321 protein-coding genes, 2 pseudogenes and 1 riboswitch (1 of these 324 running past the window's edge) are annotated in these 386,254 nt (G+C 70.1%); of the genes and pseudogenes, 143 read left to right on the forward strand and 180 right to left on the reverse strand.

Features of this window, described 5'->3' with window-relative positions:
• Positions 1-677: the 5' portion of an enoyl-CoA hydratase-related protein gene (locus tag OG385_RS34010; RefSeq protein ID WP_266861660.1), read on the reverse strand. 109 nt of this gene lie to the left of the window's left edge; only the first 677 of its 786 coding nucleotides appear in the window; the start codon lies at positions 675-677; its stop codon lies off the left edge, out of view.
• 463 nt (positions 678-1,140) lie between these two features.
• Here OG385_RS34010 and OG385_RS34015 point away from each other — a divergent pair, with 463 nt between their 5' ends.
• From OG385_RS34015 to OG385_RS34050, 8 genes are all read left to right on the forward strand, one after another.
• The gene (locus tag OG385_RS34015) at positions 1,141-2,472 is read left to right on the forward strand and encodes an MFS transporter (protein WP_266861662.1); all 1,332 of its coding nucleotides are present in this window, start codon (positions 1,141-1,143) and stop codon (positions 2,470-2,472) included.
• A 264-nt stretch (positions 2,473-2,736) separates the two neighbouring features.
• Entirely contained in the window at positions 2,737-3,924 is a 1,188-nt protein-coding gene (locus OG385_RS34020; protein WP_266861664.1) for a lipid-transfer protein, read from the forward strand.
• A 1-nt stretch (position 3,925) separates the two neighbouring features.
• Entirely contained in the window at positions 3,926-4,423 is a 498-nt protein-coding gene (locus tag OG385_RS34025; protein WP_266861666.1) for a MaoC family dehydratase N-terminal domain-containing protein, read from the forward strand.
• On the forward strand, positions 4,420-4,800 hold the full coding sequence (locus OG385_RS34030; RefSeq protein ID WP_266861668.1) for a MaoC/PaaZ C-terminal domain-containing protein: 381 nt from the start codon (positions 4,420-4,422) through the stop codon (positions 4,798-4,800). The genes OG385_RS34025 and OG385_RS34030 overlap by 4 nt, the downstream gene beginning before the upstream one ends.
• Before the next feature lie 17 nt (positions 4,801-4,817).
• A complete protein-coding gene (locus OG385_RS34035) occupies positions 4,818-5,621 on the forward strand; it encodes an SDR family NAD(P)-dependent oxidoreductase (RefSeq protein WP_266861670.1) in 804 nt (267 codons plus the stop codon).
• A gap of 26 nt (positions 5,622-5,647) precedes the next feature.
• A complete protein-coding gene (locus OG385_RS34040; RefSeq protein ID WP_266861672.1) occupies positions 5,648-6,805 on the forward strand; it encodes an acyl-CoA dehydrogenase family protein in 1,158 nt (385 codons plus the stop codon).
• Between the two features lie 107 nt (positions 6,806-6,912).
• The gene (locus tag OG385_RS34045) at positions 6,913-8,085 is read left to right on the forward strand and encodes a CaiB/BaiF CoA-transferase family protein (protein WP_266861675.1); all 1,173 of its coding nucleotides are present in this window, start codon (positions 6,913-6,915) and stop codon (positions 8,083-8,085) included.
• Between the two features lie 73 nt (positions 8,086-8,158).
• Positions 8,159-9,709 (forward strand): long-chain-fatty-acid--CoA ligase, encoded by a 1,551-nt coding sequence (locus OG385_RS34050; RefSeq protein WP_266861677.1) that lies wholly within the window; start codon positions 8,159-8,161, stop codon positions 9,707-9,709.
• Positions 9,710-9,813: 104 nt separating this feature from the next.
• On the opposite strand, the gene OG385_RS34055 is transcribed toward OG385_RS34050, so the two are convergent.
• From OG385_RS34055 to OG385_RS34065, 3 genes are all read right to left on the reverse strand, one after another.
• On the reverse strand, positions 9,814-11,514 hold the full coding sequence (locus OG385_RS34055; RefSeq protein ID WP_266861679.1) for a class I adenylate-forming enzyme family protein: 1,701 nt from the start codon (positions 11,512-11,514) through the stop codon (positions 9,814-9,816).
• 31 nt (positions 11,515-11,545) lie between these two features.
• Positions 11,546-12,499, reverse strand: a complete 954-nt coding sequence (locus OG385_RS34060) for an acyl-CoA thioesterase II (protein WP_266861681.1) — start codon at positions 12,497-12,499, stop codon at positions 11,546-11,548.
• A 64-nt stretch (positions 12,500-12,563) separates the two neighbouring features.
• Positions 12,564-13,721 carry an acyl-CoA dehydrogenase family protein gene (locus OG385_RS34065; RefSeq protein ID WP_266861683.1) on the reverse strand — a complete coding sequence of 386 codons (1,158 nt, stop codon included), beginning with the start codon at positions 13,719-13,721 and terminating at the stop codon, positions 12,564-12,566.
• 316 nt (positions 13,722-14,037) lie between these two features.
• Between OG385_RS34065 and OG385_RS34070 the strand changes: the two genes are divergently transcribed.
• The 3 genes and pseudogenes from OG385_RS34070 to OG385_RS34080 all read left to right on the forward strand — a co-directional run.
• Positions 14,038-15,240 (forward strand): TetR/AcrR family transcriptional regulator, encoded by a 1,203-nt coding sequence (locus OG385_RS34070; protein ID WP_266861685.1) that lies wholly within the window; start codon positions 14,038-14,040, stop codon positions 15,238-15,240.
• Positions 15,241-15,386: 146 nt separating this feature from the next.
• On the forward strand, positions 15,387-15,512 hold the full coding sequence (locus OG385_RS34075; RefSeq protein WP_266861687.1) for a hypothetical protein: 126 nt from the start codon (positions 15,387-15,389) through the stop codon (positions 15,510-15,512).
• A pseudogene (locus OG385_RS34080) lies at positions 15,469-15,606 on the forward strand (GNAT family N-acetyltransferase); the annotation flags it as partial. The gene OG385_RS34075 and the pseudogene OG385_RS34080, both read left to right, overlap by 44 nt.
• 181 nt (positions 15,607-15,787) lie before the next feature.
• On the opposite strand, the gene OG385_RS34085 reads toward OG385_RS34080, so the two are convergent.
• The 6 genes and pseudogenes from OG385_RS34085 to OG385_RS34110 all read right to left on the reverse strand — a co-directional run bounded on the left by OG385_RS34085 (position 15,788) and on the right by OG385_RS34110 (position 21,562).
• Positions 15,788-17,359 (reverse strand): NAD(P)/FAD-dependent oxidoreductase, encoded by a 1,572-nt coding sequence (locus OG385_RS34085; RefSeq protein ID WP_266861689.1) that lies wholly within the window; start codon positions 17,357-17,359, stop codon positions 15,788-15,790.
• Positions 17,360-17,528: 169 nt separating this feature from the next.
• Positions 17,529-17,759: pseudogene (locus tag OG385_RS34090) on the reverse strand ((2Fe-2S)-binding protein); the annotation flags it as partial.
• Entirely contained in the window at positions 17,756-18,985 is a 1,230-nt protein-coding gene (locus OG385_RS34095) for an FAD-binding oxidoreductase (protein ID WP_266861691.1), read from the reverse strand. The gene OG385_RS34095 and the pseudogene OG385_RS34090, both read right to left, overlap by 4 nt.
• A complete protein-coding gene (locus OG385_RS34100; RefSeq protein ID WP_266861693.1) occupies positions 18,982-19,656 on the reverse strand; it encodes a GntR family transcriptional regulator in 675 nt (224 codons plus the stop codon). The genes OG385_RS34095 and OG385_RS34100 overlap by 4 nt, the downstream gene beginning before the upstream one ends.
• 2 nt (positions 19,657-19,658) lie before the next feature.
• Positions 19,659-20,660 (reverse strand): proline racemase family protein, encoded by a 1,002-nt coding sequence (locus OG385_RS34105; protein ID WP_266861695.1) that lies wholly within the window; start codon positions 20,658-20,660, stop codon positions 19,659-19,661.
• Positions 20,657-21,562: a dihydrodipicolinate synthase family protein gene (locus OG385_RS34110; protein ID WP_266861698.1), complete on the reverse strand. Its 906-nt coding sequence runs from the start codon at positions 21,560-21,562 to the stop codon at positions 20,657-20,659. The genes OG385_RS34105 and OG385_RS34110 overlap by 4 nt, the downstream gene beginning before the upstream one ends.
• A gap of 370 nt (positions 21,563-21,932) precedes the next feature.
• Here OG385_RS34110 and OG385_RS34115 point away from each other — a divergent pair, with 370 nt between their 5' ends.
• On the forward strand, positions 21,933-22,892 hold the full coding sequence (locus tag OG385_RS34115; protein ID WP_266861700.1) for a LysR family transcriptional regulator: 960 nt from the start codon (positions 21,933-21,935) through the stop codon (positions 22,890-22,892).
• 108 nt (positions 22,893-23,000) lie between these two features.
• Here OG385_RS34115 and OG385_RS34120 read toward each other — a convergent pair whose 3' ends face one another.
• Complete coding sequence (locus OG385_RS34120) at positions 23,001-25,169, reverse strand: M9 family metallopeptidase (protein WP_266861702.1); 2,169 nt, start codon at positions 25,167-25,169, stop codon at positions 23,001-23,003.
• A gap of 314 nt (positions 25,170-25,483) precedes the next feature.
• On the opposite strand from OG385_RS34120, the gene OG385_RS34125 reads away from it, so the two are divergent.
• From OG385_RS34125 to OG385_RS34145, 5 genes are all read left to right on the forward strand, one after another.
• Positions 25,484-26,533: a proline racemase family protein gene (locus OG385_RS34125; RefSeq protein ID WP_266861704.1), complete on the forward strand. Its 1,050-nt coding sequence runs from the start codon at positions 25,484-25,486 to the stop codon at positions 26,531-26,533.
• Between the two features lie 231 nt (positions 26,534-26,764).
• A complete protein-coding gene (locus OG385_RS34130; protein WP_266862168.1) occupies positions 26,765-28,144 on the forward strand; it encodes an aminopeptidase P family protein in 1,380 nt (459 codons plus the stop codon).
• A gap of 9 nt (positions 28,145-28,153) precedes the next feature.
• The gene (locus tag OG385_RS34135; RefSeq protein ID WP_266861706.1) at positions 28,154-28,339 is read left to right on the forward strand and encodes a hypothetical protein; all 186 of its coding nucleotides are present in this window, start codon (positions 28,154-28,156) and stop codon (positions 28,337-28,339) included.
• Positions 28,340-28,605: 266 nt separating this feature from the next.
• Positions 28,606-29,133, forward strand: coding sequence for a DUF6529 family protein (locus OG385_RS34140; protein WP_266862170.1), 528 nt, complete (start codon positions 28,606-28,608; stop codon positions 29,131-29,133).
• Positions 29,134-29,631: 498 nt separating this feature from the next.
• Positions 29,632-30,249 (forward strand): transglycosylase SLT domain-containing protein, encoded by a 618-nt coding sequence (locus tag OG385_RS34145; RefSeq protein ID WP_266861708.1) that lies wholly within the window; start codon positions 29,632-29,634, stop codon positions 30,247-30,249.
• Positions 30,250-30,477: 228 nt separating this feature from the next.
• On the opposite strand, the gene OG385_RS34150 is transcribed toward OG385_RS34145, so the two are convergent.
• Both OG385_RS34150 and OG385_RS34155 read right to left on the reverse strand, forming a co-directional pair.
• A complete protein-coding gene (locus OG385_RS34150; RefSeq protein WP_266861710.1) occupies positions 30,478-33,867 on the reverse strand; it encodes a S8 family serine peptidase in 3,390 nt (1,129 codons plus the stop codon).
• 150 nt (positions 33,868-34,017) lie between these two features.
• Positions 34,018-35,022, reverse strand: a complete 1,005-nt coding sequence (locus OG385_RS34155; RefSeq protein WP_266861712.1) for a helix-turn-helix domain-containing protein — start codon at positions 35,020-35,022, stop codon at positions 34,018-34,020.
• A gap of 287 nt (positions 35,023-35,309) precedes the next feature.
• On the opposite strand from OG385_RS34155, the gene OG385_RS34160 reads away from it, so the two are divergent.
• Positions 35,310-36,431: a PP2C family protein-serine/threonine phosphatase gene (locus OG385_RS34160; protein ID WP_266861714.1), complete on the forward strand. Its 1,122-nt coding sequence runs from the start codon at positions 35,310-35,312 to the stop codon at positions 36,429-36,431.
• A 167-nt stretch (positions 36,432-36,598) separates the two neighbouring features.
• Here OG385_RS34160 and OG385_RS34165 read toward each other — a convergent pair whose 3' ends face one another.
• The 3 genes from OG385_RS34165 to OG385_RS34175 all read right to left on the reverse strand — a co-directional run bounded on the left by OG385_RS34165 (position 36,599) and on the right by OG385_RS34175 (position 39,877).
• A complete protein-coding gene (locus OG385_RS34165) occupies positions 36,599-37,099 on the reverse strand; it encodes a hypothetical protein (RefSeq protein WP_266861716.1) in 501 nt (166 codons plus the stop codon).
• Between the two features lie 271 nt (positions 37,100-37,370).
• Positions 37,371-38,993, reverse strand: coding sequence for an amidohydrolase (locus tag OG385_RS34170; protein WP_266861718.1), 1,623 nt, complete (start codon positions 38,991-38,993; stop codon positions 37,371-37,373).
• A 140-nt stretch (positions 38,994-39,133) separates the two neighbouring features.
• A complete protein-coding gene (locus tag OG385_RS34175) occupies positions 39,134-39,877 on the reverse strand; it encodes a TetR/AcrR family transcriptional regulator (RefSeq protein WP_266861720.1) in 744 nt (247 codons plus the stop codon).
• Positions 39,878-39,945: 68 nt separating this feature from the next.
• On the opposite strand from OG385_RS34175, the gene OG385_RS34180 reads away from it, so the two are divergent.
• Positions 39,946-41,385 carry a cytosine permease gene (locus tag OG385_RS34180; RefSeq protein ID WP_266861722.1) on the forward strand — a complete coding sequence of 480 codons (1,440 nt, stop codon included), beginning with the start codon at positions 39,946-39,948 and terminating at the stop codon, positions 41,383-41,385.
• A gap of 68 nt (positions 41,386-41,453) precedes the next feature.
• On the opposite strand, the gene asnB (OG385_RS34185) is transcribed toward OG385_RS34180, so the two are convergent.
• The 4 genes from asnB (OG385_RS34185) to OG385_RS34200 form a co-directional block, all read right to left on the reverse strand.
• On the reverse strand, positions 41,454-43,283 hold the full coding sequence (asnB, locus tag OG385_RS34185) for an asparagine synthase (glutamine-hydrolyzing) (protein ID WP_266861723.1): 1,830 nt from the start codon (positions 43,281-43,283) through the stop codon (positions 41,454-41,456).
• 541 nt (positions 43,284-43,824) lie between these two features.
• Positions 43,825-44,178: a hypothetical protein gene (locus tag OG385_RS34190; RefSeq protein WP_266861725.1), complete on the reverse strand. Its 354-nt coding sequence runs from the start codon at positions 44,176-44,178 to the stop codon at positions 43,825-43,827.
• A 151-nt stretch (positions 44,179-44,329) separates the two neighbouring features.
• Positions 44,330-45,280, reverse strand: a complete 951-nt coding sequence (locus OG385_RS34195; protein ID WP_266861727.1) for an NADP-dependent oxidoreductase — start codon at positions 45,278-45,280, stop codon at positions 44,330-44,332.
• A 49-nt stretch (positions 45,281-45,329) separates the two neighbouring features.
• The gene (locus tag OG385_RS34200) at positions 45,330-46,283 is read right to left on the reverse strand and encodes an erythromycin esterase family protein (RefSeq protein ID WP_266861729.1); all 954 of its coding nucleotides are present in this window, start codon (positions 46,281-46,283) and stop codon (positions 45,330-45,332) included.
• 483 nt (positions 46,284-46,766) lie between these two features.
• Between OG385_RS34200 and OG385_RS34205 the strand changes: the two genes are divergently transcribed.
• Positions 46,767-48,185, forward strand: a complete 1,419-nt coding sequence (locus tag OG385_RS34205; RefSeq protein ID WP_353963182.1) for an arabinofuranosidase catalytic domain-containing protein — start codon at positions 46,767-46,769, stop codon at positions 48,183-48,185.
• A gap of 119 nt (positions 48,186-48,304) precedes the next feature.
• Here the strand turns inward: OG385_RS34205 and OG385_RS34210 are convergent, their stop codons facing one another.
• Together OG385_RS34210 and OG385_RS34215 are read right to left on the reverse strand one after the other, a co-directional pair.
• Positions 48,305-49,807 (reverse strand): family 43 glycosylhydrolase, encoded by a 1,503-nt coding sequence (locus tag OG385_RS34210; RefSeq protein ID WP_266861732.1) that lies wholly within the window; start codon positions 49,805-49,807, stop codon positions 48,305-48,307.
• A 264-nt stretch (positions 49,808-50,071) separates the two neighbouring features.
• Positions 50,072-50,482 (reverse strand): VOC family protein, encoded by a 411-nt coding sequence (locus OG385_RS34215; protein ID WP_266861734.1) that lies wholly within the window; start codon positions 50,480-50,482, stop codon positions 50,072-50,074.
• 550 nt (positions 50,483-51,032) lie between these two features.
• Here OG385_RS34215 and OG385_RS34220 point away from each other — a divergent pair.
• The 4 genes from OG385_RS34220 to OG385_RS34235 all read left to right on the forward strand — a co-directional run bounded on the left by OG385_RS34220 (position 51,033) and on the right by OG385_RS34235 (position 54,283).
• Positions 51,033-51,461, forward strand: coding sequence for a subtilase-type protease inhibitor (locus OG385_RS34220; RefSeq protein WP_266861736.1), 429 nt, complete (start codon positions 51,033-51,035; stop codon positions 51,459-51,461).
• A 181-nt stretch (positions 51,462-51,642) separates the two neighbouring features.
• The gene (locus OG385_RS34225; protein ID WP_266861738.1) at positions 51,643-52,458 is read left to right on the forward strand and encodes a class I SAM-dependent methyltransferase; all 816 of its coding nucleotides are present in this window, start codon (positions 51,643-51,645) and stop codon (positions 52,456-52,458) included.
• A gap of 491 nt (positions 52,459-52,949) precedes the next feature.
• On the forward strand, positions 52,950-53,813 hold the full coding sequence (locus OG385_RS34230) for an oxaloacetate decarboxylase (protein WP_266861740.1): 864 nt from the start codon (positions 52,950-52,952) through the stop codon (positions 53,811-53,813).
• A gap of 203 nt (positions 53,814-54,016) precedes the next feature.
• Entirely contained in the window at positions 54,017-54,283 is a 267-nt protein-coding gene (locus tag OG385_RS34235) for a hypothetical protein (RefSeq protein WP_266861742.1), read from the forward strand.
• Here OG385_RS34235 and OG385_RS34240 read toward each other — a convergent pair.
• Positions 54,280-55,212 (reverse strand): LLM class F420-dependent oxidoreductase, encoded by a 933-nt coding sequence (locus OG385_RS34240; protein WP_266861744.1) that lies wholly within the window; start codon positions 55,210-55,212, stop codon positions 54,280-54,282. The two genes, OG385_RS34235 and OG385_RS34240, sit on opposite strands and share 4 nt — an antisense overlap.
• 243 nt (positions 55,213-55,455) lie before the next feature.
• On the opposite strand from OG385_RS34240, the gene OG385_RS34245 reads away from it, so the two are divergent.
• The 5 genes from OG385_RS34245 (at position 55,456) to OG385_RS34265 (ending at position 60,056) form a co-directional block, all read left to right on the forward strand.
• Positions 55,456-56,280, forward strand: a complete 825-nt coding sequence (locus OG385_RS34245; protein ID WP_266861746.1) for an LLM class F420-dependent oxidoreductase — start codon at positions 55,456-55,458, stop codon at positions 56,278-56,280.
• Positions 56,280-56,711 carry a TIGR03668 family PPOX class F420-dependent oxidoreductase gene (locus tag OG385_RS34250; RefSeq protein ID WP_266861748.1) on the forward strand — a complete coding sequence of 144 codons (432 nt, stop codon included), beginning with the start codon at positions 56,280-56,282 and terminating at the stop codon, positions 56,709-56,711. Before OG385_RS34245 ends, OG385_RS34250 begins: the two co-directional genes overlap by 1 nt.
• Positions 56,712-57,018: 307 nt before the next feature.
• Positions 57,019-57,675, forward strand: a complete 657-nt coding sequence (locus OG385_RS34255) for a 7-cyano-7-deazaguanine synthase (RefSeq protein ID WP_266862171.1) — start codon at positions 57,019-57,021, stop codon at positions 57,673-57,675.
• Positions 57,676-57,705: 30 nt separating this feature from the next.
• Positions 57,706-59,052, forward strand: coding sequence for a diaminobutyrate--2-oxoglutarate transaminase (ectB, locus tag OG385_RS34260; RefSeq protein WP_266861750.1), 1,347 nt, complete (start codon positions 57,706-57,708; stop codon positions 59,050-59,052).
• A complete protein-coding gene (locus OG385_RS34265; RefSeq protein WP_266861752.1) occupies positions 59,049-60,056 on the forward strand; it encodes an isopenicillin N synthase family oxygenase in 1,008 nt (335 codons plus the stop codon). Before ectB ends, OG385_RS34265 begins: the two co-directional genes overlap by 4 nt.
• Positions 60,057-60,118: 62 nt before the next feature.
• On the opposite strand, the gene OG385_RS34270 is transcribed toward OG385_RS34265, so the two are convergent.
• Positions 60,119-61,369: an ATP-grasp domain-containing protein gene (locus OG385_RS34270; RefSeq protein WP_266861754.1), complete on the reverse strand. Its 1,251-nt coding sequence runs from the start codon at positions 61,367-61,369 to the stop codon at positions 60,119-60,121.
• 300 nt (positions 61,370-61,669) lie between these two features.
• On the opposite strand from OG385_RS34270, the gene OG385_RS34275 reads away from it, so the two are divergent.
• Positions 61,670-62,422: a class I SAM-dependent methyltransferase gene (locus OG385_RS34275; RefSeq protein ID WP_266861755.1), complete on the forward strand. Its 753-nt coding sequence runs from the start codon at positions 61,670-61,672 to the stop codon at positions 62,420-62,422.
• Positions 62,423-62,459: 37 nt separating this feature from the next.
• Here OG385_RS34275 and mtnA read toward each other — a convergent pair whose 3' ends face one another.
• From mtnA to OG385_RS34295, 4 genes are all read right to left on the reverse strand, one after another.
• Positions 62,460-64,040, reverse strand: coding sequence for an S-methyl-5-thioribose-1-phosphate isomerase (gene mtnA / locus OG385_RS34280; protein ID WP_266861756.1), 1,581 nt, complete (start codon positions 64,038-64,040; stop codon positions 62,460-62,462).
• A 166-nt stretch (positions 64,041-64,206) separates the two neighbouring features.
• Positions 64,207-64,788 carry a GTP cyclohydrolase I gene (gene folE / locus OG385_RS34285; protein ID WP_266861757.1) on the reverse strand — a complete coding sequence of 194 codons (582 nt, stop codon included), beginning with the start codon at positions 64,786-64,788 and terminating at the stop codon, positions 64,207-64,209.
• Positions 64,789-64,802: 14 nt separating this feature from the next.
• The gene (locus tag OG385_RS34290; RefSeq protein ID WP_266862172.1) at positions 64,803-65,432 is read right to left on the reverse strand and encodes a 7-carboxy-7-deazaguanine synthase QueE; all 630 of its coding nucleotides are present in this window, start codon (positions 65,430-65,432) and stop codon (positions 64,803-64,805) included.
• A 144-nt stretch (positions 65,433-65,576) separates the two neighbouring features.
• Positions 65,577-65,951, reverse strand: coding sequence for a 6-pyruvoyl tetrahydropterin synthase family protein (locus tag OG385_RS34295; RefSeq protein ID WP_266861758.1), 375 nt, complete (start codon positions 65,949-65,951; stop codon positions 65,577-65,579).
• A 488-nt stretch (positions 65,952-66,439) separates the two neighbouring features.
• Between OG385_RS34295 and OG385_RS34300 the strand changes: the two genes are divergently transcribed.
• Entirely contained in the window at positions 66,440-69,343 is a 2,904-nt protein-coding gene (locus tag OG385_RS34300) for a BTAD domain-containing putative transcriptional regulator (protein WP_266861759.1), read from the forward strand.
• Between the two features lie 61 nt (positions 69,344-69,404).
• Here the strand turns inward: OG385_RS34300 and OG385_RS34305 are convergent, their stop codons facing one another.
• Positions 69,405-70,043, reverse strand: coding sequence for a response regulator transcription factor (locus OG385_RS34305; protein ID WP_266861760.1), 639 nt, complete (start codon positions 70,041-70,043; stop codon positions 69,405-69,407).
• 405 nt (positions 70,044-70,448) lie between these two features.
• Here OG385_RS34305 and OG385_RS34310 point away from each other — a divergent pair, with 405 nt between their 5' ends.
• Genes OG385_RS34310 through OG385_RS34320 form a run of 3 tightly spaced genes read left to right on the forward strand, consistent with a single transcriptional unit; the run spans position 70,449 to position 73,007 of the window.
• On the forward strand, positions 70,449-70,733 hold the full coding sequence (locus OG385_RS34310; RefSeq protein ID WP_266861761.1) for a polyprenyl synthetase: 285 nt from the start codon (positions 70,449-70,451) through the stop codon (positions 70,731-70,733).
• Positions 70,726-71,781, forward strand: a complete 1,056-nt coding sequence (locus OG385_RS34315; RefSeq protein ID WP_266861763.1) for a polyprenyl synthetase family protein — start codon at positions 70,726-70,728, stop codon at positions 71,779-71,781. Before OG385_RS34310 ends, OG385_RS34315 begins: the two co-directional genes overlap by 8 nt.
• A gap of 20 nt (positions 71,782-71,801) precedes the next feature.
• On the forward strand, positions 71,802-73,007 hold the full coding sequence (locus OG385_RS34320) for an oxygenase MpaB family protein (protein WP_266861765.1): 1,206 nt from the start codon (positions 71,802-71,804) through the stop codon (positions 73,005-73,007).
• A gap of 22 nt (positions 73,008-73,029) precedes the next feature.
• Here the strand turns inward: OG385_RS34320 and OG385_RS34325 are convergent, their stop codons facing one another.
• From OG385_RS34325 to OG385_RS34350, 6 genes are all read right to left on the reverse strand, one after another.
• The gene (locus OG385_RS34325) at positions 73,030-74,376 is read right to left on the reverse strand and encodes an MFS transporter (RefSeq protein WP_266861767.1); all 1,347 of its coding nucleotides are present in this window, start codon (positions 74,374-74,376) and stop codon (positions 73,030-73,032) included.
• Positions 74,377-74,537: 161 nt separating this feature from the next.
• Complete coding sequence (locus OG385_RS34330) at positions 74,538-74,918, reverse strand: RidA family protein (RefSeq protein ID WP_266861768.1); 381 nt, start codon at positions 74,916-74,918, stop codon at positions 74,538-74,540.
• A gap of 27 nt (positions 74,919-74,945) precedes the next feature.
• On the reverse strand, positions 74,946-75,737 hold the full coding sequence (locus OG385_RS34335; protein WP_266861770.1) for a hypothetical protein: 792 nt from the start codon (positions 75,735-75,737) through the stop codon (positions 74,946-74,948).
• 14 nt (positions 75,738-75,751) lie between these two features.
• Positions 75,752-76,744 carry a membrane dipeptidase gene (locus tag OG385_RS34340; RefSeq protein ID WP_266861772.1) on the reverse strand — a complete coding sequence of 331 codons (993 nt, stop codon included), beginning with the start codon at positions 76,742-76,744 and terminating at the stop codon, positions 75,752-75,754.
• A complete protein-coding gene (locus OG385_RS34345; protein WP_266861774.1) occupies positions 76,741-78,480 on the reverse strand; it encodes a hypothetical protein in 1,740 nt (579 codons plus the stop codon). Before OG385_RS34345 ends, OG385_RS34340 begins: the two co-directional genes overlap by 4 nt.
• Positions 78,477-79,970, reverse strand: coding sequence for an aldehyde dehydrogenase family protein (locus tag OG385_RS34350; protein ID WP_266861776.1), 1,494 nt, complete (start codon positions 79,968-79,970; stop codon positions 78,477-78,479). The genes OG385_RS34345 and OG385_RS34350 overlap by 4 nt, the downstream gene beginning before the upstream one ends.
• A gap of 111 nt (positions 79,971-80,081) precedes the next feature.
• Between OG385_RS34350 and OG385_RS34355 the strand changes: the two genes are divergently transcribed.
• The gene (locus OG385_RS34355) at positions 80,082-80,975 is read left to right on the forward strand and encodes a LysR family transcriptional regulator (RefSeq protein WP_266861777.1); all 894 of its coding nucleotides are present in this window, start codon (positions 80,082-80,084) and stop codon (positions 80,973-80,975) included.
• A gap of 96 nt (positions 80,976-81,071) precedes the next feature.
• Here OG385_RS34355 and OG385_RS34360 read toward each other — a convergent pair whose 3' ends face one another.
• Positions 81,072-82,577, reverse strand: a complete 1,506-nt coding sequence (locus OG385_RS34360) for a carotenoid oxygenase family protein (RefSeq protein WP_266861779.1) — start codon at positions 82,575-82,577, stop codon at positions 81,072-81,074.
• A 314-nt stretch (positions 82,578-82,891) separates the two neighbouring features.
• Here OG385_RS34360 and OG385_RS34365 point away from each other — a divergent pair, with 314 nt between their 5' ends.
• The 4 genes from OG385_RS34365 (at position 82,892) to OG385_RS34380 (ending at position 86,868) form a co-directional block, all read left to right on the forward strand.
• Positions 82,892-83,719, forward strand: a complete 828-nt coding sequence (locus tag OG385_RS34365; protein WP_266861782.1) for an SAM-dependent methyltransferase — start codon at positions 82,892-82,894, stop codon at positions 83,717-83,719.
• A gap of 29 nt (positions 83,720-83,748) precedes the next feature.
• Positions 83,749-83,934, forward strand: a complete 186-nt coding sequence (locus OG385_RS34370; protein WP_266861784.1) for a hypothetical protein — start codon at positions 83,749-83,751, stop codon at positions 83,932-83,934.
• 294 nt (positions 83,935-84,228) lie between these two features.
• On the forward strand, positions 84,229-85,581 hold the full coding sequence (locus tag OG385_RS34375) for an MFS transporter (protein ID WP_266861786.1): 1,353 nt from the start codon (positions 84,229-84,231) through the stop codon (positions 85,579-85,581).
• 12 nt (positions 85,582-85,593) lie between these two features.
• On the forward strand, positions 85,594-86,868 hold the full coding sequence (locus tag OG385_RS34380) for a cytochrome P450 (protein WP_266861788.1): 1,275 nt from the start codon (positions 85,594-85,596) through the stop codon (positions 86,866-86,868).
• A 28-nt stretch (positions 86,869-86,896) separates the two neighbouring features.
• On the opposite strand, the gene OG385_RS34385 is transcribed toward OG385_RS34380, so the two are convergent.
• The 8 genes from OG385_RS34385 to OG385_RS34420 are packed head-to-tail and all read right to left on the reverse strand — an operon-like array spanning position 86,897 to position 102,462.
• The gene (locus OG385_RS34385; protein ID WP_266861790.1) at positions 86,897-90,913 is read right to left on the reverse strand and encodes an amino acid adenylation domain-containing protein; all 4,017 of its coding nucleotides are present in this window, start codon (positions 90,911-90,913) and stop codon (positions 86,897-86,899) included.
• Entirely contained in the window at positions 90,910-95,562 is a 4,653-nt protein-coding gene (locus tag OG385_RS34390) for a non-ribosomal peptide synthetase (protein ID WP_266861792.1), read from the reverse strand. The genes OG385_RS34385 and OG385_RS34390 overlap by 4 nt, the downstream gene beginning before the upstream one ends.
• A complete protein-coding gene (locus OG385_RS34395) occupies positions 95,559-96,398 on the reverse strand; it encodes a thioesterase II family protein (RefSeq protein ID WP_266861794.1) in 840 nt (279 codons plus the stop codon). The genes OG385_RS34390 and OG385_RS34395 overlap by 4 nt, the downstream gene beginning before the upstream one ends.
• Complete coding sequence (locus tag OG385_RS34400) at positions 96,395-97,141, reverse strand: thioesterase II family protein (protein WP_266861796.1); 747 nt, start codon at positions 97,139-97,141, stop codon at positions 96,395-96,397. Before OG385_RS34400 ends, OG385_RS34395 begins: the two co-directional genes overlap by 4 nt.
• 24 nt (positions 97,142-97,165) lie before the next feature.
• Positions 97,166-98,437: a cytochrome P450 gene (locus OG385_RS34405; protein WP_266861798.1), complete on the reverse strand. Its 1,272-nt coding sequence runs from the start codon at positions 98,435-98,437 to the stop codon at positions 97,166-97,168.
• Positions 98,421-100,262: a non-ribosomal peptide synthetase gene (locus OG385_RS34410; protein WP_266861800.1), complete on the reverse strand. Its 1,842-nt coding sequence runs from the start codon at positions 100,260-100,262 to the stop codon at positions 98,421-98,423. The genes OG385_RS34405 and OG385_RS34410 overlap by 17 nt, the downstream gene beginning before the upstream one ends.
• Entirely contained in the window at positions 100,252-101,349 is a 1,098-nt protein-coding gene (locus tag OG385_RS34415) for a branched-chain amino acid aminotransferase (protein ID WP_266862174.1), read from the reverse strand. Before OG385_RS34415 ends, OG385_RS34410 begins: the two co-directional genes overlap by 11 nt.
• A gap of 18 nt (positions 101,350-101,367) precedes the next feature.
• Positions 101,368-102,462: an aminotransferase class I/II-fold pyridoxal phosphate-dependent enzyme gene (locus OG385_RS34420; RefSeq protein ID WP_266861802.1), complete on the reverse strand. Its 1,095-nt coding sequence runs from the start codon at positions 102,460-102,462 to the stop codon at positions 101,368-101,370.
• Between the two features lie 210 nt (positions 102,463-102,672).
• Between OG385_RS34420 and vioC the strand changes: the two genes are divergently transcribed.
• Positions 102,673-103,698 carry an arginine beta-hydroxylase, Fe(II)/alpha-ketoglutarate-dependent gene (vioC, locus tag OG385_RS34425; protein ID WP_266861804.1) on the forward strand — a complete coding sequence of 342 codons (1,026 nt, stop codon included), beginning with the start codon at positions 102,673-102,675 and terminating at the stop codon, positions 103,696-103,698.
• Between the two features lie 40 nt (positions 103,699-103,738).
• Here the strand turns inward: vioC and vioD are convergent, their stop codons facing one another.
• The 4 genes from vioD to OG385_RS34445 all read right to left on the reverse strand — a co-directional run bounded on the left by vioD (position 103,739) and on the right by OG385_RS34445 (position 107,402).
• Positions 103,739-104,854, reverse strand: a complete 1,116-nt coding sequence (vioD, locus tag OG385_RS34430; protein WP_266861806.1) for a capreomycidine synthase — start codon at positions 104,852-104,854, stop codon at positions 103,739-103,741.
• An 11-nt stretch (positions 104,855-104,865) separates the two neighbouring features.
• Complete coding sequence (locus tag OG385_RS34435; RefSeq protein WP_266861808.1) at positions 104,866-105,882, reverse strand: MupA/Atu3671 family FMN-dependent luciferase-like monooxygenase; 1,017 nt, start codon at positions 105,880-105,882, stop codon at positions 104,866-104,868.
• The gene (locus tag OG385_RS34440; protein WP_266861810.1) at positions 105,882-106,124 is read right to left on the reverse strand and encodes an MbtH family protein; all 243 of its coding nucleotides are present in this window, start codon (positions 106,122-106,124) and stop codon (positions 105,882-105,884) included. Before OG385_RS34440 ends, OG385_RS34435 begins: the two co-directional genes overlap by 1 nt.
• Before the next feature lie 102 nt (positions 106,125-106,226).
• Positions 106,227-107,402, reverse strand: a complete 1,176-nt coding sequence (locus OG385_RS34445; RefSeq protein ID WP_266861812.1) for an aminotransferase — start codon at positions 107,400-107,402, stop codon at positions 106,227-106,229.
• Between the two features lie 271 nt (positions 107,403-107,673).
• On the opposite strand from OG385_RS34445, the gene OG385_RS34450 reads away from it, so the two are divergent.
• A complete protein-coding gene (locus tag OG385_RS34450; RefSeq protein WP_266861814.1) occupies positions 107,674-110,019 on the forward strand; it encodes a M20/M25/M40 family metallo-hydrolase in 2,346 nt (781 codons plus the stop codon).
• A 79-nt stretch (positions 110,020-110,098) separates the two neighbouring features.
• Here the strand turns inward: OG385_RS34450 and OG385_RS34455 are convergent, their stop codons facing one another.
• Positions 110,099-113,407, reverse strand: coding sequence for a condensation domain-containing protein (locus OG385_RS34455; protein WP_266861816.1), 3,309 nt, complete (start codon positions 113,405-113,407; stop codon positions 110,099-110,101).
• A gap of 203 nt (positions 113,408-113,610) precedes the next feature.
• Here OG385_RS34455 and OG385_RS34460 point away from each other — a divergent pair, with 203 nt between their 5' ends.
• Positions 113,611-114,372 (forward strand): thioesterase II family protein, encoded by a 762-nt coding sequence (locus tag OG385_RS34460; RefSeq protein WP_266861817.1) that lies wholly within the window; start codon positions 113,611-113,613, stop codon positions 114,370-114,372.
• On the opposite strand, the gene OG385_RS34465 is transcribed toward OG385_RS34460, so the two are convergent.
• On the reverse strand, positions 114,373-117,891 hold the full coding sequence (locus tag OG385_RS34465; RefSeq protein WP_266861819.1) for an AMP-binding protein: 3,519 nt from the start codon (positions 117,889-117,891) through the stop codon (positions 114,373-114,375). It lies immediately after the preceding gene.
• Positions 117,892-118,079: 188 nt separating this feature from the next.
• Between OG385_RS34465 and OG385_RS34470 the strand changes: the two genes are divergently transcribed.
• Positions 118,080-119,075 carry an NADP-dependent oxidoreductase gene (locus tag OG385_RS34470; protein WP_266861821.1) on the forward strand — a complete coding sequence of 332 codons (996 nt, stop codon included), beginning with the start codon at positions 118,080-118,082 and terminating at the stop codon, positions 119,073-119,075.
• Positions 119,076-119,169: 94 nt separating this feature from the next.
• Here the strand turns inward: OG385_RS34470 and OG385_RS34475 are convergent, their stop codons facing one another.
• Positions 119,170-119,739, reverse strand: coding sequence for a dienelactone hydrolase family protein (locus OG385_RS34475; protein WP_266861823.1), 570 nt, complete (start codon positions 119,737-119,739; stop codon positions 119,170-119,172).
• A gap of 441 nt (positions 119,740-120,180) precedes the next feature.
• Between OG385_RS34475 and OG385_RS34480 the strand changes: the two genes are divergently transcribed.
• A complete protein-coding gene (locus OG385_RS34480) occupies positions 120,181-120,909 on the forward strand; it encodes a response regulator transcription factor (RefSeq protein WP_266861825.1) in 729 nt (242 codons plus the stop codon).
• 35 nt (positions 120,910-120,944) lie between these two features.
• Here OG385_RS34480 and OG385_RS34485 read toward each other — a convergent pair whose 3' ends face one another.
• Together OG385_RS34485 and OG385_RS34490 are read right to left on the reverse strand one after the other, a co-directional pair.
• Positions 120,945-121,817, reverse strand: a complete 873-nt coding sequence (locus OG385_RS34485) for a metallophosphoesterase (RefSeq protein ID WP_266861827.1) — start codon at positions 121,815-121,817, stop codon at positions 120,945-120,947.
• Between the two features lie 34 nt (positions 121,818-121,851).
• Positions 121,852-122,952, reverse strand: a complete 1,101-nt coding sequence (locus OG385_RS34490; RefSeq protein WP_266861829.1) for a crosslink repair DNA glycosylase YcaQ family protein — start codon at positions 122,950-122,952, stop codon at positions 121,852-121,854.
• Positions 122,953-123,229: 277 nt separating this feature from the next.
• Between OG385_RS34490 and OG385_RS34495 the strand changes: the two genes are divergently transcribed.
• The 5 genes from OG385_RS34495 to OG385_RS34515 all read left to right on the forward strand — a co-directional run bounded on the left by OG385_RS34495 (position 123,230) and on the right by OG385_RS34515 (position 138,477).
• A complete protein-coding gene (locus OG385_RS34495) occupies positions 123,230-124,264 on the forward strand; it encodes a GNAT family N-acetyltransferase (RefSeq protein ID WP_266861831.1) in 1,035 nt (344 codons plus the stop codon).
• Between the two features lie 86 nt (positions 124,265-124,350).
• Entirely contained in the window at positions 124,351-129,744 is a 5,394-nt protein-coding gene (locus OG385_RS34500) for a type I polyketide synthase (protein ID WP_266861833.1), read from the forward strand.
• On the forward strand, positions 129,741-132,074 hold the full coding sequence (locus OG385_RS34505; RefSeq protein ID WP_266861835.1) for a lantibiotic dehydratase: 2,334 nt from the start codon (positions 129,741-129,743) through the stop codon (positions 132,072-132,074). The genes OG385_RS34500 and OG385_RS34505 overlap by 4 nt, the downstream gene beginning before the upstream one ends.
• A complete protein-coding gene (locus OG385_RS34510) occupies positions 132,071-135,007 on the forward strand; it encodes an AMP-binding protein (protein ID WP_266861837.1) in 2,937 nt (978 codons plus the stop codon). The genes OG385_RS34505 and OG385_RS34510 overlap by 4 nt, the downstream gene beginning before the upstream one ends.
• Positions 135,004-138,477 carry a condensation domain-containing protein gene (locus OG385_RS34515; RefSeq protein ID WP_266861839.1) on the forward strand — a complete coding sequence of 1,158 codons (3,474 nt, stop codon included), beginning with the start codon at positions 135,004-135,006 and terminating at the stop codon, positions 138,475-138,477. The genes OG385_RS34510 and OG385_RS34515 overlap by 4 nt, the downstream gene beginning before the upstream one ends.
• A 165-nt stretch (positions 138,478-138,642) precedes the next feature.
• Here the strand turns inward: OG385_RS34515 and OG385_RS34520 are convergent, their stop codons facing one another.
• Both OG385_RS34520 and OG385_RS34525 read right to left on the reverse strand, forming a co-directional pair.
• Complete coding sequence (locus OG385_RS34520) at positions 138,643-139,023, reverse strand: Zn-ribbon domain-containing OB-fold protein (RefSeq protein ID WP_266862176.1); 381 nt, start codon at positions 139,021-139,023, stop codon at positions 138,643-138,645.
• Between the two features lie 121 nt (positions 139,024-139,144).
• Positions 139,145-139,846: a TetR family transcriptional regulator gene (locus OG385_RS34525; RefSeq protein WP_266861841.1), complete on the reverse strand. Its 702-nt coding sequence runs from the start codon at positions 139,844-139,846 to the stop codon at positions 139,145-139,147.
• A 107-nt stretch (positions 139,847-139,953) separates the two neighbouring features.
• Between OG385_RS34525 and OG385_RS34530 the strand changes: the two genes are divergently transcribed.
• The gene (locus tag OG385_RS34530) at positions 139,954-140,739 is read left to right on the forward strand and encodes an electron transfer flavoprotein subunit beta/FixA family protein (RefSeq protein WP_266859725.1); all 786 of its coding nucleotides are present in this window, start codon (positions 139,954-139,956) and stop codon (positions 140,737-140,739) included.
• 74 nt (positions 140,740-140,813) lie between these two features.
• A complete protein-coding gene (locus OG385_RS34535) occupies positions 140,814-141,776 on the forward strand; it encodes an electron transfer flavoprotein subunit alpha/FixB family protein (protein WP_266861842.1) in 963 nt (320 codons plus the stop codon).
• A 91-nt stretch (positions 141,777-141,867) separates the two neighbouring features.
• Here the strand turns inward: OG385_RS34535 and OG385_RS34540 are convergent, their stop codons facing one another.
• Entirely contained in the window at positions 141,868-142,434 is a 567-nt protein-coding gene (locus OG385_RS34540; protein WP_266861844.1) for a hypothetical protein, read from the reverse strand.
• A 242-nt stretch (positions 142,435-142,676) separates the two neighbouring features.
• Positions 142,677-142,900, forward strand: a riboswitch (cobalamin riboswitch).
• Positions 142,901-143,060: 160 nt separating this feature from the next.
• On the opposite strand from OG385_RS34540, the gene metE reads away from it, so the two are divergent.
• Positions 143,061-145,385, forward strand: coding sequence for a 5-methyltetrahydropteroyltriglutamate--homocysteine S-methyltransferase (gene metE / locus OG385_RS34545; RefSeq protein WP_266861846.1), 2,325 nt, complete (start codon positions 143,061-143,063; stop codon positions 145,383-145,385).
• 85 nt (positions 145,386-145,470) lie between these two features.
• Here metE and OG385_RS34550 read toward each other — a convergent pair whose 3' ends face one another.
• A complete protein-coding gene (locus tag OG385_RS34550; RefSeq protein ID WP_266861848.1) occupies positions 145,471-146,499 on the reverse strand; it encodes an aldo/keto reductase in 1,029 nt (342 codons plus the stop codon).
• Positions 146,500-146,624: 125 nt separating this feature from the next.
• Here OG385_RS34550 and OG385_RS34555 point away from each other — a divergent pair, with 125 nt between their 5' ends.
• From OG385_RS34555 to OG385_RS34570, 4 genes are all read left to right on the forward strand, one after another.
• Complete coding sequence (locus OG385_RS34555; protein ID WP_266861850.1) at positions 146,625-147,245, forward strand: TetR/AcrR family transcriptional regulator; 621 nt, start codon at positions 146,625-146,627, stop codon at positions 147,243-147,245.
• 217 nt (positions 147,246-147,462) lie between these two features.
• Positions 147,463-148,596, forward strand: a complete 1,134-nt coding sequence (locus tag OG385_RS34560) for an isopenicillin N synthase family oxygenase (RefSeq protein ID WP_266861852.1) — start codon at positions 147,463-147,465, stop codon at positions 148,594-148,596.
• A gap of 47 nt (positions 148,597-148,643) precedes the next feature.
• Positions 148,644-149,987, forward strand: coding sequence for a nucleobase:cation symporter-2 family protein (locus OG385_RS34565; RefSeq protein ID WP_266861853.1), 1,344 nt, complete (start codon positions 148,644-148,646; stop codon positions 149,985-149,987).
• Between the two features lie 66 nt (positions 149,988-150,053).
• Complete coding sequence (locus OG385_RS34570; RefSeq protein ID WP_266861854.1) at positions 150,054-151,448, forward strand: 8-oxoguanine deaminase; 1,395 nt, start codon at positions 150,054-150,056, stop codon at positions 151,446-151,448.
• 2 nt (positions 151,449-151,450) lie between these two features.
• On the opposite strand, the gene OG385_RS34575 is transcribed toward OG385_RS34570, so the two are convergent.
• Both OG385_RS34575 and OG385_RS34580 read right to left on the reverse strand, forming a co-directional pair.
• Positions 151,451-152,164 carry a class F sortase gene (locus OG385_RS34575; RefSeq protein WP_266861856.1) on the reverse strand — a complete coding sequence of 238 codons (714 nt, stop codon included), beginning with the start codon at positions 152,162-152,164 and terminating at the stop codon, positions 151,451-151,453.
• 135 nt (positions 152,165-152,299) lie between these two features.
• Entirely contained in the window at positions 152,300-152,740 is a 441-nt protein-coding gene (locus OG385_RS34580) for a hypothetical protein (RefSeq protein ID WP_266861858.1), read from the reverse strand.
• 812 nt (positions 152,741-153,552) lie between these two features.
• On the opposite strand from OG385_RS34580, the gene OG385_RS37420 reads away from it, so the two are divergent.
• Both OG385_RS37420 and OG385_RS34595 read left to right on the forward strand, forming a co-directional pair.
• On the forward strand, positions 153,553-155,046 hold the full coding sequence (locus OG385_RS37420; protein ID WP_323183958.1) for a fibronectin type III domain-containing protein: 1,494 nt from the start codon (positions 153,553-153,555) through the stop codon (positions 155,044-155,046).
• 140 nt (positions 155,047-155,186) lie between these two features.
• Positions 155,187-156,206, forward strand: a complete 1,020-nt coding sequence (locus OG385_RS34595) for a hypothetical protein (protein WP_266861859.1) — start codon at positions 155,187-155,189, stop codon at positions 156,204-156,206.
• Between the two features lie 77 nt (positions 156,207-156,283).
• Here OG385_RS34595 and OG385_RS34600 read toward each other — a convergent pair whose 3' ends face one another.
• Complete coding sequence (locus OG385_RS34600; RefSeq protein ID WP_266862178.1) at positions 156,284-157,153, reverse strand: aldo/keto reductase; 870 nt, start codon at positions 157,151-157,153, stop codon at positions 156,284-156,286.
• Between the two features lie 150 nt (positions 157,154-157,303).
• Here OG385_RS34600 and OG385_RS34605 point away from each other — a divergent pair, with 150 nt between their 5' ends.
• Positions 157,304-157,876, forward strand: coding sequence for a TetR/AcrR family transcriptional regulator (locus OG385_RS34605; RefSeq protein ID WP_266861861.1), 573 nt, complete (start codon positions 157,304-157,306; stop codon positions 157,874-157,876).
• On the opposite strand, the gene OG385_RS34610 is transcribed toward OG385_RS34605, so the two are convergent.
• On the reverse strand, positions 157,864-158,832 hold the full coding sequence (locus OG385_RS34610) for a permease prefix domain 1-containing protein (RefSeq protein ID WP_266861863.1): 969 nt from the start codon (positions 158,830-158,832) through the stop codon (positions 157,864-157,866). The genes OG385_RS34605 and OG385_RS34610 overlap by 13 nt on opposite strands.
• Entirely contained in the window at positions 158,829-159,182 is a 354-nt protein-coding gene (locus OG385_RS34615) for a PadR family transcriptional regulator (RefSeq protein WP_266861864.1), read from the reverse strand. The genes OG385_RS34610 and OG385_RS34615 overlap by 4 nt, the downstream gene beginning before the upstream one ends.
• Before the next feature lie 133 nt (positions 159,183-159,315).
• Here OG385_RS34615 and OG385_RS34620 point away from each other — a divergent pair, with 133 nt between their 5' ends.
• Entirely contained in the window at positions 159,316-159,936 is a 621-nt protein-coding gene (locus tag OG385_RS34620; RefSeq protein WP_266861865.1) for an L-threonylcarbamoyladenylate synthase, read from the forward strand.
• A gap of 46 nt (positions 159,937-159,982) precedes the next feature.
• Here the strand turns inward: OG385_RS34620 and bla are convergent, their stop codons facing one another.
• Positions 159,983-160,903 carry a class A beta-lactamase gene (gene bla, locus OG385_RS34625; protein WP_266861866.1) on the reverse strand — a complete coding sequence of 307 codons (921 nt, stop codon included), beginning with the start codon at positions 160,901-160,903 and terminating at the stop codon, positions 159,983-159,985.
• Between the two features lie 134 nt (positions 160,904-161,037).
• On the opposite strand from bla, the gene OG385_RS34630 reads away from it, so the two are divergent.
• The 4 genes from OG385_RS34630 (at position 161,038) to OG385_RS34645 (ending at position 165,948) form a co-directional block, all read left to right on the forward strand.
• Positions 161,038-161,949 carry a LysR family transcriptional regulator gene (locus tag OG385_RS34630; protein ID WP_266861867.1) on the forward strand — a complete coding sequence of 304 codons (912 nt, stop codon included), beginning with the start codon at positions 161,038-161,040 and terminating at the stop codon, positions 161,947-161,949.
• Positions 161,946-162,860, forward strand: a complete 915-nt coding sequence (locus OG385_RS34635; protein ID WP_266861869.1) for a serine hydrolase — start codon at positions 161,946-161,948, stop codon at positions 162,858-162,860. The genes OG385_RS34630 and OG385_RS34635 overlap by 4 nt, the downstream gene beginning before the upstream one ends.
• A 242-nt stretch (positions 162,861-163,102) precedes the next feature.
• A complete protein-coding gene (locus tag OG385_RS34640) occupies positions 163,103-164,602 on the forward strand; it encodes an alpha-L-fucosidase (RefSeq protein WP_266861870.1) in 1,500 nt (499 codons plus the stop codon).
• Complete coding sequence (locus tag OG385_RS34645; protein ID WP_266861872.1) at positions 164,599-165,948, forward strand: SGNH/GDSL hydrolase family protein; 1,350 nt, start codon at positions 164,599-164,601, stop codon at positions 165,946-165,948. The genes OG385_RS34640 and OG385_RS34645 overlap by 4 nt, the downstream gene beginning before the upstream one ends.
• A gap of 96 nt (positions 165,949-166,044) precedes the next feature.
• Here the strand turns inward: OG385_RS34645 and OG385_RS34650 are convergent, their stop codons facing one another.
• The 4 genes from OG385_RS34650 to OG385_RS34665 form a co-directional block, all read right to left on the reverse strand.
• The gene (locus OG385_RS34650) at positions 166,045-167,499 is read right to left on the reverse strand and encodes a sugar porter family MFS transporter (RefSeq protein WP_266861873.1); all 1,455 of its coding nucleotides are present in this window, start codon (positions 167,497-167,499) and stop codon (positions 166,045-166,047) included.
• Positions 167,500-167,750: 251 nt separating this feature from the next.
• On the reverse strand, positions 167,751-168,293 hold the full coding sequence (locus tag OG385_RS34655) for a DUF1707 domain-containing protein (RefSeq protein WP_266861875.1): 543 nt from the start codon (positions 168,291-168,293) through the stop codon (positions 167,751-167,753).
• Positions 168,294-168,340: 47 nt separating this feature from the next.
• A complete protein-coding gene (locus OG385_RS34660; RefSeq protein ID WP_266861876.1) occupies positions 168,341-169,309 on the reverse strand; it encodes a pyridoxal-phosphate dependent enzyme in 969 nt (322 codons plus the stop codon).
• A 134-nt stretch (positions 169,310-169,443) separates the two neighbouring features.
• Positions 169,444-170,238: an SAM-dependent methyltransferase gene (locus OG385_RS34665; RefSeq protein ID WP_266861878.1), complete on the reverse strand. Its 795-nt coding sequence runs from the start codon at positions 170,236-170,238 to the stop codon at positions 169,444-169,446.
• Positions 170,239-170,562: 324 nt separating this feature from the next.
• On the opposite strand from OG385_RS34665, the gene OG385_RS34670 reads away from it, so the two are divergent.
• Entirely contained in the window at positions 170,563-170,766 is a 204-nt protein-coding gene (locus OG385_RS34670; protein WP_266861880.1) for a hypothetical protein, read from the forward strand.
• A 116-nt stretch (positions 170,767-170,882) separates the two neighbouring features.
• Here OG385_RS34670 and OG385_RS34675 read toward each other — a convergent pair whose 3' ends face one another.
• On the reverse strand, positions 170,883-171,578 hold the full coding sequence (locus OG385_RS34675) for a FadR/GntR family transcriptional regulator (RefSeq protein WP_266861882.1): 696 nt from the start codon (positions 171,576-171,578) through the stop codon (positions 170,883-170,885).
• A 161-nt stretch (positions 171,579-171,739) separates the two neighbouring features.
• Between OG385_RS34675 and OG385_RS34680 the strand changes: the two genes are divergently transcribed.
• Genes OG385_RS34680 through OG385_RS34695 form a run of 4 tightly spaced genes read left to right on the forward strand, consistent with a single transcriptional unit; the run spans position 171,740 to position 175,897 of the window.
• Positions 171,740-172,699, forward strand: coding sequence for a dihydrodipicolinate synthase family protein (locus OG385_RS34680; RefSeq protein ID WP_266861883.1), 960 nt, complete (start codon positions 171,740-171,742; stop codon positions 172,697-172,699).
• Positions 172,696-173,655 (forward strand): ROK family protein, encoded by a 960-nt coding sequence (locus tag OG385_RS34685; RefSeq protein WP_266861884.1) that lies wholly within the window; start codon positions 172,696-172,698, stop codon positions 173,653-173,655. Before OG385_RS34680 ends, OG385_RS34685 begins: the two co-directional genes overlap by 4 nt.
• Entirely contained in the window at positions 173,652-174,362 is a 711-nt protein-coding gene (locus OG385_RS34690; protein WP_266861885.1) for an N-acetylmannosamine-6-phosphate 2-epimerase, read from the forward strand. The genes OG385_RS34685 and OG385_RS34690 overlap by 4 nt, the downstream gene beginning before the upstream one ends.
• A gap of 59 nt (positions 174,363-174,421) precedes the next feature.
• Entirely contained in the window at positions 174,422-175,897 is a 1,476-nt protein-coding gene (locus tag OG385_RS34695) for a sialate:H+ symport family MFS transporter (RefSeq protein ID WP_266861887.1), read from the forward strand.
• Positions 175,898-175,994: 97 nt separating this feature from the next.
• Here the strand turns inward: OG385_RS34695 and OG385_RS34700 are convergent, their stop codons facing one another.
• Positions 175,995-177,119, reverse strand: coding sequence for a YeiH family protein (locus OG385_RS34700; RefSeq protein WP_266861888.1), 1,125 nt, complete (start codon positions 177,117-177,119; stop codon positions 175,995-175,997).
• A gap of 93 nt (positions 177,120-177,212) precedes the next feature.
• Between OG385_RS34700 and OG385_RS34705 the strand changes: the two genes are divergently transcribed.
• Positions 177,213-178,163, forward strand: a complete 951-nt coding sequence (locus OG385_RS34705) for a LysR substrate-binding domain-containing protein (protein WP_266861889.1) — start codon at positions 177,213-177,215, stop codon at positions 178,161-178,163.
• A gap of 95 nt (positions 178,164-178,258) precedes the next feature.
• Here the strand turns inward: OG385_RS34705 and OG385_RS34710 are convergent, their stop codons facing one another.
• The 4 genes from OG385_RS34710 to xsc form a co-directional block, all read right to left on the reverse strand.
• Positions 178,259-178,837 carry a GNAT family N-acetyltransferase gene (locus tag OG385_RS34710; protein ID WP_266861890.1) on the reverse strand — a complete coding sequence of 193 codons (579 nt, stop codon included), beginning with the start codon at positions 178,835-178,837 and terminating at the stop codon, positions 178,259-178,261.
• A 75-nt stretch (positions 178,838-178,912) separates the two neighbouring features.
• On the reverse strand, positions 178,913-179,581 hold the full coding sequence (locus tag OG385_RS34715; RefSeq protein WP_266862180.1) for a phosphonatase-like hydrolase: 669 nt from the start codon (positions 179,579-179,581) through the stop codon (positions 178,913-178,915).
• Between the two features lie 77 nt (positions 179,582-179,658).
• Positions 179,659-180,759, reverse strand: a complete 1,101-nt coding sequence (locus tag OG385_RS34720; RefSeq protein WP_266861892.1) for a phosphotransacetylase — start codon at positions 180,757-180,759, stop codon at positions 179,659-179,661.
• Between the two features lie 300 nt (positions 180,760-181,059).
• Entirely contained in the window at positions 181,060-182,868 is a 1,809-nt protein-coding gene (gene xsc / locus OG385_RS34725; RefSeq protein WP_266861894.1) for a sulfoacetaldehyde acetyltransferase, read from the reverse strand.
• 167 nt (positions 182,869-183,035) lie between these two features.
• On the opposite strand from xsc, the gene OG385_RS34730 reads away from it, so the two are divergent.
• Genes OG385_RS34730 through OG385_RS34740 form a run of 3 tightly spaced genes read left to right on the forward strand, consistent with a single transcriptional unit; the run spans position 183,036 to position 186,648 of the window.
• Positions 183,036-183,854 (forward strand): IclR family transcriptional regulator, encoded by an 819-nt coding sequence (locus tag OG385_RS34730; RefSeq protein ID WP_266861896.1) that lies wholly within the window; start codon positions 183,036-183,038, stop codon positions 183,852-183,854.
• A gap of 15 nt (positions 183,855-183,869) precedes the next feature.
• Positions 183,870-184,928 (forward strand): AAA family ATPase, encoded by a 1,059-nt coding sequence (locus OG385_RS34735; protein WP_266861898.1) that lies wholly within the window; start codon positions 183,870-183,872, stop codon positions 184,926-184,928.
• Position 184,929: 1 nt separating this feature from the next.
• Positions 184,930-186,648 (forward strand): cobalt chelatase, encoded by a 1,719-nt coding sequence (locus OG385_RS34740; RefSeq protein ID WP_266861900.1) that lies wholly within the window; start codon positions 184,930-184,932, stop codon positions 186,646-186,648.
• A gap of 128 nt (positions 186,649-186,776) precedes the next feature.
• Here OG385_RS34740 and OG385_RS34745 read toward each other — a convergent pair whose 3' ends face one another.
• Positions 186,777-187,484 carry a two-component system response regulator gene (locus OG385_RS34745; RefSeq protein ID WP_266861902.1) on the reverse strand — a complete coding sequence of 236 codons (708 nt, stop codon included), beginning with the start codon at positions 187,482-187,484 and terminating at the stop codon, positions 186,777-186,779.
• On the reverse strand, positions 187,481-191,758 hold the full coding sequence (locus OG385_RS34750) for a HAMP domain-containing protein (protein WP_266861904.1): 4,278 nt from the start codon (positions 191,756-191,758) through the stop codon (positions 187,481-187,483). Before OG385_RS34750 ends, OG385_RS34745 begins: the two co-directional genes overlap by 4 nt.
• Positions 191,759-191,849: 91 nt before the next feature.
• Here OG385_RS34750 and OG385_RS34755 point away from each other — a divergent pair, with 91 nt between their 5' ends.
• Positions 191,850-193,712, forward strand: coding sequence for a SpoIIE family protein phosphatase (locus OG385_RS34755; protein ID WP_266862182.1), 1,863 nt, complete (start codon positions 191,850-191,852; stop codon positions 193,710-193,712).
• A gap of 25 nt (positions 193,713-193,737) precedes the next feature.
• Here the strand turns inward: OG385_RS34755 and OG385_RS34760 are convergent, their stop codons facing one another.
• Positions 193,738-195,201 (reverse strand): PLP-dependent aminotransferase family protein, encoded by a 1,464-nt coding sequence (locus tag OG385_RS34760; RefSeq protein WP_266861906.1) that lies wholly within the window; start codon positions 195,199-195,201, stop codon positions 193,738-193,740.
• A gap of 391 nt (positions 195,202-195,592) precedes the next feature.
• Between OG385_RS34760 and ald the strand changes: the two genes are divergently transcribed.
• The 6 genes from ald (at position 195,593) to OG385_RS34790 (ending at position 203,670) form a co-directional block, all read left to right on the forward strand.
• Entirely contained in the window at positions 195,593-196,708 is a 1,116-nt protein-coding gene (ald, locus tag OG385_RS34765) for an alanine dehydrogenase (RefSeq protein ID WP_266861907.1), read from the forward strand.
• Between the two features lie 129 nt (positions 196,709-196,837).
• The gene (locus OG385_RS34770) at positions 196,838-198,208 is read left to right on the forward strand and encodes an aspartate aminotransferase family protein (protein ID WP_266861909.1); all 1,371 of its coding nucleotides are present in this window, start codon (positions 196,838-196,840) and stop codon (positions 198,206-198,208) included.
• A gap of 341 nt (positions 198,209-198,549) precedes the next feature.
• A complete protein-coding gene (locus OG385_RS34775; protein WP_266861910.1) occupies positions 198,550-200,019 on the forward strand; it encodes an amino acid permease in 1,470 nt (489 codons plus the stop codon).
• A gap of 170 nt (positions 200,020-200,189) precedes the next feature.
• Positions 200,190-201,896, forward strand: coding sequence for an amidohydrolase (locus OG385_RS34780; RefSeq protein WP_266861912.1), 1,707 nt, complete (start codon positions 200,190-200,192; stop codon positions 201,894-201,896).
• Positions 201,893-202,135: a DUF3311 domain-containing protein gene (locus OG385_RS34785; protein ID WP_266861914.1), complete on the forward strand. Its 243-nt coding sequence runs from the start codon at positions 201,893-201,895 to the stop codon at positions 202,133-202,135. Before OG385_RS34780 ends, OG385_RS34785 begins: the two co-directional genes overlap by 4 nt.
• The gene (locus tag OG385_RS34790) at positions 202,132-203,670 is read left to right on the forward strand and encodes a sodium:solute symporter (protein WP_266861916.1); all 1,539 of its coding nucleotides are present in this window, start codon (positions 202,132-202,134) and stop codon (positions 203,668-203,670) included. Before OG385_RS34785 ends, OG385_RS34790 begins: the two co-directional genes overlap by 4 nt.
• Before the next feature lie 6 nt (positions 203,671-203,676).
• On the opposite strand, the gene OG385_RS34795 is transcribed toward OG385_RS34790, so the two are convergent.
• From OG385_RS34795 to OG385_RS34805, 3 genes are all read right to left on the reverse strand, one after another.
• Positions 203,677-206,571 carry an FAD-binding and (Fe-S)-binding domain-containing protein gene (locus OG385_RS34795; RefSeq protein WP_266861918.1) on the reverse strand — a complete coding sequence of 965 codons (2,895 nt, stop codon included), beginning with the start codon at positions 206,569-206,571 and terminating at the stop codon, positions 203,677-203,679.
• 187 nt (positions 206,572-206,758) lie between these two features.
• Entirely contained in the window at positions 206,759-208,078 is a 1,320-nt protein-coding gene (locus OG385_RS34800) for an MFS transporter (protein WP_266861920.1), read from the reverse strand.
• A 130-nt stretch (positions 208,079-208,208) separates the two neighbouring features.
• Entirely contained in the window at positions 208,209-209,492 is a 1,284-nt protein-coding gene (locus OG385_RS34805; protein ID WP_266861922.1) for a hydroxyacid-oxoacid transhydrogenase, read from the reverse strand.
• A gap of 296 nt (positions 209,493-209,788) precedes the next feature.
• On the opposite strand from OG385_RS34805, the gene OG385_RS34810 reads away from it, so the two are divergent.
• From OG385_RS34810 to OG385_RS34820, 3 genes are all read left to right on the forward strand, one after another.
• Positions 209,789-210,637 carry an IclR family transcriptional regulator gene (locus OG385_RS34810; RefSeq protein WP_266861923.1) on the forward strand — a complete coding sequence of 283 codons (849 nt, stop codon included), beginning with the start codon at positions 209,789-209,791 and terminating at the stop codon, positions 210,635-210,637.
• A 105-nt stretch (positions 210,638-210,742) separates the two neighbouring features.
• The gene (locus tag OG385_RS34815; protein WP_266861925.1) at positions 210,743-211,141 is read left to right on the forward strand and encodes a DUF779 domain-containing protein; all 399 of its coding nucleotides are present in this window, start codon (positions 210,743-210,745) and stop codon (positions 211,139-211,141) included.
• Between the two features lie 10 nt (positions 211,142-211,151).
• Entirely contained in the window at positions 211,152-211,661 is a 510-nt protein-coding gene (locus tag OG385_RS34820; RefSeq protein WP_266861927.1) for a GNAT family N-acetyltransferase, read from the forward strand.
• A 26-nt stretch (positions 211,662-211,687) separates the two neighbouring features.
• Here the strand turns inward: OG385_RS34820 and OG385_RS34825 are convergent, their stop codons facing one another.
• The 4 genes from OG385_RS34825 to OG385_RS34840 form a co-directional block, all read right to left on the reverse strand.
• Complete coding sequence (locus OG385_RS34825; RefSeq protein WP_266861929.1) at positions 211,688-211,882, reverse strand: hypothetical protein; 195 nt, start codon at positions 211,880-211,882, stop codon at positions 211,688-211,690.
• A gap of 127 nt (positions 211,883-212,009) precedes the next feature.
• Entirely contained in the window at positions 212,010-213,101 is a 1,092-nt protein-coding gene (locus OG385_RS34830; protein ID WP_266861930.1) for an acyl-CoA dehydrogenase family protein, read from the reverse strand.
• Entirely contained in the window at positions 213,098-214,315 is a 1,218-nt protein-coding gene (locus OG385_RS34835) for an acyl-CoA dehydrogenase family protein (protein ID WP_266861931.1), read from the reverse strand. Before OG385_RS34835 ends, OG385_RS34830 begins: the two co-directional genes overlap by 4 nt.
• Entirely contained in the window at positions 214,312-215,280 is a 969-nt protein-coding gene (locus OG385_RS34840) for an NADPH:quinone oxidoreductase family protein (protein WP_266861933.1), read from the reverse strand. The genes OG385_RS34835 and OG385_RS34840 overlap by 4 nt, the downstream gene beginning before the upstream one ends.
• 142 nt (positions 215,281-215,422) lie before the next feature.
• Here OG385_RS34840 and OG385_RS34845 point away from each other — a divergent pair, with 142 nt between their 5' ends.
• Positions 215,423-216,310, forward strand: coding sequence for an SDR family oxidoreductase (locus OG385_RS34845; protein WP_266861935.1), 888 nt, complete (start codon positions 215,423-215,425; stop codon positions 216,308-216,310).
• A 46-nt stretch (positions 216,311-216,356) separates the two neighbouring features.
• On the opposite strand, the gene OG385_RS34850 is transcribed toward OG385_RS34845, so the two are convergent.
• The 8 genes from OG385_RS34850 to OG385_RS34885 all read right to left on the reverse strand — a co-directional run bounded on the left by OG385_RS34850 (position 216,357) and on the right by OG385_RS34885 (position 225,684).
• Positions 216,357-217,190, reverse strand: coding sequence for an enoyl-CoA hydratase/isomerase family protein (locus tag OG385_RS34850; protein ID WP_266861937.1), 834 nt, complete (start codon positions 217,188-217,190; stop codon positions 216,357-216,359).
• 79 nt (positions 217,191-217,269) lie between these two features.
• A complete protein-coding gene (locus tag OG385_RS34855) occupies positions 217,270-218,001 on the reverse strand; it encodes a PIG-L deacetylase family protein (protein ID WP_266861938.1) in 732 nt (243 codons plus the stop codon).
• A 39-nt stretch (positions 218,002-218,040) separates the two neighbouring features.
• Complete coding sequence (locus OG385_RS34860; RefSeq protein WP_266861940.1) at positions 218,041-219,339, reverse strand: alpha/beta fold hydrolase; 1,299 nt, start codon at positions 219,337-219,339, stop codon at positions 218,041-218,043.
• Positions 219,340-219,472: 133 nt separating this feature from the next.
• Positions 219,473-220,915 (reverse strand): L-fucose/L-arabinose isomerase family protein, encoded by a 1,443-nt coding sequence (locus OG385_RS34865; RefSeq protein WP_266861941.1) that lies wholly within the window; start codon positions 220,913-220,915, stop codon positions 219,473-219,475.
• A 59-nt stretch (positions 220,916-220,974) separates the two neighbouring features.
• Positions 220,975-222,102 (reverse strand): rhamnose ABC transporter substrate-binding protein, encoded by a 1,128-nt coding sequence (gene rhaS, locus OG385_RS34870; protein WP_266861942.1) that lies wholly within the window; start codon positions 222,100-222,102, stop codon positions 220,975-220,977.
• Entirely contained in the window at positions 222,099-223,127 is a 1,029-nt protein-coding gene (locus tag OG385_RS34875; protein ID WP_266861944.1) for an ABC transporter permease, read from the reverse strand. Before OG385_RS34875 ends, rhaS begins: the two co-directional genes overlap by 4 nt.
• Positions 223,124-224,149 carry an ABC transporter permease gene (locus tag OG385_RS34880; protein ID WP_266861946.1) on the reverse strand — a complete coding sequence of 342 codons (1,026 nt, stop codon included), beginning with the start codon at positions 224,147-224,149 and terminating at the stop codon, positions 223,124-223,126. Before OG385_RS34880 ends, OG385_RS34875 begins: the two co-directional genes overlap by 4 nt.
• Positions 224,146-225,684, reverse strand: a complete 1,539-nt coding sequence (locus OG385_RS34885) for a sugar ABC transporter ATP-binding protein (protein WP_266861948.1) — start codon at positions 225,682-225,684, stop codon at positions 224,146-224,148. Before OG385_RS34885 ends, OG385_RS34880 begins: the two co-directional genes overlap by 4 nt.
• Positions 225,685-226,047: 363 nt before the next feature.
• Between OG385_RS34885 and OG385_RS34890 the strand changes: the two genes are divergently transcribed.
• A complete protein-coding gene (locus tag OG385_RS34890; RefSeq protein WP_266861949.1) occupies positions 226,048-227,205 on the forward strand; it encodes an ABC transporter ATP-binding protein in 1,158 nt (385 codons plus the stop codon).
• Positions 227,206-227,300: 95 nt separating this feature from the next.
• Here OG385_RS34890 and OG385_RS34895 read toward each other — a convergent pair whose 3' ends face one another.
• From OG385_RS34895 to OG385_RS34910, 4 genes are all read right to left on the reverse strand, one after another.
• Complete coding sequence (locus OG385_RS34895; RefSeq protein ID WP_266862184.1) at positions 227,301-228,251, reverse strand: ABC transporter substrate-binding protein; 951 nt, start codon at positions 228,249-228,251, stop codon at positions 227,301-227,303.
• Positions 228,248-228,922: an ABC transporter permease gene (locus tag OG385_RS34900; protein ID WP_266861951.1), complete on the reverse strand. Its 675-nt coding sequence runs from the start codon at positions 228,920-228,922 to the stop codon at positions 228,248-228,250. Before OG385_RS34900 ends, OG385_RS34895 begins: the two co-directional genes overlap by 4 nt.
• Complete coding sequence (locus tag OG385_RS34905; protein WP_266861953.1) at positions 228,919-229,590, reverse strand: ABC transporter permease; 672 nt, start codon at positions 229,588-229,590, stop codon at positions 228,919-228,921. The genes OG385_RS34900 and OG385_RS34905 overlap by 4 nt, the downstream gene beginning before the upstream one ends.
• Positions 229,591-229,740: 150 nt before the next feature.
• Positions 229,741-230,400: a pyridoxal 5'-phosphate synthase gene (locus OG385_RS34910; protein WP_266862186.1), complete on the reverse strand. Its 660-nt coding sequence runs from the start codon at positions 230,398-230,400 to the stop codon at positions 229,741-229,743.
• A 278-nt stretch (positions 230,401-230,678) separates the two neighbouring features.
• On the opposite strand from OG385_RS34910, the gene OG385_RS34915 reads away from it, so the two are divergent.
• On the forward strand, positions 230,679-231,644 hold the full coding sequence (locus OG385_RS34915) for a pirin family protein (RefSeq protein WP_266861955.1): 966 nt from the start codon (positions 230,679-230,681) through the stop codon (positions 231,642-231,644).
• 177 nt (positions 231,645-231,821) lie between these two features.
• Here the strand turns inward: OG385_RS34915 and OG385_RS34920 are convergent, their stop codons facing one another.
• The 6 genes from OG385_RS34920 to OG385_RS34945 form a co-directional block, all read right to left on the reverse strand.
• On the reverse strand, positions 231,822-232,934 hold the full coding sequence (locus OG385_RS34920; protein ID WP_323183960.1) for a type IV pilus twitching motility protein PilT: 1,113 nt from the start codon (positions 232,932-232,934) through the stop codon (positions 231,822-231,824).
• Positions 232,931-236,758, reverse strand: coding sequence for a hypothetical protein (locus OG385_RS34925; protein ID WP_266861957.1), 3,828 nt, complete (start codon positions 236,756-236,758; stop codon positions 232,931-232,933). The genes OG385_RS34920 and OG385_RS34925 overlap by 4 nt, the downstream gene beginning before the upstream one ends.
• Positions 236,755-237,279 carry a type II secretion system protein gene (locus tag OG385_RS34930; protein ID WP_266861959.1) on the reverse strand — a complete coding sequence of 175 codons (525 nt, stop codon included), beginning with the start codon at positions 237,277-237,279 and terminating at the stop codon, positions 236,755-236,757. The genes OG385_RS34925 and OG385_RS34930 overlap by 4 nt, the downstream gene beginning before the upstream one ends.
• Positions 237,276-237,716 carry a prepilin-type N-terminal cleavage/methylation domain-containing protein gene (locus OG385_RS34935; RefSeq protein WP_266861961.1) on the reverse strand — a complete coding sequence of 147 codons (441 nt, stop codon included), beginning with the start codon at positions 237,714-237,716 and terminating at the stop codon, positions 237,276-237,278. The genes OG385_RS34930 and OG385_RS34935 overlap by 4 nt, the downstream gene beginning before the upstream one ends.
• Complete coding sequence (locus tag OG385_RS34940; RefSeq protein ID WP_266861962.1) at positions 237,713-238,924, reverse strand: type II secretion system F family protein; 1,212 nt, start codon at positions 238,922-238,924, stop codon at positions 237,713-237,715. The genes OG385_RS34935 and OG385_RS34940 overlap by 4 nt, the downstream gene beginning before the upstream one ends.
• A 79-nt stretch (positions 238,925-239,003) precedes the next feature.
• Positions 239,004-240,845 (reverse strand): GspE/PulE family protein, encoded by a 1,842-nt coding sequence (locus OG385_RS34945; protein WP_266861964.1) that lies wholly within the window; start codon positions 240,843-240,845, stop codon positions 239,004-239,006.
• Positions 240,846-241,135: 290 nt separating this feature from the next.
• Here OG385_RS34945 and OG385_RS34950 point away from each other — a divergent pair, with 290 nt between their 5' ends.
• The 3 genes from OG385_RS34950 to OG385_RS34960 all read left to right on the forward strand — a co-directional run bounded on the left by OG385_RS34950 (position 241,136) and on the right by OG385_RS34960 (position 243,238).
• Positions 241,136-241,468, forward strand: a complete 333-nt coding sequence (locus OG385_RS34950) for a type IV pilin protein (protein WP_266861966.1) — start codon at positions 241,136-241,138, stop codon at positions 241,466-241,468.
• Positions 241,469-241,721: 253 nt separating this feature from the next.
• Positions 241,722-242,546, forward strand: a complete 825-nt coding sequence (locus tag OG385_RS34955) for an A24 family peptidase (RefSeq protein WP_266861969.1) — start codon at positions 241,722-241,724, stop codon at positions 242,544-242,546.
• Between the two features lie 143 nt (positions 242,547-242,689).
• On the forward strand, positions 242,690-243,238 hold the full coding sequence (locus tag OG385_RS34960) for a PadR family transcriptional regulator (RefSeq protein ID WP_266861971.1): 549 nt from the start codon (positions 242,690-242,692) through the stop codon (positions 243,236-243,238).
• Between the two features lie 312 nt (positions 243,239-243,550).
• Here OG385_RS34960 and OG385_RS34965 read toward each other — a convergent pair whose 3' ends face one another.
• Positions 243,551-244,699 (reverse strand): hypothetical protein, encoded by a 1,149-nt coding sequence (locus OG385_RS34965; protein WP_266861973.1) that lies wholly within the window; start codon positions 244,697-244,699, stop codon positions 243,551-243,553.
• Between the two features lie 379 nt (positions 244,700-245,078).
• Between OG385_RS34965 and OG385_RS34970 the strand changes: the two genes are divergently transcribed.
• From OG385_RS34970 to OG385_RS34980, 3 genes are all read left to right on the forward strand, one after another.
• Positions 245,079-245,714, forward strand: coding sequence for an excalibur calcium-binding domain-containing protein (locus OG385_RS34970; protein ID WP_266861975.1), 636 nt, complete (start codon positions 245,079-245,081; stop codon positions 245,712-245,714).
• A gap of 68 nt (positions 245,715-245,782) precedes the next feature.
• Positions 245,783-247,348, forward strand: a complete 1,566-nt coding sequence (locus OG385_RS34975) for a prepilin-type N-terminal cleavage/methylation domain-containing protein (protein WP_266861977.1) — start codon at positions 245,783-245,785, stop codon at positions 247,346-247,348.
• Positions 247,349-247,352: 4 nt separating this feature from the next.
• Positions 247,353-247,739: an excalibur calcium-binding domain-containing protein gene (locus OG385_RS34980; RefSeq protein WP_266861979.1), complete on the forward strand. Its 387-nt coding sequence runs from the start codon at positions 247,353-247,355 to the stop codon at positions 247,737-247,739.
• Between the two features lie 13 nt (positions 247,740-247,752).
• Here OG385_RS34980 and OG385_RS34985 read toward each other — a convergent pair whose 3' ends face one another.
• Complete coding sequence (locus OG385_RS34985) at positions 247,753-248,142, reverse strand: VOC family protein (protein WP_266861981.1); 390 nt, start codon at positions 248,140-248,142, stop codon at positions 247,753-247,755.
• 241 nt (positions 248,143-248,383) lie between these two features.
• Between OG385_RS34985 and OG385_RS34990 the strand changes: the two genes are divergently transcribed.
• Positions 248,384-249,073: a TetR/AcrR family transcriptional regulator gene (locus OG385_RS34990; protein ID WP_266861983.1), complete on the forward strand. Its 690-nt coding sequence runs from the start codon at positions 248,384-248,386 to the stop codon at positions 249,071-249,073.
• Positions 249,074-249,096: 23 nt separating this feature from the next.
• Positions 249,097-250,263, forward strand: coding sequence for an epoxide hydrolase family protein (locus OG385_RS34995; RefSeq protein WP_266861984.1), 1,167 nt, complete (start codon positions 249,097-249,099; stop codon positions 250,261-250,263).
• A gap of 71 nt (positions 250,264-250,334) precedes the next feature.
• Here the strand turns inward: OG385_RS34995 and OG385_RS35000 are convergent, their stop codons facing one another.
• Entirely contained in the window at positions 250,335-250,976 is a 642-nt protein-coding gene (locus OG385_RS35000) for an MBL fold metallo-hydrolase (RefSeq protein WP_266861985.1), read from the reverse strand.
• Positions 250,977-251,077: 101 nt separating this feature from the next.
• On the opposite strand from OG385_RS35000, the gene OG385_RS35005 reads away from it, so the two are divergent.
• The 3 genes from OG385_RS35005 to OG385_RS35015 all read left to right on the forward strand — a co-directional run bounded on the left by OG385_RS35005 (position 251,078) and on the right by OG385_RS35015 (position 253,781).
• Complete coding sequence (locus OG385_RS35005) at positions 251,078-251,506, forward strand: MarR family winged helix-turn-helix transcriptional regulator (RefSeq protein ID WP_266861987.1); 429 nt, start codon at positions 251,078-251,080, stop codon at positions 251,504-251,506.
• A gap of 109 nt (positions 251,507-251,615) precedes the next feature.
• The gene (locus tag OG385_RS35010) at positions 251,616-252,152 is read left to right on the forward strand and encodes a hypothetical protein (protein WP_266861989.1); all 537 of its coding nucleotides are present in this window, start codon (positions 251,616-251,618) and stop codon (positions 252,150-252,152) included.
• Between the two features lie 258 nt (positions 252,153-252,410).
• The gene (locus OG385_RS35015; RefSeq protein WP_266861991.1) at positions 252,411-253,781 is read left to right on the forward strand and encodes a DEAD/DEAH box helicase; all 1,371 of its coding nucleotides are present in this window, start codon (positions 252,411-252,413) and stop codon (positions 253,779-253,781) included.
• A gap of 111 nt (positions 253,782-253,892) precedes the next feature.
• Here the strand turns inward: OG385_RS35015 and OG385_RS35020 are convergent, their stop codons facing one another.
• The 3 genes from OG385_RS35020 to OG385_RS35030 form a co-directional block, all read right to left on the reverse strand.
• On the reverse strand, positions 253,893-254,306 hold the full coding sequence (locus tag OG385_RS35020; protein ID WP_266861993.1) for a VOC family protein: 414 nt from the start codon (positions 254,304-254,306) through the stop codon (positions 253,893-253,895).
• 114 nt (positions 254,307-254,420) lie between these two features.
• Positions 254,421-255,329, reverse strand: coding sequence for a PDR/VanB family oxidoreductase (locus tag OG385_RS35025; protein WP_266862190.1), 909 nt, complete (start codon positions 255,327-255,329; stop codon positions 254,421-254,423).
• 13 nt (positions 255,330-255,342) lie between these two features.
• On the reverse strand, positions 255,343-255,972 hold the full coding sequence (locus OG385_RS35030) for an MSMEG_1061 family FMN-dependent PPOX-type flavoprotein (protein ID WP_266861994.1): 630 nt from the start codon (positions 255,970-255,972) through the stop codon (positions 255,343-255,345).
• 167 nt (positions 255,973-256,139) lie between these two features.
• Between OG385_RS35030 and OG385_RS35035 the strand changes: the two genes are divergently transcribed.
• A complete protein-coding gene (locus OG385_RS35035; RefSeq protein ID WP_266861995.1) occupies positions 256,140-256,757 on the forward strand; it encodes a TetR/AcrR family transcriptional regulator in 618 nt (205 codons plus the stop codon).
• 42 nt (positions 256,758-256,799) lie between these two features.
• Here the strand turns inward: OG385_RS35035 and OG385_RS35040 are convergent, their stop codons facing one another.
• The gene (locus OG385_RS35040; protein WP_266861996.1) at positions 256,800-257,783 is read right to left on the reverse strand and encodes a LysR family transcriptional regulator; all 984 of its coding nucleotides are present in this window, start codon (positions 257,781-257,783) and stop codon (positions 256,800-256,802) included.
• Positions 257,784-257,898: 115 nt separating this feature from the next.
• Between OG385_RS35040 and OG385_RS35045 the strand changes: the two genes are divergently transcribed.
• The 5 genes from OG385_RS35045 to OG385_RS35065 all read left to right on the forward strand — a co-directional run bounded on the left by OG385_RS35045 (position 257,899) and on the right by OG385_RS35065 (position 262,569).
• The gene (locus OG385_RS35045; protein WP_266861997.1) at positions 257,899-259,074 is read left to right on the forward strand and encodes a serine hydrolase; all 1,176 of its coding nucleotides are present in this window, start codon (positions 257,899-257,901) and stop codon (positions 259,072-259,074) included.
• The gene (locus OG385_RS35050) at positions 259,071-260,459 is read left to right on the forward strand and encodes a cytosine permease (protein ID WP_266861998.1); all 1,389 of its coding nucleotides are present in this window, start codon (positions 259,071-259,073) and stop codon (positions 260,457-260,459) included. Before OG385_RS35045 ends, OG385_RS35050 begins: the two co-directional genes overlap by 4 nt.
• Before the next feature lie 121 nt (positions 260,460-260,580).
• Positions 260,581-260,709, forward strand: coding sequence for a hypothetical protein (locus OG385_RS35055; RefSeq protein WP_266861999.1), 129 nt, complete (start codon positions 260,581-260,583; stop codon positions 260,707-260,709).
• Positions 260,706-261,341 carry an amidase gene (locus OG385_RS35060; protein ID WP_266862000.1) on the forward strand — a complete coding sequence of 212 codons (636 nt, stop codon included), beginning with the start codon at positions 260,706-260,708 and terminating at the stop codon, positions 261,339-261,341. Before OG385_RS35055 ends, OG385_RS35060 begins: the two co-directional genes overlap by 4 nt.
• Before the next feature lie 202 nt (positions 261,342-261,543).
• A complete protein-coding gene (locus tag OG385_RS35065; RefSeq protein ID WP_266862001.1) occupies positions 261,544-262,569 on the forward strand; it encodes an aldo/keto reductase in 1,026 nt (341 codons plus the stop codon).
• Positions 262,570-262,859: 290 nt separating this feature from the next.
• Here the strand turns inward: OG385_RS35065 and OG385_RS35070 are convergent, their stop codons facing one another.
• From OG385_RS35070 to OG385_RS35090, 5 genes are all read right to left on the reverse strand, one after another.
• Positions 262,860-263,534 carry a hypothetical protein gene (locus OG385_RS35070; RefSeq protein WP_266862002.1) on the reverse strand — a complete coding sequence of 225 codons (675 nt, stop codon included), beginning with the start codon at positions 263,532-263,534 and terminating at the stop codon, positions 262,860-262,862.
• Between the two features lie 255 nt (positions 263,535-263,789).
• On the reverse strand, positions 263,790-265,184 hold the full coding sequence (locus tag OG385_RS35075) for an MFS transporter (RefSeq protein ID WP_266862003.1): 1,395 nt from the start codon (positions 265,182-265,184) through the stop codon (positions 263,790-263,792).
• Positions 265,177-266,448 carry a M20 family metallo-hydrolase gene (locus OG385_RS35080; protein WP_266862004.1) on the reverse strand — a complete coding sequence of 424 codons (1,272 nt, stop codon included), beginning with the start codon at positions 266,446-266,448 and terminating at the stop codon, positions 265,177-265,179. The genes OG385_RS35075 and OG385_RS35080 overlap by 8 nt, the downstream gene beginning before the upstream one ends.
• Before the next feature lie 134 nt (positions 266,449-266,582).
• The gene (locus OG385_RS35085; RefSeq protein WP_266862005.1) at positions 266,583-267,383 is read right to left on the reverse strand and encodes an IclR family transcriptional regulator; all 801 of its coding nucleotides are present in this window, start codon (positions 267,381-267,383) and stop codon (positions 266,583-266,585) included.
• Positions 267,380-268,762: a dihydroorotase family protein gene (locus tag OG385_RS35090; RefSeq protein WP_266862006.1), complete on the reverse strand. Its 1,383-nt coding sequence runs from the start codon at positions 268,760-268,762 to the stop codon at positions 267,380-267,382. The genes OG385_RS35085 and OG385_RS35090 overlap by 4 nt, the downstream gene beginning before the upstream one ends.
• 219 nt (positions 268,763-268,981) lie before the next feature.
• Between OG385_RS35090 and OG385_RS35095 the strand changes: the two genes are divergently transcribed.
• Positions 268,982-270,412 (forward strand): UbiD family decarboxylase, encoded by a 1,431-nt coding sequence (locus tag OG385_RS35095; protein ID WP_266862007.1) that lies wholly within the window; start codon positions 268,982-268,984, stop codon positions 270,410-270,412.
• Positions 270,413-270,470: 58 nt separating this feature from the next.
• On the opposite strand, the gene OG385_RS35100 is transcribed toward OG385_RS35095, so the two are convergent.
• From OG385_RS35100 to OG385_RS35110, 3 genes are all read right to left on the reverse strand, one after another.
• Positions 270,471-271,286 (reverse strand): SAM-dependent methyltransferase, encoded by an 816-nt coding sequence (locus tag OG385_RS35100; RefSeq protein ID WP_266862008.1) that lies wholly within the window; start codon positions 271,284-271,286, stop codon positions 270,471-270,473.
• Positions 271,287-271,374: 88 nt separating this feature from the next.
• A complete protein-coding gene (locus OG385_RS35105) occupies positions 271,375-271,626 on the reverse strand; it encodes a DUF397 domain-containing protein (protein ID WP_266862009.1) in 252 nt (83 codons plus the stop codon).
• Positions 271,623-272,489: a helix-turn-helix transcriptional regulator gene (locus tag OG385_RS35110; RefSeq protein ID WP_266862010.1), complete on the reverse strand. Its 867-nt coding sequence runs from the start codon at positions 272,487-272,489 to the stop codon at positions 271,623-271,625. Before OG385_RS35110 ends, OG385_RS35105 begins: the two co-directional genes overlap by 4 nt.
• A gap of 315 nt (positions 272,490-272,804) precedes the next feature.
• Here OG385_RS35110 and OG385_RS35115 point away from each other — a divergent pair, with 315 nt between their 5' ends.
• On the forward strand, positions 272,805-273,263 hold the full coding sequence (locus OG385_RS35115; RefSeq protein ID WP_266862011.1) for an ATP-binding protein: 459 nt from the start codon (positions 272,805-272,807) through the stop codon (positions 273,261-273,263).
• A gap of 205 nt (positions 273,264-273,468) precedes the next feature.
• Positions 273,469-273,864, forward strand: a complete 396-nt coding sequence (locus OG385_RS35120; protein WP_266862012.1) for a hypothetical protein — start codon at positions 273,469-273,471, stop codon at positions 273,862-273,864.
• 49 nt (positions 273,865-273,913) lie between these two features.
• Here the strand turns inward: OG385_RS35120 and OG385_RS35125 are convergent, their stop codons facing one another.
• From OG385_RS35125 to OG385_RS35135, 3 genes are all read right to left on the reverse strand, one after another.
• Positions 273,914-274,180, reverse strand: a complete 267-nt coding sequence (locus OG385_RS35125; protein ID WP_266862013.1) for a ferredoxin — start codon at positions 274,178-274,180, stop codon at positions 273,914-273,916.
• Positions 274,180-275,337, reverse strand: coding sequence for a Rieske 2Fe-2S domain-containing protein (locus OG385_RS35130; RefSeq protein WP_266862014.1), 1,158 nt, complete (start codon positions 275,335-275,337; stop codon positions 274,180-274,182). The genes OG385_RS35125 and OG385_RS35130 overlap by 1 nt, the downstream gene beginning before the upstream one ends.
• A gap of 206 nt (positions 275,338-275,543) precedes the next feature.
• Complete coding sequence (locus OG385_RS35135; RefSeq protein ID WP_266862015.1) at positions 275,544-277,058, reverse strand: FAD-binding protein; 1,515 nt, start codon at positions 277,056-277,058, stop codon at positions 275,544-275,546.
• A gap of 237 nt (positions 277,059-277,295) precedes the next feature.
• On the opposite strand from OG385_RS35135, the gene OG385_RS35140 reads away from it, so the two are divergent.
• Positions 277,296-277,913, forward strand: a complete 618-nt coding sequence (locus OG385_RS35140; RefSeq protein ID WP_266862016.1) for a TetR family transcriptional regulator — start codon at positions 277,296-277,298, stop codon at positions 277,911-277,913.
• 72 nt (positions 277,914-277,985) lie between these two features.
• Here OG385_RS35140 and hsaA read toward each other — a convergent pair whose 3' ends face one another.
• The 12 genes from hsaA to OG385_RS35200 form a co-directional block, all read right to left on the reverse strand.
• A complete protein-coding gene (gene hsaA / locus OG385_RS35145) occupies positions 277,986-279,152 on the reverse strand; it encodes a 3-hydroxy-9,10-secoandrosta-1,3,5(10)-triene-9,17-dione monooxygenase oxygenase subunit (RefSeq protein WP_266862017.1) in 1,167 nt (388 codons plus the stop codon).
• A 66-nt stretch (positions 279,153-279,218) separates the two neighbouring features.
• On the reverse strand, positions 279,219-280,013 hold the full coding sequence (locus OG385_RS35150) for an SDR family oxidoreductase (protein ID WP_266862018.1): 795 nt from the start codon (positions 280,011-280,013) through the stop codon (positions 279,219-279,221).
• A 33-nt stretch (positions 280,014-280,046) separates the two neighbouring features.
• Entirely contained in the window at positions 280,047-280,982 is a 936-nt protein-coding gene (locus OG385_RS35155) for a 3-oxoacyl-ACP reductase (RefSeq protein ID WP_266862019.1), read from the reverse strand.
• Positions 280,983-281,136: 154 nt separating this feature from the next.
• The gene (locus OG385_RS35160; protein ID WP_266862020.1) at positions 281,137-281,919 is read right to left on the reverse strand and encodes a 2-keto-4-pentenoate hydratase; all 783 of its coding nucleotides are present in this window, start codon (positions 281,917-281,919) and stop codon (positions 281,137-281,139) included.
• A gap of 64 nt (positions 281,920-281,983) precedes the next feature.
• Positions 281,984-283,168 (reverse strand): lipid-transfer protein, encoded by a 1,185-nt coding sequence (locus OG385_RS35165; protein ID WP_266862021.1) that lies wholly within the window; start codon positions 283,166-283,168, stop codon positions 281,984-281,986.
• Positions 283,165-283,599 (reverse strand): MaoC family dehydratase, encoded by a 435-nt coding sequence (locus tag OG385_RS35170; RefSeq protein ID WP_266862022.1) that lies wholly within the window; start codon positions 283,597-283,599, stop codon positions 283,165-283,167. The genes OG385_RS35165 and OG385_RS35170 overlap by 4 nt, the downstream gene beginning before the upstream one ends.
• On the reverse strand, positions 283,596-284,705 hold the full coding sequence (locus OG385_RS35175) for an acyl-CoA dehydrogenase family protein (RefSeq protein WP_266862023.1): 1,110 nt from the start codon (positions 284,703-284,705) through the stop codon (positions 283,596-283,598). The genes OG385_RS35170 and OG385_RS35175 overlap by 4 nt, the downstream gene beginning before the upstream one ends.
• Positions 284,705-285,664 (reverse strand): bifunctional MaoC family dehydratase N-terminal/OB-fold nucleic acid binding domain-containing protein, encoded by a 960-nt coding sequence (locus OG385_RS35180; RefSeq protein ID WP_266862024.1) that lies wholly within the window; start codon positions 285,662-285,664, stop codon positions 284,705-284,707. Before OG385_RS35180 ends, OG385_RS35175 begins: the two co-directional genes overlap by 1 nt.
• On the reverse strand, positions 285,661-286,827 hold the full coding sequence (locus OG385_RS35185; RefSeq protein WP_266862025.1) for an acyl-CoA dehydrogenase family protein: 1,167 nt from the start codon (positions 286,825-286,827) through the stop codon (positions 285,661-285,663). The genes OG385_RS35180 and OG385_RS35185 overlap by 4 nt, the downstream gene beginning before the upstream one ends.
• 40 nt (positions 286,828-286,867) lie before the next feature.
• Positions 286,868-288,523, reverse strand: coding sequence for an AMP-binding protein (locus OG385_RS35190; RefSeq protein ID WP_266862026.1), 1,656 nt, complete (start codon positions 288,521-288,523; stop codon positions 286,868-286,870).
• Positions 288,524-288,534: 11 nt separating this feature from the next.
• On the reverse strand, positions 288,535-289,770 hold the full coding sequence (locus OG385_RS35195) for an NADH:flavin oxidoreductase (RefSeq protein ID WP_266862027.1): 1,236 nt from the start codon (positions 289,768-289,770) through the stop codon (positions 288,535-288,537).
• Positions 289,771-289,887: 117 nt separating this feature from the next.
• On the reverse strand, positions 289,888-290,649 hold the full coding sequence (locus tag OG385_RS35200; protein WP_266862028.1) for an SDR family NAD(P)-dependent oxidoreductase: 762 nt from the start codon (positions 290,647-290,649) through the stop codon (positions 289,888-289,890).
• A gap of 250 nt (positions 290,650-290,899) precedes the next feature.
• Here OG385_RS35200 and OG385_RS35205 point away from each other — a divergent pair, with 250 nt between their 5' ends.
• Positions 290,900-292,558 carry a class I adenylate-forming enzyme family protein gene (locus tag OG385_RS35205; protein WP_266862029.1) on the forward strand — a complete coding sequence of 553 codons (1,659 nt, stop codon included), beginning with the start codon at positions 290,900-290,902 and terminating at the stop codon, positions 292,556-292,558.
• A 140-nt stretch (positions 292,559-292,698) separates the two neighbouring features.
• Here the strand turns inward: OG385_RS35205 and OG385_RS35210 are convergent, their stop codons facing one another.
• The 12 genes from OG385_RS35210 to OG385_RS35265 form a co-directional block, all read right to left on the reverse strand.
• Positions 292,699-293,358 carry a PaaI family thioesterase gene (locus tag OG385_RS35210; protein ID WP_266862030.1) on the reverse strand — a complete coding sequence of 220 codons (660 nt, stop codon included), beginning with the start codon at positions 293,356-293,358 and terminating at the stop codon, positions 292,699-292,701.
• Positions 293,355-294,227: a MaoC/PaaZ C-terminal domain-containing protein gene (locus OG385_RS35215; RefSeq protein WP_266862031.1), complete on the reverse strand. Its 873-nt coding sequence runs from the start codon at positions 294,225-294,227 to the stop codon at positions 293,355-293,357. The genes OG385_RS35210 and OG385_RS35215 overlap by 4 nt, the downstream gene beginning before the upstream one ends.
• Positions 294,224-296,446 carry an acyl-CoA dehydrogenase gene (locus OG385_RS35220; RefSeq protein ID WP_266862032.1) on the reverse strand — a complete coding sequence of 741 codons (2,223 nt, stop codon included), beginning with the start codon at positions 296,444-296,446 and terminating at the stop codon, positions 294,224-294,226. Before OG385_RS35220 ends, OG385_RS35215 begins: the two co-directional genes overlap by 4 nt.
• A 6-nt stretch (positions 296,447-296,452) precedes the next feature.
• Positions 296,453-297,613, reverse strand: coding sequence for a steroid 3-ketoacyl-CoA thiolase (locus OG385_RS35225; protein ID WP_266862033.1), 1,161 nt, complete (start codon positions 297,611-297,613; stop codon positions 296,453-296,455).
• A gap of 206 nt (positions 297,614-297,819) precedes the next feature.
• Positions 297,820-298,596 (reverse strand): SDR family oxidoreductase, encoded by a 777-nt coding sequence (locus OG385_RS35230; RefSeq protein ID WP_266862034.1) that lies wholly within the window; start codon positions 298,594-298,596, stop codon positions 297,820-297,822.
• Positions 298,593-299,576 (reverse strand): VOC family protein, encoded by a 984-nt coding sequence (locus OG385_RS35235; RefSeq protein ID WP_266862035.1) that lies wholly within the window; start codon positions 299,574-299,576, stop codon positions 298,593-298,595. Before OG385_RS35235 ends, OG385_RS35230 begins: the two co-directional genes overlap by 4 nt.
• A 3-nt stretch (positions 299,577-299,579) precedes the next feature.
• A complete protein-coding gene (locus OG385_RS35240; RefSeq protein WP_266862036.1) occupies positions 299,580-300,764 on the reverse strand; it encodes an acyl-CoA dehydrogenase family protein in 1,185 nt (394 codons plus the stop codon).
• 8 nt (positions 300,765-300,772) lie between these two features.
• Positions 300,773-301,837 (reverse strand): 4-hydroxy-2-oxovalerate aldolase, encoded by a 1,065-nt coding sequence (gene dmpG, locus OG385_RS35245; RefSeq protein WP_266862037.1) that lies wholly within the window; start codon positions 301,835-301,837, stop codon positions 300,773-300,775.
• A 21-nt stretch (positions 301,838-301,858) separates the two neighbouring features.
• Entirely contained in the window at positions 301,859-302,767 is a 909-nt protein-coding gene (locus OG385_RS35250; RefSeq protein ID WP_266862038.1) for an acetaldehyde dehydrogenase (acetylating), read from the reverse strand.
• 110 nt (positions 302,768-302,877) lie between these two features.
• Complete coding sequence (locus tag OG385_RS35255; protein ID WP_266862039.1) at positions 302,878-303,918, reverse strand: ferredoxin--NADP reductase; 1,041 nt, start codon at positions 303,916-303,918, stop codon at positions 302,878-302,880.
• Positions 303,919-303,947: 29 nt separating this feature from the next.
• Positions 303,948-305,609, reverse strand: coding sequence for an FAD-binding protein (locus OG385_RS35260; RefSeq protein ID WP_266862040.1), 1,662 nt, complete (start codon positions 305,607-305,609; stop codon positions 303,948-303,950).
• Positions 305,606-306,505 (reverse strand): alpha/beta fold hydrolase, encoded by a 900-nt coding sequence (locus OG385_RS35265; RefSeq protein ID WP_266862041.1) that lies wholly within the window; start codon positions 306,503-306,505, stop codon positions 305,606-305,608. The genes OG385_RS35260 and OG385_RS35265 overlap by 4 nt, the downstream gene beginning before the upstream one ends.
• Before the next feature lie 215 nt (positions 306,506-306,720).
• Here OG385_RS35265 and OG385_RS35270 point away from each other — a divergent pair, with 215 nt between their 5' ends.
• Positions 306,721-307,308 (forward strand): flavin reductase family protein, encoded by a 588-nt coding sequence (locus OG385_RS35270; RefSeq protein WP_266862042.1) that lies wholly within the window; start codon positions 306,721-306,723, stop codon positions 307,306-307,308.
• A gap of 27 nt (positions 307,309-307,335) precedes the next feature.
• Here OG385_RS35270 and OG385_RS35275 read toward each other — a convergent pair whose 3' ends face one another.
• Entirely contained in the window at positions 307,336-308,226 is an 891-nt protein-coding gene (locus tag OG385_RS35275) for an IclR family transcriptional regulator (RefSeq protein WP_266862043.1), read from the reverse strand.
• A gap of 247 nt (positions 308,227-308,473) precedes the next feature.
• Between OG385_RS35275 and OG385_RS35280 the strand changes: the two genes are divergently transcribed.
• The gene (locus OG385_RS35280) at positions 308,474-309,328 is read left to right on the forward strand and encodes an LLM class F420-dependent oxidoreductase (protein ID WP_266862044.1); all 855 of its coding nucleotides are present in this window, start codon (positions 308,474-308,476) and stop codon (positions 309,326-309,328) included.
• A 30-nt stretch (positions 309,329-309,358) separates the two neighbouring features.
• Complete coding sequence (locus OG385_RS35285) at positions 309,359-309,958, forward strand: nuclear transport factor 2 family protein (RefSeq protein WP_266862045.1); 600 nt, start codon at positions 309,359-309,361, stop codon at positions 309,956-309,958.
• A 126-nt stretch (positions 309,959-310,084) separates the two neighbouring features.
• Here OG385_RS35285 and OG385_RS35290 read toward each other — a convergent pair whose 3' ends face one another.
• Entirely contained in the window at positions 310,085-311,629 is a 1,545-nt protein-coding gene (locus OG385_RS35290) for an MFS transporter (RefSeq protein WP_266862046.1), read from the reverse strand.
• A gap of 128 nt (positions 311,630-311,757) precedes the next feature.
• A complete protein-coding gene (locus OG385_RS35295) occupies positions 311,758-313,161 on the reverse strand; it encodes an amidase (protein ID WP_266862048.1) in 1,404 nt (467 codons plus the stop codon).
• Between the two features lie 345 nt (positions 313,162-313,506).
• Between OG385_RS35295 and OG385_RS35300 the strand changes: the two genes are divergently transcribed.
• A complete protein-coding gene (locus OG385_RS35300; RefSeq protein WP_266862049.1) occupies positions 313,507-314,298 on the forward strand; it encodes an SDR family NAD(P)-dependent oxidoreductase in 792 nt (263 codons plus the stop codon).
• A gap of 75 nt (positions 314,299-314,373) precedes the next feature.
• Positions 314,374-314,808 (forward strand): VOC family protein, encoded by a 435-nt coding sequence (locus tag OG385_RS35305; RefSeq protein WP_266862050.1) that lies wholly within the window; start codon positions 314,374-314,376, stop codon positions 314,806-314,808.
• A 102-nt stretch (positions 314,809-314,910) separates the two neighbouring features.
• On the opposite strand, the gene OG385_RS35310 is transcribed toward OG385_RS35305, so the two are convergent.
• Positions 314,911-315,744 (reverse strand): helix-turn-helix domain-containing protein, encoded by an 834-nt coding sequence (locus tag OG385_RS35310; RefSeq protein WP_266862051.1) that lies wholly within the window; start codon positions 315,742-315,744, stop codon positions 314,911-314,913.
• Between the two features lie 232 nt (positions 315,745-315,976).
• Here OG385_RS35310 and OG385_RS35315 point away from each other — a divergent pair, with 232 nt between their 5' ends.
• The 9 genes from OG385_RS35315 (at position 315,977) to OG385_RS35355 (ending at position 327,296) form a co-directional block, all read left to right on the forward strand.
• A complete protein-coding gene (locus OG385_RS35315; RefSeq protein WP_266862052.1) occupies positions 315,977-317,218 on the forward strand; it encodes an MFS transporter in 1,242 nt (413 codons plus the stop codon).
• 128 nt (positions 317,219-317,346) lie between these two features.
• Entirely contained in the window at positions 317,347-318,537 is a 1,191-nt protein-coding gene (locus tag OG385_RS35320) for an ROK family transcriptional regulator (protein ID WP_266862054.1), read from the forward strand.
• 71 nt (positions 318,538-318,608) lie between these two features.
• Positions 318,609-319,934: an extracellular solute-binding protein gene (locus tag OG385_RS35325; protein ID WP_266862056.1), complete on the forward strand. Its 1,326-nt coding sequence runs from the start codon at positions 318,609-318,611 to the stop codon at positions 319,932-319,934.
• Positions 319,921-320,955, forward strand: a complete 1,035-nt coding sequence (locus tag OG385_RS35330) for a carbohydrate ABC transporter permease (RefSeq protein ID WP_266862057.1) — start codon at positions 319,921-319,923, stop codon at positions 320,953-320,955. Before OG385_RS35325 ends, OG385_RS35330 begins: the two co-directional genes overlap by 14 nt.
• A complete protein-coding gene (locus OG385_RS35335) occupies positions 320,952-321,803 on the forward strand; it encodes a carbohydrate ABC transporter permease (protein WP_266862059.1) in 852 nt (283 codons plus the stop codon). Before OG385_RS35330 ends, OG385_RS35335 begins: the two co-directional genes overlap by 4 nt.
• Before the next feature lie 8 nt (positions 321,804-321,811).
• Positions 321,812-323,425 carry a beta-N-acetylhexosaminidase gene (locus OG385_RS35340; RefSeq protein ID WP_266862060.1) on the forward strand — a complete coding sequence of 538 codons (1,614 nt, stop codon included), beginning with the start codon at positions 321,812-321,814 and terminating at the stop codon, positions 323,423-323,425.
• A gap of 79 nt (positions 323,426-323,504) precedes the next feature.
• Positions 323,505-325,628 carry an RICIN domain-containing protein gene (locus OG385_RS35345; protein WP_266862061.1) on the forward strand — a complete coding sequence of 708 codons (2,124 nt, stop codon included), beginning with the start codon at positions 323,505-323,507 and terminating at the stop codon, positions 325,626-325,628.
• A gap of 105 nt (positions 325,629-325,733) precedes the next feature.
• Positions 325,734-326,243: a DinB family protein gene (locus OG385_RS35350; RefSeq protein ID WP_266862062.1), complete on the forward strand. Its 510-nt coding sequence runs from the start codon at positions 325,734-325,736 to the stop codon at positions 326,241-326,243.
• Positions 326,244-326,690: 447 nt separating this feature from the next.
• The gene (locus OG385_RS35355; RefSeq protein ID WP_266862064.1) at positions 326,691-327,296 is read left to right on the forward strand and encodes a GPP34 family phosphoprotein; all 606 of its coding nucleotides are present in this window, start codon (positions 326,691-326,693) and stop codon (positions 327,294-327,296) included.
• A 42-nt stretch (positions 327,297-327,338) separates the two neighbouring features.
• On the opposite strand, the gene OG385_RS35360 is transcribed toward OG385_RS35355, so the two are convergent.
• Together OG385_RS35360 and OG385_RS35365 are read right to left on the reverse strand one after the other, a co-directional pair.
• Complete coding sequence (locus OG385_RS35360; RefSeq protein WP_266862066.1) at positions 327,339-328,850, reverse strand: UbiD family decarboxylase; 1,512 nt, start codon at positions 328,848-328,850, stop codon at positions 327,339-327,341.
• Positions 328,847-329,437 (reverse strand): non-oxidative hydroxyarylic acid decarboxylases subunit B, encoded by a 591-nt coding sequence (locus OG385_RS35365; protein ID WP_266862067.1) that lies wholly within the window; start codon positions 329,435-329,437, stop codon positions 328,847-328,849. Before OG385_RS35365 ends, OG385_RS35360 begins: the two co-directional genes overlap by 4 nt.
• Positions 329,438-329,575: 138 nt before the next feature.
• On the opposite strand from OG385_RS35365, the gene OG385_RS35370 reads away from it, so the two are divergent.
• Positions 329,576-330,070 (forward strand): MarR family winged helix-turn-helix transcriptional regulator, encoded by a 495-nt coding sequence (locus OG385_RS35370; RefSeq protein WP_266862069.1) that lies wholly within the window; start codon positions 329,576-329,578, stop codon positions 330,068-330,070.
• Between the two features lie 107 nt (positions 330,071-330,177).
• On the opposite strand, the gene OG385_RS35375 is transcribed toward OG385_RS35370, so the two are convergent.
• The 7 genes from OG385_RS35375 to OG385_RS35405 form a co-directional block, all read right to left on the reverse strand.
• Positions 330,178-331,011: an aldo/keto reductase gene (locus OG385_RS35375; protein ID WP_266862071.1), complete on the reverse strand. Its 834-nt coding sequence runs from the start codon at positions 331,009-331,011 to the stop codon at positions 330,178-330,180.
• 177 nt (positions 331,012-331,188) lie between these two features.
• Positions 331,189-332,544 (reverse strand): carboxyl transferase domain-containing protein, encoded by a 1,356-nt coding sequence (locus tag OG385_RS35380; protein ID WP_266862073.1) that lies wholly within the window; start codon positions 332,542-332,544, stop codon positions 331,189-331,191.
• Complete coding sequence (locus OG385_RS35385; RefSeq protein WP_266862074.1) at positions 332,537-333,979, reverse strand: acyl-CoA synthetase; 1,443 nt, start codon at positions 333,977-333,979, stop codon at positions 332,537-332,539. Before OG385_RS35385 ends, OG385_RS35380 begins: the two co-directional genes overlap by 8 nt.
• A 157-nt stretch (positions 333,980-334,136) precedes the next feature.
• Positions 334,137-335,585, reverse strand: coding sequence for a sodium:solute symporter (locus tag OG385_RS35390; RefSeq protein WP_266862076.1), 1,449 nt, complete (start codon positions 335,583-335,585; stop codon positions 334,137-334,139).
• Positions 335,582-335,809: a hypothetical protein gene (locus OG385_RS35395; RefSeq protein ID WP_266862078.1), complete on the reverse strand. Its 228-nt coding sequence runs from the start codon at positions 335,807-335,809 to the stop codon at positions 335,582-335,584. Before OG385_RS35395 ends, OG385_RS35390 begins: the two co-directional genes overlap by 4 nt.
• Before the next feature lie 24 nt (positions 335,810-335,833).
• A complete protein-coding gene (locus OG385_RS35400; RefSeq protein WP_266862080.1) occupies positions 335,834-337,270 on the reverse strand; it encodes an amidase in 1,437 nt (478 codons plus the stop codon).
• A 126-nt stretch (positions 337,271-337,396) separates the two neighbouring features.
• Entirely contained in the window at positions 337,397-338,392 is a 996-nt protein-coding gene (locus OG385_RS35405) for an Lrp/AsnC family transcriptional regulator (protein WP_266862082.1), read from the reverse strand.
• 242 nt (positions 338,393-338,634) lie between these two features.
• On the opposite strand from OG385_RS35405, the gene OG385_RS35410 reads away from it, so the two are divergent.
• Positions 338,635-340,893, forward strand: a complete 2,259-nt coding sequence (locus OG385_RS35410; protein WP_266862084.1) for a trehalase family glycosidase — start codon at positions 338,635-338,637, stop codon at positions 340,891-340,893.
• A 181-nt stretch (positions 340,894-341,074) separates the two neighbouring features.
• Complete coding sequence (locus OG385_RS35415) at positions 341,075-341,236, forward strand: hypothetical protein (RefSeq protein ID WP_266862085.1); 162 nt, start codon at positions 341,075-341,077, stop codon at positions 341,234-341,236.
• Positions 341,237-341,363: 127 nt separating this feature from the next.
• On the opposite strand, the gene OG385_RS35420 is transcribed toward OG385_RS35415, so the two are convergent.
• The 4 genes from OG385_RS35420 to OG385_RS35435 form a co-directional block, all read right to left on the reverse strand.
• On the reverse strand, positions 341,364-342,161 hold the full coding sequence (locus tag OG385_RS35420; protein ID WP_266862192.1) for a family 1 encapsulin nanocompartment shell protein: 798 nt from the start codon (positions 342,159-342,161) through the stop codon (positions 341,364-341,366).
• Between the two features lie 23 nt (positions 342,162-342,184).
• Positions 342,185-343,168: a Dyp-type peroxidase gene (locus OG385_RS35425; protein WP_266862086.1), complete on the reverse strand. Its 984-nt coding sequence runs from the start codon at positions 343,166-343,168 to the stop codon at positions 342,185-342,187.
• A gap of 514 nt (positions 343,169-343,682) precedes the next feature.
• Positions 343,683-344,126, reverse strand: a complete 444-nt coding sequence (locus tag OG385_RS35430; RefSeq protein ID WP_266862088.1) for a MarR family winged helix-turn-helix transcriptional regulator — start codon at positions 344,124-344,126, stop codon at positions 343,683-343,685.
• Positions 344,127-344,426: 300 nt separating this feature from the next.
• Positions 344,427-345,107: a PhzF family phenazine biosynthesis protein gene (locus OG385_RS35435; RefSeq protein ID WP_266862090.1), complete on the reverse strand. Its 681-nt coding sequence runs from the start codon at positions 345,105-345,107 to the stop codon at positions 344,427-344,429.
• Between the two features lie 153 nt (positions 345,108-345,260).
• Here OG385_RS35435 and OG385_RS35440 point away from each other — a divergent pair, with 153 nt between their 5' ends.
• Together OG385_RS35440 and OG385_RS35445 are read left to right on the forward strand one after the other, a co-directional pair.
• Positions 345,261-345,872, forward strand: coding sequence for a helix-turn-helix domain-containing protein (locus OG385_RS35440; protein WP_266862091.1), 612 nt, complete (start codon positions 345,261-345,263; stop codon positions 345,870-345,872).
• The gene (locus tag OG385_RS35445; protein ID WP_323183964.1) at positions 345,869-347,203 is read left to right on the forward strand and encodes an MFS transporter; all 1,335 of its coding nucleotides are present in this window, start codon (positions 345,869-345,871) and stop codon (positions 347,201-347,203) included. The genes OG385_RS35440 and OG385_RS35445 overlap by 4 nt, the downstream gene beginning before the upstream one ends.
• A 4-nt stretch (positions 347,204-347,207) precedes the next feature.
• On the opposite strand, the gene OG385_RS35450 is transcribed toward OG385_RS35445, so the two are convergent.
• From OG385_RS35450 to OG385_RS35465, 4 genes are all read right to left on the reverse strand, one after another.
• Complete coding sequence (locus tag OG385_RS35450) at positions 347,208-348,323, reverse strand: hypothetical protein (protein WP_266862093.1); 1,116 nt, start codon at positions 348,321-348,323, stop codon at positions 347,208-347,210.
• Between the two features lie 164 nt (positions 348,324-348,487).
• Complete coding sequence (locus tag OG385_RS35455) at positions 348,488-348,835, reverse strand: peptidoglycan-binding protein (protein ID WP_266862095.1); 348 nt, start codon at positions 348,833-348,835, stop codon at positions 348,488-348,490.
• Between the two features lie 61 nt (positions 348,836-348,896).
• A complete protein-coding gene (locus OG385_RS35460; protein WP_266862096.1) occupies positions 348,897-349,262 on the reverse strand; it encodes a peptidase M23 in 366 nt (121 codons plus the stop codon).
• A gap of 194 nt (positions 349,263-349,456) precedes the next feature.
• On the reverse strand, positions 349,457-350,353 hold the full coding sequence (locus OG385_RS35465; RefSeq protein WP_266862098.1) for a helix-turn-helix transcriptional regulator: 897 nt from the start codon (positions 350,351-350,353) through the stop codon (positions 349,457-349,459).
• A 168-nt stretch (positions 350,354-350,521) separates the two neighbouring features.
• Here OG385_RS35465 and OG385_RS35470 point away from each other — a divergent pair, with 168 nt between their 5' ends.
• A complete protein-coding gene (locus OG385_RS35470; protein WP_266862100.1) occupies positions 350,522-350,770 on the forward strand; it encodes a ribbon-helix-helix protein, CopG family in 249 nt (82 codons plus the stop codon).
• Between the two features lies 1 nt (position 350,771).
• Positions 350,772-351,143, forward strand: a complete 372-nt coding sequence (locus tag OG385_RS35475) for a toxin Doc (RefSeq protein ID WP_164263198.1) — start codon at positions 350,772-350,774, stop codon at positions 351,141-351,143.
• Here OG385_RS35475 and OG385_RS35480 read toward each other — a convergent pair.
• Together OG385_RS35480 and OG385_RS35485 are read right to left on the reverse strand one after the other, a co-directional pair.
• Entirely contained in the window at positions 351,124-351,885 is a 762-nt protein-coding gene (locus OG385_RS35480) for a formylglycine-generating enzyme family protein (protein WP_266862103.1), read from the reverse strand. The genes OG385_RS35475 and OG385_RS35480 overlap by 20 nt on opposite strands.
• Positions 351,886-352,028: 143 nt before the next feature.
• Positions 352,029-352,247, reverse strand: a complete 219-nt coding sequence (locus OG385_RS35485; RefSeq protein ID WP_266862105.1) for a hypothetical protein — start codon at positions 352,245-352,247, stop codon at positions 352,029-352,031.
• Between the two features lie 427 nt (positions 352,248-352,674).
• On the opposite strand from OG385_RS35485, the gene OG385_RS35490 reads away from it, so the two are divergent.
• Positions 352,675-354,627 (forward strand): helix-turn-helix domain-containing protein, encoded by a 1,953-nt coding sequence (locus OG385_RS35490; protein WP_266862107.1) that lies wholly within the window; start codon positions 352,675-352,677, stop codon positions 354,625-354,627.
• A 386-nt stretch (positions 354,628-355,013) separates the two neighbouring features.
• The gene (locus tag OG385_RS35495; protein ID WP_266862108.1) at positions 355,014-357,077 is read left to right on the forward strand and encodes an aconitate hydratase; all 2,064 of its coding nucleotides are present in this window, start codon (positions 355,014-355,016) and stop codon (positions 357,075-357,077) included.
• 59 nt (positions 357,078-357,136) lie between these two features.
• Here the strand turns inward: OG385_RS35495 and OG385_RS35500 are convergent, their stop codons facing one another.
• The 7 genes from OG385_RS35500 to OG385_RS35530 all read right to left on the reverse strand — a co-directional run bounded on the left by OG385_RS35500 (position 357,137) and on the right by OG385_RS35530 (position 365,715).
• Positions 357,137-358,192 carry a hydroxyacid dehydrogenase gene (locus OG385_RS35500; protein WP_266862110.1) on the reverse strand — a complete coding sequence of 352 codons (1,056 nt, stop codon included), beginning with the start codon at positions 358,190-358,192 and terminating at the stop codon, positions 357,137-357,139.
• A gap of 21 nt (positions 358,193-358,213) precedes the next feature.
• Positions 358,214-359,164: a carbohydrate ABC transporter permease gene (locus OG385_RS35505; RefSeq protein WP_266862112.1), complete on the reverse strand. Its 951-nt coding sequence runs from the start codon at positions 359,162-359,164 to the stop codon at positions 358,214-358,216.
• Positions 359,161-360,057 (reverse strand): carbohydrate ABC transporter permease, encoded by an 897-nt coding sequence (locus tag OG385_RS35510; RefSeq protein WP_266862114.1) that lies wholly within the window; start codon positions 360,055-360,057, stop codon positions 359,161-359,163. Before OG385_RS35510 ends, OG385_RS35505 begins: the two co-directional genes overlap by 4 nt.
• Positions 360,058-360,154: 97 nt before the next feature.
• A complete protein-coding gene (locus tag OG385_RS35515) occupies positions 360,155-361,420 on the reverse strand; it encodes an ABC transporter substrate-binding protein (RefSeq protein WP_266862116.1) in 1,266 nt (421 codons plus the stop codon).
• A 156-nt stretch (positions 361,421-361,576) separates the two neighbouring features.
• Entirely contained in the window at positions 361,577-362,719 is a 1,143-nt protein-coding gene (locus OG385_RS35520) for a substrate-binding domain-containing protein (RefSeq protein ID WP_323183965.1), read from the reverse strand.
• Between the two features lie 95 nt (positions 362,720-362,814).
• Complete coding sequence (locus tag OG385_RS35525; protein ID WP_266862120.1) at positions 362,815-364,836, reverse strand: PQQ-binding-like beta-propeller repeat protein; 2,022 nt, start codon at positions 364,834-364,836, stop codon at positions 362,815-362,817.
• Between the two features lie 36 nt (positions 364,837-364,872).
• Positions 364,873-365,715 (reverse strand): heparin lyase I family protein, encoded by an 843-nt coding sequence (locus OG385_RS35530; protein ID WP_266862122.1) that lies wholly within the window; start codon positions 365,713-365,715, stop codon positions 364,873-364,875.
• Positions 365,716-366,051: 336 nt separating this feature from the next.
• Between OG385_RS35530 and OG385_RS35535 the strand changes: the two genes are divergently transcribed.
• The 10 genes from OG385_RS35535 (at position 366,052) to OG385_RS35580 (ending at position 374,870) form a co-directional block, all read left to right on the forward strand.
• A complete protein-coding gene (locus OG385_RS35535; protein ID WP_266862124.1) occupies positions 366,052-366,906 on the forward strand; it encodes a serine protease in 855 nt (284 codons plus the stop codon).
• A 126-nt stretch (positions 366,907-367,032) separates the two neighbouring features.
• On the forward strand, positions 367,033-367,221 hold the full coding sequence (locus tag OG385_RS35540) for a hypothetical protein (protein ID WP_266862126.1): 189 nt from the start codon (positions 367,033-367,035) through the stop codon (positions 367,219-367,221).
• A gap of 265 nt (positions 367,222-367,486) precedes the next feature.
• Complete coding sequence (locus OG385_RS35545) at positions 367,487-369,742, forward strand: cation-translocating P-type ATPase (RefSeq protein ID WP_266862128.1); 2,256 nt, start codon at positions 367,487-367,489, stop codon at positions 369,740-369,742.
• Between the two features lie 17 nt (positions 369,743-369,759).
• Entirely contained in the window at positions 369,760-370,041 is a 282-nt protein-coding gene (locus OG385_RS35550) for a metal-sensitive transcriptional regulator (protein WP_266862130.1), read from the forward strand.
• A 156-nt stretch (positions 370,042-370,197) separates the two neighbouring features.
• Positions 370,198-370,578 (forward strand): BlaI/MecI/CopY family transcriptional regulator, encoded by a 381-nt coding sequence (locus OG385_RS35555; protein ID WP_266862132.1) that lies wholly within the window; start codon positions 370,198-370,200, stop codon positions 370,576-370,578.
• A complete protein-coding gene (locus OG385_RS35560; RefSeq protein ID WP_266862134.1) occupies positions 370,575-371,498 on the forward strand; it encodes a M56 family metallopeptidase in 924 nt (307 codons plus the stop codon). The genes OG385_RS35555 and OG385_RS35560 overlap by 4 nt, the downstream gene beginning before the upstream one ends.
• A gap of 118 nt (positions 371,499-371,616) precedes the next feature.
• On the forward strand, positions 371,617-372,090 hold the full coding sequence (locus OG385_RS35565; protein WP_266862136.1) for a GNAT family N-acetyltransferase: 474 nt from the start codon (positions 371,617-371,619) through the stop codon (positions 372,088-372,090).
• A 226-nt stretch (positions 372,091-372,316) separates the two neighbouring features.
• A complete protein-coding gene (locus OG385_RS35570; RefSeq protein ID WP_266862138.1) occupies positions 372,317-373,162 on the forward strand; it encodes a bifunctional 2-polyprenyl-6-hydroxyphenol methylase/3-demethylubiquinol 3-O-methyltransferase UbiG in 846 nt (281 codons plus the stop codon).
• 70 nt (positions 373,163-373,232) lie between these two features.
• Positions 373,233-374,324 (forward strand): helix-turn-helix transcriptional regulator, encoded by a 1,092-nt coding sequence (locus OG385_RS35575; RefSeq protein WP_266862140.1) that lies wholly within the window; start codon positions 373,233-373,235, stop codon positions 374,322-374,324.
• A gap of 108 nt (positions 374,325-374,432) precedes the next feature.
• Positions 374,433-374,870: a Fur family transcriptional regulator gene (locus OG385_RS35580; RefSeq protein ID WP_266862142.1), complete on the forward strand. Its 438-nt coding sequence runs from the start codon at positions 374,433-374,435 to the stop codon at positions 374,868-374,870.
• Positions 374,871-375,677: 807 nt separating this feature from the next.
• Here the strand turns inward: OG385_RS35580 and mshA are convergent.
• From mshA to asnB (OG385_RS35605), 5 genes are all read right to left on the reverse strand, one after another.
• The gene (gene mshA, locus OG385_RS35585; protein WP_266862195.1) at positions 375,678-376,994 is read right to left on the reverse strand and encodes a D-inositol-3-phosphate glycosyltransferase; all 1,317 of its coding nucleotides are present in this window, start codon (positions 376,992-376,994) and stop codon (positions 375,678-375,680) included.
• Between the two features lie 109 nt (positions 376,995-377,103).
• On the reverse strand, positions 377,104-378,666 hold the full coding sequence (locus OG385_RS35590) for a class I tRNA ligase family protein (protein ID WP_266862143.1): 1,563 nt from the start codon (positions 378,664-378,666) through the stop codon (positions 377,104-377,106).
• Positions 378,667-378,707: 41 nt separating this feature from the next.
• Positions 378,708-379,445 carry an SDR family oxidoreductase gene (locus tag OG385_RS35595; protein ID WP_266862144.1) on the reverse strand — a complete coding sequence of 246 codons (738 nt, stop codon included), beginning with the start codon at positions 379,443-379,445 and terminating at the stop codon, positions 378,708-378,710.
• A gap of 130 nt (positions 379,446-379,575) precedes the next feature.
• Positions 379,576-380,499 (reverse strand): PrpF domain-containing protein, encoded by a 924-nt coding sequence (locus OG385_RS35600; protein ID WP_266862145.1) that lies wholly within the window; start codon positions 380,497-380,499, stop codon positions 379,576-379,578.
• A complete protein-coding gene (gene asnB / locus OG385_RS35605) occupies positions 380,496-382,283 on the reverse strand; it encodes an asparagine synthase (glutamine-hydrolyzing) (RefSeq protein WP_266862147.1) in 1,788 nt (595 codons plus the stop codon). Before asnB (OG385_RS35605) ends, OG385_RS35600 begins: the two co-directional genes overlap by 4 nt.
• A gap of 156 nt (positions 382,284-382,439) precedes the next feature.
• On the opposite strand from asnB (OG385_RS35605), the gene OG385_RS35610 reads away from it, so the two are divergent.
• A complete protein-coding gene (locus tag OG385_RS35610; protein WP_266862148.1) occupies positions 382,440-383,180 on the forward strand; it encodes a PIG-L deacetylase family protein in 741 nt (246 codons plus the stop codon).
• Between the two features lie 24 nt (positions 383,181-383,204).
• Here the strand turns inward: OG385_RS35610 and OG385_RS35615 are convergent, their stop codons facing one another.
• Positions 383,205-383,822, reverse strand: coding sequence for a TetR/AcrR family transcriptional regulator C-terminal domain-containing protein (locus tag OG385_RS35615; RefSeq protein WP_266862149.1), 618 nt, complete (start codon positions 383,820-383,822; stop codon positions 383,205-383,207).
• 62 nt (positions 383,823-383,884) lie between these two features.
• Here OG385_RS35615 and OG385_RS35620 point away from each other — a divergent pair, with 62 nt between their 5' ends.
• Complete coding sequence (locus OG385_RS35620) at positions 383,885-385,351, forward strand: FAD-dependent monooxygenase (RefSeq protein WP_266862150.1); 1,467 nt, start codon at positions 383,885-383,887, stop codon at positions 385,349-385,351.
• Between the two features lie 217 nt (positions 385,352-385,568).
• Here the strand turns inward: OG385_RS35620 and OG385_RS35625 are convergent, their stop codons facing one another.
• Positions 385,569-386,231 carry a maleylpyruvate isomerase family mycothiol-dependent enzyme gene (locus tag OG385_RS35625; RefSeq protein WP_266862196.1) on the reverse strand — a complete coding sequence of 221 codons (663 nt, stop codon included), beginning with the start codon at positions 386,229-386,231 and terminating at the stop codon, positions 385,569-385,571.
• Between the last annotated feature and the right edge of the window lie 23 nt (positions 386,232-386,254).

Genomic DNA, 386,254 nt, shown 5'->3' on the forward strand with positions numbered 1-386,254 from the left:
AACTCGTAACCCGACTTGAGGTCCATGTACTCGATCGTGTTCAGACTGCGCTTGGCGAAGCCCAACGCGACCGGACTGTGGCGCGCCATCCGCGCAGCCAGCGCCGTGGCCTCGTCCAGCAACCGCTCGCGCGGGACGACCTTGAGGACGCCTCCGTGAGCGACGAAGTCCTCGGCAGGCAGCGGATCAGCGGTGTAGTGGAGCAGCCGGGCCAGGGCAGGCGGCACCAGACGGGACGCGTGCTTGGCGCCCCCCATCATGCCGACTGCGACCTCGGGCAGTCCGATCTTCGCTCCTTCGGCAGCGATCACCATGTCGCAGGAGGCGGCGATGGCCAGACCGGTGCCGAGCGCCGCGCCGTGCACGGCGGCGATCACCGGCAGGGGGCAGTCGTAGATCGCCCAGAACGCCTCGCGGACGGTCCGCATCCGCTCGGGCGCGTTCTCCGGGGTGAGTTCGGCGAATCCGTTGAGGTCGCTGCCACCGCAGAAGTGCTTGCTCTCACCGCCGGTGAGCACGATGGCGCGGGCGTCGGGAAGGTACTCGGCTGTGTTGCCGAAGAGATGCCGGATCTCCTGGTACATCGTTTCCGTCACCGCGTTGACCGGCGGATGGGCGAGGTTCACGACCGCGACGTGGCCGTCGGTGTTGTACGTGAGGAACTTCAAGCGCTGCATGGAGCTCTCCTTGAATCAACCGTCGTGACAGTCCGGGACGCCATCTGCCGTCGGCTGCGGCTGCCCGGCTCCAGGTGCTCATCGCACCGTCCGGTGAACGGCGGCCGTGCCCGGTCATGGCGTTTTCGATCCGGCCAGGGCGCGGTCGCGCGGCGTGAACGTCCGGGGGCGGCCCGCAGAGCGGCGCGTCTGTGGGTGTGTGTGAGGACACCTGCTCTTCACACGTGGCGGATCGAGTGGTCCGCGGGTCCTGATGACCGTCCGATCACCATCGCTCGCAGAGAACCACAGCCCCTCAGCGGGTGTCAACGTCGAGACGTTGCTCGACTGCGGGCACTAAGTGAAACATTGATAACCCAAGATCGTCGGCCATGAGATGCCGTCAGGACTGTCCAAACCCTTGCCACGCCATGTTAGCGATGGTTCACTTCCGGCCAATCAGGCGTTGAATCCGGGAGAATCCATGACGATTGATCAGCACGCTGCTGCCGGGGCCGCCCCACGCCGTGGGACCCCTGCGGTCGGGCCCGCAGTCAGCCGCAGGGCATGGGCCGTCCTGACGGTGCTCCTCCTCTTGATGCTCGCCAACTTCGCCGACAAGGTCGTCGTGGGGGTCGCCGGCGTGGACATCATGCGGGAGGTGAGACTGAGCCCCGACCGGTTCGGGGTCATCCAGAGCAGCTTCTTCTGTCTCTTCGCGGTCGGCAGCATCACCGGCGGATGGCTGGGCGGCAAGGTGAAGGCCCGCTGGCTGCTCGGCGGCATCGCCCTGTTGTGGGCGGTCAGCCTCGCCCCCATGGCGGGACAGGTCGGCTTCACCGCCATCGTCGCCTGCCGTGTCCTGCTCGGCTTCGCCGAGGGACCCACCACCGCCCTGGCCATGCAGGCGACGCACTCCTGGTTCCCCGCACACAAACGGACGGTGCCCAGCTCACTGGTCGTGGCCGGCGCGGGGATCGGGCCGGTGGTCGCCGCCCCGCTGGCCACCTGGATGATCACCAGCTACTCCTGGCACGCGGCGTTCGGCGCGCTGGCCGTGGTCGGCGTCGTGGCGGCGGCACTGTGGCTGGCGGTCGGCCGCGACGGCCCCCTCGCCCACGACGACGGCGGCGAGGTCATGGCGACCGACACGCTGCCCGAACACGTCCCGCTGAGGCGGCTGTTCGGCACCGGCACACTCGTCGGCCTGATGCTCCTGCTGCTCGTCACGTACGCCGGCACCGCGGTGATGATCAGCTGGCTGCCGCTCTACCTGCGCGACGGTTTGGGCTACGGAGCCAACGCGACCGGCCGGCTGACCGCTCTGCCGTTCCTGGGCACGGTGGTGTCCGTCATCCTCGTGGGCTTCGCCTCCCGCGCGATGAGCAAGCGCGGCGCCTCCAACCGGGCGGCCCGGGGCATACTGCCCGGTTGCCTCGTACTGGCCGGCGGGCTGGCGACGATCGCCTTCCCCCTGGTGGGGCCTCGGGGCATGGAGATGGCCCTGATCATTCTCAGCACCTCCCTGAGCGCGTCCAGCTATGGTGTCGCGTTCGCCGGCCTGGCCGACGTCGTACCGGCCAAACAGCGCAGCACCGTTTTCGGCATCGTCACGGCCTTCTACAGCCTGGGCGCGATCGTCGCCCCGATCGTCATCGGCAAACTGGTCGGCGCCAGCGAGAAGGCGGCCGACGGTTACGGGCACGGGTTCATGATGCTGGGCGCCGCCATGGTGCTCGGAGGGCTGGCAGTCGTCCTGCTGACCAATCCCGACCGGGACGCGGCGAAACTGGCAGGTCATGCCCAGATCGGTTAACACGCACCTCGGCCGGGCTCGATGGCGGCGAACAGACTCCCGCAAGAAGTGAAGGTTAGATAACCAGGCCCCTTACGGGCCGTGCACCGGGGTGCCCAAACGGCCCGACACGCGGCACACCCCGCGATCCGGGCGGACCCCATCATGCGGAATGAACAGCGAAGAGAAGGCTTGAACACCTGACTCCAGCCCACAACACCCCTTGACAGCAGCCGTTTCAATGTTAAAAGTGAAAACACGCTAACCAGTGATGCAGGAGGATGCATGAGTCGCAGAGTACTGGTGGCCGGTGTCGGCATGGTCCCCTTCGCCAAGCCCAGCGCCGCCAAGACGTACGACGAGATGGGTGCGGGGGCCGTCCGTGCCGTTCTGGACGACGCCGGTCTCCCCTACGAAAAGATCCAGCAGGTCTACGCCGGGTATGTCTACGGCGCCTCGACCTGTGGCCAGCGCGTCGTCTACCAGGTCGGGATGACCGGCATCCCGGTCCTCAACGTCAACAACAACTGCGCGTCCGGCTCCTCGGCTCTGTGGCTTGCGCGGCAGGCCGTCGAGAGCGGCGCCGTGGAGTGCGCGCTGGCTGTCGGCTTCGAGCAGATGCCGCCGGGAGCCCTGGGCGGGGGCTGGCAGGACAGGCCCTCCCCGCTGACCGACTTCAGCAAGACCCTGGAAAAGGTCTTCGCGGTCGATCCCAAGGCCCCGATGACCCCTCAGTACTTCGGCGCCGCCGGTGTCGAGTACATGGAGAAGTACGGGATGAAGCCGGAGACCTTCGCCAAGGTCTCCGTCAAGGCCCGCCGGCACGCGGCCGGAAACCCCTACGCGGTGTTCCGTTCGCCCATCACCGAGCAGGAGGTGCTGGACTCCCCCCAGATGTCCGGCCCACTGACCCGGCTCCAGTGCTGCCCGCCCACCTGCGGTGCGGCAGCGGCGGTCGTGTGCAGCGAGGACTTCGCCCGCAGGCACGGGCTGCGCACCGACGTCGCCATCAAGGCCCAGACCCTCGTCTCGGACGACGCCGGCCTGTTCGCGAAGGAGAGCGCCATCTCGCTGGTCGGCAGCGATGTCACACGAGCCGCCGCCACCGAGATCTACGAGCAGGCCGGCGTCGACCCGCGCGACATCAAGGTCGTCGAACTGCACGACTGCTTCACCGTCAACGAGGTCCTCTGCTACGAGGGCCTGGGCCTGTGCGACGAGGGCGGCGCGGAGGAGTTCATCCTCAGCGGCGACAACACCTACGGCGGACGCGTCGTCACGAACCCGTCCGGCGGACTGCTGTCCAAGGGCCACCCGCTGGGCGCCACCGGCCTGGCCCAGGCCGCGGAGATCACCTGGCAGATTCGTGGCCAGGCCGGCGCCCGCCAGGTCGACGACGTGACCCTGGGGCTGCAGCACAACCTCGGGCTCGGCACCGCCGGCGTCATCACCCTCTTCGAGAGGGTCTCCTGAGATGCCCGTCGACCCCAGCATCATCGGCAGCCGGTCCCCCGAACACTCGGTGGAGGTGGAGCGCGGAAGGCTGCGCTTCTTCGCCAAGGCGACCGGCCAGAACGGCCGCGTGTACACCGACCCGGAGGCAGCCGAGCAGGCCGGACACCGTGACCTTCCCGTGCCGCCCACCTTCCTCGTCTGTCTGGACGCGGAGAAGCCCGACAGTTCCTCCTTCCTCCGGGAGCTCGGCATCGACATCCGCACGATCCTGCACGGGGAGCAGTCCTTCGAGTACCACGCCCTGGCCTATGCGGGTGACCGGCTGACCTTCGCCACCGAGGTGTCGGACGTCTACGAGAAGAAGGGTGGCGCCCTCCAGTTCATCGTTCGCACCACCGAGGTGACCCGCGACCGGGGGCACCGTCCAGGCTCCGGAGGCCCCGAAGGGGAACTCGTCGCCCGGATACGCAACACCGTCGTGGTGCGCGAACTGCCGGCCAAGGAGGCGACCGCATGAAGACCGGCGACAGCCTCACCCTTGAACTCCCGAAGATCACCCGCACCACGCTGGCGCTGTATGCCGGCGCGTCGGGCGATCACAACCCGGTCCACATCGACATCGACGCCTGCAAAGCGGTCGGCATCCCGGACGTCTTCGCGCACGGCATGCTCTCCATGGCCTTTCTCGGCAGGCTGCTCACCAACTGGGTGCCGCAGGAGCGCATCCGTTCGTACGAGGTGCGGTTCTCCGCGATCACGCCGGTGAACTCGTCGCCGACCTGCCACGGCACCGTCTCCGAGGTGAAGGACGGCCTCGCCCACCTCGACCTGACCGTCTCCCTCCCCGACGGGACCGTGACCCTCCGGGGTTCCGCCATCGTCACCGCTGACTGACAAAGGACGTACACATCATGGGAACCCTGGACGGCAAGACCGCCATTGTCACCGGCTCCGGCCGTGGCATCGGCCGTGAGATCGCGCTGAAGTTCGCCGCCGAGGGCGCGAACGTCGTGGTCAACGACCTCGACAAGGAGCCCGCGGACGAGACCGTCACGGCCATCCGGGCCGCAGGCGGGAACGCCGTCGCCTGCGCCGGCTCGGTCGTCGAGGAAGGCTTCGCGGACCGTTTCGTGAATGCCGCGATCGAGCACTTCGGCGGGCTCGACATCATCGTCAACAACGCCGGCTACACCTGGGACACCGTCATCCAGAAGATGACCGACGAGCAGTGGGACGCCATCCTCGACGTCCATCTCAAGGCGCCCTTCCGGATCCTGCGCGCCGCCCAGCCGTTCATCAAGGCCAACCCGACCGACTACCACCGCAAGGTCGTCAACATCTCTTCTGTTTCCGGTCAGTTCGGCAATCCGGGCCAGGTCAACTACTCCTCCGCCAAGGCCGGAGTCGTCGGCCTGACCAAGACCATGGCCAAGGAGTGGGGCCGCTACAAGGTCAACGTCAACGCCGTCGCCTACGGCTTCATCCTCACCCGTATGACGGAGGCCACCGCCGCCGACGACGCCTTCATCGAGATCGAGGGCCGGAGGATCAAGGTCGGCATCAACGCCCAGCACGCCGCCAACGCCGCCAGGATGATTCCGCTCGGCCGCCCCGGCACCCCGGCCGAGGCAGCCGGCGCCGTGTACCTGCTGTGCACACAGGAAGCCAACTACGTCAGCGGGCAGTGCCTGACCGTCGACGCAGCCCGGCACTGACCACTTCGGAACCAGGGGACAAGGGCATGAAACGCACCATCTACAACAAAGAACACGATGCCTTCCGGACGATGATCCGGAGCTTCATCGCCAAGGAGGTGAGCCCGCACTTCGAGGAGTGGGAGGCGGACCGCCGCACCCCGCGGGAACTGTTCCGCAAGCTCGGCGCCCTGGGCGTGATGGGCTTCGGGATTCCCGAGGAGCACGGCGGCCCGGGCGAAACCAGCTACAAGTACCAGGCGATCATCTCCGAGGAGACCGCACGCGCGAGTGTCCACCTCGGGCACTACTCGGTATCCACCAGCATCGTCCTGCCGTACCTGCTGCGCATATCGAGCGACGAGCAGAAGAAGCGCTGGCTGCCCGGCGTCGCCGCTGGCGACATCACCCTGTCCATCGCCATGACCGAGCCGGGTACCGGCTCCGATCTCGCAGGCATCCGCACCACCGCCAGGCTCTCCGATGACGGCAGCCACTACGTCCTCAACGGCGCCAAGACCTTCATCTCCGGCGCGCTCAACTCCGAACTGTGCGTCGTCGTCGCCCGTACCTCGGCCCCGGATCCATCGGACCGCCGCACCGGGCTGAGTCTGCTGGTCGTCCCCACCGACAGCGAGGGTTTCGCATACGGGCGCCGGCTGGAGAAGATCGGCCAGCACTCGGCAGACGTCTCCGAGCTGTCCTTCACCGATGTGAGGGTTCCCGTGGAGAACCTGCTCGGCGAACAGGACAAGGGCTTCTCCTACCTCGGCCAGAACCTGCCGCGTGAGCGGCTCTCCATCGGGGTCGGCGGCGTCGCCTCCGCAACGGCCGCGGTCGACTACGCCAGGGAATACGTCCAGCAGCGACAGGTGTTCGGCAAGCCCGTGGCCTCCTTCCAGAACACCAAATTCGTGCTCGCCGAGTGCTCCACCGAGGTGGAGGCCGCCCAGGCCATGGCCGACAAGGGCATCGAGCTCGACGACACCGGTGAGCTGACCGCGGCCGACGCCGCCCGTATCAAGCTGTTCTGCACCGAGGTCGCGGGCCGTGTGATCGACAAGTGCCTCCAGCTGCACGGCGGTTACGGCTACATGGTGGAGTACCCGATCGCCCGCCTGTACGCGGACACCCGGGTCTCGCGGATCTACGGCGGCACCAACGAGGTCATGAAGACCATCATCGCCAAGGACCTCGGCCTGTAAGCGGCCCGACGTCGCCCGACGAAGCCGCTCCTCCGGTCGCCCCTCCCCCGGCCACTCAGCGGAGGGGCGGCTTCCGGGCATTCCTCACCCCCGAAGGACGTACGTTCATGAGCACTGACCTTGCCGCCGTCCCACCCGCCGTCCCGGCCGGACCACTCGCCGGGATCCGCGTCATCGAGCTGGGCGGCATCGGACCGGGCCCGTTCTGCGGCATGATCCTCGCGGACCTCGGCGCCGAGGTGATCCGCGTCGACCGGCCGGGAGCACAGCGATCAGCCTCGGACAGAGTGCTCCACCGGGGCCGTGTCTCGGTCGCCGTCGACCTCAAGGCCCCGGACGGAGCGGATGTCGCGCTGCGTCTGGCCGACACCGCCGACGCTCTCATCGAGGGCTTCCGGCCCGGCGTCGCCGAACGCCTGGGCCTGGGCCCCGAGACCTGCCTGGCGCGCAACCCCGGACTTGTCTACGGAAGGATGACCGGATGGGGCCAGGACGGACCGCTCGCGCAGGCCCCGGGCCATGACATCAACTACATCGCTGTCGCCGGCGCCCTCGGCGCGATCGGTCCCGCTGACGGCGACCCCGTCGTCCCGCTCAACCTCGTGGGTGACATGGGTGGCGGCGGCATGCTGCTCGCCCTGGGCATCACCACCGCGCTGCTCAGCGCCAGGACCACCGGCAAGGGACAGGTGGTGGACGCGGCCATGACCGACGGAACCGCGCTCCAACTCGCCCTGGTCCACGGGCTGATGGCCGCGGGCCGCTGGACCGACCACCGCGAGTCCAACCTCTTCGACGGCGGCGCGCCCTTCTACCGCGCCTACCGCACATCGGACGGAGGGCACATGGCGGTCGGCTGCGTGGAACCGCGGTTCTACGCGACGACCCTGCGCGTGCTCGGCCTGGCGGAAGATCCCCTCTTCGCCGGGCAGCTGGACAGAGCAGCCTGGCCACGCATGGCCGAACGGATGGCGGAGGTCTTCGCGACCCGCAGCCGGGACGAGTGGACGGCCGCCTTCACCGGACAGGACGCGTGCGTCACCCCGGTCCTCAGCCTCGCCGAAGCCGCCACCCACCCGCACAACGCCGGGCGCGGTACCTACACGACCAGCGCCGACGGCGCCGTCCAGCCGGGCACCGCACCCCGCTTCCTGGGCACCCCGGCCGCCGCCCCCCGGCCCGCACCGCCAATCGGCAGCGGTACCCGTGAGGTGCTGGGAGCTGCGGGCCTGGACGAGCAGGTGATGGACGCGCTGGCCGAACGCGGGGTCATCGCCTGAGCCCCGGGGCGACCTGCCCCGAACGACGCATTGAACTGAATCATCGACAGCACGCTCCGGATTGGTGGTCCACGTGTTTCTCACGCAGTCGCTGCACCGTGCGCTCCAACAGACCCCCGACCTGCCCATGACGATCTGCGGAGGTCGTGTCCGTACCGTCCGCGAGGTCGCCGACCGCGTGGCCAGGCTCGCAGGCGGGCTGCGGAGCCTCGGCGTGGCCAAGGGCGACCGGGTCGCGATCCTCGCTCTGAACTCCGACCGCCACCACGAGACGTTTCTCGCCACATGGTGGGCGGGAGCCGTGGTCAATCCGGTCAACATCCGCTGGAGCCCGCAGGAGATCGCGTACTCGCTGCGCGACTCCGGTTCGGAGGTCCTTCTCGTCGACGCCGCCTTCACCCGGCTCGTCCCCCAGCTGCGCGAGCTGTGCCCGCGACTGCGCACCGTGGTGCACTGCGGCGACGGACCCGCTCCGGACACGACGCACTGTTACGAGGACCTGATCGCCTCATCGGCCCCCGCAGCGGATCTGCGCGCCGACGGCGACAGCCTGGCCGCACTGCTGTACACCGGCGGCACCACAGGGTTCCCCAAAGGCGTCATGATCGGTGCGCGGGGGCTGCTGACGTCCGCCTACGGTGCCCAGATGGTCAACCGCGTCGCGCAAGCCGGCGGCGTCACCCTCGTCTCGGCGCCGATGTTCCATATCGCCGCCGTCGCCGGCTGGCTCGCGCAGAACCTCCTGGGCGGCACCCTCGTGTTCCTGCCCGCCTTCGAACCGGCCGCGGTGCTGGAGGCCGTGCAGCGGCACCGGGTGACCACCATGGGCCTGGTGCCCACCATGCTCCAGCAGGTGGTCGAGCACCCCGACGTCGGCCGGTACGACCTGGACAGCGTCCGGTCCGTCGGCTACGGAGCTTCACCCATCTCCACGGCCGTACTGGAGCAGGCGATGAAGGCCTTCCCGCACAGCGGTTTCGTGCAGGGCTACGGGATGACCGAGAGCGCCATGATCACGGTGCTGGGCAGGGAAGAACATGCCGCCGGCGGCCCCCGGCTTCGCTCGGCGGGCCGCGCGACACCGCACTGCGAGGTCCGGATCGCCGGCCCCGACGGCGAGGAACTGCCCCGGGGCGAGACCGGCGAGGTCCTGATGCGCGGTGACAGCGTGATGCTCGGGTACTGGAACAAGCCCGAAGAAACGGCGGAAGCGCTGCGCGGCGGTTGGCTGCACACCGGCGATGCCGCCCGCATGGACGAGGACGGTTACGTCTACGTCGTCGACCGGCTCAAGGACGTGATCGTGACGGGTGGAGAGAACGTCTACTCCGGCGAGGTGGAGAAGGCACTCGCCACTCACCCCGCCGTCGCCTCCTGCGCCGTCATAGGCGTCCCGGACCCTCGGTGGGGCGAGCGGGTGCACGCCGTGATCGTCCTCAAGCCCGGCGCGAGCGCGACGGCCGGGGAGATCCGCACGCACGCCAAGACGCTGATCGCCGGCTACAAAGCCCCCGGAACCGTCGAGTTCACGGACGCCCTGCCCCTGTCGGCCGCCGGTAAGGTCCTCAAGCGCCGGCTGCGCGACACGTCGTCAGAATCCGCCGAATCCGCCGACCGGAGCTGAGGCCTTTCCGCGCGCTCCCGCGTCCGACACACATGCGGTCAGCCCCGCCGCCCGGCGGGGCTGACCGCATTCTTCAATTTCTGTGAACTCGCCTTCGGAGACGCTCAGTCGTCGGCGTTCCCGCGCTCGCGCAGTTCGGTCTTGAGGATTTTACCGGTGGGGCTGAGGGGAAGGGCGCCGACGATGTGGAGGGCGCGGACCTTCTGGTACGGCGCGACGCGCTCGGCGACGTAGGCCATCACCTCTTCGGCGAACTCGTCGCCACGGCCGGCCTCTTCCGCCACGTCCGGACGCAGCACCACGAAACCGACGGGCACCTCGCCGGCGGATTCGCTGGGTGTGCCGACGACCGCCGCCTGGGCGATGGCCGGATGGGAGCACAGGATCTCCTCCAGCGGCTGCGGATACACGTTGTAGCCCTTGTAGATGATCAGGTCCTTGGAGCGGCCGACGAGGAAGAGGTGGCCGTGTTCGTCGAGGCGTCCCATGTCGCCGGTGACCAGCCATCCGTCGCGGAACTGGAGTGCGGTCAGCTCGGGGTGGCCGTGGTAGCCATCGGCAACCGCCGGGCCGCGGACCCACACTTCACCGGTCTCGCCCACCGGCAGGACTGCGGTGCCGTCAGCACCGCGGATCTGGATCTCGGTGTCGAACACCGGAACGCCCACACTGTCCGGCGGGGTCTCGACGTCACATGCCAGCGGGGCACCGGTGACGCCCATGGTGGCCTCGCTCAGCCCGTAGCCCTGTGCGACGAAGGCGCGGGGGAAGTGTTCGCTCAGCGTGTGCAGGGCGGTGGTGTCGATGGGAGCCGCACCGGAGTTGACCAGGCGGACCGAGGACAGATCGTGCTTGGTGAGGGCGGGGCTGCGCAGCATCGCGTAGTACATCGCCGGGGAGCCGCCCATATGGGTCACTCCGTACCTCTCGATGTCGGCGAAGAGGGCATCGGGGTCGAAGCGGCCCGCAATCACCACCGTGGCGCCGGCTGCGACGTTGAGGCTCTGACTGACCAGACCGAGCCCGTGGAAGAGCGGTGCCACCGCGACGCAGACACAGTCACCGGGTGTCAGCGAGTGCGCGGTGACGGCCTCGGGGATCCGGGTGAAGCGCAGGCCGCCCTCGTCGTCCAGGTGCGGCAGGCACGCGGAGCGCCAGCCGTGCATCTGCACCACGTTGGCGACGATGTTGCGGTGCAGCACCCGCACCGCCTTGGCGCGGCCGGTGGTGCCCCCCGTCAGCTGCAGGTGGGCGACCATCTCGGCGTCCACCCGGTAATCCCGCAGCGGCTCCGCGGACAGCAGCTCGGCCAGTTCGACCAGCCCCTGCCGCGGCTCCGACCGGGCGGGAGCTGCCGCGGTGGGCGGCACGCACACGACGAGCTCAACCGAGCTCGCCGCCCCGGCGGTGGCCTCCACGGCCGTGCCCGCACCCGTCGGGCTGGTGATCACGGCCTTCGCCGTGACCTCCGCGAGCTGTTCGCCCAGTACGAGAGCCGGCTGGGCCGGGTTGATCGGGGCGACCGCCGCACCGGCACACAGCGCTCCGTAGTAGGCGACCGTGAACCACATGGAGTTGGGCATGTGCAGCGCCACGACATCACCGGGCCGGATACCGCGCCCGCGCAGACCACCCGCCACCCGCAGGGCCTGCTCGTACAGCTCGGGATAGGTGAGCGTCTCATCGCCGTCACGCACGGCGACCCGCTCGGGGTAGGCGCGGGCGGCACCTGCGAGGACCGCGTCCACACCCACGGGTGGATAGTCGAGACCACGGGGCATGTTCATCGGCCAGGCACCGGACATGGAGAACTCCCTTGATGAGTGGTGAATGCGATTACGAGCGGTGGGGGCGGAGCACCGCTTCCTGGACGACGGAGGCCACGAGGGTTCCTTCACGTGTCCAGAACTCCCCCAGTGACAGGCCTCGCCCGTCACCGGCCGAGGGGCTGCGCTGGGCGAACAGCATCCACTCGTCGGCCCGGAAGGGGCGGTGGAACCACATGGCGTGGTCGAGCGAGGTGATGAAGAACCGCGGTGGCCCGTCCCGAAGCGGCCGGGGCCTCTCGCTGTCGAGGGCCGCGGTGGGGGCGAGGGTGAGATCGGAGCAGTAGGCGAGGGCGCAGACGTGCAGCAGCGGGTCGTCCGGCAGCTTCTCGGTGGACTTCAGCCACACAAGTTGCTGGTTGAGTCCCGGTGGCGGCTGCCGCTCGTCCGGTACGAACCGCATGGCCATCACCCGGCGCCACTGGGACATCTCGAAGCCTTCCGGGTCGCCCGCGGCCCACGGCTCGTACGGATCGGGCAGCTCCTCGGGCAACGGTGCGTCGGGAATGCGCGGGTGGCGGTCCCCGTACCGCTCGGGGAGCTTGAAGGACGCGGAGAGCGTGAAGATGGCCACGCCTCCCTGGACGGCGGTGACCCGCCGGGAGAGATAGCTGCGCCCGTCCCGCAGCTGGTCGACGTGGTAGAGGATGGGCTGCCGGGTGTCCCCCGCACGCAGGAAGTAGCCGTGCAGGGAGTGCACATGGTGGCCGTCCGCCGTGGTGCGGCCGGCCGCGGTGAGTGCCTGCGCGGCGACCTGTCCGCCGAACGCGCGCAGCGGCAGGCCCGCGTGGCACCATCCGCGGAACAGGTCGCGGTCCAGCTGATCGAGGCTCAGGAAACCGACGAGGTCGCTGCCGAGGCCGGCGGCCGGTCCGGAGCCACCCTGCTGGGGGATCGGTCCATCGGTGTCGAGGGCCGGCCGGGTACTGGTACCCGGCGTGACGGGAAGGGGATGCTGTGGCACGGCGTGCTCCGGAGGATGGGGGGTGCGGGCGCCCGGTGGCCCATCACGTCAGGGCGCCGGGGTGTCAGAGGCCGAGGTCCTTGGCGATGATGGTCTTCATGACCTCGCTGGAACCGGCGTAGATCCGTGAGACCCGGGTGTCGGCGTACAGGCGGGCGATCGGGTACTCCAGCATGTAGCCGTAACCGCCGTGCAGCTGGAGGCACTTGTCGATCACGCGGCCGGCGACCTCGGTGCTGAACAGTTTCAGCCTGGCCGCGTCGGCCACCGACAGCTCGTCCGTCTCGAACAGTTCAAGACCCCGGTCGACCATCGCCTGGAGGGCCTCGACCTCCGTGGCGCACTCAGCGAGTACGAACTTGGTGTTCTGGAACGACGCCACGGGCTTGCCGAAGACCTGGCGCTCCCGCACGTAGTCGCGGGCGAACCCAAGCGCGGCGGAGGCCTGCGCGTAACCTGCGGTCGCACAGCCCAGCCGCTCCGGCACCAGGTTGCGGGTGAGGTAGGAGAATGCCTCGCCCTCCGTGCCGAGACGGTTCTCGACGGGCACCACGACATCACTGAAGGAGAGTTCGGCGGTGTCGCTGGTGCGCAGCCCGATCTTCTCCAGCTTGCGACCGACGGTGTAGCCCTCGCTCGTGGTGTCCACACACAGGATCGTCAGGCCCGCCCTGCGGTCGTCCTCACGGGCCGGTGAGGTACGGCAGACGACCAGGACCAGGTCGGCCAGGACGCCGCCGCTGATGAAGGTCTTGGCGCCGTTCAGCGTGTAGTGGGTGCCGTCATCGGAGAGCTTGGCGCTGGTGCGGATGCCTGCGAGGTCGGAGCCCGCGCCGGGCTCGGTCATGGCGATGGCCGTCATGATCCGGCCGGAGACGAAGCCCGGGAGCCACCGCTGTTTCTGCTCCTGCGTTCCGTAGGCGAGGAGATACGGCAGGCACAGTCCGGAGTGCACGGACGAACCTCCGAAGCTGACCGCCTGCCGGGCGAGCTCCTCCTGGATCACGGCCTGGTATTTGAGTCCCCGCTGGCCGGCGCCCCCGTACTCCTCGGGGACTCCGATGCCGAAGACGCCGAGCTCGCCCAGCTTGAAGTAGAGGTCCCGTGGGACCAGGCCGGCGCGCTCCCACTCCTGGTAGCCGGGTGCCACCTCCTTGTCGATGAAAGTGCGAATGGTCTGGCGGAAGGCTTCGTGATCTTCGGTGAACACGGTTCGGCGCACGTCTGGCGCTCCCCTCGGTCTGCCTGGAGGAATCTCACAGGGGCGAGCACTAAGTTAATTCGCGCTAACCATCGTGTCTAGACGTCGCACGCAATCCATCGCCGCTGATCCCGCATCTTCAGTGGGGCCGGTTAGTCTTCGCTTCTTCAATCGCCGCGTTCGGGATAACCTCGTTCCGGCCGTGCCGACCGGGCGGGACCACGGTGCCCGCGGGTGGCGCGAACGCCCGCCCGCCCAGCGTCCCGGCCCGCAGTGCATGTACTAGCCTGACTTGCGGCCCGGTCATCCGGGCCGCCGACAAAAAGGGGGCCGACCGGTGCGGACAGGGGAGATCAAGCGGGTGGTGGCACGGAGGCCCCCGGACCGCAGGGAGCTCATCCTCGCCGCGGCCGGAGACCTGTTCCGCGAGCGCGGCTTCCACAACGTCTCCGTCGCCGACGTGGCGGCGGCCGTGGACATCACCGCCCCCGCGCTGTACCGCCACTTCCGCAACAAGCGGGAACTGCTCTCCGAGGTCGTGGGCAAGGGCCTCGGCCTCCTGGAAGCCACGGTGCGTGAGGCAGTGGACCCGGACGAGCTGCTGGCGACGCTCGCGACCGTGGGTGCGGAACGACGCGGCCTGGCCACGCTCTGGCAGCGCGAGGCCCGTCACCTCACGGACGCGCGACGCGAGGAACTGCGCCAGCAGCTCAACGGGATCGCCGCCCAGCTGGCCTCTCTGGTCCGGGAGGCGCGTACGGACCTCTCCCCGGAGGACGGCGAGTTGCTCGCCTGGGCCCTTCTCGCCATCACGTCGAGTGCCTCCCGGCAGCGGATCACCCTTTCCCGGCGCAGGCTTGAGGAGCTCATGCACGAGATCACCCGGAGTGTGGCGTACTGCCGTCTGGGCTCGCCCACCGACACCACTCGGCCGGCCCGGCGGGCGCAGGCACCGGCCGGCTCCGCGACGCAGGTCGCCTCCCGTCGCGAACAGCTGCTGACGGAAGCGATCAGGCTCTTCGACGAACGCGGCTTCCAGTCCGTCAGCACCGACGACATCGGCGAGGCGGTCGGCAGCACCGGCCCCAGCATCTACAAGCACTTCCCCAGCAAGACCGACCTGCTCGTGGCAGCCGTGGTCCGGGGCGGCGAACGGCGACAGGTCGGCACGGACCAGGCCCTGGACGGCGCCTCCAGTCCCATGGAAGCGCTGGAGTCCCTGCTCCGCTCGTACATCGACTTCGCCCTGGAGAACAGTCGCCTCATCGGCCTGCTGCTCACTGAACTCGACCAGCTGCCCGAGAAGTACCGCCGGAGCAGCCGTCAGGTCCAGCGTGACTACCTCGCGCTGTGGGGCCGGCTCCTCGGGGACGCCAGGCCCGGGCTCGACACCGCCGAGGGGAAGCTCCTCGTCGGCGCGGTGCTCACGGTGATCGACGACGCGGTGAGGACCGCACGGCTCACGCTCCGCCCCGACCTGGCCGACCGGCTCGCGGAAATCGGGACGACTGTCCTCCTGCTGGGCAGCGAAGAAGGGTAGGACCCGGGGCTCGGGGCCCGCTTCGGACGAGGCCACCTCGTCGAACGTCCCGGGCCCAGAGCCCCGAGTGGCATGAACTCCACCCTTCACCGGCCTGCTGCGAATATCCGGTGGCGGGCCCTGCTGCCGGTCGTGAAGATCGCGGCATGAACATCTTCCTGGAGACCGATCGGCTGGTGCTGCGCGCGTTCACCGAGGCCGACGTCGACCACCTGCTCGCTCTGGACATCCAGGCGTGTGATGGAGAAAGCGGGACTGTCCTTCCTCCGTAACTTCGCAGGGGACTGGCCCGACGCGATCGAAGGCTCCGAGCACGGCGAAGTCGAGTACGAACTCACCCGGACCAAGTGGGAACAACTCACGTAGGCATCACGGTGGTGCTGTGCACCGACGTGCTGCCCGGGGCTACCGGGACTGCGGCCGCGGTGGCCGGTCACATGGACGGCCCGCGCAGCGGTGCCCCCGTGGGCCGCCGTGGCCCCCGTCCCGACCGGTCCTCGGGATTCGACCGTACGCGGGGTCCATGCTCGGCACCCCGGTCACCGTGTCACTCACCGTCCCGGTTCGTCGTCTCTCCGTCCGGCCGGGGTTCCCCGTCGGCCCGGCCGGCCGTCACGGCCTCGGCGACGGCCGCGAGTTCGCCGAGTCGCACCGGGGCCGCGGGGGTGCGGCCGGAGAGCGGGCGCAGGTCGTCCGCGGTGACCGTGCGGCCGCCGAGGCAGGCCGCGATGCCCGCGGTCGCGTATCCGCAGATCCTGCCCTGGCACCAGCCCATGCCGGGCCGTGCCAGCATCTTCAGGGTGCGCGCGTCGGTCGCACCGAGGTCGTCGTGGGCGTGGCGCAGATCCCCGTAGGTGACCTCCTCGCAGCGGCACACCACGGTCGAGTCCGACAGCCACCCCGGCCAGGCGGCCGGCACGGGGTAGGTGCGGTGCATGGCGGCGGCGAACCGCCGCGCCCGCCGGATGCGGCCCTGGACGCGGCGGATCCCGGCCGCGGGAGATGCTGCGTTGCCGGAGCCCGGGGTCGTAACCGAACCTGCCGTCGTACCGGACCGCCCGCGGCCGAGCGAGGCGGCCAGGGCGAGGGCGCTCAGCCGGCCCTCACTGACGGACAGGGCCGAGCCGCCCACGCCGGTGGCCTCGCCGGCCACGTACACGCCGTCGACGCTGCTGCGCTGCAGTGCGTCGACCGCCACGACGAGCGCGCCGTCGCGATCCTGCCGGGTCGCGGCACCGAGCATGAGCGGGAGTTCCAGCGAGGGGGTGAACCCCCAGCCGAGGGCCACCAGGTCGGCGGCGAGCTCCCGTTCGGGTCCGGCCGGCCGGCCCTGGCGGTCCACCTTCGCGATCCGCACGGCCTCGACCTTGCCGTCGCCGAGGATCGCGCGGACGACGGTCCTGGTCCGGTACGGGATGCGGTGCCGGGCGAGCACCGCGGCATACTGCGCGGCCTCGGCCCCCTTGCCGGGCGCGGAGACCGTGCCGACCGGGTCGCGCAGCCAGCCGAGCGTGGCGTTGGCCTCGACGACCGCGGCGACCTGCGCGCCGGCGCGCGCGAGCCCGGCGGCCACCGGCAGCAGGAAGGGTCCGGTGCCGCCGACGACGGTGCGCCGGCCGGCGAGCGTGCGGTGGCCCTTGAGCAGCGCCTGGACGCCGCCGGCGGTCATGACGCCGGGCAACTCCCAACCGGGCACGGGCAGTTGGCGGTCGTAGCCACCGGGGCACAGGATCAGCGCACGGGCCTCGACGGGATCGGCGATGGGCCCGTCGGGGCCCGCGTCCGGGTCCGGCACGGTGGGCGTGACGCGCAGGCTGAACGTCCCGTCTCCGTCCCGGGTGGCGAGCCACACCTGGTGGCCGGGCAGGTAGCGGACGCGTCCGGCGGCGCTCAAGGCGTACAGCCGGTCGCGCAGACCGGTGAAAGTGGGCCAGCCGTGGTGGCCGCGGCGGTCCTCCGGGCGGGCATGGTCCTCGTCGAAGTGCCGCCAGAACTGGCCGCCGGGCTGCCCGGCAGCATCCACCAGGACCGCGTCGAGCCCGGCCTCCGCCGCCCCGACGGCGGCCGCGAGTCCGGCCGGCCCGGCCCCGACCACGGTCACGTCATGAATGTGCGCCATCGCCGTCCTCCTCTGCGTGCTGCGCGGCACGGCTGTCGTCGCAGGTGTCCTGCGCGTCGCCGGACTCCGGATCGCCTTCACCATCCAGCGCGTCGCCGGATTCCGCATCGCCGGCGCCCGCCAACACGCCCCCGGACTCCGCCACGTCGCCGCTCTCCAACGCGTCCCCCAGCCGCATGCCGTCGGCCGCGGGGACCAGGCAGGCGCGCTCGGCCCGTGCGCCGTCGACGGTGATCAGGCAGTCGAAGCAGACGCCGATGCCGCAGAACAGGCCGCGCGGCCGGCCCTCCTTGCGGGTGGTGCGCCAGTCGGTGATCCCGGCGGCGACCAGGGCCGCGGCGACGCTCTGGCCGGGCTCGGCGGGGATTCCGGTGCCGCGGAAGGTCATCCGGTAGGTCATGCGGAATCTCCCTCGGCAACGTCCTCGGGCCGGTCGGGAAAGCGGTCGGAGAAGCGGTCGGGGGCGAACGGCGCCAGGTCCAGGCCCGGCTGCTCGCCGGTCATGGCCTGGGCGATCAACTTGCCCGTGCCGGCGGCCAGTCCGATGCCGGCGCCCTCGTGGCCGCAGGCGTGCCACAGGCCGGGGGCACGCGGGTCGGCGCCGATGACGGGCAGATGGTCGGGGCAGTACGGGCGGAAGCCGTGGTAGGTGCGCATCAGCCGCACCTGCCGCAGCATCGGGAACAAGGCGACGGCCTTGGCCGCGAGCATGCTGATCGCCGGCACGGACACCGTACGGTCGAAGCCGACCCGCTCGCGGGAGGCGCCGATGAGGATGGTTCCGCTGTCGGTGCCCTCCACCACCGGCGAGGTCTGCAGAGCCGCGTCGGAACTGGCTACGTCGCCGACGTACTCGGCGGCGTACACCTTGTGCCGGATGGTGCGCGGCGGCATGGGTTCGGTGACGAGCACGAAGCCGCGCCGGGGGCGGACCGGGACGGCGACCCGGGCCAGGGCCGCGACCTCGCCGGCCCAGGTGCCCGCCGCGTTGAGCACGGCGGCCGCGGGGATGTCGCCCGCGCTGGTACGGACCCCGGTGACCCGGTCCCCGCTGCGCAGGAAGCCGGTCACCTCGGTGCCGGTGTGCACGTGCGCGCCCCTGTCCCGGGCGAGACGCAGCAGGTGGGCGACCACCAGCATCGGCTGCACCTGCGCGTCCTGCGGATAGAACGCCGCCCCGGCCAGGTCCTTCGCCAGGTGCGGCTCGTAGTCGTGCAGCCGGTCCTGCCCGACGTCCTGGACCTCGACGCCGCTCGCGCGCTGCTGGACGCTCAACTCCCGCAGGGTGCAAAGACTTTGCATGGTCGCGGCGACGACGAGGCCGCCCTTGGACTCGAACTCCCAGCGGTCGGCGTGCTCGGCGAGGTCCTCCCGCCAGACGGCCTGCGAGTACAGCGCGAGGTCGAGCTCGGGGCCGGCCTCCTTGTCGGAGACCAGCAGGTTGCCCTCCCCCGCGCTGGACGTGCCGCCGGCGATGGCGCCGCGCTCGACGACGACCACCCGCAGGCCGGCGAGCGCCGCGAAATACGCGGCGGCCGCACCGACGACGCCCGCGCCGACGATCACCAGGTCCGCGCTCCCGCCGCCGGAAGTCCCCGGGCCGGCACCGCGCCGTGCCGCGCTCACGACTCCCCCGGGCCGCTCGCCCACAGGCCGCGCACATGGCCGATATGACGACGCATCAGTTCTTCGGCGGCCTGCGCGTCACGGCGCTCGATGAGGTCCATCAGCTCGTGGTGCTCGACTGCCGAGTGGCCCAGCCGGCCGCTGTGCAGCAGCGGGGCCAGACCCAGCAGCCGGGTCTGGGTGCGCAGGTCGGACACGACGTCCACCAGCTGCCGGTTGCCGCTGTAGCCGAGCAGCGTCAGGTGGAAGACGTGGTCCGCCCTTACGTAGCCGACCAGGTCGCCGCGTTCGACCGCGTCCACGATGGCCTGCGCCAGTTCCCGCAGGGTCGGGAAGTCCTCCTCGGGGATGACGGGCACACAGGCACGCACCGTCGGCGGCTCGATGAGCAGGCGCACCGCGGCGAGGTTGTCCAGGTCCTGCTCCGAGACCTCGGTGATCCGGAAGCCCTTGTTGGGCTGGGCGACGACCAGGCCCTCCTTGGCCAGGTCGAGCATGGCCTCCCTGACGGGCGTGGGCGAGACGCCGAACCTCGCGCCGAGGGTGGGCGCGGAGTAGACCATGCCCGGTTCCAGCTCGCCGGAGATGACCGCTGCGCGCAGCGCGTCCCGGACGCGCTCGCGCAGCGTCTCCCGCTGGCCCAGGCTCTGTACGTGGGAGGTGGAGTGCACGTTCACAGCAGGAACCCCGCGGGGAAGGGGTCGCTCGGGTCGAGTTGGAACTGCGAAGTCCCGGTGACCCAGGCGCGGCCGGTGATGGAGGGCAGCACCGCGGCGTGCGGCCCCATGGTGGTCTCGCCGAGAAGGCGTCCGGTGAAGCGGGTGCCGATGAAGGACTCGTTCACGAACTCCTGCCCGACGGCGAGTTCACCGCGGGCGTGGAGCTGCGCCATCCTCGCGCTGGTGCCGGTGCCGCACGGCGAGCGGTCGAACCACCCCGGGTGGATGGCCATGGCGTGCCGCGACAACCGGGCGGTCGACCCGGGGGCCTTGAGGTAGACGTGGTGGCAGCCGGCGATGTCGTCGCGCTCGGGGTGGACGGGCGGATCCGCGGCGTTCACCGCGTCCATCACCGCCAGTCCAGCGGACAGCAGGTCGCCGGACCTGGACCGGTCGAACGGCAGCCCGAGATCGGCGAGTTCGACGATCGCGTAGAAGTTGCCGCCGAAGGCGAGGTCGTAGCGCACCTCGCCGTACCCGGGCACCTCGACGGTGGCGTCCAGCGCGTGGGCGTAGGACGGCACATTGGCGAGGGTGACGGAGGTGGCCGCGCCGTCCTCGACCGCCACCGAGGCGACGACGAGTCCGGCGGGGGTGTCCAGCCGGATGGTGGTGACCGGCTCGGTGACCGGCACCATCCCGGTCTCGACCAGGACGGTGGCCACGCCGATCGTGCCGTGGCCGCACATCGGCAGCAGTCCGGACACCTCGATGAACAGCACGCCGAAGTCCGCGTCGGGGCGGGTGGGCGGCTGCAGGATCGCGCCGCTCATCGCACCGTGTCCGCGCGGCTCGTACATCAGCAGCGTGCGTACGTCGTCGCTGTTCTCCATGAACCAGCGCCTGCGCTCGGCCATCGTGGCGCCGGGGATGGTGCCCACGCCGCCGACGACGACCCGGGTCGGCATGCCCTCGGTGTGCGAGTCGACGGCGTGGAAAGTGCGGCGGGACCTCACTTGTACCCCTTGGCGATGACCGCCTCGGTGTCGGCGGTGATCCGGGCGGTCTGCTCGGGCGACAGCGGCAGCCGCGGCGGCCGACAGGCGCCGCCCCTGCGCCCGGCGATGTCCATCGACAGCTTGATGGACTGCACGAACTCGGTCTTGGAGTCCCAGCGCAGCAGCGGGTGCAGGTCGCGGTAGACCGGCAGCGCGCGGGCCAGGTCGGCCGGGTCGCCGGAGGTGGCCAGCCGGTACAGCTCGACGGTGCTGCGCGGGATCATGTTCGGGTAGCCGGCGATCCAGCCGACGGCACCCGCCATGCCCAGTTCGAGCAGCACGTCGTCGGCGCCGACGAGGAGGTCCAGGCCCGGCGCCAGTTCGCTGATCTGGTAGGCCCGGCGGACGTCGCCGGTGAACTCCTTGACGCCCACGATCGTGCCCTCCTGGAAGAGCTCGGCGAGCAGGTCGGGGGTGAGGTCGACCTTGGTGTCGATCGGGTTGTTGTAGGCCACGACCGGCAGCCCGACCTTGGCGACCTCGCGGTAGTGCTCCACCACCGCCGCCCGCTCCGCCCGGTAGGCGTTGGGCGGCAGCAGCAGCAGCGAGGTGGCGCCGGCCTCGGCGGCCTGCTCGGCCCAGCGGCGGGCCTCGAAGGCACCGTACGCGGCCACGCCCGGCATCACGCCGAAGCCGTCGGGGGCGGCCTGCACAGCGGTCTCGACGACGCGGGCGCGCTCCTCGGCGGTCAGCGTCTGGTACTCGCCCAGCGAGCCGTTGGGCGTCACGCCGTCACAACCGCCGGCGGCCAGGAAGCGGACATGCTCGGCGAAGGCGTCGTAGTCGACCGACAGATCTCCGTGGAACGGCAGGGCCGTGGCGACGTGGACTCCGTGCCAGGGCCTCGCTGAGTTGGTCATGCAACAGCTCCTTGACTGGTGGTGGGAAGAAGGTACCAGTGCAATGTCACACGTCATAGACCTGGAACCAAGGTGATGGCCGATGCCGAGGATCGGGTAACGGCCTTGCTGCCGACCGGAGTCGGGCCCGAAGGCCGCGGGTCGCCGGGGCAGTCGGGCGGCGGCGACCGGGACTTCGTTGCGGCGGGCCGGACCAGGTCGTACAGCGGCGGCCGTCCCGTTCGGCCGGCGGCTCCACCACCCCGCGAAACAAAGGCAGTTCGGCGAACCCGAAAAAGTCTCCAGACTGCTCCGGCCCGTACCAGAACCCCAAAAAGCCAAGATCGGACGTAAAGTTGGCCCACTCCTGAGAGACCTGGGGCGGGTACTGATGGAACTCGAACTCCGACACCTGCGGATTCTGTGCACGATCGCCGACACGCAGAGCCTTGGCCGGACGGCCACCGTCCTGGGGTGCTCGCAGCCCGCGGTCAGCAGTCAGCTGAAGCGCATCGAGCGGCTCATGGGCGAGGACCTCTTCGTCCGGGGCAGTGCGGGGGTGACACCGACGCGCTTCGGGGTCGAGGTGGTGGTGCAGGCCCGGGAGGTGGTGGCGCTGGCGAGCACGATCGGGCGCCGGTCCACCGCGGGCCGCCGTGGGACCGATCGGGTACTGCGGGTAGCCGCGACCAACACGCCCATCCTGCCGGGGCTCCTACAGCGGGCGCGCACCGTCCTGCCGTCCCTGACCACGCAGGTGAGCAGCGTGTACTCCTCAGCCGAGATCATCGGGCTGCTGGAGGACGACAAGCTGGACATCGCCGTCGCGGTCGACTATCCCGGGCGGGAGCTACGGCATTCGGAAGCCGTGGTGCGCCGCGGCATCGTCACCGAGCCCAGCTTCGTGGCGCTGCCCGCCGCCCACCCGGCGAGCGGGCAACTGGACGTGCCGCTGCTCGATCTGGCCGGGGACGCGTGGTTCCTGACACCCGACGACGGTGCGGGCTGGCCCGGTGTCTGCTACGACGCCTTCCAGGCGGCCGGCTTCAGACCCGCCACCGTGCACGAGTACCTCGGTGACCGGGACCAGTTGCAACGGATGATCGCCGACGGGGTGGGGATCTCCGTCGTCCAGGCGACGTGCAAGCCGAACCCGGGTGTGGTCGTCAAGCCGCTGGCCGGCACACCGCTGTGGTGCCGCTATGTGCTGGTGTGGCACCGAGAGCGGGTGTCCGACGAGGTCACGGAGACGCTCTTCGGCGCGGCCCTGGCCGCCTACGAGGAACTCATCGCCCGGGCACCGCACTTCCGGGCGTGGGCCGCCCGCCATTACCGGCCCACGCGGAGGTAGGCGTACGGGGCCGTACGCCATCGGCACATGCCGAGGCCGTGGCCCGGTCGACCGGAGTCGACCGGGCCACGGCCCGGAGTCAGTCAGCCGGTGGCGTTCAGGAGGGGCTCAGAACGACGTCGTGACGGTGACCCCGCTGAAGTCGGTCACCGCGTACAGGCTGATGTACCGGTAGCCCGCCTCGGTGTTGTTGACGGTGATGCTCTCGGCATTGTCGGAGTTGGTGGACTTCTCGGTGAAGGTGGACGGGCCGGCCCATGTCGTCGGGTCGTAGTAGAGGTCGGCATTGCCGCTGCCGCCGCTGGTGGTGACCTTCAGAGTGGTGGTGCCGGCCGGCAGCCACACCCACAGGTAGTCGGTGTCGCCGGCGACCCGGGACTGGTCCGACCGGAAGCAGTTCTGGCCCATCACCTGCGTGTTGGTGTCGGTGCAGGCCGTGGGCGATGGGTTGCCGCTGCCACCGCCCAGAGTGTCGAGCCAGGCGTCGAAGTCGGCGTCGTAGCCGGTGCCGATGTTGTTGTAGACGGCGTAGGCACCCTGGTAGTCACCGGTCCGCATCTTGGCCAGCATGGCCTGGATCTGGTCCGGGTGCTTCTCGGTCATGTACCGGACGGCCAGGTAACCCCATGGGTAGGTGCGGGTCTCGTCGTCGATGGCGTAGGTGTTCTGGAAGAGCTGGCTGAGCTTGTAGGTGTGCTTGGCAGCCTCGGTCAGCGCGCCGTCGTCGGTGAGGTTGCGGTAGGAGTAGGAGACGTACTCCGCCTGTCCCTCGATCCACCAGACGTCCGGGACGGTGATCTGGGTGCCGAAGTCGCCCTTCATGTCGTAGATGGACTGCTGGACGTGCGCGAACTCATGGTTGAGGTTCCACGCATTGGCCGGGAAGCCGTTGTCGGTCGGCCACTGGTAGAGGATGGAGTACGCGATGTTGTTGGGGTCGGTCGGCGTTCCGGTCAGCGTCTCGCCGCCGTTGTCGGTGTCGTTGCCGAAGATCGCCCACGAGTAGGTCATGTAGTCGGCCCTGCTGCCGAAGATGACCATCTTCAGGTTGAAGTACTCACCGGGGATCGGTGTGGTGGTCTTGACTTGCTTCTGGTAGAAAGCGACCTCGTTCGACAGGCTCGTGCAGACGTCGGACTGCTCCTTCGCTGTCAGCGCCTGCGCCATGATGGTGAAGTTGCTGCAGGCGTTGTTGATCGGCAGCGCGGCCGCGGTGAGCTGCTTGGTCAGGTCGCAGACGCCGTAGTAGGAGCACTGGTCCGGGTCCCCGACGGTGGCCCGGTAGGCGACGTGCACCCACAGGTTGTCCGTGGCACCGGTGATGGACGAGCCGTCCAGCAGACCCTTGATGAGCGGGCGGATCTTGCTCTGCAGGGCCGGTATCTGGATCAAGTTGGCCAGGTCGTTGCCTGCGTTCGAGTCGAGGACGTCGTTGTCCCCGCCGAGCAGGTCGCGGTGGTTGAGGGTGAAGGTGGAGAGGGTGTCGGCGATACCGGGTTTCGCGGTGATCGCGGTGACGAAGTCCGGCATCGACGGGCCGCGCCACAGCGGGGTGTAGATCGCGTTCAGCGCCCGGTCCATCTCCGGGACGGCGTCCCACGAACTGCTGGTGTAGGCGTTGAGGTAACGGCCGTAGACGTCCAGGTAGTCGGCCTGCACCTGCGCGCTGTCGGTGAGGACGAACGCCTGCTCCAGCACAGCCCCGTTGCCCGCGCTGACGTCGTTCGCGTGACTGCCGGCGAACAGCGTGTTGAACCCCTTCTCGATGGCGCTGCGGAGCGAGGAGTCGTACGTGCCGACGTCCTGGGGGTCGCCGTACTGGACGTAGTAGCCGGCGCGCATGAAGTACATCAGCTCGTACAGGCCGCCGGAGTCGTCACCGGTGTAGGAGCCTGCCGCGTCGGCGATGCCGTTCGCCACCGCGACCATCTGGGACTGGTTGAACACGGCGTGCGCGTCCGAACCCGTCAGGCTGAACAGCGGGTTGATGCAGGAGCTCCAGTCCACCGTCTTGATGTACGACACCAGGTCGCTGCCGGACCGGCCCGAGAAGTCCGACGTGGTGCACGACGTGACGGCGGCAGGCCGGGCGGCACCGGCCGCGTTGCGTGCCGTGTGTGCTGACAGGTGCGGCTTGGACGGCTTGGCCGAACCCAGGGCGGTCGGCGCCCCACGCAGTTTCGCGGGTAACGGCTTGGCGCTGGTGGCGGCGGCTTGGGACTGACCGGTCTCGGCTCCGGTCGGCGTGAATTTCCCGTGCTGTTGGGCAGCCCGCACGGCCTTGGAGGGTACGGATACGGCCGGTGGTGAGGCATGCCTCGTGTGGGTGGTTGCCGCGGCCGCCTGAGTACTCATCAGGCCGGCGACGAGCCCTCCGGCCGCCAGACCGGCGGCCAGAACTCTGGGCAGGATTGATCGACAGTGCATCGCGTCTCCAGTGGGGGGAGCGAAGGGGAAGCCGCCCGAGGAGGCGGGCGGCGCTATGTAACATTGCACTGGGTGAAGTCGTGGGCAATACTCCGGGACCCAGCACTGTTTCCAGTTGCCCCATAACACCGGCGCATGGGTGTCGGCTCCTACCTGGAAGTGAGATGCGGATGACGAGGACTCAGCCCATCGAGACGATCGACTGGCACACCGGCGGCGAACCGTTCCGGATCGTGGTGGACGGCCCGGCCGAGGTGACGGGTGAGGGACTGACCGTTGCCGAGCGCAGGGTCGTCGCGACGCGAAGTGCGGACGTGCAGTGGGTGCGGGCGCTGCTGTGCGGCGAGCCGCGCGGCCACGCGGGCATGTACGGCGGGTTCCTGGTTCCGCCCGACGACACCGGCGCCCACCTCGGTGTCCTCTTCTGGCACAACGACGGTTTCTCCACGGCGTGCGGGCACGGAACGATCGCCCTGGGCGCCTGGGCCGTCGCCTCGGGCCGGGTCCCGGCACCTGCCGACGGCCTGACCCACGTCGTGATCGACGTCCCCTCCGGACGCGTCACGGCGAGCGTGCGGACCAGAAAAGGACAGGTCCAGGACGCCACGTTCACCAACGTGCCCGCCTACGTCCAGGCGCACGGTGTCGGCGTGCAGACCTCCCGAGGGAAGGTCACCGTCGACATCGCGTTCGGCGGCGCGATGTACGCGGTGGTGCCGGCCGCGTCCGTCGGGCTGCGCGTCCGGCCGCAGGACGTCACCGAACTCACCGCCGTCGGGCGGGAGATCCGCGACACACTGAACGCCGCCCACGCCGCCGAGCACCCTCTCGACCCGCGGCTGTCCGGGATCTACGGGACGATCCTCACCGAAGAGACCGGGCCCACCGAGCTGCGGGCAGACGGCAGCCGGCTGTTGCAGCAGCGCAACATCACGGTGTTCGCGGACGGCCAGGTCGACCGGTCCCCGTGCGGTTCCGGCACGTCGGCCAGGATCGCGGCCCTGTCCGGCGCCGGACAGATGTGCCCCGGCGACGAGTTGCGGCACGAATCCGTGGTGGGCTCGGTGTTCCAGGCCCGGATCACCGAGCAGACCACGGTCCACGGGATCCCAGCGGTCGTCACGGCGGTGACGGGCACCGCGCACGAGGTCGGCACCTGCCGGTTCACCATCGATCCGCGCGACGCGCTCCTGCCCGGGTTCGTGCTGCGCTGACCGAACTCCTCGCCGCGGAGCGGGACTTCGCCCCGGGGCCGGTCGCCGCCGCCCGGGCCGTCCACGGCACAGCGGTGACGAGCACGGGTGCGGAGCGACATCCCCCTGTTTCCGTGCCATGTGAAATAGTACTGTCGCCGCAAGGGTTCCCGACGGACGGAGCATACGGTGGCGCGAGACGACATCCAGCCGCGCGAGGGCGCGAGCCACGACCGCGCGGTGCCGCCCACTCTGGCGGAGTGCTTCACGCAAGGGTGGGCCGAGACGGCTCCGGCGGTACCGGTACTGCCCGGAGCTGCGTACGCGGCCACACGTCGCGCACTGCTGTCCGCGCGCTTCCCGGGGGAGCGAATCGTGGTCCCGGCCGGTGGCCTGAAAGTCCGGAGCAACGACTTCGACTACGTCTTCCGGCCGCACTCCGCGTTTCTCCACCTCACCGCGGACGGGGGCGCCGGCGCCGCCCCGGACAGCGTCCTCGTCCTGGAGCCGACGGGCACCGGCCACGACGCCACGGTGTTCGCCCGGCCTCGCTCCCCGCGCGACGGCGGGCCGAACGGCACCGAGTTCTACCGCGACCGCCGCTACGGCGAGTTCTGGACCGGCCGTCGCCGCACCCTGGCGGAGACCTCCGACGCCCTGGGCCTTACGGCTCTCCCCCGCGACGACCTCGCACGCGCCCTCGCCTCGAACGTCCCGACCCGGGTGGTGCGCGGCCAGGACCCGGTGGTCGACGCGGCGGCGCCGCCGGCCGCCGGGGCCGAGTCCGAACTCCTCGCGTATCTCTCGGAGTTGCGGCTGGTCAAGGACGAGTGGGAGGTCGAGCAGATGCGCGCGGCCGTGGGGCACACCGTGGCCGCCTTCCACGACGTGGCGGGTGAACTGCCCACCGCGATGCGGCTCCCACGCGGCGAGCGCTGGATCGAGGGCACGTTCAACCGGCGGGCCCGGCTGGAGGGTTACGGCCTCGGCTTCGAGACGATCGTGGCGGCCGGCGCGCACGCGTGCGTCCTGCACTGGATGCGCAACGACGGCCCTGTCCGCGACGGCGAACTTCTCCTGCTGGATGCCGGCGTGGAGACCGACACCTGCTACACCGGTGACGTGACCCGTACCCTGCCGGTCGGCGGGCGCTTCACCGACGCGCAACGGCAGGTGTACGACCTGGTGTACGCGGCCCAGTCGGCGGGCATCGCCGCGCTGCGCCCCGGCGCGCGGTTCGGCGACTTCCACGACGCCGCGACGCGCGTCATCGCCGATGGTCTGGACGCCTGGGGTCTGCGCCCGGGCGGCGCCGGCCCCCACGACCGGTCCCTGTACGGCCGTTACACCGTCTGCGGCACCGGGCACATGCTGGGCCTGGACTGCCACGACTGCGCCGACGCCCGGAGCAGCGCCTACCTGGACGGTGTACTGGAGCCGGGCCACGTCCTGACCGTCGAGCCCGGCCTGTACTTCCAGCCCGACGACCTGACGATCCCCGCACACCTGCGCGGCATCGGCGTGCGGATCGAGGACGACTTCCTCATCACCGCAGACGGCGCCGTCTGCCTGTCGTCGGACCTTCCGCGTGCCGCCGACGACGTCGAGGCGTGGGTGACCGCCACCCGCTGATGCCGCACGGTGAAGCTTCCCCCCTCGCGGCTGGACGCCTGGAGACCGGGACGCAAGCCCTCCCCGCCGGAGCGCACCGGCCGGAACCAGGAACTCTCCACGGTACGGGCCCATCGGCTCACCCCCGGCCGGCCGGGCATCGCGGGCGGCTTCTTCGTGGTCTTCGCGCCCGGGCTGATCCCGATCCTGTCCTGAGGGTCCTTCCTCGTGCGACTGACGCCTTCCTCCGGCGTCGCAAGCGTCCGAGGGAGTGAATCCATGCCCCGTTCCAGCGCCGTCATCGGGCAGGAGGCATCAGCGCCGTGAATCTGGGTGGGTGAAGGCCGTGCTGTACCCGTAAGCGGGCCGTTCGACCAGCAGCAGCACACCTCCCGGTCGCGACCGGGGGTATCGACGCCCAGGGGAGCATGTCCATGAACAGATCCGAAGCCCCCGCCCAGCGGCCGGCCGCGCGGCGAGCCATGATCGCTGCCTGCCTGCTGCTGCCCGTCGCCGTCGCGCTCGCGATCTACCTGACGGGTCGCACGCTCACGCCCGATCCCGAGAGCGGACTGTTCGGCGCCCACGACACGGAGGCCGTCGACCTCAAGGCCCGCCTCGGCAGCGCCCTGCTGTGCCTGGCCCTCATCCAGGTGCTCCTGGCCCTGTGGATGTACCGCCGCCTGCCCCTGGCCGGGGCCGCACCCCGCCCCGTGCGCACCGTCCACCGGATCATCGGCCTGCTCGCGTTCCTGCTCTCGGCCCCTATCGCCTACCACTGCCTTGTCACGTACGGCGTGGAGACCACAGACGCGCGCGTGACGACGCACTCCATCACCGGCTGTGTGCTCTACGGCGCGTTCGTCGCAAAGGTCCTCGTGATCCGGGGCCGGCGGCTGCCCGGCTGGACACTTCCCCTCGTCGGCGGCGTGCTGGCGTGCGCCATCGCCCTGCTCTGGTACACGGCGGCCTTGTGGGCTCTCAACGGCGACAGCAGCCCCGGCTTCTGATCGCGTCCAGCTGAGCCGACAAGATCGGCTGGTTCGGCTGGTTCGGCTGGTTCGGCTGGTTCGGCTGCATCGGTGAGCATCGCGCACCCCGGGATCGTCGACACAACCGCAGGGTTTTGCTGTGTACGGGCCGTCACGCGGAGTAGGAACCAGGGGTGCCGGGACCGGTGATGTGTGAGCCCGGGCATAGGGCCCGCGTCACACAGGACGACACCTAGTAGACGCACGGCGGACCTTTCCCGCTCATTGCGGGCCTCACCCCACCCCTGTCCGGTTTGTCGCTATCTGGGGTAGTAGGTCACACAATTGCCAACGCCCAAGGCGGTCTCGCAAGGTGTTGGACGTACCGGGGAGCCGAGCGCCGGACCGGGCGAACACACCGCCCGCCATCCAGACACCGGCCCCACGACACGCACCACGGCCCCCACCGGCCCACCCGTGTCGCCGACCCCCCAGTCGGCCTCCCCAAACGACGTCCCCGAATGGAGAGGTACACCCATGACTGCCACCACCCGCCACACCCTGAACCTCCGCAAGACCACCATCACCACCATCGCCACCGCAGCAGCAGCCGCCTGCGCCCTGACCCTGGCCCCGCACGCCCACGCCGCCGAGCACACCCCCACCACACCCGCCACGGCCACCGCCGTCACCGCCGCCCAGATCACCAAGCAGGCCGACCACGCAGCCAAGGCCGCCCACGCCAAGCAGGCCGCCCACCACGCCGCGGCGAAGAAGGCCCCCAGCACCAAGCACACCGACGCCGTCACCGCGATCGTCCACAGCACCAAGTACAGCAACAACCTCGACGGCTGGATCAAGGAATCACTGGCCATCATGAAGGCCAAGCACATACCCGGCAGCTACGAAGGCCTGCACCGCAACATCATGCGCGAGTCCAGCGGCAACCCCCACGCCCAGAACAACTGGGACGTCAACGCCCAGAACGGCATCCCCTCCAAGGGACTACTCCAGGTCATCCAGCCCACCTTCGACACCTACCACGTCAAGGGCACCAAGAACAGCCTCACCGACCCCGTCGCCAACATCGTCGCCGCAGCCAACTACGCCGCCGACAAATACGGCTCGATGGACAACGTCAACTCCGCCTACTGACCAAGCGGAACCCCCACACCCCACGACCACCTGAGTCCGTGGGACGGCCAACCCCCAAAAGGGGACGGCAGGACTCAGGTCCAGGCGAGGGCTGGAACAGGTTCATGAGTGAACCCGTCCCAGCCCTCGTCCTCATTCCCCGCCACACACACCAGATGACCACAGGTGGGAAAAGCAGATGGCCGGGCGGCCCCCCGTCGTGGGAGACCGCCCGGCCGGGTTGTGTGGTTACCGGACGTCGTACGCGCGGGTGATGGTCTGAGTGACCGCGTTGCCGTTGGCGTCGGTGAAGTCGGCCTTCGTCGTCACCTGCTTGCCGGAGGCGCCGGTGAGGTCGAGGACGGCTGTCCACTTGCCGTTCCGCAGCTGGGTCGGCGCCTTGGTCCAGGTGGTGCCGCCGTCGTAGGAGTAGGACAGTGCGGCCGCCGTGACCGCGCCCGGGGTGTACCCGGCGTGGCCCTCGACCGACAGGCCGACCTTGGTGCCGCTCTGCGCGGGCAGGGTGTTCAGGTTGTCCACCGGTGCGTTGTACACGGGGAACAGGAGCGGCAGGCCGCGCGAGAAGACATCCGGCTCCCGGTGGGAGCGGAAGCTCCAGGTGGTGGTGACTGCGGTGGAGCGCAGCCAGTTCCGGTCCGCGGTAGGAATCTTGTCCAGGTTCTGGGTCAGTTCGTACGCGGAGTCCTCGTCCGGCACGGTGAACACGTCGGCCGGATAGGCGCTGGTGGCGATCTCCTCACCGTTGCGCTTCAGTACCAGATTGCCGAGGTCTCCGAAGGACCCGCCGTAGGACCAGTGATCGCCGGATCCGTCGATCCAGAGCGCCGTCTGGATGCCGATCTGGCTGCCCTGCCGCTCGGCGGCCAGCATCAGCTTGCCGTCGGCGTCGCGCGGCGCAGCCGGCCTCACTGGACCGCCGTACCACTTCTCCGCGCGCCGCTGTCCGGCCCGGTAGGTGCGCTCCTGGTCGCCCATGAACGCGCCGAACGGGAGACTGGTGATCGCGCCGTGGTACCAGGCGTCGTCGCCGGTCGTGTAGTACGCGGTGCGGGTGCCGGGCACATGGACCGGATTGGCGGGGCTCACGGGGAGGTAGTCGCCGGTGGTCCCGGAGGGGCGGATGAACATCGCGTCGTAGTAGTCGCCTTCCTTGCCCATGGCGTTCCACGTTTCGGCGACCTGGGCCAGCTTGGAGTCCCTGGGCTTGTAGACCTGGTCGGAATGGAGCGGGCCCCGGGTCGGGAACGACAGGTTGTAGACGTACGGCGAGCCGCCTTCGGAGCCGGTCGCGCGCCAGGTGGGCCGGAACTCGAAGGTGCCGTCCGTGGCACGTCCTTCCACGTCCGCGTAGAACTTCTGGACGGTGGCGCCGGCCACGAGCGATCCGGATATCTGCCAGGTGTTGTCCCATGTGCGGGCGTAGCTGAACGACGTGTTGACCACCGTCGAGGGGCGGTCGGTGCGCAGGCTCAGCTGGTGGGCCTTGCGGGCGTCGAGGACGACGGTGGTGTCACGGGTGATCCGCAGCTGCGGATTCGCGAGGTAGCTGACCGACTCGGGCGCGTTTGCCGCGTCGTAGCTCCCCACGAAGCTGCTGAGGGAATAGTCGCCCGGGCGCACGCTGTACGTCTGGTCGGTCGCGCCGTCGTTGGTGCGGCGTTCGCCCTTGTTGGTGTCGAGGCTGACCAGGTCCAGGGAAGAACTGCCGTCGGCGGGCTTGCCGTTGCGGTCGATGACCTTGACCCGGAGGGTGACCGTCTCCGGCTGGACGTAGAGCGTGACGGGCACGGAGACGTGCACACCACCGCCGGTGGCCAGGATCCGGCCGGTGACCGCACCGTACTGGCCGTCCTTCAGCTGGGCGGTGGGGTCGATCCCCAGGGGCACCTGGGCGGTGGCTCCCGCGGGGACCTTCACCTTGCCCTCGGCCAGCTTGACGATGCCGGAGTGGACATCGCTGCCGTCGTTGCCGTGCACACCGCTGACCTTCAGGCTCAGGGTGAGGTCGCTGCCACTGGTGTTGGTGAAGGGCACCTTCACGGTGGTGCGATCCGAGGCGTCCTGCGGCCAGTTGTAGCTGCCGGCCTGGACGGCGGGTGCGGAGAGCACCTTCTCGTTCACCGCGCCGAGCACGTCGAGCACCCCACCGCCGGTCTGGTCGGCGCCGCCGACCTTGCCACCGGTACGGGCGGACGACACCAGGGCAGCCTTGATCTGCTGGGCGGTCCAGTCCGGGTGGGCCTGGCGGACGATGGCCGCGGCGCCCGCGACATGCGGGGTGGCCATGGAAGTGCCGGACATCGTCTGGTAGGCGTAGATGCCGCGGCCGCCGGCCTTGGCCGCCAGGATGTCGACGCCGGGGGCGGCGATCTCGGGCTTGAGGGTGTGGGTGACGGCCACGGGGCCGCGGCTGGAGAAGTCCGCGGTGGTGTCGTCGTGGTCGACGGCACCGACGGTCAGCACGCTGGGCACACAGCCGGGCGAGGAGACCGTCTCGGTGTTCGAGCCGGCGTTGCCGGCGGCAACGACGAACAGGGTGTGGGCGTTCTGCGAGAGCTGCTCCGTGGCCTGGGCCACCGGGTCGGTGCAGTCTCCGATCGTCGGGTTGCCCAGGCTCATGGACACGACGTCAGCCTGCTGGTCGACCGCCCACTGCATACCCGCGATGATCCAGGAGTCCTGGCCACTGCCCTGGTCGTCGAGCACCTTGCCGATGAGCAGGGAGGTACCGGGGGCGACGCCCTTCTCCCGGCCGTCGCTGGCCGCTCCGGACCCGCCGACCGTGGAGGCGGTGTGGGTGCCGTGGCCCACCCGGTCGTCGGTGGTCTCCGAGTCCGTGAAGTTCTTGGCGGCGGCGACCTTGCCCACCAGGTCGGGGTGCTCAGCGTCCACGCCCGTGTCCAGCACGGCGACCTTGGTGCCCTTGCCGTCGTAGCCGGCCGCCCAGGCCTCCGGCGCGTGCACCTGAGCGGTGGACTGGGCCAGCGTGGCCTTGGCCTTGCCGTCCAGCCACAGCTTCTTCAGCGTGGAGGCAGAACGTGAGCGGGTGTCGGTGATGTCCTGCCAGAAGGTGGCGGCGGTCTTCTTGCCTGCCTTGAGCGCGACGCCGTCCACAGCCGGGAGGCTCAGGCCCCGCTCGGAACCGCGAGGGGCCGCCGGTGCGCTCTTGGCGACGTTCACACTGTTCCGGTAGGTGGCGATGAGCGGCAGGGTGTCGGTGTGTGCGTCGTCGTATCCCTGGCGGATGAGCCCGGTGACGTTGAACAGCTGCTCGTCGACCTTGCCCTCGGCGATCGCCCGGGAGGCGTCATCGGGGTAGACGTAGAGGTCCTTGCCCATCTGATACGTCTGGACCATCGGCTGCGTGCCGTTTTCGCGGGGTAGCACAGTCGCAGAGCTGTGCCCCGACTTGTCCGTGGTCACCAGTACCTTGTCGCCGGTGACGAGCGTGACCGTCGCCTGCTTGCCGCCCGCTGCTGCCGTCCCGCTGCCGACGATGGGTCTCTTCCCCGAGGCGCCGTCAGGCGGCGTACTCGCCACCCCGGAAGGCGCGAAGGCGGTGACTGCCAGGGCGGCGGCGGTCACCGAGCCCAAGGCTGTACGCATGATGGAGCGCATGAATCTCCCCACTAGATACCGTGAACATGCCGTGCTGCCGCAGCAGCCTGGCAGACATGCGGATTTCATAGGGATGCCGCGTGTGACGGGTTTCCCGCATGTCGGTTTTCCGTCACGCGGGCAGCGGGGGTCCGGCAGAGACCGAGGAGATCAGAGCCAGCCCGCCCTTGCGGCGTACCAGCCGAGTTGCAGGCGCGAGTCTGCTCCGGCGAGGTCCATCAGACGGCGCATCCGGCGCTCCACGGTGCGTATGGAGAGGCCGAGTTGGGAGGCCGCCCGCCGGTCGGAGATCCCTGCCAGCAACAGGGCCAGGACCTCCAGTTCCCCCTGGGTCGGGTGCGGTTCGGCTGTCGGCTCCGCGCGTACGCCTGTGGCGGTGGAGTACAGGGGCCGGGCGTGGCTCCACTCCCTCTCGAATAGATGGACCAGGGCCGTCAGCAGGCCGCTGCGGTGCACCACGATGGCGCTCGGCTCGCCGCCGGAGTCCGCCTTGTCCAGCGGCACCATGGCACGTTCCCGGTCCGACACGATCATCTTCAGCGGCAGTGAGTCGGCCACGCGAAGCTCAAGACCCGCCGCGATACTCGCCCTCACGTCACTCGCCACGTCGGGACCGTCGAGATAGTTCTTGGCGGCCACGACCCGGAAGTCAACCCCGCGGTCCAGCGCGGAACTCTCCGACATGTCGGCCTCCTCGCGGGGCACCGCGATGGGCTCGCCGACGAGAAAGACAAGCAACTCCCGCTGAGCGCCGCGCTGCAACTGGTGGAACCGGTGTGCGACCTGCTCCACACCGACGACCACCTCCACGACACTGCCCGCAGGATGTGCGGCAGTACTGCGGTACTGCTCGGTCAGTATCGAGAACGCGGTTTCGGCCCGCTGCAGCGCGTTGCGCTGCTCGACGAGGAGCGGGGCCAGGGCCACTGAGGGTGGTGTGAGCCGGTAGCGGCCGGCCGGGTCGGGTGCCTCGCTCCCGGTCTCGGTGGCGACCGCCACCAGGCCACGTGTCACCAGATCGAGCAGGATACGGGTGGTCTCGGCCTCCTCAAGTCCGGTCTGCCGGGCGAGGCCCTGCGCAGAGGCTGTCGGGCGGGCCAGCAGCGCGGTGTAGATGGCCTCTTCGGCCGGGCCCAGTCCCAATGCCTGCAACATCCAGCTCCCCCCTCGGGCGGCCGCCGTGTCTGGCCTCGGCGCGGCTCGGGTGGACCGAGCAGATTCTTCTCGGCCGGACACTATCCCAACTGCCGGAAGGTCATCCCACTGCCAGGACCTCGCCATCGGCTGCTGCCTGCGAACCGGGGAGTGAGGAGGGGCACGGACCGCGCACCCCGCACGCAGCACTGGTCACCGCGCGGGGGACGTCGACCGGCGGGGCGCAACTCACCCACGGCCGGGCCTGCCTAACGTACGGGGCGTACACCACCTGTCCAGGAGGTCCCGTGCCCCATCAGCTCCCGAAGAGATTCGCGCGTCCTTTCGAGGCCATCGAACCACCCCGCAACGCCGAAGTAGTGATCGGCGCGGTGTCGGTGACCTTCCTGGTGGTGCTCCTCGGTGCCCTGTCCGAGTCCCCGGTGTGGCTTCTCGGGCTCCTCGTGTTCCTGCCGGGTACGGCGTCCGCGCTGTGCACCGTGCGCCAGACGACATTCGTGGCCGCATGGACCACGCTCGTGGTCATCGTCACCGTGCTGGTCCGGCACGGTGACGGGCGGTCGTGGCTCGACCAGATCTTCATGATGCTGCTCACCCTCGCCCTGGGCGCGGCCTCCGTGTACGCCTGCCACCGCCGTACCCTCCGCGAGCACGAGATGCTGCGGCTGCGCTCCACCGCTGCGGCAATGCAGCGCCACATCCTGCGCCCGCTGCCTCAGCTCACCGACGACGTGCTGGTCGACGGCGTGTACGAGCCCGTCCAGGAGGACCGGCTCGTTGGCGGCGACATCTATGACGTCGCCGTCTCCCCGTGGGGAACCCGGGTTCTGATCGGCGATGTCCAGGGCAAGGGCCTGCCCGCGGTCGGCGCCGCGTTCGCCGTCATCGGTACCTTCCGTGAGGCGGCACACCGGGAGCCCACGCTGACCGCGCTCGTCGATGCCCTCGACGCCTCTGTCGTACGGCACAACTCCTACGCCGCGCAGACCGGCGACGACGAGCGGTTCGTCACAGCGCTCATCGTGAACGTCGACGCACACGAGGAGGTGCAAGCCATCAACTGCGGGCACATTCCACCGCAGTTGCTGGACAACGCCACCGTCATCACACCGGCCCTCGGCTCCGGCGTCCCCCTCGGTCTCGCCGAACTCGCCGCCGAACCCGCGACCGTCGACTGGTTCGCCTTCCCACCCGGCGCCACGCTGCTGCTGACCACCGACGGGCTCACCGAGGCCCGCGCCGCCGACGGCACGTTCTACCCCGTCACCGAACGCCTCACCGAGCGCGTGTCCCTCTCCCCCACCGAGCTGCCGCAAGCCCTCTACGACGACGCGCGCGCCTTCGCCGGCGAGGGCAGCCAGCACGACGACGTCGCCATCCTGTCCGTCCGACGGTCACCGTTCCGCTGAGCTCACCTCGGCGCCTGTCAGGCAGGGGCGACCGCCGTGTTGTTCCGGCCGTTCGCCCACGTCGACACGGTGCGTACGCGAACGGCCGGCCCCTTGCGGCCGAGTGCCCCTCAGCCCTGAAGCAGGCGGCGCCTCATGTGCCGCCCCGCGGACTCAGCGCCAGGTCACTAGGGGTGGTAGATCTCCTGCATGGCGGTGACCTGGCTGTGGCCGTTCACGCGGTAGTAGAAGTACGGGCTGTTGGCGAGCTTGTGGTTCACCAGCCACTCCGGGGTGACCTTCACGGTTGTGGTGTCTTTGAGGACCTTGACGGAGGCGCCCGAGGCGAAGACGAGCGACCGGGCCGCTCCCTTCGGGGTGTAGACGACGTCCTCGTCGTTGTTCGCGTTCACCTTGCACGTCTCGGGGGTGACGCGTACGACGGTCTTGCCGTGGAGGTTCTTGGCGGAGTCCAGCTTGAAGAGGGTTTTGTATCCCGCGGGCAGGTGGCACGGCTGCCAGTGAGTGCCCGCACTTCCGGAGGCGGCAGTCGGCTGTCCGGCCGCGGTGGACACGGCCGGTGTGCTCGCCGCTGCCCTCGGGCTGGCGCTTGAGGACCCGCACGTGGTGGCGAGGAGCGCGGCGGCGGAGGCGAGAACGACGGCGGCGGAGACGTAACGGTGGTTCATGAACATCCTCTGCGACGAAGATCGGCTGACGCTCAGGGAGATACCGGTCCGAAGTGAAGGGTTTCAACCGGCTGCCGGCTGTGACCGGACGGTGACAACCGTCACGCCGCGGAGATGATCGGCCGGCCTGTCCGACCCGTCGGCGCAGCCCCTTGGACAGGGAACGGCACGGACCTCGGTCACGCTCATTCGCCGGCTCGGGACCAGTTGCGGCGCCCCCTCGCGGGACCGGAAGGCTGCCTGCTGCCTTCCGGCCGTGCGGCGGGGCGTGTCACAGGGTCGTGTCGCGGTGGGTGGGGCGGCCGTCGAGGACCGTCAGCAGGACGGGCAGGTCCGGCAGTTCGGTGGCGGCGGTGGTGAGAGGGTTGTCGGCGAGGACCGTGAGGTCGGCGCGGTAGCCGACGGCGATGCGCCCGGCCTCGTGCTCCTCGCCCGCCGCGTGCGCGGCATTGACAGTCATGGCCTGGAGGCACTCCAGCGCCTTGAGCGCCTGGTCGGGGCCGTGCGGGGGCTGGGTGAGATCACGGCTGGGGCGGCGGTGGCGGGCGCCCGCCATGGTGCCCAGCGGCGGGTAGGGAGCGATGGGCCAGTCGGAGCCGAGGACGACGGTGGCACGGGAGTCCCACAGGTCGCGGCAGCGCCAGGCGCGCAGGGCGCGCTCCTCGCCGAGACGGCGCGACCAGTTGTCGGTGTGGTCGGCCCGGGTGAAGTCGCAGCAGTGGGTGGGCTGCATCGACGCGATCACGTCGAGTTCGGCGAAGCGGCGCAGGGTGTCGTCGGGCACGGTCTCGATGTGCTCGACCCGGTGCCGCACCCCGCGGTCCAGACCGGCCTGGGCCTTCTCGACAGCGTCGAGGACATGCCGTACCGCCGCGTCACCGATGGCGTGGGTGGCGGTGGGCACGCCGGCCCGGTGGAGTTCACCGACGATGTGGGTGTACGCGTCCGGGTCGGGCCAGAAGGCATGCGTGGACTCGCCGTGGCAGTCGGGGCGCTCCAGCCAGGCGGTGCCGTTGTCGATGGTGCCGTCCATGAACAGTTTGACGCCCGCGGTCTGCCAGAGCCGGCCGCCGGTGCACTGCTGCTCGATGAGTCCGCGCAGCGCGTCCGCGTCGGTGCCGGGCTGGCACCAGGGGGCGACCCGCAGCCGCAACGGCAGCTCGCCGGCCGCGTCGAGCTCGGCGTACAGCGCGAGGCTATCGCCGTTGGCGTCCATGGCGTGGCCGCCGGTGAGCCCGGCAGCGGCCATGCCGCGCAGGGTGGCGGCGAGGCGGTCGCGGCGCTCGGCGTGAGTGGGCTGTGGTGCGGCGCGCTCGACGAGTTCACAGGCGGCGTCCTCCAGGAGCAGCCCGGTGGGCCGGCCGGCGTCGTCGCAGACGACCTCGGCGGCCTGGGCGAAGGTGCGCGGACCGTCGACGCCGGCGAGTTCTAGCGCGCGCGGGCTGGCCAGCATGGAGTGCGCGTCGAAGAGCTGCAGGAGGGCCGGTACGCCGTCGAGGACGGGAGCGAGAGCGGCGGTCTCGACGGGCCGGTCCCCGAAGACGTTCGGGTCCAGGCCCCAGCCGTGCAGATACGCGCCGGGCGCGAGGTTACGGACCTCGCGGGCCAGCGCCTCGCGCACCGCGTCCAGGTCTGCGCAGTGCGACAGGTCGAGCCCGTGGGTCACCTCGGCGCCCGAGACGGGGTGGAGGTGTCCGTCGACCAGGCCGGGCGTCACCACGGCCCCCTTGAGGTCGATCACCGTGGTGGCGGAGTCGGCGAGCGCGCGCATCTCGCGGTCGTCGCCCAGGGCGCAGATCCGCCCTGCGGACACGGCCAGGGCGGTTTCCGGCAGGAACCCGCCGGTGACCGGGTCGAGCAGACGGGCGGAGAGCAGGACGAGAGGGATGCGCACAGCGGCTCCTCAAAGGGTGATGGGAATGGGTCGGTCGGGGATGGCGGGCAGTGCCTGGGGCGGTCGCGCGACCGGACACGGCCCGGCGCCGTGGCACTGGTCGGTGGCGTGGCACTGGTCGGTGGCGCCGGCCGGCGGTACTAGTCGGCGGCCGGCTCCGTGCCGGGATCAGCGGCCGAACCGGCGGGTGAACCGGTGGACGTTCCGGTGGATGTTCCGGTGGATGCGTCGGCGGGTGCGTCGGCGGATGTGTCGACCGGCCGGCCGAGCGCGCCGCAGGCCAGCCCGAGTTCGCGCTCCGCCGTGATGACGGCCATGTACCTCACGGCCTCCGGGTGGCTGCTGATGTCCGTGTTGGCGTGGACGCCGAGGCCGTCGAGTACCACCAGGATCTGAATGGCACTCACATACGGGTCAGCAGTACGGAATTCAGCCTTGTCGACGCCCTGCCGCACAAGGTCCCCCAGCCGTCCGCGCCACAAGGCCTCCTGCTCCGCGACCCGGTCGCGCAGCACGGGCCGGTAGCGGCTGAGGTGCCGCGCGTTGATCCAGAGCCGGCTGAGGTCGTCGTACGCCTCACCTGTCGTGTCGGCGAAGAACCGCGCCAGGTGCTGCGTGGGGCTCCCGTCGGGCCGCTCGGCCGGCAGGAGGGTGTCGAGTTCGCCGCTCGCGGCGCTGCCGAACGCCTCAGCCACGAGGTCCTCCGCCGAGGGGAAGTAGTGGCTGATCAGTCCGGGCCGGACGTCGAGCTCTTCACCGATCCGCCGGAGCGTGACGCACTCCAGGCCCTCGGTCAGGGCGACGGCGGCGGCCGCGGCAACGATTTCCGCACGTCGGGCGGCTGGTGGCTTCCGAACTCGCTTGCGCTGAACGCTTGACGACATACCCCGGATGCTATTGAGTGTGCGACCAATAAGCAAACAGTGAGTGACGACCACCCTCGGAGGACCTCATGGCGTCCACGATTCCCGACCCGCGCCCCGGCACGTCCGACGCAGTCCCATCGGAGCGTGCGGTCCGTATTGAGGCCCACGGCATCGACCACATCCCGGAGGCGGACCGGCATGGCAGGGCGCGGGAGCTGTTCTCCGTCTGGGCGGCGGCCAACGTCAACTACCTCAACCTGGTGGTCGGCGGCGCGTTGATCCTCATGGGCCTGAGCCTGTGGCAGGCCCTGTCCGTGCTCGTCGTGGGCAACCTCTTCTGGGTGCTCACCGGGTTTCTCGCCGTCTCCGGACCGGCTGCCGGCGCCCCGAGCGAGGTGATCACGCGGACCATGTACGGCATCCTCGGCAACCGGGTCAACAACGCGGTCGTCGGCTGGATGATCTCCGTCTGTTACTTCGCCCTCAACCTGTCCGCCGCCGCGGTCGCCGCCTTCTCCCTCGTCGAGAAGTGCGGCATCCCGGCGACCACCGGCGTCAAGTGCGTTGTCGTGGTGGTTATCGCCGCCCTCACCCTGACCATCAGCGTCTATGGGCACGCCACGATCGTGAAGCTCTACCTTCCGATCACGGTGGTCCTCACCGTCGCCTTCGCCGTCGTGGCCGTCAGCGTGATCGGGCACACCGACTTCTCGTACGTACCCACGAAACCGCTGACCGGTGTGGACCTGTGGGCCACCCTTATCGCCGGGGTCACGCTCACCGCATCGGGCCCGCTCTCCTACACCACCAGCGCCGACTTCTCCCGCTACCTGCCCAGCACGACGCCCCGGAGGGCGATCGTGGGCTGGACCGCGCTCGGCAGCTTCCTGCCGAGTGTGGTCGTCTGTTCCCTCGGCGCGTTCGCCGCAACCACGGTCGACATGACCGACCCGCAGGCCGCGCTGGCGAAGATCCTGCCGGTCTGGTTCACCCCCGTCTTCCTGCTCGCCCTGGTGCTCGGCACGATCTCCATCAACGCTCTGACCGCCTACAGCGCCGGGCTGGCCCTCCAGGCCGTCGGCATCCGTATCCGCCGCTCCGTCAGCGTGCTCTTCGACGGGACCGCCGCCGTCGCCCTGACCCTGTACGCGCTGCTCGTGTCCAACTTCCTGGACACCGTCAGTAATGTCCTCCAGCTGACCGTCGTACTGCTCGGCCCCAGCATGGCCATCTACGCCACCGACATCCTGCTGCGCCGCAACCGCTACGACGGCCTCGCGCTCACGGACGAGGCCCCCGGCAGCACCTTCTGGTACACCGGGGGCGTCAACTGGGCCGGCGCCGGCGCGCTCGTGGCGGGCGTCGTCGCGTCCGCGCTCTGTGTGAACACGCTGTACACCGGCCCGATAGCCGCCGCCCTGGGCGGAGTTGACCTGGCGCTGCCCGTCGGCATGGTCGTCGCGTCGGCCGCCTATGTGATCCTCATGCGTTCACTCGGCGGCCTCGGCACGGCCGTGCGCGCATAGCCTCCGTACGGCCCTGCGGGCACTGTCCCGGCCTGTGTCGACGACAGTCACGCGGCGGTCCCGGCCATTCAGCTCAGGCTGATGACCGGCTTGTGGAGGTCGAACCAGGTGGCCAGGTCGAGCGCCCGTTCCAGGTGGGAGCGCTGGCGAGTGGTGATCGTCGCACCGTCGGCCCGGGCGGCCTCCTGGAGCCGGGTGCGCTGGCACAGGTCCAGGGCGGGGTGGCCCGATGCGAGCAGGTCGGAGGTCTGCGCCTGGATGGCCGCCACGTAGTTGGGGTCGAAGCTGCCGGGGTAGCCGCTCTTCTTGCGCTGCACCACCGAGTCCGGCAGCAGGTCGCGTGTGGCCTCGCGCAGGATGCTCTTCTCCCGCCCGTCGAACGTCTTCATCGACCACGGGGTGTTGAAGACGTACTGCACCAGCCTGTGGTCGCAGAACGGCACCCGGACCTCCAGCCCCACCGCCATGCTCATCCTGTCCTTCCGGTCCAGGAGGGACTGCACCATGCGGCTCAAGTGCAGGTAGCAGACCTGCCGCATCCGCTTCTCCAGCCCGCTTTCCCCTTCTTTGAGAGGGGCCTCCGCCAGGGCGGTGGAGTAGCTGTCGTGCAGATAGGAGTCGAGTTCCAGAGTGTGCGCGAGGTCGTCCGACAGAGCGCCCGTCAGGTCGATCGGGGAGTCTCCGGCCAGCCAGGGGAAGGTCTGCGCCTCACGCCGCTCGTCATGGAACCACGGATAGCCGCCGAATACCTCGTCGGCGGACTCTCCCGACAGGGCGACCGTGGAGTGTTCGCGGACCGCCGCGAACAGCAGGTAGAGGGAGTTGTCGCGGTCGCCGAGTCCCACCGGCAGGTCACGTGCGCCGACGGCAGCCCGCCGTACCGCCGGGTCGGACAGAGCGGCACCGTCCAGCATGATGTCGCTGTGGTCGCAGTTGATGTGTTCCCTGACCGCGTGCACGAAGGGGGTGTCCTGTGTCGGACTGATGTCCATGGCACGGAAGTTCTTCGCCTGGTCCGGGAAGTCGACGGCGAAACTGCGTACGGTCTCGCCGTGTTCGCCGAGCTGCTCGGCGGCCAGGGCGGTCATCGCGGAGGAGTCGAGCCCGCCGGAGAGCAGGGAGCAGCGGGGCACGTCCGCCACGAGCTGACGGGCGATGATGTCCTCCAGCAGTTCACGCACATGCGTGACGGTGGTCTGCCGGCTGTCGGTGTGCTCGGTGGCTTCCAGCTGCCAGTAGGCGTGCTCGCGCAGGCCGTTGCGGTCCAGAATCGCCACATGACCGGGCTTCAGTTCCCGCATTCCCTCCCACACCGCGAACCCGGGGGTCTTGGCGAACGAGAAGATCTCCCGCAGCCCGTCCCTGCCGACGACGGCCGGGGCCAGCGGGTTGGCCAGAATGGCCTTGGGTTCCGAGCCGAACAGCACGCCGTCGTCGGTCTCGTAGAAGTAGAAAGGCTTGATGCCCATCCGGTCCCGGATCATGACCAGCTTCTCCGTACGCGGGTCCCAGATCGCGAACGCGTACATACCGTTGAGCTTGCCGGCCACTTCCTCGCCCCACTGGAGGTAGCCCCGCAGCACGACTTCGGTGTCGGAATCGGTCTCGAAGCGGTGTCCGTGGCGGCGCAGTTCCTCGCGCAGCTCGACGTAGTTGTATGCCTCGCCGGAGTACACCATCGCGACGGTGCCGTTCTCGGTCCGCGCCTCCATCGGCTGAGCTCCGCCGGGGAGGTCGATGACGGCGAGCCGGCGATGCCCGAGCGCGGCCCTCGGCGTCAGCCAGGCCCCCTGAGCGTCAGGGCCACGGCAGGACATCGTTTCGGTCATGGCATCGACGGTCTCCCGATGGGCCGTCAAGTCGCGTCGATAGGACACCCATCCAGTTATGCCGCACACAGGGGACAACCTCTCCGTGGGGGGGATTAGTTGTATCCACCATCTCTCTTGTTGTGCCGGCTTCACCACCCGGAGCAACGACCGCCTGAGTGTCGTTTCTCACCGGTAAACTCTTGTTAAGTTTGTGTTTCGGACGCGGCGTCATTGCCTCACAGGGCACTTCTCAGCGGCTCGGGGCTGCCGTGGAAGCCGGCGGTACAGGCGGTGCCGGCCGGGTCACTCCGTCGGGTGAACCGGTGAGAGCACCGGCCAGGGCGGCCGCCATCGCCTCGCTCATCGCGGCGGTGGCGACAGAGAGAGTCGCCGGGTGGGGCAGGTACGTATCGGTGTGACACGCGGGGCGCACCGCGCCCAGGCCGCCGCCGGGCTCGCCGGAACCGCCGAACTTCGGCGGATTTTGACCGGGCAGACAGGAAGCCCGCCAGATCGGTCCGACGGGTCCGACTGACGGGCAGTGCCGCTGCCAGGTCCGGTCGGCGCCCAGCGCGGGCGCCGACCGGGACGGCGCTGGCGTTCTCGGTGTTGGTGTTCTCGGTGTTGGTTACTTCACGAGGACAACGGAGTTGATCGGCGTCATGTCGTACGGCGAGAAGGTGCCCTTGGCGCGGTCCACGGCGGAGCAGCGGGTGCCGTTGTACCCGAAGCAGAGCTTGAATCCCGCGCCGCCGGTCTGGTTGTTGATCAGGACACGTTTGCCGGTGACGTTCGACAGGTTGTGGTTGCCGTAGCTGTAGAAGATGTTCTTGCTCAGGATGGTGCCGTTCGTCTCACGAATACAGAACGCTCCGGACGGACAGGCCGTCGCCGCATCGGCGCTGGGCGCTACGGCGAGTCCAGCGCCGAGCACTCCGGCGGCCAGGGACAGCCCTGCGGCGGTCATCGCGATCTTGCGCATACTTTCTTCCCCCTGCTTCTTGATGCTCCGGCATGGAGCACCTCGCATCCGAAAGTAGCCCAACTGACGTGCGGTGTCGGGAAATTGGTGTAAATCACAGAGCCTGTCCCAGTTCTTCGGTGAGTCGTTCGAAATGCCCCAGGGAGCAGTGCTACACGGCGGTGAAGTCCAGCACGAGACGGCCCCGCAGCCCGCCTTCGGCCAGCCGCCGGTGCGCCTGGGCCGCGTGGGCGGCGGGCAGTACGTCGGCCACCCGCAGAGTCAGCTCGCCCGTATCGGCCTGGTCCCGGAGCCGGAGCAGGCGGGCGTGGTCGGTGGCCGCCTCGTTCACCCAGACCGGGTGCACCCTGACACCGCGGTCGACCGGACCGTCCCAGCCGCGGATGACGGCGATCCCACCACCGTCCCGGACGGCCGGGACGACCAGCTCGTGCAGCATCGCCCCGTCGAGTACGCCGTCCACCCCGTCGGGCGCGAGCGCGCGGAACCGGTCGGCGACGTCGTCACCGCGCGTCACCACCTCGTCGGCGCCCAGGCCGGCCACCAGTTTCATGTCGGCCGGTGAGGCGTCCGCCAGCACACGCAGTCCATCGCTCTTGGCCAGCTGCACCGCGTATCCACCGAAGGCCCCGGCCGCTCCGGTCACCGCGACGGTGCCACCAGCCGGCACGGCGAGCAGGTCCAGCCCGACTCGGGCGGTGAGGGCGTTCATCAGCAGCGTCGAGGCGGCCGGGAAGTCCACACCGGACGGAATCGGCACCACCGACTCGGCGGGCACCACGACCAACTCGGCGTAGGCACCGCCGCGCGGCTCATAAGGGCGGACGATCGCGATCACCGCATCCCCCTCCCGGAGTGGGGTATCGGTGTCCGGCCCGATCGCGTCCACCACGCCCGCCGCGTCCATACCCGGGACGTACGGCCCGGAACGACCGTTCAACCGCACGCTCAGGGCACCGGAACGCAACAGCGTGTCGGTGGGGTTGACCGAGGCGGCGCGCACCCGGATGCGCACCTCACCACTGCCGGGCACCGGATCGGGCAGCTCGATCACCCGCAGTACCTCGGGTCCGCCGAACTCGGTCAGGCCGATCACGCGCACGGCCCTCACCTCCTTGTACGATAGACATCAAACTAATCACCACGGTAACTCAACTCCTTGCGCGAGAGAGGAACTGGACCGGGGTGACCTTGTGAACGTGGAGGATGGTGTCGAACCAGCCTGCGAGCGATCCGCCGGAAAGGTGGTAATCGGCGTTGTGCTCGGGGTCGTAGTGAGGACCGATCAGACGCGTCCTGGTCGGCGTTTCGAGCCAGGTGCGGACAGCCGCAGGACCATCGGCGTGCAGGTTCAGAAGGTAGGCGTCCAGACCGGTTCCTCCCAGGACCGCGTCAGCGAACTCCGCCGGCGGGGCCGGGACGGGGCAGGGAGCCATGCCGTGATGGAAGGTCAGGCCGACGGATACATAGCCGGCGCCGAAATGCTCTCGGAGGTAACTGCCCGCGTTACGGTGCGTCAGCGGCGGTGAGGAGGGCGAGACGGTCCGCGGATCGCCATTGGCGGTGTGCGCGATGCCACCCCAGTGGACAATCCTGTCCCCGGTGTGTTCGTGCCATCGGATCGTGTCGTCGGCCAGACTCCGCTCGATACCCGCCAGGCCGTCGAGCCGGGCGGGCGGTACCCGGGGAGAGCGGACGTCCCCCGCGAACCGAACCGGGTCATCGGGGTGGTGATGGTTGTAGGAGCGCATCCAGCGGATGACGTCGAGGATTTCCTCGGTCTGCCAGAAGGACCGCGCCTCGGCCAGCAGCGCCCGCGGGTCACCCGTTCCGGTTCTGATGTACTCGTCGAGTCCTAGCCGTGACGCATCGTCCCCCTCCAGTGCGAGTGAACGGAATCCCAGTTCCTCGACCAGCAGCCGGAGGAGCCTGTGCGAGAGGGTGGACAGTTCATGGGCCTGACGGGTTGAGGCACCGATGGCTACGACCTTGGCATCGCGCACGATGTCGGCCATCGGCCGGAGATCGGTCCACGGGGCTTCGGGGTCGAGGGTGGTGAGGCGATGGGCATGTTGCCTGATCCACTGGGTCACCGTCTCGGTCATTGCCGGACCTCCTTGTTCGGAACGATCGGTCCCGGGGGCACATCCCTGGTCGCGGCCGATGCCGCATGAGCAGCCTCGGACATGAACCACGGTTGAGGTCAATTCGGCACAGACAACGGCGTCGGTCAGGCAGCCCGCCCCGGACCGAGCGGGGCCCGGCCGTGGCGGATGTCCGACTGCCCCCCGCTGCCGGGCTCAGCCGCACGAAAGTCGACAGATTCTGACCGTTTCCACGTACGGAAGGAAAACCGAAGCAAACAAATATTGACGCGGACACCCCGTGCGCGTACCTTCCCGGCGAAGGCGCCGAGCGGTGTGAACTCCGGTACCGCAACGGCAGGTTGAGCTCCGTTCCCCCCACCACATCACCGGGAGCACACCATGCGCGACGACAGAGACGACAGATCCGTAGCCGCACGAGCCGTTGCGCGTCTCCCCGCGGGGCCGCCGGCTCACCGTCTCCGGAGACAGCTGCTGACAGCCGTGGCCGCCCTCGGGCTCGTTCTCGGTGCCCTGATCGGCCTTCCCTCCCTGTCGCAGGCGGCCGGCTCGCTGCCCTGCGACATCTACAGCGCCGCCGGCACCCCGTGCGTCGCGGCGCACAGCACGACACGCGCCCTGCTGTCCTCCTACAACGGCCCCCTGTACCAGGTCACCCGCGCCTCGGACGGCGCCCGGTCCGACATCGGTCTGCTGGCTCAGGGCGGGTACGCCAACGCCGCCCAGCAGGACACCTTCTGCCAGGACACCACCTGCCGCGTCACCAAGGTCTACGACCAGACCTCGCGCCACAACGACCTCACCCCGGGACCGGCCGGCACCTCCGGCATGGGCGCTGACCGCGGGGCCGACGCCGGTGAGATCGCCGTCACGGCCGGTGGCCACAAGGTGTACGGCATCTGGATCTCACCCGGGGTCGGTTACCGCTCCACCGGCGCGGCCTCGGGTGTCGCCGTGAACGGTCAGGCCGAGGGCGCCTACATGGTGGCCAGCGGCACCCATGTCGGTTCTGCCTGCTGCTTCGACTACGGCAACGCCGAGAGCACACCGGCCGACACCGGAAACGGCCACATGGACGCGGTGTCCATCGCGACCACCTGCTACTTCGCGCCGTGCACCGGCTCGGGCCCCTGGGTCGAGGCGGACATGGAGAACGGCATGTTCCAGGGGGACAACGGCTCCAACACCGCGAACGCCGGCAACAAGAGTCCGTTCGTGACGGCCATGCTGAAGAACAACGGGCAGACGACATACGCACTCAAGGGCGCCAACGCGCAGTCGGGCTCCCTGTCGACCTGGTGGAACGGCTCACTGCCGACCCGTGGCGGCTATATGCCGATGCACCAGGAGGGCGGGATCATCCTCGGCACGGGCGGGGACAACAGCAACTGGAACATGGGCACCTTCTTCGAAGGCGTGATGGTCGCCGGCTACCCGACCGACGCCGCCGAGAACGCCGTACAGGGAAACGTCGCCTCCGTCGGCTACTCGGGTGAGACGGACGTACCCAACGGCCCGCAGGGCACCATCACGGGTCCGGGCGGTCAGTGCGTCGACGTCGCGGCTGACGACACCGGCACCAACGGCACGGCCGTCCAGCTGTGGAACTGCCAGTCCTACGCCGAGGACCAGTACTGGCAGCACCACACCAACGGCTCCCTGAGCACGATCGGCAGATGCCTGGACATCGACGGCAACGGCACGGCCAATGGCACCCAGGTCGAACTGTGGGACTGCAACGGTGTCGGCGGTCAGGTCTGGCAGCAGCGCTCCGACGGTTCGCTGTTCAACCCCCAGTCGGGCCGCTGCCTCGACTCCCCCGACGGCGCGACCGCCAACGGCACCCACCTGCGGATCTGGGACTGCAACGGAGCGGCGGCACAGAAATTCACCCTGCACTGAGCACCGCGGAGGCGGCGAGGCACTGATCCGCTCGCACAGAAACACACAGGAGGGGTACGGGAACGAGTTGTTCCCGTACCCCTCCTCCAGTTCGGCAGCGAAGACCGGTTCGGACGGCGTCAGTTCACATAGACCTCCGCCCGGTCCACACTCACGTAGGACGCCTGGGACTGCCCGTCGTGATCGCCCGTCACCCGTACCCGCAGCGTGTGCTTTCCGTAGGGAAGGCGCGGGCTGACGAACTGGAGCGTCTCCCCGGTGCGGATCGCGCCGTAGTAGTCCAACCGCTGTTCGGGGCCACCGTCGATGCTGAGGCCCGCATATCCGTTGCCGGTGTCACGGACGGACAGCAGAGCGATCCGGGTGCCGGTGAAGGTGAACGTGGCGGTGTTTCCGGCGCCGTCGCTCCAGTGGTCGTCGCCCCAGAAGCACTGGGTGGCGCAGCCGGTGCCCGAGTTCCAGTCACCGGTGTAGGCGACGGTCCCGTCGCCGCTGGAACGGCCGTCGTCATTGATCCAGTACGCGCCCGGCCCCGGGTCCCCGGACGGGAGATCCTGGGTGGCGCCCATCGCGAGCGGGCGGCCGAGGTCGGGGCTTCCGTCGGCGTTCCAGCCGATGCGCTGAGCGCGTGTGGTGCGGTTGCTGTAGGTGACGGCCGAGGTGCTCTTGGCGTGGTAGACCATCCAGTCCTCGGTACCGTCGGGGGAACGGAAGAAGGCGTGGTGGCCGGGGCCGAAGACCCCGTGGTCGTCGGCGCGGGAGAAGACCGGGCCCTGGTGCTGCGTCCAGTTGCCGGGTACCAGCGGGTCGGCGTCGGACGGGAGCGACATCATCCAGATCTGGTAGTCCGGTTTCCCGGTGTCGCAGGTGGAGTAGGTCATCCATGTGCGTCCGTTGCGGTACAGGAACTCAGGGCCCTCACGGACCTCGGGGCAGCCGCCGGCCGCGTCGATGGCGACCGCGTCGCCCGAGACGGTGTACGGATTCGACAGGGGAGCGATGTTCAGGCCGTTGTGCTGGTACTGGTTGATGCCGCTGTAGGCCAGGTAGAGACGGCCGTTGTGCTGGAGGATGCCGGGGTCGATGGCGAAGTCGGCGGCGTGGTTGGGCGGCGCCAGCTCCGCCTTGAAGTGGTAGGAGCCCGCCGGGTCGTCGCCGTCGGACTCCGCGACGTAGATCCGGTGGTGGTCGTCGACGCCGTCGTCGGCAGTGTAGTAGAGGTACCAGCGGTCGCCGAAGCGGTAGAACTCGGGGGCGAAGATGTCCCGGTTCCGGGAGCTGTCGCTGTCGGTCCAGACGGTGATGGGATCGGCGGTGAGCAGGGTACTCAGGGACGGCGAGCGCCACATTCGGATGCTGTTGCCCTGAGTGGTGGTCAGGTAGTAGTTCCCGTTCCAGTACGTCATGAACGGGTCGGGGCCGGTGTTGAGGGGGTTGCGGAACGTGCCAGCGGCGGTGGCCTGCTGGGCCGCCGAAGTGGTGACTGGCGTCGCTGCGGCGGTGGCGGGCCGCACGGTGCTCGTTCCGGTGAGGATCAGCCCGAGCGCGGTCAGCACGCCCAGCAGACGCAGGAGGCGTAGGAGGCGCAGTGGATTTACGGTTCTGTGGAGTTGCGTACCCATGGGGGGCTCCTTCTTCGCGTGCCTGTTCCGATGAGCCGTGGCACCTCTTTGCATCGATGTAAATGTTGATGGTGCGTCACCGTAGAACGGAGCTGATACAGCGTCAAGGTGGCATGTCAGCCGAATGCGTACTGCGGGGACCGATGACTCCGGGACGGCCGAGCACGCCGAGTGCGCCGAGGACGACTCGGCGCCACGCGGCGTGGGGCGACCAGGGCGTGCCGACTGCGGCCACTCCGGAGAGTGAGCAGCGGCGGGCCGGGCCTACGCGGGCAGGTCGAGCTGCCAGGAGACGCCGAAGCGGTCCTCCACCCAGCCGAACTTGGTGCTGAACCCGTAGTCCCCCAATGGCATCAGCACCGTGCCCCGCCCGGAGAGGGCCGTGAACAGGCGGTCGAGTTCGGCCTCGTCCTGGCACCGCACGTACAGCGAGATCGCCGGGGTGAACCCGAAGTTGTGCTCCACATTGCTGTCGATGCACATGAACTGCTGCCCGGCGAGTGAGAACGTGGCGCGATGAACGGTGCCCTCATCCCCCGATTCACCGGCGCCGTAACGGGTGATGTCGATGACCTCGGCATCATCGAACAGCGAGGTGTAGAACGTCATCGCTTCCTCTGCGTAGCCTTCGAACATCAGGAACGTGGTGATCTTCTGCGGTTCCGCGGCGGCCATCCTGTTTCACTCTCCTGGGAGTCGTAGCGTGAGCCGTTGTCCGTTGCGTCCGGCCCGGTGGACGGGGTCCTGAGACCGCCTGTCGCAACGGTGGTGCCGAGGTTAGACCGTGCCCCGGCCTGGGCGCGGTCCGGCTCACCGCCACCCTCCTGGTTCACGAACATGCTCCCGGCTCGGTGCTCACACGACCTCCTCGACGTCACGGCCAAGCGTCCCCTGACACCTGCACGGGCCGCCGAAGAACCCGCGGCACGGCACGCACCGACGGGGAATCGCACCTGTTTCCCGCCGAAAGCCCGCACTTGAAAAAGAAACCAGAATCCCATCAATGCAGGTCAGGAGGCAGTTTACGATGAGACCAATTCATTTTGTCCACATGTTGGACACACCCACACCACCCCTCCCGTCCCCCATGAGCTGCCCGTATCCCTCCTTCCGTCACCGTGAGCGGACATCTGCGTCCGAAAACCGATCAGCAAGGTGCGGCAACTCTCCGCACCGGCCAGACTCCTGTCCGCAATCAACCACCCCCTTCGACAGGAGATTCGAAATGCGGCACAGCCTCAAGACTCTCGGCGCGGCGGCACTCGCGGCGGCGGCCTGCGTGACGGGCATCGCCGGAACGGCACACGCCCAGCCGACGAGCGTCTACGCCCCCTCCGCGCTGGTGCTCACCATCGGCCACGGAGACGAGGTGGCATCGACGGTCCTGCGTGCCGTCACCCTGAGCTGTGCGCCCCAGCCGCAGGGAACGCACCCCGCGAGCAAGGCCGCGTGCGCCGAACTGAAGGCTGTGGACGGTGACTTGGGCCTCCTCGGCGCCACCCCGTCGGACCGGGAGTGTTCGTTCCTGTGGGCTCCCGTGACGGTGACCGCCGACGGCGTCTGGCAGGGCCGACGGGTTGCCTGGCGGGCCACCTACGGCAACGCCTGCCAGATGGACGCGGCTCTCTCCGGGAGCTCGGTCTTCAACTTCTGACCGGCCGCGCACCTGTGCAACCCCGCGACCGGGGTTGCACAGCCCCGGCCGCACAGCGCACGGCCGCTCTGCACTGAAGGCCCGGCGCCGCCCCGGGGGCGCAAGAAGCGGGAAGGACCGGCAACGCACCGCCCCCTGCGAGCTGTTGATCACAGTCGAAAGCGATCTTTAGCATGGAGCCATGCACGACGACACTCCTGACGCAACGCGCCGTGCCCGCCTGAGCCGGACCTTCGACGAGGACGCGGAACTCTACGACCGGGCCAGGCCCGGGTATCCGCCACAGCTGTTCGACGACCTCGGCACACTCGCCGGCGCTGGTCCCGGCTGTCGTGTTCTGGAGGTGGGGGCAGGCACAGGCAAGGCGACCGTGCCGCTCGCCGGGCGGGGTTGCCGGATCACCGCAGTGGAGTTGGGCACCCACATGGCAGCCGTCGCGCGGCGCAACCTGGCCGGGTTCGAGGCGGTGGAAGTCGTGACGGCGGACTTCGAGACCTGGCCCCTGCCGAAGGAACCGTTCGACGCGGTTGTCTCGGCCACGGCGTACCACTGGATCGACCCTGCGGTGCGGATGGTCAAGGCGGCCGACGCGCTGCGCCCCGGTGGCGCCCTCGCCGTGGTCGGCACGCAGCATGTGGCGGGCGGTAGCGAGGAGTTCTTCGCCGAGGTCCAGGACTGCTACGAGCGTTTCGATCCGGCCACGCCTCCAGGGCTGCGCCCTCCCGCCGCGGAGGACGTCGACACCTCGGGCCACGTCGACGAGGTGGCTCGCAGCGGCCGGTTCGGCCCTGTCGTCCGTCGGCGCTATCAGTGGGACCTGGGGTACACCACGGCGGAGTATCTGGAGGTGCTGCGGACCTACTCCGGCCACCGGGCGCTGCCACCGGAGGCCCGCGAGGGGTTGCTGAGGTGCATCGAAGGACTGATCGACGGACGGCACGGAGGCCGGGTCACCAAGCGGTATCTCACTGAGTTGCGGGTGGCACGGACGGTGTGACGACTGCCGCGATGTCCGTGGTTCAAACCCGGTGCTCAGAAGGCCAGTTCCGTCCGGCCGCCCCCGCTGAGCGGGGATCGTGACGGATGTACCACTCGGTCACCAACAGCCCCGCGCCCGGCCGGTGGGCGGAAGCGCTGCCGTCCGGCCGGCAAGGCTCCGGCGCGCGAGATGACCCGGCCACCGGCATCGAAAACGTGACTGCATGGGAACCGGCGAATCCCCCACTCCGAGCCTCAGGCTCTCCACGGCGCTTCACCCGTCTCCGGCACCCAACACGCCCAGACACCCCCGGGTCGGAATTCTTTCCGAGTCATCCGAACGGCTCTCATGTCGAAACGATTCTGCCCAGATACGCAAAGGGAAGCCCATACCTCTTTCCACCCGAGGAGAGCATCCTGAGACCTACCAGCAGAACTTCAAATGTCTGTAAATTCCGAGTCAAGCGAAGGGCGAACTCGCCCTTCCGACATCGGAACCTTGGAGGTTCGATGCGTTATGGACCAGCGCTGCGCGAGGAGATCTCCGCGCCCGGCACCACACCACTCATCGGTATCTACGACATGTATTCGGCATCTGTCGCCGCCGAACACTACGACGGGTTCTTCGTCTCGGGATTCGGTTTTGCGGCTTCGCACTACGGTCTTCCCGACATCGGATACATCGCCTGGCCGGACATGGTCGCGTTCGTGGAGCGGCTGCGGCTGGCCTTCCCGGGCCGGCACCTCCTCGTCGACATCGACGACGGGTATGTGGACCCGGAAGTCGCCTGCCACGTCGTGCAGCGCCTGCACCGGGCCGGCGCGTCCGGCGTGATCCTGGAGGATCAGAAGCGCCCCCGCCGCTGCGGGCACGCCGACGGCAAGCAGGTCCTGCCGTTCGAGGAGTACCTGGACAAGCTCAACATGGTGCTGGAATGCCGCGGTGACATGGTCGTGGTGGCCCGTACCGACGCGGTCGAGGAGGACGACATCCTCTACCGCGCCGCCGCGCTGGCCAAGACCGACGCCGACGTGGTGCTCGTCGACGGTGTACGCAGTGTGGAGTGGATCCGCCGCATCCGAGACGTCATCGGGGACAAGCCGCTGCTCTTCAATCAGATCGCCGGCGGCAAGTCACCGCGCCTGTCGCTCCCGGAGTTGGACGCGCTGGACGTCGACGTGGCGATCTACTCCACCCCGTGCCTCTTCGCTGCTCACGAGGCCATCGATGCCTCCATGCGAGGCCTCAAGGCGGCGCAAGGACGGCTCCCCGAGATGAGCGGCCCACGAAGCGTCGGCGTCCCGGAGTCGACACAACTGCTGGAGCGCAACATCAGCCGCCACCACGACTCGGCGTCACGCGTGGGTGTCTGATCGGGTACCCGCGGCCGTCGGCCGCGGGTACACATCCGACAACTCCGCCCGGCCGCCCGCCGGCCAGCCATGACTGCCGACGGCCACCGCGTCGTCGCGGTGGCCGAGAGGAGCGCCACACCATGAACCCCCGTCGCGACCCACGCGCCGTTCCCACCCGTACGAGGGCACCACGCCATGCGTATCGCCCGGACACGTCACATGTGTACCAGGCACCCCTGACGACGCGATTCCGGAGCGTCCTCACGGTGGCCGCCGGCCTGGCCATCAGCGCCGCGTGGGGCCAGGGGGTCTCCACTGCCGCAACAGAGCGCCCGTTGCTCGTGTCCTCCCTGATCCTGCCCACCCACATCGCCGCGGTCGAAGTGGACAACTCGCACGCGGACTCATGGCTGGAGGTCGACCGTACGGCCAACACCCAGACCGGCGCAGGCGATGCGGGCAGCGATCACGAAGGTGGGGACGACTAGGGGCTTGCGTGCGCCAGCTCTCCCAGGAGCGTCCAGGTGCGGCGCCTGGCGGCGTCTCCTGCGATCTCCGTTCCCGAGAACACCACCTCCGTCGCCCCGGCGTCCCGGTAGCGCCGTACCTCGTCGGCGACCGTCTTTTCGTTGCCGATCACGGCCACATCCACGGCCCGTTTGCCTCCGGAGAGCTCGATGGCGCGGGCGTACGACGGAATCTGTTCGTAGAACGCGAGTTGTCCGCCCGCCTTCTGTCGTACGGTTTCGACGTCGTCGGTCACCACACCCGGCACGAGCGCCACGATCCGTGGCGCCGGGCGGCCCGCGGCCTCCGCCGCGGCTGTGACGGCCGGGACGATGTGTTCGGCCAGGGCCCGGGGCCCGGCGAGATAGGGCAGGATCCCGTCCGCCAGCTCCCCGCTGGCACGCAGCGCCTGCGGTCCCATGGCGGCCACGAGCAGGGGGACGCCGCCCTCGGCTCCGGGCACGCGGGCGGAGACCGGGGTGGTCGCCGTGAACAGCTCACCGTGAAAGTCCGCGGAGCCGGTCTCGGTCAACTGGCGCAGGGCTACGAGGAATTCACGCAGCCGGGCGACGGGCCGGGTGAACGGAATACCGAAGCCGCCCTCGGTGAGGAGCTTGGTGCCCAGTGCGAGTCCGAGGTGGTAGCGGCCGTGCGTGGCCGCCTGCGCCGTCTGGGCCTGGCTGGAGACAACAAGCGGGTGGCGTCCGAAGACGGGGATGGCGGACGTGCCCACGTGCAGGCCCGGTACTTCACGCCCGACGATCGCTGCGAGCTGAGGTGAGTCCGCGCCAAAGGTCTGCCCCAACCAGGCGGACCTCAGCCCGGCGGCCGCGGCTTCCCCGCCGAGCTGCACGGTGGCATCGACCTGGTTGGCGGCGTCCGGTGCGTTGAGTACTACTCCCACAGTCATGTCGCTGCAAACGACCGGTGGACAGCTGTGGATTCCGGTTCTTGTGTCACAGCTTCTTGTCGGTTGTGTGTACTGGTTGCCGCCAAGCGCGTCGACGGCTCCCGGGACCGGCGCGCCGTATGCCTGCCGTCCTTCACCGGCCCGGAGAATGGACAGCCGGCCGGGCCCACCAGCAGTGCCCGACTGCGCCCGACCGGGCCGATGAGCCGGAGCCCGGCGGGAAACCAGCGACGAAGGAGCCGTATGAAGTTCGGGATCTCCACCTTTATCACCGACCTGAGCATCCGGCCGGCTCCCCTCGGGCGGGCCATTGAGGAGCGTGGTTTCGACTCGCTGTTCATCGCCGAGCACAGCCACATCCCCGTCGACCGCCGCTCGCCGTACCCCGGCGGCGGCGACCTCCCCGACATTTACTACCGCACGCTCGACCCGTTCGTGGCACTCACCGCGGCCGCCACCGTCACCGAGCGTCTGCTGCTGGGGACCGGCATCGCCCTGGTCTCGCAGCGCGACCCGATCCACACCGCCAAGGGCATCGCCTCGCTCGACCTGATCTCCGGGGGCCGGGCCGTCTTCGGTGTCGGCGTCGGCTGGAACCGTGAGGAGATGGCCAACCACGGCACCGACGCCGCCACCCGGGGCCGGCTCGTCGACGAGCGGCTGCGCGCGATCGTCGAGCTGTGGACGAAGGAGAAAGCCGAGTTCCACGGCACGTTCGTCGATTTCGATCCCGTCTACTCGTGGCCCAAGCCCGTGCAGCGACCGCACCCGCCCATCTACGTCGGCGGGGGAAAGGGCGCCTTCCCCCGGGTCGCCGAACTCGGCGACGCCTGGCTCGCCAACAGTGTCCCGCCCGAGACACTGCGGTCGCAGATCGAGGAGGTACGGGCCGCGGCGGGCCGTGCGGTCCCGGTGACGGTCTACGCGGTGCCCGACACCCCCGAAGCGATCGAGAAGTACGCGGAACTCGATGTGGAGCGGGTGCTGTTCTACCTGCCGTCCGAGCCGGAGCCCGCCGCCCTGGCACAGCTCGACCGGCTGGCCGAAGTCGCGGCGCGCTTCCGCTGATGCCACGCCTGAGCCGGTCCCAGGCGCGTGAGCGGTTCGCGGCGTGCCGGGTCGCCCGCCTGGCGACCGCTGACGCGGCCGGGCGCCCGCACCTGGTGCCGGTGGTCTTCGCGGTGACCGGCGAGACCCTGGTCATGGCCGTCGACCACAAGCCCAAACGGTCGCCCCGTCTCAAACGGCTGGCCAACATCCGTGCCAATCCGGACGTCTGCCTGCTCACCGACGAGTACCGGGAGGACTGGGACCAGCTGTGGTGGGCCCGCGCGGACGGGCAGGCCCGAGTCCTTCCGCCGGCCGAGCGGTCCGCCGAAGCGGCGCGCTACGCGGCGCTGCTCTCCGAGAAATACCCGCAGCAGTACGCGGGACGACCGCCGGCCGGTGAGGTGGTGGAGGTTCTCGTCACCGGCTGGACCGGGTGGCGGGCTACGTGACCGGGACACGGGAGTCCTCCGGATTCGGCCGACCAGGGGCCGGGCCGCTCCGGAACCGCCACCGCCTGCGCTACCCGGGCCTGGCCCACCGGGAGACGGCTGCGGCGGCCGTGCACGGACCGTACGAGCGGTCCGTGCACCGCCGCCGGGAGGGCGCCCGTCCGGTCCCTGGTTCGTCCGGCAGGACATGGCTCTCACCAGGGCCGTGTCCCCATGATTCCTCTGTACGTCAGCACGGACGAGCGGCGGACTGTACGGGTCCGTCCGCGACGAGGCGGACGAGGCAGGGGACGGGCAGTTGAGCAAGGTGATCGCGGTGGTGTCCGGCGGGATCGACTCCGTCACGATGGCGCACCACTTGAGTGCCGAGGGCCATCAGCCACATGTGCTGGCCGTGGACTACGGCCAACGCCACCGGAAAGAGCTGGAGTTCGCCCGGCTGGCAGCCGAGCGGCTCGGCGCGCCCTACGAGGAGGCGGACCTGAGCGGTGTCCGTGGGGTGTTCCGCGGCTCATCGCTGACCGACCCCGCGGTGGCCGTGCCCCCGGACACCGGACCGCACCGGAGCAATCCCAACATCGTGCCGAACCGCAACGCGGTACTGCTGTCGGTGGCGTTCGCACTGGCGGTCGTCGAGAACGCCCCGGTGGTCGCGTTCGGTGTGATGGCGGACGACATCGGTCCCTCCGACACGTCACTGGAGTTCCTTCGCGCCTTCGTCGCGATGGAGCGGATCGCGACCCGTGGGCACGGCCACCCCGACCTCGATCTGATCGCCCCTCTCGCCGAGTTGCACAAGAGCGAGGTGATCACGCTGGGCGCCGGGCTGAAGGTGCCGTGGGACGAAACCTGGACGTGCTTCCGTGGCGAGGAGGTGCACTGCGGCCGGTGCGCGGCCTGCGCCGAGCGGCGCGAGGCGTTCATCACCGCCGGCGTCGAGGACCCCACTCGGTACGCCCGATAGAACTCGTTGGTTCGTAGAACGGATCGTGAAGTGACCATTTTCGACGCTCTGGAATCCGGTGTACGCAGCTACAGCAGGTCCTGGCCCGTGGTGTTCGACCGGGCGGCCGGAAGCCGTCTGTACTCCGAGGGCGGACGTGGCTATCTCGACTTCTTCGCAGGCGCCGGGGCTCTCAACTACGGCCACAACAACCCGGTCCTCAAGGAAGCCCTGCTCGCCTACATCGCCGCCGACGGCGTCACGCACGCCCTCGACATGTTCACCGTCGCCCGGCGCGGCTTCCTGGAGGCGCTGCGGGAGACCGTCCTCGATCCGCGCGGACTGGACTACCGGGTGGTGTTCCCGGGGCCCGGCGGCGCCAATGCCGTGGAGGCGGCGCTGAAGCTGGCCCGCAAGGTCACCGGTCGGCCCACGGTCGTGAGTTTCACGAACTCCTTCCACGGCATGACGCTGGGCGCGCTCGCGGTGAGCGGCAACGCGGCCAAGCGGGCGGCCGCCGGAGTGCCGCTGACCCACACGGTGCCCCACCCGTACGACGGATATCTGGCGGAACCCGGAGGCGGGCTCGGGCAGTTGGAGAAGCTGATCGCAGACCCGGGGAGCGGGCTCGACAAGCCGGGTGCGGTGATCGTCGAGACCGTACAGGGGGAAGGCGGGCTCGCGGTGGCCGGATTGCCGTGGCTGCGCGAACTCGCCGCGGTCTGCGGGCGGCAGGGTGTCCTGCTGATCGTGGACGACGTCCAGATGGGCTGCGGGCGTACGGGCCCGTTCTTCAGCTTCGAGGACGCGGGCATCGTGCCGGACATGGTCTGCCTGTCGAAGTCGATCGGGGGGTACGGCCTCCCGCTGGCGCTCACCCTGGTCAGACCGGAGCTGGACGTGTGGCAGCCGGGCGACCACAACGGCACCTTCCGCGGTGTCAGCCCGGCGTTCGTGACCGGGGCCGCGGCGCTGCGGACCTACTGGAGCGGACGGGGCGCCCTGGGGAATCTGGAGAAGTCGGTGCGCGCCGCGGGGGAACGTGTGTCGACCGCGCTGGCGGAGATCGCCGGCGCACATCCTCGTGCCGGTCTCCGGGTGAAGGGCCGCGGGCTCGCGGCGGGCCTCGCCTTCCCCGTCACGGGCGGGGCCGATGACCGCACCGCGGCCAAGGTGTGCGCGGCGGCCTTCGACAGGGGGCTGCTGGTGGAGACATCCGGGGCGGCCGGGCAGGTCGTCAAGCTGCTTCCGCCGCTGACCGTGAGCGACGAGGAGCTGGACGAGGGGCTCCACATCCTCGGCGCGTCCGTCGCCGCGGTCCTCCCCCGCACACCACGGTCGGCCGTCCTGAGCCGTCCCACCGCACCGGCACTCCCCCCGAAGGAGCAGATCCTGTGAGTACGAGCATTCCGACCGTGGACATCACACAGTGGCGGCACGCCGGAGTGGCGGGGAAGGCGGAGATCACCTCCGTCCTGGATGCGGCCCTGCGGAGCACGGGTGCGTTCCTCATGAGGGGGCACGGTGTCCCCCGGCGCCTGATGACGGAACTGCGCGCCCAGGCAAGGGCGTTCTTCGACCTGCCGCGTTCGGTCAAGTCTCAGTACGGCATCCGGGCGGCCTATGACAGCGGCTGGCTCGAAATGCATCCCGCGGGCGGCGTCGGCGTCGAGCACTCCCCCGGCGATGGGCCGGACGTGGACGCTCCCGATCTGCACGAGTCGTTCTATCTGGGGCCGGGGCCGGGGCAGGGGCAGGGCGCCAGCGCGCTGGACCGGCTGTACTACCCGGCCAACCGCTGGCCCGGGGAACTGCCGTCGCTGAAGGCCGCGGCGGATGCCTACACCGCGCACATGGTCCGGCTCGCCGAGGAGATCAACGCGCTGCTGGCCGCCGTTCTCGGCCTGCCCGGGGACTTCTTCACATCGCGGGCCCGGCACTCGACGTGGACGCAGAACCTCAGCTGGTATCCCTCGCTGAACGCCGTCGGCGGGGTGGCCGACGGCCAGCTCCGCAACGGCCCCCACACCGACCTGGGCACGTTCACCCTGCTCAGCCGTCAGCAGGGCGTGGGCGGTCTGCAGGCGTGGAACGAGGCCGAGGGCTGGTTCGCGCCTCCTTACGACCCGGACGCCTTCCTCGTCAACCTCGGTGACCTGATGGAGCTGTGGACGGACGGGCGGTGGCGGGCGCTGCGTCACCGGGTGCTCGGGCCGAGCGCGCAGGCCCCGGACGAGGAGCTGACGTCGCTGGTCTTCTTCTACGAGTCGGACCCCGAGACGCTCGTGGAGCCGCTGGCGCCGCCGGCCGGTGGTGGGGCGGGGCGCGGCTCCGTGGTGTCCCGGCACGCGATTCTGGAGAAGCTGGGTGCGCGGGCCGACCTGCTCTCCGCGGCCGGCTGAGACCGCCCGTGGACGTACCGCTGCCGCCCGTGTGCTGCGTGCCGGGCGGCAGCGGTATCACGTCAGTTCGCCCCGGAGGCGCGGTCGATCTCCAGGGTGACCAGCGACCTGATGGTGGCCAGCGTGCCCAGGACCGTGGCCGGGTCCGGTCCGACGACGTAGGCACTGAGCGGGATGGCCGTGCTGTCCCTGGTGGTGGGGATCAGGTCACCGGGGGCGCAGTCGACCATGAGCTTGTCGATGCCCGGCACGTCCGCGAGCTTGTCCAGACCGTGCACCGCGACGAGCCGGCCCGGCGCGTCGTCATTGCGGAGGATGAGTGAGCCCAGGGCCGCCGAGAAGCGGGGCCGTGCGTCCATCAGGGAGGGACGCCGGCCGAGATAGCACTCCACGGAGTCCCGGAAGGGGCGGATGTCCTCGCTGTAGCGCGACCACAACTCCATGGCGGGGCCGCCGGGTTGGCGGGCGCCGATCTCCATGAGGTAGACGCCTTCGTGGTTGAACTTGACCTCGGTGTGGCTGGGCCCGATCGCCACACCGTAGGCGTCGAGCACCTGGTGGACGTAGCTCTGGAGCCGTTCCCACTGGGGGTGGCTCTCGTCGAGCTGCAAGGTCTCCCAGACGGGGAAGTCGTAGTCGCGGCCGTCCGGTTGGCGGTACTCCCACATGTCCACCACACGGTGCCCGCCGTCCGCGCTGTAGCAGTTGACGGCCACCTCGCGGCCGCGTACGTACTCCTCCACCAGCCACTCGGTGATCGGCTGCCCGAAGAAGTCGTGGGTGTCGAGCGCGGCGAGCCTGCTCAGGGACGGCTCGTCCGAGACGACGGTGGTGCCCTGCGAGCACGAACCCATGGTGGGTTTGACGATGGCGGGGAAACCGATGGCGCGGACCGCTTCGGGGAGCTCGGCGACGCTCCGTACGAGCTGGAAGCGGGGCACCGTCACACCGGCCTCGACGGCGCGGGCCCTCATCGCCGCCTTGTTCCTGCGTGCCCAGGCGAGGCCGTGGTCGTTGCCGGGCACCCCCAGGTCCTGGGAGAGCAGGTCGGCCACGTAGACGGACCCCTCGACGGCCGGGACGACCGCCACGACGGAGAGCCCCGTGGCCTCGACCTTGCTGACGATGCCGGCACGTTCGGAGGCGTAGAGGGTCACGTCGTCGCCCGCGTCATGGTCCGGTGTTCCGGTGCTGTAGTCGAGCGTGTAGACCGACAGCACGGTGAAGCCCAGTTCGCGGACGGCGTCCTTGTAGCCCGCTCCGTAGCGGACCGGGTCGACGAGCAGTACTGCCGGGGCTGCCTCATGCGTCATGCGGGATCTCCTCCGTGGGTCGCCGTCCCCCGAGCGGGGGCCACACCGGATGGTGCCGTCCGCACGAGCCCCTGGTGGAGGTGCTGGTGGGCCGACCTGCGGCCGGGCGCCCGCCCGGCCGCGCAGGCAGGCTGCGGTCCGCCCGTACGGAACACCGTGTCCGTACGGGCAAGGGGGCGTTCTCCCGGCTCAGCGGCCGGGGAGGGAGGAACGGCCCGTCGACCGTCGCCAGGGGCCGGGCCGGTCGCCAGGATGGATTCCTGCCCGCCCCCTGGGCACTTGAGGGAAGGAACCTGAACGATGGATCCTGAGTTCTACGCGAAGGTGGCCACCAAGTTCGGCGGCTACTCCAGCGGTGCCAGGCGGACGACTGTGTTCCCCGACGGTGACCCGGAGGAGTGGTTCGACAGGGCCGCCGTGGGCGCCGGCGGACCCGGCGCACGGCTGCTGGACGTCGGGTGCGCGGACGGCCGCAACCTCCTGTCGATCGCCCCCCGGTTCGGGGAGGTGACGGCGATCGACCTCTCGGCGGACATGCTGGAGGCGGCGGCCGGGCACCTGGAGGCGAGTGGCGCCGGGCAGGTCGCCCTCGCCCTGCGGGACGCGAGCCGCACGGGTTTCGCCGACGGCTCGTTCGACGTCGTCACCTCGCGGCGTGGCCCGCTGTTCCCCGAGGAGTTCGCGCGCGTCCTGACGAGCGGGGGCACCCTGGTCCATCTCGGCATCGGCGAGCAGGACGTGCGGCCGCTCAAGACGGTCTTCGGGCGCGGCCAGTTGTACGGGCGCTGGGAGGGCCGGCCCGTCGTGCAGGAGGAACGGGAACGCCTGGAACAGGCGGGGTTCACGGTCGTCCGGGAGCGGACGTTCTTCTACGACGAGTACTTCCACTCCCCCGGCGAGCTGAGCAGGTTCCTGGAGTCGGTGCCGATCTTCGAGGACTACGACCGGGACAGCGACAGGAAGCTGTTCGACGCCTACGTATCCGGCGCGTCGGAGAGCAGGGGCGTGCATCTGGCCCGTCACTGGTTCCTGCTGCACGCCCGCAGGGACTGACCCGGGTCCGACCGCCGTCCAGGTCAGGGGTCGTCCTTCACGCAGTCAGTTCGCACAGGGTCAGCAGCGGATGCCCGGCCAGCCGCTCGCGCCCGCCGAGGCCTCGCAACTCGACGAGCGCGACGCACTGCTGGACCCGTGCACCGCTCATGGCGACGAGCCGCGCGGCGGCCAGGAGGGTGCCTCCGGTGGCGAGCACGTCGTCGACGCAGAGCACCCGTTCGCCGGGGATCAGGGCTCCCTTCTGCACCTGGAGCCGACTCGTGCCGTACGTCAGCGCGTTCGGGGTCTCGTGGACGGGGCCGGGGAGTCTGCCCGCTCTGCGTGCCAGGGTGAGGGGGCTGCCGGTGCGGGCGGCGAGCGCGGCCCCGAGGAGGAACCCCCGGGCTTCGACGGCGAGGATGCGGTCGATGGGTCCGTGGCATTCGCGGGCTACGCGTGCGGCCAGTCGCCCCAGCATGCCGGGTTCCGCGTAGAGCCGGACCATGTCGCGCACCGCGAGGCCCGGCAGGGGGTGGTCCGGCACGATGGTCAGAAGTGCCTCGATGTCCCGCGCTGCCGCTCCCTTCCCCCGGGCGGTGTGGCGTGCCGGGGGTTTGTCGCGCCGTGGCCAGTGGGTGGCGCTCTCCGAGACCAACGCGGTGATCAGCGGGGCGGGCGTCACGTCGAACGCCGGATTGTGCACGGCGGCGCCGGGCGGTGCGACCAGGGTCCCTTCGAAGTGGGTGACCTCCTGGGCGTCGCGTTCCTCCACGACGATTCCCGCGCCGTCGGGCAGGCCGGGGTCCCAGGTGCACTCCAGCGCGACCACCAGGAACGGGATGTCGTGGTGGGCGGCGGCGACGGCGAGCCCGTAGGTGCCGGTCCTGTTGGCTGTGTCGCCGTTCACGGCGATACGGTCCGCGCCCACCAGGACGCAGTCCACCATCGCGCGGCTCATCAGGGCGGGCACGGCGGCGTCGACGACGACGCGGTACGGCACCCCGGCCTCGCCCAGTTCCCAGGCCGTCAGCCGGGACCCCTGCAGCAGAGGGCGGGTCTCGCCGACCAGGACCTCCTCCACCCTTCTGCGGGCGGCCAGTTCGAGGACGGTGCCCAGCGCGGTGCCGACGGCGCCGGTGGCGAACCGGCCCGTGTCGCTGTGCGTCAGGATCCTCAACGGCCTCTCGGGCAGCAGCGACTCGACGAGGTCCGCCGCGCGGCGGGTCAACATGCGGTTGGTGGCGGCGTACTCGTCCAGCATGGACTGCGCCTCGGCCAGGACGGCACCGGGCCCTTCGCCGAGCCGGCCGAGAGCCCGCCGCACGCCCCGCGCGAGGTGGACAGCGGTGGGTCCGGTGCTCACGAGGCGTTCGGCGTCCGCACGGACCCGCTCACCACCTGCCCATGCCTCCCCGGCCGGGGAGGCATGGGCAGCCGCGGACAGCGCGACGCCGAAGGCACCGGCGAGCGCGATCGCCGGAGCACCGCGGATCGCCAGAGTCCGGACGGCGTCCACCACCTGGTCGACCGTGGTCAGCCGGAGCGTCCGGCATACGTGGGGCAGTGTGCGCTGGTCGACAGCGATCAGGGCGCCGTCCTCCCAGCCGAGCGAGGCGGCGGTCGGCGGTGCGGTCATGTGCGGTCCTCCTTCGGTTCACGGTGCCTGAGTGCTCGGCCCGTCAGCCCGCTCCGGTCTCCGGTGGCCGGGGTGCAGGGTGGCGGCCCTGAAGACCGTGTCGGCGGAGCGGCACCCGGGCGGTGCCGGTGTGCGATACCGGCACCGCTGTGGGCCAAGGAGACGGTCAGAGCCGCACGAGGGACATGAGTTCGGCCCGCAGCGTCGTGTCGGTGCCGAAGACACCGAGGAACGCCGTGGAGGTCATCAGGGCGCTGGCCTTGATGCCCCGCATCGTCATGCACAGATGCTCGCCCTTGCCGAGCACGGCGACGTCCGGTGTGCCGGTGAGGTCGGCCACCTCCTCGGCGATGTCCGTCACGAGCCGCTCCTGCACCTGGAGCCGGTGTGCGTGCCGATGGGCGACGCGGGCGAACTTCGACAGGCCGAGCAGCCGGCCCGTCGGCCGGTAGGCGATGGTCACGGAGCAGTTGAAGGGAAGCAGGTGGTGTTCGCACAGCGACCACACCTGGATGTCGGAGACCACGACCAGCTGGCTCGCCGTCACTGCCTCGAACACGGTGCCGGTCGAGCCCGGTTCGTAGTCGACGAACTCGCGCCACCAGCGGGCGAAGCGCTGGGGGGTGTCCCGCAGTCCGTCCCGGTCGGGGTCCTCCCCGATCTCCTTCAACAGCTGTCTGCCCAGAGCGATCAGCGGGTCTTCTTCCGTCACGGTGTCGAGGCCGGTGAGTTCGCCAGAGGTCCGCATATGCACAGGCACGGTCAAACGCCTCTTTTCTGACCCCACAACAGGGTGTGTAGCCGCGTAGTGATGTTCCAGCCGCGCTCGATCACCGAAGCGGCCAGATCCTGCATGTGCCGGCTGACGTGCTGGGGGTCCTGGCCTTCCGGCATGATCCACACCGAGGTGATCCCCATGGCCGAGACCAGCTCCGCGACCTCGTCGAGGTCCGCCTCGGTGCGGCAGACGAACTTGAACGTCGCCTCCGGAAGCGTCGCGAACCGCCGCAGGGCCGTCGGGACGATCCGGGCCCGCTCCGGGTCACCGGAGTGGGACAGCTTCGGCGAGACGTTGAAGCGCACGCCGGCCCTGATGAGCCGCGGATCCGGCACCCGGGTCCCGTTCGTCTCGAATTCGATCTCGATGCCGTGCCCGGTCAGGATGTCGATCAGCGGCACCAGCCGGGCCTGCTGGCTGAGTGGTTCACCGCCCGAGACGACGATGAGGCCGACCCCGAAGGCCAGCAATGTCTCCGCGACGTCGGGAACGGCCGATCTGTGCAGTTCCTTCTTGGGGTCGTAGGCGATTCCCGTATCGCTCTTCCCCTGCCAGTCCCAGGTGTACGGGGTGTCGCACCACCGGCACGACAGATTGCAGCCACCGAGCCGCAGGAACGCACACCTCCGTCCGAGCGAACGCCCTTCGCCCTGGACAGTCTCAAGTGGGGCCGAACATCTCGTTCACCACGAGTCCGGATTCCACAGGGCACCACCTCCTTCACCGTCGGTCTCCGGCAGTTGCCCGCACGAGGCCCGTCAGGAGGCCGGAGCGGGGCGGTACTCGGCCCAGGTCTTGGGGGTCTCCGAGACGCTCACCGCGGTCAGCTCCGGAAGATCACCCGACCACTGGTCGTAGAGCCACATGGCGAGCTGCTCGGCCGTCGGGTTCCCCTTGACGATGTCGTTCAGGTGACGGTGGTCGACGGTCTTGTCGATCCACTGCTTGAACGCCGCGAGGTCGCCGTAGTCGCGCACGAAACCCGTCGGCGTCAGATCCGCTTTCTTCGCCGAGAGTTCCAGCTCGACCACGTAGTTGTGACCGTGCAGCCGGGAACACTGGTGTCCCTCCGCGAGGCCGGAGAGCTGATGGCTCGCGGAGAACTCGAACCTCTTGGTGATACGGAGCGTCATGGGCGCCACCTCTCGTTCGTACCGGGGGAACAAGTAACCCGCCACCATGAGTCTCGTGCGGTGGACGGCCCGGGCGGCATGTCCCACTGGTCGGTCTTTCGGGCAGCGCCCGGTACGTGTTGCCGGACGCCCTTGCCCGCAGGGCCGGGCACCCCGCACCTCGCCCCACACGGAGCACGCTTGGCCGGCCCGCACAGGCGATGCGCTATCGCAAACAGCTGTCGCAAACATCTTGGGGAGCTTCCGGATTCACGTCTCCGGGCGTGTCGCGCGTCGGCTCGAAAGCATTACCCAACGAGGACCATATCCGGCCGCCCCCACGGCCAATTCGGCTTCAAACAGCCGGATTCACGGCGTGAGCAAGTGGGCAGGGCGCCTGCCGGGGAGGTGGAATCGGCTTCCCGGACGGCGAGTTGAGTGTTCGCGGAACAGCCATCACCAACGATCACCGACCGGCTCGCGAGAGTGTATGCGTAGAATCACAGACTGTGAGATTCGAACTGTTAGGGCCGCTCAGGGCATGGCGCGACAGCAACGAGCTGGAGCTGGGTCCACCCAAACAGCGCGCGCTCCTCGCCCTGTTGCTGGTACGGGCGGGCCGCCCGGTCGACATGCCGGAGATCGTGGACGCCCTCTGGGGCGAGCAGCCGCCGAAGAGCGCGACCAATGTGGTGCACCGGCATGTGGGCGGGCTCAGAAAGACATTGGCAGGGGACCCCCCGAACGGGGGGACGGGGAGTGAGATCCTGCGCAGCTCCACCACCTACCGGCTGCCGGTCGATGCCTCATCACTCGACCTGCTGCGCTTTCGCGAACTCACTGCAAACGCCCGCCAGGCGTACGCCGGGGGCGCGCCGGAGGCAGCGGTGGAGTTGCTGGTCCAGGCGCTCGCGCTGCGAAGCGGCCAGGTGGCGACCGGAATCCCGGCCGGGGTACAGGCTCTGCCCGCGTTCGCCGCGGTCGACCGCGAGTATCTCGACGCCGTCACGACCGCCGCGGACATCGCGCTGGAGGCGGACGCCGCGGGGCGCCTGCGCATCCCCCTCCAGCAGGCGGCCGAACAGAACCCACTGGAGGAGGAGCTCCAGGCGAGGCTGATCTCCGTACTGGCCCGCACCGGCAGACAGGCCGAGGCCCTGGAGCTCTACCGCCAGGTCCGGAGGCGGCTCGCCGACCAGTTGGGCATCGACCCGGGGCCCGCGCTCCGCCAGGCCCACGCGCAGGTGCTCCGCGGCCGGACGAGCCCGGGTGCCCGCACGAGTGCTCGCGTGCCGGGTGCCCGCACGGGTCCCCTCGTGGACAGCGCGCGACGTGACCGGCTCCGGGTGAGCATGAGCGCACCGGCGGCGCGGCCGACGCCGGTACCGGTGGTCCGGCCCCATCAACTCCCCGCGCTGACCGGAGGGTTCACCGGCCGGCAGCCGGAGATCGACAGCGTCCTCGCGCTGGTGCCCGACGTCCCCGGGGCGGGCCGCCCCGCATCGGTGGTGATCAGCGCGATCAGCGGGATGGCAGGCGTCGGCAAGACCAGCCTTGCCCTGCATGTGGCCCACCGGATCGCCCACCGCTACCCGGACGGTCAGCTGTACGTCGATCTGCGGGGTTTCGCCCCGGCCGATCTCGTGAGCACGGCGGGTGAGGCCCTGCGGTCCTTCCTGCACGCACTCGGCGTCCCGGCGTGGCGCGTGCCGGTCGGCGTGGACGAGCAGACCGCCCTCTACCGCAGTCTGCTGGCCGAGCGGCGCATACTGATCGTCCTGGACAACGCCCGTTCCCCGCAGCATGTGCGCCCTCTGCTGCCGGGCGGGTCCGACAGCCTGGTCATCGTGACGAGCCGGAGCTTCCTCCAGAGTCTCGTCGCCACCGAGGGCGCCCATCCCCTCGTCCTCGGCCCGCTCTCCGCGGACGAGGCCAGGGAGGCGCTGGTACGGCGGCTCGGCGGGCGCCGCGTCATGGACGAGCCGCAGGCCACGGACACGATCATCCGGCTGTGCGGCAGTCTCCCCCTGGCCCTGGCCGTGGTGGCCGCACGCGCCGCCACCCGCCCCGGTCTCCCCCTGGCGTCCGTGGCTGCCGAGCTGGGCGGCCGCCGCATCAACCTCGACGCCCTCACCGACGCCGACCCCAGAACCGACATCCGCTCGGTCTTCTCCTGGTCCTGCGACAACCTCAGCGCCGAGGCGGCACAGCTCTTCCGGCTGCTCCCGGTCCACCCCGGTCCCTCGTTCTCCGTGCTGGCGGCGGCGAATCTGGCCGGTCTGCCGGTCGGGAAGACCGGGGAGCTGCTCGCTGAGCTGGTCCGGGCGCACCTGCTGAACGGGTCAGCAACGCACCGCTACGGATTCCATGACCTGGTCCACGCCTACGCCGACGAGCTCTCCCGCGGCGACGACGCGACGGCCCGGCACGCCGCACGCCGCCGGATGGCCGACTTCTACCTGCACTCCGCCCGCTCCACCGCGACGACCCTCGACCCGCACCGGATCGAACACATCGACCTGGCTCCGCCGCAGCCCGGCACCACGCTGGAACCGATCGGACAGCGGGAGCGGGCCGCCGCCTGGCTCGACACCGAGCTGCCCGTGCTGCTGCTCCTGGTGGAGCAGACGGCCTGCGGTGACCTGCCGCTCCACACCTGGCAGCTGGCCCAGACCCTCGACCTCTACCTCGACCGGCGGGGGCGCCGGCAGGACCAGCTCGGCATCCAGCGGATCGCGCTGGACGTGGCCGAACGGACCGGCGACCGGCTCGGTCAGGCCCACGCCCACTGCGCGCTCGGTCTCGGCCACGCACGACTCGCCGGTGAGGAGGAGGCACAACTCCATCTGAGACGGGCGCTCGCCCTCTTCACGGAGCTGGGCGAGGACGACGGACGGGCCCGCACGCACCGTCTTCTCGCCCTCCGCGCCAACGCCGGCGACGACCACGACCTCGCCCTGCACCACTATCAGCAGGCGCTCGCCCTCTACCGCTCGACCCGCCATCTCAGCGGCCAGGCCAGCGTCTTCAACGAGACCGGACGGACGTACAGCCTCCTTGGCCGGCACGACCTCTCCCTCCTGCTGTGCAGGCGGGCGATCACCATGCACCACCGCATCGGCGACATGAACGGGGAAGCCGCGGCCTGGGACAGCCTGGGGTTCGCCCAGCACGGTCTGGGCCGGTTCTCCGACGCCCTCGACAGCTTCCGGCGCGCCCTGCACACGTACGAGAGCGTCAACGACCTCTCGTTGCAGGCCGGCACACTGATCCACATCGGCGACGCCCTCGACGCCCAGGGCAACGGGTCCGGCGCGGCCGAGGCGTGGGAGAGGGCGCTGACGATCCTGACCCGGCTCGGCCACCCCGACGCGGAGCAGCTCCGCGACAAGCTGTGCGGGCGGCCGGGCTGACGCGTCCGTCCCCCGGGCCCCGCAGGCCGCCGCTGTCACCGCTGTCACCGCTGTCACCGCTCTAGAGATACCCCTCGCGCATGGCGAAGGCGACAGCGTGCGCCCGGTTCTTCAGGTGAAGTCGGACCATGACGTCGTGCAGGACGCCTTTGACGGTGCGCTCGGAGTAGCAGAGGTGCGCCGCGATCTCCCTGGTCTCCATCCCCTTCGCCACGAGCTTCAGGACGGCGATCTCCCGGGCGGTCGGGCTGACGGTGGGACCGGGTCCCGAACCCGAACCGCGGCGCGTGCGCCCCAGTTGGACGAGAAGCCTGCGCAGCAGGTCGCCGGGTACCTCGCCCTCGCCCCTGCCCACCGCCCGGATGGCCTTGACCAGCCGCTCGGCAGTCGCCTGGTGGCGCCACACGATGGCGGGCACCCCGGCTTCCAGCACCATCTCCAGCTGGGCCTCGTCCAGTTCGTCCACCACGAGGACGACCCGCTGCTTGCGGTCCACGACCAGCTTGCGCAGCTGTTTGGAGGCCGTCGCGTCCATCTGGTTCAGGAGGGCCACGGCTACGTCCTCGGGGCGCTGCTCCGGGGTGGAGCCGGTCTGCACGAGCACCGTTACACCGTCCTGGTGTGCCAAGTGGCTGATGAGGCCGGCCCGGGACAAGGGGTCGCCGCCGTGTACCGCCACCGTGATCTCGGTTGATGACATGCACTGGTCCTGACTTGAGGGCCCGCCTGCCACGGATCGACGCGTCAGACGCTGCTTCGCCGGTTCGGGTGTGTACGAGCGTGGCGCTGCTGCCGAAGCCGTACGTCCCGACGCTAGACGGCGGCTGTGCCGAAGCAGTGCCGAAAGAGTGCCGACTGCATCTATTCACGGGGCATGCTGGTCCGCTGAGCCCGCTGGGGCACCCCGGCTTCACCGTCGGCTCCGGCCGCCGTAGCAGCCGTGGGGACATGCGGGCCCGTTCCGCCCGATCGGTCACTCCATCAGGTGGTCGGGGAGCGGTGTGCCCCCCCGTGGCTCGGCCGGACCGGGAACCTGGAGGTCCACATGGTGTGGGCCGTCGGCCGGGTCCCGGGCCGGTGCTGGGGTGGGGAAGAGGACGCGTTGGTGTCTGGTGACGACAGTGCTTCGAAAGGTACCGACCGTGGGGCGGAGGCGGCGTATCTGGTCGCCGGAGCCGTCGATCTGGCAGTGAGTGGTGCGGCGTCGGCCCTGCGCGGTGTACGGGCAATCCTGGGGCGGTCCGACCTTGTCGAAATAGCGCAGGACGGCGAGGAGGACCTGAAGGTACGCGGCCGGCTGGCGGTCCAGCGGTACACCTCCGTGCCGGAACCCCATCTTGAGCTGCTGGCCCGCCGTGCCGCCCTCCGTCTCGATGCGAGCGATGACTGACGACGGGCGCGAACGCGATGCGTTCAAGGCCCGGGTCGACAGGGAACTCACGTCGTTCGTGGACCAGGAGATCCTGGAGCTGATCGCTGTCGACGAGCAACTGACCCCTGTCGCAGACCAGTTGCGTGCGGTCACGTCGGACGGAAAGCGGCTGCGGGCCGCCTTCTGCTACTGGGGCTGGCGGGCGGCGGGGCAGCCGGACTGCGACGAGATGGTCAGGGCCGCGGCCGCCATGGAGCTGGTCCATGCGGCCGCCGTCGTCCACGACGACATCATCGACAACAGTCCTGTCCGGCGGGGAGTCCCCGCCGCCCACATCGCGCTGCAGGGGGCGCTCACCGGCCGTGCGGGGCGTCAGGCCGGTGGCCGGGCGCTGGCCATGCTGACCGGGGATCTGCTGATGTCGTGGGCCGGGCAGCTGTTCACGTCGTGCGGCCTGCCCGCCGCGTATCTGGCCCGTGCGCGCCCGATGTGGGCGGCCCTGGCCCGTGAGCTCGTGGCGGGCGAGGTGCTGGAGATCCTGCGCACCGGATCCCGTCCGCACGCCCAGAGTTCGCTTCAGGTCATCCGGTACAAGACGGCCAAGTACACCGTGGAGCACCCGTTGCACATCGGGGGGCGTCTGGGCGGCGGCCGCGCGGCTCTGATCGAGGTGTTCAGCGCCTACGGGCTTCCGCTGGGGGAAGCGTTCCAGCTGCGCGACGACCTGCTCGGGATCTTCGGCGATCCCGGCGCGACGGGCAAGTCGAACGCCGACGACCTCGTGGGCCACAAACCCACCACTCTGCTGGCGGTGACCTGGACCTCCGCCACCGCCGCCGAGCGCAAGGTGCTGCGCGGGCTGCTCGGCCGCCGCACTCTCGGTCAGGAGGGCCTCGACCAGGTACGGGAGATCATGCGGCGCACCGGAGCTGTCGGGCGGATCGAGGAACTGATCGCCGACCGTGTGCGGGCCGCCACCACGGCGGTCGACCGTGCGGACCTGTCGGCCCCCGCCGCCGCGGCGCTCACCGGTCTGGTGGGTTCAGCCGTCACTCGTCAGTCATGACCACGCGAGGAGAGAAGCCCGTGCCATACACGAGCCAGTCCATGGACGCTCTGCGGGAGGTGGGTGACGAGCTCGCGGACGCAACGGTGGCCACCCTCTTCGAACGGGGTGAGGTCGGTCAGTTCAACACCCTCATGCGCTGGTTCTCCGAGGCGGGCCAGGACCTGCCCGACGGACTACCGGAGGTGGCCCGCGAGTATCTGCGGGCCACCAGCGCACCCCCGTCATGGGTGGACTGGGGCGAGATGGAGAAGGCCCGGCTGTTCTTCATCGACAACAACGTGCACATCTCCACCGCGCTGTCCTTCGCGGCGATGCCCGCCTGCTATGTCGTCCCGCACATCGCCGAACTCCTCAGTGCCACCCACGCCCTGGCGTATCCCTCCCGGCGGATGGCCGAGACCGGCCAGTTCACCGTCTACCTGATGCGCCCCGACGCCTTCGAAGCCGGCAGCCGCTTCATCCCGGCCGCGCAGAAGGTCCGCCTGCTCCATGCCTCCATCCGCCACCATCTGCGCCGCGAGAACCGCTGGGACGTGGCGAAGCGGGGTGTGCCGATCTGTCTTGAGGACATGATCGGCGGCCAGATGATGTTCTCCATCCAGGTCCTGGACGCCCTGCACCGGCTCGGCATCCATATGTCGGCCGACGGCGCACAGTCGTACTACTACGCCTGGCGCGTGGTCGGATCGATGCTCGGCATCGGCCTCGAACACATGCCGGCCGACCTGGAGAGCGCGCGGCAGTTCTCCGATCTGTACATGACCCGGCACATGGGCCCCTCCGAGGACGGTGCCCGGCTGACCCGCCAGTTGATCGACCTCTACGAAGAGGTCGTCCCGGGCACCGTGTTCGACCCCGTGGTCTCCGCGCTGATCCGGTACCTCATCGGTGACACGGCCGCCGACTGGCTCGACGTACCCCGCTCGCCGGCCTGGGACTCCGCCATCCAGACCGCCCCGGTCCTGCTGGGCGTCCTCGAACGCCTTGAGGACAACTCACCGCTGGCCGCTTGGGCACTGGACCGCCTCGGCGGTCTGACCACCAACCTGGAACTCAGCTCCCTGACCCGCGGCCGCGTCATGCAGTACGCCATCCCGGAGCAGCTCAAGGCCGAGTACGGCGTCACCTCGACTGCGTCCCGCACCAACCGCTGGACCCCTCCCCCGCTCTCCGATCCCCCGCGTTCCGGTCCTCCGGGTTCGGGGAAAGCATCCGCCAAGTAGCCTCACCGAGGGGCCGGTTGCGTCACGTCAGGGCAGACGTCACGTGCAGGTCCTTGTTCTTGGTCTCCGGCGCCATGAAGAAGCTGACGAGAGCGCCGACGAGCGCGATGCCCGCCGCGATGTACATCGTGGCGCTCAGTCCGAGCGAGGCCAGGGACCACGGAGTGGCGAAGGTGCCGATGGCCGAGCCGATCCGGCTGATCCCCGTACACAGACCGACCGCGGTGGCGCGGACCTCGGTGGGGAACAGTTCGTTGGGATAGATCCATTCGAGGATCGACGGCCCGCCGTTGAAAACCGCGTACACCGCGAACGCGAACGCGACCATCCACAGACCGGAGTCCGGTGCGACCGCCAGGTAGAGCAGGCCGAGCGCGGAGACCGCGAACCCTCCGATGAGGACGGGGCGGCGGCCCAGCCTGTCGACGAGCAGAAGGGCCACGACATTGCCGATCAGGAAGAACAGGTTGATCAGGCCGTAGCCGAGATTCGCCTCGTCGCCGCCGTTCAGGTTGAACAGCGCGAGTACCTGTGGCCCGAAGGCGTAGATGGCGAAGAGGGTGACGATGGTGCAGGTCCAGAAGACCGAGATGAAGACGACGCGTTTCAGATAGCCGCCGGTCAGCAGAGCGCGCATCGGGACGGCGCCCTCCTCCTCGGGGAGGTCTGCGAGCGTGGCGTGTTCGGCCACGGTCTGCCGGAGTACGTCGACGGCCTCCTGCGTACGGCCCTTGCTGTGCAGCCAGCGGGGGGACTCCGGGATGCGGGCCCGTGCGCAGACGATGACGGCCGCGGGAATCGCCGACGACGCCAGCATCCACTTCCAGCCGTCGGGCGAGCTCAGCAGGAGGTACCCGACGAACGCGGCGACTGTCGCGCCCACGAACCACATGGCGTTCAGCCCGCCGAGGAGTTTCGCGCGCCATGCCTTGGGGGCGAACTCGGTCACCAGGGAGGTGGCGATCGGGTAGTCCGCGCCGACGGCGATCCCGATGAGCAGCCGCAGCACGAAGAGTTCGATCTCGTTGGTGACGAAGAACTGCAGTACGGAGCAGACGATGATGGCGATCAGGTCGATCATGAACATCAACTTGCGCCCGATGCGGTCGGTGACCGCTCCGAACACCGCTCCGCCGACGAAGACCCCGATCAGTGCGGATGCTCCGATCAGTCCGGACCAGAGGATGCTCATTCTCCACTGGGTCTGTATCTGCACCATGGCGATGCCGATGATGCCGAGGATGTAGCCGTCGAGGAACGGCCCTCCGGAGGAGACCAGCGCGAGTTTGACGTGGAATGTGTTGAGCTGCGCGGTGTCGAGCGACGAGCCGGCCCGCCGGCCGGCTGAGGCGGGTGTATCGACGTCCATCGGATCCGTCCCATCGAGGGTTCGGGAGCACGGGAAGCGTCTCCGCACGAGGCGAGCGCTGGGGGTTGCCGTGGCGGCAGGGACCGCGTGGCACGGGGGGGGTGACCGGATGCGCCCCGGTCCGCCGGGGGGCCCGGCAGGGTGTACGTACGCCGGAGCCGCTACGGGCCGGGGACGAGGGCCGCCACCGCGTCGATCTCGACCCGTTTGGCGCCGCGGAAGGCCGCGACCTGCACCGTCGTACGGGGCGGCAGCTCGACGTCCGCCAGGCGGTCGAGGTAGGCGGAGTTGTAGTGGTCGAACTCGGCGAGGTCGGCCAGGTACACGGTGACTTTGAGCAGGGTGTCCAGGCCACCGCCGGCTGCGGTCAGCACGGTCTCCAGGTTGTCCAGGGCCAGCCGGACCTGGTCGCCGATGTCGTGCGGCGTGTCGCCTTCGGGGGTGACGGGGACCTGGCCGCAGGCCCAGAGGGTGCCGTTGTGGAGGGCTGCGGCGGAGTAGGGCCGGGGCCTGCCGTCGGGGTGGGGGAAGAGAGTCGGCATCGGTGGACTTCCTCTGCGGTGCGGGGTTCAGGGTTGCGGGGATTCAGGGCGTTCGGGAACCAGGTAGCGCCGTGCGGCGCCGTGGACCGTCGCCCACGGTCCGGGGTCGACCCGCAGACCGTGCGTCATGGCTGTGGCGAAGCGCTCGTGGTGGTGCGCCGGGGTGCGGGCCGGTGGCAGATCCGGCGTCCCGGTGTCCCCGTTCCAGCGGCTCAGCAGGATGCCATCGGCGGGCCGGATCGGGGCGTCAGCAGTGTGCCGGGTGCCGAAGGCGCCGGGGCTGGGAGCCCGGTACACCGTGCTGTCGGCGGTGGCCAGTACGCAGCTTCCGGGTGAGCCGTCCGCGCGTATCCGGGTGGCCAGGAGCGGGGTTCCGGTCCGGGCCGCGGCGCTGACGAGGATCCACTCCACCGACGGGGTCCACACTCCGGGCAGCAGGACCGGGCGCGGGCCCGCCGCTGCGAGGTCCGCCGCCGAAGGCCCCAGCAACAGGGGCCCGCGGCGCGCCGGATCGTGGAGTACGACCGGATCGTGGCGTACCAGGTGGCTGCCGCCGGAGCATGAGACCGGTTGCCGGCCTCGCGGGACGCGGTCGAGCTCACCGGCCAGCGCGAGGACGCCCGCTCCGTCCAGGACCTCGCCGAGTACGACGAGGTCCGCGGTCGTCGCGGCTTCTCCGCTGGAGGCTCCGGCGGCGACGACCGCGCGGAAGGCCGCCTCGCGGATCTCCCGTACCGCCACCCGGAAGCCGCTGCCGGTCCGGCCGGTGTCCGTGCCGGCACCGGTGCGTCCGCCTGCAATCGTGGGTCCGCCGCTCATGGTCCGTCCGCCGGTCATCGTGGGTCCGTGGTGTCGAAGACTTCTGTGAAGAGCCGGAGCCAGTTCTCGCCCATCACCTTCGTGACGGTGGCGTCGTCGAGGCCCGCCGAGAGCAGACCCTCGGTGACGGCGGGAAAGTCCTCGGGGCCGCCGAACCACTGCGGCCACACGGGCCATTCGGGTTCGACCGGGTTGGCCGCAGCGGGCCTCCAGCGTCCGTTGCGCAGCCAGGCCACGAAGTCCTGCGACCAGTTCCGCGTGCAGTCGCTGCCGATGGCCACATGATCCGGACCGATCTCGTCGACCAGCCGCGCCACCATCGAGCAGAACTGGTCACGGGTGGTCAGCTCACCGCCCAGCACATTGGGGTAGAGGCAGCATCCGATGACCCCGCCACGGTCGGCCAGGGCCCCGATGACTTCGGCCGGCTTGTTCCTGGGGTGGTCGAAGAACCACGTCGGGTTGGAGTGCGTGATGGCCACCGGCCCCGCGGATGCCTCAATGGCGTCCCGCGAGGTCCGGTTGCCCACATGCGAGAGGTCGATGAGCATCCCGACCCGGTTCATCTCGTCCACGATGTGGCGGCCGAAGGCGGTCAGCCCGGAGTCGTGGGCGTCGTAGCAGGCACCGCCGACCAGGTTCTGGATGTTGTAGGTGAGCTGTCCGACGCGTACCCCGAGCCGGTGGAACACCTCCACAAGACGGTAGTCGTCGCCGAAGGGCGAAGTGTTCTGGAAACCCAGCAGCACCGCCACCTTGCCTTCGGCCTTCGCGGCACGTATCTCTGCGGCTGTCCCGGCGAGCACGACCACGTCGTCGTTGTCCCTGGCCAGCTGGTACCAGTCGCCGATCGCACGGATGGTCTCGCCCGGCCCCTCCCATACGGCGCAGGTGGCGTTCACACCGCTGACGCCGCCGGTACGGAGCTCTTCGAGCACCTTCCGGTCCCAGTTGTTGATCTCCAGGCCGTCCACGACGACCAGGTCCTCATGAGCGAGCGAACTCACCGTGCGTCCTTTCGGGGTTTGCGAACGAAGAACCAGTCATGGTCGGTTCCGGCCGCGATGTCGGCCACCCGCGGGGCGCCGGAGAACAGCGTGACCCGGAGCCAGTCGGTGGACTGGGGGCTGTAGTTGTCCATGCCGTACAGGGCGAGCTGGAAGCGTTGCAGGTGCAGGGGCAGAAAGTTCGCGGCGAGCAGATTGGCCCGGACTTCGGCGTAGGGAAGCCCCGCCAGCGACTGAACACGGGCGGCCGCTCCGCGGTGCCATGGGTGCGAAAGCAGGAATTCGCCGACGAGTTGACCGTCGTCCGCGCTCTCCAGGTCGCCGAGCAGCGCGGTCACCGCGCGGGCGATGTCGACCGGGTGCTCCACCTCCTCGCCCGGATCGACGCCGCGCCGGCCGCGCCGGGGTTCTTCGTTGTCCTGGGACGAGAACCAGAAGTGCGCCTGCTGGGCGGGATCACCGAAGTCGAACCGGCGCACCCAGCCGTAGCGTTCGAGCACCTCGGTCCTGAGCTCCCCGCAGGTCTGGGCGGGCGCCACCTGGAGGGTCTGGTCGCAGCGGAGCAGTGCGTCGATGTCCGTGTCGAGGTCGTCGTAGACCTCGACGAGCACCGAGTCGACCACACCGCGCGCTTCGAGGCCGATCTCCCCGGCCGCCGTGTGCAGGGCGTGCCAGGCCCGGTCGGTCCGCTCGCCCAGGACCAGCCCGGTGGCGAGGTATCCGTCGAGCAGCTCCATCACCTTGTCGAGCCGGCCGGCCAGTTGTGGGCCGGGGAGATAGGGCGCGGTGGCCAGGGTGTCGCGTTCGCGGTAGTACTCCCGCGCCCGGTCGAGCAGCAGGCGTACCCGCTCCGTCCGCGCGTCCTGCGGTGATGTGGTCTGCTGGAGGGCGTACGCGAGCGGGAGTTCGCGCACCGCGCACCACGCGTCCAGCACCTGCGGGTGGTTGATCACGTAGGGGACCATGCCGAGCCCGGTGGCGTTGCCGAGCCCCAGGAAGCGCCGCCAGTCCCCGTCCAGTGCCACGGCGTGCGGGCTCTTCGCCGCCGCGCAGTGCTCGACCAGGTCGTAGCTGAGCTCGCGCAGCAGCCATGCGGTCAGCATCTGCGACCGGTACGGCAGCCGCAGCGGGTGGCCGGGGCGCAGCCGGCCGAAGTCGGCGAGTCCGAACTTGCCGTTGCTGTAGAAGGCCGTGCTCCGCAGCACATACGCGGCGTCGCCCAGTTCGGCCGGATCGGGCTGCCGCCCCTCGGCGAGCCGGTCCACCACGTAGTCGAAGAACCGTCTGCTGCGGTTGGCCCGCGTCCACACCAGAGTCGCGGCGTCGGCGCGGCCCGTCTCCTGCCCCGGCACCTGCGCGCGCAGTTCCGACCGCCGGGCCTCGTTCCAGGGGCCTTCGACCAGGGCCGCGGTGACGTCCCACGCCTCGGCGACGACCCTGTCCGTACGCTGCCCGTCGGGCAGCACCGTGGAGAAGGCGGCGAACCTCAGCTCATGGCCGTCGGCGTCGATCCGGTAGACGGCTTCGCCCCTGCCCTGCGCGTCGATGTCCCAGGTCTCGCGGGTCACGGTCCAGCGCTGCGCGGCGGCGGTGCGGAGGAAGGACCGCGCGAAGCTGTGCCGGGTGTGGCGGGAGGACCCCAGCTCCTCCGGATCGAGGACCTGGTCGGCCGGGCGCGCGAACTGCTGGGCCCGGCGGAGCCGTTCGGTGGGCCGCAGCCCCGGCCCGGCTGTCACGACCGGCTCCGGGCCGGGGTGCCGGTACGCAGGTACGCCGTCTTGGACCAGGTGAAGAACTCCGCGCCGCTGTCACCGTTCTGCTCGCGGGGCGCCGGGAAGGAGGAGTCCTTGAGTCCGCCGAACGGCGCGTGCAGCTCCGATCCGGTGGTGGGCGCGTTCGCCTTCACCAGCCCGGCGTCGAGCTCTTCGACGCAGCGCCGTACGGCCCGCTCGTCGCAGGTGAACACGGCTGCCGTGAGGCCGAACCGGGTCCCGTTCGCGATCCGGATCGCCTCGTCCAGATCAGCTGCGCGCACCAGGGTGGTGACCGGGCCGAATACCTCCTCGTGGCAGATCGTCAGGCCGGGGTGTCCGGCGAGCAGGGTGGGAGCGTAGAAGCAGTCTGCGTCGGTGCCGGGACCGGCACCGGCGCGCGCCAGCACCTGGGCGCCTTCGGACAGGGCCTGCTCGACCGCCGCTTCGACCTCCTGCCGTGCCCGGACGGAGACCAGCGGGCCGATGCCCACACCGTCGTCCAGGCCGTCGCCGACGACCAGGGCCTCGATCCGGTGCTTCAGTTCGGGCAGCAGGGCGTCGTACGCCTCTCCGACGGCGATGATCCGGCGGGTGCCGGTGCACTTCTGGCCGGTGGATCCCATCGCGCCCGCCACCAGGTCCGCGGCGGCCACGGCCGGGTCGGCGTCGGGCAGCACGATGGCCGCGTTGTGCCCGCCCAGTTCCATCTGGACCTTGGCCCCGCGTGGGACCGCTGCCGCCTGGATGGACCGGCCGACCGCCACCGAACCGGTGAAGGTCACCCCCGCGACCTCTTCGCGGGCCACCAGCGCCGCGCCGACGCTGCCGGGCGCGAGGAGGAGGCCGAGCACGCCCGCGGGCACTCCCGCGTCCGCCAGCACCTGGGCGAAGGCGGCTGCCACGGCGACGGTGTCGCTGGCCGGCTTCCAGATGACCGCGTTGCCCCACAGCAGGGCGGGAGCGATCTTCCACGCCGGGATCTGCAGAGGGAAGTTCCACGGCGTGATCGCCGCGACGGTGCCGAGGGGGCGCCTGAGGGTGCGGATGACCTCGTCGGGATGGCCCGACGGGTAGGTGGCGCCGTCCGCCGCGCGGGCCCGGGAGGCGTGGTAGTGGAGGGTCTCGACCGAGGCGCCGACCTCGGCGCGCGACTCCGGGAGCGTCTTGCCCTCCTCCCGCGTCATCAGCAGCGCGATCTCCTCGGCCCGGTCCGCGAGCAGCCCGGCCGCCCGGCGCAGGACCAGGCCGCGCTGGATCAGCCCCTGCGCCGACCAGTCCGGCTGGGCCTCCTGGGCGGCGGTGACCGCCCGGTCCAGGAGCTTCTCACCGGCTGTCCGGTAGACGGCGACGGCACGGTCCGGGTGGGCGGGGTCGAGGCTGCGGGCCTCGGCCCCCTCACCGTCCACCCACTCCCCCGCGATGAGGTGCCGCAGCTCCGTCGGTCGGTCAGGGGTGTTCGCAATGTCCGGCACAGCGGCGCTCCTCGGTGTTCGACTGCGGCTTCGCGTTAAACGTTAAGCAGTCGCCGGACACGAGAGAAGTATCTATTGTCATTGAATTAATAAGCTGCAAGTATCAATCGCATGGAGCTCCGCCAACTCCGGTACTTCATTGCCGTCGCCACGGAAATGAACTTCCGCCGTGCTGCCGAGCGGCTGCATCTAGCGCAGCCCGCTCTGAGCCAGCAGATCAGCAAGTTCGAGAAGGAACTGCGGACGCCGCTGTTCCGCCGGACGACCCGCAGTGTGGAGCTGACCGAGGCCGGCCGCGTACTGCTGGCCCAGGGGCGCCGGGTGCTGGCCGAGGCCGACCACGCGCTGTCCGCCGTCGGACACGCCGCGCACGGCGACATCGGCCTGCTGCGGATCGGCTTCGTCAGCTCGGCCGCGCTGAGCATCGTTCCGCGCAGCGTGCTGGCCATGCAGCAGTCCTGGCCGGGTCTCCACCTCGAACTGGCCGAAGCCACCACCGACGCGCAGCTGGAGTCGATCAGCGAGGGGCGCCTCGACGTCGGGATCGCCCGCGAGGTGGATACGGCGGCCGGGCTGGTCGTCCGGCGCATCCACCGCGAACGGCTGATCGTCGCCGTCCACGAGTCCCACCGGCTCGCCGGCCGGAGCGCCGTCGAGCTGGCCGACCTGGCGGGAGAGCGCTTCCTCACCTTTCCCCGGCACCAGGTGTCACGGCTGTACGACCACATCGCGGCGCTGTGCCACCACGCCGGGCTGCGGCTCGAGGCCGCGCAGGAAGCAGTGCAGTTCCCCACCCTGCTCGGTCTCGTCGCCGCCAACACGGGGGTGACGATCGTTCCGGACTGTCTGCGCGTGCTCCGGCTCCCGGCCCTGCGGTACGTGCCGTTGACGGACCCGCCCGCGTACTCCACGGTCTCCGCGGTCTGCCGCGCGGACCGACAGGACGCCCCGTCGGTGCGCAACTTCCTTGCCACGGTGGCGAGTCTGCCGTTCGGCGACACCTGACCTGTTTCGGCGACACCTGACCTGTGGTGACGTTCCACTCGACCGTACGGTCCTGACGACGCCGAGCGGCGCACGTCCTCCGGGCCGTGGAGTCCGTCAGGCGTCCGCCACCCAGCTGCCGTGGAAGCCGAGCGGCACCCGGCCCGGCAGATGGATACGGGCCAGCGGGTGACCTGTGAAGTCCTGCGCCGAGAGGATCACCAGGTCGGTGGCCCCGCGCTCCGGGTCGTTCACATAGGCCACGACGTACCCGTCGTCCTCGTCCCGTGCGCCCCGGCGCGGCACGAACACCGGTTCGCCGGCAGCCGCGCCCTTCGGGAAGCGGTGCACCTGCGTGCTGCCGCGCAGCATGTCGTGCTTCAGGACGCAGTTGGTGAACGTGTCATCCGGCGCGGCCCCGTCGACCGTCTCGTACGCGACCCACATCTCGGCGGCGCTGGCCGTGTAGGCGAAGCGGTGCCGTCGGGACACCAGCGATTCGTTGATCCGGGGGAACTCCTGCGGCCGGTCGTCCAGCCTGGTTGAGGCGGCGCGGCCGGTGCTGAGGTCGATCGTCCACCGGTCGAGCGTCGGCGTTCCGTTCGTGGAGGGTCCGCCGTTGCCCCGGCCGGCCGCGTAGAACGGGGCGGGCATGGAGGTGAACTCCACCACCACGCTGTCGCCCTGGTCGTAGGCGTTCAGCGTGTGCGCGTAGTAGAACGGGTCGACCTCGAACCACCGGGTGGCACCGCCCGTCCGCGGCATCACCCCGACCCGCATCGGGTGCTTGTCGTTCCAGATGTAGGGCACAGCCGCGCCCGCCTGGGCGGCCGCCATGTCGAACGTGACCGGTACGTCCACGATCACCACGTACTTCTGAGTGAGCGCGAAGTCGTGCATCATCGGCGCGCCGGCGACCGGGATCCTGGTGGACCGCGCCACCCGGCCGGTCCGGTCGATCATGATGTGCCGTACGTGGTCCCACGTCGGGTAGTACGCCACGGCGTGCAGCTCGTCGGCCGCCGGATCGTACTTCGTGTGCGCGGTGAACGCGCCCTCCAGCGTGGAGCGGAAGTCGTACGGGCGCACCGTGTTCAGCTCGCCGTCCATCTCGTACGGCAGCGGTCCGCTCTCCTGGAGCGCCAGGATGCGTCCCTTGTACGGGATGACGTGCGTGTTGGCGGCGAAGTCGTCGGGCGGGACCTCACCCGGGTACTTCTCCCCCAGCTTCTTCGCCACCTGCGAGGAGCGCACCCACCGGTTGCGGTACCACTCGGCCCGCCCGTCGCGCAGCCGCACTCCGTGGATCATGCCGTCGCCCAGCATCCAGTGGTGTGCCCGCGGGTCCTCGATGCCGAGCGCGTTCGGCCCGGTGCGCAGGAAGCGGCCGTCGAGGTCGCGCGGCACCCGGCCGGTCACCTTCAGGTCGAACTCGGTCAGTTCCTCGGTGACCGGCGCGAACGCCCCCTCCAGGAAGGGGAACGACGTCGCGCCCTCTCCGGGGCCCGTCCCCGCGGCCGCCGCCGACGAGACGCAGGGGCCGAGCCCCAGGCCCCCGACCACGCTCCCCGCCGCCGTGAGCGCCGCACCCTGCAGAATCCTCCGCCGCGTATGACTGGCCATCCGGCTCTCCCCCTTCATCGTCGCCGTCCGGCAGTGGTCTGCCGGACCGGTCGTCGGTCACAAGGGAGATCCTGCTCCGGAAGACGCCGCGGGACAGGAGCCCTGGACCCCGGATCGGGGGTGGTGCCGGCACCACCCCCGATCCGGGCGCCGCCCCACCCGGTTCGCCGGTGCCCCGCCGAACGCGACGATCTGCTCGTCCATGTGGTGGCCTCAGCAAGCTGTGTTGGACATGCCGATGGATCAAGTTCACTATCGTTCCTGAAGCGTTGAGAGCCGAGGGAGAGATTCCGTTGTCGTCACCGGATGAGTGGATGAGCAGTACGGGCGCGCGTGGGCCGATCGACTTGCGTACCGACAGGGCCCATCCAGCCCGTATCTACGATGTCTTCCTGGGCGGCAAGACGAACTACCCCGCCGACCGGGCCATGGCCGCGACGGTGGTGGAGAAGATGCCGTCGGCGCAGCTGGCAGCGCGGACCAACAGGGAGTTCGTCCTGCGTGCCGTGCGATACCTCGCCGGCGAGGCGGGCATCCGGCAGTTCCTCGACATCGGCACCGGCATACCGACGTCGCCCAACCTGCACGAGGTCGCGCAGGAGACAGCACCGGAATCCCGGGTCGTGTACACCGACAACGATCCGATCGTCCTCGCCCACTCGCGGGCGCTGCACGTCAGCAGCTCGGCAGGCCGCACCGCTTACATCCAGGCCGACTTCACCGACCCGGACAGCATTCTCACGTCCGCGCGCAGCACGCTCGACCTCGGGCAGCCGGTCGCCCTGACGATGGGTCTGCTGCTGCACTGGATAGACCGGAAGAAGCAGCCGCATGCTGTCGTCAGGCGCCTGATGGACGCGCTGCCCGTCGGTAGTTGTCTGCTGATATCGGTGTTCGCACGGGAGCTCGCGGGGGGTTCCGCCACTCTGGAGGATGATTTCGCGGCTGAGGGCACGTCCCTCCGGCCCTTCACCCGGGACGAGACGCTGCGGTTCTTCGACGGCACCGACCTGCTCGATCCAGGTCTGGTCGCGCCCTACCAGTGGCGGCCCGACACGGGCGCCCAGGAGATCGGCAGCCCGGACGCCGGGCCCGACGCCTCAGCGACCCCGATCTGGGCGGGGCTCGGAGTGAAGCGGTAGGTGCCGGCGACGCACCGAAGTACCGCAGGGTGCCGCGGTTCATCCCCGCCCAGGACCTCGACCGGCTGATGCCCGCCATCGACGCGATCGCCTGCCCGTTCCAGCGGGCCGCCCTGCTGGTGGCCCGCTGGTCCGGAGCCCGCACACCGAGATCCAGCGCCTGCCGCTGGACTGCCTGGGCCGCTATTGCGACGGCACCGCGCGGCGGTCGGTGATCTCGGGCAGGCCCTGCGGTTGCTGCGCGCCGTGCGCCGCGGCCCGCACACCACCGGTGGGCCGGCGCACGCCTGGGAAGTGTCCCCCGTTATCTTTCGCGGTCCTGCACTGGGGCCGCCGGCCTCCGGGCCCGGTATGGCTGTGTCCCCTCTGTCGAACGGATGCCCTGGGGGTGCCGTGTCCCCGAATTCGGGGGATGCACTCCGGACGGGACCTCGCCGACCATGGGCGTGAGTACGTGTCCAGACAAGCCCTCTACCTCGCCAACCAGGCAGGGATCGGACGGTCGACCGGTGCGAAGGTTCACGGTGCTCTGCGGGGGCTACATCGCCAGCATGACGGGCACGGCGCTGACCGCGTTCGCGCTCACCGTCTGGATCTATCTGAAGACCGGATCGACGATCCAGTTCGCCATCGGATTCATCCTGTCGCTGCTGCCCGCGATCGCGCTCTCTCCTTTTGCCGGAGCGCTGGTCGACCGCTGGAACCGGCGCACGGTGATGCTCGCGAGCGACATGGTGGGGGTGTGCACGAGTCTGTCCCTGGCCGTGCTGTCCGGCCTGCATGTTCTTCAGCCGTGGCACATCTTCATCACCATCACCGTTCGCTCGGCGCTGGGGGCGTTCCTGGTGCCCGCGCTGAATGCGAGCGTGACGCAGCTCGCGCCGCGCAATCAACTGGGGCGCGCCAACGGGATGGTGATGACGGCGACTGCCGTGAGCCAGACGGTGGCTCCGGCGATCGGCGGGCTGCTGATCGTCGCAATCGGTCTGCCAGGAATCCTCACCATCGACTGTCTGACGTTCTTGCTGAACATCGCCATTCTTCTGCGGATCCGCATCCCCCGGCCCGCCGCGCCGGAGCAGAGGCAAGCTGGGATCTTCGGAGAGATCCGTGAGGGCTGGCGGCATCTGACGACCCGACGGGGTCTGGTTCCGCTGCTCTGCTTCTATGCGGCCCTGAATCTGGCGGTCGGCTTCGTGGACGTTCTTTTCACGCCGCTGGTGATCGGGATGGCTTCGGTGACGGCGCTGGGTGTGGTGCTGTCGGCGGGTGGGGTCGGCATGTTTCTCGGCGGTGCCACCATGGCCGCGTGGGGTGGGCCGCCGAAGCGGATCCATGGCATCGCGGGGCTGGCGGTGCCGCTCGGTTTCTTCCTCTGTCTGGGGGCTCTGCGTCCCAACATCGTCCTGGTCGCCATCGCGGCCTTCGGGTTCCAGTTCTCCACGATGATCATCGAGGGCACCAGCCGGAGTGTTCTGCAGACCGAGGTGGAGCCCGGAATGCAGGGCCGCGCCTTCGCCACCTTCAACATGGTCACCAACACGGTGCTGTTCGCGGGCTACATGCTCGCCGGTCCGGTTTCCGAGCGGATCTTCGAACCGTTGCTGCGTCCGGGCGGCGCCCTGGCCGACACGGTCGGCGAGGTGATCGGTGTCGGTACCGGTCGTGGCTCCGCTTTCCTCATCCTGCTGCTCGGGGTGGCCGTTCTCGTCGTCGCGCGGCTCGGCTACCTCTCACGCGATCTGTGCGCGCTGCGCGACGACGTTCCGCTGACCGCGCCGGCAGCCGGGGACGCGGTGCCGAAGCCGCGCGCGGACGCCGCGGGCTCCTCCCCGGACCGTGCGCCGGTCGTCCGCTCTTGAGGTAGCCCGTCCTTGACCACCATCGACCAGGAGGAACCCAGCATGGACCACGCCCCGGTCGCCGCAGGCGCATCGGACGCCCCCGCCTCTGCGTTCCCGAACGGCTACGACCCCTTCGATTTCCGGATCCATGAGGACCCGTATCCGCTCTACGCCTGGATGCGGGAGCACGCTCCGGTGTACCGCAACGAGGAACGGGACTTCTGGGCCCTGTCCCGCCACGCCGATGTCGTGGACGCGCTGCGCAGGCCGCAGCGGTTCTCGAACCGGTTCGGCATCTCGCTGGAGCCGGAACTGTGGGGTCCGCACGCCCCGAAGACCAGCTTCTTCCTCGCCATGGACCCACCCGACCACGGCGTCTACCGCACGCTGGTCTCCAGTGCGTTCACCCCGTCTCACGTGGCTGCGATGGAGGACCGGATCCGCGCGATCACCCGCGAGCGGCTGGAGGCCCTGCGCGGTCAGCGGCGTTTCGACTTCGCCACCGACTACGCCGCGGCCCTGCCCAACGACGTCCTGTGCGAGATGCTCGGTATTCCCGAATGGGACTGGGACCTGATCCGCGCGGACACGGACGCGCTGAACGTGCGTGAGGACATGTCGGACCAGCGCGGGCCGACGGCGACTGCGGCGGCGCTGCGCATGGCCCAGTACTTCGTCGGACTCGTCACCGACCTGCGGAAGAGCCCCGGCCAGGATCTGACATCGACTCTGACAGCGGCGGAGGTCGACGGACGGCGTCTGACCGATTCGGAGATCGTCGGCTTCCTGTTCGTCATGGTCGGCGCGGGGAACGAGTCGACCGGAAAGACCATCGGCAACGCCTGGTACCACGGGCATCTCGCGCGTGAGGTTCAGCAGGCCGGGCTGAATGGACGGGCCGACAAGTGGGCGAACGAGACGCTGCGTTACGACTCGGCGAGCCAGATGGTCGCCCGTCGCCTCACCGACGACACGGTTCTCCACGGTGTGCAACTGCGTGCGGGTGCCCGTATCGCGGTCCTGCCCGCGTGCGCCAACCGGGACCCCCGGATCTTCCCCGACCCAGAGCGCTTCGATCTGGATCGCGACACCAGCAAGATGATCAGCTTCGGGCACGGGCCGCATCACTGCCTGGGTTCGGTGCTCGCCAAGCTTGAGATGCGTATCGCGCTGGAGGAGATCGGCGCTGTCGTGTCCTCGTACGAGATCGATGTCGACCGCGCTCGCCGTGTCCACACCCCTCATCAGCGTGGCTTCGCCACTCTGCCCTGCGAGGTCACCTGGCGCACGGCTCGGGCGCACTGACCTCGGCCGCTGCGGGCGGGCGGCCGGTTCAGCCGGCTTTCGCCTCCGCCCCGCAGCGGCCGCAGTGCGCGTCCAGCGATTTCTCGATGACGCCGGCCAGCGCCTCGGCCTGGTCCTGGAGGAAGTAGTGGCTTCCCTCGGGGATCACGGCGAGGTCGACGCTGCTGCTGAACCGGTCCCACAGCCGGACTCCGCGACCGTATCCGGCGGTCATCGGGTCGGCGGTGCCCGCGATGAACGTGATCGGTGCGGAGAGCGGTGTGGGTGGTTCTGCGGGTTCGCTCAGCCAGGGCTCGGTCCCGCGGGTCCACACGTCGGCGAAGTAGCGGCCGCCCTCGGTCACGTCGTGGCGGAAGGCACGCATCACGAACGCGATGGTCTCGTCGTCGACCTCTGTGCCGAACCCGCCGATGGATCGCAGGTAGCGCACTTCCGCCTCGTCGGCCTCGGACACGCTCCCCCTGGTCGTCCCCACCGTCCGCGCACCGACCCGCAGCCACCCACGCTGCACCAGAGCCGCCATCACCCGCTGCAGTGCACCTCCGATGCGGCGTGGCTCGTAGAACGGGTACGAGGCTCCCAGGAACAGCCGTTCGACCGGCCGTCCCGCGGCTTCGACCCGGCGGACGACCTCGACGGCCATCGCCACGCCCACGCAGTGGCCGTAGACGGCGACGGGGCCGGGTGGCAGCGCCAGCACGGCCGCGGCGCACTCGCCGGCGATGGCGTCCACCGAGCGCAGTTGAGGGTCGCTTCCCGGTTCGTGTCCCGGCAGTGTCACCGCCTGGAGCGAGACATCGGAGGACAGTTGGCCGGCGAGGGCACGGTAGGCGATGGCGCTGCCGCCGCCGAACGGGACGCACACCAGGTTCGTTCCGGGCCGCGTCTGCGGCGGCGCCAGGTTCAGGAGCATGCCCGAGGCGGAGGCCGGTGACTCCAGTGCGGCGGCGAGGCCTCGCACGGTCGGGTGTGTGGTGATGAGGGGGATCGTCGCCCCGTCGATCTGCCGGATCGCGCGGACCGCGTCGAAGGAGGTACCGCCGAGCTCGAAGAAGTCGCTGTCGCGCTCGATCGACTGCACCCCGAGCACGGCCTCGAAGGCGGCGGCGACCGCCTTCTCACCCGCGGTCTCAGGTCCGCTCCACGGGCGGTTGGCCGGCCGTTGCACCTCTCGGCGCGGATCGGGCAGCTTTGAGCGGTCGAGCTTTCCGTTGCGGTTCAACGGCATCGTGTCGAGGACCGTCACCGTCGCGGGCACCATGTAGCGCGGCAGCCGGTCGGCGAGGTGTTCCTTCAGCCGCGCGGGCAGCTCCGTCCGGTCGGCCTCGGTGTCGGCTGCGGTCACGTACGCCGCGAGTTCGCGGTGCTCACCGCGCGCATGGACCGTGACCGCGCTCTCGCGCACGGCACGGTGCCCGGCCAGGGTGTGCTCCACTTCGCCGAGTTCGATCCGATACCCGTTGATCTTCACTTGGTGGTCGATGCGGCCGAGGAACTCCAGGGAGCCGTCGGCCAGCCTCCGTACCTTGTCGCCGGTGCGGTACAGCCGTGCGCCGGGGCCCGCCAGCGGGTGCGCGACAAACGTGGCCGCGGTGAGTCCGGGCCGTCCCACGTAACCGGTCGCGAGCTGGACTCCCCCCAGATACAGCTCTCCCGGCACCGAGCGCGGCGCCTCCGCGAGCCGTTCGTCCAGGACGTGGGCCCGTACGTTCGCCAGCGGCCGGCCGATGGGGACCACGCCCGGAGGGGCTGTGCCGGCGCAGTCCCACCACGTCACGTCCACCGCGGCCTCGGTCGGCCCGTACAGGTTGTGCAGTTCCACCTGCGGGAGTGTCTGTGCGAACCGGCGGGTGAGGCCGTGAGGCAGGGCCTCACCGCTACAGAGCACTCGGCGCAGGTCCGGCAGGTCGGTGGCGGCGGGGTCGTCGACGAACAGTTCCAGCATCGACGGCACGAAGTGGGCTGTCGTGACCCGTTGGTCGGCCAGGATCCCGGCCAGGTAGGCGGCGTCCTGGTGCCCTCCGGGGCGGGCCAGCACCATGACCGCGCCGGTGATCAACGGCCAGAACAGTTCCCACACCGAGACGTCGAAGCCGAAGGGAGTCTTCTGCAGCACGCGGTCGTCCGGTGTCAGACCGAAGGTGTCCTGCGCCCACAGGAGGCGGTTGAGAATCGCTTCATGGGTGACCGCGACGCCCTTCGGGCTGCCGGTGGATCCGGAGGTGTAGATGACGTACGCGAGGTCGGAGCCCTGCATCGGGACCGGTGTCCGGCTCGTGCCGGGCTCCTTCGGCGGCAGGGGGCTGACGACCCGCGTCGCGCCGATGCGGTGTGCGAGCGTCATCAGGCCGGGCTGTGCGATCACCACCTCAGCCCCGGCGTCGGCGACGATGAACGACAGGCGTGCCTCGGGAAGCGTCGGCTCCAGCGGCAGGTACGCCGCGCCCGCCAACTGTGCGCCGAGGACGGCGACTACGAGGTCATGAGAGCGTTCGAGACAGACCCCGACCGTCGAACCGTGCCGCACCCCCGCGTCGGCCAGCGCCGCGGCCACGGCGCACGACCGGTCCCACAGCTCGCCGAAGCTGAGCCCTCCGTCCTCCGCCACCACAGCGGGCGCGTCAGGCGTCCGCTCCACCCACCGCTGCACCAGTGCGGGCAGGCACGTCCCGCCGTCGCCGTAGCGGGCGAAGCTCCCGGACGCCGCTGGGTCCGCCTGGCCGAGGCGCGCGAGGCCGGAGGCGACGGGGCCGGTCCTCGCCTCTCGCGTCAGCCCCGTCAGGGCCGTCCGGAAGGCACCGAGGATCTCCTCAACGTCCCGGGAGCCGATGCGGTCGCGGTGGTAGAGCGCACGCAAGGTGGACGCCGCGGTGACGAAGACGGTCAGGGGTTCGCTGGTCTTCTCGAAATCCGTCAGCCCGCGCAGCGACAGTTGCTGTGCGTCGGTGCTGTCACCGAAGTCCACGGGGTAGTTCTCCAGGACCAGCAGGCTGTCGAACAGCGGCTCGGTCGCCGTCACCTTCGCCCAGGACTTGATCTGGGCGAGCGGACTGAACTCGAAGCGGCGGGCCGCCGCGTTCAGCGCCTGGACCTCACGCAGCCACTCCCCCACTTCGCGGTCCATGGGGACCGTCAGCTGCAGCGGGAGGCTGTTGACGAAGCTGCCGACCATCCGCTCCACCTGCGGCAGCAGCGCGGGCCGGCCGGAGCAGGCCACGCCGAACCGTACGTCGGAACCTCCGCTGAAGCACTCCACCACGAGGGCCCAGGCCGCGAGCATCAGGGTGCCCGGTGTGACCCCGTGTCGAGCGGCGGTCCGGCGCAGCGCGGCGCTCAGTTCCTCGCCCAGGACGAGGTTGTGCTCGTCGATGACCGAGGGCGGACCGTCCGGCGGACTCGGCCGCAGAGGACCCAGTCGGTTGAATCCACCGGCGTCGCCGAGGGTCTCGGTCCAGAACTCCCGTGCGGCGTCCAGGTCCTGCTGCTGGAGCCATGCGATGTAGTCGCGGTAGGGCGGGGCGGGGGCCGGCGGCGGTGCCCCTGTGGTGAGGCTGAGGTAGCGGTGGACGACCTCCCCGATGACCAGCGGCACGGACCAGCCGTCGATGGGCAGCATGTGGTGGGTCCACACCACGAGGTGCCGGTCGGCGCCCAGGCACACCAGGTCGAGGCGGAGCAGGGGTGCTTGCGCGAGGTCGAACCCTGCCGCCCGCTCGGCCGCGAGCAGCTGTTCCGCCTTCTCGTCCTGCAGGGGCGTGTCGAGTTCGGACCAGTCGTGGCGGCGCAGTTCAACGGGCGCGTGGCGGTGCACGACCTGCAGGGGCGTGTCCATGCCCTCCCAGTGGAAGGACGTGCGCAGGGCCGGGTGTGCGCGCACGGTCTGCTGCCAGGCGGTCTCCAACGCCGGTGCGTCGAGCGTTCCGTCGACGGCGAAACTGTGCTGCGCCAGGTAGGTGTCGGAGTCCCCGCCGTAGAGGCAGTGCAGCAGCATGCCTTGCTGCAGTGGTGACAGCTCGTAGACGTCCTCCACGTCCTCCGCGCTCACTCGGCCTGCCTCTCGGCGAGCCTGCCCAGCAGGCCGTCGAGCTGGGCCCGGTCGACGCGCGCGAGCGGGAAGTCCTCCGTCGCGCCCTCCGGGTTCGCCGCGCCGATCAGTGAGCGAAGGTGAGCGGTGTGGCGCAGGCAGAGACGTTCCACGGTCGTGGCGTCGTGCCGCAGTTCGCTGTATTCCCAGGAGACGGCGAGTTCGCCGTTGCGTACGCCGGCGCGCACATCGAGCGGATGGGGCCGCAGCTCGGAGGGGCTGCGATCGCCGCCGATGGTCTCCGCGGCGACGGCGAAGGTACCGGACGCAGGCTCCACGGCCTTGCCCGTGTAGGCGAACGAGAGATCGACCGGCGCCGCCCGCAGCGGCTCGCGCCCCTGGCTGAGCAGCTGCCAGCCGGTTCCGCCCGCGGGCACGGCGCGCAGCGTCTCCTTGACGGTGCGGAGTGTTTCCTCTCCGGCGGCGTGCAGGAGCAGCGGGTGGGCGGGGCTGAACCAGCCGATGGTGCGCGTGACGTCGACGTCGTCGAACAGCTGCGCCCGGTCGTGGCGGACGACGTCGACGAGGTGGTGCTCGTGGCCGGTCCACTCCTCAAGGGTGCGGGCCAGCGCCGCGAGCAGCAGTTCCTCGACGGTGCAGGCCAGCCGGTCGGGGGCCGCGAGCAGGGTCGCGGTCGAGGCCGGGTCGAGGCGCGCGGTGGCGGTCCGGGAGCCGGCCTCGGTGTCGGGTCCGCGCTGATCCGGATGGTCCCCGGGCAGTCGTCCGCGCTGTTCCTCCCCGGGATCTGCGGTCACCACCTCGGACCAGTACGGGCGTTGGCCCTGTACGGACTCCGATGCGGCATGGGAGGCGAGCCTGCGTGCCCAGGACTGCCATGACGTGGTCTTCGGCAGGAACCGCAGCGGCTCACCGGCCGACAGCTGCACCACCGCGGTCTCCAGGTCCTCAAGGAGGATCCGCATGGACGCTGTGTCGGCCACCAGCCTGTGGACCACGACGGCCAGCTGGTCCGCACGCCCCCGACCCGTTCGCAGCAGCGCGACCCTGATCATCGGCCCGACCGCGGGTTCGAGGCTGCGCTGCAGCTCCGCACAGACCGCAGCGGTCCGCAGGTCCGGGTCCGGGCCGTCGGAGAGGTCGTGGTACGCGAACGGGGTCTCGTCACCGCGCGGGGCGATGCGCGACCGGGTGCGGGCCCCCGCGAGCAGCAGCCGCTGTCGCAGCCCGTCATGGTGTCCGAGCACCGCTTCGACTGCTGCGCGCAGCACCTCGGGGTCGACCTCGACCGCCAGGTCGAGCAGCACCGAGAGGTTCCACTGCGCGGGCTGCGTCAACTCGGCCGTGCAGAAGGCGTGCTGGGTCGGTGCAAGGGGTGCGGGACCCGTGACGTCCGCCTGCTCGGCGTCGACGGTGCGGCCGGCCTCGACGACCACGGCGAGCCGGGCGACGGACGGGTTCGCGAAGAGGTCGTACGGGGTCAGCCGCAGCCCCGCCTGCTGTGCCTGGGCAACCACCTGGATGGCGAGGATCGAGTCGCCGCCGACCTCGAAGAAGTTGTCGTCGACACCGATCTCTGCGATGCCCACGACACCGGCGACGATCCCGGCCAGCGCCTGTTCCGTCGCCGACTCCGGTGCGCGGAAGCCTGCCGCGCTCACCGCGTCCTCGCGGCTGGGGGCGGGCAAGCGCGCACGGTCGATCTTGCCGTTCGCGTTGAGCGGCAGCTCCTCCATCTCGACGAACGCCGAGGGGACGAGGTAGGAGGGAAGCCGTTCGAGGAGGAAGTCGCGCAGCCCGGCGGCGACACCGGCCATTCCGGCCGACGGCACCACATGGGCCAGCAGCCGGCGGTCTCCCGGGGCCGGCTCATGGGCCGTCACCACGGCCTCCGCGACCCCGGGATGGTCTGTGAGGGCCGATTCGACCTCGGTGGGCTCGACGCGGAAGCCACGGATCTTGACCTGCGTGTCCACCCGGGAGTGGAACTCAAGGTTGCCGTCCGTGCGGCGCCGCACCAGGTCGCCCGTGCGGTAGACCCGCTCGCCCGGCGACGCCGGGTCGGCGACGAAGCGCTGTGCGGTGAGGCCCGGACGGCCCAGGTAGCCGCGGGCGAGGCTGACCCCTGCGATGTAGAGTTCGCCCACTCCGCCGTCCGGGACCGGCCGCATCCGCCGGTCGAGGATGCGCAGGTCGGCCGACGGAAGCGGGGTGCCGATCGGCAGGTTAGGCCACTCCGCCTCCGGGTCGTCCGGGTCCAGCCGGAAGAAGGTGGAGCTGACCGTCGTCTCGGTGAGGCCGTACACGTGGGCGAGGGGCACGCCGGTGCGCCGCCACATGGTGAGGCGCTCGGGCAGGACCCGCTCACCCCCGATGATCACCAGGCGCAGATGCCTCGGGAGCTGAAGGCCGAGCCGGTCGATCTCGCGCGTCCACTCGTGCCAGTAGGCCGTGGGCAGCTCCATGACCGTCAGGTGCTCCCGCTCGACCAGCGCGACGAGGTCGTCCTCCCCGCTGATCAGGTGTTTCGTCGGCATCACGACGGCGCCCCCGGCGAGCCAGGTCGGGAACAGCTCTTCGACGAGGACATCGAAGCCCGGGGAGGCGAACTGCAGGAACCGGTCGCCGGTGCCCAGGCCGAGCCGATCCACCACGTCGCGGGCGAACACCGCGAGCGACCGGTGCTCGATCACGGCGCCCTTGGGCCGGCCGGTCGATCCCGAGGTGTAGACGACGTACGCCGCCGATGCCGGATCCGGCAGGTCGAGGTCGGCCTCGTCGCCGTCCTGTACGTCGTCACCGTCCATGAGGACGGTGGTCCATGCGCCCGTCCCTGGCCTGTCCGCCAGCGGCTCCTCTGTCACCAGCACCCGAACGTCCGCGTCGGCGAGCTGGAACGCCATGCGTTCCGGCGGGTACGTCGGGTCGATGGGCACATACGCCCCGTGCGCCTTGAGCACGGCCAGGATCGCCACGGCCAGGGCCGGTGAGCGGTCGACCAGGACGCCGACGCGCGCGTCCCGCCGGACTCCTGCGGCCCGCAGCCGGTGGGCGAGCCGGTTCGCACGGCGGTTGAGCTCGGTGTAACTGGTCGCGACTCCGTCCCAGACGACCGCCGGAGCGTAGGGGGCGAGCCGCACCCTGCGCTGGAACTGCTCGATGAATCCGCTCACGTCGTAGGAGAACGTGGGCTCGCTCCCTGCGGCGCCGGCCCTGAGCTCGACAGCCCAGACGGGGGTGTCGGGTGCGGTGACGAGCTGGTGGAGCACCCGCTGGAACTGCTCGGCGAGCAGTGCGACCGTGGCGGAGTCGAAGAGTTCGGACATGTAGTGCCACTGGATCTGCAGCGTCCCCGCGTTGGGCGTGACGTTGAGGGTGAGGTCGACCGAGGTCTTGGCCGGGGCGATCGACACGGGTGTGATGCGCAGTCCCGGCAGGTCCAGGGTCATGTCGGGCACGGTGAGTACGTTGATCCAGACCCGGCTGAACGAGGTGCGGGTCGACTCACGACCGAGACCGAGGCCCTCGGCGACCCGCTCGAAAGGGAGGTCCTGGTGGTCGAGCGCGCTCGCCAGCGTCGCGTGCGCCTCCCGTACGGCTTGACGGAGCGTCAGTCCGTCGTGCATCCGCACCCGCAGCGGCAGCGGATTGGCGAAGCTGCCGATGAGCCGCTGGCTCTCCCCGCGGGTACGTCCCGACACGAGCGAGCCGACGACGACGTCGTCCTCGCCCGAGTACCGGTTGAGCAGCACCGAGCACGCGGCGAGCAGCACGCCGAACAGCGAGGCGCCCTCCTGTTCGCCGAACCGCTGCACTCCGGCCGCCAGCTCCTGCGGGAGGTGCGTGTCGTACACCCCGCCCGCATACGTCGGGCGCGCCGGAACGGGACGGTCGGCCGGCAGCGCGGACTCGGCTGGCATGCCCTCCAACTGCTTGTGCCAGTGCTGGACTTCGAGCTCCTCCCGCTCCTCGTCACGCTCCTCGCGCTGCCACGCCGCGAAGTCCCCGAACTGGATATCGAGCGAAGGCAGATCCGCCGGGCCGTCGCCGAGACGGCTGCGGAACATCGCAGCCAGCTCCTCGACGATGATCGCCAGCGACCAGGCGTCCGAGGCCGCGTGGTCGGCCGCGAACAGCGCGACATGGACCTCCGTCTCCAGCCTGAGCAGCGTCACCCGCAGGCGCTGCGGATCGGCAGGGTCGAAGGGACGGGTCATGTCACGTCGGGCGAGCCGCGTGACCTCGTCGTTGTGCCGGGCCGGCGCCAGATGGGTCAGGTCCACCACGGGCGTCGGCACCGGCGTCACCGCCTGGACGACCTGGACCGGTGTCCCGTTCCCGGCCAGGTCGATCGTCGTCCGCAGCACCTCGTGGCGCTCGACGATGTCGGTGAGAACACTGCTCAGCAGGCTCAGGTCGAGGCTGCCTTCCAGCCTCAGGGCGCCGGTGATGTTGTTGACCGACCGGATCTGTCCGACCGCCCACTCCCGGTGCTGGGAGACACCCAGCGGGGTGGGGGCGGAGCGGTCGCGGGGCAGGATCCGGCCCCCCGCGCTGTCCCCGCGAGCGGCCGCGCGGTCTGCCAGCCGCGCCTCAAGCACGGCCCGCTGCTCCGGCGGCAGTGCGGCGATCCGCGATGCCAAGTCGCTCATATCGCCACTCCTTCGTCGATCGGCCGTGGCCCCGTTCCTTCCGAGGGAGCCGAGGGCCGGGTGCGGGCCGGGGGTCCGTCGAGCGTTCTGCCGATGGAGTCGATCACCTTGGCCTCGGATGCGGAGTCGAAGAAGTGTCCGCACGGCAGGACCTCCATGGAGAAGGCCGCCGTCGTCTCGTCCCGCCACGCCTGCATGTGCTCCGGCCCCGCCTCAGGGTCGTGCTCCCCGGCGAAGGCGTGGATCGGCAGGTCGAGCGGCACGTCCGGGTGGAAGTCATGCGTACTCAGCACCGACAGGTCCGCCTCCAGGACGGGCAGCAGAGCGGCCAGCAGGCTCGCTTCCGCCAGCACGGACGGTGGGGTTCCGCCCATCTCCCGCACATAGCCCTCCAACCCGTCGTCGCGGTCCTCCCAGAGCCAGTTCCCGTCGTCGAGGGCCGGCCCGCCGCTCGCGGACACGAACAGGGCGCGGGGCAACGGCAGTTCACGATCGCGCAGGGCGTGCGCGAGCGCCCACGCCACGCGAGCGCCCATGCTGGATCCGTAGCAGGCGAACGGCTGGTCCAAAGACGGCCCCAGCACGTCGATCAGCTCCTCCACCAGCGGATCCATCCGGGCATGGCGTTCTTCGAGGAACCGGTCCGCGCGCCCGGGAAGCTGTACGCCGATGACCTCCACCGACGGAAGCCGCGCGGCCCAATGGCGGAAGACCCCCGCGCTCCCGCCGGCGTAGTGGAAGCAGAGGAGCTTGGTCGCCCCGGCGGGCAGGGGCGCGGCGAACCGCTTCAGCCAGAGCCGTTCCCGCGCCGTCGCCGTCCGCGCGGCGCCGCTCATGACGCGACCCCGAGTGCCGCGCCCATCAGGTCGAGCAGCTCGGACGGCGCCTCGATGAACCGATGGTGACTGCCCTCCAGCAGTTCCGACTTCGTCTCCCCGCATGTCGGCCAGCCGCCCATGGTGGCGTACGGGATCTCCTCGTCCCCGGTCCAGCCGATGGCCACGATCGGGCACGGCAGCCGGAAGGGGTCGGGCACGACGTAGCGCTTGTTGGTCTCCACATCCGCGCGCAGGACCTCTAGGTACAACTCGATCAGCTCGGCGGACGGTGTGCCGCCCAGTTCGCGGATCAGCTTCTCCAGCTCGGCGCCCAGCTCGTGGTCGTCCATCTGCAGGAACCTGCCGGCGGGTCCGTCCTGCGGGGCGACTTCGGACGAGACGAACAGCGCCGACGGGGTCGCCACGTCCCTCGTCACCAGCTGCACCGAGGTCTCGTACGCCGCCAGCGCCGAACCGCAGTGGCCGAAGAAGCCGAACGGCACGTCGAGGTGGGGCGCCAGCCCCTCGATCATCTGCTCGGCGAGTTCCGCGTAGGAGGTGAAGTTGGGCTCGGCGAACCGCGACTCGTGCCCGGGGAGCTCGACCGGCAGGTACTCCACACCGTCCCGCTCCACGGGCCACTGCCGGTACATGCTCGCTCCGCACCCCGAATAGGGAATGAGAAAGACCCGGGCGCGCGCGGACCGCGACGGTTCACGGGTCAGCCAGCGCTTGCGGAGGGGAGGTCGGGACAAGGACATGGGGAACCCTTCCGACGTTCGGACTCAGCCTGCGTGGGCAGGCGACGCGGTGATCGGCAGCTTCCGGTAGCCGGAGACGAAGTTGGAGCGCAGCCGCTCGGGCTCCCCGGCAGGCTCGAACGCCGTGAACCGCGTCAGCAGCTCGTTGAACAGGGTGCGCAGCGTGACCCGCGCGACGGTGTGCCCAACGCAGTAGTGGGGGCCGATTCCGAAGGCCAGATGCTTGTTCGGGCGCCGGCGGATGTCGAAGTGCTCCGGATCCGGGAACACCGCACTGTCCCTGTTCGCCGCGCCGAGCCAGCTGACCACGGCTTCGCCCGCCCGTATGCGCGTCCCGCGAATCACCACGTCGTCGACGGCGTAGCGCATGAAGTGGCTGACGGGTGAGCCCAGGCGCAGCGCCTCCTCAACGGCCGTCGGGGTGGCGGTGATGTCCTCGGCCCACCGGCTGAGGGTTCCGTCGGCGATGCGCTCGGTCATCATGTAGTTGGGGGCGTGCGGCGTCGTGACGACCGCTCCGAGCAGCACGCTGTAGCAGTTGGACATGACCTCACCGGGGGTCATGGTGCGTCCGTCCACCTCGGTGGTGATCAGCACGCTGATGAGGTCGTCTCCGAGGTTGCGGCGCCGCTCGCGGTAGATGTCCTGGAAGTACGCGAACAGTTCACGATGGGCGGCGTCCAGTGTCGCCTGAGTGCCCGCCTCGCTCTGGTACGCGGGATCGTCGGCGGCGACCGAGGCGACCAGGAGCTCGCCCAGCCGCGGCCAGTCCGCACGCGGCAGCCCCATGGACTGGCCGCCGATGGCCACCGGGAGGGCCAGCATCGCCTCCGCGAAGTCGAAGCCGCCGTCGGCGGCCAGCGGTGCCAGCGCCTCGTCGACCAGGCTGCTGATCATGCTCTGCTGCTTCTCGATGGACTTGATGGCGAGCGCCTTCTGCAGGCGCGCCCGCATGACGGTGTGCCGCGGCGGATCGGTGGCGGCGATCTGCCGCCCGCCCGCCGGGTCCTCGACCCCGAGGATATTGATCATCGTGCCGCGCTCGGAGGTGAAGGCGGCGGCGTCCCGCAGCACCCGCTCCACATCGGCGTACGTCACCACCGACCAGAATCCGTTGTGGTCGTCCACCTGGGTCCACTCCAGGTGGTCCTCCTCGCGCATCCGCGCCCAGACTCCACGGAATCCCATCTCGGTGAAGGCCGCTGAGTGCGCCAGACCGGCGGCGGCCGCACCGACGGGACAGCCCGCGGCCGGTTCTGCGGACGAGTCGACCTCGTTCTTACTGAGCCGATGCATCCGTGGTCCTCTCTGGATTCGACTCCTCCGCGCTGCCGCGGAGCTCTTTCGCAAGTTCGGCGATCGTCGGTCGCAGGTACAGCGTGCGTGCGGGCAGCGTCGAGTCGAACTCCTCCGGCAGCGCGGCCAGCAACTCGGCGGCCAGCAGGGAGTGCCCGCCCAGGTCGAAGAAGTTGTCCTCGACCCCGACATCCTCGATGTCCAGCGCCTCGCTCCAGATCTCGGCCAGTCGCGCCTCGACGGAGTCCCTGGGCGCCACGTACTCGTTCCACACGTTCCGCGGGATCTTCGCCGACGGCAGCGCCGAACGGTCCACCTTCCCGTTCGGGTTGAGCGCCAGCTCGGGGTGCACGACGATCGCCCACGGGACCAGATGTGCCGGCAGTCCCGCCTGCAGCTGCTCCCGCAGCGAGGCGCTGAACGCGGGCCAGGTCGACGGGTCGCCCCCGGCGCCCACGTACGCGATCAGACGCGTATCGCTCGCCCCGTAGGTGCGGGGCACCACGGCTGCCTGCGCGACGCCGGGGAGGCGCAGGATCTCCGACTCCACCATGCTCGGCTCGACGCGGTAGCCGCGTATCTTCAGCTGCCGGTCCACCCGGCCGAGGAACTCAAGGGTGCCGTCGGCCCGCCATCGCGCCAGGTCGCCGGTGCGGTACATCCGGCTGCCCGGTGCCGCATCCGGGTCGAGGTCGGCGACGAAGCGCATCGCGGTCTCCGCCCCGCGGTGCAGGTACCCGTTCGCCACCCCGCTTCCGCCTACCCACAGTTCGCCGGTCTCCCCGTCGGCCACGGGCCGCAGGTCGTCGCCGCGGACCACTGCGGAACTGCCGTCGATCGGGACGCCGATCGGGACTGTGGGCGCCGAACCCGGATCGCGTGTGGTCCAGCAGGTGCTGAAGGTGGTGTTCTCGGTCGGCCCGTAGCCGTTGGTGAAGATCAGGTCGGGGTAGGCGGTCATCACCCGCCTGACGTGGGCCGGGGACAGCACGTCCCCGCCGGCGAGCAGATGCCGGATCCCGGCCAGACCCTCCAGGTGGTGCATCACCATCTGGTGGAACAGCCCCGCCGTCAGCCACAGCACGGTGACGCCCTCGGCGCGCATGGTCCCGGCCAGATCGGCGAGATCCAGGTTGGCGCGCAGCGGCGGCCCCAGGGCCAGCCTCAGCCCTCGTACGAGGGGCATCCAGATCTCGAAGGTGGACACGTCGAAACCGACGCGGGTGAGCTGGAAGAACACGTCGTCGTCGCGGACATCGATCCACGACGGGTCGTCCACAAGGCGGAAGACCGCCCGATGCGAGACCACCACGCCCTTGGGGTCGCCGGTGGAGCCCGACGTGTAGCAGACGTACGCCGGGCTGTCCACGGGAGTTCGGTCGTCCTCGTCGGCCGGGACGGACGGAGATGCCCCGGGCTCGTCGTCGTCGATGTTCAGCACGACCGGCAGGTCGATCCGGTGGGCGGAATCGCTGTGGGCGACGGCGTATCGGGCGCGGGTGTCGGCCAGGATCCGCTCCCGCTGGCCGATGGGCTCGGCCGGGTCCAGATAGAGATAGGCCGCGCCGGCCCGCAGCACGGCCGTCAGTGCCACGATCAGGTCGATCGACCGGTCGAGCAGCACCACGACGGTGTCGCCGCGCACCACCCCGGCGCTCCCCAGGCGCCGTGCCAGTGCCGCCGAGCGCAGGTCGAGTTCGCGGTACGTGAGGCGCAGATCCCCGTGGCTGACGGCGATCGCGCCGGGTGTGCGGCGGGCCTGCTCGCCGACCATCTCGTGGATGCAGCGCGGCTCGTGCGCACGGGCCCTGAGTTCAGCGGACATGATGGACCCAGCCCTCCGGGTCGGGCGCCGAACCGTGCTGGATCCCCAGCAGCTCCCGGCGCAGCCGGAGGGTGACCGGACCCGGTGCGCCGTCGGCGACCTTCCATTGCCCGCTCTCCGACTTCACGGTGCCGACCGGGGCGATCACGGCGGCCGTTCCGCAGGCGAACACCTCAGTGAGCTCACCGGACGCGCACTCCTCGCGCCACTGATCGATGGAGATCGGGCTCTCGGCCGCGTCATAGCCCAGTTTCGGCCCCAGGGTGAGGAGCGAGTCCCGTGTGATGCCCGGCAGCAACGTGCCCGTCAGAGGCGGGGTCGTCAACCGCGGTCGTCCGTCGCGAGGTGTGTGGACGAAGAACAGGTTCATTCCCCCCATCTCCTCGGCCCAGCGGTGTTCCATGGCGTCCAGCCAGACCACCTGGTCACACCCGTGGGCCGTCGCCTCCAGCCCGGCGGCGAAGGCGCCCGCGTAGTTGCCGCCCGTCTTGGCACAGCCCGTTCCGCCGCGGACCGCGCGCGTGAAGTTCGTCGACAGCCAGACCGCCAGCGGCTTGGGCGGTCCTCCGCCGAAGTACGCGGTGGCGGGCGAGGCGACCACACAGAACAGGAAGGTGCGCGACGGGTGGGTGAAACCCAGCGAGGGATCTGTCGCGATCATGAAAGGGCGCAGATAGAGGCTTCTGCCGGCCCCTTCAGGCACCCAGTCGCGATCGTGGGACACCAGCAGTTCGACGGCCCTGACGAAGATCTCCGGTGGCAGTTCGGGCATCGCCATGCGCCGCGCCGACGCGTTGAACCGTGCCGCGTTCGCCTCCGGACGGAACAGCGTGACCGCCCCGCCGGGTTGCCGGTATGCCTTCATCCCCTCGAACAGCGCCTGCCCATAGTGGAAGACCGAGGTCGCGGGCTCCAGCGTGAACGACCCGTAGGGTTCCAGGCGTCCGTCGTGCCAACCGCGCTCGGCGGACCAGCGCAACGTCACCATATGATCGGTGAACGTCTGCCCGAACCCCGGCTCCTCCAACACCGCGTCCCGTTCAGCGGCGGGCCGGGGCCGGCGCGTAGGACAGATCTCGAAGTCCATCGTCGCGGCGGTCACCGCTCACCTCCGGGACGAGTAGGCGTCGGCCAGAGCCGCCGCTGCGGTGTGGACGACCTCGTACGGCCGCGCGAGCGACATACGTATGCTGCGCAGGCCGCTCGCGGGATCGGCCCAGTAGAAGGGGGCACAGGGCAACACGTGTGCCCCGCGCGCCCTCAGGTCCTGGTAGAGCTGCGATGAGTCGGGGCCGCCCTCCGGCAGCGCGACCCGCGCCACACTGATCTGGGAGTGGGGATCGGCGAGTTCGGTGCCGGCGGCCTCGATCGCCTCGCGCACCGCGCTGCGGTTGCGCTCGACGAGAGCGCGGGCGCGCTCGTAGCCGCCGTCGGCCCAGTCTCCTGCCAGCGCCTCGACCAGCTGCAGCACCACCGGTGACGCGGCCAGCATCGACTCGGAGAAGGCGCGCCTGATCGGGAGCGTGGTGCGTTCGCTGTAGGCGAGCATCCCGATCTTCAACTCGTGCATCGGCCACAACTTGCCGGTGTCCTCGATGATGATCCAGTCCGCGCCCGCTGCATCGAGCACGGCGTAGGTGTCGTACTGCGCGTCGCGCACCTGGCCGCGGAAGCTGGCGTCGACGATCACCGTCTGGCCGTGCCGTGCGGCGTGCTCGGCCAGCGAGCGCAGATGGCCCTCCGGGGTGACCAGACCCGTCGGATTGTTCGGCATGGTGATGACGACGGCGCTCACGGGCGACCCCGGCCAGTCCTGGTTGAGCAGCGCCTCTTCGTGCAGCGGGACCAGTTTCAGACCCCGGGTCTGGAAGAGGTCGGCGATGTTGTCGAACGTCGGATGCAGGACGGCGACCGTCGCTCCCGCCGGCAGCGCCCGCGCCACGATGTCCGTGGCGAGGGTCGAGGAGTAGCAGCTCAGGATGCGGCCGGTCCCGATCGGTGCCGTGCGCTGTCCGATCGCACCGAGGAAGGCGGTGTGCGCCGCTTCCTCGATGGACGGAAAAGCGCGACGGGTGGTGATCGCGAACATCTCCGGGATGCGGGCGACGATGGCTGCCTGCTCCGGCGACAACGCCAGACGCGCATGCCCGTCCGTCAGATTCAGGCGACCATCGGGGTCGGTCAGAGCGTCGACTTCCATCAAGGTCAAGTTCGCGGTCACGGATTCCCTCGTCTGCCGATATCACGGATTCCGAATCGGTATCAACGCTGGAGACCCTATTTTGGGAGGGCGCGGATTACTTGTCCCTTGTATTGGGCACGTCCGCCGTCGTCGTGTGTGCTCATACGCTTTTTCCTGTTCTACGCGTTCATGAACTCGCCGCGAACGGCCGCGGAAGAAGGAAGGGCAATGAACAAGCTCACGCTGACGGCGCACGACCGTACAGCAGTTGCCCCGCTGCTCAGCGACATCACTGCCCGGTGGACCACCATCGAGGACCCGGTTCTGCTGCGCCAGGCTCCGCTGCTCGCCCGGAGGTTGCCCGCGCGTCTTCTGGAGTTCCTTGAGGACCACCGGCTGCGGGAGCCGGCGGCCCTCTGTCTGGTCTCCGGTTTCGAGGTGGACGAGGAGGAGATCGGGCCGACACCGGGGCACTGGCGCGGCAGCCACGTCGGCTCGCCCACGCTGCGCTACGAGGTCTTCTTCCTGCTGTGCGCCTCGGTGCTGGGCGACGTGTTCGGCTGGGCGACCCAGCAGGACGGCCGGATCATGCACGATGTCCTGCCCATCAAGGGCCACGAACACTACGAGCTCGGCTCGAACAGCCTTCAGCACCTGTCCTGGCACACCGAGGACGCGTTCCACCCCTGCCGCGGCGACTACGTCGCCCTGATGTGCCTGAAGAACCCCGATGCCGTCGAGACGACGGTCTGCGACGCGGGCGATCTCGACTGGTCCGGCCTGGATGTCGACGCGCTCTTCGAGCCCGCCTTCACCCAGATGCCCGACAACTCCCACCTGCCCGTGAATTCGACATCAACGGGCGATCCCACCATCCAGCGGCTGCGCGAGGGCAGCTTCAAGACCATCGAGTCGTGGAACGCGAACCCCGTCAAGCGGCCCGTCCTTTTCGGTGACCGGGCCAATCCCTATATGGTTCTCGACCCCTACCACATGAAAACCGAGGGCTGGACCGAACGCTCGCTGACGGCTTATACCGGGCTGTGCGACGAGATCGAATCCAAGATGAAGGGCATCGCCCTCGAACGGGGCGACTGCGCTTTCATCGACAATTTTCGGGCAGTGCACGGCCGTAACTCCTTCCGGGCCCGCTACGACGGCAGTGATCGCTGGCTCAAGCGCCTGAACATCACGCGCAACCTCCGCGGTTCGCGGGCCTGGCGCCCTGCCGCGGACCACCGGGTCATCTACTAGCGCTCCCGGTCGTAGGTCCGGCAGGGAGCCCCCGCCGGACCTACGACTTCAGCAGTACATCCAGGTTGGCCAGTCCCGCCGTGAGTTCGGCACGGGTGCCTCCGAAGCCCAGCCGGACGTGGTTGCGGTACGCGTCCCCGAAACACTCCCCGGGAATCAGCAACGTGCGGTACTCCTCGGCGAGCCGGCGGCACACCTCGGTGACGTCCTGAACGCCGCGCAGTTCGACGAGCGCGCTGACGCCGCCGGCGGGAGGTGTCAGCCGCACGCGGTCGGGGTGCTCGCCCGCCCATGCGAGCAGGAGTTCCCGGTTCTGACCGGCATGTGCGCGCTGCATGGCGACAATGCGGTCCGCGTTGCGGACGGCCCGTTCCGCGAAGAACTCCAGCACCGGTGAGACGTAGAGCGCCACATAGTCGCGCAGGTACGCCATCTCTGTGAGCATCTCGGGGGGCGCCAGACACCATCCGGTGCGGATGCCGGCCAGGCCGTAGCTCTTCGAGAACGTACCGAAGGACAGGCTGCGTGCGTACCGGTCGTGCGGCAGGGGCAATGTGTCGCCTTCGTAGGTGAGTTCGCCGAAGGCGTTGTCCCACACGAGCCATGCGCCGGCGGCGGCCGCGATCTCGATCAGCTCGTCCTGCTGCTCGCGGGTGATGGTTATGCCCGTCGGGTTGTGCGGGAAGTTGACCACGATCATGCGTGGCCGCTCCGCTGCCACCAGCTTCCGGAGCCGGTCCGTGTCGGCGGCGAAGCCGTCGCCGCTGGAGAGGTCCCACCTGCGCAGGCGGCAGCCGCGGGCCACCGCGATGTCGTGCAGCTGCTGGTAGGCCGGATCCACCACGATGACATCGTCACCGGGGCGCACCAGGGTCTGCATGACGAGCCAGATCGCCTCGCTGGACCCGTGGGTGACCATCACGCGCTCGCTGTCGCCGCCGGTCCAGCGGTCGGCCAGCGCGGCGCGCAGATTCCGCCCTCCCAGGGGCTCACTGTCGTGGAAGGGAAGGTCCGCCAGTTCGGCCAGGTCGAAGTCGGCTATGTGACACAGCTCGCCGACGGTCAGGTCCCGGACTCCGCTGCTGCCGATGTCGTGGTCGACCGCGTGGTAGTAGCGCCGCATCCATTCTTCGAGCTTCGCGAGTGGCAGTTCCACTGCTCCCCCAATCACTGGACTGACGACGCGACATCGTCAAGATTGTCAAGGCTCTCCAGCACCAGCTCCGGGTCGATGCCGAAGTCGACCAGGCAGGCGATCTCGGTGACGCCGATGTCACCGAAGCGGCGGATGCGCTCCGCGCAGGCGGCCTTGTCGCCGACGAGACCACCGCCGCCCCGCAGCCGGCCCTTGGCCGTGGCCACCATGTCGTCCAGATCGGCTGCCGAGATGTCGGCGGCCTCGTTCTGCAGCTGCAGGTCGAGGTGGCGGCGGATATAGGCCTCGTAGGACGAGTCAAGTGCGTCCGCGACGGCACGCGGATCGTCATGGATGTACGTGTGCAGCATCAGACCGACCCGCGGGCTCGGTGTGTGACGGGACGGCACGAACGCGGAACGGTAGAGGGCGATTCTCCGTTCGAGATCGTCGAAGCGTCTGCCGGTGAAGTTCGTGACGATCCCCGTGCCGCGCCGCGCCGCGTGCAGGAACGTCGTCTCGGACTGGCCCGACATCCACAAGGGAATGTCGGCTCGGTGCGGGCGCGGATACGTCGTGACCGATATCTGGTCGCCGTTGCCGTCGCTGCGCTTCTCGGCGTCCCCGTGCCACAGTCGCGTGAACCGGTCCATGGCGTCGTCCAGGGATTCGACTCGCCCGGAGTAGGCCTGCGGCGCCAGCACGAAGTCGTTGGCGTGCCATCCACTGGAGAAGGCGATCTCCGCACGTCCCGCCGACAGGTTGTCGACCACCGACCACTCCTCGGCGACCCGCACGGGATCGTGCAGGGGCAGCACCACGCTGCCGGCCCTGATCGCCACCCTGCTCGTCGACACGGCGAGGGCCGCACCCAGCACCGAGGGGTTGGGGTACAGACCGCCGAAGACGTTGAAGTGCCGTTCGGGCGTCCACAGCCCGCACATCGCGCTGTCGTCGATGCGGGCGGCGACCGCCTTCACCAACGCGTACGGATCCGCGCCCCCTCCCGCTTCCGCCTCCGCGGAGAAGAAGAAGATGCTGGTGTCCACTAAGCGCCTCCGCCGCGCCGCGCCGGTTCCCTGCCGGCTCCGGCGTCGTCACGGCGGGCGCTGCGCGGCCGAAGATCCGTCCAGGTCACCTCGATGTAGTCGAGACACCCCTGGCGTGTGTCCGCCTCGTGGCTGATGCTCCACCCGGGCGGAACCTCAAGCGCCGTCGGCCACAGGGAGTACTGCTCCTCGTCGTTCACGAGCACATGGAAGGTGCCGTCGGGATCGTCGAACGGATTCATGGTGCCTCACCAGTCGGATTCGACAGCTTCGGACAAGAGGCAAGCTACCGGCGCGCCCCCTCGTTGCACTGTCACGTGAAGCCAGGACACCGGCTCCTGGATCTACGCCGGCCGGGGCCCTGCGGCCCCCATGTCCCGCAGACGGACCACGAGTTCGGAGATGGCCGCAGGATCGGCATTGCTGACGCTCACGCGCAGGGTCCGGCGGTCCTCCGGCAGGAAGGCGGTTCCCGGGACCACCAGCACGCCGTGGTCGCGCACGAGACTACCCACGACGTCCTCCGTCGAACGATCCGCGAAGGGGTGCCTGAGCCAGCCGAAGAACCCACCGCACGACAGCAGTTCGAACCCACCCGGGCGCTCGGCCATCGCCTCGGTCAGCCACGCCCTCTGGCGTGCGAGTTCCCGCGCACGCTCGGTCCGCCACCGGCCGGCCTTCGTCAGCCCCGCCCACGCCGCCTCCTGACCGATCCGCGGGGCGCAGACCGCCACACAGTCGAGGAGTTTGCACACCTCACGATTGAGCTCGGCCGACGCCACGACGGCCCCGACCCGATAGCCGGGCAGAGCAAGGTCCTTCGAGAACGAGTGAAGGCTCACCACGGTCCGTGTCCAGGCCGGGTCGGCGAAGAGGTCGTGCGCCGGCCGGTCGGTGCTCCGGAACGAGCGGTACGTCTCGTCCACCACCAGGGCGATGTCGTGCCGTGCCGCCAACGTCGCGAACGCGGCGATCTCCTCGGGCGGCATCGTCACCCCCGTCGGGTTCCCCGGGGTGATCAGCACAATCGCGCGCGTCCGCCCGGTGATCAGCGGCTCGGCCCGTACCGCGCGGGGCACCAGGTCCTCGTCGGGCTCCAGGTACACCGGCGTGATGCCGTTCATGCGGAGCCACATGTCGTGGTTGAAGTAATACGGCAGCGCCAGCACGACTTCGTCGCCCGGGCCGGCCAGCGCCGAGGCGACCAGCGAGAACGCCTGGTTGCACCCCGCGGTGACGACGACGTTCTCCGGGGCCACTCGCCCTGCGTACGCTTCGCTCAGGTCCTCGGCCGTCGCGGCCCGCAGCTGCGGGAGTCCGGGCACCTCCGTGTACTCACTGCCGCCTCCCCGACGGACGAGGTCGGCCACGTACTCGCTGACGACCGGAGCCGGCGGATACTGCGGTGCCGCCTGCGCGAGATCGAGCAGCTTTCCCTCCCCCAGGTGCCCGTCGATCAGGTCGTAGGCAGCGCTGATGGGCGAGTCGCCCTGCTCGACCGTCTGACTCCGCAGCCGCATGGGCCCCTCTCCCTCGTGGTCGCCCGCCGTTGTCGGCCGGCGGCCGCGCGTCGGCGAGGAACGTGATCTCACCGTAGCGGTGTCCGTGCGGCCCGGGCTGTCCCCCTTTCACAGCACAGTCGCCCTTTCACAGCTCAGTCGCCGGCCGGGCCGGGCATGGGCGTTCTGCCCCAGGAGTCCCTGAAACCGGGGAGTGCTCGCGCCCGCGACGGCTGCCAGATCATTGGCCCAGGACAGGACCGTGCTCTCTGACGACAGGTCAGCAACGCTTATGACGACCCAGCAGCAGACACCGCCGCCCCCGGCCACGCAGGACAGCCCCTCGCCCACCACGTGGCACCGGCGCGCGGTGTCCCTCACGGTCGTGCTCGTGCTGCTGCTTCTGGGCGCGGCGAGCGTCTGGTCCCTGCGGACTCCTCAGCCGAAGCCGGCCTCCGCATCCCGGACGGAGTTCTCCGCGGAGCGTGCTCTCGCGCGGATCCATGGCATCGCCGCGGTGCCGCACCCCGCCGGCTCCGCGGCCGAGGCCGACGTACGCGCCTACCTCGTCCGTGAGCTGCGCAGCCTCGGCGTCCGGCCCACCGTGCAGACGCGGGTCGGATCCCGCACACCGTCGGGCGGCTACCCGACACTCGCCCGGGTGCACAACATCTACGCCCGCATACCGGGTTCGAAGCCGACCGGCCGGGTCCTTCTGGTCGCCCACTACGACTCGGTGCCCAACGGCCCCGGAGCCAGTGACGACAGCTCCAATGTCGCCGCCGTCCTGGAGATCGTCCGTGCGCTCGGCTCCATGCCGCAGCCGCGCAACGACATCGACGTGCTGTTCACCGACGCCGAGGAGCCCGGTCTGCTCGGCGCCCGGGCGTTCGTCCAGTCGAAAGTCGCCGGCGACCCCCACCGCGTCGCCGTCGTGAACCTGGAAGCCCGCGGGGTGTCCGGCCCTGCCCTGATGTTCCAGATGAAGGGCGGTCTGACCTCTGCGGTCGCCGACTCCCACGCGGTGACCACGTCGTTCGCGAGCGCCTTGTACAGCCTGCTCCCCAACGACACCGACCTCACCGTCCTGGCGGGCGACGGCATGCGCGGCATCAACCTCGCCTTCATGGGCGGTGTCGCCCGCTACCACACCGCCCACGACGACATCGCCCACGTCAACGCCGGAAGCGTGCAGGACATGGGCGACACGGCCCTCGCCGCCGTGCGCTCGCTGGGTGCCGCCGACCTCGCCGAGGACGAACCCGACGGCACCTTTTTCTCCCTGTTCGGCACCGTCATCTCCTACCCGGGCTGGCTCACCCTGCCCCTGGCCCTCGTCTCACTCGGGGCCCTCGTCCTGGTCCTGATCCGCGGCCGGCGTCACGGACTGCGTCCCTCCCGCGCCGGGCTCGCCGCGGGCTCGCTCACCGCTGTGCTCCTCGCGGCCGTGGGGGTCGGCTTCGGCGGATGGTGGATGCTGAGCACGCTCCAGCCCGCGTTCACCTTCGGCGTCGGGGCCGTCTATCACCCGGGGCCCTATCTTCTGGCGGCGTCGTTCCTGATGGTGGCGGTCCTCCTCCTCTGGTACCGGTGGGCGCGACGCCGTATGTCGTCCGTGGAGGCGAGCACCGGCGTACTCGGCTGGTTCGTGGCGCTCGCCCTGATCAGCGCCGTGCTCCTCCCCGGGGGCGCCTATCTGTTCACCTGGCCGGCCCTGATCGGTCTGGGTGCGGTGGCCGCGACGCTGCATGCCGGCCGGCACTCCCCGCTGCATCCGCTGGCGACCGCCGCTTCGGCCCTGCCCGCCACCGTGCTCCTGACCCCGGTCTCGGTGCTGGTGACGACCGCGGTCGGGCTCGGGCTGGGCGCTGCTCCCCTGCTGATGGTGACGCTGCTCGCCGCCACGGCACTCCCCCTCGTCGAGCCTTCGCCGAGCCGCCGCGTCCGCGCGGCGCTCGGGGCGGGCCTGCTCGTCAGCGCGACGGCAGCGGCGGCCGTCGCCGCTTCCATGAACGGGTACACCGACAGCAACCCGCGCCCGGTCAGCCTCGCGTATGCCTGGGAGTCCGACACCGGAACGGCCAGCTGGCTCAGCCGCGGCGGGCGGGAGCAGCCAGTTGTGGGGCGGCTGCTGGACGACGGACCCGAGCAGCTGAACGACCGGATACCGTCCCTCGCGGGGGTGCCGCTCCACCACGGCCGAGCGCTCAAAGCCCCCGATGTTCCCGAACCCCGCATCAGGCGTACCGCCCCCGACGACATCGACCGCGTCACCGGCCGGCGCACCGTACACCTTCGCCTGACCGTTCCCGACGACACCTATCTGGTGGACGTGTTCGCGAACACCGCCACACACATGGTGCGGGGCGCCACGGTCGACGGCGTGGACATCGATGCGGGCAGGACCTCGCTCACCAAACCCTGGGGCTGGGGATTCCGCTACGCGGCCCCTTCCGACAAGGGCATGGACCTCACGATCCGGTCCGAGGGCAGCGGCCCCCTGCGCATCCGCGCCGTGTCACTCACCTCCGGCCTCCCGGCCGGTGTCCACGCCCCTCGGCTCCCGTCGAACGCCAGTTGGACCGGCTGGCCGGTGCTGTCGGGGCAGACCATCGCCGTACGGACCTTCACGTTCTGACCTTCCCGCGTGACCGGGGTCCGGAGGGAGCCGCCCCGGTCACACGTCCGAGCCCAGCGCACGGGTCCTGCCTCAGCCCTCAGGCCCGGCGGGACGCCTCCGACTCCAGGTCGCTCAGCAGGGCCTCGACATCCTCCGCCGGCTCCTGTTCTGCCTGCCGGAACGCGATGCGCTGCGCCAGCATCTCGACCGTCGACGAGGCGAAGATGTCGCGCAGGGTGAGGTCCACTCGGACGGTGTCCCTGATCTGGATGTTCAGCTGAGTCGCGAGCAGGGAGAATCCGCCCAGTTCGAAGAAGCTGTCATGGATACCGACGCGGTCGACCTCCAGGAGCGCCGCCAGGATGTCGACAAGCTGCCGCTCCAGGGGGGTACGCGGGGCGACATACCCGTCGGCTGTCTCGCTCGACTCCGGTCGCGGCAGGGCAGCGAGGTCGTACTCGCCGTCAGCAGTCAACGGCAGCCCCTCCACCACCACGAGATGCCGCGGGAGCAGGGTGTCGGGCAGCCGTGCCGCAAGTCGCGGTTGCGCCGCGGCCAGATCGAACTCTCCGTCATCGGTGACGACATAGGCGACGAAGCCGGTGCCTGCTCCGGCTGCCGCCGCGTCCACGACGAGGGCGTCGACGACGCCCGGGAGTTCCCGCAGCGCACACGTGACCTGGAGGGGATCGGTCGACGGATCGTTGCCGGCCATGGCGACGAATTCGAGCGTCCCGTCGGCCCAGCGTCGCCCGAACTCCCCGTTCCAGCTGTCCCCGACGCGAAGTTCGGCGACCTCGCCGACCGCGGCTTCCTGCCCGCCTCGTCGCACGAGCCGAACGGTGCCGTGAACGGGATGGCCGAGAGGAACGCGCAGGGGCGCCGTGTCCACAGCCCACTCATCCGGTATGTCGTACAGCGCCGCCGGACGACCGTCGGGCCCGACGCCGTAGAGACCTGTGCACCGCGCCTCCGGGGCCGTCCGGCGTACTGCGACGACATCCTGGGGCACGAACGATCCCGCGTTCTCGACCAGGACGTGGCGCAGGGCCGGCAGGGAGAAGCCCGCCAGGGTCCGCAACACCGCGGGCGCCGCATAGAGCACGCTGACGCCGGCTTCGGCCAACTCGGCGGCCAGCGCTCTCGCTCCGACGGCAGGCGAGTGGTCGACCAGCACCACGGTCCCTCCCGCGGCGAAGGCGGTAAGGAGCGCCGAGATCACATGGTGGGTGGAGCCGGAGAGTACGGCGAACCGATCGTGAGCGCCGAACCCGTACCGTGCCACCGCCCAGTCGGGGCGAGAACCGGGCACCACGGTGTCGGTGCCCGGCTCCGTCCCGGCACTCGGCGGCTTTCCGGGGTCGATGACGCAGGTCTCGTCCGCCCCGCGCCGCAGCGTGATGCCGGAGCCGTCGGCTCGTACGGTCAGGCCGTCGGAGACACCTCGGGCATCGCCCGAGCGATCCAGTGTCACCTGGACTCCGGCCCGGAGACTCCCCAGGAGTGCGGCCGCGCAGAGAGCCGTGGGCCGCCATTCGAGGACGACGTGGCGGTCGGCGTCATCGGGCCGGCGTTCCGGGGCGTGGACGGGGAGGTGGCGGGTCAGCGCCTGTGCGACGTCGTCCGCCGCCGCGTCGATGCGGCGGTAGGTCCACTCGCCGTCGCGGTCGACGACCGCCACCGCGTCCGGCTCGGCGGCCGACAGCAGCCCACGGGGCGGTGCGGAGTCCGTGGTGGTCGTGTCCTCCGTCGGTCCGGGCACCAGCGTGACGGACGGCTCACCGGGCACGGCCGGCCGGTACTCCCCCAACGGGCGGTCAGGAGCGCGCGTCGCGGTGCGAAGGACCACCATCAGCTGGTCCAGAAGCTGCTCGATCATGTCCCGCTCGTAGCGGTTCGCATCGAATTCCAGATCGAAGCGGAGGACGCCGTCCCATTCGCGCGCGCTCAGGGTGAGCTCGAACTTGCTGGGCCGGGTCGGCGTGTCCAGCACCTCCCCCGTAGTGCCTGCGAGCGGATGGACCTCAGGCGTGTCGACCCCGTTCAGGATGACCTGGAACAGCGGTGTCCGGGACGGGACACGAGTGGCGGGGAGCTCACCGACCAGCAGGTCCAGTGGTGCTTCCGCATGGGCGTAGCCGCCGAGCGCTGCCTTGCGGGCCCGGGCGAGAACCTCGGCGAACGTCGGGTCGCCGCTGAGGTCCAGGCGGAACGGAAGCGTGTTGACGAAGAAGCCGATGAGGTTCTGCAACCGGGCGTCGGACCGCCCCGTGATCGGCACCCCGATCACCACGTCCTCCTGGCCCGAACAGCGGCTGAGAACCGTCCCGAACCCGGCGAGGAGCGCCATGAACGCGGTCGCGTCCGCCTTCCGGCACAGCTCGCCGAGCGCACGCGTGTCGGCTGCCGAGAGCGCGGCGGACACCCGTCCGCCGGTCGGCACATCGTCCGGTGTGCCGCGCCGCCTGCTGGGGAGCGCCAGCGCGGCCGGGGCGCCGGCGAGATGTTCGCGCCAGTAGTCGACCTGCCGCCGCAGGTACTCGCCGGTCAGCCACCGCCGCTGCCACACGGCGAAGTCCCGGTACTGGACCTCCAGCCGGGGCAGATCCGCCCGCTCCGGATCGCCGCCTGCCGCGTACAGGTCGGACAGTTCCTTCACGAAGACACCGACCGACCAGTCGTCGCACACGATGTGGTGTGCGGTGATGCTCAGCGCATGTTCGGCCTCGCCCACCCGGATCACCAGACAGCGCACCAGGGGACCGGTTTCGAGGCTGAAGGGCGCGGCGGCATCGGCGTCCATCAGCTCGCGCGCCCTGGCCTCACCGTCGGGTTCGGCACGCACGTCCTCGAACCGGAGATGCCAGTCGTCCGCGAGTGCGTCGACGATCTGTATCGTCCGGCCGTCCTGTACGGGAAACCGGGAGCGCAGCGCCTCGTGCCGGTCCATGATGGCGCGCAGCGAGGCGTCCAGGGCTGCCAGGTCCAGGGCGCCGCTGAGCCGCTGCCTGCCGTGCACATGGTAAGCAGCGCTCGGCAGGAGTTGGTCCTCAAGCCAGAGCCGCTGCTGGTCGTAGGACAGCACGGGATCGGCTCCCGCGGGCCGCCGGCTCACCTGGGGCCACTGGGCGGGCGCTGCGTCCATCACGTGCTGCGCGAGGGTGGCCACCGCGGGGGACTCGAAGAAGTCCATGGCCCGGACGCGCACGCCGTAGCGCTCGTGGATCTGCCCGAGTGCCCGCACCGCCATGAGCGAGCTTCCCCCGAGATCGAAGAAGTCGTCGAGCACGCCTACGTCGTCGCGCCGGAGGATGTCGCGGAAGATCCCGCCGATGCCCTCCTCGACGGCGGACCGGGAAGGCGCCGGACCGTCCCCGGCGACGTGCGCGCCGTCCGCGGGGGTCACGTCTGTCCGGTCGGATGCATGGGGCGAAGGATGAGAGGCCACGGCGTTCACGGTAAGGGCGGCCCCGGCCCTCGGTGACGTCGCAGAAAACGGGTACCGGCTCGCGTACGTCGCAGGTGTGTCACTCGAACACCCGACAGGAGTCCTGTGCACAGGCCGGGTTGACTGGGCGTACCCGGATGCCGCCAGCAGAGGGAGCACTGATGTCGCCCATCGGTAAGCTGTTTCCCTATCGGAGGGAAACCGACGGATTCGAGCTGTTCGCCTTTCCGCACATCGCGGCGGGACCCACGCTGTTCCACTCGCTCCGCGAAGCGGCTGGGGCGGAGGGCATCGCCGTGACCGGGGCGCTGCTGCCTGGGCGTGGACGCAGGGTCCGCGAGGCGCCGCACCACACGATGGATGCGCTGTTGGCCGAGATCGAAGAGGCGGCGACGCGTGATGACTTCGCCGCCTTCTCCGGTGACTACGGTCTGCTGGGGCACTGCTCCGGATCTCTTGTCGCCTTCGAGATCGCGCGTCTGCTCGTGCGTCTGCCGTGTGCGAATCCGCGGCTGCTCGTGATCTGCAGTTGCCGACCGCCGGAACTCATTCCGGACACCGGCACCAGCAGGCTCTCCCGCGAGGACATGTTCGCGCGTACCGCCGCGCTGGGCGGGATGCCGGACGCGCTCCTGGCCGACGACGACCTCCTCGACCTATTGGAACGGCCCATGCGTGCGGACTGGGACATCTTCGACCGCTACGTGCACACCGCCTCTGCGGCGCTCCCCGTCCCGATTCTGACGGCGCGCGGAGCGGACGACCCGACGGTGCCCGCGGCGGAGCAGCCCCGCTGGGCGGCGCAGACTCAGCGGCTCTTCCGCAGTGTCGAGCTGAAGACCGACCACTGGATGCTCTCCGAGACGGGATCCCGCGCCCTCACCCGCGAGATCTCGGCCACGCTCTCGGCGATCCGCAGCTGACTACGCCTCCGTCTCGCCGAGGCCGGCCAGCGTCACGTCCGGGTCGGCGGCGACCCGGTCCAGAACCGCCAGGTAGTCCTGCACCATGCGGCCGGCCGCGGCCGCGTCGACCGAGCCCGCGCGGAATCGCAGCAGACCGTGCGCGGTGCCGGACACCTCGGCGATCACGATCTCGACGGGGACCGCACCACCGCCGACGGGCAGCCGGAACCTCTCGACCGGCAGGGATCCCAACCGGCCCTGGACCGCCGCGGGGCCGACCTGGGCCAGCGCGGCGAGCTCGTCGGTGTGGTGTGCGGTGCCCGGCGGCCGCGGTGTCTCCTGTCCTTGGTCCCCAGGGGTGCCGGCCGGGCGCGGGGGCGCCTGGTTGACGGTGAACAGCACATCCACGAGATGACCGCGCCCGCCGACGCCGTGGCGTTCGCGGAGCAGGGACATCGGATAGTCCTGGTGCTCCAGCGCACCGATGACCTGCTGTCGGACCCGGGTGAGCAGTACGGTGAACGGCATGGCGTCGGTCACCCGGCAGCGGATCAGCGAGGTGCCCGCGCAGCATCCGACCACGTCGGCGAACTCGGGACGGGTGCGGCCCGCCATGGGCGTTCCTACCACCAGGTCGTGCTGCCCTGTGATCCGGTGCAGCACCGCCATGAACGAAGCCAACAGCAGTACATACACCGTCACGTGCTCGGCAGCCGCACGGGTGCGCAGCGCGTCCGTCAGCTCTGCCGAGAGCGCGAACTCGATCGCACCGCCGTCGGCCCCCGGCCCGTCGGCCCCCGGCCCGTCGGCCCCCGGCCCGTCGGCCCTGGGCCCGTCACCCGCCGGAAAGGTGAGCCGCGGCCATGCGGCGCCCGCTCCGACCGACAGCTGGTCGAGCCAGTGGCGCTCCATGCGGCTCACGCGTGCGTGGTCGGACAGGACTGCGTTGCGCCAGGCGGACACGTCGAGAGAGGTCGCTCGTGGCGGCGCCAGGAACAGCTCCCGGCCGGCGGCGTAGGAGCTGTAGAAGGCGCCCATCTCACGGGCGAGGAGCGCGCTCGACCAGAAGTCCGTGATGATGTGGTGCATCCGCACCAGCAGCACCTCGTCGCCGGAGGAGCGGTAGAGGCCGACGTGCACGAGCGGTCCGGTGACCAGGTCCATCGGAGTGCTCGCCACGGTGGTCAGGTGTGCCGTGAGGGCCCGTTCGTCCAGCTCCGGCATGTCGTGCACCTCGACGGTGACCGGGCGCTCCGGATGAACGACCTGGACCAGGTCCTCGTCCCGTACCTCGAACGTCGTGCGCAGCGCCGGGTGCCGGGCGACGACAGCGCTCAGGGCCCTCCGGAGCGCGTGGAGATCGACCGACTCCGGCAGACGCAGGGCGGTGGCGACGGTGAACTCGGGGTTTTCCGGCTCAAGTTGCTGCATCAGCCAGATCTCCCGCACGCCGTGCGACAGCGGTGCCTCTGTCCTGCCGACCGCGTCCACGGCCCGCGCCGGGGCTCCACCCCCGTGCTCCCCCGTGCCGACCGCCCCGACCGCCCCGGGACCATGCGGTGAGCCGCCGTCGGCGATCTGGTCGAGAATCCCCTCCATGGCCCCGCCGGCGAGCACCTGGCCGAGCGGCACCGTGACCCCGAACTCGGCCTCCAGCCGGTGCTGCAGCGTGACAAGGGCGAGCGAGTCCAGGCCGATCGCCAGGAGCGGGGTTCGCACGTCGAGGGTGTCCGGCGCGACGCCGACGAGCTGTGCGACGAGGACACGCAGCCGGTACTCCACATCATCGCCGGAGCCCGGCAGTACATCGGCCGCGTGCCTGCGGGCCGCAGGCACGTGCGGCGCGATCTCCGTCAGCTCGCCTGCCAGGTAGCGCGCGCGGCACAGGCTGCGCTGGACCTTGCCGCTGGAGGTCTTCGGCACCGTGCCCCGGCCCACCAACATGATCGTGTGGGCTCGCAGACCGTGGACGAGGGCCACCGCCTCACGGACCCGGGCGGTGATCTCGGCGCCGTCGACGGCCTCGGACGCCCCCCGCACCTCCATGACCAGGACCAGCCGCTCTTCGGCGGAGTCATCGGGCACTTGGAACGCCGCGGAACAGCCGACCCGCAACGTCGGGTGCGCGTGCTCCGCCGTGAACTCGATGTCGTGCGGATAGTGGTTCCGGCCGCGGACAATGAGCAGGTCCTTGCGCCGCCCGGTCACCACCAGCCGCCCCTCCAGCTGGAACCCCAGATCACCGGTCCGCAGATAGCCGGCGTCCTCACCCGCGATGCGTGCGCCGAACACGCGCCGGGTCTCCTCAGGGCGACGCCAGTACCCGGGGGCGACGCTCGGCCCCGTCACCCAGATCTCTCCCACCACGCCATCGGGGCACCGCTGCCCGGTCCCGGCCTCGACGATCGCGATCTCCTGGTCCGCGGGGCCGGAGCCACAGGAGACGAGCGCTACGTCCGGCCCCGCACCGGAGGAGGCTGTGTTTCCGGCCAGTGCGTCGCGGTCGACGTGGACGCGAGGCACCGGCTTGCCCCGTTCCGTGCCGCTGACGATCAGTGTGGCTTCGGCGAGGCCGTAACACGCCAGGAAGGCGTCCGCCCGGAATCCCGCCGGCCCGAAGACAGCGGCGAACCGGTCCAGTGTCTCCGGGCGGGTCGGTTCGGCCCCGTTGAACGCCACCTTCCATGAGCTCAGATCGAGCTGGGCCACATCCTGCGGAGTGGCACGGCGGGCACACAGCTCGTAGGCGAAGTTGGGGCCCCCGCTGACGCTGACGCCGAGGCTCGAAATCTTCCGCAGCCAACGCATCGGCTGCTCAAGGAAGTGCAGCGGCGACAGCAGCGTCACGGGACAGCCCGAGTACAACGGCTGCAGCAGCCCGCCGATCAGCCCCATGTCGTGGTAGGGCGGCAGCCAGATCAGCGCCTGGCTGTCGGAGTCGGTGCCGAAGTACCTCTGGATCATGCCGAGGTTGTGCAGCAGATTCGCATGCGAGACCATCACGCCGCGCGGTGCGGCCGTGGAGCCGGAGGTGTACTGGAGGAAGGCCGTCGACCCCGGGTCGACCACGACGGGAACGGATGTCTCCGCGGGCACGGCATCGACCGCGATCCAGCGCAGCTTCCGCAGGAGCGGCGCATGCTCACCGAGATCGTCGATGAACATGAGGAGATCCGACGTCGTCAGGGCGATGACCGGATCGGCGTCGCCCACCACACCGATGAGCCGGGGCAGGGTGCGTTCGCGCCGGAACGGGTCGGGCGGATACGACGGCACCGCCACCACTCCTGCGTAGAGGCAGCCGAAGAACGCGGACACGTAATCGAGTCCGGGCGCCAGCAACAGCAGTGCCCGTTCCCCGGGTTCGACCCCCGCGGCGTGAAGCGAGGCGGCAATCGCGGATGCCCGTAGGTCGAGGTCGGCGTAACTCAGCGTCTCCCGCTCGGTCTCGCCGTCGCTCAGATAGGTGTAGCCGATCGAGTCGGGCCGCTCGCGCGTACGCTCCCGCAACAGCTCGGAGACGGTGTGCGCATCCACGAGCTGTTCCTTCGGCGCCACGGTGAACCTCCAGCACGAGGGGCGACACACGCGCGTACGCGACAGCACCGCTGACGGTATCCGGGTGTCGGGTCGACTGAAACAAGGCAACGCCAGGCAGGGCGTCCCGTCCTGTCACAGGAACCTGGGGCGACGGCGATCCTGCGCCGACACCTACCGTGGGTTTCATGAAGGGCCGTGAGATCCACCTGACTTCAAGGCCTCTCGGCTGGCCGTCGACGGACGACTTCTGCATGGCTGAAGTCGCGGTGGCCGATCCGCGGGCCGGTGAACTGCTCGTCCGCAACCAGGTGATGTCCGTGGACCCCTACATGCGCGGGCGGATGAACGAAATCCCGTCGTATGTGGCGCCGTTCGGCATCGGACGTCCGCTGGAAGGCGGCGCCGTCGGCACGGTGATCGAGTCCGGGTCCGCGCTCTTCGCACCGGGCGATGTCGTCCTGCACAACGCCGGCTGGCGGGAGTACGCGACGGTGGCGGAGGACGCCGCGACGAAGGTGGACGTCGATCTGGCCCCGCCCTCGGCCTACCTCGGGGTGCTCGGGATGCCCGGCCTCACCGCCTACGCCGGCATTCTGGAGGTCGCTGCCCTGTGCCCCGGCGAGACCGTGTTCGTGTCGGCGGCCGCCGGAGCCGTCGGCAGCGCGGCAGGACAGATCGCACGGCTGAAAGGAGCCGCGCGTGTGGTCGGGTCCGCCGGCTCCCCCGACAAGGTCGCGTATCTCCGCGACATCGGGTTCGATGCCTCCTTCGACTACCACGACGGCGCTCTGCGCCGTTCGCTGCGCACCGCCGCGCCGGACGGTGTCGACATCTACTTCGACAACGTCGGCGGGCGGCACCTGGAGGTCGCCATCGGAGCCATGCGCCCGCACGGGCGGGTCGCCATGTGCGGTGCGATCTCGATGTACAACGCCGATGAACCTCCGGCAGCGCCCCGGAACCTGGCGCTCGCCATGGGCAAGCGGCTCACCCTCCGGGGCTTTCTCGCCGGCGACTTCGCGCACCTGCGGGAGCGGTTCGTCGCCGAGGCCGCCGGGTGGCTGCACTGCGGCGAGCTGCAGTACCGGGAGACCTTCGCCGAGGGTCTGCCCGCCGCACCTCGCGCCTTTTTGGACATGATGCGCGGGCGCAACCTGGGCAAGATGCTCGTACGCCTCTGACGAGGCCCGGTCCGCCCCTGCCCAGGATGCGGTGCGCTTCCGCCCCTGCCGCACAGCGTTCAGCGCGCGGCCGGACGCCGGTCCGCAGCGGGGCTCAGATCGCCGCGAGGAACGTCCGCACCCGCTCCATCAGCAGCTTGGAGGCGTCCGCGTCGAAGGCGTCGAGCGAGGCGTCGGTGAACAGGTGCTGATCGCCCGGATAGGTGAACAGCTCCGCCGCCGAAGCGGACTTGGCCAGCTCGCGTGCCGCCGGCAGGTCCTCCTCGAAGAACTCGTCGCCTTCCTTGCCGTGCAGCTGCACCGGTACGCCGTCGGGCCAGGACGTCCCGAACTCCGTGACAGGGATGCAGGAGTGCATCAGCAGTGCTCCCCGTGCACCGGGTCGCGTCTGAGCAAGCTTCTGGGCGATGGTCACGCCGAAGGAGAAGCCGCCGTAGACCAGCTCCGGGCTCAGGCCATCGGCCGCCGCCACACCACGCGCCCTGAGGGTGTCGAACCCGGTCTCGCGCGCGAAGCTCATCCCCTCCTCAAGGCTGCCGAACGTGCGGCCCTCGAACAGGTCGGGCGTGTGCACGGTGTGGCCGGCCTGCCGCAGTTCACCGGCGAACGCCTGAACTCCGTCGGTCAAGCCCTGGATGTGGTGGAAAAGCAGAACCTCGGCCATCTCCGCAGTCTCCTACTGTTATTGATCGACTGTTCCGAAAACGCACCACGACGCTAGCCCCTCGCCCCGGCAAGTGACAACCTCTCACCTCATGGGTGCGCGACAAACTATTTGCCCACTTCTGGCGGCGTCGCCGAGCATAGAATTCGGCACGGCCGGTCACTGAGAGACATGCCCGCAGATAGGACGCGGATATGCCCGGACGCACCGTCACCGCAGACACGCCACGCCCAACTCGCATACGGACAAGGGCGTTCGGCCGCGTAACGTGAGGCACGCTCCGCGGGTCACATCTCCGAAGACCCGAAGGTTGACATGTCCGCACAGGGGTACCCATGCTCCCCAATAGACCTCCCGGTTCGCGGATGAACCTCACGCCGCGACAAGCGCACCGAGCATCACCCGGCACACCTGACGTCCATCGATCGCGCGCTACCGCCAGTGGCAGCCTTCCTCCTTGGGATTCGTATGATTCGTACAGACCTGCTCGTGACCTCTCCGTGCTTCCTCCTGGGCCTGAGCCAGATCCTCACAGCGGCTGGGGTCAGAATCGTCGCCACCCGAACCACGGCCGAAGAGGAGCCTTGCTGGCTCGCCGACGTGGCGGTCATCGACGCCGACGCAGCCGCTGGTGGGGACCTCGACATCGTCACGGACGCCGCCCGGTCGATGGCCGTGCTCGTCCTCACCAACGGCCTCACCGCAAACAGCGAAGAATTCTTCGACGCCGGCGCGGCGGGGGTCATCAGCAAAGGCGAGCCGGGGTTCGGAATCGTGCGCGCCGTCCAGCTCGCCGCCGCCGGATCAGCCGGTCGCGCAGAGTCACCGCGCACCACCCCCCAACTCACCGGCAGCAAAGTCCATGCGGGCCAACCCACGCTCTCCGAACGCGAGCAGCAGGTTCTCAGCCAGATCGCCCAGGGCAGGACGCACGGCCAGATCGCGACCCGTCTGGGGATAAGCCAGCACACCGTCGACACCTACGTGAAACGCATACGCGTCAAACTCGACGTGGGAAACAAGGCCGAGCTCACCCGCGCCGCGCTTCTCGGCAAATTCGTCACCTCGGTGGAGGACGGGAAAGCCGGCGGCACCGCGAACATTCCCTCGTCCCGTGTCCCTTCTCCGGTCGAGTCGCACCTGGGACGGGACGGAGCGCCTGTGTCTTAGTACTCCAGCAGCGCTTCGCTGTTCCTGCTGGAGTACTAAGATCCAAACGCACCGACTCCGCAGGCAATCGACCGTGGTGCGAACGTTGTCGCCCTGTTCCCCCACTCGCGTGGATAGCCGAGGGAAACTTCCTCGACGGCGACACCGTCATGGACCGACGACCGCGGCATATGCAGATGACCGTGCACGACAGCACGGATCGGGAAGCGCTTGTGCCACTCGGAAGTGAGCCGCGTGCCGCACCACATGGCCAGATGCGGGGAGAACATGCGCCTTACCGGCTCTTCGATCAGGGGGTAGTGGTTAACCACGATGATCGGGTTGTCCCTTCCGAGCCCGGCCAACCGCTTCTCGGTCGACGCGACGCGGGCGTGGCACCATTCCTGCCGTGTCGGGTACGGATCCGGGTGCAACAGCAATTCGTCGCTGAACACATGCCCCGCCTTCCATGCCGCCTCCAGCGCGGAGTCGAGATCCGTGCCGGGGTCGCGGAACGAATAGTCGTAGAGCAGATGGACCGGGGCGATAACGAATTCCTGCTCCGGGGCGCGCCACATCACGTACTCGTCCTCGGGCGTCAGCACTTCGATCTTGCGGCACTTCTCCACCAGGTCCGCGTACCGCTCCGCTCCCCTGCTCTGGTCCTCGTCACGCGGATGCGTCCACAGTTCGTGGTTGCCCGGCGTCCAGATGACCCGCCGGAAGCGACTGCGCAGGCCCTTCAGCACCTCCTGTGTCCGCGATGACGACTCCGCCACGTCTCCCGCGACGAGGAGCCAGTCGTCGGGGTGCTGCGCGGCCAGTCCGTCGACGATGCCGCGGTTCACCGGGTGCCCGACGTGGAGGTCGCTCACCGCCCACAGATGCGAATGAGACCGGTCCACGCATTTCCGGCGTGGATCATCCATGTCGCCTCTCCCTTCCATCGGCCCCATGCGTCGTTCAGGGACGTTCCGCCTCCAGATCGAGCCATTCGGCGAGTGCGTCCACCTCCGCGTCGACGGCTGCTGTCATCCTCTTCGTGAAGGCCTCGTCCTCATGGACGGCGTTGACCCTGAGGACGCCCCTCTTACGGTCCGCCGACGCATCGAGCTTGCCCACCAGTCGATCGTGGAAAAGAATCGGGAGCGCGAAATAGCCCCAGCGGCGTTTCGCCGCGGGCTTGTACATCTCGATTCCGAATTCGAAATCAAAGAGCTCCATCGCGCGCTTGCGGTCGTGGATCAGACGGTCGAAGGGGGACAACAGCGCGGTCCGCCCCTCGAACGGCTGCCCCAGATACAGGGGGTCGACACGCCATTGCCCTTGGACTCCCTCCACGACGGCCGCCTCGCCTGCGCCGCCGACGTCGTAGGGCTCGATGGGCACCTTGGTCGACTTGGCGCGCGCGATCCCCAACGCCCGCAGCCTCCGCTCGTTCCGTTCCCGCAACGCCTCCTGCGGGTCAGGCACCGGCGCGTCCGGGTACACCCGGTCGGCCAGGTCCCACAGCCGGTTGCGGCCCTGGCGCCCCGCTACCGCCACCTCTCCCAGATCTGCCATGATCCCGAGCAGCCGGATCACGTTCTGGTCGTTCGTCCATCCGGTCGACTTCCACGGCAACGCACACGTGTCCGGGATGTCGCGAGAGAGCAGCGGACCGCCCGCCTCCAGGCGGGAGAGGATGTCCCGGCGGCATGCGTCATTGGCCTTGAGCCAGCCGTGCAGCCGCTTCTCCCAGTCGGCCGTCGGCGGCCGGTCCCGCATCTCCGCCATTTCGGCCCGGAACAGCGTCGCGTCCTCGACCGGCCGGACGGTCGCCCCGATCTCGACGAGCTGTCGCCCCTTGAGCACCTGGACCAGGTGGTCCGGCGCATAGGCCGCACCGAGTCTGCTCCACGACACCAGGTCGGCGGCCGGCGCGATGGCCGCGGTCGGGTCCAGCTGCAGGAGCGTCAGATGCCGGACCATGGAGGTCAGCTCCGTCGGCCGCTCACCATGCAGGAGCTGCGCGCGAATCGCGATGCGCCGTGCGTCCGCACGACTGAGTGTGTGAACCTTCATCAGTCTTCCTCCACATTCCGCCTCACCACTCTGTGCCGTGTTCACGGCGCATTCGTCGGTTTCCAGAATGAGTGGGCATTACGTAACCTACGAAAAATCCCTCCGCCGGAGCGCACAGTTCATCCAAGCCGTCCCCGGACAAACCTGTGAGGCGAGTCTCTGATCCGCCCGCACACAGCGTCATGCCGCCCGTTCGGGTGACTGGTCTCCTGCCTGCCCTGCGTTGTCCCCTACACAGGGGGCCTCTCCAAAGGCCCGCAGGCGACGGGGTGAGGCAATGCGTACCGAGGAAGTCGGCAAGGTATCGATCGACCTCCTGGACGAACTCGGCATCACGGCATCCGACCAGGTCCTCGGAGAACTGGAACGCCACCACATCATGGCGCGCCGACGCGGCGCCCGGGTCACCTACTTGGTGGCGCGCCGCACCTCCGGTGCCGCTCTCGGCCTGCTCCCCCTCTATCAGTTCTCGCGCCCCTACGAGTCGTCCCTCGCCCCGGAGAACATCTTCGAAGGCGAGGTGCCTTCGACCGGCGCCCGACTGTGTTCGGCCGGTGGTGCCGGCGGCTACCGGAATCATCTGTTCCTGAGGTCTCCGCTCACGCCCGCGTGCGGCGCCGACGCCGCACGCGCGTTGATGTCGGCTGCCCGGGAGGTCGCCTCGACGGCCGGCTGTCCGCAGGTCCTGATCCCGGACCTCGACCCGGCACAGGCACGCTGGCTGGCGGAACTTGAGACGGACGCCATCGCGGTCGCCACGCGCGACAAGGCCGTGATGCCGATCGGATGGGGCCACTTCTCCGAGTATCTGGCCGCTCTGCCGCGCAAGCGCAGATGGCAGGTCCGCCAGGAGCGCCGCGCCTTCGCGGACAGCGGGATCGTCGTACGCGACGAACCACTGTCGGCGGTCGCCGCCGAGGTCGCCCCGCTGCTCGCGCAGACCCAGCAGCGCCACGGTGACACCGCCGGCCCTCACGAGGCGGAGTTCTACCTGGCCATGCTCGCGATGACGTCCGGTTCCGAGGTACGCGCGCTGGTAGGACACCTGTCCGGGAGACCGGTGGCGTTCTCGGTGGTCCATCGCCTCGGCGGTACGTGGACGATTCGTGCGGTGGGCCGCGACTACGCAGCACCGGACCACGGTCAGTACTTCAACTTGACCTATTACGAACCCATTGCCCGCGCCATCGCCGACGGCGCCACACTGATCGACTTCGGTGCCGGATCCCTCCGCGCCAAACGCTTCCGCGGCTGCCTGCTCCAGCCCCTTCGATCCCTGCTCATCGCCACCGCACCGTCCCGAGGACGGTGATCGGTCGCCTGTTTCGGCGACAGGACCGATCCCCACCCGGGCCGTAGCTTCCAATCCATCGCACGTCGTTGATCGAGGAGGCCTCTGTGGACGATGACGACAAGATCGCGGTGGTCGGGGTCGCAGCGAAGGTCCCCGGCGCGTCTTGCGTCGACGCCTACTGGCTGAACCTCATCCGGGGCAAGGAGTCCGTGGCAGCGCTGAGCGACGAGCACCTGCGCGACCACGGTGTCTCCGAGGAGCTGTTGACGAACGCCGCGTACGTCAAGGCGGCCGCCCTGGCGCCGGACGCCCAGTACTTCGACGCCGGCCTGTTCTCCATGACCCCTCGGGAAGCGCGGACCTGCGACCCGCAGATCCGCCTGTTCCTCGAAACGGCCCACGCCGCCATCGAGAACGCCGGCTACGACCCGACCACCATCAGCGCGGGAACCGGAGTCTTCGCCTCAGCCGGCGCGCCGCTCTACCACGAACACCACCTGCGCCCTCAGAAGGACGCCCTGGGTTTTCCGCTCGCCGATGTATCGACCCTCAACCTCGGCGGCTACATCGCCACCATGGCTTCGTACAAGCTCAACCTGCACGGACCCAGCATGACTGTGCAGACCGCCTGCTCCAGCACCTTGGTCGCCTTGCACCTGGCATGCCAGTCGCTGCGCACCGGGGACTGCGACACCGCGCTCGTCGGAGGGGCCAGCATCGACTTCCCGTACGGGCACGGCTACCTCTGGTCGGAAGGCGGAGTCCAGTCCCGCAGCGGCCACTGCCGGCCCTTCGACGCGGCGGCCGACGGCACCGTGTTCGGCGGGGGCGCCTGTGCCGTCCTGCTGAAGAGGCTTCCCGACGCGCTCGCCGACCACGATCACATCCGCGCCGTGATCCGCGGGAGCGCGATCAACAACGACGGGTCAGACAAGGTCAGTTTCGGCGCGCCCAGCGCGGCCGCGCAGCGGGCGGTCGTGAGCGAAGCGCTGGCCGTGGCCGACGTACGGCCGCGCGACATCTCGTACGTCGAGGCGCACGGGACCGGCACCGTCGTGGGAGATCCGATCGAGATCAGCGCGCTGACCGACGCCTTCACCTCCCTCGCCGAGGAACCGCTCCCGGTCGGCAGCTGCTCCCTCGGGTCGGTGAAGGGCAACATCGGGCATCTGGGGCCAGTGGCCGGCCTGGCGGGATTCATCAAGGCGGTACTCGCGCTGGAACACGAGCAGCTGCCGCCCAGCATCAACTACCGGTCGCCCAACCCCCGGCTCGGCCTCGGATCCTCGCTGTTCCGCGTACAGGACCGGCTCACCGCCTGGCCGCGGGACCCCCGGCAGCCACGCCGTGCGGGCGTCAGTTCCATGGGCATCGGCGGCTCCAACGCCCACGTCGTACTGGAGGAGCCCCCCGCCGTCCCCGCCGCCCTGCATCAAGGGGAACCGCGTCTGGTGGTCTGGTCGAGCCCCACCGCGGAAGCCGAGCCGGCCGTCCGCGCCGGCCTCGCCGATGCCTTCCTGCAACTGGGCGAAGAGGTGTTCGCGGATGCGGTCGCGACTCTGCAGCACGGCCGCCGGACCCACCCGGTCCGAGCGGCGGCCGTATGCGTCGGCGCGCACGACGCGGCCACCACCATGACGGCGGCCGAGACCGGCCGGATCCTGGTCTCGCGTCGGCCGCGGACGAGCCCGCCCTCTATCTGCCTGCTGTTCCCCGGCCAGGGTTCCCAGCATGTGGAGATGGCGCACGGCCTCTACCGGAGCGTGCCGGGTTTCGCGCGGGCATTCGACGAGTGGCTCGACCGACTGGACGCCCCTGACCTGCCGCTGCGCGACTGCTGGCGCGGTGCCGCCGGGCTCGACATCACCGAGACTTCCCTCGCCCAGCCTCTGCTGTTCGCCGCCGAACTCGCCCTGGCGCAGATGTGGCAGCAGGCGGGCGTTCGCCCCGCCGCCCTCCTCGGCCACAGTCTGGGCGAACTGGCGGCCGCCACTGTCGCCGGGATCCTCGAACCGGACGCGGCCGCCGCACTCGTCCTGGCCCGCGCCAGGGCGATGCGCGATCACCCGGCCGGTGGCGGCATGCTCGCTGCCGCGACCGGTGCGGACGCGCTCCGCGACGTTCTCACCGGGACGGTCACCGTGGCCGTGATCAACCGGGCGGATCAGGTGGTGCTGGCCGGGTCCGACGACGACCTCGCCGACGTGGCCGAGGAGCTGACCGACCGCGGTGTCGCACACACCCGGCTGCCGACGTCGAGTGCCTTTCACACGCCGCTGCTCCGGGACGCCGCCCGGGCGTTCGAGAAGGCCTTCACCGGCGTGACCCTGTCGCCGCCGGCCCTGCCCGTCTACTCGGCCGCCACCGGACGCCTCATCTCCGCGGACGAGGCCGTCGACCCGGCCTTCTGGGTGCGTCAGCTCGTGGAACCCGTACAGTTCGCCACCGCCCTCGACGCGCTGGTGGAGACCGGGCCCGGCGTGCTTCTAGAGGTCGGTCCAGGGCAGGTACTCACCGAGCTGGCCCGCCGCCACGAGCGGGCCCGGGACGCCTCCGTCGCCGTGGTGCCGACGCTGCCGAGGCGTGGCGGGACGGCTGCGGCCGACGATGCCGATCCGGACATGACCGCCCTGCTGACCGCCGCGGCCCACCTGTGGGTGGCGGGTGCCGATGTCTCCTGGGAGGCTGTCGGGCAGGCTCCGCTGCGCCACCGGATCCCGCTGCCCGGCTACCCCTACCAGCGGAAGCAGCACTGGGTCGAGGCGCCGCAGGCAGCTGACCTCGTGACCGGGCCGGATCCGACCGCCGAAGCCCACGCCGCGCCACCGCCGACTGCCACGGGAACCGGCACCGACACGGGTCGGTCCAGCCCGTTCTCGACCCTGCGCTGGACCTCCTCCGCTCTGACACCACCCCCTCTCATCCGCGCGGGGGCAACAGCCGTCGTCCTGCTCCCTGCCGCCGCAGACCGCGCGGACGACGTGGTGGCCGCGCTCGAACACGCCGGGACGCACACGATCCGGGTCCGTCCGGCCGACGCCTACCGCCACGACGGTGACGAGTTCGGCATCCGCCCCGGTGCCACCGCCGACATCGAGCGGGTCTTCGCCGCGCTGGCCCGCCACGGGACCGAGGCCGACCTCCTGGTACATGCCATCACGGCTGCTCCATGGCCGCCGGCGTCGACGGCCACCGTCCGACAGCAGCTGGACGACAGCTTCTTCAGCGCCCTCGCGCTCGCCCAGCACGGTCTGCGGACCGGCACCACGGGCCGCGTCCCCGAGCTCATCACGCTCACCTCGGGCGCGGTCGACGTCTCAGGAGCCGACCCGGTCGACCCGGTGAAGGCGAGCGTCCACGGGGTCATCCGCACCCTGGCCGCCGAACTGCCGCGGCAACGCTGCAAGGTCATCGACTTCTCCGCCAACACTCCCGTCGACGCACTGAGCGATGAACTCTGCCGTGCCGGTGAGGACCTCGTCGTCGCGCTGCGCGGGCGTCACCGCTGGGTGCCCCGGGAGACACCGCTGCTCCTGCCCCCGAACCAGGCACCGGCTCTTCGTTCCGGAGGTGTGTACGTCATCACCGGAGGGATGGGCGCACTCGGCCTGGCGACTATGCGCAGCATCGCCGCGACCGGCATCCGGCCGCGTATCGCGCTGCTGGGTCGCACCCTTCCCGCCACCGAAGAGCCCGTGGACACCTGGTCGGCCGACGTCACGACCGCCGTACGGGACGCCACCGCGCTCGGGGCCGAGGTGCGCCTGCTCGCGTGCGACGTCGGTGACCCGCGGCAGGTCCGGCGCACGCTCGACATCGTCGCGGCCGCCTTCGGGCCGGTCCAGGGGCTGCTGCATCTCGCGGGGGTCGCGGGCAACGGGATTCTGCAGGTCCGCGATCCTGAGCGGGCCGCCGATGTGCTCCGCCCCAAGGTGCACGGGACGCTCGCCCTCGCGGAGGCGCTCGCCGGCCGGCCGGCACTCGACTGGATCGTGTTCTTCTCAAGTCGTGCCGCCGTCGACGGCCTCGTAGGCGGCGGCGACTACGCCGCGGCGAACGCGGTCATGGACCTGTGCACGCGCCTCGACCTGTTCCCCGCGGACCGGGTGCTGAGCATCAACTACCCGAGCTGGACCACCGTCGGCATGGCCAGCCGACCCGACGGCGCGCCCGCGGCCGGCACACTGCACTGGACCACCACGCTCGACGCCGAGAACACCTGGGCGCTCGACGAGCACCGGCTCGACGGCACTCCCATCCTCCCCGGAACCGCCCATATCGACCTGGTCATCTGCGCGTTCGGCCGGACCGTGCCGGAGGGCACCGACCGTGCGCTGGTGCTCTCCGATGTGGCTTTCGTCGCGCCCTTGACCGCGCGGCGGCCGAGGCGCGTGACGGTCGTGTTCGCCGCCGACGGTGCGCGCCACCGCTTCGAGGTCCGCTCCCAGCCCGCGGACGACACGACCGCGCGGTGGGTCACGCACGCCACCGGACGGATCGAACGCCGGAGTGTCGAGGCGCCCGCCTGCGATCTCACGGCACTGCGCAAGGCCACCCGTCCGACGGGAGGATCCGCTGCCGGGGCCTTCGCACTCGGAGCACGCTGGGACTCCGTCGTGGAGGTCCGCGACAGTGCGCACGAGAGGCTTGTCGAGCTGCGGCTCCCCGCGCAGTTCACCGACGATCTCCGCACGCATCCGCTGCATCCGGCACTGCTGGATCTGGCGACCTCCGCGCTGCGGGGGTGCCCGGGTCCCGGCCCCGAGGACCGGGCCGACGAGGCGTATCTGCCCTTCCTCTACCGTGCGCTCACGGTCTTCGCCCCGCTTCAGCAAGAGGTCTCGGCCCGCGTCCGGCGGAAGGAGAGCCACCACGGACAGCTCGTGGCGGACATCGACGTCATCGGCGCCGACGGCATCCTCCTCGTCTCCGTGGAAGGCTTCACGATGCGGAGGATCGACCGGACCGCGTTCGACGCCGACCACGGTGGCCACGAGGCCGACACCCAGGACCACGCCGGCATCGACCCGTCCGTCGGAACCGACATCCTGATGCGTCTGCTCTCCGCGAGGACCCCCGAGCAGATACTTGTCCGCCCGCACCGGAACGGCCGACCGGTGCCCGTACCGTCCACCGCAGACCCCACGTCCGGACTGCCGACTTCCGAATCCATGCGCGCGGAGTCTTCCCGGCCACGACCGCAAGCAGAGCCCGTAAGCGCGCCAACGAGGCCCACGGCACCGGCCGTTGAGTCCCCCACCGATACGCCGGACTCGACCTCGGACCGACTTCGCGGCCTGTGGGCGCGCACCCTGGGGCACGACCAGTTCGCACCCGACGACGACTTCTTCGACCTTGGGGGCAACTCGCTGACCGCGATTGAACTGATGGCCCAGATCCGGGAGGCGTTCGACATCGAGTTGACCGTCGGGTTCCTCTTCGAAGCCCCCACCTTGGCCGAGCTCGCCGAGGTCATCGACCAGCGGGTGCGGTCATGACAGCCGCGCCGCACACCTCCACCGCCCCCGGGGCGCCTTCGGCGCATCCCGCACACCGCCTCACACTGCATGGCGACTGGTCGCTGTGGCGGCTGGCCGCCCTGCGCAGCGCCGGCATGCCGATCTCATGGCTCGACGGTTTCGCGGTGCCCGACTGCGCGGACGACGACTCCGACACCCGCAGCCGCGAGACCTCCGCAGCGGCCGTACGCTCGGTCGTCGCGCAACCCGCCTTCCTCGAAGCTGTCACCTGGCAGAACCCGGCACTCATCCGGAACTGGATGGGCCGCTTCGCCGCCGATCTCGCCGCGGACGGAGACGGACGTCTCTCCCGCAGAGACCAGCGCGAAGCCCTCGTCGCCTTCCTCGCACAGCGCTACTGCGCGAAGAACGAGACCATCGGCTTCTTCGGCCCCGTCGCCTGGGCCCGGTTCACCGACGACCAGGCCGGGGTCACGACACGCGGCACGGCCGGGCTGCGCAGCCGCACCCTCTTCCGCGAGCACTGGGCCGTCGACGCGATCGCCCGTGCCTTCGCGGAGCGGCCGGCCCTCCACACCCACCTGATCGCCCGGCGGCACCCGGCGTGCTCCTTCGACGGCGGAGTGCTGCGCCGGCCGCGACGCCGACCGCAGCCCCTGGACCCCGACGAAGCCGCCCTGGCCGCCGCCCTCGACCGTCCGCGCCGGGTGGGTGAACTGCTCAGCGCCTACGGACCTCCCGAATCGGCTCCGGCCACCGCGCGGGCACTGGAGCGGCTCACGGCGACCGGAGCGGTCCTCGTCGGATTCCCGGTGCCGGTCACCGATCAGCCGGAAGACGCACTGCGCGCACACCTCTCACAGATCCCGGACGAGAAGCTGCGCGACAGCCTGCTGGCCGAACTCGCCCCCCTCGACGAAGCCGTCGACGCCGTCGCGGCCACGGCCGGCGACCCGGTGGCGCTGCGCGGCGCACTGGACCGGCTCGGGGCAGAGTTCCGGTCCCTGACCGGAGTCGGCGCTCAACGCGCCAAGCCCGATCGTGACCTCGGGCGGTGCATCGTGTACGAGGACTGCCGACGGGACCTCGACGTCGACATCGGCACGGACCTGATCAAGGATCTCCGTGCCCCGCTCGGACTCCTCCTGGACACCGCCCGCTGGCTCGTGTGCGAGAACGGAGCGGAGCTGGAGCGAGACCTCGCGGCCCGGGCGGAATCCCTGCATGCCGCCTCCGGACGGCCGGTAGGACTGTGCGACCTGGTGATGGCCTCCGGAGACATCCTCAGCGGACTGCCCGGCAGCGCGGTCTCGCGGGTCGCCGCGGACTTCCGGGCCCGCTGGGCGGAACTGCTCGCCACCGCCACCGAATCCTCGGCGTCCTCGGTCCGGCTCAGCACCGCGGTGACGGCCCCGCTGGTGCGCCTGCTGTTCCCTGCCGGCCCGGTCCGGTGGCGCGCCGCCCGGCAGCACAGTCCTGACCTGATGCTCCGCGCTCGCCCCGGCCGCCGTCCGCAATGGGTGCTCGGCGAACTGCACCTCGCCGTCAACACGCTGGAGAACCGCGCCTTCGCCACCCAGGCCGACGATCGTGCGGAGCTGCTCACGGCCACCGCGGCCGACTTCCCCGACGGCCGCTTCGTGCCCGTGTACCCGGCCGCTTCACCAGCGGTCACCTCACGCACCTACCCTCCGCCTGCTCTCGACCTTCCCGAGCTCTACCAGTACTGGTCCTGGACCGCGGACGAGGGGCATCCCTCGGGCAGCACCGTTCTGCCCGGCGCCGGTCTGCTCGTCGAACAGGACGACAGCAGCCGACTCGTCGTCCGCCCGGCCGACGGCAACTGGCGGGCGCCGCTCACCGAAGTGCTCGGCGAATTCCTCACCGCAGTCGTCGCGAACCAGTTCAGCATCCGGCCCCTGGCCGCCCATCAGCCCCGTCTGCTGCTCGACGACGTGGTCATCGCACGGGAGACCTGGCATCTGCCGGTGTCCGAGCTCCCGTATACCGTCGACAACGACTACCGTCACCGCGCGCTGCGCCGGCGGTTGCAGGAGCTGGGCATGCCGCGCTGGGTGTTCGCCCGGACCCCGGACCAGCCGAAGCCCTACCTCGTCGACCAGGACGCGCCGCTGTCCCTGCGCAACCTCGCACGTGGCCTGCGCCGGAGCGCCGCCTCCGAGGCCTCCACCGCCGTCACCTTCACCGAGATGCTCCCCGCCCCCGACGAACTGTGGCTCGCCGGACCCGGCGGCCGGCCGCACACCAGCGAACTGCGCATCGTCGTCCACGACGACGCCCAGGTCACGTCCCCGCTGACCACGCCAGATCGGACGGCCTCCGCATGACCGCATTCTCGTCAGCCTGGTTCAGCGACGTGGTCAATCCGGACGGGGACGGACCTCTCGTGATCGCGCTGCCCTACGCCGGTGGCTCGGGGCGCGCGTTCCGTCAACTGCACCCGTACCTGCCCGGCGACAGCGTTCTGGTGATCGTCGACCTGCCGGGACACGGCCCCCGGCTGTCCGAACCCTGCCTGCGCGACGCGGACGACATCGTCACCGGGCTGCTCGGGGCGCTGGAAGAACTCCCGGCGGAACGGTTCGTCCTCCTGGGGTACAGCATGGGCGGGTGGCTCGCCTACGAGGCGGCCGCACGACTCACCGACGCGGGAACTCCCGCCATGGGCCTCGTCGTGTGCGGCACTCGCGCTCCCCAGACCGGGATCGGGCACCCTTCGGTCACGACGCACCCCCCTGGCCGGGACTTCCTCCGGGCCGCCGTCGAGATGGGGCTCGCCGCCCCGGAAATGCTCAAGGTCCCGGGCATGGCCGAACTCTTCGCCGAGCCTCTGCACGCGGACTTCGCGGTCGTGCAGAGCTACCGCCACCGGCCGCGCCCCGCGCTCCCCGTGCCGAGCTGCGTCGTCGGCTTCGACTCCGACTGGCTGGTGCCCGAGCCGTCACTCCGGGCCTGGGACGACGTGTGCGCGCATCCGCTGCACCGCCGCGTCGAGGGCACCCATCTCGCCCTGCACGAGGACGAAGTGGCGTTCGGCGCAGCGGTGGCGGCAGGAGTGGCGCACATCATTGCCTCCTGTCCGCCGCGGCCGGTCGCCTCGGGCAGGCCGGCCCCGGCTCGGCGGCCCGGCGAGGGGGACCCCGCGGAGCGGGCCGTCCCCGACGGCGTCACCGCGGTGGGCCTCGTGGCGCAGACTGCGCGGCGGGCACCGGACGCACCGGCCATCGTGGACAAGGGCCGCGTCGTCTACACGTATCAGGAGCTCCTGAAGCTCTCGGCGCAGGTCGCCCGGCTTCTCCACGAGCAGCGCATCGAAGCGGGCCACCATGTGGCGTTCATCGGACGGCGCGATCCGGGATCCGTCGTCGCGATCCTCGGCATCGCCCTGGCGGGTGCCGCGTTCGTGCCCATCAGCGACAAGTGGCCGCTCGAACGGACGGCGTACGTCCTGCGCTCGACCGGGGTGCGCTGCCTGCTCGGTTTCGCCGACGACCTGGCCCTGTTCGAGCAACTCGGTGCCGCATGTCCCGATCTCACCGATGTCGTACTCCTCGATGTCGCCACGGAAGACCCGCCACGGCCACGCCCCACGCGACCGCCCACCGAACAGGCCGCAACCGAAGCGGACTTCACGGAGGTCGCCGACCGCGTCATCGCCGAAGAGCCGCGCACCGTCCTGCAGATCGGTCTGGGGCAGGGCGAACTGCTGAAGCGTGTCGCACCTCATGTGGACCTGTTCACCGCCGTCGACGCGGACCACGACGCGATCCGCACGGCGACCGCATGGGCCCAGGACCACGGCGTGTTCGCCGATCTCCAGGTGGGCCACCCGGACCACCTCGGTGAACTGGTGTCGACCACCGTCGACGTGGCCGTCCTGCCCGCGGGTCCCTCCCCAGCACTGCTGAGCGCCGTCGCCGCCGTCGTGCGGCCCGGCGGTGCCGTACTCCTGCCGGGTCCCGCACCGCACGAACCCAGCTCCGCCTGGGCGGTACAGCCCCCGGCGCAGGACTGTCACACGACTGTGCTGCGCCGGACAGACCTGCCACCGGATACGGCGGGAGGACCCACCCAGCGCGTGCACACCAGGTGGCACCTCGCCCGGCAGCCCGATTCCCCGCCACCCGTCTCGGCGGGTCCGGGCGATGTCGCCTATGTGATCTACACTTCCGGCTCCACCGGCCATCCCAAGGGCGTCGCGGTCAGCAACAGCGCACTGCTCACCACACTCTCGGGCTCCGCCGAACAGTTCGCCGTCCAAGCCGACGACACACTCCTGCAAGTGACGTCGTTCTGTTTCGACCTCTCCGTCTTCGACGTCTTCGGGGTGCTGTCCGCAGGGGGCGCCCTGCGCATCGCCGACGACACCGAGATCGACGAACCTCGCCTGCTGGCAAGGGTGTTGCTCGGCGAAAAGATCACCGTGTGGAACTCGGCCCCCTCGATGTTCTCCTGGCTCCTCCTGTTCCTCACCGGAAGCGAGGCGCCGCCCGAGCAGCGAACGTCGCTGCGCCTGATGCTGCTCGCCGGCGACTGGATCCCGGTGTCCATGCCCGACGAGACGCGTGAAGTGTTTCCCAAGGTGCGGATCGTCAATCTGGGCGGCGCCACCGAGACCGCCGTCTGGTCGTGCTTCTACGAGATCGACTCCGTGGACCCGGAGTGGGCGAGCATTCCCTACGGGCGCCCGCTGAAGGGCTCGCACTACTACATCCTCGACGAGCAGCGACAACCCGTCGTGCTCGACGAAGTCGGCCAGATCTACGCGGCCGGGGACTCGCTCGCGCTCGGCTACCACGGCGACCCCGCGCAGACCGCGCGGAGCTTCGTCCCCGACCCGTTCCGGCCCGGACAGCGTATGTACGCCACCGGTGACCGCGGCCGCTGGCGGGCGGACGGGCAGATGCAGTTGCTGGGCCGGATCGACCACCAGGTGAAGATCCGCGGATACCGCGTCGAACTCGGGGAGATCGAGGCCGTGATGGCCAGTGCGCGGAATGTTCGCTCGGCCGTCGTCGTCACCTGCTGCCGCGGCGGCAACCGGACGCTCGCCGGCTTCTACACCTGCCGCGGATCCGGGACATCCACCGCCGAGATGCGCGAGCTGCTGGCCTCCCGTCTCCCGCCGTACATGATCCCGGGCCATCTCGACCGCCTGGACGCACTCCCCCTCACCACCAACGGCAAAGTCGACCGGGACGCGCTGGCGCGGCGCGTGCTCCAGGTCGGTTCTGCCATCTCCACCGAAGAGCAGCAGTGACCGGCCCCGACAGCGGTCTCGCCCGCCGGCTGCACGCCATCTGGACCGACCTGCTCGGCGGCTCCGACCCGGATGCCGGATTCCTCGAAGCGGGCGGACACTCGGTGCTGGCGGCCCGGCTCATCGCCCGTATCGGCACCGAGCTCGACGCCACACTCAGCCTCGCCACTCTCATCAGGGACAACCCTTCGTTCCATGACCTCGTCGCTCTTGTCGAACGGACCAGGCGCGATCCCTCTCCTGCCGGACCACGTCCCGCCGCCCCGGAGCCGACCGCCGACAACCACCAGGGACCGGCGCCCATCTCTCCCGCCATGCGCAGAATCTGGACGTGGCACCAACTCCACCCGGACTCCCCCGCCTACAACGTGGTCCGGGTCCTCACGCTCGACGCCCAGCTGCAGCCGGCGACACTCCGCGCCGCCCTGGCGGACCTCGCAGAGCGTCATGACGCCTTGCGTTGCCGCGTCGTCGAACCCGCGCCCGCCCGCGCCGAGATCGTCATCGACGAGGCAGTCCCGGTACCACTCAAGATCGACGTCGTGCACGGCACATCACACGACGACGTCGCCGACCAGGTCGACGCCGCACTGCGCCGGACCGCCGACCGGCCGATCCCCCTCGACACCGCACCCCTGTGGCGGTGCGGCCTCGTCTGGTCGCCCGGCACCGGGCGCACCTGGATCGCCCTGGTGATGCATCACCTCATCAGCGACCTGCGCTCCTCGGACATCGTGCTCAACGACCTTGCGACCGCCTACGCCGCACGCCAGGACGGAACCGCACCGCAGTGGCCGCGCCCGGCCCCCGGTCTCCTGCCCCACCTGCGCCGCCAGGCCGGCCACGCCGACTCCGCGCGGTGGCAGGCCGACCTCGACTGGTGGGGTGAGCGGCTGGCGGCCCGCGCCCGCATCCCGCTGGCCGGGCCCGCGCCATACGCAGCCGGGCCTGACGAGCACCGGGCCACCACCCACACCTTCGACCTGCCGGCCCGGGCCGCCCGCGCGGTGGACTCGATGGTGCGCGGCGCCGGAATCACACCGGCGGTCTTCTTCCTGACCATCGCCACCACGATCCTCGCCGCACGCTCCGGAGGCGACTCGGGTGTGGTCGGAGTGCCGAGCCTGCGGATGGCGGAGCCCTCCGACGAACGGACCGTGTCCTTCCTCCTCGACACCTTGCTGCTGGACCCCGGCGATCCCGCCGCGGACCAGCGCACCGTCGTCGAGGCATGTGCGGCGACACGCCTCACGCTCCTCGACGCCGTGGACCACGCGACGCCCACCTACGACGAGATCCTCGACCGCCTGCATCTCCCCCGCACGTCCCGCAGTCCACTCATCCGGCTCTGGTTCAACGACCTCACCGGGGCAGCTCCACCGGCGCGGTTCGCCGACCACGCGAGCGCGGAATACGACCTCCCGCCCGGATGGGCACTGTTCGACCTCAGCCTGTACGTCAAACGCACGGCCGACGGCTACCGCCTGCACCTCGCCGCCCCGCAGCGATCGGCGCACCACGACGTCGTCGATCTCACCGATCTCGCCGAGCAGGTGGCACGGGTCTGCTCAGCTGCCGCAGCCGACCCGCAGGGCCGGCTCGCCGACCTCTTGCCGCCGGCGCGGAACGACGCACACCGCACCGAACCACCCGCCCCCGGCCACGTACCGTCAACGGTCGAGCTCCTCACCCGTGCGGCGGCCGAACAGCCCACCGCCCCGGCTCTCGACACCGGCGGCGGAGTCGTCGACCGGCGCACATTCGATGACGCCGTCACCGCCCGCGCCGCCCAGGTGCGGGCAACGGCCGATGCCGGAGACCTCGTCGTCCTGCCCGCCCGCCGGGACCGTCTCTTCGTCGAGCGGCTCCTCGCCTGTCTGCGTGCCGAGGTCACCCCCGTACTGATCGATGCCGCGTGGCCGAAGGCACGCCGTGACGCAGCGGCTCTGGGCAGCCGCGCCTCCCATGGGTTCCCCGACGACGACGGCCCCCTGCAAGCTCTTCCCGCCCCGGCCCCGCCCCCGCAGGCGCACGGCCTTCCCGCGCCGGCCCATGTGCTCTTCACCTCCGGCACGACCGCCGACCCGCTCCCGGTACTCGTACCGACACCGGTCACCGACGCCGCGATCGCCGACCTCGCGGACCGGCTCGGAGTAGGCGGCGAAGACCGCATCGCCCTGCTCAGCGGACCGGCCCACGACCCTGCCCTGCGCGACATCGGCCTCGCGGTCCGGACGGGAGCGTGCCTCTGCCTGCCCACGCCCAGTGAGCAGGCCGACCTCACCACGCTGGCCCCGTGGCTGCACACCCGGAGGATCAGCGTCCTCAGCGCGACCCCGAATCTGCTGGCCCTGGCCCTCGGTGCGGCTCGCAGCCCCCAACTCCTCCCCCATCTGCGCCTCGTCATCTGCGGGGGCGCCCCGCTCACCACCGCAACGGCGGCACTGATCAGGTCGCGGGCGCCGAAAGCCGTCATCGTCAACGGCTACGGATGCGTCGAGACCCCGCAACTGGTGGTCGCTCACCGCCTCGATCCCGACGACCCGCTCCCCGACACCTCACACGTACCCATCGGTCGTCCGCTGCCCGGCAGAAGGGTCGAGCTCCGGACCGCGGACGGGCGCCGGTGCGCCGACGGAGAGCGCGGTGAACTCTGGGTCGGCGAACCGTGGATCGCGTCCGGCTACCTCACCGACGCACCCGAGCGGTTCGTCACCGGCTCCCGCCGCCTGGTGCGCACCGGCGACCTCGCGCAGCGGGACTCGACCGGGCTGCTCCACCTGGTCGGCCGCCTCGACCGGCAGGTTCTGGTCAATTCCCACCGTGTCCTGCTGGACGAGGTGGAAGCCGCGGCACGCGGCTGCCCCGAGGTCGCGGACGCGGTGGCCGAACTCGTCGGCGACGAGGGCCACCAGGCGCTGCGGCTGTGGGTGCAGCCCATGGCTGCTGGGTCGCGTCCGCAGGAGGCGGCCGTGCGCACGCATCTCACCGAAGTGCTCGCCGCGCCGGCCCTTCCCGCCACGATCACCTTCGTCGACCGGCTTGACCTGTCCGCGAACCTCAAGCCCGCCGCCCCAGGCGCGGGAGCACTCACCGCGTCTTCCCCCATCTCGCTCGACGCCCGGCTCCACGACACCGCGGCCGCGGTGCTCGGCCACCCCGTCCCCGCCACGGCCAACTTCTTCGACGCCGGCTTCACCTCGATCACACTCCTGCAATTCGGGGCAGAACTGAGCACCGTCCTCGGTCGGCGGGTGGAACCTCTCTGGCTGTTCCAGCACCCGAACCTGCGGGCGCTCACGGTCGCTCTCGACCTCACCGCCCACCCTCCTGCCGGGGCTGACGGCTCCCGTCACGGCACTCCGCCGCCTCACCACCCCAGAAGGCCCGGAGGGCAGGAGAGCCGCGAGCGACTGCGTGACGCCCGGCGCCGGGCCAGGCAGCAGCCCCCCACATCCACGGACCAGTGATCGGAGGCCGGTTGGTGATGGTGGATCAGGTGACGCTCGGACTCGGCAGTCTGACGGAGGTCGCCGTATCCGGGCGGCCGGCACCGGGGCCGCTGCCCCGACCGGTGCGGCGCGATTGACTTCGCAGCATCAGGCACGCCTCCCGGACAGGAAGGCAGGCCGCACCTACTGGTTGCGGGTGCGGGCGCCCGTGTCACAGAGTTCGAGGACGACCTCGCCGGCCTTCGGACCCCCGCCGCCATCGGCACCGGCGACGGGACGCACGTGGGCACCCACCCACACGAGGTGCGGTGCGGCGCCCACGACGCGGCACCGGAACACGAAGCCCTCCGGGAACCGGACGACGGACTCGTTGCGCGCCACCTCGGTGTACCGGTGCACGACGGTGGACCGCACCACTACCCCGTGGCCGTCACTGCGCTCCGCATCCATATCGCTGGATGCGCACACCGGACACAGAAGCCTCCGGAACGAAGCGGTGCCGCACCAGCGGCAGCGCTGATACGACAACCCGGCTTCCTGTTGCGCCCCCGACGGGGCACTCATCTCTGACTGGGACACAGCTCGGCCCTCCGCACTCGACGGATGCGCCCGCATCGCGCGCCGGCGCATCCGCACCATATGGCACTGAGTGCCGAGCAGTAAAGGTACTGAGTGCCAAATATGGTCAGTCCTCGCCGAGAGCCGACTCGATCCTCTGCACCACACGCCACATGGGCGCGTCCTTCGAGGCGACCACGACGACGATGTCCTCGCCCGCGGACCGGTCGCCGGCCTCCTCTCCCACCTCGGCCCAGGCCCGGCGTACGAGCCCGAGCGCATGGTCCACCGCCGCCTCGGGGTCTCCCTCTCCGCCCGAACGCAGCCATGAACGCAGGCCGTTGTTGTGCGCGGCGACCACCGCGGCGGCAATCACCTCGGCCCGCAGCGCACTGTCCGGGGCACCCTCGTAACGGGCCCGGAGGTATCCCGCCATCGTCCGCTCGTAGCGGCGTACCACTGACAGCTCATAGGTGCGCAGGCCTGGGACCTCACGGGTCAGGCGGTAGCGCTGGAGGGAGAATTCCGGGTTCTTCGCATACAGCCGCAGCACGAGCTTGGCCCCGTCGCACACCACCTGCACCGGGTCGCCGTCGGCCGCCTCCAGAAGTGCGGTCATGTCGGCGAGACAGCGCTCGTGATCGGGAAAGACCGCGTCCTCCTTGGAGGGGAAGTACCGGAAGAACGAGCGCCGTCCGACTCCCGCCCGAGCCACGATGTCGTCCACGGTCGTCTCTTCGAAACCCCGCTCCAGAAAGAGCTGGAACGCCGCCTCGGCCAGCACCTCCCGCATGGATGCCTTCTTGGCTGATCTGCGCACCTCGGTCATGCCGGGAACCTAACACCAGGCGGCCCGGAGAGCACTGCGTACCTTTACAGAGGGTACTGAGTGCCATATGTTCTCTTCAGATGGTGCCCCCAGCTAGGAGAGCCGGCGTGAGCTTGAGGATCGTTGTCTGTGTGAAGTACGTGCCCGATGCCACTGGTGACCGGCATTTCGCCGATGACCTGACGCTGGACCGTGAGGATGTCGACGGGCTGCTGTCGGAGCTCGACGAGTACGCGGTGGAGCAGGCGCTCCAGATCGCGGGCGAGGCCGACGACGCGGAGATCACTGTTCTGACGGTGGGTCCTGAGGATGCGAAGGACGCGTTGCGCAAGGCGTTGTCGATGGGTGCGGACAAGGCTGTTCATGTCGAGGACGACGATCTGCATGGCACGGATGTGATGGGTACGTCGCTGGTGCTCGCGAAGGCGATCGAGAAGACCGGGTATGACCTGGTGGTCTGTGGGATGGCGTCGACGGACGGCACGATGGGTGTGCTTCCGGCGCTGCTCGCCGAGCGGCTCGGGGTCCCGCAGGTGACGCTGCTGTCGGAGGTGTCGGTCGATGGCACCACGGTCAGGGGCCGCCGTGACGGTGACACGGCCAGTGAGCAGCTGGAGGCGTCGCTGCCGGCTGTGGTGTCGGTGACGGACCAGTCGGGTGAGGCCCGCTATCCGTCGTTCAAGGGGATCATGGCGGCGAAGAAGAAGCCGGTTCAGTCGCTGGATCTGGAGGATCTGGACCTGGAGGCCGGTGTGGTCGGTCTGGAGGGTGCGTGGACCCGGGTCGATTCGGCGGCGCAGCGTCCGGCGCGTACCGCGGGCACGATCGTCAAGGACGAGGGCGAGGGCGGCAAGCAGCTGGCTGAGTACCTCGCGGGCCAGAAGTTCATCTGAGGCCCTCCCGTCCCCCTCATCCGCCCTCTGACTCATCCGCCCCTGATTCTTCGTATGCGCAGGAGAGCAATTCCATGGCTGAAGTTCTCGTCTATGTCGATCACCTCGACGGTGTTGTCCGCAAGCCCACTCTGGAGCTTCTGACGCTGGCCCGCCGGATCGGTGATCCGGTCGCTGTCGCGCTGGGCGCCGGCGCCCCCGACACGGCTACCGTGCTTGCTGAGCACGGTGCGGTGAAGGTCCTGACCGCTGAGGCTCCCGAGTTCGCCGACTATCTGGTCGTGCCGAAGGTGGACGCCCTGCAGGCCGCGTGTGAGGCGGTGTCGCCGGTCGCGGTGCTGGTTCCGTCCTCGGCCGAGGGCAAGGAGATCGCTGCGCGTCTCGCGGTGCGTATCGGCTCCGGGATCATCACTGATGCCACTGATCTGGAGGCCGGTGACGGTGGCCCGGTCGCCACGCAGTCGGCGTTCGCCGCGTCGTTCACGACCAAGTCCCGTGTCTCCAAGGGCACTCCGGTGATCACGGTCAAGCCGAACTCGGCGCCGGTCGAGGCGGCCCCGGCCGCGGGCACCGTGGAGGCGCTGAGCGTGTCCTTCGGTGAGAAGGCCACCGGTACGAAGGTCGTCTCGCGTACTGCGCGGGAGTCGACCGGGCGTCCGGAGCTGACCGAGGCCGCGATCGTGGTCTCGGGCGGGCGTGGGGTCAACGGTGCGGAGAACTTCCACATCATCGAGGCGCTCGCCGACTCGCTCGGTGCCGCTGTCGGTGCTTCGCGCGCGGCGGTGGACGCGGGCTGGTACCCGCACTCCAACCAGGTCGGCCAGACCGGCAAGTCGGTATCCCCGCAGCTCTACATCGCCAACGGGATCTCCGGCGCGATCCAGCACCGGGCCGGTATGCAGACCTCGAAGACCATCGTCGCCGTCAACAAGGACGCCGAAGCCCCGATCTTCGACCTCGTCGACTACGGCATCGTCGGCGACCTCTTCCAGGTCGTCCCGCAACTCACCGAAGAGATCACCACCCGCAAGGGCTGAATCCTCACCGACACGGGCCGCCGCGGTCCGTGTCGGTGAAGTCCTGCCGGACGTCCATGTCGTACCGGGCGCCCGGCATCACGGCGGCCCGTCAACTGTCGCAGGTGCCCCGGTCCGTGGCCTCCAGGGCGAAGTCGGCCACCAGGTTCTGCTCGTCCACGGCGAAGCGGTAGCGCTCACCGGGTGTGCCGCCGGGGACGGGAGTCTCGAAGATGAAGTCGCCGACCTTCGTCAGCCGCGGATAGGCGGCCTTGACCCGGGCCAGGCCGGTGCCCATGGTGATCCCTTCGGGCGTACGGATCAGGTTCGTCCCGGTGATCACCACCACCCCCTTGCGGGGCTCGATGAAGACGCCGCCGCCCAGGTTCGGCTTCCCCTCACTGGCGGCGAGGCGGTAGAAGTCGCAGCCGGGAGTGGTCTGCTTGTTGACCAGCAGGCCGGTCTTCTCCGCATCGCGTTCGGACTGTCCGAGCTGGATGCCCTTGTAACCGTCCGGGCCCAGGACGCCGCCGGGCGCCGTGGCCGTCCCGGACGTCCCCGTCGCGGCCGTGGCCGTCGCGGCCGTGGCCGTCGCGGCCGTGGCCGTCGCGGTGCCGAGTGTTCCGAGCAGCAGCAGACCGGCTGCCACCGCGGTCGCGGTCCTGGTGAGACGCTTCATCGTGAGAGCTCCGTCCATCTCGGGGCGCGGGCCGTGCGGCGGTGCACGACCGTGTCGCCGGTGACCTGTGCCGGAAGGAGTCCGGGGGCCCGGCGCGCAGCGGACACCATCTGCTCAGTATGGGCACGACTGATCACGTGATAGTGGCATTTAGGCCATCCGGAAGCCGGGGCCGATGAGGGGTCGTGGACCGAGCGGCCGGTGGAAACCGGCGATCCGGCCCGATCGGAACAAGAGGCTCTAGACTGTCTGGTGCAACTGGTTCGCCCCGTCCGCCAGGCGGGATGCGTCGTAAGAGGGAACCCGGTGGAATTCCGGGACTGCCCCGCAGCGGTGAGTGGGAACGACCGCCGTCATACGCACTGGGCCCGGCCGGGTCTGGGAAGCGACGGCCAGTAGGTGGATGCCCTTCCGAGGGTGACCGTGCCCGCAAGTCCGAAGACCTGCCTGTTGCCCGTGCGCGACCGATCGCGTGCGGATATCCCGGTGACCTCGTGGGCGGGTCGGCGTACATACCGGCGGACGGCCGTGCCTCGTGGCGCGCGCGGACCGCCCGGTTCGTCACCCCTTCGCGCTCGCGTCCCGTCTCCGGGATCTCAAGGAGTCATCTCGCGAAGGAGATTTCCGTGACATCGAAGCCCGCAGCCGCGGCAGCACGGGCCACCGTGTACGGCTACCCCCGACAGGGCCCGAACCGGGAACTGAAGAAGGCCATCGAGGGCTACTGGCAGGGCCGCACCAGCGCCGACGACCTCCGCGAGACCGCCGCAGGTCTGCGCCGGTCGAACTGGCAGCGTCTGGCGGAATCCGGCATCCATGAGGTCCCCACCGGTGACTTCTCGTACTACGACCATGTCCTGGACACCAGCGTGATGGTCGGCGCGGTCCCGGAGCGGCACCGAAAGGCCGTCGAAACCGACCCGCTCGACGGTTACTTCGCGATGGCACGCGGGACCCAGGAGCTGGCGCCGCTGGAGATGACCAAGTGGTTCGACACCAACTACCACTACCTGGTACCCGAACTGGGCCCTGACACGGAGTTCGCCGCGGACTCCACCCAGCAGACCGGGCAGCTCAGGGAGGCGATCGCCCTCGGGCTCGCCGCCCGTCCCGTACTCGTCGGCCCGGTCACCTATCTGCTGCTGGCCAAGCCGGCCCCGGGCGTCGCAGCGGACTTCGAACCGCTGACCCTGCTGGACCGGCTGCTGCCCGTCTACGCCGAGGTACTCGCCGATCTGCGGTCGGCGGGCGCGGAGTGGGTCCAGCTGGACGAGCCGGCTCTTGTCCAGGACCGCACCCCCGCAGACCTGAACGCCGCCGCACGCGCCTACCGTGAACTCGGCTCGCTCACCGACCGTCCCAAGCTGCTGGTCGCGTCCTACTTCGACCGCCTCGGCGATGCACTGCCCGTCCTGGCCAAGGCCCCGGTGGAGGGCCTCGCGCTGGACTTCACCGGCGCAGCCGCGGCCAACATCGGCGCACTCGCCGCCGTCGGCGGACTGCCCGGCAAGCGCCTGGTCGCCGGCGTGGTCGACGGGCGCAACATCTGGGTCAACGACCTGGAGAAGTCGCTCACCACGCTGGGAACCCTGCTGGGGCTGGCCGACCGGGTGGACGTCTCCGCCTCCTGCTCGCTCCTGCATGTGCCGCTCGACGCGTCCGCCGAACGGGACATCGACCCGCAGATCCTGCGCTGGCTCGCCTTCGCCCGGCAGAAGACCGCGGAGATCGCGACCCTCGCCAGGGGAATCAGTCAGGGAACCGGCGCGATCACCGCCGAACTGGCCGTCAACCGGGCCGCCCTGGCCTCCCGGGCCGACTCGGCGATCACCCGCGATCCTGCCGTACGGGCCAGGGCCGCCGCGGTCACGGAGGCCGACGCGCACCGCCCCCAGCCGTACTCCGAGCGGGCCGTCGCCCAGCGCGCCGCTCTCGGGCTGCCGCTCCTGCCGACCACCACCATCGGCTCCTTCCCGCAGACCACGGAACTGCGCACGGCCCGCGCGGACCTGCGGAACCGGCGCATCGATGCCGCCGGCTACGAGGAACGCGTCAAAGCCGAGATCCAGCACGTGATCGCCTTCCAGGAGAAGACGGGCCTTGACGTCCTGGTGCACGGCGAGCCGGAGCGCAACGACATGGTCCAGTACTTCGCCGAACGGCTGACCGGCTATCTGGCCACGCAGCAGGGCTGGGTGCAGTCGTACGGGACCCGCTATGTCCGTCCGCCGATCCTCGCCGGCGACATCTCCCGCCCCGAACCGATGACGGTCCGCTGGACGACGTACGCCCAGTCCCTGACCGGCCGCCCCGTCAAGGGCATGCTCACCGGTCCGGTCACCATGCTCGCCTGGTCCTTCGTCCGGGACGACCAGCCGCTCGGCGACACCGCACGCCAGGTCGCCCTGGCCCTCCGCGACGAGGTCAACGACCTCGAAACCGCAGGGACTTCGGTCATCCAGGTCGACGAGCCCGCACTGCGCGAGACACTGCCGCTGCGGGCCGCCGACCGGCCCGCGTACCTGGACTGGGCCACCGAGTCCTTCCGGCTCACCACCAGCGGCGTCCGCCCGGACACCCAGATCCACACCCATATGTGCTACGCGGAGTTCGGCGACATCGTCCAGGCCATCGACGACCTCGACGCCGACGTCATCAGCCTGGAGGCCGCCCGCTCCCACATGCAGGTCGCCCGCGAACTCGCCGAACACGGCTACCCGCGCGAGGCGGGACCCGGCGTGTACGACATCCACTCCCCGCGCGTGCCGAGCGTCGAGGAAGCAGCAGCCCTCCTCCGCAAGGGCCTTGAGGCCATCCCGGCCGAGCGGCTATGGGTGAACCCGGACTGCGGGCTCAAGACCCGCGGCTGGCCCGAGACCCGGACGTCGCTGGAGAACCTCGTCACCGCCGCCCGCGCGGTCCGTTCCGAACTGGCCACCGGGGGCGCCTGACCGGTCACGGGGCCGGGCCGGACACCCTGCTGTCCGGTCCGGCCCCGGCGTACGGGCGCGCGGCTTCTCCCGGGACCCCCACAGGTCAGACGGCGGAGCGCTCGCCGGCCGGGCGGCGGCGCAGGACGGGCCGCTCGATGGCGGGAGGGTTGTAGATCGCGTCCAGCGTCCCGATGTCCGTGCCCGGCGGCACGATGGCGTCGATCCGGTCGAGGATGTCGTCGGTCAGGGTGGTCCCGGCGCCGGCGAGCAGGTCGTCCAGGTGGTTCATAGTGCGCGGGCCGATGATCGCGGAGGTGACGCCGGGGTGGGAGATCGCAAACGCCGTCGCCAGATGGGTCAGCGGCATTCCGGCCTCCTCCGCGAGCGGGATGAGCTGCTCGACCACATCGAGCCGCCGCTCGTCGACCAGGTGCTTGAAACCGAAGCCGGCCCGATGGGTGTCGGCCCGGTGGCCCTTGCGGTAGCGGCCGGTGAGCATGCCGCCCGCGAGCGGGCTCCAGACCAGGGCGCCCATCCCGTACCGCTCGCAGACCGGCAGCACCTCGCGCTCGATGCCCCGGTTGAGGATCGAGTACGGCGGCTGTTCGGTGCGGAACCGCTCCAGGCCGCGCCGCTCGGCGACCCACTGCGCCTCGACGATGTCCGAAGCGGGGAAGGAGGAGGCTCCGATGGCGCGGACCTTCCCCGCGCGTACCAGGTCGGTGAGGGCCGAGAGGGTCTCCTCCACGTCGGTGTCCGGCGCGGGCCGGTGGATCTGGAACAGGTCGACGTGATCGGTCTGCAGCCGGCGCAGCGAGTCATCGAGTGCGCGCACCAGCCAGCGCCGTGAGTTGCCCCGCTGGTTGGGGTCGTCCCCCATCGGCAGGTGAGCCTTGGTGGCCAGTACGACGTCGTCACGGCGCCCCTTGAGGGCCTTGCCGACGATCTCCTCGGACTCGCCTCGTGCGTAGGCATCGGCGGTGTCGACGAAGTTGATGCCCGCGTCCAGCGCCTTGTGGATGATGCGGACGGAGTCGTCGTGGTCGGGGTTGCCCAGGGCTCCGAACATCATCGCGCCCAGGCAGTAAGGGCTGACCTTGATTCCGGTCCGTCCCAGTGTGCGGTACTTCATGGTTCTCCTCCGGGGTTGGGACGTCCGCCGCAGCGCGATACGCTGGCATAAGCGGAACAGCGTTCCGCCGAAAACAATACGGAACATCGTTCCGGTTGGCAATCCGGCTGGCAGAAGGAGCACTCATGAATGACGGCCCGACGACGGGAGAGGCAGCGGAAGAGGCGACGGAAGAGCGGCCCCGCCAGCCGGTGCGCGCCGACGCACAGCGCAGCATCGACGCCCTGCTCGCCGCGGCCGCGGAGGTGTTCTCCGCCTCCGGCGTGGACGCCCCCGTCCGGCAGATCACCGCCAGGGCGGGAGTCGGCGCAGGCACCCTCTACCGGCACTTCCCGCAGCGGTCGGACCTCATCGCCGCCGTCTTCCGCAAGGAGGTCGACGCCTGCGCGGCCGCCGCCCCCGCCCTTGCCGCCGAGCATGAACCGGTCGAGGCCCTGACCAGGTGGCTGCAGCGCTTCGCGGGCTTCATCGCCACCAAGCGCGGACTGAGCGCCGCCCTGCACTCGGGAGACCCGGCGTACGACAGCCTGCCGTCCTACTTCCAGCGACGCTTCGAGCCCGCGCTCGGAGAGCTCCTGGACAGCGCGGCGAAAGCCGGCGAAGTCCGCTCCGACGCCAACCCCTGGGACCTGCTGCGCGCCATCGGCAACCTGACGGTGCCCGTCGGGGACGACAACGACGGCCATACGCAGCGCATGATCGCCCTGCTGGTCGACGGGCTCCGCTACGGCACGTCGAACAGCTGACGACCCACAGCCGCGGGGCTGCGGCCGCGTCAACCACCTTCCCGCTGTTGGAGGTTCGACCAAGGTCTACGGGAACGGGGCGGGGCCCCTTTGGGCGGTCGGCCAGAATCCGGGGCCGGGCATTTACATGCTCGCAGCGCTTCCGCCACCGTGTGACGCACCGTCAGTCAGTGGAGAAATCCGCTGTCCCCCCACCCGCACGGACGGAGGCGCCGCGATGGCCGAAGGCCCCGCGCCCCATGACGACTTCGACGTTCCCGCCATCGATGTCTCGCGCTGGGCCGAAGGTGGCGCGACGGAGCGCGCCGCACTCGCCTCGGCCGTCGACGCGGCAGCCCGAACGGTCGGCTTCATGCAGATCACCGGCCACGGCATTCCGACCGCGGCCGGGCGGGGTCTGGCCGACGCCATGGATGCCTTTTTCGCCCTCTCCCAGGAGGAGAAGCGCACGCTGGTGGCACCGCCCGAGATCAACCGGGGCTACACGCCGCCCAGAGCGGAGAAGCTCAGCCTCAGTCTGGGAGTGACCTCGCCGGAGGACCTCTTCGAGGCCTTCAACGTCGGCGTGGACGGCGCCGGGCACACCGGCGGAGCCCTGCCGGCCACGCATTTCGCCGCGAACCGCTGGCCCGATCCGCATCGTGTCCCCGGCTTCCGGGCGGCCGTGGACACCTGGTTCCGGCACGCGGGAGATCTGGCGCGGCTGCTGACCGGGGTATTCGCTCATGCGCTGGGGCTCGACGAGAACTTCTTCCGCCCGTACACCGACCACTCCGTCGACGTGCTGCGTATGAACAACTACGCGCTGCCCGCCGGGGAGACGCGTGTCGACCGGGGCCGGATGGGCATGGGCGCGCACACCGACTACGGCATCGTCACCGTGCTCTGGGCCGACCAGGTGCCCGGGCTCCAGATCCTCGGCGACGCCGGGCAGTGGCACGACGTACTGCCCGCCGAAGGGGCGCTGCTGGTCAACCTCGGTGACGCACTGGCCCGTTGGACCAATGACCAGTGGCGCTCCACGCTGCACCGGGTGCTGCCGCCGACCGATGCCGAGGGGCGGCTGGTGCGCCGCAGGTCCGCCGCCTACTTCCACGACGGCAACCACGACGCCGTGATCAGCCCGCTGCCCGGCTGTGTTCCCGCGGGCGCCGAACCGCTCTATCCTCCGGTCACCATCGGCGACCACATCACGGCCAAACTGGCGGGCTCACGGGCACTGCGCCCGCACGACGACGCCGGGCGGGAGAGCGCACGGCTGCTCGCCGCCACCGAATCCGCCACCGGATCCGCTACCGCGTCCACCGCCGATTCCGCCTCCGGACCCGGCGGCCTCGCCGGCGATCGCTGACCCACCCGCGGACGGGCGCCCGGCGAAGGCCGCCCGCCGGGCTGCGCATGGAGAGGTCCCGTCCCGTGGAAGAGCCCTGCCCGCCACAGCCCCACCCCGTCGACCAACGCCCGGCGTGGGGTGCACTCCTGTTGCTGGGTGCCCAGCATGTGCTGGTGATGTACACGGGGTCCATCGCCGTACCACTGCTGTTCGGCGCGGCGACCCATCTGTCGCACGCCACGGTGACCCTCCTCATCGACGCCGATCTGCTGGTGGCCGGGGTCGTGACGCTGCTGCAAAGCGTGGGGGTGGGCCGGGTCCTCGGCGTGCGGCTGCCGATCGTGGCCGGTGCGGGCTTCAGCGCCGTATCTCCGATGATCCTCATCGCGCAGCAGTACGGCATGGCAGCGGTCTACGGCGCGATGCTGGCCGGAGGTGTGTTCGGCGTGCTCGTCGCGGCACCCTTCGCCCGTCTCGTGCGCTACTTCCCACCGCTGGTCGGCGGCACCGTGATCACCGTCATCGGGCTTTCGCTGCTGGGCGTGGGCACCCAGATGGTGGCCGGCGACGACCCGTCGGCCCCCGGCTACGCGGCGCCCGTACGGCTGCTGCTGGCCGGCGGGGTGCTCGCCCTGATCGTCGTGGTGATGCGGCTCTCCCGTGGCTTTCTCGGCCAAGTCGCCGTACTGGTGGGCTTGGTGGCGGGCACCGTCGCCGCCGTCCTGCTCGGGCAGGCCCACTTCTCGGAAGCTGCCGGAGCCTCCTGGGCCGGGCTGCCGGAGCCGTTCCACTTCGGCGCTCCGCACTTCCCGGTGGCCGCGGTGGTCTCGATGTGTGTGGTCATGCTGGTGATCTTCACCGAGTCGACGGCGAGCATGCTCGCGGTGGCGGAGATGACCGACCGCTCCCTGACCACCGGTGACCTCGCCCGCGGGCTGGCCGCCGACGGGCTCTCCGGGGTGCTCGGCGCCGTCATGAACTCCTTTCCGGACACTGTCTTCGGGGAGAACCTGGGGCTGGTCGAGGTGACCCGGGTCCGCAGCCGCTGGGTCACCGCCGTCGCCGGAGCCCTGCTGATCGTGCTGGGCTGTGTCCCGCGACTGGGCTCCCTCGTGGCCATGCTGCCCGATCCGGTGGTGGGCGCTGCGGCGCTGGTGATGTTCGCCATGGTGGCCGGCGTCGGGATCCGCATCCTGCGCCACGTCGACTTCGAGGGCACATCGAACCTGCTGATCGTCGCCGTCTCCCTGGTCGCCGGGATGGTGCCGGTGACCGCACCGCACATCTACGACCGGCTGCCCGCCGGTGCGCGCATCGTCTTCGGCAGCGCCATCACCTGCACTGCGGTCTGCGCTTTCGGCCTGAATCTGCTGTTCAACCACGTACCGCGCCGCCGTACCGCCCCCTGATGCCCACCCAAGAACACCGGAGCACCGAAGCACCGAAGCACCGAAGCACCGAAGAGAGGAACGACCGTGCCGGCCAACCGACTTGTCATCGAGAACTGCGCCCTCACCACCATGGACGCGAGCGACACCGAGTACGCCTCCGGCCACATCGTGGTCGCCGGTCACCGTATCGAGTCGGTGGGCCCGGGACCCGCGCCCGCGGACCTGACGGACGTCGTCCGGCGCATCGACGGCGACGGGCATCTGGTGACCCCCGGGCTGGTCAACACACACCACCACTTCTACCAGTGGATAACCCGCGGTCTCGCCCAGGACTGCAACCTCTTCGACTGGCTGGTCAGCCTCTATCCCGTCTGGTCCCGGATCGACGAGCCGATGGTGCACGCCGCGGCGCAGGGCTCACTGGCGGCCCTGGCGCTGTCCGGGGTCACCACCGCCGCGGACCACCACTACGTCTTCCCTCGCGGCGCCGGTGATCTGCTCGGTGCCGAGATCCGCGCCGCAGCGGACATGGGCGTACGTTTCTCGCCCACCCGCGGCTCCATGGACCGGGGCGCGTCGGACGGCGGGCTGCCGCCGGACTTCGCGGTGGAGAGTACGGAGGAGGCGCTGCTCGCCACCGAGGCGGCGATCGACCGCTGGCACGACCCGTCCCCCGCTTCGATGCTCCGCGTCGGTGTCGCGCCCTGCTCGCCCTTCTCGGTCTCGTCCGAGCTGCTGCGTTCAGCTGCAACGCTGGCCCGTTCCAAGGGTGTTCGGCTGCACACCCACGGCAGCGAGACCCGCGAGGAGGAGGAGTACTGCATGTTGCGGTACGGCATGACGCCGACCGAGCTGCTGGCGTCCACCGGGTGGCTCGGCCCGGACGTGTGGATGGCCCACTGCATCCATATGTCCGACTCCGACATCGCCCGCTTCGCCGACACCGGTACCGGCGTCGCGCACTGCCCGTCGTCCAACGCGCGGGTCGCCGCCGGCCTCGCCCGCGTCCCCGACATGCTCACGGCCGGAGTCCCGGTGGGGCTGGGCGTGGACGGCTCCGCGTCCAACGAATGCGGCCAGCTCGGCTCCGAGCTGCGCAACACCCTGCTGATCAACCGTCTGGGCGACCACCGGGAGAAGGCGCTCACCACCCGCCAGGCACTCCGGATGGGCACCATGGGAGGTGCGCGGGTACTGGGCCGGGAGGACGAGATCGGCTCGCTCGAAACCGGCAAGCTGGCGGACCTCGCGCCGTGGAAACTCGACGGTCTGCTGCACTCCTCCATCGCCGACCCGGTCGCCGCCCTCGTGCTCGGCGCCCCGGCCCCGCTGACTCTGCTGCTGGTCAACGGCGAGCCGGTCGTGGAGGACGGCCATCTCGTCACCGTCGACGAGGACGCCGTCGCCCGCGGCACCCGCACACAGGCGCGGCGTCTGGCCGGGCTCGCCGGACTCGGTACACCGGCACGGAGCACCTAGCGTCAGCCGGTGCCGGTGCCGGTGCCGGTGCCGGTGAGATGGGCGTAGACGACGACGTTGCCGAGGTAGTGCTGGTGCTTCTTGTCGAATCCGCCGCCGCACGTGATGAGGCGCAGTTCCGGCCGCGAAGCCGCGCCGTAGACCTGCTTGTTGGGGAAGGCCTTCGCCGGGTAGGCCTCGATCGCGTCGATGGTGAATACGGCGGTCACCCCGTCGGTCCGTACGACGTGAACGGTGTTTCCTTTCTTGAGCGATCCCAGACCGTAGAAGACAGCCGGGCCATGCCGGTTGTCGACGTGGCCGGCGATGACGGCTGTGCCCGTGGCTCCGGGGCTGGTCCCGCCCTTGTACCAGCCGGCGAGATTGCGGGCGTTGTCCGACGGGGCCGCGAGGCTGCCGTTCGCCTCCAGGCCCAGCGGCATCAGCGGTGCGTCCACCCGCAGCGCGGGAATGCGCACGCGCTCGGGTACGGAGGGCGGCAGCGGCGCGACCGCCGGCGAAACGGAACCGTCCCCGCCGGGTGGGCGGCCTGCGGCGGCGAACCCCTGGGCGGCCCCGGGCTGGGGCGGTGGTCCCGGTGTCCGCAGGCCGTTGCTGATCAGCGCGACCGCCAGACAGACGGCCAGGGTGACCAGCATCGCTACGCCGCCGCGGCGCACCGTGCCGGTGGTCTCCGTGGGTGGGGGGCGGACGCCGGCCGGGACGTATCGGTCCACGTTTTACCTGCCTGATGACGTACGGGCCGGAGCGCGCGGCGCCTCCTGTGCCCCAGGAGTGTGGCCCAAGGCTGTGCCCCAGGCTGCGCCGGGGCACAGGAGGCGGTGTAGCTGTGTCCGGCGGACGGACCCTGGTCAGCGGTGGCTGTCGCCGCGGCGGCGCAGGAGCAGCGAGCCTGCCGCGACGGCGGCGAGCAGGCCGGCGCCCAGCACGATGTCCGTGCTGTTGACGCCCTGGCTGGTGCTGCCGCTGCCGGTGCGCATGGTGCCCGACGGCATCTTGGCGTCGGGGCAGACACGGGCGGCCTCCGAGGCCAGCGCGTTCGCGTTCGACTGGAGCTTGTCGACGTTGTCCTGCTCGGCCTTGCCCGGGTGGCCGCCGTCGGCGAGCTGGTCCTTGTAGTCCTTGAGCGCGGCCTGGTACTCCGCCTCGGCCTTCTGGGCGTCCGATGTGGCCTTCGAACAGGCTGCGCCGGTCTGCGGAGCGTGCACCACCGCGGCGTGGGCCGAGGGCGCGGTCAGTGCGACGGCCGCGGCGAGAGCGGCCGTACCCAGAAGCGCGTGTATACGACGCATGATCCAACCTTCCACGAGTACGGATGCGGCACCGGTGCGCCACAGACGATCGGGTCCGTACCCACAGAACCGATCACAGCGCAGCCACCGCCGCGAATCTCGCTGACCACCCATCAGGCGCAACGGCCTCCCGTGGGGACCACATCAGCACCAGGTCGATCGTCGCAGTTCAGAGGGGTGCGCAGAGCCCGGTGAGGACACCGGCAGCAGCCCGGCCGAACGGGTGACCACACGGCCGGCGGGGCATGGACGACGCGCGACGGGTGCGGGGCCGTCGGCGGTACGCGGTTGGCGACGGCAGCGCCGTGACATACGGGGGTGGGTCTCACACCTCACCGGTGCGGGGCTCCCACCGGGGTGGCGGGAAACGTGAGGGGCGGTGCCCCCGCCCGGCGGACTCCGCCGCCTGCCGTTGGGGTGCATTGCGGATGGCCGGTGGCGTGGCGCACGAGGGAGCGGAGCGCAGGTTCCTAGGGTCGCCGCCTACGGACCGCGGCCGGCACACGGACTGGCCCGACCACCCCCCGGCCGCTGTCAATTGACGAAACGTCACACAGGTGATGCGTCCTCGCCCTTCCGTGTCTGCGGCGCGAGCGGGGTCGCAGTCCCTGCCGACCGGTACGGCACCGAGCCGACCGTCCAGAACGGATGGGTGTGTCATGAACCGCTCTTCGCTGCCTTCTTCCCCCGACCCCTCATCTGCCCCGCACGACCCCTTCACCGCGCGCAGGCACTCCGCCCGGAGCGTGCCCGGTGACCCGCACGCAGGAGAACACTCCACCCGCAACAGACATCGGCCGCGGTGGCGGCCGATGACCGCGACGGCCGGAATCCTGCTGCTGTGCACGGCCGGACTCGGCTCAGCGCATTCGGCGGAGGCTGCCGTGACCGCGGCCCCCGCGCCCGGGAGTGCGCCGCTGTACGTCTCCGACTACACCGCCGGCAAGGTGCTGCGGCTCGCCGCGGACGGCGGTTCGCAGACGGAGGTCCCGGCCACCGGGCTGACCCGCCCGACCGGGATGACTCTCGACGCCGCGGGCAATCTCTACATCGCCGACACGGGCGACAACAGGGTGGTGCGGGTGCCCGCGGGCGGCGGACCGCAGACCGATGTCCCGACCACCGACCTGAACCGTCCGATCGGGCTGGCACTCGACCGGGCGGGCGACCTCTTCATCGCCGACAGCTTCAACGACCGGGTGGTCGAGGTACCGGCGGACGGCGGACCCCAGCGGACCGTTCCCACCACCGGGCTGCTCCACCCGAGCGGGCTGGCCCTCGACGCCGCCGACAACCTCTACGTAGCCGACTTCAGCAACGACCGGGTGGTCGAGGTGCCGGCCGACGGGAGCGGGCAGACCACCGTCCCCGCTGTCGGACTCTCCCAGCCGACCGGCCTGGCCTTCGACACCCGCGGGGCTCTCTACATCGCCGACTCGGGCAACGACCGGGTGGTGAAACTGCCGGCCCGGGGCCGCCGGCAGGTGACCGTCCCCACCACCGGTCTGCGCGGCCCGCAGGGGCTGGCGCTCGACGGTGCCAGGAATCTGTTCGTAGCCGATTTCGGCAACGACCGTGTGATCGAGGTGCCCGCCGACGGCCGGCGGCAGACCACCGTCCCCTTCACCGGCCTGAGCACCCCGGCCGGCGTAGCGGTACCGCCGTCCCCGGCGCCGCCCACCAACGTCAGGGCTGTCCCCGGCTTCGGGCGGGCCACGGTGTCGTTCGCCGGGAGCGTCTCGCCCTCGGTGAGCCGCTACACCGTGACGGCCATCGACCTCACCCGTTCCTCCCACGGCGTGCGTACCGCGCCGGGCCGGGACACTCGCATCACGGTCACCGGCCTCACCCCTGGTGACACCTACCGGTTCACGGTCACCGCGACCAACGCGGCCGGGGCCACCAGCCGCGCGTCCGCCCGGTCCGAAGCCGTCACCATCCTCCCGGCTGCCCGGCGCATCGCCACCCGGCTCAGGGCCGAGCCCGCCACCGCAGTCCAGCACCCGCGACCGCCGGTCCTCCGGGTCAAGGGGCTCTCGGCCACTCTGACCAGGGCGGACGGCGTACCGGTGACCGGCCGGACCGTCGCGTTCACCAACACCGCCAGGACCCGGAAGCTCTGCTCGGCGGTCACCGACCGCAAGGGCGTGGCGCGATGTGACGCCACGGTCCGGGACCGGACTCGTGGGGCCGGCGGTCTCGCCGCCGACCTGCGCTGCCACGGGTACCTGGCGACGTTCGCCGGAACGGCCGCGTACCGCCCCAGCAAGGACACCGCACCGGTGCGCTTCGAGCACCGTCGCTGACGCCTCTCCCTCCCCTCCCCCGGCACCGCGCCGGGGGAGGAACCGCTCGTCGTCGACGAGCCGACCGCCGGGCGCGGGGACACACTGGCCGGGCCGGATCGAGCAGAACGGTCAACACCGTACGGAGACAGGAGCCAGAGATGCCCCGGACCCCCGACACCGCACACGGTCCGGCGGACGCCGGTCGCCGCTCGGTCCTGCTGAGCGCGGCGGCGCTCGCACTCACCGCCTCCGGATGCTCGGGCCCGGCCAGCCGCAGCCCGCAGCTCTCGGCCCCGACCGCCTCGGGATCCGCCCCGGGAAGCGCCACACCGTCGGCTGCCGCACTGCCGCACACGACGCCCTGGCGGCCGAACGCGGCGGACGTGGACCCCCAGGTGAAGCTGCGCGCCGTGCAGCTCATCGAGGCACTGGGCAACTGGCGGCCGGGGGGCGGTGGCGTGGCGAAGGCCCGGGCCAAGGTGACCGCGCTCGGGCTGCACGGCGCGCTCGCGGATCAGGCCGGGCCGTTGCTGTCCGGTGCGGACGAAGCCGTCCTGCAGGTCATCGACGCGCAGTACGGCGGCATCCTGACCAACTCCGCCAGCGTCCTGGTCGTGTGCAGGCAGTGGACCCGCTCAGGCGGCGGGCCGGTGACCGCCGGCGGTACGACGGTGGACGTACGGCTCAGCCGGGCGCAACCGCGCTGGTCGGTCACGGCACTCCACCCGGCCGCCCCGGGACCGGCCTCGTCCGCACTGTCCGACACGGCCCGCAAGATCCTCGCCGACCACCGCATCAGCCTGCCGCCGGCCTCCGCGGCCGACATCCGCAGCGGCGCCGTCCACCCCACCGCGCTCACAGCACTGCTCCGGCTGGCGGGCAGTTACCGCATCGATGTGAGCGTCGTACGCTCCGGGCATCCGCTGGATGTCTTCGGCACCAACCGGCCCAGCGACCACCCGCTCGGCCGTGCCTTCGACGTATGGCGGATCAACGGCCGGCCCGTGGTCGCCGCGTCGACCCCGCGCTCGCTGATCGAGTCCTTCATGCGCGACGCCGCGGCGGCCGGTTCGTACAACGTCGGCGGCCCCGTCCAGCTCGGGGGCGGCGCCACGGCGAACCAGTTCTTCTCGGACGCCACGCACCACGACCACGTCCACGCCGGCTTCAACAGCTGAGCCGAGCCGACGGATAGTCACCGTGCCCCGTTTCGGGACCACTTGGACAGGAATCCCGCGCGGCCCGTGTGTGCGTGTCAGTCCAGGGAGTCCGCGAGGCGATCGAGGGCGACGACCGTTTCGGACGGCAGACGCACGCTTCCGGCCGCGATGTTGTCGTCCAGGTGGGCCGGATCGGAGGTCCCCGGGATGAGGAGGGTCTGCGCGTAGTGGGCCAACTGCCAGGCCAGGCCGACCTGGGCGGGCGTCGCCCCGAGAGAAGCCGCCGCCTGCACCACGGCGGGGTGCTCGGTCACCTTGGGGACACCGGGAAAGGCGGAGCCGAGCGGGAAGAACGGCACCCACGCGATCCCGTGCTCCCGGCACAGGTCCAGCAGCGGTTCGCTCGACCGGTCGAGGACGCTGTACGCGTTCTGTACGCAGGCGATACCGGCGGGCAACGCCTGGCGCAGTTGCCCGGGGCCGACGCTGCTCAGCCCGATCGCGCCGATCTTGCCCTCGTCCCGCAGGGCGGTGAGCTCCGCGAGCTGGCTGTCCAGATCGACAATCTGGTCACCCTCGGCACTCAGCCCGGGAGGCACGTCGAGGCGGCGCAGGTTGACCACGGCCAGCTGTTCGACATCCAGGCCGGTGAGGTTGGCCTCCACCTCGGCGCGCAGTTCCTCGGGCCGCTGGGCAGCAACCAGTCCCGTCCCGTCGTCCCGGGCACCGACTTTGCTCACGATCACCAGGTCGTCGGGAAAGGGATGCAGCGCATCGCGGATCAGAGCGTTGCAGGCTCCGGCGCCGTAGAACTGCGCCGTGTCGAGGTGGTTGACGCCCTTCGTCACGGCGTCGCGCAGCACCGTCATCGCCTTGTCCCGTCCGGCGGCCGACTGGTCGCCGGGCCGCAGGGCGAGTTGCATGGCGCCGAACCCGATCCGGGCGACGCGCCGCCCGCCCAGCATTGCGGTGCCACCGGGTGCCTGCTGGGATCCGTCTGCTGTCGTCACGTGCGCACTCCTGGCTGTGATGGCCTATTCTCGACCGAGACCAACCGGAGGACCCTCCGGCTCAGGAGCAGACTAACAGGAATACGGAGGATCCTCCGGTTAGCCATGACTGAATCCGACTCGAAGCCTCTGCGCGCGGACGCACACCGCAATCGGCAACATCTGCTGGAGGTCGCGCGCCGCTCGTTCTCGTCCGCCGGGGGCAAGGTGTCACTGGAGGCGATCGCCCGGGAGGCCGGAGTCGGCATCGGCACGCTCTACCGGCACTTCCCCACCCGTGAGGCGCTGGTCGAGGCGGTCTACCGCGCCGAGTTGAGCGGGCTGTGCGGCAGTACTGGTGAGCTGCTGGCCTCCCGGAGTTCAGACCGGGCACTGCGCGACTGGATGGACCGGTTCGCCGACTACGTGGCGACCAAGCGGGAGATGGCCGACGCCCTGCGCGCGGTGATCGCCTCGGGGGCCGTCACCAGCTCGCAGGCGCGCCACGACCTGTCGGCTGCCGTACGCATACTGCTCGACGCCGGGGCCGCCGACGGCACACTCCGGGAAGACGTACGCGCCGAGGACGTGGTCGCCGGCCTGGTCGGCATCTTCCTCGCCTGCGGGCGACCCGAAGAGCGCGACCAGGCCGGGCGGATGCTGGACCTGCTGCTGGACGGTCTGCGCTACGGCCGGTGAGCATCGGCGGGCCTGCGGCCGCGCCAGATGTCGGTGAGCCGGGCGACCACGACCAGAGCGGCGAAGAGGACACCCACCCAGGAGATCCAGCTGCCATGCGTGGTGAACTCCCCGTTGGTACCGGGGAGTTCGTGGTTCAGCACCCGCGCCTGCCAGAACAGCCAGGCGAGCGGTACGGCTCCGGCGAGCGTGAGCGCCGTGCCGATGACAGCGGTCACCGGGCTCCAGCGGCGCAGCCGTACCTCGACCGCCCGCAGTACGACGGCGAGCACGACGAGGGTCATGAACCAGGGGATCCAACCGCCCCACAGCGCCGGGTTGATGACAGGCACGGCCTTACCCGCACCGTCACTCACCGGGGAGACCCATCTCTGCACCAGAAGCAGCCCGATGACGAGCGCGGCCTTGCCCACGAGCCCGATCAGGTCCCGTCGGACGGTCTCCCGGCGCACCTGGACCGGCGCCAGCCGGTCGGGCGTCCACCCGGTGTCCGCCGCAGTCCCGGACTTGGCTCCCACGGCCCGGTCGACGGCCGCGAACAGGACGGTCACACAGACAAAGAGATAGACCGCCACGTTGACCGTGTCCCCGAGCGGCCGGAACAGCGTCACCCAGACGTTCTCCCCGCGGGCGCGGAAAACGATCGCGAGCACCACGTACACCGCGGGCAGCACCGCCAGAGCCACCCCGCGCAACGCCTGCCGGTACTCCGGGTACAGGTCGGGGCCGATGAGTGCGACGGGCCGGTGGACGTAACGCGCGGCGAGTCTCGCCGGGTTGCCCAGGTCGCTCAGTGCCGCGAACTCGGCCTCGTCCGGGGCCTGCCCGCGATCGACGCGGGCGTCGATGTCGTCGCCGATCGCGGCGCGCAGCTCCCGCTCGATGTCGCTCCGCTCCTTGTCCGGCACGCGTCGCGCGACACTGATGACATAGCGGTCGGTCAAGGTGGCGGTCACGGCTTTTCTCCTTTCGTGGTTTCCGGGTCGAGATGTGCCAGGGCCGTGCCGATCGCCTGCCACTCGTGCTGGAGGGCCTTCGCCAGGAGGACGCCGTCGCCGGTGGTCCGATAGATCTTCCGGGGCCGGGCCTGACTCGTGTCCCACTCGCTCAGCAGCAGTCCCTGACCCTCCAGTCGACGCAGTAGCGGATACAGCGTGTTGGCCGCCACCGGCACTCCCGCGCGTTCCAGCACATCCAGCAGCCGGTAGCCGTACTCGGGTTCTCGTAGTGCGAGCAGGCTCGCCAGCACCACGGAGCCGCGACGCAACTCCTGCCGGTGCGAGTCGAGCAACTCAGATTCAGTCACGACTGACACGGTACTGTGTGACACACACTATTGTCCATCGACGATGATGGATGACAGACAGCCCAACCATCACAACGAGTGACCCACCAGGGATGGGAAGCCTGCCGGACTGCCGACCGCGTAGGCTCGACGGATGGCGAAGTATTTTGACGTGCACCCGGACAATCCGCAGCGGCGCACCATCAGCACGGTGGCCGAAAGTCTCCGCTCCGGTGCGCTCGTCGCGTACCCGACGGACTCCTGTTACGCGCTGGGCTGCCAGCTGGGCAACCGTGACGGCATCAGCCGGATCCGTTCGATCCGGAACCTCGACGATCGCCACCACTTCACCCTCGTGTGCCAGGACTTCGCCCAGCTGGGGCAGTTCGTACACGTCGACAACGACGTGTTCCGCGCGATCAAGGCAGCGACCCCCGGCAGCTACACGTTCATCCTCCCGGCGACGAAGGAGGTACCGCGTCAGCTGCTGCATCCGAAGAAGAAGACGGTCGGTGTCCGGATTCCCGATCATGTCGTCGCTCAGGCGCTGGTCGCCGAGCTGGGTGAGCCGCTGCTCTCCAGCACCCTGCTGCTGCCCGACGAGGACGAGCCGATGACGCAGGGCTGGGAGATCAAGGAACGGCTCGACCATGTGCTGGACGCCGTGGTCGACTCGGGCGACTGCGGTACCGCGCCGACCACGGTCATCGACTTCTCCGGCGGTGAGCCCGAGATCGTACGCCGCGGGGCGGGCGACACCGCGCGGTTCGAGTAGCCACGGCGTTCAGGCGGTCACCAGGACCGCCAACACCGCTCCCCTGTCACGCAGTTGGCGTCAGCACCCCCGCCACCAGCGCGGCGGCCCTGGCCACCAGCGCGTCGTCCGCCGGCGCCTTCGGGTCGTGCTTGGTGGAGAGCACCGACAGCACCAGCGGCGGCCGCTTCGGCGGCCATACGACCCCCACGTCGTTGGTGACGCCGTAGTCCCCGGTCCCCGTCTTGTCCGCCAGGATCCAGTCGGCGGGCAGTCCGGCCCTGAAGCGTTCGCCGTCCGTGGTGTTCGCCGTCATCCAGCCGGTCAGCTTCTCGCGGTGACCGGGCGTCAGCACACAGCCGACGACGAGGCGGCCGATGGTGGACCCGATGGCGCCGGGGCTCGTGGTGTCCGTGACCCGCCACGGCTCCGCCGAGTTCAGCTCGGGCTCCCACCGGTCGAGCCGGGTCGTGGTGTCCCCGATGGAACGGCAGAAGCGGGTGACCGCCGTCGGGCCGCCGAGTTCGGCGAGCAGGAGGTTCACCGCGGTGTTGTCGCTCTGACCGAGAGCGGCGGCGCACAGCTCGGCGACGGTCATGCCGTTGGCGATGTTCTCCGGCTTTCCGGTGACCGGGGCGTTCCCCGACTTCTTGACGAGTGCCTCGGTGTACCGGATGCGCTTGGCCAGGAACTCGCCGTCGTGGTCGAGGTCGCGCAGGACGGCCCCGACGGCCGGGGCCTTGGACACCGAGCACACTGGGAAGCGTTCGCGGGCGCGGTACAGCACTGTCGCACCCGTGGCCATGTCACGGGCGAACACACCCAGCCGGGCCGAGTGCTCCCTTTCGAGCGCCTTCAGCCGACCGGAGATGTCGTCACCCGGCGATACGGCGTAGGCCCGGCCTGCGGGCGCCAGGGCGGCCAGGGCCGTACCGGCGCCGAGTGCCAGTACGGTCCGGCGGGACGGAGCGGATTCGGTGATGTGCACGGTGGCCTCGTTCCTTGTCGCGTCGTCAGGGAGATACGGGCCGCCGCACAGGGGGTACGCGGCGGCCCGGCTCCACACGGCACACAGTCAAGTCGGCCGCCCGGATCCATGTCGAATACACTCTCGACCTCAGGGTGATTCGAGATGGATATCTGCGCACGTCGGAGGGCACGTTGCTGACCGAACGGCATCTGGAGATCTTTGTCGCGCTCGCGGAGGAGGAGCACTTCGGCTCGGCCGCGCTGCGCGTGGGAATCACCCAGCCGCCACTGTCCCAGGGGCTGCGCCGGCTGGAGGCCCTGCTGGGCGTCCGGCTGTTCGACCGCGACCGGGGCGTCACGCTCACCGATGAGGGATCACTGCTGCTGCCGCACGCCCGCCGGGCGCTGATGGCGCTCACGGAACTCCGGGAGGCGGGAGCCCGCGAGCAGGCGGACGGCCGCCGGCTCAGGCTGGGTCTGACGCCCGAGGTACCGGCGAGAGTCGCGGCCGCGGTGGCGGCCGCGCCCGTCCGTGCCGGGGAGCGGAGCCGGATCGCCGTGACGACAGCGCCGACCGTCACGCTGCTGTCCGAGACCGCAGCGGGGCGGCTCGACCTCGCGGTGATCCGGCACCCGGCCGTACTCCACGGTCTGGCGGCGGACCGGGTGGTGCTCTTCCCCAGCTGGATCCTCTCGCCTGCGGACCAGCACGCCGGGACCAGGGGAACGGCCGGACGCCTGCCCGTCGCCGTGCGCCCGCGGGACGAAGCCCCCGCGGCGCACGACCTGTTCGTCGACACCCTGGCCAGCCGAGGGCGCCGGGTGGAGACCCTGGTGGTGTCCGACGAGCGCGCCGGGCTGGCGCTCGTCGCGGCGGGGCAGGCGGTGCTGGTCACGGCCGACGAGACACTGGCCGCCGACGGCGTCGAGCGCGTCAGGGCCACCGATCCGCCCCTGCCCCTGCGCCTGCGGGTCGTGTGGGACGCGCGGCGCCCGGACCGCGAATGGGCGGCGCACACAGCGCAGTTGGTGGTCGAGGCCTTGTCTTTGCAGGCGGCGAAATGAGCGCGTCCCGGCGCGAGAGCGGTGTACAGCGAACGATCCGCGGCCTGTTCGCCGACGCGGGGGTCCGCGGCTGGCTGCACGTGGCGGAGCTGCGGCGTCCGGCTGCGTACGTCGCGGTCGATCCCGACGAGGCGGTCCCCGTCGGCTCCGTCTACAAGATGCCGCTGATGGCCGCGTTCTGCCGGCTGGTGGACGCGGGGGCGGTCGACCCCTGCCTGCGGGTGACACTCGAACCGTCGGACCGGATGCCCGGCCCGACCGGCATCTCCGTCCTGCGGGACACGGTGTCCATGTCACTGCGGGACCTGGTCGCCCTGATGATGACCATCTCCGACAACACCGCAGCCGACGCGGTGCTGCACCGGGTCGGGACCGCGGCGGTCGACGAGCTGTGCCGGGACCTCGGCATGGAGGACACCACCGTGCACGGCGGGGTGGCCACCACGTTCGCGCAGCTGGTGACGGAGACCGGGGCCGGTTCGCTGCGCGACGCGATGGAGCGGATCTCGGACAACGACACAACGGTGCCGCCGGTCGTCTACGACCCCCTGTCCAAGGCATCCGCCACACCTGCGGACATGGCCCTGCTGCTGCGGGCCATCTGGACCGGCCGGGCGGCCTCCGCCGAGAGCTGTGCGTTCATGCGCGACGTCATGGGAAAGCAGCCGTGGACGCACCGGCTCGCTTCCGGATTCCCCTACGACGACGTGACCGTGTCGGGCAAGACCGGGACGTTCGGGTCGATGCGCCACGAAGCCGGAGTGGTCGAACTCGCCGACGGCAGCGCGTACACCGCCGTGGTGTTCACCCAGGCGGCCCGCGCCGACAGCACACTGCCGCGTGCCGACGCGGTCATCGGCGCGGCCGCCCGTACCGCGGTGGAGGAGCTGCGCGGTAACGAGGGCCTGTGACGGCCGCGGTACGACACTGATCTCCCGGCCCGATGTATCCGCCCCACGAAGGGCGAGAAGCGCAACTTTGGGCGTCGCAAGGCGTGTTGACATCCGATGTTTTTCCGCGCAGGGGGTTCCGCTCCCGCGAATGCACCTGCACTATGCCGGAAGCGGTTCAGAGACAGGAACGCCTGTCACACACATGACCGCACAGCCTTCTGACGCCTGCCCGGGGATCAGCCCCGAAGTGAGGATGACGGATGAGCAACAGGCAGTCATTACCCCGCAGAACGCTCCTCGCCGGCGCTGTCGGCGCCGGGGCGGCGGCCGCGCTGGGCGGCCGGGCAACCGCCGCCGCGCCCCGGATGTCCGGTGCGGCGGAGAACCGCTGCCCGGGCCCCTACGAACCCACGCCCGGGTCGCTCTCCCAGCACCCCACCGCACGCTGGTTCTCGGACGGCAAGTTCGGCATCTTCATCCACTGGGGTGTGTACGCGGTGCCCCACTGGGGCGACGACGCGTGGAGCAGCGAGTGGTACCTGTACGGCTTCAACGCCTTCGAGAAGGGCACGCTCCACGACCACCACCGCGCCACCTACGGGGCGGACTTCCCGTACGACGCGTTCATCCCGCGCTTCCGTGCCGAACGGTTCGACCCGCACGACTGGGTACGGCTCTTCGAGCGGGCCGGCGCACGCTACTTCGTGCTGACCTCCAAGCACCACGACGGCTTCCAGCTCTTCCCCAACAGGGCGTCGAACCGCAACTCGGTCGCCATGGGACCCAAGCGCGACCTGGTGGGCGAACTCTTCGGGGCCGCCCGGCACACACAGCTCAAACGCGGTCTCTACTACTCGCTCGGCGAGTTCTACAACCCGGCGCTCGGCACGCCGCCGCTCAATCCGTACACCCGCGAGCCCGTGCCGTACACCGGGTACAAGCCGGTCCGTGACTACGTCGCGGAGTACGAGCACGTCCATCTGCGCACCCTCATCGACCGCTACGACCCGGACGTCCTGTGGGGCGACGGCCAGGGCACGCACAACTTCGACGGCGGCGCGGGACATATCTTCCGGCCCCCGGAGTGGGACTGGCGCAGCGACGAGATCATGGCCGACTTCTACAACCACGCGGTGAACCGGGCGCGTCCCAAGGACGTCATCATGAACGACCGCTTCATCGCCTCGCACGCCGACTACCTGACGGTCGAGGGCGACAAGTCGTACACGCTGCAGACCGCCCCCTGGGAAGCCTGCGTGACGATGAGCAGGTCCTGGGGGTACATGGACCCCACTTCGAAGATCAAGACCAAGGAGAAGCTGGTCCAGCTTCTCGTGGACATCGTCGCCAAGAACGGCACTCTGCTGCTCAACATCGGTCCACGGGCCGACGGCACCATCGCCGACTGGCAGCGCGAACGCCTGCTGGCGATCGGTGCCTGGCTGGACGTCAACGGTGAGGCCGTCTACGGATCCACACCGTGGTCCCGCGCGGACGACGGCGAGCTGCGCTACACGGTCGGCTCCGACGGCGCGTTCCACATCGTGCCGCTGAGCTGGCCGGGCACCCGGCTCACGGTGCCGGCCGACCTTCCGGTGGCCGATGGCTCGGTGATCCGGCTGCTCGGTCACCGCGGCGGCCCCCTCGCCTGGCGGCGTACGGCCGACGCCGTCGAGATCGACCTGCCCGCGTCCGGACCGCCGGGAGCCGGGCCGGGCTATCCGGTCGTACTCAAGGTGCAGCGGGAGGGGACCCGATGACGAGGACGGCTCTGATACGGCGGTTGGGGAGGCTCCGCCTCAGGCGCTCCGCGGCTGCTGTCGCCGCGTTGCTGCTGATGGGGGTGGCGGTGGACGCGCGGGCAGCGGACGTGAGTTCACCCGGCCGCCCCGTACGGTCGGCGGCCGATGCGACGACCGTGCCGGCGCGGTCCGTACCCCCCGACACGCACCCGGCGCCGTGGGTGGGGGCCTGGACGACGGCCCTGACACCGCCCGGCAGCAGCGGGCAGTCGGCGGAGGGATTCACCGACCGGACCCTGCGGATGATCGTCCATCTGTCCGCAGGCGGCGATCAGTTCCGGCTGCGGTTCTCCAACGCGTACGGTGAACGCCCTCTGGACGTCGGTCCGGTGACGGTCGCGCGGCGCGCGAAGGACGCGGCGGTCGTGCCCGGAACCCTGCGCCGTGCCACCTTCCTCCATGAGCCGTCCACCACGGTGCCCGTGGGGGCGGAAGCGGTCACGGATCCGGTCCGGCTGTCCGTAAGGGCGGATACGGACCTGGTGGTCAGCTTCCGGCTGCCGACCACCACGGGTCCCACGACATGGCATCCGTGGGCGAGTCAGACCAGCTACATCTCGACCTCCGGCGACCACACGGCGGACGCGAGCGGGGCGGCCTTCCCGGAACGGACCACGTCGTGGTTCTTCCTGCGGGCGGTGGATGTCGCGGGAGCCCGGGCGGCAGGGACGGTCGTCGCCTTCGGGGACTCGATCACCGAGGGCGGGGCGACGACCACCGACGCGAACCAGCGCTGGCCTGACGTACTCGCCCGGCGGCTGGCCCAACTGCCGCCGTCCCGGCGCCTTTCGGTGGTCAATGCCGGGATCGGCGGCAACCGGCTGCTGACCGACGCGGGACCGACCGGCGCGGGCGCCAACAACCTGGGGCGCAGCGCCGAGTCCCGCTTCGACCGGGACGCCCTCACCCTCCCGGCGGTGCGCGATGTGATCGTCTCGCTGGGCAATAACGACCTCGGCAGCAACGCCGGTGTGCACCCCGGCGAGCCGCTGACCGCATCGCAGCTCATCGCGGGGTTCGGCCGGCTGGCCGCTCGGGCCCGGGCCGCGGGCGCGCGGGTGCATCTGGCCACGATCACGCCCAACGGCAAGCTCGACGCGCGTGCGGAGAGGATCCGCACCGAGGTCAACCAGTGGATCCGGAGCGGCGACGCCGACGGGTCCGTCATCGACTTCGACGCCGCCGTACGCGATCCGGCCGACCCGCACCGCCTGCTGCCGGCCTACAACAGCGGCGACACGGTGCACCCCAACGATGCCGGGCTCCGCGCGATGGCGGAGTGCGTGCGGCTGTCCACGCTGTGAGAGCAGCCCACTGACCCGAACTCACCTGATCCCGCTCTGACAGGTATCGGCGCCCGGCTGCCGGCCGGGCGCCGATATCGCAGTGCCGGACAGCCCCTAGGCCGACGGTGCCCGCGCGGCCGGCGGGCGCTGGTACGTCTCGCCGGTCATCGACTCCAGTTCCCGCTGCTTCGTCTCCGGGACCTTGCCGCGTACGAAGAAGAACGAGGCCAGGGCGAAGAAGGCGAACGTGCCGTACAGCCAGGAGAGGCCGACCTGGCGGGTCATCGGCTCGAAAGCGAAGGTGACGATGAAGTTGAAGACCCAGTTCGACGCCGTGCCGATGGCCAGTGCCATCGCGCGCATCCGGTTCGGGAACATCTCGGCCAGCATGATCCACAGGATCGGGCCCCACGAGAGCGCGAAGAAGACGACAAAGGCGTTCGCACCCACCAGCGCCAGCGGCCCGTAGGGGCTGGGCAGCGACACATGGGCTCCGCTGCCGTGCTGCTGGGAGAAGGCCACCGCGGTGAGCAGCAGCGACAGGAACATGCCGAGCGAGCCGATGGTGAGCAGCCGGCGGCGGCCGACCCGGTCCACGAAGAGCATGGCGACCACGGTCATCACCACATTGATCCCCGCGGTGATCACCGAGGTGGTGAACGAGCTGGACTCGCTGAATCCGACCGACTTCCAGAGAGTGGTCGAGTAGTAGAAGATCGCGTTGATCCCGACCAGTTGCTGGAACGCGGCCATGATGATGCCGACCCAGACCAGCGGGTGCAGGCCGAACCGCTTGCCGCGGATGTCGGCGAACGTACTGCGGTGCTCCTTGTCCAGGGTCTCCCGGATCTCCTCGACCTTGCCCTCGGGGTCGCTCTCACCGGTCACCCGCTGGAGCACTCCGGCCGCCTTGCCGTACTCGCCCTTCAGTACCAGGTAGCGGGGCGATTCCGGGATCAGCATGGCCAGCAGGCCGTACACCAGTGCCGGGATGACACCGACCAGGAACATCCAGCGCCAGGCCGCCATGCCGAACCACAGGTTCTGCGAGGCGCCGCCCGCGGCGCCGGCCAGGCCCTTGTTGGAGCTGAGCACCACCAGCTGGCCGACGGTGATCGCCAGCTGCTGCAGGGACCCCAGAGCGCCGCGCCCCTTCGCGGGCGCCACCTCGGAGATGTACGCCGGTGCGATCACGGAGGCGACGCCGATGGCCAGCCCGCCGACCACCCGCCACACCATGAGGTCGGCCACGGAGAAGGCGGTGGCCGACCCCACGGAGCTGATGATGAACATCACCGCGCCCAGCACCATCACACGCCGGCGTCCCCAGCTGTCCGCCAGCCGCCCCGCGTACCAGGCACCTACCGCGCAGCCCAGCAGAGCGATGGAGACGACAAAGCCGGAGAGGAACGTGCCGAGATGGAAATGTGAACCCAGTGCGTCGACCGCGCCGTTGATGACGGACGAGTCGAAGCCGAAAAGAAAACCGCCGACCGCGGCGGCAATGGAGATGCCTACAGCTTTACCGCCACGTTGGGGTGCGTCTGTGAGGGGAGCCGTCTCCGCCATGAACACAATCACCTGACTGACATCGTTGTCTACTGCCGCTTCACTGTGCGTGAATGCGCCCTTTACTTCGGTGTACGCGACACCGTGCGACACCTTTACGGCGACGCGACACCTTTACGGCGCTCGCGTACCCACGCAGAAACGCGGCAGTCCCCCGGAAACCTGTGAGGTCGGTCAAGCCCTGGAGGTGAGCGGAGAAGCGGACCGCGCATGAGACGGCGAGCCGTGGCGTACGGTCGCCGGACCCGCGGTCAGCGTCGGCGGTGCGTGATCTTCAGCCGGCCGTACCCCATGGCACCGGAGATCCGGATGTGCGGACCGCCCGTGGCGGCACGCCGCGGGGCCCGGTGGACGGGCTGTTTCCAGTCGGCGCGGAGTCCCTCGTAGTCGACCGTGGCGTCGTGCGGCAGCACGATACGGGCCCGGCCGCTGCCGAGCCGCAACTCGATGTCGACCACCGGGTACTCGATCACTGCCCGCGACAGGTCGAGCTCGACCTTGCCGAAGGCCGACTCGACCCTGAGAGTACGGGGCACCCGCCAGCCACGACCGCGCTCGATCCGCCCGCCGACGGCCTCGATCTCGACGGTGCTGTCCGCGGCTCCGGAGGGCAGAGCGGCCAGGGCGGGCACCAAGTCGCCCTGTGTTCTGGCGGTCAGCGCCGTCTGGAGGCGTTCATCCATCTCCTCCGACGAGAGGTGCCCCTCGGAGAAAGCCTCCTGGAGGCGCTCGACGGCTGCGTCACGGTCGCCGTCCGAAATCAGTGACGTCAGGTCTTCCGGCAGTAGGGCCACGCGGTCACTTTAACGCTGACCGCCCTGTCGCCCCAGGCCCGGGGCGGTCAGTTCCCGCAGAGTTCGGCGAACCGGCCGGCGCCGATGTTGCCGCCCGAAATGATCACCCCGACGCGCTGCGGGAGCCGGTCGACGCGGCCCGCCAGCAGAGCGGCAAGCCCGGTGGCGCCACTGGGCTCGATGACGATCTTCAGGCGTTCGAACGCGAACCGCATGGCGTCACGGATCTGGTCGTCGGTCACCAGGTCGATGCCGTCGACCAGCCGCTGATTGACGGAGAAGGTCAACTCGCCGGGGATGTCTGCCGCCTGGCCGTCGGCGATGGTGCGCGGAACGGGGATGGACACCCGCCTGCCGGCCTCCAGGGACCTCTTCGTGTCGTCCCCGGCCTCCGGTTCCACTCCGATCACCCGGATACGGTCCCGCAGGCCCTTGGCGACGGTCGCACTGCCCGCCATCAGCCCACCGCCGCCGACCGGCACCACCAGGGCGTCGAGATCGCCCGCTTCCTCAATCAGTTCGAGTGCGGCGGTGCCCTGTCCCGCGATGACGTGCGGGTGCTCGTACGGAGGGATGAGCGCGAGGCCGCGGTCGGCGGCCAGTGCCTCACCGATGGCGACGCGGTCGCCGGTGTAACGGTCGTAGGTGACGACCTCGGCGCCGTAGCCGGCGGTGGCGTCCAGCTTCGACTGCGGGGTGTCCTCCGGCATCAGGATCACCGCGGTGGTGCCCAACTCCTTCGCGGCGAGGGCGACGGCCTGCGCGTGGTTGCCCGAGGAGTACGCGGCGATGCCCTTGGCCACCTGCTCCGGCGACAGCCGGGAGGCCGCGTTGTAGGCGCCACGGAACTTGAAGGCGCCGATCCGCTGGAAGTTCTCGCACTTGAGGTGCACCTCCGCGCCGACGAGCCGGTCCAGGGTGCGTGAGCGCAGCACGGGGGTGCGGTGGGCCACGCCCTTGATCTGCGCGGCGGCGTCGCGGACGTCGTCGAGGGTGACCGGCAGTGCGTTCGTCATGCGGGGGCTCCATCGGGGCTCGCGGGGATCAGGTGGCCCGTCAGGTATGGCCGGCGCCCCGCCGGGAATCCGGACGAACGGTCTGGACGATCAGTCTAAGAGGCGGACGGAACGTCCGGACGCCGGGTCCGGGGTCAGGGCTTACGGGCCACTCCCGCGTACATGTTCGTCCCGTTCTCCGGCGGGACCACACCGTCGGCCGGCCGCCAGGACGTCATCGGCACCACGCCCGGCTCGGCCAGGTCGAGCCCGGTGAACAGGGCCTCCACCTCGGCCCGGGTGCGCAGATACATGGGGATGCCCCGCTCGGTGTATTCGCGCGCCAGTGCCGCGGATTCGGGTGCGAGGTCCCCGGTGGCGAGGGTGAGCGCCAGGTAACTGCCCGGCGCCAGCGATTCCATCAGCGTCTCGATGAGACCCTGTGCGTCCTTCACGAACTGCAGCATGGCGATCACCGTGAGGCCGACCGGCTGGTCCAGATCGAGCGTCTCACGCAGGGCGGGGTCGGCGAGGAGCGTGTCCGGGACGGTCATGTCCGCCTGGATATAGGCGGTCCGGCCCTCCGGGGTGCTGCGCATCAGCGCGTCGGCGTGCGCGAGGACGATCGGGTCGTTGTCCACGTAGACGATCCGCGCCTCCGGGGTCTGCCGCTGGACGACCTGGTGCAGATTGGGTTCCGTCGGGATGCCCGTACCGATGTCCAGGAACTGGCGTATCCCGGCCTCCGCGGCCAGCCAGTGGGCCATCCGCCGCATGGTCGCCCGGTTCGCCAGCATGCTCGTCCGCAGCCCTGGCCAGGCACGGAGCGACGCTTCGGCAGCCACCCGGTCCACTTCGTAGTGGTCCTTGCCGCCCAGGATGTAGTCGTACACCCGCGCAGAGTTCGCCCGGTTGCCCCGCATGTCCGCCCGGCCGTTCCGCTCGCCCATCCTCTACCGCCCTTTTCGCTTGTCGGTGCTGCGCCCGGTGTCCGGAGAGCATAGACGCCGCAATCTCCGAATGATCTCGCCTCGTCGGACCCATCGCCCTTGGGGCCGAACGGAGTTGGGCCCTCCCCCGGCGTACGAGCGCCACGGTCCGGACGGGTACAGGTCGGCTCGGCCCGCTGGCGGCCCCAGGCACGCGACCGTACGGATTCCCCTGGATCCGAACCGCAGTTGGTTGCCCGACCGAGGGGAGAATCGGTACATTTTGCGCATTCAGGGTGGGGCGAACCTATAATTGCTGCAAAGGTCACTACGGAAGGACTTCCGATGACTGAGTTGCAGGACAAGGCTGAGTTGCAGGACAAGGAGTTCTACGCCAGTGACAGGCCCGCGCATCCGGTGCTCCCGGAGGACCGGCCGCGCGGCGGCGGTCCGAGGGCGCCGATGAAGCACCGGGGACCCTGGGTCGGCGCGGCCATCGTCGTCGGCATCATTGTCTTGATCATGGTGGGAGTGGCGCTCTTCCCGTGAGGCCTGCCGCACGACGATGAGCACAGTACGGCCCACCCTGGCGGGCCGTACTGTGCTCATGCGCAATCGCAACCGCCTCCCCTCCCGGACTCGCGTCCAGCAGGCCATCGCGCACCTCACCCCGCCTCGCCGGGCGCGAGCCGCTCCCTGATGCCGTCGAAGTGGGTACGCATCGCGGTGCGGGCCCGCGTGCCGTCGCCCGCCGCGACCGCGTCGACGATCTCCCGGTGCTGGGCGACCGTGGCGGCCGGGTCCTGGTGGCCGTCACCCGTGTCGCCCCGCACCTGGTCGAGGGCGGCCCAGAACGCGTCGAGCACTTCGCTGAGCAGGTGGTTGCCGAGGGACCGGTACAGCACCAGATGGAAGGCGCGGTCCGTACTGCGGGCGATACGCCCCCGCGCGGCCTCCCCCTCCATCTCCGCCACGATCCCCCGCAGCACCGCGAGGTCCTCGCCGGGCACCGACGCCGCGACGCTGTCGATCAGTCCGGCCTCCAACGCCTCGCGCACCCGCATGAGTTCGTAGAGGCTCGCCTCGCCGTTGCGGTGGCGTACCGCCGCACGGAACGCGAGGCCCTCCACCAGCGGGGCCAGGGAGAGCGAGCCCACGAAGGTGCCGGAACCGCGGCGGATCTCCACGACCTGCAGGGCCTGCAGCGCCTTGAGCGCCTCCCGGACCGTGACCCGGCCGACCCCGAAGAGTCCGGTCAGTTCGGTCTCCGTGGGCAGCGGGCCGCCGGGCGAAAGGCCGCGGTCCAGGATCAGCCGGCGGATACGGGCCTGGACGTCGTCGGACGCCGTACTGCGGACCACTGAGGCTCCTTCCGGGGCCCGCTCCCGGGCCTGAAGTGTGACCGGGGTCACTTTGACGATTCGCACCCCGTGGGGACTATTCTAACCGCAAGACATAGGACATCTGATGTCTCATGTCGTGGAGAGAATCTCCAGCCCTCACTTGCACCAGGAGTAACCCCATGGCCCTGACCGCCCCCCTTCGCGGGGTCGTACCGCCCGTCTGCACCCCGCTCGACGCCACCGGGGAGATCGACACCGATTCGCTCTCCCGCCTGGTCGAGCACCTCATCGGCGGAGGTGTGCACGGTCTGTTCGCGCTGGGGTCGACCAGCGAGGTCGCCTATCTCACCGACGCTCAGCGCGCGACGGTCCTGGAGACCGTGGTCCGCACGACCGCCGGCCGGGTCCCGGTGCTCGCCGGTGTCATCGACACCACCACCGCCCGGGTGATCGACCACGCACGGGTCGCGGCCCGGCTGGGCGCGGACGCGCTGGTCGCCACGGCGCCCTTCTACACCCGCACCCACCCCAAGGAGATCGCCGGCCACTTCCGGCGCATCCGGGCGAGCGTCGACCTGCCGCTGTTCGCGTACGACCTTCCGGTCTCGGTGCACAGCAAGCTCTCCGCGCCCCTCGTGCGCGAACTCGCCGAGGACGGCACGCTGGCCGGGCTCAAGGACAGCAGCGGCGACGAGGGCGGGCTGCGCCGTCTGCTCGTCGAACTCGGCGGCCGGGACGGCCGGAGCCAGGGCCCCGTCCCCCGCTTCAGCATCCTCACGGGCTCCGAACTCACCGTCGACGCAGCGCTGCTGGCCGGCGCCGACGGTGTCGTACCCGGCATCGGCAATGTCGACCCCGCGGCCTATGTGCGGCTGTACGAGGCCGCACGCGCCGGCGACTGGACGCTGGCCGCCAAGGAACAGGAGCGGCTCGTCTCGCTCTTCGACATCGTGGACGTGGGCCCCGATGCCGACATGGGGCGCAGCTCCTCGGCGCTCGGCTCCTTCAAGGGCGCACTGCGGCTCCTCGGTGTCATCGCGTGCGGCGACACCGCGTTCCCGCAGATCCAGCTCGACGCCGAATCCGTCGCGCTCATCGCCGCGCGGCTGCGCGCGGCCGGACTGACCCCTCCCCGATGACGACACGGACGACCCACCGCGGTCCACGTCCGGCGGCGGGTCCCGTCATCGGGCTCGACCTGGGCGGCACGAAGATCGCTGCCGCCCTGGTCGGGCCGGACGGGGCGGTGCTCGCCCGGCACACCCTGGCGACTCCGTCGACCGCCGGCGCCGACGCCGTGCTCGACGCGCTGCGCGACGCCGCCCGCGCCGTCGACCGCGGTGCGGTGGCGGTCGGTGTCGCCGCGGCCGGTGTGGTGGACCCGCGTTCGGGCACCATCACCAGCGCGACGGACTCGATCCGCGGATGGGCGGGCACCGCGCTGGGCTCCGGCCTCGCGGACCGCACCGCCCTTCCGGTCGCCTGTGACAACGACGTACGCGCCGCCGCGGGACCCGAACTCACCGCGATCGGCGGCGAGTCCGCCTCCCTGCTGTTCGCGGCCGTCGGGACCGGGGTCGGCGGCGCGCTCGCCTGCGACGGGCGGATGCTGCACGGTTCCGCGGGCATCGCGGGCCATCTCGGGCATCTGCCGAGTCCCGAAGCGGCCGGGCTCGACTGCACCTGCGGTGGCGCCGGGCACCTTGAGGCGGTCGCATCCGGGCCCGGCATCACCGCCCTGTACGAGCGGCTCACCGGACGGACCGCCGACCGGCTCCAGTCCGTGGCCGAGCGGGCCGCGGCGGGTGACAGCGGCGCCGTACGGGCCATCACCACCGGCGCGCGGGCCATGGGCCGTGCGCTCGGCGGCCTCGCCAACACGCTGGGCCCCGACCGGGTCGTCGTCGGCGGCGGCGTACCGGGAATCGGCCCGCTGTACTGGGACGCCCTCACGGCCTCCTTCGCGGGCGAGCTGATGCCGCCGCTGCGCCGGCTGCGCCCCGAGGCGCCGCTGTACGGCGCCGACGCCGCCGTACTGGGCGCCGCCGCTCTGACCAACACCGTCCCCCTGCACAGACCGGGAGCCCTCCTGTGACCACACCGTCCCGTACGCAGCCCCGTACGCCGTCCTCAGCGCTGGCCGGCGCGCTGCGGGGCCGGCTCATCGTGTCCTGCCAGGCACCTCCCGGCGACCCGATGAGGGAGACCGGCACCCTGGTCCGGCTGGCCAGGTCCGCGGCGGCGGGCGGCGCGGCAGCCGTACGTGCCAACGAGCCCGAAGTGGTGGCGGCGATCCGGGAATCCGTGGACCTCCCGCTGATCGGCCTGTGGAAGGACGGCGACACCGGTGTGTACATCACGCCGACCGTCCGGCACGCTCTGGCGCTCGTGGCGGCCGGGGCCGATGTGGTCGCCGCCGACGCCACCGCCCGGCCCCGCCCCGACGGCGGCACCTTCGCCGCTCTCGCCGAGGCGGTCCACGCGGCGGGCGCCCTGGTGATGGCCGACGTCTCCACCCTTGAGGAGGGCATCACCGCCGCCGCCGACGGCGCGGACCTGGTGTCGACCACCCTCTCCGGATATGTTCCCGGCTCACCGCAGCAGGACGGCCCCGACCTCGAACTGGTCGCCGCCCTCGCCGGTGCGGTGGACGTCCCCGTCGTGGCCGAGGGCCGTATCCGTAATCCGCACGAGGCCGCCGCAGCACTCGCGCACGGCGCCCACAGCGTCGTCGTCGGTACCGCCATCACCGCTCCCACCGCGCTGACCGCCGCGTTCGTCTCGGAACTCGCCCAGCGATAGCGCATCACCGCCTGCCGGCCGGCCTCAGCGCCGAGTCCGTCCGGCATTCTGGAGGCATCGTGCACAACAAGACCCAAGCCCCGCTCCCCTGGTACCGCGAGGTATCCCGCACCCAGTGGAAGTCGTTCTTCGCCGCCTGGATCGGCTATGTCCTGGACGGCTTCGACTTCGTGGTGATCACCCTGGTCCTCACCGAGATCAGCGCCGACTTCCATCTGAGCACGGTGCAGGCCGCCAGCCTGGTGTCCGCCGCGTTCATCACCCGCTGGCTCGGCGGGGCCGTACTCGGCGCCCTGGGCGACCGCTACGGGCGCAAGCTGTCGATGATCGTGAGCATCCTGCTCTACTCGCTGGGCACCTTCGCCTGCGGTCTGTCGTGGGACTACACCAGCCTGTTCGTCGCGCGCCTGGCGATCGGCATGGGCATGGCCGGTGAGTACAGCGCGAGCGCCACGTATGCCATGGAGAGCTGGCCCGCGCGGCTGCGCAACCGGGCGAGCGGCTTCCTGATCTCCGGCTTCTCCGTGGGTTCGGTGCTGGCCGCCCAGGCGTACAAGTGGATCGTCCCGGCGCTGGGCTGGCGCTGGATGTTCTACATCGGCCTGGTGCCGATCGTGGTCGCCCTGTGGCTGCGACGCGCCCTGCCCGAGGCCCCCGAGTGGAGCGAGTCGGTCAAGGAGCGGACCGCCAGGCCCAATCCCTTCCGCCCGCTCTTCGCCACGCCGGTCCTGGCCACGGTCAACATGGTGCTGGTGGCCGTCGCGACCGTAGCCCTGTTCGCTGTCTTCACCCCGGCCGGTGCGGGGATGGTGCCCGTCCTCTCGGTCCTGGCGGGGATCAGCCTGCTCGTTCTCGCGGTGCAGCTGGGCGGCCGGCGCAGCTGGCTGCTGTACGTGTCCATGATCGTGACCGTCTTCTTCGCCTTCCTGTACACCTGGCCCATCCAGGCGCTGCTGCCGACGTATCTCAAGACCGACCTGGGTTACTCGCCGAGCCAGGTGAGCGACGCCCTGTTCTTCGCCGGGTTCGGCACGATGGCGGGCTGCTGGCTGGCCGGCTTCGTCGGCGACTGGATCGGTACGAAGAAGGCGTACGCGTTCACGCTGCTGGCCTCGATGGTCTTCGTGTTCCCGGTGTTCGCCGTGCACGACAACCTGCTGCTGCTCGGCGTCCTGCTGTTCGTGCTGCAAGCCCTGAGTTTCGGTATCTCCGGGCTGCTGCCGCGCTACATCGGCGGCCACTTCCCGACCGAGGGCCGCGCCGCCGCGCTCGGTTTCACCTACAACGTCGGCGCGCTCGGCGGTGCGGTGGCTCCGGTCCTGGGCGCGCACCTGGCTTCGGGCATGCCGCTGGGCCGGGCCCTCGCCGTGCTGACCTTCGCGGGCACGGTCCTGGTCGTCCTGCTGGTCGGCTTCGATGTGCCGGCGCGGCTCAACCGGCTGACGGACCCGGACGGCATCCATGACCATCTGGCCGCCGATCTGCCCGCTGTGCCGTCCTCCGCGCTGCCGGTGCAGGAGCAGACCCGGGCCTGACACCCCCCGTACGCGGAACACCCCGGCGGGGCAGTCGTCGTCGACTGCCCCGCCGGGGTGCCGGCGGTCACCGGGACTGCGGCCCCGGTGTGCACGCTCAGGTGGTGAGCAGGACACCCGCGTAGCTCACCCCCGCGACAACCACCCAGGAGGCAAGCCCGAGGGCGGCCGTCTTGGCTCCGGAGCGGGCGAGCGACGGCAGATGGACGGCGCTGCCGAGGCCGAAGAGCGCCATGGCCAGCAGCAGCTGCTGCGCGGTGTCGGCGGCGTCGAGCACCCCGGCGGGCAGCACGCCGGTGCTGCGCAGGGCGGTCATCGCCAGGAAGCCGATCACGAACAGCGGCACGATGGCCGGGCGGCGGGTGCCCAGCGCCTCCTTGCCGCCGGCCTCCTCGTGGGCGCGGCGCCGCCGGTGGGCCATCGCGACCCCGGCGACCAGCGGTGCGAGCATCGCCACCCGGATCAGCTTGACCATCACGGCCTCGCCGAGCGCGGTCGGGCCGGCGGTCTGCGCGGTGGCCACGACCTGGCCGACGTCATGGACACCGGCGCCGACCCAGCGGCCGAACTGCAGATCGTTCAGGCCGAGGGGGTGGTGCAGCAGCGGAAGGACCGCGATGGCGAGGGTCCCGCACAGGGTGACCAGGGCGACCGAGGTCGCCACGTCGGCCGCCAGCTGCTCGTCGTCCTCGTCCTTGCCGAGCGCACCGCTGACGGCGCTGATGGCGGAGGCGCCACAGATCGAGTAGCCGGTGGCGATCAACAGCGGCTGGTCGCCGGGCAGTCCCATCTTCCGGCCGAGCCACCAGGTCCCGAAGAAGGTCGCGAGGACCACGCAGAGCACCATGGTCACCGTCGCCCAGCCGAGGCCCAGGACATCGCCGATGCTGAGCTTGAGTCCGAGCAGCACGATGCCGCCGCGCATCAGCCGCTTGCCGGCCGTCGTGAGCCCCGCCCTGCCCCGGCCCCGTACGAAGGAATGCACCCCGGGGACGTGCGCCGCCACGACGCCGAGCACGACGGACGCCGTCAGCATCGGCACGGCGGGCACCAGCGCGTGCACGCCCTCGGCGAGGCCGAGTCCGACGACGGCGAGCGCGAGGCCGGGTGCGTTGCGGCGCACCGGCCCCGGTGCGGACGCGCCGCCCGGGGACGGCTTCGACGGCTGTCCGCCCGGTCCGCCGGGGGACGACGAGTGGGTGCTTTCCGTACTCAGTGTCATGATCACCAGCCTGTGGGCGATCGGCACAGCCCGGTAGACGCGAATCCGGGACCAGGTCATAGGGTTCCCCTATGAAGGTTTTCCTATGAGGCCATGCCGTACGAGGAGGCACCGGTGAGCGAGCGCGGGGAGACCCAGGACAGCGGGCAGCGGCCGCTGCCCGATCTGCAGTCGCTGCAGCTGCTGGTCACCGTGGCGGAGACCGGCAGCCTGGGCAGGGCCGCGGCCCGGATGCTCATCAGCCAGCCGTCGGCCAGTGCGCGGATGCGCACGCTGGAACGCCACCTCGGGCTCCAGCTCCTGGACCGCTCCACCGCGGGGTCCCGGCTCACCCCGGCCGGGGCGGTGGTGACCGACTGGGCGCGTGCGGTGCTCGAACAGGCCGCGGCGCTGGTCGAGGGGGCCGCGGCACTGCGGTCCCGGCAGGACAGCCGGCTGCATGTCGCCGCCAGCCTGACCATCGCGGAGGAGCTGATGCCGGGCTGGCTCGTCACCCTGCGGGACAGTGCGCCGGACGCCCATGTCGGGCTGACGGTGACCAACAGCTGGGGTGTGGTCGAGGCACTGCGCCGCGGGGGCTGCGACCTGGGATTCGTCGAGGGCCCCCGGATCCCCGACGATCTGCACCGCTCAGCGGTGGGACGCGACCGGCTGGCCGTCGTGGTGGCGCCCGGCCATCCCTGGACACACCGGCGCAGCGCCCTGAGCGGGCGCGAGCTGGCCGACACCCCGCTGCTGCTGCGGGAGGCGGGCTCCGGCACCCGGGAGACCCTGGAGCGGGCGCTGCGCCCGTACGACGGAATCGCCGTCCCGGTCCTGGAGCTCGGTTCCACCGCCCCGCTGCGCAGCGCGGCAGCCCGCGGTCTGGCACCCGCGGTGCTCTCCGCTCTGGCCGTACGCGAGGACGTGGCGTCGGGCCGTCTGGTCGAGGTCGAGGTCGACCCCTCCGTACGGCTGCACCGTGTCCTGCACGCGGTCTGGCCCAAGGGCCGCGAACTGCCGGAGCCGGCGCTCCACCTGCTCCGGGTGGCCAAGCACCGGTAGGGCGTGTCCGCCGGGTCGCGCCGTCCGCCCGGACATCGAAAGCCGGGCGGACGGCGCGGCCTCGGGTCCGGCGAGGGCTTTGCGGGTGGCGGCCGTCAGCGCTCCTGGCGGAGATCCAGCATGCAGAGCACCTTGTCGTAGCGGCGCTGCCCGAAGGCGACGAAGTCGGGCAGACGGCCGTACTCGGCGAAGCCCAGCGAGCGGTAGAGCCGCAGGGCATTGGCGTTGTCACCGCGGGCGTCCAAGGTGAGCACTTCGATGCCGGCCGCCCGGGCGTCCTCGACCAGCGCGGCAGTCAGCGCCCGGCCGACGCCACGTCCATGGACACCGCGGTCCACCGCGAGCTTCTCCAGGTCGGCGTGCGGCCTGTGGGTCGGTCTGGCGTACCGCAGCCAGTACCCCAGTCCGACGAGGCGGCGGTCCAGATAGGCGACGCGCAGGGCCCCGTCCCCCTCCCGGACCGCGTGCAGCACGTGGTCGAGCAGCTCCGCGACCTCGTCGGGCGAGGGCGGTTCGACCCATCCCAGCGCGGCGCCCCGGCCGACCAGGTCCGCCAGAACCCGGTGGGCCGATGCCGCGAGCCCGGCGCCCAGCTCCGGATCGCGAGTCAGCTCCGAAGCGTCGAGTACGGCGAGCTCGCCGGCGGTCTCACCGTTGATCGGTTGCGCATTCATGGCGGGCAGCCCAGGTCCTGTCCGGTCCCCGGCCCTGGGCCGGTCCCGCCCCGGATACGCGCGGTGGCGCGCGGTTCAGCAGCCACGCAGGACGTCCGGGAGACGGCGGACGGAGTCGATGACGTAGTGCGCTCCGGCGGCGCGCAGCTGGGGTTCCGTGTGGGCGCCGGTCAGCACGGCGACCACGAGACCCGCACCGGCGCGCAGGCCCGCCTCGATGTCGTACGGGGTGTCGCCGACGACCACGGTGTGGTGGACGGAGGGCGTCTCGGTGCGCAGGAGCGCGGTGAGCACCATGTCGGGGTAGGGGCGGCCGCGGCCCGCGTCGGCGGGTGAGAGCACCGCGTCGGCGAGGTCCAGCCAGCCGAGGGAAGCCAGCAGGCTGTCCCGGGTCCGGGGCGAGAAGCCGGTGTTGAGGACGACGGCGACGCCGGATGCGCGGAGCGCCTCGATCGTCTCGCGTGCACCCGGGATCGGCTTGCAGCGGCCGGCGGCGACGAGTTCGGCGTAGGCGCGCTCGAAGACGTCGTTGGCCCGCTCCGCCGCGTCCCGGTCACCGAAGAGATGGCGGAACACGGAGATCTTGGACTCGCCCATGGTGGCGCGGACGTGCTCCATCATGCGGGTGTGGGCCGGGCCGCCCTCCGGTACGTCCAGGTGGCACAGGGCCTGCACGAAGGCATCCTCCACGGCGCCCGCGTCGGTGACCGTGGTACCGGCCATGTCGAGTACGGCGAGGCAGATTCCGTCGCGCGAGCCGTCGCCGGCCCCGGCGCGGTGATCAGCCGGGGCGGCGTGGCGGGGCGCGGCGGTCGGGGGTGTCAGGGGCACGGTGCTTCCTCCGGTGCTTGAGGGCGGCGGGCGCTGTCCGTCTGCACGGCGGCTGCCAGCGCGAGGGCCGCGATGTCCGATCCGGTGCAGCCGCGCGAGAGGTCGTGCAGGGGTGCGGCAAGACCCTGGAGCAGGGGGCCGACCGCCGCGGCGTCACCGGCCCACTGGGCGATCTTGTAGCCGATGTTGCCGGCGGCGAGGCCGGGGAAGACAAACGTGTTCGCCCGGCCCGCGATGTCCGACTCGGGCGCCTTGGACCGGCCGATCGCCGGGACGGCCGCCGCGTCGTACTGCAGCTCGCCGTCGACGGCGAGACCGGGCTCGGTGGCACGGACCAGGCTCAGCGCCTCGCGCACCCGGTCCACCTGCGGGTGGGACGCACTGCCCTTGGTACTGAAGGACAGCAGCGCCACCCGGGACGGCTCGCCGGTGAGGGCCCGGTAGGTGGCAGCGGTGGCGAGGGCGATGTCGGCGAGTTCTCTGCTGGTCGGGTCGACCACCACGGCGCAGTCGCCGTAGCCGAGGAGGCGGCCGTCGGGCATCACCATGAGGAAGCTGCTGGAGAGGGTACGGATGCCGGGGGCGAGGCCGACGACGTACAGCCCCGCCCGCAGGACGTCGGCGGTGGGGCGGTTGCTGCCGGCCACACAGGCATCGATCTCGCCCAGACGCAGCGCCGTCGCGGTGAGGTAGAGAGGGTCCGCGGCCAGGGCGCGCCGCCCGTCGGGGGCCAGGCCGCGCCGGGCGGCCAGCGCGTCCGCGAGGGTTCCGGCGCAGCGGTCGTCGGCGGCGAGCGCCGCCGGGTCGAGTATGCCGAGCCGGTCGGGGTCGTCGGGCAGTTTCAGACCGAGCTCGGCCGCGCCCGCGTGGATACGCGCCGGATCGCCGACCAGGACCGGGGTGACGGCGTGCTGTTCGGCGAGGTGGACCGCGGCCCAGAGCGCCCGTGGGTCGGTCCCCTCGGCCAGGGCGACGCGGGGCCGCCGGGCGGCGGGACGCAGTCGCTGGGCCCAGGTGTCGAGCAGATGCTGGACGGCGGCTCCGGCCGGTCCTGCGGGAGGCCGCGCCGGGGCGAGCGGGTCGATGAGCATGGGGCTGTTCCCTTGGCGTGGGCGGTGCGGGAGGAGTGGGGAGAGCGACGTGGAAGAGGGGGCCGGGGATGAGGAATCGGGCGGGTGAAGCGGGAGGTGCACCGGACATGCGGTCCAGGGCGCCGGGGCCCGGAGGGCCCAGGGCGCGCCGGGGTCCGGAGGCGCCGTGCGCACGAGGGGCGTGCACGGCGCCTCAGGACCCGTCGGGTGCGGAGGCCCCGGGACCGGGCAGGGCAGCCGGGACCGGGACCCCCGCGGTCATGGAGCCGGGAGGCGCGAGTGCCTCCCGGCTCGGGTCGCTCAGACGTAGTCCTGGTACTTCTCCAGGTAGCGCACCGGCTTGGAGAGCGCGTCGCGGCGGAACGGGTCGCCCAGCTCACGGGTGCACATGATCTCGATGACCGTGGTCCGGCCCTCGTTCATCTGGGCGTCGACGGCCTTCTGCAGGGCCGGGCCGACGTCGGAGAGCTTCTCCACGACGATGCCGTCGGCGCCCATGGCCTCGGCGATGGCGGCGAAGCTCTCGTTCTCCAGCTCCCCCGCGACGAAGCGCCGGTTGTAGAAGTCGACCTGGTTCTTCTTCTCCGCGCCCCACTGACGGTTGTGGAAGACGACGGCGGTGACGGGGATGTCGTGCCGTACCGCGGTCATGATCTCGCCCATGCTCATGCCCCAGGCGCCGTCTCCCGCGTAGGAGATGGCCGGGCGGTCCATGGCGGCGGCCTTGGCCCCGATGATGGTCGGCAGGGCGTAGCCGCAGTTGCCGAAGCTCATCGGCGCGAAGAAGGAGCGGGGCTCCTCGAAGCGCAGATAGCTGTTGGCCACGGAGTTGATGTTGCCGATGTCGGTGGAGACCATGACGCGCGGCGGCATGGCGCGCTCCAGCTCCCGCAGCACCTCGCGCGGGTGCAGCCAGTCGCCCTCCTCTTCCTCCTGCTCGGCGATCATGTCGAGGCTGAACGGGTCCTTCTCGTGGGTCCAGGCGCTGAGCTCTTCCTCCCACGCGTCCTGCTCGGCCTTCATGACGGCGGCGCGCCGCTCGCGGGTGGCGTCGCAGTCCAGGGTCCGTCCGGTGAGCCGTTCGGTGAGGGCGGCCGCCGCGTCCTTGGCGTCGCCGCAGATGCCGACGGTGATCTTCTTGACCAGGCCGAGCATCTTGTGGTCGGCGTCGATCTGGATGATCTTCGCGTTCTTCGGCCAGTAGTCCATGCCGTGCTGCGGCAGGGTGCCGAACGGGCCGAGGCGGGACCCCAGCGCGACCACGACGTCGGCCTGGGCGATCAGCTTCATCGCGGCCTTGGAGCCCTGGTAGCCCAGCGGTCCGCACCACTGCGGGTGGCTCGCCGGGAACGAGTCGTTGTGCAGGTAGCTGTTGACGACCGGGGCGCCGAGCCGTTCGGCGAGCGCCTTGCACTGGTCGACCCCGTCGGCCATGACGACACCGCCGCCGGAGATGATGACCGGGAACTCGGCGGTGGCCAGCAGTTCGGCCGCCTCGTCCAGGCTCTTCTCGCCGCCCGCGCCGCGGTCGAGCCGGTTCGGCCGCGGGATCTCGGTGTTGATGTCACCGTAGAAGTAGTCGCGCGGGATGTTCAGCTGCGTCGGGCCGATCTCCGACATGGCCCGGTCGAAGGCGCGGCCGGTGAACTCGGCCATCCGGTTCGGGTTGTTCACATGGGCCTGGTACTTGGTGAACTCCTGGAACATCGGCAGCTGGTTGGCCTCCTGGAAGCCGCCCAGGCCCATGCCCATGGTGCCGGTCTCCGGGGTCACGATGACGACGGGGCTGTGGGCCCAGTACGCGGCCGCGATGGCGGTGACGCAGTTGCTGATGCCGGGGCCGTTCTGGCCGATGACGACCCCGTGCCGGCCGCTGACCCGGGCGTATCCGTCGGCCATGTGGCCGGCGCCCTGCTCGTGGACGACCGGCACCAGGCGGATACCGGCCGGCGCGAAGATGTCCATGGCGTCCATGAACGCCGAGCCCATGATGCCGAAGATATCGGTGACGTCATTGGCCACCAGCGTCTCGACGAACGCCTCCGACGGGGTCATCCGCTGCGGGCCTGCCGCGACAGTACGGCTGGTGTCCGCGGGGTTCTCGCTCATGGTTCCACTCCTTCAGCACACCGGATCATAAAGAATCGGTACGTGGCGTTCCTGAAATCAGGATCTGAGTGGACCATAGGAGCCCTTCCTCGCTCCGTCAACGGTGAGTTCCGAAATTCGATACCTGATACGCTACTTTCCGGAATCTGGACCGACCTGGAGCTACCGTGGACCTGTCACGCGCATCCGACCCCGCCGCACTCAACGGCGACACGCCGACCATGCGGCTCTTCGCGCTGCTCGAACTGATCGCGTCCAAGGACCAGTTGGTCTCGCTCCAGGGCCTGGTCGAGGAGACCGGCATGCCCAAACCGACGCTGCACCGGATGCTGCAGCAACTGGAGAGTGCGGGACTACTCATCCGCCAGAGCGACGGCAGGCACTACGGCACCGGATCGAGGCTGCGGCGGCTCGCCGAGAACCTGCTGCTCAACGCCACCCACCACGGCGCACGCCACGCGGTGCTGCGCAGTCTGGTGGACGAGCTGGGCGAGAGCTGCAACATCACCACGCTCTCGGGCAACGAGGTCGTCTATCTCGACCGGGTCGAGACCCCCGAGCCGCTGCGCTTCTATCTGACCGCCGGTTCCCGGGTGCCCGCACACTGCTCGGCCAGCGGCAAGATGATCCTCTCCCAGATGCTCCCGGCGCAGCGGCGCAAGCTGCTCGCCCACGCACCGCTCAAGCGGTGCACCCCCAACACCGTGACCGATCTCGACACTCTGGAGGAGGAGTTCCGGCGCGTGCGCCGCGACGGATTCTCGCTGGACGACGAGGAGTTCCTGCCCGGCCTGGTGTGCGTGGCCGTCCTCGTGCCGGCCGCGGGCGGCGCCCGTTCCAACATGTGCGTCGCCGTGCAGGCACCCGCCGTACGGCTCACCGCGGACAAGGCCCTGCAGGTCCTGCCCGCGCTCCAGCGCGCCGCCGCGGCGATCAGCCGTATCGAGGCGGAGGGAACGCCGGAGGACCCCACCGACTCCCCCTGACGAAGGGAATTCCCCATGACGACCTGTACCGCGACCGCGGGCCGCACCGACGGCGCGGCGGAGGCCGGGCCCGCCACCCCGACGCGAGGACCGGACGTCCGGCTGGCCGTGAAGGACGTGTTCGGTATCGAATCGTCCCTCACGGTCCCCGCGTTCGCCGAACCGTCCGAACACGTCCCCGAGACCGACCCCGCCTACCGGTTCAACCCCGATGTGACCCTGGCGCTGCTGGCCGGCTTCACACACAACCGCCGGGTGCTGGTCCAGGGGCTGCACGGCACCGGCAAGTCCACCCATGTCGAGCAGGTGGCGGCCCGGCTCAACTGGCCCTGCGTACGCGTCAATCTGGACGGCCACCTCAGCCGTCTCGACCTCGTCGGCAAGGACACGGTGGTGCTGCGCGAAGGCCGCCAGGTGACCGCCTTCCAGGAAGGGATCATCCCGTGGGCGCTGCGCCGGCCGGTCGCCCTGATCCTCGACGAGTACGACGCGGGGCGCCCGGACGTCATGTTCATCATCCAGCGCCTGCTGGAACGCGAGGGCAGGTTCACCCTGCTGGACCAGAACGAAGTGCTGCGCCCGCACCCGCAGTTCCGGCTGTTCGCCACGGCGAACACGGTGGGTCTGGGCAACCTCAACGGGCTCTACCACGGGGCGCAGCGCCTCAACCACGCCCAGATCGACCGCTGGAACATCGTGGCGGCCCTCAACTACCTGCCCGCCGACGAGGAAGCGGCCATCGTACGGGCCAGGGTCCCGGCCTTCGCCGACGAGGCGGGACGTGAACTGGTGACCGCGATGGTGGCGGTCGCCGCACTGACGCGTGCGGGGTTCCGCGCGGGCGATCTGTCGACGCTGATGTCTCCCCGTACGGTCATCACCTGGGCGGAGAACACCGAGATATTCGGCGACTGCGCCGCCGCCTTCCGGCTGTCCTTCCTCAACCGCTGCGACGAGGACGAACGCCATGTGGTGGCCGAGTACTTCCAGCGCTGTTTCGGCCGGGAGCCGGAGGAGCCGGGACGGGTCTCCGGTCACGGCCCGCTCGCCGGCGATCCGGTCCGGGGCGCCTGACATGGGCGGTACCCAGGCAGCGGTCCGCCACCGGCAGCAGGTCCAGGAGCTGTGCGGGGCGGCGGTCCGCGCCCTGTGCGGTGTCCCGGATCTGCACTTCCGCGGCGGGCAGCCGCACCGCGGGCGGCAGGCACTCCCGGTGTTCGCACCGCATCTGTATCCCTCCGCGCAGGACGACTTCGGCTCCTTCCGGGGTGCGGCGGACGGCCTGGCGCTGCGGCTGGCCCACTCCGACCAGGAGCTGCACCGGCGGCTGTGCCCGGACGACCGGACGGCGCGGCTGGTCTTCGAGATGCTGGAGCAGTTCCGGGCCGAGTCGCTGGCGCCGGCGCACCTGCCCGGCATGGAGCACAACCTCCAGCACCGCCACGAGCAGTGGTCGCTCGCCTTCCACCAGTCGGGGCTGACCGAGACGGCGACCGGTCTTCTCCTCCACACGGTCGCGCAGGTGTGCCGGGCCAGGATCACCGGGCGCCCGGTGGTCGAGGAGACCGAGGGGATCATCGAGGCCACCCGCGGCGCCCTGGCCCCGGTGATCGGCCACGAGCTGGCGGGGCTGCGCCAGGACCGCTTCGACCAGGCCCGGTTCGCCGTGCACGCGCTGGCGATCGCCCGTGCCGTGGCGGGGATGACCGCTTCCGCCGGGGCGGCCGCCCACCGGGGCCGCGCGGAGCGCGCCGACGACGTACGGCCCGCTCCCCCGCGCAACGGATTCACCCTGCTGACGGATTTCGACGACGGCCCGGCGGGCAGCGCCGCCGCGCTCCACGGCACGGACACCGGCGAGGGCGACGGCTACCGCGTCTTCACCATCACCTACGACCGGCAGCGGCGTGCGGGCACTCTGGTGCGCCCCGCTGCGCTGACCGGCTACCGAGAGCAGCTCGACCGGCGGATCGCCTCGCAGGGCATCAACCTGTCAGGTATCACACGGGAGTTGACGGCGCGGCTCGCAACGCCCGTGACCCGGGGCTGGGACGGCGCGCAGGAGGAGGGGTACATCGACGGCCGGATGCTGGCCCGGCTGATCGGATCCCCCACCGAGCGGCGGGTGTTCAGGTCCGAGCGGACCGAACCGGCGACCGACGCGAGGGTGACGTTCCTGATCGACTGCTCCGGCTCCATGAAGGAGTACGGCGAATCGCTCGCCCTGCTGGTCGATGTGTTCGCCAGGGCACTGGACCGGGCCGGGGCCGAGTGCGAGATCCTGGGCTTCACCACCGGAGCCTGGAACGGCGGCCGGGCCAGGCGTGACTGGCTGCGCGCCGGACGGCCTCCGCGCCCCGGCCGGCTCAACGAGCAGTGCCACCTGGTGTTCAAGGACGCCGCAACCCCGTGGCGCACCGCTCGCCGGGATATCGCCGCCCTGCTGAAACCGGATCTCTTCCGCGAGGGAGTGGACGGCGAAGCAGTGGCCTGGGCGGCCCGCCGCACCGAGGGCACGGTGGCGGAGCGCGGGCCGGGCAGCCGGCGGCTGCTGTTCGTACTGTCGGACGGCGGCCCCATGGACACCGCGACCCAGCTCGCCAACGACGACCACTTCCTCGACCGCCACCTCAAGGACGTGGTGGCGCGGTACGAACAGTCCGGGGCGGTCGAGGTCCACGGAGTGGGGCTGGGCCTCGACCTGAGCCCGTACTACCGGAGTTCACGTGTCCTGGACCTCTCGCGGGGCCCGGACAACGGGGTGTTCCGGGAGATCCTCGGCCTCATCGGCTGAGCGGCGCGCAGCGGGGACGCGGCTGCCCGGGTCGATCATGATGTGCAGGCGCACTACCAAAGATCCCCGAGTCCGCGCAGGGGCGCACCGCCACCGAGCGGACTGCGACGTCAGTGAGTGTTGCGATGTCAGCTGGCGTCCCCGGTCGCCAGCAGGCTGCCGACGGCGTGTTCGAGGTCGGCGATACGGTCGGCGAGTCGGCCCGGTTCGGGACTTTCCGCGTCGCGCAGCAGCAGTTCGATCTGGGTGAGTTGTTCGGCGATTTCAGCCAGCTCCTCCCCCCGCGCGAGGGCCGGGCCTGCACCTGTGGTCCGTCGCTGTTGTTTGTCCTGCATCCTGTCCGCTGGCTCCACAGATCCCCCGGGTTGGGCGTGTGCCGTGGAATGGCTCTCGGTAACCAGGAGCCGCCTCAACTGCTCGGCCTGTGCGGAGATCTGACGCTTCTGGCGGTGCAGGTCCAGGAAGACGCTGACCTTGGTGCGGAGCAGCCATGGGTCGAAGGGCTTGATCAGGAAATCGGCGATGCCGACGGAGTATCCCCGGTACGCGTAGTCCGAGTCGGCTTCGGCCCCGGTCAGCAGGATGATGGGCACATCCTTGGTCTGGTCCAGCCGCTTGATGTTGGCGGCGGTCTCGAAGCCGTCCATACCCGGCATCAGGACATCGAGCAGCACGACGGCGAACTCCTGGCGGAGCATCGCCTTCAAGGCCTCCTCCCCCGAGCGTGCGAGGACCAGGGGCTGGCCGAGCGGGCCGAGCACGGCCTGCAGCGCGACCAGGTTTTCCTCCATGTCGTCGACGATCAGGATGCAGCTGTCATCTGCGGTAGCGCTCATGTGTCCTCCCTCGGAGGAGAGGTCTCATTGTCTTCCTCGGCGATATCCGGGCCTTCTGCGGAATCCGGCTGCTTTTCGGAGTCGTCCCGCGGGTCCAGCAGGTCACAGATCACCGACAGCAGCCGGTCGACGTCCACGGGTTTGGGAACGTAGTCGTTGGCGCCGCTGTCGATCGCCTTCTCGCGGTCGCCCGGCATGGCCTTGGCGGTGAGTGCGATGATCGGCAGGTGGGCGAGGCGGTCTGTGCTCCGGATGGCCCGGACCGTCTCATAGCCGTCCATCTCGGGCATCATGATGTCCATCAGGACCAGCGACACGTCCGGGTACCGGTCGAGGACATCGAGGCCCTCGCGGCCGTTCTCGGCGTATTTGACGGTGATGCCCACGCGTCCGAGCACGTGCGTAAGGGCGAAAACGTTCCGGATGTCGTCGTCGACGATGAGGATGCAGCGCCCTGCCAGTACGCGACCGGAGCGTCCGCTCAGCCACCCTTTGAGCCGTGTCGTCTCCGGCCATGTCTCGTCGCGGCCGTCGGCTGTCTGATCCTCCGTGATGGTCAGGCTGCCCGGTGTGTCCAATGGTGCGCCCGGGGGGCGATCAGCGGCGGCGCTGAACGGTCCGGCACGTCCGGACAGCGCGGCCGGGGCTTCGGGTGTGGCAGCCACAGCCGGGAGCCCCGCTCGGCCGGGTGCGGGCGAGACGCCGGGGAAGCGCGAGGGAATGTACAAGGTGAACCGGGAGCCGACGCCGTGCTCGCTCTCGGCGACGATCCGGCCCCCGAGCAGCCCGGCCATCTCCCGGCTGATGGAGAGACCGAGCCCGGTGCCGCCGTACTTGCGGTTGGTGGTGCCGTCGGACTGCTGGAACGCCTCGAAGATCCCCGCGAGCTCCTCGGGCGGGATACCGATGCCGGTGTCCTTGACACAGAACGCGACGACCGCCTCGGCACTCCGTAGTGTTTCTTCCTCGAACTCCGTTCCCGGCACCCGCTCGACACGTAGCTCCACACCACCCGACGGGGTGAACTTCACCGCGTTGGACAGCAGGTTGCGGAGGATCTGCTGGAGCCGCTGTTCGTCCGAGAAGAGTTCCGACGGCACGTCGGGGCCGACCGTGACATCGAAGGTGAGGTCGCGGTCGACGGCGAGGGGACGGAATGTCGCACGCACGTAGTCGAGCAGTGTGATCAGTGGCAGCTTCTTCGGATGCACATCCATCCGCCCCGCCTCGATCTTCGACAGGTCCAGAATGTCGTTGATCAGCTGGAGCAGGTCGGAGCCCGAGCGCTGAATGGTGGCCGCGTACTCCACTTCCTGCTCCGAGAGCCGGTTCTCGGGGTTGTCGGCGAGGAGCCGGGCCATGATGAGGAGGGAATTGAGCGGAGTGCGCAGCTCGTGCGACATGTTCGCCAGGAACTCCGACTTGTACTGCGACGACGTGGCCAGCAGCGCGGCCTTCTCCTCCAGCGCGGCATTGGTGCTCTGCAGCTCGTTCGAGCGCTGGCGCAGCTCGGAGGTGAGTCGCTGGGACTCCGAGAGCAGGGATTCCGTCCGGGAGTTGGCAATGATGGTGTTGATCGATACGCCGATGGTGTTCACGAACTGGTCGATGAAGGCGAGGTGAACCTCGCTGAATCTGCTGAACGAGGCCAGTTCGATCACGCCGAGGACCTGGTCCTCGAAGAGAATCGGCAAGATGACGACGCTGGCCGGCAGCGCCTCGCCGAGACCGGAGCTGATGGTGATGTAGTCCGGGGGCACGCTCTCGACAAGGATGCGCTTCTTCTCCAGAGCGGCTTGGGTGATCAGGCCACGGCTGGGGGTGCCGGACCGAGGGAGCAGGCCGCTTTCATCGGCCTGGCCGCTGCCGTATCCAGCGATGAACTCCAGCCCCTCGCCCGGATTGGCGCCGGCCTCGGCCAGGAAGAACGCCCCGAACTGCGCGTTCACCAGCGGGGTCAGTTCGCGCAGGATCAGGTCGGCGACTTCGACCAGGTCGCCGCGGCCCTGCATGAGGCCGGCGAGCCGGGTGAGGTTGGATTCCAGCCAGTCCTTGGCACGGGTGGTTTCGCGAAGGTTGGTCACCATGAGGTTGACGTTGTTCTTCAGCGCTGCGACCTCGCCCTCGGCCTCGACCGAGATGGAGCGCGACATGTCACCCTGGGTGACGGCGTTGGCCACCTCGGCGATCGCGCGGACCTGCGTGGTCAGGTTCAGAGCGAGCACGTTGACGCTGGTGGTCAGCTGCTTCCAGGTTCCGTACACGCCCTCGACGCGGGCCTGGCCGCCCAGTCTTCCCTCGCTGCCGACCTCACGGGCGACACGCGTCACCTCGGAGGAGAAGGAGGACAGCGTGTCGACCATGGTGTTGACGGTCGTCTTCAACTCCAGGATCTCGCCTCGCGCGTCCACGTCGATCTTCTTCGACAGGTCACCGTTGGCGACGGCGGTGGCGACCTGGGCGATGTTGCGAACCTGGGAGGTCAGGTTGGCGCCCATGAAGTTGACGTTGTCGGTGAGGTCCTTCCAGACACCGGAAACACCCCTGACCTGCGCGCGTCCACCCAGCTGCCCCTCGGTGCCGACCTCACGGGCCACCCGTGTCACCTCGTCCGCGAACGCCGAGAGCTGACCGACCATGGTGTTGACGGTGTCTTTCAGTTCCAGGATCTCGCCTCGCGCGTCCACGTCGATCTTCTTCGACAGGTCGCCGTTGGCGACGGCGGTGGTGACCTGGGCGATGTTACGAACCTGGGCGGTCAGGTTCGATGCCATGAAATTGACACTCTCGGTGAGGTCCTTCCAGACACCGGAAACGCCCCTGACCTGCGCCTGTCCGCCCAGCTGCCCTTCACTGCCGACCTCACGGGCCACCCGTGTCACCTCGTCCGCGAACGCCGAGAGCTGGTCCACCATCGTGTTGATCGTCGTCTTCAGCTCCAGGATCTCGCCCCTTGCCTCCACCGTGATCGTCTTGCCGAGGTCCCCCTCGGCGACGGCGGTGGCGACCTGGGCGATGTTACGAACCTGGGAGGTCAGATTCGATGCCATCAAGTTGACACTCTCGGTGAGGTCCTTCCAGACACCGGAAACACCCCTGACCTGCGCCTGTCCGCCCAGCTGCCCTTCACTGCCGACCTCACGGGCCACCCGTGTCACCTCGTCCGCGAACGCCCGCAACTGGTCCACCATCGTGTTCACCGTGAGCTTCAGCTGCAGGATCTCGCCCCTCACGTCCACCGTGATCTTCTGGCTGAGGTCGCCATTGGCGACGGCGGTGGTGACCTGGGCGATGTTACGAACCTGGGCGGTCAGATTCGATGCCATGAAATTGACACTCTCGGTGAGGTCCTTCCAGACACCGGAGACACCCCTGACCTGCGCGCGTCCGCCCAGCTGCCCTTCACTGCCGACCTCACGGGCCACCCGTGTCACCTCGTCCGCGAACGCCCGCAACTGGTCCACCATCGTGTTCACCGTGAGCTTCAGCTCCAACAGCTCGCCGGTGGCCTCGACTGTCACCTGCTGGGTGAGGTCGCCCTTCGCCACAGCCGTCGTCACGACTGCGATATCACGCACCTGCGCTGTCAGCCGCGACGCCATCGTGTCGACGGCCTCCGTCACGAGCCGCCAGTCACCGGACAGCCCTCGGGCCTTGGCCCGCCCGCCCAGCCGCCCCTCGGTGCCAACCTCCCGGGCGACGCGTGTCACCTCGCCGGTGAACAGGGAGAGCTGGTCCACCATGCGGTTCACGCCGCGCCCCAGGCGCCGCAGATCGCCGCGGAGCTGGCGGCTTCCGTCGTACAGGTCGACGTGCTGCGTCAGGTCCCCGTCGGCAACGGCGTTCAGCACTCGCGTCGCCTTCGTGACCGGTACCACCAGTGCGTCGAGCAGTGTGTTCGCTGCGTCGACGCTCGATGCCCATTCCCCCTGGCCGGGGCTCACCGCGATCCGTTCGTCCAGTCGGCCCTGCTGCACCAGCGCGTGCCGCACCCGCTGCAGCTCTTCGGCCAGATGATCGTTGCGCGCGACGATCCGATTGAACACCCCCGCCATCTCGGCCAGGATGCCCTCGCCCGCGCTCCCTACCCGCACGCTGAAATCCCCGTCACACAAGGTATTCATCGCTGTCAGCAGCGGCCGCAGGTCACCCTCAGGTACCCACTGTCGGTCACTGGCGCCCCCTGGGCGGCCAGCGTACTCGTCGGATTCGGGATTTTCGGGTGATTCCGGGGCGGGCGAAGCGGAATCAGGCCGGACCGGATCGAGTGCCATGGCAGCCCATTTCCAGTGGTCTATTTATGCCGGTATGTCACAGTGTAAACGTCAGCAGATCTTCGTGTCCGGGCATGCCCAGGGGGCGCAGATGGGCCCAGTTCCTTCGCGCACAGATGAGTCCGTGTCGCGGACGAGCCTGCCCTCGAACGCGCTCGCGGCCGGTGGGGCCCGTAGGTTCGTTCGCTCCGTACTCGCCGGACGAACCGCCGCCGCTGCGGTTCCCGAACGGATCGTCGACGACGCCCTGCTGCTCGTCAGCGAGCTGGTCACCAACGCAGTCATGCACGCGGGTACCGATATCGAGATCGTCTGCCGCCTGGAGACCGGGCCGGTCCCTCCTGCTCCGGCAGCTCCCGAGCGTGCGGGGACGGGAGCCGGCTCCCCAGCACCGGGCGAGCGGATGGGCGTGGTGGTCGAGGTGGCTGACCGGCACCCCTCCAGCGTGGTGCGCGCCCCGATGGATGCACAGCGCCAGGGGCGTGGCGTCGGACTTCAGCTGGTGAGTGCACTGGCCGAGTCGTGGGGTGTGACCTACCGGCACACCGAGAAAGCGGTCTGGTTCCGCCTTGAGAACACGAATGAGGAGCCAGAGTTCGCCGGCCTTCTCACGAGTGCCACGCCCGCCGAACCGCGTGTCGTCGAGCCACCCGCACCGCTGGGTGACCGCCGCGGAAGCACTGCCGAGTGGAGCGACCGCGGGGGGCCGTCGTTCCTCGACGAGACCAGCGAACTCCTCGCGGGACAGCTCGACGAGGACCTGGTCGCCGCGCTGGCAGGGCAACTGCTGGTGCCCCGGCTCGCCGACTGGTGCGGCGTGTGGCTGAGCACCGACGCGGGGGGCATGCGGCTCTCTCGCGTCTGGCACGCGGACGAGCGGCGCATCAGAGCGCTGCGGCACGATCTGGAAAAGGACCAGCCACCCGACAGAGTCCGTACGACGGCCGTTCCATGGCCCTGGCCGGAGAGCGCGGACACCAGCGGGTCGGGTGGTGTAGCACTCGCCTTCCCTCTCCTCGCGGGCGGTGCCAGCCTGGGCGTGTTGCTGCTCGGCCGGGAGGGACATCTGCAGATGACCGACGCAGTGGCGCAGATGGTGGAGCACCTGGCACGGCGGGTGGCCCAGGCGGTTGTCACGGCCCGCCGGTATACGCAACAGGCCACCATCAGCCAGGCGCTCCAGCGCGGCCAGCTGCCCCTTTCCCTCGCCAGCATCCCCGGCGTCGAAACGGCGATCGTCTACGAGCCGCACGGCGAGGGCCAGACTGTCGGCGGCGACTTCTACGACCTGTTCCCGATGGGAGACCGCCGCTGGTGCTTCCTCCTGGGGGACGTGCAGGGCAAGGATCCGGAGGCGATGTCCGTCACCGGCCTGGCTCGGCATCTGGTGAGGCTGCTCGCCCGGGAGGGCCACGGCGTCGCGTCGGTGCTCAGCCGGCTGAACACGGCCTTGGCAGAGGAGAGCGAGGAGGCGGTGGCACTCGGCGGCGAGCAGGCGAGGCCGCGCTTTCTGAGCCTGCTGTACGGGGAGCTTGAGATCCGCCCCGATATGGGTGGCGCCAACTGCACGGTAGCCAGTGCCGGACATCCATTGCCGCTGCACTTGTCCGTCGCCGGTTCGGTCGAGCCGGCGACGGACCCCCAGATGCTCCTCGGGATTGTCGAAGGCACCGAGTTCAACGCTACCGACTTCATCCTGGCACCCGGCGAGACGCTGCTGTGCGTGACCGACGGCGTCACCGAACGCCGTAGCGGAAACTGGCAGTTCGACGATGACGACGGTCTGGCCGAGGTACTGCGAGAGTGTGCCGGGCTGGGCGCCGAGGCCGTAGCGGAACGGGTGCGGCAGGCGGCGCACGACTTCGGCAACACGCCGGTCGAGGACGATCTCTCGGTGCTGGTGTTCCATGCGCTTCGGGTGCCGAGCGCAGGCAGGTCACATCAAGATCAATAGGACAGGTTGAAGGTCTGGACAGCCCCTAAGCCCCCGCCAGCATCCGCTCCACCAGGCCGCCCAGAATGCTGATGCCCGGGTCGATCGCGCGTACCTGCGGGGCCGCGAAGCCGATCCGGAAGTGGTTCAGCGGCGGCTGCCCCGAGAGGAAGTAGATGTCGCCGCGCTCGATGAGCACACCGCGCCGCTGAGCCAGCTCCACCAGCCTGCGGCAGTCCAGTTCGCGGGGCCCGGTCATCCACAGGCTCACCCCGCCCGGCGACGGCGTGGTGTGCCAGGGCAGATGGGTGTTGACGGCGGCGGTGACGGCCTCCCACTTGCGCATCAGCTGGCCCCGGTAGCGGCGTACGGCGCGGTGGTACTCACCGGACTGGATGAGCAGCGCGAGGGCGCGCTGGATGTGCCCGGACGGATGCCGTACGGAGTAGCGCCGCAAGTCCCGCAGTTCCCTGATGAGTTCACGGGAAGCCACCACGTACCCCATGCGCAGTCCGGGTGCCAGGAACTTCGAGAACGTGCCCAGATAGACGACCTGGCCGGTGCTGTCCAGACCCTTCAGCGCGGGCGTCGGGCTGCCCTGGTAGCGGAACTCGCTGTCGTAGTCGTCCTCGACGATGACCGTGCCGCTCTCCCGTGCCAGCGAGAGGAGTTCCCTGCGCCGTCCGATGCTCAGTGTGACGTTGGTCGGATGGTGGTGGGACGGCGTCACATGCAGCAGGTCCACCCCGGCCAGACCGGCCGGCGGGACGACCCCGGCGGAGGTGACCGGCAGGGGGAGCAGCCGGGCCCCGGCCCGTACGAAGATGTGCCGGGCGTCCAGATAGCCGGGGTCCTCCACGGCCACGGTCGAGCCGGTGCCCAGCAGGGCCCGGCTCAGCAGGTCGAGCCCCTGCTGGGAACCCACGGTCACCAGGACCTCGTCCGGTGCGGCCTCCACCCCGCGCGCGGGCAGCAGTTGGCGGCAGAGCATCTCGACCAGCAGCGGGTCGTCGGCGGCGATGCTGTCCTGGAGGCTGTACTGGGCGTGCGGCTGGTAGAGGGCCTCGTTGAGCGCTCTGGACCAGTCACGGGCGGGAAAGGCCCGCAGGTCCACCTGCCCGGCGAGGAAGGGATACGGGTAGTCGGCCCAGTCGGTCAGCTTCTCGATGTGCGGCAGCCGGTCCTCGGGGTGGCCGCGCAGTCGCGCCCCCCAGTCGAAGCGTTCGGCCGGCGGGCGCTCCTCCACCGCGCAGTAGGGGCGCATCTCTCGGTTGACGAAGATCCCCTGCCGTTCGCGGCTCTCCACGAACCCCTCGGCGACCAGCTCCTGGTAGGCCGCGTTGACGGTGTTGCGGGACAGGCTCAGTTCCCGGGCCAGCTCCCGCGACGAGGGCAGCCTCCGCTCGGCGTCGATGGTGCCGACGGCGATGCCGTGTTCGAGCGCTTTGCGGATCTGCCGGTAGAGCGGCTCCCCCGACGTCCGGTCGATCTCGATCAATGTACGTGGCATACGCGCCTCCTGCGGATCACGTGGGCCGCGCGCGGCCCACCGGGCCGGGCCCCGGGCGCGGTACTCCGCTGTCCCCATCCGGCAGGCCGCTTCCGGGCCACTCGGGGGTACCAGCTGACCGGGAGCGTAGCCGTACAACGGCCTTTACTCCAGAGGTCGGACCGGGTGAGATGCCGGCATTCCGTTTCCGTGCTGGACCTGTCGGACGGGGCAGAACTGGCGCTTTCCCCCGGACCAGCCGGTCGGCACTCTGGTGGTGCACTCAGCACGGTGTGCCCGGTCGGGGCACCCGTCCGTACTGCGAGTTCAGCCGTTCTCCGGGTCTGTCCGGCACGGCTCAGGCGCTCCGGCACGAGCCGCAGGCGCCCCGCATCACCGAGGGGAGATCATCGTGAAGATCGGGATTCCGCGCGAGGTCAAGAACCACGAGTACCGGGTGGCCATCACTCCCCCCGGCGTCCATGAGCTGGTCCGGGCCGGCCACTCCGTCCAGGTCGAGAAGGACGCCGGCACCGGCTCGTCGATCGCGGATGCCGACTACGTCAGGGCGGGCGCCACGATCGTGCCGACCGCCGACGAGGTCTGGGCGGACTCGGCGCTGGTGCTGAAGGTCAAGGAGCCCGTCGCGGAGGAGTACCACCGCATGCGTGCCGACCAGACCCTGTTCACCTACCTGCATCTGGCGGCCTCCAAGGAGTGCACCGACGCGATGCTGGAATCCGGGATCACCGGGGTGGCGTACGAGACGGTGCAGGCCGTCGACGGCTCGCTGCCGCTGCTCTTCCCGATGTCCGAGGTGGCCGGCCGGCTGGCGCCGCAGGCCGGCGCCCACCACCTGACCCGGGCGGCCGGCGGACGCGGTGTGCTCATGGGAGGCGTATCGGGGACCCGCCCCGCCAAGGTCGTCGTGATCGGCGCCGGAGTGTCGGGGATGAACGCGGTGGCGGTGGCCACCGGTATGTGGGCCGATGTGGTGCTGCTCGACAAGAACATCGACAAGCTCCGGGCCGCCGACCGGATGTACGGGGGCCGGATCACCACCGTCGCCTCCAACGCGTACGAGGTCGAGGCGGCGGTTCTGGACGCCGATCTGGTCATCGGCGCGGTGCTGGTCCCGGGCGCCAGGGCGCCGAGGCTGATCTCCAACGAACTGGTCTCGCGCATGAAGCCGGGGTCGGTCCTCGTCGACATCGCCATCGACCAGGGCGGCTGCTTCGAGGACTCCCGGGCGACCACCCACGCCGACCCGGTCTACCGCGTGCACAACTCGGTCTTCTACTGCGTCGCGAACATGCCGGGCGCGGTGCCGAACACCTCCACCTACGCGCTGACCAACGTCACGCTTCCGTACGTTCTGAACATCGCGAACAACGGGATCGCCGCCGCCGCGCAGTCGGACGCCGCCATCGAGCGCGGCATCAACATCGTGGGCGGCCAGGTCACTTACCGCCCGGTGGCCGAGGCGCACGGGCTCAAGTACGTCGACGCCGCCCAGGCGCTCGTCTGATCCGACCGCCACGGCGCTCGTCCTGGCGGCACCGCGGGCCAGGCTCAACTGCCCCCGTGGCCAAGCACATCCGCAGTCCACCGCACACCACCCGCCCGGCGGCCGCCGGGCCAGGAGGGGAGATCCATCGTGACCACCGAGTCCGCGTTCCGTGCCAGGGCGCAGCGCCATCTGGGCCAGCACTTCACCCGCCAGGACGTCTGGCAGAGCGATGAACTGCCGGTCTTCGTCCGCGGCGAGGGATGCTATCTGTACGACGAACAGGGCCGGCGCTTCCTCGACGGTCTGGCGGGCCTGTTCTGCGTGAACATGGGGCACAGCCGCGGGGACATCGTCACGGCAGCCACCCGGCAGATGGAGACACTGGCCTACTCGACCAACTGGGGCGCCGCGCACCCGCCCGCCGTGGAAGCGGCGAGCCTGATCGCCGAACTGGCCCCGGGCGACCTGGACGTCACGTGGTTCGTGAACTCCGGCTCCGAGGCCGTCGAAACGGCGATCAAGTTCGCCCGGCAGTACCACCGCAGCCAGGGCCACTCCGAGCGTACGAAGATCATCAGCCGTGACATGTCGTACCACGGTGTCACCCTGGGGGCCCTGTCCGTCACGGGCCTTCCGAAGATCCGCGATCCGTTCCTGCCGCTGCTGCCCGGTATCCGGCATGTGCCCAACACGCTTGGCCACACCGGCGACTGCGGGCCCGCCGACGAGCTGGAGTGTGTGCGGGCGATCGAGGCCGCCATTCTGGAGGAGGGCCCCGAGACCGTCGCGGCCGTCTTCGCCGAGCCGGTGCAGAACGGGCGCGGCGCGCTGGTCCCGCCGGACGGGTACTGGCGCGAACTGCGCAGGATCTGCGACCGGTACGGGGTCCTGCTCGTCGCCGACGAGGTCATCTGCTCCTTCGGACGGCTGGGCCACTGGTTCGGCAGCGGTTACTTCGGCGTGGTGCCGGACATGATCACCTTCGCCAAGGGCTCCACTTCCGGCTATGCCCCGCTCGGCGGCATGATCGCCCGTGAGCCGCTGGTCCGCGGGCTCTACGAGGCTCCCGGCGGCGGCACGTTCACGCACGGCGCCACCTGGGGCGGCCACCCGGTGTCCACCGCCGTCGCGGTCGCCAACATCACCGCGATGCGGGACGAGAAGGTCCTGGAGAACGTCGGCAGCCTCGGCCCCGAACTCCGCGCCGGACTGGACGAGATCAAGCGGCGCCACCGCGTCGTCAAGGACGTCCGGGGCATGGGCTACTTCTACGCGGTCGAGTTCACCGCCGACCGTGACTCCGGGCGCGAACTCAGCCCGGAGCAGTCGCAGAAGGTGCTGCGCGAGGTGCTCCCGCAGGCGTTCAGGAAGACCGGGGTCATCCTGCGCCCGGACGACCGCGGCGCGACGATGCTGATGATCTCGCCGCCGCTGGTGGCCGACCGTGAGGTGCTCGACGAACTGCTCGCAGCGGTCGACGTGATGGTCGGCGATGTCGAGAAGAGCGTCACCGGCTGACGACAGGCAGCCGTACGCCGGTGCGGGGAGGGGACTCGCCCCTCCCCGCACCGGCTGCCGCGCTGTGCACACTCCGTGCACCCTCGGTGAGAACTCCGTGCGCCTTGTGAACACCCGCATACGTTTTCACCGTCCCATGGCTGGAATTCCCACCCTCATGCCCCGCGTGGCTACGCTGGGGCACTTCCCGTGGAACAGGCGCGGGACCGGAACCCAGGGCCTGGTACCCGGTAGGCGGCCCGTTCTGGATCTTCCTCACACATCCACTTTTCGGCCAGCATTCCGGGCACTGCTGAATTCCCGACGGCAGCTCCACGCACTTTCCGAAGTAAGGGGTCCCCGTGGCAGAGAACAACGGGTCCGGCGAGATCGGACGCGAAGAGACCGGAGGGGCCGGACTCCGGAGCGAACTCAAACAGCGGCACATGACCCTGATCGCCCTGGGCGGGGTGATCGGAGCAGGGCTCTTCGTCGGCAGCGGAGTGGTGATCGACGAGACCGGGCCGGCCGCGATCATCTCGTTCCTGCTGGCCGGCGGACTCGTCATCCTGGTCATGCGGATGCTGGGCGAAATGGCGGTGGCGCGCCCGGCGGTCGGCTCCTTCTACGCGTACGCCCGGCTCGCCCTGGGCAACTGGGGCGGCTTCACCATCGGCTGGCTCTACTGGTACTTCTGGGTCAACGTGGTCGCTCTGGAAGCGGTGGCGGGCGCCAGCCAGATCCATGCCTGGCTGCCCGGGGTCCCGCTCTGGGTGGTCAGCCTCTGCCTGATGGTGCTGCTCACCGGGGTCAACATGTTCTCGGTGCGGTCGTTCGGGGAGTTCGAGTACTGGTTCTCCTCGATCAAGGTCGCCGCCATCACCGTCTTCCTCGTCGTCGGCCTGGTCTTCGTCCTCGGTCTGTGGCCCGGGGCCCATGCCGACGTCAGCAATCTGACCCAGCACCACGGGTTCGCTCCGCACGGCGTCGGCGCGGTGCTCACCGCCGTCATTCCGGCGGTCGGGTTCTTCACCGGCGCCGAGATCGCCGCGCTGGCCGCAGCCGAGTCCAAGAACCCGCAGCAGAGTGTGGCCAGGGCGACCCGCTCGGTCGTACTGCGTGTCCTGCTGTTCTACGTGGGCTCGATCTTCCTCGTCATCGCCATCGTGCCGTGGAACGATCCGTCGGTGGCGCAGGGCCCGTACGTGGCGACGCTCCAGCACATCGGGATCTCCGGCGCCGGCAACCTCATGCGTGTGCTGATCCTGGTCGCGGTGCTCTCCTCACTCAACGCCGGCCTCTACAGCGCCTCCCGGATCGTGTTCGCCCTGACCAGGAACAACGACGCCCCGAAGAGCCTGACCAAGCTCAGCAAGCGGGGCGTGCCCCGGCGCGCGATCCTGCTCGCGACGGTGCTCGGCTATGTGTCGGTGGTCATCGCGTATGTCTCGCCGGACGCCGTGTTCTCCTTCATCGTCCACTCCTACGGCGCGGTCGCGCTCTTCGTCTATCTCCTGGTCGCCCTCTCCCAAGTGCGGTTGCGGCGGCGGCTGGAGCGCGAGGACCCGGGGTCGCTCACCCTGAAGATGTGGTGCTTCCCGTATCTGAGCTGGTTCGCCATCGCCGCCATGGGCGCAGTGATCTTCACGATGGCGGTCCTGCCGTCCACCCGCTCCGACTTCGCCGCCAGTGTGCTGACTCTCGCCGTGGTCCTGGGCGCGTACGGAATCCGCGCGTACCGGGGCCGCCGTCAGGCGCGTACGGACGGCGGTCCTGCCGGGGCCGGCCCGGAGGAACCCCTGTCCCAGCCCGTTCTGGACTCCCAGAAGTGACCGCGAACTGGTCCTGCCGCGATCTCCGCCGAACGGGGAGCATGGCGAGAATTCAGCGTCGTCGCATCTCGGCGCCGCTGACCTTCTCAGCCCGCTCCGCGCAGCCGGGTCCGGCCCTCGACCGGCTGCCGCTACGCAGGTGTTGACCTGCTTCAGGTGGTGATCGTTCGATGTCCGACGTCCCCCGTACCGCCGATCCCCTCGCAGCCGCCGATCTCGTACTGCTCAACGGAACGGTGCGCACCATGGACCGGGGCGGTACGACCCGGACCGCCCTGGCCGCCCGGGACGGGCGGGTGCTGGCGGTGGACTCCGACGCCGCGGTGCTCGGCCTGGTCGGCCCGCAGACCCGCGTGCTCGACCTGCGGGGCCGCTGCGCGGTGCCGGGGTTCATCGAGACGCACAACCACCCGACGTTCTTCGGGCTCACCCTGGCAGCCGATGTGGACGCGGGCAGCCCGCCGAACGCCACCGTCCGCGACATCGTGGACCGGGTGGAACAGGCGGTGGCCGGTGCGGAGCGCGGCAGCTGGATCCGCGGCTACCGGTACGACGACACGCTGCTCGCGGACGACCGGCACCCCACCCGCGGCGATCTGGACCCGGTGTCCCCGGACCATCCGGTCTGCCTCCAGCACATTTCCGGCCACTTCTGCGTACTGAACTCCGCTGCGCTGCGGCTGCTGGGGATCCACCGCGGCTCCCCCGACCCGGTCGGCGGGGCGATCGGCCGTGACGAGGACGGCGAACCGACCGGGGTGCTCGCCGAGACCGCCGCGTTCGCCGCGTACGCGGCCATGCCCAAGCCGGGCTCCGCGGATCTCGCGGGGGCGCTCGGGCTGGCGGGGGACGCCTATCTGGCCGCCGGGGTCACCACCGTCCACGACACCGGGCTCGGACTGGTGGGCGGGGCCGGTGAACTGGACGCCTACCGGCTGGCGCGCGCCTCCGGGCGGCTGCGCAACCGGATCCGGGCCTATCTCGTACAGGATCTGTTCCCCGGCCTCGGCGACGGATCGCTCAGCCCCGTGGAATCGGGCATCTCGGGCCTCGGCGACGACCTGTTCCGGGTGGCCGGGGTCAAGCTGTTCGCCGACGGGTCGCTCCAGGGGCTGACCGGATGCGTCTCCGAGGGGTATGCCTGCGCACCGGACACCAACGGACTCCTGATCCATCCCCAGGAGGATCTGAGCCGGCGGGTCGCGACGCTGCACGAGGCCGGCTGGCAGGTCGCCGTGCACGGCAACGGGGACGCCGCGATCCAGGCGATTCTGGACGCCTACGCGACACTCGGCCTCGACCCCGGCGAGGCCGACAGGCGGCACCGGATCGAGCACTGCCAGATGGTCAGTGAGAAGCAGCTGGACACGATGGCCGGGGCCGGTGTGCTCGCCTCGTTCTTCATCAAGCACGTGTACTACTGGGGCGACCGGCACCGCGACCGGTTCCTCGGTCCGGAACGGGCCCGGCGCATCAGCCCGCTGGCCTCCGCACGGGCGCACGGCGTCCTGTTCGGCCTGCACTCCGACACCCCGGTGGTGCCGGTGCCGCCGCTGGAGGGCATCTGGTGCGCGGTGCGCCGGATGACCCGCGACGGCGAGGAACTGGGCCCGGAGCAGCGGGTGGACGTGGACACCGCGCTGCGCGGCTACACCAGCCAGGCCGCCCATCTCGGCTTCGAGGAACAAACCAAGGGCAGCCTCGAACCGGGCAAGCTGGCCGACATCGCGGTGCTGTCGGCGGACCCCGCAGCGGTCGACCCGGCCGCCCTCGACACGCTCCGGGTGGACGCCACCGTCATCGGCGGTGAGGTGGTCTGGCGAGGCGCCACCGATCTGGAAGCGGGGCGGCCGCCGTCCGACGGGGGTCCGCGATGACGGCGAACCACCGGAGTCTGGCCATCGGTCTCGGGCTGCCGTCCGTCGCCGTCCTGGTGGTGATGCCGCTGCTCGCCGACACGTCCGTGTACGTACTCGGCATCCCGCTGCTGTTCTTCTGGATGTTCCTCTGCTTCCCGCTCACCAGCCTCTGTCTCTGGGTGGCCTGGCGGATCGACCGGCCGCGCTACCCGGAGGATCCGCCGCCCGCGCGCCGGGAGGAGGTGAGCGGGGCATGATCGCCGCGATCTTCTTCGGTGTGCTGGCGCTGTCCGTCCTGGTCGCCTTCAGCGCCCGGCGCGGGATGCGGAAGATGTCCATCGGCGAGTACCTGGTCGGCGGCCGCTCCTTCGCCCCCTGGCTGCTGTACTTCCTGGCCGTCGGCGAGGTCTACAGCATCGGCACCATGATCGGTTTCCCGGCCGGTATCTACGCGGGCGGAGCGAGCTACGGGGTCTGGTTCCTCGGCTACATCCTGCTCGCCTATCCCCTGGGCTACTTCGTCGCACCACTGATCTGGCGGGCGGGCGTGCGGTACGACGCGATGACCGTCCCGGACGTGTTCGGACGGCACTTCCGCAGCCGGTCCCTCGAACTGGTCACGGCGGGCGCCGTGCTCGTCGCGCTCGTGCCGTGGGGGCAGTACCAGTTCATCGGGATGCAGGTGGTGCTCGGCGCGCTCGGGCTGCCCATCAGCCCGGTCCAGGCCGTCGTGCTGGCGGGTGTCATCTCCTTCCTGTACCTCGCGGTGTCGGGCGTGCGGTCGCCCGCCTTCGTCGCGATCCTCAAGGACGTCCTGATGATCGTCGGCATCGTGGTCGCCGGGGTGGTCGTGGTCGTGGCCGCCGGGGGCACCTCGCAGATCTTCGGATCGGGCTCCGTGCCGCACGCGCAGGTCACCATGGGCGGCTCACCGATGGTGTTCGCACTCACCACCATCGTGTTCCAGGGCGTCACCTTCTATCTGGGCTTCTCCGCGACCTATATCTTCACGGCCCGGTCGGAGCGCGCCATCAAGTCGTCGACCGTGTGGATGCCGGTGTACATGCTCGTGTACCCGTTCCTGGTCGCCACCGCGTACTTCGCCTTCGCCGACGGCACCAGGGTCAAGGACCCCAACACGGTCTTCATGGCCATCGTCCAGGACCGGCTGCCCGACTGGCTGGTGGGTGTGGTCGCGGCGGGCGCCGGTCTCTCGGGCATCCTGGTGCTGGCCGTCACCGCGCTCTCCATCGGGGGCATCGTCTCCCGGAACCTGGCGCCGAACGTCCGGCCCGAGGCCCAGCGCCGGTGGACGACGGCCGCGGTCGCGGTCTTCCTGGTCGCCGCTGCGGTCCTCACCCTGACCGCGTCGACGCTGATGCTGACCGTGCTGAATCTGACGTACTACCTGCTCGGCCAACTCATCCCCGGCTGGATCGCGTTGATGTTCTTCCGCCGGGTGCGGGGCTGGGCGGTGTCGACGGGGATCCTGGGCGGGGTCGCGGTCTCCATCGTCCTGTACGCGACCGACCCGGACCTCGCCGGCATCAACGCGGGCCTGATCGCTGTCCTGTTCAACTTCGCGCTCACCTTCGGTCTGAGCCGGCTGCGTCCGGGGCCGTCCCTCACCCCCATCGCCGCCGTGGACGCCGGACCTGGTCCCGAAGCCGGACCTGGTCCCGAAGCCGGACCCGCTCCCGGATCCGGACCTGGTTCCGACGCCGGATCCGCGCCCGTGCGACCGGTCGTCGCCGGCCGCGAGGAGGACGGATCGACGGCGTCGGTCGGCTGATCCGGCTCACCGGATGTGCCGGGCCAGGAGCTGGGCGAGGTGGTCACCCGAGCGGTCGGTGAGGCTGTCGAGCTGGGTGCGGCAGCTGAAACCGTCGGCGAGGATCGTGTCGTCGGAGGCGGCCCGGCCGACCGCGGGCAGCAGCTGCTGTCCGGCCACCGCGACGGAGACGTCGTGGTGGCCCTCTTCGACACCGAAGTTGCCCGCGAGCCCGCAGCACCCACCGAGCCGCTCGACCGTGGCGCCGGCCGTGCGCAGCAGTTCGGCGTCCGTCTCCCAGCCCATCACGGCGTGGTGGTGGCAGTGTGGCTGGGCGACGACGGTGGCGCCGGTCAGGTCGGGCGGGGTCCAGTCCGGGGTCCCGCCCAGCAGTTCGGCCAGCGTACGGGTGGCCGCGGCGACCTCCGCCACTGCTTTCCCGTCCGCGTCGCCGTCGCCCTTCCCCTCCGCGTCTCCGAGGAGTTCGGCGGCGTCGGCGCGGAGCACAGCGGTACAGGAGGGCTCAAGGCCGACCACCAGCGCGCCGGCCCGGACGTACGGCGCCAGCGCTCGCACCGTGGCGCGTATCTGCCGCCGGGCGCCGTCCAGTTGGCCGGTGGAGATCCAGGTGAGACCGCAGCAGACGGGCCGTTCGGTGACGGTGACCCGGTACCCGGCGTCTTCCAGGACGGCGACGGCCGCGATCCCGGTACCGGGAGAGAAGGCGTCCGTGAAGGTGTCGACGAAGAGGACCACATCACCGTGGCGCGGGGTACGGGACTCCGCGGGTCGCCGGGCGAACCAGCTGCGGAACGTCTCGGGGGCGAACACGGGCAGTTGGCGGCGCGGGTCGACTCCGGCGGCGCGGACGAGGAGCGGGTGCAGAGCCCGCGAGCGCATCACCAGGTTCGCCAGCCGGGTGAGACCGGGCAGACTCCGCACCAGGCGCGCCCAGCGGGGCAGCCAGCCGAGGGCGTAGTGGCTGCGCGGGCGCGGCCGGTGGCGGTATTTCTGGTGCAGCGCCTCCGCCTTGTACGCGGCCATGTCGACCCCGGTCGGGCAGTCGGACGTGCAGCCCTTGCAGGACAGACAGAGGTCGAGGGCGTCGTGCAGGGCCGGGGAACGCCAGCCGTCCGGCCCGAGCCGGCCGGAGACGACGTCCTGGAGGACCCTGGCCCGGCCGCGGGTGGAGTCCTTCTCCTCGCGCGTGGCGAGGTAGCTGGGGCACATCACCCCGCCGGTCGCGGTGGTGTCGGCGCGGCATTTGCCGACCCCGGTACAGCGGTGGACGGCCATGGACAGATCGCCCCGGTCGTGCCGGTGGGCCAGCCCGAGGGTGGGCAGTTCCTTCCGGCGCAGCGGCCGTGCGCCGGCGGCGCGGACGGCGTGGTCCACCGGGTCCGGCCGCACGATGACGCCGGGGTTGAGCAGGTCATCGGGGTCGAAGACGCTCTTGACCCGTTCGAACAGGCCGATGGCCTTCGGGGAGTACATCAGCGGCAGCAGCTCGCCGCGGGCCCGTCCGTCACCGTGTTCGCCGGACATGGACCCGCCGTGCCGGGCGACCAGTTCACCGGCCTGGAAGAGGAACTCCCGCAGGGCGCGCGTCCCGTCGGCGGAGCCGAGAGGGAAGTCGATGCGGATGTGGACGCAGCCGTCGCCGAAGTGCCCGTAAGGCAGCCCGGTCAGCCGGTGCTCGGCCAGGAGGCCTTCGAACTCCCGCAGATAGCCGCCCAGTTGCTCCGGCGGGACCGCCGCGTCCTCCCATCCGGAGTGGGCGGGGTCGCCCGCGGGGGTACGGGAGGCGAGCCCGGCGCCGTCCTCGCGGATGCGCCACAGCGCGGCGGCGTGCGCGGCGTCGACGACGATACGGGAGTCCAGGGCGCCGGCGTCCGCGATCAGCCGGCCCGCGTCGGCGACCAGGGCCGCGGAGCTCTCACCGGCCAGCTCGACGAGCAGCCAGCCTTCGCCCCTGGGGAGTTCCGGGACCGAGGCGGCTCCCTTCCGGTCGACGACCACGCGGACGATCCGCGCGTCGAGCCCCTCGCAGGCCACCGGGGCGTACGGCAGGATCGCCGGGACGGCGTCCGCCGCGTCCGCCATGGTCGGGTAGCCGAGAGCGATCAGGATGCGCTGCGGTTCGTCGCGTACGAGCCGGACCCTGGCCGCGAGGGTCAGCGCCAGGGTGCCTTCGCTGCCGACCAGGGCACGGGGCACGTCGAAGCCGCGCTCCGGCAGCAGGTGTTCCAGGCTGTAGCCGGACACCTGCCGGGGGAAGCGCCCCAACTCGGTCCGGATGACTTCGAGTTCGCTCGTGGTCGCTGCCCGGAGGCTGTCGAGCAGGGGGGAGGCGCCCGTGGTCTGCGGTACCGCGCCGAGACGCAACCGCTCCCCCGTACCCGCGAGGACGTCGAGGCCCAGGACGTTGTCACTGGTGCGGCCGTACCCGAGGGCGCGCGAGCCGCAGGCGTTGTTGCCGATCATGCCGCCGAGGGTCGCGCGGTTGTGGGTGGAGGGGTCGGGGCCGAAGCGCAGGCCGTGCGGTGCCGCGGCCCGCTGGAGGCCCGCCTGGATCACGCCTGGTTCGACCAGGGCGGTCCTGGCCTCCGGGTCGATCTCCAGCACCCGGTTCAGATGGCGGGAGGTGTCGATGACGACGCCGGGGCCCACGGCGTTTCCCGCGATGGAGGTGCCCGCGCCCCGCATGGTGAGCGGGATCCGCTGTTCCCGGCACACCGCCAGCACCGCGGCGATCTCCGCGGCGTCGTGGGGGAAGACGACCGCCCGGGGCTCCACCCGGTACAGGGAGGCGTCCGAGGCGTAGAGCGAGCGGGCCAGCGGGGAGTCGTCGACCTCCGCCACTGAGGCGCGGCGGAGCGCGTCGGTGATCTCCGCCGTGTTTCGGGTCTGGGGCGTGTGCACAGCGCTACCTCACGGTGGGTCAGGGGCGCCCCGTGCGAGGGGGCGCGGCGGGCAGATGTACGGGGTGCCGGAGGGGCGGGACGGGACACGGCGGTCCGACGGAACCCGGCGTCCGGCGGGACACGGCGGTCCGGCGGGACAGAGCGGGGCCGCGGGTCCGGCCCGCCCCTCCCCCGTACCTTGCGGTTCAGCTCTGCAGCACCGGTACCGGCTGCGGTGTCTGCGCGCCGATTCTGCGGCGCAGTACGGCGATGAGGACCACGGACACCAGGCTGAGCGCGGACATGGCCACGATGTAGACGGACATGAGCCACGGCCTGCCGCCGCCGGACGCGAGCAGGCTGGTGAGGATCATCGGGGTGAGCCCGCTCGCGAAGACGCCGGAGACCTGGTAGACGCAGGAGACGCCGCTGTAGCGCACGTTCGCGGGGAACAGTTCGGCGTACAGCGCCGCCTGCGGGCCGTACATCGCCCCGTAGAACAGGCCGAGTGTCACGACGAGCACGCCTCCGATGACCAGCGCGGAGCCGGTATCGAAGAGCGCGAACGCCGGGAAGGCGGACAGGCCGAAGAGGACCGTTCCCAGCCCGAAGATCCGCAGCCTCCCGTACCGGTCGGAGATCGCGCCCCACACCGGGATCATGGGGATGCAGACGCCGGCGCCGACCATCACGCCGATCAGCGCGTGGGTCCGCGACACGTTCAGTTCGCCGGTGGTGTACGCGATGGCGAAGACGCCCCAGGTGTTGAAGGCGATCCCTTCCGCCATCCGCGTGCCCATGCCGAGCAGCAGATTGAGCTTCGAGGTGCGCACCAGCTCGACGATCGGGATCCGGGCCTGGTCCTGCTTCTCCTGTACGGCCTGGAAGGCGGGGGTCTCGTAGACCTGGAGGCGGATGTAGAGCCCGATGACGACGAGCGCGCCGCTGAGCAGGAAGGCGATGCGCCAGCCCCAGTCGAGGAACTGGGCCGTGGACAGGGAGCTGGACAGCAGCGCGTACACACCGGTGCCGAGCATGAGGCCCGCGGGTACGCCGATCTGCGGCCAGCTCCCGTAGTAGCCCTTGCGGCCCTCGGGGGCGTGTTCGACGGACATCAGGACCGCGCCGCCCCACTCACCTCCGACCCCGATGCCCTGGACGATGCGGAGCACGATCAGCAGGACAGGGGCCCAGATACCGATGCTGTTGAAGGTGGGCAGCAGGCCGATGAGGAACGTACCGGCCCCCATGATGAACATGGTGACGATGAGGGCCGTCTTGCGGCCCACCCGGTCGCCGAAGTGGCCGAAGACCACCCCGCCGAGCGGGCGTGCGACGAAGCCGATGGCGAAGGTCGCGAAGGCCAGGAGCGTGCCGGTGAGGCTGTCGAACCTGGGGAAGAAGAGTTTGTCGAAGACGATTCCGGCGGCCGTCCCGTAGAGGAAGAAGTCGTACCACTCGATCGTCGTGCCGATGGCGCCGGCCAGGGCGACCTTGCTGATCGGCGTCTGCGCTGGTGCGGGCATGGGGATGCCTCCGGGTCGAGGGCGCAGGGGGTGGTGTGCCAGAGGCACCGGGGGACGCGGTACGGGGCCGCCGCCCCGCCTGCCGCCCGGCGTGCGGGCGGCAGGCGGACGCGGCGCCGGCCGCGCGCCGTTACCAGTTGCGGAGGGACTCGCGGAAGATCTGTTCCGCCGCTTCGGTGGTCAACGGGCGCGGGACCACGCTCAGTTGACGGGACTGCTTCATGGTGCCCGAGACGAGTTCGCCGAGCTGGGCCTCGGAGTAGCCGAAGGCGGAGATGCCGTTGGGCATCCCGATGTCGCGGAGCAGTTCACGCAGCACGCGGGGCAGGGCTTCGGCGCCCTCGTCCGGGTCCACGGGCCGTCCGCCGATCAGCTCGGCGGCCCGCAGATGGCGCTGCGGGTTCGACGGGTAGGTGAAGCGGAAGGCGGCCATGGCGGTGGAGGCGACGGCCTGGCCGTGCGGCACCATCGGCATCTCCGGATAGCCCTGGGCGCGGTAGTTCTCGACGGCGCCGGCGATGGGGTAGGCGTTGGCGTGCGGGATGTGGGTGCCCGCATTGCCGAAGCCCATGCCGGTGACGGCGGATGCGTACGCCATGCCGTAGCGGGCGGAGAGGTCGTTGCCGTTCATCACGGCCCGGCGCAGATGGACGCCCACCAGTTCCATGGCCTTCTCGCACCACACGTCGCTGATCGGGTTGGCGCCGCAGAACGCAGCGCGGGCCTTGGCGCTGGGGAAGGCGGGCCGCGCGTCGAAGGAGAGCGCGGTGTAGCTCTCGGCGGCGTGGGTGAGGACGTCCATGCCGCTGGCCGCCGTGACAGCGGCGGGGACGGTCATGCTGGTCAGCGGGTCGACGACGGCGAGCGACGGGCGCAGCCGCGGGTGGCTGATGCCTGCCTTGAGGCGCAGGTCCAGGAGGTCGACGACGCAGATGGTGGTGGCTTCCGAGCCGGTGCCGGCGGTGGTCGGCACCGCGATCAGGGGTTTGACCGGCAGGGTGGGGACCTTGCCGCCGCCGATCGGTGCGGCGATGTAGTCCATGAGCGTGCCGGGCTGGGTGGTGAGCAGGTTGACCGCCTTGGCGGTGTCCATCGAGGAGCCGCCACCGACCGCGATGTAGCCGTCCCAGGGCCCCGACCTGGCGAATTCGACGGCTTCCCCGATGCTCACGTCCGTCGGCTCGACGGCGACTCCGTCGAAGATCCGGGCGTCGAGTCCGGCGGCCTTCACCGCGTGGGCGACCCGGTCCGGTACGCCGGTCGCGGCGACGCCGGGGTCGGTGATGATCAGGGCGTTGGTGACGCCGAGTGCCTGTAGGTCCTCGCCGATCTCGGCGATGGCGCCGAGCCCGAACTTGAGCGGGGGCGCGGCCCAGGTGAAGACGGACTCGGTGGGGTTGTCGAAGCTGGGCATGAAATCTCCTGGCGTGTGGGGCGTTGCGGCGGGGTGCGGCGGGCCGCTTTCCGCCGGTGGATCCGGGGCCTGAGAAGAATTTTGGAAGGACATCCACATTGTGGAGTGCCGTCACGCTAGGACGTCCCCGTGCGGCCGGTCAATGCCCATGACAGGAAATCCTCTTCCGCACGGCGCCCAGTCCGCTCCCCGCACACCGCCCTGACCTGCACCGGCGAAACTCCCGCGGCGTGCCCGTCGACGGCACCGGTAGGCTGCACGAAAATTGTGGCCAGAGCCGAAAGGACCAACACCAGGTGACTGCCGGCACTCCTCCCGGACGACAGGACCCGGCCGAACGGTCGGCCAAGACCCCTGACGCGCGTGCGGGCACCCAGGCCATCGACCGGGCGATGGCTGTCCTGCGGCTGCTCATCGAGGCGGACGGGGACGTCCAGGTCACCGAGATCATCCAGCGCCTCGGACTGACCCCCGGCACCGCCCACCGGGTCGTGGGAGCCCTGGCGGCCGAGGGGTTCCTCAGCCGTAATCCCGTGACGGACGGTTACTACCTGGGCAGCACGGCCATACTGCTGGGGCAGGCGGCCCAGCGCGCCCTGGGCACCGACCGGGCCCTCCCACTGCTCCAGCAACTCAACGCAGAGACCGACGAGTCGGTGAATCTCGCGGTGCGGGACGGCGAGGAGTCCGTCGTGGTCATGCGCGTCCCCTCACCGCTGCCGCTCCGTTTCGAGCAGCACCCCGGCGCCCATTTCCCCCTGTACTCCACGGCGTCGGGCAAGGCGCTGATGAGCTTCGCGGAGCACCCCGGGGACTATCTCAGCTCGCTGCCGGCCGAACTGCGCGCCGTCACGGCGCACACCATCGGGAGCCGGGAGCGGTTCGCCGAGGAGTTGGAGCTGACCCGCGAGCGGGGGTACAGCATCGACAACGAGGAGAACGTCGAGGGCGTGCGCTGCATCGGCGCCCCGGTGCTGGACGCCCGGGGCTACGCGCACGCGGCCGTGGTGGTCCAGGTCCCGTCCGTCCGGCTGCCGGACACCCGGATCCGTGAACTGGCCCCGCGCGTGGTGGAGATCGCCACGGAGGTGGCCCGTGTCGTCCCGTCCGACCGCACCATGCGGCCGAGCCGGGGTACGTACTGAGGCAGCCGGGGCGTTCCGTGCAACCTCCTCGCAACGTTGCGGGGAGTTGACTGGGCGGAGCCCGGCCGCCCGATGAGCCGGCCGAGCGACAACCGGGAGAGTGCGATGTCCGACGCCCCGCGGGTGGAGTTCACCCCCGCCGCCGCCGATCTGATCCGCCGGCTGCGCGGGATCCACGGCCCGCTGATGTTCCATCAGTCGGGCGGCTGCTGCGACGGCAGCGCGCCCATGTGCTACCAGGCCGGGGAGTTCCGTACCGGAGGCTCGGACATCCTCCTGGAGTCGCTCGCCGTGGAGGGCGTGGCCGAGCCCGTCCCGTTCTGGATCTCGGCGAGTCAGCAGGAGGTGTGGGCGCACACCCGGCTGATCCTCGACGTCGTGGCGGGACGGGGCGGCGGCTTCTCGCTGGAGGCCCCGGAGGGCGTCAGGTTCCTCATCCGGTCCCGGCTGATCGGGCGGGCGGACCCGATTCTCGGTTGCGACGACCTCCGCCCCCAGTCGTAAGCTGCCGGGCATGATGACGTTGGAGCGGCTGCGAGCCGGTCATGCGGATGCCCTGCTGGCCTTCGAACGGGAGAACCGTACGTACTTCACACGGTTCATATCGGACCGCGGGGACGCGTACTTCGCCGGGTTCGCCGACGAGCTCCGCGCCCGGCTCGCCGAACAGGACGCCGGCGTGTGCCACTTCCATGTCATCGTGGACGACCACGGCGAGTTGGCCGGCCGCGTCAATCTCGTGGACGTCGAGGAGGGGGCCGCCGTACTCGGCTACCGGATCGGCGAGCGCGCCGCGGGCCGGGGCATGGCAACGGCCGCGGTCGACGAGGTGTGCCGCCTCGCTGCCGATGTGTACGGGCTGTCCGCACTCAGCGCGGTCGTCACCCTCGACAACCCGGCGTCCACGGCCGTGCTCCGGCACAACGGATTCACCGCGGTGGCAGACGCCAGAATCGGTGAACGCCCCGCCACCCGTTACCGGCGCCGCCTCACACCGGGCGAGGGTCACCCGCCGTCGGCCTGATCACCCGGCCGAGGCCCCGGAGGCGGTCAGGGCTTGATGTTGGCGACCATGTCCGCGGTGCCCGTGACCCCTTGCTGGATGGTCGGGGCGAGGCTGGTGCTGGCCAGCATGAAGCCGAGAAGAGCACAGACGATCGCATGGGAGAGCTTGAGTCCGCCGCCGCGGAGGAAGATCCCCGCGAGGACAACAAGCAGCAGCACAAGTGAGATCGAGATGGCCATGGTCGTCCTCCTCCGCCACACCGGGTATGCGGCATTCGGCCGTAAGTGTGGCGGAGGAGACACCCGTTTCCGGCATAAGACCTGTAAGCCGTACGGGTGTTGACTCGCTGTAACGGTCGGGCTCCGGCTACCGCGGCCCCGCCAGGTCGGCCAGCTCCGCCAGCGCCTCCCGGTGCATCCCCGCCGAACCGAGCGCCACCGCATCGGACTTGGCGCGCTTGAGGTAGAGATGCGCGGGGTGCTCCCACGTCATGCCGATACCGCCGTGCAGCTGGATGCACTCCTCGGCGGCGTGCACCGCGACGCGGCTGCAGTACGCCTGAGCGACCGAGACAGCGAGCGCCTTCTCGGGGCTGTCGGTGGCGAGCGCGTCGGCCGCGTTGCGAGCGGCGGCGCGGGCCGAGACGATCTCCAGCCAGAGCTGCGCCATCCGGTGCTTGAGCGCCTGGAACCCGCCGACGGGCCGGTTGAACTGGTGTCGTTCGCGCGTGTACCGGACGGTCTCCTCCAGACACCACTCGGCGAGCCCCAGCTGCTCCGACGCGAGCAGCCCGGCCCCGGCGAGCAGCCCCCGGTGCAGGGCCGCCCGTGAATCCTCGGGCCCGGCAAGGAGGTTGCCCTGCGCACCGTCCAAAGTGACGGTGGCCGGCGGGCGGGTGAGGTCGAGCGGGACCAGCGGCTCGACGGTGACGCCGGGGTCGCGCGCCCCTACCGCGTACAGCCCGTCGGCCGTGGGGACGAGCAGCACCTGCGCCGCCGCCGCGTCGGCGACCGCGCTCACCGTGCCGGTCAGGCCGGGGAGCACGGGCACGGAGCCGGGCGCCGTGGTCAGCGGCACCGCGAGCACCGCGACGCACTCTCCGGAGGCGAGGGTCGCGAGCAGTTCGGTGGCCGCCGTGTTTCCGGCACCGAGGCCGGTGAGCACCTCCGTGGCCACGACCGAACTGGTCAGATACGGCACTGGGGCGACGCTGCGCCCCAGCTCCTCCAGCACCACGGCGGCCTCGCGGTGCGTGGCGCCCTGGCCGCCGGACTTCTCGGGTACGAGCAGCCCCGCCAGCCCCATCTCCGCGGCCAGGGCGGGCCACAGCTGGAGGTCGCCCGGCGTGCCGGACTCCACAGCTGCCAGCAGCTCCGGTGCGCCGCAGCGGTCCGTGAGCAGGGAGCGGACGGCGGAGCGCAGGTCGTCCTCGGTCTCGGAGTACAGGAGGTCGGTCATCGGGCCAGGTCCTTCCAGGCGGCGTCCTTGTCGTTGCGTGGCTCCGAAGGCAGCCCGAGCACCCGCTCGGCGACGATGTTGAGCAGCACCTCGCTGGTACCGCCCTCGATGGAGTTCCCCTTGGAGCGCAGATAGCGGTAGCCGGCGTCGCGCCCGGTGAAGTCGACCAGTTCGGGGCGGCTCATCGTCCAGTCGCTGTACAGCAGCCCTTCCTCGCCGAGGAGTTCGACTTCGAGGCCGCTGATCTCCTGGTTGAGGCGGGCGAAGGTGAGCTTCATCCCGGAGCCCTCGGGTCCTGGCTGGCCCGCGACGAGCTGCTGGCGCAGCCTCTCGCCGGTGAGACGGGCGACCTCGGCCTCCACCCAGAGGGCGAGAAGGCGCTGGTGGAGATCGTGCGTGCGCAGTTCGGGCCGCTCGCGCCAGGTCTTCACGACCGGGCCGATCATGCCGCCCTCGCGCGGGATCCGGGAGCCGCCGATGGAGACCCGCTCGTTCATCAGGGTGGTCTGGGCGACCTTCCAGCCGTCGCCCACCGGGCCGAGCCGGTGGGTGTCGGGGATCCGTACCCCGGTGAGGAACACCTCGTTGAACTCGGCCTCGCCGGTGATCTGGCGCAGCGGCCGTACCTCGACGCCCGGGTCGGTCATGTCGCAGATGAAGTAGGTGATCCCCCGGTGTTTGGGTACGTCGGGGTCGGTGCGGGCGATGAGGATGGCCCAGCGGGCGAGATGGGCGCTGGACGTCCAGACCTTCTGCCCGGTGACGGTCCAGTGGTCGCCGTCGCGCACGGCCCGGGTCGCCAGCGCCGCGAGGTCGGAACCGGCGCCCGGCTCGCTGAAGAGCTGGCACCACACCTCGTCGCCGACCCAGAGGGGGCGCAGGAAGCGGCGCTTCTGCTCGTCCGTGCCGTAGCGCAGGATCGTCGGCGCGGCCATGCCGAGGCCGATGCCGATCCGGCGCGGGTCGTTGTCGGGCGCCCCGGCGGCCTCCAGCTCGGCGTCCACGACGGACTGGAGCGAGCGAGGTGTGCCGAGACCGCCGAGCCCGGCCGGGTAGTGCACCCAGGCGAGCCCGGCGTCGAACCGGGCGCGCAGGAAGTCGGTACGGCCGGTGGACGCCGGAGGGTGGGCTGCGAGCAGTTCGCGGGTACGCAGCCGCAGCGCTTCGGCGTCCGGCTGCGCGGTGTTGTCGGGCTGCGGGCTGTTCTCCGTCATCGGGCCGCCCCTTCCGGGACGATCACGACGCGGCCGGTGGTGACGCCGTCGGCGACCCGCTGGACCGCGGCAGCCGCGTCCTTGAGCGCGACCCGCTCGGAGACCAGCGGTTTGACGGTTCCCTCGGCGGCGAGCGCGGTCAGCTCGGCATGGCAGCGCCCGATCGACGCGGGCTCCTTCTGCGCGTACAGGCCCCAGTGCAGGCCCATGATCGTGTAGTTCTTCACCAGGGCGTGGTTGAGCGCAGGGGTCGGGATGGTGCCGCCGGCGAATCCGACGACCACGATCCGGCCCTCGAAGGCCACGCACTTCGCGGACTTGGTGTACGCGTCGCCGCCGACCGGGTCGTAGACGACGTCCGCGCCCCTGCCCGCGGTGAACTCCTTGACCTTGGCGACGATGTCGTCGGCGCGCCGGTCGATGACCAGGTCGCACCCCAGCTCCGCGGCGATGCGGGCCTTCTCCGGGCCGCCGGCCACGCCGATGACCGTGGCCCCGGCTGCTTTGCCCAGCTGTACGGCGGCGCTGCCGACGCCGCCCGCCGCCGCGTGCACGAGCAGCGTCTCGCCGCTCTGGAGACGCGCGCGGCGGTGCAGGCCGAACCAGCCCGTCTGGTAGCCGATGTGCATCGCGGCGGCCTCGGCGTCGTCCAGGGCGGGGGGCGCCGGGAGAACGGCGGCCTCGTCGACGACGACGTACTCGGCGAAACCGCCGTGCGGGAGCGCCGGGTTGGCGATCACCCTGCGTCCGTCGGCGGTCTCGCCGCAGACCTCCACGCCAGGGGTGAAGGGCAGCGGCGGGCGTACCTGGTACTCGCCCCGGCAGAGCAGCGCATCGGGGAAGTTGATGTTGGCCGCCAGGACTTTCAGCTTGAGCTGACCCGGGCCTGCCTGCGGTTCCGCGACCTCGTCGAGGCGCATGACCTCTCCGGGCTCGCCGTTCTCGTGCACTCGCCATGCCTGCATCAGGGGCCTCCATACACCATAGGCTGTACTGCGCTCAGCGCATACTAAGCGGTCGCTTGCCTCGCTGTGAACCGTCCCCGCCGACCGGTTCCGCGCCGCCGCCCCTCTGGAGGTTTCAGGGCGTACGGGGTATCGATGCCCCATGACGGACGACAGGTACCCGGGACTGCCCGCTCCTCCCCCGCCCGGCGTGAGCGCACTGCCGCCGGGCACCTATGCGGAGAGCACGGTGATGGTGACGGGTGGTGGTTCGGGGCTCGGGAAGGCGATGGCCGCGGAGTTCGCGCGGCTCGGCGCCTCGCTGGTCATCGTCGGACGCGACGCGGGACGGCTGGAGAGGGCGCGGGACGAGCTGGCAGCGCTGGGCGGGCGCGTGGTGAGCGCCGTGTGCGACATCAGAGAGCCGGAACAGGTGGCCGGGGCGTTCGACGCGGCCGAGTCGGCTGCCGGACTGCCCGGTGTGCTGGTGAACAGCGCGGCGGCCAACTTCCCCGTCCCGGCCGAGGACATGTCGCCGAACGCCTGGCGCGCCGTGCTCGACACCACCCTCACCGGCACCTGGTTCATGACACGTGAGTTCGGCCGCAGGCACCTGGCGGCCCGGACCGGCGGATCGGTGATCAATGTGGGCGCTTCCTACGCCTGGACCGGTGGCCCGGGATTCGCGCACTCCGCCGCCGCCAAGGCCGGAGTGAAGAACCTGGTCGAGACCCTGGCGGTCGAGTGGGGACCGTACGGCATCCAGGTGAACGGCCTGGTGCCCGGACTCTTCCCGCACGCGGACCTGCCCGGGGCAATCCGCGGCCACCTCGACAGCGCCGACGACAAGGCCGTACGCCAGCCGGCCCTGCGGGTCGGGCAGCCCCACGAGCTAGGGTGGGCCGCGACCTTCCTGGCCTCGCCGTACGCACGCTTCATCTCCGGGCACACCCTGGTCGTGGACGGCGCGAACTGGCAGCGGCGGGGGCTGGTCGGCGCCCCGGTGGTGCCGGTGCGCGAACAGCTCGGACGGGACCCGTTCACCCCGTGAAGCACCGGCGGGCCTCCCCCTGACCGACACTGATGCGGACGAGCGCCTAACGGCCCTCGAATCCGGGCCGGCGGCGGGCCGCTCCGGCCGCGTACCCCTCCCGGACGTCCTCGGAGGTCAGCGTGAGGGCGGCGGACATGGCCGTACGGTCCAGGGCGGATGCGAGGCCCGCGTCCGCGAACGCGTCGATGTCGCGTTTCACGGCGCGGACCGCGAGCGGTGCGTTGGCCGCGATCTCGGCCGCGACCTCCCGTGCCGCGGTGTCCAGTTGCGCCCGCTCCACGACCAGTTGGACGAGTCCGAGGCGTTCGGCGGTGCCGACGTCGATACGACGCCCGGTCAGCGCCAGGAACTTGGCCCAGCCCGCCCCGGCCTCCCGGGCGATCCGTAGATCCCCGCCCGCGTCGACGGCCACCCCCAGCTGCGCCTCCGGGAGCGCGAACACCGCGTCGTCGGCCGCGACCCTGATGTCCGCCAGCAGGGCCAGCTCGAATCCGAAGCCGAGGCAGTACCCCTGCACGGCCGCGACCACCGGCTGCGGGAGCCCCGCGAACACCGCGAACCGCTCGTGCACCCAGCGGATCCCCTCGTAGTACCGCTGGGTCCGCTCGGCCGGGGAGCGTCCGGTGATCGCGCCACCGGGGGCCGTCACGTCGATGCCCGCGCAGAAGGCCCGCCCGTCCGCGCGCAGCAGCACGGCCCGGACCGCCGGGTCGAAACGGATCCGGTCGGCCAGCAGCCCCAGCTGGCGGCTCGACTCCCAGCTCCAGCCGTTGAGCCGCTCGGGGCAGCAGAGCGTGAGGACCGCCACCCCGTCATCGACCCGCAGCGTGATGCGCTCCTCGCCGTCCGGGATGTCCGTGCTCAGTGTGTCGATCATCCGCACCCCCTGGGCCTTGCCCCGCCCCACCCGGCCCGGGACGCCATAACTGACGGCCCATCAGACTAGGGGGTGCGGTTCACCGGGGGAAGAGCTCGAAGGTGACCGCGGGCCTGCCGCCGAACCGTGCGGCCGCCGCCGTCGCGTTCCCGGTCAGGAAGGTACGGCAGTACGTCTCGGGGTCCTCGTCGGTCAGCGCCTCGATATAGGTGCGGTGTTCGAGCAGGGAACGCACCGAACGCTCAAGACCACCGGTCACGTCCACCGCGTGCGTCGGTGAGGACGATCCGGCGACCGCCACCCAGCGCACACCGTTCCACGGCTGGAGCCCCCGCGCGGCAAGCTCGGGGAAGATCCAGCGGTTCCCCGCGTCGCCGGCCGCGTCCAGCACCGCCCGGCCGACCGCCACATGGTCCGGCGTGTTCCAGGCGACACCGCCCCAGGTGTCCCGGTGGTTGAGCGTGATGACCAGCTCGGGACGGTGTCCGCGGATGGCGGCCGCGATGTCCCGGCGCAGCCCCGGGCCGTACTCGATCACTCCGTCGTGGTGGTCCAGGAACTCGACCGACCGCACGCCGACGACCGCGGCGCTCGCCCGCTGCTCCCGCTCGCGCAGCGGGCCGCACCGGGCGGGCTCGACGCCGTCGATGCCCGCCTCGCCGCGCGTGGCGAGGAGATACGAGATCTCACGCCCCTCGTCCGTCCACCCCGCGACGGCGGCGGCGCAGCCGTACTCCAGGTCGTCGGGGTGGGCGACGACGGCGAGTGCGCGCTCCCACTGGTCGGGCATGGGCTCCAGCTGCTCGGTCATGACCGCATGATCACCCACCCGGCCGTCGGCGGCAACGCCTCAGACCTCACCCCGGACCAGCGCGAGCAGCCGGTCGAGCACCCGCGGCCCGCCGGCCCTGACCCCGTCGTGCTCGAACTCGTCGGTGACCCAGGTGCGCAGCCCGCGGATGGCCCGCGCGGTGCGCAGCGCCTGTTCCGTGTCGACGTACATGTCGTCGTGGTAGACGGCGGCGGCGACCGGCACCTCGTTCGCCGCGAGCCGGTCCCTGTCGTACAGCCGGGGCCAGTCCGTACGGGCGGCGAGCAGCTCGGCGGTCTCGCGCAGCGGGCGAAGGGCCGGGTCGACCTCGAAGTGCCAGGGGTGCACGGACTCGCCGGTGAAGGGCAGCGGAGCGTCACCGGCGAGGGCCCGCTCGGCGTCGAAGGCGGGGAATTCGGCGCGCACCCGCTCGGCCGACCAGTTGGTGGGGCGGCTGTCCTGGCCGTAGATCGCCTCGTGGACGAGCGCGTACAGCGGGTGCGCGGCGAAGGAGAGCGCAGCGTGCACCCGCTCCTGGAAGGAGTCCGAGAGCTGCGGGCCCTGCGGGGTCTCGACGAAGGCGTCCTCCAGGAGGTAGTGCAGGGCGTGGCTGCCGTCGCCGCCGCCCAGCGCGATGCCCAGGGACTGGAAGGCCTCGACGGTGAGGGTGTAGCCGCTGTTCAGCACCGGGCGGTTGGCGCGCAGGAAGGCGGCGATGCGGCGGGCGTTGGCGACGTCCTGCGGGTAGCGGGCGTAGTGGGCGGCCGTCTTGCGGGCGATCCGCGGGTAGGCGGCCCGGTAGACGTCGTCGGCGTGCCCGTCGAATGTGGGGAGCCCGCCGGTGATCAGCGCAGCGGCGAGACCCTCGGGTGCCGCGGAGAGGTAGCGGACGGCGCAGAACCCGCCGAAGCTCTGGCCGAGTACGGTCCACGGCGCACCGCCGGTGAGCCGCGGGCGGACGATCTCGCAGTCCCGGACGATGGAGTCGGAGCGGAAGTGCGTCAGATAGCCGGCCTGCTCGGCGGGGCCGCCGCGCAGCGGAAGCGTCTGGCGGTTGACGGGTGTGGAGGATCCGGTGCCGCGCTGGTCGAGCAGCAGTACCCGGAACTCCCGCACGGCGCGCCCCAGCCAGGCCTGCTTCCCGTGGAACCGGTTCGCGCCGAATCCGGGCCCGCCCTGGAGGTAGACCAGCCACGGGAGTCCGGCGTCCTCCTTGCCGGATGCGACGACCTCGCGGGCGTACAGCTCGATCTGCTCCCCGTCCGGCCGCTCGTGGTCCAGGGGGACCTGGAACCGGTGATCGGTGAGGACGAGGCCGGGCTGGTGGTAACGGGTCATCGGTGCTCCTGATCGGACGTGCGGCACCCTTCGGACGTGCGGCACCCTCATGATCCACCATGTCCGGCGGGCGGTGTCGGGCGGTCGGCCGGCTGCGCCGGGCGGGCTGTCAGGCGGGCTGTCGGACGGGCTGTCAGGCGGTGACCTCCACCAGTTCCGGGCCGCCGAGACCGGCCAGCGCCCGCAGGTCGGGCAGCAGCCGCCCGGTGGCGAGCGCCCAGTGGTGCCCGACACCGCTCGCGCTCCAGAGGTCGGTCCACTCCCCCGGGTCCACCCCGAAGTCGACCCGGGACGTGGTGTTCCCGATCTTCAGCCGTGGACCGCCGACGACCTCGCCCTCGGCGGCGACGATCCGGTAGCGGCCGTCCCGGGTCTGCCCGAGTCCGACCAGGGTGACCGGGCCGTGCCGGACGTCGAACTCGACGGAGACACCCCAGCCGCGCTTCCCGTGGAACACCCCGAGACCGCGCAGCAGCGGGCGTCCTTCACTGAGGGCTGGATGGCCGGGGCCGTCGTGGCCCATCTCGACCACACCGGCCCGGAAGTCCAGCGCCTGGAGTTCGGTGAAGGAGCCTCCGGCGCCGAGCCGGTCGGCGATCAGCATGGCCAGCGATGTGCGCAGTTCGTACTCGCCGCAGGCCGGTATCCCGCGCGCGGTCAGCAGCGAGGCGCCCAGGATGAGCCCGGCGCCCAGCCGTTCGTGGATGTCGCCGTCGAGGCCCCGGTGGTAGTACGCGAGCGAGTCGAGGTCGAAGTCGGCGACAAGCCGGTCGAGCCCCGCGGAGACCCTGGCCGCCCAGAGCAGGTCGTCGGTTGCGACGGATGGGTCGATGTCGAAGAGCCGCCGGGTCTCGGCGAGTCTCGCCTCGGTCTCGTCGTCACCGGCCTGCGCGACCCGTACCCGCAGGTCGTCGATCTCCAGCACCTCGACATGTCCGCCGAGGCTGCCCGGGACCATGGTGAGGTCGGTGGACACGTCGTACATCCCCGGATAGAGGTGTCCCAGCAGTCCGTGCCGGCCGTGGCGCAGCACGGCCCGCACACCGGCCGCGCGGACCCAGCGGCCGATCCGCTCCCAGGCCCGCTCGTCCTCCAGGTGACCGGAGACCGAGCGGAACTCCACCCCCACCCGCTCGAAGGTGTTGGCCATCTCGGGGAGCGGACAGGCGCCGCAGTACGCGAGCCAGTCACCGGTACCGAAGGAGTCGTGGTCCATCGACTCGGTGGGCTGGAGGTTGACGAGCAGGACGGGAGCACCGCTGCGCCGGGCCACCGGGACCAGCATGGTGGCGGTCAGATACGTCGCGAGGAAACAGACGATGAGGTCGCAGCCCGCGGCACGCAGCCGCTCGGCCGCTTCCGCGCCCTCCTGGGCGTCGGAGACGAACCCGGCGTCCACCACCTCCGCGTCGAGCCCGCGCAGCCGCTCCGCCACCCTGGCCGCGGAGCGGCGCAACTGCGGGAGCAGTTCAGGGAACTGCGGCCAGTACGCGCCGAGCCCGCCCGATACGAGTCCGACCTTGGGCCTGCGGGCGACGGCGGGTGTCCGTGCGGTCCTGGCGGTCCTGGCGGTCATGGTGTCCAGTGCTCCCGTCCTGTCCGTGCTGCGTGCGCTGTGTGCGCGGGTTGCGGGGCTCAGAAGTTGAACCGGTCGATGTTCGCCCTGTCGAAGACGGTGGGCGGGCCGAGGATGACCTCGCCGTCCTTCCCGACGGTGTAGTCACCCAGGTCACCGGCCTTGAACTTCTCGCCCTCCGCCCCGGTGATCTGCCCGGAGGCGAGCGCCGCCGCCGCGTACGACGCGAGCTTGCCGAGCTTCTTGGGGTCCCAGAGCGCGAACTGCGCGACGGTGCCGTCCTTGACGTACTTGCGCATCTGATTGGGCGTACCCAGACCGTTCACAACGACCTTCCCCTTGTAGGAGGAGGCACTGATGTACCGGGCGGCCGCGGCGATACCGACGGTCGTGGGCGAGATGATGCCCTTCAGCTTCGGGTACGCCTTGAGCAGCCCCTGCGTCTCCTGGAAGGACTTCTGGTCGTCGTCGTCCCCGTAGGCGACCTTCACGAGCTTCATGTTCTTGTACGCCGGTTTCTTCAGCTCGTCCTTCATGTACGAGATCCAGGTGTTCTGGTTCGTCGCGTTCTGGGTGGCCGAGAGGATCGCGATCTGGCCCTTGTAGTGCAGCTGTTCGGCGATGTGCTGGATCTGGGTGCGGCCGATCTGTTCGGAACTGGCCTGGTTGATGAAGATCTGCCGGCAGTCCTTGGCGGTGTCCGAGTCGTACGCGACGACCTTGATGTTCTGCTTCATGGCCTGTTTGAGCGGGCCGCACACCGCGTTGGGGTCGTTGGCCGCGATGAGGATGGCGTTCTGCCGCTGCTGGGTCAGGGTGTTGATGTACGAGACCTGGGAGGACGCCTTGGCGTCGGACGGGCCGACCTCCTTGCCGCTGGAGCCGAACCCCTTGGCGGCGGCGATCCCCGCGTTGTCGACGATCTGCTCGTACGGGTTGTTGATCTGCTTCGGCAGGAAGGCCAGTTTGAGCCCCTTCTTCAGCGGGGCGTCCGGGTTGGCCTTCTGACCGCTCTCGGCCGGCTTGTCGTCGTTCTTCACCGAGTTCTTGGTGGTTCCCGAGCAGCCCGCGAGAGCGAGGGAACAGACCACGGCGGTGACCGCGAGCGCACGGATGCGTGGCCTCGTGCTGCGGGCTTCCGGGGCAAGAGCTTTCCGGGCAAGGGGGTTCGCGACAAGGGACTTCATGATGTGGAGGGCCTCTCAAGTCGTGTCTGGTCGGGGAGTTGGCCGGGGGTGAGTTGGTCGGGGGTGCTGCGCCGTTCCGATACCGCGCTGATGACGCGCGGAGTGAGGACGGACGCGATGAGCAGCAGGCCGGTGACGATCACCTGGACCTCGTTGGACACATCGTTGAGGGTGAGCAGATTGCCGAGCAGTCCGATCAGCAGGACCCCGGCGACCGCGCCGCCGAGCGTTCCCTTTCCGCCGTCGAAGTCGACTCCGCCGAGCAGGACCGAGGCGATGACGGTGAGTTCGAGGCCGATGCCGTTGTCGGCGCGTGCGCTTCCGTAGCGCAGCGTGTAGACGATCCCGGCGAACGAGGCGACGAGTCCGGACACTGCGAACAGGGCGATCTTGATGCGCTTGACGCGGATGCCCGCGAAGTACGCCGCGTCCTCCTGGGCGCCGATGGCGAAGAGCGAGCGGCCGAACCCCGTGCAGTGCAGCACCACGGCCGTGATCACGGCGAGCACGATGAACAGGGCGACCGGGTACGGCACGAACGTGCCGGGCACCGTCCTGGTGTAGGCCGCCCACTTCGCGTACGCGTCGGGGAAGTCGGCGACGGCCTTGTCCCCCAGGACCACGGACGCCAGTCCCCGGTAGAGGGTGAGCGTCCCGATGGTCACGGCCAGCGAGGGCAGTCCGATCCGGGTGACCAGCCAGCCGTTCAGCACACCGCCCGCCGCACCCACCAACAGGCAGACGGGCACGATCAGTTCGAAGGTCCAGCCCGCGTCCCACAGGGCCCCGGCAAGTGCGCTGGAGAGCCCGAGCATCGACGCCACCGAGAGGTCCACCTGCCCGGCGACGACCAGCAGTGTCATCGGCAGGGCGATCAGGGCGATCTCCGCGGTGTCGTCCAGCGCGGCGGAGAGGTTGGAGGTGTCGGCGAAGCCGTCGGTGGTGCCCGCCCCCGCCAGGAAGACGGCGACCAGGAGCACGGTGACGACGGTGTCCCAGCGCACGTACTTGGTGAGAGTGGTCATCGCCTGCTCCTCTTCCGCAGGGCACTGGTGGTGCGCACCTGCACGATGCGGTCGGTGGTGATGGCCGCCAGCAGCAGCACGCCGGTGATGGCCTGCTGCCAGAAGGAGTCGACCTTCAGCACGACCAGGGCGCTGCCGATGGTGGTGAGCAGCAGCGCGCCGAGCGCCGCTCCCCAGACCGCGCCGGTGCCACCGGTGATGGCGACACCGCCGACGACGACGGCGCTGACCACGGTGAGCTCCCAGCCGTTGGCCGCGTCCGCGACGACGGTGCCGAAGCGGGCGAGCCAGAGCGCCCCGGCGAATCCGGCGACCGCACCCGAGAAGGCGTACGCGCCCAGGATCCTGCGGCGGACCGGAATGCCCGCGAGCCGGGCGGCCTCGGGGCTGGAGCCGATGGCGTACAGCTCGCGTCCGCTGCGGTAGCTCCGCAGGTAGTACGCGGTCCCGGCGAGGACGGCCGCGGAGATCAGCGGCAGATAGGGAATGCCGAGGACGCTGCCGGTGCCGAGCGACAGCACGCCGTCGGGGACGTTGACGGCGTTGATCTGCTCGCCGTGCGCCCAGGCCTGGTCGACGCCCTGGACGACGTACAGCATGCCGAGCGTGACGACCAGCGCGGGCACCCGTCCGAAGCTGACGAGCGCTCCGCTGACGAGGCCGCAGACCACACCGAGCCCGAGCCCCAGCAGGACGACGGTGACGGCGCTGTGGTCGGTGCCGGACACGAAGTGGCCGCAGGCGAAGGCCGTGAGGCCGGTGACCGAGCCGACCGAGAGGTCGATGTTGCGGGTGATGACGACGACGGACTGGCCGACGGCGAGCAGGACCAGGATCGAGGAGTTGAGCAGCAGGTCCTTGATGCCCTGGTCGTCGAGGAAGCCGTGGTTGGTGAGCCAGGTGCAGAGGATGAGCAGCACCAGCGCGCCGCCGATGCTCAGTTCGCGGGCGCGGAAGACGGTGTCGAGCAGGGAGCGCGCGGAGTCCGGTGCGGGCAGGGGCTTGTCGAGCGTGGTGGTCATGCCGCCGCGTCCTCCTCGGTACCGCTGCGTCCCGCCGCCGCGGCCATCACTGACTCCTCGGTGGCGCCGGAGCGGGGAATTTCGGCCACCAGCCGCCCTTCGCGCATGACCAGCACCCGGTCCGCCATGCCCAGGACCTCCGGCAGATCGGACGAGACCATCAGGACGGCGAGCCCTTCGGCGGCGAGCCCGGAGAGCAGCCGGTGGACCTCGGCCTTGGTGCCCACGTCGATACCGCGGGTGGGTTCGTCGATGATGAGCACATCGGGTTCGGTGGCCAGCCACTTGGCGAGGACGACCTTCTGCTGGTTGCCGCCGGAGAGCACTCCGACGCCTGCGCCGAGCCTGCTGTACTTGAGCTGGAGCCGTACCGCCCAGTCCGCGGCCCGCGCGGTCTCCAGTCTCCGGCGCACCAGGCCCGCGCGGCCGAGGCTGCCGAGTCCGGTGAGGCCGATGTTGCGCTCGATCGACATCTCCATGACGAGACCGCGCTGGCGCCGGTCCTCCGGGACGAGGGCGATCCCGGCGTCCATCGCCGCTGTGGGTGAACCGGGGGGCAGCCGCCGCCCGTTCACCGTCACCTCGCCCGCGTCCGCCCGGTCGACACCGAAGACCGCTTGGACGACCTCGCTGCGCCCGGCGCCGACGAGCCCGGCGAGCGCGACGATCTCGCCGCGGCGCACGTCGAAGCTGATGTCCCGGAAGACGCCTTCGCGGGTCAGCCTGCTGACGGACAGGGCGGTCTCACCGAGCGCGGCCGGCTGCTTGGGGTAGAGCTCGCCGAGGTCACGTCCCACCATCCGGCGTACGAGGTCGTCCTCGGTCAGTCCGTCGAGGAGCTCGGTGGCGACCAGCCGCCCGTCGCGCAGGGTGGTGACGCGCCGGCAGAGCCGGAACATCTCCTCAAGACGGTGCGAGATGAAGAGCACCGCTGCTCCCTCGCCGCGCAGCGTCTCGACCACCGCGAAGAGCCGGGCCGCCTCGCTCCCGGTGAGGGCGGCGGTCGGCTCGTCCATGATCAGGACCCGGGCGTCGAAGGAGAGCGCCTTGGCGATCTCGACGATCTGCTGGTCCGCGATGGACAGTCCGCGTGCGGGCCGTGCGGGGTCGAGTGCCACGCCGAGCCTGCGCATCAGCGCGGCGGTCGCCTCGTGCACGGCCCTGCGGTCGATACGGCGCAGCGCCCGGCGCGGCTGACGGCCCATGAAGATGTTCTCGGCGATGGACAGATCGGGGAAGAGCGTCGGCTCCTGGTAGATGACGGCGACACCCGCGTCGCGGGCGTCGGCCGGTCCATGGAACTCGACGGGTTCGCCGTCCAGCAGAATCCGGCCTGCGTCGGCTCTGTGCACGCCGGCGAGGATCTTGATGAGGGTGGACTTGCCCGCCCCGTTCTCCCCCGCGAGGGCGTGAGCCTCACCGGCGAACAGGTGCAGGGAGACGTCCTGGAGGGCCCGAACCGCGCCGAAGGACTTGGAGACGTCCTCCAGCGCGAGCACGGGAGCAGGGCCCGCGCCCGGGTCGGACTGGGTCATGGAAGCTCCTCGGTGGCTGAGGGTACGCGCCTCGAACACATGAAAGGTTTCAACTCGATTGCACGGAAGCTAGGGGCGCCGTTCGCCCCACGTCAATGGGCGTGCAGCAGAAAATTTCGCTGCGCCTGACAGCTTGGGCCACCCATGGAATCCGCCCTGGACAAACAACCGTCCCCTCGGGATACTGAAACGATTCATCGCTTGTTTCAGTATCCTGACCCAGCCTCCCGTTTCACCGGACCGGTTCACCGGATGGTTCACCGGATGTGGCCCCGCCCGGTGGCCATCACGCGCCCAGGGGCGCCCGTTCTCCGCAGGTGCCGCTGGTGAGCGCGGTGCGGCCCCGGCGGTTAGCGTTGATCCATGATCGAGTTCGAGCAGGTCGGCAAGGTCTACCCGGACGGCACGGCGGCTGTGGACGATCTGTCGTTCGAGGTCGCGGAGGGCGAACTGGTGACCCTCGTCGGCCCGTCGGGCTGCGGCAAGACGACCACGATGATGATGGTGAACCGGCTCATCGAACCGACCTCCGGCCGGATCCTGGTGGACGGCAAGGACATCTCCGGCATCGACCCGGTCCGGCTGCGGCGCGGAATCGGCTACGTCATCCAACAGGTGGGCCTCTTCCCGCACCGCACGGTCCTCGACAACACGGCCACCGTGCCGGCCCTGGTCGGCTGGAAGAAGGCCAGGGCCAGGGAGCGCGCCGCCGAACTCCTCGATCTGGTCGGACTCGACCCCGGTACCTACGGGTCGCGGTACCCGTCGCAGCTGTCCGGGGGCCAGCGGCAGCGGGTCGGGGTTGCCAGGGCGCTCGCCGCCGATCCGCCCGTCCTGCTGATGGACGAACCGTTCGGCGCGGTCGACCCCGTGGTGCGCGAGCGGCTGCAGAACGAGTTCCTCAAGCTCCAGGCGACGGTGCACAAGACGGTGCTGATGGTGACCCATGACATCGAGGAAGCCGTGCGGATGGGTGACCGGATCGCGGTGTACGGGGAGGGGCGCATCGAGCAGTTCGACACCCCGGGAGCAGTGCTCGGTACGCCGGCGACTCCCTACGTGGCCGAGTTCGTGGGCGCCGACCGCGGGCTGAAACGGCTCTCCGTCACCCGGATCGAGACGGACGACCTGGAACAGCCGCCCGTGGCCCGTCTCGACGAGACGGCCGGGACGGTTGCCGGACGCCTGCGCGCCGATGGGGCGCGGTGGGCCGTGGTCCTGAGGCAGGACGGCGGGCTGCACGGCTGGGTGGCCACCGACTCGCTCCTGGGGGCGAGCGGCGCGGTGGGACCGCTGGCCCGCCGGATGGAGGCCTGGGTTCCGGTGGGGGCGCCGCTGAAGCAGGCGTTCAGCGAGATGCTGCAGCACGACGCCGGGTGGGTGGCGGTGCTGGACGGGGACCGGTTCCTCGGTGTGCTGACTCCGGCCAAACTGCACGAGGCGCTGCGGCGCTCGGTGGACGCGGACGCGCACGGGCTCACGCGGGACGAGGTGGAATTCACCTCCATCGCGGACGTGTGAGCGCGCTGACGGTTACGCGGCTGTGAGGCGGTGCGGCTGACTGTGCGGCTAACCGTGCGGCGGTGCGGCGGTGCGGCGGTGCGGCGGCGGGCCGTTCAGAGCAGGTGCTTCGAGCGCAGGTAGTTCCTGGCGACGTCCTCGGGCAGCCGCCGCCAGCTGTCCACCTGCTCATTGAGCGACGCCAGGTCCTTGGTGGTCAGTACGGCGTTGAGCCGGTCGAGCGCGCCGGTGACACCGCGGCTCCCTGCGCGGGACCGGTTGACGACGGGCACGATGCAGTCGGCGTTCTGCAGGTGCTTGTCGTCCCGGAGGATGACGAGGCCGAAGGCGCCGAGGGTGGCGTCCGTGGTCGTCGTCAGCACCATCTGGTCCTGCCCGTTCTGCACCGCCTGTTTGGCCGGGGTGGTGCCGACGCCCTTGGGGTCGATCCCGGTGATGCGGATGCCGTACGTCTTCTTCAGCCCGGGCTCGCAGTAGGGACGCTGGACGCATTCGTCACCGGCGGCGAGCCTCACCGGGAGTCCGGACTTCCCCAGATCGCTGAGGGTCTTCAGATGGTGCCGTGCGGCATAGGCCGCGGTGACCGCGTAGGCGTTCTGGTCGACGGCCCGTCCCGGATTCAGGACCGTGAGACCGCGCGGTGTCGCCAGGCCGCGCAGAGCCTTCATGGTGGCCTTGCGGTCGGGCGATCCGGCGGGCGGCGCCCCTGAGCCCTTCACCTTGGTGTTCAGCCAGTCGGCGAAGGTGGCGGCGTACTCCGGCACGACGTCGATCTGTCCGCTCTCCAGGGCCGGTTCGTAGAGTTCCCTGTTGGTCACGGACAGGATGCCGGTGCGGTATCCGGCCCGGTGCAGCAGCAGCGCGTACATCTGGGCGAGCAGATCGCTCTCGGTGAAGCCCGCGGTGCCGATGGTCAGCTGCTTGCTGTCGCCGGGCGGCGCCGTGACCGTTCCGCGGTTCTCCAGTGCGGGGCCGGTGGTGCAGGCCGTGACTGTGAACAGGAGCGATCCCAGCAGCAGCCGGGTTCCGGCCCGGCGCGCCCTCACTCCGTACTGCCTCTCGCCCACGCGGGCGCCAGCCGCTGGCCGACCACGAACACCGCCTCCACCAGCAACGCGAAAACGGCTACCAGCAGCGCGCCCGCCACCACCTGCGGCGTGGAGGCGAGATTGAAACCGGCGGTGATGATGCGTCCGAGACCGCCACCGCCGGCGAGCGCCGCGAGGGTGGCCGTGGCGACCAGCTGTACGGCGGCGATCCGCATCCCGGTGAGGATCAAAGGCGACGCAAGCGGCAGTTCCACGTGAAACAGCAATTGTCGCCCTGTCATGCCCATCCCCCGGGCCGCACTGACCACGTCCTGGTCGACCTCGCGCATCCCGACATAGGCGTTGGTGAGCAGCGGCGGTACGGCGAAGAGCACCAGCGCGATGATGGTCGGCCATTCACCGTGCTTACCGAGCGGCGTGAGCAGCAGCAGGACGAGCACGGCGAAGGTGGGGACGGCACGTCCGACGTTGGAGATGTTGACGGCGAGCGCACCTCCTTTGCCGATGTGACCGAGCACCACGGCGACCGGCAGCGCGATCAGGCAGCTCAGCGCGAGGCAGACGACGGTGAGGTAGATGTGCTGGGTGATCCGGTGGGTGATTCCGTCGCTGCCGGACCAGTTGGCCGGGCTGGTGAGCCAGGACCAGGCGGAGGAGAGCGTGCTCATACGCGGGTCCATGGTGTGAGCAGCCGTTGCACACCGAGGAGTACGAGGTCGGCGGCGACGGCGATGAGCACGCAGAGCACGGAGGCTGTCAGCACCTGGGCCCTGAAGTAGCTGTTCATCCCGCTGTAGATGAGGTTGCCGAGACCGCCGTATCCGACGATGGCGCCCACGGTGACGAGTGAGACGGCCGAGACGGTCGCGATACGCAGTCCCGCCATCGCGGCGGGGAGCGACAGCGGCAGCTCGACGGCGAGCAGCAGCCGGATCGGCCCGTATCCCATGCCCCGGGCGGCCTGCCGGGTCTCCTCTGGCACGGCGCGCAGCCCGGCGAGGATGTTCCGCACCAGCAGAGTGAGCGAGTAGAGGACGAGCCCGGCGATCACCAGCGAGGCGGAGAGCCCGTACACCGGGAGGAGCAGCGAGAACATCGCAAGGGACGGGATCGTGTAGAGCACGGTGGTGATCCCGAGCGCCGGACCTGCGGCCCACCGCCAGCGACGCGCCGCTACGGCGAGGGGGACGGCGAGCAGCAGCCCGACCAGCACGGAGACGGCCGTCAGCTGGACGTGCTGGAGGGCTGCGTCCCAGAGGATGGACTTGCGGGTCGACAGATACGCACCACAGATCCACTCATTGCGCGCGAGGCAGTCGTGCGGAGGCGCGGTCATCCGTCCATTGGAGTCCGACGCCGGGGGCGGTGCCCGCCCTGATGGCCCGTTCGGGTGTGCGGAGCGGGACGGTCAGGAGCCCGGGACACCCGGGGCCGTAATCCGTCCGGGGCGTCCGGGGCCAGGATGAACGCGGTTCTCAGCGACCTGTCAGGGCCACAGCAGGCACTTGTCCCATCCCTCCCCGTTCCGGTGGTAGTTGAGCCGGGTGTGCCGGCGGTCGCCGTCCCCCTGCCAGAACTCGACGCTCTCGGGGCGCAGTGCGCAAAGCGTCCACTCCGGCGGGACGAGCCCCGGTTCGCGGCCGACCCGTTCCAGCGACTTACGGGTCGCCTCGTCCCGCTCCACCAGGTCCTGGAGCGGCCTGCTCTGGAGACCGAGCAGCGCCCCGGCACGGGCCGCCGGGGAGCGCGCGAGGAAGTCCGCCGCGCTCCGCTCGGCGGACTCGCCGGCCACCGGGCCCCGTACCCGTACCTGTCGCGCCTGGAGGGGCCAGTAGAAGGTGAGCGCGGCGCGCCCGCGTCCGGCCAGCTCCCGGCCCTTCGGACTCTCGCCGTGCACGGCGAACTTCCAGCCGTTCGCGTCCAGGCCCTTGAGGATCAGCACACGCGCGGCGGGATCCCCCTGGGCGTCCACGGTGGAGAGGGTCATCGCGTGCGGTTCGGGAACGCCTGCTGCCACTGCCCCCAGAAGCCATTCGGTGAAGAGCGCAGTGGGATCCGCCGGGGCGGCGCCCGGGTCGAACTCGGGCAGTTCCCCCGACAGGACGTCCAGGCCCCGGAGCAGCTCACGCAGCCCGTTCGCAGGCAGACTGCCCGCTCCCGATACGTCCGTGCCGCCGGCCTCCGCCGCTGTATCCGCGAGGTGCTGACCCACTGTCTCTCCATCCGTCCGCGTAGCCGTGCATTTAGTTCCGTAATGGAACATAACGCTGCCGGCGGTGGTTTCGCACGCCCTTGGCCACGAAGCCACAACTCTCGTGCCGAGCAGATCACTTGCGGTCGCGCCGGAGCGTACTTGCGGCCGCCTTCGCGTCCAGAGGTGTCATCGGATGTGCGGCGCCCCACCCCGGGTCTAGGTTGGGCAGCATGAGCAATCTCGATCGCCAGGCGACCCTCTCCGTCTGCGGCGGCCGCGGCTTCGTCCCGGGCGAGCCGGTCCGCGAACTTCTCAGCCCACGCAAGGTGAAACTCGGCGAATCGACCGAGGTACGCCGACTGCTGCCCAATCTCGGCCGCCGCATGATCGGCGCCTGGGCCTTCGTGGACCACTACGGACCCGACGACATCGCCGGCGAACCCGGAATGCAGATCCCGCCGCACCCCCACATGGGCCTCCAGACGGTGAGCTGGCTGCACGAGGGGGAAGTGCTGCACCGGGACAGCACGGGCAGCCTGCAGACCGTGCGCCCGGGCGAGCTGGGACTCATGACGTCGGGCCGGGCGATCAGCCACTCGGAGGAGAGCCCCGCCAAGCACGCCCGCTATCTGCACGGCGCGCAGCTCTGGGTCGCACTGCCCGGAGCCCACCGCACGGTCGAGCCGCACTTCCAGCACCACGCGAACCTGCCGACCGTGCAGGCCCCGGGTCTCACGGCAACGGTCATTCTGGGCGAACTCGACGGCACCCTCTCCCCCGGCACGACGTACAGCCCGCTGGTCGGCGCCGACCTGGCCCTCGCCGCGGGAACGGAGGCGGCCCTGCCACTGGATCCGGACTTCGAGTACGCGGTCCTGGCGATGTCGGGCGAGGCCTCCGTGGACGGCGTACCGGTCCAGCCCGGCTCGATGCTCTACCTCGGCTGCGGACGCACGGAACTGCCGCTGCGCGCGGTCTCCGACGCGGGCCTGATGCTGCTGGGCGGCGAGCCGTTCGCGGAGGAGATCGTCATGTGGTGGAACTTCATCGGCCGCTCCAACGACGAGATCACGCAGGCCCGTTCGGACTGGGAGGAGGGCACCCGCTTCGGTGAGGTCAAGGGCTACGACGGCGATCGGCTCACCGCCCCCGAACTGCCCCCCGTGGCCCTGAAGCCGCGAGGTCGGGTGCGTTGACCTGCACACATTCCGAACCTCGGACCGAAAAAGAGCGCCGAACACCGACTCCGGCGACAGACGCCCACGTGAAGTCCGGGCACGTCGCGGGGCGCACACGTCGTCGAGCGGAGTGAATCCCGCGCGATCGGCCTCCGTGCTCCAGGCTGTCACTTCGAGACGCTGCCCAACGAGCGGTCAGATGCGGCCGACCGGGACGTGGGGCCGCTGGATGTCCTCCGGACAGGCCGTGTACGACACGGCGTCCTCGTAGGCGATGGTGCCTGCCGCGACGAGGGCGTTGATGCTGGTCTCAAGAGTCTGCATGCCTTCACGGTGGCCGGTCGAGATCATGTTGCGGATCTGGCGAGTCTTGCCCTCGCGGATCAGGTTGCGGATCGCCGACGTGCCTACCAGCACCTCGAAGGCGGCCACCCGGCCCCCGCCGACCCGGGGGATGAGCGTCTGATTGAGGATGCCGACCAGGGTGTGCGCCAATTGCAGCCGGATCTGCGGCTGTTGCTCGGCCGGGAACACGTCGACGATGCGGTCCAGCGTCTGCGACGTGTCGTTGGTGTGCAGGGTGGCGAACACCAGGTGCCCGGTCTCGGCGATGGTCAGGGCCGCGGAGATGCTCTCCGGGTCGCGCATCTCGCCGAGGAGCAGGACGTCGGGATCCTCGCGCAGGGCCGAGCGCAGCGCGGCGGGGAACGAGTCGGTGTCGGTACCGACCTCACGCTGGTTGACCGCCGAGCGCTTGTGCCGGTGCAGGTACTCGATCGGGTCCTCAATGGTGAGGATGTGCACCGACCGGTGCGTGTTGACGTAGTCGAGGAGCGCCGCCAGGCTTGTCGACTTCCCAGAACCGGTCGGCCCGGTGACCAGCACGAACCCGCGCGGCATGCCCGCCCATCCGATGACGACCGGGGGGAGCCCGAGCTGCTCGGACGACGGCACGTCGAACGGGATGATCCGCAGCGCCAGCGCCGACGCGCCGCGCTGCACGAAAGCGTTCCCGCGCAGCCTGGCCTTCTCCCCCCAGCTGAACGCGAAATCGACCTGCTTCTCCTGGCGGAACCGTTCCGTGAGTTCCTCGCCCAGCACCCCGGTCACCAGGCGATCGACCTCCGGCTCGGTCAGCGCGGCCCCCTCGACCGGTCGCAGGGCGCCGTCGACGCGGAGGAACGGCGCCGATCCGGCGGTGAGCAGCAGGTCGCTGCCGCCCCGCTCCCACAGCTCACCGAGCAGGTGGTCAATGTTCGCGGAACTCGGCCCGGGCATGGTGGCCTCCAAGGTGGCGTGTTTGCTCATGGCAGGACCGTCCACTGCTTGACGGTGCCGGCGTGGCCGTCGAAGGACACGGCGGCCTGGACGAGCGGGCCGGACAGCAGGTCGATCCGGGTGCCGCCGAGGTGCTCGGTCGCGCCGCCGCTCCCGGCGGTGACGGTATAGGTCACGGTCAGCCCGGCCAGCTGGGAGGCTTTGGTCAGGCCACACGGTGCCAGGTCGACCTGGTCGGTCACCGGGCCGCTCGAACCGAGATGGACCGGCACGTCCAGTGAATTGTTGACGCCGGAGCAGGTGCTGCCGGTGAAGTCCACCGACATCTTCACCGACTCCACATCGCCGTCGTCGTGGTGCGCCATCCGCAGGACGACGTGGTCGAGCGGTCCGGTCGTGGCCGGTGCCGGCTGGGCGTAGCCGCCCAACGTGAGGGACGCCTGGCCACCGCCGGGGATGGTGGCGTCCGTTACGTCGACGGGCGCGCCGGGATCCGGGGGTGTGAACCTGGTGATCGCGGTGACCGACGCCGGTTTCGCGGTCACGGCCGGATAGGTCGTGAACAGCACCGGCTCCGGTGGGATTCCGATCACCGGACGGAGGTATCCGGTGGTCGGGCTGATACCGAGATCGATGGTCCGGGCGATGATGCCGCGGGTGACGACCTGCGAGCTGACCTGGCTCATCGACAGGTCGACGGCGGCGGTCGGCGCGTAGACGGTGCCGTTGATCACCAGGCGGCTGTGATCGGTCGTCGTGTCGGCGTCGTCGGCCGACTTCAGCACCGCGCAGCCGCTGCTCGCGGTGACGCAGCCGGACAGGGCCCTGATGGACGGGGCCCGGAACACGATGTCGAGCTCGACGCCGTCGAGCTGGTCGGTGGCGTCGGTACTGCCCTTGCCCAACGTCGCCGCATAGTCGACAGCGAGCTTCGACAACTGGTCGTCCTTCGTGACCCCGCAGGCTCCGAGGTCGACCACGTCGACACCGAGTGCCCCTTCATGGGCGGTCAGGGCATGGTCCGCGTCGCAGGCGGAACCGGTGCCGGAGACGGTCAGCGCGGCTGTGGGTGGCTCCGTCGGCGAGTGCGGTGCCGGGGTGGTGTCGTCGTCCTGGTGGGATACGCGCAGCTCGACCCTGTCGATCACCGCCCCCGCCGGCAGGGGCAGCGTCGCGAACGCGTCGAGCCGGATCGACGCCGACGGGGTGGCCGTGGCAAGCGTCGAGGTCGAGGTGGTGGTGTCGATCGCTTGCGCGTTCTTGGGGTTGAGGAACGCGGCGGCGGTGGGCGTCGCGGTGCTGGTCGCCCTGGTGGGCCGTACCGGGGTCGGGGGGCGGTAGGACAGTTCCAGGCTGACGCCGTCGAGCTGGTCGGTGGCGGTGGTGCTGCCGGCGCCGAGAGCGGCGGTGTAGGTCACGACCAGGCCGCTCAGTTGGGCGGGGTCGGTCAGTCCGCAGGTGGCGACCAGGTCCAGGGTGTCGGTGGTCAGGGCGTCCTGGTGCGCTGCGAGCTTCTGCGAGGTGGTACAGGAGTGGGGTAGGCCGGGCCCGGTCAGGGTGACCGCGACCTTCGGCGGCGGTCCTCCGGCCGCCCCGGGATCGTCGCGATGCGCGACGTGCAGCAGGGCCCCGTCCAGGACCGAGCCTGGCGTCACCCCAGGGGTGTCGTAACCGCCGAGGTCGATGGTGGCGGTCGGCCTGGTGACCGAGTCGAGTGTGGCGTGGGCCGTGTTGGCGCCGTCGATCGCCTTGGCGCTGCTCGCGGAGGTGAACGTCGTCGACTCCGCGCTCGTCGCCGGCCGGGGCGGCGGCGGGTCGTAGACGACTTCGAGCCATATGCCGTCCAGGGAATCGGCGCCCGCTGCGCCGCCCGCCTTCAGTCCGGCGGCGTAGGTCGCGGTCAGGCCGGTCAGCTGTGCGGGGTCGGTGATACCGCATGTCTTCAGGTCGACACGGTCGTCGCCCAGGCCGGCCCGCGCGGTGAGCGGCAGGTTGGTGCAACCGCCACCGCCGTCCCCGGGGGTGACGGTGATTCTGGGCGCCGCCGCGTCGCCGGTCTCCCGATGGGCCACCCGTAGCACGGCGGAGTCGATCGTCGACCCCGGCGGCAGGGGCGGCCGGCCGAACCCTCCCAGGGTGATCGAGGCGGACGGGACCGCCGTGGTCAGATCGGCGCCGGCCACCGATGGTGTCGGCTGCTCGCCGATCTCCAGGGCGTCGTTGGGATGGGTGCCGGTAGCGGTGAACCCGGTCGATGCGGTCACGGCGGTCGGCTTGAACGTGGTCGGTGTGCGGTAGGCGATCTCCAGCCAGATGCCGTCCAGGCGTTCCTTGGCGGAGGTGCCGTCGGTGTCCAGGGTGGCGGCGTAGGTCACTGCCAGGTCGGTGAGCCGAGTCGGGTCGGTGAGCCCGCACGCACCCAGCAGGTCGATCGGGGGATCCGTGGCGAGCGCCGTGTGCCGGGGCAGGTTGTCGGTGCGGCAGGTGTCTCCGCCGACGGCGGTGGTGACCTTCACCGCGCCGGGGGCGGTCAGGTCACCGTCGTCCTCGTGCCTGACACGCAGCTTCGCGCTGGTGATGACCGAGCCGGGCGGCACCTGCGGGGTGAAGCCGGCGAGCTGCATCGAGGCCGACTGACGTTTCGCCGGGTCGAGGACAGCGTCGGCCGTGCAGCTCGCGGTGCCCGTTGGCTGCGAACACCCGGGCAGGGTCGGCTGTTCGCCACTGGTCAGAGCGTGGCCCGGGTTGGCGAAGCCGGTGTTCGTGACCACCGCTGTCGGCTTCAGCGTGTGTGACGGCTTCGGCGGCTGGACCCCGTACACCGCCACCTGCTGCGCGTCCGGCGTCACCGGGGCGCACAGTTCGGCGTGTCCACGGTCGACCTGGAATCGGCTGCCGCCGCCCATCATGACCTCGACGCCTTCGGGCCGCGTTCTGTCGCAACCGCCCGGGCCGGGGATGGCCGGGCGGGCGGGGGCCCCGGGATCCCAGCCTGCCTGCGTGCCGCCGACCACGCTGACCGTGGGGTCGTCGACCGTCCAGACCGCGGTGCCGCCGGTGAAGGTGAAGTCGAAGTAGTAGATGCCCGGTTGCAGCCACACGACGACGTTGTGGCAATCGCCACCGGTGAGGCGGGTGAGAGCGCGGGCGTCGTCGTAGTAGCCGGGTTGCAACCGCACCAGCCAGGAACCGGCGTCGGGGCACGCGGGCACCGTCTGCCGGACCGGGACGGCCGTGGCGGGCGGGGTGTAGTCCGGGTCGGCGCCCACGACTTCGTCTGCGGGAGCCGATGGGGTGTCGTTGGCGCAGTCGTGCACGTACGGCGCCTGGGCCGGGGGCAGCTGGGTCTGTGACACGGCACTGGAGCAGTCGCCGACGGCGGACACGTCGCCGGACACCTTCATCGAGGCACCGGCGCCGGTGGTGATGTCCGAGTGGGAGAACACGCTGCCCTGCACGCGCAGACCGTGCGTGGTCACGTTGATGCCGTCCTTCGCCGTCCGGCCCATGCTGCGCAGCGCGTCCTGCGGTTGGGTCGCGCGCGCGGTTGCGGGAGACGCGTTGAGGGGGTCGCAGTGGACGATCATCTGCCGGCCGTTGATCGGCGGGCCGGTGTAGTCGGCGCACGGGTTGCCCTGCGAGAAGTTCTTGATCGCGAGCTGCGTGGCACCGTCCGCGCTGTAGCTCCGCTTGCCCTGGTCGACGTACACGCTCGCGGCTTTCAGTCCCGTACCGGCGAAGGACAGGACCGACACGGTGACCAGGCTGAAGACGACGACGAAGGCCAGCGCGAGGATCAGTGTCGCGCCCTGTTCGTCGCCGCGCAGGCGGCGCGGATTCAGGCGGCCGGTCATGACGAGCTCGATCGTCGGACGGCGGTGAGGGCCGTCGCGGGCGCGGCGGGGTCGCTCTGCACGGTCAGCGTTACCTCCATGGGCGGGGTGCACGAGGTCTCGGCACCGCAGCTCAGAATCACCGGATGGGTCGATGCGGGGTTGTCGATCCGGCCCAGCAACGTGGTGACGACACCTCCGTCGGTGCACTTCACCCGGTTGAGGGCGCCGGTCGGCCGGTCGTAGGTGTAGACGACGTCGGTGCCGGGCCGGCTCAGGTGGACGATCACGTCGGTGACGCCGCACGCCGGGTCGGTCGTGACGGTGTCCGCGCTCTGCACGTCGCCGTAGAAGTAGCGGTTGAGGGTGCCCAGCGCGCTGGTGGCGGCCACCCGCTTCTCGGTGCCCGCGGTGAACCGCAGTCCGAGGATGATCGCCTTGGGCAGCAGTGTCCCGATGATGCCCAGGATGACGATCGTGACCAGCAATTCGGTCAGGGTGAACCCCGACTCCGAGCGCACAGTCGGCTGTTGTGTCGTCATGACAGCATCGACTCCCGCTTGACCACTTCGAGCGTCGCGTCCCTGACGGGGTGTGGGCCGGTCTGGTGCACGGTGAGCGTTACCTTCTGCACTCCGGTGTCGGCCGTAGGGCAGGGCCGGCTGAACGCCCCCACCCCGTCCCAGTACTCGATCGTGACGGTCACGGTGTAACCGGTCGGCGGCGCCGGAGTCTCGTAACTACGGGCGCAGGACACGTACGGGTCGCTGACGACCTTCTCTGCGGCGCTGCGGATGACGGAATCGGCACTGGTCACCTTGTGCTGCGTCACCGAGCTGATGATCGCGGTGCCCATGCCCCCGAGGATCGCCACGAAGGCAACACCCATCAGCACCACGGCGACGAGAACCTCGACCAGAGTCTCGCCCTCTTCGCCGCGGTGACGTGAGTGGTGTGGGCGGCGTGCCAGGCCGGTCACTGGACGTTCACCTGGTTGTAGACGCCGTAGATCGCCGAGATGAGGGCGACGGCCACGAACCCCACGACGACCCCGATCATGATCACGACGGTCGGTTCGAACAGGCTGGTCAGCCGCTTGAGTTTGTGCTGGAGTTCCTTCTCGTAGAATTCCGACACGTTCTCAAGCTGGTCGTCGAGGGTCCCGGTCTCTTCCCCCACGCGCATCATCTGGGTGACCGCTCCGGGGAACAGCTTGGTGCGGGCGATCGGCCGGGAGATGCCGCCGCCTTCGAGCATCTCCACCTGGGCCGTCCCGATGGACCGTTCGTACACCCGGTTGTTGGCGCCCGAGCCGGCCAGGCTGAGCGCCTCCGTGATGGGCACGCCCGCCTTGATCATCGAGGTCAGGATGCGGCAGAACCGTTCGATGACCATGAAGCGGACCACGTCGCCGACCACCGGCGTCGCCAGCAGGAAACGGTCACGCAGTACTCGCCCCCGCTCGGTCCGCAGACCGGCGAGCACTGCCGCGACGAGAGCGACGAGCACGCCGATGATGACCGGATACCAGGCCGTGACGAAGTCGGTGAAGCCCAGCAGGATCCGCGTCGGCAGCGGCAGTTCCGCGTGGAAGGACGCGAAGAACACCTTGAAACGGGGCAGGACGAAGATGACGAGGATGAGGACGACCACGACGGCCAGACCCATGACCAGGATCGGATAGGTCAGGGCGGAGCGGATACTGCGCCGGCCCTCGACGTCGCGCTCGATGTAGCGGGCCAACTGGGCCATCACCACGTCGAGTTCACCGGTCGCCTCTGCCGAGCGGAGGACGGAGATGTAGAACGGGGGGAGCGCCGCGGTGTGGGCGGCCATCGCGGCGGCGAAGCTTTCGCCGAATCGCAGCGAGTCCATGACATCGATGAGCACCTTGCCCAGCTTCTTGTCCTTGGTCTCGGCGCGGATGATCTCCAGGGCGTCCAGGATGGGCACTCCGGCCTTGATGAAGGCGCCCATCTGGCGGGAGAAGTTGCTCAGCTCGACCAGGTTGATCTTCGCCGCGGTGAGTTCGAGCTGGAGCAGGTTGCGGCTCGCGGCGGTGACCGACTGCACGTCGTAGCCCTGCCGGGTCAGGCTGTCGGTCACGCCGTCGACACTGGAGCCCGTGAGCACGCCGGTGGCCCGCTTCCCGTCCGGGCCGACCGCGACATACTTGAAGGTGGCCATGCCGGTGCCTCCTGGTTTCCAGTGTCAGAGCTTCGCGTCGTCAGTGTTGGGGTGCGGCATCCAGCCGGCCGGACAGGACCTAGACCACGTACACGCTGGACATGATCTCGGCGATGGTCGTGACGCCCTCCTCCACCAGACGGACGCCTCCGTCCAGGAGACTGTCCATGTGCTGCTCGCGGGCGGCCCTGCGCAAGCTGTCGACCGGCGCTTGCTCGACGAGCATCCGCTTGACCGCGTCGCTCATCACGAGCAGTTCGAAGACGCCGATCCGCTCCTGGTAGCCGGTCCGGGAGCAGAAGTTGCAGCCCCGGCCCTGCCAGAACCCGGCGTCGGTCGACCCGCCGGCCTTTGCGAAGAAGGCCAGTTCGTCCACGCCCGGCTGGTAGGGCTCGCGGCACTGATCGCAGATCCGCCGCACCAGTCGCTGGCTGACCACGCCGGCCACCGTGGAGGTGATCAGGAACGGTTCGATACCCATGTCGGCGAACCGGTGCAGCGCGGAGCAGGCGTCGGCGGCGTGGATGGACGACAGTACGAAGTGGCCGGTGAGAGCGGACTCGACGGCGATCCGCGCCGTCTCGGCGTCCCGGATCTCGCCGACCAGGATCACGTCGGGGTCCTGCCGGAGTATCGAGCGCAGCCCGGTCGCGAACGAGACGCCCGCCTGGTCGTTGATCTGGATCTGGTTGACCGAGGGGACCACGTACTCCACCGGGTCCTCGATGGTGGTGATGTTGCGCTCGCTCTGGTTCAGCTCACCGAGCGTGGCGTACAGGGTGGTCGTCTTGCCGCTGCCGGTCGGTCCGCCGCAGGCGACCATGCCGTAGGGGGAGCGCAGCAGGGACGAGAACCGTGCGTAGGTCGCGGCCGGCATCCCGAGCTCTGCCAGCCGCAGCAGTGTGCGGTTGCTGTCGAGCAGCCGCAGTACCGCCTTCTCGCCCCAGATGGTGGGGGTGGTCGCGACCCGGATGTCGACCGACCTGCCGTCGATCTCGGTGGCGATCTGCCCGTCCTGCGGGCGCCGCCGGTCGACGATGTTCATGTTGGCCATGATCTTGATCCGGCTGACCAGGGACGGGCCCATGTTCTCCGGCAGGCTCAGCACGTCATGCAGCGCGCCGTCGATGCGGTACCGGACCCGGACCCGGTCGGCGTGCGGTTCGACGTGGATGTCCGAGGCCCGGTCGCGCAGGCCCTGGGTCAGCATGAGGTTGACCAGGTGCACGACCGGCGCGTCCTCGCTCACCACCCTGGCCCCGGAGTTGGCGTTGCGGCCGGTCTCGGTCGCCTCGAAGGCCTCGACCAGGCTGCTGACACCGGTCAGCGCCCGGTAGGTGCTGTCGATCGAGCGCCGGATGTCCGAGGGAGCCGCGATCGCCAACTGCACCCGATCCGGCGCGACGGCCCGGCCGACCTCGTCGAGCACGCGCGGGTCACCCGGGTCGCCCGCCGCGATCAGCAGCGTGCCATCGGCCCGCCGCACCGCGACGACGCCCAGCGAGCGTGCCAGCGCCTCCGGCACCCGGGCGGCCGCCTCGGGATCAGGTTCGCTCTGGTGCAAGTCGGCTACGGGTATGTCGAGTTGCACCGACAGCGCCTCGATCAGTGACCGCTCGTCGACCATGCCGAGTTCGACCAGGAGCGCGCCGAGTCGCTTGCCCGACGTCGACTGCTGCAGGAGCGCCTCGTCCACCTGCGCCGGGGTGAGCAGCCCGCGCTGCACCAGCAGTTCCCCAATACGCGGCCGCTTCTGCCCTGCGGGCGACGACTGCGCCGCGCCGGACGCCGCGTCCTCGACCGGTTCACCCGCCGGGACCGGAGACGGCGCCGAGCCGCGCGCCCCATCGGGCAGGGTGCCGTCCTCGCCCGCAGGGCTTGTCGTCTCCGCGCGGCGCCGGAGAAGCCGACGATTCGCCAAGGCACCCACCCCTTTCGTGCATCCGGAACAACGGCCGTGTATGCGCCGCGAGTGCACCCCGCAGTACTGTCAGCCGCTGATTAGTCAGCCGGATGCTACAGCACACCACTGCACTGCCATCCGCGTCGCCTCTGCGGCGACCGCCGGATTCGCCCCTTGTAAGTCCACTGTCCGGTAAGTAGTCTGCCGCTGATTAATCAGGCTGTTACTATCGCCCGGTTTTGCTTGCACCGGGTCGCCGTAGAGGGAGAAAGATGTACACATACCTGCAAGGCAGGTTGCGCCAGCGAATGCGTGCACTGAACGAGACCGCGGAAGCCGGCTTCACACTGATCGAGCTTCTCGTGGTTATCGTGATCCTCGGCATCCTGGCCGCCGTCGTCGTCTTCTCCGTCCGTGGCATCAACGACAAGGGGCAGGGCGCGGCGTGCAAGACCGACCAGTCCACGGTCCAGACTGCTGAAGAGGCGTACTTCGCCAACAACAGTAAGTACGGCAGCATGGACGATCTGGTGAGCGGTGGGTTCCTGTCCACGGCTTCCCAGTGGTACGAAGTCACGCTGAAAAGCAATGAAACCGATCTTGCCGTCACGGCGATACCCGGCAAGCCCTGCGCCTCCTGATCAGGGGAGTCCTCGCCGACGCCGCCGACCGGAGGTCCTCAGCCGGCCGTGCTTCGCCGGGTGGCAGCGCAAGCGCCACTTGGTGAACCGCGGCCGGTGGCCGGCGGCTTCGCCGGAACTGCCCTATGCCTGAACCACCTTGCGGATGCAGGGGCCGGTCGCGGGGCGGGTCGCAGAGACCTGGAATTCCGGTCCGGTCCACCCGCTGGGTGCCGGTAGCGACCAGCACGCACGGTACGGAACCATTGCGCCCATGCCATACACATTTGTCATGATTATTGGCCTGCTGGGGCTCGCGGTGGGGTCGTTCCTCAACGTCGCCGTCTCCCGGGTGCCGGCCGGCCGCTCGGTCGTACGGCCCCGCTCCGCCTGTCCGCGATGCGCCACGCCGATCGCGGCCCGGGACAACATCCCCGTCCTCTCCTGGCTCCTGCTGGGCCGGCGCTGCCGCGCCTGCCGGGTTCCGATCCCCGCGCGCTATCCGCTCATCGAAGCGCTTACCGCGATCCTGTTCATCGCCGAGGCGCTGCGCTTCGGCCGGTCGGAAGTCCTACCGGCCCAACTGGTCTTCACCGCAGGGCTGTTGGCCCTGGCCGCCTGTGACGCCGAACAGTTCCTGCTCCCTCGGCGGCTGATATACCCGACTCTCGGGCTCACCGCCGCCTGCCTGCTCGCGGCAGCGGCGGTCACCGGCCAGTGGCATCGGCTCGGCGTGACAGCGGCATGCGGAGTGGGCGCATTCGCTGTCTTCTTCGCCCTGCACTGGCTGCGGCCGGCCTGGCTCGGATTCGGTGACGTGCGCCTGGCCGGCTTGCTCGGCACGGGGCTGGGCTGGCTCGGTCCGTGGTATCTCGTCTTCGCGCTGCTGGCCGGCAGCGTCGTCGGGTTGCTGGTGGGTATCGCGCTCATGGCGGCGGGCCGAGCGACCCGCCATACCCGCCTCCCCTTCGGTGTGTTCCTCACCGCCGGCGCCATCGCCGCGATTCTCGTCGGCGCCCCTGTCATCCACTGGTACGAGAGCGTGAGTGACCCGTACGCGATGGGTGCGCCGCACACAACGGTCCGCCACCGGCCATAACCACCCGGGCCGGACGTCAGCCGCGGGCCGGTTTGCCGGTTGCCGCTACCGGCGGACCCGCACGCCGCTCAGGGTGACTACAGCGCCGCGAGCTGCCTGGGTACCGCAGCGAACACCGTCGGCGACCGCATACCCTGGTGACCATGGGACAACCTGATCTGCCACTCGCCGAGTGGATCGTGCTCGCACTCATGGCTGAACGGCCCAGCCACGGCTTCGCCATCGCAGCCCTCACCGCGGAGGGCGCGGAAATCGGTGAGTTCTGGTACATCTCAAGACCCATGGTCTACCGGTCGATCACGCGACTGGTCGAGCGCGGACTGATCACGCCGGTCGGCACCGAGGAAAGCGATCGCGGACCGCAGCGCATGATCTACGCCACCACCCGCTCGGCGAAGATGACGGTCAGCCGGTGGCTCAGCGAACCCGTGGTCAAACTGTTCGACATCCGCGCCGAGCTCACGAGCAAGCTTCTGCTGCTCCAGCGTCGCGCCAGCAGCCCGGCTCGCCTGGTCGAGCGCCAACGGGACGTCATCGACGAGATCGAGGAGTCGCTGCGCGCCAAGGAGCACGCCGGCGACTACCTCGTCCGTGCGATCTATGCCTGGCGGCTGGAACACGTCCGCGCCGCGCGCCGGTTTCTCGACGCCGTCGACGTCGACTCGGCGCAGCCGACGGTCAAGACCGGCTGACGTCACGCTCGTGGCATCCTCGCCCAGGCGTCCACGTCACCGCTGCGCGTGGACGGACCGGCGAGACGGCTCGGCGATCACCATCGCAATCGCCGACCCCGCGACGTTCGAGCCGGCGTGCGCAAGGCCTGAGCAAGTGGGTCTTCTGGACAGGGGATGAACCGGGGGTCGGCGTCGCCGCGGGATGCGCACGTCGGCGGTCCTGCCGCCGATCGGCAGGGGGACCGCCCCGACGGGGATCAGCGAGCCGGGACCGTCGGCGGGCGATGTTCGCGCCTGGCCGACGGTCCGTTGCCCAGTGCTCCGGACTGCCTAGTAGCCGTAGGCGGCGAGGGTCGTCTGGATGTTGGTGTTGCTGTCCCACGTGGCGTTGAACAGGTCGTCCCAAGCGGCCGCTGCGCCCGCGTTGCCGCCGTTCAGGGCGACGCCGTACTGCTCGATGTTTCCGTAGACGGAGTACGCGCTCGGATCGACATCGGTCCACGTGTTGGGGTCATTGCCCGTGGTGCCGTTCAGTGAACTCGACGTCCAGCTCACGTGCATGACGTTCGACTTCGCGACAAGACCCAGCTGGGTGTTTCCCCCGGCGTTGGCCGTCACCGCGCCACGTACCTGGCTGATCCCTGATTCCAGGCGCACCTTGCACGCGGTACCCGCGCTGTCGCACGCGCTTCCGGTGAACACGTTCTGGCCGGCCCCGCTGGTGACCCACGAGAACCCGTTCTGGATCAACGCCTGCTTGGACGCCGCACCGAACGGTGCGGAAGCCGGGTCGGCGACCGCGATCCGGTGTCCACTCGTCGCGAGCCAGCTCACCACCCCCGGTATCGTCGTGGGCGCGCCGCCGGAGACCGGCGATGCGTCACACCGGGGCGACTGGGCCTTGCCGTTACCGCTGCCATTGGCGTCCGCGCCGGACGCCAGCGGCGGAGTCCCGGCGTTGGACGGGTCATCACCGTGAGTTGAGCCCGCCCAGCTGCCGCTGCAGCTGTAGATCGCCAGGTGCCCGATGGCCACAGCATGCTTGCTTGAGATCGTGCCGTTGCACTCGACGCTCCCGCTCGCCGTGCACGTCCCACCATCCGCGGTCGGGATCACCGCGTCCGCGTTGGTTTCGTCCGCCGACAGGAACGCGTCAATGTGCAAAGGCCCATTGACGCAGTTGTTCGACGACGACGGATCGCACGTGGTGTAGGGGCCGGCGCTCTTCAGCTGCTGACGCAGGCTGCCCGACGTGATCCCCCGCATCGTCGACGTATCGATTGTCGGCTTGTTCCAGAACCCGCCGACCTGCGATGCACCATTCGCCGTGAACGCCGTGAACGACCCACCCGACTCGATCGCACCCTTCATGTCCGTCACCGCGGGGTACATGTTGTTCGCGATACCGACTTGCGAATCCGTCGAGGCGAACACGGTTGGTGCCGTGGCGCCGATGAGCGCTGTCGCGAGGGCACCCACAGCGAAAGCGTTCCGTACCCGGCGCATCGCGGTGAAGCCGGAGTTCGGGCCACTCCGAGTGTGTCTGGGTCTTAGTTGCATCTGCTACTCCTCGTTGATCCGGTCGGCGGCGACTGCCGCACGGGCACCCTCCTGGCAGGAGTGGGCAGATGTCCGAGAACTCCTGAGCATCTGCGTGGTTCCCCGACATGACGGTGCCTCACACGCCTAGATGGTGCTCACCTGACGACCCAGTAGTCAATGATTGACAACCAGGTCCGCTGTGTATGTAATGCACCTATCCAGCCTGCGGCGGGCCGGCGGCCGTGTGCCGTCGGCCCGCCGCAGGACGCGTGGGAGGGGCTGGCGGCACGATGGGCAGAGGCGTCTAATGGCACTGTTGAGCAGACTTTCGCGCTCGCGCACGATCAGGTGGGGCGGGCTGGGTCTCGCGGTGGTTGCGGTAGCGCTCGTCGTTGTGGCGTTTGTGCGCGGTGGGTCGGACGGGGCCGCCTCAGCCCAGAAACCCGACCCCGAGTGGTGCACGCCGGGCACCCAGCGCAGCGCGCTCTGCCCGCACAGCAAGGTGTTCGCCCCCAAGGAATACGCCATCCACGGCAACGCCTTCGCGTGCATCAGTTTCGCCAGTCAGGCGGATGCCCAGGCGGTGCTGCGGGCCAACCCGAGCGATCCGAATCACCTTGATGACGGAGGCGGCGTCGCGTGCCGTGGACTGCCCGAACCGCGCGACACCAAACCGGTTCCTCGCATCGCACAGCACTTCGCGTGCCGTCCTGGCGACACTCGCAGCGCGCTCTGCCCGCAGCGGAAGCGGCCCTTCGACGCCCGTTACTTCCTGCGCTACGGCGATGACGCCTACGACTGCTCGGACTTCGCCAGCCAAGCGGACGCGCAGGCCGTCCTGCGTTTCGCACCGGCCGACCCGAATCACCTTGACGGCGACGGCAAGGGCATCGCCTGCCGGGACCTGCCGGGACCCAAGGACGTCAAGCCCGTGCGACGGGGAACACCGTGACGCGGCGAGGGCTCGCGCGTGTGCTCGGGCTGGACGTGACCCATCGATTGAAGGAAGCCCCGACTGCCATGACATCGGACCATCGCCGGTTCTCATCGCGCGCCAGAAGCCAGGACGGCTTCACACTCATCGAGTTGCTCGTGGTCATCGTGATCCTCGGCGTTCTCGCCGCCATCGTGGTGTTCTCCGTCAGGGGCATCGGCGACAAGGGCCACAAGAGCGCGGTCTCCGCGGAGGCGACTACGCTGCGCACAGCGGAAGAGTCCTACTGCGCGAAGTACGGACACTACGGGACAGCCGATGATCTGAAAGATGACGGGCTGCTCTCCGGTGTCCCGGGCTACAACATGGTGGTGGTCGGTGAGGAAAACAAGTGCGGTCGAGGCGAAAAGTCGTCGTTCGCGCTGAATGACATCTCCGCACCGACGGAGGGCGGAGCGGACGCCATCAAGGCGGGCACGAATCCGACCGACCTCACGGTCGACGAGAAGGCCAATCGCGTGTACGTCGTGGCTCAAGGAAGCAACGACGTGACCGTGATCGACGGCAAGACCGACGCCGCGATCGGTGAACCGATTGATGTTTCCAGCGCTGTGTCGAGCCCAACCCGCATCGCGGTCGACTCCGGCACGGGGCGGGTCTACGTCGGGGGTACGGGCGGCGTCGCGATCATCGACACGAAGAACGCCGATCAAGTGACCCACGTCAGCGGCTTTGCTACGACCGTCGCTGGTCTGGCCGTCTCCCCTGAGAACGGCGAGGTCTATGTCGGCGGCGGTAGCGCAAGCACCTCGGCGGTCGCCTATATCTCGGCCGGAAGCTCGTCGGCGAAGGCGATCACACTGCCCGCTCTCGGACTTGCGAGCATTGTCTCCTTTTCCTTTGACTCCGTGCACCACGCGGTGTATCTCGCCAAGCAGGGTTTTGGCAGCGGCGCGAATGCGACCATCGGCCTCTTCGCCATCTCGTCGCAGACCCACGAAGCCAGGATCGCGGCGCAGTTCGAGACGACGACGCAATACTGCGGCACCAACGCCGGGAACGTCCTTGTTACAAACTCCCTTCGTGGCATCACCGCTGTCGATCCCGTCCGCAACCGGGTCTACCTCCCTGCCAGGAGATGCGTTCCGAACCCCTCGGGCGGGTTGAGTATCGTCGCAACAACGATCGCCATCAACCCCAGCAACGGCAGTTCGACAGCGATCAACGACCCGGTGGGAACGCCCTACATTGCCCAATCCGTGGTGTACAACCCCGTGGCAGGGTCGGTCTACGTCTACTTGGCCGGTGGGTCTGGAGGGAATTGCGGCGGTGGTGGTGGCCGCATCGACCGAATCGTCGGGACGAAGGTCACGGGGGTGGCACCAGCCTGCTCACAGTCAACTGCCACCGGGAACAATGATCACAAGCTCACCGTGCTGAGAGACTTGAACAGGATCTTCTTCGCACAACAAAATTACGACGGAGCGCCGGGCGGCCTCGGGGTGGCCGACGGCAGCACGCTGCTGGGTAGTGCTTCCCTCGACGCGGGGTCCCAGTTCGGCGCGGTGGCCACGAACAACACTACGGGGAAGGTGTATGCGGTCGATCCGGCGAACGGAACTGTCGCGGTGTTTCGGACAGGATCGGCCTAGAACCATGGCAGACCAGCCACGCACCATCCACAAGGGCCCGGACCGCCGGCTACGACCGGGGCGTCGTACCTCCATCGTGGCGGTCAGCGTGATCGCGGCGATCACGCTGACCGCGTGCGGTGACAACGGACCCCCGAAGCATGCGTTCGACGTCGCTCCGTATGTGCACAAGGGGCACGTGGTCGACTGCGACGCGTTCAAGACCCAGGCCGACGCGCAAGCGGTGCTGCGAGCGGACGCACTCGACCCGAACGCGCTCGACCGGGACGGCGACGGCATCGCGTGCCCGAACCTGCCCGAGCCGACGGACAAGAAGCCGGTCCACCGCGACTTCATGACCGACAAGGACGGTGCGCCGATCATCGAGCCGCTCAAGCCGCGGCCGACGTAGCAACAGGGGATGCTCACCGAACCGGAGCGGAGACCACAAGTGCGAACGAGTGCCCGGCGGGATCGGAGTACATGCGGACGTCGTGTCGGCCGCCGTTGTTCTTGGTGTCGAGGGGCCGCGCACCGAGGCCGATCGCCTCACGTTCGGCCTCGTCCATATCGTCCTGGGACACCAGGATGCGAAGGTGCGCCTGGGAGGCGTCATCGGGCCGCGGCCAGCTCGGCGGAGCGTAACCGTGGTCCTTGCGGACCGCCAGATGGACGCCGTCGTTCCCGATGACCTCCATGACGTCGGGGTCGGCCCCCATACGTGCTTCGGCTCCGAGCAACTGGGCGTAGAAGTCGGCCAGTTCTGCCTGCTCCGAACAGTCGAGTACAAGCACAGTCGTTTTCGGAACTCCCATGGTCCTCCTGCTTTCGGTCTGTGGCGCATCCCTGTTCGCTGGAGAGCCGCCTACCCCGTCCGGCCGCGCACACGCCGGGTCCCGCCCGCTCCACCCCTTCGCCGGGCGCTACGGCGCGGCAACCTACGGGGAGCCGGGCGTCCCAGCCACGACGAAGCCGTACCGAGGCGAGGGACGGGCCGCCCGCAGGCCAGAAACAGGATAAGAACATCCGTTCCTTACGTAGTGTACTTTTGTTCTTATGCCGGAGAAGGAAGTACCCGCAGAGCAACCACCAGCGGGCGGCGCGGGGCGACGCACACGCCGACACGATCCGCGACGCAGGGAGCGCGTACTCGATGCCGCGTTGTCGGTGCTCGTCGAGGACGGGGTCGCCGGGATCACCCACCGCAAGGTCGCCGCCGGTGCGGACGTGCCGCTGGGCTCCGTCACCTACCACTTCGCGAGCCTGACCGAACTGTGCACGCAGGCGTTCGGCAGGTACGTCGAGCAACAGACCGCCGAGTACGAGGCACTCTTCGCCGAGGTGACCTCGCGCGAGGACCTGATCGATGTCCTGGTGGAGCTGGTCCGGGGAGGGCCGTCCCGGCACCGCAGCGCGGTCCTCGGCTTCGAACTGCACCTGGCCGCGTTGCGCGATCCCGCGCTGCGCGCGCTGACCCAGCAGTGGACCAGATCCAGCCGGGCGGTGCTGGCCCGCTTCACCGGGCCGGAGGGCGCCGCCCGTCTCGACGCCCTGCTGGAAGGAATGATCATGCACACCCTGCTCTCCACGGACCGGGAACCGCGCGAGGAGACCCGGGCAGCCATCGTGCAGGTGCTCGGCCCGGCCGCCGGATCGGATACGTGCCTCGCCCACACCGTACGTACCACTCCACAGGCCACGCGCGGAGAGGCGGCCGACGCCGCCCCTGCCACGCCCGCACCCTGAGCACAGAAACCAAGGAGAACGCCGTGCCGATTGCCGCCCCGGTCATCGAGGTCAGTGACGCCGACCTGGAGGACCTCCGCGCCCGGCTGCGCGCCACCCGGTGGCCCGAGCCCTGGCCGGTCGACAGCTGGGAGGCGGGTACCGACGCCGCCGAACTCCGCCGCCTCGTCACGCTCTGGGCCACCGACTACACCTGGCGAACCCACGAAGCCGCCGTCAACGCCCTGCCCTCCCACTTCGCCGACATCGACGGCACACCGGTGCACTACCTCCGTTACGACGCCGAGCACCCGGACGCCCTGCCGATCGTGCTCACCCACGGCTGGCCGAGCACCGTCCTGGAACTCACGGCCCTCGCCGAACGGCTGGCCGCCCCCTCCCGCCACGGCGGCGACGCCCGGGACACCTTCACCGTCATCGTCCCCTCACTGCCCGGCTTCGCCTTCTCCCCCCAGCGGCCCGCCCTCACCGGTGCCGAGCAGACCCACGAGCTCTGGCACCGGCTCATGCGTGGCCACCTCGGCTTCCACCGCTACGCGGCCCACGGCGGAGATCTCGGCGCAGGCATCACCTCACGGCTCGCCGAAGCGCACCCCGAGTCCGTCGTGGGCATCCACCTGCTCGCCGCCGCGGCCCCGGCCGACCACGACCCGGCCTCGTTGACACCCGAGGAGGAGAAGCACCTCGACTCCGCCGCGGCTTGGCAGGCGGAGGAGGGCGGCTACATGCACCAGCAGAACACCCGCCCCCTCACCCTCGCCCCGGCCCTGAGCGACTCCCCCGCCGGACTGCTCTCCTGGATCCTGGAGAAGTACCGGGCGTGGAGCGACTGCGGAGGCGACCTGTCCACACGATTCAGCGACGACTTCCTCCTCACCCAGGCGTCTCTCTACTGGTTCACCGGCACGATCTCCACATCCTTCCGGCCGTACTACGAATACGCGCACCACCTGACCCGACGGGTTCGGCGGGTGGAGGTCCCGACCGCCCTCGCGCTGTTCCCCGCGGACCTCGCTCAACCGCCACGAAGCTGGGCCGAGCGCACCTACCACCTCACGCGTTACACGCACATGCCCCGCGGCGGACACTTCGCAGCCCACGAGGAACCCGCCCTGCTCGCCGACGACATCACCGCGTTCTTCCGCGAACTCCGCCCCCACCACCCGCAAGCCTCACGGCCGGGCTTGTGAGCCGGCGGAACGGCCGTGAGGAAACGGACCGTTGAGGAACGCGCCGCCATCGCCGGCGGAGCCGGCCTGCCTCACCCAAGCCGGACGCTCGCGCCCGGGACCAATCGGCGGTAGCGGGCCGGGACTCCGGGGCCCCGCTCGCCGAGGAAGCCCTCGACCATCGCGGTGCCGACGTCGTTGAGGGCGCCGTCATGCACGGCGTAAGCATCGCGGGGAGCGACCTCGCGCAGATAGTCGATCAGATCGCCGACAGTGGACCAGGGAGCGTGCACCGGCAGTAGTAGCGTGCCGACCGGAGTACCGGGGACGGTCAGGGCGTCGCCGGGGTGGAACAGGGCCTCGTCCACCAGGAATCCGATGTTGGGAATGCGCGGGACATCCGGGTGGATGACCGCGTGCCAGGCGCCGTGAACCCGGATGTCGAAGCCCGCGACGCTGAAGGCGTCCCCGTCCCCGGTGGCGGTGACCTGCGTGCCGATGCCGTCCAGCCGCTTCGCGACGGAGGAGTTGGTCCAGATACGCAGATCCGGACGGGCAGCGGCCGCCCGGCGCAGCACCTCCTCCGAGAAGTGGTCGAAGTGCTCGTGCGTCACGAGCACGGCGTCGGCGCCTTCCAGCGCCCCGGGGTCGGTCAGACCGCCCGGGTCGATGACCAGGCGGCGCCCGTCCTTCTCCAGCCGCACACACGCATGACCGAACTTGGTGAGTTCCATGATCGCTATGTCCTTCCACCTTCGCCGCAACCAATTTACACAACCAAACTGTACAACTGAACTGTACAACTGAGTTCCGAAGCTTCGGCTAAGATGACCCCATGGACGAAGACGCGCTGGCCGAGGAGCTGCGGCGGTCACTCGGTGAGCTGGTCCGGGCGGTACGAGCCGTGGACACCATGCCTCCCGGCGAGGCCGCCATTCTCGGATTCCTCGACCGCGGCGGCCCCCTGACCACGGCCGACCTGGCCCGCCTGCGCGGCGTCACACACCAGTCGGCCGCCAAGTCGGTCAAAGAACTCTCCGCCGGCGGCTTGGTCCACGTCGAGCAGCACCCCGACGACGGCCGGAAGCTCCTGCTGCACCTCACCGACGCCGGCCGCTCCCGACTCCAGCGGGAACGCACTCTCCGCGCGGGTGCCCTGGGCGCCGCCATCCGCGAGACCTTCGACCCCGACGAAAAGCTGCGGCTCAGCGAGTCCGTCGCCCTGCTGTCCCGCCTGACGGCTCGCCTTGCCGGACAACACTGAGGTGCACCGACGAAAGTCGGTGATCAGCGACTATGCCGACGGGACAGTGCTGCGCGAGGAGCTCCAAGGGGAACCTCAGTCCGTTGGCCGGTAGTGACATGATCTCGCCGTGACATTGACAGAGGAGTTGGCACAACTGGCGGCGGTTGGGGCGCTGGGAGTGCTACGGCCCGAGGCGCGACTGGCCGACATCGCCGCTGAATACGGGGAGCCGGAGGATCTCGGGCCGGTCAGCCAGAGGCGCCGGTGGCCACGCCGCTTTGGGGTGGGATCGGTTGAGTTGCTCGTCTGTGAGTGCCGCACGCTTCGATCGTTGACTCTGTCGCTGGCGTCGGACGAGGTGACGTTGCCCGGCCCCGGGCACGGACAGTTGCGCCGATTCGGCTCGCACGTCACCGAGTCAGCACTGGTCTCCGCCATGCACAGCATGTGCTGCCACGGGAAGAGCAGGGAGTACGACTTCGGCCAGCGCGACCTCGAAACAGCCCCTGCCGAGCACGTTCGGGTGTGTTTCGCTTTCGTGGACCGGGAAACCTACGACGGTCCGCCGTTGGAGGAGTGGATCCTGGCGAAGGCCGGCTTTTGGACCTTGGGTCATGGAGAGTGTTCCGGACCGGGTGCGGGCGACGGCGCCGGCCGGGGGTAGTTGAGCGTTCCGCCCTCGTGTCAGCGTTTCTCTCTGGATGCACTGCCGGTAGGTGCTGACACTCGGCAGGCCCATCATTTACGTCGAGCAGGAGACCGACTGCCCATTCGACAGCTTCGACAGCGGGCGTGCCGACGGACCGGAATGTGCCCGGGCCCCCGCTGATAAACTGGGGGCACGCTTCACAACCGTTGGGGCCCGTACCGAGGGGTGCGGGCCCCGGCGCGTTCCGGGCGCCAGACCGAGGAAGGTTCCCCCATGAACGCGAAGCCGCCGTCCCCGAAGGGCGACCTCACAACGCCGCAGACGGCTGCCCGTGGCCTACCGCCGGTCGAGTCCTTCGACGCACTCGGGCTGCCGCCGGAGCTGACGGCGACGATGACCGGCCTCGGCGTGACAGAGCCCTTCCCGATCCAGGCGGCGACCCTGCCCAACGCGCTGGCCGGCCGTGATGTCCTCGGCCGCGCCCGGACCGGCTCCGGCAAGACGCTTGCCTTCGGGCTTGCGCTGCTGGCGCGGACGGCAGGTATGCGAGCGGAGCCGAAGCAACCGCTCGCACTGGTCCTGGTGCCGACCCGGGAACTCGCGCAGCAGGTGAGCGACGCGCTGAAGCCATATGCGCAGGCGCTGAACGTACGGCTGGCGACGGTGGTGGGCGGGCTGGCGATCAACCGGCAGGCGGCGCTGCTGCGGACCGGCGCCGAAGTGGTCGTCGCGACGCCGGGGCGGCTCGCCGACCTCGTATCGCGCCGGTCCTGTGATCTGCAGCAGGTGCGGATCACGGTGCTGGACGAGGCGGACCAGATGTGCGACCTGGGGTTCCTGCCGCAGGTCTCGGAAATCCTCGACCAGGTCCGCCCCGACGGACAGCGGCTGCTGTTCTCGGCCACGCTCGACCGCAATGTCGACCGGCTGGTGCAGGACTATCTGCACGAGCCGGTAGTAGCCTCGCTCGACCGTGTGGCAGGCTCGGTCACCACGATGGAACACCATGTGCTGAACGTCCATCCCGCCGACAAGTACGCGACCGCGACCGAAATCGCCGCGCGGGACGGCCAGGTCCTGATGTTCCTGGACACCAAGGCCGGCGTGGACCAGTTCACCCGTCACCTGCGGACCAGCGGCGTACGGGCTGCCGCCCTGCACAGCGGGAAGTCGCAGCCCCAGCGCACACACACGCTCGCGCAGTTCAAGGACGGCGAGATCACCGTGCTGGTGGCCACCAATGTCGCGGCGCGAGGCATTCACATCGAGGCGCTCGACCTCGTCGTCAACGTCGACCCGCCCGCCGACGCGAAGGACTACCTGCACCGTGGTGGGCGTACGGCTCGCGCCGGGGAATCCGGGATCGTGGTCACGCTGGTCACCCCGAACCAACGGCGAGACGTGAACCAGATCATGACCGACGCCCGGGTCCGGCCGACTGTCACCCAGGTGCGCTCCGGCGAGGAGAGGCTGACCGCCATCACCGGGGCGAAGCGCCCGCCGATCGAAGAGAAGAGCAGCGGCAACGCCCCCTTCCGCGGCATGGGCACTCGTCCGGGCCGCCCCAAGGAGTCCCGCAGAACGGCCGACGCCCGCAAGACGGCGGAAGCACGAGCGGCGGCCCGGGTACGCAAGAGCCGCTGACCCGGACGGACTTACCGGCCGCCGACCGAACACAGAAGGCCCGACGACCGCACGCCGGCCAGCTGGTTCCGCGACGGGGCTCGGTCGCGGACGGGCCCTCCGCTGCAACTTCTACGCCGGCGTTGCTGCCACCTGCTCGCGCAGCGCCAGCCATTCCTGAAGCTCGATCAGATTCCCTTCCGGATCCTCCAGGTACGCGACCCGCATCCGGTCCCCCATCGGTCCCGGGTCCCTGGTGAACTCCGCTCCCCGCGAGGTGAGTTCGGCGTGGGCGGCGTCCAAGTCCTCCACCCGGAGCACCACCAGCGCACGATATCCCTCCGGCTCCGCCCCCAATCGCCCCAGCACGTCGGCCATCTGCGCCCGGTCCTGGAGCGCAATCGCGGCGTGTCCGGTGTCGGGACTGAGCTTCGCGTACGGGCCGCTCTCCGCCTCGAACTGCGGCTTGAGCCCGAGCACGTCCCGGTAGAAGCGGTAGACGGCGGGGAAGTCGGATACCAACAGGCGTATCTGGGTGAGTTCCATACCGTCCTTTCTAGCCCAGTTCCGACTCCGGCTCGATCGCGATCTCTGAGCGCCCCCTAAGCCCTTGAGCAGAAGGCCCTCGTGTCTCGCCGTGAGGCACTATTCCCGCTTCCCCTACAGGTCCAGAACCAGGCGTGGCGAGAGTGCGCGGGACACGCACGGGTACATCCGGCCCTCGGGTGCCCCGATGTCGTCGCGGTGTTCGGGCTCCCCTTCCAGGACCGTGAGTTCGCAGCTGCCGCACACACCTTCGCGGCAGCCGGACGGGACCGGCTGCCCGGCGTGGCTCAGGGCGTCCAGCAACGACTTCCCGGCATCGACCTGGATCGTCCGTCCACTTCGGGCGCACACCACATCGAACCCTGTGTCCGGTGCGAACTTCCGCGCGGTGGGCCGGAACCTCTCGGCACGCAGCCGTCCGACGGGAAACGCCGCCTCGACCGCGGCGAGCATCGGCGCGGGCCCACAGCAGTAGACCAGTGCACGGGAGCCCGAACCGGCTGCCATTGCTGCGAAGTCAGGCCTGCCGTGTTCTTCAGTCGCGACGATGGCCACCCTGTCTCCGTATGCGGTGCGCAGTTCCTCGGCGAAAGGCATGGAGGCGCGCGATCGGCCCACGTACACCAGTTTCGCCTGAGCGCCCCCTTCGATCGCCGAACGCAGCATCGGCCGGATGGGCGTGATGCCGATCCCGCCGGCCACGAAGAGATACTCCGGCGCGGGTTCCAGCGGGAAGTGGTTGCGTGGCAAGGAAATTTCGAGTGTCCGACCAGGCTTCAGGAAGCGGTGCACATACTCCGAACCGCCCCGGCTGAACCGATCGAAACGGACCGCGATGCGATACCACCCGCGCTCCGCGGGGTCACCGCACAACGAGTACTGCCGCGTCAGCCAGTTCGGCAGGGTGAGGTCGATATGCGCTCCCGGCCGCCACGGCGCCAGCGGCCCCCCGGCACCGCGCAGGGCCACCGAGACCACGTCTTCGGCGATCTCTTCGATCCGGTCGATAACCGTCTGCTGCATGGAAATCCCCTCGTCAGTACAGCTCGCGGTAGCCGGCTTCGAGCCCCGCTTCGAGCATCGCAGGATCGATGTCAACGCCGAACTGGGCAGCCGCGACCTCACCCACCGACGGAAGCTCGTCGGCCAGCGCCTGGCTTGAGGGATCCCACAGACGGGACCGGATCAGCGCGCGACCACAGTGGAAGTACGCCTCCGCCACCTCGACAACGATGGCCAGGACAGGTTCGCGCGCCTCGGTCTGCATCCGGGCGAGCACATCGGGCTCGTCGGTGGGATAGCCGCGCCCGTTGACCCGCAACGTTTCCCGGGCGCCGGGGATCAGGAAGAGCAGCCCGACCCCGTCGTGTTCGGCGAGGTTGGTGAAGGAATCGGCGATCTTGTTGCCGGGGCGGTCGGGAATCGCGAGCGTGTGCTCGTCGAGCACCTTCACGAAGCCCGGGTAGTCGCCCCGGGGTGAGCAGTCCAGGTGTCCGTCCGCGCTGGAGGTGGCCAGCGCCAGGAAGGGGGAATGCGCGATGAAGCGGCGGGAGAACTCGTCGATGTGGTTCTGCTTCTTCTCCTTCAGCATCGCCTCGGGCTCGCCCAGCCGGGCACGGACCTCGGCGGGTGCCACCCGGCGCGGCCGGACGCGGGTATGCGTCATAACAGACTCCTTTCGGTTTCGTCTTCCGGTTCCGTCTGGGTGAGATGCGCGGGGACGCACAGTCAGCACGGTGGGGAAACTCTGCTCAACAGCAGGTCATGGCACAATTATGAGCAATTATTCAGTTCATGCGCTACTCGCTTTGGCGGCGCTTCGAAGGGGGTTCCATGACGTCGGAGAAACGGCGGCTTCAGCCACGTAAGGAGCCACGCCAGGCCCGCGCGGAGCTCACCCGGCAGCGCATCCTCACTGCGGCTGCTCACGTTTTCGCCGAGCAGGGCTACACCGCAGGCACCACCAACCGGATCGCTGAACGGGCCCGGGTCTCGATCGGTTCGCTGTACCAGTACTACCCGAACAAGGACGCGATCCTGGCCGAACTGGTGACCCGGCACCTCGACGCCGGAGCCGCGGCCATGAGCCGCCGCCGCAGCGGCGCGCTGCCGGAGTCGTTGGAAGAGATCATCCGCTTGTTCGTGCGGACGTCGATCGAGAACCACCTCGGGGATCCGCACCTGCTGCGCGTCATGATGGAACAACCACCGCTGTCTGCCGGCCTGCTGGAGAAGGTCGCCCGGCACCATGAGGCGGACGTCGAGTACGTCCGGGAACTCTTCGAGCGCCATCCGGAAGTCAGGGTGGCCGACACGGCGGCGGCGGCACGGCTCGCCGTCGCGGCGATCGAATTCATCGTGCACCCGCTCGTCGCGGAGCCCGACCCGTTCGACACCACCAGGCTGGAGAACGAACTCGTGGCCATGGTGACCCGCTATTTGCGCGGCTGAAGGCCATCGCCTCCTCTCCCCGTACCCACCAGTCCACTGGGTTCAGTCCATCCGGTTCGGCTGCGTCCCCTTCGCCGTCCGCTGTATCTGCGGAGGCGCACCGGCGGTGGTGGGGTGACCGGTGCCGGTACGCCATGCGGTGTCGTGGACGTACGTCGCGGCGAATTCGGCGAGGCGGTCCACGACGGCGGTGAGTGCCTCCACCCCGTAGTGCTGCGGACTCCAGCAGACGTGCAGTTGAAGGCTCAGGGTGGTCCGGTCGACGGTGTCGATCAGCAGGGGACAGCCGCCGAACCGGGGCAGGTCGGTGGTGACGCCGACGCCGAAATCGCTTGCCGCGAGCGCCTCGCACATCAGGGCGTTGCTGCTTTCCGTCACCTGGGCGTAGGTCAGGCCGGCCTTGGACACCGCCTGGTCGAGGACGGCTCGCGCCGGGTGCTCCCGGGTCAGCAGCAGCAGGTGTTCGGTGACCAGCTCGGCGATCGTGATGCTGCGCCGCCCCCGGGTGGCCCACCGGTGGGTGGGGGCGACGTAGGCGCGCAGGGGTACGTCCGTCAGTGGACGCCATGCCAGCGTCGGGTCGTCGGCCGGCCCCGCGGCGAGACCGAGGTCGGCGTCTTTGCTCACCGTGGTGCAGATCCGGTCCGCGGACACCTCGCGCACCGAGACGAAGGGATCGTCGGGACCCAGCGTCGCGACGAACGGCGCGACCACCTCGTTGATCGTGGTCTGGGCCGCGGCCACCACCACACGGGACAGCCCACCGCCTGCCATGTACCGTGCCGCGGCTTCGATCCGGTCGGCTCGGGAGACCAGATCCTCGGCGGCCGTGACGAACTGCCGGCCGGCGCTGGTCAGCCGGAACCGCGGACCGGTTCGGTCGAACAGGACCAGTCCCAACTCGTTCTCCAGGTAGCGCAGTTGCCGGGAGAGCGCCGGCTGTGCGACGTGGAGCTGTTTCGCCGCCCCGGTGACGGTGCCGTCCTGGACGACCGCGAGGAAGTAGCGACAACGCTTGATCTCCATCCCCGCAGTATGCCGGTTCGGCATGGGAACCTCGCAACAATTGGTATTGGACAGCATGGTCCGGGTTCGCGACTCTGGGTCCCACCCCCGCCCGCCTTGAACCAGGAGCCGCACCATGACCGCATCCCAGGAAGTCCCGGCCACGCTCGCGAACTGGCTTGAACCGCCGTCCAATCGCTGGGCGTTCAACCATGTCGAGCGCCTGCTGGACACCGCGGTGATCCCACGCGGCCGAACCCGGCCCCGCCGACTCGCCGCGGCCGGCACGAGGCTGGACGAGACGGTGATCGCCACCACCGGCGGCTCCTCGACGGTGGCCGAGTTCCTTGCGCGCACGGCGACCGACGCGATCGTCGTGCTGCGCGGCGACCAGGTGCTGTTCGAGCGCTACTACGGCGAGGCGGCGCCGGACCGCCGGCACGTGCTGATGTCGGTCTCCAAGTCGATCGCCGGCATGGCCGCGGGGTGCCTGGTGGACGACGGGATACTCGACGTGTCGGCCACGGTGGCGACCTACGTTCCGGAACTGGCGTCGTCGGCCTACGGGACGGCGACGGTGCGCGACGTGTTGGATATGACCGCGGCGCTGCGTTACAACCAGGACTACGACGATCCGCGGTCCGAGGTGCGGGTCGGGGACCGAGCGGTGGGCTGGCGGCCCCGGCACAGCGGGGATCCGGACGGCGTGCATGCCTTTCTGACCGGCCTTGAGCCCGACGGCCCGCACGGGCGCCGGTTCCAGTACTGCTCGGCGACCACCGACGTGCTCGCCTGGGTACTGGAGCGCGCCGCGGGGCTCCCCTATCCCAGGTTGCTCGGCGAACGTATCTGGTCACGGATCGGAGCCGAGCACGATGCCGTGGTCTCCACGGATCCGGTGGGCACCCCCTACGCCTGTGCAGGAATCAGTGCCACCGCCCGCGATCTCGCCCGCTTCGGTCGATGTGTGCTCGACGGCGGCGTGGTCGACGGGGTTCAGGTCATTCCCGAGGAGTGGATCCACGCCACGCGCCGGGGTGGCCTCGCAGCGGTACTGCCCGACCGCGACCTCGGGTCGATCCACCCGAACGGGACCTACCGCAACCAGTGGTGGATCCCCGGCGACTCGGCAGGCACCTTGTTCGGGATCGGCATCTTCGGCCAGTACCTGTGGCTCGACCCGGAGCGAGACGTCGTCATCGTGAAGTTCTCCAGCCTCCCGCACCCCCGGGACGGCCGTACCGAGCACGCCGTGGCGCTCGCGGCGATCGCCGAGGCCGTCGGGTCCGAACGCGGCACCTGGGAGGCATGATGAAGGGGCACCCGTCGTTCGCGCTGGAGCGGCGCACGATCGAACACATTCCAGCCACGGAACGCCACGGTCGGCCATGGCACCAGCTCGCCCTGTGGTTCTCCACCAATGTGCAGATCAACACTCTGATCACCGGCGCGGTGACCATCGGGATGGGACTCGACCTGACCTGGGCGGTCATCAGCATCGTGGTGGGGAATCTGGTCGGCGGGCTGTTCATGGCCTACCACTCCGCACAGGGGCCCCAGCTCGGTCTTCCACAAATGGTGCAGAGCCGCGCCCAGTTCGGTCTCTACGGCGCGGTGCTGCCCTCCGCCATGGTCGTGTTGATGTACCTCGGCTTCGCCGTCGAGGGCAGCCTGGTCGCCGGGCAGGCGATCGCGGCATGGGCCCATGTGCCGAAGACCGTGGGCATCGTGGTGTTCAACCTGGTGCTGCTCATGATTCCCCTGGTGGGATACCGGCTGATCCATGCCGCAGGCCGGGTCGTCGCGGTGATCTCGGGTGTGGCGTTCCTCGCGTTGTTCGTACGGCTTCTCCCGCAGCTGTCCAGCCACCCGTCCGGCGCGACCACGCACTCCGTCGGCGCCGTCGTGTCGGCGATCTCGGTCTGCGTCGCCTGGCAGGTCACCTGGGCTCCCTATGTGTCCGACTACTCCCGCTACCTGCCCGCGGACACACCGACCAGGGTGACGTTCGCCTACACATATCTCGGTTCGGCCGTGGGCGGTGCGGGCACGATGATCGTCGGAGCGATGGCCGCGACCGTCAACAGTGCCGCGGTGAACTCCGACGCGATCGGGTTCCTGGCCGGCCGCTTTCCGTCGGTCAGTGGTCTGCTGGTCGTGGCGCTGCTCATCGGCTTGGTCCCGGCCGGCGCGGAGGGCCCGTACGGTGCCTTCCTCACCGCGGTCAGCGCGCTGTCGGCGGAGGGCCGGGTGCGTTCGACCGCGGCAGCACGGGCGTTCTTCGTGATCTGCTTCGCGGTCGTCGCGAGCGCGCTCGCCATCGTGTCCAGCGGCAGTCTGCTGACGACCTTCCAGAACATCACGCTGTTCGTGCTGTACCTGCTGGTGCCGTGGACCGCGATCAACCTCACCGACTACTACGTCGTTCGCCGCGGTCACTACGACATTCCCGCGCTGCTGACGAAGAACGGCCGCTACGGGACTTTCACCTGGTGGGCGGTGCTCATCTACTTCGTGTCGATCGCCGTTGAACTGCCGTTCATCAACAGCAGTGTTTACGTGGGGCCGTTGGTGGCTTCCCTGGGCGGCGCCGACGTGTCCTGGCTCGTCGGGCTCGTGGTGGGCGGAGGGGGATACTACGCCTGCGCCAAGCTGATCCGGGATCGTCGGATCGAGCCGGTTGTGCAACCGTCGTAGCCGTTCGTTCCCTCCGGCGCGGCTGACCCGGTTCCCGGCGACCAGTGTTGACCGTGCCCGTGTACGGGGGCGCCGGCTTGTCCGGACCGGCGGGGAAGTCGTTTACGGAAGGCAGTGTTCTATGGAAGCCGACGACCTCGTATGGCAGGACGCGATCGGTCTCGCCCGTCTGATTTCCGAGGGCACGGTGAGCGCCGTCGAGGTGGTGGCCGCCACCTCGACCGGATCGAGGCGGTCGGTGACCGGGTGAACGCCTTCGTGACCGTGCTCGGTGAGCAGGCTCTGCACGCCGCAGCGCGACCGGCAAGCGGCCCGCTCGGCGGGGTGCCCTTCACGGTCAAGGACTCCTTCGACACGGCGGGGGTCCGTACCACCCGCGGATCGAGGCTCTTCGCCGACCGGGTGCCCGAAAGCGACGCCACTCCGGTGGCCCGTCTCCGGCAAGCCGGCGGCATCCTGCTGGCCAAGACGAACCTGCCGGAGATGTCCTACTGGACCGAGACGGACAACCACGTCGCAGGCAGGTCCCTGAACCCCTACGACCCGCAACGCACCCCCGGAGGCTCCAGCGGCGGTGAATCAGCGGCCATCGCAAGCGGACTCTCGCCTCTCGGTATCGGGAGCGATGTCGCCATCTCCGTGCGCGGGCCCGCCGCCGACACCGGGATCGCCTCGATCAAGCCCACCCACGGCAGGGTGCCGATGACCGGCCACTTCCCCGCCGTACCGCGCCGTTGGTGGCACGCGGGCCCCATGGCCCCCAGCGTGCGCGACCTGCGCCTGGCCCTGTCCCTCATGGAAGGACCCGACGGCGCCGACCCCTACACCGTCGTACCGGCCGCCGAAGCGAGCGCGGAATCGGAGACCTCGGCACAGGGGTAGTCGCGGTCCGCGGTGCATCGACTCTGGTCACGTGCACGCTAGTTGTGCCCACATCGCCCGACCGCAGCCGTGCGCGGTGTGCGCGCAGGGCCGCGGGCACTTCGTGAACATCGCTTCTGTCGGCGCATCCGGCGGTGTACCGGGTCTGATCCCGGCAGGAGGGTTGCCTTCACATGCACTCCAACTCCTAGCCTTCACAGGCATGGAGACGATTGACGGGACGCCGGCCGCCGGTACACACCTGCCTCGCGCAAGGGCCCTCGGACGGAGCGGAATCGAGGTGAGCGCCCTCGGTTTTGGCTGCTGGGCCATCGGCGGGGAATGGCAAGGCCCGGACGGGAGCCCGCTCGGCTGGGGCAAGGTCGATGACGAGGAGTCCGTTCGTGCCGTGCGCCGTGCGCTGGACCTCGGCGTGACCTTCTTCGACACCGCAGACGTCTACGGAACCGGGCACAGCGAGCGCGTACTCGGACGGGCCCTCGGCAGGCGCCGGGCGGACGTCGTCGTGGCCACCACGTGGGGCAACCTCTTCGACGAGGAGAGCAAGGTCCTGACGGGCGGCGACGACTCACCGGTGTACGTACGGCGTGCGCTGACGGCGTCGCTCGCCAGGCTGGGCACCGACTACGTGGACCTCTACCAGCTCCACCTGTCGGACGTGGATCCTGAACGGGCCGCTCTCCTGCGGGACGCCTGTGAAGATCTCGTACGAGAAGGGCTCATCCGCGCGTACGCATGGAGCACCGACGACCCGGCGCGCGCGTCGGTCTTCGCCGCGGGCCCGCACTGCGCGGCCGTGCAGCACCGCTGCAACGTCCTCCAGGACGCGCCCGAAATGCTCGCCTTGTGCGAGGAGACCGCTCTTGCGAGCATCAACCGCAGCCCGCTCGCGATGGGGCTGCTGACCGGGAAGTACATGCCGGGAAGCACACTCGCCGCCGGTGACATCCGCCATGCGCCGCCTGCCTGGCTGCCGGGTTTCGCGGCGGGTGGCGGCGCCGATCCGCGATGGCTCGCGCGCGTCGAGGCTGTACGGTCCATCCTCACGAGCCGCGGGCGCACTCTCGCCCAGGGCTCGCTGGCCTGGCTGTGGGCGCGCAGCCCGCGGACGGTGCCCATCCCCGGCTTTCGGACCGTGGCGCAGGCAGAGGAAAACGCCCGGACGCTGGAGTTCGGGCCGCTGGCAGAGGAGGAGGTCGCAGAGATCGGGCGTGTGCTGGGACCTTGACGCTCGGGGGCAATGCTGGTGGGGCAGGCCAACCGACAGCCGGCGCCGGGCGCAAGCAGACTGGGCCTGTCGAGGCCTTGTGACCCTGAGTCTTGAATCGACGCGCACATTCCGTGGAGCGGCTTCACCGGGCCCGTTCCAGCCTCCGATCGGTGCTGGTCACACACTCCGCTCCTCCGGCAGACGTCGTTCCGACGCGACCGTTCACGGAATGTGTGCCAGAACCGCAGGGGCCCGTGACGGCTTCGCGTACCCCGCAAGGCCGCACCCCCCACCGTTTGTCCGCAGGCTCAGCTCACGAACTCTCTGTCGCCGTAGCGCACCTCGACCCTGTTCCAGTCGACGCCGAGGTTCTTCGTGAACTTCTCAGCCAGGGACAGGTCCGCGAGCGGGACGACGAGGATGAGCCGCCCGTCAAGGGTGACTGACCCGCCTCCGAGCTCGTCGCGGGCCTCGGGGTTCGCGAGCAACTCGTGGTGCAGACGAGGGGCACTGACGCCGGGAGCCTGGATTTCGACTGCGTCGGTTTCCGGCGAGGAACGCGGCAGGCAGCGGAAGGTCAGCACCGACTCCTGGTGGTACCGCTTGGCGATGACACTGGCGACGTGGTGCAGCCCGTCCTGGCCGACCTTGTTGACGTCGAACTCGCGGGAGCGCTCGTAGGTGGCCTGTTTGAGGGCGCCGGACCAGAAGATGCCGTCCAGCAGCTTCGAGGCGCCGGGCCGCGCGCCGTTGGTACGAATGATCCCGCGCACCTCGTGATCGAAACGCGTCAGGCTGGTCTTGAGCCGGGGGTCGGCCGGATCCGTGACGATCGCGGTGTTGTTCGTAGCGAAGATCTCCCCCGCTGGACACCCATGGCCTGCCGCGCTCGCCTGTGTGCTGCCCGCGCCGACGACCCCAAGTGTCAGGGTGGAGACCGAGACCAGAACGCGCAACTGCCGCCATGCAATGGATTTCCTCATACGGTCATCAACGATCTTCGGCAGGGTTTGTTGCGCCTGCCGCCCCACCCACTCGGCGACTTCAATAATGAGCTGCGGCCCCACAGACCTGCCGCCGCGGTGTCGGTGGGATCAGCCCGCTCGGAGCGGAAGCTTCGCACGTCGAGCACCGTCAGAATCGCGCGAGCGTCGCCCGCCGGCCTGGACATCGAAGACCGGCGACCACACGGACCCCGCGTGAACCCACACCGCACGGCGGGACATCATCCCCCTCTCCTACGACGGATCCCCTTGACCGACACCCGCCTGGCCGTGCGCAGGGCGTGCAGGCGATCGCGCCCGGTCAGGCCGGACAGCGCTCCGTGAGTCCGGGATCACCCGGAAGAGCGCGGGGACTGCCGCAAGACATGCCGCAGCGGCGACGGCCACCCACAGCGCGGGGGCGTAGACGGTCAGCGAGCCGACGGCCCAGGCCATCAGGGCGGGCGTGAAGCCCGCGAAGACCATCGCTGCGATGTTGTAGCTCAGGGCCACGCCCGTGGAGCGCACTTCGACGGGGAAGAGCCGGGTCAGCGTGGAGGGTGCGACGCCGGCGAACGCGGCGACACCTGCGCACATCAGGCTGTGGACGAGCAGCAGGACGGGGAACGCCGGTTGTGCGTGCAGCCATGCCAGCAAGGGCAGCGGCAGCACGAGCAAGCCCAGCGCGCCGGCCACGAGCACTCTCCGCGCACCCGCCGTGTCGGCGGCGCGCCCCGCGACCAGGCACCCGGCTACGAGGACTGCGTTGCCCACCAGAGAGGCGAGGAACGACTGCTGTGCGGTGAAGCCGAGACCTGCCGCGTCGCTCTCGTAGTACGTAGGTGCGTAGATGACCAAGGTGTAGACGCACACGGTCCACAGAACGGAGAAGAGAAATCCGGTGATGACCCGTCCCCGGTACTCGGTCAGCAACTGGACGAGAGGGCCGCGCCCCGGGGTCGTCTCCTGCTCATTCCGTTCCGGTTTGCTCTTCTCGAATTCCTCGGTCTCCGGCAGATGCCGGCGGATGTAGACGCCGACCGGAATGATGAGCAGGCCGAGCGCAAAGGGAATGCGCCAGGCCCAGGCGTTCATCGCTGATTCGGAGGCGAAGGTCGTGAGGGCGACGCCCACGGCGGCGGCCGCGAGATTGCAGATCCCCATGGATGCCTGGAGCCAGGCGGCGTACCGGGCCTTTCGGCCGGGTGGCGCGTGTTCCACCAGGAAGGCCGTGGCGCCGCCGATCTCGCCGCCTGCCGAGAATCCCTGCAGCAGCCTGCCGACGAGGAGCAGGGCCGGTGCACCGAGCCCGATGACTGCCACCGGTGGCGCCACGACCAGCAGGAGTGTCCCGGCGCCCATGGTGCTGAGGGAGAGCATCATCGCGGCCTTGCGGCCCTTGCGGTCGCCGTACAGCCCGATGACGACGGCCCCGAGCGGGCGGGCCACGAACCCCGTACCGAAGATGACGAACGTGCTGATGAGAGCCGTACCCGGGTCGTCGTCCCGGAAGAAGTTGTGGGAGATGTAGCCGGCGAAGAAGGCGTAGACCGTGAAGTCGTACCACTCCATCCCGTTGCCGAAGGATGCCGCGACGACCGCGCGCCGGGAGACACGTGTCGTGGTCGCTGTCGTTGCATCTCTATTCACTGCGCACGACCGGACGTTGGTCCAGGGTGGCCAGCGTGCCGGCGAGCACGTGTGCGCCCTGCTCGATGTCGGCGGGCGCGGTGAACTCCTCGGGGCAGTGGCTGAGCCCGCCCTGCGAGGGAACGAAGATCATGCCCATGGGCCCGAGCCGGGCCAGGTGTGCGGCGTCGTGGCCCGCCCCGGACGGGACGGCCTGCCACGGCAGGCCGAGCCTGTCGGCCGACTGACCAATGACGTCCTGCAGCAACTCGTCCGTGGGCACGGGGTCCTGATCGGTGAGGTACTCGACGTCGAACTGGACACCTCGCCTCGCCGCTTCCTCGGCAACCTCGTCGACGATCTGCCGGCGCGCCCCCTGGAGCCAGGTGCCGTCCACGCTGCGGATCTCCGCCCAGAGCCGGGCCCGGTCCGTGATGACGCCCATCGACTCGGGACTCGACTCGATGCAGCCGGGAGTGGCCACGCCGTGCACGGGCGCTCCGCATCCGGCACGTTCCACGGCGAGAACTGCCGCTGCGGCGGAGACCAGCGCGTCGTGGCGGTCGGCCATGTGTGTCGTCCCCGCGTGGCCCGCCCGGCCCGCGAAGCGCATCAGGATTCGGTCGATTCCGGCGATCGCGGTGACCACGCCGATGCTGGTGCCGGACGTTTCCAGGAGTGGGCCCTGCTCGACGTGCAGTTCCACGTAGGCGTGCACGTCACCGGGGTTCCAGGCCTGCCTCAGCGCGGCGTGCGGGTCGAGCCCGAACCTCTCGATCGCGTCGCCGAGCCTGGTTCCCGTGCTGTCCACCCGGTCCAGGTGCTCCGGCCGCAGCACGCCGGCCACCGCGCGGGAACCCAGGCACGATATGCCGAAATCGTTGGCCTCCTCGCCGAGGAAGTCCACGACCACCAGGTCGTGTTCAAGCGTCGTGCCCGTCTCACGGAATCGCTGGGCCACCTCGATACCGGTCAGGACGCCGACGATGCCGTCGAATCTGCCGCCCTGGGCGACCGTGTCGGTGTGGGATCCGGTGACCAGCGCCGGGCCGCTCCCCCGGCGGCCGGGCAGCCGCCCGACGATGTTGCCCGCCGGGTCCACAACGGGGTCGAGTCCCGCGTCGGCCATCTGCCGGCGTACCCACTCGCGAGAGGCCCGGTAGGACTCCGAGAACACCTCTCGGCTCCAGCCGGGGCGCGTGGAGTCGTGGAATTCGGCGAGCGAGGCGAGGCGCTCGGCGAGTCGTTCGGGATGGGGGGTCAGGGCGTCCAGGTCGATGCTCATTACCTATCCTTCCGGTGAATACCGGACAGTTCTGGCCTGAATTCGGCCAGGTTGGACTGTGATCTCGTACGTACGTGCTGCCTCCGTCGGCGATGGCACGGCCCGCGGAACCGGCGCCGCGTCCGTCACCGTGCTCAGAGGTCCTCGCGGGTGCTCTCCTCGTCGGGCGACAGCCACACCTGGGTCGCCGCCCGGGGCATGCTGGCCGTGATGTCCGCGACCGCTTCCCGCAGCAGGGCCAGCGGCCGGGTGACATCGGTGAGTTCCGCGTGCCGCCCCACCAGGGACACCGCGCACAAGCACGAGCCGGCGACAAGAACGGGCATTCCGACGGCGCTGACGCCGGGGGTGAGCCAGCCGTGCGTCACGTGGTAGCCGTCCTTGCGGGCTTCGGCGAGTTCGAGGCGCAGGGACGCGGCGTCCGGGGTCGCCGCCGTGAACCGTTGCAGCCGTCCTTGCAGGACCTGGCGGCGAACCGTCTCGGGCGCCGTTGCCAGCAGCGGCGTGGCGCTGGCCCCCGAGTACAGGGCCAGGACCTGACCGGGCCGCAGCGCCACCGTGCCTGATCCGCTGCCCCGGGTGTCCAGGCAGAGCGCGGCGGTGTGCGCCCGTACCGTGAGTGCCACGTCCAGACCGCTGCGACGCATCAGCCGGGTGAGCACGGGGCGCGCCAGGTCCACCAGGTGCCCGGTCCGGTCGATGGAACGGTCGGCGAGGCGGTCGGTGGGCAGCAGGGCGCCGTCGACCTCGGCGAGGAACCCTGCCTCCTTGAGCAGCCGGACGTAGCGGTAGGCCGACGACGACGGGATGCCCATGGCCGCGACGACTTCCGACACCTCGGCCTGGCCCCGGTCCTGGATGAACTCCAGGATCCGCAGGCCCCGCGTCAGGGAGGACAGTTCACCTGCGGACGGCCGTCCGATGGTCATGCTCATCTCCGATGCACCTGCTCGCCGCGGCCGGGCTTGCCCGTCAGTCCCTTGCCCGCGTCCCAGACGACGGTGCCACGGCTCAGCGTGAGAGTGACACGGGCACCGGGCGCGTACGCATCGTAGGGGGTCCAGCCGGCGCGGGAGTGCAGGGCCGAGCCGTCGATCCGCCAGGTGTCGTCCGGGGTGAGCACCATGATGTCCGCGTCGTGGCCCGGGGCCAGCCTGCCCTTGCGGTGCCCGATGCCGTACCGGTCGGCAGGGTTGCTGGTCAGCGCGGCCACCGCTCGCGCGAACTGCGGCCCGGCGCCGAAGCGCCGCAGGCAGGCGCCCAGGGTGGTCGCCACGAGGGTCTCGGTGCCCGGCACCCCCGAGTGGTTGTCCAGGATCCGTTCGTGGTCCTTGAACTCGGCGGGCCAAGGGGCGTGGTCGGAGGTGACTGCCGTGGCGAGGCCCGTGGTGACGGCCTGCCACATGGCGTCGCGGTTCGCCCCGTCGCGCAGCGGGGGGTTGATCTTCAGCCGGCCGCGGGAGCCGCACATGTCGTCCTCGGTGAAGGTCAGGTAGTGCGGGCATGTCTCGAAGGTGATGTCCACGCCCTGGCCCCGGTACCAGCGCACGAGCTCGGCCGACCGCCCCAGGGACAGATGGCACAGGTGCAGCGCGTTGCCCTGATGGGCGGCGATCTCCATCGCGGTGAGCACGCCGAGCGTCTCCGAGACGGGTGGCCGGGTCGCGGCGTGCACGGCCGGATCGGTCGAGGAACGGTGCCGCTCGTCGGCGAGGAGCGCCTTGATGATCTCGTTGTTCTCCGCGTGTACGCACAGCGTCGACTCCACGGCGCCGACAGCCTTCATCACATCCAGCAACTCGGCATCGTCGATACGCGGGAACCGGAACGGGTCGGTGTCGAAGAGCGACACCTTGAACCCCACCACTCCCCCGGCGGCCAGGGCTTCGGCCTCTCGCCAGCCACCGCCGGGCGCGAGGGTGCCGAGCAGGGCGACATCGACGACGGCCTCCTCGGCCACCTTCTCCCGCTTCGCCCTGAGCCGCTCCACGTGGTTCACGGGGCCCTCCGCGTCGAAGGGCATCTCCACGATCGTGGTCACACCTCCGGCGGCCGCGGCGGAGGTCGCGGCCCGCAGCCCCTCACCCGCGTGCGAGTACGAGTGCACGTGGGCGTCGACCGCACCCGGCAGGACGAAAGCGTCCCTGACGTCGATTCGCCGCGCCGCGGGGGCTTTCGGCGCCGCCCCGGTTCCGACTCCGGTGATGACACCGCCCGCGACAGCGACCCACCCACGCTCGAATTTCCCGTCCGCGACCGGCACGACCCCGGTGAGGACGATGTCGGCGCGCTCGTGACCCTGTGCCTTTTCCATGGCGTGAAAGGTAGACACGGTGCGGGCCCGGACAGAATACGATTCCCGCGGATCGGGAATCACGCTCGCGGCACCCCTTTCCGCTGCTCTGCACGGCTCCCCGGACCTGCCTTGCGTGGCCTCGGTGACTCATGCACTATTGCGTGCCACCGGCGAGGAGACATCACTCCCGTGTGCCTGCCGAATTACCATTTCCCGAGAATGCGAGCGCGGATGAACATGGGCGACCAATCAATGCGAGGATTCCTCGACGAGTTGGAACGTCGTGGTGAACTCGTCGATATCGACCGGCCGGTCGACCCACGCTTCGAACTCGCCAGTGTGCTCGCGCTGTTCGACCGTGGCCCCGCCGTGCGGCTGAACCGCGTCACGGGTTCGGAACTGCCCCTGGTCGGAAACGTCCTGTCGAGCCGCGCCCGCATCGCCGCCGCACTGCGCGTGCCGGTCACGGACGTCCTCGACACGCTGTCGGCCGCGGTCGCCTCCCGGTGCAAGCCCGAGGTGGTGGATACCGCCCACTGCCAGGAACGGCGGTTCGCCGCCGACGAGGTCTGGAAGCGCGTCCTCGCGCCGACCTACTTCACCGATGACTCCGGCGGCTATCTGACGGCGGGAATGATCGTCGCCCACGACCCGGTCACCGGTCACCGCAACGCCTCCTACGCCCGGATCAAGCCGCTGGGCCCGACGACCGGGTTCGTCGGGATCGCCCCGAACCACCATCTGACCGCGCTCGCCCGCTCCGCCGGGGCTGACGGCCTTCCCGTCGCCGTCACGCTGGGCACCCATCCCGCGATCCAGATGGCCGCCTGCTTCTATCTCGGCCTCGGGGACGACGAGTTGGAGCACGCAGCCCACCTGCTGGGAGCACCGGTCAAGGTGGTGCGGGCCACGACGAGCGACGTTCTTGTGCCCGCCGACGCCGAAGTCGTCATCGAGGGCCTGCTGCACGCCGACCGCCCCGTGCACGAGGGGCTGGTCAGCGAGTACCACGGAATGTACGAGGACTACGGCGACGGGGTCACCCTGGAGGTCACGGCGCTGACCACGCGCGCCGACCCCTCGGTCCAGGTCATCCTGCCGGGGCTGGCCGCCGAGCACGCCTACCTCGCCGCGCTGCCGATCGCCGCCGGGCTGCGGCACGCGCTGCGCCTGGCCGGCTGCGGGGACACAGATGTCGCGGTGACGCTCTCCGGAGGCGGCCGCGTCGACGTGGTCGTCGCGCTCCCCGCGCACCAGGGCCGCCAGGCCAAGCGTGCGATCTTCGCTTGTTTCGCCTCCGTCAGCATGGTGAAACAAGTCACCGTCGTGGACTGCGACATCGACATCTGGGACGCCGAACACGTCCACTGGGCACGGACGAGCCGGATGCGCTGGGAGCGCGACCTCATCCTTGCACCCGACGTCCCGGCCGACCGGAACGTGCCGATGCAGCAGGGCGGCACCGTGACGAAGGTCGGCATGGACGCCACAGCCAAACCCGGCGACCGTACGCCGGGACACGCCCTCGCCGTGCCTCCGCGGGAGACCGTGGACCGAGTGCGCCGCCGGCTCGAAACCGACGGTCTGGGGACACGCTTCGCCCCGACTCCGGTGCTGTGGAGTCTGCTCGACACCGGGGATCGCCGCCCCGCGGGCGACCAGCACTGACCGCGCTTCGGCTCTCCGGCACCACCAGGCAGAGGACGGTTTCCTCGCCCGGTCCCGGTCAGCGTTTGATGCCTACACCCGCCAACAGACCAATCTGGGCGTCCGTGGGCTCCGTACCATCGGTGGGTCCGTCGGGCCGCCAGCGGTGGCAGCAGCAGATGCCGGGGTCGATGAGGTCGAGCCCGTCGAAGAAATGTCGGACGTCGCTGTGTGAACGGAACTGCACCGGGGTTCCGGAGCTGGTGTAGATCTCCGCGACCTTGTTCCAGGTGACCGGGTCGAAGTCGGGCGTGCAGTGGTTCATGGCGAGGGCGCTGCCGACCGGGAGGGAGTCGAGCAGTCGGCGGACGATGGCGTACGGGTCGTGCGGGTCGGTGATGAAGTGCATGAGGGCGTTGAGGTTGAGGGCGATGGGCTGGTCGAAGTCCAGAACCTCCGACTCGGCAACGGCGCTCATGAGTGCGTCGGGGTCGGTGACGTCGGCCTCGATGTAGGCCGTGCGTCCCTGCGTCGTGCTGCGCATCAGGCGTTCGGCGTACTTGAGTACGAGGGGGTCGTTGTCGGCGTACACGACGCGGGCATCGAGCGCGACGGACTGGGCGACCTGGTGCAGGTTGGGCTCGGTCGGTATGCCGGTGCCGACGTCGAGCCACTGGCGGATGCCGTACTCCTGCGCCAGGACACGGGTGGCCCGGTGCATGAACGCCCGGTTCTCGCGGGCAGTTACGAAGATGCCGGGGTGAGCGTCGGCGGCGACCAGAGCCGCCTCCTTGTCGATCTCGAAGTGATCCTTGCCACCGAGGAAGTAGTCGTACATCCGGGCCGAGTGCGGCCTGCTCGTGTCGAGATCCCGGCCGGCCTGCCTGGTGGTCATGTTCTCCCCTTCATCTTCATGCGTGTGTCTGTCGGCCCGCAGGCCAGGAACGGGACCGGTGTCGTCGTCCCTTCCGTCCGCCGCCGGTTCACCCGGCGGCCAAGTGGTCGGCCAGGCCCTCTTTGACCCCGCGGAGGAACGCGGCGATCTCCTCCGGCGCGTAGATCAGCGCAGGCCCGGCCGGGTCGGTCGACTGCCTTACGGCCACGCGGCCGTCGGCGAGCTTCTTCGTCTCGACGCACTGACCGCCGTTCGGCCCGCTCCAGGGACGCTCCCAGCCCTGTTCACCGAGATCGCGGGCCGACATCCCGTTGTAGACACCCTCGTCGGTGATCGTCACGAGTACTCCTTGCGCATGCGGTTCAAGAGCGCCCTGCTGTCCTCGGACGACGTCAGCAGCGCCATACGGGAATGCGCCTCAAGATGGGCGACGACGTCCGCGCGCTGATCCAGGTAGACGGAGGCAGACAGGAGCTCGCTGTAGACGATGTCGGGCAACTCGGGTTCCTCGAAGCGGAAATACGTGAACGGGGCACACGCCCCGACATGCGCACCCGCGGCGAAGGGCACGATGTCGAGACTGACATGGGCGAGCTCGGACACGTCCAGCAGCCGCTCGATCTGTTCCCGCATCACGTCGGCGCTGCTCACCGCCCGGTGCAGGACGGCTTCCTCCATCACCACCCACAACGTAGGGGCGTCCTCCCGCTCCAGCAGGCTCTGGCGGTGCAGCCGTAGCTCCACGCGGCGCGCGAGTTCCTCCTCGCTGCCGTTCGGCAGCCCGCCGAGCAGCACGGCGCGGGCGTAGTCGGGGGTCTGCAGAAGACCGGTGACGTACTGGGGTTCGTACGTACGCAGGGTCTTGGCGCCGGTCTCCAGGCTGACGTAGGCGGTGAACCAGCTGGGGACGGCGTCGCGGTAGGAGTGCCACCAGCCGGGCTCGTTGGCTCGCTCGGCCAGGTCGACGAACTCGTCGATCTCCTGACGGTCCGCGCCGAAGGTCTCCAGGAGCTTCTCCACGTAGAGAGGCTTCAGCGCGACCTCGGCCTTTTCCAGCCGACGGATCGTCAAGGTCTTCACGCGCAGTGCTTTTGCCGCGTCCTCCAGCGAGGCACCGGCGCCGAGTCGCATGTCCTGCAGCCGGCGGCCGAGGATCATGCGCAGGACTGTCGGTGCGCTGGTACTGGAACGGGCTTCACTCACGCCCAACCTCCTGAGGGTTCATCAACAACGCCATTCTTACAGTGTCTTGCTGACGACGCCAGGGTGATACCCGCGCTGCTGAAATTATCAGGGAGTCGGTTGCAGCGTGGGTCGATCACGCGCATAGTTGACGTGTGAGCGGTCAAGTCGCAGCTCTGACGCAGCATCCGGCCCGGGCGGGACACGTGATGCTGATGCCGTCGTCGGCACCCCACCGCAGGGCGCCTGCCTCGGCACACGCCTCTCACACCGCGGGCTGCGGCCCGCATCCCCACACCGCGCCTGCCCCCCGGAAGGCACTGGAAGGCGACATCCTTGACTCTGCCCACGACCTCAGCCCCGGCCTCGTCCCCCGCCTCAGCCGCGGCCGTGCCTCGTCGGGAGTACTGGCTCGGCCTGCCGGCCCTGCACACCAGCGCGAGATCCGCCCGCGACAACGTGCGCGACCGGCTCCGTGCCTGGAAGGTGCCGGGCGACACATGCAGCGACGCGGTGTTGCTGGTCTCCGAGCTGACCACGAACGCTGTACTCCACACCGACAGCGCTCATGTCCTGTGCGGCCTCACGCTGACCGGCGACGAGCGGCGCCTGCGCATCGAACTCCACGACGACGGCCGTACCCCGGTCCGCCCGCCCGAGCATCTGGCGGGCCCCCGCGAGGAGGGCGGGCGAGGTCTGTTCCTCGTCCAGCAACTCGCGGACCGCTGGGGCTCCGCCCGCTCGACGCGGGCCGAAGGCAACGTCGTCTGGGCGGAGTTGACGGCCCACCCCTGACGCCATCGGTACGGGCGGGCGCCGAATCCGGCGCCCGCCCCGGCAGCGACAGCCCGGTTGCAGCCTGGAAGGGCCCGGCCCGCTGCGCACCGGACCAGGTCCCCCGTCCGTCGGCAGAGAACGCAGCCGGCACCGCACGGCCCCGCTGCGTCCCCTTCACGCGGCGAGGAACCCCTTCTCCTCGATCCACCTACAGAAGGCGCCCATGACCCCCTACGGTGAACCCGCTTCCCCCGTCGTGCTGTACGTATGCGCCGACCGAGCCCCGGGCGCGCCGGGGGCAGCCACACAGCGCGCACAGACGGAAGGCCGCGCCTTCGCCCAGGAGCGCGGACTGACGATCGCCGAGGTCATCACCGACACATACGGTGAGCCCGACCCGGCCCAGCGCAGAGGGTGGCGGCGGGTGAGACAGCTGGTACAGACAGGTCACGTCACGGATGTACTCGTCCGCTGGCCCAACGCCATCGCCCCGGAGTCCGCGCATGAACTCCGGCACCGCGAGACCGCCTGGCTCCACGACCGCGGCGTGCGCGTCCGCTACACATGGGCGCCCTTGTCGTCGAAGAGCGACGAGACCCGGCATCCCGCTGGGCGATGACCAGGTCTCTGATTCGCCCGGCCGGTGACGGCAGCACCTTCCGGGCCCGTCAGGTGTCCGCGTAGCCCGGTGGGGCGCGGAACTCCCCCTCGGCGGCGGCCCGGCGAATCGTGATCCGGAGAGCGGGGCACCCGGTGAAGACAGCACCTGTCCCGGCCGTGCGACGTTCGGAGCAGGCCGCCAGCGCTTCGGCGTTCCACTGCACGCTGGTCTGCTCCCAGCTGCTCTTGCGCGCCTCCACCCGCGCACCGCAGGTGCCACACGCGACGGGCACCATGGGGGCGTCCAGGAGCCTGTTGTCGGGCCGGACCGCCATCAGGCGGACCCCTCCTGTGCTGCGGCGTCCTGCCGGGCGATGTTCTGCTCGATCTCGGCCCGCCAGGCGGCGTTGGGCTTGGTGGTGTCGATCTCGAATTCGAACCGGTCGGTCATCTCCGGGCGCACCTCGGCAGCGTCGACGTAGAACTGCTCGTACCAACGGCGCAGTTGGTAGACCGGGCCGTCCTCCTCACAGAGCAGCGGGTTGTCGATACGGGCCTTGTGCTTCCAGATCTCGACGTCCTGTTCGAAGCCGATTTTGATGAACTCGCCCATTTTCTCGGCTACTTCTTCAGCTGCGCCGCCCAGGTGCGGGGCCTTCTCCATCAGGATGCCGTACTGGAGCACGAACGAGTCCTCGGACACCGGGTAGTGACAGTTGATCAGTACCGACCTCACGTCACCGTCGTCGTAGTGGTAGGTCAGTTCGTCGATCATGAACGAGGGGCCGTGGTAGGAAGCGACGGAGGTCTGGCCCAGCACCTTGGGGGCTCCGCTCCCCTCGGCCTGCGGGCGACGCACGTCCTCGCGGGCGACGCCCTTCATGATCTGAGTCGCGGTGTGGCCCTCGAAGATGTTCTCGAAGTAGGTGGGGAACGAGTAGTGCACATAGAAGAAGTGCGCCATGTCCACGACGTTGTCGACGATCTCACGGCAGTTCGCGCCATCGATACGGATCGAGTACCAGGACCAGTCCGTCCAGCGGTCGCTCGTCGCGCCCTCGATACGGGGGATCGTCACGGACTCGGGAGGCGGGTTCGCCTCCGGGTCGTTCCAGACGAACAGCAGGCCGTCCTGCTGCAGCGTCGGGTAGGCCGCGGTCCGGGCTCGCAACGGGACCCGGCGGGCGTAGGGGATGCCTCGGCAGCGTCCGTCACCGCCCCAGCGCCAGTTGTGGAACGGGCAGGCGACGTCATCGCCCTCCACCGTGCCCCTGGACAGGTCTCCGCCCATGTGACGGCAGTACGCGTCGAGCACGTTGAGCGTGCCGTCGGCCGAGGCCCAGACGACCAGCTTCTGCCCGAAGGCGTGCACCGTGTGCGGCTTGCCGTCCGTGAACTCCCGGGCGAGGCCCAGACAGTGCCAGCCACGGGCGAAACGGCCCGGGAGGGAGTCCGCCTCGATCGTGCGGACGTCGTGGGGCGCGGTGGCCATCTGTGCCTTCCTTTCCGCCGAGACTGTGCTCGGCGCGGTGTGGGGCGTGCGGGCCGGCCCGCCGGGGGACGGTGGCGCGGGCCCTGTGCACGGCCGGCCCGACGCGGTCACCTCGGCGGGCGGACGAGGCGGTGGCGTCCCGGTGAACGTAGGGTCGGGGGCGGACGGGCCGGTGCCGCGGTCCCACTGAGCGGTACGGCCGGAGTTCAGCCGGTCATGTCCTTGGCGGCCAGGGACCCGAACACCATCGCGGTGCCGATCGGGATTCCCGGGCCCGGGTAGAACGCCCCGGTGAACGATGCGCTCGTGTTGCCGGCCGCGTACAGCCCGGCGATCGGTGTGCGGTCCGCTCGCAGCACCCTCGCCGAGGTGTCGGTGACCAGGCCGCCCTTGGTTCCCAGGTCCGCGAGTACGAGCCTCGCCGCGTAGAAGGGCGCCTTGCGGACGGGCCGCAGCACGGGCTCGCCGAACCAGTGCCCGTACTCGTCCGACTCACGGCCGAACTCCTCGTCCTGCCCCTTGTCGGCGAAGCCGTTGAAGCGCTCGACGGCAGCGGCCAGCCTGTCGGCCGGGACTCCGATGAGCCGGGCCAGTTGCTCCGGGGAGTCGGCCTTGGTGAGGGTTCCGGAGGCGAGGTGGGCGGCCGGGTCGCCCCACGGCGGCAGCATGACCGCGGGGATCGCGCCCGCGGTGCGGTCGTCGAAGATGACATAGGAGGGCGTCCGGGACGGTTCCTGGGCCATCTCGCGCCCGAACCTGTCGTAGGGCAGGGATTCGTTGGCGTACCGGGAGCCGTGTGCGTCGACGACCAGGCCGCCGAAGAACCCGCAGACGAAAGCCGGTTGACCGTCGGGCATCATGAGGCCGGGGCACCACCAGCCCTCGTGCATCAGGTCGGTGTCCGCGCCGATCGCCGTCGCGGCCAGGACGGGTTCACCGGTGTTCGTGACGGTCGGTGCCATGGAGCAGCCGGCGCTGCCCGGTACTCCGTGGATGCTTCGCAGGCGTTCGTTGTGCTCGAATCCGCCGCCGGCCAGGAGCACGCCCCGGCGGGCCCCGATCCGTACACGGCGGCCGTGCCGGGTGGCGACGATGCCGGTCACCCGCTCGTGGGTGGTGACGAGCTGGTCCATCCGGGTCCGGGTGCGGACCGTGCCATGGCCGGTGCGGTCGTACGCCAGCAGCAGGCGGCCGATGAGCGCGCGTCCTGCCGTCAGCGGGGCCGACTCGTCGTGCTCCTGGCCCGTCCGGTCGCTGTCCACCGGGGGGCGGACCAGGGAGAGCAGTTCGCCCAGGTCACCCGGGTCGAGGTCGGCGGGGACGAACGAGCGCCCGCCCGGCACCCGGCCGGGCCGCTCGTAGTAGTCGGGGAACTCCCTGAACCGGAACGCGATGGCCGGGTCGTTCTCCAGCCGGGCCACCAGGCGGGGTGCCTCCGCGAGGAAGGCGTCCTGTTTCCCGGCGGTGCCGTCGCCCAGCAGGGCGCGCAGATAGGTACGGGCCGATTCGGTCGAATCGGGGACTCCATCGCGCTTCTGCACCGGTGAGCCGGGGAGCCACAGGGCCGCGCCGGAGTACGCGCTCATCCCGCCCAGCCGGGGTGTCTTCTCCACCACGACGGTTTCGAGGCCCGCGACGGCGGTCAGGTACGCGCCGGTCAGTGCTCCGCCGCCGGACCCCACGACGACGACGTCGTACTCCTCGTCCCACTTCTCTGCCATGCTTCGACCTCCCGCGGTTGCCGGTGTTCGCCGTCAGGAAATCCCAGTCACCGCGCGGTGCGTCCGCGGCAGTCCCACTCAGCAGTACACGGGCACCCGCGAACGCGTCGTCGGCGCTCTCATGGGCCTGCGGCACCGGACGTGTTCCGGAGCCTCGGCTGCTTCCCGGTCTGCCGGGGCGGCCCCACCGTTAGCATGGTGCGCTGAAGGCGCCATCACGAGCCGGAAGAGGAAACCGTGCCCAGAGTCGCCGAGAACCGGCCAGCGGCGGAGCCGCAGTCACCCGGGCAGAAGGCACGGTACGCGCGCATCCTGAGTGTCACCGCCCGGCTGGGCGCTGAACGGGGTCTTGAGCATGTGCAGATGCACGACGTGGCCAAGGAGGCCGGCGTCGCCATTGCCACGCTCTACCGCTACTTCCCGTCCAAGACGCATTTGTTCACCGCGATCATGTCCGCCCAGGTCGACCACATGGGCGACGATTCACCGGAGATCCGTGCGGCAGCCGGCCCCGTCGACGCTGTCGCCGAGACGCTCCTCCGGTCCACGCGCCACATGCTGCGGACCCCGCTCCTGGCGAGCGCCATGATGCAGAGCAACTACGCCGCGCACGCCGCCACCGTCAGCGAGGCCGCCGGTATCGAGGCCAAGGTGCATCGCACGGTGCTGGGGCTGCTCGGGCTCGATCACCCCACCGACCGGGACAACCGTCTGATCCGGCTGCTGATGAAGAGCTGGCACGGCGTGCTGATCTCCGCGCTGTACGGTCACACGACGCACTCCGACGCGGAGACCGAGATCCGGCTCGCGTGCGAGGTGCTGCTCGGGGACCGCTCCAACGCCCCCGTCGACTGACGACTTCGACGGCGGGACCGATCCCGGACCGCAGATCGCAGATATCGGGTTGCAGACATCGGGTTGGAGATTTCAGACGAGGTTGTCCTCGACGGTCAGTCCGAGCGCACCGCGGCCGTACATGGCCAGTGTCCGTTCGACGTCGTTGGCCACATGCACACTGCCGGCGTGTGCGTCGCGCCACGCTCGTTCGATCGGACTGCCGCGCCGCAGCGAGTGGCCGCCCGCCGTCTTGAACAGCAGGTCGATCGCGGTGACGGCACGTTCGGTGCCCCGCACCTGGTCGCGGCGGGTCCTGAGCCGCAGCTCCATCGGAATGTCGCGGCCCTGCGCCGCGTGGGCCGTCAGTTCCCTGATGTTGCGGTCCATCTGCAGAACGGTCGCGTCGATCTCGGAGGCTGCCCGCGCGATGGCCACCTGCGCGTAGGGGTCCTCGGCGAACCGGCCACCGCCGAGGCTCAGCGAGCCACGCTCCTTCGTCGCGGCGACGTAGGAGTCGTAGCCGCCGGCGACCGCGCCGACGACCGGGGCGGTGACCGCGCTGGTGAAGACAGCGCCGAAGGGCAGCCGGTAGAGCGGTCCACGGTTGATCTTCTGGCCCGGGCCCTTCAGCTGCGCCTGCTCGTAGTTCCGGATCACATGGTGGCGGGGTACGAAGGCCTGCTCGACGAGGATGTCGTTGCTGGCCGTGCCCCGCAGCCCGACGACGTCCCACACGTCCTCGATGCGGTAGTCGGAACGGGGCACGAGCACGGACAGGAAGTCGACGGGCCTGCCCTGATCGCCGATGACCAGGGCACCGAGCAGCGCCCATCGGGCGTAGTGGCAGCCGGAGGAGAAGCTCCAGCGGCCGGTGAGGCGGTACCCGTCGTCGACGGGGGTGAGCCGTCCCACCGGCGCGTAGGCGGACGACACGAGGGTGTCGGGGTCCGTGCCCCATACTTCCCGCTGCGCCTGTTCGGGGAAGAGTCCCAACTGCCAGGGATGCACGCCCAGTACGGAGGCGACCCAGCCGGTCGAGCAGCAGACGGCCGAGATGGCACGGATGACCTCGTAGAACTCCACCAGGTCTGCTTCCTGACCGCCGAACGGGCGGGGCTGGAGCATCCGGAAGACACCGGCTCCGGTCAGTTCGCGCACCGTCCGGTCCGGGATCCGTCCCTTCTCGTCGGTGGCCCGGGCCCGCTCCGCTATGGCCGGGAGCAGGGTGCGCACCGTCTCAAGAACCGTATTCCCCATGGGGCTGTCCTTCACGTCCGTTCCTGACTGGTCTCGTTGCCCGGCACCGCCGGCCGGTCCTCGGGGTCAATCCTCGGGCAGGAGCCGCCGGGAGGCTTCGCCGGCGTCGAGGATCCGCTCTGCGCGGTGGCGGACGGCGCTGCGCTGCTCCGCCGTGCTCAGGTTTCCGCCTGCCACCCACACGGGTCCGTCCGCGAGATGCTCCAGACCTTCACGTGCCACGTCGTCGGACTCCGCGACGTTCAGCCCCGGCAGATCCATTCGCAGGCCGGCCCGTTCCATCGCCGGGGTGCGGGTCACCCCCAGGACGAGTTCGGTCACGTGGACTCCGTACGGCCTCAGTTCCAGCCAGAGGCCCTCGGTGAAGACCCTGCTGAACGCCTTCACCGCGGAGTAGACACTCAGCCGCGCCTGGCCCATATAGCCCGCGAGCGAGCCGACCAGCATGATGCCGCCCCGGCGGCGCTCCTTCATCAGCGCGCCGAAGTGGTGGGTGAGGGCGAGCTGGGAAGTGACGTTGAGGTCGATCACACCTTGCGCACGGCCGAGGTCGCCGCCGACGAATTCATGACCGTAGGTGTTGGCTCCCGCGTTGAAGATCAGGAGTCCTACGTCGAGGCCGTCCGTCACGGCCCGGATCGAATTCAGTGCTCCGCTGTCGAGCAGGTCGAGGGCGAGGGTGCGCACCTCGACGCCCTTGGCGCGGGCCTCGTCCGCCGTCTGCTCAAGGGGGCCCGGTTTGCGGGCGATGAGGACCAGGTTGATGCCGGCTTCGGCGAGGCGGTGGGCGAAACATGCCCCTACCCCCTCCGACCCGCCGGCGACGACCGCCCACGGGCCGTACATGTCTTTGTCGATCATCGGCTTCCTTCCTGGGGAGAGCGCGGGTGGTGGTCAGCGGGCTGCGGTCGCGTCCTGCGTCCCTGTGGTGTCGAGTGCGGCGACGCTGTAGGCCGCGAACGTGCGGTGCGGGTCCCGGCCCGAGAAGTACGGCGTCAGGCGGGAGTCCAGCTCATCCGCGGTGAAGACGCCGGTCGCCGCGGTGAACTTCTTCTCCACCGTGGGCGGCGCGAGCAGGGCGATCATGTCGCCGTAGACGACGAAGACCTGGCCGTTGATCTCGTCCGCGGCCGCGGAGGCGAGGTGGCCGACGAACGTCGCGACCCGTTCGGGGGCCATGATGTCCAGGCCGCCTTCGGGCGAGCTGCCCGCTCCGAACGCCTCGGCCGTCATGGCGGTGCGGGCGCGCGGGCAGATGGCGTTGGCGCGTACGCCGTAGCGGGCCAGGCCCTGTGCCGTGGCGAGAGTGAGCGCGGTGATGCCGGCCTTGGCCGCCGAGTAGTTCGGCTGGCCCGGGGCGCCGAAGAGGAAGGCCTCGGACGACGTGTTGACGACTCGTCCGTAGACCGGGCCGCCCGCGGCTTTGCTCGCCGCCCGCCAGTGCACCGCCGCGGCACGCGTGAGGGCGGCGTGTCCTTTGAGGTGGATACGGATGACGTCGTCCCAGTCGGACTCGCTGAGGTTGAAGACCATCTTGTCGCGCAGGACCCCGGCATTGTTGACGACGATGTCCAGGCTGCCGAAGGTCTCCAGCGCGGCGCCTACCAGCTGGTCGCCCATGGACCAGTCGCCGATGTCCCCGGTCACGGCAACGGCTTCCCGCCCCAGGGTCTTGATCTCCGCGACGACGTCATCGGCGGCCGGTCCCACGTCGTTGATGACGACATTGGCGCCGCGGGCCGCCAGCTCAAGCGCCTCGCTTCGGCCCAGGCCGGCGCCGGCCCCGGTGACGACGGCGGTCCGCCCGTGGAGGCTGGTCCTCGTGCTCATCTGCCCTCTTCCGCTCGTGTCCTGTGTGGCGGTCTTGTCCTGCATCGCTGTCTGTTCTGCGTGGCCGTTTCGGCACCGGAAAAACTAGTATGAATTCTGTTTTAGCTTCCCTGTCCGTCCCGCTGAGTGGTCGGGGCCCGCAGGCCCGCCGCGCTCACGCGAAGCGGACCGACACCGGGCCGAGCCCGGCGAACTCCGCGCGGAAGTCGTCCCCCGGCCGCACGTCGACGGCCGCCGTGCATGAGCCGGGCAGCACCACGTGCCCGGCCTCAAGACGGACCCCGAAGGCCGCCACCTTCCGGGCCAGCCACGCGACGGCGACGGTCGGATCGCCCAGCACCGCGCTGGTGTTGCCGCGCGCGATCTCCGTACCTCCCCGGTACAGCACAGCGCCGATACCCGCCGTATCCAGATCGCGGGGGCTGACCCGGGCCGCGCCCAGGACCAGGCCGGCCGAGGAGGCGTTGTCGGCGATGGTGTCCTCCAGCGCGATCCGCCAGTCGGTGATCCGGCTGTCGATGAGCTCGATGGAGGGGACGATGTACTCCGTCGCGGCGATGACATCCTTCTCCGTACAGTTCTCGCCGCTCAGGGCCTCGCCGAGCACGTACCCGATCTCGACCTCGATGCGTGGGCAGCAGTAGCGGGCGGTGTCCACCGGGGTCTGCTCGGACAGGACCATGTCCGAGAGCAGATGGCCGTAGTCGGGCTCGTCCACGCCCATCATCCGCTGCATGACCTCGGAGGACAGCCCGACCTTGTGGCCGCGGACCGAGGCGCCACCCGCAACTCGTCTGCGGATGTTGCGCAGTTGGATCTCGTAGGCGTCCACCACGTCCATCCCCGGGAACGTCTCGGTCAGCGGGGCCACGGGGGTGCGGTCGTGCTCCGCGTTCCACAGCAGGTCTGCGGCGGCACGCCGTGACGCGTCAATCATCGGGGATCTCCTTGTGCGGTCGGGCCCCGTCGGTCGTCAGGACCGGGCCGGCGGGGGGACGTGGTCATCGGCCGGTTCCCAGGATCAGACCGCTGGTCGGCACGCCGGTGCCGGCGGTGACCAGCACCTGGCCGACGCCGTCGGGCTGGTTCACCGAGGTGCCGCGGACCAGCCGGACGCCCTCGGCGATGCCGTTCATGCCGTGCAGATAGGCCTCGCCGAGCTGCCCGCCGTGGGTGTTCAGTGGCAGCCGGCCACCGAGATCGAGGTGCCCGTCCGCGATGAAGTCCTTCGCCTCGCCCGTACCGCAGAACCCCAGCTCCTCCAGCTGCGGCAGAACCAGCGGGGTGAAGTGGTCGTACAGGACCGCGGCGTCGATGTCGCCGGGACCCAAGCCGCTCTGCCCGTACAGTTGCCGCCCGACCAGGCCCATCTCCGGAATGCCACTGATGCTCGGGCGGTAGTAGCTGGTCATCATGTGCTGGTCGTCCCCCAGCCCCTGCGCCGCCCCGCGGATCACGGCGGGGGGATGCGGCAGGTCACGGGCCCGTTCGGCGGACACGACCACCAGGGCCTGGCCGCCGTCGGTCTCCTGGCAGCAGTCCAGCAGGCGCAGCGGTTCGGCTATCCAGGGCGAACTCTGGTGGTCGGCCAGGGTGATGGGGCGGCCGTGGAACCAGGCGGCGGGGTTGTTCGCGGCGTGCCTGCGGTCCACCACCGCGACTCTGCCGAAGTCCTCGCTGCCCGCGCCGTACTCGTGCATGTAGCGGCGGGCGAACATGGCCACCCACTGGGCGGGCGTGTTCAGCCCGAACGGGGTCATCCAGGCGTACGCGGCACGGTCGGCGCTGGTGTCCATCGGCCGGTCGGCCTGCCCCAGGCCGTACCGTTCGCCGGAGCGTTCGTTGAAGGCCCGGTAGCAGACGACGACTTCGGCGGCGCCGGTGGCGACAGCCATCGCCGCCTGCTGCACGGTGCCGCAGCCGGCCCCTCCGCCGTAGCCGATGCGCGAGAAGAACGTCACCTCGCCCATCCCCGTGTTGCGGGCCACGTGGATCTCGGAGTTGGTCTCCGCGGTGAAGGTGACCAGACCGTCGACGTCGGCGGGGACCAGGCCCGCGTCGGCGACGGCGGCGAGGACGGCCTCGCAGGCCAGCTGGAGTTCACTGCGGCCGGAGTTCTTGGAGAACTCGGTGGCGCCGATACCGACGACGGCGGCGCTGCCCGGCAGCACGCTCGCGGCCCTCACGAAGCCGCCCCCTTCGGCAGGGACACCACGACGGTGCCGGTCACGTGCGCGCCCAGACTGTTGGTGCCGCGCACCGCGACCTCGACGCGCCGGTCCTCGTCGGCCTTGGCGACCACGGTGCCGGTGAGCACCATGGTGTCGCCCGGGTGGTTGGGGGCGCCGAGGCGGATCCTGATCGCCCTGACGACCGCGGCCGGACCGGCCCAGCCGGTGAGGTACCGGTCGACCAGGCCGTTGCTGGTGAGGATGTTCATGAAGATGTCCTTCGAACCGCGCGCCCTGGCCAGTTCGGGGTCGTGGTGCACGTCCTGGTAGTCGCGGCTCGCGAGGGCCGTGGCGACGACAAGCGTCCGGGTCACGGGGATTTCGAGCCGCGGGAGTACGGAGCCGACCGTCACCTCGTCGTACGTCCGGGTCTTCGGCACCGTCATGAGGCCACCGTCCCGCGCGCCAGGACCTCGCCGAGGCTGGACAGGTCGGCGCTCGCCCCGCCCAGGGTGGTGGCGATCTGCCTGCCCCACAGGAAGTGGCGGTGCACCGGGTAGTCGGTGTCGACGCCGATGCCGCCGTGCACGTGCTGCACACGGTGGACGATGTCCAGTCCGCCCTCGTCGGCCCACCACTTGGCGACCAGCGCCGCCCGCTCGGTGTCCTCCCCGTCCTCCAGCGCGGTCACGGCCTGCCACAGCGTCACCCGCATCGCTTCGATGTCGATGAGGCAGTCGGCGAGCTGATGCCGTACGGCCTGGAAGGTGGCCAGGGGCCGGCCGAACTGTTCGCGCGCGCCGAGGTGTTCGGCCGCGAGGCGCAGCGCACCCTGCGCCACGCCGAGTTGCAGGGAGGCCAGCGCCACGCCCGCCCGCTCGGTGATCCACTCCACCGCGCCGGAGCCGGGTGCGCCGACCGCTTCCGCCGGAGCGCCGTCCAGAGTGAGGTGGGCGCTGAGGTCATGGCTGGTGGTCTCGGCGGACGTCCAGCTCACCCCGGGGGCGTCGGAGCGTACGAGGAAGAGGCCCGTGCCCGTGCCGGTGGCCGCGGTGACCAGCACCCGGCCGGCGCCGGCGGGGGCGGGTACGACGGCCTTGGTGCCGCTGATCCGCCATGCGGGTCCGTCGGGCGTGGCCCCGGTCCGCGGCTCGCGAGGGCCGGCGGGGCCGAACTCCTCCAGCGCCAGGGTGAACCGGGCCGTGCCGTCGGCCGCGGACGGCAGCAGCGCCGCACGCTGCGGCGCCGAGCCGTGCGCGGCGAGAGCCAGCGCGGCCAGGACGGCGGGCCAGACCGGGACGGGGGCCACGCTCCGGCCCTGCTGCTCAAGGATCACGCACAGCGCGGCCAGGCCGAGTCCGGCGCCGCCGGTCTCCTCCGGGAGCGGTGCGGCGAGCAGTCCCGTCCCGGCCAGGTCGTTCCAGAGCTTGTCGTCGACGCGCGTCGCGGATGTCTCGACCTCCCGGAGCCGCTCCGGCGTGGCGTGGTCGGTGAAGATCTCATGGGCCAGATCCCGTAGCGCTTCGAGCTCTTCTCCCAGCGAGAAGTCCATCAGGAGGCCTCCGTTGCGGCGGGCCGGAACACCGGCAGGGACAGATCGGGGTCGGCGTCGAGCCAGTCGAGAACGACCGGCATGTCGATGAAGACGTCCTCGGGCGCGACGCCGGTCAGATTGGTGACGAGCCGGGTGCCTTCGGCGAGTTCGACGACGGCGACAACGAGCGGGTACGAGAACGCCGGGTGCCTCGGACGGTGGTTGACCGTGAAGGTGTACACCCGTCCCCGGCCCGACGCCGCAACGGTGTCCCATGCGAACGAGCCGCACCGCGGGCAGCACGGGCCCGGCGGGTGACGCAGCGTCCCGCAGGAGGCGCAGCGCTGGATCACCAGCCGGTGGCCCTTCGCCGCCTCGAACCAGAAGGCGTTGTCCCGGTTGACGGCGGGCCGGGGGCGCAGTGCCGGGGGACGGCCGGCTGCCTCCGGTGCGGCTGGCCGGAACCGCAGGGTGCGCCAGCGCTGAACGGCGACGACCCGGCCGTCCTGGTCACGGTAGGTCTTCAGCGTGGTGACGAAGCGCCCGGCGCCCAGACCGGTCCGCTTCTCCGCGGAGACCGACTCCACGGCCTCCTGTACGGCGATGTGGTCACCGGGCACCAGTTCGCGCGTGAACTCCAGCTCCGAGTCGGTCGCCACCACGGAGGTGTAGCCGCCCTCGTCGAGCAGGTCGACCAGCTCGTCGAACCCGGAGCGGGCGGAGGGCGGGGCGACCGATGCGGCGTAGCCCCGCATCGTCCACGCCTGCACCATCGAGGCCGGGGCGACGACGCCTGCCCGCCCGGTGGCTCGGGCCGCCGACTCGTCGGTGTACACCGGGCTGGTGTCGCCCATCGCCTCGGTCCAGTGCCGGATCATCGGCTGGTTCACCGGGTCCTGACCGGGCGTGAGGGCGTGCAGGTCGCGTCCGGTGAAGGACTGCAGCCGCCTCTCGTACTCCTCACTCGCCGTATTCACCGGCCACGTCCCTTGCGGGGAAGGCCAAGGCCCTGGGTGGCCACCATGTCGCGCAGCACTTCGTTGACGCCGCCGCCGAAGGTGTTCACGATGCCCTGGCGTGACAACTGCTCGACCTGCCCGGCCAGCGCCGCTCCTGGCGACTCGGGACGGATCCGTCCGGCCGCGCCCAGGATCTGGGTCAGCGAGCGCTGGACGTCGATGTGGGTCTCGGTGCCGTACACCTTGGCGGCGCCGGCGTCCGCTCCGGTCAGCCTGGAGTGTGCGACGGCGTCGGTCATCTTCCAGTTCATCAGGCGCATGGCTTCGATACGGGCGTAGGTGCGGGCGAACTCATGGCGTACCCAGGGCAGTTCGACGGCGCCGTTGTCCTTGGCCCATTCCAGGACCCGCTCCCAGAGCTGGACGGTGCGGCCGCCGAGGGCCGCCAGGCCGATCCGCTCGTGGTTGAGCTGTGCTGTCATCAGCCGCCAGCCGCCGTTCACCTCACCCACCACAGCACTGCCAGGCACCCGGATCCCGCTGTAGTAGGTGGCGGTGACGACCATGCCCCCCACGGTCCGGATCGGGCTCCAGGAGAACCCGTCGGCGTCGGTCGGCACGGTGAGGATGGAGATTCCGCGGTGTTTGGGGGCGTCGGGATCGGTGCGGGCGGCGAGCCAGATGTAGTCGGCGGTGTTCGCTCCGCTGGTGAAGATCTTGCTGCCGTCCACGACGAAGTGGCCGCCGTCCCGTACCGCCCGGGTGGTGAGCGATGCCAGGTCGGTGCCGGCGCCCGGTTCGGTGTAGCCGATGGCGAAGACCGTGTCGCCGGTGAGGATGCCCGGCAGGAACCGCTTCTTCTGGTCCTCGGTCCCGTACTCCATGAGCGTGGGTCCGACCGTGTTCACGGTGACGAACGGGAAGGGCAGTCCGGCCCGTTGGACCTCGTCGAAGAACACGTACTGCTCCTCGGCCGTCCGGCCCTGGCCGCCGTACTCCTCGGGCCAGCCGATGCCGAGCCACCCGTCGGCGCCGAGCCGTCCCACGATCTCCCGGAAGCGCGGTCCGCCCACTCCTTCCTCGCCGGCCCGGCGCCGTTCGTCCTCGGGCAGCAGGCCCGCGAAGTACGCTCTCAGTTCCTTGCGCAGTTCACGCTGCGCGGCGCTCTCGCGCAGTTGCATGTGGTTCTCCAGTCTCCTTGCGGCCTCACCGGCGGCGCGGTCAGGGCAGGAAGCGTCCGCGTCCGTTGGTGAGGAACTCGTCGCGCAGTACCGCCTTGTCCTCGTCGGTCATGAGGACGTAGTCGGGCCGTCCGCGTCCCGTCCAGCGGTAGACCGGGTCGTCGGAGCGCCATCCGTCGGCCTGCATCTCCTTCTTGCGCAGCTTGTTGGAGCCGGTGGCCGGCAGGGCGTGCGAGACCCGGATGTAGCGGGGTGTGCTCTTGGTGCCCAGGTCTTCCTGGCCGGCGAGGAACTCCGGCAGGCTCAGCTTCTCGAAGCGCGTGCCTTCGGGGATCTCGATGGCGGCCATGACCTGGTCGCCGCTGCGGGGGTCGGGGACGCCGAAGACTCCGGCGGCCACGACACCGGGGTGTCGGCGCAGGATGCGTTCGGTCAGCAGCGCGGAGGTGTTCTCGCCGTCGACCCGGATCCAGTCGCCGGAGCGGCCCGCGAAGTAGAAGTACCCGGCCGTGTCGACGTAGCCGAGGTCGCCGGTCCAGTACCAGCCGTGATGGACACGTTCGGCGTTCGCCGCGTCGTTGTTGTAGTAGCCCTCGAACCGGGCGGCGCCCTCGGTGTCGACGATCTCACCGATGGCTGCTTCGGGGTTCTGTACTCTGCCGTGTCCGTCGAGGACGGCGGGCGGACAGGGCAGGCGGGTTTCCGGGTCGACGATCCGCACACTGTCGCGGGCGGGCACGCCGAGTGCGCCCACCGGCCCGTCCGGTGCCTGCCGGAGCATCCCGGCGCCCTCGCTTGAGCCGTAGCCCTCGACGAGCCGGCACCCGAAGCGGCGCAGGAAGGCGGCCCTGTCCTCGGGCGAGGCCTCGGTGCCGAAGGCATGGGTCAGCGGGTTGTCGGTGTCGGTGCTGTTCTCCGGCTGTGCCAGGACATAGGCGACTGCCTTGCCCACGTAGGTGAAGAACGTGGCGCCGAAGAACCGTACGTCGGGCAGGAAGCCGGAGGCCGAGAACTTCGGGGTCAGCGCGACGGTGGCGCCGACCGCCAGGGCCGGTGCCCACAGGGCCATCAGCGCATTGCCGTGGAACAGCGGCATCGGGCAGTAGCACACGTCGTCACGGCCCACTTCGTACTTGGCCGCGTTGGCCCGGCCGAGTGCGGCGAGGCGGCCCTGCGAACAGATCGCCGCCTTGGACGCGCCCGTCGTGCCGGAGGTGAACAGCAGCAGGATCCGGGTGTCCGGGGCGACGGCCGGGTCGCGGGCGGGTTCGGCCGCGTGCGCGGCCAGTCGTCGGGTGTAGGCCGGCTCGTCCACGAGCAGATACCGCTCGGGCGGCACACCGGTGTCCAGCCCGTCGAGCAGCTCACCGCCTGCCCGGTCGGTGACGATCAGTTGGCAGTCGGCATGGCGGACTTCCTGCTCCAAGTAGGTGCCGCGCCGGGTGGAGTTGATGCCGACGACGGTCGCCCCGCTCAGGGCTGCGCCGCCCAGCCAGAAGACGTACTCCGGCACGTTGTCGAGAAGCACCCCGATGTGGAACGGGCCGTCGGTCCGCAGGGAACGGGCCAGCGCCGCGCGTGCGGCGCTCTCCCTGACGACCTCGTCCCAGGTCCATTCCCGCTCCCGGGTGAGGAGGCCCGGGCGGTTGTCGCCCGCCCGGGCGAGGAGGAGGTCGGCGATGGTGTCGTGTGGCAATGTCGTCCCTTTCACCCGGTGATCGGGGTATCCCCGCCGGCGCTCCGGCCGCCGGGTACTTCGACGAGTACGCAGCGGACACCGCCGTGGAAGGTGACCATGCACTTGTTGCAGTGGATGCAGAGGGAGGGGGTGTCGGCCTCCGTCCGGATCCGGTTGATCAGATCGGGTTCGCGCAGCAGGGCGCGCCCCATGGCGACGAACTGGAATCCCTCACGCATCGCGAGGTCCATGGTCGGCCTGCTGGTGATCCCGCCCAGCAGGATGAGCGGCAGGTCTACGGCGGCGCGGACCTGCCGGGCCTGGTCGAGGAGATAGGCGTCCTCGTACGGGTAGCTGTGCAGCACCCGGCTGCCGACGAGTTTGATGCCGGTCCTGACCGGTTGGGGCATGATCTGGGCGAACTCCCGCAGCGGGGCATCGCCCCGGAACAGGTACATCGGGTTGAGCAGGGAGCTTCCGACCGTCAGTTCCAGGGCGTTGAGCGAGCCGTCGCTCTCCAGTTGGCGGGCGACGGGGATGGCCTCGTCGAGCCAGAAGCCTCCCGGGACGCCGTCGTCCATGTTCAGTTTGGCGATGACCGCGATCCGCTTGCCGACCGCGGCGCGTACGGCGCGGGCTATCTCGCGGGGGAAGCGGGCGCGGTTGTCCAGGCTGCCGCCGTAGGCGTCCTTGCGGTGGTTGATGCGCGGGCTGAGGAAGGAGCTGGCGAGGTAGTTGTGGCCGAGGTGGATCTCGACCGCGTCGAAGCCGGCCTCGACGGCCATGGTGGCGGCGTCGGCGTGGTTGCGGACGATGCGCCGCAGGTCGGCGTGGGTCGCCTCGCGCGCGAAGCTGAGGGTGGTGCGGTGGAAGTGGCGGCTGGGCGAGAGCGCGGGCAGGCCGTTGGCCTTCGGGCTGGCCACCGGTCCGCCGTGACCGATCTGGGCGGAGACGGCCGCTCCTTCGGCGTGGACGGCGTCGGTCAGCTTGCGCAGTCCTGGCAGGGCCTCGGGCCGCCAGAGGATCTGGTGCGCACCGGTCCTGCCCTCCGGGGCCACCGCGCAGTAGGCGACGGTGGTCATACCGACCCCGCCTGCCGCGTGCCGTACGTGAAAGTCGATCAGGTCCTGGGTGACCAGGCCGTGCCGGCTCAGGCCCTCGTATGTCGCCGCTTTGACCGTGCGGTTGCGCAACGAGATGGGTCCGAGTGTCGCGGGGGCCAGTACGTCCGGTGTTCCGGGCGGCTGGTGCTGTATCTGGGTCAAGGGGGAACCTCCATCCGCACACCCGTCGTGGTGGCGGTCGCGACGTTATTCAGCGCAGGGCCGTCGGGCGGGCGCGGTCCCGCTGACCGGGAGAGCCGCCGGCGCCCGGTGCCCCGGTCAGTCGAAGTTGGCCTGGCCGCCGTCCAGGGGCACTGTCGCTCCGGTGAGGTAGCGGGCGTCCGGCCCGCACAGCATGACCACGGCACGGCCGATGTCCGCCTCGCAGTCGCCGACGCGGCCCAGCGGTATGGAGGCGCAGAAGTCCGCTGCCTCCTGGGGGTTGGTGTCCGCCCAGCGCACATAGCCGGGCGAGGCAGCGTGGGGCGCGACCGCGTTGACCCGGATACCGTCCGGCCCCCACTCGTTGGCGGCGGTGCGGGTCAGGGAGCGGACGGCCGTCTTGGCCGCCGCGTAGGCGCCGTAGGTGCGCAGGTCCCAGCGGACCATGGCCCCGGTGACCAGGTTGATGACGACGCCGTCGCCATGGCGCTTCAGATGAGGGTGGCAGGCCTTCATGAACGCGAACGCCGCGAAGGGGCCGCTGCGGAATCCCTGCTGAAAGTCGGCGTCGGTCATCGACAGCAGCGGGCCGTAGGCGCCGTCGTAGGCGTTGTTGACGAGGATGTCGATGCGTCCGAAGCTCCCGGCGATCCGCTCCACGAGCTCCGGGACCAGTTCGGTGGCCGACACGTCGCAGCTGAACGGTTCGGCCCGCGCTCCGCGGGCTCGCAGCAGTTCGCAGGTCGCCTCCAGTTTCGCCGGGGTCCGGCCGATGACGGCGATCGCCGCTCCCTCGGCGGCCAGGGCGAGGGCGATGCCCTGGCCCACCCCCTGGCCCCCGCCGGTGACGATCGCGGTCTTCCCCTCCAGATGTCCCACCGGTCTCCCTCTCTCGTGGACGGTTCTCATGGACTGTTCTCGTGGACGATCCAGGGCCTTGGTCAGGCCGCCGGCCCCGGCTATGTTCGAGGCAGTACGGACGTGAGGGGGAGCCGTGTCCCACTGAGTGGCAGGGCGCCGGCGGGGCGCGTCCACACGGGTCCCGGTGACCGGGAAAAGCCCAACGCGGCCGCGGTCCGGCGGAGAACGATGAACGCGCACATCATCCACTCCGGTGAGAGGAAGGCGCATGAGCGCGACGGCGGCGGACCAGGGCCAGGACCACAAGGAATCGGTACCGGAGGTCATGCGGCGGCTGACCGGCCCCGGCGGTGCCTTCGAGCTGGTCCACGAGGACGTGCTGGGCTCGCGCATGCAGGTGTTCGCGCACCGCGGCACGTCACTCGCCGACATCGTGGCCGCCTCGGTGCGGCACGGTGACCGCGACTACCTGGTGACCGAGCACGAGCGGATCTCGTTCGCCTGCCACGCGCGGAGGGTCGCTTCGCTGGCCCGGGTGCTGCGGGACGACTACGGGGTCGGCAAGGGCGACCGGGTGGCGATACTGGGGGCGAACACCCCGGGGTGGGTGGTGGCGTTCTGGGCGACGGTGTCGCTCGGCGCCGTCGCCGTCGGCTACAACGCGTGGTGGTCGGCGCCCGAGATCACGTACGCGATCGGCCACACCCGCCCCAGGGTTGTGCTGGCCGACGCCAAGCGGGCCGCCCTGGCCGCCGGTTCACCCGTACCCCTGCTGACGTTCGAGGAGGACGTCGAGGAGTTCGTGCGGCGGTATCCCGATGCGCCCCTGCCTGCGCCGGAGATCGACGAGGACGATCCCGCCGTCATCGTCTACACCAGTGGCACGTCGGGCCGGCCCAAAGGCGCGGTGCACTCGCACCGGAACCTGCTGGCCGTGATCGACTATCACCGGCTCAACAACGCCCTGGCCACGGAGTTCGGCAGTCCGGACGGCCCGGAGGACCGCCGGCACCTGCTCGCGCTGCCCCTCTTCCACATCGCGGCGCTGCACAATCTCGCGGTCCCCCGGCTCGTGGACGGGGGCGCCGTGGTGATGCACCAGGGCCGGTTCGACGTGGACCGTGTACTGCGCCTCATCGAACGCGAGCGGGTCACCAACTGGGGCGCCGTACCGACCATGGCGCACCGGCTGGTCGAGCACGGCGGACTGGACCGCTACGACCTGTCGTCCCTCACGGCCTTCTCCCTCGCGTCGGCGCCGTCCACCCCGGCCTTCCACGCACGGCTGCGTGAGGTCCTGCCGGCGGCCGGCCGTGCGCTGGCCAACAGTTACGGACTGACGGAGTCCTGCACCGGCGCGGCCGTGGCCACCGCGGCCGACCTCGCTCAGTCTCCGGAGAGTCTGGGCCGTCCGGTCGTGACCGTGGAACTTGAGGTACGTGATGCCGAGGGCCGGCCGCTCCCCGGGGGTCAGGAGGGCGAGATCTGTCTGCGCAGCCCGTTCGTGATGCTCGGCTACTGGGAGGATCCGGAGGCGACCGCCCAGGCCGTCCGGGACGGCCGCTGGCTGCACACCGGTGACATCGGAGTGCTGGAGGACGGCCTCCTGCGGCTCACCAGCCGGCGCTCCGATCTGATCCTGCGCGGCGGCGAGAACGTCTATCCGGCGGAGATCGAGAACGTGCTCGCCGAGTGCCCGGGAGTACGGGAGTGCCTGGTGCTCGGGGTGCCGCACCCCGATCTGGGGCAGGAAGTGGCGGCGGTGGTCGTCGCCGGCGAGGAGGCGTCGCTCACCGATGCCGCCCTGGCGGAGTTCGTGCGGCAGCGGCTTGCGTACTACAAGGTGCCGTCACGGTGGCGGATCACCACGCAGGCCCTGCCGCGGAACGCCACGGGGAAGGTCGTACGGCGCGAGGTGCGGGTCTGACACGGCGCGGCGGACACGGCGCGGCCCCGGCAGGAGAGAACCTCCGGCCGGGGCCGCGCTGTGTCCGCCTGGTGCAGTGTGCGTGTCGCCCGGTTCGTGCGTCGGCCCCGGCGGGGTGTCGGTTCGGGCGGCCGGGGGCGTCAGCTCGGCCGGGGCAGGTGTTTGGCGATGAACAGTCCCTGCGCCGTCACGCAGTCCCGGCCGCCGGCCGAGATGGTCCCGGTGGTGCGGATCTTCATCCCGTCCACGGAGAGCTGACGGCCGGTGACGGTGAGCGGCTCGAACAACGGGGTGGGGCGGTGGTAGCGCAGGGTGAGTTCGGCGGTCATACCCGACAGTCCCGCCCAGTGGTTGGCGACGCCGAGTGTGTGGTCCAGCAGCAGCGCCGCCACTCCCCCGTGTGCGCATCGGGGCGGTCCCTGGTAGGCGAGCCCGAGGGTGACCACGCCGTGGACCGAGCCGTCGTCCCGGCCGGTCAGGGTGAGCGGCGGCGCCAGGGCGTTCTCGGGTCCGGTCACCGGGTCGTGCCGGGTGATGCCGGTGCCGCGCCACATGGTGACCATGCGTTCCTCGCGGGCGGGGGCCCGCTCCTGGAGGTGGTCCGCGAGGGCGTGGAGCTGCTTGGCCACACCGGTCAGGTCGGCGTCCGTATGGTCACCGGCCAGGAGCAGGGCGTCGATCACCCTGCGTGCGGCGGCCGCGGCCGCGTCGACTCCGTCCTCGTGGGCCGCCGCGACCAGTTCGTCCGGCCGGACGGCCGCCTCAGGGGACACGGGCGGTGCGTCGTGGTCGTCGGTCATGGAGTGATCCTCGCCGTTGCGTGGGTGAGCACCGGTGCACCGTCGCGTTCCGGGCAGGTGGCGTGCAGCCGGAGGCGGTCTCCGTCCCGCCAGACGGCGGTGCGGACGGTCTCCCCGGGGAAGAGCGGGCCCGCGAACCGTACGGACAGTGCCTTCAGCCGGGTCGCGTCGCCGTCGAGCAGTTCGCCGACGAGTGCCTTGCAGACCAGGCCGTACGAAGCAAGGCCGTGCAGGACCGGCCGGTGGAACCCGGCGGCCCGCGCGAACTCGGGGTCGGCGTGCAGGGGGTTGAGGTCTCCGTTGAGCCGGTAGAGCAGCGCCTGCTGGGGACCGGTGGGGGTGTCGCAGACGGTGTCGGGGCGGCGGTCGGGGGTGCTCTCGTGGGTCTGCGGCCCCGGGTCTCCGCCGAAGCCTCCCGCTCCGCGCGCCCATATCTGCATCCTGCTGGTCCACAGCGGCTCGCCGTCCGGCCCGGAAGCGGTGGACTCCCGGACGATCACCGCCGCTTTCCCTTTGTCCCACACCTCGGCCACACGGGAGGCGAGGGTGGCCGTGCCCGCCGCCGGCAGGGGGCGGTGGATCTCCAGTTCCTGTCCGGCGTGCAGGATTTGGCGCAGGTCGATGTCGATTCCCGGCAGGTCCAGGGACGGCTCGGGCGGAGTGCCGGAGGAGATCCCGCCGCCGGCGACCATGGCGAAGGTGGGCAGTACCGTCAGCCGGCGTTCGAAGGTGAGATGGAGTTCCGGGTCGTGGTGCGCGTCGGAGCCTGCTCCGAGGCTGAGGTGGTAGAGGAGTACGTCCCGTGCCGTCCAGCCGATCTGCTGCACGGACGGGGCTGCGCTCAGCGCCTTGTCACGGTCGACCGTCATGATCGGGCCTTCTGTTCCGGTTTCTTCGGGGCGGGCTCGGGGTCGCGCGGCAGGCCGAGCAGACGTTCTCCGATGATGTTGAGCTGGACCTCTGTCGTACCGCCCGCGATCGACATACAGCGGGAGTTGAGGAACCACCAGGTGGGGTCCTGGCGGGGTCCCTCACCGGTGAGGGCGGCGCTGCCCAGCCAGTCCATGGCGGTCTCCCAGACCTGTTGCAGGTGTTCGACGCCGATCAGCTTGGCGATGCTGGCTTCCGCGCCCGGCTGCTGTCCGGTCACCGAACGCAGGGTGGTGCGCAGGCCCAGCAGCCCGCCGGACTGCGCGTCGCAGAGGATGCCGCCGAGGGTGGTGAGGCGTTCGTCGTCCATGTCCTGTGGCCCGCTCGCCGTGATGTCGAGCAGGGCTTCGCCGCCCGAGCCGAGCGAGGAGTCGTGGGAGAGGGCGACCCGTTCGCTGGCCAGGGTGGTGCGGGTCAGCCGCCATCCGTCGCCGGGTGCGCCGACGAGCATGGCGTCGGGGACGAACACGTCGTCGAGGAACACCTCGTTGAACTCCGCTTCGCCGGTGATCTGGCGCAGCGGGCGGATGTCGATGCCGGGGGCTGTCATGTCGAGCAGGAAGTACGACAGTCCCTTGTGCTTGGGTGCGTCGGGTTCGGTGCGGGCCAGCAGGATGCCCCAGTGGGCGTCGTGGGCCATGGAGGTCCACACTTTCTGCCCGGTGATCCGCCAGCCGCCGTCGGTCCTTTCGGCGCGGGTGCTCAGTGCGGCCAGGTCGGACCCGGCGCCGGGCTCGCTGAACAGCTGGCACCAGGTGATCTCGCCGCGCAGGCTCGGCCCGAGGAACCTCTCCTGCTGTGCGGCGCTGCCGTGTGCCACGAGGGTCGGTACCACCCAGGCCCCGATGACCATGTCGACGGGCTTCAGGTCCGCGGCGCGCAGCTCCTCGGCGATGACGAGCTGGGTGACCGCGTCGGCGCCCCTGCCCCAGGGGGCGGGCAGGTGCGGCGCCGTGTAGCCGCGGTCCGCGAGATAGGTGAGCCGTTCTGACTCCTCCAGGGCGGTGGCGCCGCGGAGTTCGGTGCGGATCTCCTCGCGTACGGCCGTGGCGCCGGGCGGCAACTGGACGGCGAGCCGGCGGCGTGCGCCGTCCAGGGTGAGCCGGGAGACCCGGCGGCGCCACCGCGCGGTCGGTCCGAGCGCGATGCGCAGAGTCTGGGCCCGGCGCAGATACAGGTGGGCTTCGTGCTCCCAGGTGAATCCGATGCCGCCGAGTACCTGGATGCAGTCCTTGGCGGTGGCGAAGCCCGCCTCCACCGCGGTGGCCCCGGCGACGGCGGCGGCCAGCGATGCCTCCCGGGGGTCGTCGACGGCCCCGGGTTCGTTCGCGCGGGCGGCGTCCCAGGCGCAGGCGCGGGCCTGTTCGGCCTGGGCGAGCATCCGTGCGCAGCGGTGCTTGACGCCCTGGAACTGGCCGATGGGGCGGCCGAACTGCTCGCGGACGCGGGCATGTTCGGCGGCTGTGGCGACAGCGCGGTCCGCCATGCCCGAGGCCTCGGCGGCGAAGAGGACCGCGGCCAGGTCGACCGGCAGCTGCGCGTCGATGCGCAGTACGTCCGCCGCGGGGATCGCCGTACCGCGGGCGCGCACCCGGGAGGAACGGCGCGTCAGGTCGTGGCTGCGGTGGTCAGTGGTCTCCACCGCGGCGCGGGGCACGACGGCCCAGGCGGTGTCCGCACCGTCCCGGGCCGGGAGGACGAAGACATCGGCGAGGTGTCCGCCGATGACGAGACCGGACTCGCCGGAGAGCGTGCGGCCACCGTCGCCGGAAGGGGTCAGGGTGAGGGTGCCCGGGTCCAGTCCCACCGCGCCGACGGTGGTCCCGTCGGCGAGTCCCGGCAGATGCGCCTCGTGCGCCGCCCGGTCCAGGACCGTCGCCGCGAGGGTGGTCGGCAGGAAGGGGCCGGGAGCTGCGGCGCGTCCGAACTCCTCGGTGGCTACGGCGAGTTCGAGGAGCCCGTAGCCTGCGCCGCCGGATTTCTCGGGCAGGTTCAGGCCCAGCAGGCCCTGGCCGGCGAGCGCCTGCCAGTAGGGCGGAAGTGTCTCGTCCGCGGCGTCCACGGCCTTCCGGACCGCTTCCTGGGTGATGTGCCGGCCGGTGAAGGCGCGTACGGAGTCCCGCAGGTCGCGGTGCTCCTCGGTCAGCCCGATGGTCATGGTGGGTCAGATCCGTTCGATGATCGTCGCTGTCGCGTGCGCGCCGCCGGCGCACATGGTGATCAGCGCGGTGGATTTGCCGTCGCGTTCCAGCTCGTACAGCGCCTGGGTGATCAGGCGGGCGCCCGTGGAGCCCACGGCGTGGCCGAGGGCGATCGCGCCGCCGTTGACGTTCACCTTGTCCATGTCGGCGTTGTGGACCTGGGCCCAGGACAGTACGACCGAGGCGAACGCCTCGTTGATCTCGACGAGGTCGATGTCGTCGAGCGTCATTCCGGCCTTGCGCAGCACACGGGCGGTCGCTTCCACGGGGCCGTCCAGGTGGTAGTAGGGATCGGCGCCGACCATGGCGGATGCGACGATCCGGGCCCGCGGGCGGGCGCCCAGGCGGGTGGCGCTCTCCTGGTTCATCAGCAGGACGGCGGCGGCGCCGTCGCTGATCTGCGAGGAGTTCCCGGCGGTGTGGATGCCGTCGGCGAGCACCGGCTTGAGTGCGGCGAGCGCTTCAGCAGTGGTCTCCCGCAGCCCCTGGTCGCGGGAGACGGTGGTCCGTTCGACGACCGTGCCGTCCGGTCCGGTCACCGGTGCCTCGATGTCGATGAGTTGACGGCCGAATCGGCCGTCGGCCCAGGCGCGGGCCGCCTTGCGCTGGGATGCGAGCCCGAGCGCGTCGGCGTCGGCGCGGGTGATCCCGCGCTTGCGCGCGATCCGCTCGGCGGCCGTGAACTGGTCCGGCATGTCCAGTGACCAGCTGTCAGGTACGGGCGAGCCGGTCCCCGGTGTCTGTGCCTGCCCGAGGAACACCCGGCTCATCGACTCCACACCGCAGCCGATGCCCACGTCGATCGCGCCCGATGCGATCAGTCCGTGGATCAGGTGTACGGCCTGCTGCGACGAGCCGCACGCGCAGTCGATCGAGGTGCACGCGGTGGAGTGCGGCAGACCGCTGTGCAGCCAGGCGGTGCGGGTGATGTTGTTGGACTGTTCGCCGGCCTGGGTGACGCAGCCCCCGACGACCTGGTCGACGGCGTCCGGGGCGACCTCCGCACGTTCCAGCAGGCCCTTCTGCGTCCGGCCGAGCAACTCGGCCGGGTGCAGCCCTGACAGGACGCCGCGGCGACGGCCGACCGGCGTGCGGACGGCTTCGACTATGACGGTCTCGGCCATGGTTCTCCATTGGTGTGAGGCGGCCTTGAGGGCCGGGGTGGTTGCTGTGCCATCAGAAATAGAATTCATTCTGGCAATTGGCAACGGCAGTCTCACTGAGTGGGGCCGCCGGCCGGGCCCGCGCCACGGCTCCCGCCGCCCCGGCCGGAGCCGCTCGCGTCTCGTCGGCCGCTCGGGTCTGTCGGCCGCTCGGGTCTGTCCGCCGCTCAGATCTTGTCCGGGCCGCGGAGCACCGCCTCGGCACCCCCGTCGACGTACAGCACCTGGCCGGTCACATGGGTGTTCTCCACGCTGGTCAGCCACCGCAGCGCCCGCGCGATCACCTCGGGTCCCGCGTGGCCGCCCAGCGGCATCGGCACCGCCCGGTCGACGATCCTGCGCTGCTCCTCCGTCACCGCGTGGGCGGCATGCATGGGGGTCAGCACCACACCGGGGCCGACGGCGTTCAGTGGGATCCCGGCGGCGGCCCACTCGTCGGTGACGCTGGTACGGCGCAGCCAGCGGGCGAGGGCTGCCTTCGACGCGGGGTACAGCGTGCCGCCCTCGCCCGCGGCCGCGACGGCTGCGGCCGCCCTGAGCGCCGCCGTCTCGTCCCCGGCGAGGCAGGCATCGACGACATCGGGCGCCCCGGATCTGGTCCCGACGATGGAACCGACGAACGCCGCACGGGGCGCATCGGCCCGTGCCAGTGCGGGCCTGAGCCCCTGGAGCAGTTCGGTGACACCGAAGAAGTTGACCGCGACCGCGGCCGGGACCCGGGCCGAGATGCCGGCACAGGCGATCACAGCGTCCAGGGTCCCTCCAGTACGTTCGAGAACGGCGCGCACGGCGTCCTGCCGCCCCTGACGAGTACCGAGGTCCGCGCAGACCTCCGCGTCCTTCAGGTCGATTCCGACGACGTCGTCCCCCTGCGCCCGCAGCAGTCGGACCAGGGCCTTGCCGATGCCCGATGCGGCACCGCTGACGGCTGTACGGCGTGTCATGGACGGGCTTCCCCCCTGTTGCCGGCCGGCGTCGAGAACGCCGCGAGCGGTTCCGAGCCCGACCAGTCGTGGCCCCAGTAGCTGTCGGCTGTGATCTCCTCGGCGGTGTAGTCACGCTCGTCGACGAGCATCCCGTCGGTGCCGTACTCGACGTCCCAGCCGCCGGGAGCGCGGACGTAGAAGGAGATCATCTTGTCGTTGGTGTGGCGGCCCAGGGTGGAGGAGAGCGGGAAGCCGAGCCGTCCGACGTTGTCGAGGGCGCGTCCCACCGAGTCCAGGGTGTCCACCTCGACCATGAGGTGGACCAGACCGGGTGCCTCGCCGTGCGGCGCCGGGCAGAGGGCCAGGCTGTGGTGGCGCTCGTTGACTCCCAGAAAACGCACGCGCCGCGGCGGAGCCTCCGGGGCCTGGCTGCTCATCCGCACCGCACCACGCGGCAGGAAGCCGAGCACCTCGGTGTAGAAGGACACGCTCTCGTCCATGCGCGTGGTGGGCAGAACGACGTGTCCCATGCCCTGGCCGCCGGTGACGAAGCGCTGCCCGAGTCCGGTGAGTACGGGGCTGTGGTCCAGGACGGGACCGAAGAAGACCTCTACGGGGACTCCGGCGGGGTCGTCGAAGGCGATGGCCTGTTCCACTCCGCGTTCGTCCGCCTCCTCCTGAGTCAGCGTCCTGACCGCCGTGCCGGAGGCCTCGACGGTGCGGGCGACGTCGGCCAGCGCGAACTGGTCGCGCACCTCCCAGCCGACGGCCTCGGCCCGGTCGCTCTCACCGGGCAGGACGGCCAGCCGCGCACGGCGCTCGTCCATCCGGAGATAGAGGCCCTTGGGGTCGGGGCCCGATCCCTCGGCGAAACCGAGGGCGTCCACGGTGAGTTCGCGCCAGCGGGTGACGTCCCGGCTCCGTACCCGGAGATAGCCCAGCCCTCGAATCTGCGTCATCTTCTCCCTCTCGTCCGTCACGTCCATCACGTCCGTCACGTTTCAGATCATCGAGCGCATCGGCCCCTGCGGGGGCTCGACGCCGATCTGCGTCAGCGCCGCGACATGGAATACCGCCCCGGTCACATGGATGGCATGGGCGAGCCCGGTGTGGGCGTCGCGCCAGAACCGCTGGATCGGGTTGTCCATCCGCATGGCGTTGCCGCCGGAGCGCGCCACGATCTCGTCGACCGCGCGCACGGCCCGCCAGGCGGCGCGGGTCTGTGTGCGCCGGCCCACGGCCCGCCGGTCGAAGGTGATGCGCTCGCCCGCCTCGACCATGTCGTGGAGCCGGCTGATGTTGTCCAGCAGTGCCGCGCGCGAGGCGGCGATCTCCGCGGCGGCCTCGCTCACGGCATACAGCACATACGGGTCGTCCCTGACGGCGGTGCCGGTGATCTGGACGCGGTCGCGCTGGTAGGCCAGGTGGTGGGCGAGCGCGCCCTCGCAGATACCGATGACGGAGGCGGTGATGCCGAGCGGGAAGGCGGCTGAGAACGGCAGGTGGTACATCGGATTGGTCAGCCCGGTCTCCTTGGCGAGACTGCCGTCGACGACCTTCGCGTAGTCGACGACCCGGTGGGCGGGGACGAAGGCGTCCCGTACGACGATGTCCTTGCTGCCCGTCCCGCGCAGGCCGACCACGTCCCAGGAGTCGTCGACGATCTCGTAGTCCGCGCGCGGCAGGATCACATGCATCGACTGCGGCGGGGTCAGCCGCTCGCCACTGTGGTCGGCGAGGAAGGCACCGAGGAAGATCCAGTCGCAGTGGTCGGTGCCGGAGGAGAACTGCCAGCGGCCGTTGAAGACATAGCCGCCGTCGACGGGCCGCAGCAGCCCCATCGGTGCGTACGGGGAAGCGATCCATGTGTCGGGGTCCTCGCCCCAGATCTCGTCCTGGACCCGCGGGTCGGCCATGGCCATCTCCCAGGGGTGGACCCCGACGACGCCGGCGACCCAGCCGGTCGACCCGTCGCACGCGGCGATCTTCATGACCGTTTCGGCGAACTCCCTTGGGTGCAGCTCCAGTCCGCCGTGTGTCTTCGGCTGGAGCATCCGGATGGCACCGGTGTCCCGCAGCACCTTGGCCGCCTGGTCGTCCAGCCGGCCGAGCGACTCGTTCACAGGGCCCAGCGTGCGGATCTCCTCCGCGCGTTCGACGATGGCGTCGAGTACCGGGTTGGGCATGGCGGTTCTCACTTCCCTGCGGGTGTGGGCGTGGTCGGTTCCTTCAGTGCGCCGGCCCGCCCGGCGAGGCCGACAGCGATCTCGATGAGCTGGTCCTCCTGCCCGCCGACGAGCTTGCGGCGCCCGGCCTCCAGGAGGATGTCGGTGCCGGATACGCCGTACTTGGCGGCCTGCCGGCCGGCATGACTGAGGAAACTGGAGTAGACACCGGCGTAGCCCATGGTCAGCGACATCCGGTCGAGCGGGCGGTCGCCGCCCATGACGGGCAGGACCACGTCCTGCGCCGCGTCGATGATCTTCGGGGTGTCGATACCGGTGCGGATGCCGAGCTTGTCGGTGACGGCGACGAACGCCTCGACCGGGGTGTTGCCGGCGCCGGCTCCGAAGCGCCGTGTGGAGCCGTCGATCTGCGTGGCCCCGGCGCGCACGGCGCAGAGGGAGTTGGCGACGCCGAGTCCCAGGTTCTCGTGGCCGTGGAAACCGACTTGGGCATCGGCGCCGAGTTCCCCGGCGAGCGCGGCGACCCGGTCGCCGACCTGTTCCAGCACCAGGGCTCCGGCGGAGTCCACGACATAGACGCACTGGCAGCCGGCGTCGGCCATGATCCGCGCCTGCCGTGCCAGGGCCTCCGGCGGCCTGCTGTGCGCCATCATCAGGAAGCCGACGGTCTCCAGGCCCAGCCCCCTGGCCAGACCGAAGTGCTGGACGGCGATGTCGGCCTCGGTGCAGTGGGTGGCGATGCGGCAGATGGCGGCGCCGTTGTCGGCGGCCTCCCGGATGTCGTCCTGCACGCCGAGCCCCGGAAGCATCAGGAAGGCGATCTTCGCCTGTCGGGCGGTCTTCACCGCTTCCTTGATGAGTTCCTGCTCCGGGGTGCGGCTGAAGCCGTAGTTGAACGAGGATCCGCCGAGGCCGTCGCCGTGCGCCACTTCGATGACCGGGACGCCGGCGCCGTCGAGAGCGGCGACGACGGACCGTACCTCCTCGGTGGTGAACTGGTGCTGCTTGGCGTGCGAACCGTCCCTCAGGGAGGAGTCGGTGACACGGATGTCGAGATCGGCACTGAAAGGCATGGCTGGTGGGCTCCTTGAGGGTCAGGACGCGGTGCGCCGGGCGATGATCCGCTGGGCGAAGCCCTCACCGACCTTGGTGGCGGCGGCGGTCATGATGTCGAGGTTCCCGGAGTACGGCGGCAGGAAGTCGCCCGCGCCCTCCACTTCGAGGAAGACCGCGACACGGGCGAGGCCGCCGCTGACGGGGTCCGGGTCGTCGAACTGCGGTTCGGCGCGCAGGCGGTAGCCGGGTACGTACGACGCGACCTGCCGGACCGTCTCGTGGACGGACGCGGTGATCGCCGCGCGGTCGGCCGTTGCGGGGATGGCGCAGAAGACCGTGTCCCGCATCAGCATGGGCGGCTCGGCGGGGTTGAGGATGATGATGGCCTTGCCCCGGGCCGCGCCGCCGATGGTCTCGATGCCCCGGCTCGTGGTGAGGGTGAACTCGTCGATGTTGGCGCGGGTTCCCGGGCCTGCGGACGGCGAGGCGACACTGGCCACGATCTCCGCGTAGGCCACATCGGTGACCCTGGAGACGGCGTGCACCATGGGGATGGTGGCCTGACCCCCGCAGGTGATCAGGCTGACGTTGGGGGCGTCCAGATGCTCCCCCAGGTTGACGGCGGGCACGACGGCGGGGCCGAGCGCGGCCGGTGTCAGATCGATGGCCTGGATGCCGAGTTCGGCGTAGGCCGGGGCGTTCGCCTTGTGCACGGAGGCCGAGGTCGCCTCGAAGACGAGGTCGGGCCGGGCACCATCGGCCAGCAGCCGGGCCACTCCCCCGGCGCTCACCGCCAGACCTTCCTCAGCCGCCCGCTTGAGGCCCGTGCTCTCCGGATCGATCCCGATCATCCATCCCGGCTCGATCGCCTCGGACCGGAGCAGCTTGTACATCAGATCGGTTCCGATGTTTCCGGAGCCGACGATCGCGGCGGTCGCCTTGGTCACAGTTCGAACCTCATCCGAATCGAGGGGACAACTCCCCCAACGTGTCAACGTGTTGGCCGGCCCGCCGATGGGCTCCCGCTGAGCGGGAGGAGCGGCGACGGCCGGTCGTGTCATCCGTCGTAGGTGATCTTGAGCCGTTCGCTGAGCGGGAGCGCCTGGCAGGCCAGGACGTAGCCGTCGGCGAGGTCGCACTCGCCGAGCACCTGGTTGTTCTCCATCGCCGCCTCGCCCTCGACGAGCAGGCAGGTGCACGCGCTGCAGTTGCCCTCGCGGCAGGAGTACGGAGCATCTACGCCCGCGTCGAGGAGCGCGTCGAGCAGTCTGGTGTTCCGGGGCCAGGCGACGGTCCTGGTGGTTCCGTCGAGTTCCACCTCGACCTGGCTCACCGGGCCGGCCGGGCCGGCGTGGGCGGCCGGGTCCGGGCTCGCGAACGGGTCGGCCGCCAGGGAGGCGAACCGTTCCATGTGCACCTGCCCGGAGGGCACACCGAGTTCGCCGAGAGTGAGGGCCGCGAGGTCCATGAAGGGGCCGGGGCCGCAGACGAACACCTCGCGGCCGGTGCACATCCGGGTGAGCGCGCGCAGCCCGGGCTCGGTGGGCAGCCCCTGCACCGACTCCAGCCAGTGGACGACCGTCAACCGGTCTCCGAACTCCGCTGCGAGCGACGCGAGTTCGTCCCGGAAGATCACGGAGCGCTCGTCACGGTTGGCGTAGACCAGGGTGAGGGAGCCGGTCCCCGCGTACAGACAGGACTTGAGGATGGACATCACCGGTGTGATGCCGCTGCCCGCTGCGAGCAGGAGGAAGTCGTGCTCCAGCGAGTCGGGGGTGAACGTGCCGGCCGGCCGCAGGACTTCGAGGGTGTCCCCCGCCACGACGTTGTCGCAGATCCAGTTCGAACCGTATCCGTCCACGGTGCGTTTGACCGTGATCCTCAGCTTCTCGTCGTGGTGCGGGGAACTGCACAGCGAGTAGCAGCGGGCCGCTCCCCGGACACGTTCGGACGGCACCCGGACCGTCAGGAACTGGCCCGGCCGGTAGGTGAACCTCTCCGTCGGTACGCCGGCCGGTTCGAGCACCAGCGAGTGCGCGTCGGGAGTCTCACGGACGACCTCGACGACACGCACGGTGAGAGGTGTGGGTCGCCCCATGGTTCCTCAGCCTTTCCTTCCGGGGGTGGTCAGGTGCGGCCGGCGGCGTGCCGGGCGGCGACGTAGCCGAAGACGATCGACGGGCCGATGGTGGCCCCGGGGCCCGCGTACTCGTTGGCCATGACGGACGCGGAGGTGTTGCCGGTCGCGTAGAGCCCTCTGACGCAGGTCCCGTCCTCCCGCAGGACCCGGCTGTGCTCGTCGCAGACCAGCCCGCCCTTGGTGCCGAGGTCGCCCGCCTCGATACGCACGGCGTAGAAGGGCGGTTCGCGGATCTCGTCGAGGTTGGGGTTGGGCAGTGTCGGGTCGCCGTAGTAGCGGTCGTAGGCGCTGTCGCCGCGCCCGAAGTCGGTGTCCTTTCCGGTGCGGGCGAAGCCGTTGAACCGTTCGACGGTCGCGGTCAGTTCCTCCGGGGGGACACCGATGTCCCGGGCGAGACCGTCGAGGGTGCGGGAGCGGTGTGCGAGACCGCTCGCGTAGAACTCCTCGGGGAACGGCATTCCGGGCAGCACCTGAGCGAACGGGTAGCGGGAGCGGGCCTTGGCGTCCATGACGAACCAGGCCGGGACGTGCCCGCCGTCGAGCTGGTCGTGGACGAAGTTCGTGTACGGCGACGACTCGTTGGTGAAGCGCCTGCCGTTCGAGGCGACGATCAGGGACGGGGGGATGCACCGCTCGGAGACGAGGGGGATCGTGGCGCCCGACGGGTGGCGCACCGAGGGCATCCACCACGCGTCGTCCATGAAGTCCACCGCGGCGCCGAGTTCAAGTCCGGCGAGGATCCCGTCGCCGGCGTTCTCCTGTGCTCCGGCGCTGAAGTCGGCCTGGCCGCCGTCCGGCAGGTACTTCTCACGCATCTGCTGGTTGTGGTCGAAGCCTCCGGTGGCGAGCAGCACTCCGCGGCGGGCGCCGATGCGCACGGCTGTGCCTTCGCGTTCGACGACGATGCCGGTGACCCGGCCGTCATCGGCGGTGACGAGCGACGTCATCGGGGTGCGCAGCCACAGGGGGATGCCCGCGTCCTTCAGGACCATGCGCATCCGGGCCACGAGGGCGCGTCCACCGGTCGACATGTGCCGTCGGCGTATCAGATTGGAGGAGACCCGCCAGGCCGCGACGAGGGATGCCCGGCGTCCGCGCCAGGTGCGCTTGACCATGGCCAGGTCGTGGTAGTCCTTGCCGGTGACCCAGAGGCCCAGCGGGCCTTTGAGGCTGTTGGGCCGCTGGTACTTCTCGTCCTCGCCGAGCTTGCGGGTGTCGAACGGGAGCGCCTCGACCGACCGGCCGAGCGGGCGCCCGCCCTCGTACTCCGGGTGGTAGTCGGCGTAGCCCTTGGTCCAGGAGAGGCGCATCCACTTGCTCCCGCAGAGCAGTTCCATGGCGGCCGGGCCGTGGTCGACGTACGCGTCGAGCCGGGCGGCCGGGACGCGGCCCTCGGTCAGCAGGTCGAGGTAGCGGCGGACCGAGGCCCGGCTGTCGTCGTGCCCTTCGGCCCGCAGGGTTGGGTTGTTGGGGATCCAGATACCGCCGCCGGAGATGCCGGTGGTGCCGCCGTACATGGCCGCCTTCTCCACCACGACGGTGGACAGTCCGCTGTCCGCGGCGGTCAGCGCGGCGGTCATGCCGCCACCGCCGCTGCCGACGACGACGAAGTCGAACTCGTGGTCCCAGGCCGCGCCGCTGCCGCTCACACCGACTCCTCACGGGTCAGGAAGGCCAGCACGGCGCTCTCCCAGGCTGCCTTCTGCTCGATCATCACCCAGTGGCCGCAGTCGGGGAACACATGCAGCTCGGCGCCGGGAATGGTGCGCATCGGCACGATGGACATGTCGACCGGGCTCACCCGGTCGTCGCGGCCCCAGGTGATCAGGGTCTTCGGTTTCAGCCGGTGCAGCATCGCCCAGTACGGCGGTTCGCCGGAGGCGGCAGCGGCGGCCGCACTGGCGGCGAAGGCGGCGCTGCCGTACATGTGCCGTGCGTTGGCCAGCGCCTGTGGGTCGGTGCCCAGTTGCCAGCGTTCCTCGATGAGTTGCTCCGTGACCAGGCTCTGGTCGTACACCATGGAGCGCAGCCAGCGGACCAGGCCCTCGCGGGTGGGGTTGTCGGTGAACTCCGTGAGGAGCCGGATGCCCTCACCCGGGCCGGGGCTGTAGAGGTTGCGGCCGATGCCGCCGATCGTCACGAGCCGGCGTACGCGGTCGGGGTGGCGCAGGGCGTACTGGGTGCCGACGATGCCGCCCATGGAGTTGCCGATCAGGTCGACCTGCTGGAGGCCGAGGGCGTCGAGGAAGCGTCCGAGGGCGTCCGGGGCGGTGGCCATGGGGTGCCCCTCGACGGGGTCGCTGACGCCGAACCCCGGTAGTTCCAGGACCAGGCAGCGGAATCGTTCGGCGAACGTGGCGAGGTTGCCGCGGTAGTTGCGCCAGCCGGTGACGCCGGGGCCGGAACCGTGCAGCATCACCAGCGGCGGACCGTCACCGGCTTCGTGATAGCGCAGCACGCCCTGGTCGGTGGTGAGTTCGCGCGCGGTGGACTCGTGGTTCAGCTCCGTCATCGTCCCTGCCTTCGCCGTGCCTGTGGTCAACATCCGGAACGTAGCCAGCGGTGAGGGAGCGGTGCCGCGGTCGTCCCGATCAGCGGGACACACCGGCCCCGGGGGCCCGGTCGCGGCGGGGCCGGACACTGCCTCCGGCCCGGTTCCACTCATCGGGAGCGCCGTCCGCCGGCGCCGAACGGGTCCCTACCGTCGGTGTCCGCTCGCTCCCGCAGCACGACACCGCGTCGTCCCTTGAGGTGAACCTGATGACAGCAGAGCCACTGACCGCCGCGTCCGAGACACCCGGCGGCACGGTCCCGGCGCCGGCCGACATGCGCCGTGCCATGGGAGCGTTCGCGACCGGGGTGACCGTCGTCACCGGGCTGGGCGCCGGAGGCGAACCGGTCGGCTTCGTCTGCCAGTCCTTCGCGTCCGTGTCGCTCGAACCGCCCCTCGTCCTCTTCTGTGCCGACCACCGGGGGCGTGCCTGGCCGCACATCAGGGATTCGGGGCGGTTCTGCGTCAACGTCCTGGCCGAGGACCAGAGGGGCCTGTGTGACCGTTTCGGCTCCAGCAGGGGCACGAAGTACGAGGGGCTCGGCTGGGACCTCTCCCGCCGGGGGACTCCCTCGCTGCGTGGCGTGCTGATGCGTGTCCATGCGGAGGTGCACGCCGTACACGCCACCGGCGATCACGACGTGGTCATCGGCCGGGTGCTCGAACTGGAGGCGGGGAGCGACGAGCGGCCGATGCTCTTCTTCCGCGGGCGCTTCGGTGTCGAGGGACGGCCGGACTCCCCTTCCGGCACTCCGGCCGGCCCGTTCACCTGGGGCTGGGGCGATCACTGGGGCTGACGGGAAGCGGCCCGGGCCCGCCGGGGGCTACAGCCAGTCGCCGTTCCGCCCGGTCGCGAGCAGCCGGTCCATGGTCCGCGCCGACCAGTTCCGCTCGGGGGCCGCGGCGGCGGGGTGGGCCCTGCCGGACTTCTCCGGGCAGGGGAACAGTTCCTGCGAGACCTGGCGGGCCCCGTCGATCACCAGCGGGGCGACCCGCTCCAGTGGGGTGTGCGCCTCGCCCGCGAGCGAGATCGCGGCCACCGGTCCCTCGGGACCGCGGACGGCCGCCGCGACGCAGGCGATGCCCGGGAAGTACTCACCGTTCTCGAAGGCCAGGCCGCCGCGTTGCCTGATCCGGTGGAGTTCTTGATGCAGCGTCGGCAGATCAGCGATGGTGCGGTGGGTCACCCGGCCCATGGTGGCGCCGAGTCTGGCCTCGGTCTCCTCCGGTTCGAGCCAGGCCAGCATCGCCTTGCCCAGCGCCGTCGCGTGGGCCGGGACCCTGCCCCCCACCCAGGACGGTACGGACGCGGCGAACCGGCCGCCCGCCTTGTCGAGGTAGTGGACCTGCCCTTCGTCGAGCACGGCCAGATGGACGACCAGGCCGGTGCGTATCTGCAGGTTGTGGATCCGCCCCGCGGCGACCGCGCGGATGTCGGCATGGGCTCCGTCACCGCCGCCGAGCCCGAGGGCCCGGCGTCCGAGGCCGTAGCCGAACTGGGTGTGTTCGAGCCAGCGGAGCCGTACCAGCTGTTCGAGGATCCGATGGGCCGTGGAACGCGGCAGCTGGGTGCGGCGCGCCACGTCCTCCAGCGAGAGCCTGGTGGTACGGCCGGTGAACGCGTCCATGATCAGCGTCATCCGCTCGACCATCGACGGCGGCAGCTCCTTGCGAGCGGGCGGCTCCAGAACAGGCTCGGCATCGACAACCGTCATGGGGCCCTCCAGTCAGAACTGAAATGAATTCTACTTTTGAAAAGTAGCAGTACCCCGGAAGAGGAGGAAGAGGTGTGCACCGGATTCCTGCGCGAGAGCACTCCGGTACGGCACCGCGGCCTGCCGATCGCCCGGTGCCGCGCGCGGCTTCCCGATCAGCGGGACAACGACAGGGGGCGACGGCCGGAGATGCGCTACGAATCGCCTGGACAGCACGGCTCGTCCGACGGCACAAGGAGAGACTCCATTGCGAATCGGGATCACATCACCTGTAGTGGTGCAACTGCCGGGCCTGGCCTCCCCCTGGGAGGCGGACGCCGGCATCGACGAACTGGGCCTGGTGGCGGAGACCGCGGACCGACTGGGCTTCCACCACCTCACATGCAGCGAGCATGTGGCGGTCCCGGTGGACGTGGCCCGTGAACGCGGCGGCACCTACTGGGATCCGCTGGCCACCCTCGGCCATCTGGCCGCACGGACGCGGAACATTCGACTGGTCACCCAGGTACTCGTCCTCGGCTACCACCATCCGCTGGAGATCGCGAAGCGCTACGGCACCCTCGACCGGATCAGCAAGGGCCGCCTCACTCTCGGGCTCGGCGTCGGCAGCCTCGGTGCCGAATTCGATCTGCTCGGCGCCGACTTCGAGAATCGTGGAGCGCGCGCCGACGACGCCCTGCGGGCCCTGCGAGCCGCCCTGTCATGTCAAGTGCCGGAATACAGGGGTGAGTTCTACTCGTTCCAGGACCTCGTCGTCGAACCGCACGCCGTACAGAAGCACGTCCCGCTGTGGGTGGGCGGCCGGACGCAGCGGTCGCTGCGCAGGGCCCTCACGTATGCCGACGGGTGGGTACCGTTCGGCCTGGCACCGGACCGGCTGCGCGAGATGACCGAACGGGCCGACCTGCCGGACGGCTTCGAGATCACCCTCGGTGTGGACCGTCCCGTCGATCCGACCGGCGACGCGGAGGCCACGGTGCGCGCACTGACCCGGCTGCGTGACGCCGGGGCCACCGTGCTGTCCGCCTCCGTCAGCGCCCGGTCCGCCGAGCACTACTGCGAGCAGCTGGAAGCCCTGAAGGACCTGGCCTCGGCCCTCTGACAGAAACATCTGACAGAAACAGGAGCGAAGATGACCGACACCGATCCGGCTCCGGAGGTCTCCGCCCGGGCCCTGGCCGACACCCAGCAGGCCCTCGCCGACGCCCGGCAGCACCTGACCCGTCTCGAACAGCGCCTGTCCCGGCTGGAGGACGAGGCGGCCATCACCTCTTTGATCCTCTCCTACGGCCCGCTGGTCGACAGCGGGCGGGCCGAGGCCGTGGCGGAACTGTGGGAGGAGGACGGCGTCTACGACGTCGACGAACTGCTGATGACCGGGCGCGCGGAGATCGCGGCCATGGTCCGTTCCGCCAACCACCGACGGTGGATCGATCTCGGCTGCGCCCACGTCGTGGGTCCGCCACGCGTCCGGGTGCGGGGCGACGAGGCGGTGGCCGTCTGCTACACCACCATGATCGTCCGCGATCCCGGAACCGGGACGTTCACCGTACGCCGGGCCACCGCGAACCACTGGCGGCTGCGCCGCTGCGCCACGGGCTGGCGCGTGACCGTCCGTACGAGCCGTGTGCTGGACGGTCGGACCGAATCCCCCGGGCTGCTGGCCGCCGGCGCCGAGGAATCGTCGCCGCCGCCGGACGCCGCGCCCCCTCTTGGCGGTCCGGAGCGATGACTCCGGCGTACGGCTGAGCCGGAGCCGACACCCCTGACGTGAACGGCGCAGGCGCCCACGGATGCGGGCGCCTGCGCCGTTCACGCTGCCCGGCCAGGGGCGTGGCAGCGCGTGATGCCGCCGTACTCAGCCGACGGCTTCGGTCGGGGACAATGGCGCGTCCCCGGTGAGCCGGACGGCGTCCTCCGGCTCGACCAGACCGCCCTGCGCGGGGGCGCGGCCGTGCCTCATGACCAGGACGACGACTGCCCCGACCGCGCCCACCAGCGCCGCGTACCCGTAGCTGTGGGTGAGGGCGCTGTCCGCGTACAGCACGGCATGGGTCTTCGGATCGACCGCCAGCACATGCCCGGACATGACCACCCCGGTGAGAGCCGTGGCGATGCCGGCGGACAGCAGGGTGACCATGCCGCCGATCGAGTTGCCCACAGCGCTCTGCGAGGCGGGCAACGCGTCCTGCACCAGATTGGCGTTCGAGGAGTGCAGGAAGCCGATCGCGCAACCGGCGGTGAGGCTCAGCAGAGCCACCTGCCAGCGCACGGTCAACAACTGGGAGCCCAGATACATGACCAGGAGGAACAGCGCCGCTGATACGAGGAGGACGTTGCGTGCTCCGATCCTGGTGGACAGAAAGCCGCCGAGAGGCCCCATGAACATGCCCACGATGCCCAACGGGAAGGTCCAGAGGGCCAGTTGTGTCGCCGACAGGCCTGCTCCGTAGCTGATCCCGGGAGTACCTCCCGGCGCCATCAGCATGGTGGGGCTGATGAGAGCGTGCGCGTTCATCATGTAGGCCACGCACGCGACGGCCAGGACGGTCGGGCCGAACCGTCGGCCCAGCAGTACGTCGAGTGAGATCAGCGGGTTGCTGCAGACGCGCTCCCAGGCCGTGAACCCGGCCAGCATGGCCGTTCCGAGGATCAGGCACGTCAGTGTGGAACCGGCTGTCCAGCCCCAGGTGCCGCCCTGGGTGATCCCGAGCAGCAGTACGCCGATGCCCGGTCCGAGAAGGACGGTTCCGACGACGTCGACCGGGCGGTCGACCCGCACCGGGCTCTCCGGGACCACCGCCGCGTAGACCGGCAGCAGGACGGCCGCGTAGAGAGCCAGGAACCAGAACACGCCCTCGTGCCCGAAGCTGTCGATGAGCCAGCCGGACAGGAAGGGTCCGGCGACCGCTGCCATACCGACCCCGGTCACCACGGTGCCCAGCGCCACCGGCACCAGGTCACGCGGCATGATGTCGCGCACGAGGCTGTAGGAGAGCGTGACGATACCGACGAGACAGCCCTGGAGGGCCCGGCCCACCAGCAGAACGGCGAACGAGGTCGCGATCGCACAGATCACGCTGCCGAGGACGAAGACGACACCGAGGCCGAGGATGACCCGCTTCTTGCCCCACTTGTCCGCGGCCTTGCCCACCAGCGGCATGACGGTGGCGCCGGCGAGCGTGACGATGGAGGCGGCCCAGGCGATGTGCAGCGTCTGGAAGGCCCGGGTCATGTCCGGCAGAGCCGGGTAGACCATGGTGATCTCGAACGTCCCGGCTTCCGAGAAGAGAATGATCAGCACCAGGACGGCGAGCAGCTTGCCTTTGGAGGGCGCGTTGTCCAGGGAGGGTGCGTTGCCTTGGGAGGGCGCGACGGGCGCCGGATTCGGATTGTCTGCCATCGTATCCCTTACTGAGGAGTGCCGACGGGGTCACTGGGCGGTGCCCAGGCCGGGGCGCGGGCCCGGCAGCCACGGCCGGAGAACGCGTCCCCGGGGTGCGCCGCTGCGGGACAGGGGTGGGTGGGCGCTCAGCCGTGCGCGGTGACCCGCCACGGTGCGGCGCGTTCCAACTGCGCCGCCAGACCGAGCAGCAGCCCCTCACCGCCGAGATCGGCGGCGAACTGGGCGCCCAGCGGGAGTCCTTCGCCGTCGTACCCGGAGGGGACGGACATCGCCGGCATACCGGTGACGTTGTAGACGCTGGTGAACGCGGAGTGGACGGCGGCGTGTTCGTAGATCGTCTCCGGGCGGCGCGTGTCGAGGACTCCCAGCCGGGGCGTCGGCTGCGCGAGTGTGGGGCCGAGCAGTACGTCGTACGTCGTGAAGGCCGCGCCGACCTCCCAGCCGATCTCCTGCGCGCGCCGCAGAGCGCGGCTGACGTCGGCGCCGGTGAGGGCCCGGTAATGCTCGTAGAGCACCCGGGTGAAGGGTTCGATGTCGTCGTCGGCCAGCGGCCGGCCGAGCCGGTCGAGACGGGCGTCCACCTGTACGACCAGATCGGCACCCATCAGCACCGCGGAGGCAGCGCCCACCTCGTCCGGCCGGTACGGAGCCGTCGCCTCGGTGACCTCGTGGCCGAGTTCCTCGCACACCCGGGCGGCGTCGAGCACGGCCCGCAGCGGCTCCGGATGCACGGCGACGCCGCCCGGCAGCGAGGTGATCAGCCCGATCCGCAGCCGTCCCGGGTCACGCCGTGCGCAGGCGGTGAACGAGTCGGCCGGGACCGGCGCCGCATAGGCGTCGCCCGGGAGCCGGCCTGCGGCGATGTCGAGGAGCAGCGCGCTGTCGCGCACCGTCGTGGTGACGGCGTGGTGGACCGAGACCAGACCGGACAGGGTGGTGGGCCGCGGCGCGGGGGACACCCGGCCGCGACTGGGCTTGAGGCCGAACAGTCCGCAGGCGGCCGAGGGGATGCGGATGGAGCCGCCGCCGTCGCTGGCGTGGGCGACGGGAACCATCCCGGCGCTCACCGCGGCCGCCGATCCCCCGCTCGACCCGCCGGGCGAGTGCGCAGGGCTCCACGGGTTGTGGGTGGGGCCGTACAGCGCCGGTTCGGTGCTGGCGTTGAGGCCGAGTTCGGGAGTGTTGGTGGTTCCGAGGACGACCATGCCGGCTCGCCGGTAGCGCTGGACGAGTTCGCTGTCGCGCGTGGCGATGTCCTCGGCGAAGAGCCGGCTGCCGCCGCTGGCCGGCAGCCCGGCGACCTCGGTACCGAGGTCCTTGACCAGGACCGGCACCCCGCGCAGCGGCCCGTCGGGCAGCCCGGCGTCCACTTCGGCAAGGGCCTCGTCGAAGCGTGTGTGGATGACGGCGTTGAGTTCGCCGTTGCTGTTCTCGATCCGGGCGATGGCGGCCTCGATCACGGCGCGATCGCTCGTCTCGCCGTCTGCGATCGCGGCCGCCGTCGCGACGGCGTCCCATCTGTCGGCCACTGACTCCTCCTCACACTCGGACACCTGCCCGCCAGGAAGGAGGTCCTGGTGGGCGAACGCGGCTCGCCGCGCGGCACTGTTCAACTGCGGCCGTGTTCCCCCGGTCGTCGTGACGCGGCTCGCAGCACGAACCGGAGGAGCGGGGGTGAGGGGAAGTTACGGTCCAGGACAACCGACGAAGTGGCGCGTCCCACTCACCGGGAGGGGCCGTCGTGCCGGTGCGGGCGGGCTTACTCGCCGGTCCGGCTCGCGAGGCGGCGCACCGAAGGGCACAAACAGAATTCATTCTGTTTAGAGTGGAGCGGTCCGCACCGCACCAACAGCGACCACGTCAGGAAGCCCCCCATGAGCTCTCCCGGTTCTCAAAGTTCTCCCGGTTCTCAAGGTCCTCTCAGCCTCCAGGGCAGGACGGCTGTCGTCACCGGCGGCGCCTCCGGCATCGGCGGCGCCATCACGAAGCTGTTCGTCGCGCGCGGCGCCCGGGTCGTTGTTGTCGACCTGCAGCAGGAGGCCGGGGAAGCACTCGGCCGCGAACTGGGCGACGCCGTGGTCTTCCTCCGTGGTGATGTCTCCGACCGGGCCGTCGCCGATCTCGCCGTAGCGACAGTTGTCGAGCACTTCGGGAAACTTGACATCCTGGTGAACAACGCGAGCGTGTCCCGGCAGAAGCCGTTCGAGGAACAGACCGACGACGACTGGAACCTCGCCATGGACACCAGCCTGTATGCCACCCGCAACTTCATGCTCGCCGCCCTTCCCGAACTGAAGAGGGCCGGCAGCGCATCGGTCATCAATTTCGGTTCCGGGGCCGGACTCGAAGGCCAGCCGAACCAGGTCTCCTACGCGGCGGCGAAGGAGGCCATCCGCGGCCTGAGCCGCGTCGTGGCGAACGAGTGGGCTCCGCTCAACATCCGTGTCAACGTGGTCTGTCCGATGGCCATGACGGCCGGCGTGGCCACATGGGCCGAGGCACGACCCGAGCAGTACGCGCAGTCCGCGGCCAAGGTGCCACTGGGCAGGTTCGGCGACCCCGACCGGGATGTGGCGCCGATTGTCGCGTTCCTGGCGAGTGACGACGCCCAGTACATGACGGGTCAGACGGTGATGGCCGACGGAGGCGCGATCAAACTCCGCTGACTCCGGACAGCCCTGCACCCCCTCGTTCAGAGGGAGTTGTACCGCCTCTGATGCACTCGCCATTAGGGTGGACCGATGTCATCGATCAAGCAGTTCCAAGTCACCTTCGACTGCGCGGAACCTGAGCGCGTCGCTCGTTTCTGGTGCGAGGTGCTGGGGTATGTCGTACCGCCGCCCCCGGAGGGATTCGCCACTTGGGACGATTACGACCGCTCGCTGCCGCCCGAGCATCAGGGTGCGGCGTTCGCCTGCACCGATCCCTCAGGTGTGGGCCCGCGACTGTTCTTCCAGCGCGTTCCCGAAGGCAAGGCCGTCAAGAACCGGGTGCATCTCGACGTGCGGGTCGGCACCGGGCTCGTGGGGGAAGAGCGCCTCGCCACGCTCAAGGCCGAGTGCGCACGGCTGGTCGCGCTCGGGGCGGTAGTCGTGCAGGTACTGGTTGCCGATGAATTCAACGAGTCCTGCATCCCGATGCAGGACATCGAGGGCAATGAGTTCTGTCTGGACTGAGGGACAGCCAACGGTCCGAGACCGCCGAACTGACCTCGTCGGGCGCGGAGATCACCGCTCGGACCGTCAAGCGCAAGCGGCAGCGTAAGGGGCCGGCGGGCCTCACCGCAGCAGTGGGCCGCCGTCCCGCCCCGTGAGGCCCCTCACTGCCGTCCCGGTCGGCTCGTCGTCGGGCAGGTAGGCCAGGAAGTGATGGCCCGGCTCGTCCACCGCGGCGAGTTTGACGTACCGCAACCGCAGGTCCCCCGCCGAGGGGTGTCTGAAGTGCCGTACAGCGGGATGGAAGGCGGCGGTCTCCCGGGCCCCGAACCAGCGGGCCGCGTCCGGGTCGTTCAGCAGTTCGCCGGTGATCTCCGCGTACCGGACGTCGTCGGGGTGACGGGCCGCCTTCGCCCGGAACTGGCCGAGCAGGCTCCTGGCCTCCGGCTCCCACTCCGCGAGCAGGCTCCGGGCGGGCGGCCAGCGGAACACCAGCCACAGCAGGTTGCGCTGCTTGGGCGCGAGCCGCGCCGGATCGGTCAGCAGCGCCGCGTATCCGGTGTTCCAGGCCAGCATGTCCCAGTGCGGGTCCAGGACCACGGCCGGGTTCGGTGCCATCGCCTGCACCAGGGACAGCAGGTTCCGCGACACCCAGCCCGGCGACTGTCCGTGCGGTGCACCGCGCTCCACGAACGACAGCACATGGGCGGTCTCGTCCACGTCCAGCGACAGCGCACGCGCCACGGCGCGCAGCACCTGCTCGGTCGTACGGACCCGGCCCTGCTCCAGCCACGCGTACCAGGAGCTGCTGATCCCGGCGAGCTCGGCCACCTCACCGCGGCGCAGGCCGGGAGTGCGGCGTCCCGGCGAACCGGGCAGTCCCGCATCGGCCGGCGTAAGGCGCTCCCGCCGCGAGCGCAGGAAGGCTCCCAACTCCCGGCGCGCACCGTCGGCCATGGCACGCGTCGGAGAGCCGCCGGGCCGCCGCACGTGCTCGGCCGGTTCCCCGCCGTGCATCCCCGTGGATCCCCCCTCAAGCCGGCCCCATAGCCCCGCCCCGGGCGCTGCGGAGCGCCCGGCAGGGTGTGAGAAAGGGTAACCGGCTGACGGCCGGCCGACCCTGCCGGTGGTGATGGGCTGGGAAGTGCCGGTCGGGGAAGGCCGGCCCACCAGCGTAAGGACTCCTACCGTGGAAACCCCCACCAGCGACCCCGCCTCACCTGGCCCCGCCCTTCCGGCCACCGCCCTTCCGGTCACCGCGCGGGGCGACGCTGTTCCGCAGATCGCCGGGCTGCCCGCCGCCTCTCTGCGGCTGCTGCGCGCCGCCGGGTTCGTCAGCAACTTCGACCGCTTCTGCATCACGCCGATGCTGTTGCTGATAGGCAACCGTCTGGGCGCCTCGCTCCCGACCGTGATGCTCGCGGCCAGCGGGTACTTCCTGTGCTACGGGCTGATGCAGCCGGTCTGGGGTCTCGCGAGTGACCGCATCGGGCGGGTGCGGGTGATGCGTGTCTCGCTCGGCGGGGCGGCGCTCGCCTCACTGTGTTCCGTGCTCGCGCCCGACGCCCCGGCGCTGATCGTCGCGCGTGCAGCGGCCGGCGCCTTCTTCGCCGCGTCCATCGCGGCGTCCATCACGTACGTCGGCGACACCGTCCCGGCTGCGGTCCGGCAACGTCCGCTGAGCGAGCTGATGACCGCGTTCGCCCTGGGCACCGCGGTGGCCACGGTGGTCGCCGGGGCCCTGGCCCACTACGTGAGCTGGCGGCTGGTGTTCGCCCTCCCCGGACTGTCGGCCGTCTACCTGGTCGTCGCTCTGCGCAGGCTGCCGGAGCCCCCGCGCCGGGCGCCGGGCGGGCTGCTCACCCCGATCCGCGTGGTGCTGCGTTCGCGGTGGCAGTGGTACGTGATGGCCGTCGCGATGCTGGAGGGCGCCGTCCTGCTCGGCTTCTTGACGTACGTGGCGCCGGCCGTCGAGGCCCAGGGCGCGTCGGACACGCTGGCGGGTGCGGTCTCCGCGCTGTACGGCGTCGGTTCGATGGGAGCTGCCCGGCTGGTCAAGCGGCTGGTCGGCCGGTGGACACCGGTACGGCTCATCGTGGCCGGCGGAATCCAGCTGGCCACGGCCTTCGGCCTCGCGGCCGCGAACAGGTCCATTCCGGCGCTGGTGGTGACCGCGCTGCTGCTGGGCGGCGGCTGGTCGTTCATGCACTCGACGGTCCAGTCCTGGGCGACCGCCCTCTCCCCCACCGCCCGCGCCACCGGCATCGCGCTGTTCGGCCTGGCTCTGTACGTGGGCAGCGCGCTTGCGAGCGCCCTCGCCGCTGTGCCCGCCGAACACCACGCCTACCAACGCCTCTTCCTGACGGCCGCGGTCCTGACAGTCCCGCTGACGCTCGCCGCCGCGGTGGGCCGTTCCCGCTACCGCGACTGAGCGGATCAAACGTCAACAACCTTCCTCGCAGCCGAAATTCTCCGTCCCTCCCTCTTGACGCCGGCAGGAGCGCACCTGAATATCTAAAACATCTTAAGTAAAGCCTCTTTAGGAAGCGTTCTCCCTCCATGGCCGAATCCGCCGTTCCCCCTGCCGGGCCCCGCCGTCCGCAGCGCAGTCTTCTCCAGGTGCCTGCGCTGGAGCGGCGGCCTCCGGAGCGGACCAAGGCCAGCACGCTGGACAGCCGGGTGCACAACAGGTCGCTCGTGCTGGCGACGCTCTACCACGAGGGCCCCAGGAGCCGTTCGGAGATCGCGCGGGCGACCGGGCTGACCGCGCCGACCGTCTCCGCGCTCGTCGCGGACCTGGAGGAGGACGGGCTCGTCGCCCACATCGGCCCCCGGCAGGACGGCGCCCGGATCGGCAAGCCCGCGAGCCTCGTCCGCATCGAGGACGACGCGGTGAGCCTCGTGGTCCTCGACCTGTCGCACAACGACCGGTTCAGCGGCGCGGTGCTCAACCTGCGGGGCGAGGCCGTCGAGCGCCTGGACATGCCGCTCGGCGACGCCCTCGGACCGGCCGCCCACGAGCTGGTACTCACGCTCGCTGCCGAGCTGGTCGAGGCGGCGCCGCGCCGGATCCTCGGGATCGGCGTCGGCTCACCGGGCATCATCGACGACACCGGGACCATCCGCCTCGCCGCCCATCTCGGCTGGACCGACCTGCCGTTGGCGGCCGAACTGACGGCGCGCTTCGGCATCCCGGCGTACGTCGGCAACGACGTGAACCTCGCGGCCCTGGGGGTACTGCACTTCCGGGGCGCGCGGACGCAGAACCTCATGGTGATCTCGATCGAGCACGGCGTCGGCGCCGGGCTGATCGTCGGCGGCGAACGAGTCGAGGGGGAGCAGTTCGCGGCGGGCGAGCTCGGGCACGTCACCGTCGACGAGGACGGCGAACTGTGCATGTGCGGGCGGCGCGGCTGCCTCGATCTGGCCATCTCCGCAGGCCCCTTGGGCAGGCGGCTGGAGCTCGCAGCCGAGGAGCGGTGGCCCGCCCTGCGGTCGGAGGCCGGCCGGGCGCTCGGGACCGTACTCGCCCCGATCATCAGCGTCCTGAACCTGAACGAGATCGTGCTGACCGGCCCTCCCGAGCTGGTCGACGGCGAATTCCTGGACGCCGCGAGGGAGATCGTGCGGGCCCGCACGCTGGGCCCGGTCAACACCTCCCTCGACATCCGTTCCCTCGCCGGGGACACCGATCTGACCCTGCTCGGCGGGGCGTGCCTGGTGCTCGCCGCGGAGCTCGGAGTGTTCTGACCCGCGCCATTCGTCCACACCCGCGTGCCCCTCCCCCGCTTGATCCTCCCTCATCACTCACAGGAGTTGCGATGAAACATTCACGGTTCGCCGCGGCCGGCGCCCTCGGCCTGGCCTCGGTTCTCACCCTGACTGCCTGCCACGGCTCCGGAGCGGGCGGCTCCGGTGGCGCGGAGCAGAAGGTCTCCGGCGCGAAGGGTCAGGGCAAGACCCTGACCGTCTGGGTCATGCAGGACGACTACTCCCCCGAGTCGCTCAAGGCGATGAAGCAGGAGTTCACCGAGAAGACCGGCGCCAAGGTCACGTTCGAGACCCAGGCCTGGGACGGCATCGCCACCAAGCTCACGACGGCGCTGGCCACCGACTCCCCGCCGGACGTCCTGGACCTCGGCAACACCCAGGTCGCGAGCTACGCCTCCAGTGGTGGCCTGATGGATCTGACCTCGTACGCCAAGGACCTCAAGCAGGGACAGGACTGGCTGCCCGGTCTGGAGGACCCCTCGACGGTCGACGGCAGGCTGTACGCCGTGCCGGGCTTCGCCGCCGCTCGTTCGGTGATCTACAACAAGACGATGTGGGCGAAGGCCGGTGTCAAGAAGGCTCCGAAGACCTACGCCGAGCTGACAGCGGCCCTGGACAAGGTCAAGGCCGCCAACAAGGCCTCCGACTTCTCGCCGTTCTATCTGCCCGGCCAGCACTGGGCCACCGGCCTGCAGTTCATCTGGGACGCGGGTGGCGAGATAGCCACCCGGAAGAACGACAAGTGGACGGGTGGCTTCGGTTCCGCCGGGGCGCAGGCCGGTCTCGCCGCGTTCAAGAAGTTCCAGAACGCGTACTCGGCGCCCGCTTCCCGCACGGTCGACACGATGAACCCGGACCAGCTCCAGGTCTTCGCCGACGGCAAAGCAGGCGCCATCACCGCGACCAGCGGGCAGATACCCCAGATCGAGAAGGCCAACCCCAAGCTCACGGACGCCGACCTGGGATCCTTCCCGCTGCCGGGCACCTCGGGCAAGGCGCAGCCGGTGATGCTGGGCGGCGCCGTGTGGGGTGTGGCGGCCAAGAGCAAGCAGCAGGATCTGGCGCTCCAGTGGATGAAGATCGCAGCGAGCCCGGCCGTCCAGGACAAGTGGATCGTCGGACACGACGGCTGGAATCCGAACAGCTCCGAGGCGAACAAGAAGGCCATGGCCAAGGCCGCCCCGCTCAAGAAGGGCTTCTTCGAGGCCGCGTTGAACTCCCGGGCCACCCCGGCGAGCCCGAAGTGGGCGTCGCTGGAGGCCGACAAGTCCGTCAACCAGTTGTTCTCAGCGGTCGCTTCCGGCAAGAAGTCCCCGGCGGACGCGGCCCGGATCTTCGACGCGGCAGTGGACAAGGCCCTCAATGCGTCAGGCTGACGAAGCGGGCCGGCCCCAGGTGTCCGGCGCCCGTGACCTGCTCACCGAGGAACGGGAATCCGCGGGCCGGGCGCCGGCAGCGGGGCCACCCGATACGGCTCGTACGGGAGAGTCCGGGCGGCCGGTGAAACGCCGGCGGCAGTGGGCGGTGGTGTGGCTGCTCTCGCCGGCCGGTCTTGTGATGGCCGCCTTCAGCGTGGCCCCCATCCTGTTCCTGGTCTTCACCTCCTTCACGGACTACAACCAACGCACCCTGTTCACCGGCGAGTTCAATATGGTCGGCACTCAGCAGTACGCCGACATGTTCTCCGACCCGGAGTTCTGGAAGTCGCTGCTGCGCAGTGTGCTGTTCACCGTGGCGATGGTCGCGGGCAGTGTCGCGATCGGCGTGGGCATGGCCCAGTTGCTCACCCGGCTGCGCACCGCGATGCGTATGACGGTGACGGTCGTTCTGATCTTCGCCTGGGCCATGCCCAACGTCGCCTCCTCGCTGGTGTGGAAGTGGCTGTTCCAGCCCGGCTACGGGGTCGTCAACTGGCTGCTCACCCAGGTGCACGTCTTCGGCGACATGACCAACACCGACTGGGGGCAGAACGCCTCTCTCGCGTACGTCTCGATCTGGCTCCTCGTGGTGTGGCAGGCCGTGCCGTTCATCGCGCTCACCCTGTACGCGTCGCTCACGCAGCTGCCCGTGGAGCTGCCGGAGGCCGCGCGACTGGATGGAGCGGGCGAGTGGCGGGTGTGGTGGTCGGTGACGTTGCCGTTCCTGCGGCCGACCCTGCTGCTCGTCACGATCATGTCGGTGATCTGGGACTTCAACGTCTTCAACCAGATCTGGCTGGTCTCGGCCGGCGGTCCCGACTCGGCGACGAGCACGCTGGGGATCTTCGCGTACAAGACAGCGTTCGTGTCCTTCCGGATCGGCCAGGGCGCGGCCCTGTCCGTCATCACCACCGCAATCCTGCTGGGGATCACCGCTGTGTACATCCGTAACCTGCTGCGCTCGGGGGAGGACCTGTGAGGAACCGCCGATACCGAGCGGGAAGCCCGCGGGGCGGATGGCTCAACAACACTCTCGCCGTACTCTTCTGCCTCGTCTGGATCTTCCCCGTCTACTGGATGGTCAACACGGCGTTCAAGCCTCGCTCCGAGGTGATGACACCGACCCCGCACTTCTGGCCGTCCTCCCCCACTCTGCGCAACTTCGACGCGGCGATCAACCAGACCAGCTTCCTGACCAACCTGCGCAACAGCCTGATCGTGGTGGGTGGCGCGGTGCTGCTCGCCGTGGTCCTGGGAACGTTCGCCGCGGCGGCACTGTCCCGGTTCCGCTTCCGGGGCAGGCGCACCATCATGGTGTCGATCCTGATCGTGCAGATGCTGCCGATCACGGCACTGCTCATCCCGACCTTCCTGATCTTCAACGAGATCGGGTTGCTGGGCACCTACATCGGGCTGATCTTCGCGTACGTGGCCACCGTGCTGCCGTTCTCGATCTGGGTGATGCGCGGGTTCTTCATCGCGATCCCGGCCGAGATCGAGGAGGCCGCACGGCTCGACGGCGCATCCACCTGGCAGACCCTGACCCGGGTGCTCTTCCCACTGGTCGCGCCGGGTGTGATCGCGTCCAGCGTCTTCGCGTTCATCACCGCGTGGAACGACTACCTGGTCGCCTACACCTTCATGAAGAGCCAGGACCACTACACGCTGCCCGTCTGGCTGGCTTCCTTCAGCACCCCGGCCACCGGCACCGACTTCGGCGGCCAGATGGCCGGTTCGGTGATCTTCTCACTGCCGGTGGTCGTCTTCTTCCTGATCATCCAACGCAAGCTGGTGTCCGGCATGTCCGCCGGCGCCGTGAAGGGATGACCCCCGTCATGCTCCTCCCCCGCCCCATATCGGCTGTGCCCGGCGACGGCGCGTTCGTCCTGGACGCGTTTACCCGGATCACCGCCCCCGGCGAACTGGCGCCGACGGCTCACTGGCTCCAGTCGGTGCTGCGTCCGGCGACCGGCCTGCCGCTGCCGGTGACCGACGCAGCCGGCCCCGCCCTGGCACTGACCCTGGATCCGCGCCTCCCCGCCGAGGGGTTCCATCTGACCTGCGGTCCGGACGGTGTCGCCCTCGCGGGCGGCGACACCGCGGGCGTCTTCTACGGATGCCAGGCGCTGCGCCAGCTCCTGCCACCACAGATCTACCGCACGGCCCCGGTGGCCGGGGTGCGGTGGGCGATTCCGTACGGGTCCGTCGAGGACGCCCCGCGATTCCGCTGGCGCGGCGCGATGCTGGACGTGGCCCGGCACTTCATGCCGAAGCACGACGTGCTGCGCTTCCTCGACCTGCTGGCCGTGCACCGCATGAACACGCTCCATCTGCACCTGACCGACGACCAGGGCTGGCGGGTGGAGATCCTGCGCCACCCCCGGCTGACCGAGGTGGGCTCGTGGCGCCGCGAGTCCCAGCTCGGCGCGGCGGCGGACGCCCCCAACAACGGGCGCCCGCACGGCGGTTACTACACCCAGGACGACATCCGCGAGATCGTCGCGTACGCCGCCCAGCGGCACATCACCGTGATGCCGGAGATCGACGTACCGGGCCACTCCCAGGCCGCTATCGCCGCCTACCCCGAACTGGGTGTGTGCGAAGCACAGTTGGAGACTAGCCCGCGATGGGGCATCAACACGAACATCCTCAACGCGGAGGAGTCGACGCTCGACTTCTTCCTCGGGGTGTTCGACGAGGTGATGGATCTCTTCCCCGGCACCTTCATCGGCATCGGCGGCGACGAGTGCCCCAAGGACCAGTGGGACGCCGATCCGCGCACCCGGGAACTGATCCGCGAGCGCGGGCTCGGCGGCTCGAAGGAGCTTCAGGCCTGGTTCCTCGGCCGGATCGGCGCTCATGTCGCCGCGCGCGGACGCCGGGTGTTCGGCTGGGACGAGATCCTGGAGGGTGAGGTCCCCGAGGGCGTGGCGGTCGCCTCCTGGCGCGGCATGACCGGTGCTCTCACTGCGGCGCGCCGGGGGTACGACGTGATCTCCTGCCCCGACGACCAGGTGTATCTGGACTACCGGCAGTCGGAGCTGCCGGGCGAGCCCATTCCGTTCGCGGTGCCGCTGACGCTCGCGGACGCGTACGGCTTCGATCCGGTCCCCGAAGGGCTCACCGAACAGGAGTCGGCCCGGATCCTGGGCGGGCAGGCCAACATCTGGACCGAGCACATGGATTCGCCCCGGACCGTCGACTACTACGTCTTCCCGCGCCTGTGCGCGATCTCCGAGGCGCTGTGGAGCCGGGGCGAGCGCGACTTCGACGAGTTCCGCATAAGGCTGCGCACCCATCTGGCCCGGCTTGACGCGCTCGGTGTCGAGTACCGGCGGGAGAGCGGCCCGCTGCCCTGGCAGAGCCGCCCCGGCGTACCCGGCAAGCCGGCGACGCGCGACGACTGGGCGGAGTTCATCGACGGACTCGTGGCCCACATCAAGACCTGAGCGCTCCGCATCCCCTCAGCGAACGCTCCGGACAGTTCCCCGCAGTACTTGCGATTCCGCGTGTTGACAAGGAGGAACAGTGAAGCCAAGAACAGGACGACGGGCCGCCCTGGCGGCCACGTCGGCGCTCGCCGTGGTGCTGGCGGCAGGAGTGGTGGGCCCTCCCACCGCGAACGCCGCCACAGCCGCCGAGGCCGCCGGAACGGTGACCCTCGGCGGCAAGTGCCTCGACGTCGCCGACGGCGGCACGGCCAACGGCACCGCCATCCAGCTGTTCGACTGCAACGGAGGTACCGCCCAGCAGTTCGGCTGGGCGGACGACGGGAACGTCAAGGTGCTCGGCAAGTGCCTTGACGTGACCGGCGGTTCCGATGCCAACGGCGCACTCGTCCAGCTCCACGACTGCGCTCAGGTGAACGAGCAGAAGTACAAGTACCTGCCCGACGGCACGATCTACAGTGCCAAGTCCGGCAAGTGTCTGGCCGTACAGGGGCAGGTCGCGAACAACTCGCGGATCGGGCTCGCCCCGTGCGACCCGAAGCAGGCGGTGCAGAAGTGGGCCGCCGAGTCGGCACCCGGCCCGAAATACAGTCTGTCGGCCGGTGCCCCCGTCGAGTACGGCAACCCCGACGACACCCCGGCCTCGGTGTTCACCGCGAAGGACGGCCGGTTCTTCTACCAGCAGTCGGACGCGGAGTACGGCGCGAAAGACCCGCGTGCGTGGAGCTTCTACAGCGGCTCCGACTTCGACTCCGCGAAGCCCGACCCGATATCCGGCGCGGTGAACCCCGCCAACCCGCAGGACCGCAACGACGACACGACGTGGCGCTGCGACAACAGCCCGACCGGCAAGGAGGCCACCCCGACTCCGGTCACCTCCGGCTACGCCCAGCCCAACTACTGCGACCTGGCGGGTGTGTGGGTGGACCCGGCCAGCGGTGACTGGTACGGCCTGGTGCACAACGAGTTCACACCGAGCCCCTTCGGCGACGGTATGCACTACGACGGCATCGACTACGCGGTGTCCAGGAACCAGGGCAAGACCTGGTCGATCGAGGACCACGTCATCACCTCGCCGTACAGCACGAAGCGCGGTGACACCGCCCAGTTCCCGAAGGACACCTACAACTACGGCGACGGCGACCCCCGCCTGTACGTGGACAACGCCTCGGGATACTTCTACGTCTTCTACGCCTCCCGGGTGCTGAACAAGTCCGGCGGCGGTGCCATCTGGCAACAGCATGTGGCGCGCGCCCCCATCTCCCGGAAGATGGCGCCGTCGTCATGGAAGAAGTGGCACGACGGGGCCTGGCAGTCGCCGGGCACCGGCGGAGCGGAGTCCAACATCATCCCTTCGGACGGCAACGGCAGCGGCTACACCGCGCCCGCCGACGAGTACAAGCCGTCCACCGGCGGCAAGGCCGCGGACCAGGTCGCGCAGGGCACCATGCCGGACAACTCACAGCTGACCGTCATGAACATCACCTGGAACGCCTACCTGGGCAAGTACATCGGCACCCCGCAGAACAACATCGCCCAGGCCACCAACACCAAGTCCCCGCTGCACTTCTACGCCACGGACGACCTGGCCACCCAGAAGTGGCAGGACATCGGCAGCGTCGCGGAGAACCAGAACGCATCGTGGTACCGGTGGTTCCTCGACTCGGAGACGAAGACCACCTCCAGCGTGGTGGGCAGGACGTTCCGCTCGTACTGTTCGTTCGAATGCGACACCTACACAGGTGAGTACGCGGACATCACCATCGACCCCAAGTCGAAGACCGACCTGCCCGCCTCCCCGGCCGGCAGCAAAGCCCAGCAGATCAAGGCCGCGAACGGCGAAGCGCTCTCGCTGCCCGGCGACAGGACCCAGAAGTGGAAGGTCACCAGCACCGGTGACGGCTTCTGCACGGTCACCGGAAGCGACGGCCGACCGCTGCGCGTCGCGGACGGCACAGGAGGCCGCGCCTGGGGCGCCGCTGTCTCGCTCGGCAAGGCGGGCGCCAAGGCATCGGCCACGTCCGAGTGGTACTTCCAGCAGATCGTGAAGTCCCCGGCCAAGGGCGGCGCTTCGAAGGCCACAGGTACGTACCGCCTGGTCAACCGCTACAGCGGGCTCGCCCTGAGCCTCGACAGGCACGGTCGGGCCGTGACCGCCCCACAGGACATGGATGCGGCCCAGGTACTGTCGCTCCGTTCCTGACATCTGTTGCCGGCAGCTGTTCCTGGGCCCCTGTTACGGGGGCCCAGGCAGCCGAACGGCATCGCAAACCGGCCTGGAAGCCGGCCCGGACGAGGAGCGCCACCCATGACCAGTGACAACCGCACGGGGCCACCCACCGTTGGCAGCGAACGCGACATGCTGCGGGCTTTCCTCGACTACCACCGTGCGACCCTCGCCATGAAGTGCGAAGGTCTGACCGACGAGGAGCTGCGGCAGCAGTCGATGCCGCCGTCGACGCTGTCGCTGCTCGGCCTGGTGCGGCACATGGCGGAGGTGGAGCGTGCTTGGTTCCGCCGGGTGTTCGATGACAACGACGCGCCCATGGTCTGGTCCGACACGACCGACTTCCAGGCGGCGTACGACGCAAGCCGGTCGACCAGGGACGAGGCCTTCGCGGCCTGGGAGGCGGAGGCCGGGAACTCGCGGCGCGTCGAGCGTGAGGCCGAGTCCCTGGACATGACCGGGTACCAGCCGCGATGGGGCGAGGAGGTATCGCTGCGGATGGTCATGGTGCACGTGCTTCTGGAGTACGGCCGCCACAACGGGCACGCGGACTTCCTCCGTGAGGGTGTCGACGGGAGCGTGGGCGCCTGAGCCCGCGGGAGCCACGGATCCGCACACGCTGATCCGAACCAGCGGGCCACCACCGCCCAGCAGGCGCTGGGGTCGCCATGGTCACCCGGCGGTGCAGACCCGCCGGGTGCCCGGCCGACTGGAACACCAAGGAGGGCGACGCCGCCCGGCATCGCCCTCACAGCCTCCCGATCAGTGGAAGCAGCAGTGCGGAGTGCTCATGAATGCCACACCACGATCCTACGAGGCTCGACCGGAGCCCCGTACGCGACGTGTGACCGGTCGGCCCGGCACTGCGCCGGGTCGCCGCGTGCTGCGGATCGGATTCCCGCGCCACATCGTCGTAACAGGGCACACCGGGCGCACCGGGCCCGAAGAGGGGCGAGAATCGACCGGGGACGCCCGGCCTGCCGTGAGCGGCCCCGGCAACTCTCGCCCCGCACCCAGTCGACTCACGTGGAGCCGCTCATGACCACCGCACGGGACCTCGCGATCATCGCCCTGGACGTGAAACCCGGCCTCCCCGTGGAACAGGGCGACCTGTCGCTCGCGCTGGCGGGAGCCGAGGTGCTGGACCTCATCGAGGCCAGGGCCCTGGTCGTGGACGGCGACCGGATCCTACCGAACGCCCAAGCGCCCACCGCGGAAAGGCTGTTGGACGAGGCCTCTGCGGCGCTCAGGCGGCAGGAGCCGTACGAATCGGTCGAGGACTGGCTGTGGCGCCGGGGCCGCGGGCTATCCTCGGCGTACGTCGACGACCTGGAGCGGGTGGGGCTGACGGCCCGGGCGCGGGGCCGTCACATTCCGCTGCGGACCGGACGGACGGAGCTGGTGGACTCGGCGGCCCGGAGCCGGGCCGAGGACCGCTGGGCGACGGGCGAACCCGTCCTCGCCGCTTTGGCGTCCGCTGCCGGAATCCGCGACGAGCCGGCCGAGGACGCGCCGGAGCTTGCCGGTGACGCGGTCGCGGCAGTGCTGGCCGCCGTCGGAGGCGCTGTGCAGGAGCTGCGGGCCGTACGACAGCGCAGAGCGATCGAGGACGCGGCGTTCGACAACGTCTGGCGCGGCCTCTGACGGCCTGGCCCGCCATCCGGGGCTATCCGTTCGGACGGCCCGTCAGGCCGTCGTGGGACCACCCGGGGGGAAGCCGTATGCGGCCCAGTTCTCCACGACCCGTTCCTGCAGGTCGTCGGGGTACGAGTGCCGGAAGGACGCGGTGATGCCCCGGGTGGTGCCTTGGAACTGCTCCGGCAGCAGACAGCTCATGACGGACTTGCCGCCCCGGCCGGTGCGCACCTCGTCCGGAGTCAGGTAGGGAACCATGGGGATACCCGGAGCATCGGGGTAGACGTACTCACCGGTCCCCGGGTGGTACCGGGTGGCCAGGGCCCACACCACCTGGTTGATGTCGGTGATGTCGATGTCGTTCGCCACCAGAAGGACCTTGGGCACCAGCCATCCGGTGTGTGAGCCGAACAGGACGTCAGCCACCGCGTCGGCCAGCTCCCGTTCGCCCATCCGCATCCGCGCCAGCCGCTGGATGTCGATGGACACGGCGATCCAGCACGTCGCGGCCTCGTAGGAGCACCAGGCCATGTCCACGGGCAGGCCGCTGGAGCGCAGCAGGTCCATGCTGGCAGCGGAGATCATGGTGCCCCAGATGGTGTGGTTCTCCTCCGGGGGAAGGCCCGCCACACAGACCGGGAGGATGGGGTCATCGCGGTGGGTCACGGCCTCGACGTGGAAGACCGGCTGCTGCTTGCTCCCGGCGAACGAGTACCCGTGATACTCACCCATTAGCCCCTCGGCGGCACTCTCGTCGGGGCTGATGTACCCCTCCAGCACGATCTCCGCGTTGGCCGGGACATACAGGTCGTGCAGCTCGGTCCGGACCACCTCGACCGGGCTGCCGGTGAGGGCCCCGACGTAGCCGTCCTCGTTCACCTTGGCCGGCAGCGGCATGCCCGCCGCGGCCAGCGCTGCCGGCGGGGCCCCGAGCACCATGGCCCAGGGTGTCGGCAGCCCCTGCTCGCGCCACATGGCGTGGATCATGCCGAGGTGCTGCTGCGGCATGGCCGGGCCGACGAGTGTGTTCCGCCCGTTGAGCATGGTGCGGCTGACCGACCAGCTGGTCCACCGCCCGTCGGGGGAACGCACCACATGGAAGCCGTAGGTCCCGAAGTACCGGCCGCCGTCCTCCTGGTGCAGCAACGGCACCGGGAACCGCTCCAGGTCGACGTCGTCGCCGGTCAGCACGTTCTCCTTGCAGGGTCCGGTCTCCACCGTCCTCGGGGGGACGGGGTCCGCGTGCATCGCCGAGATGAGCCGTTCCAGCAGCTGGCCCGGCACGGTCTCACGATCCAGCCCGAAGTGCGCGGCGAGCCGGCCGTACTGACCCCCACCGGTGGCGCTCAGGCCGGCGGGGGCGCCGAGAATCCGGCATCCCGCCCGGCCTTCGGTCAGATTACTGAACAGCGGGGCGGGGCCCCTCGTTTCGTAGACCCGCCGGGTGATGGCTCCGACCTCAAGCGTGGGGCTGACCGGCTCGCGGATGTCGACCGCGTCACCGGTGGCGAGTGAATTCTCAACGAAGTCACGGAAGTTGAGCGCGCTGCCGCGTTGTGTCATGACAGAACCTTTCTTTCTCGGGCAGTCGTCTTCATGCCCTCCCACCGCCGGGCGGTGGGCATGTCCAGGTCGAACTGGTCGAGTACGCGCGCGACGATGTGTTCGACGACATCGGCGATCGTCGAGGGGTGGTTGTAGAACGCGGGGACCGGCGGCATCACGACGGCGCCCATCCGCGTCAGCTCCAGCATGTTCTCCAGATGCACGGCCGACAGCGGCGTCTCCCGGGCCACCAGGACCAGTTTGCGCCGCTCCTTGAGCATCACATCTGCGGCCCGGCCGATCAGGCCCTCTCCGTAGCCGGTACGGATCGAGGCCAGCGTCTTCATGCTGCACGGCACGACAACCATGCCGTCCACCCGGAACGAGCCGCTGGAGATCGACGCACCCTGGTCGTCCGGGCTGTGACACACCGAGGCGAGCGCCTGTACATCACGCAGCGTGTACTCGGTCTCCTGCGCGAGCGTGGCCCGCGCCCACCGGCTGACGATCAGGTGTGTTTCGACGTCCAGCGCTCCGAGGGCCTCCAGCAGGCGTATCCCCAGCGGAGCTCCGGTCGCCCCGGTCATCGCGACGATGAGCTTCACCGCGCCACCTCCGTTCCGTCGACGCACATCGATTACGCATACAGCTTTGTCGCACACAGTTATGACGTGTGCGTCCTAATTCCTTCCGAGCGTATAGTACGTGTACGTCCTAATCAATTCGACGGAACGGCGGCGGATATGTCATCGCAGGACCAGGACCAGGGTCAGGATCCCGGCGACCTGCCCAGTGGGAACGCGCCCAGCGGGGGCGTACTCAGTGCGATCAGCGGTCTCGGCCCCTTGGCCCGCCAGCTGAACCAGGTGCACACCCGCCTCTGGTACGAGCAGGTCCACCAGGACCTGACCGGGCCGCAGTTCACTGTCCTGAGCCTGCTGCACACCCGCGGTTCAATGGATCAGGGGATGCTCGGGGCGCTGGCGAAGCTCGACAAGTCGACCGTGGCGCCGCTTCTGGACCGCCTGCTGCGGCGGGGTCTGGTGGACATCGCCAAGGACGCAGTCGACAGACGGAGGAAGCTGGTGAGCATCACGGAAAGCGGCCGGGAACTGGCCACCTCCCTCGCCCCCGCCGTGGTCGCCGTGAGCGACCAGATGCTGGCGCATTTCTCCCCGCAGGAGCGAGACCAGTTCCTCGCCCTGCTGCGCCGTGCGGTCCAGGGGCCGCAACGGTAGACACCGGGCAGAACGCCTCCCCTCGCCCCTCCCCAGGTCCGATGCGCGCAGCCCCGACCGGGCGGCGCGCATCGGGCTGTTGGCCCCGCCCGACCACTCCGGCCGGGTCAGAGGATCTCCAGCGGCTCCTTCCGCGCAGGGGGCGGAAACGCGGCGTCCAGAGTCCGGAGGTCGTCGTCGGTGAGGCGCAGATCGAGGGCAGCCCGGTTCTCCTCCACGTGGGCGACGGAGGACGCCTTGGGGATGGCGATGACGTCCTCGTGCCGCAGCACCCAGGAGAGCGCCACCTGAGCCGGGGTGCTGCCATGGGCCGAAGCCACCGCACGCAGCGCTTCATGCCCCAGCAACCGGCCCTGCTCGACCGGTGAATACGCCATGACCGGGACCGACAGATCCCTGCACCGGGGGAAGAGAGCGTGCTCGGGGCCCCGCCGGGTGAGGTTGTAGAGCACCTGGTCCGTCTGGGGACGCGCCTTTTCGGGAAGGTCGTCCAGATCGTCGACGTCGAGGTTGCTGACCCCCCAGGAGCCGATGCTGCCGTCCGCCACCAGCGCCTCGAAGGCCTCGACCGTCTCGGCGAGCGGTACGCCGCCGCGCCAGTGCAACAGATAGAGGTCGATCCGGTCGGTGCCCAGGCGGCGCAGGCTCGCACGGCAGGCGTCGACCGTGCCGCGGGCGTCGGCGTTCGACGGCAGCACCTTGCTCACGAGGAAAACCTCGTCCCGGCGGCCGCGGATCGCCTCACCGACGAGCTCTTCGGCGGCGCCGCTTCCGTACATCTCCGCCGTGTCGATCAGCGTCATCCCCAGATCGATGCCCCGCCGCAGCGCGGCGAGTTCCCCGGGGCGCCGTGCGCGGTCGTCCCCCATGTACCAGGTGCCCTGTCCCAGAGCGGGCACCGCGGCCCCGGAGGGAAGTGTCACTGTCCGCATCGCTGTCATCGCGTGTCTCTCCCTTGGTGCGCGCCTCACGGCCTGGCCCCGTACCAGGACGTACGAAAATGCCGAGGAGGCTTGATCCAGGATCGCAGGCCGCCGGACGACAGGCCCGTCGGCCCCGATCCGTAGCGCGAACCCAGGAGCCGGCCCGGGAGCGCAGGCCGGGACCCCGCCCAGGCATCACGCAGAAGGCAGGACGCTCACCACCCCGCGTGCGATGCCCAGCTCCACCAGATCGTGGGGGCGCAGGCGCAGCTGGTCCGCGGTCTCCCCGTTCCGGTCCGGTGCGCGCTTGAGGATGGCGGCGGCGGCCTCCGGTGCGATGACCGAGAAGTAACTGTCCGGTGTGGCCCAGAGGTTGCCCGGCGCGGCCGCCGCGAGCGCACCCCCGGAACCGCCTTCGCCGATGAGGAGCGTGGTGAGCGGTACGCGGGCGGTGGCCATGGCCAGGAAGAGACCGGCGATGGCCGGGCCCGCGCCGGAGCGCTCCGCTTCGGCGTCGTTGGCGGCCCCTGGCGTGTCGATGAAGGTGATCACCGGGATGCCCAGGGCATCGGCGAGAGAGACCAGCCGGGTGGCGGTGCGGTAGCCGGCCGGGCGGGTCGCCGTGCCGCACTGCGCGACGTAAGCGACGGTCAACCCCTGGTGGATGCCGAAGCCGCACCGTACGCCCGGGTCGGTGCCACCGCAGCGGTCCCCGCTGATCTCCCGGATACGGCCGCCGAAGAAGGCGGCGAGGTATGCGGCGGCGCGTGGACGCTCCGGGGAACGGGCCAGCGCGACCGCCTCCTGGCCGGAGATGGCGCGGGCCGGTCCCCCGACGATGGTGCCGGGGGGTTCGGGCGCTCCGGCGCCCCGTGGTCCGGACAGCAGCAACAGCCAGTCGGCCAGGGCCGTCCGCAGTTCCCCGGGGCGCACCAGCGCGTCGATCTGCCCGGCGGCGAACTGGCCATCGGCGGTGTACGCGGCCGGGTCGGCGCCCGGTGGCCGCACCCGTGATCCCGCGAAGCCCACCTGTGCGCCGGGCAGCGCGAGGACGACGTCCGCCGCCGCGCCGAGGGTGGCCCAGCCGCCGCCCGTCGTAGGGTCGCGCACCACCGCGATCTGCGGGGTGCCGGTGGCTCGCAGCAGAGCGGACTGACGTGTCACACGCTGCAGTTGGGTCAGTGCGCGCATACCCTCCTGCATCCTGCTGCCGCCCGTGGCGATCAGCGAGACGAGCGGGGCGCGCCGTTCCCTGGCCAGGGTGAAGGCGGCTTCCAGGAGGTCACCCGTGGGCTCCCCGAGCGAGCCGCCGAGGAAGCCGAACTCGAAGGAGATGAGAACGGCCTCCCGGCCGCCGATCGAAGCGGTGCCGCAGACGACGGACTCGCGTTCACCGGTCCGCGCCGCCGCCCGCGCGGTCGACTCGTCGTACCCCGGCCAGCCGAGCGGGCCGTCGGGCTCCGTGGCACGGGGCGGTGGGACCAGCTCGGTGAAGGAACCCGGGTCCGCTACGGCGTCGATCGCCTCGCGGGCCGTCCACGGGTCAGCCATGCAGCGCACGCTTCATGATCTTGCCCATGTCGTTGCGGGGCAGCTCGTCGAGCAGCCGCACCTCGCGGGGCCGCTTGTGCGGGGCCAGCTGCTGTGCCACATGCCGGGCCAACTCCTCGACCGAAGGCGGGCTTTGCATGTTGGACGGAACGATCCAGGCGACGATGCGCTCGCCCAGGTCCGGGTCCGGCTCGCCGGTGACCGCCGCCTCGCGTACCGCGGGATGGTCCAGGAGGGCGTTCTCGATCTCGCCCGCGCCGATCTTGTAGCCGCCGCTCTTGATGAGGTCGGTGGCCTTCCGGCCGACGATACGGACGGCCCCGTCCGGGTCGCGGGTCGCCATGTCGCCGGTACGGAACCACGGCCCGTCGAATGCCGCGGCGGTGGCATCCGGACGGTTCAGATACTCGGTGAACAGATTGGGCCCGCACACCTGGATCTCGCCGACGCTCTCACCGTCGTACGCCGTGATCTCCTCCCCCGTCTCCTCGACCAGCCGCACCTTCACCCCGGCCAGCGGCACGCCGACCGTGCCGGGCCGGGGCTCACCGTCGGCGCGGACGCTCGTGTTCATCAGGGTCTCGGTCATGCCGTACCGCTCGATGACCCGTCGCCCCGTCGCGGCGGCGATGCGCTCGTGGTCGTACACGGGGAGCGCGGCCGACCCCGACACCAGCAGCCGGGCGCCTGACAGGGCTTCGGCCAGCGCCGGCTCGTCGGAGAGGGCCTCGGCGATGCGGTGGTACATGGTGGGAACACCGAAGAACATCGTGCCGTGAGCGGCCAGTTCGCGGGCGACGGCGGCTGTCTCGAAGCGGCCGAGATGGTGCACGGCGCCGCCCCGGCGCAGCGGGCCGAGGATGCCCAGGATCAGCCCGTGGACATGGAAGAGAGGAAGGGAGTGGACCAGTACGTCGTCGTCCGTCCACTCCCAGGCGTCGGCCAGCGCGTCCAGCGTGGAGGTGATCGCCCGGCGCGGCAGGACGACGCCCTTGGGCGGGCCGGTGGTGCCGGAGGTGTAGACGATCAGTGCGGGAGCCTCGGCCGGCGGCTCTTCGGGCAGCGGCAGGGGCCCGGACGTCGCCCGGACGTCGATGTTCGCCCGGTCCAGCTTGTCGAGTACCGGCGGCAGTTCGTCGCCGGGTGCCGCGAGGACCAGTGACGGTGTGCTGTCGGACAGGATGTGCGCCAGCTCGCGCTCGCCGGTTCGCGGATTGAGCGGTACGGCGGGCACCCCGGCGAGCAGCGCGGCGACCACGCCGACGGCGGTCTCCAGGGTGGGCGTCGCCCAGACCGCGACCCGGCCGGCCCTGCCGAGCAGGGCCGCCGACGCTCCCGCCGCGGCGGCCAGTTCGGCATGGCTGAGCGAGCGGTCGCCGAAGGTCAGCGCAGGGCGGGCCGAGCCCGCGGTCAGGGCCGGGAAGAGAGGGGGCATACGTCTAACTCCTTGGACAAGGCGAGGGCGGAACGGAGGCCGGCGGGACACGGGACCGGAACATGGGATGCGATACCGGACGGAACACGGGACGGAATTCGGGGCCGGATGTTTTCTGGGCCGGGCCGGGGCCGGGCTGTTGACGGTTCTCCTCCTCTCAGGCCACCCCGACTCTCTTACCCCGTACGCCACCGGGTTCCTCCCGGGAGGTACGCGAGCGCACCACCAGTTGTGCCACACCGGTGACGGCGAGGTTGGGCAGCAGCGCCACGAGTCCCGGGTCCATTGTCCCGAGATCCACGTCGCCGAAGGTCAGCCAGGTGAGGACCGCCACCCCGGTGAGGATGCCGAGCAGTACGGGGATCGCGTCCAGGCGCACCTTCCTGGCCAGGCCCATGACGATGGCAGGGGCCAGCTGGCTGAGTCCGCCGAAGGTGAGCAGCAGGAGGTTGGCGAGGAGGTCGGGACGGGACAGCCCGAGACAGAGCGCCAGGGCTGCGGCGACGACCGCGCACACATGGTTCGTGCGCAGCTGGGTGCGCTCGCTGCGGGCGCTGAGGACATTGCGCGACAGCAGGCTGGAGATGCCCACGATGATGGCGGCGGACGGCACCATGGCCGCCGATGCCGCGGCCACCGCGACCACACCGACCAGCCAGCCGGGCAGGGTCTGGCCGGCGAGGGTCAGTGCCACCGCGTTTCCTGGCGAGTCGGGCGACACCATGAGGATGCCGGCGAAGCCGACGATGACCGGGATGCCGAGGGCTATCTGGTAGAGGGGCAGCCAGATGGCGTTGGAGCGCAGCGCCCGGCCGCTTCGGGCCGCGAGGACCGGAGGCCACAGATGGGCCATGGTTCCCAGGCCGCCGCCGATGCCGGAGATGATGACGGCGCTGACGAAGAATGTTGCGTCATAGCCCTTCTGGTGGAGCGTCAGGAGGTCCGGGTGAGTGTCCCGTACGGTCTCGAAGAGGCCTCCGATGCCGCCCTTCGCCGAGATCGCGACCCCGATGAACAGGACGAGGAGCCCGACGACCATCAGAGCGTCCTTGAGGTAGGCGACGCGGGCGACACCGCGGATTCCGGACCACAGGACGAAGCCGACGGTGAGGACGGTCGCCAGGATCATGCTGAGGTTGCCGCCCGTGCGGCTGCCCGTCGCCAGTTGGACGATCAGGCCGAGGCCGGTGATCTGCAACTGGAGGTAGGGCAGCAGGAACACGGCCCCGACGATGGCGACGACCCGGCCCAGGAGCGGGCTGCGGTAGCGCTCGGCGAAGAAGTCCGCCTGCGTCAGATAGCCGTGCTCTGCTCCGAGTTGGCGCATGCGCGGAGCGGTGAAGTACTGCAGGACGAAGTTGATGGCGAGATAGCACAAGGCGTACGAGGCCGCGACCCCGCCGCCGAAGGCCAGGCCGGCCAGACCAAGGAAGCTGAAGGTGGTGAAGGACTCGCCCGCCTGCAGGAACCACGTGGTGAAGGTGGAGAACTTCCGTTCGCCGACGGTCCATTCACCGAGCGGACCATTGGCCGGGCGGTGTCTGCCGATCCCGACCACGGCGATGGCCAGCATGCCGATCGTGGCGATGACACTGGTGCTGTTCATGCCGTGGTCTCCGTCTCGGGGGTGTCCTCGCGTGCCTCGGCCGGCAGGGCGAAGCGGTCGGTGAGCGCGAGCCCGGCCGTCGTCCCGGCCGTCCACAACAGGCACCAGGCCAGTACGGAGGGGACGCCGAGCCACAGATGGGGGCCGTTCACGAAGGGCAGGAACGGGGTGCTGAGGAACGCCATTACGGGCACGACGGCCCAGATCACATGCAGTTTTCTCATCGGGGCTCCCGGGGGGCGACAGCTTCAGGCAGGGGGAAGTACCGGTCGCCGGCGCCCGTGCCGGGTCGCGGCCTCGAACGCGGCACCGACTTCGAGCACGGCAGCTTCGGCGCGCGGCGGGCCCACGATCTGCAGGCCGACGGGGAGTCCGGCGTCGGTGAAGCCGGCGGGCACCGAAAGGGCGGGTGCGCCCAGAACGGAGAGGAAGTACGCGGAGCGCATCCAGTCGAGATAGCTGTGCTGCGGCTGCCCGTCGATCCCGGTGGGGTACTCGTCATCGACGGGGAACGGCGAGACCTGGCTGACGGGCGCGAGCAGCACGTCGTACCGCTCGAAGAAGCCGGTCGCGGCGAGATGGATACGGGTGCGCTCGGCGGTGGCACGTTCGAGATCCGCGACGGTGAGGCGCCGTCCCTCCTCGATGTTCCGGATGAGGCTGGGCTTGAGCGCGTCGCGCCGTTCGTCGAGGAACGTTCCGAACCCGAGGCTGAACGCCTGGGCACGTAGGGTCCGGAAGACGTGTTCGGCGCCATCGAGGTCCGGGCAGTCCTCTTCGACGCGGCACCCCAGCTCCTCGAAGATCGCCGCCTGCCGGGCCAGTACGTCGGACACGTCCCGGTCGACGGGTACCCGCCCGCCGAGGTCGGGCGCCCAGGCGACTCGCAGTCCCTTCAGGTCCCCGCGTGTCAGAGGGGCGCGGAAGGTGTGGCCGGGCGAGTCCAGCGAGAGGGGGCAGCGGGGGTCGGGGCCCGCCATCACGGACAGGAGCAGGGCGGTGTCCGCGACCGTGCGGCCCATGGGGCCCGCGACCGCGAGGGTGTCCCACACGTCGCCGGACGGATGGGACGGCACCCGGCCCGGGGTGGGCCGCAGTCCGACGACGTTGCAGAAGGAAGCGGGGTTGCGCAGCGAGCCGCCCATGTCGCTGCCGTCGGCCAGCGGATGCAGCCCGGCGGCGAGCGCGGCCGCGGCGCCGCCGCTGCTGCCACCGGCCGAACGCCCGGTGTCGTACGGATTGCGGGTCGCGCCGAAGACGGGGTTGAACGTGTGCGAACCCGCCGCGAACTCCGGCACATTGGTCTTGCCGATACGGATGGCGCCCGCTGCCTCGATCCGCTGGACCAGGAGCTCGTCCTCGTCCGGCACATGGTCGGCGAAGAGCGGCGAACCGTGGGTGGTGCGCATTCCGCGTGTCAGGTGGGTGTCCTTGAACGCGATCGGCAGCCCGTGCAAGGGGCCGGTGGCCTCGCCCCGCGCCATCCGTTCGTCGGCCGCGGCTGCCGCGCGGAGTGCGCCTTCCTCGTCCAGGGTGACGATGGCGTTGACAGCGGGGTTGATCCGCGCGATCCGGTCGAGGTGGGCCCGGACGACCTCACGGGCGGAGAGGTCGCGGCTGCGCAGACGCTCTGCGAGTTCCGTGGCGTCGAGCATGCAGAGGCCATCGGCCGTGTCTTCGATCATGCGGCACACACTGAGGGCCGCTGACCAGATACGTCAACACCCATGCGTGAGTGAATTTTTCAGACGCGAATATTCTGCGCCTGGAGATTATGGTCAGAACTTGGGAGCTGCGAGTCGGGCGAGGCCTCAGACGCGGTGACGCAGGAGCGGTGTGGTCGTCCCGCTCCGCTTGAGGGCCTCCACCACCAGATGGGACTGGACTGCCTGCACCCTCCGCACCCATGGCTCCGCGGTCAGGAATTCGTGCAGCGCGGCCTTCGAAGGCTGCGTGACATCGACGAGCAGCTGGTACTCGCCCATGACCACGGCCGCGTACCGCACGAGCGGCGATGCGACGAGCAACTGCCCGACGGCCTCCACCTCATCGGGGCGCGTCTTGATCCACAGCAGTGCCTCGACCGGAAGTCCGAGCAGTGCGGGCTCCACACAGGCCCTGATGCTGACGAGCCCGTCGCGGGTCAGCGACTCAACGCGCCGCCGGGCCGTTGCCAGCGAGACTCCCGCGACCGCGGCCAGTTCCTCGTGCGTACACCGCCCGTCCTCGGCCAGCGCCCGCAGGATCGCCCGCTCCTCCGGGCCCACATCGGAGTCCGGCAGACCGACACCGTCCGCGACCGGAGACCGGCCGCCGAGCGCCGCGATCTCGTCCTCGTCCAGGATGTCCGGCTGCCACTCGTGCACCGTGCGGAAGTACCGCAGGACCGGCGAGACGTTCTGGGAGAGGAGTCCGGGCAGTGCGGGCACCTCGTCGAGCATCAGATGCGCCAACTGGCCCGGCGAACACTGCAGTTCGGCCACACAGTCGACCGCCCCCGCCAGCACATAGCTGAAGATCGCGTCGTCACGCCCGGCCGCCGCCGCTGCCGCGTCCCGTACCGCCCCAGGCCGGCAGTTCATCCGCAGGATCACGGTCTCCCCCCGCACCACAAGACCCGTGACGGCCACCCGCCCGCTCTCCAGGAGCCGCAGGCCGCGCCGCGCCACCTTCCGCTCCGGCTCCCCGAGCGCGGAGGCGATCCGCCGCCAGGACGCCCGCCCGTCGATCTGGAGCGCGGCGGCGATACGGCGGTCGAGGGCGTCGAGTTGCTCCACGGGCGAGGTCACATCTGTCGGAGGCTTCACCACTCGACCCTATGCGGTCCGTCTGCGGGGCTCAGCCGGCGTGGCTCGCACGGGCGAGGGACGACACGGACCGGGACGCGTCCACCGTGCCGACTCCTGTGGCCGTGCCGACTCCGGTGGCCGTGTCCTGGCCGTCGGCGTCGGTGCAGCCGGGAATCCGAGCAGGCCAGACCCCTCAACGGGCTGTCAACAAACTGTTAGCGTGGCCGGATTCCGATACCCCTCATGTTCCGAGGCTCTCGATGATTCATCTCTCGCGGAGGCAGTTCGCCGCTTCGTCACTCGTACCACTGGGGGCCGCCCTGCTGCCGGCGGCGCCCGCACATGCCCAGGAGACAGCGCCCCAGGAGACAGCGCCGGAGGCGTCACACCACGGTTCAGGAGACTCGTTCCGGGACGGGCTCTCCGACGTACTCGATCTGCACGGCCTTCCCGAGGCGGCCGAGCCGCCGGGCGACAATCCACTCAACGTCTTCGCCGACCTCGGGGCCTGGCACGCCTACGGACTGCCCTCCGCCGCGGACCACGCGTACTTCGGAGGCTTCAGCGGGCCCCTGTACGTGGCGGAGGAGTACCCCTGGTACCTGAGCCGCGCCTTCAGCCGGTTCGGACTCGTCGACGAGCGGTCGGCCCGTGCCGTCGACCTGTCGGGCGACCGGGCGCCCCGCCTGGAGGCCCGGCCGGGCGTCCTGACGCAGGCGTACGTCACGGACGGTCTGTGCGTGACCGTGGAGCTGCGGTACGCCACCAACCGGAGCGCCCTGGTCCGGGCGACGGTCCAGAACCGGGGAAACAGCGTCCGCGAGCTGCGCGCCCACTGGACGGGCTCGCTGCTGCGCCACACCAGCGAGCCGGTTCGCAGCGCGCCGCGACTGCAGGCGACCGATGACGGCGTCGCGGTCCGGTTCGCCGAGGTCCGCTCGTTCAAGGACTTCCTGACCACCGCGCAGACCCGGTTCGAAGTGGCGCACGCCGGGTCCGTACGCACGACCGTCCACGGCGACGAGTACCGCACCACCGCGCACCGGCCGACGAGGCTGGCCCCGGGTGCGACGGCCACGTTCACCTGGACCGAGTCGTACACGTTCACCGACGCCGAGCGCCGCACAAACCACCCGGCCGTCCGAGAGGCCCTGGCGCACCCGGACCGGGTCGCGGACCGTGCGGACCGCCGTTGGCAGCGCTACCTGACCCGCTCGTTCGACGGAGTGGCCCCCGACCGCTGCCGTACCGCGGCAAAGGCCGTACAGACACTGGTGACCAACTGGCGCAGCCCGGCCGGTGCACTGCGCAAGGACGGAATCACTCCCTCCCTCACCAACACGTCGTTCGCCGGGGGCTTCTGGGCCTGGGACTCGTGGAAGGAAGCCGCCGCGACGGCCATCTTCGATCCTCAACTGGCCGTCTCCACCATTGAGTCGATGTTCGACCACCAGATCCAGGCGGACTCCCCGGACCGTCCGCAGGACGCCGGGATGGTGCCGGACGCGCTGTTCTACAACGACATTCGCCAGGGCGGCCTGAACTGGAACGAACGCAACTCCAAGCCGCCGCTGGCCGCCTGGGCGGTGTGGCAGGTGTACGAGCGGGGCGGCGGCCGGGCGTTCCTGCACCGGATGTACCCGAAGCTCAGGTCGTACCACGCGTGGTGGTACCGCGACCGGGACCACGATCACAACGGCCTGGCCGAGTACGGCGCCACGGTGGATCCGGCCAACGACAGCACCGCGCAGCGGAGGCTGGCGGCCGCCTGGGAGAGCGGGATGGACAACGCTCCGAGGTTCGACGACACACAGGTACGCACCAACACCGACCGGGCGGGCCGCACCGTCGGCTACTCGCTGGCCCAGCAGTCGGTCGATCTCAACTGTTTCCTGTACGCGGAGAAACGCTTCCTCGCACGGATGGCCACCGAGCTCGGCTGGCCGGACGAGGCGAAGGACCTGAACCATGAGGCGGACGCCCTGCGGGACCGGATCAGGGCCCACACCTACGACCCGGCCACCGGATACTTCTACGACTGCGGACCGGACAGCAGCGGACCGCTCACGGCAGCCGGCAAGGGCATCGAAGGCGCTGTACCGCTGTGGACCGGCGTCGCGTCCGCGCGCGAGGCCGCCGGTGCCCGTGCCGCACTCACCGACCCCGCGCAGTTCGGCACCTTCATGCCGCTGCCGACGGTCGCGCGCAACAACCCGAAGTTCGACCCGACCGGATACTGGCGCGGTCTCGTCTGGCTTGACCAGGCGTATTTCGCCATCCGCGGCCTGTCCGACTACGGCTACGACCGGGACGCCCGGGCCATCGGCGAACAGCTCCTCCAGCACGCGGACGGCCTGCTCGGCGACGGGCCCATCCACGAGAACTACCATCCGCTGACCGGCGCGGGAAAGAACTCCGCGAACTTCTCCTGGTCGGCTGCGGTCGTTCTGGAAATGCTGCGCAAGCACCCCTCCGCCGCACCTCTCCCCCGCTTGCGGGACGGCGGGCAGAGGGCTTGAGTGGAAGGTGGTTCCCCATCATCCGGAGCTGAGATGTCGATGCCGATGTGAAGGACGACTCGCTCCACTGCACCACCCGCAGCAGGACCGGCGGGGACGATGCCACGACCACCGGCCGCACCCTGTCGGGCGGGCGCTGGAGCGTACGAGCAGTCCGCACCTCCATCGCGAGGAGAGAGTGATGGCACACCACAAGTCGAACCGCGAAGTCGAAGGCGACCCGGAGACCGGGCACGGACGCGGTATGCCCCGCCGCCCGGACGACAAGGAACTCGAACAGCGCGTGGAGGAGGACCGCGGCGACGTGGGGCTGCCGCCGGAACCGGACGCCGGAGCCGAGTAGGGAACGACGGAGGACGGGAACGCGCCGCGTACGGGCATGAGTACGCGGCGCGTTCCGATGTGCCGTTCCGACGTGCCGTTCCGACGTCCCGTTCCGACGCGCTGGTGTACGGATCAGGATATGCGGATCAGGATGTGAGTGCCACGACGGCTTCGTCGGTGTAGACGAGGAAGGTCAGCGTCTGCCGGAAGTACAGCTCGATCTCGTTCGTGTCATGCGCGGTGTAGCCGATCGAGAGGTCCTCGCTGAGACGCAGCTCGAAGTCACCGCCGCGGGTGGAGACAAGGAAGGCACCGTCGAGCGCGGGCGCCCAGATGGGCGGCGCGTCCAGGAGCCGGCCCAGATGTGCCGCGATGGGGTACCCGTGGTCGGACGTCTCGCTCACCTCGGTGTACGCGTCGGCGCCCAGCAGCAGTGAGTACGGGCCGGCGACTCCGGCGAGGCGCAGCGTCGTCAGAGCCCGGCTGACGGTGTCCGGGTACTCACGTACCTCTGCCGGCAGGCTCAGCACCGGATTGGAGGTCCGCTCACGGAGCCCGCTGATACCCGCTGCCGCGTACCCCTCGAAGACGGCCCTGTCCTCAGCGAACGCCATGGAACGCGCCGCGTCCTTGACGGGCTGCCAGTCGGAGTCCTGCGCGCCGCGCTCGACGTCGTCCACCGCTTCGCGGGTGACCTTGAAGGGGACGTGGAGTTCGACCAGGGGCTGCACCTGGCGCAGCCGTGCGGTGACGCCGGCCGCCGGGGCTTCGATCGCGGTGAGATGGCCGGTGCCGACGGCGGCGAGCGCGGGATCGTCGGGTCCGGTCACGTCCACGACGCGGCGGCCACCGACGTTGCGCTGAAATGTGCGGCGGGCCTCGTCCTCGATCTGCGCCCAGGCCTGGGCGGTGATCGGGGCGAGTTCACGGTGCAGGTTGTTCATACCGGTGGACACGGGCATAACGATCAGACTCCTTTGAGGCTGCCGATACCGAGAGAACCTTCGGTCATCGTGGCGCCCGCGGGTGGGTCCGGCGGATTGTCGAGGAAGTCGGCGTTCGGGACGTGGAAGAGGCAGCCGGTGACTGCGGTGGAGAAGTCGAGGATCCGGTCATGGATGCCCGGCCGGTCTCCGAGGAACATATTGCGCAGCATCTGCTCGGTAACCTCGGGAGTGCGCGCATAGCCGATGAAGTAGGTGCCGAATTCGCTCTGTCCGATGCGGCCGAACGGCATGTTGTCCCGCACGATCTTCCGCTCGTTGCCGTCCTCGTCCGTGACGGTGTTGAGGGCGACATGGGAGTCCGCGGGCTTGACCTCGTCGGACAACTCCACGTTGTTCAGCTTTGTGCGGCCGATGATCATTTCCTGCTCGTTCGTGGGCAGCGCATTCCAGGCCGCGAGATCGTGCACGTATTTCTGCACGACGACGTAACTCCCGCCCGCGAAATCACGGTCCTCCTCGCCGATGAACACGGAGTCGGCCGCGAGCGCGCCCTCCGGGTTCTCGCTGCCGTCGACGAAGCCGAGGAGGTCACGCTCGTCGAAGGACTTGAACCCATGCACCTCGTCCACCACGGTGACCGCTCCTCGGAGGCGTTCGCCGATCAGCCGGGCCAGCTCAAAACAGAGGTCCATACGGCGGGCCCGCAGATGGAAGATGAGATCGCCGGGCGTGGACGGAGCACAGTGGCGGGCGCCCGCCAACGGCACGAAGGGATGCAGTTCGCGCGGTCGCGGCCCGTCGAAGAGCCGGTCCCACGCGGCGGAACCGATGCCGACGACGCAGGTGAGCCTGGCGTCCGGAGCGCGGAAACCCACCGATCGCTTCAACCCGGCCACATCGGGGAGCAGGTCTCGGACAACGGACTCTCCGCCGGGCACGATGGTGCAGACGAGGAACAAGGCAGATTCGGCCGGCGGGGCGATCACGGACTGCGACTCGGCCACGGAGCCTGCCTCCTAGCTGTTGTGCTACGGCAAATACACCCCGCAAGCGATATCAGGGGGCACTGGGGATACTAGCTTCCAGCCGAAATCCGCGCCGTGGATCCCCGTTCATCACCGCTTGTGCAACGTGTTGCGCCGGAAGCACGGGCGGGCCACCGCTCCTATGCGGCCACCCGCCCGCTTTCGGTACGGAGCTGCCGTGGCCCTCAGGACTGCGGCCGCCGTCCGTGGTTAGCGGCGTGCTTGCGGCGAGCCTTCTTCTTCCGTCGTCGCTTCGATGACATGGGCCACCTCCCGCGTTTGGCTGACCATTCCACGTTTCCACACGCCGGAGAGCGGCGCGATTCGACGTGCTGTCGCGCAGCGGAGCACCTCGCATTGATGACACGACTCCGAATAACTGGCAAACAAGTCAATGAAGCTGACCACATCAAGACAGAGTCGAAGCCTGTCGGCGACCCTGGCGGCTCGGGGTGAACGGGAATCGGGGCGGGACGGCTCGGCGTGGCCGGGTCTACCGCGCGTAGGGGTCGGTGATCTCGCGGAGTTGATCCAGGATCTGGTGCAGCAACGTGAAGTTGCGCGTGCCCAGGTAGGTCTTCCACTCCGAGAGGATCTCGTCGAGTGTCGCTGAGGCCACCTCGACCGCCCGCCGGCCGCGTTCCTCGATCACGATCAACCGGGCGCGGCCGTCCCTTGGGTCGGGGACCCGGCGGACATAGCCCAGGCGTTCCAGTTGATCGACCAGCACACCGGCGCTCTGCTTGCTCATTTGCGCCTGGTCAGCGAGGTCCGTGAGGCGCGAACCGTCCGGGGCGATGCGTTGGAACACCCGGCACTGGGCGAGGGTCCAGTCGTCGAACCCGGCATCCTGCAGGGCCCGGAACATCCGGTCCTCGGTGTACCGGTACGGGATGAACAATGACGTCCCTAGATCAACCCGCTGCTCGTCGTCCATACCGCTCTCGGCTCCGTCGCCCACCTGATCCCGCGAGGTTCACACCCTACGTCAATGCCGCCGGGCCGGATCGCCGTCGGCCCCGGCCGTGATGGCGCGCGTGCGGCTCCGATCGCGCCGGGTTCCGCACAGCGCCGTCCGCCCCTCGGCGACCTCATGCCGGCCGCTGTTGCCGTCGGCGCTGCCGTATGAGTACAACCGAGCCCCCGCACTGACCGTGGTGCCGATCGCCCGCAACAAAACGGATGAACAGGGTTCTCCCCGAGGCCCTGCGGCTCTCCCAGCTCCTCACACGCCCGTTCACCGGTGCAGCGGGTGGACCTCCGTCGCCGCGACGCGACCGCCGATCTCGATCCAGCCTCCATCGGAGAGACGGGCCAGGATCTCGGAGCCCCGGCCCTGGCTGATCCGCAGATCCCGGCCCAACTCGCCTGCCAGCACCATCGCCGCAGCGCCGGTCGCCTCGTCCTCGGCTATGGCGTCACCCCGCCGGGGAAAACCACGCGCACGGATCGTGCCCGCGGCTTCGTCCACCCATGCCCACGCGTACAACCAGCCGTCGCCCGCGGGCGGCGTCGGCAGGGCATCGACAGCCTCGGCCGACGGGTACCTCCGTGTGCGCTTGCCCGACACCCACTCCGCCCGGCCACGGATCCAGGTGAACTCGCCCTCGGTCCAGGTGGCAACGTCACCTGCCACCGTCCGCAGCACATCGGCCGACAGGCCGTGTTGCCGCAGCAGCCACGCCGTTCCGATCAGCGGATAGCCGGCGAAGGGCAGCCGCACGCTGGGTGTGTAGATGTCGACCTCCCCCCGAGCGGTGTCGTCCACGAAAACGGTCTCGGAGAATCCGAGCCGCCGAGCGGTCTCCTGACGTTCTGCCGTACCGGGCACGGCAGTTCCGTCACACACCACGCCCAGCGGGTTGCCCCCGGTCCCGTCCGGACGTACGAACACGTTCACCATCTCAAGATCGGTCATGCAGGAACTAAAGCACGTGTCCAACTGCCCCTCATTGACCAGCCGCTGTCGTCACCAGGTCCAGAGGTGGCGCCTGCGGTCACGGTCGCCGAGCCCGAACCCTCCTGGCGACGACTGCTTGTAAAGACTTCTTTCTAAAGATATCTTTACATCATGCCTGACCAAGATCCGCTCAGCTCCGTCCGACTGACAGATCCACGCGCGCTGCGTGCGTATGCGCACCCGACGCGCATGGCGCTCGTGGGGCTGCTGCGCAGGGACGGTCCGCAGACCGCCACGCAGGCCGCCGGTGCCATCGGCGAGAGCGTCGCCAGCTGCTCGTTCCACCTGCGCCAGCTCGCCAAGTACGGGCTGGTGGAAGAGGCAGGTGGAGGTCGCGGCCGGGAGAAGCCGTGGCGGGCAACCGCAATGTTCACCAGCTGGGACACGGCCCCCGCGGATCCCGCGGCCGCCTCTGCCGCAGAGGGGCTTCAGCTGGCCATGGCCGAGCGGTACTTCGAGCTCTCGGCGCGCTGGGTCCAGGCCAGAGCGCAGGAGCGGGCCGAGTGGCAGGAGGCTGCCCGGTTCGGCGACTACCAGCTGCGTCTGACGGCGGCAGAACTGGCCGAGCTGAACGACAAGATCCAGGATCTGGTGCAGCCCTACCTGGAGGACCCCGGCGGCGCCCGCCGGCACGCACCGGACGTACGGCCGGTCGCACTGTTGCACCTGGCCTTCCCGACTGACACCGCGGACCAGGACCCTGCGACGGAAGCCGGTTCGTGAGCGCCCCCGGCGCCCACGAACCGATCGAGCGCGCGACCGCTCCGCCGACCCGGGCGGGACTCGGGCGATGGGTCCCCGACCTGCTGCGGGAGAAGGCTTTCCGCGGCTACTGGACCGGGCAGGCCATATCCCTGTTCGGGGACCAGCTTTCCTCGATCGCGATCCCGCTGGTCGGCGTCATCGCGGTGCACGCCGACGCCGCACAGATGGGCTGCCTGGCGGCGGCATCGTGGCTGCCCCACCTGTTCTTCGCCCTGCACGCCGGCGTGTGGGCGGACCGTCGGGCCCATCGGCGCCGGGTCATGATCGCTGCGGACCTCGGACGCGCCGCGCTGATGGCCACCATCCCGCTCGCCTACGTCCTGCACTCACTGACGCTCGTCCACCTCTACGTCGTGGCGTTCGCCGCCGGCACCCTCGCGGTCCTCTTCGACGTCTGCGACTCCCCGCTGTTCAACGCCCTTGTCCCCGCGCGCCGGTATGTCGAAGGCAACGCCCTGACCCATGGCAACCGAGCGATGTCCCAGGTGGCCGGGCCGAGTATCGGGGGCATCCTGGTGCAGGTGCTCTCCGCGCCGCTGGCCCTCCTGGGCGACGCGCTGTCCTTCGTCGGCTCGGCCCTGTTCCTCTCCCGTATCGACCCGGTTGAGCCGCCCGCGGAGCACAAGGCCCACGGACAGCTCGCGGAAGGAGGACGCTTCATCGCCCGCTCGCCCGTCATACGGGCAGCGCTGGGAGCCACGGCCACGGTCAACCTGTTCACCTTCATGGTCTCCGCCCTGTTCGTGCTGTACGCCACCACCACCCTGCGGCTGAGTCCTGGCCTGCTCGGCGGGGTACTGGGGGCCGGAGCCGTCGGCGGACTTCTGGGCGCCGGGTGCGCCGGAGGCATCGTCAAGCGGATCGGCCTGGGCCGCACCTTCCTCCTGGGGTGCATCGCCTTCCCCGCCCCGATGCTGCTGATTCCTGCGGCGCACGGCCCGACCCCTCTGGTCATCGGGTTCCTTCTCGCAGCCGAATTCGGCTCCGGAGTCGGCGTCATGTGGCTCGACGTCGCCATCGGCTCGATCCTCGCGGCCTGCGTGCCCGACACACTGCGCTCGCGCGTCTTCGGGGCCTACCGGACCGTCAACTATGGTGCTCGCCCGCTGGGTTCGCTCGCCGGGGGAGCACTCGCCGGCGCCATCGGCCTGCGCCCCACCCTGTGGATCGCCGTCGGCGGCGCCCTGACCTCGTTCCTGTGGCTGCTGCCCTCACCCGTACCCGGCCTGCGCGACCTGCCGGCCTCCGAGCAGAGCACCCCCGAGGCCCTGCCGATCCCATCCAAATGATCAGCTACTGGCCGGCCTTCCCGGGACGCAGCGTCCACGGCACCGGTTCCGTGTTGGTCAGCCACTCGTCGGCGATCAGGCGGCCGACAATGAGGGCACGGAGGGCGCGTGGCTGTTTCTTCCAGCCCAGCCCCTTGCACAGTTGCTTGAACGACGGGCCATGGCCGTGGTCCTCGCGGAACGCCGCAGCGAACGCAGCGGCACGCGGACCACGGCCCTGCTGCGTCTTCTCCCACTCGGCGTAGGCGGTGCGCACGTCCTCTGCGCACTGGACGGGAACGGCCTTCCGCATGAACGCCTCCGCCACCCGCGCCGTGGAGAACTTGCAGAGAGGGCAGTGCTCGACGTTCTCGACGTGTCGACGCAGCGCCGCACTCGCCTTGGCCTTCCATTCCTCCCAACTCAGCTGCTCAACAGGTGACTTGTCGACAGGCCGGGAAGGCAGCTGATCGTCGCGTTCCCGATACCGCCCCGACAAGTGCCGTACGGCCTCGGACAGCCGGTACCGGTCGCCCTCCACCTCGGAGAGGAAGTTCTTGGCCAGCAGCTCCGGCAGGGCCGCGTGGCACTGCCCGGGGAGGCCGGCGGGAAGAGTGCCGGTGCGGTCGGACCTGCTGTGCGCGGCCAGGAACAGTGCCGCCAGCCGGGCCGGGGAGGAAGCCTTCTTGACCGGCTTGGCGGCCAGGGTGCGGGTGGTCCAGCCCGAAACCCGGGAACGCTGCAACTTGCCGAAGAGCAGGCTGCGGTCGGGCCTGGGTTCTCCTGAGAGTTCGGGCACGGTGACGGAGACGGGTGTGGAGGGATCCCCTGCCAGCAGGTCGCCCTGCGGCTGCCACCCGAGGCCGGACAGCGCAAGGAGAGCGCCCTCGGCGTCGCCCAGGCGCAGCGAACGCAGGTCGACTCCCGTCAGGTTGCCGGAGCCGTCCCGGGCGGCGCGGATGGCGATCACCGCGGCGAGCAGCTGCGCGTCCGAGGATCCGTCCAGCGGAAGTGATCCCACAAAGGTCAGCAGGGCGCGGGCCGCTTCCCCCTGACCAGGTGTCAGCAGGTAGGGCTGTGGGGCGCTCTTCACTGTCGGCGTGGCCACGGCAGGGGAAGGGGCGGGCAGAGTGTTCGGCACACCACTTACAACGTACGAGGACCACAGAAGTCACCGCCGACGCAGCTGCCCGCGTCGGGGAGTTCACCGCCTGTCGTTCACGTCGGCCCGGCGCCCTGCGGCCCTGCCCGCCACACAGGACAGGGCAGGGCCGCAGGCACCGGCCCACACACGGTCGGGCCGTGTTACGCGTAGAGCTTCGCCCAGGTGTGGGCTCCCACCTCGCCGTCCACGGTGAGGCCGTGCGCGCCCTGGAACTTCTTGACGGCGGCGAGTGTCTGCGTTCCGAAATCGCCGTCCACGCCGCTCCACGGCAGATAGCGCCAGTTGGCGAGCAGACACTGGGCCTGGGAGACGTGCGATCCGTGGTTGCCGTACACGGTCAGTGCCCTGCCGCTGTAGTACGCACACGCCGCATGCGGTGACATACCACCCGATGGTGCGGCCGTGGCGCTGTGCGCGGTGGCCGCACCGGTGAACGTGAGCAGCGCCGCGGCCGCGACAGCGACCGCCGTGCGCCTGATTCGAGTCATGGTCCGTACTCCTGTCTGCGGCCGGGGGGCGCCCCCCGGCGCCCCCCGGCGCTGGGAACCCTCAGCAGTCGGGAACGCCTGCGATCTTGCGTCCGCCCTGCAGGAAGACGTTGCTGACCCAGGCGTCGTCACTGCCTGTCGTCAGCGTGACCTTGCTCCACCATGTGTTGGTCCCGCCGCTGGGGTCGGCAACCGGCGTCGTGTTCTTGTTGGTCTGGCACCAGTCGGTGAGGTGGATGTGCGAGACGGTGGCGAGAACGGTCGCGCTGGTACGCGGTGCCTCGCGCAGGTGGACGCTGGTGGCGTAGACGTAGACCGTCTTCGACGCCAGCTGCGCGTCGGCCGCCTGGGCGCTGGGCGCCACGAACAGCGCTCCCGCTGTGAGTGTGACGGCTCCCGCCGCTATCAGTGCACGTCGGTACAGCATGGTGTGAACCCCCGTAGAACTGAGTGGAACTGAGTGTGGAACTGAGTGGGCTCAAGTCGGCGTGAGCCGACCTGGGTCGAATTGACGGGCCTGCCGGATCGCGGACCCGTACGTGCCCTCCACGGTGCCGCCGGTCCGGCCGCGCGTATTGGAGAAAATCGCACCCAGCAGGCGAACGGCGGAAAACCAGCGTCTTATCCGGCCAGGACGAGGCTGGTGCTCTCCCCCGGCAGCCGGTCCACCGGAGGCCCGCCGCGCCGGAGGGGGACGCGGCCTTCGATGAACTCCGTCGAGGTCAGCCCCGTCATGGCCTTGAACTCACGGCAGAGGTGCGCCTGGTCGTAGAAGCCGCAGGCGGCCGCGACCACTCCCGGCGGCTGCCCCCGGGAGAGCTGCCGACGGGCGCGCTGCATACGCAGCACCCGCGCCGCCGCCTTGGGACGCTGTCCGATCTGCTGCTGGAAGCGGTGTTCCAACTGCCGTACGCCCCAGCCCACTTCGTCCGCCAGACGAGGGATGGGCAGCGTTCCACCGGACCGGCTGAGCAGGGTCCAGGCCCGTACGATCTGCGGGGCGGGTCGCGGTCCGGTGGCGGCCCAGTCCGCCAGCGCCGCGTCCAGCATCCTGAACCGCCGCCGCCAGCAGGGTGCTTCGGCCAGTGCATCCGTGAGGGCAGCGATCCGGCCACCCGGCAGCAGGAGCGGATCGACGGATTCGACGGCCAGGTCGTGCTGGTCCGCGTCGAAGAGGGCGAACGCCATCCACGGGGCCAGGCTCACCTCCATCCCGTACAGCCGTCCGCCGTGCTCGGCCAGGGTGGCGCAGGTCCGCAACCCCGAGAGGACGGACATCCGGCGGAGCGGGCGCTCCGGACGGTCGGAGCGCGTGAGCGTGATCGGGTGTTCCTCGAAGGCCAGGACCAGGGTCGCGGCGCTGATCGGCGCCTCCAGGCGTATGCGCGGGTGGTCCAGTGCCAGCCGGAAACCCCGGTAGGCGAGCACCCCGGGCCGTAATCGGGGATGCGGTAACGCGTCGGCGGCCTCCCAGGTGCCCATCGGACAGGCCCGGAGGTCCATGTCTCTGCTTGTCATGCCAAAGGCGACGTGAGGGTTCGACGGAGCGGTTCCCTCCTGTTCCCGTCCGGAACGTGACCGCACAGGAGCCCCACCGTCCCCACGGTGAGCCCGCTGTGAGCCCGCTTCCTGGCCGCATTCGACGGTCCCGTACCCGTGCTGTACGCCTTGCTGTACGGTCAGGTTATGTCGAAGCCAGTGACGATCCGGGTCGATGACGAGTTGCACGCGTTGCTCAAGGAACGGGCCGAAGCCGAGGGAACAACGGTGACCGCGCTCATCACCCGCGCCGCGCACGACGCCGTCCGCGACCCCCGCCTCGAAGGCGCCGCCGAAGTCTTCCGCGCGTTCGTCACCGACAACGCCGACGCGTTCGACAGCGCCTTCCCCGAGGACGCGCCGGCCTTGCTCGACGCACCGGGGCGGGCCGCCTGAGGTGGAGCTCCATGTCGACATCCGCTGGCTGCTGGAGCGCCAGGCGGAGGCCCTGCCCAAGCATCCGCACATCCACGACTTCTCCAGCCTGGTGGCCGCCGTCGGCCGGCACCGCGTCAACACCCCGAGAGTCGGCGCCACGGTCGACAACTCCTGGCGCGCCGCCGCCCTGATGCACGCCGTCATCCGGCTGCGTCCGCTGCCCGCCCGCAACGCGTTGTTCGGCGTGGGCCTGGTCGTCGCGTACATGGACGCCGCCGGTGAAGGCATCGACGCACCCTACGGCGCACTGATCGACCTCGCCCGGGACATCGACACCGGCCGCTGCGACGCCTACGACGCGGCCGACCGCATCAGGTCGTGGCGGATCTGACCAGAGCCTGGCCGGCACGGCCCCGGGCGAGCCGGAACCCGAGGTCGTCGACGCGGAAGGTCGGGTGGCTCTTGCGGCGGCACGACGCCCTGCACCCTCGCGGATGGTCGTACGCCCCACCGCCCCGGAACACCCGGTACGGGCCGTAGACCTCGGGATCGAAGAGATCCCAGCACCACTCCCACACGTTGCCGAGCATGTCGTGGAAGCCCCACGCATTCGGCGCCCTGGTCGCGACAGGGTGCACCTGCTCCCCGGAGTTCCCGCGGTACCAGGCGATGTCGTCCAGCTCTCCGTAGCGGACACCGGAAATCCCGGCCCGGCACGCGTACTCCCACTCCGCCTCGGACGGGAGGCGATAGCCATCGGCCTCCCAGTCGCAGTGCACGTCCCGCGAGTCCGGGTCGCGGCCCAGTACGTAACAGGGTGCGAGCCCCGTCGCTCGCGAGAGCAAGTTGCAGAAGCGGACGGCTTCTTGCCAGGACACCTCGGTCACCGGGGTACGCGGCCCTGCCTGATGCGCAGGCGCCTCCGCCCCCGAAGGCCGCTCCGCCCCTGAAGGCGCCTCACCCACGACGGCGCGGTACAGCTCCTGGGTCACGGGGTACGACGCCAGGCTGAAGGCATCGAGGGTGACTCTCCAGTCCGTCCTGGTGCCTTCGTCACGGAGGACGATCTCCCCGGCCGGTATGCCGATCATGCGCTCGGCCACGACCTCATGCAGAGCCGGTTCGGACATCATCGCAGCGCCTGCCCGCAATCGACCGGGCCGCCGACCGGGCCGACAGCACCGACTGGGCCGACAAGGTCTTCAGGTTTCATGTCCTGATCATATGGGTCAACGTCCCTGCCCCACCCGCCCGTTCGCCGCGGGTGGCCCCGGCTTCAGGCGGAGGCGCCCGACCTGCCGTCCCCGGTCACGTACGACGTCAAGTCGCTGCCCAGGATCTCGGAGACGAGCCGGTGACCTGCCTCGTTCGCCGGGCCGGACGGCTTGTGCTGTCCTGACGCCGGGCCCGAGTCGGCGGCCGCTGCGGCGGCGCTTCCCAGAACGGCCTGAGCGATCAGTGCACTTGCGGCCAGAAACTTGGGGAACGTTCGCATGTGACGCGCCTTTCTCGGCAGAGGTCCGGACGACGGAGCACGGCCCGTGGCCCGCCGCTGTCCGCGGGACGACGTCCAACGGCGGCCCAGGGGCGCCCGTTGGCGTCCTTTCGCCCGCGGTCTCCCTCCCAGTGTGTGCGCGTATGTCGCCGGGAGCCGTCGCTGGGATTGGTCCCGGTACGTCGTTCACTCGAACGGGGCCGCGTAGCCGGCGCACGGCCACCCCCCACCACCCCGTCAGGACCGGCACCCAAGCGACGGGGATACCCCCTCGCCTCCGGTACGTCGGGAGACATCTGGCACCCTTCGTCGTCCGGGCCCGGGCCCGGGCGGACGTACAACGGACGTACACATGGGGGCGTACACGCGGCGACGTACACGTGAGAATGAAGCAGGCGGGCGGGAAAGAAGACCGACGATCATGGTGATGGCTGTGGACAGAGCAGATAGCAGGGGCGCCCTGCCGACGCTGGGCGAGTTCCTGCGGCGCATCGGACCGCGCCTGGTCGCCGGCCAGGACCATGCTGACCCGGCTGCCCTGGCTGACCCGGCTGCCCTGGCCGGCCTTGCGGACGTCGCCGGTCACAGAAGCCGGCCGGTGGCAGGGGCGGTACCCGCGAGCGAGCCGTACACCGGCGATGACATCAAGGATCTGCTGGTGGTCGCGGAAGCCGACGAGCCGTGGCTGCGGGACCCGTGCGCCGCCGGCCTCCGGCTGAGTGCGCTCGCCGGCGCGGGTGCCGCCGGACTCCTGGTGAACGGGCCGGCCGAGGCCACCGCTCACGCGCCGGTGGTGTCCGCCGCCCGGCGCGGCGCCGTACCAGTGGTCTTCGCGTCCGGTATGCCCTGGCTCCGTGCCGCCCGGGTCATCGGCGATCTCCGCCACGACGCGGCCGGGGTCCGGGCGGCTTCGCTGAGTGACCTGCTGGAGGCCGCCCGTCCGGACCGGGGCGGCGATGCCAAGCCGCTGCTGGACTGGTTGTCCGCCGCCGTGGAGGGCACCGCCGAGATCCTCCCGCCCCACGAGGACGCCTCCCGGGTGCCCGCGCCCGACGCCGTCGACGCGCTGCGTGAGGGACGGGTCGCGGCCTCCGGGGCGAGCAGCGGCTCCACCGAGATCCGGATGTACGCGATCGGATCCTCGAAGCCGCATCCGGTGCTCGTCGTGAGCCGGCCCGTGGACTTCCCGCCCGGGGCGGTGGACGAGGTGCGCCGGGTGCTCCCTTTCCTGGAGAGTGCCGTACGGCATCCGCTCACCGGACCCGAAGGCCTGGAGAGCGCTCAAGTCGCCGTTCTTCAGCTCCTGATGGGCGGGCTGGTCACCTGGGCCAGGAGGACGGCCCACGCGTTGCGGCTGAGCCGGACGGCCATGGCGGCGTCCGCGGTCCGCGTCCACATCCTCCAGTGCCCGCCGGGGCTGCGCGACACCGCCGCGGGCCAGTGCAGGCAGCGGCTGCGCGAGACGGGACTGGTGGTGCGGTGCCCGGTCGACGACGGTCAGGTGATCATCATCACCGCCGCGCCGGACAGGGACCGGGACGACGACCCGGCCCGGGACGCCCTGACCTCCCTCGTGGCCGAAGCTCCGGACTACCGTCTGGGGACCAGCCGCCAAGCCCCGCTGGCGGCGACGGCGGGCGCGTACGAAGAGGCGACCCAGGCGCTCGCCGTGGCACGGAACCGGGCGGGCCGGGTCGCCGAGTACGAGGAGGAGGCGGGTCTGACGCGGCTGCTTCCGGCGGCCGCGCACTCCTGGGCGGAGCGAGTCCTCCAGCCACTCGCCCGGCTTCCGGCAGGCAGAAGGCCGGAGATCACACACTCCGTACGTCTGGGCCTCGCCTTCGGTGTCAGTGGCGCGGCGAAGCTGAGCGGACAGCACCGCAATACGGTCCGGGCGCATCTCGCACGCACCGCTCTGCTGCTCGGACTCGATCTGCAACGCCTGGGCGACCGGGCGGTACTGAGTCTGGCGCTGCGCATCCAGGACGACCTGGCGGCGGACAGCACAGCCTCCGTGCCGGACGCCGGTCTGCGCGAACTGCTGCGGCACCCGCTCTGCCGGGAGTGGGCCACCCGTTTCCTGGCCCCGCTCGATACGGCCCGGCGCCTGAGTCTCCGGCGCACGGTGACGACGTGGGTCCTCCATGGCGCCCGGACGGAGGAGACCGCAGGCCAACTCCACCTGCACTACAAAACAGTGCTGGCCCATCTGGCCACGGCGGAGCAGGTGTTGCAGCGTCCCCTCATCGAAACGCACCGGCGGATCACGGAGGGTGACGACAGCGCGAACGGATTCGACGGGCCGCACGACGTCGTACTCGCGCTGCACATCGCCTCACCCGAGCTGGGCATCATCGACAGCAGGCTGCTCGACGGCTGACCTTCCGGCTGCTCGCGTACCGGCTTGTGCAGCGGTGACAGGCGGCGGGGGAAACTTGTGCACCGGCGCCGTTCCAGGAGCCCGGAGTGAAGGCTAGCGTCCTCCGGGAGATCGCTCCCGCCTGCGGTTCTGACGTCGTCGTCGCGCCGGGCGGACCAGCGCATCGCACTTGGGCCACCGGCCCGGCCCTGACCGGTACAGGGGTTCGGTCAGGGCCTGCCGGTGGGCCGCCCCGCATCACCCGGCGGCCGCGTCTTCCCGCCCGTCCCCCGGCCCCGCCCGCGCCGAGCAGCTCCGAGGGGCACGGAACGCCGTGTCCACGGACAATGGGGTACTCGGGCCCGGAGAGGGCAGCCGGGCACGTGGCACACGCGCGGAGGTGCGGCATGGAGGCGGGCGGACAGCAGGAGCGAGCCACCGGCGACACAACGCAGACCGGGCGCACCGCGCAGACGGCGCAGTCCCGGCGGAACGGAGCCGCGCACGGCACCGTGACCCATCAGCTCATCGCGGACCACCTGGTGGAAGGGCGGATGGAACCCGGCACCGAGATCGGACTGCGGGTGGACCAGACGCTCACCCAGGACGCCACCGGCACGCTGGTCATGCAGGAGCTGGAGGCGCTCGGCCTCGACCGGGTGCGCACCGAGGCGAGTGTCCAGTACGTGGACCACAACATCATCCAGACCGACGAGCGGAACGCCGAGGACCACGCGTTCCTCCGCTCGGCGGCCCGGCGCCTCGGTGTCTGGTACTCGAAGCCGGGCAACGGTGTCTCGCACCCCGTCCACATGCAGCATTTCGGTATTCCGGGCCGGACGCTCGCCGGTTCCGACTCGCACACCTGCGCCGCCGGGGCCATGGGCATGTTCGCGGTCGGCACCGGGGGCCTGGAGGTCGCGCTGGCGATGGCGGGCCGTCCGTTGCGCATCACGATGCCGCACATCTGGGGCGTCCGGCTGACCGGATCGCTCCCCGAGTGGGTCAGCGCCAAGGACGTCGTACTGGAGATGCTGCGCCGGCACGGTGTGAAGGGCGCGGTGAACCGGGTCCTGGAGTACCACGGTCCGGGGCTGGCGTCGCTGTCGGCGATGGACCGGCATGTGATCGCCAACATGGGGGCCGAACTGGGCGCCACCACCACGGTGTTCCCCTCCGACGACGCCGTACGTGACTTCCTGCGCAGCGAGGGCCGTGAAGACGTCTGGACGCCTCTGCGGGCGGCGGACGACGCGGTCTACGACCTGGACGAGGAGATCGATCTCGCAGCGCTGGAGCCGCTCATCGCCCGGCCCACTTCGCCGGGCAACGTCATGCGGGTGCGTGACGTCGCGGGTGAGCCGGTGGGGCAGGCGGTGATCGGTTCCTCCGCCAATCCCGGTCTGCGCGACTTCGCCATGGCGGCGGAGATGGTCCGCGGGCGGCAGACCCCGCCCGGGGTGAGTTTCGACGTCAATCCGACCTCCCGGGAGATCCTCCAGGACCTCAGCCACTCCGGCGCGGTCTTCGACCTGATCGCGGCGGGGGCCAGGATCCACCAGGCGGGCTGCCTGGGGTGTATCGGCATGGGCCAGGCACCGGCTGTGGGCCGCAATTCGCTGCGTACGTTCCCGCGCAACTTCCCCGGTCGTTCGGGTACCGCGGACGACGCGGTGTGGCTCTGTTCACCGGAGACGGCGACCGCCTCCGCGCTGAACGGTGTCATCACCGATCCGCGGGACTGGGCGGCGGAGACCGGACTCTCGTATCCGGTTGTCGGGACGCTGCGGGCGGAGCCGGTCAACACCGCGATGCTCGAACCTCCGCTGCCACCCGAAGAGGCTTCCCGCGTGGAGCTGGAACGCGGTCCGGGCGTCTCCGCCCTGCCCGACCTGGATCCGCTTCCGGACACCGTGTCGCTGCCGGTGCTGCTGAAGATGGGCGACAACGTGTCGACCGACGAGATCTCACCGGCCGGCGCCAAGGCGCTGCCGTACCGCTCCAACATCCCGCGCCTCGCGGAGTTCACCTTCACCCGGATCGACCCCGACTACCCGTCCCGCGCGGCGGATTGCCGGGACGCGGGCGGACACCTCGTCGTCGCCGGGGACAACTACGGGCAGGGGTCCTCCCGCGAGCACGCGGCGCTCACACCCCGGTATCTGGGACTGCGGCTGGTGATCGCCAAGTCGTACGCGCGGATCCACTGGCAGAACCTCGCCAACTTCGGTGTCCTCGCTCTCGAATTCGACGATCCCGCCGACTACGACCGCATCGAGCAGGGCGACGAGATCCGGCTGGAGGGTCTGCACGCGGCCCTCGCGCCGGACGCCGATCCGTCGCTGGTCGCCGTCAACACCACGCGGGACGAGAGCTATCGGGTGCACCACCGGCTGCCGGACCACCGGCGCCGGACGGTGCTGCTCGGCGGCATCATCCCGGCGGTGGCGGCGGAGGAGGCCGGACGCTGACCCGGACGGCCCCATCGCGTACCGTCCCGGAGCCCTCACCACAGGGATGAATCACCCGCTCAGGCCGACGTGGTCAGTACGTCACGCGTCACAGCATGAGCGAACTCCTTTCCGGCGCAGTAGCGTTCGACCTCGTCCACGGCGCTGCGGGTGATGCGCTGGAGCTCGCCGCCCAGCGATCCCGCGATGTGCGGTGTCAGGAGAACGTTGGGCAGCGAGTACAGCGGTGACGCCGCCGGCAGCACCTCGGGATCGGTGACGTCGAGGACCGCGTGGATACGTCCTGCCGAAGCCTCAGCGGTGAGGGCCTGGGTGTCGACGAGCGAACCCCGTGCCGTGTTGATCAGTGTGGCGCCGTCCCGCAGCAGCGACAGTCTCCGGGCATCCATCAGATGGTGGGTCTCGGGCAGCGCGGGGGCGTGCAGGGAAACGACATCGCAGACCGTCATCATCTCGTCCAGTCCGGCGAGCCGGGCTCCCAGCGACCGGGCCCGCACCGGGTCGAGGTGGGGATCTGCCACCAGGAGGTCGAAGTCGTAGGGACCCAGCAGCTCCAGCACCCTGCGCCCTACCAGGGACGCGCCCACCACGCCGACCGTCCGGCGGTAGTTGCCGAAGCCCGGATAGCGCGCTGCCCAGTCCAGAGCGGCCCGGTGTTCCCGGTAGAGCCCACCGATCTCCCGTACGCGTTTGTTGGCGAAGAGGACAGCGGCAACCGTGTACTCGGCAACGGGCAGGGCATTGGCGGCGGCTGCCGTGGAGACGAGAAGCCCGCGGTCCCAACAGGCGTCCGTCACATGGTGTTTGACACTTCCCGCGGCGTGTACGACCGCTTTGAGCGCCGGCATACGCTCCAGCGCGGCGTGGTCGAGCACGGGGCACCCCCAGGACGTGATCAGGAGTTCCACGGCTGCCAGGTCCGGGGCTGTCAGATCCGGTACCCGGTCGAAGCCGTCGGTGACCAGCCGGGGAGCGATGTCGACGTGCCGGGTCAGCTCTTCCAGCACGGCCGGCGGGAAAAGTGCGTCGCGGTGCGGGCGGCCCATGGCGAACAGGGCGCGCGGGCGGGACGGAGCGGAGGGCAGCGAGGTGGAGGGCAGCGGAGCGTGTGGCATGGGAATCCTCATGACGATGGCCTACTTGACGGCGCCGGCTGTCATGCCGGACTTCCAGTACCGCTGGAGCATCAGGAAGAGGACCAGCAGGGGAGCCACCGACACCAGCGATCCGACGACGGCCAGGAGATAGTCCTGCGGGTGCCCCTGGGAGAGCGCGGACGAGTACCAGACGTAGAGCCCGAGGTTGACCGGATAGAGCTTCTGGTTGGACAGCATCACCAAGGGCAGAAAGAAGCTGTTCCAGATCTGGGTGAACTGGAAGAGGAAGATGGTCACGAAGGCGGGCGCGAGCATGGGGAAGGCAATGCGGCGGAAGGCTTTGAACTCCCCGGCCCCGTCGATCCGGGCCGCCTCCAGGACCTCGTCGGGGACATAGGACGCGCTGAAGACCCGGGCCAGGTACACCCCGAACGGGAACACCAGGCCGGGGACGAACACTCCCCAGAAGGTGTTCACCAGACCGACCTTGGCAGCGATCAGGTACAGCGGAATCGCCATCGCCGTGCCGGGCACCATCACGCCCAGCAGGACGAGGGCGAAGAGCTTCTCCTTGGCGGGAAAGGCCAGTTTGTCGAAGGCGTACCCGGCGGCCACGCTGAACACCGTGGCCAGCAGCGCACCCACCCCGGCGTAGAGGAAGGTGTTGGCCATCCAGCGCAGGTAGATGCGGTGGTCGACGTCGAAGAGGTGGTGGAGGTTGCCGATGAGAGCGAAGCCGTGTCCCGGTGCGAAGCCGTTCGTGGCGAAGAGGTCCTGGCGGCTCTTGGTGGATGACAGCACCAGCCAGAGCAACGGCAGGAGTGTGTAGAGGGTCGCAAGAGCCAGCATGGCGGTCACACCGGTCCTGGACAGCAGAGCGGAGGGCCGCCGGCGGGGGCGGCGTGGGCCGTCCTGGGACGGCCCGGCTCCGCTCCTGTGGCCCGGGGCCGGGGTGAGGACCGGGGGACTGAGTGTCGTGGACTTGGTCACGACTGCCTCCTGCTGCGCGAAAGACGGGTCACGAGGAACGACAGCACTGCGGCGAACAGCGCGATGAGCACTGAGGCGGCTGCGGCCAGGCCGAAGTCGTTATGGGTGAAGGCGGCGGTCTGGACGTACATGTTGGGCGTCCAGCTGCTGCCGATCGCGCTGGAGGCGCTGTAGATGACCTTTGGCTCCGTGAAGAGCTGGACCGAGCCGATCACGGTGAACAGTACGGCCAGCGAGATGGCCGGGCGGATCATCGGCACCTTGATCGACAGGGCGGTACGGATACCGCCCGCGCCGTCGATCTTCGCCGCGTCGAGGGTCTCGCGCGGCACGGCCTGAAGCGCGGCGTAGAAGATGACCATGTTGTATCCGACCCACTCCCAGACGGCGATGTTCGCCGCGGAGAACACGGCGTTGTCCGCCGACAGGAAGCTGATGTCGAGGCCGCCGGAGTTGAGGAGATCGATCACCGGGCTCAGCCCGGGTGTGTACAGGTAGACCCAGATGAGTGCCGCGATCAGACCGGGCACCGCATGCGGCAGGAACAGGGCCAGCTGGAAGAAGACCCGCGCCCTGACCAGTGCCGAGTCCAGGAGCAGCGCGAGGACGAGTGCGCCGCCGATCATCAGCGGGATGTAGACCGCGACGTAGACGGCGATGGTGAGGAATCCGTCACGGAACGCCGGGTCCGACAGTGCGTTGGCGTAGTTGTCCAGGCCTGCGAAGACCTCTTCGGTGCCACCGAATCCGAGGCCGGAGGTATGGGTGGTGAACAGGCTCATCCGGCCCGCGTAGACCAGCGGGGCGAGGGTGACGGCGGCGAAGAGGACGAAAAACGGTGCCAGGAGCAGCGCGGCAGTACGGCGCTGTGCACGGGCTGACGGGCTTGCCATACCGGCCTTCCTCAGTGAGGGCGGGAAAGTGCGGGGTCGGGGTGCGGGGGTGTCCCTCTCCGGCGGGGCGGGGTCCGCGCCGCCGGGGGCCGGCCTGCTACGGGGCAAGCTTCATACCGCGATGCCTGATGTCCTTGACGGTGGCCTGTTGCGCGCTGTTGAGGACGTCGAGAAGCTTCACGCTGCCCTCGGCGACCTTCGGGAGCCCGTCGATGAGGGACGTGTTGGTGGTTCCCATGACGGGGCCCCAGGTCCAGCCGGGCACCACCGCCTTGTAGGACTTGCTCCCCACCGCGTAGATGTCCTGGCCGCCGAAGTAGTCCGTGGCGAAAGCCGTTCTGGCGACCGGCACGAGCCGGGGGTCGGCGGGGAACATGCTGCTGGTGCCGTCGGAGACCCACGCCTTCATGCCCGCGGGGTCAGTGGTGATCCACTTGATGAACTCCGCGGCGGCTCCGCTGTTCTTGGCGCCCTTGGGGATGACGAAGGACGAGCCGCCGTACATGGCGGAGGCCGGCTTGCCGTCCCAGGTCGGGACCGGGGCCACCGACCACTTGCCCGCCTGGTCGGGGACGGTCGCCTGCTGGGATCCGGCGCACCAGCTCGCGCAGACATAGGCGACGGTGTGGTTCTGCTGGACGCTGGTCCAGAACGGGTCGAGCGTGCTCAGCGACCGGACGAGACCCTGCCGGGCGAGACCGCCCCAGTAGTCGGCCACCTTGCGGGAGGGGGCGTCGTCGAGCGATACCTTCCAGGCGTCCTGCTGCGTGCCGAACCATCGCGATCCGGCCTGCCAGGAGAGTGCGCTCAGCAGTCCGGGGTTGTCGGTGAACATGACACCGCCGCGGGCCTTCGGATCGGCCTTCTTGACTCGTACGGTCATGTCCCGGTACTCGTTCCACGTCTTGGGAACGCCGATCTTGTGCGCCTTGAAGAAGTCCTTGCGGTAGTACAGCATCAGCGGGGCGGCGTCCCGGGGAACGCCCCACGTCCGGCCCCCCAGCTCGACCAACCGGCTTACCGACGCCGGGAAATGGGCTTTGACCAGGGAGCCGAGGGGCTTGTCCAGGCTCTCCAACTCGCCCTGGGTGGCGAACTCCGGCAGCTGCGGGTACTCGACCACCGCGACGTCGGGGACCGTGCCGGCCTTCACGGCGTTCGTGAGCTTCGAGTAGTACTCCTGGCCCGAAGGCACCGACTCGAAGTTCACTTTGATACCGGGGTGGGTCCGGTTGAATGCATCGGCCACCTTGTCGGAGCCCTTGACGAAGGACCAGAAGGTGACCTCTCCGGTCTTCTTCTCCGCCGCGGACCCCCCGTTGTCCGCGCCTCCGCATCCCGTACTGAGCAGGCCGAGTGCCATGACGGAACAGACCAGAGCTGTCAGACGTCTACGAAACATGCTGTGTCACCGATCGTTCGCTGGGGTGTCACCGCAATCATTCGATACAGACGACAGACAGTCAATACATATGCTTTCGCTTGCTTGAAACGAAAGCGATACGGCATCACATGCCGGTCACTCTCCTGTGGTGCCCGCCCGGCTACCGGCGCCACAGGACGCCCGCACCCGCAGTTCCGGACGGAGCAGAATCTCCGCCAGCGGCGTGGCAGGGTCGGACAGCCGGCGCACCGCCAGGTCGAGGGCCCAGGAACCCACCGCCTGCTTGGGGGGCGCCACCGCGGTCAGGGGCACCTCGCTCAGCTCGGCGACCTCGTCGTCGTAGGTGACCAGGGCCAGGTCCTCCGGCACCCGCACGCCCCGAGCGCGCAGGATGCCGACGAGGGCAATCGCGTCGATGTCGTTGTGCACCAGCGCCGCCCGCACCTCACCGGCTTCCACGGCCCGGACCACCTCCTCGAAGCGCCCGTCGACCGGAGCCGCATCGCCGCTGGTGGTGATGCGGTACTCGGGCCCCGGCGTGAGTCCCATGGTTTTCACGGCGTCGGCGTATCCGGCGCTGAGGAGAGCCGTGTTGGGACTCTCTGCCCTGGCGACCAGCGCCACCCTGTCGTGTCCGAGCCCGGCCAGGTGCCGTACCGCCAGCGCCGCCCCGTAGGCATGGTCCGAGGCCACCTGCTCCAGCCGGCCGGCCATCAGCCCGGCCCGGCGCTCCACCAGCACGACCGGCACCTCCAGGCCGCTCAGCCACCGTTCGGCTTCGTCCAGAGGGCTCAGGCCCGGGTGTGGCATCAGCAGCAGGCTGTCGATGCCACCGGCCATGAGCTGGCGTACCTGCTCCTGGTGCTCCGACAGCGACTGCCCCGAAACGGCCAGCACGACACGCACACCGCGCGCCCGCGCCGCGTTCTGGACACCGCGGATCACCTCGGCGTAGTAGTAGCCGCCCGGAGGCACCACCAGGCCGACGCTGTGCCGCTCCCCCGCGTCCGGCGGGGCGGGAACAGCAGCCTCGGTCGCTGCCGGCGCCCCGGCCGTGGCCAGGGCCTTCGCTCCGCCGTGCACACGGGCCAGCAGTCCTCGGTCGGCCAGCTCCCGCACGTCCTGGCGCAAGGTGACGGCGGAGACGCCCATCTCCGCCGCCAGTTCCTTGACTGTGATCGAACCCTGGCGCTCCACAGCGCTCAGGATCGCTTTCCGCCGCTCGTCGGCCAACACCTTGGGTCCCCTCTCGGTAACGAGTGAGTCATCCTCTTTCACTCGACTACCGAAAGATATCAATCAAAGGCAGAGACCGGCTTGGATCGGCGGATGTGCTGGACAGCGGCTGTTCGGTACGACAGCGGCCCGTTGTCTCAGTACGCCGGCCGGTCGTCGACCTCGACAAGGTTGTGGCCGCGAAGCGTATAGAGCATGCCCCTGTATACGTTGACGTGCGGGCCGCTGTACCAGACGCCGTTGATGCCGGCGACGACGGTACTGACGGCAAACGTCCTCGGGTGGAAGCGGAAGAGCGTGGTGTCCGAGACGCCGTAGACCACGCCACGGTTGGTGACCATCGCGGCGAACCCCTTGCTGACACCTCCCACATCAGCGGTGTGCACCACCGCGCGGGTCCGCACATCGATGACGAACAGTCCGCCCCCGGTGGTGAGTCCGTAGAGGTGGCGGCCCTGCACCGCCAGGGCCGCCACGCCCGCCTCCTGCTGCGGATCGACCCGCCACCTCTCCTTCCCTGTGACCGGATCGACGGCTACGACAGTGGCGCGCGGTCCCTGCTTGGAGGCGTTGTCGCCGCCCAGATAGGCGACGCCGTTCCGGTTGGCCACCGCCCGCACGAGCTGGACGTCATCGATCGGATTGACGTAGGAAGCCGATTTACCGCTCCTCGGGGAGTACGTCCACAGGGCGCCGCCTCCCTCGGTGTCGGACTGCACGCCGACCAGGAGCAGTTCGTTGTCCGGGTCCCACGATGTGTCCAACGGCCGGTTCTGCTCGCTGGGGAAGTGCGCGGCCTGTTGTGGTTGCCGTCGCCGGGCAGGGTCGTAGCGCCAGATGCCCTGCGCGTCGTACTGGCCGGTGTACAGACGGCCTTCGATCACCTCGGCGTCCTTGGCCTCACCGGGTGCCCGCAGGTTGACGACCTCGCCGGTCTTCAGACTGCGCCGGGAGATGGCGCCATTGCCTCCGAGGTAGACGTAACCGCGTCCGGCGGCAACCCCCATACCGGCTTGCGGGCTGGTGGGCGCGCCTGCTGTGTCCAGTTCGGTGACCACCGACGTACCGGCCGACAGATCGATCTCGGCGACGAAGCCGTAGCCGGAGACGACCTCAAGCTTTCCGTCGAGTTGGTCCAGGCCCCAGATCTCGCCGAGGTCCGTCCCGTCGAACTTCAGAGGGGAGACCTTCTTGTCCGTCTTCGAGTAGGCCTGCACGCCCGACTCGGACGCGAAGTAGATCCGGTCATCGTCGGCGGTGAACGACTTGATGGTGGTGCCCGCGGTGGACACCACGGTGTACGAGGAGAGGTCGTCCAGGTCCATCACGGCGAGCTTCGCGGGGTCGACGCCGCCCGACGTTCCGACGATCAAGTGCCCGTCCAGTACGGCCAGTTCGCGCAGACTGGGGTCCTTTTCCATCTCCTTGGGCACGACCGAAGTGAATGTGTGCTTCTTCCGGTCGAACGCGAACAGCGATGCCTTGCTCGCACCGCCCCCGCCGGAGAGGATGCTGCCCGCCCCGAAGAAGACGGTGGTCTCCGTGGCCGCGACCGCCCTGGCCAGGGTCGCCTTCGGGTCGGGGACGCCACGGTCGGTGACGGCGCCGGTGGCCGGGTCGTACTCCCACAGAACGGGCGCCTTGTCCGGGAGTCCGCCCACGGCGTACACCGTCCCGTCGGGTGCGACCGCCAGATCACGGATGTCACGGTCTCCGGTTCTGCCGATGGCCACGGCAGGCTTGTCCGGCGTCTTCAAGTCCCAGCGGTAGAGGTTCGGTTTGCCCTCATCGGCCTTGACCAGCACGCCGATATAGAGGTACTGGCCCGTGGGGTCCGCCGCGAGTGCCTGGATGGACGGCTCGGGCCCCGCGCCGAGGGCGGTGTGCGACACCACCTTCCGGCTCGGCACATGGAAGCCGCTCACGCCTGCGGGGCTCACATTGCGCGAGCCTATGTAGACGGTGTCACCGACCAGCAGCCCGCTCATCACCGAAATCTGGGAAAGGCCCGGCCCCAGATCGGTCACCGTCGTCCGGGGAGGCCGGCCGGTTGCCGCAAGTGCCGGTGCGGCGACGAGGGATTCAGCGGCCGTCGCCAGCCCGAGCGCACCACCGGCCTGGAGCAGGCGGCGCCTGCTGAGGAACGGATAGTCCGTCATGTGTACTCCTGGAGGTATGGGTTCTGCGGGTCGGCGTCAGGACAGGTTGAAGATGCGGATGTTGTCGTGCTGGACGATCCGGGTGGGTACGTCCCCCTTGTCGATCGACTCCGAGGGGCGGTAGAGCCCCCACTTGATGTAGCCGTGGTCGGCCGGGTTCCCCGGCTGATAGGTCCGCACGTTCTCGTACGAAGCCGCCTGCTTGTAGTCGGACTGCCCGGGGAGCTGCACGGAGACCCGGAAGTAACCGGTGTCGTCGGTGGTCCAGCGCGCGTCGATGCGGAAGTTCATCCACTTGTTGATGCAGGGACGGAGGTCCGCCACCACCGTCGTCTGACGGTTCAGGTGCGGCGACCGGAACGCCACCTCGTTGCGCTTCGTCATCAGGTAGAAGGCCGGGACATTGCCCCCCGCATACTTGCCCTGGAAGACGATGTCACCCGACTCGCTGTCTCCCGGCTTGTACGGCTGCCAGTCCTTCAGCAGCACGCTGAACTCGTAGCGCTGGGTGTCGCCCACGTTGAACTGCCCGTTCTTGAGCAGGTCCGTCGCGGTCTCGCTGCGCGGTGCGCCGTTGGACTCGTAACCCGGATCGCCGAGCGTCACCTTGTGCTGGACCGCGTACGAACTCGCTTGTCCTGGCCGCACGACACCGGACGCGTCCGGCGCCGTCGCGTGCGTGGTGGTCAGGCCCTTCACTCCCGAGTCCAGGGTTCCGCTCTCGTAATCCACCCCCAGAACCTCGTTGGCGGTCTGTGCGGTCACCGGGCTGAGGTGCGAGGCCCGTTGCTGGTCTGCCGCCTGGGCTTGGGACAGCAGGCAGGGAACTGCCAGCGCTGCCGCACAGAGTGAGGTCGATACCTTGCGAAGCTTGGTCATTCTGCTCCTCGCCATCGTGATGGTGCGAGTGAAGTGGGAGGTGAAACGAAAGCACTTGAACGTCGAATGGGCGGCGTTCGCGTTCGTGCATGCTGGCACGATTCCGAACGATACCGAAAGACAGGCGACATCAATCCGTCAAATCCATGGAGCACGGCCCCCGTTGACCATGTGATTGATGGCCTCATGCACCCTGTTGCCAACGAAGCGGATCCCACCTTCGCGCACAGCGAGCTTCGTTCGAAAGTTTACGATGCCGAATGATGCGACCACGCAGCGCGCGGCGCGATCCATCCAATGCGCCCGCGAAGGCTCGGGCCTGCCGATAATGGCGCCGTGGCTCCGAAGGACAGGAAAATCCTGGCGCCCCTGACGTTCGCCGTCGTCGGGGCGCTCGCGCTGCTCGGTTACGCCTCTCAGGCCGAGACCAGCAGTGCACAACGGCACGCCGACAGCAGGCCCGGGATGCCGGGTGCCCAAGTGCGGGAGCAGGACCAGCCGCAGACGGCACAGGCCGCCGACGGCACCGCGTACACCCCTCTCAGAACGCAGCAGAACGCCCGCGTGGGCGCGTTGTTCGAGAAGGACGACAGCGGTGATCACTTCTGCACCGCGAGCGTCGTGACGAGTCCGGGCCGGAACATGCTGGTCACCGCTGCCCACTGCGCCTTCGACAGTGACGGGACACCCAGGGGCGACCTCGTCTTCGCGCCCGCCTACCGGGCCGGCGCGAAGCCCGCCGGGCTGTGGAAGGTCCGGAAGGTCGTCGCGGACGACCGCTGGACCAAGAACGGGAACCCGGACGTCGACGTCGCCTTCCTGATCCTCGACAACAACGACGGCAAGCGGATCCAGGACATCCTCGGCGGCAACACACTCGGCATCAGACGGGGCTTCCACAACAAGGTGAAGGTCACCGGCTACCCCAACAACAGGGATACGCCGATCTCCTGCCGTAACCGGACCACCCGGTTCAGCAACACGCAGATGCGTATCCACTGCACGAACTTCGCCGGTGGTACGAGTGGCAGCCCCTGGGTCGTCGACGGCACAGCGAACGCCCCCGCCGACACGGTGGTCGGTGTCCTCGGCGGTTACGAACGCGGCGGTGACGAGGTCGACGTGTCCTACGCCTCGTACTTCGACAAGGACATCGCTGACCTCTACCAGCAGGCCAAGACCCAGGACTGAGTCCGCCCCGGCCGGATCCACCGGAGCATCGCATACCCCCCTTGGGTATAATTCCAGCAAGGAGGAGCCGATGAACCAGGAGATGGACGAGATAACGGGCCACGAACTCACCTGGCGTGAGGGGAAATGAGACCCGGAGCCCGGGACGCCCTGCGCAAGGCAGCAGCGCATCCACTGGTCAGGGTCGTCGCGGTGGCGCTTCTACAGCATCTCGCCACACGGCTGGCGGAGCCGGGCCCGCGCCCGGCGCGGCCCGACCGCGCGTGCGGAGGCTCCGCACCGCCACCGCGCAAGGCCGTCGAGAGCGGACAGTGAGAAGCACCGAAGGGGCGGACCGAGCCGGTCCGCCCCTTCGGTGTCGAAGTCACCGCCCTGCCCGGCCCGCCTGCCCGGCGCTGCGGCTACCGGCTGCCGCACGTCGCCATCGGGTGCGACACCCCTGGGAGAACCCATACCTCCCAAGGGTGTCGCACCCCACAGGACCACCCCTTGCGCTACATACACCCGGGGGGTATATATGGAGGCGACTTACTGATACCCCCCAGGGGTATGAATCGCCGCCAAGCCCGAGGAGCAAGCCATGGGTACCCCAACGACGACAGCGGGCACCGCCGCGGTCGAGCTCGCGATCGGCGGGATGACCTGCGCCTCGTGCGCGGCCCGGATCGAGAAGAAGCTCAACCGCATGGACGGCGTCGAGGCCACCGTCAACTACGCGACCGAGAAGGCGAAAGTCACCTTCGCCGAGCACGTCGAGGTCACGGACCTCATCGCCACCGTCGAGGCGACCGGCTACACCGCACAGGAACCGGCTCCGCCTTCGGCCGCCGGTGCGTCCGCTGCCGCAGCGGAGCAGGAGAGCGACACGCTCGCCCCGCTGCGGCAGCGCCTCATCACCGCGGCGGTCCTCGCCGTCCCCGTGATCGCCATGGCGATGGTCCCCGCGCTGCAGTTCGACTACTGGCAGTGGCTGAGTCTCACCCTGGCCGCGCCGGTGGTCACCTATGCGGCCTGGCCCTTCCACCGCGCCGCGTTCACCAACGCACGGCACGGCGCCGCGACGATGGACACGCTGATCTCGGTCGGCACGTCGGCCGCGTTCCTGTGGTCGCTGTGGGCGCTGTTCTTCGGCACCGCCGGCACCCCCGGAATGACGCACCCCTTTGAATTCACCATCGCCCGCAGCGACGGCGCCGGGAACATCTATCTGGAGGCCGCCGCCGGTGTCACCGCGTTCATCCTCGCCGGGCGCTACTTCGAGGCCCGCTCAAAGCGCAGGGCCGGTGCCGCGCTCAAGGCCCTTCTCGAACTCGGTGCCAAGGAGGTCACGGTCCTGCGCAACGGCCGACAGGAGACCATCCCGACCGCCGAACTGCAGGTAGGGGACCGGTTCCTGGTCCGTCCCGGGGAGAAGATCGCCACGGACGGCACGGTCGTCGAAGGCGCATCCGCCGTTGACGCGTCGATGCTCACCGGCGAGTCCGTCCCGGTCGAGGTCGCCGTCGGCGACGCCGTCACCGGCGCGACCCTGAACGCCGGCGGCCGTCTCGTCATCGAAGCCACCCGGGTCGGCGCCGACACCCAGCTCGCCAGGATGGCGAAGCTGGTCGAGGACGCGCAGAACGGCAAGGCCGCCGCCCAGCGCCTCGCCGACAAGATCTCCGCCGTCTTCGTCCCGGTCGTCATCGCGCTCGCGCTCGGCACCCTCGGCTTCTGGCTGGGCACGGGCTCCGGTCTGGCAGCCGCGTTCACCGCCGCGGTCGCCGTACTGATCATCGCCTGCCCGTGCGCCCTGGGCCTCGCCACACCGACCGCCCTCATGGTGGGTACGGGACGCGGCGCCCAGCTCGGCATTCTGATCAAGGGGCCCGAAGTCCTGGAGACCACCCGCAAGGTCGACACGATCGTCCTGGACAAGACCGGCACCGTCACCACCGGCCGGATGACCCTGCTCGCCGTGCACACCACCGACAGCACCACCGAGTCCGAAGTACTGCGGCTGGCGGGCGCGCTGGAGAACGCGTCCGAGCACCCCATCGCCCAGGCCGTCGCCACCGGAGCCACCGAGAAGACCGGCCCACTGGCCACCCCCGAGGACTTCGCGAACGTCCCCGGCCTCGGTGTCCAGGGCGTCGTGGACGGCCATGCCGTCCTCGTCGGCCGGGAGCAGCTGCTCAAGGACTGGGCCATGGAGCTGCCCACCGGACTGGCCCGCGCCAAGCACGCGGCTGAGGCCGCCGGCCGTACGGCGATCGCCGTCGCCTGGGACGGTGAGGCCCGGGGCGTCCTCGAAGTGGCCGACGCCGTCAAGGAGACCAGCGCCGAGGCCATCCGCCGGCTGCGCGCGCTCGGCCTCACCCCGATCCTGCTCACCGGGGACAACAAGGCCGTCGCACAGTCCGTGGCCGCCGAGGTCGGGATCGACGAGATCATCGCTGAGGTGATGCCCGAGGACAAGGTCGCCGTCGTCAAGAGGCTGCAGGCGGAGGGCCGCAGCGTCGCCATGGTGGGTGACGGGGTGAACGACGCCGCCGCCCTCGCCCAGGCCGATCTGGGCCTCGCCATGGGCACCGGCACGGACGCCGCGATCGAGGCCGGCGACCTCACTCTGGTACGGGGCGATCTCAACGCCGCAGCCGACGCCATCCGCCTCTCCCGCCGCACCCTGGGGACCATCAGGTCCAACCTGTTCTGGGCGTTCGCCTACAACGTGGCCGCCCTCCCCCTCGCGGCCACCGGTCTCCTCAACCCGATGATCGCCGGAGCGGCCATGGCCTTCTCCTCCGTCTTCGTCGTCGGTAACTCCCTGCGGCTGCGCCGCTTCCAGGCCGCGTGAACGGGGCGTGACGGAAGATGGCCGGATACCAGCACCAGAAGGAAGACGTCCTCAGACGCCTCAAGCGCATCGAGGGCCAGGTACGCGGACTGCACCGCATGGTCGAGGACGACACCTACTGCATCGATGTGCTGACCCAGATCTCCGCGACGGCCGCCGCGCTGCGGGCCTGTGCGCTGACGCTCCTCGACGAGCACCTCAACTGCTGCGTCGCGGAGGCCGTCTCCGCGGGCGGTGACCAGGCGACGGCGAAGGTGAGTGAGGCGTCGCAGGCCATCGCACGGCTCGTGAAGGCCTGAACTCCGGAAAGGGCAGCCGGACGGCAGTGGGACACGGCAGGCCCTGCCCCAGCGGGTATTGAGGCAGGGCACCGTGGAAACCAACGTCTACGATGTGACGCATCGTGAACGGTTCAGTGCGGCAACTGAGGCGACCAAGGCGACTAAGGGGACAGAGTGCGACGGCTGGGGGATCTGGAAGCCGAGATCATGGACCGTCTCTGGCGGTGGCAGACACCGTCGACCGTTCGCCGGATCGTCGATGACCTCAACCTGACCCGGCCGGTCGCGTACACCACGGTCATGACGGTCGCCGACATACTGCACACCAAGGGCTGGCTGAGCCGGGAGAAGATCAGCCGCGCCTGGGTCTACGAGGCGAAGCAGAGCCGTGAGGAGTACACGGCCGGGCTGATGCAGGACGCCCTCGGAGCCACCGAGAACAGACAGGGAGCCCTGCTGCGCTTCGTGGAGCACATGTCCGTGGAGGACGTCTCGGCACTGGACGCCGCTCTCCGCGCGGTCCAGCGGCCCGGCGCCGACGGCGGCTCCAGATGAACCACCACGTGGTGCCGCCGCTGGTGCTGGCACTCGCCGCGGGCGCGGTACTCCCGGTGGGGATGTCCCGAAGCCACTGGCCCCATCAGGCACCCAGACTGGCGCTCGCCACGTGGAGCGCGCTCGCGGCTGTCTTCATCGCGGCCTCGTCCTGCGCCGCACTGCTGCTTCTGCTGCCGTACCGGAGCAGCGTCCATCTCTCCGACCTCGCCGAAGCCTGCCTGCCCTGGGCTGCGCAGGCCTGCGTCGCACCGCACCTCGCGGGGGTGCGCCCCACGGACTTACCGGCAATTGCCGTCGCACTGGCATTGCTTCTTCTTCCGGCGGCGCTCTTTCTGCGTGAGGCAATCCGTACGCGACGTCTGCGGGTCCGGCACACCGAATTGCTGAACCTCGTCGGCCGATGGGAACCCGCCCTGGATGCCACACTGTTCGAGCACAAAACACCGGCGATCTATTGCGTTCCCGGGCGGCCGTCTCAAGTGGTCGTGAGCACCGGTGCACTCCGCGCGCTCACCGTCGTCCAGCTGGACGCCGCGCTCCGGCACGAGCGGGCCCACATTGCCGGCCGTCACCATCTGCTGACCGTCGCGGCGCAGTCGCTCAGCCACTCCTTTCCCCCGATACCGCTGATTCGCCGGATAACGTCAGAAGTGCCGCTTCTGGTCGAGATGGCCGCCGACGACCGGGCTCTGCGCGCATGTTCCAGGGAAGCACTCGCGACCGCCCTGTACTCGGTGGCGACCGGGCGCGCCCCGCAGTGGACGATGTCGGCCGGCGGGCCTTCCGCCGTTCTGCGGGTACGTCGCATACTGACGCCGGAGTCCGGACGTCCGGTACTGCTCGGCCTGCTGACGTCCGCGGCGGTCATCTGCGCGGTCACACCGATCGCCCTCGCCTGCTGTTTAATCCAAGGCTGAATCATTTACTGAATTACTTAGTACGTTCGTAAATACTCGGAGCGTGACTGCGCGGGTCAATTGGCGGCTATTCTTGGGGCGTTGGAGAAAGCGACCCACCCCTGGAGGCCCGGAGCTCATGCACCACACAGAGGTGCGGTCCGCAACCCCTGCCGAAGCAACCGCCATTTCACACCTTCTGGCAGAGGCAATACGCGACACCTATACCGGCACCCTGCGCGATCCGGCCATTCAGCAGCTGATAAGTACCAATTGCTCACTGACCCGGATCAGAGCGGAGATCGGCATCCCTGGCGGCGCTCCGGGCTGGCTCGGATGGCTGGTCGCCGTCGAGGGCGACGCGGTGGTCGGCGCCGCGGCGGGTGGCGTTCCGGCTGCGGGCGAGGGCGAGTTGTACTCCCTGTGTACGGCGCTGAGCGGGCGCGGCCGGGGCCTCGGCACCGCACTGCTCGCCGCCGTGACGCAACGCATGCTCGACCATGACGCCCGGCAGCAGGCCGTGACCCTGCACTGCGAACAGGACCCGACCGAAGGCTTCTTCCGCCGCCACGGGTTCGACGGGCCGGGCAGCCGGCTGACGCGCCCCGTGTAACCGCACCCGCACGGTTTCGGCCGCTCGGCGTAACCGCCCCCGCTCTGTCGACCGCTCGGCACGGCGCGCCCGAGGGCCGGACGTGTGGCGCATCCACGCTATGGCATGGACGCGCAACCGCTGGCGCTGGCCCCGCCCGAAGGGTTCCGGACACCATGGTCCTCGCGGGGTTCCAGTGGGGGCCCGCGTGAAGGGCAGGATCAGGCCGAGCGCCCGCGGAGGAGCCATGCAGACACAGACCGAGCCCTTGCGTGCCGTACTCGACACCCTTCCGGCCCGCGCTCCGGCCACCCGTGCCGCACCGCCCCGGCTGCCGGGTTTCGAGTCGGTCTCCCCCGTCGGCCCGCAGGACATCTGGCTGCACGAAGCGCTGCTCGGGCCGTACAGCGAGGACATCCTGGCGTATCTGAACCTGGTCCGGCGCAGAGGCGGCACCGTGCTCGATCTGGGTTCCGGTGCCGGGCGGCTGGCGGTCCCCTTCGCCCGGCACGGCTTCCGCGTCGACGCCGTGGACCGGGACGCCGCGAGCCTCGACCGCCTCCACGCGTGGGCGGCCCGCATCGGGCCCCGCACCCGGCAGTCCGTCACCACGGTCCAGGCCGATCTCAACCTCCTGAAACTGCGGCGGAGTTACGATCTGGTCCTGCTCGCCGGGACGATGGTGTCGGCCGTCTCCCCCGCCGCCCGCCCGGGCCTGCTGCACGAGGTCGCCTCCCATCTGGAGGAGGGCGGCACACTGGCGCTCGACTACACCTCGCACGAGACCGGCGAACTCGCCCGGTGCCCCCGCCGCACCCACCGCTTCCAGGTGCCGCGCTGCGACGGCGTGGTCGAATGGGCCGTCGTCCAGCAGGTGTTCGACGCCGGGGCCATGACCGAGCGGATCACGTACCGCACCGAACGCCCCGCTGACGCACGGGCCCGCAGCTCAGCCACCTCGACTCTCAAGTGGGTGGTGGACCAGGACGCCCTGCGCGACGAACTCCGCGCGGCGGGCCTCCACATCACCGAACGTCGGCAACAGCGCCTGGATCGGCGCACGTTGAGCGTCTTCCTGGCCTGTCGCACGTGACGTGACACGCGTCACATCATCGATCAAGGGTGCGAAATCCGTACCACCTCTGTGTCTAAGGTGTGACGGGGTGCGATGTATCCAGTTGGGCCAGGGGGCGCTGCGCATGGGCAAGACCGACAAGGCACGTACGCAGTCGGCCGATCCGACACTTTCGCTGTACCAGGAGCTGCGTGCCCGGGGGGCGGGCAGTTACGAGAAGGTGGTCACCGATCTTGAACTGGAGACCGAGGAGCGGGAGCGATGTCGGTCCGAACTGCTCGACCTGGGCTTGATCATTCCCACCGGATCGAAGCACGCCAGCCGTCTGGACGTCGAGAACGGCACACCGGCGGAGGCCGAGACCGACGGCGTCGCGGTCATCGATCCGGAGATCGCGTTACTCCGGCTGCTCCAGCGCGAGCAGCAGCGCCTCCGGACCCACCTCGCCGAGGCCGACGCCTCGTACAGCGCTCTTGAGTCGCTGGTCGGCCGTTTTCTGCGGCCGGGGGCGGTGACCAAGGGAACCGACGTCGAGGTGGAGGTCCTCACCGACTACCGGCGCATTCAGCAGGTGCTGGAGGACATGAGCCATGTCGTCCAGCACGAGGAAGCACTGATGCATCCCGGCACCCTGCAGCGGGAGTTCCCGGAGCGTGTACTGGAGCGGGACCGGCGCCAGCTCGACAAGGGCGTACGGATCCGGGCGATCTTCAACCAGCGGTTCGTCTCCGTACCCGAGCAGGCCGAGTACTTCCGGCGCAAGGCCGAACAGGGCGCCGAGATCCGCATGTCCCCGGTGGTCCCCATGAACATGGTCATCGCGGACCACCACTTCGCCCTGATCCCGCTGGACCCTTCCAATCCGACGCTGGGCGCGATCCTCGCCCGCGGCGCCGCGCTCGTCCGCTCGTACCTGGCGCTGTACGAGTACTGCTGGCACACCGCGGCCCCCTACGGTGAAGTGCTCAACTCCGAGCAGGGCGGCGACGGGCTCACGGAACAGCAGCGTGCGGCACTGCAGATGCTCGCGTCCGGGATGAAGGACGAGAAGATCGCTCGCAGCATGGGCGTGTCCCTGCGGACCGTCAGCCGGATGCTCTCCGAGGTGATGGCCGAGCTCGGCGCGTCCAGCCGCTTCGAGGCCGGCGTACGGGCCGCCCGGCTCGGCTGGCTCGACTGAGCAGCCCCGGCCGGGCCGCTCCCGAGCGGCTCCCGACGGCCATCTCGCTTCTTACCGCCCAAGAGGTAAGATATCTCCAAAGTTTTGGTCGAACCAGGTGGCGGAGACATGACTCGCGAGGTAGTGACGACCGAGCGCGACGCGGCGATCCAGCAACTCCGTGACGTGGGGCTGCGCGTGACGGCTCCACGTCTGGAGATCCTGCACATCCTCACGGGCGGCGGCCACATGGACGTGGAGACCCTGGCGGTCGCGGCGCGTGAGAAATTGGGCGCGCTCACCAGTCAGGCCGTTTATGAAATGCTCCGGCATTTCCTTGAAACGGGACTGGTGACGAAGTTCGACCGACCGGGCCTTCCCGCCGTCTTCGAAATCGCGGGTACACCTCACCACCATGCGCTCTGCTCTCTGTGCGGGCGCGTCGACAATGTGACCAGCGCTCCCCTGAAAAAGCCGGGGAATGACTTGTCCGGGTGGGATGTCCATGGCTCGGAGATCGTCTTCAAGGGAATCTGCCCCGACTGCAGCGCCACAGCTCGGAACTGAGCACTTCCGAATAGACGAATCGGGCGGACGAAGGGCCCGGCGAGAGCTGCCGCCAGCCTCTCCGGGCCCTTCCGTTCGTCGGTCAGGCCTGCACCGGCGCCGGCCACTCACCGTTCGACGGCGGGACCGCTGCCGACGTGGGCGCAGGCCACTCACCATCGCCGGCAGGCGTCACAGCAGCACCAGCGGGTGCAGGCCACTCACCGTCGCCGGCAGGCGTCACAGCAGCACCGGTGGGCGCAGGCCACTCACCATCAGCAGGCCGCACAGCAGCGGGGGGAGGCGTCGGCCACTCGCCGTCGGCCGACACCGTGGCAGGGCCCGGGGCGGGCCACTCGCCGCCCCCGGCGGGCGTCTCCACGGCAACCGCCTGGGTGGCCGCCAGCACAGGCGGAATGGCTATTCCGCAACAGAGAATGGTGGCTACGGCGAACTGCCTGGCGACCTTGCGAATTCCGGAATTGCGAACGTGAGCAGACATGATTCCTCCAGGATGTGATTTCGATAGTCACCTCAGGGGGTCCGTGCCGCCGGGCCCCTCGAAGACATCTAAATAATCGCTCACCGGAAGCCACACAGCCAGAGTTTTCAACGTCGTGGACCTGCCATGGCGTTGATGCGTCACCTGCGGAATCCTCATTTCCGCGGGAGGGATCTTCTCCGGATATCCGCGATCTTGCACACCACTTCAGTGGTTCAGGCTCACCGATGAGCGCATTGCCCTTTCCGGCGCCTGATTTTCCCCGGGCCCACGACAAGAGGCGGGACCCCAACGGGCCCCGCCTCTTGAATACGCCGGTCTTTTGGTCAGACCAAAACAGATGGTAGCATCGGGCTACGGCTCCCCTGTTCCTCCAGGAGGGGGTTGCCGACGGGGCAGGGGCATGCCGCTGCCCCTGCCCCACCCAACGGCCCGGTGCGCAGGGCCCGTTCGTACACGGCGAGGGTCCTGTCCGCAGCGGACTGCCAGTTCATGCCCTGCGCACGACGGACCGCCGCCCGTCCCATCGACCGCGAAGTGCCACGGTTCCGCGCGAACCACAGCAGCCGCTCGGCATAGTCGGCGGGGTTGTGTCCGCGTACGAGGAGTCCTGTTACGCCGTCCTGGACGGCGGTCGGCAGGCCGCCGGCCGCCGATGCCAGCACCGGAGTGCCGCAGGCCTGGGCCTCAAGGGCCACCAGGCCGAAGGACTCGCTGCGCGAGGGAACGACGAGAACGTCCGCCGCCCGGTACCAGTCGGCCAACTCCCCCTGCGATGTGGCGGGGACGAAGCGCATCACATCGAGTACCCCCTGATCCCGGCAGAGGTTGTGCAGCGCATCAGGGGCGGCTGCACCGGCGCCGCTCAGGCCGCCGACGACCGGGACCACCATGCGGCCTCGCAGTCCTGGAGCGGAACGGAGCGCTTCGCCGACCGCCCGCACCAGGACGTCCGGAGCCTTGAGTGGCTGGAGGCGGCCGGCGAAGAGCGGCACGAACGCGCCGTGCGGCAGCCCGAGACGGGACCGGGCCGGCTGCTGCCCCCCTCCGGGGCGGAAGAGCCGGGTGTTCACTCCCGGGCTCACCACATCGGTGCGCAGCTGATCGGCGCCGTACATGCCGACCAGGGCCGCCGCCTCGTCAGCGGTGTTCGCGATGAGGCGGTCGGCGATGCGCACCACACCCGCCTCGCCGCTGATACGCCACTCCGGTTCGGGTGTGTCGGCCGGCGCGAGGCAGGAGTTCTTGACCTTCGCGAGCGTGTGCATGGTGTGCACGAGAGGGACCCGCCAGTGCCCGGCCGCCGGCCCTCCCACCTGCCCGGAGAGCCAGTAGTGGGAGTGGACGAGGTCGTAGGGGCGCTCGGCCCCGGCTCTGATCAGGGCCAGCGAGAACTCCAGCAGCAGGTCCCGCATGGACTCCTTGGGGAGCGGCTCGCAGGGGCCCGCGTGCAGATACCGGACCCGGACCCCCTCGTCCAGCCGGACGTCGTCGGGGTGCCCCTCTCCGCGGCACCGGGTGAAGAGGTCGACGGAGACGTCCCGCCGGGCGAGCGCCCGGGCCAGTTCGACCATGTAGACGTTCATGCCACCGGCGTCACCGGTGCCGGGCCGGTGCAGTGGCGAGGTGTGGACACTGAGCATGGCGACGCGAAGGGACACGGCAGCTCCTCGGTTGGGAACGCGTGCCCCGTCGCCGCCTCGGATCGCCGGCGCCCGGCCACGCGGCGGATCGCTGGAAGGGACAAGCCGGTCAGAACCCGAAGACGGGTCCTGAGGGCCGTAAGAGCCGGGTGCCCGGCGAGGGCACAGCCAGCGCGTCGGCGGTGACCGGCCGCCCCGGCTCGATGTGGAGAGCCGACGCCAGCCGCCCGGAACCCTCCGGCATCACGGGTGCGGCCCAGGCGCAGAGCGCCGACGCGATGCTCAACTGCGCCGTCAGGGAGGGCAGATGACGTCCGCCGGCACTCGGGCGCCGCCGCTGGTGGGCGTTGGCGTACCCGAAGTCGGCGGCCGAGAGCACGACTTCGTCGAGGAGGAGTACCACGCGGCGCGGGTCGAACGAATCCGGCGAGTACGCGTCCCGCAGGTCGTCGGCCGCCCGGTGGAGGCGCCGCAGCTGGGTGCCCCATCCGGCGCCTCCCGGGGCCGCGTCGGGGATGACGCCGCCGTTCTCCTCGTACACCGCGTCGAACAGGCGATTCAGCCACCCGTTCCACGTGCCGGTGAGGATCCGCAGCGTCGCGGCCGGCTCGTCCAGCCGGAAGTCGGGCCGCCGCGCCGCGGTGCGCCCTTCGAGTACGTGCCGGCGCAGCGTGTCGGAGCCGTACTCGATCAGCAGGTCGAGCGCCCACGCCCCCTCGTGCCCTTCCGCGCCCGTACGGGTCTCGTTGACGTAGAAGTCCTGCGGGAGTTTGACGCCCTTCGCGAGCAGGATCGCCGGCAGGAGGACGGCATGGCAGAAGGTGTGGCCGAAGCCGCCGAAGTGCGCGGTGCGTTCCGGCAGCGGCTGCTTGTCGAAGCCCTGGCCGAACAGGTGCATGGCCGCCGCCTCGAAGCATCCGTCGATGCGGTGCCCGTCGAGTCCGTCGACGGGCACCGGGATTCCCCAGTCGCCGGGATAGCCCACGGCCACGTCGGGCAGCCCGTCCTCGACGAGGGTTTCGCACAGGACCGCCAGCGAGGGCGGGAGCTCCGACGCGGCCCAGTAGTCGGCGAGAGGGCCGCGGAACTGCTCCAGGGCGAAGTAGGGCCGCCGGGAGCGGCGAAGCTGCGCAGGTGTGCCGCACAGCGTGCAGGAGGGGTCGGTCAGTGTGCCACCGTCGTTCGGCAGGGCGCAGACACGGCAGACGCCGCCTTCGCTCGCCGCGGCGCAGTGCGGGCAGCCGCCGGTCACCAGCGCTCCGTGCAGCCGGCGTTCGCAGGGTACGCAGTAGGGCATCGGCCGGGAGCGCACCACGATGGCTCCGTCCGCGTGGAGGCTGCGGAAGAGTGCCCTGGTCCAGCGGGCGTATCCGCGGTCGCGTCGTGGGTGGACGATGTGGTCGAACTCGATCCCGGCGTGCTGCCAGTCGGCTCTGATCGTGGTGCGGTAGCCGTCGGCGACGTCCTCCGGCGTCCGCTGCGCGCGGAGCGCTCTGGCTGCCACGGATGCGGTGTGGTCGGCGGTTCCGGTGGTGAACAGCACGCGTTCGCCGTCCGCCCGCAGAAAGCGGGCCAGGACGTCGGCGGCTACGTAGGGGCCGGCCAGATGTCCGATGTCGAGTTCGGCGCAGGGGGCGGGCGGGGTCGCGGTGATCCAGAGCGGCGTACTCATGGGTGGACCTCCTTGACGCTGGAGTGACGCGGGTGCGGTGCTCAGCGCGGTTCGAAGTGGAAGGAGCGGATGAAGCAGTCGCGCGGTTGCTCGACCGCGTAGACGACGCATTCGAAGAGTGCCTGGGTGGTGAGCTTCTCCTCGACGCCCCGGTTCCCGGCCCCCATTCCCTCCCATTCGGCGGAGCGCGGGTCGGAGGTGGAGAAGTCCGGTGGATAGAGCGAGAAGACACGGACGCCGGAAGGGCCGAGCCGTCGGGAGAGAATGTCGGCGAATCCGGCCTGGGCGCCTTTTGCCGCGTAGAAGGCCTCGTGCGCGTGGGAATCAGCTGTCGACCGGCCGGCGCACACGGCCACCATGTTGATGATGTCCGGGCGGTTCGACGCACGGAGCAACGGCAGGAAGTGTTTGACCATCAGCACGGTGCCGCCGGCCGTCGATTCGATCGTCTCCACGATCTCTTCGTCCGACGCGTCGTCGAGTTCCAGGCCGTCCAGCCACCGGGCCCCGTTGTTGACCAGGAGGTCCACCCGGTCCGTCCGCTCGCCGACACGGCGTGCGAATTCCCGGATGTCGGCCGGCTTGCTCAGGTCGCATCCGAAGGCGTGAATGCGGTCCCGGGCGGAGCCCATGACTTCGGTCCGGGTGCGTTCGGCGGCCTCGACCGTGCGCGCGGATACGTAGACCTCGGCGCCCAGGTGGGCGAATCCGATGGCAAGCGCACGGCCGAAGTGCCGGGACGCACCGGTCACCACGACGTTCAGGTTCTGGAATGTCATCCTCTGCTGCGCTCCTCACACAGGACGGAAAAGGGCAGAACTCCCCCACGTCGAAAGGGCGGTGGGAAGTTCTTCGGAATCCAGCCTGACAGAGCGGAGGGGCCCGAAGGCGGTCAGAAGGGCTGCGTATTCACGCCGTGACGCGGATACGCCAGGGCATCGGCACCGCGCGTTCCAGGACGTACGCGCGCTTGCCGTGCACCGCCACGCTGCCGAGGCACGGCCCGTCCACCGCGGCCGACACATGTGCCGTCCCGCCCGGGGTGGCGATGCTGAGGGCCGGGCCCTGCGCGAGGCGGTGCGGGACCGTACCGGGGATGGCAGCGGCCGCCGCGACGCACGCGGCTCCGGTGAGAGCGAGACTGGGATGCCAGCCGTTGACGGTGATACCGCGGGCGAACAGCAGGCCGCTGGGGTCGGCGCCGATCACGGCGATCCTGGGCAGCCCCGACCGGGGTGCGCAGCCGAGCAGCCGAGCAGCGGCCGCTCTGATCCTCAGCAGGGGAAGCAGCAACTCGATTCCGGCGGCGAACAGTTCGGCCGCCGAGTGCACTCCGAGCGCTGCGGCGTCGACGAACACACAGGGATTGCCGAAACGTACGAGCGACACATCCAGGCCGCCCAGCCGCTGCAGGGGCAGACCCGTGGGGAGCAGTCCCGCGGCGGGCCAGGGGCCGGTGAACCTGACGATGTGGCCGCCGTGCGGGTCGGGCTCGCAGACGACGGTGTCGCCGGTCGTCAGGGCCCGTACCCGGACCGGCCCCGGCAGCCGCGCGGCGACGACGCAGGCGAGCAGCGAATGACCGCAGCCGCTGCGGAAGTTGAAACCGTCCGGCAATCTCTGCACGAAGCGGTACTCCAGGTCGAAGCCGGGATGGGGCGACGGCTGGTGGAGCGCGATCTTCTGGATCTGTGCACGCCCTGTCGAGTCGAGCCACCGGCGGACGCCCAGGAGTTCCTTCCCCAGTGCGAGTGCGCCCCGGGGAAGCCCGTCGCCCGGCAGCACGAGCGTCGGACTCGGCGCTCCCTCCACCCGGACGATGTCCGCCCTCATGCCGCGCAGTCGACAGGCCGCCGCAGCCCCTGCACGACTTCCGTCCACAGCTCATGGACGGCGATGGCCCAGAGGGCCAGTGCGTCCGATGCGGAGGGGTGATCGGTGTGCCGGGCGAGCAGCGCCTGCACCCGGTCGGGGCGCAGACGTCCGTCCCGCGCCAGCTTCGCGGGTGACAGCAGTTCCCGTACGGATTCCAGGAGGGGGCTGCCCGGGGCCAGCATGGCTGCCAGCGGCAGCGTGAACGGCTGTTTGGGCCGCCGCAGAACCGTGGCCGGCAGCAGCCCACGGCCCGCTTCGTACAGCGCGTGCTTCCCCGTCCGCTCCCCGGCGCTCCGGGACCTGGCCATGGCCACGGTGGCCGGCTGGCAGAACGGCATACGGGCCTCCACCGCGCAGGCCATGCTCAGATGGTCGACGCGCCGCAGGTGGTAGGCGGGAAGCCGGCAACCGGTCTCGAACTCGCTGAGCGTGGAGAGCCGGTCCCCTGTGGAGCGGCGCAGCCGGGCCGCGATGCGGTCGCTGTCGGAGCCCAGGTCGTTGATGAAGGCGCGGTAGGCCGGTGTGTACAGGTGGTGCCGGAGCAGCCGGGGCGCGGCCGCGAGCGCGTCGACGTAGGCAGCGGTCCAGTCCTGGCCGTCCGGTACCTCCATCGCGCGGCGGACCCGGTCGTAACCGCCGAAGAGTTCGTCGGCCCCGTCCCCGGTGAGCGCCACCGTGAATCCGGCCTCCCGCACGGCCCGGAACAGGGCGTAGGTGCTCAGCGCGATCGGATCGGCGTTGGGCTGGCCGAGGTGGCGGACCGTACGGGTGAGGAGCGAGGCGAGCTCTGCCGGGTCGATGTCGACGCGGTGGTGCACCGTGCCCGCCCGGTTGGCGACGGCGCGCGCGTACGTGTGCTCGGCGTCCGGCCAGCGGCCCTGGTAGCCGAGGTGGAAGGTGTGCAACTGCCGGTCCTCACCGTGCAGTTCCTCGGCCGCGAGCGCCGTGACCAGTCCGGAGTCGAGCCCACCGCTGGTGACGGCGCACACCGGGACATCGGCGGCGGTCAGGCGGGCGGTCTCGTGTCGCAGGGTTTCCAGTACCCCCGTACCGGCGTGCGGTGAACGGTCGTCCGCCGTACGGTGGCTTATCCGCAGGACGGAGCCGGGGGACGCGACCGCCGTGGCACCCGGCGGCAGGACGTGCACGCCGCGCAGCGCCGTCTCGGTGCCCAGGGGCGTCTTGGTGGCCAGGACCGAGTCGAGCGACTCCTCCCTGATGTCGGCCGGTACGGCGTCGAAGGCGAGGAGCGCGGGGATCTCCGACGCGAAGCGCACGGATCCGTCCCCGGAGACGTGGTAGTGGATGGGTTTCATCCCCATGTCGTCCACTGCCAGCACGAGTCGGGGCCGCGGCCGTCCGAGGTCGAGTACCGCGACCGCGAACATCCCGTCGAGATGCGCGGCGAACTCGGGGCCGTACTCCATGTAGAGGGCCGGCAGGAGGCTGCCGTCGCAGAGATCGTCGAAGCGGTGCCCACGGGCGGACAGCCGTCGCCGCAGCTCGCGGTGGTTGTAGATCTCCCCGTTCAGCACGGCGAGCACACCGGGGGCGGTACGCAGCCGGTACGGCTGGCTGCCGTGCCCGGGATCCGTGACGGCGAGCCGGTCGCACCCCAGCGACCAGCCGCGGCCGCTGAGCACTCCACGCTCGTCGGGTCCGCCGTGACGCTGCCGACCCGACACAGCGTCCAGCTCGGGGGCGGTCACCCCAGCGGCGAATGAACCGAGAATCCTGCACATGCCAGCGCCTCCGGCTGTCAAATTCCCTGACGGCTTCTCTTAACTGCACCAATGTTTTGAAGCTACCAAATTTTGGAGTGGCGCGTAAGTGCCATGTCTCGGACGCGCCACCCGGTGCGCCTTGTCCCCGGCCTGAGCAGGCAACAGGCTGAACACATGGACGAGTTGAGGACCGACTGCCCCGACCGCAGCACGCCGGAGAGCCTGCTGGTCGTCGCCGCACACCCGGACGACATCGAGTTCTGTGTCAGCGGAACCGTGATGCAGTGGATCGCCCGGGGCACCCGCGCGACGTACTGCATCGTCACGGACGGAGACGCCGGCGGTTACGACGACCGGCTCCCCCGGCAGGCGATGGCGGACCTGCGCCGTGCCGAACAGGTCCATTCGGCGAAGCTCAGCGGCATCCAGGACGTCCGGTTCCTCGGATACCCGGACAGCCTTGTCGAGCCGAGTGTGGCTCTGAGGCGTGATCTGTGCCGTGTCATCCGCGAGGTCAGGCCCCAGCGCGCCATCATCCCCAGCCCCGAGATCAACTGGAAGAGACTCGCCGATCTGCACCCCGACCACCGGGCCGTCGGCGAGGCGGCACTGCGCGCCGTCTATCCCGAAGCGCGTAATCCGTTCGCCTACCCCGAACTCCTCGGCGGGGAAGGGCTCGAACCGTGGATCGTGCCGGAACTCTGGCTGATGACCGGCCCCACGCCCAACCAGTACGTCGATGTCACCAGCGTCTTCAGCCGCAAGGTCGACGCCTTGCGCATTCACACGTCGCAGACCGCGCACTTCGACGATCTGGCGGGCCTGCTGCACGACTGGCTGTCGGAGCACGCGCAGGCAGCCGGTCTGCCCCCGGGGCGCCTGGCCGAAGCGTTCCAGATCGTGGCCACCGGCTAGGAGTTGTCTGGGCGCCGTTCCGTTTCACACCCCCAGGATGCGGGAGAGCCCGTAGTCGAAGCGCTCGTCGAAGGAGGTGTCCTCGAAGTACGCGGCGGCTCGGGACAGTGAGGGGTATGCGCCCGTGTCCAGCTGTCGTGCGAACGCGGGACCCATCGCGTCAGGAAGCGCCTGTTCCTCCTGAGCCAGCCCCAAGGCGAAGTAGACAAGGCTCCAGCCGGTCCAGACCGCCTCGCGTTCCGCCAGCCCGCCGGCCAGCAGCGCCTCGGTCATCAGGTCGGCGAAGCGGAGTGTGGCGGGTTCGGCGGCGTACGTACCGGCCACGATCCTGGCCCCGTCCCGGTGGGCCAGCAGGGCGCGGCGGTAGCGGTGGAGCAGTTCGCGGACCCGTGGCTCCCAGGGCTCGGGCAGTCCGTCCACCGACGCCCCGGCCACGATCGCGTCCGCCATCAACTCCGACAGCCGCGCCTTGGTCTTCGCATGCCAGAGCACTGTGTTCATCCGGACGCCGAGCCGGTCCGCGATGCCGCGGATCGAGAGCCCGTCCGCACCTTTCTCCTCCAGCAACTCCAGGGCCGTTCGCACCACCGTTGCGGGGTCGAGCCGTGTCCGGGCGAGATCATCCGCTTGCTTCTTGGTCACCGACCTAGTCTACTGGGCGCATCCACCTTGGTCACTGACCAAGGGATTCCTGAGGAGCTGCCATGGAGCACGAGCACGTAGTCATCGCAGGAGGCGGCCCCACCGGGCTGTGGCTGGCCGCCGAACTGCGGCTGGGCGGGACACCCGTCACCGTCCTGGAAACTCGCCGCGAGCGGGATCCCCACTCCAAGGCCCTCACTATCCATCCGCGCACACTGGAGGCCCTGGCCACCCGGGGCGTGCTGGAGCCCTTCCTCGCGGAGGGGCGGCGCATCCCCAGTGGCCACTTCGGCGGGCTCGACGACCGGATGGACTTCGGGGTCCTCGACACCCCCTACCCCTTCACACTCGCCCTGCCGCAGGCCCGCACCGAGGAGCTGCTGGAGGAACACGGGACTGCGGCCGGAGCCAAAATCCGGCGCGGGCACCACGTGACCGGACTTACCCAGGACGAAGACGGGGTGAGCGTCGAGGCAACCGGCCCCGACGGCCCGTACACACTGCGCGCCGACTACGTCGTCGGTTGCGACGGCACCCGAAGCACCGTGCGCGAAGCGGCGGGCATCGACTTCCCCGGCAACGACGCCACCACCTGGGGCTTCCTGGGCGACGTCGTCCTGGACAACCCGCCACGGGAAGCGGTGGCGGCCGTGTCGGGCCCGACCGGCGGCGTCATGATTGTCCCGTTGCCGGGCGGCATCCACCGGATCGTCGGCGGTGACCCGGACAGTGCCGGTACCGGCTACCCCGGCGAACTCACCCTCGACGTGCTGCGCGCCAAGGTGACCCGGATCGCCGGCACCGACTTCGGCATGCGCGACCCGAGCTGGCTCTCCCGGTTCGGCAACGCCACCCGGCAGGCCGCCGAGTACCGCAGGGGCCGCGTCCTCCTCGCGGGCGACGCGGCGCACATGCACTACCCGGCCGGAGGTGTGGGCCTCAACGTCGGCATCCAGGACGCCACGAACCTCGGCTGGAAACTGGCCGCCACAGTGGCGGGCACCGCCCCCGCCGGGCTCCTGGACAGCTACCACACCGAACGCCACCCGGTCGGCGCCGACCTACTGCTCAGCACCCGCGCCCAGACGGCACTGATGAACGCCTACTCGGCGGAGGGCCAGGATCTGCGTGCACTCCTGAGCCAACTCATCGCCACCGTACCCGAGTTCTCCCGAAGCCTGGCCGAAAGACTCTCGGCACTGGCCGTCACCTACCCGGGCCCCGCACACCAGCACCCCCTGACCGGTCACCGCGCACCCAACCTCGAACTCTCCAACAGCACCGACCTCTTCACACTGCTCCGGACCGGCCGCCACGTCCTGCTGCACTTCACCGGCACCCCAGCACCGCCCTCCACCTCCCACATCATCACGCACACAGCACACCGGCCCGACCCACGCCCCGCCTGGTCCACCGTGCGTGCCGCGCTCATCCGCCCCGACGGCCATGTCGCCTGGGCGAGCGAACAGCCCGACACCGACGTTCTGCGGGCCGAGGCGCACGCGGCGGTATCCGCGACTCACCGCTGACCAGGACGCCGTCGATGCCCACGGCCCCCCGGCCGTCGGCAGCCGGACTGTTCGTACCGGCCGCCTCCCGGACCCGCTTCGGCACTTCGGCCCCTACTGTGCGACTCGCGGTGAGGAGCTTCGGCCCGGAGGCGGCAGGGGCATCAATGAGCAGCGACGAGGGGTCACCACCCGCTACGGCAAGACCGCCGAGTCAGGTCTGAGACTGAGGTCGCGGTCAGCGGTATATGACCAACTCGCGCTCGTCCGCGCCTTCCAGTTCGTACTGTGTGCCGACCAGGGGCCGGCCGGAGTAGAGCCGGATCAGCGTCGGCACATCGGCGACCAGCCGAGCGGGCGGCCGTCCGTCGATCTTGTTCCCGAGCGCCATGGTGTGGTTGCCGTCGTCGAGTACCGCATGGACGAGTGGGGTGCCCCGTTTCCGGCTGGCGACCGACAGCAGCACCAGCTCCGACGCCTCGCCCGCTACGGCGTAGGCACCTGCCGCGCCCCATGCGTCGCGTACATCGCCTGCGTGGACCCACTCTCCGAAGGCCACGGTGTCGAGCAGGCCGTCCTCGTGCAGGGCGATCACCGGGCCGGCCTCGCTGAGGCCGCGCTCCAACTCGTCCAGCACGCGCCGGAGTGGCCAGCAGGCCCGCTCAGCCACATCGGCGGCGTTGGATCCGGGTGAGAAGACGCCTTCTTCGAGCCGCCCTTCCACGATCCGGACCAGCGCCGCCGCACAGTGGGCGACCACCTCTCGAACCGTCCAGCCCGGACAGGCCGTACGGAACGCGAACAACTCCTCGGGTGCCGACCGGAGCAGCGGCATGAGCGCGTCCCGCTCCGTCAACAGGAGACGGCCCGGCAACGCGGGATCACGACGCTCCTCGGACATTCTGGTTTCCCCCTTGGACGGGA

Source organism: Streptomyces sp. NBC_01306 (genome assembly GCF_026340465.1).
Classification (GTDB): Bacteria; Actinomycetota; Actinomycetes; order Streptomycetales; family Streptomycetaceae; genus Streptomyces.

Bases quoted from the DNA above. Each gene is read 5' to 3' on its own strand.
- OG385_RS34270 (WP_266861754.1), bottom strand. From the start codon at position 61,369: ATGACGCATGAGGCAGCCCCGGCAGTACTGCTCGTCGACCCGGTCCGC.
- OG385_RS35045 (WP_266861997.1), top strand. From the start codon at position 257,899: ATGACCGCATCCCAGGAAGTCCCGGCCACGCTCGCGAACTGGCTTGAA.
- OG385_RS34365 (WP_266861782.1), top strand. From the start codon at position 82,892: ATGAGCAGTACGGGCGCGCGTGGGCCGATCGACTTGCGTACCGACAGG.
- OG385_RS35465 (WP_266862098.1), bottom strand. From the start codon at position 350,353: ATGACAAGCAGAGACATGGACCTCCGGGCCTGTCCGATGGGCACCTGG.
- OG385_RS35185 (WP_266862025.1), bottom strand. From the start codon at position 286,827: ATGCAACTGCGCGAGAGCGCCGCGCAGCGTGAACTGCGCAAGGAACTG.
- OG385_RS34445 (WP_266861812.1), bottom strand. From the start codon at position 107,402: ATGCGGCTGCGGAGTCAGACGGTCGAGCAGGGCGACTCGCCCATCAGC.
- OG385_RS34550 (WP_266861848.1), bottom strand. From the start codon at position 146,499: ATGAAGTACCGCACACTGGGACGGACCGGAATCAAGGTCAGCCCTTAC.
- OG385_RS34600 (WP_266862178.1), bottom strand. From the start codon at position 157,153: ATGCTGGGCGGGCGGCGCGTCGCCCGGATCGGGTTCGGCGCCATGCAA.
- OG385_RS34815 (WP_266861925.1), top strand. From the start codon at position 210,743: ATGTCCGACGCCCCGCGGGTGGAGTTCACCCCCGCCGCCGCCGATCTG.
- OG385_RS34845 (WP_266861935.1), top strand. From the start codon at position 215,423: ATGACGGACGACAGGTACCCGGGACTGCCCGCTCCTCCCCCGCCCGGC.
- OG385_RS34975 (WP_266861977.1), top strand. From the start codon at position 245,783: ATGACATCGGACCATCGCCGGTTCTCATCGCGCGCCAGAAGCCAGGAC.
- OG385_RS34485 (WP_266861827.1), bottom strand. From the start codon at position 121,817: ATGGATGATCCACGCCGGAAATGCGTGGACCGGTCTCATTCGCATCTG.
- OG385_RS34960 (WP_266861971.1), top strand. From the start codon at position 242,690: ATGGGACAACCTGATCTGCCACTCGCCGAGTGGATCGTGCTCGCACTC.
- vioC (WP_266861804.1), top strand. From the start codon at position 102,673: ATGAACAAGCTCACGCTGACGGCGCACGACCGTACAGCAGTTGCCCCG.
- OG385_RS35625 (WP_266862196.1), bottom strand. From the start codon at position 386,231: ATGTCCGAGGAGCGTCGTGATCCCGCGTTGCCGGGCCGTCTCCTGTTG.
- OG385_RS34805 (WP_266861922.1), bottom strand. From the start codon at position 209,492: ATGCCCAGCTTCGACAACCCCACCGAGTCCGTCTTCACCTGGGCCGCG.
- OG385_RS35175 (WP_266862023.1), bottom strand. From the start codon at position 284,705: ATGGACTTCTCGCTGGGAGAAGAGCTCGAAGCGCTACGGGATCTGGCC.
- OG385_RS34315 (WP_266861763.1), top strand. From the start codon at position 70,726: ATGACTGACGACGGGCGCGAACGCGATGCGTTCAAGGCCCGGGTCGAC.
- OG385_RS35025 (WP_266862190.1), bottom strand. From the start codon at position 255,329: ATGCAGCAGACGGTTATCGACCGGATCGAAGAGATCGCCGAAGACGTG.
- OG385_RS35545 (WP_266862128.1), top strand. From the start codon at position 367,487: ATGGGTACCCCAACGACGACAGCGGGCACCGCCGCGGTCGAGCTCGCG.
- OG385_RS35560 (WP_266862134.1), top strand. From the start codon at position 370,575: ATGAACCACCACGTGGTGCCGCCGCTGGTGCTGGCACTCGCCGCGGGC.
- OG385_RS34240 (WP_266861744.1), bottom strand. From the start codon at position 55,212: ATGACTGTGGGAGTAGTACTCAACGCACCGGACGCCGCCAACCAGGTC.
- OG385_RS35220 (WP_266862032.1), bottom strand. From the start codon at position 296,446: ATGACCATCGGGCTGACCGAGGAGCACCGCGACCTGCGGGACTCCGTA.
- OG385_RS34705 (WP_266861889.1), top strand. From the start codon at position 177,213: ATGCCGTACGAGGAGGCACCGGTGAGCGAGCGCGGGGAGACCCAGGAC.
- OG385_RS34355 (WP_266861777.1), top strand. From the start codon at position 80,082: ATGGAGCTCCGCCAACTCCGGTACTTCATTGCCGTCGCCACGGAAATG.
- OG385_RS35550 (WP_266862130.1), top strand. From the start codon at position 369,760: ATGGCCGGATACCAGCACCAGAAGGAAGACGTCCTCAGACGCCTCAAG.
- OG385_RS34990 (WP_266861983.1), top strand. From the start codon at position 248,384: ATGCCGGAGAAGGAAGTACCCGCAGAGCAACCACCAGCGGGCGGCGCG.
- OG385_RS35330 (WP_266862057.1), top strand. From the start codon at position 319,921: ATGCGTCAGGCTGACGAAGCGGGCCGGCCCCAGGTGTCCGGCGCCCGT.
- OG385_RS35125 (WP_266862013.1), bottom strand. From the start codon at position 274,180: ATGGCGGTCCGGCCCGACAACAGGCTCCTGGACGCCCCCATGGTGCCC.
- OG385_RS35385 (WP_266862074.1), bottom strand. From the start codon at position 333,979: ATGCCCCCTCTCTTCCCGGCCCTGACCGCGGGCTCGGCCCGCCCTGCG.
- rhaS (WP_266861942.1), bottom strand. From the start codon at position 222,102: ATGAAGTCCCTTGTCGCGAACCCCCTTGCCCGGAAAGCTCTTGCCCCG.
- OG385_RS34395 (WP_266861794.1), bottom strand. From the start codon at position 96,398: ATGAGCGGCGCCGCGCGGACGGCGACGGCGCGGGAACGGCTCTGGCTG.
- OG385_RS35240 (WP_266862036.1), bottom strand. From the start codon at position 300,764: ATGCCCAACCCGGTACTCGACGCCATCGTCGAACGCGCGGAGGAGATC.
- OG385_RS34925 (WP_266861957.1), bottom strand. From the start codon at position 236,758: ATGACCGGCCGCCTGAATCCGCGCCGCCTGCGCGGCGACGAACAGGGC.
- OG385_RS34490 (WP_266861829.1), bottom strand. From the start codon at position 122,952: ATGAAGGTTCACACACTCAGTCGTGCGGACGCACGGCGCATCGCGATT.
- OG385_RS34790 (WP_266861916.1), top strand. From the start codon at position 202,132: ATGATCGCCGCGATCTTCTTCGGTGTGCTGGCGCTGTCCGTCCTGGTC.
- OG385_RS35355 (WP_266862064.1), top strand. From the start codon at position 326,691: ATGACCACCGCACGGGACCTCGCGATCATCGCCCTGGACGTGAAACCC.
- OG385_RS34900 (WP_266861951.1), bottom strand. From the start codon at position 228,922: ATGAGCACGCTCTCCTCCGCCTGGTCCTGGCTCACCAGCCCGGCCAAC.
- OG385_RS34275 (WP_266861755.1), top strand. From the start codon at position 61,670: ATGGATCCTGAGTTCTACGCGAAGGTGGCCACCAAGTTCGGCGGCTAC.
- OG385_RS34980 (WP_266861979.1), top strand. From the start codon at position 247,353: ATGGCAGACCAGCCACGCACCATCCACAAGGGCCCGGACCGCCGGCTA.
- OG385_RS35390 (WP_266862076.1), bottom strand. From the start codon at position 335,585: ATGAACAGCACCAGTGTCATCGCCACGATCGGCATGCTGGCCATCGCC.
- OG385_RS34330 (WP_266861768.1), bottom strand. From the start codon at position 74,918: ATGCCGACTCTCTTCCCCCACCCCGACGGCAGGCCCCGGCCCTACTCC.
- OG385_RS34495 (WP_266861831.1), top strand. From the start codon at position 123,230: ATGCGTACCGAGGAAGTCGGCAAGGTATCGATCGACCTCCTGGACGAA.
- OG385_RS34145 (WP_266861708.1), top strand. From the start codon at position 29,632: ATGACTGCCACCACCCGCCACACCCTGAACCTCCGCAAGACCACCATC.
- OG385_RS34855 (WP_266861938.1), bottom strand. From the start codon at position 218,001: ATGACCGAGCAGCTGGAGCCCATGCCCGACCAGTGGGAGCGCGCACTC.
- OG385_RS35510 (WP_266862114.1), bottom strand. From the start codon at position 360,057: ATGGCAAGCCCGTCAGCCCGTGCACAGCGCCGTACTGCCGCGCTGCTC.
- OG385_RS35480 (WP_266862103.1), bottom strand. From the start codon at position 351,885: ATGATGTCCGAACCGGCTCTGCATGAGGTCGTGGCCGAGCGCATGATC.
- OG385_RS34645 (WP_266861872.1), top strand. From the start codon at position 164,599: ATGACGAGGACGGCTCTGATACGGCGGTTGGGGAGGCTCCGCCTCAGG.
- OG385_RS35370 (WP_266862069.1), top strand. From the start codon at position 329,576: ATGTCATCGCAGGACCAGGACCAGGGTCAGGATCCCGGCGACCTGCCC.
- OG385_RS34620 (WP_266861865.1), top strand. From the start codon at position 159,316: ATGGCGAAGTATTTTGACGTGCACCCGGACAATCCGCAGCGGCGCACC.
- OG385_RS34830 (WP_266861930.1), bottom strand. From the start codon at position 213,101: ATGACCGACCTCCTGTACTCCGAGACCGAGGACGACCTGCGCTCCGCC.
- OG385_RS35040 (WP_266861996.1), bottom strand. From the start codon at position 257,783: ATGGAGATCAAGCGTTGTCGCTACTTCCTCGCGGTCGTCCAGGACGGC.
- OG385_RS35540 (WP_266862126.1), top strand. From the start codon at position 367,033: ATGAGACCCGGAGCCCGGGACGCCCTGCGCAAGGCAGCAGCGCATCCA.
- OG385_RS34940 (WP_266861962.1), bottom strand. From the start codon at position 238,924: ATGGCCACCTTCAAGTATGTCGCGGTCGGCCCGGACGGGAAGCGGGCC.
- OG385_RS34200 (WP_266861729.1), bottom strand. From the start codon at position 46,283: ATGACCGAGACGGTGACCCAGTGGATCAGGCAACATGCCCATCGCCTC.
- OG385_RS34250 (WP_266861748.1), top strand. From the start codon at position 56,280: ATGCCACGCCTGAGCCGGTCCCAGGCGCGTGAGCGGTTCGCGGCGTGC.
- OG385_RS35085 (WP_266862005.1), bottom strand. From the start codon at position 267,383: ATGAGCATGACCATCGGACGGCCGTCCGCAGGTGAACTGTCCTCCCTG.
- OG385_RS35485 (WP_266862105.1), bottom strand. From the start codon at position 352,247: ATGCGAACGTTCCCCAAGTTTCTGGCCGCAAGTGCACTGATCGCTCAG.
- OG385_RS35210 (WP_266862030.1), bottom strand. From the start codon at position 293,358: ATGACCGACGACCACGACGCACCGCCCGTGTCCCCTGAGGCGGCCGTC.
- OG385_RS35030 (WP_266861994.1), bottom strand. From the start codon at position 255,972: ATGACGCATACCCGCGTCCGGCCGCGCCGGGTGGCACCCGCCGAGGTC.
- OG385_RS35205 (WP_266862029.1), top strand. From the start codon at position 290,900: ATGAGCGCGACGGCGGCGGACCAGGGCCAGGACCACAAGGAATCGGTA.
- OG385_RS34125 (WP_266861704.1), top strand. From the start codon at position 25,484: ATGCGGATGACGAGGACTCAGCCCATCGAGACGATCGACTGGCACACC.
- OG385_RS34245 (WP_266861746.1), top strand. From the start codon at position 55,456: ATGAAGTTCGGGATCTCCACCTTTATCACCGACCTGAGCATCCGGCCG.
- OG385_RS34025 (WP_266861666.1), top strand. From the start codon at position 3,926: ATGCCCGTCGACCCCAGCATCATCGGCAGCCGGTCCCCCGAACACTCG.
- OG385_RS35255 (WP_266862039.1), bottom strand. From the start codon at position 303,918: ATGGGGCGACCCACACCTCTCACCGTGCGTGTCGTCGAGGTCGTCCGT.
- OG385_RS35455 (WP_266862095.1), bottom strand. From the start codon at position 348,835: ATGACTCGAATCAGGCGCACGGCGGTCGCTGTCGCGGCCGCGGCGCTG.
- OG385_RS34740 (WP_266861900.1), top strand. From the start codon at position 184,930: ATGGGCGGTACCCAGGCAGCGGTCCGCCACCGGCAGCAGGTCCAGGAG.
- OG385_RS34450 (WP_266861814.1), top strand. From the start codon at position 107,674: ATGACGACCCAGCAGCAGACACCGCCGCCCCCGGCCACGCAGGACAGC.
- OG385_RS34670 (WP_266861880.1), top strand. From the start codon at position 170,563: ATGACTGAGTTGCAGGACAAGGCTGAGTTGCAGGACAAGGAGTTCTAC.
- OG385_RS35430 (WP_266862088.1), bottom strand. From the start codon at position 344,126: ATGGACGACGAGCAGCGGGTTGATCTAGGGACGTCATTGTTCATCCCG.
- OG385_RS34685 (WP_266861884.1), top strand. From the start codon at position 172,696: ATGACGACACGGACGACCCACCGCGGTCCACGTCCGGCGGCGGGTCCC.
- OG385_RS34985 (WP_266861981.1), bottom strand. From the start codon at position 248,142: ATGGGAGTTCCGAAAACGACTGTGCTTGTACTCGACTGTTCGGAGCAG.
- OG385_RS35490 (WP_266862107.1), top strand. From the start codon at position 352,675: ATGGCTGTGGACAGAGCAGATAGCAGGGGCGCCCTGCCGACGCTGGGC.
- OG385_RS34045 (WP_266861675.1), top strand. From the start codon at position 6,913: ATGAGCACTGACCTTGCCGCCGTCCCACCCGCCGTCCCGGCCGGACCA.
- OG385_RS35130 (WP_266862014.1), bottom strand. From the start codon at position 275,337: ATGGCCACCGCGCCCCACGACGTCCGCACGATCGAGGCGGACTCCCTC.
- OG385_RS35070 (WP_266862002.1), bottom strand. From the start codon at position 263,534: ATGAGGAAATCCATTGCATGGCGGCAGTTGCGCGTTCTGGTCTCGGTC.
- OG385_RS34820 (WP_266861927.1), top strand. From the start codon at position 211,152: ATGATGACGTTGGAGCGGCTGCGAGCCGGTCATGCGGATGCCCTGCTG.
- OG385_RS35095 (WP_266862007.1), top strand. From the start codon at position 268,982: ATGGGCGACCAATCAATGCGAGGATTCCTCGACGAGTTGGAACGTCGT.
- OG385_RS34905 (WP_266861953.1), bottom strand. From the start codon at position 229,590: ATGACCGCGCCTCCGCACGACTGCCTCGCGCGCAATGAGTGGATCTGT.
- OG385_RS34710 (WP_266861890.1), bottom strand. From the start codon at position 178,837: ATGAATGCGCAACCGATCAACGGTGAGACCGCCGGCGAGCTCGCCGTA.
- OG385_RS35215 (WP_266862031.1), bottom strand. From the start codon at position 294,227: ATGACGGTCGACCGTGACAAGGCGCTGAGCGCAGCCCCGTCCGTGCAG.
- OG385_RS34400 (WP_266861796.1), bottom strand. From the start codon at position 97,141: ATGTCCTTGTCCCGACCTCCCCTCCGCAAGCGCTGGCTGACCCGTGAA.
- OG385_RS34325 (WP_266861767.1), bottom strand. From the start codon at position 74,376: ATGGACGTCGATACACCCGCCTCAGCCGGCCGGCGGGCCGGCTCGTCG.
- OG385_RS34075 (WP_266861687.1), top strand. From the start codon at position 15,387: ATGAACATCTTCCTGGAGACCGATCGGCTGGTGCTGCGCGCGTTCACC.
- OG385_RS34115 (WP_266861700.1), top strand. From the start codon at position 21,933: ATGGAACTCGAACTCCGACACCTGCGGATTCTGTGCACGATCGCCGAC.
- OG385_RS34360 (WP_266861779.1), bottom strand. From the start codon at position 82,577: ATGGCCAGTCATACGCGGCGGAGGATTCTGCAGGGTGCGGCGCTCACG.
- OG385_RS34020 (WP_266861664.1), top strand. From the start codon at position 2,737: ATGAGTCGCAGAGTACTGGTGGCCGGTGTCGGCATGGTCCCCTTCGCC.
- OG385_RS35055 (WP_266861999.1), top strand. From the start codon at position 260,581: ATGGAAGCCGACGACCTCGTATGGCAGGACGCGATCGGTCTCGCCCGT.
- OG385_RS34880 (WP_266861946.1), bottom strand. From the start codon at position 224,149: ATGACCACCACGCTCGACAAGCCCCTGCCCGCACCGGACTCCGCGCGC.
- OG385_RS35090 (WP_266862006.1), bottom strand. From the start codon at position 268,762: ATGGAAAAGGCACAGGGTCACGAGCGCGCCGACATCGTCCTCACCGGG.
- OG385_RS34735 (WP_266861898.1), top strand. From the start codon at position 183,870: ATGACGACCTGTACCGCGACCGCGGGCCGCACCGACGGCGCGGCGGAG.
- OG385_RS34930 (WP_266861959.1), bottom strand. From the start codon at position 237,279: ATGACGACACAACAGCCGACTGTGCGCTCGGAGTCGGGGTTCACCCTG.
- OG385_RS34835 (WP_266861931.1), bottom strand. From the start codon at position 214,315: ATGACGGAGAACAGCCCGCAGCCCGACAACACCGCGCAGCCGGACGCC.
- OG385_RS34295 (WP_266861758.1), bottom strand. From the start codon at position 65,951: ATGACGCTCCGTATCACCAAGAGGTTCGAGTTCTCCGCGAGCCATCAG.
- OG385_RS37420 (WP_323183958.1), top strand. From the start codon at position 153,553: ATGACCGCGACGGCCGGAATCCTGCTGCTGTGCACGGCCGGACTCGGC.
- OG385_RS35395 (WP_266862078.1), bottom strand. From the start codon at position 335,809: ATGAGAAAACTGCATGTGATCTGGGCCGTCGTGCCCGTAATGGCGTTC.
- OG385_RS34305 (WP_266861760.1), bottom strand. From the start codon at position 70,043: ATGTCATCAACCGAGATCACGGTGGCGGTACACGGCGGCGACCCCTTG.
- OG385_RS34665 (WP_266861878.1), bottom strand. From the start codon at position 170,238: ATGGGCGAGCGGAACGGCCGGGCGGACATGCGGGGCAACCGGGCGAAC.
- OG385_RS35410 (WP_266862084.1), top strand. From the start codon at position 338,635: ATGATTCATCTCTCGCGGAGGCAGTTCGCCGCTTCGTCACTCGTACCA.
- OG385_RS35565 (WP_266862136.1), top strand. From the start codon at position 371,617: ATGCACCACACAGAGGTGCGGTCCGCAACCCCTGCCGAAGCAACCGCC.
- OG385_RS35495 (WP_266862108.1), top strand. From the start codon at position 355,014: ATGGAGGCGGGCGGACAGCAGGAGCGAGCCACCGGCGACACAACGCAG.
- OG385_RS35525 (WP_266862120.1), bottom strand. From the start codon at position 364,836: ATGACGGACTATCCGTTCCTCAGCAGGCGCCGCCTGCTCCAGGCCGGT.
- OG385_RS34015 (WP_266861662.1), top strand. From the start codon at position 1,141: ATGACGATTGATCAGCACGCTGCTGCCGGGGCCGCCCCACGCCGTGGG.
- mtnA (WP_266861756.1), bottom strand. From the start codon at position 64,040: ATGACCGCACCGCCGACCGCCGCCTCGCTCGGCTGGGAGGACGGCGCC.
- OG385_RS35225 (WP_266862033.1), bottom strand. From the start codon at position 297,613: ATGGCCGAGACCGTCATAGTCGAAGCCGTCCGCACGCCGGTCGGCCGT.
- OG385_RS35380 (WP_266862073.1), bottom strand. From the start codon at position 332,544: ATGGCTGACCCGTGGACGGCCCGCGAGGCGATCGACGCCGTAGCGGAC.
- OG385_RS35340 (WP_266862060.1), top strand. From the start codon at position 321,812: ATGCTCCTCCCCCGCCCCATATCGGCTGTGCCCGGCGACGGCGCGTTC.
- OG385_RS34510 (WP_266861837.1), top strand. From the start codon at position 132,071: ATGACCGCATTCTCGTCAGCCTGGTTCAGCGACGTGGTCAATCCGGAC.
- OG385_RS35155 (WP_266862019.1), bottom strand. From the start codon at position 280,982: ATGAGCACGAGGACCAGCCTCCACGGGCGGACCGCCGTCGTCACCGGG.
- OG385_RS35515 (WP_266862116.1), bottom strand. From the start codon at position 361,420: ATGGCACTCGGCCTGCTCAGTACGGGATGCGGAGGCGCGGACAACGGG.
- OG385_RS35050 (WP_266861998.1), top strand. From the start codon at position 259,071: ATGATGAAGGGGCACCCGTCGTTCGCGCTGGAGCGGCGCACGATCGAA.
- OG385_RS34865 (WP_266861941.1), bottom strand. From the start codon at position 220,915: ATGACCGCCAGGACCGCCAGGACCGCACGGACACCCGCCGTCGCCCGC.
- OG385_RS34190 (WP_266861725.1), bottom strand. From the start codon at position 44,178: ATGCGCAAGATCGCGATGACCGCCGCAGGGCTGTCCCTGGCCGCCGGA.
- OG385_RS35590 (WP_266862143.1), bottom strand. From the start codon at position 378,666: ATGAGTACGCCGCTCTGGATCACCGCGACCCCGCCCGCCCCCTGCGCC.
- OG385_RS34085 (WP_266861689.1), bottom strand. From the start codon at position 17,359: ATGGCGCACATTCATGACGTGACCGTGGTCGGGGCCGGGCCGGCCGGA.
- OG385_RS35500 (WP_266862110.1), bottom strand. From the start codon at position 358,192: ATGCCACACGCTCCGCTGCCCTCCACCTCGCTGCCCTCCGCTCCGTCC.
- OG385_RS34785 (WP_266861914.1), top strand. From the start codon at position 201,893: ATGACGGCGAACCACCGGAGTCTGGCCATCGGTCTCGGGCTGCCGTCC.
- OG385_RS34505 (WP_266861835.1), top strand. From the start codon at position 129,741: ATGACAGCCGCGCCGCACACCTCCACCGCCCCCGGGGCGCCTTCGGCG.
- OG385_RS34525 (WP_266861841.1), bottom strand. From the start codon at position 139,846: ATGACCGAGGTGCGCAGATCAGCCAAGAAGGCATCCATGCGGGAGGTG.
- OG385_RS34780 (WP_266861912.1), top strand. From the start codon at position 200,190: ATGTCCGACGTCCCCCGTACCGCCGATCCCCTCGCAGCCGCCGATCTC.
- OG385_RS34800 (WP_266861920.1), bottom strand. From the start codon at position 208,078: ATGCCCGCACCAGCGCAGACGCCGATCAGCAAGGTCGCCCTGGCCGGC.
- OG385_RS34890 (WP_266861949.1), top strand. From the start codon at position 226,048: ATGATCGAGTTCGAGCAGGTCGGCAAGGTCTACCCGGACGGCACGGCG.
- OG385_RS34150 (WP_266861710.1), bottom strand. From the start codon at position 33,867: ATGCGCTCCATCATGCGTACAGCCTTGGGCTCGGTGACCGCCGCCGCC.
- OG385_RS34155 (WP_266861712.1), bottom strand. From the start codon at position 35,022: ATGTTGCAGGCATTGGGACTGGGCCCGGCCGAAGAGGCCATCTACACC.
- OG385_RS35620 (WP_266862150.1), top strand. From the start codon at position 383,885: ATGGAGCACGAGCACGTAGTCATCGCAGGAGGCGGCCCCACCGGGCTG.
- OG385_RS35135 (WP_266862015.1), bottom strand. From the start codon at position 277,058: ATGGCAGAGAAGTGGGACGAGGAGTACGACGTCGTCGTCGTGGGGTCC.
- OG385_RS35290 (WP_266862046.1), bottom strand. From the start codon at position 311,629: ATGGCAGACAATCCGAATCCGGCGCCCGTCGCGCCCTCCCAAGGCAAC.
- OG385_RS34390 (WP_266861792.1), bottom strand. From the start codon at position 95,562: ATGAGCGACTTGGCATCGCGGATCGCCGCACTGCCGCCGGAGCAGCGG.
- OG385_RS35595 (WP_266862144.1), bottom strand. From the start codon at position 379,445: ATGACATTCCAGAACCTGAACGTCGTGGTGACCGGTGCGTCCCGGCAC.
- OG385_RS34035 (WP_266861670.1), top strand. From the start codon at position 4,818: ATGGGAACCCTGGACGGCAAGACCGCCATTGTCACCGGCTCCGGCCGT.
- OG385_RS34635 (WP_266861869.1), top strand. From the start codon at position 161,946: ATGAGCGCGTCCCGGCGCGAGAGCGGTGTACAGCGAACGATCCGCGGC.
- OG385_RS35000 (WP_266861985.1), bottom strand. From the start codon at position 250,976: ATGGAACTCACCAAGTTCGGTCATGCGTGTGTGCGGCTGGAGAAGGAC.
- OG385_RS34760 (WP_266861906.1), bottom strand. From the start codon at position 195,201: ATGCCACGTACATTGATCGAGATCGACCGGACGTCGGGGGAGCCGCTC.
- OG385_RS35305 (WP_266862050.1), top strand. From the start codon at position 314,374: ATGTCATCGATCAAGCAGTTCCAAGTCACCTTCGACTGCGCGGAACCT.
- OG385_RS34565 (WP_266861853.1), top strand. From the start codon at position 148,644: ATGGAGAGGTCCCGTCCCGTGGAAGAGCCCTGCCCGCCACAGCCCCAC.
- dmpG (WP_266862037.1), bottom strand. From the start codon at position 301,837: ATGCCTTTCAGTGCCGATCTCGACATCCGTGTCACCGACTCCTCCCTG.
- OG385_RS34860 (WP_266861940.1), bottom strand. From the start codon at position 219,339: ATGACCCGTTACCACCAGCCCGGCCTCGTCCTCACCGATCACCGGTTC.
- OG385_RS35275 (WP_266862043.1), bottom strand. From the start codon at position 308,226: ATGACGGTTGTCGATGCCGAGCCTGTTCTGGAGCCGCCCGCTCGCAAG.
- OG385_RS34335 (WP_266861770.1), bottom strand. From the start codon at position 75,737: ATGAGCGGCGGACCCACGATTGCAGGCGGACGCACCGGTGCCGGCACG.
- OG385_RS35600 (WP_266862145.1), bottom strand. From the start codon at position 380,499: ATGAGGGCGGACATCGTCCGGGTGGAGGGAGCGCCGAGTCCGACGCTC.
- OG385_RS35580 (WP_266862142.1), top strand. From the start codon at position 374,433: ATGACTCGCGAGGTAGTGACGACCGAGCGCGACGCGGCGATCCAGCAA.
- OG385_RS35460 (WP_266862096.1), bottom strand. From the start codon at position 349,262: ATGCTGTACCGACGTGCACTGATAGCGGCGGGAGCCGTCACACTCACA.
- OG385_RS34520 (WP_266862176.1), bottom strand. From the start codon at position 139,023: ATGAGTGCCCCGTCGGGGGCGCAACAGGAAGCCGGGTTGTCGTATCAG.
- OG385_RS34680 (WP_266861883.1), top strand. From the start codon at position 171,740: ATGGCCCTGACCGCCCCCCTTCGCGGGGTCGTACCGCCCGTCTGCACC.
- xsc (WP_266861894.1), bottom strand. From the start codon at position 182,868: ATGAGCGAGAACCCCGCGGACACCAGCCGTACTGTCGCGGCAGGCCCG.
- OG385_RS34140 (WP_266862170.1), top strand. From the start codon at position 28,606: ATGATCGCTGCCTGCCTGCTGCTGCCCGTCGCCGTCGCGCTCGCGATC.
- OG385_RS34470 (WP_266861821.1), top strand. From the start codon at position 118,080: ATGAAGGGCCGTGAGATCCACCTGACTTCAAGGCCTCTCGGCTGGCCG.
- OG385_RS35285 (WP_266862045.1), top strand. From the start codon at position 309,359: ATGACCGACACCGATCCGGCTCCGGAGGTCTCCGCCCGGGCCCTGGCC.
- OG385_RS34850 (WP_266861937.1), bottom strand. From the start codon at position 217,190: ATGATCGACACACTGAGCACGGACATCCCGGACGGCGAGGAGCGCATC.
- OG385_RS35080 (WP_266862004.1), bottom strand. From the start codon at position 266,448: ATGAGCATCGACCTGGACGCCCTGACCCCCCATCCCGAACGACTCGCC.
- OG385_RS34225 (WP_266861738.1), top strand. From the start codon at position 51,643: ATGCACGACGACACTCCTGACGCAACGCGCCGTGCCCGCCTGAGCCGG.
- OG385_RS34580 (WP_266861858.1), bottom strand. From the start codon at position 152,740: ATGCGTCGTATACACGCGCTTCTGGGTACGGCCGCTCTCGCCGCGGCC.
- OG385_RS34920 (WP_323183960.1), bottom strand. From the start codon at position 232,934: ATGAGCAAACACGCCACCTTGGAGGCCACCATGCCCGGGCCGAGTTCC.
- OG385_RS34560 (WP_266861852.1), top strand. From the start codon at position 147,463: ATGGCCGAAGGCCCCGCGCCCCATGACGACTTCGACGTTCCCGCCATC.
- OG385_RS34640 (WP_266861870.1), top strand. From the start codon at position 163,103: ATGAGCAACAGGCAGTCATTACCCCGCAGAACGCTCCTCGCCGGCGCT.
- OG385_RS35150 (WP_266862018.1), bottom strand. From the start codon at position 280,013: ATGATCGACAAAGACATGTACGGCCCGTGGGCGGTCGTCGCCGGCGGG.
- OG385_RS35005 (WP_266861987.1), top strand. From the start codon at position 251,078: ATGGACGAAGACGCGCTGGCCGAGGAGCTGCGGCGGTCACTCGGTGAG.
- OG385_RS34210 (WP_266861732.1), bottom strand. From the start codon at position 49,807: ATGGGTACGCAACTCCACAGAACCGTAAATCCACTGCGCCTCCTACGC.
- OG385_RS34420 (WP_266861802.1), bottom strand. From the start codon at position 102,462: ATGGAAGTCGACGCTCTGACCGACCCCGATGGTCGCCTGAATCTGACG.
- OG385_RS34180 (WP_266861722.1), top strand. From the start codon at position 39,946: ATGGCGTCCACGATTCCCGACCCGCGCCCCGGCACGTCCGACGCAGTC.
- OG385_RS35325 (WP_266862056.1), top strand. From the start codon at position 318,609: ATGAAACATTCACGGTTCGCCGCGGCCGGCGCCCTCGGCCTGGCCTCG.
- OG385_RS35435 (WP_266862090.1), bottom strand. From the start codon at position 345,107: ATGACCGATCTTGAGATGGTGAACGTGTTCGTACGTCCGGACGGGACC.
- OG385_RS34220 (WP_266861736.1), top strand. From the start codon at position 51,033: ATGCGGCACAGCCTCAAGACTCTCGGCGCGGCGGCACTCGCGGCGGCG.
- OG385_RS34700 (WP_266861888.1), bottom strand. From the start codon at position 177,119: ATGACACTGAGTACGGAAAGCACCCACTCGTCGTCCCCCGGCGGACCG.
- OG385_RS35170 (WP_266862022.1), bottom strand. From the start codon at position 283,599: ATGACGGTGCCGAAGACCCGGACGTACGACGAGGTGACGGTCGGCTCC.
- OG385_RS34955 (WP_266861969.1), top strand. From the start codon at position 241,722: ATGCCATACACATTTGTCATGATTATTGGCCTGCTGGGGCTCGCGGTG.
- OG385_RS35530 (WP_266862122.1), bottom strand. From the start codon at position 365,715: ATGACCAAGCTTCGCAAGGTATCGACCTCACTCTGTGCGGCAGCGCTG.
- OG385_RS35470 (WP_266862100.1), top strand. From the start codon at position 350,522: ATGTCGAAGCCAGTGACGATCCGGGTCGATGACGAGTTGCACGCGTTG.
- OG385_RS34175 (WP_266861720.1), bottom strand. From the start codon at position 39,877: ATGTCGTCAAGCGTTCAGCGCAAGCGAGTTCGGAAGCCACCAGCCGCC.
- OG385_RS34165 (WP_266861716.1), bottom strand. From the start codon at position 37,099: ATGAACCACCGTTACGTCTCCGCCGCCGTCGTTCTCGCCTCCGCCGCC.
- OG385_RS34405 (WP_266861798.1), bottom strand. From the start codon at position 98,437: ATGCATCGGCTCAGTAAGAACGAGGTCGACTCGTCCGCAGAACCGGCC.
- OG385_RS34410 (WP_266861800.1), bottom strand. From the start codon at position 100,262: ATGTCCGCTGAACTCAGGGCCCGTGCGCACGAGCCGCGCTGCATCCAC.
- OG385_RS34755 (WP_266862182.1), top strand. From the start codon at position 191,850: ATGGGCCCAGTTCCTTCGCGCACAGATGAGTCCGTGTCGCGGACGAGC.
- OG385_RS34540 (WP_266861844.1), bottom strand. From the start codon at position 142,434: ATGAAGCGTCTCACCAGGACCGCGACCGCGGTGGCAGCCGGTCTGCTG.
- OG385_RS34750 (WP_266861904.1), bottom strand. From the start codon at position 191,758: ATGGCACTCGATCCGGTCCGGCCTGATTCCGCTTCGCCCGCCCCGGAA.
- OG385_RS35065 (WP_266862001.1), top strand. From the start codon at position 261,544: ATGGAGACGATTGACGGGACGCCGGCCGCCGGTACACACCTGCCTCGC.
- OG385_RS35020 (WP_266861993.1), bottom strand. From the start codon at position 254,306: ATGGAACTCACCCAGATACGCCTGTTGGTATCCGACTTCCCCGCCGTC.
- OG385_RS34460 (WP_266861817.1), top strand. From the start codon at position 113,611: ATGTCGCCCATCGGTAAGCTGTTTCCCTATCGGAGGGAAACCGACGGA.
- OG385_RS34950 (WP_266861966.1), top strand. From the start codon at position 241,136: ATGCGTGCACTGAACGAGACCGCGGAAGCCGGCTTCACACTGATCGAG.
- OG385_RS35570 (WP_266862138.1), top strand. From the start codon at position 372,317: ATGCAGACACAGACCGAGCCCTTGCGTGCCGTACTCGACACCCTTCCG.
- OG385_RS35350 (WP_266862062.1), top strand. From the start codon at position 325,734: ATGACCAGTGACAACCGCACGGGGCCACCCACCGTTGGCAGCGAACGC.
- OG385_RS35160 (WP_266862020.1), bottom strand. From the start codon at position 281,919: ATGATTGACGCGTCACGGCGTGCCGCCGCAGACCTGCTGTGGAACGCG.
- OG385_RS35320 (WP_266862054.1), top strand. From the start codon at position 317,347: ATGGCCGAATCCGCCGTTCCCCCTGCCGGGCCCCGCCGTCCGCAGCGC.
- OG385_RS35230 (WP_266862034.1), bottom strand. From the start codon at position 298,596: ATGACACGCCGTACAGCCGTCAGCGGTGCCGCATCGGGCATCGGCAAG.
- OG385_RS34215 (WP_266861734.1), bottom strand. From the start codon at position 50,482: ATGGCCGCCGCGGAACCGCAGAAGATCACCACGTTCCTGATGTTCGAA.
- OG385_RS34030 (WP_266861668.1), top strand. From the start codon at position 4,420: ATGAAGACCGGCGACAGCCTCACCCTTGAACTCCCGAAGATCACCCGC.
- OG385_RS35415 (WP_266862085.1), top strand. From the start codon at position 341,075: ATGGCACACCACAAGTCGAACCGCGAAGTCGAAGGCGACCCGGAGACC.
- OG385_RS34415 (WP_266862174.1), bottom strand. From the start codon at position 101,349: ATGGACTTCGAGATCTGTCCTACGCGCCGGCCCCGGCCCGCCGCTGAA.
- OG385_RS35270 (WP_266862042.1), top strand. From the start codon at position 306,721: ATGACAGCAGAGCCACTGACCGCCGCGTCCGAGACACCCGGCGGCACG.
- OG385_RS34745 (WP_266861902.1), bottom strand. From the start codon at position 187,484: ATGAGCGCTACCGCAGATGACAGCTGCATCCTGATCGTCGACGACATG.
- OG385_RS34055 (WP_266861679.1), bottom strand. From the start codon at position 11,514: ATGTCCGGTGCCTGGCCGATGAACATGCCCCGTGGTCTCGACTATCCA.
- OG385_RS35310 (WP_266862051.1), bottom strand. From the start codon at position 315,744: ATGGCCGACGGTGCGCGCCGGGAGTTGGGAGCCTTCCTGCGCTCGCGG.
- OG385_RS35420 (WP_266862192.1), bottom strand. From the start codon at position 342,161: ATGAACAACCTGCACCGTGAACTCGCCCCGATCACCGCCCAGGCCTGG.
- OG385_RS35300 (WP_266862049.1), top strand. From the start codon at position 313,507: ATGAGCTCTCCCGGTTCTCAAAGTTCTCCCGGTTCTCAAGGTCCTCTC.
- OG385_RS34605 (WP_266861861.1), top strand. From the start codon at position 157,304: ATGACTGAATCCGACTCGAAGCCTCTGCGCGCGGACGCACACCGCAAT.
- OG385_RS34825 (WP_266861929.1), bottom strand. From the start codon at position 211,882: ATGGCCATCTCGATCTCACTTGTGCTGCTGCTTGTTGTCCTCGCGGGG.
- OG385_RS34535 (WP_266861842.1), top strand. From the start codon at position 140,814: ATGGCTGAAGTTCTCGTCTATGTCGATCACCTCGACGGTGTTGTCCGC.
- OG385_RS35360 (WP_266862066.1), bottom strand. From the start codon at position 328,850: ATGACACAACGCGGCAGCGCGCTCAACTTCCGTGACTTCGTTGAGAAT.
- OG385_RS34650 (WP_266861873.1), bottom strand. From the start codon at position 167,499: ATGGCGGAGACGGCTCCCCTCACAGACGCACCCCAACGTGGCGGTAAA.
- OG385_RS35035 (WP_266861995.1), top strand. From the start codon at position 256,140: ATGACGTCGGAGAAACGGCGGCTTCAGCCACGTAAGGAGCCACGCCAG.
- OG385_RS35440 (WP_266862091.1), top strand. From the start codon at position 345,261: ATGCCTGACCAAGATCCGCTCAGCTCCGTCCGACTGACAGATCCACGC.
- OG385_RS35400 (WP_266862080.1), bottom strand. From the start codon at position 337,270: ATGATCGAAGACACGGCCGATGGCCTCTGCATGCTCGACGCCACGGAA.
- OG385_RS35375 (WP_266862071.1), bottom strand. From the start codon at position 331,011: ATGACAGCGATGCGGACAGTGACACTTCCCTCCGGGGCCGCGGTGCCC.
- OG385_RS35265 (WP_266862041.1), bottom strand. From the start codon at position 306,505: ATGTTGACCACAGGCACGGCGAAGGCAGGGACGATGACGGAGCTGAAC.
- OG385_RS35120 (WP_266862012.1), top strand. From the start codon at position 273,469: ATGACCCCCTACGGTGAACCCGCTTCCCCCGTCGTGCTGTACGTATGC.
- OG385_RS34110 (WP_266861698.1), bottom strand. From the start codon at position 21,562: ATGACCAACTCAGCGAGGCCCTGGCACGGAGTCCACGTCGCCACGGCC.
- OG385_RS34230 (WP_266861740.1), top strand. From the start codon at position 52,950: ATGCGTTATGGACCAGCGCTGCGCGAGGAGATCTCCGCGCCCGGCACC.
- OG385_RS34720 (WP_266861892.1), bottom strand. From the start codon at position 180,759: ATGCTCATCGACCCGCTCGCCCCGGCGCGGCCTCCCGCAGGACCGGCC.
- OG385_RS34840 (WP_266861933.1), bottom strand. From the start codon at position 215,280: ATGCAGGCATGGCGAGTGCACGAGAACGGCGAGCCCGGAGAGGTCATG.
- OG385_RS34875 (WP_266861944.1), bottom strand. From the start codon at position 223,127: ATGACCACTCTCACCAAGTACGTGCGCTGGGACACCGTCGTCACCGTG.
- OG385_RS34040 (WP_266861672.1), top strand. From the start codon at position 5,648: ATGAAACGCACCATCTACAACAAAGAACACGATGCCTTCCGGACGATG.
- OG385_RS34440 (WP_266861810.1), bottom strand. From the start codon at position 106,124: ATGAATCCGTTCGACGATCCCGACGGCACCTTCCATGTGCTCGTGAAC.
- OG385_RS35610 (WP_266862148.1), top strand. From the start codon at position 382,440: ATGGACGAGTTGAGGACCGACTGCCCCGACCGCAGCACGCCGGAGAGC.
- OG385_RS34915 (WP_266861955.1), top strand. From the start codon at position 230,679: ATGAGCAATCTCGATCGCCAGGCGACCCTCTCCGTCTGCGGCGGCCGC.
- OG385_RS35015 (WP_266861991.1), top strand. From the start codon at position 252,411: ATGAACGCGAAGCCGCCGTCCCCGAAGGGCGACCTCACAACGCCGCAG.
- OG385_RS34555 (WP_266861850.1), top strand. From the start codon at position 146,625: ATGAATGACGGCCCGACGACGGGAGAGGCAGCGGAAGAGGCGACGGAA.
- folE (WP_266861757.1), bottom strand. From the start codon at position 64,788: ATGCGGACCTCTGGCGAACTCACCGGCCTCGACACCGTGACGGAAGAA.
- OG385_RS34885 (WP_266861948.1), bottom strand. From the start codon at position 225,684: ATGACCCAGTCCGACCCGGGCGCGGGCCCTGCTCCCGTGCTCGCGCTG.
- mshA (WP_266862195.1), bottom strand. From the start codon at position 376,994: ATGCTCAGTGTCCACACCTCGCCACTGCACCGGCCCGGCACCGGTGAC.
- OG385_RS34660 (WP_266861876.1), bottom strand. From the start codon at position 169,309: ATGACGAACGCACTGCCGGTCACCCTCGACGACGTCCGCGACGCCGCC.
- OG385_RS34595 (WP_266861859.1), top strand. From the start codon at position 155,187: ATGCCCCGGACCCCCGACACCGCACACGGTCCGGCGGACGCCGGTCGC.
- asnB (WP_266862147.1), bottom strand. From the start codon at position 382,283: ATGTGCAGGATTCTCGGTTCATTCGCCGCTGGGGTGACCGCCCCCGAG.
- OG385_RS35100 (WP_266862008.1), bottom strand. From the start codon at position 271,286: ATGACCACCAGGCAGGCCGGCCGGGATCTCGACACGAGCAGGCCGCAC.
- hsaA (WP_266862017.1), bottom strand. From the start codon at position 279,152: ATGGGGAATACGGTTCTTGAGACGGTGCGCACCCTGCTCCCGGCCATA.
- OG385_RS34475 (WP_266861823.1), bottom strand. From the start codon at position 119,739: ATGGCCGAGGTTCTGCTTTTCCACCACATCCAGGGCTTGACCGACGGA.